This is a genomic window from Haloarchaeobius pelagicus, assembly GCF_051207375.1.
GTDB lineage: Archaea > Halobacteriota > Halobacteria > Halobacteriales > Natrialbaceae > Haloarchaeobius.
This window is the reverse complement of sequence record NZ_JBPJZD010000001.1, coordinates 1-442411: the sequence shown is the minus strand read 5'-3', so window position 1 is coordinate 442411 and position 442411 is coordinate 1. Positions and strand designations below refer to the sequence as shown.

Genomic DNA, 442411 nt, shown 5'->3' with positions numbered 1-442411 from the left:
AGCTCGGGAACAGCCAGTCCTCGTCGTCGAGGGCGTGGACGCTCGCGACCTGTGCACCCTCCTGCCCGTAGATGGGCGGGTAGGTGCCCATCCGGCCCTGTCGCTGGAGCGCGACGGCCTTCCGGTCGAAGCGCCGCACCAGCTTCAGGTCCTCGTACAGTGCCAGGAGCGTGTCGTCGGAGAGAGACACCGACGCCCCATCGACGACCGAACCGTCACGGTCGATGATGCGATGCAGGTCGTCGGGTTGGTCCGAGACGAGTTGAGACATGGAACTGGTTGAACCGACGGCCGATTCCGCGATAAAGATGACGACAGATTCCGGCGGGACTTAGAGCCGTGCCGCGAGTCGGCGGAGCTGTTCGTCGCCCTGGTCGCGAAGCGGTTCGCCGTGGCCCATGCAGGCGACCTCGAAGGCGGGCGCTCGCTCGGCGAACGACCGGATGCTCTCTCCCGCCTGCTCGCGGTCGGCGTCGACGAAACTGTTCATCCGTTCGAGGGTGGCATCGTCGGTTCCCTGCGCAAGGTCGCCGAGGAGGCCGACCCCGAGTGACGAACTGACGTAGCAGGTGTGGCCGGGCGTGTGCCCCGGGGTCGCGAACGCGGTGAAACTCCCCGTCTGCTCGCCGTCGGGGACCGCCTCGACCGGGAGGTCCGGGAGCGTGACGAGGCGGCGCATCAGGTGGCGCGTCAGGAACCCCTTGAACCCGGGCGCGTCGGGCCGGCGGTCGCCCCGGAGGACGCTTGCGGTGTGTTCGCCCGCGACGACCACCGCGTCGAGGTCGGGTGCCAGCTTCGCGAGCGCGCCGACGTGGTCCAGGTCGTAGTGCGTGATGACGACGCGGTCCACGTCGCCGAGGACGTGGCCCGAATCCAGCACGCCCGCCCGGATGCGCCCCGCGTCCCAGGGCGTCCCGGCGTCGACGAGCACGAGGTCGGCACCGTCTTCGAGGAGGTAGGCACTCACGCCGCGACAGGATATCTGCCAGACGCCGTCGGCGAGTTCGGTTGTCATGGCCGTGGCTACGAGGGTCGGCTACAAATGCGTGGAGGCCGCCGCGAGGGTGCGACACGCGCGGGCCCGGTCCGAGAATCAGTGAATCTTCATATGCTCGCGCCCTACTGCCCCCCGTGACCACCCGCCGCGACCGAACCATCCTCGCGAGCGTCGTCTTCGTCGTCCTCCTCGCGCAGGTCCTGCTGTACCCCGGCATCGACACGCTGGTCGCCGTCTTCGACGGCGGCACGGCACTCCAGGCCGGGATGTGGTTCCTCGCCGCCGAGTTCGCCGCCTTCGTGGCCTTCGCCGGCGTCTGGGGGGCCGCGAGCGACGCGGCCGGCAGGCGGGTCCCCTTCGTCGTCGCCGGGACCATCGGCGGTGGCCTCGGCTACGCCCTGCTCGCGGTCGTGCCCGCCGTCATGACCGTCCCGTTCTGGGCGGTCCTCGTCCTTCGCGTCCTCCAGGGCGCGGCCACCATCGGCGCGTTCTCGCTCGCCATGACGATGCTGATGGACCTAGACGGCGGCCACGGCCGGAACATGGGCGCGGCCGGCATCGCCATCGGCTCCGGGACCGCCCTCGGCGCACCCCTCGGCGGACAACTGTACGAACTCTCACCGCTAGCCCCGGTCGCCGCCGCCAGCGTCCTCATGTTCGGTGTCGCGGTGCTGGCGACCGTCGCCCTCACCGACCGGCCGGCCGGCCCCGTGGCGAACGAGTCGGCCTCGACCATCTGGCGGGCCATCTCCGGCGTGCGCGAGACACCGATACTGCTCGTGCCCTACGTCTTCGGCTTCATCGACCGGCTGACCGCCGGCTTCTTCGCGCTCGTCGGCACCCTCTACTTCCGGGACGTGTTCGAACTCAGTCCCGGGGCGACCGGGCTGATGCTCGCGCTCTTTTTCGCACCCTTCGCGCTGCTCCAGTACCCCTTCGGCATCGCCTCGGACAGGTACGGCCGGGTGATTCCGGTCGTCGCCGGGTCGGTGCTCTACGGCGTCGCCATCGTCGCGGTCGGCCTCGCCCCGACCGTCGAACTGGCCGGCGCGGCCATGGTCGCCGTCGGCGTGGTCGGGGCGCTCATGTCGCCGGCGACGATGGCGCTCGTCACGGACTTCGCGCGCGACACCGAGCGCGGCGTGGCGATGGCCGGCTTCAACGCGTTCGGCAGCACGGGGTTCCTCGCCGGCATCCTCGTCGGCGGCACGGTCGCCAGCCGCTTCGGCTACGAGGCCGCGTTCCTCACCGCAGGCGGGGTCGAGATACTCATCGCCGTGGTCACCGTCCCGGTCTTCCTCCGACTGCGGACCGGACGGGAGCGGCCCGCCGCGGCGGGTCGGTGATGTGTGACGACAGGACACGGTTCGGGACAGTTCGACACCCTTAAAGGCCGAGACGGGGAAGTATCGACAACTCGCTGGACGACGGGCACCAGTGGGCACCTGCCCCCGTGCAGGTCATCGGAATGTGGTTCGCCTTCGCGAACTGAACCGGCCAACGCCCGTGGTGATACACCATGACAAAGAGCTTCTATTCCCACATCAAGGAAGCGTGGCAGGACCCGGACGACGGCAAACTCGCCGAACTCCAGTGGCAGCGAAAGCAGCAGTGGCGCAAGGAAGGCGCAATCGAGCGCGTCGAGCGCCCGACCCGCCTCGACAAGGCCCGCGAGCTCGGCTACAAGGCCAAGCAGGGCGTCGTCGTCGCGCGTGTCTCCGTCCGCAAGGGTGGCGCACGCAAGACCCGACACAAGGCCGGTCGCCGTTCGAAGCGCCAGGGTGTCAACCGACTCGGTCGGAACAAGAACATCCAGCGCATCGCCGAGGAGCGAGCGTCGCGCAAGTACGTCAACCTCCGCGTGCTCAACTCCTACTGGGTCGGTGAGGACGGCTCGCAGAAGTGGCACGAAGTGATTCTCGTGGACCCCGAGCACCCCGCCATCCAGAACGACGACGACCTCAACTGGATCTGTGACGACAGCCACAAGAACCGCGCGTTCCGTGGTCTCACGAGCGCCGGTGTCCAGAACCGTGGCCTGACGTTCAAGGGCAAGGGTACCGAGCACACCCGCCCGTCCACGAACGCCGGCCGCAAGCGCGGTAACTAAGCGAACCGCTTCTCTCATCTTTCACATCGCCCCCGAGCGACAGCGTCGTCTTCGAATCCGAACGAACGTTCCCGATACTCTTCCCGAATCGAACCGTTCTTCGGGGCAGGTCGTCGACAGTGAGACGTGAGTGGAATCGCGTACGCGCTGTTCGCCGCCGTCCTCTTCGGCGTCTACCTGTTCGTCGTGAAGCGGTACTTCAGCGCGTACCCGGTCTCGGTGTACCTCTCGTGGGTGTACGTCGCGGCCGTCGTCTGGTACCTGCCGATCGCGTTCGCGACCACCGACGGGGTGCCGGTCCCGACAGACCCGGTCGCGTTCGCGGCGACCGTCGCCGTCTCCCTCGGGGTTGTCGTCGCGTTGGTGGCGTTCTTCCGGGCGCTAGCGATCGGTGAGGTGAGCTACGTCGCTCCCATCAGCAAGGTCGTCCCCGCGTTCGTCCTGCCCATCGAGGTCCTCCTCCTCCAGGAACGCCTCACACCCATGCAGGTCGCGGGCGTCGTCGTCGTCACCATCGGGCTGTACCTCGTCAACTACGAACCCGGCGAGTTGCTGACGCCGCTTCGGCGCGCGGTGACCGCCCGTCCGGCCCAGCTCGCGCTCGTGAGTGCGGCCACCTTCGGCGTCGTCGACGTCGGCAAGCGGGTCCTGCTGCAGGAACTCGCGGTCACGCCGACCGAGTTCGTCGTCGTGATGTTGGTCACCATCCTCGTCTCGGTCGTCCCCCTCGCGGGTCGGAAACTCGACCTCGTGGCGGCCGCCGAGGACTGGTGGAAGTTCGTCGCCGTCGGCGCGGTCATCGCCGGCGGCCAGCACGTCATCGCCATCTCCTTCACCACCCTCCCCGCCAGCGTCGCCTCACCCATCGTGAACGCGCAGGCGGTGGTCGCGGTGCTCCTCGGCGGTGTCCTGCTCGACGAACCACAGTTCAGAATCAGACTGGTCGCCGCGAGCGTCGCCATCGCGGGCGTCGCCCTCATCACGCTCGGCTGAGTCAGGCCAGCAGTTCGGAGTAGAGCCCTTCGAGCTCGGTCCGGGTCAGTCTGGGGAGGGCGTCGAGCTCGTCGTCGACGTCGAGTTCGTCGAGGGCCGTCCGGCAGATGTGAGTGTGCGAGCGCACGAGAAGCGTATCGATGTAAGAGATCCGGAGCAGCGTAAGCGCCTGGTCCACGTCGCCAGCATCGGTGATGCGGAACGACGTCCAGCCCGAGCGCGGTGCGAGCGTGTGTGGCGCGGTCAACCCGTCGGCGATGACCGCGTCCCGTAGCTGGAGCCGGTACTGGACGTCGACGAGACCGGACCGGTGGACGTGGCCGATTTCGGTAGTGCCGAGGTAGAACTCGCGCCCGCCGTCGCGGTGGTCGCCGTCCGAGACGGCCGGCCACGTCGTCACCTCGGCGCAGATAGCGGTGACGAACTCTCCAGAATCGCGCGTCGCGTCAACATCACTCATACAATAACAGAGGCGTTACTACGGCTTTAGAAGCACGCTGGGGTTACCCAGGTGACTGGACAGTCAGTGGATTCGTCGAAGTCTCATCGGCTGTCAGGAACGACGTGGGACCGCATTCCGGAGCAGGACCCCCACGAGTTCGAGCGTCATCCTGCCGCGAGGTCCTGTGACTGCATCGCCTCACCGCCGAGGCGGCGCTCGACCAGCGCGAAGCCGGAGTCGAGCGTGATGGCGAGCAGCGCGCCCGGAATCGCGCCGGCCAGCGCCTGGGGCATCGAGTAGAGGTTGATACCCGAGATGACCCAGAGGCCGAGGCCGCCACCGCCGATGAAGAACGCGAGGTAGGCGGTCCCCACGTTGATGACCGAACTGGTCCGGATGCCCGCGAAGATGACCGGGATGGCCATCGGAAGCTGTATCTTCCGGAGTATCTCCATGTCGGTCATCCCCATCCCGCGGGCGGCCTCGACGACGCTGTCGTCGACCTCCTCGATACCCGCGATGGTGTTGGTGAGGATGGGCAACAGCGCGTAGGTGAACAGCCCGATGACCGACGGCCAGAAACCGATGCCGACGATTGGGAACACGAGGAAGATGATGGCCAGCGTCGGGACGGTCTGGGCGGTGTTCCCGATGCCCTGGATAGCGGTCTTCGCCCGTGGGTTCCGTGTCGCCGCGATTCCCAGCGGAACCGCGACGAGGATAGCGAGCACCTCCGAGACGAGCACGAGCTTGATGTGCGTCGTCAGGAGCTCCATGAACTTCGCCTGGTTGTCCATGAGGAAGCGGAACGCCTCCGGAATCTGGCCGATGACGGCCGGCTGGACCGCCGCCATCTCAGACCGACCTCCGTGACGTTGGCCCGTCGTTCCGGAGGTCGTCCTCGACGACGACACCCACGACCTGCCCGTCGCGTTCGACCGGCAGTTTCGAGTGGCCGGTCTCCAGCAGCCGAGAGAGCGCGACGTGCGCACTGTCGGACGGGGTAACCGGCGCGATCGAGGGGAGTTCCTGCCCGTTCCTCTCGCGCATCACGTCCCGGACCTGGGTGACCTGCAGCTTCTTCAGCTCGCGGTCCTGCCCGATGAAGTCGCGGACGAACTCGTTCTTCGGGTCCGCGAGGATGTTCTGTGGCGTGTCGTACTGGACGAGTTCGCCAACGTCGAAGATGGCGATGCGGTCGCCCATCTTCAGCGCCTCCTCGATGCTGTGGGTGACGAACAGGATGGTCACGTCGAGTTCGTCCTGGATGGCCAGGAACTCGTCCTGGAGTTCGTCGCGCGTGATCGGGTCGAGCGCCCCGAAGGGTTCGTCCATCAGCATCACGTCGGGGTCGGCCGCGAGCGCCCGGGCGACACCAACGCGCTGGCGCTGCCCCCCGGAGAGTTCGGTCGGGTACTGGTTGGCGTACTCCGTGGCCGGCAGGTCCATCAGGTCGAGCAGTTCCTCGACGCGCTCCTCGATGCGGTCGTCGTCCCAGCCCTTGAGTTCGGGGACGGTGCCGACGTTCTCCGCCACAGTCATGTGGTCGAACAGGCCGATCTCCTGGATGACGTAGCCGACGTCGCGCCGGAGTTCGATCTCGTCGAGGTCGGTGATGTCGGTGCCGTCGAAGTAGACGGTCCCCTCGGTCGGGTCGATGAGACGGTTGACGAGCTTCATCGTCGTCGTCTTCCCGCAGCCCGAGGGACCGACCAGCACGGTCGTCGTCCCCTCCTCCACCTCGAAGCTGATGCCCTCGATGGCGACGGTGCCGTCGCCGTACTGCTTGGTGACGTTGTCGAATTCTATCATGGTTCGGTCTCTCTGCTGAAAACGGCTCTGACGGTGCGCGTCCCGAGGTTCTGTTCGACGGTCTCGCCGTTCCTGATACGGAACACCTGTTCGACGACGCCGAGCGTGTAGTCGATCGCGAGCGTGAGCAGGGACAGGACCATCGCGGCCCCGATTATCTGGACGCTGTTCGAGCTGTCCAGCCCACTGAATATCGGGTCACCGAGCCCGCCAGCACCGATGAACGCTCCGATGGCCGCGATACCGACGAGCAACACGACGGCGTTTCGCACGCCCGCCATGATGACCGGCAGGGCCATCGGAATCTGGACCTTGCGCAGGCGTTCGAACCGCGTCATCCCGAGCCCCTTGCCCGCCTCGACGGCGGCCTCGTCGACCCCCGTGAGCCCGACGTACGTGTTCCGGATGACGGGCAACTGGGTGTAGAGGATGAGTGCGAACACGACCGGCGGCTTCCCGATGCCGAGCGACGGGATGAGCAGTGCGAACAGGGCGATAGAGGGAATGGTCATCATGATGCCGGCGAGCCAGAGCACGACCGTCGCGAGCCGCTCGTCGTAGGTGATGACCGTCCCGAGGGCGACCCCCAGTGGGACTGCGATGACCATCGCCCGGCCGACGATAGCCGCGTGCTCCAGCAGGAGGCCCCACAGCGTCCCCTGGTTCTCCACGAAGTACGACAGCAGGTCCGTGAAGAACCCGAGCACGATGCCCGGCGTCCAGGTACCCAGTACGACCGAGTGGCTCAGACTCATCTGCTCAGACGATTCCTTCGGACTTCAGGTAGTTCTTCGCGACGGTGCGGGCGTCCTGCTGTTCGATGGACACTTTCCGGTTGAGGCCACGGATGGTCTCCGTCGACAGCGAGTTCGCCACCTCGTTCAGCGGCTCCTCGATGCTCGGGTTCTCCTCGACGACAGCCTGGTCGACCATCGGGGCCGGGTTGTACACCGGGAAGAAGCCCTTGTCGTCTTCGAGGGATTGCAGGTCGAACTTGAGGATCTTCGGGTTCGTGTTGAAGCCCATCCCGATGGTGGCCTCGCCCTCGCCGACGACCTCGTAGGTGAGCGAGGAGCCGACGTTCTTCACGGTGAGCTGGTCGGCGGTGTCGCCGAAGCCGTAGTGCTCCACGAGCCCGGGCCAACCGTCGTCACGCTCCTGGAACTCCGCGTTCATCACCATCGTGTGGTCGGTGTTGTTCTGCGCCCACGAGACGTAGTCGCTGATGCTCTCGATGCCGTTGTCGTTCGCCCACTGCTCCCGGACGATGAGGACGTACGTGTTGTTGAACGGGGCGCGGTCGAGGAGCGTGATGTCGTACTCCGACTCGAACTCGCTCTGGACCTTGCTGTAGATCTCCTCCGGGTCGGTGATGACCTCGCTGTGCTTCGGCGGGAGCGTCGCCCACGCCGTCCCCGTGTACTCCCAGTACAGGTCGGTCTGGCCGCTCTTGAGCGCCTCGAAGTTGGTGACGCTGCCACCCAACCCGACCTCGTCTTGCACGTTCACGTCGGTGTTCGCCTTCAGCGCCTCGACGGCGAGGTAGCCGAGCACTTCCTGTTCGGTGAACTGCTTCGAGGAGACGGTGACGGTCCCACTGCCACCGCCCCCACCCCCACCAAGGATGGCGGAACAACCCGCGAGAGAGGTCAACCCTGCTGCACTGGTCACTGCACCTGCCGCTTTGAGGGCATCACGCCGTGTGGTCTTCTGTGTCATGCGTATCAGTACGTATCCTGAATTACCCGATTAATCATTGGCACAAACTATTCTCACTCTTTAAGTACCCCCGTCCTCAGCCCTCCGGCGGGACGACCGTCACGGGTACCCCTGCGTTGAGGATGAGTCGCTGCACGGTGCTCCCGAAGACGGCCTTGCCGGCCGGGCTCCGCTTGCGTCCGTAGACGTAGAGTCGGTCTGCGTCCTCGCTCTCTGCGACCCGGAGTATCGCGTCCGCGGTCCGCTCGTCCTCGTGCGCACCCCGCGGTCGCGACGACAGCCCCTCGTCGGCCAGCACGTCGATGGCCGCGTTCACGCCGCGTTTGCGCGAGGCGAGGTCGTCGAGGGTGAGCGTATCCTCGTCGTCGAGGTTCTGTCGTGTCGATTCGGCCTCGGCCTCGTCGAAGACGTGGAGGACGACCACGTCGGTGTCCTCGTCCTCGACGGCCGCCGCGGCGTCCGCGACGGTTTCGGCCCAGGGCGCGTGGTTCTTCACCGGCACCAGTACCGTCTCGCTCATATCCGATACTCCAGTGAGACGGCCATTATTCGACTGTCGCACATGTGTTCCCGTATAAGTGTGTCCGCCCTCAGTCGTCCTCCGCGGCGAGGCTGACGTAGGAGACGAGGAACTCCATGAACGAGCGCTCGGCCTTTCGGAGGTGGTTCGAGGCGGTCGTCTTCGTGATACCCATCTCCTCGGCGAGCTCCTCCAGCGTGACCTTCCGCGGGATGTCGAAGTAGCCGCGTTCGAGCGCGAGGGTGAGCAGTTCGCGCTGGCGGGACGGGATGGAGCCGAGCAGTTCCTGCCACTCCGCCGCACTCGGGGTCACCTCCCGGCTGAAATCCTGCGAGATGCGCTCGACCGAGACGGGCCCGAACTCCGAAAGGAGCTCCGTCGCCTGCGACAGTTCTTTGCGGTCGTTCAACAGCAGGTCGAAGCACTCGCGTCCGTCTTCTAACTTGGTCGGGCCGATGGGGAGAAAGCCCTCGTACAGCAGCGTCTGCAGCGGCGTGAACTCGGTGAGTTGCCCCCGAAGGAACAGCGTGGCTGACTCGCGGTCGGTGTCGCGGCGCTCGTAGCGTTCGAGCACCTCGACCTCGTCCGCGGCGTCCCAGTACTCCTGGATGACGGCGACCGTCTCCTCGAAGTCGTCCGTCTCCAGGGCCATGATACCGATGTAGCGCCGGTTCCGGAACGTCGACGCGAGGAACTCACCGAAGACGTTGTACCGGGCGAGCTCTGCGGTCCAGTCTCCCTCGTATCGGACACAGACCTTCGCGGTGAGCATTATCGAAACCCTCTGCGCATGGGTATTAAACCCTCCTCCCTGTCGTGTCGCCCTGCCAAGGTTCGAGGAGGGAATCGACCCGGGCGTCCGGGTCGTCGAGGACCCGTTCCACCCGTGAGACGGTCTCGGCCGGCACGGTCGGTTCGAACAGACCGGCGGCCTTCTCGCGTCGTTCCGCGTCGGTGAGCGGCTGCTCCCGGGCACCGCGTGGTCGCAGCACATCGGAACTGTAGGTCCCGGATGCGGTCACGAGGTCGACCCGCGCGAGACACTCGGCCGGGAACCGACGTTCGAGAGCGTCGTCGACCACGAGGTCGACCCGGTCCGCGAGGGCCAGAATCGTCTCGTCCTCCCGGCGCTCGGCCGCCAGTTCGGCGGGTGTGAAGCCGCCGGTCACCAGCGCGGCTGCGACCGGGTACGGGTAGGAGTATTCGGCCTCCTCGGCACTCTCGGGGCGGCTGGTATGGAGGTGTGTCGCCGCCTCGAAGGTGTGCACCCGGATGGTCTCGACCGTCTCCGGGTCGATACCGTGTTCCTGTCGGAGCGTGAGCACCGCGTCGACGCCGGGCTGTGCCCACCGACAGCAGGGGTACGGCTTGAGATAGCCCGAGGTGAGGTAGAACCGGTCGCCGAGGTCGTCGGTGACCGCAACGGAGGACTCGTCGAAGACGGTCCCCGACGCGGTGAAGCCGCGAGCCGCGAGGTCGGCCGCCGCCACCCCCGCGAAGGCTCCCCAGCCGATGCCGTCCTTGGTCATCCCGGGACGTTCCACACCGCGCATGATGGGTGTCCGGGGAGCGTGGTACTCCGCGGTCCCGAGCGCGTGTGCGGTCGTCTCGCGGTCGAAATTCCGGAGTCTGGCGACCGCGGCGGCCGCCCCGACCGCGCCCCACGAGCCGGTTCCGGTGTACGTCTCGTCGGTCGCGTGGATGGCGAGGCCAGCCCGGACCGCGAGTTCGTAGCCGACCGCGACGGCCGTGCGGAATTCCGAGACGGAGGCATCGACTGCTTCGGCAGTCGCCAGTGCCGGCGGCACGACCACCGCCGCCGGATGCCCCTTCACGGCGCGGTGGCCGTCATCCACGTCGAGCGCGTTCGCGGCCGTCGCGTTGACCAGGGTCGCACCCGCGGGCGAGATGCGTGCGCCCGACCCGTCGAGCAGGGTGGCGTCGGCACCGTCGGCCGCCCCGGCGTGGTGTGTCTCCGCGTAGGACCGGACCACGTCCGCGGTCGGGAAGCGATAGCCGGCCGTGATTGCGGCGATGGTGTCGAGCGTTCGGGCATCGAGGTGCTCGCACACCGCGGGTGGGAACGCCGAGAGCTGTGCGTCGTGGACGAACGAGGTCGCTGTATCGGTAGTCATGGTCGAAACGAACTGGAACAGACACGGAGGAGTGAGTCGACGGGAGCGGGCGAATCGACAGGAGCGACGGTGGTGGGACGTGACAGGGACAGAACGTCAGTCGTCGGCCGGGGCGGCCTCGACCTCCTCCCAGTCCTGCTTGGCCACGTCGAGGCCGTAGAGGTCGATAGCGTTCTGGCCGAGGATCTTCGCCTTCTGCTCCTCGTCGGCCCCGATGCAGTTGATCTTCTCGAGGGCGACCGGGATGTTCGAGGAGTGCTCGGCGGCCATGAGGAGCTTCTCCGCGCCGACGCGCTCCATCGCCCGGCGGATATACATGTTCATCGCGAGCGTGGTGTCGAGGTAGATGTTGTCCCAGCGGGCCGCCATCTGGATGGCCTCCTGCGTGAGGGTGTACGCACCGCCCATGTGGGCGAAGATGATGGGGAGGTCCGGGTAGTCGTCGGCGACGTCCATGTACATGCCGGGGACCGAGAACGGCATACCGTGCGGGCCGGTGTGGACCATCACGGGCACGTCGTTCTCGACACAGGCGTCGTACACGTCGTAGGCGATGTCGGAGGTCGGGTCGACGCCCCACGCGAGCGTGTGGAGTTTGACGAACTTGAAGTCGAGTTCCTGCACACAGCGCGTAATCTCTTCGTGGACGAACTCGGTGCCGAGGTGCGGGTTGACCGCGGCGGTGCCGAAGATGCGCCCGGGGTAGTCCTGGCTGGCCTGGTAGATCTGGTCGTGGACCTCCGCGACCGACCTGTCGGTCTCGCCGCCGAGCGGCTGGAGGATGGTCGCGTCGACCTTGTTCTCGTCCATGGCCTGGATGACCTGTTCGACACTCTCGGACCACTCGAAGGTCCGGTCGGTCTCTGCGTCTTCGTTGCCGAGGTGGTGGTGTCCGTTGACGACGGGGTAGTCTGCCATTGCACTCGGTTCTTGTGGGGATACCACCCATGAGGCTTGACGACAACGTGTAAACGATTGAAGTGGGGGTAGGAAATTCAGTCCAGCCGGAGCAGCCGGGCCGGGGTCTCGGTGAGGCACTGACGGACCGTCTCGCGTGGGACCCCCGCGTCGTCGACGGCCTCGGCGAACTCCCGCAATCCGGGGACGGGCGGGTTCTCCGCCTGCCCGTAGTCGGTCGCCAGCACCGCGTTCTCGGGGCCGACGCGCTCGACCGCCTCGGCGACGCGCTCGATGCTGTGGCCCTCGGTCGTCTGGACCGCGTAGGCGCAGTACTCCATCACCGCGCCCAGTTCAGCGAGACGCTCCTGGCGGTCCAGGGAGACGTCGACCACGCGGAAGCAGGGGTGGTTCACCAGGCAGTCCACACCCGCGTCCGCACAGGCTTCGACCACGGTCTCTATCTCGTCGGGGGCGGCGTGACCCGTCCCGAGCACCGCGTCGTACTCGTCCACGAGGGTCATCACCTCGCGGGTCGCGGGCGTCACCTCGCCGTCCCGGGCGACGGGAATCTCCTCCTCCTCGTCGGGGACGCGCTGGCCGACGAATCGTTCGACGCCACACTCGCGGGCCTGCGAGGCGTGATTCGCGCTCCAGGCGGTCGGGAGCCAGACCACCTTCGCGCCGAGTTCCAGCGCGGCCTCGACGGCGTCGCGATTGAGCCCGCCGACGCCGCCGTTGCAGGCGACGCCACCGAACAGCAACTCGTCGCCGACCGCCTCGTTCACGAGGTCGACGCGCCCTGCGGTCGGGACGACGTGGCTCTTGACGAGGATGGCGCGCATCCCGGCCTCGCGGGCGTCGCGTGCGAGGTCCACGTCGCTCTCGAAGCGCTCGATGAGGTCCGGCGCAGTGTGGACGTGCATGTCGATGGCACCGTCGAGCAGGTCGCGGTCGCTCATCGGACCACCTCCGCGAGCAGCGCCATGGGATGACGGGTCTCCACGTCACAGTCCGCGAGTTGCTGGCTGCAGGACGCGCCGCCCGCGGCGACCACGTCCGCATCGACCGAGTCGAGTTGCTCGGCGAGGTCGGTTCCGAGGTCCATCGAGAGGTCGTAGTGCTCGGTCTCGTAGCCGAACGCGCCGGCCATCCCGCAGCAGGTCGCATCGACCGGCGTCACGTCGTAGCCAGCCTGCCGAAGCAGGGCGACCGGGGCGTGGTCTCGACCGCGGGCGGTCGCGTGGCAGTGGCCGTGGTAGGCGACGGAATCGGCCGTCTCACCACCCGCCTCGGGAAGCGAGACCTCGCCAGCCAGTACCTGCTCGTACAGGAACCCGGCGACGGTGTCGGCGGCCGCCGGAATCCCGCCAGCGTCGTCGACGAGGTCGTCGTACTCCTCCAGCGCGCTGGTACACGACGGTTCGAGACCGAGGACCGGCACGTCCCCGGCGTCGTCCCGGAGCGTCTCGACGTTTTCGGCGGCATCAGCGCTCGCGTTCTCAACCAGCCCCTGCGAGAGCGCGGGGCGGCCACAGCAGTTCACGTCGGGAATCTCGACCGCGTAGCCGAGTCCTTCGAGTAGTTCGACCGTCGCCTTGCCCACCTCGGGGTGGTTGTACGTTGTGTAGCAGTCGGGGTAGAGCACGACCGCGCCGTGCTCCCCCGCGTTTTCGGCGGGGTCGTGGCTCGCGAACCACGCCAGCAGGGACTCGTCCGCGAACTCGGGCAGGGTGCGTCGGCGGTCGATGCCCAGCGTCTTCTCGGCGAGGACCCTGCCCGGCCCGAACTCGGCGAGCCGGTTCGCGACCGGCGCGAGGGCGCTCCCGACCCTGTTCAGGGTGCGGACGTTCCCGAACAGCCGGGCGCGCAACGGGACACCCGATTCCTGGTGCTTCTGGTATTTGGCTTCGGTCTTCAGCTTCGCCATGTCGACCCCGGTCGGGCACTCCGTTTCGCAGGCCTTGCAGGCGAGACACCGGTCCAGCACGTCCTCCTGGAACCAGTCGCTGGTCAGGGCGTCCTCGCCGAGTTCCCCGTCGATTGCGTCCCGGAGCGCGTTCGCCCGCCCCCGGGTGCTCGTCACCTCCTCCTCGGTGGCGCGGTAGGAGGGACACATCACCCCGCCGTCCATCGTCCGGCACTTCGAGCAGCCGTTGCACTGCTCGACCAGCGAGCTGAAACCGTGCTCGTCGGAGAAGTCCAGCGCTGTCTCGACGGTCGTCGGGTCGTAGTCGCCGAAGCGCAACTGTTCGTCCACCCCCGCGAGATTGCCGTCCTGGTCGGGCACGACGTTCGCCGGGTTGCAGACGTCGTCCGGGTCGAACGTCTGCTTGACCTGCTCGAACGCCCCATACAGCGTCTCGCCGTACATCTCGCTGAGGTACTCGGACCGGAGCCTGCCGTCGCCGTGCTCGCCCGAGATGGCCCCACCCACGTCGAGGACCACTTCGTGGACCTGCTCGCTCACCGACCGGAGGCGTTCGCGGTCGCGCTCGTCCTTGAGGTTCAGGAACGGCTTGATGTGAAGGACGCCCTGTCCGGCGTGGCCGAAGACGCTCGCATCGAGGTCGTGGGCCGCGAGGATGTCGCCTACCCTGTCCAGATAGTCCGGGAGCTGGGCGGGTGGAATCGCCGCGTCCTCGATGAACGACGGGGCCTGCTCGTCGCCGGGCCGGCGGTTCAGGAGTGGGTTCGACGCCTTGCGGACCTTCCAGAGTCGGTCCTGCTCGTGGTCTTGGACCGCCCGCTCGACCGAGACGGTGTGCTCGGTTCGGCTGGCGGCGACAGCCTCGTCCAGCCGCCGCTCCCCCTCGCCCGCATCGCACTCGACCTCCACGAGCAGGGCTGCCCCGGCCTCGTTGGGCACGAGGTCGATGCCCCAGGCCGCCCTGGCGTGGCCGAGCACCGCGTCGTCCACGAGTTCGACCGCGCTCGGGTCGGCCGCCAGCGCACCGGTCACCGCGTCGGCCGCGGTCCGCACGTCGTCGTAGAACACCAGCGCGGCGGCCCTGGTCTCTGGAACCGCGGTGAGTGAAAGCGTCACCTCGGTCACGACCGCCAGGGTGCCCTCGCTCCCGACGACGAGGTTGGAGAGGTCGGCCCAGGAGCCGTCGCTGGCGACGCTCGATTCGAGGTCGTAGCCGCTGGAGTTACGGTCCACGTCGGGGTAGCGGCGGTCGATCTCGTCGGCATGAAGCGCCGCGAGGTCGACCACGGTCCGGTAGCACTCGCCGACGCGGTCGTCGCGTGCCAGTTCCGTTTCGAGGGCCTCCCCCGAGACCTGCTCGAAGTCCGCGACCGAACCGTCGGAGAGCACGCACTCGACCCGGCGGACGTTGTCCCGGGTCGTCCCGTGCCGGACCGAGTGTGCCCCGGCGGCGTCGTTCGCGACCATCCCACCGATGGTGCAGGTACTCGACGTGCTCGGGTCCGGCGGGAAATAGAGTCCATGGTCGGCCAGTTCCTCGTTCAACTCGTCGAGGACGACGCCCGGCTGGACCGTGGCGGTCTGGGCGTCGGGGTCGACCGACACCACCTCGTCGAGGTGGCGTGAGCAGTCGAGGACGATGCCCTCACCGACTGCGTTCCCGGTCAGGCTGGAGCCGGCACCCCTGGCGACCACACTGGTGTCCACCTCGCGGGCGTACGCCAGGGTTCGGCGCACGTCCTCGCACGAGGCCGGCCACACCACACCGGCTGGTTCGACCCGGTAGATGCTCGCGTCAGTCGCATACAGTGTCCGCGCTGTCCGGCCGAAGTCGCCCTCGCCGTCCAGTCGCGTCAGTGGGTCGGGGACGGTCCCCGACCCCGTCTCTCCCTCTACACTCATGGCTCACACTCCGCGTTCATACCCAACCCTCGGCAGGGGACCGGGATGGGCGTTCAGTCGAACATAGGGCTGGCTTTTTGAACGTAAAAGCCGGACATGTTCTCAGCCACGCTCAAGGGCATCCCCCGCGGTGTGCTAGCTATGCGCGGTTCACCCTCCGTCGCAGCCTGTCAGTTCGAACCGACCGTCGGCGACGTAGACGCCAACCTCGCGGCCATCGAGCGCGCCGTCGAATCGCTTCCCGAGTCGGTCGCCCTCGCGGTCTTCCCCGAACTGTGCGTGACCGGCTACGCGCTCGACGTGGCCGAAGAACTGGGCGCGCCCGTTCCAGGGCCGCTGACCGACTGGCTCGTTCCCATGGCGAGCGAGCACGACGTGACCCTCGTCGCAGGCGTCCCCGAGCGCGACGGGGAGTCGCTCTACAATAGCCTCGTCGTGGTCGACGGGGACGGTGTCCGGGGAACCTACAGGAAACGACGCCCCTGGGGCGAGGAGGCCGACGTGTTCGCGACCGGCGACGGCCCAACCACGGTCGAGACCCGGGTCGGCACGCTCGGCCTCGCGCTGTGTTACGACCTCAACTTCCCCGAGTTGGGGCTCGAGTACGCCCGCGAGGGCTGTGACGTGCTCGCCGTCTCGGCCGCGTGGCGCACGAGCTACCGGGCGGACTGGCGACTGCTCTTGCGTGCGCGTGCGCTCGATGGACCATATTACGTCGTCGGCTCGAACCACATCGGCGACCAGCGCGGACGCGACCACGCCGGCGGGAGCCTGGTCGCAGACCCGACTGGCACGGTCCTGTCGGAGACGACAGCCGGCGCTGGACACGCAGTGGCGACCGTCGAGAAAGAGCGATTAGAAACGGGACGGGACCGCAATCCCGTCCGGGCGAGCCGGGGCTGGGAGTAGCGAACCCCGGGTTACAGTTCGTCTTCGTCCGGGAAGCCGTCGTACTCCGTGATGTCGACGCCGTCGGCGGTGACTTCACAGAGGACGAGGCCGTTCCCGGAGCCGGTGTCACGCTCGGCGGCGGAGCGGACCGCACGCGCGGCGGCGCGCTTGGCCTCGGGCATGGTGATGTCCTCGTGCCACTCGCCTTCGAGCAGGCCGTAGGCGACCATCATGCCGGAGCCGGTGACGGTGTAGTCGTCTTCCATGACGCCGCCGGCCGGGTCGATGGAGTAGACGTGGCTGCCCTCTTCGTCGACCCCGCCGATGATGGGGTTGATGGCGAAGAACGGGCCGCCGCGGGCGAAGTTCCCGGCGAGCGTCGCGAGGGCGGGGATGCTGATGTCCTCGCCGCGACGGGTCTCGTAGAGGTTGACCTCCGCGCGGAGCGAGCGGATGAACGACTGGGCCCCACCGACGCTGCCGACCAGCGTCATCGCGGCCGTCGGGTGGATCTGCTCGACCTTCACGACGTTCTTGTTCGAGACGAAGCGGCCGCCGAGGCTGGCACGGCGGTCGGTCGCGATGAGGACGCCATCGTCGGTCGCGATGCCGACGGTGGTCGTTCCGGTCTTGTTGACCGTGTCCTCGTCTCGCTTCTCGTCTTTCCACTCAGCGTTACCGAGTTCGGGTTCGTAGGGGTTGGTGTTCTCGAGTTTCATTCGTCCTCACCCTCCGCGAGGAGGTCGAGTTCGGTCAGTCGGTCGGCGATCTCGTCCGTCTCCAGGGTCCGGTAGGTGCCGGTCTCGGCGTCGATGGTCGAGATGGCGAGCCCTTCCGGCGGGAAGCCCTCCTCGTCGCCGGGGGTGGCGAGCGCCTCGATGGCGAGGTCGATGCCTCCCTCCAGGCCGAGTTCCTCGGAGTAGTTGTCCTCGAGGTGGCTCTGGATCTCTTCGCGGTTGCCACCGATGGCGATGGCCTTCCACTCGTAGGGGGTCCCCGAGGGGTCCGTCTCGAACAGGCGCGGCGTGCCGTTCTCGACACCGCCGACGAGCAGCGCGACGCCGAACGGGCGTGCGCCACCGGTCTGGGTGTACTGCTGGATGTGGTCGGTGACCGCCTTGGTGAGCGTCTCGACACCGATGCTCTCGTTGTACCGGAGCTGGTTGACCTGTGCCTCACGGCGTGCGACGTCGATGAGCTGGCGAGCGTCGGCGACGTGGCCGGCCGACGCGAGGCCGATGTGGTCGTCGACCTTGTGGAGCTTCTCGACGGAGTCGCGCTCCATGAGGGGCGAGCGGCTGCGACGCTCGGCTGCCAGGACGACACCCTCCGGTGTTCGGACGCCGACACTTGCACTCCCGCGTTTTACCGCTTCGCGGGCGTACTCGACTTGGTACAGACGACCGTCCGGGGAGAAGATGGTGATACCCCGGTCGTACGCCTGCTGCTGACTTTGACCTTGCATAGTTAGCCCTTACCTGAGGTAAGTATCCGCTTTTTAAGTACCTTTTGTATGCCCCTCCATTTTCCGACAAAACCGAGGGACTGCACTGCGTACTCGCACCCAGTACTCCCAGACCCATAACGACTCCGCACTCGGCAAGCCGACGGGTGCTACGGCGAGCCATCGGCGTGCGGATTCAGACAGGATAGGACCCCTCGCTCAGGCCGGGTCGGCGGTCTTTCGCAACGCCACCGCGATGACGACGAGGCCAGCCGCGGTCGCGGCCGCCTGGGCACTGAACCCGAGTGCCGCCGCGGTCGGTGCGAGGCCCAGGACGACGCCGGCGATGGCGGCCCCGAGCGTGATGCAGGCGAAGCCGACGGCCAGCGACCGGAGACTGCTCGCCCCGGTCCGCCGTCCCGCGCGCCGGGCGAGGGTGGTGAGATACGTACCGACGAGTATCGTGGTCGCTTGCGCGGCCACGAGCGCTGTGTCGAGTGGGGTCATCCGAATCCCCATCCGGATGGTACGGTCCCCCACGGGGTAAAACACGGCCGGGGTTCCCAGTTCTCGAAAACTGGCGGACCCAGTTTCCCGTGGGTGCCGACGATGGCGAACATGTTCACTGGGCTTGCAGCGGTCGAGAACCGGCTTTTCGGTTGATATGGGTCCGCCCACAACGACCGAATGAGGAGAGGATCAATGAACGACGACCACACCAGACGACACGTGCTTCGGACGGCCGCGGTCGGTGGAATCGGCCTCGCCCTGGCAGGCTGCCTGGGTGGCAACAGCTCGGGGACGAAGACGGCGGCCGACGACGGAGCCGGCGGTTCCGGTGGGAGCAGTGAGGACACGGCCACCGGTGGCGACTCGAAGGAGTCCGGCGGGAGCGGTGGGAGTTCGGACGCCGACGTCACCATCGAGGTCGGGCCCGGCGGCCAGTTCAAGTACAAGCCGGAGAACCCGACGGTGAAGAAAGGCGAGACGGTCGAGTGGGTCTGGAAGTCGAACCAGCACAACATCGTCGTCTCCAGCCAGCCCGACGGTGCCGGCTGGGAAGGTACCGAGGGCGGCAAGTCGAAGCTCTTCGACGAAGGCTACCGGTACACCCACACGTTCGAGACGGCAGGGACCTACGAGTACTACTGCTCGCCGCACAAGAGCGTCGGGATGGAAGCGAAGGTGACGGTCGAATAACGCGGTCGTAATCGAGGGACACAACCATGTCAGAGCATACCCCCAGTGCCGACAGTAGCGACCCAGAAAGCGTGGTCGAACAGTACGAGCAGCAACTCGAAGACGTGCTCGCAGAGGTCGAGACGGAGACGCCACGGGACGACGAGGACGGCCTCGCCGTCGAACTCGCCGGTCTCGAACTCGACCGCCGGGACTTCATCAAGGCGGGCGCGGTCGCCGGTGCGATGACGGCGACGGCCGGCTGTGCCGGCGGCATCCTCAACAACGGCGGGTCGGGAACCAGCACGTCGGCCAAAGCCGGCTCGAAGCCGGACCACCTCGTGCCCCCGGGCGAGCACGACGAGTACTACGGGTTCTGGTCCGGCGGTCACTCCGGCGAGATCCGCGTCCTGGGTATCCCGTCGATGCGGGAGCTGACGCGCATCCCCGTGTTCAACACGGAGGGTGCCCGCGGCTACGGCTACGACGACCAGACGAGTGAGATGCTGGAGGCGGCCGGCGACTACACCTGGGGTGACAACCACCACCCGAACCTCTCGGAGACCGGCGGCGACTACGACGGAGAGTACCTGTTCGTCAACGACAAGGCGAACGGCCGCATCGCGCGAGTGAACCTGAAGTACTTCGAGACGGACGCCATCACGGACGTGCCGAACGTCCAGTCCGTCCACGGGACGACCGTCCTCAGCCCGGACACGAAGTACGTGTTCGGGAACGGCGAGTTCCGGACCCCGTTGCCCAACGACGGCCGGGACGTCCACAACCCGGAGAAGTACACCAGCCTGTTCAGCGCGGTCGACCCCGACTCGATGGAGACGAAGTGGCAGGTCACGGTCGACGGCAACCTCGACATCTGTGACTCCGGCAAGGAGGGTCGCTGGGTCATCTCCTCGGCGTACAACTCCGAGGAGGCGGTCGGCATCAAGGGCATGACCCACGACGACCGCGACTTCGTGAAGGCGTTCGACATCCCCGCCATCGAGCAGGCGGTCGAACAGGGCAACTACGAGGAGGTCAACGGCATCCCCGTGGTCGACGGGACCAAGAGCAGTTCGCTGAACTCGGGCGACCGCCCCATCGTGAAGTACATCCCGACGCCGAAGAGCCCGCACTGCGTCGAGGTCGAACCGAACGGCAAGTACGCCATGATCGCCGGCAAGCTCTCGCCGACGGTCACCATCCTCGACCTCCAGAAGCTCGGCGAGGTGTCGGACCCGTCGAAGGCGGTCGTCGGCCGGCCGAAGGTCGGTCTCGGGCCGCTGCACACCACCTTCGACGGCAACGGCCACGCCTACACCAGCCTGTTCATCGACTCGCAGGTCGCGAAGTGGGACATCGAGCAGGCCATCGAGGCCGAGAAGGGCTCCGAGGACCCCGTCCTCGAGAAGATAGACGTCCACTACAACCCCGGGCACATCCAGGCGCTGGAGGCGATGACGACCGACCCGGACGGCGAGTGGCTCATCAGCCTGAACAAGCTCTCGAAGGACCGGTTCCTGCCGGTCGGGCCCATCCACCCCGACAACGACCAGCTCATCCACATCGGCCAGGGTGAGAAGGAGATGGAACTGGTCGCGGACCACCCGGCCTACCCCGAACCGCACGACTGCGTGTTCGCACACCGGGACAAGCTCGACCCCGCGACGACCTGGGACAGGGAGGACTACGAGGGCGAGAAGCCCTACATCACGGAGAAACAGACCGGCGTCGAGCGCATCGACGACCAGCAGGTCCACGTGAAGTCCTCGGTGAAGCGCTCCGAGTACGGCCTGCAGGAGTTCACCGTGAAGGAGGGCGACGAGGTCCGGCTCACCCTCACCAACATCGAGGACGTCCGGGACGTCATCCACGGGGTCGCCATCCCCGAACACGACGTGAACCTCGCAATCGCGCCCCAGGACACCCGCGAGGTCACCTTCACCGCCGACGAGCCCGGCGTCTACTGGGTCTACTGTACGTACTTCTGCAGCGCGCTCCACCTGGAGATGCGCTCGCGGATGATCGTCGAACCGCGCGACTGACCACACACGGTCGAGCAGCACTCCATCCCCCGTTTCCAGACGCCAACCCGGAAGTGAGAGACCATGCAACTACCCACGCCCGACGATTTTCGTGAACTCAGGCGCACGCTGCCGGCGATAGCCGCGGTGCTCCTGGTCGCCGCGCTGGCGTTCCCGATGTGGACCATCAGCGTGCACGCCGTGCAGTACCCCGACACCGTGTTGCACCTGCAGCTGTACGCCTACCCCCACATCAGCGGTGACTACGTCGAGATGGCCCGGCTCAACAAGTACATCGGGTTCTACTACCCGGACCCGGTGTACTGGAGCCCGAACTACCAGCCGAACCCGAACGCGGTGAACGTCCCCGAGTGGTCGCTCGGGCCGCTGGCGTTCGTCGGCGTCGCGGCGGCCGGCGCGTTCGTCGCGCTCGCCCCCGACGAAGAACGGCTCCGCCGCGGCCTGCGCTGGCAGCTCGTCGGCACCGTCGCGGTGTTCGGCGTGATGCTCGCCGACATCAAGTACCGGCTCTACCAGACCGGGCACAGCCTCGACCCGAACGCGCCCGTCATGGGCGTCTCCGGGTTCACCCCGCCGCTGTGGGGCAAGTACGAGGTCGCGAACATCACCAGCTACTCCCGGCTCGGTCTCGGTGCCTACCTGGCGACGTGCTCGGTCGGCCTGCTGGTCGTGGCGTTCTACTACCGCGACAAGCCGGTGACGTTCGGCGACCTGCCGGGTCGGCTCCGGAACCTGCCCGGGCCCATCCGGGAGAAGCTCCCCGGTGCAAGCGACGAGGACGAGCTGCCGGAGTCGGAGGACCGGGACGAGCCAGCCGACCGCGACGACCGGAACCAGCCACCCGGTCACGTCGGAGGTGACTGACCGTGCGCGAGGTCCGGGAGTACGGCATCGTCGCGGTCGCGCTCGTGGTCGTGCTGGCGGCCGCCGGCATCGCGGTCGCCGGGCCGGCAGCCAGCGCCGCGCGCACTGCTGACGCCAGCACTGGAAGCGCGAGTAGCGACGACGGCCGACAGGTCGCCTTCGACCCGTCGGTCCCGCGCGACCTCGCGTTCGAGGCACCCACCGAGGACGGCGTCGCCCGACTCGACGGCCAGGAGTTCGACACGCTCCGGGCGGCACTCGATGCGGCCGACCCGGGCGACGTGGTCCGCGTCGAGGGCCGGTTCGACGAGACCGTCAGGGTCACGACGCCGAACGTCACCATCCGCGGGGCCGGGCCGGACCGCACCCTGCTCCACGGTGACGGCGAGGGCGACGTGCTCACCATCGACGCGCCGAACGTCACCGTCGCGGGCGTCTGGGTCCGCAACTCGGGCTGGCAGACGAGCGGGAACGACGCGGCCATCTGGGTCGACGGCCGGCGCGTCACCGTCCGGGACAGCCGGGTCACGAACACGACCTTCGGCGTCTGGGTCAACGGGACCGAAGACGTGCGGGTCCTCGACAACACCATCGTCGGGCGCGAGTCGGTCGAGTCGCTCACCGACCGGGGGAACGGCATCCAGCTCTGGCGGGCGACCGGGGCCGTCGTCAGGGACAACCGCATCACGGACGTCCGTGACGGCGTCTACTACTCGTGGGCCTCGGAGGTCGTCGCCACCGGGAACACCATGTGGGACCTGCGGTACGGGGTCCACTACATGTACTCCGACAACTGCGTGCTGCGGAACAACACCGCGTTCGGCAACGACGCGGGCTACGCGCTGATGATCTCGGAGTACCTGCGCATCGAGAACAACACCGCGGTGAACAACACCGGCCAGAGCGGCCACGGCATCATGGTCAAGTCCATCGACCACAGCGTGCTGCGGGGGAACGAGGTGGTCGGGAACGGGCAGGGCCTGTTCGTGTACAACTCGCTGAACAACACCATCACGCACAACCTGGTGATGGAGAACCAGGTGGGCGTCCACCTCTCGGCCGGGAGCGTCCGCGAGCGCGTCCACCACAACAGCTTCGTCGAGAACGACCGGCCGGTGAAGGCGGTCGTCGGCGAGCAGGTCGCCTGGAACAGCTCGCGCGAGGGCAACTACTGGTCGAGCGCGACCACCGCCGACACCGACCAGGACGGGGTGAGCGAGACGCGGTACCAGCCCGCCGGCCTGGTCGAACACCTCGTCGCACAGCACCCCGAAGCCGCGGTCTTCGCCGACTCGCCCGCGTTCGCGGTGGTCCGCACGGCCGAGCGCTCGGTGCCCGTCATCGAGGCCCCGGGCGTCGTGGACCAGCACCCGCTCGTCCGGCCACCCCACGACAACTGGAGGCGATACTATGACGACGATGATTGACGTGACCAACGTCCGGCAGACGTACGGTTCGGTGACCGCACTCGACGGCGTCTCGCTGTCGGTCGACCGCGGCGAGACGTTCGGGCTCGTCGGCACCAACGGGGCCGGCAAGACCACCCTGTTCCGCCTGCTGGTCGGGCACGAGTCGCCCGACGAGGGCGAGGTGCAGGTCGCTGGCCTCGGGGCCGACGCGGGCGTCGAGCGCCGCCGCCACGTCGGGTTCCTGCCCGAGGACGCCGGCTTCGAGCCGCGCCTGACCGGGCGCGAGGTGCTGACCTACTACGCCCGCCTCCGGGACGTGCCGGCCGACGAGCGCGACCACCAGGTCCAGCGGGTGCTCGCGACGGTTGGGCTGGCCGACGCGGCGGACCGCGAGGTGGCGGGGTACTCCAACGGGATGACCCGCCGCCTCGGGCTCGGGACGACCCTGCTCACCCGCCCCGACGTGCTCCTGCTGGACGAGCCGACCGCCGGCCTCGACCCCGAGGGCGTCGCGGACTTCCACGACGTGGTCCGGTCCATCGCCGAGACGGACATGACCGTCGTCCTGACGAGCCACGACCTGCGCGAGGTCGAGGCACTGTGCGACCGGGCGACCATCCTCCGCGACGGCCACGAGGTCGCCACGGGGCCCGTCGAGGCGCTTCGCAACGCGGTCGCGACCGAGACGACCGTGACCTGCCGGCTCGCGTCCGACGCCGACCCCGCGCCCGCGGTCGAGGCCGTCACGAACCTCGACGGCGTCGAGCTGACGGTCCAGAGTCCCGACGACCCGCTGGTCGTTACCTGCCCGCAGGGCGACGAGGGCGCAGTCCTCGATGCCATCCGCGAGGCAGTCGACGTGGCCGCGTTCGAGGTCACCGGTCCCGAGTTCGTGGACGCCTTCCGCCAGCACGTCGCGGACGACCGGCCGGCGAACGAGGTCTTCGCGGAGAACGGGGGTGAGGCAGCATGACGGCGGACCGTGAATACCCGGACGACGAGGGCGACCCCCGCCCCGACGGCGGCACGACGACGGCCGTCGAAGGTGCGGCGAAACTCGGTCGGGCCACCCCGTCGCTCCCGGCTCTCGAGGGACTCGGCCACGTCCTGACCCTGGCCGACCGCGAGTACCGCACCCTGTCGCGGTCGCGCTGGCCGGTCGGGCTCGCAGCCCTGTTCGCGGTCGTCTCGCTCGCGGTCGCGGCCGCCAGCGGCTCCGGTGCGGGGAGCGGGAGAGCCGGCGCGGTCGTCGTCTCGCTCGCCGAGTTCTCGGTCTACCTCGTCCCGCTCGCGGCGCTGGCGTTCGGGTACGCCGCCGTCGTCGAGCCGTCCGAGCGCGGTACGCTCGACATGCTGTTCGCGCTCCCGGTCCGTCGGTCCCGGGTGCTGCTCGGGACGTACCTCGGACGGGCGCTCGGGCTGGTCGCCGCGCTCGCCGTCGGCTTCGGCTTCGGCGGCGCGCTGCTGTTCCGGTTCGTCGGCGTGTCTGGAACCGGCCCCTACGCCCGGTTCCTGCTCGCGGCGGTCGGTGCCGGGCTCGCGTTCCTCGCCATCGCCGTGCTCGTCTCGACGCTGGCCCGCGAGAAGACCCACGCGCTCGGTGGCGTCCTGCTGGCGTGGGTGTGGTTCGTCTTCGCACACGACCTGCTCGCGCTCTCGGCGGTCGTGTTCGCGGACCCACCCGAGCTGGTCGTCACCGCGCTCGTGCTGGCGAACCCGGCGGACTGCTTCCGGGTGCTCGTCCTCTCGGGCGTCCAGACGACCGGGGGCGGCGTCGGTGCCGCACTGGCGAGTTCGTCGCTCTCGCCGGCACTGGCCGCGCTCGGGCTGCTGGCGTGGATCGTGCTGCCGCTGGCCGGTTCGGTGAAAGCCGCGGAGACGGTCCACGGGCGGCGATAATCGGGGAGAACTATTTTCAGCAGCAGTAGATGAACGGGTACATCAGCGCGACCCGGTCGCCCGCTTCCAGTTCCGTATCGAGCCCGTCGAGGTGCTCGTTGAACCGGCCGTTCACGCAGATACGGGCGTAGCGCCGGCTCTGCTCTCCTTCCGGGTTCTTCCGCCAGGTGCCGGGGAGGTCCTCGGCGTGTGGGACCCAGCCCCGGTGGGTCGACTCCGTCTCGCTCTCTGCGATGAGCAGGTCGGCCACGTCGTACTCCGCCAGGAACGCGTCGAGGAACTCCCGGAGCGTGTCGCCCTCGAAGGTGTACTCCAGCCGGGGCTGGCCGACGGCCCCACGGACGTGGCCGGTACACTTCACGTCGACCGTCGTGGTGACGGAGTTCGGTGCCGATTCCTCCAGGCGATGACCAGTCGAGACCATACCTGAGAGTAGCGCGAGTAGGCAGATAAGGACTGTCGCGAACATTTACGCCTGCAGCGTGTCACATAGTTGTATGGACGACCGTACCCACGAGCCCGCCCACAGCATCTGTCCGTTCTGCGGGGTCGGCTGCGGCATCGAGTACGCCCCCGCCTCGGGGAAGGCGACGGGCTGGCGCGGCCCGGTCAACCGGAAGGGCGAGGTGTGTCCGAAGGGGGTCGCCGCCTACGACGCGGTCACGAGCGACGAGCGCCTGACAGAACCCCTCATTCGCGGGGACGACGGCGACCTCCACCCGGCGAGCTGGGACGAGGCGTTCGACCGTATCGAGCGCGAGTTCACCGCGGCCCGCGACCAGTACGGGCCCGATTCGTGCTACTTCATGGCCTCCTCGAACTGCACGAACGAGGAGAACTACCTGCTCCAGAAGGTCGCCCGGGTCTTCGGCACCAACAACGTCGACAACTGCGCCCGGCTCTGTCACTCCTCGACGGTCGCCGCGATGAGTGCGCGCTTCGGCGCGGGCGCGATGACGAACACGCTTTCCGACCTCATGGAGGCAGATTGCTTCCTCGTCGTGGGCGCGAACCCGGCGGTGAACCACCCCGTCATCTTCCGGTCGTACCTCCTGCCTGCCATCAAGCAGGGGACGACGATGATCCACGTCGACCCACGGGCGACCGACACTACCGAGGCTGCCGACCACCACCTGCCCGTGAAACCGGGATACGATATCCCGCTGTTGAACGCGATGGCCGCCGTCATCGTCGAGGAGGGACTCGTCGACGCCGCGTTCGTCACCGAGCGGACCACCGAGTTCGGCCCGCTCAAACAGTTCCTCGCCGAGGTCGACGTTGACGACGCGGCCGAGCAGGCGGGCGTCGACCCCGACGACCTCAGAGCCGCGGCCCGGGCCTACGGCGAGGCCGACGCGGCCGCCATCTTCACCGGGATGGGGATGAGCCAGCACCACTGCGGGACCGCCAACGTCCACGCCCTGCTCAACCTCGCGCTCCTGACCGGCAACGTCGGCAAGCGAGGAGCGGGCGTGAACCCGCTCCGGGGCCAGAACAACGTGCAGGGCGCGGGCGACGTGGGTGCGCTTCCCTCCGTGTTGCCGGGGTATCGGCCGGTCACCGACGCCGACGCCCGCGCCGACCTCGCCGAGGAGTGGGGCGTCGAACCGTCTGCAATCCCCTCGACACCCGGGCTGACCGAGGTCGAGGCGACCCACGAGATGGGCGAGTCGGTTCACGCCTGCTACGTCTTCGGGGAGAATCCCGCCGTGACAGAACCGAACCAGACCCGCGTTCGCGAGAAGCTCGACGAGTGCTTCCTCGTCGTCCACGACATCTTCCCGAGCGAGACGACCGTGTTCGCCGACGTGGTCCTCCCCGGGAGTGCCTGGGCCGAGAAGGACGGCACAGTCACGAACACCGACCGGCAGGTCATGCGGATGCGCCCGAACACGACCCCGCCCGGAGACGCCCGCACCGACCTCGCCATCATCCAGGAACTCGGCCGTCGGCTAACCGACGACCCGTTCGAGTACGACAGTCCAGCACGGGTCTTCGCGGAGCTCACCCGTGTCGCACCAATCTACGGCGGGATGCGGTACGACGACATCGGCGACGGGAGCCTGCGCTGGCCGTTCCCCGCAGGCGCGGATGCTGGCACCGACGTGCTCCACGTCGACCGGTTCGAGAACGGGTCCAGAACCGCCCAACTCCGCGTGGTCGAACACGTCGCCCCCGCCGACCCCGTCACGGATGACGACCTCGTGCTCACCACGGGCCGCGTCATCGAACACTTCAACAGCGGCGCGGTCACCCGCCGGTCCGACACGCTCACGCGACTCCGGGGGGCCGGCACGCTCCAGATACATCCGGAGGACGCCGAATCGAGGGGTATTTCGGACGGCGACACCGTCCGCGTCGAGAACGACCGTGGCTCGCTGACCGTCGCCACCGAGGTGACGCCGGCCATCCGCCGTGGGACGGTATTCATGACGTTCCACGACGATGACCCACTCGTGAACGTGCTCACCGGCGACACCCTGGACCCCGAGGCGAAGATTCCCGAATACAAGCACAGCGCGGTCCGCGTGGAGGTCGAACCGTGCAACTGACGGAGGCGGTCCCGAGCGAGGGCACGGTCTGCGTGGTCGGCGCGGGCGGGAAGAAGTCCCTCCTCTACACCCTCGCACGCGACCTGCACGAGGCGGTCGTCACCGCCACGGTCCGCATCCCCATCTTCGACGGCCACGTCGGCCGCGTCGTGGCGACCGAGGACCCGGTGGCCGCGCTCGCCGAAGCCGACGACGAGGACTGGCCGCTCGGCCTCGTCCTCGAACAGGAACGCGAGGACCGCTACCGCGGCTACGACACGGCGACGGTCGCCGAACTCGCCGAGGCAGCCGACGTGCCAGTCCTCGTGAAGGCCGACGGTGCTCGCGGGAAGTTGTTCAAGGCACCCGGTGACCTGGAGCCGGCGATCCCCGAGAACGCGGACGCGGTCTGCCCCGTCGTGAGCGTCCAGATCGTCGGGCAGGCGCTCTCGGACCTCGTCGTCCACCGGCCCGAATCCGTCGTCGACATCACCAACATGCGCATCGGTGGCGTCATCAAGACCCGCCACGTCGCACAGGTCCTGACCGACCCCGAGGGCGGCCTGAAGAACGTCCCGGATGACGCGACTGTCGTCCCGGTCCTGAACATGGTCGACGACGACGACCTCGAAGCGACCGCCCGGCAGATCGCCGCCGAGATTCACGACCGGAGCGACCGCATCGACCGGGTGGTCCTGACGTGTCTCGCGGACGAGGACGACCCGGTCGTCGACGTCATCTAGCGCAGGTCGCCCGCTTCGTTCACGTCGGTGAAGGTGGCCATGTCGGGCACCGCGTCCTCCGGTATCTCTTCGATGTCCAATCCGTCGAGCGCCGCGAGAATCCGGGCGTCTTCGCCGCCCAGCACACACTCGCAGGCGGCCCGCATCGCGTCGGTACGGTACACCGCCTGCGTCGTCTGGAACCAGCCGTCGTCGGTCCGGACCAGCGCGCCATCAGCCCCGGCGGCCCGCTCGAACAGCAGGTCGAGGAGGTCAGAATCGACCAGGGGCATGTCGCAGGCGACGACCGCGGTGTAGGGTGCACGAACCGCCCGCAGGCCCGCCCAGATACCAGCCATCGGCCCCCGGTCGGGGACCGGGTCGACCGCGAGCGCGACCCGCGGGTACCCCGAGAGTGCGGCCCGGAGCGCCGGCACCTGCTCGGCCCGGCAGTTCACGACGACGCCGTCGGTCACCTCGCCCACTCGCCGAACCACCCGGCGGACCATCGGCTCGCCGTCGTAGTCGGCGACGGCCTTGTCTCCCTCGCCGAAGCGCGTCGAGAAGCCGCCGGCGAGGACGAGGCCGGCCCGTGTCCCGGTCATGCCCTCGACTGCGACAGCCAGCCCCAAATAGCCGCCGGGGGAACCGACTTCCCCCCTCCCGGCGTAGAGTCACCTATGGAACACGTCGAATACGTCTACACGTTCGGCATGGAGCCCGACGAGGTCGAACGTCGCCTCACCGAGCAGGGCCACGGGACCCTCGCCCTCGCCGACGAGGGCGACGCCTACGCGATTCCCATCTCCTACCACTACGACGCCGAGGACGAGCGCATCCTCGTCCGCCTCGCCGAACACGAGGGCAGCGACAAGATGCACTACGCCGAGACGACCACTACCGCGACGCTCGTCCTCTACGGCTCGCCCGAGAGCGACGAGTCCTGGAGCATCGTCGTCAGAGGGGGCCTGACGCCGGCAGACGACCTGACCGACGCGGAGATCAACGAACTGTACCAGCCGATCCGCGTGTTCGGCGAGGACGTCGCCGAACTCGAACCGACGTTCTGGGCACTGCACCCCGACGAGATAACGGGGCGGCGGACCGGCGAGGTCGGTGAGGAGTAACCGGTAGCACTCAGTACGTGAACGTCCCTCACAGGACTCGCAGACCGACCAGAACCGTTATCCGAACGATTGAGAAACCGTTCAGATATGACCGAGACCGAGCGGCTGGAACGGCTCATCGCCGACCAGTTGGGCGAGTGTCGTGCCAAGGACGTGGACGCCCGCGTCGCCGACCTGGACGACCTGCGAACCGATGCCGACCTCGACCGAATCGACGACCACGTCGCCGTGTTCGGTGCGCTCTCGAACGAGACGCGCTACCGCATCGTGCGCCTGCTGGCCGCGGCCGACGGCGAGCTCTGTGTCTGCGAGTTCGACCCGCTGCTCGACGTGAGCGAGAGCGCCATCAGCCACGCGCTCTCGGACCTCACCAGCGCCGGGCTGGTCGACCGTCGCAAGGACGGGAAGTGGCGCTACTACCGGACGACAGACCGCGCCGACGCACTGCTCGACGTGCTCCACGAGACGGAGGGTGCGCGATGACGACGCTCGGGTTCGTCTGCGTGCAGAACGCCGGGCGCAGCCAGATGGCGACCGCCTTCGCCGAGCGCGAACGCGACGAGCGCGGCCTCGACTGGAACATCGTCACCGGGGGAACCCTGCCCGCCGACCACGTCCACGACGAGGTCGTCGACTCGATGCGCGAACTCGGCATCGACCTCTCGGACCGGACGCCGCGCGAGGTCTCCGACGAGGAACTCGCATCCTGCGACGTGGTCGCGACGATGGGCTGTTCGACCCTGTCGCTCGACACCGAGGTCGACGTCCGCGACTGGGACCTCACCGACCCCGACGGGAAGTCGCCGAACGAGGTCGCCGAAATCCGCGACGAGATAGAGCGACGCGTGACCGCGCTGTTCGACGAGATCCAGCATGGCAGTCAGTGACCTCTGGGCGCTCTAACTCCTGCTGGCGATGACCCCGCTCCTCGGGGACCCGAACGTCGTCCCGGACCCGTCGTGGCTGAACTGAGACCGCTACCCCTTTTGACGACCGCGCGGTAACACCGGGCAATGAGCGACCGTGGGAAGATCGACCGCGAGTTCTTCGACCAGTACATCTACCCGAACCTGGGTGCCGAACGAGACGACGTGGCGGTCGGGCCGCGCCACGGCGTCGACTTCGGCGTGCTGGACGCGGGTGGGACCGCGGTCGTGACCGCCACGGACCCCATCTCGATCCTTCCCGAGCTCGGCTGGGAACGTGCGGCCAGATTCGCCCTCGGCGTGGTGCTCGCGGACGTGGCCGTCTCGGGGATTCCACCGAGTCACCTCGCCATCGAGTTCTCACTGCCGCCGGAGATGACCGACGAGGCGTTCGCGGCGGTGTGGACGACGATGGACGAAGAACTCGAGGCGCTCGGGACCTCGGTGCTGACCGGGCACACCGCCCGCTATCACGGCTGCTCGTTCCCGTGGGTCGGCGGGGCGACGGTCATGGGCGTGGGCGACCACGACGAGGTGATCCGGCCGGACGGTGCTCGACCGGGGGACCATCTGCTCATCACCCACGGTCCTGCGGTCGAGGCCGCGGCGCTGTTCGCGAACCTCTACCCGGACCAGCTCCGGGACGCCGGTGTGGAGGTGGACCTCGACTCCCTTGCCGACCGCCTCCCCGAGACCGGCCACGTCAGGGACGCACTGCTCGCGGCAGCCTCGGGGCCGGTGACGGCGATGCACGACGCGACCGAGTGCGGCCTCCACGGCGCACTGGTCGAACTCGCCGAGACCGCCGAGGTCGCCATCGAGTTCGAGCCCGGGGCGGTGCCCGTGGCCGACGACGTGCGAGCGGTCTGTGACGCACTCGACATGGACCCCTGGGCATCGACCACCTCCAGCACGCTCCTCATCGCTGTCCGTCCCGAGGGTGTCGACGACGTGCTCGCGGCGCTCCGGGAGCGCGGGACGCCCGTCGCCGACGCTGGTCGGGTTCGCGACGGCACGGGCGTCTCCATCGATGGTGAGCACCTCAGCCACCCAGAAGAGGACCCAGCGTGGCGGGCGTACGCCGAGTTGGCAGCGGCTGCAGACGGCAGTGACGACTAGCTCGCCACGTCGACCAACCGACGACCGTCGAGCCGCGGAATCACGTCCCGACTCGACAGCGACATCGCGTACTCGCGGACGTCGCTGCTTCGAACCTCGTTCTTGTCGGGGTAGTTCGGTCCCTTCGCGTACTCCAGCTGGTCCCGGAAGAGCTCAGCTTCGACCGGCTCGAGCGGGACGCCGGCGAGGTGTCGCCCCACGAGCAATGCCCCGATGGTGTCCTCGGTCGCCGGCTCGCCGTCCTTGCCCGCGGCGAGCAGGTGGACCGGACCGTCGACCGTCCGGAGGTGCTGGCCCAGCGCGGCCGCGTTCGTCGTCGACCCGACGTAGATGCTCGCGCCGTCGGTCCCGAGCAGCCGGTCGATGGCGCGACCGCCGTTCGAGGAGGTCATCGCCACGGGTCGGCCAGCCACGTCGAGGGACTGGACGTAGCTCGGCGAGTTGAAGAAGTCGTAGCCGTCGGCCGGCTCGTAGGTCGGTGTGGTCCCACCACCGATGCACGCGTCGGGGTTCGCCTCGCGGAAGGCGAACTCGTCGCCGCGCTCTTCGGTGATGTGGACGTACTCGGCCCCGTTGGCCAGGAGTTCCACCACCGTGGTCGAGAAGTGCATCACGTCGATGACGACGTAGTGCCCCGGGCCCGGGTCCGGCGGGAGGTCTTCGATGCGTTCGAGAAGTCGATCCGTCAGGTAGTCACCCCACTCGGTGCTGCCACCAATCACGAGCGTTCTGTGGCCGTCTGGACTAATGAACGTGTCCCCAGCATCAGGCGGACTGACAGGCTCTGGAATCGTGGCGAACAGGCGGCGGGGTGGCAGTAGGGGAACCCTCGGGGGGTCGCCGCACAACCGCGAGCCACCGAGGGGCTGGTCTCAGGTGATACCGGGACTGGCCCCGGCTTCCGGTTTGAACCCTCGGTCACTGGTCGGCAGAGACGGCCCGCAACTGCGTCAGTACCCACGCCAGCACGAGGAAGGTACTCCCGAGCGCCGCGACCCAGACCGCCCACTCGACGAGGACGGCCTGGTTCGCGGTCATCGCGGCCTGGGGGACGCGCTGGGAGAGCGCCCAGACGTGCCGGACGACCTGGACGAACGCCACGAGGCCGAGCGCGCTGCCGGCGAACAGCAGTTTGGTCTTCGTGTCCACGAGCGTCACTCGGTGCGGGGTGGCTTCAACGCGTGGGCCGACCGGCGGGTCGCGTCGAACCGCCACCGGCGAACCGTAAACCATCACCTGCCGACGCGAGACGGTCCTATCGATGGCCCCGTCGCTCCCTGCATCGAGCGTGGTCCGGTACTACCTGTACAAGGCCACCAAGGCGGTCGAGTTCTACCGCCCGGTGATGTACCTCTACTTCCTCTCGCAGGGGCTGACCTTCACGCAGATCGCCGCACTCGAAGCGGTCTACAACCTCACGACCGTGCTCGGCGAGGTTCCCACCGGCTACGTCGGTGACCGGGTCGGCCGCCGGAACAGCCTCCTCCTCGGGACCAGTGTCATCGCGGCGACGCTCGTCGGCCTCGGCTTCGCCGAGACGTTCCCCGCGTTCCTCGGCCTGTACGCCCTGTGGTCGCTGGGGTACACGTTCCGGTCGGGGAGCGAGGACGCGTGGCTGTACGACACCCTGACGGTCGAACTCTCCGAGGACGCCTTCGCCCGGGTCCGTGGCCGCGGCGAGTCGATGGCACTGCTGGTCGGCGTGGTCGGTGCCGTCGCGGGCGGCTACCTCGGCAGCGTCGATTTGCGGTACCCCTTCTGGGTCGCGGCTGGCCTCACCGCGGTCGGTATCCCGGTGCTCCTCTCGATGCCCGAACCCGAGTCAGTCGAGGGTGCCGGCGGTGACGTGCTGTCCGTCCGGCGTGCGCTCGGCATCGTCCGCGGGGCACTCACGCGCCGGCGGCTCCGGGCGTTCGTCCTGTACTACTACGTCCTGTTCGCGGCCGTACTCTACCTCGTGTTCATCTTCGTCCAGCCGATCTTCGAGACGGTCACGCTCGACCTCGGTCTCCAGCAGAGCCAGGTCGAACAGGCGCTTGGCTGGTACTACGCCGGTATCAGCCTCGTCGGCGCGGCCCTGAGCTACAACGCCGGGGCCATCGAGGAGTACGTCGGTCTCCGGACGTGGTTCCTGCTCCTCCCGCTCGGGGTGGGTGCCGCACTCGTCGGGATGTGGGCCGTCCCGGTTCTCGCGCTCCCGGTACTCCTGCTGGTTCGCGGTGTCGCGGACACGACGGGGACCCTCGCGAGCCAGTACGTCAACGACCGCATCGAATCGACCGGGCGCGCCACGGTCCTCAGCGCGATGGCGATGGTGAGCGCGGTGACCGTGGTCCCCTTCCAGCTCGGCAGCGGCGTGCTCTCGGACGCCGTCTCACCCCTGTTCGCACTGGCGGTCGGGGGCGGCGTGCTGGCGGTCGGGTCGGTCCTCGTGTGGCTGTGGGAAGCGCCGGTTCCGTCCGCGTGAGACCCCACCAGCCAGAACACTGTCAGACCCAGTTACCCACCAGAAACCCCATAACCCCTGTGAAACGTGCTTTCGACAATAACCCCTAGAGAAACCATATATTCTTACTCGCCGTATCGTACAACTGGGGATTTTCCATGGCAACCAACGACTCCCAACTCATCGACCGGTACAGCGAGATCATCCGCGACGTCGTCGACGGCATCAACGACCAGGACCTCACAGGCTTCGAGGACTACTTCGCGGACGACCTGGAGACCGAGATTCCGTACGGCTGGAGCGGGGACTACGCATCGGGCTACGACGAGTTCGAGGCGATGCTCGAGGACTACTTCATGGCGTTCCCGGACTTCACCATCGAAGCCGAGTCCTTCACCGCCAGTGGCGACTGGACGTTCACCTGGCTCTCGTTCGCGGGCACCCACGAGGGGAGCTTCTGGGGGTTCGAGCCCACCGAGAAGTCCTTCGCGACCAGCGGCTTCTGGATCAACCGCTTCGAGGACGAGACCATCGTCGAGAGCTTCGGCTGGTTCGACCTGTTCGACCTGTTGACCCAGCTCGGATACGAGTTCTCCTTCGACGGCTGACCGGAACACCAACGACTTTTATCACTGGGTTGTACCACACGTGTATGCACCAGCGACAGCCAGTCCCGACCGGGCCACCCGTCGGGCTCACCATCGCCGGCAGCGACTCGGGTGGCGGTGCCGGCATCCAGGCAGACATCCAGACGATGGCGGCCCACGACGTGTTCGCCACCAGTGCGGTCACGAGCGTGACGGCCCAGCACACCCGCGGCGTGACCGCCAGCACCGTCCTCGACCCTGCAGCGGTGACCGCACAAATCGACGCCGTGTTCGACGATTTCGCCGTCAGGGCGGCGAAGACCGGGATGCTCGGAACGGAGCCGGTCGTCCAAGCCGTCGCGGACCGACTCGCAGAGACGGACGTGCCGGTCGTGGTCGACCCCGTGATGGTCGCGACCTCGGGTGACCGGCTGCTCAGCGAGGGCGCTGAAGCGGCGTACGAAGCGCTCATCTCGGAGGCAGCACTCGTGACGCCGAACACCGACGAGGCAGCCGTCCTGACAGGGATCGAACCGACCGACGAGGCGAGCGCCCGGGAGGCCGGAACGGCCCTCCTCGAGCTGGGCGCGGACGCCGCGCTCGTCACCGGCGGCCATCTCCCGGGTGACGACATCGTGGACGTGCTCGTGACGCGCGACGGCGTCGAGACCATCCGCCACAGCCGCATCGCCGGTGCGGCGACCCACGGTTCCGGCTGTACCCTCTCCGCGACGGTCACGGCGAACCTGGCCCGTGGATTCGAGATGGAAACGGCCGTCCGCGAGGCCATCTCGTTCGTCGAACGCGCCCTCCGCTACTACCAGAACGTCGGCGAAGGCCCGGGCGCAGTCCATCACATGGTCGAGGTCCGCAACGGTGCTGCGGCCGGCGCAACCCTCCAGGCGGTCGAGTCGGTGGTCGACGAACTGGTCGCGGCCGACGTCTCCGCGCTCGTTCCGGAGGTCGGGATGAACGTCGTCGGCGCACTCCCGTTCGCCGAGACCACCGACGAGGTCGCCGCGGTCGACGGCCGAATCACTCGGCTCCACGTGGGTGTACGACCGAACGGCGGCGTCCGGTTCGGCGCATCCAGCCACGTCGCGCGCTTCCTGCTCGCCGCCCGTGAGGAGGCGACAGACTTGCGGTTCGCGGCCAACTGCCGGCTTGACGACGACGTGGAGGCTGCGCTCGAGAGGCTGGACTGGCAGGTCGCGGTGTACGACCGCGACGCGCAGCCGGACCCGGACGAAGAAGGGAACACGATGCAGTGGGGGGCCAGACAGGTGTTCGGTGCCGCCGGCGAAGACGACCGTCCGGTGGCTGTCCTCGACCACGGCGCACTCGGGAAGGAGCCGATGTGCAAGGTCGTCGCGCCGACGCCCGAGACACTCGTCGACCGTGTGCTCGGACTGCACGACGCGCTGGACGAGTAGTGGCTCAGCCCCGGTCGACAGATTCGACTGCGTCGACCAGTTCGTGCAGGTCGTCGACCGCGTCGGTGAGCGTTCGGGCAAGGTCGTCACGGCGCTCACAGGCGGCGACGTAGGCCTCGTCGCGGTCCAGTTCGAGCTGGGAGAGTTTCGATTCCAGCAGGTCGAGCGTCGCGACCAGCGAGAGCAGGGCTCGCACGTCGTCGTCGTACGCGCCGAGACGAAGGTGCAGGTCGATGGCCGCGTGCAGCGTCGCGCTATCGACGGGTTTGCAGAGGTAGTCGTCGAAGTCGAGGTCGACGATGTCGACGACGGGGTCCACCGCGGTCACCATGATGACCCGGCATGTGGCGTCGCGTTCCCGGAGCCGGGCGAGGACCTCGTCGCCGGACATGTCGGGCATTCGGCGGTCGAGGACGATGACGTCGAAGTCCTCCGCGATCTCCAGGGCATCAGCGCCGTTGTACGCCACGTCCGTCTCGTACCACTCTGCCAGTCGCAACGCGTACGCGTCTGCCACCGCCTCCTCGTCGTCGACCACGAGGACGCGTGCTCCATCGGCTCCCATACTACCTGCCCGTACGACCTGATAGCGGATAGTTCTCCCGGGGGCCACCGCCTGGCAGCCGCTCAGAGCTTCGCCGTCGCGAGCAGGAACGTCACGAGGACCATCGAGAGCGCGACCGCAGCGCTCTGCAGGAGGGCGATTCCCAGGTCGACCCGGAACGCGACACCTATGCCGAGAGTGACGAGGAACCCGAAGACGGCGTAGACGAGTGCCCGGACGAGTCGGTTCGGGTCAGCAGCCATACAGACACCCGCGCCCCACGGTGTGAAAGTTCCTTCGGCAACCGCAGCCCGGCGGGCCGAACCCGCAGGGTTTTACCGCGCCTACCGACCAGTACAACCCATGACAGAGGCGACGGGTATCGTCGGCGAGTTCCTCTCCCTCAAGGAGGAGACCGACGCCGACGTGTTGGCGATGCAATGCGGTGACTTCTACGAGTTCTTCGCCGATGACGCCGAGCTCGTCGCGGCCGAACTCGACCTGAAGGTGAGCCAGAAGTCGAGCCACGGCTCCTCGTACCCGATGGCCGGTGTCCCGCTGAAGGACCTCACGCCCTACCTCAAGGCGCTCGTCGAGCGCGGCTACCGGGTCGCCGTCGCCGACCAGCACGAGGAGAACGGCGACATCTACCGCGAGATAGAACGGGTCGTCACCCCGGGCACGCTGCTGGAGACGACTGGAGACGATGCCCAGTACCTCGCCGCGGTCGTCCGCGAGGGCGACGAGTACGGCCTCGCGTTTGCCGACGTGACGACGGGGCGATTCCTCGTGACGAACGTCGACACGGTCGAAGCGGCGCTCACCGAACTGTACCGGTTCTCACCCGCGGAGGTGCTCCCCGGGCCCGACCTCCGCGACGACGAGGCATTCTGTGACCGCGTGCGCGACCGGACCGACGCCCGGATCTCCCTGCACGACGCCGACGCGTTCGCACCCGCGAAAGCGACCCACACCGCCCGCGAGCACTTCGGCACGGAGACGTTCGAGAGCCTCGGTGTGACCGACCTTGCCGTCAGAGCCGGCGGTGCCGTCCTCGACTACGTCGCCGAGACCGGCACCGGCGTCCTGGCCTCGATGACGCGCGTCCAGCCCTACCATGGCGGCGACCACGTCGAACTCGACGCGACCACCCAGCGCAACCTCGAGCTCACCGAGACGATGCACGGCGACCGAAGTGGGAGCCTGTTCGACACCATCGACCACACGGTGACGAGTCCCGGCGGTCGGCTGCTCAAAGAGTGGCTCCAGCGCCCCCGACAGGACCTCACGGTCCTGAAGGAGCGACAGGCGGCCGTCGCCGCCCTCGCGTCGGGCGCACTCGGCCGCGAGGAGTTACGCGACGTGCTCGACGACGCCTACGACCTCGAACGCCTCGCGTCGAAGACCGTGAGTGGCAGCGCCGACGCGGGCGACCTGCTCCGAATCGAGGAGACGCTCGGCGTCCTCCCCGCCCTCGTCGAGGCCATCCAGGCCTCGCCAGCCCTCGACTCCTCGCCGCTGGCCGACATCGTCGACCGTCCGGACCGCGAGGCCGCGGCGGGACTCCGCGAGGAACTGTCCGAGGCACTCGCCGAGGACCCGCCGAAGACGGTCACCCAGGGTGGGCTGTTCAAACAGGGCTACGACGACGAGTTGGACCAGCTCATCGAGCGCCACGAGGCGGTCCAGGAGTACTTCGACACGCTCGCCGACCGCGTCAAGCGCCAGTACGGCCTGAGCCACGTCACGGTCGACCGGAACAAGACCGACGGCTACTACGTGCAGGTCGGGAAGTCGGTCGCCGACCAGGTGCCCGAGCACTTCGAGCACGTGAAGACGCTGAAGAACTCGAAACGGTTCTCGACCGACGAGCTGGCGGAGAAGGAGCGCGAACTCCTGCGGCTGGAGGAACAGCGCGGCGACTTCGAGTACGAGCTGTTCGAGGAGTTACGGGAGCGCGTCGCGCAGGACGCCGAACTCCTGCAGGACGTGGGGCGGACGGTCGCCCGGGTCGACGCGCTCCAGAGCCTGGCGACCCACGCCGTCACCAACGACTGGACCCAGCCCGAACTCACCGAGGACCGGACACTCGACATCTCGCAGGGGCGGCATCCGGTGGTCGAACAGACCGTCCAGTTCGTCCCGAACGACTGCCGGATGGACGACGACAACACGTTCACCATCGTCACCGGCCCGAACATGAGCGGGAAGTCGACGTTCATGCGCCAGAACGCGCTCATCGTCCTGCTCGCGCAGGTCGGGAGCTTCGTCCCGGCGAAGGAGGCTACTGTGGGACTGGTGGACGGCATCTTCACCCGGGTCGGCGCGCTCGACGAACTCGCACAGGGGCGCTCGACCTTCATGGTCGAGATGCAGGAGCTCTCGAATATCCTCCACTCCGCGACCGCGGACTCGCTGGTCATCCTCGACGAGGTCGGTCGGGGCACCGCGACCTACGACGGCATCTCCATCGCCTGGGCGGCCACCGAGTACCTGCACAACGAGGTCCGGGCGAAGACCCTGTTCGCGACGCACTACCACGAGTTGACCGCGCTGGCAGACCACCTGGACAGGGTGGTCAACGTCCACATCGCGGCCGACGAGCGCGACGGTGACGTGACGTTCCTGCGGACGGTCCGCGAGGGACCGACCGACCGCTCCTACGGTATCCACGTCGCCGACCTGGCCGGTGTACCCGGACCGGTCGTCGACCGGGCGCGGGACGTGCTCGACCGGTTGCGACAGGAGAAGGCCATCGAGGCGAAAGGCGGGTCAGCCGGCGGTTCCGGTACCAAGCAGGTCGTCTTCGACCTCGGGAGCGGCAGCATGACCACTGCCGACGGTGGGTCGGTGCAGGCCGAAGACGCGGGGGCGGAGTCGGCACTCGACCCGGAGACGGAAGCGGTGCTGTCCGAGTTGGCCGACCTCGACATCGCCCAGACATCCCCCATCGAGTTGATGGGGCGTGTCGAGCAGTGGCAGCAGCAGCTGAACGAGGAGTAGCCGACTACCCCACGAAGGGGTTCTGTTCTTCGACCAGATTGGTCTTGTAGACCCCACGGGTCGTCCCGAGTCGCCGGTCGTCCTCGTCGAGGAGTTCCACCTCGACCACGCCGGTGTCGCTGCCGTACCGGACGACCTCGGCCTCGCCGTAGATGTCGCCGGTCGCGGGCCGCATGTAGTCGATGCGTACGTCGAGCGTCGGGCCAGGGTTGCCCTCGACCGATGCCAGTGCCGCCGCCGACAGCGAGTCCGCCAGCCCGAACGCGACGCCGCCGTGGGCGAGGCGTGTCGTGTCCGACAGCGAGTGGTGGTCTTCGAGTTCTATCTTGCCCTCGACGTAGCCCTCCTCGACGTGGGTTATCTCGACGCCGAGGTGCTCGCCGAAGGGGTACCGCTCGTTGAATCGTTCGAGAACGTCCATACGTGCCTCCGGACTCACGGAGAGTATATCATCGTTTCGAGGGGTCCGGGTCGGCGGGCAGCCGCCGCCGGCACCGGACCGCGGTCAGTCGTCGGCATGGGTCCTGTTCCGTGACTCGTGCAGTCCCTCGCAGACGGTCCCCTGCCCCCGGACGTTCACCGCCGCGGCGCGCATCCGGTGCTGGACGAGGTCGAACTCGTCGACCGCGATGGGGTCGCCGTCGGGGTCCCGGAAGCAGCGGTCGGCCGGGTCGGTCACGAGACCGATGGTTCGGGCCTTCTCCAGGTAGTCCTCGACCGGCTCACGTGGTGCCGTCACGGTGAGGGACCCGTCCTGGACGGTGACGGCGACGTGCCCGTCGGCCACCGAGAAGTCCAGGTCACCGAGGGTCAGGTCGACGATCTGTGCCGGCTGGAGGCCCGCGTCGCGGAAGGCCTCGACCGCGCGATGCTGGCGGGCGAGACGCGCCTTCTCGTCGAGCTTCCGTCGAACCGCCGCGACGCCTGATTCGGCGTCCGGGAACGTCTCCGCGAACGACCGGCGCTCGTTGATGCCCGTTGTTATCTCCTCGCTGTGCATGTGGTCCAGCAGCGACACCGTGACGCCAGCGACCGAGTCGATGTCACCGACCTCGTCGCGGATGCCGGTCGCCATCATCCAGGCGAACGCCGGCGAGCACCACGCCGTCGGCAGGACGAACACGACGGTGACGTGCCCGTCCGCGATGGTCACGCGCTCGACGTACTCCAGGTCGACGATGGAGCGGTCGAGTTCGGGGTCGTCGACGCGGTCCAGTCGGGCCTCGACGGCGGCCGGGTCGACCGACCCGTCCGTGGAGGCAGGCTGTGCAGCCATCGGTCAGTCCGCCGCCGCGTCGTACTGGTCGGCGAGGTCGAACTGCTGGCTGAGTTCGTCCGTCCGGAGCGCCTCCTTCTTCGCCTCGATGTCGATGTCGTACAGCTCGGCGACGTTCTCGCCCATGACCTTCTTCATCACGTCGGTGGTCAGCTCGACGCCGTACTCGTCGCGCTGGTCCGGCGTGAGTTCCGCGTCCAACAGCGTCGGGATGAGCCAGTCGGGCTCCCAGAGCGCGTAGTCGCTCCCGTAGATGATGCGGTCCTCGCCCAGCCAGAACAGGAGTTCACCCATTATCTCGCCGAACTTCCGCGGTCGCGTGCCGGCCATCGGGGCGGCCACCGCGAGGCCGCCGTAGACGTTCGGTTCCTGGGCCGCGATCCAGCAGAAGTCGTCGAGGCGTGGCAGCCCCACGTGCTCGACGATGAAGTTCAGGTTGGGGAACGACGAGGCCGCGTCGTCGATGTCGGCGACGTCGAAGGCGTCCCGGTTCAGCGGTCGGATGGTCGGTCCCTTGTGCGCGTGGATGTTCTCGATGCCGAGTTCCGCGCACCGTTCGAGGAACTCGAAGGCCTCGTCGCTATCGAGCCGCCAGCCCTTCGAATCGCCGCGCCACTCGGCCGTGTACAGCTTCACGCCCTGCAGGTCGTAGTCGTCGTCGAGTCGTTCGAGGTGGGCCATCCCCTCCTCACCGTCGCGCGGGTCGAAGCTCCCGTTGAGCACGAAGCGCTCGGGGTAGCGCTCGGCGAGTTCCGCGTTCTGGTCGGTCGTGTTGAATCCCTCGTCGTAGAAGTCCGAGAGGTACGTCGGCTGGAAGATGCCCATGTCCGTCGCGCCGTCGCGGAACAGGTCCTCGACCATTCGCTCCTGGCCGTACTTCCGGTAGGTCTCCATGTCCCACTGCTCTTCCTCCGGGGTGAACGCGGTGTGGTAGTCGTAGAAGCACTGGATGAACTGTTCGCCCCCCTCGTGGACGATGTTCTCCTCGCTCGCGTCCCACAGGTGGATGTGCCCGTCGATGACGAAAATCTCCTCTCCGTTGTGTGTGTACATCGACCGAAATGTGGTAACACACACCAATATCCGTTGTACCAATCCTCATAGGTAGACAGTTTAGACCCGAGACCGGCGTTGTGCGCAATGTTAGCATGTTAGCAGCGAGACTACACGAGTACACCGACGACATGACAGAAGCCCTGACTATCGAGGACATCGAGCGACCGACCGTGGAGGCGTCCGACGGGGTCATCGTCGAGGTCGAAGGGGCGGGGTGGTGCCAGACGGACAACCACATCGTCGAGGGGATGTGGACCGACTACGTCGAGCAGGAACTCCCGATGACGCTGGGGCACGAGAACGCCGGGACGGTCGTCGAGACCGGGCCGGGGGTCTCCGTCGTCGAGGAGGGCGACTCGGTCATCTGCCACCCGGTGATGACCTGTGGGACCTGTCGCCAGTGTCGACTCGGCGAGGACATGTACTGCGAGAACATCTCGTTCCCGGGACTGACGACCGACGGCGGGTTCGCGGAGTACCTCCGCACGAACGAGCGAGCGGTCATCCCGCTCCCGAAGGGTGTCGACACGACCGACATCGCCCCGCATGCGGACGCGGGAATCACGGCCTACCACGCGGTCAAGAAGGCGGCTCGGGAGCTGAACCCGGGCGACCACGCCGTCGTCATCGGGGTCGGGGGGCTGGGCCACATCGGCCTCCAGTGTCTCGATGCGATGAGCGCGGCGACCATCACCGCCGTCGACCTCAAGGACAAGGCACTCGACCTCGCAGCAGACCTGGGTGCCCACCACGGCGTCAACCCGGCGGACGAGGACGTGGCCACGACCATCGCGGACCTCACCGACGACGCCGGGGCCGAGCAGGTACTCGACTTCGTTGGGGCCGACGTGACGACCGGGTACGCACCGGACATCGTCGCACCCGGCGGCGACCACCACGTCGTCGGCTACGGCGGCCACATCCACGAACCCGCGCAGTCGCTGGTCGACGGCGAGTTCAGCTACAGGGGGACCCTCGTCGGGCGCTACACGGAACTCCAGGAACTGGTCGCGCTGGTCGACCGCGGCGACGTCGAACTCCGGACCTCCCGGTACTCGCTCGACGACATCAACACCGTGGCCGAACGCCTCGAACACGGCGAGATAGAGGGTCGGGCCGTCATCACCCCGTAGGGGCGCTACCGACCGAGGGCGGCCTCGTCCTCCTCGAAGAGCGTGGCGAACATGTTGGCCTGTGCAGCCCGGATGTGCTGGCTGAACGTCGGCTGTGAGATACCGAGTTCGTCCGCGCACTCCTCCGACGACGCTCCGCGTGGCCAGTCGAAGTACCCGAGGTCGTACGCGACCCGGAGCACCTCCTGTTGTTTCTCAGTGAGTCGCTGGGCGAACAGCGCCCGGGTACCGTTTTCGCTCTGAACCGGGAGCCGATGCCGCCTGTCGTGTCGCGAGCGGAGTGTCACGTCCGAGTGCCGCTGTTCGAACGTCTCGACCACGGTCCGGACCGAGACGTGCGCGGGCACGTCGGCGACCACGTGCCCGACGCCCTGCTCCGCCCAGACCTCGCGAGTGTACGCCTGGACGTCGCCGAGGGTGGCAGCGACGCAGGGACCCGCCAGCACGAACTGGAAGAGGCACCCGTCGCCGGCGTCGAGGACACACTCTGCCTCCTTCACCGCCGCCAGGTCCGCCACGACGGCACGGACCTCGTCGGGCGTCGCGCCCTCCACCGTGATGAACTCGAGGAGGGTGCCATCTGACCGATGTGCGAGGTGTTCGAGTTCCATCCGACAGTCCGCCCGTGCCGACAGGACGACGAAGAAGCAGTCCTGGTCGCGGACAGTGAACTCCAGTTCGACCGTCTCGTCGTTGTCGCCTGTGCCCGCTTGCGCCATACGCCAACGTATGGTAGATAATGACATACAGGTTGTGTTGCCCCACCTGGATTGCGGGAAACTCGGCCAGTCGTCCCCGCACGAACAGCTATTTGTCTCATCGCCGGATACGAACACCGAACACGGGGACCCATGCACGACACCGATATCCAGCGACTCGACCCGAAGACCATCGACCGAATCGCGGCGGGTGAGGTGGTCGAGCGCCCGGCATCCGTCGTGAAGGAACTGGTGGAGAACAGCCTCGACGCCGACGCGACGCGCATCACGGTGGCGGTCGAGGAGGGCGGCACCGAGGGCATCGTCGTCTCGGACGACGGCATCGGCATGACCGAGACGGACGTCCGGGCCGCTGTCGAAGAGCACACCACGAGCAAGATACGCAGCATCGAGGACCTCGAATCCGGGGTCGGCACGCTCGGGTTCCGTGGCGAGGCGCTGCACACCATCGGCGCGGTGTCGCGGACGACCATCCGGACGAAACCCCGCGGCGGGTCAGATGGGACGGAACTCGTCTACGAGGGCGGCGAGGTCGAGGCGGTCCGGCCCGCGGGGTGTCCGGAGGGAACGACCATCGAGGTCGAGGACCTCTTCTACAACACCCCCGCACGTCGGAAGTACCTGAAGACCCGGGCAACCGAGTTCAGCCACGTCAACCGCGTGGTGACCCGGTACGCCCTCGCGAACCCGGACGTGGCGGTGACGCTGCAACACGACGGCCGCGAGGTGTTCGCGACGACCGGCCAGGGCAACCTGCGCTCGACGGTCATGAACGTCTACGGGAAGGAGGTCGCGAAGGCGATGCAACCGGTCGATACCGCGGGCGAGGACGACCCACGAGACACGCCCCTCGACTCGGTGTCGGGGCTGGTCTCCCACCCGGAGACGACCCGCAGCACCCGCGAGTACGTCTCGACGTTCATCAACGGCCGGTACGTCACCTCGAAGCTGGTCCGGGACGCGGTGCTGGACGCCTACGGCGGGCAGCTCGCGTCTGATAGATATCCTTTCGTCGTGCTGTTCCTGGAGATGCCGGCTGGGGAAGTGGACGTCAACGTTCACCCGCGCAAGATGGAGGTCCGGTTCTCGGAGGAGGCGGGCGTCCGCCGGCAGGTCCGGGATGCGGTCGAGGACGCACTGCTCGACGCCGGCCTGCTCCGGTCCTCTGCGCCGCGCGGGAAGTCGAAAGCGCCCGAGGCCGACGTTCGACCCGAAGCCGGGGAGGAGTCGGAGCCTGACGAATCGGAATCGTCGACTGGCGGCGAGCAGGCCAGCGACGACGGCGGCAGTGCAGAAACCGCCGCCGGAGTCGCAGACGCAACCGGGACTGCGGAGGACCGCTACGCCGACGAGGGATGGCTCCCACCCGAGGAACGGGAGGACGGGGCGAGCGCCGAGGGCGATAGTTCGGCGGCCGACGCCGACGGATCGGCGACAGCCGAGGCGACGCCCGACAGCAGCGAGGAACCACCAAGCACCGCCAACGCGGGCGAGCGCCGAGCGACCGTCTCGCGGCCGGACCACGAGGCACTGGGCGACTTCGGCCCGACAGGTGGCGACCTCGATGACCTCGGTGCGTCCGAGACCGAGCCACCGGCCGAGACGGCCTCGACCCCCGAGTCCTCCCGCAAGTTCTCCGGCGAGCAGACCCAGACCACCCTCTCCGGCGAAGATGCCAGAGACCGCGGCGAGTACGAGACCCTCCCGAGCCTGGACGTGCTCGGCCAGTACCGCGAGACGTATCTCGTCGCCGAAGGCCCCGACGGCCTGGTTCTCGTGGACCAGCACGCCGCCGACGAGCGCGTGAACTACGAGCGCCTGAAGCAGACCTTCGCCGACGGCGTGACCGCCCAGGCGCTGGCCGCGCCGGTCGAACTCGAACTCACGGCTGGTGAGGCTGCGGCCTTCCCGGACTACAAGGACGCACTCGCCCGTCTCGGCTTCCAGGCAGAGGCGAGCGACGACCGGTCCGTGACCGTCACGGCGGTCCCCGCCGTGTTCCGGAAGACCCTCGACCCCGAGGACGTACGGGACGTGCTCGCGGGGTTCGTCGCCGAGGAGGCCGACGGCTCCGAGACGGTCGAGGAGCTGGCCGACGCCTTCATCGCCGACCTCGCGTGTTATCCCTCCATCACGGGGAACACGTCCCTGACCGAGGGCTCGGTCGTGGACCTGCTCACCGAACTCGACGCCTGCGAGAACCCCTGGGCCTGCCCGCACGGCCGGCCGACCGTCGTCCAGTTCGGGAGCGAGGAGATCGAGAACCGGTTCGAGCGGGACTATCCCGGCCACGGCGGCCGACGGGACCGCTGAGGACGAGGGCTGTCACGACCCTGCACGGCTGGCGCACCTTTACAGCGCCGCGACAGGTATCGTCGAGATACATGTCCAGTCACGTCCAGAGTCCGGGAACCGAAACCGGGGGGAGACCACCGTGAAAGAGGTCGACGGCCAGGACGGCGGCGGCCAGATTCTACGGTCGGCGCTGACGCTGTCGGCCCTCACGGGCGACCCGGTCACCATCGAGAACATCCGCGGCTCGCGGCCGACACCCGGGCTGAAACCGCAGCACCTCACCGGGGTCGAGGCCATCGCCGCGATCTGTGACGCCACCATCGAGGGCGCGAGCGAGGGGAGCGAGAAACTGGTGTTCGAGCCGAAACGACCCCGCCCGGGCCACTACGAGGTATCGGTCGGGACGGCCGGCAGCGTCACGCTCGTCTTCGAGACGCTGCTCCCCCTCGCGACGGCCATCGACGGCCACCTCTCGGTGACCGTCTCGGGCGGAACCGACGTGAAGTGGTCGCCCTCGATGGCGTACTACCAGCACGTCAAACTCCCCACGATGCGTCGGTTCGGCCTGCTCGCGGCGGTCGAGGAGACCCGGCCAGGGTTCTATCCCCGCGGTGGCGGCGAGGCGACCTTGCACCTCGCACCCTCGTCGCTCGACCCGATTCACCGGCGCGAGCGGGGTGACCTCCAGGGTGTCCGGGTGTACTCGACGGAGTCTGCGGACCTCTCGAACGCGGACGTGGCGGCGCGGCAGGCGACGGCCGCGGTGCCCGACTTCGGTGAGGAATCAGACGTGCCCCTCACCGAGCGTGTCGTCCGGACCGCCGACTCGCCCAGCACCGGAACCGCGGTGTGCGTGCGCCTCGACTACGAGCAGACGATGGTGGGCTTCGACGCGCTCGGGGAACCGGGCACCCCCGCCGAAGAGGTCGGCAAAGCGGCCGCCGACGCCGCGACCGACTTCCACGCCAGCAGTGCGGCCGTCGACGAGTTCCTCGCGGACCAGCTGGTCCTGCCCCTCGCACTGGCCGGCGGCGAGGTCCACATCCCCGGGGTCACGGAGCACGTCGAGACGAACTGCGGGGTGATGGCCGCCTTCGACCGCGAGGTGTCTGTCGAACTGGCCGACACCGGCGCAATTCTTTCCGGCTGAGGAGGGGACACTTATACCCAACCCGTTCGTTCACGCGAGTATGATTCACGTGAGCGAAACTGTGGGGGTGCCCTGCGGCCAGCTATGAGTGACGACCTCGTAACCTTCGGAGAGACGATGCTGCGGCTCTCGCCGCCGGGGCAAGAGCGCGTCGAGATGACCGACTCGCTGGAGGTCCACGCGGCCGGTGCCGAGTCGAACACGGCCATCGCGGCCGAGCGACTGGGCGCGGTCACGTCCTGGATGTCGAAGCTCCCGGACACACCGCCGGGTCGGCGTGTCGCGAGCGGCGTCCGAAAGCACGACATCGACGTGGACGTGGTCTGGGCGGACGAGGGCCGCGTCGGCACGTACTACCTCGAACAGGCGGGCAAGCCCCGGGGGACGAACGTCGTCTACGACCGCGCGAACTCCGTCATCTCACAGGCCGAGGCCCAGGAGTTCAACGTCGACCGCATCCAGAACGCGAGCGCGTTCTTCACCACGGGCATCACGCCCGCACTGTCGAGCACGTCGCGCGAGACGACGGCGAACCTGCTCCAGGCCGCCAAGAAGGCGGGGACCATGACCGCGTTCGACGTGAACTACCGCGCGAAGCTCTGGTCGCCCGATGAGGCCCGCAAGACGCTGACGAAGCTGTTCCAGCTCATCGACGTCCTCATCATCGGGATGAAAGACGCCGAGACGGTGCTCGACTACGACGGCCAGCCGGCCCAGCTCGCACACCACCTCGCCAGCGAGTTCGACTTCCGGTCCGTCGTCGTCACCCGCGGCGCGAACGGCGCGCTGGCGTGGAACGACAACGTCATCCACGAGCAGAAGGCGTTCGAGACGGACACCCACGACGCCATCGGCTCGGGCGACTCCTTCACCGGGGCGTTCCTCGCTCGTCGGCTCTCCGGGGACAGCGTGCCGCGGGCGCTCGAGTACGCGACCGCGACCGCCGCCCTGAAGCGGACCATCCCGGGCGACGTGGCCACGGTCACCAAGCGCGAGGTCGAAGCCGTCATCAACGAGAACACCGGCGCGATATCACGATAACGTCCCGCCGACCCGTCGCAGTCTATCGGTTCGCCCCCAGTAGTCGTGCGTGGTTTTCACACGACAACCCTAGTCGATTTGGCCTCATGTTTTCTACCCAACGGGAAAGACCGGCAGATGCGATGAAACGGATACCAGTACTGTTCGCGATGCTGCTGATTGTCGCGTCGGTGCCGGCGTCTGCCGCCACCGCGACCGCGACACCGGAGTCGAGTAGCTACACTGGGACACACGTCGCGTTCCAGGCGGAATCGAACGCGGTCGCGAACTACACCGTCGACGGCGAGCCGATGGTCGCGTCCGTCGCGGTCCAGTCCGAGTCGACGGTGAAGGACGAACTCGGCATCGGCCTCGGTGGTGACCTCGACCTGAAGACCGTCACCGACATCGAGGCGGCCGGTCTCTCCGTCGGTGCCGAGACCACCACGCAGGCGAACATCGAGACCGAGAGCGGGGCCAGTATGACCGCTCACGACAACGCCGACGGGACGCTCGTCGTGACCGCGAACGACAGCGCCCAGGTCGTCGACGCGGACCTCGCGGCCGACGCGAGCGCCGAACAGCAGAGCGACAGCCGCGTCACCGTGACGACCGAGAACGGGACGAAGGGCTCGTTCATCGTCGCTGGTGACGGTCGCGTCACCGTCGACGAGGAGGGCAACGTGACCGCCCGACTCGACGAGGACGCCCGCCTCGTCTTCCGCTCGGCCGGTGAGGAGCGGAGCGAGGAAGAGAACCGGACCGCCGAACTCATCGCCGACGGTGAAGCGGCTGCCGAGGTCTACGTCGTCCAGCAGGGCGGCGAGGCCGTCGTCGACACCGTCACCTACGGTTCGAACACGACGGTCGAGACGAAACAGACCGCCGAGAACGAGGTCCAGCTGACCGTCGAGCGCACGACTCACGACGGCAAGGTCGTGGTGACCCACGTGCGCGAGGCGGCCGTCGGTAGCGTCGAGAACCTCTCCGTCACCGTCGACGGCGAGGCCGCCGCGAAGGCCAGTGCGTTCAGCGAACTCCGCGCGGCCACCGACAACGGCTCGACCTCGAAGTACATGGTCAAGCAGACGAGCAGCGCCAGCGCGGAGGCCGACGCGAAGGTGTACGTCGCGGTCAACCACTTCTCGACGCGGACCGTGACGATGTCCGGCGCGGGCGACAGCACCAGCGATACGACCAGCACGACTGCGACCGACGGTGACACCACCGCCGACAGCTCGACGACCGCCGAGGACACTGCCACGTCCGGCGACGACGCGGACGATGGTGGCTCCTCGGAAGCCAGCGGTTCGCCCGGCTTCGGTGTCGGCGTGGCCAGCCTCGCCCTCGCGGGTGTGCTCGGCATCGCGCGGCTCCGTAGCTGACGTCTTCGACCGTCGTCTCCGACTGCCGTCTCGCTGCCACCGTTCTGGCGGCAATTCGATTTATCGTCCCGTCCCACAGAGTACGAGTCATGACGTTCGTCGTTCCGTACGATGGTGGGGAGCTGGCGCGGACGGCACTCGACCGCGCCGGGGGGTTCGCGGAGGTAATAGACGAGGAGGTGGTCGTGGTAACGGTGGTCCCGAAGGACCAGCAATACGCACGAGAGCACGGCTGGCTCGGGGCTGACGAGTCGTTCGACATCGAGGCGGTCGTCGGGCAGGTTCGCGCCGATATCCGCGAGCTAGCTCCCGATGCACGGTTCGAGTACGTCCTGACGGACCAGTACGCGCCAGCGGGCACCATCGCTTCGAAGGTCCGCACATTCGCTCGCGAACTGGACGCCTCGCTGGTGTTCGTCGGAAGCGACGATGCGGGCCGGCTCGTGACCTCGCTCCGGAGCGTCGGGAGCACCATCGCCGCCGACGACCGCTACGACGTGTATATCGTCCGGAAGGCACAGCCGAGTGCTATCGACGCTGTCGCGGCGCGGTCCCGACTGTTCGATTAGGCATCCCGCACGCAATCGGGGACAACTGCTTTTGCCGTGGGTACCGGACTCCGGACCGATGACACACGTCGCTATCATCGGCGCGTACGGGAGTGCCGGCGCTGCGGTCGCCGGCGAGTTGGCCGACGAGCCCGGCATCGAGTTGACCCTCATCGACGACGGGGAGCCGGGCGGCGGCCTCTGTATCCTCCGTGGTTGTATGCCCTCGAAAGAGGTCCTCTCCGCTGGCGCACACCGCTTCCAGGCGCGGCACGACCAACGGCTCCAAGGCGACCTGCCCGAGGTCGACCTCGAGGCCGTGGTCGAGCGCAAGAACGAACACACGCTCTCGTGGGCCGGCCATCGCCGCGAGTCCATCCACGACCTGGCCGAGCGCGAGAACGTCGAGTTCATCCACGACACCGCACAGTTCGTCGACGACCGGGTGCTCGCGGTCGGCGGCGAGACCATCGAACCGGACTACGTGGTGGTCGCCACCGGGTCGGTGATGAACGTCCCCGAGCTTCCAGGGATGGAGTCGGTCGACTTCATGACCAGCTCGGAGATACTCGATGCGACCGAGTTCCCGGACTCGGGCATCGTCATGGGCTTTGGCTACATCGGGATGGAACTCGTGCCCTACATCGCCGAGGCCGGTGGGACCTCCCTGACCGTGGTCGAGCACGACGCGCGGCCCATCGACGAGGCCGACGCGCCCTTCGGCGACGCCGCGCTCGACATCTACGAGGAGAACTGGGACATCGATATCCGTCGCCACGCGTCCGAGAAGCGCATCGAGGGGACCGACGACGGCGGCGTCCGCCTCACCCTCGAGGAAGACGGCGAGGAGACCGTCGTCGAGGCCGACGAACTGTTCCTGTTCACCGGCCGCCGGCCGAACCTCGATCGCCTCGGCCTGGACGCGACGAGCCTCGAGCCCGAGGCGGGCTGGGTCCGCGACACCATGCAGGCCCGCGACGACGACCGCGTGTTCGTCGTCGGTGACGTGAACGGGAAAGAGCCCATCCTCCACGTCGCCAAGGAGCAGGGGTTCACCGCCGCGGACAACATCCTCGCACACGCCCGCGGGGACGACCTCACCGAGTACGAGAACGTCCACCACCACGTCATCTTCTCCGGCCTCGGCGTCTACCCGTTCGCCCGTGTCGGCCACTCGAAGTTCTCCGCCGAGGAGGCGGGACTGGACTACATCCACGTCACGCGCGGGGCCAGCGACGACGGGGTGTTCAAGACGAAGGACGTGCCCGAAGGGCTGGCCTCCCTCGTGGTCGACGCGAACGACGGGACCGTTCTCGGCTACCAGGGACTGCACTACCACGCAGACGTGATGGCGAAGACGCTCCAGCTCGCGGTCGAGATGGAACTCGACGTGCGAGAGCTTCCCGACCGCGCGTACCACCCGACCACGCCGGAGATACTCGACGGTCTGTTCAGAGATGCTACAAATAAGTTATAAAACAACTACCTGATATTCCAAGAACCGCCATCATTCAGCACTGTGTCTGCAGTTTACACAGTTCACAGATGTATTTATCTTCTTATGGTTCGTACGTTTGGGTACCCATGGCGACCTACACTCCGTCCGACATGGACTTCATGTACAACCAGATGAACCGCTTCAGCGACCGAATGGACCGCACATACGACACGATGCGTGCCGACTACGGCCGCGACTACGCCCCCGCCGGTGACCGCCGACGGGCCGACGACATGCCCCGCTTCTTCGAGGAGTGGGACAGCCGACGGACGGGCGAGTCCTATCCGCGACGATCCTACGAGGGCTCACGCCCAGGATACGAGTCCGAACGCGGTGACTACCGGTACGGAGCACGTAGCGAGTACTACCCACGCGCCGACTACCGTGGCATGGACTACCCGCGCGGCGAGTACCGTGGCATGGACTACCCGCGCGGCGAGTACCGCGCCGACTACCGAGGCATGGACTACTACCCGCGAGGCCGCCGCAGCGAGTTCCGCGGCGACGACTACCGCAGCGACTACCGCAGCGACTACCGTGGCGACTACCGTGGCATGGACTACTACCCGCGCGGCGACTACCGCAGTGAGTACCGTGGCATGGACTACCCGCGCGCCGACTACCGCAGCGACTACCGTGGCATGGACTACCCGCGCGCCGACTACCGCAGCGACTACCGCGCCGACTACCGTGGCATGGACTACCCGCGCGCCGACTACCGTGGCATGGACTACTCCCGTGGCGACTACCGCGGTGAGTACTACCCCCGCGGCGACTACGCCTACCCGCGCGACGGGTTCCGGGGCATGAGCTACCCGTACAGCGAGTACTCCCCCCGTGGCGACTACCGCAGCGACTACCGCGGCCGCCGCAGCGAGTTCCGCGGCGACTACCGCCGTGATGAGGCCGACTACCGCCCCGAAGCCGAGTACCCGCGCGGCCGTGAGATGATGGCCGAGGGCGACTTCCCCGCCGAGATGGGCCGCCGCTACGAGCTCCGCGAGGTCGACGGCGAGTTCGTCTGCATCTGTGAGCTGCCCGGCTTCGAGCGGTCAGACATCGAATGCACCTACGAGGACGGTGTCTTCTACATCGACGCTGCCCGCGAGGGTCGCCGCGATGCCGACAACGTCTGGATGCGTCGGTCCCGCCGCGTGAGCGAGCGCATTCCGGTCCCGCGCCCCGTCGACGTCGAGGGCTTCACCGCGTCGTACCGCAAGGGCATCCTCGAGGTCCGCATGCCCGTCGCCAGCCGCGACCGCACCAGCGCCCGGATCATCACCATCCGCGACTGAGTCCCGTCCGACTGGACACGATATTTTTGTGAGACCCACCACCGGCGAGCGGTCGCCACCGTGTTTTAGAATAGTAACATGTTCGGCAATCAGGGGGCAGAACAGATAAGACAACAATACAATATTATTGTCTGGCCCTCCCCCTATCTTCCTTTCCTGGCCCGTTTACAACGGTTTGTGTAGTCAACGGTTGTAACTATACGCTTAGGTTTTGAAGTTCTGCATGGACATGGCGACCTACAACCCCACCGACATGGAGTACATGTACGACCAGCTGAACCGGTTCTACGACCAGATGGGACGGACGTACGACGTGATGCGGGCCAACGCGCCCTGGATGCTGGGCGAGGCCGGCCCGACCGGGGAGCGACGAGGTGAGGTGCCGCGATTCTTCGAGGAGTGGGACGACCGCCGACGCGACGCGTCGTACCCGCGACGGGGTGGTGAGGAGTATCGCCGAGGCGACGACTACCGCGGTCGTGAGGGCTACGACGGCGAGTACCCGGGTGGCGCTCGAGGCGGGTTCTCCCCGTTCGGCCCGGCACCGGCGTTCCGGTTCCGGCCGGGCTTCGGCGGGTTCGACTACGGCCGCGACGCCCCGGACTACCGTCCCGAAGGGCGGTACGACGACCGTTACGACGGCCGGGGTCGCGGTGAGCGCGGTGAGTACGCGGGCTACCCCGTTGACTCGGGTCGTCGCTACGAGCTTCGCGAAGTCGACGGCGAGTTCGTCTGCATCTGCGAGCTGCCCGGCTTCGAGCGCTCGGACATCGAGTGCACCTACGAGGACGGCGTCTTCTACATCGACGCCTACCGCGAGGCGAGCGAGGACGCCGAGAACGTCTGGATGCGTCGCCCGCGCCGCGTGAACGAGCGCGTCCCGCTGGCGCGCCCGGTCACGGTCGACGATATCACGGCCTCCTACCGCCGGGGCATCCTCGAGGTCCGCATGCCCGTCGCCGGGAGCGAGGGTCGCGCGGGCCAGTCCATCACCATCCGCGACTGAAGGCGGCCGTGGCCACACCCGGCCGACCGATGCCATTTTTCTGAGATTTCGTCACAGTTCGCGACAGATGCGGCAGGTCACGAGCGTCTACCACTCACCACCCAGATACATGCCCTCACAGTCACGAATTTCTAGTTCTCTGGATTTGTAGCGGAGAGGAGCGTGCTAACAACTATCCACATATGTTTATATCCTTATGAGTAGTACGTGCTGATGAGTACTATGAGCTTCAAGAGATTCGACGACATGAACTCGATGTTCGACCAGATGGACCGCATGTTCGACCAGATGCGCCGCAACTGGGCCGGTATGACACCCGAACTCGAGTCCCGACGCGGTGACTTCATGAGCCGACCCAGCTTCGGCGGCCGCAGCTTCGAGCAGTCCGGCATGATGCTCACCGAGGAGGACACGATGTACGTCTTCGTCATGGACATCCCCGGCTTCGAGAAGGCCGACATCTCGTGCACCTACGACGACGGCATGCTCCGCATCACCGCCGAGCGCGAAGAGGACGAGTCCGCCGAGAACGTCTGGATGCGCCGCTCGCGCCGTGTGAGCGAGTCCGTCCGCATCCCCCGTGAGATCCTCGCCGACGAGATCACCGCATCGTACCGCAACGGTGTCCTCGAGGTCCACATGCCCTTCGCGCAGATGGACGAGGAATCGGGCCGCAACATCGACATCCAGTAAGTCGAGTCGCCGCGACCGACGCGTCTGACGACGTGTCCACGTGCATGCGCCGTTGAAATAACCGTTCGTTTTCGTAACTATTCAATTTAATTTTCATTATCCCCCGCGACGAGTTTTTCAAGTAACTTTAACCTTATGGCCGTTTGAACACTGTTGCATGGGAAGGATACTGGGGACTATCCTCGAATTGGTGGGACTGCTCGTGACAGTTAGCTCCGGCTGGTACGTCGCGAAGGGACCGTTCTTCGGCTACGCGACACCGTCGCTGCAGTACATCCTGGTCGCGACCGGCGTGTTCATCGCCGGCATCCTGCTGTTCGGCTGGGGCCTCAGCGGGCGCATCGCGGCGGCCGGACAGGACGAACGCGTGATTCCGAGCAACAAGAAGGTCTAATCCTGCGCCCACTCGGCGTCAGCCAGCGTTTTCTGCACTAACTCGTCCCCCACAGCGGCGGCCAGCGTCTCGAACCCGGTGCGTTCGACTCTGTCCTTGGCGTTCGCGACCAGTCGAGAGACGATGAACTCCGGCGTGGACTTGCCAAGCTCGCCAAAGCGTGGCTGGTAGTCGACCTCGAGTTCGAGGTCCGCGGTCAGGCCCTCGGCGAAGATGCCGTCGACCCGGGCCTCGGGCGGGAGCGGTTCGAGGTCGTCCGCGAGGTGGGTGACGAACGCACCCAGGGCGTCCCGGTCGACCGTCAGCGTGACCAGCCCGTGGAGTAAGTCGGCGGCACTGCCCGGCTCCGTGATGGCCTCGAACTCGTCGACGAGCATCAGCGTCCGGCCGTCGCCGGTCAGCGGCGGCACGACCGATTTGAGCGTCGATTCGAGCACGCCCGCGTTGAAGCTGGCGTGGCGGCGGTGGAACACTACGTCGTCGAACAGCGCGACCTCGGCGCGCTCGGCCGGGACGGGCAGGCCCATGTGCGCCAGCAGGACGACCTGGCAGACGGTCTCGAGCAGCGTCGTCTTCCCACCGGAGTTCGCCCCGGTGACGACCGCGACGCGCTGGTCGGCCGGCGGCGACCCGAGCGAGTGTGGCCCGAGCGCGTACCGGATGGGTTGGACGTCCTCGCCGCGGCCCACGAGGTCGAGGTTGCGCGCGCCCTCGATGGCGACCGCGGCCTCGCCCTCGACGAACGTGGGCTTCACGAGGTCGAACTCGGTCGCGAACCGCGCCAGCGAGAGGTCGAGCGCGATGTCGTCGACCGCCGCGACCGCCCGGTCCACGTCGTCGCGGGCGTCGCTGATGGCGTGCTGGAGGTCGACCCGGACCTCGCGCTCGCGCTCGTCGGCGGCCTCGCGCAGCGACGAGGAGAGGTTGCGCAGGGTGCTGCTCACGAAGTCGGTCACGTCCCGGGCGTCCTCGGGCACCGCGTCGCGGACCCGCTCGGGGTCGACCTGGGCCTCCTCCCGGACGTGGTCGACGAACGCCTCGCTGAACTCGTCGGTCGTGCGCGCGCCGCCGTCTCGGACCCGCTGGATGACCGATTCCGCGTTGGCCTCCATCGTGTCGACCACGGCCTGGGCGTCCCGGAGCCGGTCGAGTCGGTCGTCCGCGCCCGCGGCGACCCGCCCGTCCGTGAGCGCGCCGAGTGCCTCCTTCGCGTCCGCCAGCGCCTCGCGGTCGAGGGCCGCGAGGGGCTCGAACACCCCGTCGGTGACGCCCGCGTCGAGCAGCGCCATCGCGGCCTCGACCGCGGGTTTCTCCCCGCCACCGGCCTCGTCGTAGCGCTCGAACGCCGCGAGGACGGCCTCCCGGTCGGCCTCGGCGATGCGCTCCCACGACGCCTGCGCGGTCGTCACGTCTTCCAGTCGGGACTCCATCGCCTCCTGCGAGGCCAGCGGCGTCAGCACGCGGATGCTGTCGGCCGCACCCTCGGTGACGGCGTGCTTGCTCGCCAGGTCGATGAGGTCCTTGTAGACCGAGCGCGCGTCGCTCGTCGCGAGTACGTCCATCCCGGCCCCACCGGTCGCCCGCCGGAGGATTCGAGTGGCCCGCCCGCGCGAGAGCCCCGCCTGCGTGAGCGTCCGCACGTCGGCCGATTCGATGGCCCGGATCGCCCGCTCCTCGCCGAGTTCGTCGGCGAGCAGCTCCCGGGTCTTCGGCCCAACACCCCAGTAGTCGTCCAGTCGCATGTGCGCCGCCACGGACCGGTCCGCAATGAAGGGCGCGGATGTTCCCTGCACCTGGACCACTCCAAACGGCGGCAAGATTTTTTCTGTGGCCCGCGAAGCCGCAACCATGACCACGGCGTTCGGTCCGGACGGCCACATCGACCCCGACAGTCGCTCGTACCGGTACTACCGCAACGCGGTCGAGCGACACTGGGACCCTGGCGACATCGACCTCTCCCCCGACACCGAGAACATCCAGCAACTCGACGACGCGACGTTCACCCAGTTGCGCGGGACGCTGGCGCTGTTCGGGGCGGGCGAGGAGGCCGTGACTGAAGACCTCTCACCGCTCGGGGTGGTGCTTTCGGACGTGAACGACCAGCTGTTCGTGACGACACAGCTCTACGAGGAGGCCAAGCACGCCGACTTCTTCCACCGGTACTGGACCGAGGTCGTCCACCCCGAGGAAGCCCGCCGCGGGCAGGCTCGCTCGGACCCCCGCGACCCCGACTGGTACAACGACGCCTACGTCGAACTGTTCGAGCGCAACGACCGGGCGATGCACCGCTTGCTCGACGAAGACACCCCCCGGACCCGTGCCGAGGCGTACTGCCACTACCACCTGACCATCGAGGGCATCCTCGCCCAGACCGGCTACTACGGCGTCCAGAACTCCTTCGACGGGACGACGCCGGGCGTCCCCGAGTTGCCGGGACTGGTCGCGGGGTTCTCGAAGATACGCTCCGACGAGGGCCGCCACGTCGGCTTCGGGATGGCGAAACTCAAAGAACTCGTGGCGGCCGACGAGGTGGACCCGCAGGACCTCTACGACCTGACCACCGAACTCGCGATGCTCACCCAGCAGGTGGTCTCGGGTGCGGCGAGGGAGGACGGCCCCGGTGTCGGTCCCAGCGGACTGGCGGCCTACGCCGCCGAGAAGCACTCGGAACGGATGAGCCAGATAACGGACGATGCAGCAGAGATTCCGGACGTGTCCGAACTGGTCCGCATCGACGAGTAACCAGTGATAGTCGTGGTCGTCAGGCCGTGGGTTCTTGCCACCACCGTGTGACATGGTTCCACATGCGAGCAGCAGTCCTCACCGAGTACGGCGAACCCCTGGAGATACAGGAGGTCGACTATCCGGAACCGACGCCCGACCAGGTGGTCGTCGAGACGAAGGCCTGTGGCGTCTGCCGGAGCGACTGGCACGCCTGGCAGGGCGACTGGGGCTGGGTCGGTGCGCAGGCCCCCACCGGACAGGTCCTCGGGCACGAACCCGCGGGCGTCGTCGCCGAGGTCGGCGCGGACGTGGAGAACTTCCGCGAGGGCGATCGTGTCGCGGTCCCGTTCCACCTCGCCGACGGCACCTGTCACCAGTGCCGGACCGGCCACGCCAACGTCTGCGAGACCGTCTTGCCCCTCGGGTTCACCGGCGTCGCTCCGGGCGCGTTCGCCGAGGCCTTCCCGGTCCGGAAGGCGGACGTGAACCTCGCGAGACTGCCCGACGACGTGGACTTCGTCGACATGGCCGGCCTCGGCTGCCGGTTCATGACCGCGTTCCACGGGCTGGCCCACCGCGCCGACCTCGCCCCCGGCGACTGGGTTGCGGTCCATGGCTGTGGCGGGGTCGGCCTCTCCGCGGTCCACATCGCCGACGCGCTGGGCGCGAACGTCGTCGCCGTCGACATCCGTGAGGACAAGCTCGAGGCGGCCCGTGAGTTGGGCGCGTCAGAGACCCTGAACGCGGCCGAGTCGGACCGGGTGGCGGGCGACGTGAAGGCGCTCGCCGACGGTGGCTGTGACGTCTCCATCGACGCGCTCGGCATCCCCGAGACGTGCCAGAACGCCATCGGCTCGCTGGGGCGGCGCGGCCAGCACGTCCAGATCGGCCTGACCACTGGAAACGAGCAGGGCCAGCTGTCGATTCCCTCGGACGCGATGGTGATGCAGGAGGTCGACTTCCTCGCTTCCTTCGGCATGCCGCCCACCGACTACGGCGAGATATTCCGCATGGTCGCCGCAGGGAAGTTAGAGCCGGGGCGCATCGTCAGCGAGGAGCTCTCGCTGGACGAGGTGCCCGAGACACTCCAGAAGATGGACAGCTACGACACAGTCGGGATTCCCGTCGTCAGCGAGTTCTGACGGTCAGGCCTTCACGACGAGCACCGGCACGTCGCTGAGTCGCACCACGCGCTCCGTACAGGAGCCGAGCAGCCGGCGGTACTCCTCGGTGTGTTGGCCTTCGCCCATGACGATGCAGTCGATGTCGTGGTCGGTCGCGTAGTCGAGGATCGCCTCGTGGGGCTTGCCCCGGACCTCGACCGTCTCCACGTCGAGGTTCTCGCGGTCGGCCGCCGCGGCGAGCTGGTAGAGGGCGTCCTCGCCGAGGTCGGCCAGTGCTTCCTCCGCGTTCTCGATGGCGTCCATCGCGGCGTAGTGCTCGAAGACGTCTTCGTCGACGACGTAGAGCCCATGCACCCGGGCGTCGTGGCGTGCTGCGAGGTCGACACCGTGTTGGATGGCGACCGTGGAACCGTCCTTGCCGTCTGTCGGGATGAGGATATCGTCGTACATCGTGTGAAGAGACGCGCGCCGTGACCGACTACCCATCTGCTGGTTCCCAGCCGATGAGAACGCCGGAACACTAGCTTTCAAGCCGGGGTCGAACGTCTCTGCGGCCAGACAGTGGACGCACTCGACCCGACACTCGCGGCCGTCATCGAGGACATGGGTGCCCTCCCCGAGTGGCACGAACTCGGCGTCGACGAGGCCAGGCGTGTCGAAGACGACCTGTTCGGGAGCGACGCGGGGCCCCAGACCGACTCGGAGGACCTGCTGGTCCCGGTCGACGACCACGAAGTCCCCGTCAGAGTGTACCGCCCTGCACCGGTATCGACACCCGCCCCGGGCATCGTGTTCGCCCACGGCGGCGGCTTCGTGCTTGGGACCCTGGACTCCGCCGAGGACCTCGCCCGGCGACTCGCCACGGAGACCGGAAGCGTCGTGGTGAGCGTCGACTACCGACTCGCGCCCGAACACCAGTTCCCGGCCGCGCTCGACGACGTGGACGCGGTGCTGGACTGGGTGTTCGAGAACGCGGTCGACCTCGGTGTCGACCCGACCCGGCTCGGCGTGGCCGGATCGAGCGCGGGCGCGAGCCTCGTCGTCGGGGCGGCCCGCCGACGCCAGGAGGACGCCACACCGGCGGAGCCCACCATCGAACTCGCCTTCCAGGCGCTGTTCTACCCGATGCTCGACCCGGCCTGTGACCGGGACTCGCACGTCGAGCACGCAGACGGCCCCCTGCTGACCCGGCGCGACCTCGCCTGGTTCTGGGCGCTGTACCTGGGGGCGGACGAGGAGACGGCAGCGACAGCAGCCGAGCAGGTCGGCGAGCGCACCCCCGACGTGCTCGACAGGTCGGACCTCCCGCCCGGTCTCTCACCCTTCGACGCGACCGACCTCGGCGACCTCCCGCCCGCAGTGGTCGTCACAGGGGGCGTCGACCCGCTCCGCGACGAGGGGCGGGCGTACGCCCGGGCGCTTGCAGCCGCTGGCGTGCCGGTCGCCGACCAGCACCACCCCGGGATGTGCCACGGGTTCCTCTCGCTGGCCGAGTCGGTCCCTGCCGCGGCCAGCGCGTGGGACGACATCGGCGCTGCCATCCGGGAACATCGCCGCGGCGGCTCCCTCCGCGACGAGAAGCGTTAACCCGCGGACGTGAGTGGAGACAGACACAGAATGGTCTCCGCCACCCTCACGGACCTGGTGTTCATCATCGCCGGCGCTGCGGGCCTCTGGTTCGGCGCGGTCGTCCTCGTCGAGTCGGCGGTCCGCATCGCCTGGCGGCTCGGTATCCCGACGCTCATCATCGGCCTGACCGTCGTCGCCTTCGGCACCTCCGCTCCCGAGTTCGTGGTGACGATCGACGCCGCGCTCGCGGGAGAGGCGAACGTCTCCGTCGCCAACGTCGTCGGCTCGAACGTGTTCAACCTCGGGTTCGTCCTCGGCGGCGTCGCCCTGGCGGGCGCGCTCCCGGTGTCGTACGACCTCGTCCAGCGCGACGGGACGGCGCTGCTGGTGGCGGTCATCGCGACGACGGCGTTCCTCGTCGACGGGCAACTCGACCGCATCGAGGGGAGCATCCTCTTTCTGGGCCTGCTGGCGTACCTCTCGCTGCTGGTGACGATGAGTTCGAGGGAGTCGATGCCGGCGATGGTCAGCGAGGACGACGACCTCGCCGACGTGAGCGGGTTCGAACTCCTCGACATCCCCAAGCTCCTCGTCGGGCTCGCCGTCGTCGTCATCGGTGGCCACCTGCTCGTCGACGGGGCCGTCGATATCGCGAGAGACCTGGGCATCTCGGACTGGGTCATCGGGGCGACGGTCGTCGCCGCCGGGACCTCCGCACCCGAGTTCGCCACGTCGCTCATCGCGGCGCGCCGGGGCAGTGCCGGACTCTCCGCCGGGAACCTCATCGGGAGTTCGGTGTTCAACCTGCTCGGCGTGCTCGGACTCGCGAGCGTCATCGCCCCCCTCAGTGTCGGCCCCGCGGCCTACCCGAGCAGCATGGCACTGCTCGTGCTCTGTCTCGTCGTCGTCGCGCTGCTCACGACCGAGGAGGAACTCGCCCGCTGGGAGGGCGGGTTGCTCGTCGGCGTCGGGGCGGTCAACTGGATCGTCGGGTTCCTCGCCGGGTGAGTGAGCCCGCGGACCGACACACTGTCGGCTGGGAACACTCGCCAGTCTGGCGCAGGCCGCGCCAACCAGCCGTGCTCCTAAAAGCGTCGGCGGCATACCGGGGGACATGAGTCAACACCAGCGCCCGGTTCGCCTGACAGGCGGCGACGAACTCGACGACCTCGTCTCGACGGAGCCTCTCGTCCTCGTCGAGTTCTACACGAAGGGCTGTGGCAAGTGCCAGTCGATGGAGCCCATCCTCGGCAACGTCGCCCGCGTCACCGACGCGACCGTCGCCATGGTCAACCCCGGCGACGACCTCTCGCTCATGGACGAGTTCGATATCCGGAGCGTCCCGACCCTCGTCCTGTTCCGCGACGGCGAACCGGTCGCGAGTCTCGCCGACGGGTTCGTCCCGACCGACGAGGTCGTCGACTTCGTGGAGACGAACGCTGGCGAATAGGGCGAATCAGTCGAGTCGCTCCAGTTCGACCCGTCCCTCCGGCACGCGGAACCGCCGTAACAGCGTCTTCTCGGCGTCGGCCGAGTTCTCCGTTCTATCCACGCCCCAGGCGGTCCAGACGCAGTCCTCGGGCGTGAGTTCCAGTGTGGTGTATCCCCAGCGGCTGCTGTTGAACCAGACGAGGTGCGGGTTCTGGGCACGGACCACGTGGTCGGCGAGCCGTTCGCCCAGGCTCGCCGGTATCGCACCCAGCGCAGCGAGGTTGTCACTCGACACCGCGGGCGTCATGAACTCGACGCCGACCCGTTCTTCCGGCGGTGGGAGGGCCGCCGGCGAGTCGACCCCGTCGGAGGTGTCCAGCAGGTACCCCGCGAGATAGGAGTGCATGTCGCCGGTGAGCGTCACGAGGTTCCGCACCCCAGCCCGGGCGAACTCGCCCAGGAGGTAGCGACGTTCGAACCGGAACCCGTCCCAGGCGTCGTAGTTGCGTCGCGAGGACCCGGACTTCCCGAACGAGAGCGGCGACAGCAACACCTCGTTCCCCCAGAGTTTCCACGTCGCGTCGGATCCGGTCACGCCGTCGACGAACCAGCGGCGCTGGGCCGCCCCGAGCATCGTCCGGGTCGGGTCGCCGGCGGTTCCCGCTCCCCACGGGCGCAAGCTGTCGGGTCGGCCGTCCTCGGTGTCTTCGACCGGTGGCGGTGACCGGTACAGCCGCTCGTCGGTGAGGAACAGGGTCGCGAGGTCGCCGAAGCGGAGCGACCGGTACAGCCGAACCTCGTCGTGAATCCGGTCGGTGGCGAGGCGACCGTCCGGCTGGAGGATTCGCGACGGGACGTACTCCGTCATCGCCGTGATGCCCGCGACGGACAGCTGTCGCATGAACTCGGGGTCGCCACCCATCGGGTGGTCCGTCGTCTCCGGCGCGTCGGTCTCGGCGTTCCACCAGCGGTCGTTGACTATCTCGTGGTCGTCCCAGACGTGCAGGAGGGTGTGGCGCTCCAGCGCCCGCTGCATGAACGGGTCGGTCCGGTAGGTCCGGTGGAGGTGGCGGAAGTCCGCGAGGGTCCACGCCAGGCCGTGCCCGCTGGGCAACTGGATGTCGCGCCCGGGGACGTCGGTCTCACCACCGTATTCGTAGATGAAATCGCCGAGGTGGAGCAGGTAGTCCAGGTCCTCCGAGGCGACGTGGGCGAGCGCCCCGAAGTAGCCGTGGCGGTAGTTGTTGCACGAGACGACACCCAGGGTGAGCCGGGCGGGCGAGGCGTCCGGGGCCGGAAGCGTCCGACAGCGCCCGACTCGACTGGCGTCTCCACGGTAGACGAACCGGAAGCAGTAGTGGCGGTCCGCCGCCAGCAGGCCATCGAGGTCGACCGTCACGCAGTAATCGTCGTCGGGACTCACCGCCTCGGCCGGGACGACCCCGCGGAAGACCACGTCTGTGAACGTGTCGTCCATCGCAACCTCCACGCCGAGGTCGGTCGCCGGGTCGTAGGCATCGGGGGCGATGCGCGTCCAGCAGAGCACGCCACCCGGCGTCGGGCCGCCGCTGGCGACCGACTGCGGGAACACCGCCTCGACGCCCTCGCGGTCGACACTGAAGACGTCGCCCCGGTCGGCTCGCGTCGTCGGCTCCGGGTCGACGGGCGTCGCAGCCGCCCCACTCTGGACGAGTGTCGCCAGGGCAGCCGCCCCGCTCGTGGCCGTCGCCGCCCTGAGCACGGCACGACGCGACACCCCGGTGGGTCGGCGGTCCCGTCGCGGGATATCTGCCATCGTCTGTGAGTACGCACTGGTCGGGTAAATCGCGGACGAGCACTCACGGGGATGAGGAGAGCACGGGCGAGCAGCCGGTCAGAGCCGCTCGACGAGCGCGTCCTCCGCCGGACGGACCCGGACCGCCTCGACGCGCCGGGCGAGTTCGAGCGCGTCCGCCAGCTTCGTCGACTGCTCGGCGTAGATGGTGAACAGCGGGTCGCCAGCGGTCACCTCCTCGTCCACGCGGCGGTGGAGCGACAGCCCCGCACCCGTATCCCGTGGGGCCCCGGCGCGGCGGGCGATGTCGCTCACGAGCCGGTTGTCCACGTGCGTGACGAGGCCGTCGCGCTCCGCACGGATGACCTCGGTCTCGGTCCCGGGCTGGAGGTCGTCGAGCGTCACCTCGGGGTCGCCGTCCTGGGCGGCGATGATGCGCCGGAAGGTGGCGAGTGCCTCGCCGGAATCGAGGAGACTGGCTGCATCCGCGTCGAGGCAACAGCACTCCAGCAGGATGTCGGCGAGTCGGAGGGCCTTCAGCCGGAGTTCGGTCGGACCCGCACCCTGCAGCACCTGGAGCACGTCGCGGGCTTCGAGGACGGGGCCGATACCCCGCCCGATCGGCTGTTCACCCTTCGTGATGGTGCATTCGATCGTCAATCCAAGGTGCTCGCCGACGACCCGGAAGTCCTCCGCGAGTTCGCGCGCCTCGGCCAGGCTCTCCACCTTCGCCCCCTCGCCGTAGGGCAGGTCGATGAGCACGTGGGTCGAGCCCGCACTCTTCTTCTTCGAGAGCACCGAGGCGATGAGCTGGCCCGGCGGGTCGAGCGACAGCGGCGTCTCGGCGCGGATAATCTTGTCGTCGACCGGCGAGAGGTTCACGCCACCGCCCCAGACGAAACAGCCGTTGGTCTCCTCGACGATGGCTTTCACCTCGTCGAGGGTGAACTCCACGTCGCAGAACACCGCCATCGTGTCGGCGGTCCCTGCCGGGGACGTGACCGCCCGCGAGGAGGTCTTGGGTATCTTCACGCCCGCGGCGGCGACGATGGCGACGATTATCGGCGTGACCCGGTTCCCCGCGACCCCGCCGATGGAGTGCTTGTCGGCGATGGGTTCCTCGCCCCAGTCGATGACCTCGCCCGCCTCGGTCATCGCCTCGGTGAGTGCGGTGGTCTCCGCCCGCGAGAGCCCGTTGGTGTAGACGCCCGTGGCGTACGCCCCGAGCTCCACGTCGCTCAGCCGGTCCGCGTCGATGTCACGTACAATGGCGGCTATCTCGGCGGGTTCCAGTTCGATGTCGTCCAGCTTCTTGCGGATGTACGCCACCGCGTTCGGTCTCGGGGCGGCGCTCACCTCGACCTCACCGGTGACGTGTGCGAGGCGCGCGGTGACGCCGATGGTGCCCCGCGGGACGAGCTGGTCGGTCACCTCGACCAGCCCGACCGTGGTCCGGCCGTCGTACGCCAGGTGGACGCGGTCGAGCGCGTGGACGCCGAGTTCCTCCGCGTCCGCCCCGTTGAGCAGGACTGTCGGGTTCCGGGTCCCGATGTCTATCTCCGTGGCGGTGAGTCGCATACGTACTCTGAGGCGAGGACGGGAGAAAAGGCTCGCCCGCCACTGACACCAGTGTCACCTGGTTAACCCGGCGTCCGCGAGCGCTTATGATGGTGCCGTCCCAGACTGAGAACGAGGACAGTTCCAGGGGCACCACGGCCCGTCCGACGGCCACACCCCTGCGTGTATCCCCCTCACGAGTCACATCTATGTCAGAGAAATCGCAGTACCTCGAAGACGTCTCCGCCGACGAATCGTACGACCAGTTCCCCGACGACGCGACCATCGACGAGACCGTCGAGAACCTCGAATCCCGAGGGTTCGACGTGGTCGTGGTCGACGACGCCGAGGCAGCCCTCGACGCTGTCACAGCCCAGATTCCCGACGACGTGTCCGTGATGAACGGGCACTCCACAACCCTCGAAGAGATCGGCTTCGTCGAGTACCTCAACGAGGGCGACCACGACTGGGAGAACCTCGCGGGCCAGGTCTGGAACATCGACGACGACGCCGAGCGCCACACGTTCCGCCGCGAGGCCCAGACCGCCGATTACTTCCTCGGGAGCGTCAACGCCATCGCCCAGAGCGGTGAGCTCGTCGCCGCCGACGCCTCCGGCAGCCGTATCGGCGCGTACCCCTTCGCCGCCCAGCACCTCGTGCTCGTCTCGGGCGTGAACAAGATCACCGACGACCTCGACGCCGCCTTCGACCGCATCGAGGAGTTCGCCTACGAGCTGGAGAACGCCCGTGCCCAGGAGGCCTACGGGATGGAGAGCGTCATCGCGAAGCAGCTCGTCTACCGCCACGAGACCGAGGAGGGCCGGACGACGCTCGTGCTCGTTCGCGACAACCTCGGCTACTGAGCTACCGACTGGTCTGCCACGGCCGCGAACCGCCCCACGACACCCGTTTTTCGACTGGCCGACGCGCCGCCATCACAGTATTCTAAGATTTCGGACAGAACTCCGTTTCAGCGAGCCTATATCCTGTTTCCTGTCGTCTCACCGGGTATGACGACAGATTCCAACCGCGGCTTCCTCGGCAGCCTCATCGACGGTTTCGTCGAGCAGGCGACGCTCGGGACCGGCCCAGAGAAGACCGAACTCGTCGAGGAGACCTTCGACGCGAGCACCCTCGACCGCCTGTCCGTCGACAGCCTCACCGGGGACGTGACGGCCCGCCGAACGGACGACGACACCGTGTCGGTCACGGCGACCAAGCGGACGAAAGCCGACCCGACGCATCTCGCCCGGTTGCTCGTCACCTGCGACGTGCGTGATGGAACGCTCCACGTCGTCGTCGAGCCCGAGGACCGCGAGGGCGTCCGGACCGTCCGGGCGAAGGCCGACCTCGACATCGCCGTCCCGGCGGGCGTCGCGGTCGACCACGTCGAAGTCGTGAACGGCAGCGTGACGCTCGACGGCGTCTCGGGCGACACCCGGGCCGAGGTGGCCAACGGTTCCATCGACGCCATCGACGTGGACGGGTTCGTCTCGCTCCACGCCGCCAACGGGAGCGTCGAGGCCCGTGGCTGCACCGGCATCGACGCGGCCGAGACGGCGAACGGGTCGGTCGACGTCGAGGTCCGGTCCCTGCGTCGGAACGCCGAGGTGAGTTCGCCGAACGGGTCGCTGACGATACGACTCGCGGCCGGCCTCGACGCCGACGTGCTGGCGGAGACACTGGTCGGCCGTGTCTCGGTCGAGGACTGCGAGCTCGAGGTCGCGAGCCAGTCGTCCCGCCGGCTCCTCGCGACCCACGGCCGCGGCGGCTACGAGATAGAAGCGTCGGCGGTGAACGGGTCGGTCACCGTGACCCGTGCCTGAGTCCGGGTCCTTCTCGACTGCTCACCCGGCCATCGCCACCGGGTCCTGCATCCCATCCTTGACGCCACGGTGGACGAGGAACGCGTTCACCGGGTAGGCGACGACCAGCCCGACACTCAGCGAGAAGACGAGCCCGGCCCAGAACAGCGGCTCGGTGATGTAGGCCTCGCCCGCGACCCAGATGTCGGTCCCGATGGCCGCGACCTCCATGACGGTGATAGAGGGCGTCTCGCTGTAGAGCGCGTCCATCACCGCCTCCGTGAACCCGACCCCCTCCTGCATCAGCGGGCCGACCGTCAGCGCGAAGCCGGCGGTGTAGGCGAAGATGAACGTCGTGACTGCGACACCGAGCGTGGACAGGCGAAGGAGCCCAGCGGCGAGGACGATACCGACGACTTCACCGAGACCACACCCCGAGAAGCAGTGCGCGACCGACCGGCCGGCGCGCCGCCAGAGCGAGTCCTGGGAGATCTGCGTCCGGCCGGCGTAGGCGTACAGCGCAAGCCCAAGCGGGCCGGCGTACAGCACCGAGAGTACCCAGACGAACTGCATCAGGGGTGCGATTTCGGCGTTGTTCGTCCGCAGGTCGTACACCACGATGGCCAGCGTGACCGCCACGAGCGCGGCCCAGCCGGCGAGGACGGCGGGGTTGGTCAGCACGTTCCGGAGGAGTGCCTGTACCATAGCTGGTCGTGGTGACGCCAGCCGGAGAAGGGTCGGGGTAAGACAGGTTGGCTCGGACGCCGGAGCCCGGTCAGTCGCGTTCGAGGCGCTCGCGCCGGCGGTCGAACTCCTCGTCGGTCAGGTCGCCGCGGGCGTACGCCCGGCGGAGTTCGTCGAGGGCAGAATCACTCGGCTGACCGCCCCCGAGCGATTTCACCAGCAGGTAGCCGCCGCCGATGACGACGGCGAGGACGAGTAGCCTGCCGAGGAGGCTGGCGGCGAACCACCACCACGACCACTGACCGTCGAAGCCCATCCAGTGGTCGTGCCAGGTCGCACCGCTCCCTGCCATCCCCATGCCCATCATCCCGCCGAACAGCAGCGGGACGAAGAGCACGGCCGCGAGCAGGAGCGCGACGATACCGAGGCCGGACCGTGCGGAAGTAGTGTCCATGTGTGTATATACGGTGGCATCGTTAACGTCGGTTCTCCTTTCGAGACCCGGGTTCTGTCGCCCGCCGAGACTTCGAATCTGGCGTGAATATCCGTTCGACCACACGACTCCAAGGTTACCGCCGGGTAATCGCGCCTCGCGGTCTACCCACTCACATGGACAGCAGACAGACCAGCAGGCGCGCGTTCGTGCGAGGCATCGGTGCGCTCGCCGCCCTCGGCGCAGTCGGTGGGTCCATCCCCGGCACGGCATGGGCGCAGGAGCGGGAGCGAGACGACGACGAGAGCCGCGTCCGACCGGTCCGGCCGACGACGGGCCGGCGCGGCGGGCGGCTCCGTGGCAGCCAGCCCACCCAACCGGCGACCACGGGAGCCTACCTCAAGTTCGACGACATCGAGGGCGAATCGACCGACCGGAAGCACCGCGGCGAGATAGATATCCAGTCGTGGTCGTGGGGCGTCGCCAGCGAGGAAGGTCGGGTCAGCCGTCGGGGGCGGGTCCAGCACAGACCGCTGACCGTCACCAAGCGGGTCGACAAGGCGACGCCGAGACTCACGAAGGCGGCCACCAGCGGCCAGAACCTCGGTGAGGTCGTTCTCACGGTCGAACTGGGCGGTCGGACCATGACGATGACCATGCGGAACGTCCGCGTCGTCGCCAGCAGCCTCAGCTTCGATAGCGAGACCGGCTGGCCCGTGGAGACCCTCGAACTGGAGTACGACTCGCTCACCGTGGCGGTCGACCGGGTCGAGGCCGACGTCGAATAGGTATTTATAACGATTAATCGATATGTTTAGGTGGCTGGCGGTCCTTCTAGGGTGCGGTCAGCACGATGGAACTCAGAACCGGGCTCTCGTACGGCGATGTGTTGCTCGTCCCCCAGCGCTCTCCCGTCGCGAGCCGCACCGAGGTGGACCTCTCGACGACGCTCGCGCCGGGGCTCACACTCGACATCCCCGTGGTGAGTGCGGCGATGGATACCGTCACCGAGACAGCCCTCGCTATCGCCCTCTCGAACCGCGGTGGCCTCGGCGTCCTCCACCGATTCTGCACCATCGAGGAGCAGGTCGCGGAGGTCGAGACGGTGGTCGCGGCCGGCGAACGCGTGGCCGTCGCCATCGGTATCGACGAGGACTACGAGGCGCGCGCCGCGGCCTGTCTCGACGCCGGGGCCTGCGCGCTCGTGGTCGACGTGGCACACGGCCACCTCGAGATCTGTCTGGAGGCGACGCGTCGACTCGCCGAGGCGTTCCCCGACGCGCCACTCATCGTCGGGAACGTCGTCACGGCGCAGGGTGTCGAGGACCTCGCCGCGGCCGGCGCCGACTGCATCAAGGTCGGTGTCGGCCCCGGCTCGCACTGCATCACCCGGGAGCGGACCGGGGCCGGGATGCCCCAGCTCACCGCGGTCGACGACTGTGCGACTGCAGCGGAGGACTACGGCGTCACCATCATCGCGGACGGCGGCATCCGGTCCTCGGGCGACGCCGTCAAGGCACTCATGGCGGGTGCCGACGCGGTGATGATGGGCGGCTACTTCGCCGGCACCGACGAGGCTCCCGGGCGGGTCGTCACACTCGACGGCGAGCGCTACAAGGTGTCGCGTGGGATGGCAAGCGAGGCGGCGAATCACGACCGCAGCGACAAGGAACTCCTCATCGAACACGGGGAGGGTGTCGAAGCACTCACACCGGTTTCCGGGCCGTTCGACCCGCGCCTCACCGAGTTCCTCTCGGGGGTGCGCTCCGGACTCTCGTACTGTGGCGGCCGCGACATCGCGGAGGCCCGGTCGAAGGCCGAGTTCGTGCAGGTCGCCGAGAGCGCCCGGGACCGCGAGGGGGTCCACTCGGTCTCGGCGATGATCGACAGCGACCTCGAGGGGGCGACGGCGGACGACTGATTCGCCGATTTTACACGATAGAGTTCGTGAGCCCCCTGGTACCGCTCGCGCTATATTCTGTCGGAACCTAACATCGGGTTAGTGACGGCCCTGCCCAGCGGACGCCGTCGACCATCACCTGCCATGGCGAGACGACACATCACAGCCGCGGGACTCGGCGCTCGGAACCGCCCCAGCCCGCCCACGACGGAGGCCCGATGAGACCGGCCAGAGAGACGCTCCCCTTCGAACCCGACGCGGACGCCCCGGACCCGATGCTCCGGCTCTTTCGGACCTACGGCCGCGACGACATGCACCTGTTCGTCCTCGGGCTGGTGACGAGCCTGTTCGCCAGACTGGTCGGGCTGGTGCCGCCGCTGGTACTCGGCATCGCCATCGACTCGGTGTTCAACGACAACACGCCGTTCCGGCTCCCGCTGGTTCCCGCCGACCTGCTCCCGACGACGACGCTCGACCAGCTCTGGCTGTCGGTCGCGCTCATCGTCGGGGCCTTCGTCGGCAGCGTCGTCTTCGGCTGGACCCAGGGCGTCAGCCTCTCGCTGTTCTCGAACCGGGTGCAACACGCCCTGCGGACCGACACCTACCGGGCGATGCAACGCCTCGACATGGCCTTCTTCGACGACAAGCAGACCGGGCAGGTGATGTCCGTCCTCAACAACGACGTGCGGAACCTCAAGCAGTTCCTGAACGGGACGGTGAGTGGGGCCATCCAGCTCGTCGTGACGGTATTCGGCATCGCCGCCCTGCTGTTCTACCTCAACTGGCAACTGGCCCTCGTGACGCTTGTCGGGGTGCCCCTCCTGCTCACCTTCACGGTCTGGTTCATGCGGACGATTCGGCCACTCTACCGGTCGCTGCGCTCCAGCTTCGGCGACCTGAACACCAGACTGGAGAACAATCTCAGCGGGATGGAGGTCATCAAGACGAGCAACACCGGTGAGTACGAGGACGGCCGCGTCACCGACGCCTCCTGGGACATCTACGAGCGCACCTGGGCGGTGGCTCGCCTCGAGTACCTCTACCAGCCAGGGATGGACCTGCTGGCGGGCGTCGCCTTCGCCGCGACGTTCCTGCTCGGCGGCTACTGGCTCGTCGCCGGGCCGCCGCCGGGGTTCTCGGGGACCCTCTACGTCGGCGAGTTCGTCACGTTCCTGTTCATGACCCAGCGGTTCGTCGACCCCCTGGCGGGCATGGGCCGCATCGTCAACTCCTACGAGAACGCCCGCGCCTCCGGCGAGCGTATCTTCGGGCTGAAGGACCTCCCCGTCACGGTCGCCGAGTCCGAAGCGTCGACCACGCTGGACCACGTCACGGGGCGGGTCGAGTACGACCACGTCGGCTTCGGCTACGTCGACGGCGAGCAGGTGCTCCACGACGTGACCTTTACTGCGGAACCGGGCGACACCGTCGCCTTCGTCGGCCCCACCGGCGCAGGGAAATCCACCGCCGCGAAGCTCCTGCTCCGGCTCTACGACGTGGACTCGGGCGCGATTCGCGTCGACGGCCACGACGTGCGCGACCTCTCGTTCGACAGCCTGCGCGACCACGTCGGCTACGTCAGCCAGGACGTGTTCCTGTTCGACGGGAGCGTGACCGAGAACATCGCCTACGGGAGCTTCGAGGCGACCGACGAGGAGATTCGCGCCGCCGCACAGGCCGCCGAGGCCCACGAGTTCGTCCTGGACCTGCCCGAGGGGTACGACACCCGCATCGGGGAGCGCGGCGTGAAGCTCTCGGGTGGCCAGCGCCAGCGACTTTCGCTCGCCCGGGCGATGCTGCAGAATCCCGCGATCCTGGTGCTGGACGAGGCGACGAGCGCGGTTGACACCGAAACTGAGCTCTACATCCAGCGCGCCCTGACCCGGCTCACCGCGGACCGGACGACCTTCGTCATCGCCCACCGGCTCTCGACCGTTCGCAACGCCGACCAGATTCTGGTGGTCGAGGACGGGCGAATCGTCGAGCGCGGCACCCACGACGAACTCGTCGCCGACGGTGGGCTGTACGCGACGCTCTGGAGCGTGCAGGCCGGCGAGTTCGAGGGTGACGCCGAGAGGCTAGTTCGGCGGCTGCTGTCGGATGGAGAGGGCGAAGGGGAGACCGGGGAGTCTACAGGATAGCTCCTCCGGCAGGGGAATGAACTACCATCCCCCGGTTCCACGGACAGGGTAGTGACAGCCGATAGCACACATGGTGTCCGACTCGGAGAGTGGCATCGCGAGGACTGGCGCAAACCCGTCGACGGCGGCCCAGTCCAGTTCGCGGTCGTCGGTCTCGGCGGCTTCGCCCGGGAGTACGCCCTCCCCGCCTTCGCGGAGGCATCGAACTGCGAGGCAACCGTCGCGGTGAGCAGTTCACCCGAGAAGGCCGAATCGGTCGCCGACGAGTTCGACATGGCCCGTGCCATCACCTACGACGAATACCACGACGGCGTCGCCGCCGAGGACTACGATGCGGTGTACGTCGTGACCCCCCACGCCCTCCACGAACCGTACGTCGAGACCGCCGCCAGGCTCGGGAAGGCGGTGCTGTGTGAGAAGGCGATGGCGGCGACGCGAGACGGGGCGGAACGAATCGCGAAGACGGTCGACGAGGCCGGCATCCCGTTCATGGTCGCCTACCGGATGCAGTTCGGGCCAGCGGTCCGGCGGGCCCGAGACCTCGTCGAATCGGGGTTCGTCGGCGACCCTGTTCACGTCCACGGGTCCTTCTCGTTCCGGATGCTCGACGACCCCAGCGAACCGGGCGACAGCTGGCGGCTCGACAAGGGCCTGTCCGGTGGCGGTGCTCTCACCGACATCGGCCTCTACCCGCTCAATACGACGCGGTTCGTCCTCGACTCGGAGCCGGTGAGCGTCGCGGCCGCCACGTCCAGTCCCGATGCTGCGTTCGCGGACGTTGACGAACACGTCGCGTTCCAGTTCGTCTTCGAGGACGGCGTCAGCGCCCAGTGTACGGCCAGCTTCAACGCCTACGAGGGCCACCAGCTTCGAATCACGGGGACCGAGGGCCGCATCACGCTCGACCCGGTGTTCGTCGAGGGGAACGAACAGACCGTGACGCTGGAACGCGACGGGATGACCGAGACGGTCGAACTCGGCGCGGTCGACCAGCTCCCGCCACAGTTCGACTACTTCGCGCAGTGCGTGCTCCGGGGCGAGGAACCCATCGCTGGCGCTGCCGAGGGCGTCCGCGACATGGAACTCGTGGAAGCCATCTACGAGGCAGCCGACGAAGAACGAGTGGTCGACGTGGCGCTCAGCTGAGCCAGTTCCGCAGGACCGCGCCGAACCCGGCCGCACCGATACAGAACGAGACGATGCCGCCGATGCCCGTCAGCGCGAGCCCGCCGTTGATGGCTGCACCGACCAGCAGGGGCTTCAGCCAGCCGTCCTCGAGCCCGACCAGTCGCTCCGCGATGGCCAGGTAGGCGATGGCCGCACCGACCGCCCAGGCGACGAACACGACGATGCCGAGCGGGATGGCGAACAGGATGCCGATGATGGTGATGACGAGGATGAGCATCACGAGCAACAGGAGCACCAGCAGGAGGATGCCGTAGATGGCCGAGCCGATGGGTTCGTCGCGGACCCGGTCCATCATCTTCTCGGTGTACTTCGGGGCCAGTGCGACGAGGATAGCCCCGACGAGCAGTGTCGTCAGGAACGCACTGATGGCGCCCCCGACGAGGCCGAAGGCGGGGTTCACGTCGACGTTGACGCCGTTGCCCTGTACCTGCAGGAGGATACCGGATACCTGTATCGGGGAGAGAATCATGCGTTCTCTAAGGATTCGAGCGGAGAAAAACCCCGTCCTGCCACTTGATAGCGACCCACCCACCCCCAGATAGCGACCTTCCTACCCCCGTCCGAACCAGTCCGCGACGACCGACCCCAGCCCCGCCATCGCGAGACAACCGGAGACGAGGGCACCGGCGAGGGTCAGCCCGAGAATCCCGTTGGCGGCCGCTGCGGCCACGACCAGCGTCGGCCAGTCGTCGCCGAGGCCAGTCGCCAGGTCCGCGAGCGCCAACAGCGAGATGGCGACCCCAGTGACCCAGACGACGGTCGTGAGCACCATCCCGCCCATCATCGCGTAGGCCCCGCCGAGACCGAGTTCCGACACGACCAGGATGAGGAACCCGACGGTCCCGACGACGACGACCAGCCCGCCAGCGACGCCGTACACCAGCGAGGCGAGTGGATCCTCGCGGAGGTACGCCATCCGGTCGCGAGTGTAGTCCGGGCGCAACACGACCAGGAGGCCACCACCCACCAGCGTGGTGAGGAACAGCCCGACACCGCTCTCGACGGCCGGCTGGAACAGGTTCGGCGCGAAGGTGACGTGGTCACCGCCGGTCTGGGCCGCGAGCCCTGCGAGCGTCGTCGGCACCCCGTGCAACATGCGAGACGAATTGATTTCGAGCTGAGATAACTACACCGGCCAGTGGACAGCCGGAACGTTGAAACTCTGCTGAACTGAGATGTTCGTATGGACCTGCGGCTGCGCCTCTCTCTGGTCGTTCGGATGGTCGTCGCCACGGCGATAGTCGCCTCGCTGTCGGTCTGGGTGGCGCTGTTCACCGGCGTGCTCGGGTCGGCGCTGCTCCTCGGTGTGGTGGGCTGGATTCCCTCGAAGGTGGCGACGTTCGCGCTCGACGCACCCCGACTCTCGACGGTGCTCGACATCCATCCGGGCATCGTGGCCGTCGCCGCGTTCGCCGTTCTCTTCGTCGTCTACGCTGGCTGGGAACGCGTCGCGCACCACACCAGCAACGACTACCTCCTCCCGCCCTCGGACGTTCCCCAGGCGGTCATCGTCGTCGTGGTTCTGGGGGCGCTGTACTCCCTCCTCATCGAGTCTGCGGCGGCCATCACGCTCGCCGTCCTCTCGGTCCTCAGCCCGTTCTACCTGGGGGTCGGCGTGCTCGTCATCGGGTTCCTCCTTGGTATCTACGGCTTCGTTCTCGGTGTCCGCGGAACGGTTCAGTCACTGCAGGAACGCTCCATCTCGGAAGCGGTCCCGGTCGACGAGGTGGACGGCCGACTGCCCGAAATAGTCGCCAGGCTCGCCCGGCAGGGGAACGTTCCCACGCCATCGGTGCAAATCACGCCCCGCGACCGGCCCGAAGCGTTCACCGTCGGCTCCGGCTCCTCGGCCCTCCTCGTCGTCTCCCAGGGCCTGCTCGACCTGCTCCCCGACGACGAACTCGAAGCCGTGCTGGCTCACGAGGTCAGCCACCTCGCGAACGGCGACAGCCGGGTGATGGCGACCGCGCTCGCCCCGATAGTGTACGCCGAGGGGCTGTACATCGACGAGAACCCGGACGACCCCGGCGATGTGATCTTCAACCTGTTCGTGCGGATGGCGCTCCGGTACGGCGAGTTCGGCGTCGCGTTCCTCTCCAGAGGGCGAGAGTGGGCCGCCGACGCCGGGGCGGCCGAACTGACCGGGAACCCGGCCGCGCTCGCGAGTGCACTGGCCCGGCTGGACGACGAACACGGGATTCCACAGGAGGACCCCCGGGAGTGGTCGGAGGCGTACGCAGCGCTGGATATCGTGCCGACGCTGGACCCCGGTGAGCGGGCGTTTCCGTTCCGGACACATCCGTCGACGCAGGACAGAATCGAGCGGTTGCAGCGGCTGGCGAGGGAGTTGGAATCGTAGGGACCACCTGGAGTCCACAGTGGATGAGACGAATACCGGGTAACCGGGGGACAGTTCTTAGGTACTACCGTGCGTAGTACCGCACATGAGCGCCGAGAACGACACCGATGGCAAGACCACTCGCATCACCCGGAAGGGGCAGGTCACCATCCCGAAGGAACTGCGAGACGAGTTCGGCCTCGAGGAAGGTGATGAACTGGTCTGGCAGAAGACCGAGGACGGGATTCGAGTCAGGAAGGCGACACGGTCTGCGGGGCGTGGGATGCTCGTCAGCGACGACGTTCCCGAGGAGAAGCGCGAGGAGATGGCCGAGGAGATGGAAGCCGAGATTCGCCAGAAGCGACGGACTGAGTGGCAGCCGTGACCCGGTACACGGCCGACGGTGTGGCGATGTCGCGGTACCTCGTCGACCGGCTTCCGCCGGCCGCGGACGAAGTATTCGAGGGGGCCGAGAAGGGCGTCGACGTCATCGAGGCACCGACGGTGGCAGTGAGTGAGGCCATCTGGACGGCAGCCAAGAAAGGGACCATCGCCGGAATCGACGTCGAGACGACCCCGAATGCTGTGCTTCGCGGGCTGGTGAACGACGGCCCTGTCCAGATATCTCCGACCGACGAGCAAGACCTCGCGGTGTTCGGAAGCCTCGTCGACCACCACACGCTCCACGACGCCCTGCTGATTGCGAACCACCGAGTCCGGGAAACCGAGGCGCTCATCACGAACGACGAGGAGTTCGCCGCTGAAACCACCGTCTGGCGCTGACCGTCCTGCCCTACTTCGACGGCGGCGAAGACTGGTCAAGCTGAAACAGCAGTACGTATTGGAGCGGCTGTGTTCAGTAAACTGTCTCTGTTCGTTTCACGTTCGAATAGCTGGATACGCCGACAGACTCAGAATGCATGTTCATCAATCGACTGCCTATTTGTAGCAGGTCACATTTCCACCACAAACATGCGTTTCGGATCCGCTATTGGAAAATCGATATAACGATGCTCCAGAACTGTAGCCCTCGCCTTCCTCCTCGGTTGTATATAATTTCGAACTCGTGTATCCTTCTCCTGATGGCGTAATCTTGAGATCGTACTCGTGATTACCGTGTTCCGCTTCGGTTAGTGTGACTGCTACCCACCTTTCGCCCGGATGTAGCTGTTGTGACTCGTTCAATGCAATCCGACCGCTCTCGGTTGTCAATGTCACCGTGAAATCTTTGGTTGCTTCATAGTCATTCTCAATTACAATCCGATACTTCCACTGTTCTCCAGCCGCCGAGTCTGACTCCGGACTTAGGTCGCCAGAAAGACCGCTGCAACCAGCGAAGAACAGTAATATAAGGACCACCGATAATTGTTTCTTCATAACTAGTTGTCCAGATTCCTCTATAATAAAACAATGTCTTGAGCCAGACACCATGCTGCATTCCGGCATCTGTATTCAGTGGTGATTTTTACAACATTTAATCGACCTACCGACTGGCGCGACAGACCCAACCCTCTATGTCAATCGAATAGACATCCTCCCTCGAACCGATACCATTCGAGAATCTCAGCAGAGCCACACGGAGGGGAAGAATCGAACCCTACGACCAGTCTCTCACCGCAGCCAACCCAACAGCTCGTAATCGTGGTCGGGCGTGTACTTGCGGAACAGCAGGCTGTTCGCGAGCACGGAGACCGACGAGAGCGCCATCGCACCCGCAGCCAGCACGGGCTGAAGTAACCCGAGAGAGGCCAGCGGAATCATCGCGGTGTTGTAGCCGAGCGCCCAGAACAGGTTCTGCTGAATCTTCTGGAGCGTGCCGTCGGAGATGCGGATAGCCTTCACCACGTCGAGCGGGTCGTCACGCATCAGGGTCACGTCCGCGGCCTCGATGGCCACGTCGGTCCCGGAGCCGATGGCGGTCCCGACGAAGGCGGTCGCGAGGGCGGGCGCGTCGTTCACGCCGTCACCGACCATCATGGCCTTCGTGCCGTCCTGCTGGATGGCGTCGACCGCGTCGGCCTTGTCCTCGGGGAGGACCCCAGCACTCACGTTCTCGGGGTCGATGCCGACCTCCTCGGCGACGGCGCGGGCGGTCCGCTCGTTGTCGCCGGTGATCATGTGGACCGTGACGCCGCGCTTTCGGAGGGCGGCGACGGCCTCTTTCGAGGACTCCTTGACGGTGTCTGCGTCGGCGACGACGCCGGCCACGCGGTCCTCGACGGCGACCAACATCGCGGTCTTGCCTTCGCTCTCCAGCCGGTTCATTGCGTCCTCGGCGGGGGCGGTGTCGATGCCCGCAGATTCGAGCAGTTCGCGCTTGCCGACCCGAACCTCCTTGCCGTCGACCGTGGCGACGATGCCCTTCCCGGGGACGTTCTCGAACGAGTTCGAATCAGCGAGGTCGATGCCGCGCTCTCTCGCGCCCTCGACGATGGCCCGGGCGAGCGGGTGTTCGCTGTTCTGCTCGGCGGAGGCGGCCATCCGGAGGACGAAGTCCTCGTCCAGGGTCTCGGGGTCGGTGGTCGTCGCGCCAGCACTCCCGCCGTCGGCCCGGGCCTGGTCAACCACGACCACGTCGGTCAGGCGCATCTCGCCGGTTGTCAGGGTGCCGGTCTTGTCGAAGACGACCGTCTCGACGTCCCTGACGCGCTCGAGGATGTCGCCGCCCTTGAACAGGACGCCGTTCTGTGCGCCGATGGTCGTCCCGACCATGGTTGCGGCGGGGGTGGCGAGCCCGAGGGCACAGGGGCAGGCGATGAGCACCGCCGAGGCGAACACGACGATGGCGAACTCCTCGGCGCCGATGGCGGTCGGGCCGCCCAGGATGACGCCCCACAGGGGCAGGGCGTTCACGAAGTCCGTGAGGGCCGTCGGGGCGAAGTACCAGACCGCACCCCATAACAGGGCGTTCGCGATGACCGCGGGGACGAAGTACGCCGAGATGCGGTCCGCGAGGTTCTGAATCTCGGGCTGGCGCGACTGGGCCTCCTTGACGGTCTTGACGATCTGCTGGATGGCCGTGTCTTCACCCACTTTCGTGGCCTCGACCACGAGCACGCCGTTCTCGTTGATGGTCGAGCCGACGACCTCGTCGCCGGGCTCTTTCGAGACGGGCACCGATTCGCCGGTGACCATCGACTCGTCGACCGCGGAATCACCCTCCACGACCACGCCGTCGGTGGGAATCTTCTCGCCGGGGCGGACCTTCATGCGGTCACCGACCTCGACATCCTGGAGGGGGACCTCGCGCTCGGTCCCGTCCTCGTCGACGACGGTCGCGGTGTCGGCCTCCATCTCCAGCAGGGAGCGAAGCGCCTCGCTGGCCTGCCCTTTCGAGCGGGCCTCGAGGTAGTTACCGAGGGTGATGAACACGAGGATGAGCGCGGCCGTGTCGAAGTACAGCCCCGCGCCCTCGACCGCGAACACCAGCACGCCGAGGCTGTAGAAGTACGCCGTCGAGGACCCGAGCGCGATGAGCACGTCCATGTTCGCGGTCCGGTTCTTGACCAGCGCCTTGTAGGAGTTCTCGTAGAACGGCTTGCCGAGCAGGTACTGGACCGGCGTGGCGAGCGCGAAGGCGGCCCAGCCTATCGCGAGGTCGGTTCCCGGCACCGTCTCGGGAAGCACGCCGGGGAAGAAGAAGTGCTCCAGGAGCATGAACAGCAGCGGCGCGGCGAAGGCGGCCCCGACGAGCGTCAGGCGTTTCTGCTTGCGAATCTCGGCGTCGCGAGCCGACTCACGGGCCTCGTCCTCGCTGTCGGCGTCCTCGTCGCGAACCGGCGTGTAGCCCGCGTCCTCGATGGCCTGGTAGAGGTCTCGGCGCGAGACCGCGCCGGGAACGTACTCGATGCTGGCCTCGTCGGTCGCGAAGTTCACGTCGGCCCGGACGATTCCGGGGACCCGTTCGAGCGCGTCGTCGATGGTCTCCGCGCAGTTCGCACACGACATGTCGGTGATACCGATGGTCGTGGTCTCCGAGACCGGCTCGTAACCGGCGTCACGGATGGCGTCGAATACAGCGGCGAGCGACACCTCGCTGGAGTCGTAGGTGACGCTCCCCTCGTCGGTCGCGAAGTTGACCGAGGCCTCGCCTACCCCGTCGAGCGACGAGACGGCGTCCTGCACCGTATTCGAGCAGTTGGCACAGGACATGCCGGAGATTTCGAGCTGGATAGTCCGTTCTGGCATCTTGGTAGAGACTACGGGTTCCTCTTTCAATCGGGTTGTGCTTTCGATACCCGCGTCGAAACCACCACTCGAATTTCGATTCGAATCTACACGATTCGTTTCACGCTCGGGTTGTGGGCGTCTCAGGCAGCCTCCTCCAGTCGTTCGAACCGGTCGCGAAACCGACCCTCACAGGACGTACAGCAGAAGTTGTACACCGACTCGCCGACCCGCGCCGAGACGCCCTCACTCGTGACGGTGTTGCCGCACTCGGCGCATTCGAGGGCGAACTCGGTGCCACCGACGCTCGGCGACCAGTCCACGTTCGACAGCAGTTCCACCGAGACGTCCTGGATGAGCGTGGTGTCCGTCACGGACGCGAGCCACCGGTGGACCGCCGTATCCGGAACCCGGGCGTGGAACGTCAGGTCACCGTCGGCGGTGGTGAACAGGTGTTCGACCGCCTCCGCCTGGCGCAGGTCCGCCTTGACCGCATCTGCCATCCCTGCATCGAGGTCGAGGTGGACCAGCACGGGCGTTCCCTCGCGTAGCTGCGAGCGGTCCACGTCCACGGTGAACCCGCGGACGATTCCGACCTCTTGCAGTCGCTTCACCCTGTCCGAGACCGCGGGGCCGGAGAGCCCGACCTGCTCGCCGATGTCGGCGAACGACCGCCGGGCGTCGGCCGCGAGCGCTTGCAGGATCTCCATGTCGGTATCGTCGAGGTCGCGCATGGCTCGCAAGACGAGGCACAGAGTCAAGAGTGTTCGGCAGATTTTGCTTTGGATTCGAAAGTCGATTCGGTGAGATAGTGCTGACCCACGAACGAAAAGTGGAATAGTCGCCCCTCCCCTACCCTCGTCCATGAGCCAGAAACTGACGGTGGAAGGCATGAGCTGTGGCCACTGCGAACAGACCGTCGAGGACGCGCTGCTCGACGTAGCAGGCGTCGAGGATGCGACCGCGGACAACGAGTCGAACTCGGTTACGGTGACCGGTGACGCACAGGTCGACGACCTCGTGGCAGCCGTCGAGGACGCCGGCTACGACGCGTCGGCCTGAGACACCCCGCTTTTCGTCAGGGTTCCGCGACCACGACCAGCCGGTGGCTCTCGCGCTCCAGATCGCTCCCGTCGAGGCCGCCATACAGGGACACCTCGGAGAAGCCAGCCCGTTCGAGCAGGCGGCGAAGCTCCGACGGGGCGTACAGGCGCAGGTCCCACGACACCTCGCCGACGTGGTCGTACCCTGCGCCTCGCTCCTCGAACAGCGTCAGCGTCGTCTCCATCCGCCCGGTCGCCGGCGTGTACTCCGTCTCCTCGACGTGGAGGAGCTCGTCGTCCCGACCCGCGAAGGAGTTCCGGTAGTTCGCCATCGTCGCCTCCTTGTTGACGAGTTCCATCACCAGGGCACCGTCGTCGGCGACCGTCTCGTGCAGGCCCGCCGCGACCGCCTCGTTGGTGTCCTCGTCGAAGTAGCCGAACGCGGTCCACATGTTGGTGACGAGGTCGTACTCGCCGTCGACCGCGCCGAGGTCGCGCATATCCCCCACTTCGAAGGTGGCCCGGTCGGCCACGTCTGCATCCTCGGCGCGCTCCCGGGCGATCTCGACGTACTGTGGCGAGATATCGACACCCCGGACCGATACGTCCGCGCTGGCGAGTTCGACCGCGTGCCGGCCGATACCGCAGGCCACGTCGAGGGCGGTCTCGGGTTCGATGCCGTGCTCGCCGACGAGGGCGAGCAACTGCTCGACCTGCTCGGCGGCGGCGTCGATGCGCCGGTGCATCGTCACCGCGAACACCTCGGGGTGGTCGACGAACATCTCCTCGGTCCAGTGGGTCATCGGGTGGGTTTCGCAGTGTCGGCAGAAAAGCACTGCTCTCGAACAGATGTCAGTAGACCGTGCCAGCGCCGTAGACGATGAGGACCGCGACGACCAGCAGCGCGACCGCGACGAGACTCGCACCGTAGAGGAACGGTTTCGCGGCGGCGGCCGGTGACCGGACCTTCTTCTCGGAGAACCCGTCGGCGAGCTTGCTCGCGCCGACCTCGCAGAGACCGGTCAGCACCAGCCAGAGCCCGAGCATCGTCAGGACGAGGTGGCCCCGCGGGCTCCCGAACAGGGAGATGCCGCCGCCGTCGCCGACGGTGTAGAGGGTGCCCGCGAGGTGGCCGCCGGTGACGAACAGGACGACCGCGGAGCCACGCGTGACCCAGCGGAACCGGCCGACGATGGACTCCATCGGGCTGGCGTTCAGCGACCCGTCGAGTGCCGAGGGGAGCAGTCCGAGGGTGAGAAACAGCACACTGCCGGCCCAGACGGCGGCGGTGACGCTGTGCAACATCCGCATCACGAGGTCGAGAAGTGCAACCATATCCGCGGGATGTGACCGGGGGGCGAAAAACGTTGACTATTCGGCCGAACTCGCGCAGTCGGCACAGAGCAACTCGATGGTCGCGGTCTTCGAGCCCAGGACGGTCTCCAGGTCGTTCACCGGGTGGGTCTCGCCACAGCGCTCGCAGTCGGCCATCGGCTGTGAGACGTCGCCGAGCAGGGTGTCCACGTCGAACGCGTCCTCCGTCTCGAGGGTACCGACGGCGAAGGCGTCCTCGCTCGGGCGGTCACGCATCGACCTGTCGGCGACGCCGCCGAAGCCCGCCTCCGGCGTGTCCGTCTCGATGACGCTGACCAGCGCCTCGCTGAAGAACTCGGCTGCGAGGTCGTCGGGGAGGCCAGCGTTGCCGTACAGCGCGGCGACCAGGTCGTCGTGGAGCGTTTCGGGAGTACGGTCCTCCTGCGCCGCCGCGGCCGCCAGCGCGGCGGCCTCGCGCTCTTCGTACCCCGAACTCTCGGCCGGGTCGCGGACGAAGTGGTCCACGACCGCACGGACCTGTCGCCGGACGGGGGCGGCCGCGCTCCAGCGAGCCGGGAACGCCTCGTCGATGCGCTCGTCGCGCTCGCCGGTTCCGTGCGGGCCGTCGAACTCGGATGCAACGCCCGTGGTGACGGTCCCGGCGTCGGTCCTCCCGTCGGCACCGCCGGGATGTGGCTCCTGCCGGTCTCCGGTCGCGCCACCGCTGGCTACGTCACCCCCACCGTTGGGGCCGCCACCGGTTTCGCCGCCCACCCTGTCGCCTCGTGTCTCTGCTGTCGGACTGCGCGGCGAGGGGCCGTTCACGACGTCCACGTCTCGCTCACCACTCTCGGTCTCTGTCGGGTCGGTGACGACCTCCGCGGCGGGGCCGCGAGCGTCCTGCTCCGCCGTCTCCGGGGGGTGTGGGTCCAGTCTCCCCGAGGCGAGGTCACAGAGCACGCTCAGACTCTCCTGTAGTGACGAGGGCTCGTAGCCGCGACAGTCCGCGTACAGTCGGTCGATACGGTCGGCGAGTGCTGCTGGAATCTCGACCGTCACGACCGCTTCGTCGCTGTCCTGACCCTCGTCCATCGTACACGCTCTCACCGCCGACGCCTATAAATTTCACTGACTCGGGCGGTGGACCGTGGCCACGTCTCCCGTGTTGGATGCGTACAATTATCATCTCTCGACGTAGAGGCTAGTAACTGGACACGCAGACGATGTGGACCAAGAACCGGCTCATCCTGTTCGCCGTGGCCATCGCGGTCCTCCTAGTCGGGACCACACTCACCGCACCGTCGGTCAGTACGCCCGACCCGGAACCCACCGACCGCAAGCTGGTCACCCTCGGGGAGAGCGAGACCACCATCTGGCCGTACGTAGGCCCGAAACGGTCGTTCGACCGGCGCGCGAGCTCCATCAATCTGGTCGTGCGGGCGGACGCCTCGGAGGTGACCCGGCGGCTGCGGTCGGGTGAGACCATCTGGAACACGAGCGAGCCGGCGTTCACGGAGGAGAACCGGTCCGAGCGACAGGTCGACAACGGGACGGGCGTGAGCTGGTCCGACGCCTACGGCGCGAAGCGGTACGTCTACTACGAGACCGGTACCCAGTCGGTGTGGACCGCCCAGACGAGCCAGCTCCACCACGGCGACTACTTCGGGGGGCAGTACCACGTCCGGGTGTACGACCTGCACCAGGCCGAGGGGAACTGGACCGTCGTCCAGGCCCACGCCGAACACTGGGACTGGTTCACCCTCACCCACACCGTCGACAGCCTCGAAGAGGCACGCATCAACATCGAACAGGACTTCATGACCGCCGCCGGTCCCGACGACGTCCAGCGGGTGTACTACGACAACGGCGACACCTACGACCACGACGGCTGGACGACGCTCGTCTACTTCGCGCTGCTCCCGCTGGTCGGCGCGACCGCCTTCGTCCCGACGCTCGAACGGGCGTTCGACCGGCTGTGGACCCGCCACACCGTCTGGCGGGTCGTCCTGTTCCTCTCGATTCCGGCCGTCGTGCTCGCGGTTCGCCTCGGTGGCGTCACGGCCGAGAACCTCCTCACGGTCGACCCAGATATCGTGGTCGCCGCGTTCTACCCGGTGCTCGTCATCGGAACGCCGCTGGCCGCGTTCGCGGCCGGGAGTCGGCTGGAGCCGACCGACGGGTTCCTGTTCGGCTCGCTCGGCTTCGGCATGGCCGTCGTCGTCGACTACGGGTTCATCGGCGTCTCGGTGCTCCCGATAGAGGTCGTGATGCACCGGGTCGGGCTGGCGGTTGCCATCGGCCTCGTCGCGGCGGGGGCCCGCCGGCTCGACGACTTCGAGCTCGAACCCCCGCTGGTCGTGGGGCTGGTGACCTGGCTCGTGCTCGTGGTCGCGGCCCACGTCGTGTGATGGGAGACTGTACGTTTTTACCGGACCCCCTCGAATCGTCGACCCGTGATTCGCCGCCCTCACTCGCCGCAGGCCCGTGACCGCCTGCACCAGCGCCCTCTCCAGCCACGGCCCGCCCCGAAAGGTGGTTCGCCGTGATGCCACGACTCGGCCACGTCCGCCGCATCGCCACGGTCGAGGTCAAACGGACCGCGAGAAGCCTCGGCGACAACCGGATACAGCTCGCGGCGGTGGCGCTCACCGTGGCCATGCTCACCGTGTTCGCCGGCGCTGCGGCCTACGCCCTCGTCACGGCCGGCGAGACGCTCCGGGCCGGCGACCTCCCGGAGATTCCGGTTCCGGGCGGCGTGGTCGGGCTCGTCCGCGGTGGTGTCGGCCTCGGGTTCGTCTTCCTCGTCGTGATGAGTGCCATCAGGACGGTCGGCAAGCGGGCGACCGTCGACGAACCCGCCGGCCTGCTGCTCGCCAGCCCGGTCCGGAACGTGGTGCCCGGCGTGGTGTGTAGCGAACTCGTGCTGTACCTCTCCTGGCTGCTCTTGCCCATCGCGGTGCTCGTCACCGGCTTCAGCTACGGCGCACGGGCACCCGGCGTGCTGCTGGCCCTCCCCGTGGTCGTCCTCGGGGTCGCCTTGCCCGCGATCTGGCTGGGCTACCTGCTCGGACTGGTCGGCCACCACCTCGTCACCCGGTACCCGCCGCTGGCCCGGAACCGGACCGCACTGGTCGCGGCCGCCTTCGTCGCGTACTTCGCGCTGATATTCACGGGGTCGTTCGGTGAGGCGGTCTCGCTGCTGTTCGAACCGGTCCAGGCGTCGCCGCTGTCGTGGTACGGCGACCTGCTGTTGCTGGGTGCGCCAGCAGTGTCACCCTCGGTCGTCCGGGCTGGTCTCGCGGTGCTCGCGACCCTCGCCCTGCTGCCCGTGCTGCAGGTGGCGACGGTGACCGTCGCCTCCTTCCACTGGTTCTCCGACCCGGCTCGCGAGGTGGAAGAAGACGACGAGGCCGCCGCGGCGGGGACGAACGCGCTCCAGGGAACCGGTCGCCTGTCCGTCCTCACGGCTCCGCTCCTGCGCCCGCTCGACCGGCCGACGCGGCAGGTGGTCCGCGTCGCGTGGATCCGCACGAAACGGGCCCCCATCAAGCTCCTCTACCTCGGCTACCCGCTGTTCGCGTTCCTCCAGCAGTTCGCGGCCATCGTCGAGACCGGACGGGTCCCCGAGCACATACCCTTCCTGCTGGGGCTGTACGTCGCCTGGGGGACCGCGATGGCGTTCACGCTCAACCCACTGGGCGACGACAGCCCGGTGCTGCCAGCCACGCTGAGTTCGCCGCTCACCGGCCGCCAGTTCGTCGCCGGGCACGTACTGGCCGGGGTGATTCCTGGCCTTCCCGTCGCGCTCGTGGTCGTCGGGGTGAGCGCGGTCGTCAGTCCGCTCTCACCGACGCTGGCTGTCGCCGCGACTGCGGCTGGCGCGCTCGCGACGGTCCTCGCGCCGACCCTCGCGGCGGGTATCGGCGTCTCGTTCCCCCGGTTCGGGAGCGTCAAAGTCGCCGGGAACCGCAAGGCTGTGGTCCCGAGCAAGACCGCGATGCTGGTGTTCTCGCTGGCGCTCGGGGCCGTCGCGTTCGGGGCCGCCGCCGCGTTCGTCCCGCTCGTCAGGGAGGTGGTCGTCGGGCTGCTGGGGCTGATCGTCGCGTTCGTGACCCCGTGGGAACTCTCGCTCGCACCCGGGACGGTCCAGCCGGTCGGCTACGCAGTGGTCGTCGCCAGCGCGCTCGCGCCGGTCGTCTCCTACCGCTACGCAGTACAGCGATACGACTCCTACACGGTCGATTAGTCGGGAGAAGCGGGGCTACCGGAAGCGTTCGGGCGTTATCTTGGGCAGCTGTTTTCGGATGACGGTGTAGCCGAACGAGACGAGCAGTCCACCGACGACGAGCTGGCGGACCAGTCCGTCGAAGACGAGCAGGCCGGGCACCGCGAACACCGCGCCGACCGCGAAGTCCTCCGGGGCACCGTCGTACCGGATGTAGCGCCGCGGCTCGACCCAGCGCTTGAGCGGGTGGATGTAAACCGCACGACTGGAGGTGGCCTCCCAGGGACGGAGTTCGAGCCCGCCGCCGAGGGCGTCGCTGGCCGAGTGGATGGCCGCCGCGGCGAGGAACACCGCGATGCCGACGGTCATCGGACTCGGCGAGACCAGCGCCGCGGCGGTGGCCGGGACGGTCGCAACCGAGTACCAGACCGGGAAGTGCAGGGTCTTGCGGTGGACCGCCGCGAGGTCGAGGTCGGGGAAGGTTCCGCCCGCGAGGCCCGCGATGGCCGCCACAAGCCCGAACTCGGGCGCGACGGCGTTGACAGCCACGGCCAGGAAGAGTCCCACGAACGCGTGGGTAGTCGCCATCATGTGCGAGCGGCTAGGACTGCCGACGAGAAAACCCTGTCCCCCTGCAGTGTTCCGGTTCCTGCACCCCGTCCGGCCCGGCAGGGTTTTTCTCCTGGCGTGCCAACACGCGACCATGTCGCTGACACTGTACCAGCTCGACGGCTGTCCGTGGTGCGAGAAGGTCGCCGACCGCCTCGACGAACTCGAGATGGCGTACGAGAGCATCTGGGTCGAGGCGCTGCACTCCCAGCGCGACGAGGTCAAGCGCGTCTCGGGCCAGCGCGCCGTCCCCGTACTCGTGGACGACGAGACCGGCGTGACGATGAACGAGTCCGCGAACATCCTGGAGTACATCGAGACGACCTACGCGGAGGCGTAGGGCAGCAGCGGGCCCTCACGGGTTCTCGTGATTCCGCGACCGAAAACAGTACCACCTGTCGCCCGTACCTGACAGCTATGCCTACACCGACCGTCGGTGACGACTTCTCGCCGACGCGCGCGTTCGCCGGCGACCTGGACGACGCGGACCCGCTGGCCGCGTTTCGCGAGCGGTTCCACGTCCCCGACGACGAGCGCTACATGGACGGGAACTCCCTCGGCCTCTGCTCGGCGGACGCCGAAGCCGCCATCGACCGGGTGGTCGCCGAGTGGAAGGACCTCGCCATCCGCGGCTGGACCGACGCCGACCCGGACTGGTTCCACTACGGCGAGCGCCTCGGCGACCGGCTCGCGCCCCTCGTCGGGGCCCAGGAATCGGAAGTGGTCGTCGGCAACTCGACCACGGTCAACATCCACACGCTCGTCGGCACGATGCTGGACCGATACGACGGCGAGACCGTCCTCGTCAACGACCTCGACTTCCCGACCGACCACTACGCCATCGCCGCGCAGTTGCGCCAGCGCGGGCTCGACCCCGACGAGCACCTCCTGTGCGTCGAGAGCGACGATGGGAGAACGATAACCGCGGCGGCGGTCGAGGACGCCCTCGAAACCCACGACGTGGACATCGTGTTCATGCCCACGGTGCTCTACCGGTCCGGGCAACTGCTCGATGTGGGGCGAATCACCGAGTTGGCCCACGAACACGGCGCATTCGCGGGGTTCGACGCGGCGCACTCGGTCGGAGTGGTCCCGCACGAGTTCGCCGAGAAAGACGTTGACTTCGCCGTCTGGTGTACCTACAAGTACCTCAACGCCGGCCCAGGAGCCATCGCGGGCCTGTACGTGAACGAGCGCCACTTCGACGCGGAACCGGCCCTCGCGGGGTGGTGGGGCCACGACAAGGCGACCCAGTTCGAGATGAACCACGAGTTCACCCCGGCCGGAGACGCTGGGGCGTGGCAGATCGGGACGATACCCGTGCTCGCGGCCGCGCCGCTAGACGGCGCACTGGACGTGACCCACGATGCCGGCATCGAGGCCCTGCGAGAGAAGTCGATTCTGTTGACGGACTACCTTATTCGACTTGCAGACGAGCGACTGGCCGACCTCGGATACGCGGTCGGGACGCCCCGCGATTCGGACAGACGCGGCGGCCACGTCGCCCTCGAACACGACGAGGCGTACCGCATCAGCCAGGCGCTCAAGGACCGGGGCGTGGTCGTCGACTACCGGCCGCCGAACGTGGTTCGGGTCGCGCCATCGCCGTACTACGTCGGGTTCGAGGCGGTCTGGACCGTGGTCGAGGACCTGCGGGACATCGCAGAGAACGAGCGGTTCGACCAGTACGAACCGCAGTCCGGCGGCGTGACATAGGGTCTGTTCGGGCCGCTACGGCCGCCCCGATGCCGACCGAGGCGACTCGTCCCACTCGTGCTCGGAGCCCCGCTCGCCGTCGGTAACGTGGAAACCACCCGTCTCCGCCCGGCCCGACAGTTCCCGCTGCGGGAATGGAATCTTGACTCCCTCCCGGCCGAACGCCTCCTTCACCGCGTGGATGGCGACCCGGCGCGCCTGCCACCGGCGCTGTGGAATCGGGTCCTCGATCCAGAACCAGAGCCGGAGGATGACCGCCGAGTCGTCGAACCGGACCGCGACCACCTCGGGGGACGGCTGGGACATTATCTCCTCGAGTGACTCGAGCGCGGCCAGCGCGACGGCCTCCGCGTGTCCCGGCTGGACGCTGTAGTCGACACCGACCTCGAGACGGACCCGCAGTTTCTCCTCGCGACTCCGGTTGACGATGGTCTGGTTCTGTACCGTCCGGTTCGGGAGGACGACGTGTTCGCCATCGAGGTTGCGGAGGCGCACGTTGTTGATGGTGATGTCGCTGACGAACCCCTCGTGCTCACCGATCTGCACCCAGTCGCCCACGTCGAAGGGACGGGAGAGGATGAGGATGAACCCGGCGACCATCGACCCGATGGTCTCCTGGGCCGCGAACCCCAGGATGATACCGAGGACCCCCGCACCCACGAGGAGTTCGCTCAGGTTCACGCCCCAGAACACGACCGTCGTGAGCGCGAAGCCGACGAAGACGACCACCTGCGCGGAGTAGAAGACAGCCAGCCGCTGGTGGACCGACGTGAACTGTGTTCTCCCCCCACGGTTCCGGAGCAGCAGGAGTTTCAGGACGCGTGTGAGGGTGTACGCCGCGACCAGCAGGATGACCGTTATCAGCACCCGAACGACCGTGTCGACGCCGAATTCGAGCAGACTGACCGCGGTGACCACCTCTCCCGTCCCGTCCCAGTTGACCGCCACGAAGACGGTCGTGAGCGTCGCCACGGCCAGCAACAGCAGCGCCTGGATGACCTCGGCGTTCTCCGGGCCGAACCGTGCGTCCAGCCGGTCACCCAGGTACCATATCCCCGCACCGACCAGCACCGCGGCCATCAGCACCGGCAACACGTCCGTAACCGGCGTAGCGGCTGGTAGGAGAACCAGTAGTGACGCCCCCATACCCACTACTACGCCTCGATTCTGTTTAGCAACAGAGGGCAGTGGTCCTGGGGCTGTGCATCGCTCGACAGAGTACAGTCTCGCCTGGACTGGTCGTGGGTGCGTCGAACGGAACGCGAAAATCGGTGGGTCGGTCGACCGGTTCGACCGGCTCAGTCGTCGATGTCGATGGTCTCGGGTTCGTCTTCGGCCTCTTCTTCCGCGACCTCGTCCACGTCGAGTTCGACCGGTTCGTCCTTCGCGGCCGCCGCCTTGTCGCCGGCGCGGTCGGCCAGGATGTAGCCGAACAGGCCACCGACGAGCATGCCGAGGCCGGACGCGCGGGCCGACTCGACGTACCAGTCGCGGGGTTCGAGCTCTGCGGTGTTCTCGAACGTCGGCGCGAGTACGACGCGCTGGGTGAGTTTCGCGGCCTTCCGGGGGAACAGGAGACTGACCAGACCGTACACCGCCGTCGCGGCCGACACTGCCTTTCGAATCTTCGGGGAACCGAGCATACTCGCTGATACGTCGCCCAGGGGGAAAAACCCCGACCAAACGGCAGGCCGCTACTGCGTGCTCCGGATCGCTTCGACGGTGCTCGCAGCGTAGTCCGCGGAGTGGAACATGAGGTGGAACGTGGTCTCGTCCAGGAGTGCATCCGGGGCCGCGTCAGCAGGCTGGCCGACGGACAGCAAGACGTCGCTGCCCTCGCGCCACACCCAGAGCGACTCGCCTGCCGTGAGTTCTCCCGGCACGTCGACGTAGGCGTCGTAGTCCGGGCCAGACATGCTGAATTGACTCCCCGAGACGACCGGGTTGCCGCCCGTGTGTTCCAGCACGAGATAGTCACCCTCGACCCGCTGGGAGATGGCTGGCGCGTTCTCCCTGGCCTGTCCGAGCCACGGGGGGTCGGCGACGCTGGTCGTCCCGACGGCGGAGACCGTGACCGTGTGGTGCAGGTCGAGGAGCTCGTCGTCGGTCACGAGGCGTGTGTCCGCCGTAAAATCACGGACGATGCCGTCGGAATCCGCGACGAGCTCCGCCGAGAAGTCCGCGATACGGTTCGGACCGGCCCACCCGTACAGGTCCATGACGGCCGACTCGTCGGCCAGCGAATCCGCACTCGTCTCGAAGACGGTCGTGTCGCCTCTGACGGTTCGCTCCGGCGCATCGAAGTCGCCACCAGCGATGAGCGTCCGCAGGTTCCAGTGCTGGACCAGCCAGTCTAATGGCATCCCGCTGGACCAGTTCGACCCCCACGATGGTTGGACGACCCCGTAGGTCCACCCACCGCCGGTGTCGCCACGCCAGGTCGCCCGCCCCTCGTTCCAGAGTTTCTCGACCCTTCCGTCTCGTGTGAGCAACGCCCTGTCGCCGTCGTTGTCGACAGTCATCGAATGTGCCGTCTCCTTCCCGACCTTCTCGAGTGCCGTCTCGAGGTGGTAGGAGGTCCTCGCGAGGCTGCTTCGGTGTGCGTCCGCCAGGAGTGGAGTGACGCCATCGGCAGCCATTCCGACGGGGAGGTCAGCAGGTTCGTCGGTCGGCTCCGGCGTGGTCTCAGCGTCGGTCGTCGTCGCAGTGTTCTCCGACCGTGTCCCGCTCGAAGTCGGTGCTGCACCCGGTGAACCCGTGTCCGTTCCACCACCACCACCTGCTTCAAGCCGAAGACAGCCAGAGAGACCCATCGCGCCCAACACACCGAGCACGTCCCGTCGATTCATACCACGTCTTCTTGACGGTCTGATAAAATGCTGCTGTCCGTGACAGTCCGCACCCGTGGGTCACTCCCCGGTCGGGAACTCGTCTCGCTCGCCCATCCAGGCCGAACTGCCGTCGCCGCCCCCGGTCTTGTACACACCGCGGGCCGTGGCGACCGTCCGTCCGGACTCGTTCTCGATGGTCACGTCGACGGTCGCGACGTCCCCGCCGTTGCGGACGACCTCGGCCTCGGCGACGAGGTCCTCTGTCGCCGGCGAGAGGTGGTCGATGCGGATGTCGATTGTCGGCGTCGGCTTGTGGACCAGCGAGATGATGGCCGCACCACCGACGTGGTCTGCGAAGGAGTGGACGACGCCGCCGTGGGCGACGGTCCGGCCCGGGACCGACGAGTGCTCCTCGCCGAGTTCGAGCGACCCGCGGGCGAAGCCGTCCTCGGCCTCGGTGACCTCGATGCCGAGGAGGTCGGCGTAGGGCATCGCGTCGAAGATGTCTGCGACAGTCATGGACAGGGGAACGAGAGCCTCCGTGAAACCGTTTCGCCAACGGGGACAAACGCGCCAGTGGTGGATTCAGGACGAGAACGGGACGACAGGATGCGTGTGACGGGCCGCTATTCGGACGTGTCGCTCTGCCCGGGCACACCGCGGCCCTGGAAGAACGTGCCGCCCCACTGGCTGATCCAGATATCCTGGTTCGAGAGGTACAGCGACTGCTCGCAGTCGAAGGTGTCGTCGACGACCGACCACGAGTCCGACTGGGTGTCGTACTCGACCGCGGCGTTGTAGACGGCTGCCTGCCCGAACTCGCCGCCGGCCTTCGGCGGGAGCGGAAGCGTGTGCTCGGCGTTCTCGTCGCGCGACGGCGGGCGCTCGGCGCGCTGGAGCCGGCCGCGGTTGAACGTCTGGTCGTAGAAGCTCGCGTACTGCTCGCGGACCTTCGACATGCCGAGGACCGCGTCGGCCGCGTTCACGCCACCGGTGATGTCCCCGGCGTCACGGGCCGTGATGCGGTAGGCCGAGTCGCCCTTGGCGGACATGTAGGTGCCTGCTTCGGCGTCGAACAGTTCGTCGGCCATGTAGCCGAGCGTCGCCTCGCCGGTGCTGGTGAAGTCCACACCGTCTATCTCGGAGGCCCACAGCAGGCCCTGGCCGACGATACCCTGCGTCGCGGCCTGGTTCGCCGCGCCACCGGAGACCTTGCCGTTGCCGTCGACGTTCGCCTCCACCTTCGCGGCGAGGTTCTCGGCGTAGGTGGCGGCCCTGGCCTCGAGCTCCGCGCTCCCGGCGTGGGTGCCGTACCAGCCCATCGCGCCGAGCATGAGGCCGAGGTCGCGGGTCGACCCCATGGAGACGATGTCGTCGGGCGAGAAGGCGTCCATCGTGGCCGTCCCGACGCCGTCGGTGAGCATCTGTATCTTCTCGGCGGGAATCAGCGGTTCGGGATTGACGTAGCCGAACCAGTCGCCCTGCGCGAGGCTGGTGAGGTCGGAGAGGAACCACAGCATCGCGGCGTGCTGGGTCGGCTTCGGCTCGGGGGCGACCACGGCCGGCTGCGTCGGGTCGAACCCGGAGATGAGCGGGAAGCTCCCATCCGGCTGGGTGAGCGCACCGTTCCCGTGCGGACCGCCCGCGATGAGCGTCGCCTTGACGCCGATCTGCGCCAGCGTGGTGAGGACCTGTGCGCGGAACTTCGCCGCGATCTCTGGAGGCAGGCTGTCGAAGTGGTTCTGGAAGTTCTTCGCCCAGGTGACGCCCTTGAGGTGGGTCCAGCCCAGCGACGCGGGCGAGACCGTCTTGGAGGACTTCGACATGTCCCATTTGAGCGTCGCAGCGTCCGGGCGACCGTCGCCCGAGTCGAACACCGGCTGCTGGGTGAAATGCGGAACGCCCGTCGTGAACGGTGCCATGTTCAGGTTGGGGTTCTTGATGGGCGGTTTGTCCGTGTCCGCGTGCTTCAGCATCGCCGGGATGCGCTCGTCGGCAGCTGCCTGCTGTTCCTCGTTGTGCGGGAACTGGACGCCGTTGCCCGACATCGCGATGTTGGTACTCATGTTGTAGAGCGAGTACCAGTACGAGTCCCACGTCGCGGCGATCCAGTCGTAGGTGGGGCCGGTGTTCTCGCCGCCAGCACCCATGATGCCGGCGTTCTGGAGCTGGGTCGTGAGGTGGGCCGCCTCCGCACCAGAGAGGTCCGCGGGCTGGGTCGTCCCGGGACCGTCCTGCGGGCTCCCGACCACGACGATGCCGACCATCCCGAGGCCCTTGTGCGGTTTACAGAAGTAGTTGTGGACGCCTTCGGTCTCGAACGTGTGCTCGAAGGTCTCCCCGGCGGATATCGTGCCGGAGTCGAACGCGGGGGCTCCGTCGGGGACGCGGTGGACCGTCCCGTTCCCCTCGTGGTAGGCCGTGACCGAGTGGGGCATCCCCTCTATCTGCCAGGTGACGGTCGCACCCGCTTCGATGAAAACGACCGAGGGCGTGAACACGAACTGGCCCGCGCCCTGGTCGCCGTCGAGGACGGCCGCACTGACCTCGGCGCTGGACTGTCGGTCGTCCGGACCACCGAGTACGTCAGCACCCGGCGGGTTGTTCGAGCCGGCGCTCCTGTCGGATTGCGTCTTCGTTGCTGTGTCCGTGGCGGCGTCCGTCGCCGTCTCGGTCACTGTGCCAGTCGATTGCTGTCCGGAACAGCCAGCGAGTGCAGCCAGGGCGGCGGCACCGCTCGCGTGGATGAAACGTCGTCTGTCCATCGTTTAGTTACTCCTCGTAACCGGCTTTCTTTGGGTTAGTAATCAGTTTCACCCAACCCGGAACTAACCGAGTAACGCCGAGGTTAGTTGAGAAAGCTAGATGAGAGCACGTCTCGGTGGTGTCGAATCGGGGCTACCAGAGTCCGGTGGTGCGTGAAATGGGTGTGACCCGTTATCCCGGATGGTGACATCTCTCTGTACATGGCCACGCGCACCGTCCAGCCCACCCCCGCGTGGAAGGTGGGCGCGCTCCTCGTCCTCGCCGGCGTTCTCCTCCTGCTGGACACGACCGGTCTCTTTCCGCTCGACCTCACCGCGCTCGTCCCGGCAGTCATGGTCGGCTTCGGCGTGTACGTCCTGTTCGCCCGAGGCTTCACCCGTGTCTTCTGGCCGCTGGTGCTCGTCACCGTCGGGCTGGGGTGGCAACTCGTCACGCTCGGCGTGACGACCGAGGCACGAATCTGGGACTACTGGCCGGTCTTCCTCATCGTCCTGGGCGTGTCGGTCCTGATACGCCGCCGCCAGCAGGTGTACCGCGTCGACGACGTCTGGTTCACCAACCACGGCATCGCCTTCGAGGACCTCGACACCAGAGAGGTCGTCGCGGTCTTCAACGATGCATCCGTCGACCTCCGCGAAGCCGAGGCACCTGTCGCGGTCGAGTGCGTGGCCGTCTTCGGCGACGTGACGGTGTTCGTCCCCGAGGACTGGACGGTCGCGACGACCGCCATCGAGGTGGTCGGCGACGTCGAGGACCTGCGACTGGACCACCCGGCAGCCGACCCCGACGTCGTCATCGACGGGCTCACCGTGTTCGGCGACGTGCTGGTGCGGTGAAATTCGCCGGGACGACGGGCCGACGAATCACAATCCCTACGTGCCCACCTGTCCGAGCGTGAGCCATGCAACTGGGCGTAATCGGTCTCGGCAGGATGGGCCGCATCGTGGTCGACCGCGTTCTCGACGAGGGCCACGACGTGGTCGCGTTCGACCTCGACGACGACGCAGTGGAAGCCGCTGCGGACGCGGGTGCCACACCCGCCGACTCGGTCCGCGGACTGGCGAACGAACTCGGCGACGACAAGCGCATCTGGCTGATGGTTCCGGCCGGCGAACCGGTCGACGCCGCGCTCGACGACCTCGAACCGCTGCTCGACGAGGACGACGTGGTCGTCGACGGCGGGAACTCCTACTTCGAGGACTCGGTGCGACGCGCGGAATCGACCGACGCAGCCTACCTCGACTGCGGGACCTCCGGCGGCCCTGCAGGCGCGAAACTCGGCTTCTCCCTGATGGTCGGCGGCCCGCAGTGGGCCTACGACGAGCTGGTCCCCGTCTTCGACGCGGTCGCGACCGGCCCCGACGGCCACGACCGCATGGGCCCCGCCGGCTCCGGCCACTACGTCAAGATGGTCCACAACGGCGTCGAGTACGTGCTGATGCAGGCCTACGGCGAGGGCTTCGAACTGCTCGCGAACGGCCGCTACGACCTCGACCTCGAGGCCGTCTCGCGCACCTGGAACAACGGCGCGGTCATCCGGTCGTGGCTGCTCGAACTCTGCGAGGAGGCGTTCCGCGAGGAGGGCAACGACCTCGGCGACGTCTCCGACCACGTCGCAGGCGGTTCGACCGGTACCTGGACGGTCCAGGAGGCACTCGAACAGGAGGTTCCCGTCCCGCTCATCTACCAGTCCCTCGCCGAGCGGTTCAGTTCGCGTGCCCCCGAGCAGGGTCGGTTCTCGCGCCGGCTGGCGAACCGGCTCCGGTACGGCTTCGGCCGGCACGAGGTCAAGCGCGACTGACCGGCCATCACTGGTCGAGCGCGACCGAGTGACCCTTACCAGTCAAGGTGACGACAGATTACAATCTATTTAACCTAGCGTCCTGTTTTGCGTTGGTATGGTGAAAAGTACGGTCCGATTCTCCGAATCGACCGTCGACGAGATCGAGTCACTCGTCGAGGAGGGCGTCTTCGAGAGTAAGTCCGAGTTCTACCGCTTCGCCTCGGAGTACATCCTCGAACAGCTCTCGGACGATTACGTGCCGTCGACCGTCGACTTCGAGGACATCAAGAACGACGTCTTCCCCGACGAGCAGCTCATCGAACCCGCCGAAGGCCCCGAGTCGGGCCTCCCCTTCTTCGAGTCCGTGGCGACCATCCGCCGGTTCATCATCCGCGGCAACGTCCAGGACGCCGAAGACTTCATCGACCACCACTACAACAGCAGCTCCCGCGACGCCCTCATCCTCGAAGAGTTGCTCGAATGCTACCGGCTCCAGTACGACGCATCCCGGTCCGCCCGCGACTGAGCGCCGACTCCCCCGTCCCACCACCACCACCGAGTGGCGACAACCCCGCGACGGGCCGCTCGCCAATCACAAATGAATTAAACCCGTACTCCAAATCTCCGAACACATGGCCATCAACGAACTGGGACTGGCTATCGGGCTCTCCCTGACGGTCATCGCCGTCGTCATGCACTTCTTGCGTGGGACAGCGTGGACCCCCACCGAGGACATCTCCCAAGAGGTCCTCGAACGACGCGCGTCGACCGTCGCCGAAACCGACTTCCCCGAACCCATGAACCGCGCCATCGGTGGCGGCGGCGCTGCCGGCGCTATCGCTGGCGGCGAAGCCGGCGGCGAGCTTGAGGGTGGCGAGGAAGCCGAAGAGGAATCCACGAGCCCGGCCGACATTCCCGAGGACGAGGTCGAGTACTTCGACGTCGAGTACAAGAAGGAAGGCGCAACCGTCGAGGTCGCCAACAACGAATCCCTGCTCGAAGCCGGCGAGGACGAGGGCTGGGACCTCCCCTACGCCTGCCGCCAGGGCCAGTGTGTCTCCTGTGCGGGCCACATCGCCGACGGTGGCGACTCCCGCGACTACGTCGTCCACGACAACCAGGAGATGCTCGACGACCCCGAACTCGAGGACGGCTACGTCCTGACGTGTGTCGCCTACCCCAAGGCCGACTTCACGCTCGAGACGAACGAGACGCCGTAACAGCCCGCCCGATACCTCCGTTTTCGTCTTTCTCACCGCCCGCCGAGTGATTTCTTTCCGGTCCGTTACCCCGATTCAACAGAGTGAAATGGGAGTGTTTCGTTTCGAAGCACCGTGAGCAACGCACCCTCAGACAGCATCACCGAGGGTGGCCTCGCGCGGCCCATGTTCCGGCTCGCATGGCCCATCGTCGCCCTCCAGCTCCTCCAGGTCACGTACAACATCGCGGACACGTTCTGGCTCGGCCAGTTCGACACGGACGCCCTGGCCGCCATCAGCCTCGCGTTCCCCCTCATCTTCCTGCTCATCTCCCTCGCCGGCGGCTTCACCGCCGCCGGTGCCATCCTCGTCGCCCAGTACACCGGCGCGAAGAGCGAGGGTTCGGCGGGGCGGGTCGCCGGCCAGACCATCTCGTTCGTCTCCATCCTCGCCGTCGGCCTCGGCCTCGTCGGCTACCTCTTCACCGAGGAGATGCTCGCCCTCCTCCCCAGCCAGGGCGAGACCCAGGCCAACGTCATCCCGCTCGCCGCCCGCTACATGGAGGTGTTCTTCCTCGGCATCGTCTTCATGTTCGGCTTCTTCGTCTTCTCGGCGCTCATGCGCGGCTACGGCAACACCAAGACCCCCATGCGAGTCATGGTCGTCAGTGTCGCCCTCAACGTCGTCCTCGACCCCATCCTCATCTTCGGCTGGGGCCCCATCGATGGCATGGGCATCGTCGGCGCGGCCATCGCCACGGTCGCCTCCCGCGGCCTCGGGACCATCCTCGGCCTCTACATCCTGTTCATGACCGACGCCGGCCCCGCCATCGAGTTGCGCCACCTCGCCCCCGACATGGCGGTCATCAGGGAGATCGTCGACATCGGTGTCCCAAGCGCGCTCGAACAGTCCGCCAGCGCCCTCGCCATGGTCACGTTGACCGCGATGATCGTCCAGTTCGCCCCACCCGTCGTCGCCGCCTACGGCCTCGGCAACCGCATCGCCTCGCTCATCTTCCTCCCCGCGATGGGCCTCGGCCGCGCCACCAACACCATGGTCGGCCAGAACCTCGGTGCCGGGAATACGGAACGCGCCGAGCGCGCCGTCTGGCTCGCCGCGAAGGTCTCTGGCGGCGTCCTCCTCGCCGTCGCCATCGCCGTCTTCTTCTTCCCCAGCGTCCTCGTCGACGCCTTCATCAGCAACACCATCCCCGACGCCGCCGCCACCATCAGCCTCGGCTCCGAGTACATCCAGATTCGAACCGTGGAGTTCGCCTTCATCGGCGTCCTTCAGGTCCTGCTGGGTGCCTACCGCGGCGCGGGCAACACCAAGACCGCCCTCGTCTTCTCGCTCGTCGCGCTCTGGATCGGCCGCGTCGCGACGGTCTCGGTCCTCGCGTTCGACTCGGTCCCGCTCCTCGGCTTCGCCGGGTATGGACTGGGACCGACCGGCTTCTGGTACGGCATGGCCATGGGCAACGTCGTCGGCGCGATTGCAGCGGGTCTCTGGTTCACGCGAGGGACCTGGAAACGGTCGATCATCGACGAGCCCGGGCCGACGCCCTCGGTCGCCGACGGCGGCGAAGAATAACTGGTTCACAACCGTTATGTCGGGGCATCGTCTATCGAAGCGTGAGGGCCCATAGCTCAGTGGACAGAGTGCTTGGTTCCGGACCAAGATGTCGCGGGTTCAAATCCCGTTGGGTCCGTTCGGACTCCTTTCAGTCGTCCTCACTCCCCCAACGTACTCACGCTCGCTGACGCTCACGTGAGTCCCGTTGGGTCCGTTCTCCTGCGAACAACGTGAGCAGTGAAAACGTAATCCGCGGGATTTGAAACAGCGAGCGGAACGAAGTGGAGCGAGTGAGGTTCAAATCCCGTCGAGTCCTTTTTTAATCCCTGGTCATATTGACCACAAAGTGACAAATTTAATACATATAACGGCTATCGTATAGATTGGCTTCAACGTGTATAAAACGGTCAAGTAGCCAATTGTTCAGACCCGCTATATCAGGGTTTAGAGCAACTACCAATAAGTGCAAGCATTAATTAGTTACCACAAAGAAATTCTGAGCAACAAAAGAGATAATTTGGACGAAGAATCCGGCCAATAGTAACATTAATCCACGAAATGACACGCGTTCTTTATTTCTATTAGCACGAAACTCCGATTCCCTTTCAATTCCATTTGAAATTGTTGAGTCATAAATTGCGTTCTCTATTCGGTTCCCCTGAGTGGTGATTACATCAATTTCCTTGAATAGTCCTTCTGCGTCCGAATTCAGTTCTAAACGGTCGATTTCAACATCATTATCAATTTGCGATAGGACAATCTGTTTAATGAACTGAAACTCTGGGTCGGTGCTTTCGAGTACACCTGTATCACGTAAAATCGCCAGTCCTCCGCGTTTCTGTTCTTCAAATTCAGTTTGAGCAGTATCCATCCTCTCCTCAAAAATTATAAAACCACGATATGCCAGTATCAGAGTCCCCCAGAAACTCAGAATCAAGCCCAATAGTGAGGTAAAGTCCCAGAACCCAGGCATTGTGAAAGAGACATTATTGAGGAACCCCAGGTCTATCATTACTTCTGATTAAACTGTCGAGATTAATAATTCCCAGTCAAAAAGCATACCGCGACGAGTGCTATCCGAATCTTCTATTTAATGAATAATTTGAAGTCACTAAGACATTCTACCAGCTATTCGGTTCAGTTCTCTAGAGAAATAGAATCTCCTTCACCCAACCAAAGCCGGCCCACCCGTCACCAGCCCCGCCCCAACAACCACCAGCACCACACCCACGACAACCCCCCGAGTGACCCGTTCCAGCCCACCCAGCCAGAGCCACGAGAAGACCACCGTGAACAGCGGTGCAGTCGCAACGATGGGGTCCACCACCGCAATCCGCCCTTCCGGGGCCGCGAGTGCGGTGAACATCGAGAGCAGGGCGACGGCGGTGATGAGGCCGCTGGCGGCGAACACCGCGTAGGTCTTGCGGGGCTTGCCCGCGACGCGCTTCCGCCCGGTGGCCAGGACGTAGCTGCCGAGTGCGACCAGGGCGGCGAACTCGTTGATGGCGACCGCTTCGAGGGGCGTTGCCTCGCCGAGGCCCAGTCCCCAGCGCCGGGCCACGTTCCCGGCGGCGAACAGGAGCGCGGCGGCGAGGGGGACCAGCAGATCGCGGGTGGTCCAGCCGTCGAGGTCGCCACCACGGGAGACCGAGAGGACGGCGAGGCCGGCGACGATGACGACGATGCCGACCGCGGTTGGGGCCGAGAGGGGTTCGCCGAGGAACCCGACCGCCAGGGCCGTTGCGAACAGTGGCCGCGAACTGACCGCGGCACTGGAGAGGCTCGCGCCGACCCGGGCGTTCCCGGCGAAGATGGCGAGCCGGCCCATGGCGGTGCCGACCGCGCCGGCGGCGGCGAAGATGGCGACGGTTCCGAGCGTGAGGTCGGCGAATGGGTCCGGTTGGAGAACCGCGAGGGCGAACAGATAGACCGCTGAGTCGACGACGACCACGGTGAGGGCGGCCTGGAGTGGGGTCCCGCCGTCGGAGAGCGCCCGTTTCTCGATGACGGGCGTGAACCCCCACAGCAGTGCCGGAGCAAACGCGAGCAAAAGCACTGCCGGCGGGGCAGAGAGGTCCATACTCGTCTCTCCGAGACACGCCAATTTGTAACACATGGATTCGAGAGAGGACCGACGACAGGGTCGTCGGGTCCGTTTTCCTGCGAACAACGTGAGCAGTGAAAACGCACTCTTCGAGGGTTGGATTCGTCGAACAACGACACCCAGAAACACGGTTCCAGCCGCCACTCGGGCGAGCGAAGACGACTGAGAGGTGACGGTGTCGCTGCTACTTCCTATGGAATCCAACACGCCGGAGTCGGTCGAAGAGCTCGCAGAGGCGACTCGACAACGTCGTCGTAGCCCGCCCGCCGAAAGGCCACGCAACAGCGCGAGGCCCACCAGTCACGAGCGCAGCGTCGAGGAAGACGGGAGCCGCACCCAGTCTGAATGTGCCATGGTCGCGCGAGTCGCCGATTTCCCAACGCGGTGGCGACGGGTCTGGGGGCGTGACTGTTCAAAGGCCTGGTAATGACTCCATACCGGGGCTTACCTCCGTTTCTTGCCGGTTCCTGCCCGGTGCCCGGACCGGCGTACGGTCTGCGTACGGTGCTCGAACGAATCGTTTCGACCGTCGAAGCGCACCATAGGTAACCTGTCTTCTCCCCTTATTATTGATAGATGCCATAACCGCGGGGCAGCTAAGGGGGGAGAGACTCGTATGACACAACTTTCACGGCGGCAGGTATTGGCAGGGCTGGGAGTGGTCGGTGTGGCCGGGGCGGGGACAGGTCTCGGCACCACCGCGTTCTTCAGGGACAGCGAGGCGATCGAGGGCTGGTACCAGAGCGGACGGGTCGACCTGTTACTCGACTATCGCTCGACGTACAAGCCCTGGGACAGATACGAGCTCAAGCAGGAGGTTCCACCCGCGCTCGTCGCCGGGACCTCGAAGACGTACGAGATCGCCGCTGCCCCGGCGATTCGGTCGGTCGCGACCGGCGAGGCGCCTTCCCACGAGATGTGGGGGAACCTCGTCACCGGGAACACCGACGTGTTCGCCGACGTCTGCGAGCTCCCGGACGCGAGGGACATCTCGGACCTGTTGCCCGAGGGCTTCGAGACGGTACAGAGCGGGACCGCGGACGCACCCGGCGTGTATCACCCGGGCTTCATCGACGGCCCACGGGGGATGTTCATCGACCTGGTCGACGTGAAACCGTACGACGAGGGAGAGACCACGTTCAGCGTGCACGTGTGTGGCAACCCGGCGTTCGTCTTCGCCGAACTGGTCCGCGAGGACAGCAACGGCGAGCCTCTCCCACGGAGCGAGGAGAAGAAACGTATCGAGCCGGAGAAGGCCGCGGGTGACCTCACCGACCTCCTCGGCGAGCTCTGTGATTACCTGTACGTCGTGGTCTCGACCGAGCCCGACTGCGACAACCTCGCCACCGACGCGGACGACGACGGCGACACGAACCCCTTCGGTCTCGCGACCGAGGAGGGTGACATCCTCTACGCCGGGTCGATGTCCGGCTGGCTCGAACAGTTCGGGCCGACCGGGGACGGCCGGGTCGTCATCCCGCCGGTCTCCCCCGTGACCGAAGACGAGACCGCCAAGCAGTGGTGTTTCACCCCTGGCGTCCACTGCTACGTGATGAACTGGTACCTCCCGTGCAAGGAGTTCGACGAGCCAGGTCGCCTCGGCTTCGCCGACCTCCCCATCAAGAACGTCCTGGTCGACGGGAATCCGGTCACCGACCAGGACGGCCACCTCGGATTGACGTTCAACGACGAGCTCCGCCAGCGGGGCTACATGGACGTCGTCAACGGACTGGACGTCACCAAGTCGGTGAACGTCACCCAGACCGACTCCTGCCACGTCGGCATCCGCTTCCTCGCGGAGCAGTGCCGGCACAACATGGACTGGTCAGAGGACCCGGACACCGCCGAAATCGGCCAGGAACCCGATGGAACCACCGAGTCGGAAGAGGACTGGGACGGAACCACCACGACGCAGGACCCCACCACCGAGCAGGGGACGACGACCACCGAGTCCGGTACTACCACCACCGAACAGGGCACTACGACTACCGAGCAGGGGACGACGACTACCGAGTCTGGTACTACCACCACCGAGCAGGGCACCACCACTACCGAGCAGGGCACCACCACCACCGAGCAGGGCACTACGACTACCGACCCAGGTACCACGACTACCGACCCAGGTACCACGACTACCGACCCACGTACCACGACTACCGAGCAGGGCACCACCACCACCGACCCAGGTACCACGACTACCGAACAGGGGACGACGACTACCGAGTCTGGTACCACCACCACTGACCCAGGCACCACGACTACCGAGTCCGGTACCACCACCACCACCAACCCAGGCACCACCACCAACCCAGGCACCACCACCACCACCAACCCAGGCACCACAACGGCAGACCCCGGGACCAGCACTGGAGGGAAGTCCACCGGTGGGACCAGCACTGGAGGGAAGACAACGGGCAGCGGGACCGGTGGCACCGGGACGACCACCACCGGAACGACCAGCGGGACGACCGCAGTGACCACCACCGCATCCGGTTCGGCAACCGGGACGGGCACCACCGGCGCGGGTGCCGCGGCCAGCGGTGGCACGCCGGGCACGAATCCACTGAACTACGCGGCGAGCCAGTTGTCCTCCCCGGCTGGGATGCTCATGGGTGGTCTCGCCGCTCTCGCGGCCGCAGGCGTCGGTCTCTGGCGTCGGTTCGCGGACGAGAAATGAGTGCCGACGGGCGCTCAGCCGCGCCCGTGGCCTACGACCCGACCGAGCTACCGCGGCCGGTGTAACCACCCCGCACCGCGTTGATAACGACACCGACGAGCATCACGACGCCGGAGAAGTACAGCCACGTGAGCAACAGCATGATGCCCGTGAAGATGCCGACGGCCTGGTCGCCGGTCGACGCGGCGACGTATACCTGGAAGAGCCCCTGTAGGAGCGCCCACCCGACCGCCGCGAAGAGCACGCCCGGCAGGACCTCCCGGACCGTCACATCGGCGTCGGGGAAGACGTAGTACATCGGGAAGAACGCGAGCACGAGCCCCGCCGCGAGGACGAGCGGGAGGAACACCCCGAGGTAGGGAATCACGCCGGCGAAGGCAGCGAACGCGCTTGTGGCGACGACGAGCGCCGCGATCGAGAGCACGAGCGAGACGAGAACGACGAGCCCGTCACGGAGCTGGTCGAGGAAGGACGTGTCGTTTTCGACCTCGTATATCTGCGCGAAAGCGGTGTCGAGGCCCCGGAACACCTTCAGCGCCCCCCAGACCAGTATCAACGACCCGACCACGGAGGAGCCCATGCCACGGTCCGCCCGCCTTCTGAGTATCTCCTCGACCAGCGCCCCGATGGTCTCGGAGACGGTCTGCGTGAGAAGCGTGAGGACCTGGTTCTGGAGGCCACCGCCGATGAGGGAGAGCGCGAACACCGCGAACATGAACAGCGGGACCATCGAGAGGAAGGCGTTGTACGCGATACCGCCGGCGAGAAAGGTGATGTTCTTGTCGCTGGCCACTCCGGCGACGGTGGTGATGAACTCCTTTGCAGCTGTGAGGCGTCCCATTCAGCACGAGCTAATAAGTCTGGAGTCAAAAACGACCGAGATACTCTCGGCATCCGTCGTTTTCGAGCGTTTCGTCCGAGAAGAAACGAGCGGGTCGAGCGCCCGAACCGCGTCGATTACTGCCCAGCCGTGATGAGCGACGGCGTCTGCGTCTCCTCGTCCTCGGCGCTCGCGGCCTCGTAGACGACGTGCGCGGCGGCGACGTCCTGGATGGCGAGGCCGGTCGAGTCGAAGACCGTCACGCCGTCCTCGGGAGTGCGGCCCTCGATCTTGCCCGTGACGATCTCGCCGATCTGGCCGTCGATGTCGTCGTCGGAGAGGACGCCCTCGTGGAACGGGACGTTGATCTCGCCGGAGTGGGTCGTCTGGTCGTAGTCGTCGATGATGAGCTTCGCGTTCAGGAGCACCTCGTCGGCGAGTTCGTGCTTGCCCTCGGCGTCGGCCCCCATCGCGTTGATGTGGGTGTGCTCACCGAGGTCCTCGGCGGAGACGATGGGCGATTCGACGGGCGTCACCGTCGAGAGCACGTCACAAGAGGCGGCCTCGGCGATGGAGCCTTCGCGCACGTCGAACTCGTCCTCGAAGGCGTCGATGAAGGCGGCGACGCGGGCCTCGTCGAGGTCGCTGACGACGACCTCCTCGATATCGCGGACCGCGGCGATGGCCTCGACCTGGGTGTAGGACTGGACACCCGCGCCGACGATACCGAGCGAGGACGCGTCCTCGACCGCGAGGTAGTCCGTCGCGACCGCGGCGGCCGCGCCGGTGCGGCGCATGGTGAGTTCGGTCCCGTCCATGATGGCCAGCGGGAAGCCGGTCTCGGGGTCGGAGTAGATCATCGTCCCCATCACGGTCGGGAGGTCGAACTCGCTGGGGTTGTCCGGGTGGACGTTGACCCACTTGATGCCGGCGGCGTCCCAGTCGCCCGCGTCCATGTAGGCGGGCATCGACCGGAAGTCACCGTTGTACTGCGGCAGGTCGATGTAGGACTTCGGGGGCATCTGGGCGTCGCCGGTCTCGTAGGCCGCGAACGCGTCCTCGATGGCCGAGACGAGGGCTGTCATGGGGGAGTACTGCTGTACGTCGTCACCGTCGAGCAGGTGGGTTTGCATAGTACAGGATTGCGGAAACGTGGGCTAATATGGGTCCCCTCACATGTCCGGGGGTCCGGTATCCGGCGTCACTCGAAGACCGGGTTCTCCCCGAAGCGGGCCTCCACCCACTGCTGGTCGTCGATCGGCGGCCGTTCGTACTCACCGCGCTCCTCGCGGGGTGGGAGTTCGATGGGGTCGGGCGTGAGGTCCTCGTAGTCGACCTGGTCGAGCAGGTGGCTGATACAGTTGAGCCGGGCGTGGCGCTTCACGTCGGCGTGGACGACGTGCCAGGGTGCCTCGGGGATGTCCGTGTGTTCGAACATCTCGTCTTTCGCTCTCGAGAACTCCTCCCAGCGGGCGCGAGCTTCGAGGTCCATCGGGCTGAGCTTCCAGCGGCGCTTGGGGTCCTCGTTTCGCTTCTGGAAGCGACGCTCTTGCTCCTCGTCGCTGATGGAGAACCAGTACTTCACGAGGATGATGCCCTCACGGACGAGCATGCGCTCGAAGCGCGGGCACTCCTCGAGGAACCGGTCGTACTCGTCGTCGCTACAGAAGCCCATCACGCGCTCGACGCCGGCGCGGTTGTACCAGCTCCGGTCGAACAGGACCATCTCGCCCTCGCTCGGCAGGTGTTCGACGTAGCGCTGGAAGTACCACTGCCCCTGCTCGCGGTCGGTCGGTTTTCCGAGTGCGACCACCCGGACGAGCCGCGGATTCAGGCGGCGCATGATGCGCTTGATGACGCCGCCTTTTCCGGCCGCGTCGCGGCCCTCGAACACCACCACGACGCGGAGTCCCTGCTCGCTGACCCAGTGCTGGAGCTTGACGAGTTCCTCCTGCAGGCGGTTCAGCTCGCGCTTGTAGTGCTTCTTCTTCAACACGCCTGCCTCGTTGTAGCGGTCCGCCCGCGAGTCGGATGGCATCGGCTCAGGTACGCACGCGTTGGCCAAAACTATGCAGCGTCTCCGCCCCCGTGGCGGTTCCGGAATCGCTCGCTGTAGAGAGACGGCGAGCGCAACCACCATCGACCGGTACCATCACGTCATGTGTCCACTTGCAGACAGTATCCGCGTTGCCGAACGGCGGCGGAGGCGTTTCGCCCTGTATATCCATGCACCACTGATATAGGTCGCACAACGTGAATGATTACTGAAGCGGTCAGTGCGCATATGAACCAGCCGGTGATGCGTCAACTGAGAGGTACGGCGCTGCCCGACGTTAGAAATACAACAGATTAATAAAATTCCATGTTTGTTCGTTTCAATCTCGACTCCACACTTCTGCAGCACGCACTTTCTGTCCCCGACGGGATGCAGGCCTCGGTCGAACAGTTCGACACCACTGGAACGATTCCCCTTCGCGTCGTCTTCTGGGTGACCGGTGGTGATTTCGAGACGTTCGAGGACGCGCTGGACGAGGACCCGACGGTCGTCGACAGCACCGGCCTTGCGACGGAGAAGACCCGGCGGCTCTACCGTGTGACGTGTCCGGAAGGCATCGCCGATGCGAAGGCGTACACCGCCGCGATCGAGGGTGACGGGGTCATCCTCAACGCGACGAGCGACGGCGACGGCTGGACCGTCAAGACGCTGTTCCCGGACCGGGAGTCGTTCGCCGGGTTTCGCGACGCCTGCGAGGAGGTCGGGCTCACACCCACCGTCGAATCCATCCACAGCGACACGATAAATCAGGACGACAACGCGGCCGACCTGACGCCGGCACAGAAGGAGATACTCACGCGCGCAGTCGAGGTCGGCTACTTCGACATCCCGCGCCAGACCACGCTCCGCGGGCTGGGTGCCGACGTCGGGGTCTCCGGCCAGGCCGCCTCCGAACGACTCCGCCGAGGCATGGAGACGCTGGTCCGCGAGACCCTCGCGGACGACCTGCCGAACCAGTAATCACCGTTCTCGCGTAGCGCTCAATCGTCTGCGAGCGATGGCTCTGTCGCTGCCGCCGCCAGCCCGTCCCTGGCGGACGGGGTGAGCCGGTTCAGCACCGACCGCCCCTCGCGTTCGCGTTCGACCAGTCCCGCGTCTTCCAGGCGGCCGAGGTGATGTGAGAGGGTGCTCGGCGTCTTCTCGGGCGGCCTCGGAGCCCTCGGCGTCGTCGGGGCCGGGAGCGCGGCCTACCGGGTCCGCGACCGCCTGCTCGGGTCATTGCCCGGCGTCGACACCGAACTTCACGACCACCCCGACCGCGAGGAGTGAGCGCACGACCCTACACGACCAGTCACCACCACCCACGGACGAGTCTCGAACCCCCGAAACGCACGCCCCAGGCACACACTACGTTTCCACACGGTTCCCTGAAAACCCAAGCCGAAACCCATTCAGGACCAAAAAGGTTGTAGCAGCCTGGGCGCTACTGTCTGGCGAACGACCATCTCGTCATGAACAGCAGGAAACACGTCTTCATCGCGGTCGCCCTCGCGCTCCTCGTCGCCCTCGCCGGCTGTAGTGCCTTCGTCGGCACACCATCCGACGGTTCGGACGATGAGACACCGGAAGGACAGGAGATCAAAGCGGACGCGGTGAACCAGATGCAGTCGGTCAACGCCTACAACTACTCGATGGTCACGGTCGTCGAGTTCTCCGGCAACGAACTGCGCACCGAGTCCACCGGGACCGTGAACGTCAGCGCCCAGCGCATGTCCGCGACGAACATCGTCACCGCCGTCCGGACGAACTCGACCCAGACGCGCTCGTTCTCCGAGGCGTTCATCTTCGGTGAGCAGCAGTGCCTCCACATCGGCGACGAGTGGCGGCAAGAAGACGTGGAGAACAGCCCGTGGCGCACCAACGCCAGTCTCGGTGCCCAACAGGAGATCCTGAACAACTCCAAGTCGACGCTGCGCAACGAGACGCTGGCGAACGGCCAGGAAGTGTACGTCATCGAGGTCACGCCGAGCCAGGAGGCCATCCAGCAGTTGGTCGGCGATGACACCGGGAACATCGACTTCGGCGAGGTGACCTACCGCCAGTACATCGACAGGGACTCGAAGCAACTGGTGAAATCGACGATGAACGCGACCTACGTCGTCAACGGTCGGGCGGCCAACCTCAGCGTGGAGATGTCCTTCTCGGACTACAACACGACCCACGAGATCGAACTCCCGAAGGTTGCAGGCGGGGAGAAAAAGCCCTGCGCAGCGATGAACAGCACGACGCAGTCGAACCGCGTCGTGGCGCTGCCCTGAGCGCTACAGGTTCTCGTTCTGGTAACTCCCGTCGTACTCTCCTTCGTGGTCTGCCTCGGCGAGCACGAGCTGGGCGATGCGGGCACCCTCCTCCAGTTCGATGTCGTGGTGGACCTGCAACAGGCCCTCGCCGCGACCCTCGTAGCCAGCGTCCCAGACCGCGGTGTTCAGCATGCAGGAGTTCCGCAGGAGCGACGAGCGCGGGTAGAGAAAGCCGACGTGTCCCTCGGGGATGTGGATGCGCTCGGCGTATCTGACCACGTAGCCGCCGGGTTCGAGGTAGTGCGTCGGCGGCGAGTCGTCCTCGTACTGGGCGGGTTCGAGTTCGCTCCGGGAGCCGACCTCCTTGCCGTCGCGGCCGATGCGCCCCGGCTCGCGCTGTTCGAACACGGCGTCGAGCGTGAGGTCGACCCCGTTGGGCTGGACCTGCTGTGGGGTCGTCGGTGTCACGTGCTCTGCGACGAAAGCGCCTGAACGGTGCATACACGAGATGTCCGATGGAGCGGAATGTAGCTTGCGAGTTCAGCCCACCCCGGCAGGTCCAGCCTACCGGCTCTTCTCGAGCAGCCGTGGGTAGTTCAGATAGAGCCACCCGTGGGCGACGGCAGTGACCGTGACGAAGCCGATTCCGACGACGAGCGGGAGCGTGAAGCCAGGGCCAAGGACCTGCATCTGCGCGTCCGGCGCTGGGGTGTCCTGGAGGAACGCCGGGTCACCGAACAGGAGCGGGGCGAGGACGAACACGTACAGAACGGTACCCAGAACCAGCGACACGCCCAGGCCCACCAGGTACCACGTCACGGACACAGAACTGGTGTTTTCCGTCATCGATTCCCAGACGATACGTTCGAGGAGTGAAATAACTACCGCTGGTTCGACAGGTCGGGGTGTGGCGGGTCACGGCGGGAAGCACCCGAGGGCGGCAGTGACCAGCACGTCTTCATAGTTTACCGACACGACAAGCGCGGTCGGCGTCTGGGCTACGAAGGAAGCAGGCAATCGTTGCACGAACCGACAGCAGTGACGGCGAATTCTGCACGGTCTTCCATCCATAAACACGCGGGATTTATGGTTGCGGGAGGTCGATTTCAGGATGCTATGGGACAGACTCTTACCGAGAAGATTCTCGAGGAGCACCTCGTCGAAGGTGAACTCGAGACAGGAGAGGAGATCGGGATCGAGATCGACCAGGTCCTCACGCAGGACACCACGGGGACGATGGTGTGGCTGCAGTTCGAGGCGATGGACCTGGACGAGGTCCAGACCGAGATCGCCGCCCAGTACTGTGACCACCAGACCTACCAGTTCGACTTCAAGAACACGGACGACCACCGCTTCCTCCGTTCCGCCGCGGGCACGTATGGCGCGTATTTCTCTCGCCCCGGCAACGGTATCTGCCACAACGTCCACAAGGAGAACTTCGCCGCACCCGGCAAGACGATGCTCGGGTCGGACTCCCACACGCCGACGCCCGGTGGCCTCGGCGAACTCGCCATCGGTGCCGGCGGTATCGACGTCGCCGTCGCCATGGGTGGGGCCCCGTACTACATCGAGATGCCCGAGGTACACAACGTCCGACTCGAGGGTGAACTCCCCGAGTGGTCCTCCGCGAAGGACGTCATCCTCGAGCTGCTCCGTCGCCTCTCCGTGAAGGGTGGCGTCGGCAAGGTCCTCGAATACACCGGTCCCGGTGTCGAGACGCTCTCCGTGCCGGAGCGCACCACGATCACCAACATGGGTACCGAGCTCGGTGCGACCTCCTCCATCTTCCCGACCGACGAGAAGACGAAGGACTACCTCTCACGCCAGGATCGCGAGGACGACTACGAAGAGGTCGGTCCCGACGAGGACGCCGAGTACGCCGACACCATCGTCGTCGACCTCTCGGACATCGAACCGCTCATCGCGTGCCCGTCCATGCCCGACAACGTCGTGCCCGTCCGCGAGGTCGCGGGCGAGCAGGTCGAGCAGGTCATGGTCGGCTCCTGTACGAACGGTGGCTACGAGGACATCCTCCCCGCAGCCAAGATAGTCGAAGGCCGCGAGGTCAACAAGAAGACCGAGATGATCGTCGCACCCGGTTCGAAGCAGGCCTCCGAGCTGCTCGCCCGTGAGGGCTGGGTCGCGGAGATGATGGCCGCCGGCGTCAACTTCTCCGAGGCGACGTGTGGTGCCTGTATCGGCATCGGTCACGTCCCGGCCAGCGACTCCGTCTCCCTGCGTACCTTCAACCGCAACTTCGAGGGCCGCTCCGGTATCGAGGACGACAACGTCTACCTCTGCAGCCCCGAAGTCGCCGCCGCAGCCGCCATCAAGGGCGAGATCATCGACCCGCGCGACCTCGCCGACGAACTCGGCGACCTCGACGCGCCGGACTACGTCCTGCCGGACAAGTACAACGGCTCGAAAGCAGACCTCATCACGCCCGAGGAGGCCGTCGACGACGAGCTCATCAAGGGCCCGAACATCGGCGACGTCCCGCTGAAGGACGAACTCGACGCCAAGCTCGAGGGTGAAGCGCTGCTCAAGATGGACGACAACATCACGACCGACCACATCATCCCGGCGACCCAGGACATCCTGATGTACCGGTCGAACGTCCCGAAGCTCTCCGAGTTCACGCTCTCGCGTGTCGACGACACGTTCGCCGAGCGCTCGCTCGAGGCCGACGGCGGCTTCCTCGTCGCCGGCGAGAACTACGGGCAGGGCTCCTCGCGTGAGCACGCCGCGATGTGTCCGATGTACCTCGGCATCGAGGGCGTCTTCGCACAGAGCTTCGCGCGCATCCACCGCGCCAACCTGTTCAACTTCGGTATCGTCCCGTACCTCATCGACGAGGAGACGTACGAGAAGCTCGAGCAGGGCGACGACCTCGAAGTCGTCGACGACGTCCGCGAGGGTGTCGACTCCGGCCAGGAGGAGTTCACCGTCCGCGTCAACGACGACTGGGAGTTCACCGCGACGCTCGACGCCTCCGAGCGCGAGCGCGACATGCTCGCCCTCGGTGGCAAGCTCGCGTGGACGAAAGAGCAGGCGGCCGGCGGCTCCGGTGCGGCACCGGCCGACGACTGAGCCAGCTCGACACACTCGATTTCGAATCTTTTCTTCGACGCGCTGAAACCCCTCCAGTGAGGAGTCCATCCCGATGGACCACCGCGAGAGCCTCGTCGCCGGCGGCCTGTTCACCGTCTGTGGCGTCGTCGCCTGGGTGACTGGCCTGCCGTTCGTCTTCCCGAGCCTGGGCCCGACCGCGTTCGTGCTCGCGACGACCGAGGACCCCGGGCCACGCAGAATCGTCGGTGGCCACGCAATCGGCGCGGTCGTGGGCTTCACCGCAAACGAGTTCGTCGCGCCGGGGCTCGTCGCGACCGCACAGTTCGCGCCCTTCGCACCGGCCTCGGCACGCCTCGCGGCCGCCGGTGCGCTCGCCGTCGCCGGAACGACGGCGGGGATGCGCGCGACCGGGACCGTCCACCCACCCGCCTGTGCGACGACGCTCATCCTCTCGCTGGGGCTCCTTGGAACCGTGCAGGCCGTCGGCGTGGTCGTCGCCGCCGTCACTCTGCTATACCTGACCTTCCGTCTCGTGACCCATGTGATTGATAGGCACAGGGGGCGAACCTACCCACCGTGACGACCACGGCCCCGAACCCGACGAACGACGTGACCATCAGGCCGGCCGAACAGGCCGACCTGCTCGCCGTTTACCGCATCGAGAAATCGTCGTTCCCGCAGCCGTGGCCCTTCGACGCCTTCCAGCGCTTCCTCGACACGCCCGGCTTCCTCGTCGCCACCGAGGGCCAGAAGGTGACCGGCTACGTCGTCGCCGACTGCATCCCGAACCACGGCCGCGGTATCGGCCACATCAAGGACCTCGCGGTCCACCCGAAACGCCGCGGCCGAGGCATCGGTCGGCAGCTACTCGGTCGCGCCATCGCCACGATCGTGACCCAGGGTGCCGGGTCGGTGAAGCTGGAGGTGCGCGAGACCAACGCACCCGCGAAGAACCTGTATCGTGACTTCGGGTTCGAGCCCCTCCGGAAGGTCCCGCGGTACTACGACGACGGCGAGGCCGCGCTCGTGATGGTCAAGGAACTCTGAGCGGCGAGTCATCGTTCTCGTTTTACGCATCGCTCTCTTCCTGACGAGCATGGGATACGCCTGTCCAGTGTGTGAGGTCCCACACGCCGACGCGGAGCACCTCGCGAACCACCTCGCGTTCACCGCGATGCTCCACAGCGACGAGCACGAGGACTGGCTCGACGACCACGCCCCCGACTGGGAGTCCTCGAACCCGGCCGAACTCGGCCCGGTCGTGACCGAACACGTCGAGGAAGCCGAGTTCGATGGCGTGTTCGACGACACGACGCATCAGCACGACCACGACCACGGCCACGACCGGTTCGAAGACGCCGTGGCGGAGCAGGTCGGGCATGGTGCCGGCGGCCGCGGCGACCTCACCAGCGACCAGGCCGACGTGTTACAGGAGGCCCGCGAGCTCACCCGGCAGATGCACGAGTCCGACGAGGAGGAGGATGAGAACGACGACGAGGATGACTCGGCCGACACCGAAAACGAGTAACCGCCGGGGCACACGAGTTCGACCATGCACACCGAGGGCACCCTGACGCCCGAGACGGAAGCCGCCGCCCGCGAGGCGTACGAGTCCGCTGGCCCGACGGCACAGCTCGTGGTCAGAGAGGTCACGAAGGCGATGTCGTTCGACCGCGAGGAGTACGCCGAGCGCGTGGACAGCGACGTGGTCGAGACCGCGCGGGACGTGCTGTTCGCCGCCGAACTCGCGGTCCACGTCGGCACGCGCGAGGAGTACGAGGACTGGCGCGCCGACTTCGATGGCGAGGTCACCGAAACCGGGAGCGAGAACGTCGACAACGTCGCCTGGCACGCCGCCCCCTTCGCCGGCGAAGCCGTCGCCGCGACCTTCCAGAACGAGGAGGACGCCGCCGTTGGCACCCTCCGCAGACAGGCGCTCGGGCGGATCTATCAGGAACGGCTCTGAGGACGACTCGCGACGAGTCCGCCGACGAAACCCCCTTACTGCACCCGTTCTAACGACCGACCATGCGACAGCGCTACCTGCTGGTCCTGGTCGGGGTCGTCGTCCTCCTCCTCGCGCTGGGTGCACTGCCGTCCCTGCTCCAGAGCGGCGACCCGTACTACGTGACCGCGACCGAGGTCGACACCGACCACGCCGCAGTCGAGGCGTCGAACCTGTCCGAGCGACGGTACGAGTACGTCTTCGGTGCACTCGACGACGGTCGGTCGAGTGCGTACTACAGGGGACCGTTCGGGGTGAAGGAGGCGTTCAGTAACTCCCCGTTCGACGAGTTCTCCGCACTCAGGACGTGGAATGGCGACGCCGTGGACGGCGACACCGTCTACGTCCAGCGAAACGGTACGATTTACCGCCTGGCGATCACACAGTCACCTGATGTCTGAGCACGAGGAGTGGCCCGTCCTGGAGTCGGTCACCGAGTACGAGACCGGCTGGTACACCGGTGGGTACGACCGCGTCGAACAGCCCGACGGCAGCGAGAAGGACTACTACTGGGCCGAGTTACCCGCGGCGGTCGTGGTCGTCGCGACCACCGGCGAGGATATCCTCTTCGTCGAGCAGTACCGCCCGACCATCCGCGAGACCCACCTGGAGCTCCCCGCGGGAATCGTCGAGTCCGGCGAATCGTTCACCACGGCCGGGGCACGCGAACTCCGCGAGGAGACCGGCTACGACCCGGCAGGCGTCTCACTCCTGCAGGAGTACTGGTGTTCGACCGGCGTGCTTCGCCACCGCCGTGGTATCGTCTTCGCCGAAGGGCTGGAACCCTGCGAGCGTGACCTCGACAGCAACGAGTTCATCACCATCCGTACGGTCCCCATCGAGGACGCCATCGACCGCGCACGGGAGCAACCGACGAACGACGCGACCATCGAAGGGCTGTTGCTGGCCAAAGAAGACGGCCTGCTGTAGCGCTGGAGAACTGTTTACTGATACTGATTACCAGTAGTAAATTTTAATGAGGGTCCGTGAGCAGCGATAGCTGGATGCACCGACGAGACGTACTTCGAGGGCTTGCAGCGAGCGGTATCAGTGCACTCGGCCTCGCGGCCGCCGACCCGGCGATGGCTGCCGACAGCCAGCTCGAACCGGGGACGTGGTACGACGCCACCGTCACCGACGTGACCGACGGCGACACCGTCGACGTCACGCTCGACAGCGACGGGACCGAGTACGAGATTCGCGTCCTGGGTGTCGACACACCCGAGACGAAACGTAACGGCAAGTACGAGTCCGTCCCCGAGTGGGAGGGTATCGAGGACGACAAGCACCTCACCACGTGGGGCGAGAACGCCAAGGACTACGCACAGAACGTCTTCCCCGACGGCACAGCCGTGCAGATCGCTGTCGACGAGGCTGAAGACGAGGTCGACCCCTACGGGCGCCTGCTGGCGTACATCCGGTACGACCCCGACGGCGACGGGACGTACACGCTGTACAACCGCGACCTCATCGAGCAGGGCTACGCCCGGGTGTACGGCTCCAGCCTGACGAAGCACGACGACTTCTGGCAGGCCGAACACGACGCACAGGCCGCCGGAGCGGGGGTCTGGGCCCAGAGCGACCCCGCGAACACGAGCGAGGTCGACGACGACCCCGTCTCCGAACTGTTCTTCCCGAAGGTCTCGTCGGTGCGGACCGACACTGGTGCCATCGACCCGAGCCGCGTCCCGGTGTTCGCCGAGTCGACGGCCTACCAGCAGCTCTCCGGTGGCGTCAGCTACGACCAGATTCCGCTCGTCGGCGTTGACGAGTCTGCGAGTGTCGCCATGGTCGGTGGCCTCTCCATCAACGAGGCCTACGAGGACCAGCAGACCGGCCAGCACGAGGTGTTCCTCACCAACCTCGTCGACTACCTCTCCTCGACGTCCGGCCAGCTCCTCATCGACGGTGGCCACGGCCAGTTCAACGCCGAGCACGCGCTCTCGAACGAGGACGCGGTCCACTACCAGCGCTATCTGGAGGGCCAGGACATCGCGTTCGAGCAGGTGAACACCCTCGACGGCGTCGGCGACAACGCGCTCTCGACGGCTCGCGCGATCCTCATCACGAACCCGCCGCAGGCGTTCACCACCGGCGAGGTCGACGCACTCTCGACGTTCGTCTCGAACGGCGGCGCTGTCGTGTTGCTGGGCAGCGCGCTCGCGTCGAGTTCCGCCCGGTCGAACCTCGACGCGCTCGCGGCCGACCTCGGCACGGACCTCCGGCTCAACGACGACCAGGTGTTCGACGACCAGAACAACGCCGGCAAGGGCCGCGGCGACAGCAGCCTCATCACGACGGCGAACGTCGACTCGTCGTTCCCGCTGTTCGGCTCGTACAGCTAGGTCAACGCAGTCGCTGGCATCGGATAGCGAACAGCCGGTGCACCGCGCCGGAACCCACTGCCGGTGCACCGGACACCAGCCTCGTTCGACAGCGGACGAGACTCACAGCATCGACGATGCTGGCCGCGGCTTCGTATTTGAACCCCGGGAGCCCGCTGTCTCACGACGGTTCCGTGTCCAGCACGCTTAACCGGCGTGCTGGTCAACTACCGCCAACGATGGACGGCGAGATCCAGCCCGACGAGGTCAAGGAACTCCTCGATACGGACAGTGACGTCTGTGTTGTCGACATCCGCAACGAACTGAACTACCAGCGGGCACACATCCCCGGCTCGACGAACCTCCCCTTCCAGCGGCTCGCGAAGGACGTCGAGCGGTTCGAGGGCTGTGACCACGTGGTCACGGTCTGCCCGCACGGGCAAGCCAGCGTGCAGGCTGCGCGCCTCATCGGCTCCTACGAAGGCTTCGACGGGACCGTCGAGAGCATGGCCGGTGGACTGGAAGCGTGGGAGTGGGAGTTCGAGGAAGGGAACGGCAGTTCGGACGACGGTGACACCGACGAGAACGCGACCGACGCACCCTTCTAAGCCGGGGCGACACCCTGTGCTCGGCCGAGCCGAAGACTCGACGACGGGAGTCCACGGGCCGGCTCACACAGACGGCGCTATCGCTCGCAGCAAATACGAAAAGACACGGTGACGCGTGGATTCAGGCGACGTTGAATCCGCGGTCGCGGAGGAAATCCTCGATGCGGCCCGAGTGGTTGCCCTGCAGTTCGATGTGGTCGTCTTCGACCGTCCCACCGCAGGCGAACTTCGATTTGAGGTCGGACGAAAGACTGTCGAGGTCGACGTCTTTCGAACCGAACCCTTCGATGACCGTTACTTCCTTACCGTATCTGCGCTCGTCAATGCGGATTGTGAGTTCAGTATCACCCTTAGCAACGTCCTCGCAGACGCAGAGTTCCTCGGGCAATCCACACGTCGAGCAGACTTCCGACATTACACTGCGCATGTACGAAATCGCCCTATTAAACACTATCGGGTGTGCGTGCAACGAATGGAACCGCAACGGTGATTTCAGCCGTCTTCGGTAATACGACAACTGTTGGAAGTCTCTGCGACGACCGGTATTAATAGGGCGACCACGCCCGCGCCGAAGCGCGGTCGAGCCATCGAAGCGCTATCCGGCGAATCGACGGAGTAGCGGCGTCTGGGAGCGGACGATCGCGTCGACCAGTTCGACCGCCTCGTCCGCCTCGGCCCGACTCACGCCGGGGCCGTACACCGCCTTCTCGTGGAGTTCGCCGACGCGTTCGGCCCTGGCGTCGAGTCCCGAAACCGAGAGCCCGGAGATGTACCGTCTGGGTGATTCCTTCGCGCGCCGCGGCCGGTACTTGCGCTCCAGCAGGAGTTCGAGCCGTTCGACGGCCCGGACCACGTCGGTGTCGGGCGCGCGCCTCGCACCCTGCCAGCGCATCTTGGCCTCGCGCTGGACCGCGTCGGTGACCCCTGCCCGGTGGGCGCTCGCGACGAGCCCGACCATGGCGACGAAACCGAACGCGAGCAACCGGCGCTGGCCGTCGGTGAAACCGTCGAAGCCGCCGCTCCCGCCACCACCGGTGGTCGCGCTCGGGAAGGTACCGTTGAACTGCCCGTCACCCTGGGGCGTCGTCTGACCGATGTTCGGCGTCCGGAACGTCCGCGTCTGGTTCGAGCCGTTGAACGTCCCGTTCGTGGTCGTGGTCGGTTCCGGCGTCGTCGTGAGCGGCTGGTCCTCGCTGTCGCCGGTGTCGACGTTCGGTTCGCCGTCCTGACGTGCGTCGGTGACGCGCTCGTACTCGGCGTCCTCGCGCGGACCTGCCGGGGTCGGGTCGAACTTGACCCAGCCCACCTCGGGGAAGTACACCTCGACCCACGCGTGCGAGTTCAGGCCGCGCATGACCCACTCGTTCTCGTCGACCTGCTGGCCCGGCGTGTAGCCGACGACGTACCGCGCCGGGATGTCCTGTGCCCGGAGCATCATCGTCATCGTGGTGGCGTAGTAGACGCAGTAGCCGCGGTCCATGTTGAGCAGGAAGTTCTCGGCGATGTTACCCTGTGGGCGGTTTACCTCGAGCGAGTACTCCTTGTTCGCTTCCAGCCAGTTCTCGATGGCGACCGCGGTCTCGTAGGGGTTCTCGGCGTCCGCGTCGTCGACGATCGCCTGGGTCCGCTGCTCGAACTCGGTGGAGAAGTCTGGCTGGTTGCTGTCCGCAAGGTAGCGCGAGGTTACCTCGTCGGGGTAGTCGGTGCCGGCGGTCCGCAGCGTCGCGGGGCCGGCCGTCGGCACCTCGCTGATGACGCGGTAGGTGTCGTTGGGCTGGAACCGGACTGACGAGCGCAGGCTGCCCAGTTCGGTGACCTGGGTGAAATCGCGCACCTGTCCGTCGACCCGGACCGGCTGGTTCGCCGCTGGCATGACGTTCAGGTCGGACTTGATGGTCACGAGCTGACTCACGCGCTCGGTCTCGCCCGGTGGCCCATCGAGCTCGCCGGAGTACGGCTGTGACTGCCCGGTTCGTATCCACTTCCCGCCGGTGAACCGGTCGTACGCGCCGACGCGCATGTACTGTGGCTCGTCCATCTGGGTGGTGAATCGCACCTCGGGCGAGAGTTCGATGGAGCCGAGGATGGTCGACTCGCCGGGAGCCTCGGTGAGGCTCCCCTCGACCGTCGTCGGTCCCGTGTCGTACAGTCGCAGGGCTTCGCCGGCGAACGGGAGCTGGATGGCCGACGCGATGAGCATCAGCGTGAACAGCACGACGAGCACGTCCGCCTGCAGGATGGAGCCGCCTCGCCGCTCGAGTTCGCCGAAACCGACCATCGCGATGCCACCGAGCGTCCCGCCGAACAGCATGCCACGGAGCAACCAGCCCTGGTTGCCGAGGTAGGTCGCGGCGTCGCCGGTGAGGATGAGGATGAGGAACGCGAGGCCCCCGGTGACCGCCGCCCAGACGTAGCGGCGGCGGAACGCCAGGAACCACGAGAAGAACACGGGCGCAGGTGCGAACCCGAGTATCCACAGGTTCGCCTCCTTCAGCCGGAGGATGGTGAGCCCGGTGAGCAAGGCGATGGTGTCCGCCAGTATCTTGTCCCAGGCCTGCAGCAGGATCTGGAGGCCATCGGGCGTCGAGAGGATGTAGAACAGGTAGCTTCCGACGAGGAGCGTCCCCGTCAGCACGCCGGCGACCCGTTCGGAGATGACCCGGGAGAGGACCGCCGCGAGCGCGATACAGAGGGTGACCGCGAACAGCAGGCCGAACGAGCCGCCGACGACCTGCGTGAGCTTGTAGAGGACCGTCACCCACGTCGCGGTCAGGACGGCGAGCCCGCCCAGGGCGAACAGTCGATACCAGTTCACCTCGTCCTGGGCCGTCGCCGCGGCGGTACTGGCCGCGGAGCCGGTTCCAGTGCTCATGCTGTGGCCTCCGAGATGGTGGCGGCAGTCGTCGAGCTCCCGACGAACGAGTCGAACGGGACCGTCCCGTTCTGCATCTCGACGCTGACACCGGTGTTCTCGCTGGCGACGATGACGATGTCGGCCTCCTCCCGGTAGCTTTCGGGGACCTGGCCGGGCCCGACGGTCGCGAGGTTGTGCAGTATCGCCTCGCGCTGGTCCGCCCCGGTACCGACGGGCAGGTCACCGTTCGGGGCGGCCAGCCCCACCGCGATACCGGCGTCGAGCAGGTACAGGGCGATACTGGCCGCAGCTTCGGCCATCTCGTCGTCCCAGCCGTCGGCGGCCTCGGCCGCGATCTTCACGTCACCGAGGTCGTCTTCGGCGATGAACTCCTTGACGACGAGGTCGTCCGCCGGGCGCTTGGCGCTTGATTTCCAGTGAACGTCCCGGAGAGAGTCACCGCGGGCGTACTCGCGGAGGCTGTCGAACTCCTCGCGGTTGTGCTCCGGCGACCCCTCGGGGAGGAGGTTGAGGTCGTGGCGGGTCGCCCCGGTGAGGGTGTAGACCCGCGGGTAGACGAGGACGGTGTCGTGCATGCTGTAGGTGTAGGTTCGTTCGGTGAGCCCGAGCACGTCCCGGACTGTCACCGAGAGCGGACCGAGCTCGTGGTGGCCACGGAAGAGGTACTCTATCTCGTAGGTCAGTTCGTTGCTGCCGATGGTCGTGTCGAACTCGTTCCCGACCGCGCGAAGGCCGGCGGGGATGTCGTCGACCACGCGGGCACCGACCGGCGAGGAGAGGTTGAACTCCAGCCCGACCTCTTTCATCTCGCCGATGTAGCCTTCGTCGGGGAGCTTGCGACGGACCTCGGGCCGCCCGGTCATGTAGAGCTGGATGCCGGCCCCGAGCAGGGCGACCACCACGGGGATGATGATAGCCCCGAGCTGGCGCGACCCGAACCTGACCGCCATCACGCTCGTGACGACGACGAGCACGACCGCCCCGATACCACGTCTCGTGAGTATCATTCGACTCGGACGTTCTCCAGGGCCTCCTCGACGACCTGGACACCCTGGTCGCGGGGGCCACTTGCTTCGAGCCGGATCCGGTGGCTCAGCACGCGCGGTGCCTCGACCTGCACGTCCTCGGGGATGACGTAGTCACGCCCTTCGAGGACGGCACGGGCCTGTGCCGCCCGGAAGAGGGCGATGGTCCCACGGGGCGAGACGCCGAGTTTGGCGTGTTCACGCGTGTACTGGGAGAGGCGGGTGCCGTAGTCGCGGACGGCCTGTTTGACCGTCACGGCCGCGACCGTCTCGCGGGCCCGGCGGATGGTCTCGATGTCGGTGACCGGTTCGAGGGTTTCGATGGGGTGGTGACCGACGACGCGGGCGAGCATCTCGGACTCCTCCTCCTGGTTCGGGTAGCCCAGGTGGAGTTTCTTCATGAAGCGGTCGACCTCGGCGAGCGGGAGTTCGTAGGTCCGGTTCGGCTCGACGGAGTTCTGGGTCGCGATGACCGTGAACGGCTGGGGGAGTTTGCGGGTCGTCCCGTCGATGGTGACCTGCTCCTCCTCCATGGCTTCCAGCAGTGCGGACTGTGTCTTCGGCGGGGCGCGGTTGATCTCGTCGCCCAGCACCATGTTGGCGAACACGGGACCTTCCTGGAAGTCGAACTCGCGGGTCTTCTGGTTGAACACGTTCACACCGGTGATGTCGGAAGGGAGCAGGTCCGGGGTGAACTGGACGCGCTTGAACGAACAGTCGATGGATGCCGCAATCGCCCGTGCCAGCATCGTCTTGCCGACGCCGGGGACGTCTTCGAGGAGTACATGGCCACGGGCGAGCACGGTCGTCACGACGTGCTCGATCTCGTCGTGATGGCCGACGATGACGTTCTCGACGTTCGCGATGACGTCGCGGCTCACCTGTGCCGCCTCGTCTATCGGAAGTGCGTCGAGGTTGGTTTCAGGGCGGCTCGTCTGCGGCGCAGCGTCTGGGGTGTTTGCATCCGTCATAGGTGGATAAACCGACCAGTCTGGTCGACAGTGAACGGTGGAGGGCCGTTGTTGTGCGGTGCGTTGGTCACCCGCATATGTTTTTTGTTCGTTGTGGTAACGTAGTACGCATCCGGTAACCTGGCCCCATCCGACCATTCACTGCAGTGGGATTTGATGACACTAGCGGCCCCACCCTTGTAACGTTGGCTGTGGGAGACAACCCCACCCTCACCAGACACCGGCAGGCTCGACCGGTTCTTGCGGCGGTTCTATAAATCGGTCGATACCCGGCTCGATTCACCACTCCTTACAGTCAACACAAACGAAGCCGGTCTGGTCACGCCAGCGACGCTGGGTCGCGGTGCCACAGCTCGCGCACTCACCGCCTTCGGGAGTCCAGCTGTAGGTCGTCACGGCCGGTGACGAATCCGAGACCGACGGTGCCTGGTCGGTTTCGGTCGTCGACCCGGCCGCCGCGTCGTCGTCGCTTCGCTCCTCGCTCGTCGTATCCGGCCCGAACTCGTCCAGCGACCTGTCGTGGGGCATAGCGCCCCATTGGGTCTCGGTCGTCTTGATGCCAACGGACAGAATCAAGTACCAGTGCTCGAAGGCTCAGGTATGGTAAGCGGACTCCCGGGGGTCGTCCTGCAGAGTGCGACCGACCCGATCTACAACGTCGAACAGATAATCGAGGGGTTCACCGCGGTTGCCCAGAACGGTGACCCGCTGTCGTTCGTCCTGCTGGCCGTCGGTGGACTGCTGACCGCCGCCGCGGCCGGTGGCTTCGGCGTCCTCGCCCTCGGCGGCCTCGGCAGCGCTATCGTCCAGAGCTTCGCTCGATCGCCGCCGCCAGAAGGCGAGGCGCAGTAGTCGGGTCCGGCCCGAGCGGCGTTCCCGCCACGAAACTATCGGCGTACTCGAGGACGTCGGCGATCTTCTCACCGACCTGGTCCGGCGTCCCCGCGAGACAGAACGCGTCCAGCATCGGCTCCGTGACGCGCCCGAACGCCTGCGTGAACTCGCCCTCGCCGAGTGCCTCGCCCACCGCCGCCACCGCGTCGTGGTCCAGTCCGTGCCGGTCGAGCACCGGCGGGGCCGCTCCGGCCGCGATGAACGCGACCGGCGGCCGCGCCGCCTCGCGGGCCGCCTGTGCGTCCTCCGCGATAGAGACGCTGGCGAACGCCGCGAAGTCGAACTCGCCGCGAGAGTCGGGACGCTCGGCGAGCCCTTCCTCGACGCGCTCGGCAGCCCACTCGAAGTCCCGCGGATGCGAACCGTTGAGTAACACGCCGTCGGCGTGCTTCGCGGCCATCCGAATCATGTGGGGTCCCTGTGCCCCGACGTACACCGGGATGTGGCCGACGTCGAAGTTCAACTCGGCGGCGGTCGCCTCGAAGGTGCCGTCGTGGTCCACGCGCTCGCCGTCCCAGAGTCGCTGGGCGACCTTGAACGACTCCAGCACCCGCCGGAGCGGCCGGTCGTGCTCGTAGCCGAGGTTCGAGAGGGCCGACCTGTCCCCCGCGCCGATCCCGAAGACGGAGCTCCCCTCGGTGGTCTCGTCGAGCGTCGCCATCCGCGAGGCGAGCGAGACCGGGTGCGTCTCGTAGGGGTTGACGACGCCCGGCCCCACGTCGAGGTCGGTCTCGCGGGCGATGCGGTCACAGACCACGAACGGGTCGCGGTTGAAGTGATGCGAGGAAGCGAACAGCGTGTCGAAGCCCGCGTCCTCGGCAGCCCGTGCGGTCGCCAGCAGCTCGTCCATCGGGTGCTCCGGCGTGAGCTCGATACCGAGTCTACGCATCGAACTCCCACCCCCGGAGCGCCTGGCGGACGAAATCAGACTCGACATCGCGGAACACGAGATCGTGGCCCTCGTGGTCGCCGAACTCCCAACCGCGGGCGACCGTCACGGGGGTGCCACCGGCCCCCTCGCCAGCAACCAGGTTCGCCGCCGCGGCGAGTTCGTCGACGACACACTGGACCGTGACACCGAGTTCGCGGCCGTCGCGGTCGTGTTCGCCGCGCCAGTCCCGGCTGGCGTGCATGCCCGCCCAGCCGATGGCGACGGCGGTCTGGCCGTGGCGGAACGGTCGGCCGCTCGTGTCGGTGACGACGACGGGATTCTCGTGTTCGAGCCCGTCGTGGATTCGCTGGGCGCTGGCTGTCGGGTTCTCCGGGAGCAAGAGCAGGTCGTGGCCCGGGATGTTCGACCGGTCGATACCGGCGTTGACGCCGACGTGGCCGAAGCGCGTCTCGGTCAGCAAGAACGGCTCTTCCATGAGCAGCTCTGTCGACTCCTCCAGGACCGCCTGGGCGAACCGCGGGTCCTTCTCGTCGCCCGTGATGGCTTCGAGGTTCTGTGCGATTTCGCGGGCTCGCGGCCCGGCGGGGAAGTCCGCAAGGTCCGCGGACCGTCCCTCCGCCTTCGAGACGATGGTCGAGGCGACCACCACCACGTCGTCCGGCTGGAGGTCGAGCCGCTCGGACACGATGGCGGCGATGTCGTCCCCTTCCCGAATCTCCGGGATGTCGGGTACGGGCAGTAGTTCCATGCACAGGGGTGTGAGAGCGCCGGAGAAAAGACCGCCGATGTTGGAAACGTGTGCCCCTACCGGGGACCCTCCCGCAACTCGACCGACAGCTCGCCGTCTTCGACCTCGGCGACGTACATCGTCACCGCGATAGCTGGGGCTGCGCCGGTCGCACTGCCGGGGTTCAGGAGCCGGACCCCGCGGACCGCCTCGTCCATGACCTCGTGCGTGTGGCCACAGATTCCGACCGCGTCGCCGTCGGCAGTGCGTTCGACCGCGCCGACGACCCGGTTCCGGTAGCCATCGAGCGGCCCGGTCCCGTGGGTGACGACGAAGGTGACGCCTGCCAGTTCGAGCACGGCGACCTCGGGCAGGTCGAGCGACGGCGGGTCCACGTTCCCGGCGACCGCGGTGAGTTCGGGCGCGAACTCGCGGACCGTCTCGTACGCCTCGGGCGAGTCGAAATCGCCCGCGTGGACCACGTGGTCCGCTTGCTCGCACGTCTCGCGGACCCAGTCCGGGATGCGTGCTTCGCGAGAGGGGACGTGGGTGTCGCTGATGATGGCCAGTCGAACCATGCCAGAAGGTGTGGGCCCTGTCGACAAAAACCTCCGCGCGCCGGAGGGGAACGTTCAGGACCCGGGCAGTCGTCGTGTCGACCATGAGCGACGGAACCCACGTCGTGACCGCGTTCCTGCGAAACGAGGGCACGGTGTTGCTACTCCGACGGAGCGACGCGGTCGGGACGTACACGGGGCAGTGGGGCGGTGTCTCGGGCTTCGCCGAGGACGCCCCGGACGAGCAGGTCCTCGTCGAGATCGCAGAGGAGACCGGGCTGGACGAGGCGGCCGTCGAGCTGATCGGAACCGGCACGCCGGTCCGGTTCACGGACGAGGAACTAGACCGGAACTGGGTGGTCCACCCGTACCTGTTCGACTGCGAGACCCAGGACGTGACGCTGAGCGACGAACACGACGAGTACGAGTGGGTGTCACCGACCGAGATACCCCGGCGCGACGCGGTGCCGGAGCTCTGGACGGCCTACCAGCGGGTCGCCCCGACGGTCCGGGACATCACCGCCGACGACCAGCACGGCGCGGCGTACCTGTCGCTCCGCGCACTGGAGGTGCTCCGCGACCGGGCCGGCCTGCTCGTCCAGGAGGGAGCCGACGACGACGAGGCGTGGGACGAACTCACCGATCTCGGCCTGCGGCTCCTCCGCGCCCGGCCGAGCATGGCCGTGCTCAAGAACCGGGTGAACCGGGCACTGGCGAGTGCGGACCAGTCGGCCGCGAGCCTGGAACAGCACGCCATCGACGGCATCCACCGGGCCGTGACGGCCGACACCGACGCGGCGGTCCGGGCGGGCGCACTCATCAGCGACCGGACGGTCCTGACGCTCTCGCGGTCGGGGACGGTCCTCGGCGCACTCCGCGACGGGGCCCCGATGGAGCTGTTCGTCGCCGAGTCCCGCCCCGGTGGCGAGGGCGTCGCCGTGGCCGAGGCGCTCGTCGACGAGTATCCGGTCACGCTCCTGACCGACGCGGGGGTCGCCCACACGGTGGCCACCGAGGACGTGGACGCGGTGCTGGTCGGTGCCGACACGGTGCTGCCCGACGGGACCGTCGTGAACAAGACCGGGACGAGAGCCGCAGCGCTCGCGGCCGCGCACGAGGAGATACCACTCTACGTCGTCTGCTCGACGGACAAGGTGAGCACGGAGGAGACGGTCAACCTGGAGACTGGACGCCGGTCGGCGGTCTACGATGGCGATGCACCGATCTCGGTCTCGAATCCGGTGTTCGACGAGACGCCGCCGCATCTCGTCGATACCATCGTCACCGAGCGTGGGGACCTGGACAGCAAGGACGTCCGCGAGGTCGCCGAGGAGCTCGCGTCGCTGGAGACGTGGGACGAGGACGAGAACGCCGACGACGACGCCGACGCGGTAGAGAGTCCGGCCGGTCGGGATTCGTAGGGCGAACAGGCGGCGTCTGGCAGGCAGGGTCTGGCCTACCTGTGACTGTGGGTCGTCCGGGGCACGCCGCGCACCCGCCTGGACCGCCGGACGGCATCGCTCACTGCACAGCCGGTCTGGCCCCGTTCTGGTATTTGAATCGACCGACGAACAGCGACTGCTGCGCCGACTGTGCCTGATAATTCATGCAATGCCGGCGCGCCGGGTTCCGGCAAGTGTCACCTCGCCCGCCGGTGAAATTTTGAACGACTATTACACCAACTGTTATTATCCGGGGGGTCCTTGCCCCATGTAATGCAATTACGGGACGCACTCAACGACTACAAACATCACAGGCACGATGCGACGGCGTTCCCGGGCGAGTGCCGGTCGACGACCGGCCACTTCTCGGGGCGTGACGGCCGGCTGGTCCACGTCGAATCTGACGGGTCTCTCTCTGACTACGGCTATCCTCTCACCGGTCTCAACGGACTGGAACGGTCGCGGTTCGGGCTTCGCGTCGACGGCGACATCGTGTGGTTCGACCACTGCCAGACCGGCTCGCAGGAGTACTACGACGACACCGGCCTGGTCGTCACCGAACACGACACTCACCTCGGGACCGTCACGCAGTTCGACCTGACGCTGGGGGACGCACACGTCACCTACTTCGACTGCGATGGCCTCGAACCGGCGTCCGTCGAGGTCGTCGCCTTCGTCGGCTTCGCACCTGACTCGCAGGACACCCGCATCGGCCAGCTCCACCACGACGACGCCATCGAGGTGTTCCACACCGACGAACACGACTTCGTCGGGAGCACGACCGGCTTCGCCGAGATACAGGGGCAGGTCGCCGCGAAGTACGGCGAGATACTCGACGACGAACCCGTCGACCTCCCCCGGCCCATCAGCAACGGCCGCTACGAGGAAGCCCGTCTGAGCGGCAACCTCGTCGCCTTCCTCCCGGTCGAAGACGGAGCCGCGACGCTGACCACGCTGCTGACCGACAGCGACGAGGTCAGCCGCGGCGACGCCCTCGACCAGCTCGACGACCTCGCATCGAGCTATACCTCTGCCGCGGCGCTCGAGGACGCCGCCGCCGAACAGGTCGACGTGTCCGTGCCCGGGGACCATCCCTACGCGGAGGCGATGGCCGCCGACATCCGCGTCCTCTCGCTCCTCTCGGGTCGGACCGGCCTGCGCATCGCCGGCCCCGACTTCGACCCGTTCTACGCCTACTCCGGCGGCTACGGCTACACCTGGTTCCGAGACGACGCCGAGATCTCCCTGTTCCTGCTCGAATCTGCCGCGGAGTACGACCTCGACCTCGACGCCTGGCACGACCAGAGCGCGGCAGCCTACCGCGACACCCAGCGTGACGACGGCTCGTGGCCCCACCGCGTCTGGCCCCACGACGGCAGCCTCGCCCCCGGGTGGGCGAACGGTCGCCTCGAAGCCGGCGACGACGTGGATTACCAGGCCGACCAGACCGGGAGCGTCATCGCCTTCCTCGGCGCGTACGCCGACGCGACCGCGGACGACGGGGACGCACCCGACGTGACCGGGACGCTCGAATCGGCACTCGACAGTCTCGACGACACCCTCGAGGACGACGGCCGCCCCGAAATCTGCCAGAACGCCTGGGAGGACATGACCGGCCGGTTCACCCACACCGCCGCGACGTTCCTCGAAGCCTACGCGACGCTGGCGACCGCCGCCCCCGTCGACGACGACCTCACGGCGCACGCGGGCGACCGCGCCCACGAGGTGTACGAGGCAATCGACGACCTGTGGGTCCCCGAGACGGGAATCTACGCGCTCCGCGAGTACACCGACGACGAGGAGGGTGCCGTCCTCGACGGCCGGTGTGACTCCGCGACGCTGGCAGTCGTCGCCGCACACCGCACCTACGACCAGCTCGAGGCGGTCGACGACGAGCGCCTCGACCGCCTCGTCTCCCACGTCGAGACCATCATCGACACCCTCTGGCGCGAGCCGAGCGACGACGTGAAAGGCCTCATCCGGTACGAGGGCGACGGCTGGCGAACGCGCGACCAACACGACGAGAAGATATGGTCCGTCTCGACCGCGTGGGGCGCTCACGCCGCCGCCAGCCTCGCGGCGCTGCTGGCCGACCACGACGACGACCGCGCCGACGAGTTCGCCGAGCGGGCGCGCGACCTGCTCGACCTCGTCCTCCCCGGCGGCCCGCTGTGCATGGACACCAGCTATCTGCCCGAGCAGGTGTTCGACGACGGGACACCCGACAGCGCGACCCCGCTGGGCTGGCCGCACGCGCTCCGGCTGGCGACGGTCGCGCTCATGGACGAGTACGACATTCTGGCGCCGCGTCGCGCGGTCGCGGACCAGTAACGACCCGGCCCGACGACCCGGCCCGGCAGCTGATTTCGCGGTGCTGTTTCTCACAGACAACAGCTGGCCAGCGATGTGACTCGACCGGGGAGAAACGAGAGAGAACAGCGAGGCCGACGCGACGGTCGACCGGTCTCAGGCGGTGACGGCGCGCTCTTCGGCCGACTGCAGGAACAGCGAGTCACCGGTCTCGATGTCGAAGAGGTGGACGTCGCTGGAGTCGAAGGTGACCTGTATCTGTTCGCCGGGTTCGGGCTCGATGTCGGAGTCGACGCGGGCGATGAAGTCGTCGCCGATGTCGAGGTAGAGGTAGTTGTCGCTCCCGATGGGTTCGAGCACGTCGAGCGTGGTCGTCTGGGCGTTCGGGCCGCCCTCGGTGACGAACACGTCCTCCGGGCGGATACCGAGGCGGACCTCGTCGCCGGTGTCCGCGTCGCGCAGGCGTGCCGCCTCGGATTCGGCGAGCTGGAAGTCGAAGCCGTCCGGCCCCGTGAGGCTGATGCTGCCACCGGTGTCGTCGATCTCGACGTCGAAGAAGTTCATGCTCGGGGAGCCGACGAAGCCGCCGACGAACTCGTTCGCCGGGTTGTTGTACACCTCCTTGGGCTTGCCCACCTGCTGGAGTTCGCCGTCTTTCAGGATGACGATGCGGTCACCCATCGTCATCGCCTCCTCCTGGTCGTGGGTGACGTAGATGGCGGTCGTGTCGAGGTCGGCCTGGAGGCGCTGGATCTCGGTCCGCATCGAGGTCCGGAGCTTCGCGTCCAGGTTCGACAGCGGTTCGTCGAAGAGGAACACGTCGGGTTCGCGGACGATGGCGCGGCCCAGCGCGACGCGCTGTTTCTGCCCGCCGGAGAGCTCGTCCGGCTTGTCTTCGAGCAGGTCCTCGATGCCCATCATCTGCGCCGTCTCGAGCACGCGCTGCTGGCGCTCGTCCTTCGAGAGGTCGGTGCTCATGCGCAGGCCGAAGCCCATGTTCTGGGCGACGGTCTTGTGCGGGTAGAGCGCGTAGTTCTGGAACACCATCGCCACGTCGCGACGGCGCGCGTGGACGTCCGTAACGTCCTCGTCCGCGATCGTGATGCGACCCGAGGTGGGCGTTTCGAGGCCTGCGAGCATCCGAAGCGTCGTGGACTTACCGCACCCCGACGGGCCGACGACGGTGACGAACTCGCCATCTGCGACATCTATCGAGACGTCGTCGACGGCGACGATGCGCCCGTTGTCGAACTCCTTTCGTAGGTTATCCAGCGTGACTGTAGCCATTATTGGCATGAGTCGTTTTCCCACAGTATAGTTCTTGCCCTCTCAGCGAAAACTGTGATGCATAATTTCGTAGCACTTTTGCATCCCACGCCACCAGATACCACGACAATGAGTGACGAAAGGCCCGCAGACCGGAGACGGCCGACGCGACGTGCGCTGCTCGGGAGCCTCGGAAGTGCCGCGACGGTCGGTCTCGCCGGGTGCAACGGACAGAGCGACAGTGCGGGAACGACGGCCAGCGACGGGACGGGCACGGGGGCCGACCCGGGGACTGGGACCGCGACCGCGACGCCGGAACTCGACCCGGTCGAACTCGCGCCCTTCTGGACGACCGGCGAGAAGTACGGCCTCGGGACCGTCGCGGACCACGCCACCGACGACCCTTCGCGCGTCTGGTTCACGCTGACCGAGGGTGCCCTCACCGAGCCGCGGTTCCCGCGCGTCGACCTCATGCACTTTCGCACCGTGGACTTCCTCGTGACCGACGGCGAGGGCTACGTCGTCCGGACGCACAACGCGAACCGGCGGGACGACGAGGCGGTCGACCGGCAGGTCGTCCCGACCGAAGACGACGCCCTGCTGTACCGGCACGAGGTCGCCGCGACCGACGACCGCGACTGGTCGCTCGAGGTCGAGTACGCCGCCGACCCCGCGGGCGATGCCATCCTTCTGGACATCGCGTTCGACGCGGCCGACGCGTTCGACCTCTACCTCGTCGCGCGCCCGGCCATCTCCTCGGCAGTCTCGGGCGACGCGGGTGTCCGCCTCGAAGACGGCGATGGGTACGCCCTCGCCGCAGCGGACGCGCCTACGGGCGGCGCGGTCCGCGACGAGGACGGTGACCCGTACGTGGTCGCCGCCAGCGTCGCCGCCGCCGACGGCTTCGACTGGGCGACCGTGGGTGACGTGGAGTCCGAGTCCGCGAAGGCACTGGTCGAGCAGGGTCGCGCCGTGGAACCCAGCGAGTCGGCCGACGGGAACCTCGTGCTGGCCGGCCGGCTGGGGTCGGGCAGTACCGAGACCACGGCCGCTATCGGCTTCGTGCAGGACGCGGCCGCCGAGGACGCGACGGCCGAGGCCCGGCGCGCACTGGCCCGTGGCTACGACACGGTCCGGGAGGACTACCGTGCCTCCTGGCAGTCCTTCTTCGAGGACGTTGGAATCCCCGAGTCGGTCGCCGGCGACGACACCCTCGAACCGCAGTACCGGACCGCGGCGATGGCCCTGCGTGCCGTCGAAGACAAGACGTTCCACGGCGCGGGCATCGCCTCCCCCTCGGTCCCCTGGGGCAAGGGCGTCATCGCCGACGAAGCCCGCGACATCGGCTACAACTTCGTCTGGTCGCGCGACCTCTACCAGGCGTTCACCGCCCTCGACGCGATGGGCCACGCCGACGCGGCCATCGCGGCCACGGAGTACCTCCTGACCGTCCAACAGGACGAGCAGGGCTTCCTCCCGCAGAACACCTACCTCGACGGGCGCACCCGCTGGGGCGGCGAGCAGCTCGACAACATCGCGTTCCCGCTCGTGATGGCCTACCAGCTGCGTGAACGCCACGGTCACGGATTCGAGGACGCAGCCTACGACTACGCGTCCATCAAGGCGTCCGCGGACTACGTCGCCAAGAGCGGCCCCGAGACGGCCCAGGAACGCTGGGAGGAGGAGGGTGGCTTCTCACCCAGCACTATCGCGGCCGAGATCGCGGGTCTCGCGTGTGCCGCCCGGCTCGCCGCCGACGAGGGCGAGCGCGCGGACGCGCTGGTCTACCTCGGTCTCGCGGACCGCTGGCGCGACGGCGTCTCGGAGTGGTGTGCGACCACGACCGGCGCGGACGGCCACGAGCCGCCGTACTACGTCCGCGTGAACGACGACCGCGACCCGGACGACGGGGCGGACCGCGGCCTCGCAAACGGGGGGCCGACGCTCGACGAACGGGCTGTCATCGACGCCGGTTTCCTCGAACTCGTCCGGCTGGGCATCGTCGACCCGGACGACGACCTGATACGGAACTCGCTGGCGGTCGTCGACGAGACCATCCGCGTCGACACCCCCAACGGGCCGGCCTGGTACCGCTACAACGGGGACGGCTACGGCGAGGGCGAGTCCGGTGCCCCCTGGTCGGTCGCGCCGAACACGAAGGGGCGACTGTGGCCCATCTTCACCGGCGAACGAGCCGAGTACGAACTCCGTGCCGGCACGGACTCGGGGGACCTCGCGCCAGCGAACCTGCTCGCGACGATGGCCCGGTTCGCCAACGAGGGCCGGATGATTCCCGAGCAGGTGTGGGACCGCGAGGACGCCACGGAGTACGGCTGGGAGTTCGGCGAAGGGACGGGGAGTGCGACTCCCCTGTCGTGGAGCATGGCACAGTTCGTCCGGCTGGCCTGGAGCATCGATTCGGGCGACCCGGTCGAGACGCCCGAATTCGTTCGCACGCGCTACGCGGGCGGGAGTCCATCTGCGCCTGCACTCGACGTCTCCTTCCCCGAATCCGTCGTGGACTCGGAGACGGTCTCGGTGTCGGGGACGACCGACGCGGCCAGTGTCATCATCCGGACCGGTGCCGAGACCACGCGAGTCCCCGTCTCCGACGGCGGGTTCGACGCGACCGTCACACTGGCCGAGGGGCGGAACACGGTCACCGTCGTCGCGGCCAGTGGCGACGGCCCGCTCGAATCGGTCGGCCTCGCGACGGCCCGGGCCACCATCTCCGCCACCGGGGGGTCCTAGAACACGGGGGTAACAACAGGAGTTGTTGAAACAATAGTGACGGAGCCGAATGATTTAAGGTGTGAAGGACTAATTCATCTAATATTCACCATGTCAATGGAACGCAGGGCAGTGCTCAAAAAGCTCGGTGTGGCAGGGACCCTCGGAACGCTCGCAGGCTGCGTGGGCGTCCAGGAGCAATCAACCGCGACGCAGGCGAACGACGACAACAGCGGCGGTGGCGGCGGGAGCGACGACGACTCGGGCTCCGGTGACTCGGAGGCGACCGAATCCACGGGACCGGCTGGAACCGCGAAGGTCTGGTACAGCCTCCCCGACACGGAGATCCCGGCGCGCAAGGAAGCCATCGAGCAGTTCAACAGCGACACCAAGCACACCATCAAGGGTGCGGACATCGCGGACCTCGCGAAGAAGACGACCAGTGCGATTCCCGCAGGACAGGGCCCGAAGCTGTTCGAGTGGGCGCACGACTGGGTCGGTGACTACTCCCAGCGCGGCTTCCTCACCGACCAGAGCGACCAGCTCTCCGTCGACCTGGACTCGTTCACGGACGCGGCCGCACAGGCCGTCCAGTTCAACGGGAACACCGTCGGCCTCCCGCACTCCGCGGAGACGGTGACCCTCATCTACAACAAGGACATCGTCGACGAGGCACCGGAGAGCGTCGCCGACATGCGGGCCGTCATGGACGACTACCACGACCCCAGCAGCAGCCAGTACGGCCTCGGCATGCCGTTCGACCCGTACTTCGCCAGCGCCTGGCTGCAGGCCTTCGGCGGCTACTACTTCAACCCCGACAAGGACCCGATGCTCGGGCTCACCAAGTCCGAGACGGTCAAGGGACTCAACTTCGCGCTCGACAACTTCAAGCCGTACATGCCCAAGGACCCGGGCTACGAGGCCCAGGCAGCCGTCTTCGCGGAAGGGAACGCCGCCTTCGCCATCAACGGTCCGTGGTACCTCGCGACGCTCAACGAGAAGGGCGTGAACTTCGGCGTCACGAAGCTCCCGATGCCCGAGGGTGGCGAGCCGAACCCCTACACGGGTATCACGATGTGGTACTTCTCGAAGGGCATGGAAGACGGCGACGCCAGCGCGGCCGCCGCCCGGCAGTTCGCCGAGTGGCACGTCACGAACGAGGACCGCGCGCTCCAGGCCGCCAAGGAACAGGGGGCCATCCCGGTCCTCTCCAGCCTCGCAGGCAGTGACGAACTGCCGGACGAGGTCAGCGCCTTCTCCGAGTCCGTCGCCATGGGGACCCCGATGCCGACGCACCCGAAGATGAACAAGGTCTGGAGTCCCGTTGGCTCCGCACTCACCAAGGTGTTCAACGGCGACGCCGAGCCCGCAGCCGCCCTCGAACAGGCAGAGAAGGAAATCCGGGCCAACTGGGAGTAGCGCATGAGTACCGAATCTGGCATCGCATCGCGGGTCGAAGACATCCCCTTCCTGGAGCGGGGAGACGCCTCTCTGCTCCTCGTGCTGCCGGGACTGTTCATGTTCTCGGCGTTCATGCTGTTCCCCATCATGTACCTGATCGGGGTGTCCTTTACGAACGCCAAGCCGTCGAACCTGTTCGCCGGCGAAGGGGCACTGTCGCTGCTCACCTTCGGTGAAGCCACCTTCGTCGGGCTTGAGAACTACATCACCGTCCTCTCGGACCCCGCGTTCTGGAACTCGTTCGGCATCACCTGGCTGTTCGTCGCCACGAGCGTCGCGCTGAAGATCTGCGTGAGCCTCGGCATCGCCCTCGTCGTGACCGGCGAGCGCGTCCGTGGCAAGCGCTTCATGCGCTCGCTCATCATCGTCCCGATGGGGCTGCCGGCCATCTTCACCATCACCGTCTGGCGCGGCATCTTCAGCTCCGCGGAGTTCGGCCTCGCCAACCAGGTGCTCGCGATGCTCGGCTTCGAGTCCATCGCGTGGATGAGTCAGCGCTGGATGGCGTTCCTCGCGTACAACGTCACCGAAGCCTGGCTCGCGTACCCGTTCATGGTCATCATCACCGTGAGCGCACTCCAGAACGTCCCGGACGAACTCCACGAGGCCGCGATGGTCGACGGCGCGGGCTACTTCTCGCGCTTCCTGCACGTGACGCTTCCATCCATCAAGCGACCCGTGCTGTTCGCGTCCATCCTGACCGCGGCCGCGTCGTTCCAGCAGCTGCTCATCCCCTTCGTGTTCAACGAGGGTGGACCCGCACGTGCCAACGAACTCATCATCCTCTACGCGTACAAGGAGGCGTTCTCGTTCTCCCAGTACGGTGAGGGTGCCGCAATCAGCCTCATCGCCGTCGTCATCATCGGCGTGTTCATGTGGCTGAACGTCAAGAAAGGACGGCTCGCAGACGGGGTGAACGAAGCATGAGCCTGCTTCGCTCCGTCGGCCGTAGCATCAAGGAGGACACCAAGAACGTCGCGATGGTCCCGGTCGAGTTCGCTCGGGAGGTCCGGTACACCATCCACGCCATCCGGGAGGGGAAGATCTCCGCGACGAAGCCACTCAAGACGGCGGGCATCACCATCGGCGCGATCATCGTCGTGCTCGCACTGCTGTTCCCGCTGTACTGGATCCTCATCTCGGCGCTGTCGGGCTCCGGGGGGTCCATCTACTCCACGGGTGGCCTCTCCCTCTTCCCGAAGAACCCCACGATGCGGAACTTCGTCTGGGTCATCGGCGACCTCATCCTCCCGGCGTACGCCATCAGCTTCAACATCCCGCTGACCAACGCCGCCATCGTGGTCAACACCCCCTCGGTCACGTTCCTCGACGCCTCCACCTACGGCATCGAGAACCCATCCGGCTTCAAGCAGTTCTTCGTGAACAGCATGACCGTCGCCATCCCGACGGTCCTCATCGCGATGTCGCTCATCGTGCCGGGCGCGTACGCGCTCTCCCGGCGCGAGTTCATCGGCCGGAACAAGATCCTGTTCGGCTACGTCCTGCTGACGCAGGTGGGCGGCGGCCTCGGTATCGCCCTGCTCATCGGGCTCTACACCGTCTTCGTCCAGCTCGGCGTCAACAACAGCAAGCTGGCACTCTCGGTGTACTACGCCGCCACCGCCGTGCCGTTCAACACCTGGCTGCTCAAGACGTACATGGACGGTATCCCCGTCTCCTACGAAGAAGCCGCCATCGTCGACGGCGCACCCCCGTGGCGCGTCGTCACCGAGATCATCCTGCCACTCTCGAAGGCCGGTCTGGCGACGGTGTTCATCTTCACCTTCCTCACCGGCTGGACCGAGTTCATCGTCGCCCAGACGCTGCTCGGGACCGAGAACTACACGCTCCCGGTCGGCCTGTACTCCATCATCGGCGAGTACTCCATCCCGTGGGCACGGTTCTCCTCGTTCGCGCTGCTGTTCGCGACGCCCCTCGGCCTCGTGTACCTCTTCGCACAGCGGTACATCGAGGGCGGGCTGTCGTTCGGCGGTGTGGAAGGCTAGGCAGTTCTCTTCTCTTTCGATTACTGCGGTTTTTCGAGAGGGCCAGAAAGGTGGATTCTTGACGCTCGACCTCCGACAGCTAGTCGGTGGCAGTGACGACAGTTACCCCCTCCGAGCCCCTTGTGACGAGGACTTTCCCCGAGCCACCGACCTTTCAAGGCCTGTACCCGGCGTTCTCAGGAATCTATTCGTAGAACGTCGTGATTCGACTTCGAGACACTCGTGGCGAGAATTGGATCTACCACCAGCCACTGTCCGCAAGCTGCCAGCCGTCACTCGGTGTAACTCTAGAGCGAAAGCTCCCAGTCGTACAGACGAATCGTTCGTAACCAACAGAGGGAGGTGTCCAAAATCACGGCCAGTGGTAGATATTGCAGATTTCTATGACAGATAACCAGTTCTGATTTAAGAATTTTGGCTGTAGCGGCCTGTGCTATACAATTTCACGCTCGAAACTGGCCAAAAGTATTAAATTACGTTGGAAAAGACAGTCTCAGCAACATAAACAATTTCAAGGGATTGAACGCCGTAATCTTATCCCTCCTCATCGTTACTGCAACATTCGCGCCCGTGGTATCGGCACAGCCCGCCAGCCCCGGTTCCACGCTCGACGGGTCCCAGTTCTCACAGGGACCGGACCAGCTCGATTCGAACACACTCGCGACCACCGACACAGGTGGCACACCAGCGAAGGTTCGAAAACAACTCGCGCGCTCTTCTCTTCGATCGCTCTCCAGCAAGAACCCGGCACAGGACCGCCGGAAGTCTGACGCCATCTCTACTATCGATTCCTCGCTCTCCTCCTATCGCGACCCGGTCCGACTCTCTACTCGCGCTATCTTCTCACAGGACGCCGCAATCGTCCACGACCTCGCGAAGTTCCACAAGAAGGGACAGCGCGGGACCGTCGACGAAATTACGACGCACCTCGCGAAGGCCGACCAGCAGACAGCCGACATCGCCATCGAAGACGCCCAGCGCGCACTCGACCGCGTGAGTGCTCGTGGCGCATCGCAAGCCAGCCTCGACGCTGCCCAGGCACAGCTCGACGCAGCCCAGCAGGATTACGAGCAGGGGGTCGCCAAACTCCAGAAGGAACCGCAGGCGAACTCCGCGAAGGGCGCGTTCAAACAGCGCCAGAAGTACCGCGAACGCGCCATCCGCGCCTTCGGTGATGCGTGGGTGCACGCCCAGCGCGCACTCGACGAACTCGACGCTGGCAGCACGCCCGAGGTCACCATCCTCACCCGCGAAGACCCCTACCACAACGGCTCGATGGAGAAGGTCGTCGTCGGGACGGTCTCGGACCCGCGGGCCTACCAACTCTCGGAGGTCACCGTCACCCTCAACGGCGACCAGCAGACCACGGTCCCCCTCAACACCTCGACCGCGCCAGCCGCGAACGGCACCTTCCAGTTCACGATTACGCTCTCGGAAGCAGTCAACACCATCAACGTCTCCGTCGCCGACAAACAGGTCGACGGGACCTACGCCGCCGCCCGCTCCGCAGAAGACGAGGAGTCCGACGGCGGAAACCAGGGTAAGAAGGGCAACGGCAAGGACAAGAAGAAGTCGAAGGGGAAGGAGAACGGCAAGAACAAGGGCAAGAACTCGGCCCAGTCCAGCGGCACCGAGGACGAAGACACCGAACCGGAGACAGTCACGTATACTCCGGTCGGCGACGCGCCCCAGGTCGGCTTCGAAGTGCTCAAACTCGACGGCGACGGCCTGCCGGACTACTACGAACGTGATTCCACGAAGACCGACCCGCTGAACCCCGACAGTGACTCGACGGCCACCGACCGCGACGAGGCCGGAAACGGTACCCTCGACGGCCTGGAGGACTTCGACCAGGACGGCCTGGTCTCGGTCACCGAACGCGAACACGACCTCGACCCCCTCGACCCGGACACCGACGACGACCGCCTGCTCGACGGCCTCGAATTCGAGACCGACGGCATCAGCCCCCACGACCCCGACACCGACGATGACGGCGTCAGTGACGCCGAGGAAGACCTCGACGGTGACGCGCTCATCAACGTGCGCGAGCAGACCCACGGCACCGACCTCCTCGACGTCGACACCGACGACGACCTGCTCGAAGACGGCTACGAGGTCGACATCACGGAGACCGCACCGCTCGACGAGGACAGTGACACGCCCCTCGTCGGCCAGAACTTCTCGGACAACGGCGTCATCGACGGGAACGAGGACTTCGAGAACGACACCCTCGCGAACCACGTCGAGGCCAAGCACGGCACCGACCCGTTCGACGAGGACACCGACGACGACAAGCTGCTCGACCCGTTCGAAGTCGCCTACGACCCCATCGATGGAACCGTCGCAGACACCGACGGCGACGGCGTCGGCGACGCCAAGGAGGACCACGACAACGACACGCTCCGGAACCTCCTCGAACAGGAACTCGGCACGAGTCCGGTCGACGCAGATACGGACGGCGACAACCTGACCGACGACTACGAGTACTACACCACGGAGACCAGCCCCATCGATTCGGACAGTGACACGCCGCTGACCGACGTCGACGAGGCCAACGACGGGACCGACGACGGCCAGGAGGACTTCGACACCGACAGCGTCGTCAACGCGCTGGAGGCGACCGTCGGGACGGACCCGTTCGACCCGGACACCGACGACGACCGCCTGACCGACGCCTTCGAGATCGAGTACGACGACCGCATCGACCCGCTGGCTTCGGACACGGATTCTGACGGCGAGAACGACAGCGTCGAGGACACAGACGCTGATGGACTGATTCATCTGGACGAGCAGTTCTACGGCACGCACCCGTTCGTCGCCGACACCGACGCCGACAACCTCACCGACGGCTACGAAGTCAATACGACCGAGACGGACCCGCTGGTGCCGGACTCCGACTCCAACCGGACCGTGCCTGACGAGAGCGGGAACGCGGTCATCGACGGCAGTGAGGACTTCGACAAGGACGCCCTTGTTACAGCTATCGAGGCTGAGCTGGGGACGAAACCGTTCGACCCGGACACCGACGACGACCAGCTGCTGGACGGCTTCGAGGTGAACTACAATCTCACGTCGCCACTGGCGGTGGATTCCGATGGTGACGGGCTGAACGACACCTACGAGGACCACGACGGAGACACGCTTCGGAACCTCGCCGAGCAACAGGTCGGAACGAGCCCGGTCGACCCAGACACCGACGACGACGGCCTCACTGACGCGTTCGAGGTGAACCAGACGAAGACGTCGCCGCTTGCGGTGAACTCGAATTCGACGGCAACCGACCTGAACGAGTCTGCGAACAACCTCACAGACGCTGAGGAAGACCTCGACGGTGATGGCCTGACGAATCTGGAAGAGCAACAGAACGGGACAGACCCGCTTTCAGTGGACACGGACAGGGATGGTCTCCGAGACGGCTATGAGCTGCAGACGACGAAGACTGACCCACTGGTGAACGATAGTTCCTCAGCGAGGACTGATACCAACGAAAGGGGGGACACCGTCATTGACGGACTTGAAGACTTCGACGATGACGGGCTCCCTGCATATCTCGAATGGTATTACAACACGAGTTCATTTGACAGCGATACTGACGGCGATACCCTCCCGGACCTCTACGAAGCAAACTGGTCTGCCTACCATGGATACGACGCTGATTCTGACGACGATGGTATCGGAGACGAACTCGAGGATTCAGACAATGATACGCTGACCACACTGCAGGAGAAAGCAAACGGGACTTCGCCCATTAGTGCAGACACGGACGGTGACCGGTTGTCCGATGCCAATGAAACCGCTGGAGTAACTTCAGCAGTGAACCCAGACACGGACGAAGACGGTGTCACTGACTTCGAGGAGTTCAAACTTGGTACTGATCCTTTGAGTGCTGATTCGGACGGTGACGGTATCCCCGACGGAAATGAAACGTACGTATCTGAAGTTGCAGACAACGAAACTGGGACGACTATCAGCGTTACTGGGCAAGGGTATCTAGCTGATGAGGTGGGAATCGAATCGAAGCCGACGTACCACAACCAGACCGACGCCCGGAAGGCTCCCGTTGTTCAGGTCACCGAAAGCGATGCTGTCGAGAATGCGACGGTGACGCTGCAGTACAACCAGAGTACGCAGGACAACCCAAAGGACCTCTCTGTGTACGAGTACGACTTCGAGAAAGGCATCTGGACGAAAGCAAAGTCGACGCTCGACACTGAGAATGGGACACTCTCGGCGACGACCGACGAGCTGACCTACTTCACTGTCTTCAACGAGACGCGGTGGATCGAAGAGACGACGGTCGAGGCACCTGCATCGAACTTCACCGAGCACGAGTTGGAGTGTTCGAGTTCGTGTAACATCGAGGATGGCGTGTTGATTCTGGAAGGGTCGGAATCGGGGACTTCCACGGTGCAGTCACAAACGAAGGAGGAGTCCACTACTGAATCTTCATTGAACGGAGGCTCGAGTGGAATCTCAATTCTAGGACTTGGTGGTGCTCGTGATAACGATACTTGGCCACCTGCAAGCGACAACTGTCCTGACAAAACGAACGAAGACCAGAAGAACTCTGATAACGATGGGCTCGGGGACGCGTGTGATGAGTATCCCTATGACAGCGACAACGACGGAGTCCCTGATAGCGAAGAAGAGGAAGACGGTGGAGGCGGTGGCGGCGGTGGCGGTGGCGGCGGTGGCGGCGGTGGTAGTGAGACGGATACCGACGGCGACGGGGTACCGAATAACGAGGATACGAACGACGACAACGACAAGTATCCGGACATCGACGACCTCTGCCGACTCATCCCGGCCGAGGAGAACCCGAGCGGCGACCACGAGGACAAAGACTCCGACGGGAAGGGAGCTCTCTGTGATGCTGATGAGCCGGTTACGGATGGTTCGGTGATGACGTACTACGTCTCAGAGTACGCTGAGACGGCTGCGTTCGACTTCCAGTACAGTTTCGACTTCGACTCGGTTGACGGCTATTACAGACCCAGAGTGATCATCACATCAAACGAGGACTCTGACACCAAAATACGTGAAATTGCGCCCCCGAGTACTGGTTCAACGGGGACGCTTTCAGTTGATGTCTCCGAATTCGGTGGGGAACACATCACGGTAGAAATTGCAAAGCCACGGTCACTGAGAGTCAGTATATACAATCCGAGATTGGCTGAAGATCGCGATGGCGATGGGCTGTACGGCTATTGGGAAGAACAGGACCACCTCTTCCCAGGGCTTGAGGGCCAGACGATTGAGGGCCTTTCAGATTACAATAGTGATACGGATGGAGATGGGCTCGAAGACGGTAGAGAGATTACTGTAGATTGGGCGTACCGGCTAAATGAACCACATAGAGGGGTTTTGCAAGAACGGCGAGTGGTACAGGCACTATCCAACCCAAGCCTTGCGAATACTGATAACGGTGGTGTTGATGATGGGGTTGAAGTTCAGTATGGAAGTGATCCACAAGTTGTCGAAAAAATATGGACTGGTGCAAAAATCCTCTCATATTCGTATGAAGGTAAGCCTGCTCTTCTCAAAGATATTGATCATACAACGGTTTTCAACTCTAGAAAACTCCCAGAAACTCCGCTTGACGATTTTGTTATTGCAAGCGGGAAAACTAAGGCACTCAGAGGACAGAAGTACAATGTTAATGCAACTGTCATGATATACTTCCATGTGAATGATGCAGCAAGACGTTACTTTGATAAAACAAATCAGGATGTAAAGGGCGTCGTGAGTGGAATTTCATATGACCATACTTCGAGAGAGGTAATTCCATCTAAGGACCGGACAGTGCGTCCAGGAGAAGGAACCAAGTTCCAGTGGCACTTGACTGTTGATCCAAAAATTGGGTATGGTGGCTCATTCAATGTTGTCACTTCAGCCATGGGTTTGGAATACGAGCTCCGAGGACTCAGAGGTACGCCGTTCCTTCTCACTGAACGAGGTGGTGCTACTGTTGATTCCGTTTCGCAAGTCGCTTACTATGCTGGTCGCGGAAACCCACTTGTTGGGTCTACTCAAAGATTTGTAGATGATTCAGAAAGTATTTACTCAAATGGTATGCTTATTTCTTCATCATATCTAGCTGGCCGAAAAGTAGTAATCAAAGGAGGCACTTACGAGCAAGGGTTTGAAGAATTCTTCTGGAGAGTGCACAAAGGAATTTTATCCCCAATCCCAACAAGTAAACAAGGCCTTGTCAAGAGGGCTTCGACAGAAGGGATAGGGGCATTTGTCGCACGGTTAGATGAAACAAGACAAATAGACCCTGATGACCGGGATATTATTTGGGTAGGTCCTGGTTATGTAGCCTTCTCTTAATCAGGAAGTATTAACACCAAACTTTTCTCAAAGATAAAAACTAACCCATGAAATATTGTGGACTCTGTGATGGTCAATAACGACGCTGCAGCTTCTAGTCTTCAATATGACAGTAAAGCTGAAAGCTTGAAATAATCCAGTCCCTTCCGCATGGCCCCTTCCAAATTACTTTTGCCTCTTCATTAGGCTGCTTCAACATCTCAAATGAGTCCCCCTTCTTCAAGCTCTTCAGTTTAGTTGGCACCTCTGATTTTTTCTCTTTTATCTGGAGGTAAATCTCGGATGTGTTAACTGGATCGCCACCTGTATGAACGACTTTCATTTTATTAGTATCTGGTACACACTGAGATTCGAAGACGGGAAGTGGGCTTGGCTCGATCGGCTCCTCACAATCCGTAGTGGTTTTGGTCGAATTTGTCTGGTTTAGTGAACTTTGTCTAGATAGACAACCTCCCGTTCCAACCATACCTCCCGTAATTAATGTAATAACAAACCTTCTCCGGCCTTTCATAAAGTGCTTAATCTTACCACAGTAAAATAGGTATTGAAAAACCGGCACTGTCTAGTTAACCTCCTGAGTTGGCGAGGAGATTACCGTCAACGTCACCACGGTGAACAACGCCACGGTCGAGATGAGCCACATCCGGGCGTTCGGTGACGCCGACGGCGACACCATCCCGGACTCTTACGAACGACGTCACTGGCTTCTGCCCAAAGGCGACGCCTCACAGGTCCGGCTCGACCCTTACAGTGCGGACACTGACGGTGACGGTCTTCGCGATGACGAAGAGATCTCGCTCGAAGAGGTCGAAACCGAGTACAGCTCGTTCCTCTGGATCGAGGAGCTTCACTCGAACCCGGCCGACCCCGACACCGACGGTGACACCATCGGCGACGAGATGGAAGTCGACGGCTGGGAGGTCGACCTCATCGCGACCCACTCGGACGCGCAATCGTTCCAGTCAGCGACGGCCGACCCTGACACGAACGCGGGCCAGTTCGTCTCGAACCCGACCGTCAGGAGCGACCCGTACGACCGCGACTCCGACGACGACACCCTCTCCGACGAGCAAGAATTCGAGCTCGGCACCGACCCAAGTGGCACTGACTCCGACGGTGACAGCATCCCTGACGCTCGGGAACTCGAAGTCAACGAGGACCCCACGATGTTCGACATCACCCCGCCGGAGATTCGGGTGGTGCGCTCGAACTACAATAACGTCATCCACAGCGATATCCTGGACGGCAATGTCGGTGTCGAAGGCCAGTACTTCATCGAAGCGCGAGTGAACGACCCCAGTGGGGAGCGTAACTACACCGTCAAACTCGATGGCAAGAAGCGAGTCGAATCGCTCGTCTACTCCGACCTCGAGGAACCGCTCATCTCCGAAGTCGTCGTCGTCGGTCTCGACAAGGCACTGTTGACCGGCCTCCAGACGAACAAGCTCCGACTGACCGTCGCCGACGACCACGGCAATCAGAAGACGGTGACTGGGTTCTCCAGTTCGAACTTCTACATCCAGGCCGGTGAGGAACTCGAAGTCCTGAACGACCTGAGTCCAGAGGAAGCCGCTGGGCTCGGCTACGTCTCTGGTGTCTCAAAGAGCGCCGGTGGGATGGGTGAGACCATCCGGAAAGCGATGATGGATCCGGTCGGGTACGTCGAGCAGGCGGCGGACTACAAACAGTACGTCGCGCTCGTCGAGAACGCCGACAAGCTGCCGGGCGCGATGGTCCAGCAGTACCAGCAGGAGATGCGGGTCACCAACCCCTACTACGACCCGCAGGCCCAGCAGGTCAAACACGAATCGAACTACAAAGCCTTCGAGAAGGGCTACTACGCGGGTGTCGCCACGTTCGAAGTCGCGCTGTCTGCTGCCCGTGGGAGTGGTGCGGCGACGAAGTTCAAGAAGCTGAAGACAGTCCAGAAAGCCGCCTCGGAGCCGAAAGTCGCGAAGGCGCTGAGCTACTACCGGAAAGCTCAGAAGGCCAAGGCAGGTGCGAAAGCGAAGTACCTCACTGGGCCTGCGGCAAAGACCGGGTATCGTATCGGCAAGGCTACTGATGAGGTTCTAGGAAGAAGTGATATCGCAAGTAAGGTAATCCGAAGGACAAGAACAGTTGGTCAGCAGTGGCGAGTATCACGCCACCTCAGGAAGGTCGATCCCCAAGCGAGAGATGCGCTTGGTGATTACTCTGGCGACCTTAGCCGACTCCTTTCGAAACACGGTGAGGACGGTGTTGAGTTCATTAACGACCTTGGGCCAGAGAAATCGAAGGATTTCTTCGAAATATCGAAAGTCTGCCGACGCAATTCGATTGTTCTCTATCGAGGATATGGCGTCCAGTCAAACCTTGGAGGGTCACCCTGTGGTATTGATAGTGGTGTTCAGGTTGACGTTAGTGACGCGTTCGAAGCACGTGTCCTTCAGTTATACAAACAGACCGATGGCGAGTTCCCTGACGGGAGGTTCGTGAGTGCAGTGAAACAAATGGAAGACGAACAACAGGAGCGGTTCATGGAGAACGTCGCGAAGGGACGGTATCATATGAAGGACTTCAAATCAGGAGATAAAGACCAGTATGATGAACTCAACGATATTAGCCTCGATTCCGACTCGACCACATTTAGGGCAGAAAAAACGGGACTGGATGGCGATTCTATCGATATGTATGCAAGATATTTCGACGAAGGCGAACAGGCGTTTGTTGATGCCGTTGCCAGGAAACCAGACCGAGTGAAAAAGGTCCTCGAAGCAGAGGGCATGGAAAATCTCGCAGACGGCCTCGATCTCTCCAGACAGGGCGATGTGAAGACCTTGATTCAGAGGGTGAATAACATAGACTCTGGGAGTGATTCCTCGATCCGCGGAAAGATATTTGAGGACGCTGTTGTTCCAGTGATTCTTGAGAACAAGAAGGGGTACGATATGTCCTTTAACAGGCGGTTCAAAGAACACTTTGACGAGGGTGAATTCAGCGGCTCTGACCATGGTTTCGATGGACTAGCAGTGGATAAAGACGGGAATCTAGTCATAATCGAAGCGAAAGCAGTCAACAGTAACGGGAGAGTCACTCCATCTGAATACCACCTTGGTGGTACCGATGCGGGAGAACAGATGAGTGATGCATGGATTCAATCAAAGTTCAACGAGATGGCACTGGAAGCCCAGACGAATCCACAAAAAGCGAAATTGCTGGCAGATTTAGACTCTAAAGGATATATCGATTATGACCCTTCAGCAAGTGACATTGAGGTACAGTTCCAGAACGTTCAAAAAGAAGTAGTGGCCATGCAGGATGCTCCGACCTCGGGGACGATGGCTTCCGATGTAATGAGAAGATCTTCTGAGCGAGTTATACCAGACGTAGTGCAAATTGATACTGTGGAAGTTCTCAAATTCGGCCAAGTATTTTCAATTGGAGGGAATAAAAAGGCCAATGTTCAAATATCGAGGAACCAGATATCGTCTCAAGGAATCAATCAATGTTGGACGAGCAAACACTGCGGGACTTCATCGAACATGAAAATGAAAAGGTACAGAAGTCAATCCAGATTCATGGCTATGGGAGCCAAACCGAGGGATACAGGGCTCGACGTATATTCTCACAGAGAGTTGGTCTCGCATATATAGAGTTAGGTGAACTTGAGAAGGGAGTCGAACGGCTGAAAGCTGCCGCAGAGGGGCAATTGGACCTGTTCTCATATCGGCTTGAAAAAAAGGGTGACGCAGCTAGTTTCCTTGAAGGCTACAGCCTTCAAGAGCTGAGAAATGGGATGTTCTGCGCACTCCTATCTGGTGATGACGCCCTTATCGAAGATTTTTCTGAGGAGATTCAATCTACATTTTCTGGAGACGTATATAAGGAAGTCGTAGATAAGAATCCGGAAGACATTCCCCTATTACTTACACTGTCAGAGGTTGTTCAACCAACGGAGATTGGTCGCGGATATCTTGATGAATTACAACGCAACGTCGAACGCCTTCCACAGGGAGATAAGATGAGGAAGTATTCGATTATCAGCCAAATTCTAGAATCGATATGGAACTCAGACTCAGACGAGATAGAGGACGCAATTCAGGACCTACTGGACTATCACGATGAGCTACGAAACCGAACAGATGGGGGTCATATGATAGATAACCAGTTTAGTATAGAGGTATGTGCGTATGTTGCATTGTCGTATAGACGAGGCCTCCACATCCGAATAGAAAGTGATGGAATTCCAGATAATTTCTATAACATAGTGCTATAGATAAGACCAATAAATGTGGGACAGGAAAAAGTTGCAGCGCTATAATCGACTCCGCCGATAAAATATTACAGAGCACAGATTCAGACTCCATTCAAGAAGCCATAGATAAGAAGATCGCAATCAAAGACTACGATAGAGCGTATTTCTACACCTCGAATAGTCGTAACGGAAAAACGGTCTCGAACAGGAACTCTCGGGGTTACTACGTGGAAGATATCTTCGACAGGGTATATCACTTCAAAGCTGGAGGTATCGATGATGAGGACTAATTCAGACTCGGAGCTCAGGTCAATTCGTCAACGAATCATTGACGATCTCGATAATAAGCACTGGGCTATGAAAAATACGGAGGAAGTAAACCAGACCATCCACGTATATCGGGGACTACACACCGATTGGTGGCAAATTGCGAATTGCTCCATGTTGCTGGGAGAGAGCCAGCGCGCCCGTGAAGAGTTTGCCACTGCTGGACTGTACGTTCGTGCGCTGCAAAGAAGATTGATTGGAGATTGGGACAGGTTAGAGAAAGAGTACAGACTCAATGCTGGCAGCTATCTCGAGTGGGGGATGTACATCACCGTGATTTCTGGACACAGTACGCTTATTAGTGCTATGTCGACCGACATCTGTTCGATAAGTCGATATTTCGAAACAAATGATGGTAGTGAAGGAGAGTCAAATGGAGCCTATTGGCGCGCCTGTACTCTCAGTACGTTGTACCGTGGTGAAGACGAGCTCAGCCGAGAATATATGTCGATGTACTCTGCAGAGGATAATGATGAGATTGGGAAATTACTAACTCAGGTACAAAAGTCGCTGCTTGATAATGATGAACAGTCAACCCGTAGTACGCTTAAAAGAATGGTAGACAGCCATGAAGAGATGTTCGGGGATAGTTGGCCATGGGTAGCTGAATTCAGCCACATAGCAGCTGCCCACTTACTAATTGCGAGAAATCATGGAATGGGGATATTAGCCTCAGAACTGGACAGCGAGTATATTCCGAAGGGACTAGATGAGTACGATATCGGTGACGATTTTGAACTTCCGACGCCAAAATATGTCGATGATACGCTCATTCCGAATTAAACGATGAGAATGCTCGCCGAATCTACTAGCAGAAACCGTCTTGCCCCCTCCGAGCCCCTTGTGACGAGGACTTTCCCCGAGCCACCGACTTCTGACAGGCTGTACCCGGCGTTCCCAGGATACTATTAGTAGAAACTCGTGATTTGCTCTCGAGACACTCGTGACGAGGACGTTCTGAAAGCGACTCGATAGACGCGGGCCAGTTCGTCTCGAACCCGACCGTCAGGAGCGACCCGTACGACCGCGACTCCGACGACGACACCCTCTTCGACGAGCAAGAATTCGAACTCGGAACCGACCCCAGTGGCACTGACTCCGACGGTGACAGCATCGCCGGCGCCTACGAACTCGCAGTCCCCCTCACCCGTCAGGGGGCAAAAAATGGCTTAGCTGGCGAGAGCGGTCAGCAAGTCAGGACTGGTCTGACGCTCGAATTTCTGGCCCGTACTCCCAGTCGTATTCGTACTCGCCAGGGTAGACAGGGTCCTCAACAGTATCCCAGAGCGCCGCCCGTCGGTCGTCGATGAACGCCAGCGCGTTCTGAATCACCCCGTTCAAATCTCGTGGGAAGCTGGCGTCGACAGCGGTCGTCGCTGCAATGTCTGGTGGTGGATGAAAGTGGTCGGTGTCGTTGTGCGGGTTCTCGTGTCGGTCCCAGCGGCACTCCCACCGCTGTCCGTTCCACGCTTCGATGTACTGGAGGTTGAACTCACCAGAGAGTCTGAGCCGCAACTCGAGACGAACGGTCGAAACCGGATCGGGGTACTGGCTTGCGTGCAAGAAGGCGACGACACGGTCGGGCTTCTCTCGTGGAAAGACGTCCACTTGGTCGACGAATGGTTGCTGTCCAAGTCGAGCAGCGACTACTCGCATCCGCTCTTCGTTGAGGTCGTCAGGCCGCCCCATCGCTATGCGGGCTGGAAGACGTCACCGCTCCCGTCTTCGTCGCGTTTGAGACGGAGCAGTGCCTGTCTCGCATCGCGGATCCGGCGGCGGAGTGCCTGGAGTTCGCTCAACTGGTCGTACCGGTCTTCGAGCTCGTCGAATGGGACATCGGCAAGGATGCTACCATCGACCTCGGTCGCATCGAGTTCGGTTTCGAGTTCGTCGACGCGCGTTTCATACTCCTCGACGAGCGCTTCGAGTTCGGTCCGGCTGTACTCTCTCGTGAGGCGTTCGATTCTGAGGAAGTCGAAGTACGCCTCGTTGCGCCTGTACAGTGCCGGGTCGCTGGCGGTCTGTTCGACGACTCCCATCTCATCGAGCCACTGCAGGTTCGTCCGTGCCCCACCTGGAGAGCAATCGGCAAGCTCTGCAATTTCAGACACCGGGGTCGGCTCCGTGAGTCCAGTGACGACCTCGTAGACACGCTCTTTCGTCGAGCGGTCCGCGACGCTCTTGCCCCACGACTCGGCGAATGACCCGACATCCTCGGGAGCGTCATCTGGGGAATCACGGTCTGCCATCGTGTCTCTGAGTACGGAGGCTGCTCATAATATTCTTTGGGTGAGCAAATATATATCCTCAATCTCGAAGAGCGCCGGTGGGATGGGTGAGACCATCCGGAAAGCGATGATGGATCCGGTCGGGTACGTCGAGCAGGCGGCGGACTACAAACAGTACGTCGCACTCGTCGAGAACGCCGAGAAATTGCCCGGGGCGATGGTCCAGCAGTACCAGCAGGAGATGCGGGTGACGAATCCGTACTACGACCCGCAGGCTCAGCAGGTCAAACACGAATCGAACTACAAAGCGTTCGAGAAGGGCTACTACGCGGGTGTCGCCACGTTCGAAGTCGCGCTGTCTGCTGCCGGTGGGAGTGGTGCGGCGACGAAGTTCAAGAAGCTGAAGACAGTCCAGAAGGCCGCCTCGGAGCCGAAGGTCGCGAAGGCGCTGAGTTACTACCGGAAGGCTCAGAAGGCAAAGGCCGGCGCGAAAGTGAAGTACGTCACCGGGCCTGCAGCGAAGACCGGCTATCGGTTAGCGAGTGGCGTCTCCTCACGGACCGGCGTTGACGCTGAGGCTCTGCACGATATGTTAGGGTCTGTTCGGACCGTCGGAGGCCAATGGCGTGTTACACAGAGGGCCCAGACCGTCGGTCTCGGGAAGCTGAACCGAGTCTCTGAGACTGCCAGAGAGCAGGTCACTCGACTGTTACGGCGGTCTGATAACAAGGACATCGATGACGAGATGGCCGAGATGAGCAGAGACGAAATCGATGCTGCCTCACGGCTCAGTTGTAGTCTCCCTACCCCTTCGATTCTGTATAAAGGGTCTGGTGTTTCCAACCAGCTCGGACCTGGTGATTGCACTGACGAGGTCTCTGTCGCACGGGGGGCAATGAAGCTGTCCAACGACCTCACAGACGACGAATTTGACCAGATAACAAAACTCGATGACCCCGTCGAAGATGCCATAGCAGCAGCCTACGATCAAGACAGAGGCCTCGACGTTAACGAACTCAAAAAGCTAGACGAGATCAATTCGAGGCATCTGGAGAGTGGTGATTTAGACGAGGCTGAACTGGGAGACCTTGCAACGAGATTAGCAAAGAGTGAGAACCCGGACCAGATTGTTCGGTTCGTCAATGAACTAGACGATTCTGCAAACGTACGTCGGCTACTCAGTGAAGATATTGAGTCGACCGAGCGGATGAGTAGGCTATTCGAGAACCGAGATGCGGATACTGGAGGTATCGGTGACCCATCCAATGGTGGAATCCTGTATCGTCACGTTGATTCAGACCTAGAGGCTTCTGATATCGTTGACCTATCTGAGAAGACTAATATTCTAGAAGTTCGAATGGTGGTGAAGCGAGATGGGAGAACGACATGGTTAGGTAACGGAGATCTCGAAAAGGGATGGGTACATATCAAGGAAAGTCACATAGTTGGTTCATATAATTTGGATGAACAGGGTGGAACGACGATGTTTCCCACTGGAGGTACGATACGTGGGAAAGAGATTCCCTCCACGCTCACCGATGAGGATGTAAAGGACCTAATATATAAGGCCATAAAGGACGGTGAGACCACAAACCCAAAGGGTAAGGTTAAATACTATTTCGAACCCACTGATAATGGATTCCCTAATAGTGGGATTGATGATATGAGAGTCATTGTAACAGCAGAAGGAGCTGTAAAAACATCTCACCCACTAAGCGGCAAAAGTGTCTGGAAGTATGTCCCGGGGGTGGGATGGATAAGTGCGTAAAAGAAAACACTTGGACTCTGTTAAATCGCCATTCGGCGCTTGATTTCTATCGTAGGCGCGATCTCAAAGCACCCACGTGGGTTCTTCGACGGCGAGCGCGTCCCGGGTGACACGGTCGCCGCTTCCTGATCCGCTTGTTTGGCTTGTATGAACTCCGACGCGATCGTGATCTTCGAGTCGACCGTACAGCCCTAGTAGTACTCATTGTCTGTTGGTTCGTCGTTCCCCGACGCAGTCGTTGTATGGATCGTCTCGATGGAGTACTTGGAGACGAGCAGACCACGACGGGCGACTTGCACGACAAGCCTGTTGAGACATCGTCGATTCGTGTTCGAAGTCGGTGAAAAATCGCTCTACCATGTCTCTAAATGCGAGTTACCGAGTACGAAGTAGTACCAGACAAGCACGTTCTGAAGTTCTCGTGTGACTGGACGTTTGCTGTAACAACCCTCATGTGAAGAGGGGAATCTTCGGCATCGACATCGATAATTCTCCACTTGACTTCACTAGTTCTAACGGCCGAAGTTGATGCATCCTATGGATTAACCAGAGCCAACAAATTCTATCAGTATGGTTTAATCACTTCGGTGTGTGAATCAGGGATAGTAGGTTATTATATGTTTGAGTGTACTATCTGCGATTGAACAAACGTTCATGCCCGATGAAATTCCAAGTACTGAGATTCGGTTCCTTTTTGACTCAAAGGGATATCTCGACCGGGTTCGAGAGAGTAAATCAATAGATGAGTGGATTGAGATCTCTATTCGAGTTGGAAATGAATATATATATGGTGACGAGGAAAATGGAGTCACTGGATTAGCATATTGTGTAACTCTTGGCTTCTTAGAATCAGTAGAGAAGATAATTAAAGGTCAAGAGCATGTTATTGAGTTTGAATATGGGCCAACTTGGTTAGTTATCGAACCGAAAAACCAAGACGAAGTCATTATCGCACGTTCCACTCGCTGGAGCGGAGTTAAAAATCCAGATGAGAGACTCGAAATAGATACCAATATTCGAGTTCCGAAGACAGAATGGGCGACTGCTGTCATAAGTGTAGTTGAAGAATTTGTACATACAGTAGTAGAGATTGATCCCGAGATATCCCACAGCGACGAATTGGAAGAGCTTGAGAACTACCTATCTCAAATTAAGGCACTGTCTAGTTAACCTCCTGAGCTGGCGGGACCACCACGACAGCAGGCACCGACGCCGCCTTCGCAACCGCTCCCAACCCCGTCATCCAGCTGTTCATTCCCGCCTTCGCTATCGCTGCCACCAACATCCTCCCCATCATGTACATCTTCGAGATGCTCAACGGCACCCTCGGCGGCATGGCCGGTGCCGCCATGGGAAAAGCCAAACAGGGCGTCTCGAAGGGACTTGGCAAGCTCGGCCAGAAAACTGGTCTCACTGGTGGCGGTGGCGGTGGCGGTAGTGGTGGCGGAGTCCTTGCAGGGTCGGGATGGGCGAGAGTTCCGACGGGCCGGCTGGTGTCCTGAACAACGTCGCTCCCGAACCCACCGATGTCGATATCGCACAGACCACACTCGGCCAGTACAGTGACCGAACTGTCCCCGACCGAAACTGGCCACGAGTATCACGAGCCTACGCCGGAGCCCTATTCTCCTTCTGGGCCTGCGTCGAGCGACACTGGCGATACGACTGCGGGCACCGACACCGCGTTTTAGATAAATCCGGCCATACTCGTCCCCGAATCGATTAGCAGAAATCGTCTTGCCCCCTCCGAGCCCCTTGTGACGAGGACTTTCTCCGAGCCACCGACTTCTGACGGGCTGTACCCGGTGTTCTCGCGAGTCTATTCGTAGAACGTCGGCACCCTGCTTCGAGATCCCTTCTCACGAGACCTTACTCGGATTCCCAGCCATGGATACTCTAACCTGAACGCGCTGGTGAGAATCGCGAAGCGATAACCGGTGAAATGAAAAAGAAACTCTTAATGAGTTTCGCCAATATTTAATTTCTATCTTTGTAAACAACAAAGAATCTCTTCGTTCATGATCTTTCCACAATTTCTTAGTCGAATACCTGCTTAAACCTCAAATACTCATACTCTCGGGCATGGTTCGTTATGGTGTAAATAAAATCTAGTTTATTAACTCCCTCGTTCGATAGCGTGGTGCGCTCCATATGAAGTACTAACCGACTACTGTCTATTGATTGTATCACAGGGGCACAGACCACCCTACGGGAACCCATCCAGACACTCCCGCTTCGACCCGTACCCTTATTTCCTCACCGGAAAATGGCCCCGTATGGCGGTCAGCCTGAATTACAACGCTCGACGGATTCTCGGCTGGGGGGTCCTCGCCGTGCTGTTCATCTTCGTCAATTTCCATCGCATCTCGACAGGAGTGCTAGCCGACTCGATAATGCGTGCGTTCGATACAACCGGAGCGGAACTCGGTGTCCTCCATTCATCGTTCTTCTACATCTACGCACCACTCCAGCTGGTCGCTGGACTCCTCGTAGACCGTCTAGGCACCCGGCGAGTGACCATCTGGGGTTCTATCGTGATGGGCAGCGGTGCCTTCGGATTCGCGATGAGCGAAACCTACACCATGGGCTTTCTTAGCCGAGCCTGTCTCGGGTTCGGTGGGAGCGTCATCTACATCGCGATTCTCCGGTACTGTGCGAACTGGTTTCGTGGGGATCAGTTTGCCACGATAACGGGGTTCACACTGTCCGCCTCCGCCGTCGGGGGGTTGCTCGCGACGACCCCACTGGCGATAGTAGTCTCCCGGTTCGGGTGGCGTATGGCCTTCATCTTCGTTGCCGCAGCTGGGCTCGTCGCGACGATTGGTGTCTTCCTCGTGGTCAGGGACTCACCCAGCGATGCCGGATTCGAGCCAGTTGAGGGCTCCGTTGAACAGCCATCGCTGACGTTCGGACAGGTCCTGACCAATGCGAGGTCGGTGCTGGTAGAGCAGGAAACATGGATTCTGGGGGCGATGATGTTCTTCGCAGTTGGGACGAATTACACGGTGATGGGACTGTGGGGAGTTCCGTATCTCGTCCATGCCTATGGGCTCTCCGTAAAGACGGCCTCGCTATTCACCCTGGTTGGGAACGCTGGCCTGTTGTTCGGCTCCCCCGGCGTGGGATGGATCTCAGACCGTCTCGGTCGACGGACGTCGATTACAGTGGTCACGGGCGCACTCTACTGTTCGCTCTATGGGGCCATTGCCCTTCTCGTGACTCCACCGCTCGCGTTCATCGCGCTCGCGTTCTTCGCAACGATGTTCCTGCATGGCGGGTTCTTACTCTCCTATACGGTCATCAAAGAGCGCCACTCCGGCGCGAAGAGCGGGACCGCAATGGGCATGGTCAATGGTCTGGGGTTTCTCGGGGCAGCGGTCCTGCCGGGGCTCATGGGGGTCGCACTCGACGCCTTCTGGACCGGCGAAACCCTCGCAGGGAGCCGCATCTACACGCTCCCGGGGTATCGGATCGCATTCGGAATCGCCACGCTGAGCGGCCTGCTCTCACTCGCCTGTGCCGTCTGGTTACACTGGTTCAGCGACTCGTGACTGTCGAGACCGTCACCGGATGCCGACCAGGGTCAAGAAATCAGATCGTCGAGAGCGAGCCCACAGAATCGACTATCGAGCCGGCGGTCCCGACTCATCAGTCGCCACGGTAACTGTGCGGTGCTAGACTTCCCACTTGATGTGTTCGAAGACGTTCCCACAGTCTTCACAGTGATACTGTGACTTTATCATCGTACTTCCGAACGGGCTTTCGAGGACCGTGTTCTCGTTCTCACAGTACGGACATTCGACCCCGTCCGTCTGTTCGTTCGTGACACGCGCGTCTCGGGGAGTATTGTCCGACATTATTCAGCGAGGTACTTGTGTTCACGGCCGGTCGCGGCTTCAACTGTGTCATCGAAGCGCTCCGATGGTGGCTCGGTCCGTCGGGTGGACTCGTCCCACGCTGACCAGTCGGGCGAGACCGCCGGCATCTCGAAGCCATTGGCCGTGACGACGTCCTCGATGTCCTCGAGGAATTCCTCACGGAGGCTGTCATTGCTCTGTGCGAGCACGCCAGCGTCGACGAGTGTCGAGTCCGAACCGCCCGTGCCGAGCCAAGTGGCCACACCGGGGACGAACTTGTCGATACTCGTCTGCAGGTCGGCAGGGTCGAACTCGTCCTGTGATTCGTCGGCGTAGACCGAGAACCAGGCCTGCCCGTGCTGGGCGTGCTGTGATTCTTCCTGCAGCACCTTCCCAGCCATACTCTGGAGTGGGCCGAAAGAACCGTCCCTGACGCTTTCGTACAGCAGGATGGTTGCGTAGTCCAGAATTGCGAGCGACGCGATGACGTCGGCCCAGCCGTCGAACCGATGGTCGAGCACTTCAGGGCTTCGCCACGCTTCCGGGCCGCGTTCGTACAGAAGGTCGTCCACCGTGGTCGAGGGGGACATATCGCTGGGCAAGGCATTCCCGACCTTCTCAGCAGCTTTGTAGCCCGCTCTCGCGTGTCCCAGCTCGTCCTGGATGATCGACGAGAGTGCGATGTCCTCCTCGATATCGGGTGCCCCGAGCATGGCCCACTCGGAGTAGCGATGGGCGGTGATGAACTTCGTGTCCGCGAGCACGACAGCGAGGTCGTACGCGTCGACGTGGGCCTCCTCGGAGAGGTCGAGTTCCGTGCTCATCGCTTCTCACCTGCCACCGCAGTGACAGAGGTCCCTTTATCGACGTTTCCGGTGTCCTCGTACTCGTGGCCGGTGTCGCCTTTCACCTTCAACATATTCCGACGGTCGACGGCGAAGAGCACGTCCCAGTCTTCCTCGTCGTAGAACATCTCGGCGTATCGCGTCGCGAACGAATCGTTCGGAGCATCGACGGCACCCACAGACTGGAGCGGTTCGCCGGCCCTGATTCGACCGAACACTTCGTAGGTTCGCTTCTTCATCAGGCGATCCCCCGCACAGTTTCGACGTGGTCGACCGGCCCCGGTGCCTCCTTCCACTCCGCGTAGACACCAGCCCAATCCATCTCGAGGTCGACAACGTACTCCTCTTCGTCCTCGTCGTAGCGGGCAGGAACGTCAACTTCGAGGGGCTCGAACGTCTCGACGACCTGCCGCAGCCACTCCTGCCGGTGTTCGTAGTTCGACCCCTTCCGTAGATTATACTCGCGGATTCGCTTGATCGCCTTCCCCTCCTTTTCAGGGTGACCGAGGAACGCGATGGCCTTCGGGAACATCTTGTCGACCGCAGCCTGAAGGGTCTCCTGCTGGGCTTCGGTGCCGTTGCCAAGCCGCTTGAACCACATATCGCCGAGTCGCTTGTGGAAGCCCTCCTCCGCGACGACTTTCCGTTCGTACCGCCGCCACGGTCCGAACGAACAGTTCTGTTCGATGTCGCCAATCTGTATCGTTCCTGCACGGTCGTAAAAGCCCACGCCACAGGCGAATTCGGCGAAGTTTTCGAACTCGTAATCGAAGGCGCGCATGTTGCGCCACTCTCTGGGTTCGCGTTCGTACATCAGCTCCTCTTTGTCGAAGCCGAGGTCGGAAAGGACGCGGTAGCCCAGGTTCGCGTGGCCAATCTCGTCCTGCACGACGGCACTGCCAGAGATCTTCGCGTTCAGATTCGGCGCTTTCTGCGTCGCCGCAGGGTGGTATGCACACGCACTCATGATCTCGGTGTCGTGTTGGGTGAGCATAAACTCGACCAGCGTGTGGAGGTACCCCGGACTCATCTCTTCGAGGGTCTCTATCGTCTCACCACGCCCGACTTTCCTGATGACTTCTTCGTCATCCGCGCTACACTCCTCTTTCAACTCCTCTAACTGACGTTCTACAACGCCCATATCATATGCTACTCATTGTTACACCGTCTTAATACTTGCCTCGCTGAAGACTGCGTTGTCGGACCTGTTCCGACCGGGGTGAGAAACGGAGAGTACCGTCTTCGAGACAGCCGAGTTGGCGAGTCGCACCCGGCGGAAGATTCTTTTCGTCGGCTCTCGAGGTCCAGACGATGTTCGAGCACACGATTACAGCTAGGTTCGATGATATCGATTACGCCGGTCGCGTCTTCTTCGGCCGTCTCTTCAACTACGTCCACGTCGCCGAGGAGGAGTGGTTCGAGGCGATGGGGTATCCGATTTCCGAACTCGCCGAAGAACTTGGCGTCCTCTTCCCCATCGCACATGCCGAGGGGGATTTCACGGGGCCGATCGAACTCGGCGACGACATCACCGTCCGCGTCGGCGTCCAGTCGCTGGGGACGAAGTCTTTCGACGTGCATGCGCGGGCCACCAACGTCTCGAACGACTACGAGGCGTTCCAGATCGACACAACCCGTGTCTGTCTGTCGACCGAAGCAAGCGGACAGACCCTGGAGATTCCGTCCGAGTTCCGGGCCGAACTAGAATCGTACCAGTGGGAGTAAGCGGCTCAATTGTTCGCGATGAATCTGTGCAGCTCGGTCGAGACCGCTTTCGGCGCTTCGAGCTGCGCCATATGGCCCGCGTCCTGAATGACGCTGACCTCGGCACTGGGTATTTTGTTGCTGAGGATGAACGATGCGACGGGCGGGGTGACGGTGTCGTTCTCCGCTGCTAGTAGCAGGGTAGGTGCCACGATGTCGTCGACGACGGGCATGAGGTTCGCCTCCATCAACCCGAGCATAGATTCGGTGTACCCTTTCGGGTCGTTTTCGAGGATCATCTCCCGGTAGAGACCGACGAGTTCCGGCCGCGTTTGTTTGGTGTGTTCCGAGAGCGACTCCTGCGTCTCCGTTTCTGCATGGGCTGTCATCCCGTCGCGCTCGATTTCATCGACGACCGTTTGCAGCTCTGATTGCTTCTCCTCGGGCATGCCGGGCCCAGCAGCAGCCAGCGACAACGTTCGAACGCGGTCCGGATGCTGGGCTGCGAACTGCATCGAGATGAGACTCCCCAGCGAATGGCCGACGAGATGGACCGCGTCGAGGTCCTGGTCGTCCAAGAACGCGTGGAGGTCGGCGACCCACGTTTCGAGAGAATACGGCCCGTCGGGGACGTCACTTCGGCCGCTGCCACGGAGGTCGAAGCGATACACTTCGTACGAGTTCGTGAGCGACTGGACGACACCCTCCCACGTGTTCAGTGTACTTCCGAGGCCATGCACGAGGACGACCGGCCGGCCCCGTCCCTCGACTTCGTACGCGAGTTCGACACCGTTGACTTCGGTTTGCATACGCTGACCCATGCAATCCCGTACCAAAAGGATACCGGGGGAACAGGTGTGCTGTCCCTCGACCAGACTGACCCGAAGCTATAATATTGTGACGCGGTTACACGGTATCATGGCCGCAACCGAAGACGTGTCTCTCGTCGAGCAGTGCCACGAAGCTCTCGAAGATGTCACTGACCCTGAACTGCCGATCAGTGTCGTGGACCTCGGACTTATTTACCAGATCGATATCGAGGGCGGACACGCAGATGTCGACATGACGCTCACCGCGATGGGGTGCCCTGCAGCGGGACTGATTACGGGCGAGGTTCGCGAACGACTGCTCGAACTCGATGGGGTCGACTCTGCGGATGTCGAGATCGTCTGGGACCCGGTGTGGACGAAGGACAAGATGACGGACAAGGGTAAACAACAGCTTCGGTGTCTTGGTATCGCAGTGTAGTCGGTGGCACCGCAGGGAAGCAGAACGGCATTCCGCTTGTACTTTGATTTCGACTCCCGCAACTGATTAGTTACCCCCTTGCGAAGGATGGGTATGAAATTCCAAACGAGATACGCTGAAGAAGACGACGCGGACGACATCCTCTCCCTTTGGTACCAGTATTCCGACCAGCTCTCTGCAATCGACGACAGATACCAGCACAAGGAGGACGCCGGCGAACAGTGGCTGGATTACTTCCTGAACCGGATGATCGGGACCTCGAAGGCGGCCGTGTTCGTGGCGGAATCAGAAGAGGTCGATGACCTCCTCGGCGTCATCGAAGTCCGGGTCATGGGGGCACATCCGATCTTCCAACTCGAACAACACGGGATGATCTTCGGGCACCACGTCCGGAAAGACTACCAGAACCAGGGGGTCGAGGGTGAGTTACTCGACAGGGCAGAAGATTGGTTCAAACACGAGAAGAACCTCTCTTTCTACCGCGTGAACATCCTCGCCGCGAATGGATACCTCGAAGACGTGTACGAGGACTACGGCCTGAAACAGATCGAGCACACCTTCGAGGGAGCCCTCTAAAGATGACGGAGCACACCGTCCATTTCATAGAGGAGGACGTTACGTTCAAGATGAGCGAGAACACTGACGACAGTATCCTCGACATCGCCGAGAAGCATGGCCTCGACCTCCAGTACCAATGTCGCATGGGCCACTGCGGTATCTGTGCGGCACGTGTAGAAGGTGAGGTCGAACAAGAGGACGCGATGATGTTGACCGAATCTGAGAAAGCGGAGGGGTACATCCTGACCTGCGTCGCCAAACCCCTGTCCGACCTGCAAGTCTACTCCGACGACACGCCCTAGCGAATTTCTACACACCCTAAGGGTGTGTATCACCCGCCGTACTTTCGGCTGTTCTCTCACTGTTCTCCGGCCGTGTATCGGACCCAGTTCGACACGACCGATTTCGATGGCGCGAATTCAGTAGTCTGCTGGGAGTTTCCCCTCGTCTTGTAACGTCTGTGTAATCTGCTCTTCGAGTGAAATTTTCGCTATCTTACCGACCTCCGTCCGGGGGATCTCGCGAACGACCTCGAGACGCTCTGGGTGTTTGAACACGGCGATTCCCTGGTCTTCGAGGAAGGAGGAGAGTTCTTCCAGCGTGAACTCGTCGATACCCGGTTCGAGTTCGACGAACGCACACGGTCGTTCTCCGAGGCGTTCGTCCGGCATCCCGATGACGGCGACGTTCTGGACGCTCTCGTGCTCGATGATGACGTCCTCTATCCCGGGCGCATAGATGTTCTCACCACCGCGAATGATGGTGTCCTTCATGCGGCCGAACACCTCGTAGTTCCCCTCTTCGTTCAGCTTGAGCACGTCTTCGGTGTAGAACCACCCTTGGTCGTCGAAGTTCTCCGCGTTCTCTTCCTCGTGTCGGAAGTACCCGGTGAAAAAGCCCGGGCCACGCACACAGAGTTCACCCGCCTCGCCCGCCGGGGCGTCCGATTCACGACGCTCGTCGACGATTCGCACCTCGTCGGCGTCAGGTGCGATGGGACGCCCGACAGTGTGTGCCTGCACGTCGATATCATCATCCGGTCGCGTGCAGATGAGTGGTCCTTCTGCCATCCCGAAGATATTCTCGAAGCCGACACCCCACCGCTCGACGAACTCGTACACTGCCTTGGGTCGCACCTTCTGCCCCCCACTGACGACGACTTCTAGCGACGAGAGGTCGTACTCCTCCAGGTTGGGGTGTTCTAGGATGTCTATCAGCTGGGTCGGAATCGGGAGCGTGTAGTTCCCTCCAACCGTATCGATGAGCGCCATCAGCGATTCGGGTTTGAGATTCGGTTCGACGGCGACTGTCGCCCCCGCCCAGAACGAGGCCCCAACGATACAGTTCAGCGAAGCGTTGTGCCCGATAGGCACGCTGGGGAACGCGACCCAATCGTCTTCGACCTCGGAGACTTCGGCCATGTACTCCCACTGAAAGACGTAGTCGTTGTGTGTACGGGGGATGCCCTTGGGCATTCCTGTCGTCCCACCCGATAGTAACATCACGCCCGGATTGCACGGGTTGACTTCGAACGAGTCGAGCACTTCCGAATCGCTCGGCTCACACAGTGAATCGAACGAGACCCACCCCTCCGGGACGTCGGCGTCACTGATGGCAACCTTGTGTTCGAGCGTTTCACAGTCGTCTTCTATGTCCTCGATGAGTCCGATGTGGTCAAATCCCATCTGGTACCGGTCGCCGGCCGTCAAAATGGCTTTGGCGTCGGTAAGGTTCGTCACGTGGGTCGCCTCGGCCTGGCGGTGCCGTGGGAGCAGCATCACGGGGACGACGCCAACGCGAGAGCAAGCAAAGAACGCCTCGATGAACTCGCTACAGTTCGGCAGCTGGAAGACCACCATGTCACCCTCTTCGAGGCCGAGATCGTCGACGAGCCGGCGCGCGAGGTGCTTCGTTCGCGTCTGTAGCTCACCATAGGTGAGTTCCCGAAGTGGGCCGATGACGGCGGTCCGGTCCGGCTGCTGGTCTGCGACCCTGTCGAGGACATCGTGGAACGTCAGATTCTGCCAGTATCCGTCCGCAAGGTACTGCTCACAACGCTCGTCGGGAAACGGCACGTAACCGTCTATGTCTGCTGTTGAGGACGTGAAATCCGGCATGCTATGTTGGCTCAATCCACTACATCATAATAAATCTACGCCAATTCGTGACACACCGCCACGCCCGCTAGTTTAATTGGGGGCCCCGCCGATTGGTGACGCATGTCGGACGCAACCTATTCCGTAACCGATTGTGTCGCCGAGATCACGCTCGACCGGCCTGATGCTCGGAACGCGATGAACGCGAGTGTCATCGAATCACTCGTCGAGCACGTCGAAGCAGCGGGGGCAGACGACGAGGTCCGGGTCATCGTCCTTCGAGCGACCGGGGATCTGTTCTGCGGCGGTGGCGACGTGAAGAAACTCGGCGCATTGCTCGACGAGGACACCACCCCTGTAGAACGCCGCAGGTACATCACCGACGGTATCCACCGCCCGATCCAGGCCCTCGTTGACGTTCAGAAGCCGGTCGTCTGCCGAATGCAGGGAGACGCTATCGGGGCCGGTGCGAATCTCGTCCTGGCCTGTGACATGATAGTCGCCGCCGAGGAGGCGAGACTCATCGAGGGGTTCAAAAACGTCGGGCTGGCCATCGACTGTGGCGGGTCGTACCTTCTGCCGCACAACACGAGCCTCGCGAAAGCCAAGGAGCTGGTCATGACTGGCCGCCCAGTCGACGCGACAGAAGCCGAGGAACTAGGGTTGGTCAACTATGCCGTCCCAGCGGACAAACTCGACGAAAAGGTCGACGAACTCGTCGGCCAGCTTCGCAATGGTCCCACGGCAGCACTGGGCCTCTCGAAGCAGCTGCTCCACGAGGGAGTCAACGCGACCTTCGAAGAGGCGCTCGAAAACGAAGCCCGGGCGAACACTATCCTCGGCGGCAGCAAGGACCACGCAGAGGGAATCGCGGCGTTCCGCGAGAAACGGCATCCCGAGTTCACCGGGGAATAATAGGGTATAGGTAGCACCCCCCAAGGTTAATACCCATTCCATTGAAGGGGGAAGTGGAGATGCTCAAAGATAGCTTTTGGTGGCCGAGTAGCTCGAGCCGCGGTGTCGTACTCGCGGCTGTGGTTCTCATGATACCGTTACATCAGAGCGAACTACTAGGCTTACTCGACTCACAGGTCTTGCTTTTCGACTGGCTTCCGATGCAGCTTGGGTACGACATACTGTTCAACCTCATCGGTGCCGTAATCCTGTACGCCATGTACCGACTCGCGCCTGAACCACCAGCCAGTGCGTTGGCTGAATCATCGACTGCGGTGTCAGAGTCAGCAGTCGAACAAGATGCCCCGGAGGTGAACGCCGATGGTTGACCAGAATTACCTCGTCCTGGGTATCACCCTCGTCTACATGGTAGTCGTTCTCGGCATCGGAGGGGCTGCTGCCCGGGTTACTGGCACCAGCCGAGAGGACTTCCTCATGGCCAACCGGTCGTTTAACACGGTAATCCTGCTCGCTGCGCTCTTCGCGACGAACATGACCGCGGTCGTGATGGTTGGCGCACCAGGACTCGCGTACAGTGCAGGAGCGGGAGCATACGGCTTCTTTGTGTCACTGTTCGCGTTCCTCTTCCCGGTGTTCCTCATGACGGTTGGCTACCGAATCTGGCTCGTGGGGAAGCGGTTCGACCACATCACACCAGCACAGATCGTCAACCACCGATGGGATGCGTCCTACCTCGGAATCGTCATGATGGCGATGTTCACCATCTGGACGATACCGTACCTGCTCGTCGGAGTCCAGGGTGGTGGCATCGTCTTCGAGGCGTTGACCGACGGGTTAATCCCGTACTGGCTCGGTGCCTTCATCGTCCTGGTCGTTGTAGGCCTCTACGTGTATCAGGGAGGTATGCGTGGGACCGGGTGGACGAACGCCTTCCAGGGCGCTGTCTTCATCGTTTTCCTTCTCGCGATGTTCGTCTGGATCCCCAGCCGAATCGGCGACTTCAATACGGCGACCGGGGCCGTCGCAGCGATCAACGACGGTGTGCTGTTGAACAGGGGCGGAATCCCGCCGTTCCAGAACCGTATCTGGTTCTCACAGGGGCTCATCGTGGCGTTCGGCGCGTTCATGTTTCCCCACCTCATCCTGCGATATATGACCGCGAAATCCGTGAAGACTCTCAAGCAGACGTCCGTCCTGTATCCGGTCGCGGTCATCGTCGTCTGGGTTCCGGCCGTCATGATTGGGTTCTGGGGTATCGCACAGGTCCCGGAGTTGGCCAACCCCGACTTCATCCTTCCGACGATGGTCGACCAGTACCTTCCCGTCTGGGTCGTCGGGTTCGCACTCGCTGGGATTCTTGCGGCGCTGATGTCCAGTCTGGACGGACAGGTGCTCACGCTCAGCACCTTCTTCACCGAGGACGTCGCCCGCCAGTTCTTCGATGTCGATGATCAGGATCAGGAAGTCTGGCTGACGCGCGTCTTCCTCGTCGCCATCTTCGGGTTGGCGTACGTGGGCGCACTCATCACTTCGGAAACGATCGTCGACACGGCGACGTTCGCGTTCTCTGGATACGCGCTCATGTTCGTCCCGTTCGTCGCAGCGTTCTACTGGCGGAACTCCTCGAAAGAGAGTGTCTTCGCCGGTCTTCTCGTCGGGTTCATCGGTCTCTGGGCGTTCGAACTCGGCGTTGCTCCGACCTCAGTGACGTTCGGATTCCTGCCCTTCATCCCACTCCTTGTCCTCCAGATTCTCGTCATGGTCGCCGTGACGTTCGTTACCGACCCGGCACCACAGGCACGGGTTCAGGAGTACGAAGAGACGTTCGAAGACGTCTGGTAACACTTCTACCAGGACGGATTTTTTGTTATCGGTTCCGTCAGAGCTGCTCGACGTGGGCGTAAGACGTCCCGACCGCGACAGCCAAGTTCTCATCTTCAGCTTCGTTCCCAGCATAGAGCGCGTTCCCGGCGGGGACGTCCAGCTCGTCGAGACACGTCTGGAGCGTCGCTGGGTCGGGTTTGTGTTCGGCCGTCGTATCACGAGCGACGATGACGTCCACTGCGTCGCGCATGTCGAACCGTTCGAGTGCAACGGTGGCCGCTCGTTCGGCGTTCGCCGTACAGAGACCGACTGGGCAGTCGAGCGTTTCGAGGAGACGCAGGGGCGACAGCGGTTCAGCCGAGGTCGCGCCGTCGACTTCGGCCTCCGTGACGATGTCGTCCAATCGGCCGTACAGGCCATGTTCGCGGGCCAGTTCGAACACTTCGGGCCGGGAATACGAGGTGAGCGCCCCGTCGAGATGCGGGTCGAGGAGCGCTTCGAGTCGTGCATGAACCTGTTCCCATTCCACAGTCAGGTCCACGAGCGTCCCATCGAGGTCGAAAACCACGCCGTCGAACTGCTCGATTCCCTCACTGACGAGTGCGGGTTCGCTCGCGCACACGTCCGCACTCGTGAGAGACACGTCTCCACCGCTCTCCACGCCGAGGACGGACCGGAGGTTCACGGGTGCGATAACTTCCGTCTTGTCCGCTGGGTAATCGGGGACGAGTGGGCGGATGACCGCCGAGCGAATCCCAGCAACCCGACACTGCCTACTTACAAGTCCGTCGCAGTGGTCGTCACCCGGGAGCGGATGGCGCTGTGCTTGCAGCTCCGCCAGCGACGTGACACCCTCGAGGTTGAGCGTCCCGGGGTAGGGACGAAAACCGACCTGCTCGGTCAGAAGTTCACTGATTGCGCCGATAAATCCACTCGCCTTCCCTTCACCATCGGTTATCCGGCCGTTCATCTCTCACACCCACTGGAGACGAACGATTGGTCTGCGTTCATCCGCGATTACTCCACTTCGGTGGACTCTAACCCGGTCCACTCGTCGATTTCGACATCGATACCGAACTGTGACAGTGCTCGGGCAGTCGTTCGGGTAATCATCTCGGTGAGGTCCCAGGGCTTCTGATAGAACGATGGGAACGGCGGGAAGACGATGGCACCGGCGTCCGTGACCGAAAGCATGTTCTCGAGGTGAATCCTGTTGAACGGCTTCTCCCGGGGCATGAGGACGAGTGGCCGACGCTCTTTCAACATCACGTCGGCGGACCGGGTGATGAGGTTCCCCGAGTTCCCGTGTGCAACGTTCGAGAGGGTCTTCATCGAACACGGCGCGATCAACATCCCCTCCGTCTTGAACGAGCCACTGGCTGTCTTGGCACCGATGTTCTTGATGTCGTGGGCGTAATCGGCGAGTTCGATGACATCGCTCACGTCCGTTCGTGCTTCCTGTGCCAGGTTGATCTTGGCAGCGTTAGAGAGGATGAGATGGACCTCGTAGTCGGATTCTTCGAGGATCTCAAGCGCTCGGATGCCATATATCTGTCCGGTTGCGCCAGTCATCCCGATTACGATTCGTTTAGACACATGAAGTCGTTGTTCAAGGAGTGATTTATAGATTTGGCCCTGCGAATACGGCCCCTGTGACGCAATCCGTGTCGTTCCAGCGATGACCCGTCCGGAGTGAGGGACCCAATCCTTTATCTGCAATCCTCACGCGAGAGTAGCCATGGCTCCGACAATGAAGCAAGTGTATCTGATGGCGAGCGACGTCGAACGGTCCACGACGTTCTATGAGGAGGCACTGGGCCTGGAGTGTACCGACCGCGGCGACCGGAGCGCAGCGTTCGAGACGGGCGCGTGTACCCTGAAGATCGAGAACGAGTTCGACGAGGCGACGTTGGACGCCTTTGGATTGGCTCCACCGGGGAACTCGCGGGGCGACGGTGTCATCATCGTTCTCGAGGTCGAGGATGTGGAGGCAATCTATGAAAATGCGGTCGAAGCAGGGGTGGAACCCCTCATCAAGCCCCGGGAGGTCGACTGGGGACGGAAGCTCTTCCTCGTCCGTGATCCAGATGGGTACACCCTCGAAGTATCACAGCCGATGTAAGAATGTGAGCAGGCGTTCAGTGGGAGGCGTCCCACCAGACGACCCGCTTGTGAAGCTGCTTCAGCATCCACGGGAGCGCGATACCGAGGACCATGAGCGCCAGTACGATACTGGTGACGCCTTCCAGTTTGTAGGAGGCACTCCAGATTTTCAGGATGCCACCGATACCGGAGACCGCCACGATGATCTCCGTCACGACGAGTCCCTTGACGGCACGACCGATGCCGAGGCGGAGGCCAGCGAGGATGTACGGCACCTCGTGGGGAATGATGACTTTCTGTATCTTGAAGCGCTTCGACGCGTTGAACGATTCAGCGACTTCGAGCAAGTTGTCCGGGGCGGTCTTCGCACCTTCGAAGGTGTTGATGATGATCGGGAACACTGCGAAGATGAAGACGATGACCAGTCGGACCCGGAACCCGGTCCCGAACCAGATGATGAATGCTGGCACCAGGGCTGCGATTGGCACGACATAGAGACCGTTAACGTACGGGTCAGCGAACTCCTCAACGAACCGGTTGACACCCATAGCCAGCCCGAGTGGGATACCAACCACGACCGAAATCAAGAAACCAACCAGTATCGCCTGCAGTCCATCGTAGAACGCCTCCAGCAGGCCCTGGTCCTGAACCTGAATGATGAATGCCTCCACGATTAGCTGTGGCATCGGGAGCCGTTCGATGACGGTCTGTGCCATGATGATGTAGACGGTGAGCAGGAACGCGCCAAAGGCGACCTGAAGGCCCAGTTGATGGGATCGCTTCTCAATGTCCAGCATCAGATATCCACCTCCGGCTCCCAGTCGAGCATCCGTGACTCAGCCACCTGAAGCAGTCGGGTCAACCCGATGCTCGTCACCATCAGAATCACAACGACGGAGAGCACGCCAGCGATCTGGAACAGGTTCGCCCACGTGCGGATGATCTTCCCGAGGTTCACGAACTCGACGAGGATCTCGGCCAAGATCATCCCCTGGACTGCACGCCCAAGACCGAGACGAAGCCCGGCCGTGATGTACGGCAGGTCGTGCGGCAAGATGACGTGTCTGACGGTGAAGTACTTGCTCGCTCCGAACGAGCGCGTTGCTTCCAGGAGTCCGTCGGGCGTCGTCTTCACCCCTTCGTACGTGTCGATAGTGATCTCGAAGAAGGCGAACAGGAACACGATGAAGAGCCGTACTTCGAACGTGGGGCCGCCGATAAGGATGAATATCGGCACCATCGCTGACACCGGGGCCACGTACACCGCGTTGATGTACGGGTTCAGCATGACATCGATACGTTTGTCGAGACCCATCAGGAGGCCGATACTGACGCCAAGCACCGCAGCGAGCAGGTAGCCGACGAACATCGTCGACATGCTCTTGATGTACGCATCGACGAGCTCGTATTCGGCGTACTGTTCGACTGCTGCCTCCGCGATGAGTTCGAGCCCAGGGAAGAGGTACACCGGCTGTCCTCGCGCATAGAGTTCCCATGCGGCCAGGCCCACCAGGACTGCGAACAGTCTGACTACGATACCCCGATGTTCCACGATCCAGGCCATCCCGGGAAGTCGACTCATCGACCGGAATCGTTTTTGTACAGAATCTGAATATGACATTGTTACTCGGTGATACTCGCTGCTTCGCTGTCCAGGAACCTGTTCCCACAGGTCGGACACAGAAGTTTGACGTTACTGTTTCGAAGTTCCCCGTAGTGTGCGTGGAACGCTTCTGTGCAGTTCGGACATTCAACCCAGAACACTCTGACCATGATTACTCGATAAACTCCTCCGGTTGCATTCGTTCAAGCGCGTCCCTGGGAATATCCAGTTGCGGCGGGTACTGTTCGTTCATCGGCTTCGTCGCGTCGATTATCATCTTCGACCCGGCGACCTCGCCCTTGACGCTCGGGTCCAGCGTGTTGCCCTTCACGTTCCGAATGATATCGATATCCTCGTCCGCACGCATTCGGGTCGAAACGGCCCAGAGGACCTCGGTCTCGTCGAACGCGTCGACATCGGCATCGGTGACGATGACTTGCTTGATGAAGTCTGAACTCGCCATCGCTTGCAGTGCGGCGTGTTTGGCTTCACCCTCGGTGTCTTGGTCGACGCTCACGTAACAGCGAAAGCGCCCACAGCCGGATTCTGGCAGGTGAACCTGCTCGACGTTGGGGACGCGGCCCGCGATATCACGATAGATACCGCCTTCTTTCGGAACGGACCCGAGAATCGCAACGTCGCGATGACCGACGAACGCGTGCTGGAAGATCGCGTTCTCACGACGCGAGATGTGATGAACGTCGACCACCGGCTTCAGCCGCTGGGGGCCGTAGTACCCGGGGAACTCCCCGAACGGTGCCTCGACCTCCAGGTCGTCCGGCCGGATTTCGGCCTCGATGACGACCTCGGCGTCGGCGGGGACGAGGAACTCTTCGCCCCAGGTCTCTGACGGCGTGAGTCGAAGCGGTTCTCCCAGCATCCCCCCGATGACGTCGTACTCGTCGACCTCGAAGCCGGCGAGGGTCAACGATCCGAGGTAGTAACTGGGATGGTGTCCACAGACCACCGCCATCCGGGTCGGTTCGCCGCGTTCCTTGTTGGTCTGGAAGATGCGGTAGTTATGCCTCGGGGACATGTGAACGCCCATCTTCCTCGGCCCCTTGACCATGTTCCGGAGGAATGCGACGTTATAGACGCCCGATTCGGGGTCCTTCATCGTCGGCGTCATGTTGACGTACGGTGCAGGGTCGAGGCGATGGTGCCTGACGACCGGCAGGTACGTGAGGTCGGGGACCTCAGCCGCGCTCACTGGTGCTTGCTTCCGGGGGACCACTTCCGGCTCGAGTCGGTTCTCCTCACGCCGGGCGTATTCGAGGCTCGTCTCCATACGCCACTGGTCGCTGGACAGGTCGAGGGCCTTCGCGATTCGGCGACGGTCCGCGAAGAGGTTGCTGATGAGCTTGATGTCGGTCTCCCGTCCTTCCATGTCGGTCGGGTTCTCGAAGAGGACGGCCGGGAACCGGTCTTCGTTCTCCAGGTTCTGCAACAGCCCGGTCACGTCGAAGTCGGCCGGGTGAACCTCTCTTTCGACCCGCTCGAGTTCGGACCCATCGAGCCTCTCGAGGAAGCGACGGAGATCTTTCATCACGTCGCCTCCAGTGTCTCTTCGGATTCCTCTTCCCCGGTCAGGCCGAGATGCGCACGGAGTTCACGTTCGATGTCTTCGAAGCGGTCGTGATTCTCGACTTCGATCCGTCGCTTCCACCGAGGTCGATCGAACGGAATGTCGATATCCGCGACGACCGAACTCGGTTTGTCCCCCATCACGAGCACACGGTCCGCGAGGAAGATCGACTCGCGGATGTCGTGAGTAACGAAGACGACCGTCTTCTTCTCGCGCTCCCAGAGCTTGAGCAACTGGGTCTGCATCCGGTCCTTGGTCTGGGCGTCGAGTGCCCCGAAGGGTTCGTCCATCAGCAGGACTTCCGGGTCGACCGCGAGTGCTCGTGCGAGGCCGACGCGTTGTTGCATCCCGCCGGACAGTTCCGAAGGAAGGCTACCTTCGAAGCCATCGAGGCCAACCTTCCCGATCCACTCACGGGAGATCTCGTACCGCTCTTTCTCCTTCATCCCCCGGATTTCGAGGCCCAACGCAACATTGTCGAGGGTTGTTCGCCACGGGAACAGCTCGAAGTTCTGGAACACGACCGCCGCGTCGTCCGTCGGCTCCGTCACTTTGTTCCCGCCGATTCGTATCTCGCCGGTCGACGGCTCGACCAGCCCGTCCATCATCTTCATCAGGGTCGTCTTCCCACAGCCCGAGGGGCCGAGGACACAGACGAACTCTCGTTCCGGGATAGTGAAGCTGATATCGTCGAGTACGTGTACCGCACCGTCGCCGTCACCGTACGTCTTCGATATTTTGTCGACTTGGATGTCTTTTGGCATCGTTTGTTCCTCCGTTACATCTCCATGGTTGAATCGCTCTTTTCCGGTGCCTCCTCAGCGTCAGCCGCCTCCTCGTAGAAGATGGGCAGGCTCGGTGGCTCGTAGTCGAAGCCGAGGTCCTCCCATCGGTCGACGACCGCCTCATACATCTCCTCTCGAATCGCAGTGCGCTCCGGGAATTCGTCGATGTACCGGTACTCCTTGGTCGCGTCGATGATCAGTTTCGACCCGGTCGGACGCTCCTCGGGTGGGTTCCGCGATGGGTCGAGGGGGGTGCTCCACGTATCAGTGAGCATGTCGGTGTGTTGCTCGGCGTCCCAGCGGGTCGCCATCGCCCAGATCACCTGGTTCGTGTCGGCCGGATTGACGTCTTCGTCGACGACGACGATGAACTTGCTGTAGTACGCCCCGCCCGGACACTGCGCAGCGAGTGTCGCCGCCTGGCTAGCGTGGCCAGCATACTGCTGGTCGACGGAAACGACGGTCATTGACATACCCGACGCCCCGGCAGGGTGGGCATATACGCCTTCGATGCCGGGGATTCCGAGCGTGTCGAGGTCATTCCAGATACGTGCAGACCGCCCAACACTGTAGGTCAGGTTGATGTCACAACCGGGGTAGTCTGCCATCAGCGCGCAGGTGAGAATCGGGTCGTCTCGGTGGTGGACAGCTTCGACCGTATGTACCTCCGCGGGTTCTTCGGGTCGGCCGTAGTAGCCGGTGAACTCTCCGAACGGACCTTCCATCTTGCGTTCGTTCGGGTAGAGTTTCCCTTCGACGGCGATCTCGGCGTTCGCAGGTATCGGGAGGTCGGTAATCTCACCCTCGGTCACTTCAATCGCGCTCCCGCGGATCCCGCCAGCGATTTCCAGTTCGGATTGATCTTCGCCGAACGTCAGTTGGGAAGCCAGGTACAGTTCGGGCAACACGCCGTAGACAGCGACGACCTCCAGGGGTTCACCCTTCTCCCACGCCTTCTTCATGTGCAGGCGCAGGTCCTTCCCCGGTGAGGTGAAGAGACCGGTCTGATTCTCATTGTGAATCATCTGCCGGTAGGTTCCCATGTTGAGTTCGCCCGTCTCCGGGTTTCGCGTGATGGTCAGGTCGGCAGTCCCGATGAATCGGCCACCGTCACCCGGCCACATCTTCGGAACCGGGAACTTCCGAAGGTCGATATCCTCCCCGCGGTCCGTGTTCTCGAACACCGGGGCGGCGTCCTGGGAAACGTTGGTGGGCATCTCCTTGGCCGTCAGCTTGGACCGCGCTGATTGGATGAGTTCGTGCTCGGTGAGGTTCGGCCCGTCGTTCATCGCGATTCCCAGTCGGGTGGTGCTCGAGGAGAACATGTTGAACAACACCCGGTACCCCTCGGGATAGTCTTTCACGTTTTCGAAGAGAAGCGCCGGGGCACCCTCTTCCTTGTGTGAGACGTATGTTATCGCCGCCATTTCCTCGTCCCAGTCAACTTCACTGCCGATTCGCTTCAGTGAGTTGGCTCGCCCCACCTGGTCCAACCAACCACGGAGGTCTCGCCCAGGGCTCTCTTGTGCCATGATGTCACCCATGGTGCCATTTGTCATATACGCTTTGGTACCTTTCACGAGTAAAGTATAACTTCTGAAAAATATCCCGACAAGCATGTACCGCCTTATTCTCCTTCCGCACGCGCACCAGCTGTCTCACCTTCACCTGTACGCAGCTGGTTTGAACCCGCTCTAGAGGGCAACAGGTCCCTCCCAGATACGGTTCACTGGTAGACGGAGACCAGCATTCCGCGGTCCTGTCTGATGTGTAGTTCTAGTCTCCGTAGCACGCTTTGAGAGCTGCATAATCTATCTTGTTCGTCCCGGTCCGCGGCAGTTCAGTGACGAATTCGAACTGCCGGGGGCGCTGATACTCGGAGAGCGCAGGCAGGGTTCGACAGATGGTTTCGAGTTCGCCCTCGGTGAGCGTCTCGTCGGACGGGACGACGATCGCTTTCAGGGTCTGACCCCACTCGCGGTGCGAGACACCGATGAGTGCAACGTCCTCGATGCGAGGGTGAGATGCAATCGCTTCCCGAACCGTCTCTGGGTAGACGTTGATTCCACCGCTGACGATCATGTTGTCCTGTCGCCCGTTCAGATAGAGCAACGTCTCATCGCCGACGTGAGCCAGATCCCCCGTGAACACCCAGCCGTCCTCGTGGAACGTTTCACGGGTGCTCACTGGGTCGTTCCAGATCTCTTCGGCGACCGAGGGGCCTCGGATGAGTATCTCACCGGTCTCACCCGGTTCGACCTCATTGGCAGGGTCTCTTGTTCCCGGTTCGACCAATCGAACCTCGGTGTTGGGAACGGGATACCCGATACTATCGAGCGTTCCGTTGGTCACGTCCGCCGGAAAGAGGACCATCGAGGACGACATCGTCTCCGTCGTCCCGTACATCGTGCACACGTTCGGTGTGATGGCGTCCCGAATCGAAGCGAATAGTGCTGGCTCCAGAGGCTCGCCAGCATATCCAGCCAGTTCGACCGAAGAGAGGTCGTACGAATCGAGGTCCTCCGCGAGGATCCGCTTCCAGACAGTCGGGACAAGGACGACCGAGGTGACCGCCTCTGCGCTAATCGCAGTGAGTATCTCTGCCGGCTCCGACCGTTCGAGGTAAACAATGGATGCTCCCGCAGTGAGGACCGGGAACGTCGCGTTCGCCCAGGCGATGAACGACGGCGTGTTCGTCTTCAGCGTTCGTGTCGTCGGCCGAATCCCCTTCTTGAACATTCCGAGATGGCCGCTTTCGACGACGTTCCCGTGGGTGTGGACGACTGGCTTCGGCGTCCCGGTCGTTCCCGACGAGAAGTTGATGAACGCACTGTCGTCGCGGTCGATAGATGGGAGGGTGGCAGACGAATCGTTCGACGCCGTAACGGCGGTGAACGTGGTCGCGTACGCCGGCGGTTCACCAAGTTGGTCGAGTGCGATGTACGTCTCGACCGTCTCGCAACGCTCCCGGATGTGGGTCGCAGTCGCTTCGAGTTGTGGCTGAAACACGAGCGCACGTGGGGTGATCTTTTCGACCATCGCACGGATAGCGGCATCTGACTCCCGGAAGTGGAGCGTGGCTGGAATCGCCCCAGCACGAAGCGCACCGAGAAACGCGATCGTGTGTTCGACCGTCGAGCGATTCAACATCGCGATTCGGTCACCCTTCTCGACGCCGAGTGAGCCCAGTCCGATCGCAAACTGCCGAGTCACCTCGTCTACCTCCCGGTACGTCACAGACCGTCGGTCACCCTGCTCACCCTGTATCAGGGCCTCACGGTCCGGGTACCAGGTAGCTCCTTGTTCGAGCGAGTCGACTATCGTCAGAGCCGTCGTCATCGTGCCCGGATTCGATGGGAGCTGTTAAACCACTTTGTGTTGTGTTCACACTGCACGATGGCAGTCCTTCCTGCACACGACAGTCACCCGGGGTGCCGAATTCGACCCAGCAGCTCGAATCCAGGTTCGCACGACATATGTTGACAACCGGCACCTATAGATACGGCCGAAGAGATGGCTAGGGCAATATGACGTATGAGTACGTCCAGTTAGCCATCGAGGACAGCGTCGCGACGCTCACCCTTGACCGGCCCGAGAAACGAAACGCGATAATCCCACAGATGGCCGACGAGGTAGTCGATGCGCTCGACCGCGTCGAGGGGCAGGTTCGCGTCGTGGTCATCGAGGGCGCGGGGTCGGCGTTCTGTGCGGGGATGGACCTTGAAAAGCGGTTCCACGAGCCACGGAACGAGGGGCCGAAGGCGTTCCTCGAAGCTGGCCGCTCGACCGGGGCAATGTTCACCACGCTCTATGAGTATCGACATCCGACAGTCGCCAAAATCGAGGGCTGGACCTTCGGCGCGGGGTACTGCTTGCAAGCGGTCTGTGATTTCGCCGTGGCGACCGACGAGTCCGTGTTCGGCCTCTCGGAGATAAACTTCGGAATCATCCCTGGTGGTGGTGCGATGTGGGCCGCGGTCAATACGATGGACCGCCGAACGGCGCTTTACTACACCTCGACCGGGAAGACGTTCACTGGCGAGGAGGCCGCGAACAACGGTGCGATCACCATCTCCGTCCCGGAGACAGATTTCGAGACCGAAATCTCCGAGCTCATTTCGTCCCTCGTCGAAAAGAACCCGGTCGCGCTACAGTTCAACACCGCAGTCCTGGAACGTGTGAGGCAGATGAGTTTCGCTGAGGCTCTCGACTACGAACGGGGCAAGAGCGAGGAGATGAAATACTATCAACAGGACGAGTGGGTCGATGAGGGAATCGAACAGTTCAGGGACAGAAAGTACAAGCCAGGCCTCGAGTCCTACGAGGAGCAGTCGAAGTGAGCGGTAGGGGAACGGTGTCGTGTAGCCCTTCTGTATCGTTCAGACGGTAGTATACGCATCTCTCAGACGGTGGAGGAGGCCAACACCATCCCAGAAGACCAATGGTAATATAAGGCGAAATTTTCCCGAATCGCCCGACAGCGCCGGTTTGTGCATTATTCACAACACCCAAACTATTATAACCTCCTTAGGGGATGTACTATCATGGTCAATCGACCAAATACTGCCCAGACCACAGACGGTGGTGCGGCAACTTCGAACAGACGACGATTCCTCAAAGTCGCTGGTGTCGGCGCACTCACGGGCATAGCAGGGTGCCTCGGTGGCGGTGGAGACGATAGCAACGGTGGCTCAACCGATAGCGGTGGGAACGACAACGGTGGCGGTGGTGGTGGTGGCGGAACCACGATGTCGGACAACGACGAACCAGAACTGCCCGACACGCTTCGAATCGGGCATCCGTCACCGGCACGACCGGTGTACAACCTGCCGACGTATACGACGTTCCTCAGCCGGATGGAGGAACGTGGCGTCACTATCGAGCCCAAGACCTTCAGCGGCTTCACCGGCGTCGTCGCTGGCATGGTCAGTGGCGAAGTAGATCTCGCGTATACGACGCCGCCATCGCTGGTCAACGCGACCAGCCAGGGCTTCCCCATCAAGTCGGTGATGGAACTCTCCCAGCGGTTCTCCCAACAGGTCATCGTGCAACCAGAGATCGACGACTGGGAACAGCTCCGCGGGGAGACCCTTGTTGCACACTCGCCACAGTCCTTCTCGGCACTCGTGCTGAAGACGGCTGTCGCAACCAATCTCGGGAGTGCGGATGCCTGTGAATACCGGTACATCATCGGGACACCCAACCGGCTCGCGGCGATGGAGAGCGGCGACACGCTCGCAACGACGGTCTTCACCAGTGGTGCAGTGAGTGCAGAGAAGGATGGCATCGCCAAGATCTTCTACAACCTGAACGACGACACTGATGCGATGACCCTCGCACAGTGGACGCTTCTGGAAGACCAGATAAACGAGAAGGAGGGCATGTACCAGATCATCTTCGACGAGATGCAGAACGCGTACAACGACGTGTACAGCGGGGACTCGATGGAGCTGGCAAACGCCGCACTCAGCTCCCCGACGAACTTCCCCGGCTTCGGTGCCGAGATCTGGGCCCAGACGATCGACATCGCGAAAGAGGACAAGATGTTCCCACAGGACAAGTCGAGTCAGCTCACGGAGGCCAAGATCGACACGGGGCTCCAGCTCTCACTTGACACTGGGCTCATCGAAGAGAAACCAGATACCGATTCGCTCGTCGACCGGCGTTTCCTCTCTAACTGAACAGTTCTCGCTCTTCATTCCGGTGGCCGTTCACTTTCGAACTTTCTAACACACCCTAAGGGTGTTGTTTGCTGGATGGCGATGTGTCGCTGCTACTCACGTCTGTTAGTCAACGGTCCTGATTCTCACCCCCACTGCCTGTCGCGGTAGTTATAAGACCTGCCCAGTGGCATCTGCTACGTATGATACTCTCCGAACGAGGTGTGTCTGTATTCGCCGCGCTCGACCTGGCGAAGGCCATGACGCAAAGACGTCCGGACGACTTTGAGGTCGTGCTGAACGATGAGTAGACGAGGCGCAGTCGGGGACGGTGAGGTCGACGGACGTGCACCGGTCGTTGTCTCGTTGTGGCTTCTCACGACGCTCGGGTACGCCTACATCATCGTCCCGACGAGCGTGTTCCCACTGATACAGGAGTCGATGACCATCAGTCCGCTCGCGGCGAGCGCACTGATCAGCGCCACGCTCGCCGCACAGGTCATCGCGAACGTCCCTGTCGGCGTCCTTCTCGACCGGTTACACAACCTTCGGCTCCTCGGATGGGCGACGGTGGGCCTGCTCGTCGTCGCAGTCTGGGGCTGGCACGCCGGTACCACCGGGAGCTACTGGTCCCTGCTCAGTTCCCGAGCCGCTGGCGGGGTCGTCACCATCGTGTTGTGGACTGCCGGAGTGACGATCACGAGCGGACTGTACGGTGTGGGCAGCCGGGCGACCGCCGTCGGGTTCTTCACGACCAGCGCGCCGGCCGGGTTCGCACTCGGCCAGTTCACGGGGCCAGTCCTCTCCGAATCGGTCGGTTGGGCGGGAACCTTCGTGGTGTACGGAGTTGCCTCTGTCCTCGTATTCGGACTGTTGCTGCTCGCGGCGTCCTGGTGTCCATCGCCGACAACCCCGCAGACTGAGACGCCGACCACCGAACAGTTCCGTGCTGCCCTCGTCGACAGGCAGGTGTGGCAGGTCGCTGTCCTCGGATTCATCTCGTTCTCGGCGTTTCTCGTCCTCACGAACTGGATGCCCAGTTACCTCATCGACGAGTTCGGCTACTCACTGGTGAACAGTGGTGCGTTCGTCGCCCTCTTCCCTGCAACCGGAATCGTGTCTCGCTGGGGTGGCGGCATCCTCTCGGACACGTGGTTCGGGGGACGTCGCCGACCAATCGTCATCTGGTCTTTCGTCATCGCGACTCCGGCGTTCCTCCTGCTCTCGGTCGTCGTACACCCTGTCTTGCTCATCCTCACGTTGTGTGTCGCGGGCCTCGCGATACAGCTCAGCATCGGCATTCTGTTCGCGTACGCCAGAGAGATCGTCGAACCCTCTGTCTCAGCCACGGCCGTCTCCGTTACGAGTGCAGTCGCGGTACTCGGCGCGACCGTCGGGCCAATACTCACGGGAGCCCTGTTCACGTACACCGGCTCGTATATGAGCATCTTCGTCTATACGATCGTCCTCTCATCCATCGGTATCGTGTTCGCGTGGTCGGCACCCGAGCCCAGGGAACGTGTACATGCCGGGACCGAGGCTCCGAGCGACTGAATGAACCGGTACGGAGCAACAATTATACTACTGCTGTTCGATAGCAAGTGTATGGTGATTCTAGCCGCTGTCGACGGTAAGGAAGAATCTCGGACCGTCGTAGAAACGGGCGCTGACCTCGCCGATGCGTTCGACGAAGAACTGGTCGTCCTGCACGTGATGTCGGACAAACAATACGAGTCTGTTCGCGACCGTCTTTCGAGCGAGGATTCCGTCACGTACCCACTCGAAACGAAATCCCAGATCTCCGTCCCGGCGTCACCAAGCAATAGTACGGAGGGGTATCCCATCGATTCCGCTGCGAATGACGCTGCCTCGGTCGCTCGCCACGTGATAGACGAAACGATCGACTCGGACCGGGGAACCAACGTGACGACCAGAGGTCGAGTCGGTGAAGCCACGCAGGAGATCGCCCAGGAACTCGAACGGCTCGATGCTCGGTACCTCGTGATCGGCGGCCGGAAGCGCTCGCCCGTAGGGAAGGCCCTGTTCGGTAGCACGACGCAATCGATACTCCTGAACACGAACCGGCCCGTCATGACTTGTATGCACGAATAGCCCGCGACATCGACCTCTAAATGGAACTTCCAGGTGATGAATTCGAGTGCATGCACTGTGGCGAAACCCACATCGTTCAAGAAGACGACGACGGGTTTCGGCCCGGGTTAGGCTTCCGGAAACTGTACGTCGAGTGCCCGGCAGTCGGTGGCGACGTCGTTTGGGCACTGACTGTCGACGAGTGACGCCGGTAGCACCCTAACGGAGTGTTAGTACGAAGTTTCGGTGAGCCTGTTCAGGACCTGTCGACTTGAACGCGCTCTTCGACGACGAAGAAGACCGTCTCGTCCGTCTCAGTGAACTCCGCAGCATCCTGCTGAACCTTGCCGAACGTCTCGGAGTCGAGCGCTGCGAACAGGGCTTCCTGCGTTTCGAAGACGAGCTCCGCAACGCCGTCGTGTGGTGCCTTCTCTGGGTCTGCAACCGGACAGATGGCGTATCTCTGGAGATTCGGTAGTTCCGCCGCGAGCGGCGCGTGCTCCGTCTCCCAGTAGTCGATGAACTCGTCGAACGAGTATCCGTCTGCACGGCTGAGCTGGATGATTGCCTTGTACATCGTAGCTTCGAGTTTGGCGAACGGTTTCTTAAACATTGGCATCAGCACACACACGAAGACCCATGTCGCCCACCTGCCTCAGGTCGTCAGCGTCACGATAACCCCACCAGCAACGATTATCATCGAAGCGCCGACGAGGCGTCCCGTGACACGTTCGATTCGCGGCAGGAACGCGACCGAGAGGAGTGCGACAACCAGCGGGCTCATCTGCACTATCGGGACGACGAAGACCACGGGGGAGACGGCCAGTGCTGCGTAGTATGCGAAGAGGAAACAGGTGTTCGTCACCCCGGCTAAGAATATCCACTGTTGGGTCCTCGCCTCGAGCTCGGTGAACGAGAAGGAAGGGACGGCTCCCTTCCAACGGAGGTAGATGAACATCCCAGCCGTCGCTGTCGTGACCTTCACAACGAGACCGACCAGCACTGGCGTACCCTCAGCGAATCCCAGCTTGGCGAACGTGGGCTCGATGCCGAAGAAGAAGGCGGCCCCGAGCGGTACGAGCAACATGACCGGTGGAACCGCCTGGAGGCCCTTGCGTTCGTTGACGATCTCGCGAGAGACGACGGCCAGGCCGAGGATGATGAGCAAGATTCCGAAGAGATTCTGGGCGGTCAGGGATTCCCCCAGGACGAGTGCAGCGATGATGGCAGCGTGCAGTGGTTGCGTAGCCTTCACCGGTTCCGTCCTGCTTGCGCCGATTCCTTCGATGCTCCTGTAGAACAGGACCCGGCCGAACAGCGTACCGGTGGCACCAGCGGCCGCAAACGCGAGAAATGCCCGCAGCGTCAGCCCGTAGTCCGGATAGTAGTAGATGGCGGTCACGGGAATCAAGAGCAGGACGTTGATGCCGAACGTGTACATCGCGACGTCCGTCGACTTCCCCTCCTGTGTGCCGAGTCTGACTAAAATAGAGGTCGTGCCGAGCGCTAGCGCAGCCAGCAAAGCGAGCAGGAGTCCGTCCAGATCAACCATGGACCCACCATATCGACGGCCCGGTCGGTGAGTCAGCGTATCGGGTCAGTGGACCGGTTGCCGACGCTGCACATCGGTCGGACGACTCCTCCTGTATCCTGCGTTTGTGTGGGTTCATTCTGACTGTGGTTTCGATGGCTGCCCGGGGTGCAGTCCGCCCACCGCCGTCACTGGCGTGCGCATGGCCCGTTCCGTGGAGTAGCTGACCGTCACAGGTATTGCCCTGTGTTCAACCAACCAGATGGTCGGTCTCACTATAAATCGATGGTATGCGACGACGACGGGGCAGCCGGGCACGCTCCCTGTGGGTTCGGTTTCAATGAGGCGGTGCGTGCGTACCCCACGAGATTCCTGGCAGTTGGAACTGACCATCGGCCCCTCGATTCTTATGTAGAAGTTCTTGAACTCCCGTTTTGGAATTTAAAAAGTAATGATAACTGTCGGTAGCTATATGTAATCTAAGCTGAAAAGTGGGCCTGTATGTCCGTCATAGACTCAGAGCGATTTCCGCTCACTGACGAGATGCGAGAGGCGTTCGTGGTGGACGTTGACTTCCACTTTCGAGCTCCAATCGAGAAATTGCTACCCTACATCCGACACGACGCAATCAAGCGGAACCTCAAAATAACTGGATTACCGCCGACAACGTCGTACTGGTATCCGGGCTACTCGACGCCCGTGGGAGAGGGTGGCCTCGAAGCACACGGAAAAGTCGAGACGGGCGAGGACGTCGTCGAAGTCATGGACGCGATGGGGATCGACATGCCCATCCTGACACCAGGCTATAACAAGCTTCCCGACTCCCAATATCCGATGATGAAGACCGAAATCGCGATGGCGTACAACGATTACGTCATCGAGAAGGTCCTCCCAGTCCACGAGAACATCAAGGCCGTCGCCTTGCTGCCCCAGTGGGACCCGGAGCGGGCAGCCGAAGAGGTTCGCCGGGTCGGTGACGAGGACGACATCGTTGGAATGTACGGCTTCTTCGGCCACTACGACCTCCTCGGGAACCAGGAGTACGACCAGGTGTTCGAGGAACTCGTCAAACGTGACCTTCCCCTCGCGCTCCACGGCGGCGGGACAGCCAATTGGAACCAGAAGGACCCGATCGGGCAGTCGCTCCGAACGTGGTCCTGCGCCTACGGTCTGGTCCATCCGGTCCGGGCGATGATGAATACAGGCAACATGATTATGACGGGTGTCTTCGACAAGTTCCCCGACCTGAACATCGCCATGATCGAAGGCGGCGTTAACTGGGTACCGTTCCTGTCGAACCGACTGGACGAGATGTACCAGGACCATCCAGAAGATATTCAGATGGTCGAACGGATGTACGACGAAGGCTGGACGTACCTGGACAAGCTGCCCAGTGAGTACGTCGAAGCGAACTTTACGTTCTCCAGCCAGCCGATGATGATTCCGAAGAACACCCGGCACTTCAAGGCGCAACTGGAGATGATAAACGCCAAGAAGTCGCTCATGTTCGCGACGGACTTCCCCCACTACACGACGGAGCTCCACAACTGGACGTTCGAGTCCAGCGTCATCGACGAGGAACTCCGGACGCAGATTCTATCGAAGAACGCGGAGCGTGTCTTTAGAATATGACGAAACACCACGTGGCCACGGCTGACGAGATTCCCCCTGGTAAAGGCCAGTCGTTCGAAGTCGACGGGTTGCCGATCGCCGTCTTCAACGTCGATGGCGAGTACTACGGGATTTCGAATCGGTGTGTGCACAAAGGCGGTCCCCTCGGAAAGGGGGTCCTCCATTCCGACCTTCCATCCATCGACCCCGAACGAAATTCGGTCCACTGTCCGTGGCACTTCTGGGAGTTCGACCTCGAAACGGGCCGAAGCATCGTCGACAAAAGCACCGGCCTTCGGACATTCGACGTGACCGTCGACGACGGGAAGATTACCGTCGAAATCTAGAGGCGCAGCGCTGAACCCGACCCCGTAAAGGTCGAGTCACGGAGCCTGTTGACAGCCGCTCGTGGCGTCAGAGAGAGGAGGGTGAAGATCAGGTGCCAGTACCTGGTACTGTCCTGCTAGCGGGCCCGACCAATTTGATGTGCTAACAACCGACAAACTATAAGAGAGTCCACGGAGTGCTCCATCTATGGAGATTCCCGAGGAGCCAGCGGCAGATATCGATGAGGCGGCCGTGGTGAGTGCTGCCGAGAGGATGCTACGGGCGTGGCGACGACACGGTGTCGAGTACGTGTTCTCCAACCTCGGCACCGACCACGCCCCTCTCCTGGAAGCGATGGCTCGACTCCGAAACCAGGGGGACGCTGATGCAATGCCCGAAGTGGTCGTATGCCCGCACGAGTTCGTCGCGATGAGCGCTGCGCACGGCTACGCCGCCGTCTCGGGTGACCCACAGGTCGTCCTTGTACACGTAGACGTGGGGACACAGAACCTCGGCGCTGCGATCCACAACGCGCACCGGGCGAAGGTGCCGGTTTTTGTCGCATGCGGGCTGGCCCCCGTCTCGGAGGACCGGTATCTCGGGGCGCGAAACCACTTCGTCCATTATCACCAGAACGTGTTCGACCAGACCGGCATCGTCCGCGAATACTGTCGCTGGACAGAAGAGTACCGACCGCCAGCCGACCCCGCAGAGCAGGTGGTTCGTGGCCTGGAACGAGCACAGGACACACCACAGGGACCGGTGTATCTGACCGCAACACGAGAGGCACTCGAGGCCCGGTTCCGCCCGGACGAACTCGGCTCGGAACGCGAGGTTACCATTCCTGCTCCACCAGGACCCAGCGACGAGTCACTCGCGACCCTGACGGAGGTGGTCGATGCGGCGGACGCACCGGTCGTCATCACGGGTGGGAGCTGCGACCCTGATGCACTCACCGCGTTCGCAGAGCGCACCGGGGCAGGTATCGTCGAACACGCATCGACCCGCGTCGGGTTCCCCCGAGACCATCCGAACCACCTGGGCTTCGATCCGAGCGCCGTCTTCGAGACGACCGACCTGCTCTTGCTTGCTGGTGTCGACATCCCGTGGATTCCGAAACATGGCGAACCCGCGGACGATACTCTCGTCGTGCAGGTCGACACCGAACCGACGAAGCGGACGTTCCCGGTATGGAACTTCCGAGTCGATTACCGGGTCGCGGCCGACCCGTCACTTACGTTCGCTCGTCTGGCCGAGACGGCAGCGGGCGGTCCCGAATTGTCCGAACAGTTCGTACAGTTCACCGAAGAACGACAGCGGCAGCAGGCTGCAATCCTCAAATCCCACCGGGACGCTACCGCGTTGACACCGGAGGTGGCAACTGACGTCCTGAACTCGGCCCTCGACGAGTCGACCATCGTCGTCGAAGACGCAGTCACCTCGATGGGCGCGATTCGAAACTACCTTTCAGTCCGGCCTGGGGTCGGCCATCTCTCCAAGGGTGGGGCGGGACTCGGCTGGGCCGGCGGTGCCGCCGTTGGCGCAAAGCTAGCCAGCCCCGACTCGCGAGTACTCTCTATCGTCGGGGATGGTTCCTACCTGTTCACACACCCGGCTGTCTCCGCCTGGCTCTCTGCCGCCGCAGATGCGCCGACGTTGACGGTGATCTACAACAACGGCGGCTGGAACGCGGTCGAGAAAGCGACGCTCAGCCAGTATCCGGACGGCGTCGTCGGGACCGAGGGACTCGACGAACGGACTTTCGACCCCGCGCCGAACCTCACCGCGGCTGCCAAAACTGTCGAGTCTTACACGAACACCGTGGCGACGGAAACCGAACTTCGCGATGCGCTTGGAGCCGCCATCGAGGCCGTCGACGGCGGGATTCCGGCAGTACTCGACATCCGGCTCGACTCAGCTAGCCATCATTCGTAGCTTATCGTCGCGTTCTTGACTTGCGTGAAGTTGTGGATGGCTTGTTTTCCTTTCGTTCGGCCGATACCGCTCTCCTTGTAGCCCCCGAACGGTGTCTGGGGAGCCAGAATCGGGAATTCGTTGACCACGACGACGCCGGCTTCCATCGCGTCGATGAGCCGGTGGACCCGACCGACATCGTCGGTCCAGATCGACGCATACAGCCCATAGTCTGTATCATTTGCGCGTCGAATGACTTCGGCCTCGGTGTCGAACTGGTGGAGGGTCTTCACTGGGCCAAACAGTTCGTCACAAACTATCGGTGCGGTATCTTCGACGTTGTCCAACAGGGTTGGTGCGTAGAAGTTACCCCGTTCGCGTGGTGTCTCACCACCTGCGAGGAGACGAGCACCATTCTCGACTGCCTCCGTTACGTACGTGTCGAGGCGATCTACGGACGCTCTGGAGATGACCGGGCCGATGTCGGGCTCTTCCTGCCATGGACCGATTTCGAGGGCTTCGATCGCCTCGACGAAAGCGGCGGTGAATACATCGTATACGTCTCTGTGGACGAAAAAGCGGGAGATGGTGAAACAGATTTGGCCCGCGTTGTCGTAGGAAGCGATGGTGTCTTCGACGACGTCGTCGATGTCCGCGTCCGGGAACACGAGACAGGGGGTGTTTCCACCGAGTTCGAGGTCGACCGGTGTCAGCGTTTCCGCCGCAGTTTTCATGACCTGTTTGCCAGCCGAGCGCGACCCCGTGAAACTGATGCCACGAACGGTCTCACTCTCCGTGATGGCCTTGCCGGCGGCGGCATCGGAATCAGGTACGACATTGAGTGCGCCGGCGGGAAGCCCCGCTTTCGTCGCGATCTCAGCAATGTGCATCACGGTGAGTGGAGCCTCCAGTGACGGTTTCGCCACGACCGTGTTTCCACAGGCGAGCGCAGGCGCGAAACTCCGGCAGGCGAGGACGGTCGGCGAGTTCCACGGAACGATATGGCCTGTGACCCCGAGTGGTTCACGGATGGTGAAACTGTGGCGTTTGCCGTCGATCGGAATCGTCTCCCCTTCGATCTTGTCGGCCAGACCGGCGAAGTAGTCGAAGAACCCGATGCCACCCGTGATTCGGCCCCGGGATTGGGCTATCGGTCGGCCAGTCTCCATCGATTCGATCTGTGCGAGTTCCCCGTGATGGTCACGAAGTTCATCCGCGATGGCAGACAATACCCGACCACGCTGGGCTGGATCGACTGCGCTCCACTCCTCGAATGCGTTCCCAGCTGATTGGATGGCGAGTTCGGCATCTGACGCCGTTGCGTCTGCCACGCTCACCAGCGGTTGGTTCGTTGCTGGGTCCAGTACGTCGAACTGGTTGTCTCGTGGCTGCCACTCACCATCGATGTACAGCCCGTACTCGTCTCTGATTGGCATGGTACCTGTTGACTGGCGCTCTACTTCATTATTCGTATCACCTGTCTCTTCGTATCCCCTGTCTCGAATGGGCCCAACAGCCAACAGATACACCACACGAACAGAATAGTCAATTAAACTTGAATTCTTCCATAAGTTGCCCGTGTACCTGAACACAGAGTTTTTGTAACCATCAGACAATCGCATAGTGAAAGTGCCTTTACAGTCCGTCACTACACCGAAACAGCAAATTATTGGTGATTGTTTTCGCCTGTGTATACTTAGTACGGGACAGATACGCGCCACTCAACAAAACATAGGAGTATAGAGAATAACAGAGATATATATTTTGTCGACGAGGACGACATGAATCCGGGCAGGGTCCGGACTGAGATACGGAGCCCTGGCGTCACAGCGGAAACAACACCGGAGCACGAGCTCAAGAACACCTAGATGGCAATAATAGGATACCTTTATTAAGGCCGTCCTCGAAAGTTATGTAGTGACTCGCTCGGTTTGTTGCAAAGTTGGTTCGCTCGTCGAAAAGTACAATCTAAACGCGACCGGGAGCGCTACAGAGTTTGACGAGCAGCTGATATCACGATGGCTGGGAAGAGGCACATATTCGTCCGTCGGATATCGGCCCCTCACCGAGTGGTTCAACAAGCGGCTTCTCAAAACCGCGTACGAACAGGCCGGTCGGAACACGATGAGCGTTCGTGTCGATAGCGACTTCGAGTCCCTCACTGGTGACGACATCGTCAAGATGGAGTTGCTCGACGAACTCGACGCAGCGGGAATCGATGGGCAGGAACTGCTGGACGATATGATCTCCTGGAGTACGATGCGGAATCACCTGAAGGACTGCCTTGAAGCGGACAAGGCTACCCAACCAGCGAAGACCAACTGGGAACGCGAGAGCATCGATATCGCGATGGAGCGTAGTAAGAAGAAGGCGAGAGAGGCGCTCAAGTCCTTCAAATCCAAGGGGAAAATCGAGGACCAGCAGGACATCGACATCGAGATCAAGCTCCAGCTTTGCTGCTCGGAGTGCCCGACGCGCGTCCCGCTCGACGTCGCACTCAACCGCAACTATGTCTGTGCCGAACACCGATCCGGGTCCGTCGAGGAAGCAGAGAAGGCCCTCGAAATTGGAACCGGGTCGGGGAAATCCCTCCACTGGTCGCCTGTCGTCCATCAAACGCAAGAGCCGTCGTTCGGCGTCTGAGACGGCCGGCGTTCCCTCAGCCAGCATCGGTCCACTTGTTGACTTATCGAAGTCAATTCCAGTCTCGCCGGCTTCACTTCGGCCGGTTATATCGGGCTGAAGAAAACGTGGAATAGTGATATATTTTACCGTGCACACGCTTAAGAGCCTCGCCGACAACACGAAAATATGACCTGGGAGCTTGATATCAAGAACATCGCTGGCATCCTCGAGGGGGAAACGACCATCGAGTCGGGTCTGAATGCCGTTCGTGCCGAGAATTGGCGCGGTAAATCTAGTTTGATTCTCGCGATAGAAGCGGCCATGGGCACGCGAAATCCCCTCACAGATGGAGCAGACAGTGGTTGTGTTACGCTCACCGCCTCCGACCGGACTGTCGAGCTTTCCTTTACCAAAACGGGGAACGGAGTCTCCCGGAACGGGACACCTTATCTGGAAGACCCGTACGACAGAACATGTGCATCACTCTACGCCTTCTTGACCGAGAAGAATCCCATCCGAGAAGCCGTCAGAAATGGTGACAATCTCGAATCACTCCTAACGCAGCCGCTCGAGCTGGAAAACATCGACGACCAGATCGCCGAGCTGAAGACCGAACGAAACCAGGTCGATAGAGAACTCCAGAACGCAGAATCAGCCGGACAGAAACTGGTGGGCAAACAGAAATCACTCTCGAAGCTCGAAGACAAGCTCTCAGAACTCGAAGCGAAGCGCGAGTCGGTCGACGAACCTGAAACCGGCAGTAGTCGAGACGATTTGAGCGATGCCCGTGCAAAACGTGAGAGCATCAAGGGACAGATCGAACGACTCGAGAGCAGCATCGAACGCATCGAGGACCGCCTCGAAGACAAACAGGCCGACCTGGACGATGTTGAAGTCCCTGATTATTCGGCCGTAGACGAAGACCTGGAACAGCTGATGGAGAAGGTGAGCAATCGCGAAAGGGACATCGAATTGCTCCGGACAGTGTACACAGCAAACAAACGAGTTCTCGATGAAGACCGGGTCGAGCTTCTATCAGGTGTCGAACGCGGCCTCCTCGGTGATTCAGTCGAATGCTGGCTCTGTGGGTCAGATACGGACAGGGACGACCTTTCAGCGAAACTCGATACAATCCAGGAGCAGATTCGTGAACTCGAACGGAACGTCAGTGCGTACCGCAAAGAGAAGCGGGAACTCGAATCGAAGAAGGAAGAACAACGAACCAAGCGGAGGGAGAAAGAGCGTCTTGAATCTGACATCGGTGATTTAGAGAGTAGACTAGAGGAACGACAGGAGAGCCTCGAACGAAAGAGAGATTCGCTCGAATCGGTAGAAGAGCGGGTCGCTGAACTGTCTGAGTCCGTTAGCGAGCAAGAAGACGAACTGACAGAGGTTGAGAGTGATATCAAGTATACGCGCGAAAAGATATCAGACCTGGAGTCAGAAATCAAATCGCTCAAATCCCGTGCAGAGCAGAAGTCGACTCTCCAGAAAGAACGTGAATCGCTCTCTGATGAGATACAGGAACTGCGCTCTCGTCGGGAAACGATGAAAAAGCGAACCCGTGAAGCCTTCAGTGAATCTATCTCTGAGATTGTTGACAAGTTCGACACGAGTTACGAAAGCGCACGGTTAACTCCGAACTTCGACCTCGTCGTCGCCAGAGACGGACGCGAGGTTTCCCTCGACGCACTGAGTGAAGGGGAGGTTGTCCTCCTTGGAATAGTGGCTGCACTGGCCGGCTTCGATGCATACGAGGTGGACGACCAGGTTCCAGTCATTTTGGTCGACAGTCTTGGCGGCCTGACCGATCGGAACCTCCATCGACTTGTGGATTATCTCAAGGACCGGTCCGAGCGTGTAGTCTGTACAGCATATCCCGAACAGTCGTCGTTCGCTGGCAACGAGATTGATCCGGCCGAGTGGACCGTTGTTTCCGACGACTCGACGGTAAGCGCCACGAATTAAGGCTGGTAAAACCTCGGCTAAATCAGGAATTCGGGTTGATAGCCCAGCGTTGTATTGTAGAGGGCAACTCGAGAGCGGTGTTCATACCCTCCCGTCCTGAGTACTGCTACTCGTCGGGCAGTCGGTCGGCTGGGGGAAGTTTCACCGTTTCAGCGTTCGGGTGGTCGAGGGGAAATCTCATCGAAAGTTCAGCACCCTGTGAGGTGGTCTCAAATCCAACATTTGTATATACCGAGATGGCTTTGCGGTTACGAGAAGAGACCGTCAATCTCAATTCTTCGTGTTCTTTGGTAGTCGCATATGCGATTACCTGCTTGACCAGTTCAGTACCGATCCCCCGGCCCTGATAGTCGTCGTGTACGAAAAGAACGAATTCTGGGGTGACCTCCTCTGCTGGACTTACGCTGACGTGTCCCACAATCTGTTCACCTTCACGAGCGATAAGGTTCCATCCGCGCTCACGAAGGGTATCGAGCCAGTCCACAAGCTGCCTCCTCGTGACCGGTGGAAGGCCCATTGTGGAGGATTCAATCGTTTCGTACATCCCCGCCAAGGGCTCCCAGTCGCTGCTTGCTGGTGGTTGAATGAGAATCGGTGTCCCGGTTCGGTCAAAATACCGAGGGCAGCGTGGCTGACAGTAAGGGGTACCGGAGCACTCCATGTTTCTCCAGGCCAGACAAGCGTGGGCACTTGCTTCATCGGTATCAGTTCCTGGGGGCTGATCCGTTCGGTCTGTTACCATATTACTAGGTTAGTATTCGGTCTGGCATCGAATTAGTGCCGCAGTTCATTCTCAGGATATAGGAACCTCACTTGAAAGTAGGTGAGCACACAACCAGAGATACCCGATAGACTCTGGTGAATCGCCATGCCGCACTTGAATTCACTGTGTCACAGCTCGCTTGATGGTGTGGACGACAGTTCCAGCCGAGTTAGGTGTCGTTCGGTTTCCCGGTCGGACAGTGAACGTCGCGGACAGCTTGCGTTTCTGTGTCGACGAGCGTCGTCGCTTTCAGTGTTCGACACGCGATTATTCAGGTTTCGACCGGCGTAGTCGCGTCGACCGTTCAATCCCAGTCAAGCGAGCGAAGCCCAGTATCCGAACTGACCTGTGAGACACCCATTCCTGGACCCAATTGCAAGGTGGCTCGTCCCCCTGAAGAAGCCGAGCAGTGAGGTCAGAAACCCCGTGGAATACCGAACAGACAACGTGAACACGTTACTATAGCAGACGTTAGAATTATTTGCTCACATAGTGTTGCAGTCGTTAATGGACCATCTCGACGAGATCTCTATCGAAGAGTTGCAAAGGGCTCTCGACAATGTGGAGGGGAAGAAGCCGACAGAGCGGCTGTTAGCAGCCATCGCATACAAGAACGGTGTGACGCAGACGGAGTTGGCCGAGTGGTATAACGTTCAGCGGCGGACGATCTACAGCTGGCTCAAGCGCCTCGACACCGACGAGTCGCTTGAGTCGGCCGTTTCTGATAGTAAACGAACTGGAAGAAAGCGTAAGCTCTCAACAGTACAGCAAGAAAAATTCGAGGGCGCTGTTCACGAGCCACCCGAAGAAGTCGGTATCGACGCGCCGGCGTGGACGCCGGCGCTCGCCCAACAATATCTCGCAGACAGCTTCGATGTGGAGTACTCGATCCCGAGTTGCCGGCGGTTGCTGAAAGAAGCGGGATTGAGCTATCAAAAACCTCGCCGAACAGCCGCCGGGGCTGACGAACGCGATCGAGAAGCGTTCCACGAGGAGTTCAAAAGAAGCGGCGGGAGATGGACGCCACCGTAGTCCGTATCGACCAAACCAAGAAATCCGTGCAAGTCGAGCCGCGTGCCGCGTGGTTTCCGCGCGGTCCTCTGTCGAACTGTCCGGGCACCGCGACTGGACGTGTTTACTGGACGCGATCATCGAGTATTTCCCGCCGATTACGCTATACACCCCAATTTTGTATCATACTAAGATTTCTTATATTATTTGGTAGTGGTGCTCGATAGAGCGCCGTATTTTCAGGCGTCGGCCGTCACGGACCTGGCGGCCTGTGGCGACCGCGATTTCATCACGTTCCCAGCGTACCCACCAGAACTGAACCCTGTCGAAGAGTGCTGGAGACAGTTGCAAGCAGCTCTGAGCAACCGGTTCTTGACTCACTCGACGGTCTCACAACAGCGATTGACACTACTCTCGACCAGACCTCTATCCAAAAGTGAGCAACTATTTCTAACGACTACTCGAGTTACTCGAACCCGACAAGGGTGTTTCCGAACGGAACCACGGCCCGGGTACCGGCGACGATAGGATTACCGACGAGTCCTGCGCGTTCGACTGTCGCCAACTGCTCACCAGTCTCGCGGTCGAAGAGCATCGCCAGACCGCGTTCTCTGTCTACGTACTGGGTTCCACCGCTCTCGTATCCCTCGTTCCCGGCGATGACGAGCGTGTCCTGGCCGACTGCTGGTCGCGACCACCGGAGCACCGATGTCGACAGGGACCACAGCAGTTCACCCGTGCCGAGGTCGAGTGCGCGGAGCGCTCCGTCTGCAGACCCGACGTACGCCGTCTCGTCTGCGATCGCCGCCCCGTACACCTGGCGGGTGTGGTCGCTGCCGTCGACGGGTTCGACGGGTGCGGTCCACTGCTCGTCACCGGAGGCAGCATCGAGGGCGACGATTGTGTCCCCGCCCGCGACAACCGTCCCTGCAGTGACTGCCGGGCTTCGGTCGAGCCGACCGACTCGCCGAGGGCGTGACCGGACGGCGGTCCGGAACTGTGTCTCTCCCGTCTCGGCGTCGACGGCGAGCACGTCCGGCCCGTCACGAACGTATACCCACCCATCGGATTTCGTCGGACTGGCTCGAATCGGATACGTCGTCTCGATGGGCCAGCCGTTGGCTGCGAAGCCCGCTTCATCGCCGACGGTTGCGCGGGCCACCGCGCCGTTCGCGTCGGCCGACGGTGGATACTCGCTGAACCCGATATGGAGTTCTTCGTCGACGGTAGGCGTGCTGTCCAGCCGGTGTGGACCGGTCCCCTCGTGGCTCTGTGGTCGCGGTGCCTGTATCGTCCAGTCGATGCCGTCACCGGGGCTGACACCGACGACCTCGCCGGCTCGGGTCCCGAAGACGACCCATCCGTCGGTGAGGACCGGTTCTGTCGTCACTGGCCGACCGCCCGAGAGGTCACCGCCCAGCCGACGACCGTCGGCCACGCTGAACGCGGTGATTCCACCGGCCCGTGACGCCGCGTAGACGACTCCATCGGCCGCCGAGACCCGAAGCGTATCGACCGTCCGGAGCGACTGCACCCACTGCTCGGTCAAGCCCGTGGGTCCACTGGCGTCGCCGACTCGGCCCGTATGGCCGTGGTCACCTCGGAACGTCTCCCAGCCCGACACTGACCGGCCTGTCTGAAACGTGTCTGTGGCTGTCGCCGACTCCGTGGCCGTCCCTGTCGTCTTACTGCCAGTCCCGTGCTGGGCCGTCGTCTGGCAGCCCGCGACAGCAGCGACTCCCGCGACGGCGAGTGTCCGGAGTGCGCTGCGTCGGTCCATCGTCTGGTTTGAGATGTCTGCCATCGGGTATTAACTGTGGGTGACGATGCTACGCTCGCAGTGCGTCGGATAGATGTGCCGGTCTCGGGCGTCGTTTTCGGCGCTGTCATCGTCTCGTCGTCCATCTTCACCGAGGGAGCCGCACAAGAGAGTAGCAGGTTCTCCTCGGTGAAGGTTACTACAAGCGATCCAACGACTACCGGAAACCGTCTATCCTCTCCGAGCCATTCTACCGAGCCACCAACTCTCGAACGCTCGGCCGATAGCGGCGAACCGGTCGGGCAACCGTTCCTGTACGGTCGCTGCACTCTTGGCCCAGAGCCACGTCTCTGGTCGTATGGTCACCGTCCGACCGGCCACGCACGAAGACATGCCTGCCGTCGCCAGCCTGCACGCGGCCTCGGCACGTGAACTCGGGCGCACCCACTACGACGACCGACAGGTGCTCGCCTGGGCTGGCCGGAAGGACCCCGAGAAGTACCCGTACGACGAGCCGGGCGAGCACTTCGTCGTCGCGGAACTCGACGGCGAGGTCGCGGGCTTCGGACATCTGGCGGTCGACGACGGCGAAGTTCGGGCGGTGTACGTCAAGCCGGCGGCAGCGAGGCGAGGCGTCGGCTCCGCGCTGCTGGCACACCTCGAGGGCACGGCCAGGGACGCCGGGCTCGACGGCTGTTACCTGTGGGCGTCGCTGAACGCGGTCCCGTTCTACCGGCAGGCTGGCTGGGACGTGGCCGGTGCCGATGTGGTCGAGACCACGAGGAACGGCGTCACTGCCGAGCTGGCGGTCAAACTCATGGAGAAGACGTTCGTGTAGTCACCACTCGAGAGCCCGGCGTCGCTCGTCGCTCAACGCGACGAAGGCAGCCGTCCACTCGGGGACATCCGGATGGCTCTCCACCGCCGATGGTGTGAGCCAGTGCAGGGCGGCAACCTCGTCGGAGGCCGCGATGTGGGCGTCGCCACCGTCGTGACGTGCCAGGAAGACGACGTTGAGGCAGGGGTCTCCGGAATCGGTAACGAAGGCGTTGCTCTGGACGTACTGCAGGTCGGTGACCGACAGCCCGACCTCCTCGCGGACCTCACGGTGGACCGTGCTCTCGAGCGCGCTCGTGTCGTGCTCGGTGCGTTCGACTTTCCCACCGACGAGGGCGAGGGTCCCGGGTGCGTGGTCCTCGGCGGGAGCACGCTCGACGAGCAGGTACTCCCCGCCGCTGTAGATGGCCGCCTCGACATTCACCACGTACCGCCCACCAGATGTCATCGTAGTGTCGTCTTCAGCCAACGACTTATCACCATCGGCCATCGCAGTCGTGGTGGCCTGAACAGCCCGGCCGGAACGGCGGGGCCGCCTCAGAAGAACTTCAGCAGGTCGTCGCGCTTGTGGTCGTGGAGGATGGACCGGACGGCCTGCTCGAACGGGTCGATACGGCCCTGCTTCGCCGAGATGGGGGCGATGGTGTCCTGCCACTGCTTCCACGGCGGGTAGAGGCCGAGACGGTCACAGAGGTCGTTCAGGCGTTCGTCCTTGTCGTCGACCTTGTCCATCTTGTTGACCGCGACGACGGTGGGGACGCCGAGTTCCTGCAGGAAGTGGAACATCTCCACGTCGTAGGGGATGGAGTCCGGGCCGGAGTGGCGGTCGATGATGTCGATGACGCTCTTGCCGTCGACCACGACGACGCCGACGAGGAAGTTGTCGGCGTACTCCTCGAGGTAGTGGACGATGTCGTCCTTGATGGCCTCGCGTTGCTCCTCGGCCACCCCGGACATGAAACCGAAACCCGGCAGGTCGGTTATCATGAAGTCCTCGGGTGCCCAGTCGTAGTGGTTCGGCGAGCGCGTCACACCGGGCTTGCCACCCGTGTCGAAGCGGTGCCCGGTGAGCTGGCGCATCAGCGTCGACTTGCCGACGTTCGACCGCCCTACCAGGACGACCTCGTGCTCTCGGTTCGGGCGGTTCTCGAACATGGAGGGTCGTAGCCCGGGGACGGGGAAAAGCGTGTCTGGTTCGGTCGGCCCTTCCCTGCGCGGTGTGCACTCACTGTGAACGCTGGGTCTATCACACCCAGGCCCCTGGGATGGGGTATGGCCTTCGGTGAATCGCTCGCTGCTCTCTCACTCGGCGTCATCGACGCGCTGGTGCCAGCGGCCCTCGCAGCGCTGGTCGGGTTCCTCGTCGCCGCGTACGCCCTCCCGACCGAGACCGCCCTCCTGTTCACCGCACTCCTCACCGGCATCGTCTTCCTCGGGCTGACCATCCACGGCTACAACCGGTTCCGCCACGAGCGCTGGCTCTTCCCGGCGACGAAGTGGCTGGTGGGCACGGTTCGCGGCCTGCGTCCCTGACCCCCGTCCCACTCACCGAGGCTTCTTATCCGATGCCGCGGCCAACCCGGCCGTGCACTGACTGCGACTGCCGGTGACCCAGCGGTTGCGCGACGCCCTCCCCGGCAGCAGACATCGAGCGTCGCCTGTTCGCCATCCAATTCGGAGACCCACAGGCGGGAGCTATTTCTATCAGCTACCCGTCGGAGCGGACGTGCGACTCGTCCAGGTCATGATTCCGGCGGGCAAGCGCGAGGCCGTCCTCGATCTCCTCGACGACGAGGGCATCGATTACGTGCTCACCGACGAGACCAGCGGCCGGAAGTACACGGGTGTCGTCTCGTTCCCGCTGCCGTCCGAGGCCGTCGAACCGATCCTCCACGAGCTCCGCGAGGCCGGTATCGAGCGCCAGTCCTACACCGTCGTCGTGGACGCCGAGACGGTCGTCTCGAAGAAGTTCGAGCGACTCAAAGAGAAGTACGCCAGGGAGGAGGAGACCTCGAACCGTATCTCCCGCGAGGAACTGAAGTCACAGGCCAGCGAGATGGCTCCCGAAGTGCCGGCGTACGCCCTGTTGACGGTGGTGAGCGTCGTCATCGCCACGGCCGGCGTGTTGCTCGACTCGGCCGCCGTCGTCGTCGGCTCGATGGTCATCGCGCCACTCATCGGCCCCGCGATGGCCGCGAGCGTCGGGACGGTCCTCGACGACGCGGACCTCTTCTCGCGTGGGGCCCGGCTCCAGATACTCGGCCTCGTTCTGGCGGTCGTCGCCGCCGCGGCGTTCGCGGCGTTGCTCCGGACCCTCCACCTCATCCCCCCGATGGACATCCTGGTCGTCGGGCAGGTCCAGGAGCGACTGCGCCCCGATATCCTCTCGCTGGCAGTGGCACTCGGGGCCGGTATCGCCGGCGCGATGTCGATGCGTTCGGGCGTCTCCGCCTCCCTCGTGGGTGTCATGATCGCGGTCGCGCTCGTCCCGCCGACCGCCGTCATCGGCATCGGCATCGCGTACATGAAACCACTGGTGGTCCTCGGTGCGAGCGTCCTCGTCCTCGTCAACGTCCTCTCCATCAACCTCGCCGCGACGGCCACGCTCTGGTACTCCGGCTACCGGCCCGAACACTGGCTCCGGCTGGACGAGGCCCGGACGGCGACCCTCAAACGCGTCGCCGTCCTCGTCGCGTCCATCGCGATTCTCTCGGTGTTCCTCGGCGGCGTCACCTACATGTCCTACACGACCGCGGCCATCGAGGACGACATGATCGCCGGTGTCGAGACGACCGTCAGCGACTACCCCGAGCTCAGACTCGTCGACGTGAAGCTGGTCCACGAGGAGAACCTCTACGAACGCATCTTCGACCCGCGTCCCGAGCGGGTCGTCGTCACCCTCGCCAGACCACCCGGAGAGACGTATCCAGGGCTCCCCGAGCAGCTGCGCACCAACGTCGTGAACGGCAACGACGTGGCTGTCGAGGTCAGGTACATGGAGTACGAATCAGCCGAGAACGTTCAGGAAATCGGCTAACCGGTGGGTTCTCGATAGTTCTTCTCGGTTGCTCACCTACCAGAGTGTAGCATGAAGCTGAAACTCGCGGTCGCACTCGTGGCGCTACTGGTCACGACCGCCGGCTGCCTCGGGATGGCCGGTTCCATCGACGACGGGACGGTCGCTGCCAGTACCGACGACGGTGACTCGAAGAGTACGGTCTCCGTCTCCGGGACGGGGACCGTCTCGGCACCTGCAGACCTCGTGGTCGTCTCGATCGCGGTCGAACGCGAGGGCAAGACCGCCGACAGCGCCCGAACCTTCGCGGCACAGGATTCGACCAGCATGCGCGAGGCGCTCCGGGCCGCCGGGATTCCCGACGAGAACGTGAAGACGACGAGCTACCGGCTCGTCCCGCAGTACAACTACAAGGAAGGCCGTGAGATAACCGGCTACACCGCGGTCCACGCCTACGAGGTGGAGACCGACAACGTGAGCGACGCAGGGCGCATCATCGACATCGCCGTCGCCAACGGCGCAGCCCGCGTCGACAGCGTCTCGTTCAAGCTGAGCGACGAGCGCATCGCCGAGTTGCGGTCCGACGCCATCGCGAAGGCGGTCGACGCCGCCGAGGCGGACGCGAACGCGGCCGCCAGCGCTGCCGGCGTCTCCATCACGAAGGTCAAGACCATCAGCGTCTCCAGTGGCGGCTACCAGCCGCCGTACCCGGTGTACCGCTCCGCCCCCGCCGAGGACAGCACGACGCTCGAACCCGGCCCAATCGACGTGAAGGTGAACGTCAACATCGTGTACGAAGTCGAATAGGACGGCCAGCGCGGAGAACAGAACGACCGACTCAGCCGTCGAACGGCAGCTCGGGTTCGTACCCGATAGCGTCGACGGCTGCATCGAGGACGGTGTCCAGATTCTCGTCCTCGGTCACGCTCATGTAGTAGTCTGCCTCGACGTCGCGAGAGACGTCGCTCTTGTTGCAGACGGTGATGACGGGCACGTCGCCGAACTGGGCTTCGACCGCGGCGAGTAGCTCCAGCTGGTCGTCGAGCGGGTAGCCGCAGTTCGCGCTCGCGTCGAGGACGAACAGCACGCAGTCCGCGAGGTGCGTGAGCGCCGAGACCGCCTGCGCCTCGATGTCGTTGCGGTCCTGGGGCGGGCGGTCGAGCAGCCCCGGGGTGTCGACGATCTGGTAGCGGATGCGCTGGCGCTCGAAGTGACCGACGCCGATACCCTTCGTCGTGAACGGGTAGGTCGCGGTCTCGTGGCGGGCGCGGGTGACTGCGTTGACGAACGAGGACTTCCCGACGTTCGGGTAGCCGGCGACGACGATGGCCGGCTCGTCCGGGTTGATATCGGGGAGCGTCTTCAGCTCGTCACGGGCCGCACCCAGACGGAGCAGGTCGTCCTCGATCTCCTCGACGACGTCCGCGAGGCGAGCGAACGCCTGCTTGCGGAATTTACGGGCCGTGTCGAGGTCGTTCCGGCGAATCCGGCCCTCGTACTCGCTGCGAATCTCGGCGGTCTTGCGGGAGGCCCAGGTGACCTCCGACAGCGACTTGCGCACCTCGTCGACGTCGACGATGGCGTCCGCGAGCTCGTAGTAGAACGGGTCGACCTCGTCGAAGTCCGGCCAGGCCGTCACGACGTTCTCCAGATTGTCCGAAAGGATGTTCGACGCCGTCTGGAGCATCGACGTCTGGGCCTCGTGTCCCGACTTGGCCCGGCCTGCGCGGGCGGCGCGGGAGAACGCCTTGTCGATGAGTTCCTCCGACCGTGGTGTCGTCGGAAGATTCTCGAAAATCATGCAAGGTGCTATGACAAGCGGCCATAAAAGCGCGTTTATCCCGCCTCGTCCGTGTGAGAGCGACTCGTAGCGGTCGCCGCCGGTGGTCGCTCAGGCGTAGCCTGCGTCGAGGTACGCCTCGACCGACCAGCCCCAGATGTCGTCGTCCAGCCAGTGCAGGCCCCACCAGGTGTAGCCGTCCTCGTCGGTGGGTCCATTGACTATCTCGGCGTTCGAGCCGGTCGGCATCGTCGCCACCACCGACGAATCCAGATTCGGCCGCTCGCGGGTGTTGAGGTCGGCGGTGCAGTGGACGATGTCGCCGTCCGACCACCCGCCGCCACCGCCGCCCGAGCCATCGTTCACGAGCGACATGAAGTAGTCCCAGTCCCAGGTGTTGCCGGGGTCGTACTTGCCGCCGGTGACCTGCGAGCAGTCGTTGGGGTCCGGCACCTGGTTGTGGCCGATGATACCGCCTTCGCCGGAGTACGCCGAACAGGGTGCCAGATCGTACGTCGGGTGTTGCTTGGGGATGCCGTAGGTGTCACAGACGTGGCGTGCCACCTCGGCGGCCTGCTGGTAGATGGTGTCGTTGAAGTTCGTCTCGTTGGCGTAGCCTTCCAGTTCGATGGAGACGCCCGTCTCGTTGTACTCCCAGTTGCCCTGGGTCCACGCGATGTCCTCCAGTCGGACCATCTTCGTTATCTGGTTCGACTGGTTGCCGACGACGTAGTGCGAACTCACGTTCGCGTCGGGGTTCTGGAACCAGCTGATGCAGCCCTCGTACGAGCCCTCGATGGTGTGAATCACGAGCCAGCGCATATCGCTCGCGGTCCGGCTCGCGTTCGTGTAGTTGCTCGAATCCGCGGGTTCCCAGCGGTCGTGGACCGAGGCAGCTGCCGTCGACGCCGTCGCCCCGAGGAACCCGATCGAACCGAGTGATGCGCCCGTCGCCTTCAGGAATGAACGCCTGTTGCGTTGCATGGCGTGTGACTGTGTGCCAAGGGGCGCCGGAAAAGATATTTGGAATCCGACCCTAGTTTACAGTAGTTTGTTTTGGTGATTTCCATTGGATACTATGTTGCAGGCAGTGGTTCACCCATGCAACGGCGACGAAAACCGTCACCGCCGGTCCGCCAGCTCCGCCCGCAGGTCGCTCACGTCCATGTCCTTCATCGAGAGCAACACGAGCAGGTGGTAGATGATGTCGGCGCTCTCGTGGGCGATCTCCTCGTGGTCGTCGTCCTTCGCGGCCAGAATCAGTTCGGTCGCCTCTTCGCCGAGCTTCTCCAGTACCGCGTTCTCGCCCTTCTCGTGGGTGAACAGACTGGCGGTGTAGGAGTCCTCGGGAAGCGTTTCCTTGCGGTCTTCGATGACCGCGAACAGGTCGTCGAGAATTGCGTCGGTGCTTTCGGTCATGCGTACTCGGCTACCTCGCGGATGTCGTCGAGTTCGGCGAACTCGGCGGGGTCGCGCCGGCCGTCCTCGTACACCTCGTCGTCGACCTCGAGCGGGGCGTTCGTCCGGGCGGCCAGTGCCAGCGAGTCGCTGGGTCGGGCGTCGATAACCACGTCGCCCCGCGGCGTGTTCACGTGCAGGTCGGCGATGTAGGTCCCCGAATCGACACGGCTCACGACCACCTTCGTCACGCGCCCGCCCAGCTCCTCCATCACGTCCAGCAGGAGGTCGTGGGTGAGCGGTCGCCCGATGTCCGTGGCGTCCAGCCCGCGGACGATGGCGATGGCTTCGTCGAACCCGATGAAGATGGGCAACACGTCGTCGTCCTCCTCGACCTCGAGTACGACCACCGGAACGGGCCCATCCTGGGTCCCGGCGACGCGTACCGTGTCGATGGATGCCTTCATAGCCCGACGGAAGGGTGCCAGCAAGAAAAGCCTGCGTTCTCAGCGTGCAAGCTGTTCGGCTTCTGCGGCGAAGAACGCGAGCCGGTGGATGCGTACGTCGGGCGTGAGTTCGGGGTGGAACGAGGTGCCGATGACCGGGCCGTCGCGGACCGCGACCGGCTTGCCGTCCCACTCGGCGAGCACCTCGACGTCGTCGCCGACGGCGTCGATGAGCGGCGCGCGGATGAACACCGCGGGGAACGGTTCGTCGAGCCCCTCGACGTCCAGCGGTGCCTCGAAGCTGTCCTTCTGGCGGCCGAACGCGTTCCGGTCGACGGTCACGTCGACGAGGTCGAGTGTCCGGACGCGGTCGTCCTTCGCGTCGGTCGAGGAGACGATGAGCCCGGCACACGTCGCGAGCAGCGGCTTGTCGGCGGCGACGTGAGCGACGATCTCCTCGTCGATGCCCTCGTCGTGGAGGAGCCGCGAGATGGTCGTCGATTCCCCGCCGGGCAGCAACAACAGGTCGCAGTCGGGGACGATGCCCGACTCCCGGATCTCGTGGACGGTCACGTCCTCGCCGTGGGCCTCGCCCGCGCGCCGGATGGCGTCGGCGTGTTCCGAGACGTCGCCCTGAACGGCGATGACGCCGGCTGTGAGTGTCATACTCGCTGGTAACGACCGGTCGAAGAAAAACGTCGTGTTCGTCCGTCGCCGTGGTTACAGTGCGACGCGCATCACGAGGACGAGCGCACCGAAGAAGACACCGAATGCGACGATGGTCTTCGGGTCGACTCGGATGGCGTTGCGGTCCTCGGCGTCGAAGTAACGGACGAGTCCGGCGCTCGACATGAGGCCGCCGGAGTTCTGGCCCTTGCTCATGTTCCACCCTCCAGTCCGGACGCCTCTAAGTCTTTCGACACGGGTCGAGTCGGGGGCGGGGCCGTCGTGAGGCCGGGCCGCGACGGTCGTGCACGACGGCTACTGGAGCGCCCGCGAACCAAACCCTTATGCGCGGCGCGAGGGAATTTTCGACTCGTTATGGCAGTCACGCTCAAGGACTTCTATGCGGACTGGTGTGGCCCGTGCAAGACGCAAGACCCCATCCTCGAGGAACTCGAAGAGGACTGGGAGGGCCGCTTCAGTGTCGAGAAGGTGAACGTCGACGAGGAGCAGGACGTGGCGAACGAGTACCAGGTACGCTCGCTCCCGACCCTCATCATCGAGAACGACGACGGCATCGTCGAGCGCTTCGTCGGCGTCACGCAACGCGACGATCTCGAGGACGCCCTCGAGAAGGCTGGCGCATAGACGTCTCCCGTTTTCACCGGTCGAGAACTCCGACAGCCATGCTATAGCATGGCCGTGCTTTTCAACCGAACGTGAGTTACGTCGCGTATGGATTCCTCCGGTGAGGCACCAAGACCTGACGAGTCACACATGGTCATCGCCGACGTGACCGTTCCAGCGCACGCGTTCGAGCTGGGACGCGTGTTCGAAAACGTCCCCAACGCCCGTGTCGAACTGGAGCGTATCGTTCCCATCGACGGGGGGCGGATGCCACTCATCTGGGTCTCGAACGAGGAGCGGGCCGAGGCCAGGGCGAGCCTCGAGGCCTCGTCCGCGACCAGCTCCGTCATCGAACGGACCGACGACGGTGACCGGACCCTGTTCGAGGTCCGCTGGACCGAGGACCTCGACGGGCTGGTGTCGATACTGGAGGAGACGAACGCCAAGTTACTCGAAGGCACCGGCATCGGAGAGGGCTGGGACCTGCGCATCCAGTTCGACGGACGCCCCGCACTCCGGGCGTTCAGGGACAAGTGCACGGAGGCGGACATCCGGGTGTTGCTCCGGCGCATCTACAACCCGCACGTCCCCACAAACATGTCGCTCATCTCGGATGAGCAGCGAGAGGCTATCGTGCTGGCGTTCGAACACGGCTACTTCGAGGTGCCACGGCGGACCAGCGCGATGGAACTCGGCGAGATGCTCGGCATCAGCGACAACGCCTTCTCCCAGCGACTCCGGCGCGGGCTCTCCGCGCTGGTCGAGACGACGCTCATCCACCAGTAACCCCTCGCCTTCGACATCGAATTCTACTATCGATATCGAACCGGTTTCGCGCCACCACCGCGCCACCTCCCGATTCCCCGTTATCCGTGAACTAGCACATTCAGGGCGCGACTTCATAACCCTCGGTAGCGAAGCTTCTATATAAACAGGGGGCTGCGGAGACAATGATACCAATCGTCGACATCACCGTGCCTGGCGACGCGTTCGAGCTCGGCCGTCTGCTCGAAGAGGTCCCGGGAATCAGAATCGAACTCGAGCGCATCGTCCCGCTACAGGACACCATCATTCCGCTGTTCTGGGTCTCGAACGGGGACCAAGCAGAGATCGAGGAGATACTGCGCGACTCGGCGCTCACCGAGGAGGTGACCTACCTCACCGAGGACGGGAAGCGGAAGCTGTTCGAGGTGCGCTGGAGCCGCGACGTCAACGGGCTCATCAAGGCGCTGCTCGACACCCGGGCGAAGATGCTCGAGGGCGAGAACATCGGCGAGGGGTGGGACTTCCGACTACAGTTCCCGAGCCACGACGAGCTCTCGGAGTTCCGTCGCATCTGTGACGAACAGGAGGTCCCCATCATCCTCCGCCGGCTGTACAACCCGCACTTCCCGCGCGACGGGAACTCGATGTCGACCGAGCAGCAGGAGGCCATCCTGCTGGCGTACGAGCGCGGTTACTTCGACGTCCCCCGGAACGTCAACATCGACGAACTCGCCGAGGTCGTCGGTATCAGCGACAACGCGTACTCCCAGCGGCTCCGGCGGGGACTCTCGAACCTCATCTACGAGGCGATGGTCAACCACTGAGAGGGAGTATTGGAGCGTATTTCCGGAGTGTGCCAACCCCAGGGCGGCGCGTACCGATAAATCGCAACAACAGGCCCGATGACGCCCGGTTCGAACGCGAAGGAGACCACGGTACCTGCACCACGTTCAACCCCTTCGATAGCCCCTACTTGGCGTAAATTGCTTCGGCAGCGAGGGAAAGAACCAGGAGCGACCGACTTCGGTCTCGAAGGAAAGCCTCGTCCCCCGTGCCACCCAATACCAAGGTGCGGGAGCGGACAAGCGTGGCGACGGCTGCAGGTGTCGTGAACGCCTTCTGGGGGGGAGGCGCTCGGGGGTCGACACCGGTGTGGCCTCGCACCGCTTCGAGAGCCGTCACCGAGACCGGCGGCTCTCAGGTCTCCCGCTTCGTTTCGATTCGTGACCGGTTCGCTGTGACCCACGCGTTCGTGCCGTTCGTTTTCGATACTCGAGAACCCCGAGCAGTGACGTCGCCGTGACTCAGTGGAACGTGACGCCCACGTCGTGCATCCCGTCGTTGTAGCGGGCGATGTTGATGACGAGCGGCGTGATGCTCTCGACCTCGGCCGCGTTGGCCAGCGGGCCGGCGTCGAGCGGGCGCAGCCCCTCGATCTCGTTTGCGAGTCGGCTCACGATGTCCTTCGCGTCGGGGTCGTCCCCGACGAGGAGCGTGTCGAGGTCGAGTTCGGCGTCGAGGTTCGCGAGGCGGTCCGCGGAGAGGTTGTGGAACGCACCGACCGTGGAGACGCCCTCCGGGGCGGCCTTCGCGGCGAGTGCCGTCACCGACCCTGCGCCAGGGCGGTGATAGTGCATCCCGTCCTCGTCGCCTTTCATGCCGACCGCAGGCGAGACCAGGATGGTGTCCTCGTCGAGCTTGTCGGCGACGCTCTCGACCGTGTCCGCGACGTGGTACGGCGGGACGGCGAGGACGACGACGTCCGCCCGGTCGGCCGCCATCTCGTTGGCGAAGCCGTTGACCGTCACGTCGACGCCGCGGCTGTCGAGTTCGGTCTCGTACTCCTCGGCCATCGTCCGTGCCTTCTCCGGGTCGCGCGACCCGATGAGTATCTCGTGGTCCGTGTCGTAGGCCCAGCGCAGGGCGAGCCCCTGCCCGATGTCACCAGTACCGCCGAGTAGTGCGATTCGCATACGTGTGTCGTGGTTGCGGATGGGAAATAAGGGTTCGGAGTCGGCAGCCCGGGCCGGTGTCAGAAGCGCGGGCGGGACTCAGGAGAACAGGCCGTGGAGCCGGTCGAACACGCCGTAGTAGATGACGATCTCCGCGACGAGGAACAGGCCGCCGACGCTCCCGGCGACCGCCCCGAGCTGGTACTCCTGCCTGAGCTCCCAGAGCATCGTGGGGTCGAGCCGGCTGAACGCCGCGCCGGCGACGAGCAACAGCGCGAGCAGACAGCCCGCGAACAGCCAGAGCCGGTTCGGTCGCCGCCCCTCTGCCGGGTTCTCTTTGCTCGCGACGTGGTACCCCAGCAGGAGCGTCAGGGGTAGCGCCGCGCCGATGTACGCGACCGTACTGAACACGTCGGGTGGACTGAAGGTTGTGCCACCGACGACCGCAGGGGCGGCCCCGAGTGGGACGGCCCAGGAGAGACGCCGCAGTATCAGACTCATTGGGGAGAGATTGTACCGGTATCGTATAAAATTGCTATTCACTCGGGACGGTTTCGGCCGAGGCGACGGCGAACCGGTGCGGCGCTCGGCGCGAACGCGAGCCAGCCCCCGACGAGGAGCGCCGCGAGCAGCAAGAGTCCCGTCTGGAGGGTCGTCAGCGTCGGGTCCGGCACGAGGAGCGCGCCAAGAATCACCACGCCGAGGACGGTGACCGCGAACAGCCAGAGGTCCGCGATGGTGGCATCGAGGACCCGGTAGCCAGTCCGAGAGAACCAGAGTCCGGCCACCAGCGCCAGCAGGATGCCCGGAACGAACGACAGGAGTTGCGTGACGGGGTCCGGCGGAGAGAGCCACGCCGGGAGCACCCATGCGAGAAGCAACAGGGGATACAGCGACCGCGAGAGGGAGGGCTGGTCGGGCATAGGCGATAGTTCCGAGAACGGACCCGAGAACCGTTCCCTACTGCTCGACGCCGAGCAGCCCCGGCAGCAGGTTCACGTCGTCGAGGATGGCCTGTGCGCCGTAGGCGACGAACTTCTGCTTGCCCTCGACACCGGTCAGCCCACCCGTGAGGACGCCGACACCGGTGTACGTACGAGACTCGTCCTCCTCGTTCGCCCGGCGGGCCGTGGTCACGTCGTCGATGGTGTCGCCGACGAACACCACGTCCTCGCTGTCGAAGCGCTCCGCGAGCGTCATGAGCGCGTGCGGGTGTGGCTTGCCCTCCTCCCAGTCGTCCATCGTGAAGCGATGCTCGTCGGGGATATCCAGCCCGACCCGCGAGAGCGCGATGTCGGCCTCTGCCGACGGGCGACCCGTGACGACGCCGACGTCGAAGTTCGCCTGGAGTACCTCGATGGTCTCGGGCTCGATGATGATCGGCTCGTCGTGGATGAACCCCTCGCAGTCGATGTCCGGCTCACTGCCTTCGAGCGTACGATACAGGTCGCTCCCGAGGTAGAGCTGCTGGAACACGTCGCGCAGGCGCTCGGGGTCCCACTGCTCTTTGATGCGTTCGAACGCGTTCGCGCCGACCTCGGCACCCATCGCGAGTTCCGCGCTGTCGAGGCCGCCGCCGTGCTCGCGAATCTCGTCGGTGAACTCGTCGAGCGAGAGCGAACAGCCCTCGCGGAGCGCCAGCACGTACAGTGCCGCGGCGTACGTCAGCTCCCAGTCGTTGTTGAATCCTCCGGCGTCCTTGAACGACTGGATGTCCTCTTTGCGGATGGTCTGGTCGTAGACGCGCTCGACGGACTCCACGATGGCTCGGCGATAGGAGTCCGCCACGTCCACGAGCACCCCGTCGATGTCGAGGACGACCGTGTCTGCCTCCATGTTCACGGACACTAATCTCACGGGTAATGGGCCTATCGGACCGGCAAGGCATCGTGTCGCCGAACTTACCGACCAGGGCCAGTCCGGGCCACGTACAGCGTATCGCCCGGAATCGTCTCTCGCGTCACCGGAATCGCGGGCTGGTCGCCACCGAGCGTCGTGAACACGAACTCCGCGCCGACGCGCTTCGCGACGTCCCAGACGGGCCGGTGCAGCTCTGGCGGGAGGTTCAGTGCGTAGAGCACCTCGGCGTCGCGGTACACGTCGAGGTCGGGGGCGGTCACGTCGTCGCGGACGAACCGGACCCCCTCGGGCACCGGCCGCTCGTGGATGTCGGTGGCGGTGACCCGGACCCCGCGCTCGGCGAGGCCCGCGGCCACGTCGGTCCGGTTGCCGATTCCGACCTCGACGACCGCCTCGTACTTCGCTAACCACCCGCAGAGAGCGGGTGTCGAATCGGTTACCACGGCGGGATGTTTATGCCCGAAGCTGCCTTATCGTTTGGCATGCACGTCGACATCGTTCCTGTGGGTGACGTGTCCGCACCAGTCAAGCGGGCGGCATCCGAAGGGCTACGGACGGTCTACGACTGTAACGTGACCGTTCACGAGCCCCAGTCGCTGCCCAGTGGTGCGTACGACCCCAAGCGCAACCAGTACTCCGCCGAGGAGTTCATCCAGCTGGCAGAGCGCGTTGGTAACGGGGAGAAGAACATCGCTGTCACCCCCAAGGACCTCTTCTATCGCCGACGGAACTACGTCTTCGGACTGGCCTATCTCGACGGCAGCGGGAGTGTCGTCTCCACGTACCGACTGCAGACCTCCAGTGACGGTGGGTTCTCGCACAAGAGCTCCGAGGAGATCTTCGAGGACCGCATCCGCAAGGAGATCGTCCACGAGATCGGCCACACACTCGGGCTCGAACACTGCGACAACAACCGCTGCGTGATGAACTTCTCGCCGACTGTCCGCGAGGTCGACGTCAAAGAAGAGACGCTGTGTGGCACCTGCCAGCGCATGGTGCTCTGAGGTGATGCGGGGGGATGGGCTTCCGAAGGGCTGGGTCCGCGAGTACGAGGGGCGACACGGAGCCGAGTTCTACCACGAGGCGCGCAACCTGACCGTCAGCGTCCTGCCGCGCTACGACTCACCTGCGGGGAGAGCCAGCGCCATGACGCCTGCAGGGTACACCGTCCGCGTTCACCGACTGTTCTCGTCCGACTTCGCCGTGCCCCTGACCGTCGGGACCACCACGACGTTCGAGGCGGCCACAGAGCTGGCGACCGAGTACATGGAGCAGTTCTCGACCGAGTTCGTCCGCAAGGGCGGCCCGAACGAGACGGTCGTCATCGAGGCGCTCTCGACGGTCGCGGACTACTCGGACGACCTGCTCGTCAGCGTCGTCCAGTCCCGGACCGGGTGGGGCCTCGCCGGTGTCGCACACTGCTCGCCGGCGTCCGTCGAGGTCGTCTACCGCGAGGACGACCGGACGCTCTCCCAGTCCGAGGCGACCGGGCTGTACGAGGCGGTTCGTGACGGCGTCGTCGCGACGGCCGGCAGCGACCGGCCGGTCGGCACGCTGACCACGACCGACGCGGGCACCGTGGTCTGGCTCACGCCCGACGGCGACCCCGAAGCTGGGACCCTGTTCCTGTTCGCACCGGACACGCCGCTGTCGGTTCCAGCGTTCTTCGAAGACACCGCCGACCTGCTCCGTGGGCGTCCCGGTCAGCGAGCCCGATAGCGCTCGACGCCCGCAACGCCGAGCAACACGACGGCCGCGAGCAACGCGTAGAGCTGTTCCGCGAGCCCGTTCGGGAGCACGTACTTGGAAATCGACACCGCCAGCTCGAGGTAGTTTCTGACCGTCGACCCGGCGACGATGTTCGAGGACAGCCCAGCCGCCGCCGCGCTCGGCCCAGCGGCGCTCCCGTCCGCGGTGGCGGCCTCGCCCGGCTGCACCCGGTCGGCCTCGTACGGCAAGTCACCCGTCTCGACCGCCCAGACGACCTCGCCGTTCTCGTCGAGTTCGACGACCCGGTCGTTGTACGAGTCGGTGACGAGCGTGTGCCCGTTCGACAGCCGGTCACCGTCGCGCGGCCAGTCGAACAGGCCGCTGCCGCCGGCCTCCCAGGTCACCTGTCCCTCAGAATCGAACTCGACGATTCTGTCGTGTTCACTGTCGGCGACGAGCAGCGAGCCGTCACCGAGTCTGTCCGGGTTGTGCTGTTCGTACAGCGGCCCGGCCGACCCTTCGAACTGGTTCGGGCCGATGACCGGCTCGACGCGAACCGAGCCGTCGTCGGCCACGTGGAGTTCGACGACGGTGTCGAAGTTGCGCAGGCTCACCTGGAAGACGGCCGGCTCGACGCGGTCCACGTCGTTCATGTGCGTCCAGTCGGACTCCGGCCCCATGTCGTCGGGCCGGTCGTAGGTCTCCGTGGCGTTCCACTGCCACAGTTTCTCGCCCTGCTGGTCGACCGCGAACACGCGGTCGTTGCCCATGTCGACCAGCACGTACCGGGGCTCGCCGTCGACCACGTAGCGGTCCGCGTCGTGGAGTTCGTGCTCGTGCTTCTCCACGTCGTACCAGGCGTACTCCCAGACCACGTCTCTGGTGTCGCGGTCGACGAGCTGGAGGGCATTGCGGACGCAGCCGTCGGTCTCGTCGCTCGCGTACGGCTCGGGGCACTCGGAATCGGGGACGGTGTCGGCGGTCGCGACCTGCACCGTCGAGGCGTTCACCGGCTCCACGTCGAAGACGTCGCCCGGTCCGTCGTACTCCCAGACGACCTCGCCATCGGGCGAAACCTCGATGACGCGACCCTCGTCAGCGTATCCCTGCAGGCCGATGAGCGTGTTGTGCTGGGGCCGTTCCTCGGCGACGGTCAGGCGCGGTTCGGCGGGGGTGGTAGCGTAGCCAGCGAGTGCAGTGGCCAGACAGACCAGCGCCAGGAGCGCGAACAGCCGGGCGCGGCCACCGGGCTCACGGACGCGAGCGAATGCCGACGTGAGCCGTCGCAGGCGGAGGGGGAACCGTGTCACGGGCTGGGAGAAGGAACTGATAGCACGTTACCGCTTCGGTTCGATACGAACGGTAGGCGCTCAGGGGGCGTAGTAGTACTCGCCCTCGGACTTCTGCTGGCGGTCGAGCTGCGAGTCCGGCTTGTTCACCCGCGGGCGCTTGGTGCGCTCGTCACGACGGAACGTCACGTCGAGGTTCGCGAGGAACTCGTTCATGCCCGAGCGCATGCCCTGGGGTGTGCCCGCGTGCCCGTGCTTTGCGGGCTCACCGTCGAACACCATCAGGCGGTCCGCGAGCAGGTCGATCATGTAGATGTCGTGGTCGATGACCATGACCGTCGCGTCCTGGCTCTCGGCGTAGCGCCGGATGGCGCGCGTGGCCTGCACGCGCTGTTCGACGTCGAGGTGGGCCGATGGCTCGTCGAGCAGGTAGAGGTCGGCGTCCTCGGAGAGACACGCCGCGATGGCGACGCGCTGGCGCTCACCGCCGGAGAGGTCGGTGAGGTTCTGCTCCATGATGCGGCCGAGCTGGAGCGGGTTGGCGATCTCCGTCTCCCAGTACGAGGAGCCGAACTGGTCGGTGATGGAGGCGAGGAACGCGTCGACCCGCATGTGCTGGTCGATGTCGATGTACTGCGGCTTGTAGGAGATGTCGAGCTCGAAGTCGATCTCGCCCTTCGTGGGCTCGATGCCACCGTTCAGCAACTGGGCGAACGTCGACTTCCCGATGCCGTTCGGGCCGACGATACCCAGGACCTCGTTCTCGCGTATCTTCCCGCCTTCGACCGCCAGACCGAACTCGCCCTCGCCGTAGCTCATCTCGAGGTCGGGGTACTCCGCGATGACCTCGCCCTTGCTGACGGTCCGCGGGGCGTGCTCCTCGAACTTGATGGCGTTCGGGCGGATGCGCATGTTCTCGTTGTCGAGGTAGCCCTTGAGGTACTCGTTGATGCCGTTCCGCACCGATTTCGGCTTCGTGATGACACCGTACGCGCCGGGCTCACCGTAGGCGACGTGGAGGTTGTCCGCGAGCAGGTCGAGGATGGCCAGGTCGTGCTCGACCACCAGCATCGACCGGTCGCCGTCTTCCGCGAGGTCGCGGATGAGCCGCGCCGCGGTGACGCGCTGGCCGATGTCCAGGTAGGGCGTGATCTCGTCCAGGAAGTAGAAGTCCGCGTCGCGGGCGAGCGTCGCCGCCAGGGCGACGCGCTGGAGCTCCCCGCCGGAGAGGTTGTCGATGTGCTGGTCGAGCACCGGCGTGATGGAGAGGCGCTCGGCCAGCTCGTCGAGGACACCGCGCTCGTCGGCGGATTCGAGCAGCGTCCGAGTGACCCCGTCGAACTGCTTGGGAATCTGGTCGACGTACTGGGGCTTGCGGGCGACGGTCACGTCGCCGTCGCGCAGGGACTTCAGGAAGTCCTGTAACTCGGTGCCGCGGTAGCGGTCGAGAATCTCCTCCCAGTCGGGGTCGTGGCCGTAGTCCCCGAGGTTGGGCGAGAGCTCGCCCGCGAGGATGTGGACGGCCGTCGTCTTCCCGATACCGTTCGGGCCGAGGATACCCGTCACGCGCCCCGAGTCGGGGGCCGGCAGCCCGTACAGCGAGAACGCGTTCTCGCCGTAGCGGTGGGCCGGTTCCTCGGTGAGCTCCTGTGGCAGGTTGATGATCTCGATGGCGTCGAACGGGCACTTCTCGACGCAGATCCCACACGTCTCGCCCAGACAGATCTCCTCGGAGATGCGCACCTGGTCGGGCTTGCCCTCCATGGCGTCCTCGCCACGCAGGGTGATGCACTCCTTCCCCGTGCGGTTGGGCGGACAGTAGTTCTTGCACTCGTAGTTACAGCGGTCGGGCTGGCACCGGTCCAGGTCGACCACCGCGATGCTATCCTCTGCCATGGTCAGTTGGCCTGTGCGCTGAGCATGATGCCCCACGTGACGAACCACATGGAGAAGGTCATGAACGCGATGAAGAGGAAGTCCTTCGCGCCGAAGTCGTCCTTGTACACGCCGAGCAGCCGCTGGATGAGCGGCTGGATGGCGATTGCGACGAGGACGACCGCCTGTGCGGGCTGGTGCAGGGAGGCTGCTGCAGGAGCCATATCCCCGGTGAGCCACGCGGAGACGAACGCTGCGGCGACGCCAGCCGCCGCCGACAGCGTCGTGCGCGTGACCGTCCCAAAGTGCTGACCCCCGGAATCGGTGCCGGAGCCAGCTGTTTCGGTAGCCATGGTCGTTGGTGTGTGACGACTCGTAAAAAGGCGTTCGCTTGGCGATTCGCGTGTGCGTTCGCCATACCCGTTGGGGTCAATCTTTATGAGCGTGGACGCTTTCGATTCGTAACGATGGCCGCTACAACTGGGGAAGATCTCGAGGAGCTCCCGCCGAGTGCGAAGCTCGTGTTCAAAGTACTCGAGTACGACGGGCCACTCACACAGAAACAGATCGTCGAGGAGTCCATGCTCTCCGCACGAACCGTCCGGTACGCCCTCGAACGGCTACAGGACATCGATCTCGTCAACCAGGACGTGTACTTCGCCGACGCAAGACAGAGCCTCTACGAGATAGATGAGAAAGCGGTCGCGGCGGACGGCGGCGACGCAGAACCCTGCTGCGCCGAATAAGTCCACTCTCCTTTCGGTCTCATCACTGGACAGTGACAGCTGTCCGCCGGTGAACCCGTCACAGCCGCATGCTACTTGTAGGTCGACCGCGACGCGAGTGATATGACCGACGAGGCGGAGATCCAGCGCGCCCCACAGGAGAAGCGGACGTGGGTCATCGCGCTGGTGTTCGTGATGCTGGCCGCGAGCGTCCTCGGTGTCGGCGGTGCCTACATCTTCGGCGGCCAGGAACCGCTGAACCCACCGGACACCGAGTTCGCGTTCGAGCAGACCGGCGAGGCGGAACTGCGTATCACCCACGACGGCGGGGAAGCACTGACCGCCGGCGACCTCCAGATCGTGGTCGACGGCTCGCGGACCACCTGGGACGCGACCGACTTCGGCATCGAGCCGGGCGAGGAGGTCGGTGAGGGCGACTCGACGACCATCTCGGGGGTCGAGCCCGGCCAGACCGTCCAGCTCATCTACGAGCGCGGCTCGCGCAGCTACATCGTCGGCGAGTACACCCTCGCCGGCAACGAGACGAGCGCCTGAGCACCCCCGCCGGACCGGCGCACACCGAACCGCCTTTCTCCCCGGCCTGTCGTACCACTGCCCATGAACGTCAAACGACTCGCCATCGTGGTGGTGACGCTGTTCGTCGCGAGCATCGTCGCTGGCACGGTCCAGGCGACACCTATCGCCGGCCTCTCGGAGGCCCAGCGGACCGCCATCGGCATCGCGTTCTCGACGCCGGCCGGCCTGCTCGTCTTCGGCCTCATCAGCTCGAACTTCGACACCGACGACTACCTCAAAAACCGGTCGCGGGCCGCGATGTTCGGCGACCTCGTCTTCGTGGAACTGGCCGCGTTCATCGTCGCGCTGGGGGCCGCGACCGCGTTCGAGGGCTCGCTGGGTAGTCTCGCGGGCTGGATCGGGGCGGGTTCTGGCTACTTCGCGGCGTTCCTGACGTTCACCTGGCGGGCCGGTGACTACCTGCTCGACCCGAACGCGGACGGCGACGAGTGATCGAGGGATGCCGGGACTGGACCCGGCACAAAGTACTTGCTATTGTCTAAAAAAATATATTTATGCGCCGACGGACCCTCCTCGTCGCCGCGCTCGGACTGCTCAGTGGCTGTCTCGGTGGAGACGCGCCAGTAGCCACGACGACGACGGAGACAGCGAGCACCACAACGAATTCGGCGGGCGCACCCGCCGGTGTTCCGGTACCCGGTGACGACTGTGCCGTCACCACCCTCCCCGAGGGCGAGTACCCGTCGCTTCCGGCCTCCCTGACGGAAGCCACTGCCGAGACGTTCGCCATCGATCTCGAGAAGGCGTACGCCACGGCCGAACTGGAAGCGGACGAAGACGTGAGTGTGTCCGGCTTCGACGGCTGGAACGCGAGGGTGGTAGAGCGGTTCGACTCGGGACTGCTCCTCACGGCATCGGTGCAGGTCGACTTCGGAAAATCGGGGGACGGGACTCGGACGATGCTTGGCAGTACATCCTCGCACGGCTGGTACTACGTGACCGAGCAGTTCGCGGCGCGAGCCCCCGGCGCGGAGTACGAAGAGGAGCCGCCGACGTACACCTGGGAACTCGTCGCCTGCGGGTGAGCGAGACGACAGACGACGGAGGGACACGGTGTCGTCGCCCGAACGAGCAACTGCCGGGTCGGAGGCACCGAAGACCTATGTGTCAATTCTCTGTATCCGATACGAGTGCATGTGCTCTGGAAGCTACTACAGCATGGCCCTGCTGGGCATCTTCTTCGCGCCACCCATGGTCCTCTGGCCTGTGAAACTGGCACGGTGGGACGAGATGCTGGATGCCATCGGGCGACGGTCCAGTGGACCCGTCGAACCGGCGGCGTGGAAGGTCGCGCTGACGCGGTACGCCGGGGTCGTCTGGACCCTCGTCGGCGTCGGCTCGCTCGTGGCCTGTGAGTTGCTGTGACGGGCTCGAAGCGGTGACGCGCCGACCTCAAGCCGTGTGAATTCTCAGGTCGTGGACCTTCAGGCTGTGTGAACCGTCACGGTGTTCTTGCGGTCGATGGCGCGCTCCAGTTCGTCGGCGATTGCCGAGCCACGGGAGACCTGCACCTCGCCGCCGCGGCCGACCGTCGCCGTGAACAGGTAGTCGCCGTCGGCACGGACTTCCACGGTTTCGCCGGTGTGGCCGTCGACCGGGATGACGATGTGCCGGGACGTGATTTCGGGGGTGACAAGCTGGCCGGTGTCTTGCTGTCCTGATCCCTGACTCTGACCGCCACCGCCGCCACCGCCACCGCCCGAGCCGCCGGTGCGGTAGTTCGGGTTCTCGTCGTGGGTGCGGACGTCGATGTCGATGCCGAGGCGGTTCTCGACATCGGTGATGCGGCCGCCGCCCTTGCCGATGACCGCCGAGATGTCGTCGTCCTCGACGTAGACGACCGCCCGGTTCTGGCCCTTCAGGTCGACCGAGACGTGCCCGCGGGCGATGGAGCGGATCTCGCGTTCGATCTCCTGTTTGGCGATGCGGTCGACGCCGGTGTCGCTCTTGCCGTCGTCGTCGGTGAGCGGGACGGTGACGACCTGCCGGTTGAACGTGTAGATCTCGTACTCCGGAGTGCCCGTCTCGAACTCGTTGATGGTGATGACGGGGCGCGCGAGGTCCTCCTCGGTGAGGCCGTGGGGGACCTTCACCTCGGTCTGGACGTCGTACACCTTCGCGATCTCACCGTCCTCGATGTAGACGACGGTGTCGACGACCTGCGGAATCATGCCGAGTTCCACGCGGCCGACGAGACGCTGGAGCGCGTCGATGGCGCGAGTGGCGTGGACGACACCGATCATGCCGACGCCGGCGAGGCGCATGTCCGCGAACACCTCGAAGTCGTTGGTCTTGCGAACCTCGTCGTAGATGGTGTAGTCCGGGCGGACCATCAGCAGGGCGTCGGCCGTGTTGGCCATCTGCCCGTCGAGTTCGGTGTACTGGGTGATGTCCGGGCCGACCTGCAGGTCGCGCGGTTTCTCCATCGTCTTGACGGAGTAGTCGTTGTCCGAGATGAAGCGGGCGACCGCCTGCGCGAACGTGGACTTCCCGGCCCCGGGCGACCCGGAGATGAGGATGCCGCGCTGGCGCTCCAGGATGCGGTCTTTGAGCTCCCCGCTGTGCTCGTAGTCCTCCATGTCGGTCTGGGCGATGGGCCGGACCGCCGTGATCTCGATACCGTCCGAGAACGGCGGGCGAGCGACCGCGATGCGGTAGTTGCGGAACTGGACGATGTCCATGCCCGTGCGCGAGAGTTCGAGGAAGCCCTCGGCGGACTCCTTGGCCGCATTGAGTATCTCGTCGGCGTACTCGGCCATGGTCGCCTCTTCGAGGGGCTCGTCGGCGATGGTGACGTAGTGCATGTCGCCGATGTCGCCACGCTTGGCCTTCGGGACGGTACCCGTCTTGAGGTGGACGCTCATGGTCGCCTCGTCGAAGTAGTTCTCGACCGCGAGACGGTCTATCTCGCGGGCTTCCGCGGAGAGGAGTTCCACGTCGAGGCCCTTCGCCTTCGCGACGTGGGACTGCACCACGTCGCTGGTGAGGAAGGTCGCGCCCATCTCGGCGGCGAGGTCGCGAATCTGGGCGTCGATCTCGCCCTCGGCGGCGTGGTCGATGCTGCGGGCGTCGGGGCGCTTGCCGACGTACTCGAGGGTGATGACCCCCTCGTCGGCGAAGTCCGCGAGTCGCTGCAGCTCTTCGAGTCCCTCCCAGCCGGTGTCGATTCCGGCGTTCGCCTGCGATTCCAGCTCTGCGACGACGGCTTCGGGGACGGAGATAGTGGCCCCTGCGTACTCGCCGGCGTCGACTTTCTCGGACACGCGGCCGTCGATGACCACGCTCGTGTCCGGTACAACGTTCATGTGCGGTGTTCGGAGTCGACGGTTCATAAGGGCACGGACGTGCACGCCGTCGCGAATCCGGGCACCGCCACAGATTCCAGCCGAGTGAGAATCCCCCTGCGGGCTTAGGTCTACCCGAACACGTTCGTCAGGTATGCAACCGGAACAGGAGTTCGGCCAGGGTGGCCTGAACCGATTCGTCGACGCTGCCACACTGGTCGAGGACATCGGACTGGACGCCGAGGAAGTGCGCTGGCGCAAGGAGTTCATCGGGTTCGATGGCGAGGACGAGCGACGCCTCGCCGACCTCGAACCGCTCCTGCGCGAGCACCAGGACGCCATCGCGGACGACTTCTACGAGAACCTCCTGCAGTACGACCAGACCCGCGCCGTCATCGAGCGCTCCCCGAAGGGCGTGGAGATGCTCAAGCAGACCCAGCGGGCCTACCTCGTCTCGCTGGCGACCGGCGAGTACGACCAGCAGTACTTCGCGAACCGGGCTCGCATCGGGAAGCTCCACGAGATTCTGGACATGCCCCTCAAACACTACGTCGGCCAGTACGGCGTGTACTACGACCTCATCCTCTCGGAGGTCGACGACCGCGTGCAGGGGCAGGTCGTCGACGCCATCGAGCAGTGGGCCGAAGAGCGGGACGACGACGCGGGGGGTGGCCTCGGCAAGCTCGTCGGTGCGCTCGGCTTCGGCGACGAAGCGGCCGACGGGCTCGACGAGTCGTTCGAGGCGACGGTCCGCGAGGCAATCCACGACGGGATGCAGGACGTCCTCGCCCTGTTGCGCATCATCAACCTCGACCTGCAGGTCGCGACCGACACCTACGTCGACTCCTACAGCCAGCGCCTCGAACGCGCCATCGAGCGCCGCGAACAGCTCGCTCACGAGGTCGAATTGGAGGTGCAGAGCCCGGTCGAGGAGCTCCACGAGGCCTCCAGCGCGGTCTCGAAGAGTGCCCAGGCCATCAGCGACCTGACCGGGACGCAGGCCGCCCAGATACAGGCGACCGCGGGCGAACTCGACGAGGTCAGCGCGGCCGCCGAGGAGGTCGCCAGCGTGGCCGACGAGGTTCGCACCGAGAGCGAGCGGACCGAGGCGCTGGCCGCGGACGGGGCCGACGCAGCCGACGGCGCGCTCGACTCGCTGGCGGCCATCGAGGAGGCAGCAGCACAGGTCGAGGCCGCCGCGAGCACCCTCGAAGCCCGGACCGACGACATCGACCAGGTGGTCGACCGCATCGACTCGCTGGCGGAACGGACCGCCGTGCTGGCGACGAACGCGAACATCGAGGCGACCCGGGCCGACGCCACCAGCGACACGCTCAGCGTCATCGCGACCGAGGTGAAGTCCTTCGCCGAAAAGGCCCAGGCCGACCTCGACGAGATAGAGGAGGCGGTCGAGGGCGTGCGCGAGGCGACGACCGAGACGGTCGAGACCGTCGACGAGACGGCCGAGCAGGTCGAGGCGGGGACCGACCAGGTCCGCGAGACCGTCACGCACCTCGACGAGATTCACGAGTCCGCCCGGGCCACGGCTGCGGGGATGGACGACGTGGCGGCCGCTGCCGACCAGCAGGCCGAGAGCGTCGAGACGCTCGCAACCTCGGTCGAGCAGGTCGCCTCGGCCGCGGACCGGGTGGCCAGCGAGGCGGAGTCGGTCGCGGCCGCGAGCGAGGAGCAGACCGCGAACGTCGCCAGCGTCGAGATGGCGGTCCACCGCCTGACCGAATCGGAGGGAACCGAGGAGACGCCGGTGTACGAGCAGTTCCCGTAGGTTCCCTGTCGCGAACTTTCTTGCCCGCCACGCCCGTCGCCCTCGCCATGGACGAACTCACCGCCCTCACCCGCGACCTCGTCTCGATTCCGAGCCACGACGGCGAGGCCGCAGTTGGCGATTTCATCGAGGACTGGCTGCGCGAGCACACTGCTGCAGCAGTCACCAGGGACGACGCCGGCGAGCACGACGAGACCGACAGCGCCCCCCGCGGCGGCAACGTCATCGCCCGGAATGGCTCCGGGGGCCGCAGCCTCGCGCTCGTCGGCCACCACGACGTGGTGCCGCCGGACGAATCGCAGGTCGACGCCGGCGGCGACTACGTCGTCTATCAGGAAGATGGGCGGCTCTACGGCCGGGGCAGCGCGGACATGAAGGGCGCGGTCGCGGCCGCGATGCTGGCCTTCCGTGACGCCGACCCCGACTGCGAACTGGTGTTCGCCTCCTTCGTCGGCGAGGAAGTGGGCGGGGTCGGGGCCCGGTACGCCATCGACCAGGGATTCGCGCCGGACCACGCCCTCGTGGCCGAGGGCTCGACCGGGTACGACTCCCCCGAAGGAATCGTCGACGTGGCGCTCGCGCACAAGGGCCGCCGCGGGAGTACCGTCACGGCCCGCGGGGCGGCCGCCCACGCCAGCGAGCCCCACCTGGGCGAGAACGCCATCTACCGCGGCTGCGAGGCCGTCGAGCGCATCAAGAACCTCGACTGGCCGACCACCGAAGCCGCCGGGGAGACGCTGGAGGGGAGCGTCGTCGTCACCGAGATCGACGGCGGCTCGGCCTGGAACGTCGTCCCCGAGACCTGCGAGATAACGGTCGACGAGCGCACCGTTCCCGGTGAACGGGCCGCCCTCGAATCCGTCGAAGAACTCGACGGTGTGGAATGGTCCGTCGTGCAGGACCTCCCGCCGATGCGCTGCGACGACGACGACTTCGCGGCTGCGGTGCTGGCGGCCGTCCAGGACGTGCAGTCGGGACAGGGCCAGCACGTCACCAAACCCCACGCGACCGACGCCGGGTGGCTCGCACAGGCTGGAACTGAGTGCATCGTCTGTGGCCCCAGCGAACCCGGTGAGGCCCACACCCGCGACGAGAGCGTGAGTCTGGCCGTGCTGGAGACCTGTTACGAGGCGTATCTCGGGCTGTCGGAGAGCTGGTCGTAATCGGCCTGCGTCTGAATTTCGAGGACTGGTGCGGCGCGCGCTGGCGAGCGTGTCGAACACCAGTGAGACCGCGAGGCGGCGTCGCGCGAGGGATGAGTACCGGAGTGGAACGGAGTGAAGCGAGGAACGGAATCGGCTGGGGAGGGCGTGGTTGCGGTGCGGGGCGGTTGCGGTTCCAGTGCCACCAGCGCGAGTGACCTGCTTTCTCACAGACCCACGCAGCGAGACCCTCCACTCTCCTACACCACCCACAGGCCCCTGCCACCCATGCACACCACACCGCGAGATTGATGGGTTTCGAACCGAAACTGGCCGGGTATGGCAAGCGAAGCCGCCACTGAAGAGTCAGGGGAGCTCTACGAGGAGTTCCTCTCGACGGTCCAGCGCCTCTCGAACGTCGGGTACGCCCAGCAGGTCCTGAACTGGGACCAGGAGGTCATGATGCCCGAGGAGGGGACACGCGCCCGCTCCCAGCAGCTCTCCGCCCTCTCGGCCATCGGCCACGAACTGCTCACCAGCGACGAGATGGCCGGCTACCTCGACGACCTCGAGGCCGCCGACCTCGAGCCCGAACAGGAGGCAGTCGTCCGCGAGATTCGCCGGAAGCACGAGCGCGCGACCCGCGTGCCGACCGAACTCGTCCAGGAGATCTCCGAGACGACCTCCGAGGCCCACCCGAAGTGGAAGAAAGCGAAAGAAGAGGACGACTTCTCCATCTTCGCGCCCAGCCTCGAGAAGCTGGTCGAACTGAAGAAGGAGTACGCCGAGTACATCGACCCCGACAAGGACCCGTATGAAGTTCTCTTCGAGGACTACGAGCCGTACCTCGGCCTCGACACCGCCGAGGAGACCCTGGCGCAACTCCGCGAGGACCTCGTCCCGCTCGTCGAGGACATCCGCGACTCCGAGGTCGAACTCGCCACCCCGTTCGAGGGCGAGTTCGACGCGGAGACCCAGGAGGAACTGGCCCGCGACGTGCTCGACACCGTCGGGTACGACTGGGACCGCGGCCGCCTCGACGTGGCACCGCACCCGTTCTCCACCGGCACGCAGTTCGACGCCCGCGTGACCACGCGGTTCAACCCCGCCGACCCGCTGGGCGCGCTCACCTCGACCATCCACGAGTTCGGCCACGCCAGCTACACGCTCGGCCTGCCGGACGAGCACTACGGCACGCCGCTGGGCGAGGCCCGCGACCTGACCGTCCACGAGTCCCAGAGCCGCCTCTGGGAGAACCACATCGGTCGCTCCGAGGCGTTCTGGGAGCGCTTCCTGCCGGCGATGAAAGAGCGCTTCCCGCAGCTCGACGACGCCACCCCGCGTGACGTGTACGAGGCCGCCAACACGGTGAAGGAGGACAACCTCATCCGCGTCGAGGCGGACGAACTCACCTACCACATGCACATCGTGGTCCGCTTCGAGATCGAGCGCGAACTCATCTCGGGCGACCTCGACGTGGAAGACGTGCCCGAGGCCTGGAACGACAAGTACGAGGAGTACCTCGGCATCCGGCCCGACACCGACGCGACGGGCTGTCTGCAGGACATCCACTGGAGCCACGGCTCCTTCGGCTACTTCTCGACGTACTCGCTCGGTTCGGTACTCGCGGCGCAGCTCTACGACGCCGCCGAGGACGACATCGACGACCTCGAATCGAAGGTCCGCGAGGGCGACTTCGAGGAGCTGCACGCCTGGCTCACGGACAAAATCCACCGCCACGGCAAGCGCTACACGACCGACGACCTCGTCCGCGAAGCAACGGGAGAAGACTTCACGGCCGACTACTTCATCGACTACGTCGAGCAGAAGTACGGCGCGCTGTACGACCTGTAACTTCCCCGTAATCTTTTTGCGCAGCTTCCAAATACTGGGGTGCATGCCACGGCCCTCCAGGCGTGCATTCCTCAGCGGCGTCACCGCCGGCGTGAGCTTCCTCGCCGGCTGTGGCGGGACCATCCAGAATCGCCCGGACCGGTTCAGCGTCACCCCGACGCGGACGACCCGACCGGCCAACCCCGAGGCACCATCCCTCGACCCGGGTGACCTCCAGCGGCGTGTCGAGCCGCCGGACAGCGGCTCGTTCGTCCGGGCGTACGACCAGCGCGGGCTCCAGTTCCTGGTCGACCCGACCAGCCCCGTCATGCAGACGGTCCCGGACGACGAGCTAACGCTGCGAATCCGGGCACAGGGATACCCCGCGCCGGAGCCGGGCGAAGTGTACGACGAGAAGAAAGTCATCGTCGAGCCAGCGGCCGAGGGGCGGACGGGCGTGACGGTCCCGCTGGACCCGCGCGCGGCCCCGGAACACCGGACCGTCTACTACACCGTCGCGTTGCTTCCCGGCGGCACCGAGGAGTCCGCGCCCGTCCACCTCCACGAGACGGACCCGTTCCTCGTGAGCGCGGACAGTATCACGGCCGTTCGGTCCCGGGCGTCCGAAGAGCTGGCCGACGTCGAGAACGACAGCAGCGTGCGCCGGACCAGCGTCGAGGGAGCCATCCGGGTGGCGTACCCCGTCGGCGACCGGCGAGTCGCGCTCTCGGTTCCCAAGTCAGCCTACCTGCGGGCCGGGCACTACGCCTTCCAGACGCTGGCCCCACAGTCACTCGTCTCAGCATCCGTGCGCAACGGCGTCGTCCCCCGGCTCGCCCGGAGCATCGTCGGGCAGACCATGGTGGACGGGGTCGCGAGCACACCCCGGGAGCTGGTGAACCACGCCATCGACGTGGTGCAGGCACTGCCGAACGGCCCCAAATCGGTGACCGAGACCTACGACAGCAACCGGAAGTCCCTCGCGCAAACTGTCATCGAGCTCGGCGGCGACAGCGAGGACCGGTCGTTGTTGCTAGCCGGGCTCCTGGCGACTGCACCGTTCGACCGGGACGTGGTGGTGATGGTCGTCGACGGTCACGCGGCCGTGGGGCTGCGAGACGACTCGGCGACGGACGACACCTACACACTCGACGGGCGGACCTACGCCTTCGTCGAGACGACCGAGCTCGGGTGGGACGTCGGTGAAGCCCCGACGGCGTACCAGGGCGCCCCGGTCGAGTGGTATCGTCCCATCTGAACCGGCTCCTTCACTGCGGTAGACCCCGATGTTGATTACCGCGCCACCCGCAGTGTGAGACATGGCAGCATACGACGACCTGCTCGACCGGTATCGCCGCCTCTCCAATATCGGGAACGCCGCCGGGCTGTTGAACTGGGACCAGCAGGTGATGATGCCGGCCGGGGGGACACCCGCGCGCTCCCAGCAGCTTGCGGCGCTCTCGACCACGCGACACGAGTTGCTGGTGAGCGACGAGACCGCCGACCTGCTCGACGCCGCCGACCAGGAGGGACTCGAACCCGACGAGCAGGCCGTCGTCCGCGAGGTTCGCCGCGAGTACGAGCGCGAGACCGACGTACCGAGCGCCCTCGTCGACGAACTCACGCGCACCCAGTCCGACGCCCAGGAGACCTGGCAGGAGGCGAAAGCCGAGAGCGACTTCGAGGCGTTCGCGCCGACCCTTCGGAGCCTCCGAGACCTCCATCGCGAGCGCGCCGAGTACATCGACGAGTCGAATTCACCCTACGAGGTGATGTTCGAGGACGGCGAGCCGTACCTGCCGCTCTCGCGGGTCGAGCAGGTGTTCGAGGAGCTGAAAGCGGAACTCCCCGACCTCATCGAGGCGATTCGGGCGTCCGATAGCGAGGTCGCCTGGCCCTTCGAGGGGAGCTACAGCGAGGACGCCCAGCTGGGCCTCTGCGAGGACGCGCTCGACTTCCTCGGGTACGACTGGGACCGCGGCCGCCTCGACACCGCCCCCCACCCGTTCATGTCCGGTAACCAGTTCGACGCTCGCATCACGACCCGGTTCAAAGACGGCGAACCACTCGACGCCCTCACCGCGGCTATCCACGAGTTCGGCCACGCGACCTACCAGCTGGGCCTGCGCGACGACGCCTACGCGACACCCCTCGGGGAACCGCGTTCCTCGGGGGTTCACGAGTCCCAGAGCCGCTTCTGGGAGAATCACGTGGGGCGGTCCCGGGCGTTCTGGGAGGCGTTCCTCCCGAAGTTCACCGACCGGTTCCCACAGCATTCTGACGCCACGGTCGACGAGATCTACCAGGCCGTGAACAAGGTCCGCCCGGACAACCGCATCCGCGTCGAGGCCGACGAGATAACCTACCACCTGCACATCATCCTGCGCTGTGAGATCGACCGCGCCTTCGTCGAGGGCGACCTCGCCGCCGACGAGATTCCCGACACCTGGAACGCGAAGATGGACGACTACCTCGGGATTCGCCCCCGGAACGACGCCGAGGGCTGCCTGCAGGACATCCACTGGTCCTACAGCTTCGCCGGCTTCCAGAACTACACCGTCGGGAGCGTGCTCGCGGCGCAACTGGCGGCCGCCATGGAAGACGACATCGGCGACCTCGACGGGCACATCCGCCGCGGCGAGTTCGAGCCCATGCACGAGTGGCTCACCGAGAACGTCCACGAACACGGCTGTCGGTACACCACGGACGAACTCGTCGAAGAGGCCACCGGCGAACCCCTGACTGCGGAGTACTACCTCGACCACGTCCGCGAGAAGTACGGGGAGCTGTACGACCTGTAGCGCGGGGCGACCGGCCATCGCGGGCGGGGCAGTTCGACAAGCTTGAAACCACCCGGGAGCGAGCCAACACACATGACACGCGCTCGGACGGTCCGTCACGCGAAGTTCGCCCTCGGCGGGGCTGTAGTCCTGTTCGCCCTCCTCGTGGTCGCGACGCTCGGCCTCGGGGTGACCGTCGGTCACCTCACCCAGCGCAACACCCTGGTCGCCGGGATGGGCGGTATCATCGCCCTCGTCGGCCTGCAGTACCTCGTCTACGCCGAAGCCTACTCCGCCTGGCTCGCCGGGCTCATGACGGGTGAGACCGACTACGACGCGGTCGAGGTGGACCCCGACGACGTGAAACAACGAAAACGCGGTGGCCTGCTCATGGTCGTCGGTGGCGTCATCGCCATCGCCATCTCCGTTCTCTGACTGCGGTGACTGCCGCCGACACGCCTTTTATCTCGGCTCGCACCGGACTGGCCAGTATGAACGTCGTGACGCTGTTGCCTGCCGCGACGGAGATCGCCTACGCGCTCGGGGTGGAGCCGGTCGGCGTCTCGCACGAGTGCGACTACCCGCCGGCAGCACAGGCCCTCCCGGCGGTCGAGTACAGCCACGTCGACGCGAGCGCCAGCAGCGACGACATCGACCAGCAGGTACACGAGGCCCAGTCCGAGCACGGGAGCGTCTACGGCATCGACGTCGACCTGCTGGACGACCTCGACCCGGACCTCGTCGTCACGCAGGGGATGTGCGACGTGTGTGCCGTCGACGAGGTGCTCGTCGAGGAGGCCATCGACGCCATCGACGCGACCCCCGAGGTACTCACGACCGACCCACACAGCCTCTCCGACATCTACGACGACATCCAGCGCATCGGGGCCGCACTCGGCAAGCAGGCCGAAGCCACCGACTTCGTCGACTCGCTCCGGTCGCGGGTCGCCGCGGTCGAGGAACGCACCAGGGAGGACGGCTGCGAACAGCAACACCTCACCGTGCTTGACTGGACCGACCCCGTGATGGTCGCGGGTCACTGGGTGCCCGAACTCGCCCACCGCGCGAACTGCGAGTACGGGATGGCCGCCCCCGGCGACCGGTCCGTCCCTCGCGAGTGGGACGACCTACTGCGGTACGACCCGGACGTACTCGTGGTCGCACCCTGCGGATTCGACCTCGACCAGACCCGGCGGAACCTGGGCGACCTGACCGAACGCGAGGGCTGGGAGGACCTGACCGCGGTCCAGGAGGGGAACATCTGGGCCATCGACGGCGACCAGTACATGAACCGCCCCGGGCCACGGGCCGTGGACTCGCTGGAGCTTCTCGCGAGCGTCGTGCACCCCGGGGCGTTCGAGCGCCCGCCCGAGTCCGCCGCCCAGCCGCTATCGACACTGGACGAACGCCGGTTCGGGACGGTCTGACCGGATGGGGGACCGACACCTTCAGCTCCCGGACGACTGCCGGAGCCACCTTCTCGCGCACGCCCGGGCCGTCGCCCCCGACGAGGCCTGTGGCGTCCTCGGCGGCACGGAGGACCCGGACGGCGACCGGACGGTGACGAGCGTCCACCCCGTCACGAACGTCGCGGACAGTCCTCGAACCCGGTACGAACTCGACCCCGCGGAGACGGTCCACGTCATCGACAAACTGGAAGACTCGGGGCACGACGTCGTCGGCTTCTATCACTCGCATCCAGCCGGGCCGGCCGGACCGAGTGCGACCGACCAGGCACAGGCGACGTGGAGGGGAAAGGTGTACTGTATCGTCTCGCTGGCCGGGGAGACCACGGAAAAGAACGCGGCGAACATCGGCGCGTGGGTCTGGACGGGCGACGAGTTCGAGACACTGCAGACGAGAGACGGCCGCGATTAGCGGGCCCGGATTGTCACGTCACCGTTGCTCGATTGGACCCGGATGAGCGGGCTGTTCCCGCCGTTGATGTTCCCCTGGACCTCGTTGTCGTCCCAGGTGGTCGTCACGAGTTCGATGTCGCGCCAGGTCACCTCGCCGTTGCTCGTCTTCGCCTCGAGGGCGGCCTGCAACGACGGGTCGAGGCGCGCCGTCACGTCGCCGTTCGACGACCGGACCTCGGCGTCCCCACGCAGGCCGAGCACGTCCACGTCGACCGCGCCGTTCGTGCTGATGGCCGCGTCGAGCCCCTGGATGTTTCTGGCCGTGACGTCGCCGTTGGTCGAGCGCAGCGTGACGTAGCCCTCGACGTCGGTGACCTCGACGTTCCCGTTGCTGGTTTCGGCGACGAGGTCACCGGCGACGTTCTGGACGGTGACGTCGCCGTTGGCGGTCTTCGCACCGATGACCCGGACGCCCTCCGGGACGCGGATTCGGAGGTCGACGGAGACGCTCAGCGGGATGAACCCGCTGGCGTCGATGCTCGCGACGACCCGGTTCGCCGCACCGGTCTCGACGTCGACGTGCACCCGGTCGAACTCCGAGCGTGGGCCGTTCGTCTGCATCGTGTACGAGACTTCGAGTTGCTCGCTGTAGGTCGGTTCGACCATCACGTCGCCGTTGCTCGTCTCGACGACGAGGGTGCCGCCGTCGACGACGTAGGAATCCGACCGGACCTCGGTGCTCACCGCGAGTCCGGTACAGCCGGCGAGGCCGAGAGTGAGCGCCGCGGCCCCGGCACCGATGATATCTCTCCGCGAGAATGATTGCATGGGACAGATTCGTCGGCTGAGATGATAAAGCGCGCCTGAGCCGTGCCAGCGGTTCGCGCCCGAGCACGGCAAGGGGCCGGGGGCAGCGTTACAACCCCGGCGGGCGAATCCAACGTCAATGACACGACGCGCGGCCATCGTGGACCTCGACGGGACCGTCTGGCGCAGCGAGCAACTGATTCCGGGAGCCGACGAGGGCGTGCTGGCATTGCGGGACGCCGGCCTGGCCATCCGGTTCGTCACCAACAGCACCAGCGTCGACCGCGGCAGTTTCCCCGCGACGCTGGAATCGCTCGGCATCCCGGGCGACATCGGCGGCCTCTCCTCCTCTGCGTCTGCCACGGCCACATATCTCGCCGAGCACCACCCGGACGCCGACGTGTTCGTCGTCGGCCACCGTATCCTCCACGAGGAGATTCGAGCCGCCGGCCTCACCGTCGTCGAATCGGGTGACGCCGACGTGGTCGCCGCCGGGAAGGCCTACGACATCAGCCACGAGTTGCTGACCAAGACGCTCCGGGCCTTCCACAGGGGGACTCTGTTCGTCGCGACGAATCCCGACCGGACCTACCCGACGCCCGACGGACTGGAACCCGGAGCAGGTGCGACCGTCGGTGCCATCGAGGGCATGACCGGCCGCGACCCGCTGGTCATCGGGAAACCGTCGGAGCACATGGCAGACGCGGTCTGTGAAACGTTGGACGTGAAACCGAGCGAGTGCCTCGTGGTGGGGGACAACCTCCACACTGACATCCTGATGGGCGAACGGGCCGGGATGGAGACGGCGCTGGTGCTGACGGGCGCGACGACGCGGGAGGAGGCGGTGGCGTCGGACGTCCAGCCGGACCACATTCTGGAATCGCTGGGGGACATCGAGGAGATTCTGTAGACGGGACTGGGGCAGTTCTGGAACCCATCTGTCCACCCGGTGTGCGCTTTCGCGCAAATCAGGAAGACGTTTTGAGAGCGCAATTCGAGTGGCGAAAAGAAAACTGATCAGTGCTGAAGTGTTTCTTGTCGATATGGACGGTGACGGCGGCGGGACGGACGGGGTCAGTCCGGGAGTGCTGAATGGAGGCAACGTCGCTGGACGGGACCATCTCGACGGAGAACCCACGAATTCTGAGTCGTCAGTCCTCCAATCACTGGGATACACAAACGATCACGCGGGAATGGACAGGGCCGGTGGCGACGCTGCCAATTCTCGAATTGAAACACTCAAGATGGTCATCCTCAACACCGTCTTACTGTTCGTCGGACTGAATCTCCTGTACTTCCTCCTGTCCGGGATATTGGCCATGTTCGGGGTGCGACTGTAGTGGGTGATGCCACTGGGACAGGTAGCTGCATCCAGTCGTTCGATAACCCGGTGAAACCTCACTCGATAGCACACGTCTCTGCGTAGTCCACGTCCGCGACCGACCCGATCTGTGGCTCGTCCCCGCACACCGGGCAGCCGGGGTTCTGGCGCACCGGCACCTCGTCGAAGCTCATGTCCATGGCGTCGTACAGCAACAGCCTGTCATCGAGACTCTCGCCGGCCCCGAGCACCTTCTTGACGGCCTCGGTGGCCATGATGCAGCCCAGCGTCCCGGGCAAGACGCCGAGGACGCCGGTCGTGGCACAGTCGGCGACGGTGCCGGGTTCGGGTGCTTCCGGGAACACGCACCGGTAGCAGGGCGCGCCCGGTTCGTACGTGGTCGCCTGCCCCTCGAACTTGTAGATGGCGCCGTGGACGAAGGGCGTCTCCGAAAGGACGCAGGCATCGTTCACCAGATAGCGCGTGGCGAAGTTGTCGCTGCCGTCGACCACGAGGTCGTACTCGCCCACGAGGTCGGTCACGTTGTCGGGGCCGACGCGCGTCTCGTGGACGTCCACGGTCACGTCGGGGTTCAGGTCGCGGACGAACCGGGCGGCACTCTCGGCCTTGGGTTCGCCGACGTCGGCGTCGCGGTGGATGACCTGACGCTGGAGGTTCGAGCGTTCGACCACGTCGTCGTCGGCGATGCCGAGGCGGCCGACACCCGCGGCGGCGAGGTACTCGATGACGGGCGAGCCGAGGCCACCCGCGCCGATACAGAGGACGGCCGCGTCGAGGAGACGCTCCTGGCCCTCGGGGCCGACCTCGTCCATGATGATGTGCCGGGAGTAGCGGTCGAGCTGCGTCGGATCGAGACTGAGGCCGGTCATACTGCGACTTCGGTCGGTGGGGGAAAAACTCTCACGCCTCGGTCGGGACTGACTGGCGCATTAGTATGCTAAATATTGCCTAGGCGTGTTTTGTGGTGTCACACCACAATCGTTTAGTACGTGGTGTGCTTTACCATGTCACATGGCGTCCGCACCCCAATCCGGTGACGACGTGTTCGACCAATTCCTCGCAGACCGCGGTCACGAGACAGAACCGGTAGGGTGGGATCGAAGTTACAACAAGCTCCAGTGCCCCGATTGTATGGCGCTCCACGACGAGACCGCCGACGACTGCGGGGTCTGTGGCTGGGCACCGAACTGACCCCAGCGACGGCGCGCCCCGGTGAACAGAAACCGACCAGTGACGCGCAGATGACCGACCGGTGGTCGTGGCGGCGGACCGCGCGCGACCACGGGTGACACTTCTTTCGACAGTAGTAATCACCGTAAGCAGCGCGCCCCCGCCGCTCAGCACGCCGTCAACAGTTCAATCGGGCGGACTTCTGTCGGAGTTGATACCACGGTATCCCTCCAGCGACTACCCATCCTTTCCCATTCATGGCCGTTCGAGCGGGCCGTGGTATCAGTTGCCTGAGAACCGGCAACCGAGGTCACTAGGGGGAAACATTATTAAAGATAATTCCATCTCCACAGAATGGAGATTCAAATGCCGGAATGCCAGAACTGCGGGTCTTTCGTCACAGATGCATATGCCAGAGTGTTCACACCACGAGGCATCGAGGACCCCCGTGTCTGTCCTAACTGCAAGGACAAAATCCGTGACGGAAGCGACGTACGAGAGGCTCGTTCTCCTCGAAACAACTAGTACCGTCTACAGATCGAGGACCGTCTACAGACCGTTCGCGACCCCGGCCGTTCATCCGCCGTTCTCACGTCGGATTTTCACCACCCTGCGCCGCTGTTGGTATCGCCTCACAGGGGGCGGAGCAAACCCATGGTTCTTATCCGTGTCGGCCCCCAGTATGCGTCTAATGACTGACGCCGAGACGAAAGTAACCCGCCTCTTCGGTGGCCCGGGAAGCGGGAAGACGACAGCCCTCCTCGACAAGGTGGAGGAGATCCTCGAAGACGAGGATGTGACCTTCCGCGACATCCTCGTCGTCTCCTACACTCGTGCGGCAGCAGCCGAGATCCGCGAGCGTCTCGCCGAGCGCCTCGACATCAATCCCCGCTCCCTCCAGGGGAACGTCTGCACCATGCACGCGAAGGCGTACGACCTCCTGAACCTCTCCCGCAACGACGTCGTCGGCGAGTCCAACAAGGAGGAGTTCTGCGAGGAGTACGGCATCGAGTACGAGGACGAGTACGGTGGTGCCGGCCGCCGCACCGCCCGCTCGACCACCATCGGAAACAAGATCATCGCGACGAGCCAGTGGCTCCAGCGAACCAACCGAGAGGTCGCGGACTGGTACGACGTGCCGTTCCAGTGGGACGTCGAGACGGTCCGCCTCCCGCCCGAGATCGACCCCAACGCCCAGGAAGGCAACAAGTACACCCCGACGTGGCCCTCGGACGACGACCGTATCGACGTCCCCGAGACCATCCGGGCGTGGCGCAAGTACAAGGGCGACAACGAACTCGTCGGCTTCGCGGACATGCTCGAACGGGTCGAACAGCGCTCCCTGCTCCCGAACGTCGACTACCTCGTCATCGACGAGTTCCAGGACATCACGACGCTCCAGCACCGCGTCTACGACGAGTGGCGGCCTCACATGAAGGGCGTCCTCATCGCGGGTGACGACGACCAGGTCGTCTACGCCTGGCAAGGTGCCGACCCCGACCTCCTGCTCGACGCCGAGCCGGACGACGACATCATCCTCCCCAACTCCTACCGTCTCCCCTCGCGCATCCTCAACATCGTCAACAAGGAGATCCGTCACATCGAGAAGCGCCAGGACAAGGACCTCAAACCCCGCAAAGAGGGCGGGGTCGTCGAAGCCGTCCAGAACCCGTCGATGCTCGACCTCGTGCGGAACGTCCGCCGGACCATCCAGAACGACGACGGGACGATCATGATCCTGTTCCGGGCGCGCTACCAGATGTTCCAGTTCATCGACGAGTTCATCACGGAGGGTATCCCCTTCAAGTCGCTGACCGACCAGCGCATGTGGACCGACCGCCTGAACGACTACGTCACCGCGGTCGAGCAGATCGAGGAAGGCGAGGACATCACCGGGCTGCAGGCCCGCCGTCTCGCCGACATGCTCCAGGAGTCCGCCTTCGGCACGAACGAGCGCGACGAGTTCTTCGACGCCATCGACGAGGCCCAGGAGGAGGCCGGCGTCGAGGACCTCACCGAGCTCACCATCTCGCCCGACCTCGTGAGCGACTTCGTCCCGTTCATGCCCGGCCCGGCGTCGGCGTCGGACATGGTCCGGAAGGTCACCTCCTTCCAGCGCAAGTCGATGAAGGCGTACTTCGCGACCGGCGAACACCGCGACATGGACCGCGACCACGTCCGTCTCGGCACCATCCACTCCGCGAAGGGTCGCGAGGCTGACCACGTGTTCATGGCGACCGACCTCACCGAGAAGGTCGTCGAGCAGATGGTGGCGACGGTCGACGAGGACGCACTGGACGACGATATCGAGTTCACCAAGACGACCTCGCCGGTCCCCATCCTGACCGACAACGAGCGACGTGTGTTCTACGTCGGGATGTCTCGCGCCCGCGAGCGCCTCGTCCTGCTGGAGAACCTCGTCGACGGCGCGCCGACCCTCTCGATCGACGTCCTCCTGAACAACGAGATAACCGGCATCGACCTCGACGAGCTCATCGAGAAAGCGAAACAGCCCGTCGAGCCCGAAGCAGCCGACTGAGGCCATGTCGCTTTCAATCGATTTCGAGCCCGTCCAGCGCGAGCTGCGAGCCCGCGATGCCTGTGCGTTCGTCCACGTCGGCCGCGAGTCCGACCCGACGCTTCGCTACCTCGCACGGACCGCCCAACTCGACGGCGAACTCGCCGTCGTCGTGACGGCAGACCAGGCGCTGTTGCTCGCGCCCGAGGCACCCGACGCCGCGACGGAGGCGTACCCCGACGCACAGGTCTTGCCTGCTGGCGAGGCGATCCCGACCGGTACCCGGGTCGCGACGGTGCTGGACGACCTCGGGCTGTCCGGGACGGTGCTGACGCCGCAGACGATTCCCCACGACGCCGCGCTGTACCTGGAGAACGACGGCTTCGAGGTCGCCTCGACGGCCGTCGTCGAGACCGCGCGGGAACGCAAGACCGACGCCGAACAGCTCCGCCAGACCACGGTCCAGTCGGCAGCCTGCGCTGGGATGCGTCGCGTTTCGGAAGTCCTGGCAGAGGCAGAACCGGGCGACCTCACCGAGGAGGGACACGGCCACGGTCATTCACATAGCCATTCCGGCGACGGCACTGGCGAGTCACACGACCACGACCACGACCACGACCACGACCACGATGGCCCCCTCGTCTGGAACGACGCCCCGCTCACCGCGCTCCGACTGCGCCGCGAGGCCAACGCCGCCCTCGCTGCCGAGGGCGTCCACCCCGGGACGACCGCCATCGGCGTCGCGGGCCGGACGGCGACCCCGCGCTCTGACGACCCCATCGAACCGGGCGACACCGTCGTCGTCGACCTCGCGCCCCACGGCCCCGACGGCTACCACGGGCGGCTGGTCCGGACGTTCGTCGTCGACGGTGACGGCGGCTGGACCCGGCGTGCGCAACTGGCCGCCGAGACCGCCCTCGACGCGGCGCTCGGCGAACTCGAACCCGGTATCACCGTGGGCGAGGTCCTGCTGGAACTCGAGGCCGAGGTCGCTGCCTACGGTTTCGACGGCGACGACGGGGCGGCCTACGGCGTCGGACTGGAACGCCGCGAAGCGCCGCTGCTCGGCGAACTGGACGACGACGACGAACTCGACTCCGGGACGGTGCTGGCGCTCGATGCCACGGTCAGTGATGCAGACGAAGGGACGGTCAGGCTCGCTGACCTCGTCGCGATAACCGAGGACGGCGGGCGGGCACTCGGCGCGTTCCCGCGGTCGCTGGCACCCTGAGAAAGACCGTTCTCGCTACTCGCTGTTCGACTCCTCGATCTCCTCGGGCTCCTTGATGACCGTATCGACCGCCGCGCCCGTCAGCTTGCCCGGGAGGTCGAACGGGCTGTCGATGTACTTCTCGACCAGTATCATGAGGACCCCGATGACGACCAGTGCCGCACCCATGGTGGTCTCACCGCGCAGGAAGACCATGTCCAGGCCCGCGGCGATGGCAGGGAGTGCGAACACGAGTACCGCCAGCAGTTTCACCGATTCGATGATGCTCCGACCCATCGACAGTTCGTTGGCGACAGCACGACAAAAAGGGTGCGGACCCGTCGGTAATCGAATGGATGGGTGGTGAAATCGCTGGTCGAGTCGGAGACGGTGCCGGATTCGGCTCTCGACTCGAACCGATGGCTGGACGCCCTGGAGTTCAGGCGATGGCTGGTGGCGACGAGCAGGTCACTCGCGCTGGTGGCAGTGGAGACCACCCCCACACCGCACAGCACCGCAACCGCACCACACCCTCCCCAGCCGATTCCGTTCCTCACTCCGTGGTTCGAAAGGTCTGCGACCTTTCGTCATCACGAGACGGCTTTGCCGTCTCGAACGACTTCGCTACGTTGCGGTACTCATCCCTCGCACGGCGCCGACTCGCGACCTCCGACACGCGAGCCAGCGCGCGCCACCCAGTAGGGTTACCAGCAGACGAGCACCCGAGATAGCAACCCTTTCCGCCGCCCGCCCCGAACGCCCGGCTATGTTCACCGGTATCGTCGAGGAGACGGGCGAGGTGGTCGAGGTGACAGAGACCGACGACGGGCGACGCCTGCGAATCGCGGGCGACGTGGTCCTCGAGGACATCGGCCACGGCGCGAGCATCGCCGTCAGTGGGGTCTGTCTGACCGTCGAGGAGTTCGACGCGGAGACGTTCGAGGTGTTCCTGGCGGAGGAGACCGTCGCGAAGACCTACCTCGGGTTGGTCGAGGCGGGTGACCTCGTGAACCTCGAACGTGCGATGCCCGCCGACGGCCGGTTCGACGGCCACATCGTGCAGGGCCACGTCGACACGACGGCCGAGGTCCTCGCGGTCGACCGTGTTGGCGAGGACTGGCGCTTCACCTTCGAACTCCCCGAAGGATACGAGAAATACGTCGTCGACAAGGGGTCGGTCACCCTCGACGGCATCAGCCTCACGGTCGCCGAGAAGGGCGAGGGTGAGTTCGCGGTCGCCATCATCCCGACGACGTACGAGCTGACGAACCTCTCGGCGAAGGAGCCGGGCGACTTCGTCCACCTCGAGGTGGACGTGATGGCGAAGTACGTCGAGAACATGCTGGACGGCTACACCGACCGACTGGCCTGACGCAGGTCGAACTCAGTACCGCGGGGGCTGGTCGAACTCGGTGAGTTCCGATTCGCCGGGTTCGACCCCGTTCCGGTGCGCGCCGACCTCGTCGTAGGCCCGCCGGTAGTTCCGTATCTTGCGGTAGAGGAACAGGCCGATGACGGTGTCGTAGACGACGACGTAGCCGAAGAACGCCGCGATGGGGCTGATATCGAGGGCGGTCGAGAGCACCTGCGGGACCCGGCTGACGGTCATGTTGTAGGTCGCGTGGAACAGCGCCGCGAGCAGGAGACCCTTCACGACGATGGGACCGAAGTAGTCCCGGTTGAACTTCGCGAGCCCGAGGTAGAACCCGGCGATGGCGGAGTAGATGACGTGGCCCGGCCCGGCGAACGCCCGGACCGTCGCGATGGCCGAGCCCGCGTCGACGATGGGGACGGTCGACGCCTGGTTGATGCTGCTGGTGATGTACACGGCGTTCTCGATGGTGGCGAAGCCGAGGCCCGCGATGGCACCGTACACCGCGCCGTCGATGACCGCGTCGAACTCGGGGCGGCGGTAGGGGTACATGCGGATGGCGAGCCACTTCACGAACTCCTCGCCGGGCGCGACGATGAAGAAGAAGTAGACGAAGCCGCCGAGGAGTGTGCTGGTCGGGAGGCCGACGAAACTGAAGCCCGCACTCATCACGGTGTTGACGACGCTGGCGAACGTCGAGAACAGGATGGCGAGCAGGAACGTGCCGACGACAAGCCGCAGTGGCTCCTGTGTCGTCACGTCGCTCCGGTAGACGTAGACCGCAAAGAGCAGTGCGGGGACGATGGAGAGCACGACGAAACCGCCGACCAGTGGGGTGGTGATGGCCCCGATGGCGACCAGGCCGAACAGCACGAGCGCGAGGATGCCCGCGAGGACGATGACGCCGAACCGAGCGGCGGGGCGGAGTCCCTCGTAGACAGAGACCGCGAACCCGTCGAACTCGGTGCGTGGCTCCCACGTCGCGATCTCGTACAGGTCACTGGCCCGGTCAGCAGCCCGCTCGACCGGGTCACGGCGAGGACTCATTGCCCAAGCGTACGGACATCCTGCCTGTAATGCTTCCCCCTACGGCAGGCTGTGGACCCGAATGAAGTGCTAGGTGACGAACGTCGAATCCTAGAATGACATTAATCCACATAACGCGTAATAGGGGGAAGCTTATGATGGGGGACTCCTCTATGCGAGACAATGACAGAGAATAACAGCCGACAGATGCTCTACACACCCCTTCCGACGGAGGAAGACGGGTTTAGGAAACCAGTACCTACACTCACACCGACCGACGACGAACCGCAGACGACCACCACGCCTCCCTCTTCTCGCACGCCGGCCGAGGGCTCGTCCCGCTGGGGCGAAACCCTGGCCGACGACTGAATCCCGACGACCGACTCACGCGGACGCTGTCGTACGAGTAAAGACCCTGCCACCTGTAGCGCCGGGTATGCACTTCGACCAGCGGACGCAGGCCGCCTTGCGCGAGGTCGGCCTGTCGACCGACGAGCTGCAGGCAGCCTCCGCGGCCGTCGCCGAGCAGACCGAGGCCGACGCCGCGGCGCTGATGGAGTTCTTCGAGACGAACGACGTGGTCTACTCCGACATGGACATGGCCCACAGCGCGAACGAGTACCCCGAACACACCGTCGAGTACTGCGACATCACCACGCACGCGGCCGAGATGCGCGGCTGGCTGCGCTTCGACACCTGGGGCGTGTTCGTCGAAGACGGCAGACTCCTCGACGACGGGACGGTCGAACTCACGCTCGGTCCGAGCGTCCACGACCGGGTCCGCTTCGCACCGACCCGCGACCAGCTATGACGGTCAGGGTCCGGGGCATCTACACGACCGCGCTCACCCAGCTCCTGCTCGAGGAGGGGTTCGATGTGGTGCAGGCGTCCCCGCCCATCCGGCGACGGTTCGAGGAGCACGACGCCGACCTCTCCGCGAGACCGGCCGCGGTCGAGATCGAGACGACCGGAGACCGCCAGGGTGTCGGCCTCATCGGCGAGCGCGAGACCCTCGCGACGGTCCGCGAGGTCGTCGCCAACGTGGGCGTGGACGCGCTCCACTGGGACAGCGCCGCCCCCCGCGGGGCGGTCTTCGACGGAATCGTCACCGAGACGCTCGGCAGCGGCGCGGTCGTCGACCTGGGCGACAGCGAAGGGTTCCTCCCGTTCCGCGAGGTCGAGGACTACGTCGACGATGGCGACGTGGTCCGCGTGCAGGTCCACGAACCCGCCGCTCCGTGGAGCGACGACCGCCCGCTGCTCTCGACCGACATCACGGTCCACGACGGACTGGTCGAACTCTCGCAGGGGCGCTCGGGCGTCTCCGCGAACGTGAACGGCGAGCGCGCCACCGAAATCGTCCGCACCACCGACATCCTCCCCGTCGAGGTGCCCGACGGCTGGGGCGTCCGCTGGCAGCGCGCGGCCGCCGACGCCGACATGTCCGCACTCGGCGACGCACTCCAGGCCGCGGTCGACCGCGCCGCGGAACTGGACGACCAGCTGGCTGCCGCCGGCGGCGACCCCGACGACGCCCCGGACCTGCTCGCCCCCGGCGAGGGAACCGCGTGGGTCTGGTTCGGCCGCGAGTGCCGGTTCGCCCTGGACGAGGTTCGGCGCGGGGTCGAACGAACCATGATCGGCCACCATCGAATCAAGGCGGCCCACCGCGCCGCCAGTACGGCCGTCGACTTCGTCGAGGCGGTCTGTGAGGACCCCGGCGGTGAGTTCCCGTTCCAGGCGGTCACCGAACAGTTCGGCCCGTTACTCGGCGACCGAATCGCCCTCGCGCACGGGAAACCCGAAGGGCGGCTCATCGTCCTCGGCCGCGGCGAGATAACGGACTACGACCCCGACGGGCAGGTGACCCTCGAACGCCAGATGTCCGGCGGCGGCACCTACGACGCCCTCGGCGTCCCGCGCGAGCAGGGTGACGTGGCCATCACGAAGCTCAAGGAAGGACGCTGGTGGTACCCGACCGTCTACCGCGGCGAGGATGGCGAGAAGAAGGGCACCTACGTGAACATCTGCACGCCGGTCGAGCTGTTCCCCGACGAGGCGCGCTACGTCGACCTCCACGTCGACGTGGTGAAACACGCGGATGGAACCGTCGAACGCGTCGACGACGACGAACTCGACGAGGCCGTGGCTTCGGGGCACGTCTCGGAAGCACTCGCGGAGAAGGCCCGGAGCGTCGCCAGCGCGGTCGAGCGGGCGCTCAGCTGAGTCAGAAGGGTAGTTTCTTCCGTAACTCGTCGATGAGCGACGGGTCCTCCGCGAGGTCCTCCGGGTCGGGGATGACCTGGTCCGCGGGCTTGATGACCGTCCGGCCGGTCGACTGTTCGACGACGATGAGTTCGTCCTCTTTCAACCCCGCGAGGGCCGTCTCCAGGTCGTCGATGTCCGCCTCGACGTGCGAGCGGAGCTCGAAGACTGTCATCCCGTCGTCAGCACGGTCCACGAGGGCATCGAGCACGGATACGTCGATGTCGGCTCGATTCCGGAACTCCCGCTTTGCCTTCATCAGTATCCACTTCGTGCGGATACGATTTCACGCTTACCCCTGTCGTCGTGGTCGGGCAGGGTGTCGAGCAGTGGGTTCGTCGGTTCAGGCGAAGTCGTCGGTACCGGTGGAGTCGTCGGTACCGGTGGAGTCCCCAGTCCGGGTCGAGTCGCTGTCGTCTGTGTCTTACTGGCCCGGATGGCTGTCGGTGTCAACGAGCAGTGACCGGCTGGGCAGCCCGCGCTGCCTGCTAGCACAGCCATCGGTGCGTCACCCTCCGATTGCCAGGTCGGCAAAGTCTTTTACGGCCGGACGGGGTAGGCCGTCATAATGGGTCTGAGGTGTTCGCTCCTCGGTCACGACTGGAGCGAGACGGAGATAGAGGACGAGCGCGACGAGCAGGGCAACGAGGTCGTGATGACCGTCCGTGAGTACGAGGTGTGCGCGCGCTGTGGCGAGAAGACTCTCATCAGCGAGAACACCGAGGTAACGAGCGTCTCGAACGGACAGCCGACCGACTCGGCCGAGGAGCCGGCAGACGACGCTGATACGGTCGCCGCCGAGGTGGTCGCCGAGGCGACAGCCGACGAGGCCGACGCGGAACTCGTCGACGACGACGAACCCGATGTCACGGTCGATAGCGAGGACGAGACGGACGACGACGCCGAGACGGACGACGACGCCGAGGTCGTAGGCGACGAGGCTGTCGACGACGATGATGAGACGCCGGTTCCCGATTCGACGCCGGACGACGCGGCGGCCGTGGCGGCCGACGACGACGCGATGATCATCGACGGCGACGACGACCCGGAACCGACGGCTGACGCGGTCGACGCCGAGGCCGACACCGCCGAGGCGACCGCGACCGACGTCGACGACGCTGGTGAGTTCGTGGAGGACGCACCTGCAGACCCCCACGAGAACCCGGAGACCGACGACGGCGTCATCCTCCCGGGCGACGGCCCCGAGCCCGAGGAGACCGAACGCGAACACGGCGAGTGGCCGGAGCACGAGGGAGGCCACGCGAACGCCACGACCGAGGCGCGCGAGTGGCCCGACCACGGTGACGAAGACGACGGCTTCGACGCGACCACGCCCGACGGCGAGACGGCGGACGTCGAGTTCGAAGGCGGCCACCCGCAGACGGACGCCGAGGGCAACCCCGAGAAGGGGCACGACGCGGAGTTCATCGACAACACGGGAGCCCAGTCCGTCGAACAGGAGGTCGACCAGCGCGCCCGCAGCGCCGCCAGTAACTCCCCGACGGGCATCGCCTCCGCCAACGAAGCGCGGGCCCCGGGCACCGGCTCGCCATCGCGGTCAGGCGGCGATCTCGTCTGTCCTGCCTGTGACAACACCGAACTCGCCGCACGGACCTCGCTGCGCGCCGGAGACATCTGTCCCGAGTGCAAACGGGGCTACCTCGCCGAGGAGTGACGAAACAGGTAAACACCCACCTGCCCATGTCCCATCCATGAAGGAGTACAAGATGCGACGCGGCGAGTACCTCGAAGAGCGCATTCCGGACCTGAAAGCGAGTATCGAGGAGTACTTCGGACCCGTGACAGGTACGGAGGAGTTCAAGGGCAGCGACCTCTACGTCATCGGCGAACCGGCGAACCCCGTCTTCGAGCGCATCATCGTCGGCGCTGTGGAGTACTCGGGCAAGAAGGACAAGCTCGCGGTCGATTTCGTCGAGCGCAACCCGGCCGAGCTCTCGCCGGACGAGCTCGAGGCCGCCGGCGACGCCGTCTCCAAGAAGAACGAGTTCCTCCTCGAGGCGACCGGCCGTGACGCCAAGTCCCGCCGCGAGTCCATGAAGCGCGCCGTCGAGGACGACCCGGACCACGACGTCGACGCCTGAACAGCGACCCTGTGCGGTGCTTCTGCGTTTTTCGCGCCTCCAGAGACATCGCCCGGAGAAACGAGAGCCTTTACCCGCGAACCGGCCCAACCTGCAGATATCAATGACGGTCATCGAGTCGGTCCACGCGGACCACGGGGCGACGTTCGGCGAGCGCGGCGGTCGAACCGTCGTCGAACACTACGGGCGACCGGAGCGAGTCCACAAGGCGGTCAGGAACGTCGCCGGCGTCTGCGAGATGGTGTACGGCGTCGTCACGGTCACCGGCGAGGACAGGGTCGAGTTCGTCGACAACGCCGTCTCGAACCGGGTGCCCGGTGAGGACGGCGAGGGCTGTTACGCGCTCTTGCTCGACCCCCAGGGCAAGATCCGGATGGACATGTACGTCTACAACGCCGGCGAGCGCCTGCTCCTGTTCGTGCCGCCGGGACTGGCCGACGAGCTGGTCGAGGACTGGGGCGAGAAGGTGTTCATCCAGGACGTCGAGTTACGGGCCGCCACCGACGACTTCGCCACCTTCGGCGTCCACGGCCCGAAGTCCACCGAGAAGGTCGCGAGCGTCCTCAACAAGTCCGCGACCCCGGACCACCACCTCTCGTTCGTTCGCGGGACGATGGGCGACGAAGGTGTCACGGTCATCCGGGGCGACGGTCTCATCGGCGACGAGGGCTACGAGGTCATCTGTGCCGCAGACGACGCCAGGGCGGTGTTCAGCACGCTCGTCAACCACGGGCTGAACGCGGCCCCCTTCGGCTACCAGACGTGGGATGCCCTGACCCTCGAAGGCGGGACGCCCCTGTTCGACACCGAACTCCAGGAACGGCTCCCGAACGTCCTCGGCCTGCGGAACGCGATGGACTTCGAGAAGGGCTGTTTCGTCGGCCAGGAGGTCGTCTCCCGCGTGGAGAACCGTGGCCAGCCGTCGCGCCGACTCGTCGGGCTCGAACCCGAGGTCGTCCCCGACTCCGGAGCCGCGGTCTTCGACGGTGACGAAGCCATCGGCGAGGTGACCCGCGCGTGCGAGAGCCCGTCGCTGGACCGTCCGCTCGCCATGGCGCTCGTCCCCTACGACTCCGAGACGACCGACCTCACCGTCCGTGTCGACGGCGACGAGGTGTCGGCGACCCGCGTCTCGCTGCCGTTCTTCTCCGAGAGCGACCGGTCGGCCCGTGTACCAGAATACCCGTCTTAGCTCGTTTTAGCAGGGAACTCGCCAGATGACTTTTGGTCACTGGCGGTTTCTTTCTAGCCATGGATGAAACCGGAGTACGATACTCGACCGGAATCTCCGGTCTTGACCACGTCCTTCACGGCGGCTTCATTCCGGGCCGGTCGTACATGGTCAGTGGGCAGCCCGGCACGGGAAAGACGATTCTCGGCCTGCATTTTCTACTCGAGGACCCGGAGAATAGCCTCTACGTCGCGTTCGAGGAGCGCGAGAAGGATGTCCTGGCGAACGCGGCTGCACTCGGGTTCGACCTCTCCGATATCACGATTCTGGACCTGAGCCCCGACTCGGAGTCGTTCCAGTCGCGGACGCACTACGACGTGTTCGAACCACCGGACGTCGAGGACGACATCACGGAACACGTCGTCAGGGCCGTCGAGGAAACCGAACCGAACCGGGTGTTCGTCGACCCGCTGACCCAGCTCCGCTACTTCGCCCCCGACGACTACCAGTTCCGCACGGAGGTCGCTGGCTTCATGAGCTTCCTCAAGGACTCCGAGGCGACCATCGTGTTCTCCACCCAGCCGATGCCGAACATGCCCGACGCCGACCTCGAGTTCATCTGCGATGGGAGCATGGAACTCGGCTACGCCGCGAAGGGCCGCACGCTCACCGTCACGAAGTTCCGTGGCTCTGGCTTCCAGGGCGGCGTCCACACCATGCGCATCACGGAGACCGGAATCGACGTGTTCCCCGAGCTGATTCCGACGGTTCGCTCGCGCGAGTTCGAGGCCGTGGCCATGTCGACCGGACTCTCCGAGATGGACAGTCTCCTCTCCGGCGGCATCGAACGCGGGACGGTGACGGTCATCAGCGGCCCGAGCGGGGTCGGGAAGACGACGACCGGCTCACAGCTCATGAGCGCCGCCGCCGAGCGCGGCGAGCGCTCCGTCATCTACATGTTCGAAGAGTCGACCGACACGTTCGTCCACCGGTCGGAGGCCATCGGGATTCCAGTCAAAGAGATGCAAGCGAAGGGGACCCTCGAGATCGTCGAGGTCGAACCGCTGGCGGTCTCGTCGGACGAGTTCGCACACATGGTCCGACAAGAGGTCGAAGAGAAAGGAGCGAAACTCGTCATGATAGACGGGATCAGCGGCTACCGGCTCTCCATCCGTGGTGACGACGACGACCTCGTCCGTGAACTACATGCGCTGTGTCGCTACCTGCGAGGGATGGGTATCACGTCCCTGCTCATCGACGACGTGGCCGCGGTCACCGGCGACTTCCAGCCGACCAGCGAACGGATAAGCTACCTCGGTGACAACATCCTCTTCCTCCGGTACCTCGAACTGCACGGTGAGATAAACCGGGCGATGGGCGTCCTGAAGATGCGGACGAGCGACTTCGAGCGAACGCTCCGAGAGTTCGAGATACGCTCCGATGGCCTCCATCTCGGAGCACCGCTGACCGGTCTCCGCGGGGTGTTGACCGGAACGCCAGAGTTCGTCGAGGACAGCGGTGAGTGATTCCGACGCCCCCTCACATCCACGAGCTGTCGCACTCGTACTGGCAGACAGTGGGAACGAGAACGTCCTGACGACGTGGCTCGACGAGCACGGCATCGACGCAGAAGCCATCGAGCCGGGCGACCCACTCCCCGAGGACACCAGCCTCTGTCTGGTCGACATCGGTGCGCTGTCGCGTGCAGCCGCCGAGATACGTCGTCAGAAGGAGCAGCGGGACGAGGCTGACGAGTTCTTCCCCTGCTTGCTGGTCGTCCCACACCGCCTCGGGCCTCGGGTCGCCGCCAGCGACGACACCCGGTTCGACTTCATCGACGAGCTCATCACGGTCCCGATAGACCCCAAGACACTCCGCCATCGTATCGATAGCCTGCTCGAGCAGCATCAACCCGGGAAGAAGGCGACCAGGACGCTCTCGCTGGACACGGTCGTCGAGGCGTTGCCGTTCGCGACGTTCGTCGTGGTCGACGGCGTCGTGACAGTGTCGAACACTGCTCTCAGCCGGGCACTCGGTACCGACCCCGAGGACCTGCATGGCCGACGTCTCGACGAACTGGTCGCGACCGAGGACAGAGAGCGGGTCGAGCGCCTGTTCGAGCGGGTCGAGCTCTCGGTCGAACACGTCCGACTGGTCGAGGGAACCGAATCGCTCCCGGTCGAACTTCGCCCCATCACCATCGAGAACCGGACCGTCTCGGGCTACCTCGGTCTCAGCCGCGACCGGGACGAGGCCCGGGGCTGAGCCGCCAGTCAGCGCAGGAACGCTTTCAGTTGGTCCGTCGAGAACAGCGAGGTGGGACGGTCCATGTGGACGCCGATCTCGCCGGACAGCGTCGACAGCCCGAGCGTCTGCACCGGTTCCGGGAGCGAGTACGCCTTGCGAATCCAGTGGCCGAGTCGAATCTCGCTGGCGAGGTCGTCACGCCACGCCTCCTCGTAGTCCGCAAGCGTGTACGGGTCGTCGGGGTCGACCGTCCGGACCGCGTGGTCCGCACAGGTCATCCCGTAGAGGATGCCACCGCCGGTGAACGGTTTCGTCTGTGCAGCCGCGTCGCCGACCAGCAACCCGCGGCGGGTCGTCACGACGCCCGGGGGTCCGATGGGGATGAGCCCGGAACACCGGCGGACGATGTCCACGTCGTAGCCCGCGACGAGTTCCTCGAACAGCTCGTTCACCTGTTCACCCGGCGGACAGGCGAGCCCGTACTCGACGCCGGACTCGTCCCGGGGGATGCGCCACGCGAAGAACCGGGGCGCGGTGAGGTGGACATCCACGAAGTCCTGTGGGTCGGGCTCGTCGGAGAACCCGAGGACGCCATGGAGCAGTTCCCCGGGCTCGGGGAGGCCGAGTGCCTGCCGGACCCGCGAGCGCGGGCCGTCCGCGCCGACGACCATCTTCCCCTCGTGGGTCTCGACGCCGTCAGGACCGCGGGCCGTAACTTCGACCTTCTCGCGGTGCTCCTCGACGCCGGTGACGGTGTGCTGTTCGCGGAGGTCCGCCCCGGCCTCGCGGGCGAGGTCGGCGAGATGCCGGTCGAGACCGACCCGGTCGATGACGTTCGAGACGACCTCGCGCTTGTAGAACTCGTGGGCGTTGCTATGGGGGCCGCCGACGTGGAAGCGCGCCCCGAACACCTCGTTCTGGAGCAGCTCATCGCGGGCACCGTCACCAGTGAACTCCCAGATGTCGGTGCTGACGTGTCCCGAACAGGCCAGTGGTTCACCGACGCGGCCCTGTTCGAGCGCGAGGGCGTCGTATCCCGCCTCGCTGGCGCGGCGGGCGAAGCGTGCGCCGGCGGGACCAGCGCCGACCACGACGAAGTCGTACATGTCCGTCGCCTAGTGAGTCGCGGCTAAATACCTTCCCGGTTCGGGTCGCCAGGCTCACCACACTGCGAGGCCGCGAACCGGACCGGCCACGTCCCACGATTCGATGCGGTTCCAGCCGCCGGCCCGGTCGTCGGTCTGGTAGAGTCCGTCGTCCGTGGCGGCGAAGAACGTCCCCGGGTCGGTCCCCGGTGCCAGCACCGGCCGGCGGAACCCGTCTGGCTCGGGCAGACCGCGCATCGCGAGCGTCCACGGCTTGTCACCGACCTTCCGGTAGACGTAGGATTCGGCGGTCTCGGCCCGGTGGGCCGCGTACGCCCCATCCGCCGCCGAAACGAGTCGCACGTCGGGGTTGCCCGGGTCGACCGCGACGCTCCAGCAGTAGCGGTGCTCGAGGCCATCCTGTGGCTGGACCCACGTCTTGCCGCCGTCGTTGCTCTCGGCGTAGCCGTCGCCGGCGGCGCTGTATACGCGGCCCGGGGCGTCCGGGTGAGTCGCGAGCTGGTGGTTGTCGCGACGGCTTCCCTCGGGGCGCTCGCGCCACGTTTCGCCACTGTCCTCGGTGACGACGAGCGCACCGGCTTCGATGCCGACGAAGAGTCGGCCCTGGCGATTCGGGTCGGGCTGGAGCCAACGGACGTGGTGCGTGTCGGGCCGGGGCGGAAAGTACCACGAGTCGGCGGAGGGCAGGTCGGTGAGACCGCCTCGCTCGGTCCAGGTGTCGCCGAAATCCGGCGAATAGAAGACGCGGCTCGGCTCGGTCCCGGCCCAGAGTCCGCCTGCGCGGTGTGGATCGAACGCGACCGACATCACCGCATCCGGGAGGTCGAGCCCGACACGTTCCCAGGTCTCGCTCCGGTCCTGGCTGTGCCAGAGCCCGGCGTCGAACGTCCCGGCGAAGACGTGCTCGCCGTCGGTCGCGACGCACTCGAAGTCGTGGCCGTCGAACCGGGCGACCGTCTCGCCGTCGCGAATCGTGAGAAGGGTGTCGGAAAGGGCGACGAACTGCATAGCTCCCTCTACGTCGTGGTCCGACAAAACTCTCCGTCCTGAGAGATCCCTCCGGTGGCCCGACTACTTGTAGCCCAGCGCGCTCAGCCGGTCTTCGATCTCCTCGGGGACGACCTCCTCATCGGCGTCGTCTTCGCCGGCCGACTCGGCTGCGTCCGCGACGGAGTCGAGCGCCATGACCCGTTGCTCGGCGGCGGACTGGAGACGCGCGACGGCCTCGTTCGGTGGCTCGCCGTCCCACAGGTCGTCCTGCTCCGCTGGGTCTGCCTGCCGGTCGTAGAGCTCCTGGTCGTCGGCTGCTGGGTGCTCGATGTACGTCCACTCCTCGCTCCGGGCGCTGACGAGCACGTCCCCGTCGCCGAGCCGTCGTGGAATCGGCTGCTGGGTGACCGAGTCGCCCCTGACGGTGACCGAGACGACCGGTTCCTGGTCTGGCGCGACGCCGTCGTGGACCGTCGGCATGACGCTCTCGCCGGTGTAGTGGTCCGGCGCGCGGATTTCCATCGCGTCACACACCGTCGGCGGAATCGCGTCGAGCGCAACCGGGTCGGTGACCCGCTGGCCGTCGCTGCCGGGCGCATCGACGATGAACGGGACTTCGACGAGCTCCCGGTACAGCTTCGGGTAGTGGGCGAGGTGGCCGTGCTCGAGGAACTCCTCCCCGTGGTCGCCCGCGACGACGACACAGGTCTCGTCGCGGATGCCGGCGTCTTCGAGGGCCGCGAGGACGCGGCCGATGCTCTGGTCGACCTGCAGGGCAGCGGCCTTGTACAGCGTCTGCAGGTCGGCCAGCGTCTTGCTTCCCTCCTCGATGCCACGGCCCAGCCCAGTCCGGAAGTGCGGGCTGAGCATCCGTAGCGTGCTGAACGGCTCGTCGGCGACCTCGCGGACGTGGACCGGTGCCGGGACGTACGGCGTGTGGGTGTCCATGTAGTGGATCCAGCAGAAGAACTCGCCCTCGGCGTTCTCGATGAACGAGATGGCTGCGTTCTCCACGTCGCGCATCCGTGAGGTGTTCTCGGCGGGGTAGCTCTCCTCGCCCTTGAGTCGGCGGACTGCTGCGCGCATCGGCTGGGTGGCGAACTGCGCCCAGGCCTGCCAGGTCGGGTGGGCGGAGAACAGCTTGCTCACCGGGTTCGTCGCCTCCGCGTGGAAGGCGTCGAACTCCTCGAACCCGCGGTCGTAGCCCCAGTAGGCGGTGAGGAAGCCGTTCGAGGCGTTGAAACCGCCGGTGGTGACCCCGGCGCGCTGGAGCGTCTCCGCGAGCGTGGCACCAGGGCCGACCCCGATACGTGGGCCATCGGCGAACACTGGCGTGCCCCCGAGGATGCTCGGGAAGGAGAAGGGCGTCCAGTTGCCCTGTGCGAAGGCGTTCTCGAAGACGGTCGCGTCGTCGGCCAGAGACCGGAGGGTCGGCGTGTGTGTGTCCTCCGAGTCCAGGTCGAGCGCATCCGCCCGCAGCGAATCGACGGTGATCAAGACGGTTGCTCGTGCGTCGTCGGTCATGCGTGTGTGACCGGGGGGTTCGGTCGGTCGTGCGGGTGTTACCAGCAGTCGCTCAAATAGCTATCGGCGAACGAATATATACTTGACAGTAGCACCCCGGGCGGAATCGAATGGCGAACAGACGACACTTGGCCTCGCGCGACGACGTGTCGTACAACCGCAGCCCGCCGCGCGGTGAGGGTCAGGGCACGACGAGAGTGGTCGCGGCTTCGTATTTGAAGGTCAGGCTGGCACGTCCCAGTCGAGGGTGCGGTTCCGGTCGGCGAGTCGTGCGGACACGTCGGGAGCCGTCTCCGGCCAGGAGATTCGCGTGCCCTCACGGTCGAGAAGAGTCTGTCTGAGGAGGTCGCTCTCGGTGTCGAAGTCTGGTGCAGTCCAGAGTCGGAGGTTCCGGTCGAGGGTGAACAGGTCGGCGTCGAAGGCGGCGTGGTGGGTCTTTGAGAGAAGCATGACGTTCCCTGGGTTCAGTTGCTCGTCTTCGTACTCGCTCCACGGGAGGATGTGGGCCACGTCGAGGAGCGCCGGAACGTCGACGCCGGAGAGGACACCCGTGTTTCGGTAATGTCCCAGTGTCTCAGTCCGGAACGCGGTCGGCATCGACCGGGTCGTAGTCGTCGTCTCGTATTCGGTACCGCGGTACGACGGTTGCTGGTACTGGCTGGTCTGGTAGCTCGGTTCTGTACCGTCATCGTCAGCGATGTCGTCCTCGTTCAGGTCCACTATTCGGTAGGTACCGGCGTAATCGACGAAGGACACCTCGCCAAGCGATTCGAGTTGTTGCATAATCTGGCTGAACTTCTGCCCAGGCGTGTTGTTGTTCGGGTACGCTTTTTCGAACGCTGGACGGGCCTGGTCGAGGAACTCTTGTCTGGTGAGGACCGGGCAGTTCGTCTGTTCGTGATATCGCCGGAGTTCACGCCTGACGAGCGCCTGCCATGTGGTCATGAAGGAGCCGACGGATCGGGTGCTCGAAAACCTTGGGGCAGTCAGTCGTCGTCGGTCGGCGCTGCCATCTCGCGCGTCTCGGGTTCGACGCGCTGGCCGCGTGGGCCTTCGCGGTCCACGCTGGGAAGCAGGTCGCGGAGGTAGCGCCCGGTGTGGGAGTCGTCGTGTTGGGCGAGTTCTTCGGGCGTCCCCTCGCCGACGAGCTGGCCGCCCTTCTCGCCGCCCTCGGGGCCGAGGTCGATGACGTGGTCGGCGTTCTTCACGAGGTCGAGCTCGTGTTCGATGACGACGACCGTGTTGTCGTTGTCGACCAGCCGGTGGAGCACGTCGATGAGCTTCTTCTCGTCGGCCGAATGCAGGCCGGTCGTCGGCTCGTCCAGCAGGTAGAGCGTGTTGCCGGTGTCACGCTTGCCCAACTCCTCGGCGAGCTTGACGCGCTGGGCTTCCCCACCCGAGAGGGTGGTCGAGGGCTGGCCGAGCTTCATGTAGTCCAGGCCCACGTCCTTGAGGAGCTTGAGCTTCCGGCGGATGCGCGAGGAGGACTCGAAGAAGTCGTACGCCTCCTCGACGCTCATGTCGAGCACGTCCGCGATGGTCGCGCCCTTGTAGGTCACGTCGAGCGTGGCGTCGTTGTAGCGCGCCCCGTCGCACTCCTCACAGGGGACGTACACGTCCGAGAGGAAGTTCATCTCGATCTTGACGGTACCCTGCCCACCACATTCCTCACAGCGGCCGCCCTTGACGTTGAACGAGAAACGGCCCTTCTTGTAGCCGCGCTGTTTCGAGAGCTTGGTCTCGGCGAACAGCTCGCGGATGTAGTCGAAGACGCCGGTGTAGGTCGCCGGGTTCGACCGCGGGGTGCGACCGATGGGCGACTGGTCGATGAGGCGGACCGTCTCGATGTTGTCGATGCCGGAGATGTCGTCGTGCTCGCCGGGTTTCACCGACTTGTTGTCGTTCATCCGGCGAACGAGGCTCTTGTACAGCACGTCGTGCATCAGGGTGGACTTCCCGGAGCCGGAGACGCCGGTGATGGCGGTGAAACAGCCCATCGGGATGTCCACGTCGAGGTCCGTGAGGTTGTGCTGGCGGGCCCCCTCGATGGTGAGGTAGCTGTCGGCGGTGCGCCGGGTGGCGGGTACGGGAATCTGCTTGCGGCCGGCGAGGAAGTCGCCGGTGATGGAGCCCTCGGTCTCCATGATGTCGTCCGCATCACCCTGTGCGACGACTTCGCCACCGCGCTTGCCCGGACCGGGGCCCATGTCGATGACGTTGTCGGCGCGGCGCATCGTCTCCTCGTCGTGTTCGACGACGATGAGGGTGTTCCCGAGGTCGCGCAGCTCTTCGAGCGTATTCAGGAGGCGGTCGTTGTCGCGCTGGTGCAGGCCGATGCTCGGCTCGTCGAGGACGTAGAGGACGCCGACGAGACCGCTCCCGATCTGGGTCGCGAGGCGGATGCGCTGGCTCTCGCCACCCGAAAGTGTGGAGGCTTCGCGGTCCAGCGTGAGGTACTCCAGGCCGACCTCAGTCATGAAGCCGAGGCGGGCACGAATCTCCTTGAGGATCTCCTCGGCGATGTGGGTCTCGCGCTCGTTCAGGTGGGCTTCGAGCCCTTCGAAGTGTTCCAGCGCGTCGCCGATGCTCATGCCGTTTATCTCCGTGATTGCGGTGTCGGCGATGAGCACCGACCGGGAGGCGGGCTTGAGGCGGGTGCCCTCACACGCCGGGCACTCGGTGACGGACATGTAGTCCTCGATGTGTTCGCGGGTGCCCTGCGAGTCGGTCTCGACGTAGCGGCGTTCGAGGTTCGGGATGATGCCCTCGAAGCGCTTCTCCTTGCGCCGGATACCGTTCTTCGTCTGGCGCTTGAACACGACCTCCTCGTCGGTGCCGTAGAGGAACTGCCGTTTCACGTCCTCGTCGAGGTCCTCGAGCGGCGTGTCGACCGAGACGCCGAAGTGAGCGGCGACGTTGTCGAGCCGGGTCCGGTAGTACGACCGGTTGTAGCTCCACGGCTCGAAGGCGTGCTTGATGGGCTTTGACTCGTCGAGGACGACGAGGTCCTCCGAGACCTCCTTCGTCTCGCCGATACCCTCACACTCCGGGCACGCGCCATGGGGAGAGTTGAACGAGAAACTGCGCGTCTCTATCTCGGCGAAGTCGATGCCGCAGTGCGTGCAGGCGAGATCCTCGGAGAACTCGAGGACGAGCCGGTCGTCGCCCTCACCCGCCAGGTCGCCGGTCGAGCGGGATTCGGAGCCGCCGATGTCCACGTCTTCCGGCGGGTCGGGGAGGATGACCTTCAGCAGCCCCTCGGCCTCCTCCAGCGCGGTCTCGACCGAGTCGCCGATGCGCGCCCGGGACTCCGTCGAGAGCTTCACGCGGTCGACGATGACGTCGATGGTGTGGTCGTAGTTCTCGTCGAGTTCGGGTTTCTCGATGGTGAGGTCGTACTGCTCGCCGTCGACCTCGACCCTCGCATAGCCCTCGGAGACGAGGTCGTCGAACAGGTCCTCGAACGCGCCCTTCTGGTCGCGGACGACCGGCGCGGCGATCATCGCCTTCGTTCCGTCAGGTAGGTCGAGCAGCCGCGACACCATCGTCTGGGCGGACTGTTCGCCGACCTCGCGGCCACACTCGGGACAGTGCGGCGTGCCGACGCGGGCGTACAGCAGGCGGAGGTAGTCGTGGAGTTCCGTCACGGTCCCGACCGTCGAGCGCGGGTTGTTCGCCGCGTTCTTCTGGTCGATGGAGATCGCCGGGGAAAGGCCCTCGACCGTCTCGACCTGCGGTTTGTCCATCTGCCCGAGGAAGTTCCTCGCGTAGGCAGAGAGCGACTCGATGTATCGGCGCTGGCCCTCGGCGTACACCGTCTCGAACGCGAGCGAGGACTTGCCCGACCCCGACAGTCCGGTGACGACGTTGAACTGCTCGCGGGGGATACGCACGTCGAGGTCCTTGAGGTTGTGCTCCTCGGCACCCCTGACCTCGATGTACTCCTTGGTCATTCGGTTGTTGGCAAGGGCGGTACCATCCTTAGGGTGTCGGTTCCGGACGAGCGTGGGGGACAGGCGACGGCGAGGTGACAGGAAAGAGTCCACCCAGACACGGGTAAGGTTTTAAATACGATACCGGGGAACGAAAGGCCATGAGTGTGATTTCGGGCATCGACCTCAGCGACGACCACTACGACATCAAACAGAGCCTCATCCGGAGCAAGTACACCGTCTTCGACAAGGCGGGGAACGTGGTGCTCAAGGCGAAGAAGAAGCGCTTCAAGCTCAAGGAGGAGTTCCCGTTCAAGTCCCCCGACGGTGAGACGGTGTTCACCATCAAGGCCGGCGGCATCATGGACCACGCCGGCGACTACACCATCACCGACGAGCGCACCGGTGAGGAGGTCGCCATCCTCGACAAGAACTTCACCTTCTTCCAGCACAAGTGGCAGGTCCGGGCACCGGACGGCCGCGTCCTCGCGAAGATAGAGGGGCAGGGGGCGCTGCTCGAGTTCCTCCGCCACCAGGTCCCACTGATGGGCTTCCTCCCGCACAAGTACACCATCGAGTCGCCCGACGGGAAATCGATGGGCACCATCGAGGGCAAGCTCTCGCTGGCCGACAAGTACGAGGTGAACATCACCGACAGCGGCGACGCCCCGAAGGAGGCGCTGGTCGTCGCGGGTATCGCCATCGACGCGCTGGAAGGGAACTGAGCCCGGTCGCTCCCGGTCGCTCAGGAATCGTCCGGTCGCAGTCGTAACACGACCTCGCTCCCCTCAGTGGGGTCGCCGAACCGCACGTCGCCGCCGAGCGACCGTGCCACCCAGTTGACGACCCAGAGGCCGAGCCCGTCACCGTGCTCGACCCGCGTCACGTCGCGGTCGCCGGTGAGCAACGCCCGCTCGTGTTCGGGGATGCCCGGACCGTCGTCCGCGACGCCGATCTCGACGTACTCCGGTGTCCGGTCGACCGTCACCTCGACGGTCGGCCGGTCCTTCGGCGTGTGCTCGATGCTGTTCTCGATGAGGTTCTCCACCGCGAGGTCGAGGCGTTCGTCCGCGTAGGCGACGCAGGCCGATGGGCTCGAGAAGCGGATGGTCGCGTCCGGCTCGACCTCGCGGGCCCGGTCGACGAGCGGTTCGACGCGCTCGGTGACGTCGATGGGCTCGGGGTTCAGGTCGGAGTCGCGCCGGATGACCTGTTCGAGCTGGTGGACCTTGTCGGCCAGCCGGGCGGCGTCCTCTGCCCGGTCGGTGACGCGCTCGATGAGCGCGAGTTGACTCTCCTCGTCTAGCTCGCCCTCGAGTTCGCCGAGGTAGCCGATGACGACGCCCATGTCGGTCCGGAGGTTGTGGCGAAGTACCCGATGGAGCACCTGCAGGTGGCGCTCGCGGTCGCGCTGGTCGGTGATGTCGGTGTAGATGCCGAACGCGTGGGTCTCCTGGTCGCCGGCCCGGTAGGGGATGCCACGGAACAGGAAGAAGCGCTCGCCGTCCGCGGTCTCGCGTCGGACCTCGGCCGAGGTGGGTGCCTCCTCCAGCGTCTGGCGGTCCAGTTCGCGCCCGCCTGCCTCGTCGCCGGTCGGGACGAGGACGTCGTTGACGGACGAGCCGATGACGTCGGCCGCGTCGTGGCCGAAGACGCGCTCGAACGCCGGGTTGACCCCCTCGATGATGGGTTCGCCGCCCTCGAAACAGGTGTCGACGACCGGGTCGGGGATGTGCCGGAACAGCGACCGGAAGCGGTCGCGCTCGTGTTCCAGGCGCTCTTCGGTCTCGACGAGGTCGGAGATGTCTCGAATCGCGCCGATGGTCCCCCGGAACTCGCCGTTCCCGGTCGGCAACAGCGAGAGCTCTATCTCGACGGGAATCGTCGTCCCGTCGGCCTGTATCGCCTCGGTCCGGTAGGTCCGGTTCCCGGGTTCGTCCTCGGCGAGCATCTCGGTGATGACCCTGGTCCCCTTCTCGAGGCCGTCGGGTGTGAAGAACTTCGAGACGTGTTCGCCGACGATCTCGTCACGGTCGTACCCTGCCGCGTCGACGATCTGCTGGCTAGCCAGGACGACCCGGCCGTCCTCGTCGAGGACGTACACCATCTCACGGACGTTGTCGACGACCGTCTGGTAGAGTTCGAGCGCCTGTTCGCGAGCGGCACGGCCGAACGCCGCGGAGGCGTTGGCCGCGAGTATCTCCGCGAGCTGGACGTCGGCGTCCTCCATCGCCCGGACGCTGTCGGCGGTGACGGCCATGACGCCGTGGTCGCCCAGCGGATAGTACATCGTCGCCCCCTCGTCGGTCTCGTGGACGGTCGGTTCGCCGGACTCGAACACCGAGCCGACGGGTCCCGACCCCACACCGTAGTTCGCGACGTCCGAGCCAGCGGCGAGTCGCAACACCTCCTCGTGGTCGTCGACGAGCCAGACCGCCGCGCTCTCGTACTCGAGGATCTCGCTCGCGGCGGCGGCGACGACGCTCGCGATGTCGGCGGGTGCCCGCGTCGTCATCAGCTCCCGTGCCGTCGCGAGCAGCCCCGAAAGGGTTCGTTCGTCGGGTCGGGTCGGGTCGTGTGTGTCGGCGAGCGCGTGGACCCGGTCCGCGAGGCGCGCGCCGGGGTCCTCCCAGATGGCCAGCGGGAGGTACTCCGTGATGGCACCGCTCGCGACCGCACTCGCCAGGTCGTCGTCGGGCGTCTCGGAGACCAGGACGCTCGGGACGTTCGGGTGCGAGGTGCCGAGTCGTTCGAGCAGGGAGAGCCCGGCGAGACCCTCACGGGCCTGCGGACAGACGATGCAATCCACCCGGGCCGACGCGAGTGTGGCGGCCGCCTCGGCCCGGTCGGCGACCTCGTGAACGCGGACCGCGGGCTGGTCGGACAGGGGCGACTCCCCTGTCGCCCCCTCGATCCATAGCACCCCGGTTCGCGCGCTCATTACGTCGTGTCACCCCAACGATGGGGGTGGGTACACATGAAACTGACTCCGGTTCGGGTGAAAACTACCACCGGTGTGGTTGCGTCGTCGTGGTGGGTGGCCTACACCTTCTCGGGCAGCCAGCCCCCGTCGACCTCGACGTTCTCGCCACTGATGTAGTCCGAGTCCTCGTCGAGGAAGAACAGCATGGCCTGCTCCATGTCGGCGTAACTGGCGGCTCTCCCCCGCGGGAGTTCGTCGGGGAACTCGTCGGAGTTCTCGATGACGTAGGGCGAGATGGCGTTGACCGTGATGCCGTCGTCCTGGGTGTCGGCGGCGAGCATCCGGGTGAACATCAGGACGCCAGCCTTGGCCATGAAGTACGGCGCGTTCTTCGGGTTGACGAGTCCCTTCTCGCTGGACGCGTAGCCGACGTTGACGATGCGGCCGTACGCCTGCTCACGCATGGCGGGGAGGGCGCGCCGACAGGTCAGGAAGGTGGCGTCGACGTTGGTCTGGAAGACGGTCTGCCAGGTCCCGTAGTCGATGTCGGTCCAGTGCCGGGGGGCGAACGCGCCGACGTTGTTCACGAGGACGTCGACGCTTCCGAGGTCGCTCTCGACGGCGTCGAACATGGCATCGACGTCGTCGGGGTCGGTCACGTCGGCCTGGACGGTCGTGACGGCGGGTGCGCCGCGCTCACGAGCGAGTTCGGCGACCGTCTCGGCCTCGTCACCGCTGGTGCGGTAGTGGACGGCGACGCTGGCACCGCAGTCGGCGATGGCGAGGAGGAGCTCGCGGCCGAGGCCCTTCGCACTCCCCGTGACGAGCGCGACCTGGTCGGTGAGGTCGGGTCGAATCATGTCGATGCGTTGGCCCCGGAGCCCCATAACGAGTCGTTCCAAGAAGTTTCTTCAGAACCGAGTAAATTTCCAGAAGTTTTTACTGGCTCCGGCGAGCACGACGTTCCATGACGATTCAAACCATCGTGCTCGCCGTCGGCCCGAGCGACGGCGACCGCACAGAGCGACTCGCAGAATCGGTCGTCGAAGTCGCCGACCCGACCGGTGCGTCTGTCGTGCTGACCCACGCCTTCACCGAGGACGAGTACGACAGCACCCGCGACCGCCTCGACTTCGCGAACCCGAACGACGCGACCCCCGACGAGGTCGCGAGCCGGCACGCGACCATCCGCGACCTCGCCAACCACCTCGACGACGCTGCGGTCGACTACTCGGTCAAAGGTGCCGTCGGTGACCACGGCCGCGCCATCGTCGACGTCGCCGAGTCCGTCTCCGCCGACCGCGTGTACGTCGCGGGTCGCAAGCGCTCGCCGACCGGGAAGGCCGTCTTCGGCTCGACCGCCCAGGAAGTGATGCTGTCGGCCCCGTGCCCGGTCACGTTCGTCCGCGACTAGCCCGCTCGCGCCACTCGCGTTCCTGCCGGCGTTCGGCGACGTGTCGCTTCCCGCCGGCCACCTCGTCCCGGGTTCGCGCCTCGAAGCCGACCATGTCCGCGAGGAACCCGGCCTCGAACGTCTCCACGACGTCGTACGACCAGCGGTCGCCCTCCTCCGGCGTCGGGCCGCGGTCGATGACGCCCCGGGGGAGGTGCTGGTCACGAATCTCGTCCGCGAGGTCGGCGTGTCCGCTCTCGCGAAGGAGTTCCTCGGCGGCGTCGAGGTGGTCCATAGCGTGCCCGATGCCGTGATGGAACTCCAGCAGGTGTCCGTGGGCCCGTCGGAGCCACTCCATGGCGAGTTCCGTCCGGTGGAGCGCGTCTATCTCGACGTCTGTCAGTTCTGTCGGTTCCATGTACCGTGTAGTACCTCGCCACGCCTGAGGATGTCGCACACACCGGTTGGGAGATATATCTGCGAAGCGATTACTCCGCCATGGAATACGAGATTCGAAACCGTCCCTCCTACGCCCTGCTCGACGTCGACCTCACGACCGGCGAGTCCCTGATGGCCGAAGCCGGCGCACTGGTCTCGCACACAGACGGCATGAGCATCAACACGAGCCGCGGCGAGGGCGGCCTGTTCAAGAACGTCAAGCGCTCGGTCCTCGGCGGCGAATCGTTCTTCCGCAACACCTACACCGCGGAGCAGCCCGGGCACGTCACCCTCGCGCCCGCCCTGCCCGGCGACGTGGTCGCGCACGAACTGACCGGCGAGACGCTGTACGTCCAGGCCGGCTCGTACCTCGCCTCTGACCCGTCGCTCTCCGTGGACACGAAGTTCGGCGGCGGGAAGTCCTTCCTCGGCGGCGAGGGCTTCTTCCTCCTCGAGCTCACGGGCGAGGGGCCCGTGTTCATGTCCAGCTACGGCGCGGTCGAACCGGTCGAACTCGCCGCGGGCGAGCGCTACACCATCGACTCCGGCCACATCGTCGCCTTCGAGGGCACGACCAGCTGGGACGTCCGCCGCGTCGGCGGCCTGAAGTCCACCCTGTTCTCGGGTGAAGGGCTCGTCGTCGACTTCGAAGGTCCCGGCACCGTCTGGCTCCAGACCCGCAGCGAGGACGCGTTCCTCTCGTGGCTCATCCCGCGGCTCCCCTCGCGGTCTGGCAACTGAGCCGAGAACAATACCGGTTCCCGTACTCAATCGCGAGTAAATCTAACCAATTAAGTGTCCGCCCGTCCGTTTCCCATTCAATGGCCACGTACGCGGGCGTCGACCTCGGCGCGACGAACGTCCGAGCCGTCGTCGGCGACGACGACGCGCGAATCATCGGCTCGTATCGCACGAAGACGCCACAGGGACCGACCGGCATCGACGTGACCGAAGCGGTCCTCGACACGCTCCGTCGCGCCTGCGCGGACGCCGGCGTCGAGCCGACGGACGTCACTGCGGCCGGCATCGGTGCGGCCGGCCCCCTCGACCTCGCTGAGGGGACCCTCGAAACCCCACCGAACCTCCCCGATACCGTCGAGCGCGTTCCCCTGAGTGGGCCCATCGGACAACTCATCAACTCCGATCGCGTCCACCTCCACAACGACACCAACGCTGGCTGCATCGGCCAGCGCTTCTTCGCCGACCGCAACCCCGACGACATGGTGTACATCACCATCTCCTCGGGTATCGGCGCGGGTGTCTGCATCGACGGGAATATCGCCAGTGGCTGGGACGGCAACGCTGGCGAGGTCGGCCACTACGTCGTCGACCCGCAGGGACGGCTCACCTGTGGCTGTGGCATGGACGGCCACTGGGAGGCGTACTGTTCCGGGAACAACATCCCGCGATTCGCCCGCCTCCTCGCCGAAGACGACCCCGAATTCGAGACCGACCTTCCGCTCGACGACCCCGACTTCTCCGCGAAGGACGTGTTCGAACACGCGTCCGACGACGAGTTCGCTAACCACGTCGTCGACCAGGTCGCACACTGGAACGCCATCGGCGTCGCGAACGTCGTCCACTCGTTCGCGCCCATCGTCATCTACATCGGCGGGGCGGTCGCGCTCAACAACTCCGAGCTCGTCATGGACCCGATCCGCGAGCGCGTCAGCGAGATGGTGATGACGAACGTCCCCGACATCCAGCTGACCACCCTCGGCGACGACGTCGTCGTCAAGGGCGCGCTGGCGAGCGCCCTGACCGCGGGGACCGGCGACCGGTCGAAGCTCCGGCGGTAGCCACCGGGGAACCGACAGGCTCGACACCCGCGAATCGTGTGAACCCGTAACACAAACAGCGACTTACATTACAGCAGTTTTTCAGGTGCACAAATCGTCCGTGGCGGTATGCGACGCAGAGACGTCCTGCGAACGGGTGCCGGCGTGCTCGCGGCGAGCGCGGTCGGCTCTGTCGCAACCGCCCTCCCCACCGAATCGTACGCCCCCCTCGGCAGTGCCACCGTCGACGGGACCCAGGAAGTGACCGTCAGCGACGACGGGAAGACCGCCTACGTCGCCGCCGGCAGCGGCTTCGCCGCCGTCGACGTGACCGACCCGGCCAGCCCGACCGTCGTGGCCGAGCAGCGCGACCTCCTCGCCGACGCGGAGAACGGCCCGATGCAGATGGTCGCCGACGTGAAGGCCGACGGCGACCGCCTGCTCGTGGTCGGTCCCAACGGGCCGAGCCGCGACAAGCTCGTCAAGGCCGCCCTGCTGTACGACGTGTCCGACCCCGCGAACCCGGAACAGCTCGCGGTGCAGAAGGTCGACCACCCCATCCACAACTCGTTCCTCGCCGACGGCCACGCCTACCTCACCCGGAGCGACTTCGACAACGAGACGATGCGTATCTTCGACGTGACCGGGGACAGCTTCACCGAGGTCACCGAGTTCGGCATCATCGACCACGACGAGAAGTGGCAGGACGTCCACGGCTGGCTCCGCAGCCTCCACGACCTGTACGTGCAGGGCGACTACGCCTACTTCGCGAACTGGGAAGCCGGGACGTTCATCGTCGACATCTCGGACAAGCAGAACCCCGAGGTCGTCTCCCGGCTGGGTGGCCTCGATGCCACGAAGCTCGCCCAGTTGAAACAGGAGGACTTCAGCCGCATCGGCATCCAGCCGCCGGGCAACAACCACTACGTCACGGTCGACGACGCCGCGGAGACGCTGTATATCGGTGCCGAGTCCTGGGACATGCACCCCGACGACGAGACCCGTGGTGCCTCCGGTATCGACGTCTGGGATATCAGCGACAAGGCCAACCCCACGGAGCTCACGACCATCCGTGCCCCCGGCTCCCCGGACGAGAGCTTCCAGGGCAAGTTCACCACCTCCCACAACTTCGACGTGCGCGACGGTCGCCTCTACACCAGCTGGTACTACGGCGGCGTGATGATCCACGACGTCTCGGACCCCGCCAACCCCGAGCGCATCACCTGGTGGCGCGACCCCGAATCGACGCAGTTCTGGGGCGCGAAGGCCGCGGGCGACCGCGACTTCTTCGTCGCCGGCAACATGGGTCCCGGCCAGGATACCACGGTGGGCCTCATGACGTTCCCCGACGCCGCCGGTGAGATGGCGGACCCACCGGGTGTGTTCACTGCGCCGTCGAACACGAGCATCGTCACCGAGAGCGACTGGCCCGACTACGTCGCCAAGGAGACACAGACGACCACGACGACAGCCAAGCCGACCACGACCGAACAGACGACGGCCCAGCCGACGACCAGCGACCCGCCGGAGACGACCACGACACAGGCGAACACCGACACGGCGACCGCGGCCGACAGCGAAGGCAGCACACCCGGCTTCGGCATCCTCGCGACCGTCGCCGGTCTCGGCCTCGGCGCGGCCCGGTTCCGCCGCCGACGGGACGACTGACAGTCGAAAATCAGTATCTTTCACAGGGGTTCGGACAGATTTATCTTTCTACAGGGGTCACCCGGACCATGGACGAGTCCCCCTCTCGAATCGATAGACGGACACTGCTGCGAGCCGGTGCCGGTGCGCTCGCGCTCCCGCTGCTCGGCGGTGCAGCAGCTGGCGCGACCGACCAGCAGGCCGGCTACGAACCCCTCGACAGCATCGAACTCGACGGCGCGGCCGAGGCCGTCGTGAACGAAGATGCCACCGTCGCCTACGTCGCGGTCGGCTCCGGGTTCGTCTCCGTCGACATCTCCGACCCGAGCGACCTCTCGATACTGGGTGACGCCGCCGGCCTCACCGACCCGGACGGGGACAGCGTACGGGAGGTCCTCGACGTGAAGTACGAGAACGACCGCGTGCTGGTCCCGACGGCCGCACAGAACGGCGGGCCCCGCGGCATCTTCGTGTTCGACGTCTCCGACCCGGCCAACCCCGAGCAGGTCGGCGACTGGTTCGAGACGCCCAGCCACGGCAACCACAACTCCCACCTGGTCGACGGCGTGGCGTACCTCACCGGCGGCTACGACCTCGACATCATCGACGTCTCCGGGTCGTCGTTCGAGCGCCTCGCGACGTGGAACCCCGGCGACTGGTCGGACGAGTGGGCCGAGATCCCCCCGAACACGGTCCTCCACGACCTGTACGTCCAGGACGGCACCGCCTACTGCGCCTACTGGGACGCAGGCGTGTTCCTGGTCGACGTGAGCGACCCGGCGAACCCCTCCTTCGTCGGTCGGAAGGGTGACTACACCCGTGCCGAACTCGAGGAGCTGAGCCAGTCGAAGTACCTCGAGCCCCTCGGGAACGACCACTACGTCACGGTGAACGACGACGCCAGCATCATGGTCGAAGGCGGCGAGTCCTGGGACACCAACCCGGACGACGACGAGGGCGGCCCGTCCGGCCTCGAACTCTTCGACATCAGCGACCCCGCGAACCCGCAGAAGCTGTCGGCTATCGACGCGCCGAACTCGGTGAGCAACACCTACCGGAACGGCACGTGGACGACCGCACACAACTTCGAGATCCGGGGCGACCGCCTGTACGCCAGCTGGTACCAGGGCGGCGTGACGGTCCACGACGTGTCGGACCCCGAGAACCCCGAGCGCATCGCGTGGTGGGCCGACCCCGACACCTACGCGTTCTGGACCGCCCGGACCGCGGTCGACGGCGAGTTCTACGTGGCCTCCGGACACCAGGTTGGTGGCGTCACTTCCGAGGGCCTCGTGACGTTCCCCGACACCGCCGGCGAGATGGACGAGGTGCCGAGCGACGTGTGGTGGGGCGAGAGCCGGCCGGAGACGGCGACCCCGACCGAGACGGCAACCGTCAGGACGGAACCGACGCCCACGGCGACCGAGACGGCGACCCCGACCCCGACAGCCACGGCGACCGAGACGGCGACCACCGAGGACGACGCGTCGACCAGCGCCACGCCGGGCTTCGGTATCCTCGCGACGCTCGCCGGTGCAGGGCTGGCCGGGGCACGACTCCTCCGCCAGCGCAACCGGGAGTAACCCGGTTCCTCACGGTCGTTCCTGCGGAATCGTGCGAACGAGACCCAAAGCTTTCTCACGTTCGGGCCGCCTATGGTTCGGTAATGAGTACCGACTCGTCAGACGGCGAGGGGGACACGCTGAAAGAGCGCCTCGAACGCTGGCTCGCCCGCGAGATGCCGATCATCCAGATGCACGGCGGGACCAGTGCCGTCCGCGAGGCCGACCCCGAGACCGGTGAGGTCGTCATCGAACTCGGCGGCGGCTGTAGCGGCTGCTCGGTGGCCGATGTCACCACCGGGAACATCGAGGCAGAGCTCTACAAGTGGCCCGAGATACAGGACGTCACGGTGCGGGTCCCCGAGACGGGTGAATCACTCGGCGTCGAGCAGGCCGAGTCCATCATGGGCGTCGACCGGACCGAGGGCGGCCGGGGCGACTGGGGCTCCTCGAACCCGGGCAAAGACCACTTCTGATTCTACTGCCGCCGCTGGTGGGTTTCGGAGAGAGTGAACAGGCAGCGACAGGGCATCTCGCGACGGGCACGCTGCGCAACCGCCCAGACCCGTCGCGAACACGTGGTCAGGACATGCCGGTGCTGGCCGCTCCCTGGAACGTAAAATATCGGTCTCGCCGACGCCCAGCGTCGCGAGCGAGGCTAGTTCAGTCGCGCCCGAGTTTCTCCCGGCTGATCTTCACGCCCGTCGGCGTGACGATGAGCTGGTCGTCGCCCTTCTGGACGATGTCGCCGTCGACCTCCTGTGCCACCTGACGGAGTTCGTCGATGATGTGGTCGACGGTGCGGTCTTCGGTGCGCAACCGTGTGATGTCGGCGATGACGAGGTCTCCGTCGTACACCGCGTCCTTGATATCGATAGCATCCGCCTGTCCAGCGACCTCCGCGATGTGTACTTGCATCGCTGCCTCGCCGGAGACGGTGTCGAAGTCGTCGAGATCGAGTTCGAGATAGTCCTCGGTGCTACGCGAACCTGTCGTGCCGAGGATCTTGGCCATGAACCCCATACCCGAGTAGGTCCGTCGGGACCGGTATAGTTCTTGCGTCGGACACACTGCAGACACGTGACACAACTATCTCAGAGCTGTTACTTTTTCCGTGTCGCACAGTCGGTCGGTGAGCGGGAGTAGAACGATGGGAACAGTCCCACCACGCCCGTCTTTCCTCTTCTGGTTCCGGGTGGTCCGTCGGCGACGCCGGCGTTCTCATGAGACGGGCTAGCGAACACTCATACCCACGGGAGACCTATGTTTACTGAGAGGTTATGGAACGACACCGGAAGGGATTGCTCCCTTCTATCGCCGCCGGCGCACGGGGGACGCGGGCGGTCGGGAGGCCGAGACGACAGGGAGAGACGCACAGAGGGGGGGCGATGAGTCCCGCTCTCGCCCGCACCTACCGGGGGCGACGCACCTCACGTGCAGGTACTCACGGTGTGGTCCGTGGGGGCCTCATGACCCATGCGAACCTCTGTCTAGGTGAACGACGATGACAGGGGAGAGAACGAGGCGACTGTCGACGGGCGACGACGCCGACACGATCCGGACCGATGCCGACACAACAGGGGAGACGCGGGCCACCCAGCCGATTCCGCCGCGGGTCGAGGGTGTCACGCTCGACGCCGTCCTGACCGACACCGACACCGACGAACGGGCGGTCGTGGTCTCGTGGGAGGCGACCGACGGTGACGGCGACCTCGAGGCGGTCACCGTCTGCGTCATCGGCCAGAACAGCGAACGGACCGCGGTGACCGAATCGGTCGAAGGTGAGGCGGTGACCGGGACGACCGCGGTCGGCGTCGGCGACGACGCGCGTACGACCCGGTCCGGCCGAGTCCTCGTCCGTGTGACCGCACGTGACGAGCTGGGCGCGACCGCGACGGCCATCCGGCCGGTGCAACTCGACGACCCGCGGGTCTGAGTGTCTCGCGGCGGGACTGGCAACCGAACGTCTGCTGACACGACCGACCATCTCGCTGGTTAGCTCCTTTCTGACCGCTCAGGACCCGTTCATACGGGTTCCAACCCTCTCTGCAAGAGAGATATCATGCAGTTTTCACGCCGTCAGCTGCTCCGTGGCCTCGCCGGCAGCACGGTCGGACTCGGACTGGCACCGGCCGCTGCCAGCGCAGTGACAGGAGAGCACATCGTCGGGACGAGCGACGCGGTCGGGCTCGCTCGCGCCCGCGAGGTCGCGACCCGTGTGAGCCGCGAGTTCGACTTCGGTCCGGCCATCGGGCAGGCGCTCGTGGGGACCTTCCCGGCGGCCGCGCTCGACGGCCTTCGCCGGAACCCGCACGTTCGGTACGTCGAGGCGAACGGGACGATGCAGGCCACCGGCCAGACCGTCCCGTGGGGTATCGAGCGCGTCGGCGCGATGACGGCCCAGGCCGCCGGGCAGACCGGAGTGACGGGGGGCGGCACACCGGTCCACGTCGCCATCGTCGACACCGGTATCGATTCGGACCACCCCGACCTGCAGGCGGTCGTCGGCGCGGGCGCGAGTTTCGTCGCCTGCGAGAGCTGTGGCGTCCCGAACACCTGCCACCACACCTGGGACGACGACGACGGGCACGGGACACACGTCGCCGGCACCGTCGCGGCCCAGGTGAACGAGCTTGGTGTCATCGGCGTCGCACCGGGGGTACAGCTACACGCCGTGAAGGTCCTCAACTGCAACGGGGGCGGCTCCTACGAGAACGTGGCCGCGGGCATCCAGTACGTCGCCGACCAGGGCTGGGACGTGGCGAACATGAGTCTCGGCGGCGGCGACTCCAACCTCGTCTCGGACGCGGTCGACTACGCCGTCACGGCCGGGGTGACGCTCGTCGCCTCGGCGGGCAACGGCGGCTGCACGGACTGTGTGGGCTACCCGGCGGCCTACCCCGACGTCATCGCGGTGTCCGCGAGCGACGAGGGCGACGGCCTCGCCTCGTTCTCCTCGACGGGCCCCGAGGTCGACCTCATCGCACCCGGCGTCGGTGTCCGGTCCGCGCTCGCCGGTGGGAGCTACGGGCTGAAGAACGGCACCTCGATGTCGTGTCCACACGTCACCGCCGCGGTCGCGTTGTTGCTGGCGTCTGGCTACACCGGCACCCAGGCCCGCCAGCAGCTGAAAGCGACCGCCGACGACCTCGGTCTCTCGGCGGCCCAGCAGGGCGCTGGGCTGGTCCGCGTCGACCGGGCCCTGGGTGTCGAGCCCGCGGCAGGAACGCTTCCGACCGTGCTCACCGACCCTGCCGGCGGCGTGAGCGGGACGACGGCGCAGCTCCGCGGCCGGGTGACCGACCTCGGGACGGCCGGCGACGTCACGGCCTACTTCGAGTGGGGGCTCGCCGGGACGGGTCTCACGATGACCACCCCCGCACAGACGGTCTCTGCGACGGGGGCGGTCGTCGCGGACCTGACCGGCCTCACGGCCGGCAGCGCCCACGAGTTCCAGCTGGTGGCGACGAACTCGGCCGGGTTCGCGAGTGGCGATACCCTGTCCTTCCTCACGACCGGGACGGCCCCGGAGCCGCCAGTCGTCCTGACCGGCGACCCGACGGACGTGACGGGGACAGCGGCGACGCTGCGGGCGACGCTGGCCGACCTCGGGTCCGCCCAGTCGGTCGAGGCATGGTTCCGGTACCGGCCGGTCGGCGGCTCGTGGACCGAGACGACTCCCGAGACGCTCACGACCGCGCCGACGGGCTACACCGCCCCGGTGACCGGGTTGACCGACGAGACCACCTACGAGGTACAGGCACTCGTGTCCGGCAGTGACGGCAGCGATTCGGGTGCGATCCGACAGTTCACGACGCTCTCGGGGACACCGACTCCGCCGAGCATCGACGCCTTCACCGCGAGCGATACGAGCGGGAACAACCCGCACGCCGATATCAGGGGGGAGTGGACCGTCTCGGACCCCAACGGTGACATCCAGTCAGTCGTCTACGCGGTGTACGAAGGTGGGGGGCTGGTCGACTCGGTGACCCGGACGGCCACCGGCGTGACGACGGCGGACAGCGCGACCATCCACATCCACAAGGGCGGCGGGCGGACCTACGAAGCGCGACTGACGGTCACGGACGGGTCCACGACCGTCACGAAGAGCGTGGTCGTCGGCGATGGTGGCGGCGACCCCGGGACGCCACCCACGGTCGTCACCGAGCCTGCAAGCGCGGTCACCGAGACGACTGCCGACCTCACCGGACAGCTGACCGACCTCGGCTCGGAGGGCACTGCGACGGTGTACTTCGAGTGGGGCGAGGCGGGTTCCCGCTCGGTCACGACGCCGGAGCAGGTCCGCTCGGAGACTGGGCAGGTGACCGCCACCCTCACCGACCTCACTCCCGGCACCGAGTACGAATATCGTATCGTCGGGGAGAACAGCGCCGGCTCGATGACCGGGGACGTGGCGGCGTTCACGACCGCCGGGACGGCCCCGGAACCGCCGGCAGCAGTCGCACCCGAAGTCGTGAGCTTCGCCGTGACCGAGGCCGGTGCCCCGAGCCCACACGCCGAGGTGACCGGCACGTGGGAGGTCACGGATTCCGACGGCGACCTCGCCGAGGTCGTCTTCGCGGTGTTCGACGAGGGCGGTGCCAGCGTCGGCACCGTGGGCCGGTCGGTCTCCGGCGGGCAGCACAGCGACAGCGCCACCGTACAGATAAAAAAGGGCGGCGGCCAGACCTACACCGCCACCCTGACCGTCACCGACGCGACCGGACGAACCGCGAGCGCGACCCGGAGCGTGACCGCGGCCGGGAAGGGCGCGAGATAGACACTTTTCGTCCTCCACCCCAAAGCGGGGGACATGACCTTCAGCATCTGCGTGCGCGAGACGTACGAGGACGACGACGGCGACGAGCAGACCCGCTTCGGCGTCGCGGTGACCACCCGGCTGCCGGGCGTCGGCGCGCTGTGCCCCTGGGCCAGCGAGAACGGGGCCGTCTCGACACAGAGCCTGACGAACGTCCGGCTCGGGCGGAAGGGCATCGAGTATCTCGACGACGGGCTCGCGGTCGAGGACGCCCTGCAGGGCCTCCTGAACGCCGACGACAACGCTCCGGCGCGCCAGCTCCACGGCGTCGGCCACGAGGGCGAGTTCGCGTTCACGGGCGACGAGTGCATGGACTGGGCTGGCGACCGTGTCGGTGGGAACTACACCGTCGCAGGGAACCTGCTCGCCGGCGAGGGCGTCGTCGATGCCGTGGCCGAGGCGTACGAGGCGGGCGACCGCGACGAGCCGCTGGCGAAACGACTCGTGGACGCCCTGGACGCGGGCCACGCCGCAGGCGGTGACAAGCGCGAGGACCTCACCATCCAGAGCGCGGCCCTGCGCGTGGCGACCACCGAGGAGCGCGACCCCGAACCCTACTACGACGACCTCCGGGTCGACGCCACCGAGACGCCCATCTCGGACCTGCGCGAGACCTACGAGCTGGCGCGCGAGGGGTTCGAGGCCGCGCTGGAGAAGTACGGCGACGCCTACGAGGACGACGACATGGACGCGGTCTCGGACGCCTGAGACGGCGACGGTACCGTGGTGGCCGGCCGCTGGCGTCGTGACTCGTCGGTCGTAGATACGTGAAGATGGCGCCGCGGGCAGCGGCGCACAGAGGCACTGTGAGACCAGGGGGATGCCCTGTCCTCGAGTAGATGGATGGTCGCAGAGCGGATGAGTTACGTGCCTGAATCCTCAGGCACCAGTGGCATCCAGCGGGAGTGAGACGGCCGAAATCGAGCGACTACGCCGGGGTCAGACCCGGAACTCGTAGAGGTCGTCGCCGACGTGGTGGAGCGACTCGACGACCTTCCCCGAGTCACCGACCATGTCGTCCCCGTTCGTCAGCGCGCGACCGATGGCGAGCGCCTTCCCGTGGGTCTCCTCGACGATGACGACCAGGTCGCCCTCGGCGATGTCAGAATCCGCCTCGACGATGCCCGGGCGCATCACGTCCGCGCCGCCGGAGACGAACGAGATGGCACCGGCGTCGACCGTCACCGCGCGGCGGGTCACCTCGTGGGCATTCGCGCCCGCGACGGTCAGGAACGGTTCGTCGTCGACGTAACAGATGTGGGGCTTGCCGTCGACCAGGACGAGGTCGAACTCGCTCCCGTCGAGCTCGACGAGCTCGTAGGCGTCCCCGTCGAGCTCGACGCCGAGCTGTTCCGAGACCGCGGATTCGACCTCGTTCACGTCGTCGCTGCGAAGGTGATGGCGTGACTTGACCTGCATACTCGGGCGGTCGAAGGGAAGCCGCATAAACGACGCGCTCTCGCCGAGCACGCCCTTTCAAGAACTAGCATGCCTCACCGCGACAAGGGCTTTAACCCTCCCCTGCGTCTGTGGATGTATGTGGGGTTCCCGGACAGACCGGGGAGACGAGACCGTTACGTGCATCTCGTGTGGCGAGGACGTTCCACGTCGGAACGCGCGGGAGTACGACAAGTACGGTAACCGCTGGGAGCGCACCGGCAAGGAGTTCGAGTTCCTCTGCAAGCCGTGTTATCGTGCCGAGTGCCACCAGCCGCGAGACGAACTGGAATCGCTCCTCTGTGAGATCGACGAAGCGACCATGAGCCAGGAGGAGTTCCTCGAGACGTACGACCGCCTCGTACAGGAGCGCTACGGCGCTTCCGAGCAGTAACGGACGCGACAGCGGCACCCGCCACCGCGGCGCGGCCGCCCCGACACGTTTTCCTGCAGGCCGGGCGTAGGCCAGTGATATGAGTGATGATACGAGCGCGCAGGCCGCGGCCGGGACAGCGGAAGGCCAGGGCCCCGTCGAGATCGACGAGGAACTCGCGCGCCATCTCGAGAACAAGCGGGAGGAACTCTTCGAGAAGTTCGAGATTCGCGACGAGTTCCCCCAGAAGGTGATGGACGAGGCCGAAGAACGAACCACAGACGTCCAACAGGAGATACAGGACGAACTCGACGAACGCGAGGATCTGCGGGACCTGACGACGTGGACCACCGACCCCATCGACGCCCAGGACTTCGACGACGCCATCTCCATCCGCGAGAACGAGGAGACGTTCACGCTGTGGGTCCACATCGCCGACGTGACCCACTACGTCCACCCCGAGAGCGCGATGTGGGCCGAGGCCGTCGAGCGCGGGAACACCGTCTACCTCCCCGCCTACACCATCCACATGCTCCCGCCGATGCTGGCCGAGACCGTCTGCTCGCTGGTCCCCAACGAGGACCGCCTCGCCCACACCGTCCAGATGGAACTGGACAAGGAGACGCTCAGCTACGACGAGATCGACATCTACAAGTCCGTCATCCACTCGGACGAGCGCCTCACGTACACCCAGACCGAGCGCCGCCTCGACGAACCGGACGCCGACCTCCACGACGATATCTCGCTCGTGTTCGAGGTCGCCGACCGCCTGCACGAGCAGCGCAAGGAGGACGGCTCGCTGGTGCTGAACCCACGACGGGACCGCGCTCACACCATCATCGAGGAGTGCATGCTGAAGGCCAACAAGGCCGTCACGCACGTCCTGATGTGGAACCGCGGCGTCGAGGCGATGTACCGCGTCCACCCCCAGCCCACCCCCGACGAGTGGGACAAGGCACTGGTCGAGATACAGGACTTAGACGGTGTGAGCATCCCCGGCGACAAGTGGGACGACCCCCGGAAGGCCGTCAACGCGACGCTGGAGACCGCTCCCGAGCGCCAGCTCGGCAAGATCCAGTGGGCCGTGATGAAGGTCATGCCCCGCGCGAAGTACATGTCCGACCCGTTCGGCGGCCACCACGCGCTGAACTTCGACATCTACGGGCACTTCACCTCGCCCATCCGCCGCCTTTCGGACCTCATCAACCACTACATCGTCTACACCAACGACGTGCCCGAGGACCTCGCCGCGCTCTGTTCGGCCGCCTCCGACAAGCAGAAGGCCGCCGAGACGTGCGAACGCGAGTACAAGCAGTTCCTCCAGGAGGTCGGCCTCGACCCCAACGCCGTGAACAACCGGGGTATCGAGGTCATCCCGGACGACGACGACGAGGACGAAGAAGCGCCCGACCAGTAAACCAGTCGACACTGTTTTCGTCCTGTCTGGAGAACGAACAGGAAGAGATGTGCTGCCCGCCCACCGTCCCTCCCCAGCAGCCGCGACCCCCATGAACTACGTCGTCTTCATCGCTCTGACCGTAGTGCTGTTCATGGGCGTGTTCTGGGTCTTCATCACCGCGCTTGACCGCCGAAGCACCGGTTCTTCCCGGTCCGGGTCACCGGGTGACCCTGCAGGAATCCCGGACCGGTCCCGGACCGGAAACCGTCACCACAGCCACGAAGCCGCCGCCCCGAGCCAGTCGCTGACGGACCGGTTCCACTGTCGGCTGGTCGGCGTGACCGACGACGGACTCCGCGTCACCGTGAGCGACGGTGCTGCGGCAGCCCCGTTTCTCGTTACCGGGTACGACGACCGTGCCGAGCGTGCGACGGTAGTCGCGAACCACGCCGCAGAACGGGCCGAGAACGGCGATGAACCGGTGTACGATTCCTTCCGCGTCCCACTGGGCTACATCGCGTCAGGTGGAGCGGTCGCCACCATGCACGGGAAAACACGGTCCGACGACGAGGACGCTGGTGACGGTTCCGACTGGCACGCGAGCGCCCGCGCGGCCCTCGAATCCGGGTTCGAGCCCGTGTTCGACGTTCGGGACTGTCTCCCCAACGCAGACCCACCCCGGGTCCGCGACCTCCGCGAGCGATTCGAGCACTCCCATGTCGCCAGCTACCCGGACGGGCACCTGCTCGAGGTGACCGACGGTGACCATCTCGTCCGTGTGCTCGTCCCCGACGACGGGAGCCCGAGACTCACCGACCCCGGTGCGAGCCCGTCTGGCCCGCTCGATTCCTGGGTCGACGACAGCCTGGAATACGCCGCGTCTATCGATTGCTCGACCATCGGCGAGACCGAACACGGGTCGAACGCCCCCACCGAACGAGAATGACGACGGGCTGAAACCCCGCGTCACGGATTTTACGCCTCACGCCGTATTCTCGTACATGTACAGGGTCATCCTCCACGAAGGCCAGATCGAGTGCGATAGCTACGAGAAGATAGAGCGAGGCATCGAATGCTACATCGACGGCCAGTTCGCCGCGTTCGTCCCGTACGAGAACTGCTGTGCCGTCGTCGACGAAGAGGTGGTCGTCACCGACGAACGATCGGTGTGGTGAGAGTTGTTCGAGCGGGGTCGCGATACCCGGGGCAGAGGCGACCAGGCCTGTTTCAGCGTCCCTGGCCGTTGCTGCCCCCTTTCGGGTTGAGTGTCACGTCCGTCAGCGCCTGGCTCGGAGCTCCGAGCGCGCCGAACGCGGGGACGTCGACCCGGTCGTGCCAGAACCGCTGGTGTTCCGGATGATGAATCGGGAGGAGAACGGCATCGGTCCAGTTCGCCTCCTCGATAGTAACCGCAGCACGTGCTCTGACCTGTCGCGCTGATGCGGTCGAGCCCTGGTTCGTCTGGATGGTCTCCCACGCGTCGGCCGCCTGCTCGGCCGCCGACGTGCCGCCCCAGTCGAAGTACCCGCCGGGGATGTTCTCCTGCGACGTATCAGTGTACGGTGGGTTCAGCAACTTGAGGAAGTTGGACGCGTCTGCCCAGTCCGCGATCCAGCCAAGGACGAACGCTTCGAGGTCGCCCTGTCGGCCTCTGGAAAGGAGTTCGCCGAACCTGACTTCCTCGACCGTGAGGTCGATGTGGGCGTCGGCGAGTCGCTGGCTGAGCCGCTGCCCGAGCTGGGCCCAGTTGTCGTTGGGATAGGTGGTAAAGCGCAACTCGTACCGGTTGGAGTCGTCGTAGCCGGCGTCCTCCATCACCTGTCGCGCACGCTCGACACGAGCGTCGGTTCCGTAGGGGTACCCGGCAGCGTGGTCATCGTACGCGGCGGGACCACCCGGATAGAGGTTGGGCGGGGTGAAGTGGTACGCCGGTCGGCTTCGGCCCTGGAAGAGGTCCGCCGACACTGCGTCCTGGTCGAGCCCCCACGCGAGGGCCCGCCGGACAGGCCGGGGGACCTGCTCCGTGTTGAAACCGACGTAGAACGAGGTGAGCGACGTCGCAGAGACGTACTCGACCGTCTCTCCGCTCGGGAGCGGTCCGTACTCGCCGAACTCGCGGCCCCGGTCGTCGATTCGCTTCGGGTCGAGGAGTGACGGGTCGTACTCGCTATCCGGGATGGGGAACACGTCGACCTGCCCGGACACCGCCCGCTCGTACCGGTCGTCCGCGTCCGGCACGATGTGATAGTCGATGCCGTGAACCTCCCGTGCCGGCCGGTTGCGGTGGTACGGCCGAAACCGGTCGAGTCGAAGGACCCCATCCCCCCATTCTCGGAGCGCGAACGGACCGGCACCGATGGACCGACTACTCGCGAACGTCTCGTAATCGAACACGCCGTCGTATCCCGGAACGTCGCCGACGATGCCCGCGGGGAGAATCGCGAATGCACGGCGACTGAGCACTTCGAGCGTCCCGTAGAACGGCGACTCCAGTTCGATTTCGACCGTCTTCTCGTCCACCGCCCGAACCCCGAGCGACCCCGGCACGTAGTTTCCGTCCTCGTTCCGGTCGTGCTCGATACCAACGACCTGGAGCAGTAGCCACGGCGGGACCCCGGGCGAGTGAGGTGAGGCGACGGCCCGCTCGAACGAGTAGACGACGTCCTCGGCTGTGACTGCACCGAACTGCGGGTCATGAAACCGAGCCCTGTCGTCGAGCGTGATGGTGTAGACCGTCTGGCTCTCGTCGAGCACATAATCGGCTGCGATGCCACCGACGACATCCGTTTCGCCGTCGGGGTGCTCGAACAGCCCCTCGTGCAGTTGCTCGACGACGCGTCCCGAGACCTCATCGAAGAGCGACACCAGTGGGTCCAGTGTCTGGACTTCGGAAGCGAGGTCGATGGTGAGCCGACGGGGACCACCGCCGGAGTTCCCCGGTTGCTTCCCCTCGGCGCTGGCCGTCCCTGTGACGCCAGCCAGTGCAGTAGCGGACGCGATACCAGTCCGTTTCAGAAACGAGCGTCGTGTTGGTTTCCCCACATTTGGGCCCATGACGCCATCGTCAGATGGAAAACACAAATATGTAACTCATTTATTCACTCTTCTGCTCTGGCAGTAAGCGAGAGCGCAGGGCGAGTCTGGCGTCTGCCGTCAGGAACGGACACGAAAGCGAGGGGTAGACCGTTCGAGAACCTATCAGTCCCGTCGCCGGGCGAGCAGCAGCGTCGCGACGAGCGCACCGACCATCGCAGTGACGCCGAAGCCGGGCGTCTGGCCGAGTCCGTCACCGGACCCACCCGACACGTCGGTCGCCGTCGTCGTCTCGGCTACCGCCGTCGTCGTGGTCGTCTCCGACTCGCCGCCATCGCCCGGTTCGGTCGTCGTGACCGGGGTGGTCGTCGCCGTCGTCGTCTCGGTCGTGGTCGTCGTCTCGCCCGCTGCTTCGACGGTGACGAACTCGAAGTCGTTCCCGTCGGGGCTGAGGCTGTGCGTCCCCGACTCCTCGAACCGGTAGGTGAACTTGACGGTGCGTTCCATGTCTTTCAGCACCGAGAGGCGCTTGCCCTCGACGAGTTCGCCGTCGACGTACAGCGCGGGCGTGATGGTCTTCGTGCTGTCGGCGGTGTTCGAGACGGTCACCGACATCGTGACCTGCTCGCCGGGGGTGACGGTCGAGTCGGACACCGACCAGTCGCTGATCTTGACGGTTCCGGCGGGGCCGCCGCCCTGGCCGCCACCGCCGCCACCGCCACCGCCGCCGGTGTTGGTCTGCTTTGCGGGCACGTCGAACGAGTACAGCCCGACGAAGTCGCTGTTACCGGCCGTGTCGGCGATCTCCGTGATGACGACACTGTAGTCACCACCGCTTTCGGGCGTGTAGTTCATCGCGTAGTGCGATTCGTTCCGGGTGAAGTCGCTCAGGTCGAGCTGTTCCACCGTGACACCGGCCGAGTTCTGGACCGCGCCCTCGATACTCCCGATGGTCTCGTTCGCGTCGAATTCGAAGGCGATGGTCCGGTCCGAGAGGGTCGCGCTGACGTTCGAGACGTCCGGAGCCCAGACGTCCTGGGTCTCGAGGACGACCGTGTGGTTCGTCGCGTTCGTCACGGTCACGTCGGTCGCGTTCAGGCTCTCGGGGAACTGCGGTTTATCGGGGATGATGACGTCCACGCGGACGGTCCCGTTCGCCTCCAGTCCGGTCGTGTTGCCGACCACGAGCGACCCGTTCGCGTCGGTCGTCCCGTTGATGCGGCCACCGACTTTGAGGCCCTGGCCGTGCGTCGGTGTGCCGTTGGGGACGTCGATGAGGAACACCTGCGCGTCCGAGACCGGGTTCCCCCGGTCGGTGACGACGGTCACGTTCAGCCGGTGTCCCTCCGGGAGCGTGACGGTCCCGAGGTCGGTGTCGTTCTCGATGGTGCCGACCGGGACGGTGTGGACGTCCGCGATACCGTCGATGGGTGCCTCGGTGTCGTAGCCGAAGCGGTCGGTCTCGGCGACCCAGAGCGTGGGACTACTCCGGTTCGGGAGCGTGAACGACGTGGTCCCGTTCTCGTCGATGTCGTGGACGTCGGTGGTACCGTCGTACCACGAGACGAACTCGGTGGTGTTCGAGACGTTCCCATCGGGTTTCAGGACCGTCGCCGTGATGTTCCGGTCAGGGTTGCGGTCCCAGGTGGTGTCCGCGCCCTGCCGAGCAGTGACCGTGTAGCGGTCGCCTTCTTCGTCGACGACGGTCACGCTGATGTGCATCGGCCCGTCCGTGACGTTGCGCGTGTCGAGGGTCGCGCGGATGGTGCCAGCCGACGCGTCGACCATCTGGACGTCCGCCTCCCGCCACGGGAAGTTGGTGGTGTTCACGTCGCCCTCGTAGGGAGCCTCGTCCACGTAGTTGGACGCGTAGCGGACGTACACCGTTGCGTTCGTCAGGTTCTGGTCGGCCGTGATGGTCGCCGAGACGGGTCGCTTCGGCAGCGAGTTGTTCGCGTCCAGTTCGGCGAAGTCGATGGTCGTCACCTCGGGGACGTCGCTGTAGGAGCCGTTCCGGACGGTCGTCTCGTAGACTGCGCGAGTGCGCCCGTCCCAGCCGGCCCGGTCGAAGTCGCCCTCGACCATGTATCGGTAGGTCGTCCCGTTGGGCGCGACCGCCTCGGTGGCACTGGAGGCGTCCCAGCACCAGCTGCTCCCCCAGTCGTCGACCTGCGTGCCGTTCCGGTACAGCTCACAGTGGTCCGGCTCGGGGATGCCGTCGAGGGCACGACCGGCCTGGTCGATGGTCGTCGACTCGACGTTGAACGCTTTACCGTAGTCGGGCTCCGGCGTCCCGACGTCGATGAGGAGCGGATACCGGTTCAGGGTCGTGTTCGTCCCGTCCTGGACGACGCTGGTGGTGTCGTCGGTCCACCACCAGTAGCCGACGCCCTCGATGGCGTACTCGACGCTCTCGTTCGCTGCGTGCTGTGAGGCGTAGATGGTCTGGTCCGTCCGCCCGTCGAGTTCGTAGTAGGGGACGAAGTACGTCGATTCGTGGACCGACCGGTTCGTGATGCCCCAGTGACGGGCGACCCAGATAGTGACACCGGGGTCGGTCCGGTGGTACGTGATGTTCTTGACCGCGAGCGCCTCCCTCGTCGGGGCGTACGTCACCGGCCCATCGACACCCCACGTCGCGTTAACCACGTCGTAGAGTTCGGGCGTGTCCAGGTTCCTCGTCTCGTTCGGGTAGGCGGCCGACGGGACGACGATGTGGTGCGTGCTCACGTTCAGGTCCGAGATGTTCGACACCCGGAACGTGGTGCTCTCGGGGAACGCTGCGTCGATTCGGAAGGGGACACCGTCGAGTTCGGCGGTCACGTCCCGCTGCAGCACCGAGAGCGACTCGTTCGCCCCGGACAGGTTCGACGTGTCGAACCTGAACCGGACGGTGTCGGACTCGTTCACCGTCACGGTCGTATCACCCGTGACGTTCACCGTGGCGAGCGAGAGCACCGACTGGTTGTTCGCGGACTCGTCCGTCCCGTGGACGGTGACCGTGTAGGTCCCGTTCGGGAGTCCGGTCGCGGTGTAGGTCCCGTTCTCGTCGAGCGAGCCGATAGAGCGGGTGTAGTAGCCGTCGTTGATGGTGACCACGTCACCCTCGACGCTCGTCCCGTTGAGCCCGTTGGAGTGCACGGTGACAGTCCGCTGGGAGACGAAGCCGAAACTGGCGCGTCGCCAGCTCTCGTTGCCGGTCGCGGCCGAGTCGTTGATCGCGAGCCGGCCCGAGAAGAACCCGTTACCGGTCGCCGTGACGGTGAGTTCGACCGTCGCGGTCTCGTTGGGCGCGAGCGTCACCGACCGCGTTCCCAGGGTCGCGGTGCCGCTCCCACTCCCGCTGACGGCCCGAACGGACGCGTCGAGCGAGAGGGTTCGGTTCTCGTCCCCGTCGTTGTGGAGGGTGACGTTCTTGCTGGCCGACCCGTCGATGAGCCCGAACTGGACCGTACTCGGACTCACGAGCAGGTCGGTGCCGAGTGCACGGGAGACGTTGAGCCGGCCCGAGCCGGTCTGGTACACGTCGTAGGACGCGTCGAGTCGGTCGGTGGTGGTCACGAGCGCGCTCCGGACCTGGCTCTGGTTCCAGTCGGGATGCTCCGCGATGAGGAGCGCCGCAGCGCCGGAGACCGCCGGAGTCGCCATGCTCGTCCCGCTCATCGTGGTCGTCCCGTTTCGCCCCTGCGCCGCGCTCTCGATGTCGACCCCGGGCGCGACGAGGTCCGGCTTGACGTAGTGCTGGAGCGACGTGGGTCCGCGCGAGGAGAAGTACGCGAGCCGGTCCGACTTGTCGCTCGCACCGACCGTGATGACCTCGGGCGCGACGCCGGGGGACCCGATGGTCTCCCGACCATAGGACCCGTCGTTACCGGCAGCCACCACGACGGTGACGCCGTTGTCCGAGGCGTTCTGGACCGCGTCGACCAGCGGGTCGTTCGTCGACGGCGAGCCACCGAGACTCATGCTGATGATATCGGCATCGTTGGTCACCGCGTACTCGACGCCCTCGATGATGTCGGACTCGGTCAGGTAGTAGTCGCCGACGCGAACGTCCATGATGCTCGCGTTCGGCGCGATACCGGTGATGTTGCTGCCGTTGACCGACCGCCCCGCGACGATGCCCGCGACGTGGGTCCCGTGCCCGACGGTGTCCTGGGCGACCCCGTCGTGTTCGACCATGTCGGCCTCGTCCACGACGGCGTCTTCGAGCATCGGGTGGCTGTTGTCGACGCCGGAGTCGACCACCGCGACCGTGACGTTCGTCCCGGTCACGTTGTACTGCTGTCGGCCACTCGGCGCGGAGACGAGTTCGTTCGCCTCGTCGAGGTTCAGTTCGATCTGACTGTCGAGATGGACCCGCTCGACAGACGGGTCAGCCCGCAGTCGTGCGGCGACGGCCGATGCGTCGGCCTTCGAGACGCTGCTCGCGACCGCATTGGCGGAACCGAGCACGCTCTTGGTCTCGACACCCTCCGCGGCCGCCAGCGAGGACCCGAACGACTCGAGCCCGAACGGTCCCGCCGTCTCCCGACGCTCGACGATGATGGGAACGCTGTCGGTGTCCGCGTCGGTGTAGTTCTGTGCGACGAGCTGGTCGACGTTGAACAGGGCGGGCTCGAACGTCGTGAAGTCGACCGACTGCGGGAAGACGTACGTCCCCTGCCGGGTCTCGACCTTGCGCAACCCCGGACTGTGGACCTGGTACGTCGTCTCGTTACCCTGCTCGACGACCGTGACCGTCTGCCCGGTGACCAGCGTCACGTTCGTCGTCGTTACGGTGGCCGTCTCGTTCCGGTCCGGTGGCGCAATCGAGGCCTGTTCGGCCGGCGTCCCGACCGACGCCTGGCCGTCGGTGCTCGGGGACTGGCCCGCGTGCAGGTCGGCCGGGCCTGTCGAGGCCGCCGACACGGCGAGTGCTGGCGTCACCATCCCGGTCAGCGCGACGACTGCGAGCACCACAGCGAGCGCCTTTCGTGTGTCAATTGTTGTCATATTCCCGCCTAACATGAGTGCTATTATTGTTGGAAACTAAACCAACGCTACTTAGCTCTTCTTGCCGACATGACTGCGCTTGAATCCAGCCGGGGGGTGGGCGAATCCGGGCCGCATCCGTGGTGTGTCGCCCCCGAACGGCGGCGACCCCGCCATCCGGCGGACCGCCCTGGAACCCCCAGAGACGCCGATATTCACGGTTCTAATGCCTGCAGGCGCGAAAAATCGTTATTCGGCCCTCCGGCGTACTAGCCCTTGCTAGCGCCGCGGGACCACGGCAGAACGAGAACACGCGAACATGTCGACAATCGGTCCCCGACCTGGCCAGAGGGGAGGTCAACGAGAGGCACTATGAGACAGATACCAGAACGCGACCAGCGACTGCCAGCGACCCGCCGCTCCGGAATCGGGCGGCGTGAACTACTCACCGGACTCGGAACCCTGTCGGCGGGCCTGTCGCTCGGGACAGTCGGCGTGACGGGTCCAGCACGGGCGGCCACGCCGCCGTGGGCACCACACGCTCAGTATCGCCGCAGGCAGCGGGGGCAATGGGTTGCCCGGCACGGCTTGACCGGGTCCCAGTACCAGCGTGCGTTCACCAGCTACGCCAGACAGGGGTATCGCCTGACGAACATCAGCGGGTACACCGTCCGTGGCCAACCCCGCTTCGCCGCCATCTGGGAGAAGCGTCGTGGCCCTGCCTGGGTCGCCCGCCACGGCATGACCAGCGCCCAGTACCAGACCGAGTTCACCAACCGCGCCAGACAGGGCTACCGGCTCACCGACATCAGCGGGTACACCGTCCGTGGCCAGCCCCGCTTCGCCGCCATCTGGGAGAAACGTCGCGGGCCACAGTGGGTCGCCCGCCACGGTATGACTGGCTCCCAGTACCAGACCGAGTTCTCCAACCGCGCCAGAGACGGCTACCGCCTCGTCCACGTCAGTGGGTACGGCGTCGACGGGAGCGCCCGGTACGCCGCCATCTGGGAGAAGCGCTCCGGGCCCGCCTGGGTCGCCCGTCACGGCATGACCAGCGCCCAGTACCAGACCGAGTTCACCAACCGCGCCAGACAGGGCTACCGCCTCGTCCACGTCAGTGGCTACACCGTCCGCGGTGGCTCTCGCTTCGCCGCCATCTGGGAGAAGCGCGCCGGACCCGGCTGGGTCGCCCGCCACGACATGACCAGCGCCCAGTACCAGGGTGAGTTCGAGTCCTACGCCTACCAGGGCTACCGCCTCGTCCACATCAGCGGGTACAGCGACCGCCGCGGCGCTCGCTACGCCGCCATCTGGGAGTCCGAGGGACTCTCACCGGGCGACATCCGGACCATCGACCGCTTCCTCGACGGCTACCGCCGCCGGAACGGTATCACCGGGCTCTCGGTCGCCATCACCAGGGACGAGCGCCTCGTGTTCGCGAAGGGCTACGGGTTCGCGAACAGCGACACCCGCGAGCTCGTCCGCCCGTCCCACCGGTTCCGGGTCGCGAGCATCTCCAAACCCATCACCGCGGTGGCTATCATGGAGCTCGTCGAGACGAACCAGCTCGCCCTCGACGACCCCGTCTTCGGCTCCGATGGGGTCCTCGGGACCAGATACGGGACGCCGACCTACGGGCCCGCCATCACCACCAGCAACCCGAACCGGGTCACCGTCGACCACCTGCTCGAACACACCAGCGGCTGGCAGAACACCCCGAACGACCCGATGTTCAACTATCTGGATAAGGACCAGGAGGAACTCATCGAGTTCGTGGTCGCGAACCGCCCGCTCCAGACCGAACCGGGCACCAGCTACCAGTACCTGAACTTCGGGTACTGCGTCCTCGGCCGCATCATCGAGGCGGTCTCCGGCCAGTCCTACGAGAACTACGTCAGGTCCGCCATCCTCGCACCCGCCGGCATCAGCCGGATGGAGATCGCGGGCGACACGGAGGCCCTGCGCAAGTCCGGGGAGGTCACCTACTACGGCAGCAACGCGTACAACATCCCCGTCGCCAGGATGGACGCCCACGGCGGCTGGGTCGGCACGCCCATCGACCTCTGCCGGTTCCTCACCCGGGTCGACGGCCAGCCACGGAAACGCGACATCCTCGACGCGGCGACCACGACCGAACTGTACGACGTGGAAGGCCCGAACCCGAACTACGGCGAAGGCTGGACCGTCATGTCGACCTGGCGCGGCCACAACGGGGCCATGCCCGGCTCGCTCGGCTTCATGGTCCAGCGCACCGACGGCTTCGCGTTCGCCGCCCTCGCGAACACCCGCCCGTCGAGCGACAGCTTCGGGAACTCGCTCAAACAGGCCGTCGACAACGCCATCGACAACGTCGACAGCTGGCCGAGCTTCGACCTGTTCTGAGTCGGGTCCTCGGACCCGGCGTTTCGGGTTGGCGGGACAGGACGAGAGGCGACGGTGTGGCGGGGGACGGTTCCCGTTGGGTGGATTGTAGCTCTCGCCAGAGTGCCAGCTGGACCGAATCAGTGTCCTCCCGCGAGCTCTGTACGTGGTCGCGGAAGGTCAGGTGGTCTTTCTCATCGGAATCACACCCGCTGGCGCTCGCCGTCTGCTTCGGCACGTTCGATTCTCGCCCGACACTTGAGCGCGTACTCGATGACCGCGTCCTGCGGGTTGTCACCGTGGCCGACGATGTCGGTCCCGTCCTCGGTCGCATAGTAGCCGTCGTCTTCGCTCGATACTCGAATCGTGAACAGCCTACTGTTCCAGGGCATCGAATAGACTCAGGGGAAGGTGTAAGATAAATGTCAGAGTGTCCGTTCCGGAAGTTCCGGAAGTTGGCTGAAGTTCGGGTTTCGGGAGCTTTGAGCCGTGTGAATCCGGAACAGGTGTGTTCCGGAAAGGGGCCGGAAGTCGTTCCGGGAGTGGGCTTTCAATCTCAGGCACCCGACAGGACTATTAGCTTCGGTTATTTCTATAAACGTGATTCAGCAGTGTCACAACAGATACCGAAGACACACCGAGATGGGTTGGAACCGTACATTTCTGGTGGGGAGAAGGTCCACGACGTAGTTTCGACCGGGCCGAAGACCTACGTACTGACTGATTCTCGAATCGTCTCGATCTGGCGCGGTGCCGAGTCGTCGTCGGGTCGCGCGCGGGAGCAGGTAACGACGACGCAATTGGGCCACGTTGCGAGTGCGAGTGTCGACTTCCACGGTGAGGAGCCGGTAGATACGGAGTCGCTGATTGCTGGCGGCATCTCAGCGTTCCTCGGCCTGCTGGGAGTCGTGTCGGCATCTCTGCTGAGCGAGCAAACACTACAACTGCTCGCGATTGTCCTGGGTGTGGTGTTCGTGCTGGTCGGCGGCTACTACATCCTGAAGGCCTACGACACTGACTCGGCGTTCGTGCAGCTCCACATGACGCTGGCAGATGGGACGAAGAAAAGCGTGAGTTTCTCCGAGAGGGGTTCTGGGTTCGTTGAGTCTGTAACAGAACAATTCGGCAGGGTTTGATTTCAAGTAAATTTAACCATGGACAGGAATAGATACCTCATCTATCAAGATGGTGAACTCAAAACCACGGACGGAACCAACAGCTACTGGGTTTTGATGAAAAAACGGTTGATTGAGGGGCTTTTCGCAATATCTGGCTTCATTCTTTTTGCTATACTCTCGCTTATTCTGTTCGTCTGCTTCGCTTTGATTGACAGGCCAATCATTGCGATATATTTTGCACTAATCTATATTTCTGCACTCTCAATTGAAATCTGGAAAACGGGCCAAGTGATAAAATACCATTTCGAGGAAAGATGGAAGAACGTTTCTCCGCCGCACACGGAGGGAGTAGAAATACCAGATGGTGTCCTTAGAAAACTGGCCTGGTTTGCCAAGCCAGTATTCCATTCTGAAACACGGGAAATCAGATTTACCTCCCCGAGAAAATCTGCGGTAGCTGCCTGCGTTTTCTATGCAAGAGGTCTCATCTCAATCATAGTCTTTGGTGGGGTGGTTAGCATAATCCGTGATGCGACGGGCGTCTCAAGTGGAGATTTTCAAGAGGCAGTCCAATTCGATATTTCATACGTCCCGGCAGTTTCAACAGCATTGTTTGGGCCTGTCATCGGTATAATTACTTTAATTCTAGAAAATATCGTCAGATACCCTTGGGATGTCGTAGTGATTTTGGCGTTTGTTGGTGTCCCGATGTATTTCTTTATTCCAGCCGTAGACAACTCAATGGCGGCTATCAGTTCATATTTCTGGAGGCTGTACAAGTGAGAGATGTACTATTCTGACAAGCTGAGGTACTCCATCGCCTGTTTCGTGATGTGGTCGGGGATTGGGCCGAGATAGTTCGTTCTGAAGGTGTCGCGGCCGGAGTTGGTGACTACCCAGACGCCATAGCTCATCGTCAACTAAGACAGTCGGACGGCTCACCGAGAAAACAACCCAAACGACGCTGGACTCGTCGGGAGTCCCGCGAGCGAAGCGAGTGGGACTACGACGAGTCCATTGACTGACGGAGCGAAGCGACGGAAGGAAATGGACTCGTCGGGATGGTAGGATTCGGGTTTTCGATGTGTCTAGTAGTGGTCATGGTTCAGGGAAGCTGATTTCTGCGGACGTCCATCTTCTCTTGCTCGGTGCGCGCATCGTAGTGCTTGTACAGCACCTCCAGCGACACGTCCATGCGCTCGCTGACCGTCTCCGGCGGCGTGTCCTCGTTCAGGTGGGCCGTGATAGCCCCGCGGCGGATCTCGTGTGGTGAGCGCGCCGACGGGCACTTGCTAGCCTGGTGAGCCCGGCCCTTCGCCTCGCAGGTGTCCGGGTCGCGGTCGTGTGGGCACTCCCGGTAGTTGCAGGGGTGCGTAGCGCGGTTGATCCAGCCGTAGATGGTGTCACCTGACGGCCGGCCGTACCGGGATGTGAACAACGGCTTGCGGCCGTGCTCGTCCTTCACGTCGTGGCGGTCCGGGTTGTCGCGGTAGTCCTCGATGATTTGGTACCACTTCGGCCCAAGGTAGACCCAGCGCTCTCCGCTGTTCCCGTTCTTGAGCGCGGTCCCCGTCTCGGGCCGGTGCTTCAGAGCGACCGCGTGCTCGTTGGGACGGAGGTCGCACTCGTCGAGCCCGCGGAGCGCTGACCGGCGCATCCCGGTTCGCCAGAGGAGTGCAAGGGCAGCGTGCTCCTTACTCGCGTAGTGGAACCGGCTGTGGTAGGCCAGCAGCCCCTCGGCACGGTCTGGCTCCAGAAAGCCGTCGCGGCTCTCGGCACCGTCGGGCAGCTCCGGCGCGTGGATCTTTTCGGCGAGTCCCTCGGGAACGGCCTCGATGTCCGCCCAGTACCGGCACGCCTGCCGGACGCTGGAGAGCTGCTTCTGCATCGTGATGGGCGCGATGTCCTTCTTCCGCCAGTTCACGAAGTCGGCGAAGTCGCGCCCGGTGAGATCGTTGAGGTTCTCGACATCCTCCATCTCGCACCAGTCCAGGAAGTGGCGCAGCCTGGTGCGAGCGTTCTGCATCGTCGACTCGCGGACCGACGACTCGCGGAAGCGGAGGAACCGCTCGACTCCCTCCTTTGGGGAGAGCGGGTGGAGATCTTCTCGCCTCACTCGTGTTCACCTTCCTTCCGGATGCGCGGAGCCACAGTGAAGTGGCCGCCGTAGGCGACAACTTCGTCGCCGTCGTCCTCGATGTGGCGCTCGAAGTCCAGGCGGGCCGGGATGGACTCACCCCAGCGGAAGGTCACGGTGTCGAACTTCGCCTTCTTGATGGCGGTCGCGAAGTCCGAGAGGTAGCTCAGGTGGAGCCACGTCTCCGCACCCGTCGAGGCGTCGTCGTGAATCGCCTCGGCAACGTGGCCAAAGTCCGCGACACTGGCGAACTCGCTGTCACCGTCACCGACACCGCCGAAGACGAGGGTACCGTCTTCCTCGAACACCCGGACGGTATCGGCCATATCGTCGAGGCTGGAGACGACATCGGCGAACGCGGCCGTGTCGAGTTCGGCCCGCCAGTCGCGCTTGACCTGCGGCTCGTCAGGTTCATCGCGAACGCTGGCCGGGTCGATGTTCTGGAGATCGTCGGTCTGGCGAACCGTCGTATCGACGTACTCGCGCTCGGTGGTGACGAGAACCCGACGCTGGTCGACGTCCAGGTCGATGGGGTCCGGGTCCGACCGGCGCATCCGGGCACGGCTCGCCAGCGCGGCGAGCTTGCCGACTGGAAGGCCGACCGTGCTCTCGGTCTCGACTTCGTAGTGGTCGAACGCGCTCGGGGTCACGTGGAACTGGCCCAGGGCGACGTTCGCCGGGTCGACGAACTTCGAGCGAAGCCCATCCTCATCGACGTGCAGCTTGATCTCCTCGGTGACCGCGGTCGGTATGTTGAGGAGCGGCCGGAGGATACGGGCATGCGTGTCGATGGTCGCCACGTCGCTGTGGTCGGTCTCACCGAAGATGCTCGCCTGAATACCGGCTGCCATCAGACTCCACCTCCGAGGGTGGCCCGGAGAACCAGCTCCGTGTCGAACTCCCTGGCAGGAGTCCCTCCGCAGTTGGGACACCGACTGGCATCGGTGTCGTGCTCACGCCGACAGCGAACGCACTTCATGCGCGCACACCTCCGCTCAGGGCGCGCTTGACGAGCAGTCCATAGGTCGCGTCACACCGCCGGCAGATGGGCTCGCGAGACTTCGCGTCGATGCCGTCTGCGTAGCCGCCGCAGATGTAGCACCGGCCCGCGTCGTTACTGTTTTCCTTAGGCGATTCGTCTCCTGACGTACGGGGTTCCAGCCCCGTGTTGGCTTTAGCGCTCATTGGTCTGAGTGAACGGAGCCGCCTTCTGGGCCGTGTTCCTGCACGGCCCGGTCGTCACACCGCCAAGAGAGTCATCATCGTCCTGCGGCGGCCCCGTACGATGACCAAACAGCCCTCGACAAATATAGCTTACGACAGCTTTGTTGGATTCCCTTGGTTGGTGAATCAGTATTCAGCTGGAAATAACCCGGTACGCCACAATAGCTGACTTAAGCAGATATGAGGAAATCGGGAAAGTGGATGGCCCTAGTCGACGACAGGGTTCTAGAGTACATCAACGAGAACGAGCACGGTTCACCAACAGAGATGATGGAAGAGGGTCCAATCCGCTACTCCCGCCAGTACATCGCACAAAGGTGCCAGAAACTCGCCAAGCACGGCCTGCTGACCCACGTCGGGAACGGCGTTTACGTCATCACAGACCGTGGGAAAGCGTACCTCGAAGGCGAGTACGACACCAGCGAAGACGCACTGAACGAGGTACCAAACAACGGCAACGGAGACGTATCGGCATCCGAGGAAGCAAACTGAATCCCCCATTCAAAGCCGCAACCCACCCCCCATGACCATAAGATTCCGTCGCTCCGCAGAATGGATGAAGAAGATAGACGACCGCATCCTCGAACACTTAAACGAGACCTCGTGGGCTACCCCGCACTCGATGAGCTACGAGCCCGAGTTCAGATATGCTAGTGAACGAAGGATAGCCGAGCGCTGCTGGATGCTTGCTCACGCGGACATGATTGCACCGATGGCGGAACGGACCTACGAGATTACGACCTGGGGGCAACTATATCTTGATGGGGAGATCGATGCGGCGCATCAGCCGTATCCGACGCCGAAAAGAATGTTGAGGGGATAGTGATCTCACCAGCCGGAATCATATTTGGAGTGTTTACCTGTTACGTGACAGGCTAGGGTTTTATTGCTAATCACCGAAAGAGACGTGTCATGGGAAGCGAAGTTCCAGTGGAAGAACAATATTCCTACGACGGTTGGCTCGTATTTAACGAATTATTTCAAACAGAGATAGTTGGTGAAGAAGATGACGTTGACGACGTGATTGAAAACCTCCCAACTTACGAGCGAGGTACACCAACCAATTCTAATTCAGGATTTCAGGAACAAGAACTGCCAGAACATCTGTCAAAGCTACCAGACCTTACTCGGGCGCTCGAAGAGTACTCGGAAGACCTGCTCGCGCTCCGGTATGTAGATGAGGATTGGGTTGAAGAGTTTGGTTTTGATGAACAGGGGAATGAAGAACTCTATTACAAGGATTACCACCAAGACGTAGATATTTTCTGGGACTCCGAAGGCGGAGTAATGATGTTTAAAGGTGACAAGCAGCTACTAAAGAGTAAAAAGGAGCACCTCCAAGCGGATCTCTCTGGGCTCATGAAGTTGAAGCCTGTGACGTTTGACTTCGACTTTTTCCTATGGGTGTTATACAAAGAATACAAAGGCGAACAATTGAGTTCCGACCTAAGAGTCAAAGAGCTCAACAGAAGCGAGACGATCGGAGAAGTAGAAGACAACTTAGGAAAGGAGGTCAGCGTGAAGGACTCCGACGACATCATCCGATCTCTGATGCTTATAGCACCTGTATTAGCAGGAAAGCGGATTGACTCTATACAGGGGTATTTCCTTCTAAACCAGAACATAGTACAAGCAGAGATACAACATGGTGGAAAAGTACATGTTAAAGTCTCAGACAGTCCTCTAAGTAAGATGAGTGACCTCCGACGGATGGGTGTCACCCTCCGGTTCGTTTCTGAATTGATAAACTTATTCGATTACTGGAACAAGCTTGATTCCGACGATCGCTACCCTCCGCCCTCTTTCTTCGATGAGCTTGGCGATATCGCAGGAGAAGAAGGGTGGACCATGCGTTTCGACCCCCAAGATATCAAGGACGAATACAAACGTAAACGCGAGTCTTCTGCTAGTGAAGGTGATTCTTCTGGTCAGGGGCAAACGGCCTGATATCGTCATATAGATAAATATTGGGCAAAAGAGATACGGTCGTACGGTAGAGATATTACGGTAGGAGCCGCGTGAAGGGAGTTACAAATCAATGTCGACAAACAGTCTGGGCTGGTCCGAAGATCTCGATAAATATTGGTCTGAGGAGCTGCTGGATTCCCCCGACTCCAGGGTCCACATCCAATCTGTTAACGAACGGAATGTGTACTCCTTTCCGGAAGTGTCTAATTACCCCTACGAGGGACAACTCGAGATAAGCGGCACGTTTGAGTATGATATTCCGACCGGCGGAGATAGTCATTTCACCAACAGCGGAGAATACACTTATCGAGAAGCTTCCGGTCTGTTTTTGTTAGAGACGATCACTGACAGACCGACACCAAAAGAAGTCATTTCAGAGATTAACAAATTTGTCTCCGACCATGCGAAAATAGAGGAGGCTCTGTCACTGAACCGTGATGACCTTTGGTCATTTTTTGCTAACGCAGATTCCTTTGAGAAGTTCATCGTCCGTGACTCCAACGGGACGTATGATTTGGTGATCCTGATCGAGTTGCTCAATCGTGATGACCCAGTTAGTGTACTCGAGGAGGACGATTTTAGAGAAGATGTTAATAGAGATGTCCTTCTTTCAGTGATTAACGAGATCCCTATTCCCGAAGAAATTGATGATGTCAGGGACTTAGATATCGACTGGTACAACAAAATCATCGACACCATAGAAGCGAACTTCTGGTATGATAATTATCCCGCGTCAGTCGAATATCGGCGTGGTCTCCTCGAAATAGATTCAGACAATGACGCCACTAGTGAATACGTCCTTCAGCTATTTGAGAGGGATGTCGTTCATCCAGCGTTAGACTCCGAATGGTGACTGAGAGTCTGGTAGAGTCCTGTGTTCAGGTACTTTCATCCGAAACTGAGTCTCTATTGTCGATAATTGCGGGATATCTCGGGGTCATTCTCATTCTGGTACTGTACGAACTTACCCTCGGAGTTCTAAATGGACTGGATGAGATTGGAAATGAGCTTTCGAGCTTCGTTGAGGACTACAAGACCACAAGCCATTGGTGGACAGCATCGCTGTTCACCACAATTGTTGCACTGACAATCGGCTCAAATCCGGGGATAGTTGCGGATTTTCTGGTCTTATCTATCTTTTTTTCACCGGCAATATACTATTTCCACACCAGGTATCCGTTCAGCCTTGGATGCGATTTCCGAGCCAGATCAAGCTCAGGGCAGACAATTCCTGGCCAAACAAGAGAGAAAGTGTGCAGATTGAACAGTAATGACGAATACCTCTTGGAACTCGTCATAAAGACTGGTAAAACAGTTGACGAATTTTGTTTCGATTTGACCTTACCGGCAGGGGTGGAAGCAAGGAATATCCAATCTGTTCACTCCTTAGTGAGGCTCGATAAGAACGATAACCAATTGCTCGGTAAGGCTCCCGTTGGTGAAGACAGCATTGCAATTGATCTAATAATTGTTCCAAATACAGGAGTTCGACCTGGTGGAGGGTATTTAATAATCACCGATGAAGAAAGCGGGAGAAATCTGGAGCAAGTTCGTCTGTTAGGTCGCGACAAGAGTTAGAGCGATACGTGAGTCATGCTTGTGATAATATTCTCCTCGGTAGGCGCTGCCAGATATGGCTCAATCGCATCGTAACTACTCCACCCCCCCAGCGCCATCACGATTCGCGGACTCACATTCTCCTCGACCAGAAGATGGTTCGCCCAGCAGCGCCGCAGGTCGTGCGTCGAGATGCGCAGGTAGTCCTCGTCGCCCGTCTCCTCGGCCGCGACCTCGGCAGCCTGCTCGACCCAGTACTGTACCGTGCGCTTCCCACGGTCGATGAGCGGCTCGTCCTCGTCGACGTCGTGCTGCTGGCAGTAGCGATTCACCAGCGCCTCGAGCTCGCGCGGGAGCCACGTCTCGCGATGCTTCCCGCCCGCGTACTCGCCGGTGGTGTCCTTGCCACTCACAACTTCGAGATCGTAGTGCTTCCCGTCGGCCTTCCTGGAGATGTGCTCGGGCTTGACGTCGAGCACCTCGGCGACGCGGAGTCCGCAGTCGCCCATCAGTCGGATGGCGATCTCTCGCTGGAAGGTGTCTGCGGCTCGGGGCAACTCGTGATACTCGTCGCGGGTCATCCAGACGTTGAACGACCCATCCTTGTTTCTCTCACACCGCATTGCACGCTTCTCTTGAGTTTCGTGAACCTAGAGTGTTCCGGCGCTGGGCAGGGAGTTCTGTGAGATGCCGGATTTCAGGCGATTCGGCTCAATGGGGTCGGTTCGGTTGCACGTTTCTGAATAAACACGAAATTAGGCCGGGTAGCCAGTAGGAATTTCAGAGCGGTCACAGAAGCAGACAATCATGAGCGATTCAAACATTCGCTACTACTCGTATCCGCGGACCGAGGTTCCGCCTGATTTCGCAGAAAAAATAGTAGCCGTATTTCGAAAACATGAGTCCATTATCGGAACAGAAAACCTGGACGACGGGCTGAAAAGCAACGAGGTTCTCAAAGAGGTTCGCGACGACCTCATGGAGGTTGGCTTCGAGGTGGAATCTGGGAAGGGTCGCGAGGAGATCATCGAACGACCTGTACTATTCGGCGAAGACGGCGAGCCTGAACTCCAGTACGAGGTCGATGGATACCACCCACAATGGCGCTGTGGCCTCGAGGTGGAAGCAGGTCGGGCGTGGAAAGGGAACGCAATCTACCGGGACCTGATTCAGGCGCTCGTGATGGTCCAGGTCGACACGCTGGTTCTCGCTGTTCCTAACGTCTACAAGTACGGCTCAAACAACCAGATCAACAATCGCGCCTTCGATAAGACCAAGAGTGTTCTCGATACGCTCTACTCTACACACCGTTTCGAGGCCCCATACGACCTGATTCTCATAGGGTACTGAAGGGAGATTTCCCTACATTTCTGCTGCCTCCCCTGCAATTCGATTCGCTTTTTCAGCGTGTTCAGAATCCGAGAAAGTCTGGATTTCAATCTCAAGTTCATCCAGAAGTTCACGGGCCTCATCACGTCGCCACCGAAGTTCTTCATCATTGGTGTCTATCCGACCCTCGATTTGTTCGATATAGTTGCCTTGTCGGCCGAATAGTTCAATCGAGGCATTCGGATATTTATTTTTGCAGTATTTTAGTGCCGAGATTAGCGCATCATACTGACAGCGGTGATTCGTCACAGGCTTTCCCTGCCCAAGATTGTCGGCCTGCTCATCGATTACAGTCCCACCTTCAACGACTACGAACCCATATCCTCCACTTCGTTCCTCCGGGAATTGATGCTTCTTTACGGAACTGTCGAACCAGATTTTCACAAATGTGTCACTGAAGGTGAATTTGGAACCACTGGATTCACTCATCATCGGTTTTCACCTCAGGAGAGAACCCGTATTTCTTTGTCAGTTCACCAAGAACGTAGTTGGTAATTTCTTCATTCATCACATATGGTAATACGCACTACGGGGGCTTAAAACCTTTCAAATGATAGATATATTTGAGTATTTGACCCCGGCAGAGTGTTGCGATTATAATCACTTAAGAAATATTACATAGCCCAATAGACCCCTATACGCTCGAAATCAAGCAACCCAAATAATGACACATATCAAACACAGGAGACGGCGAAGGGGCAGAAGAATGGTAATTCAACAGACACAAATGCCCCATGATGCGAAATCTAGTATTTATACTTATTCCCGCCAGAAGACACCTTACTGAATCCTGCTCAAAGTAACCAGTAGTTCAGCCAAGCAACCGCGGAGCATCACCATCATCCTCTACCGGGGTAATTAGAATCGTCCCCGTATCGGCGTGATATCCGACCGCCAAGCTTGACCCTTGTTCAAGACAGTGCGCGTCACGAATCTCCGATGGGATAACCGCGTAGATCGACCCGCTCCGGTTCTGGGCGGAACAGGTTCCGAACGGAGTTACTGCGCTATCATCACTCACCGCTTGCGCGGCCCTACGTTGTGCCTTCATCGCTCCGGACATACAGGATTCACAACGGGTTCAAGCACCAAAAATGGGCAGATATCTGGGGAGACGACTGGGCACACGCTTGCCACTTTACCTGTCGAGACCACCGACCGCGGGGTATGGTCGACAATCTGACCGACCCGACTGACGTAGAGACGCTAGAAGACGAGGATACTGCAGCTCTGGAGTACCTGCACGCGATAGCTGATGGAGTGCAGCGCCTCGCAGACGCCCAAGAGCAGGCCAACCAGACCAACGAGGAGCTGCTCGACGAGTTCGATCCGTTCCTCGCACAGGCGAAGGCCGACATGGGGCTGACCGATGACCCGGCCGAGTAGCGATACCGGCCACGACTGTCCCCGCGAGGACTGTGGCGAGTGGCGTTTCTCTCGCATCGGTATCGAGATACACCTCGCACGGGACCACGACCCGATCACGGAGATCTAACCAGTGCCGGATTTCGAATTCGGCGGGCTCGCCGACGCCAGTGCGTTCCGAGACGAACACGAGGAACACCTCTGTCCAGACGACGACCGACGCAAGAAGACGGTCACACTCGTCTCGGACACACCCGAGCGCACACTCGACCAGGCCGCTATCGCTTCAGCGGTCTCTCGCGAGGACCGAAACGGGACTGGGCAGGAGCCACTGACAGAAGCAGAGAAGGACCGAATCGACTTCACCGAAGGTCGCGCTTCGGTCCCTCACGCGAGGGCCGTGAAGGGTATCGCTGTCGATGCCGGTGTCGACGACTGGACCGCCTACTACGACGCGACACTCACAGTCGACGAACATCGCGAGGTGATGGAACGTGCCGCTCGCGACGAACGCGGGCAACGCATGGACGAAGGCAAGTCGAACGACGAACGACTCGCCGACCTCGAGGAATCACTCGACGGGCAGTGCGAACATGCGAGAGACCACTGCCAGCACGGCGACCAGGAAGCCTGCGAGTTCCTCAAAGATGGGTGTGGGCTTGACGACGACCAGGTCGAATCCATCCTCGACGACAGCACCGAGATACCCGGCGACGTCCACGGGGTCAAGAACAAGCTTTGGCAGCAGTACCAGATCGGCATCGCGGAGGCGAAAGAGGCGGCCGCGGCAATCAACGAGATTCACGAGCAGTACGGACGCGACCTCGTCGCGTTCGAGGAACTGGGCGACCGGCGACTCACGCCGGACGACATCGACTGGAACAATGACTGACTACTTTTGCCCCGTCGAGGGGTGCGACTTCGGAGAATCGAGCGAGAAGACACACACGCAGGTCCGGACCCACATCAGCGCGAAAGGCGACGGCAAGCACGTCTGGGAGGACCTGAAACCGGTGGTAGCGAAGCAAGGTAGCGACGCTACCGACGACGCTACCACCGAGGAGAGCACCGACGAGCACCAAGAATCGCAAGACGGCGAAAACGAGACTACCGTCGAAACTACCACCGAAAGCACCACTGAGGATGGTGCTTCTGACGGTGGTAGCACCACCGACGACGATGCTATGCCTACCGACGAGGAAATCGAGCAGCAGTGGAACCAGGGGGAATCGCAAGACGGCGAAAACGAGACTGCCACTGAAACTACCGTCGAAAGCACCACCCAGAACGGTGCTTCAGACGGTGGTAGCGACGGTAGCAGCGGTGGTATCCCGATTCCGTTCTCGACTACCACCCTTCTCGTCGTCGGCGTAGTGCTCGCGGTCGTCGTCTTCTGGATGCTCCGTCGTCGCGGCGATTCGGGCATGAGCGAAACGGGCGGACCGCAAGACGGCGATAACTCGGAGGGTGCGACCGGCGGTGGCATGAGCCGGACCTCCGGAGGTGGTTTGCAGTGACCGAAGCCGAGGCGGTAGAACCGGCGGAAGAGCAGCCCGAAGCAGCCGAAAGCGACGCTCCCGACCTCGACGATGACGATTACGTCGAGATACCGGACGACGTAGCTGAACAGGTGGCTGAAGCGGATGCAGAGCAGTCTGAAGCAGACGAAAACAGCGAAAGCGAGGAGACAGACGACGCTCCCGACTCGCCCCCGTCGACGCCGCGATCGGACCGCACCACGCTCGGCGACGTATACTGCAACGCTCTCGGCATGGCGACCGTCGCCGCGAAGGACCGCCACGGAAGCGAAGTCGACGACCGACAGGCCGCCATGGATGAGTACGCGGACATGGCTCGCCAGCTCGACCTCGACAATTTCGTCGACGACTGGCTCGAAGAGCACGGCCAGTCCAACGAACTCACCCCCGGACAGGGCATCCTCGTGTTCACCATCGTGTTCTGTGGCTCCGTGATGGTCGAGGACGCCGAACTCTCGAACTCCGTAATGGAGGGGGTCGGCGCATGATGGGCGCAGCCATGACCGACGGTATGAAGCGACGACTCGCCCAGAAGATGCTCGACTCCCGGATGGGCGAGTCGGTGCTCAACATCATCTCCGGGGCCGAGAACGAACTCGTCTCGTCGGTGGTCGACCTGCAGGCCGCGGCCGACCTTGACGACGAGGAGCGAATCGGGATGCTCCCGTCGCCGGAGGACCGGAAAGAGCAGATTCGGCAGGTCATCGAGGCGAAGCTTGAGGGACGGTTCCCCGAGTGGTGGGTCACACACGTCAGCGGTCTCGAAAACGCCGGAGAGGCAGCAGAGAAGGCAGACATCGACGACTGGGAAGCTCAGAAGGAACGCTGGGCCGACCTGCTGCGCGAGAACGGCACCGAGGGAGAGACCGACCAACTCGCCGGCTCTTATGTCCGGTCTCGGTACGGCTGCACGCTCGACGAGTTCGAGGAGATCGTTGTCGAGTGGCCCGACCAAACCGAAGACCAGAACTCGCGGCAGGCCGAGGAGATGAAGGCCGTCATCGCCTCGGGCGTGCTGATGGCGAACCAGGGCATCGAGCAAGTCACTGCGGAGCTGGAGGACAAATGAATCTCGCCTTCGCCGCCCAGACAGGCTGGGGCAAGACGTACGTCAGTCACTCCTACATCGAGCAGAACGCCGCAGACTACGACGTGACCATCGTGCTCGACTACAAGGACGAGTACAGTGGGCTCGTCGAGACCGGCTACCTCAAGCGGATGACCGCTCCGAGAGGTAGCGAGAACATCACGCCGAAGACGTGGCAGGGCCTCGTGACGGGTGTACCAGGGCTGCAGATCGTCCGGCACGGAATGACCGACGAGCAGTGGCAGCAGCTCCTTGCGAACCTGATTGTCGGTCTGGAACAGATGGACCTCTCCGTGTTCCTCGTGCTCGACGAGGCGCACCGCTTCGCCCCTCAGTCGGGGAGTTACCCCGAAGAGATATCGACGCTGGCGACGACCTACCACGGCGACGGGTTCGGGGTCTGCTGGATGTTCCAGCGGTTCGCCAAACTCGACAAGGACGTGCTCTCGTGCTGTACCGCCTCGATGCTCGGCGGGTTCCAGACGACGAACGACATCGACCAACTCGACACCATCGAGTACGACGCCGACGTTCACCTCGAAACCCGAACGAGAGTCCCGCATCTTCCCGACGATCTCCTCGTCGACGGGGAACCGCTCGCGCTCCGTCGGTGGCTTGACAACGATGAGAAGACCATCGGGAGCGAGTGGATTTACACCGACGGGAAGTCGACACAGCGCCTTGATTCGAGAAATTTCGAGATGGAGAGCAGGCACTACGGCAGTGACCGGAAACAAATCAAACATCCATTCTGATTATGCGTATTGACGTGACACTCCGGAGCGGAAAGGCAGAACGGTTCCAAGAGATAAAGGGCGAATTGGCAAATGAACTGGGATATGAACCAACTCGGCCAGAGGTGTTGGGATATCTCATGGGAAATTGGGATGGAGTAGGTACACCTCTGCCATAGATTGATACTGTTTCCTATAAGTCGTAGGAACAGTGATTCAGATTATCTTCTCTATTGTGTTAGGCGCAATAGGTGCAGTGATTGGTGGGTCAATAGTGACGCTTTTCGGCCCAGTAATCGAGCAGAAAGCAAGTAGGTTCAATATCTGGTTTTCAGAGACCTACAAGGATTTTGAGAGGCCAGACGTCGATGTCAGCCTATCTAAATCCAAGCCATACGAACCAGGGGATCCTATCGCAGAATTCAGAGAGATAGACCAACCATGGAAGACAAGCCACCATATTGTAGAAATAGAGATTACTCCAGAAAGCGACCGTCCCATACAGGATTTGAAATCTCAGGTGGCGTTTGATGGAGCGTATATAGACAAGAAGTTGCTAAGGTCTAGTTATCCATTTGTACAAACAACACTACTGAGCAGGGGAGATTATTACATCAAATCAGAGGATAGAACCTATCACCAAGTTGCTCATCATGGGGCGATAAATATTCATTGTGACCATCTACCGCCAGAAGAGTCAATCTCACTGAGGTTTCTGGTAGACGATGACTGGGTTACTGAACCGATTTTACACGAAGGGGTTTCAGACTCGTATGTTGAATATTCATGGGAGCATCACGGGTTTTCCTATTCCGAGAAGGTGGTTGCTGAACGCTAAGAGCAATTTCAGTCGTGATGGACCCAATTGCCTTGCATTGCCATTGAATTAACGTGAATCTCACGCGGCGTTTTATCGCTTCTACTACACGATTTCGGCTTGCAGCAATGGCAATGAATTTTGGAGGCGCGTTCGACGCGCTCGCAGACGACGACACGTGGATGGACGCCGCTGAGGTGGCGGCAGGCTACGTCGGCCCGATGGCACTCGCCAACGTCGCCGAGGGCGTCACGCCCTGGGACATCCCGAACGAAGCGTATGGTCTCGCCGGTATCTTCGCCGGTGAGAAGATGGACCGCCGCATGGTCTCGGTTGGCTCGGGCGTCTACACGCTCGACGTGCTCGCACAGCGGTTCGGTCTCAAGAACAAGGTCACCAGCATGGGGGCGTAAACGATGGGAGAGTCCCTCTACGCCGCCGAAGGCACGACTTCGGACTACGTGACCACGGACACGAACGTCACGGGCCAGCTCACGCCGGTCATGGAGATACAGCCCGACGACGGTGTCGGACTCATCATCAAGAACGCGGTCGACGTGGGTCAGAAGCGCAAGGGCTTCCCGATCTACGCGGACCTGCGCGACAGTGGGGACAATCCGCTCCCGCTGGACACGCAGGTCGCTATCGGCTACGAGTCCCCGACGGACGACAGCCTGCAGGTCGTCTCGATTCCGCTCTCGAACATCAGCTCGTTCCGGAAGAAGACGATTCAGGAGCAGCAGAACCGTGAGAACGTCGACTCGGTCAAGATCGAGCTCAAGAGTGGCCGCCTGGAGATCCGCGACATCGACAAGGCCTACCTCCTGCTCGACTCCTCGGCGCAGATCGACCACGCGAACAGCGAGGTGTACATCGAGCCCGACGCCGTCGAAGAGGTGGACATCGAGTGATGTCGGGAGTTCAGAAGCAACTCGACAACGCCCCCTGGCGGCCGGGCTACATCTCGCTCCGTGACTGGTCGTTCTCGGCGAACACGACCGGCGAGAAGTCCGTCGTCGCCACCTACGCGGCTCCCCGACCGATTCGACTCCGCGAGGACCGAGAGATGGACCTCGCGGTTCCCGCCTACGAGAGCTTCACCGTCGACGGCACGGCCGACAACACGGAGACGTTCAACCTCGCGAACGACCTCCTCGACACGCCAGTGACCGAGGCACTCGTTCTCTGGGAGGACGGCAGCCCCGTGCAGCCGGACTCGGTCGACTACGCGAACAACTCGTTCGACTACACGAGTTCGAACACGGGCACCACGCTGGACGTGTACTACATCCCGCGAAACCCTGCATCGGTCGAGTTCGAGAAGGTCGCACCCGGTGGCGGCAGCACCATCAAGCAGCCGCTGTTCGAGATTCCGACGGCCATCGCGCACACTCGCGACCAGTCCAAGGACCCGCTCTCGTTCGACCTCGGACGCACGCCACTGCAGGACGCCGTTCCGCGCAAGTGGGTCGTCCAGGTGTCGGTCAACGCTCCGTACACCGTGAAGTTCGAGGAGAGCACGCGGGGCACGAGTGCGACGAACGCGCTCCTGTCGGTGCCTCGGGCTCAGACCGAGAGCCGTATCCCCGGCCTCAAGGACGCCGTGAAGGCCGACATCGCGGGGCTGAGTTAGAGCCATGCAGGGCGGCCTATCCAACGGACACACCGGCATGGGGTCCGCCTACAGCGCCGCGACCAGTGTCGACACTCCCGACCAGCCCGTCACGAACCGCGAGGCTGTCCGCATCGGCGGCTTCTCGCTCACCTTTGAGGAGCTGCTCGCGCTGGCGGTCATCGTCAACGCTGGAGCCACCCTCGTCACGCTCTACCTGGAGGTGGCGTGATGGTTGTGATGGACTCGGACGGGTCGGCCCGGACGGGCACCCGTCTCCGCGACAAGGAAGGCGAACTCAAGGACGAGACCGGCAGCGCAGACCTCGAGGTTCGTCTCGACAAGTCGACCGCCCGTGCCGAAGAGGTGCTGACCGGCATGGGCTCCGGCGGGGCGAACGGCGGGTTCAACTCAACCGAAGGGGTCGAACGCGAGGACTCGTTTCAGGTCACGTCGATATCGTCAGACTCGTCGACGTCGACGGTCAAAAAGACCGAGCAGGCCCTCGAAGACGCGACCGGCGGCCGCGCGTTCGGCTCGACCCGCGAGAAGGAAGACATCGGGAGCGGAGCTGCCGTAACCGACACGACGCCGCAGGCCCCCGCGCCAGCGGCCCCGATGTTCGACGGTCTGCCGGTCGACAACCTGCTCGTGGGCGCTCTCGCGGTCATCGCGCTCGTGTTCGTCGTCGGAGGTGGTCTGAATGGGTGACTTCTTCGGCGGCCTCCAGCACGCCGCAGAGCAAGCCTATCAGGGCGCTGCAGGACAGGCCGACGCACTGGCCGGGTCCACCGACGAAGCGGTCGGCCGAGCAGCAAGCGCGGCCTCTCGTGGAGACGTGGCCGGAGTCGCGGACAACCTCGCCGGTGGTCTCGACGAGGCGACCGGGCAAGCGACCTCCGCGGCCATGCGCGGCGACCTCGCGGGTGTAGCTGACGCCGTGGCAGGGTCGACCGACGAAGCCTTTGGACGGGCTGCACACGCCGCAGGAAGCGGTGACATCGCTGGCGTACTCGACAATCTCGCCGGTGGTCTCAACGAGGCTGCCGGACAGATCTACCAGGGACAGGCAGCCGTGCTCGACGCGGCTGCAGGCACGAGTGACGAGGCTTGGCACCGCCAGTTCGACGACACTCCGGGCGGTGGAATCGGTGACGAGGCACTGAACGCCGGGGAGGATGTGGTCGACGCCGGTATCGACGGCGCGAGCTACCTTCTCGGCGGCCTGACCGACACCTACACCGAAGTCGGCCAGAACGTCATCGGAGACTGGTTCCAGTGGTGGATGATTCCCGCTGGTCTCCTCGCCCTCGTGCTCCTGTTCAAGGACGAGATCGTGAAGGGCGGCGAAGCCTACGCGACCGGAGGTGCATCGCTCGCATGAGCAGTCTCCTGTTCACCTACGTCGTGACGGCCTGCGCGATGATTACGGCCTCTGCAGCCGTCGCGGGCGCTGGCTACCTCCGGTCGATGAAGAACAGTGTCGACGAGAACGAGAAGCGCTCGAAAGCGAACAAGCGCCTGCTCACCGGGAAGGGAGCACCACACTACGAGGGCGTAATTCACAAACTCAAGCGCCTGGAGAGCCGAGGTGATGACTCGTGACGCCCGGCCCGAACGGACAGGTCGAGCAGCTCCTCGGTGAGTACGGCCTCGGCGCGAACTCGTGGGCATCGGACATCGTCCAATCGGACACCGACCGCCTGCTCATGGCGCTGCTACTGGAGCAGCGCGACCAGGACCTGATCGATGCGCTCGACCAGGCCAACGACGAGTACGGCGACACCGAGAAGACCGCCACCTACGCGACGGGCTCCGAGACGGCCGACCAGGAGTGGTCGGAGCCCATCGAGTTCGGGTTCGTCTCGTCGAGCATCGACCTCCGGGTGTCGAACGCAGACATCGAGGTGGCGTTCGCCGACCCATCGAAGAGCGAGAACATCGGCGTGCCGTACTCGACGAGCGAGTCGCCCATCATCGGTGTGCCGGCGGAGACCTCGAAGATGTGGGTTCGTCGCGATCCGTCGGCCGGGTCGGACGCGACCGTGCAGTTCGAGGCGTGGGGGTAGCGTAACCCATGCCGACTCTTCCTGACGGCGCTTCGGTAGTCTCGAAGTCGTTCGAAACCTTCGAGAGTATCGGCTTCGACCCTGGTCGGAGTCGCGCGACAGAGGGCTTCGAGGAGCCGATTTTCGTCATGGGAGATTTCTCCATCAGCGTCACCGAGACTATCATCGAAGCAGGCGGGTCAACGACGGTCAACGGGACCGCGACCGATGACACTGGAGCTGCCCAATCGTCGGCCCCGTACTCGGTGAAAGCAGAGAATTCCGACGGGACCGTGGTTGTCACATCGAGTGGGACCACTGCAGTGGACGGCTCGTTCAGTGAGTCGCTGATTATCGACAGTCCCGGCGAGTACGCCTGTTACGCCGAAAACGACGCTGTGGGCCAGCAGTCGACGGACGACTTCGAAAGCATCGGCATTGACTTCCCCACCCTCCGGGTGAGCGAGGGATTCGAACAGTGACATGGCACTAACCGATTGGTCGAAAGAATCTGGCGCAGAGTATCAAGGAGCAAGTAACGAACAGGCCCAGAACGGGTCGTTCAGCTACAAGGCTGAGAGCAGTAGCGGCTACAACGCGATTGCGGCCAACAAGCAATCGAAGACCGACTCCCCAACCGAGGGCCGAGTCCAGTACTGGATGTATCCTGTTCAGGTTATTGACGGCTCAGGGTACGGCATCGCCTTCCGCCTACAGGACGCCTCGAACTACTACTACGCGAGGGTTCAGGACTACGGCAGTGACGGCTTCGGGCTGATGAAAGTCGAGAACGGGACGCCCACGAAGGTCGATGGCAGCCAGATCAATGCGAGTCTCTCTGACGCGGTCTGGCAGCACTTCCGAATCACCTACTGGCAAGACAGCGGGACGCTCAACGTCCGGTTCGAAGTCGACAGTGCGGGTGACGGAACTTGGTCTGCCGGGGCCTCAGACATCGCAGACCCGAACCCGTCATTCGAGACGGGCGGCGGGGTTGGCATCGGACAACCGACCAGCTATCTCACCAGCACCTCACTCGATGTCAACGGGTACGGCGACCCCGGCTACTGGGACGAAGTTGAGGTGTTCTACTGATGGTCAAAAGCAACGAGGTGACCGTCCAAGTCGAAGGCCTCGGATTCTCCAAGCGCGACCTCCGACACCACTCTCCCGACGGCCATCGCCGCTCGATGGGCGGGTGGTCGCCATGACCGAGGTGGCCAACCCGACGCTCTTACTCGCGTTCGTCGCGGGCCTGTTCGTCCCCTTCGGGTTTGCCATGGAACGCCTGCGTGGATTCGGACGGCACATCGTTGCCAAACTCCCGTACCGGCCACCTAAAGATTCGGAGAAGTGCCAGGAACAGTAGTGCTAAGCCAGTAAATACAGAGAGTGGAAAATCGAACTAGGCCTTTCAATCCCAGATTCGCCTTATGATTGATGGACCAAACCAACCAATCAGTATCGCCCCGGGGAAACTTAGGGGGTTCCCAAGTAAATCTGGGACAAAAGTCAACACCAGAAGGTAGATCGACATCAGTGAAACAAACGTTATCAGGTCAGGGCTGGTTAAAAATTCACGAGGGCTTGAAATAAAATCTTCCTTGAGCTTTGTTAGAGAAGTAGCTCTTTCAATAGTTTCAATATCATCATCAAGGCCTTCAGCATCTTCTCGAACGTTCTTCAATTCATCTAGAGTCAGGTCATCTTGCACATCTTCAGGAACCTCAAAATCAGTCTCTCGAAGTTCAGCAACGGTCTCGACATCTCGTTTTTCCATTTCCTGAATTAATTCCTTGACGATTCCTTGGAGATTTTTAGCTGTATTTAGAAGAGCCCGATGCTCTTCCTTTGAAGAAGAATAGATGAACCACAGCAACACTCCAATAAATAGCAGCCCCATTGAAATGAATTGTAAAGATATAGTAATCAACGTCGAAGTTGTTAGACTCCATAGATAAGCCGCGCTTGAGATTGCGCCCATCAGCAAAAACAGACCACCGGTAGAGAGAACGAGACCGATTGAGAATGTCGGCTGATTTTCTGTCATGCGAAAGTAGGTCTGGGTCAATATCCCGAAAACAGGAAGAGACAGCCCAACAAGTTGAAGAATCCCCATCGCGATTTGACCGTCTGATATCGCCATTAGGAATTCCAAATGGTGGGAATAAAATAAAACCAGCCTCTGAAATGCTCGTCAATTATCCTCCCCTTCCCAATCTAAAAAATTCGTTATTGCTCTGGCAAAGGAGCCGTGCTTAGTCGTCAGCAACGATTTCTTCGGTAACAATTCGGCAATTCGGACACGTCTCGCTCTCTGAATTTAGCACGGTTCCGCAGTCACATCTGACGGTTTGATACCCGTCTCCGAGACTGACCCCACACTTCAGACAGGTCGTCCCGGCTTGGTTGGGATGATGTCCGATGCATTGCCCATCGTCCTGAGAGTTGTGCTTCAGCAGTTTGGAGGTGATATCCCTATCAGCGGGTTCTTCGGAGATTTCACCGGGATCCTTCACAACGATGGTCCCCCACTTCGGTTGAAGCAGGCCGCGGCGGTCGAGTGGCTTGATGACCGTACGGCGGACTGCTCCCTTCTTGATGCCTACAGCTTCAGCAACGGTCGACAGTGCTTCGTCGGTGTCGATGCGGCCGGTGTCAGGGTCGGACACCTCTCGAAGCCGCTGGTAGCCGTCTCTGAGCCTGCCGTCTTCGGGGAGGTTCTCGTCGGAGACGGGAGCGTTCCCGTGATCGGCGACGTAACCCGCAAGGAGGCTCTCGACGACATCGGTCATCGTCTCGCCGTTCTCCTTGCAGGTGTCGCGGAAGTCTTCTTTCAGGTCTTCGCCGATCTTCGCAGAGAGCTGGGTTGAACCAGACGAGGTGTAACCGTGTTTGCCCATCCGCGGCATCAGCAGTCACCCCCTGCAACCACCGCTGCAAGTGAAGCGGGCGAATCTACACGGAACGAGTTCGCGTAATACGCAGACGGGGCGGCGAAACACAGTTTAGCTACACGCCCCCCCGTGCTGTTATGAGCGAGGGGCTTCACGCGGGGCGGGCGTGCGGAATCTGGGCGAGTCTGCCGTCGGGATTGTCGAGTGACAGACTCAGGGTTGGCGTCAGTCATCAGACTCACCCCACCGAGACGGTCTGGCCTTAACATCGGCTTCGAGGTCGGGGACAGACTCGTAGTGGCCAGCATGTTCGTCGCAGACCCAGACGACACGCACCTTTGTCGAGATATGGACGCCGTGGTCGTTGACTCTGTGACTCACCCGTGCGAAATTCGCTTTTACAGCGTCGTTCGTACAGGGGCGGCCACCGTAGTCGGCCTTCCAGTCGCATTTCTTCTTGGGCAACTGGTCACCAATTTCGGCATCGTCGGCAGACTCAGCGTGAGTGTCCGTCACCATCGCCGCACACCTCCGTCGGCCCGCGCCCGCTCTGCACGGTCGTCGGGGTCCAGACGAACCGTCTCCTCGGTGACTGACTCGATGGCCACAGACTCCTCGTCGATCGTCTCGGCGTCGATGAACTCGGCCTTTCGAATCGTGCAGAGGTGGGCACAGGGGCCAGTCTGGTACTCGAAGCCGCGACAGTCGCACCGCCCGACGTACTCGTCGCCGTCGCAGGCGATTGCCACCATGTGGTGGCTGCCTCCAGGAAGGCAGACGCGATAGCCGAAGTGGCTGAACCGCTCGATGAGCGCGGCCTCGGGATCGGCGCGTTCCCAGCTGGTCGTCGCGCCGTCGCGTTCGCTCTCGAAGTCGAGAACGGTCGGCATCAGGCGACCACCTCCTCGACGTCGGCGCTGTCTTCGAGCGTTGGGGGTTGTCCTTCGAGTTCTGTCAACGCCCACTCTGCGCCGGGTGAGAGGGTACCGGAGCGTCCGCTGGTGGTTGTGTAGTGGAGGACACCGCTGTCGCGGACATCGAGGTCGGAACCGTGGCAGTAGTCGGTCTGCGGGTATCCCTCACCGACCTGGTAGGTTAGTCGGTAGAAGCTCACGCCGCTTCACCCCCGATTTCACTCGATTTTATCGCAGGACTGCGGCGACCTCGATTTCCTTTCCGAGGTCCTTCGATTTTTTCGGCCGTTCTTTCCGGTCCGGTACCGGATGCAGGATTCCGCGTTGACCGGACGAAACCAGTGGTTAGCGGATAGTTCGACGAAGTGTCAGAAGACAGTGGACTCGTCGGGATTTGAACCCGAGGCCTCTTCCTTGCGAAGGAAGCGATCTACCCCTGATCTACGAGCCCGCGGAACGCAACCAAAGCTTGCCCCCGCGGCGTATTAGTAGCTTTCCTTTCGGGAGCCGTACGTGGGTTGGTGTGACGTGGCGAGGAGGCGCAGTCGGCCGGCGGCGACGCCGAGGAGGAAGCCGGTGAAGTGGGCGATGAGGGCGACGCCGGGGGAGCCGGTGGCCCAGGTGACGAGGGCGGCGACGAGGACGAAGCCGGCGAGTTCGGCCCACTCGGGGAGGTCGAAGCGCGACAGCAGGCCGTCGGTGAGGCGGTTGCCGCCGAGCACGTAGCCGTAGAGGGCGAAGACGGCACCGCTCGCGCCGAGGACGGCGGTGGGCCGGCCGAGACCGACGGCGGCGACGAAACCGCTCGTGAGGACCTGTGCGAGCCCTGCGAACGCACCGGTGACGACGAAGAAGGTGTGGTAGCGGAATCGGGTGGTCTTGCGTTCGAGGGCGAAGCCGACGAGGGCGAGTGCGATGGCGTTCGAGAGGAGGTGCAGCAGGCCCGCGTGGGCGTACACGCTCGTGACGACCGTCCAGGGTCGGCTGAGTGGCGAGTGGAGGACGAACAGGAAGTCGTAGACGCCCGCGAAGCCGACGAGCGCCTGGAAGAGGCTCACGACGGCCTGGAAGGCGAAGACGACCGCGAAGAGGGCGAACGTCTCGAGGGTGGGGCTCCCGGAGCGGCGGGACATACGTGTACTCGGGCGCTGTCGCTACTAAACATTCGGGTGTCATGAAAGAGAGTAAAATTCGCGGCCGAGGTGGCGGACGACGGAACTGCGCGAGAGAGCGACGGCGGAGCCGTCGTCGGGCCCTCGGGTCAGTCCTCGAGGACGATCTCGATGCTGACGTCGTTCGGGACCTGGATCCGCATGAGCTGGCGAAGTGCGCGTTCGTCAGCGTCGAGGTCGATGAGACGCTTGTGGACGCGCATCTCCCAGTGTTCCCACGTCGCAGTACCCTCTCCGTCGGGGGACTTGCGGGTCGGGATTTCGAGCGTCTTGGTCGGCAGCGGGATGGGACCCGACAGGTTCACACCCGTTTTGCTCGCGATTTCGCGAACGTCGTCACAGATGTTGTCGAGGTCGTCGGGGCTCGTTCCCGCGAGCCTGACGCGTGCCTGCTGCATTGTTTACTTCTCGTTGACGCTCATGACCTTGCCAGCCGCGATGGTCTGACCCATGTCGCGGACTGCGAAGGAACCGAGCTCCGGGATCTCGCCGGCGGGCTCGATGCTGAGCGGCTTCTGGGGACGGACGGTGACGACCGCGGAGTCGCCGGACTGGATGAAGTCCGGGTTCTCCTCGGCGACCTCGCCCGAGGACGGGTCCATCTTCTTGTCGATGGATTCGATGGTACAGGCGACCTGTGCCGTGTGGGCGTGGAAGACCGGCGTGTAACCGGCCGTGATCACGGACGGGTGCTGCATGACGACGATCTGGGCCGTGAAGGTCTCGGCGACCGTCGGCGGGTCGTCGGCGGGGCCACAGACGTCACCGCGGCGGATGTCGTCCTTGCCGATGCCACGGACGTTGAACCCGACGTTGTCACCGGGGCCAGCCTCCGGGACTTCCTCGTGGTGCATCTCGATGGTCTTGACCTCGCCACCGACGTCAGACGGCTGGAACGAGACGTTCTCGCCGATGTTGAGCATACCCGTCTCGACACGGCCGACCGGGACCGTACCGATGCCGGAGATGGTGTAGACGTCCTGGATCGGGAGGCGCAGGGGCGCGTCGGTCGGCTCCTGGGGCTCCGGGAGGTTGTTGAGGGCCTCGAGGAGGATGTCGCCATCGTACCAGGAGGTGTTGTCGGAGCGCTCGGCGATGTTGTCGCCTTCGAACGCGGAGATCGGGATGAAGGTCGCGTCCTCGGAGCGGAAGTTAACCTGCTTGAGGAGCTTCTGGACCTCGGCCTTGACCTCCTTGTACTTGGCCTCGTCGTAGTCGACGACGTCCATCTTGTTGACGCCGATGATGAGCTCGTCGATACCCAGCGTGCGGGCCAGGAAGACGTGCTCTCGGGTCTGGGGTGCGACACCGTCGTCTGCGGCGACGACGAGGACGGCGTTGTCTGCCTGGGACGCGCCCGTGATCATGTTCTTCACGAAGTCACGGTGACCCGGACAGTCGACGATGGTGAAGTAGTACGAGTCCGTGTCGAACTCCTGGTGGGCGATGTCGATGGTTACACCGCGCTCGCGCTCCTCGGCGAGGTTGTCCATGACGTAGGCGAACTCGAAGCCACCCTTGCCCTTCTCTTCTGCTTCTTCTCGGTACTGATCGATGACGTGCTCGGGCACGCTCCCCGTTTCGAAGAGGAGTCGCCCGACCAGTGTGCTCTTACCGTGGTCGACGTGGCCGATGACGGCCAGGTTCTGGTGCGGTTTGTCGCTCATTGTTGTATCTCACGCGCAGAGGCGCTGTGTGGGAATCTTTCGGCAGAAACAGTTAAAACCATTTCGATACGGGCCTCACGACAGCCCCACGCCGTCTTGCGGTTTGGCGTGCGAACGCACACCAAAGGGGGCCTCAGGAGAGGCGTGCGATGTCCGCCAGCACCGCGCTCGCAGTGGGGTCACCACCTGCCCCGCGCCCCCGGAGCGCGAGGGTGCCCGCGTGGGTCGTCTCGAGCTGGACGATGTTCTCCGTCCCGGTCACCGCAAGCGGGCTGTCCGTCGGGACGAGTCGCGGGCCGACACGGATGCCGGACGGGGTCGCCTCGCCGACGAGGCGGACGGTCTGGCCGTCGGACTGGGCGAGCTGGAGCGCGCTCGGGGGGATGTCGACGATGCCCTCCACGTCCGCGTCCGCGAGCGTGTACTCGATCTCACCTTCCGCGAGCACGTTCGAGAGGATGACGCATTTGAGCGCGGCGTCGGTCCCCTCGACGTCGAAGGCGGGGTCGGCCTCGGCGACGCCGAGGTCCTGTGCCTCCGCGAGGACGTGCTCGTAGTCCAGCCCTTCGGCGGCCATCCGCGAGAGGATGAAGTTCGCCGTCCCGTTGAGGACGCCCCGCACCGCGGTGACCTGCGACGGGCCGTAGTCCGCGACCGTGCCCAGCACCGGGATAGCGCCGGCGACGGTCGCCTCGAACAGCACCTCGCCGTCGCTCTCGGCTTCGAGCGCCTGCACGTCCGCGTAGCGCTCCGCGACCGGCCCCTTGTTCGCCAGCACGACGTGCCTGTCGCGCTCCAGCGCGGTGCGCACGTGCGAGAAGGCTGGTTCGGCGTCACCGAGCGTGGTCGGCGTCGCCTCGACGAGCACGTCGTACTCGCCGTCGAGCACCACGTCCGGGTCGGCAGACCCGACGTGGCCCCGCGCCGACTTCCGGCTGAGGATCGCGTCGACGTCGATGCCGTCGGGGTTCGACACGCCGGAGCTCGAGTCCGCGAGCCCGGTCACCGTGTGCCCGTGCTCGCCCGCGAGCCGCGCGACCGACCGGCCGACCGCGCCCGCACCGAGGATGGCGACCTTCATGCCTCACCCTCCACGAGCGGTTCGACGACACGCAGGTCCTTGCGCTCGGCGACCTTCCGGACGACCGAGAGCGCCTCCTCGGTCTGACCCGGCTCGACCGCGAGCTGTGCGCGTGCGCTCGAAACGTCGTCGGTACCTGCCGGCGCGTCGAGCGCGAAGTCGGTCACCGAAGCCCCACTGCACTCCTCGATGGTCTCCAGGGTGTCCGAGAGGTCCGTCTCGACGAGGTGCCCGACGAGCAGGACGCTCACCTGTTCGGCGTACTGGTCGGCACCCGCCTGGATGATGGTCACACCCGCGTCCCTGAGCCCGTTGACGACGTCGTCGAAACGACTCGGCGTACACTCCAGGTCGACCTCGACCGGGATGTTCCCCCGCGGTGTGAGGTTCCCCCGTTCGTGGAAGATAGAGAGGAGGTTCCCTCCGTTGTCCGCGATGGGACGCAGCGCGCGCAACAGTTCGCCCGGCTCGTCGACGAGTTCCAGCCGGACTGTGTACGCTCGCCGCGTCTCGGAGACGTCAGTCGCCATCGAAATCACCCGCGAAGAACACGGCGCGTCGTCGGTCCATACGTAGGTCTGACCTGCCTGAGCGATATAAGCCTTCAGCCACTCGCAAAACTCTCCTCTCCTTCGGTGAGTACTTTCGCATCGGGCGACTCGTTTCGCCATCGGTGACTGGTTTCACCTTCGGTGACTTCTTTGCCGCCCGACCGAACCCTTCGGTATGTCCATCGCACGGCAACTGTTCGACGTCCTCGTGGCGGGCGTGCTCGCGTTCGCCATCCTGTTCGTCGGAAGCTACGTCGCGCCACAGCTGGCCTCGACGCTCGCCATCCTCGCCGCCTGCGGGTTCTACTTCTCGCGCTACCCGTGGGGGTCACAGGACGGCACGGATATCAACGACCGTATCGACGACCTGTACGACCGCTACCTGCCGTTCTGAGGGTAAAACATCACTCCCGGTACGTCTGAGCCAGCCGGTCGAGGTGAGCCCCGACCGCGTCCCTCGCCTCCTGCTGGCCGGTGCAGGACTCCTCGGGACACCACTCCGCGACGACCGGCTCCGGGTCGTCAGGGCGGAGCGCGACTGCCCTGATGACGATGGTCCGCTCCGTGAGTTCGGCCACCGTCCGGCGCAGTTCCTCGCGTTCGCCCGCTGGACCGCCCACCGCCGACGGCTCGTCATCGCTCCCACTGCCGGCCGAGGTGGCGACTGGTGGCGAGATGACCGTCGTGTGGACGCCGACCGGGAGCAGCTGACGACCACAGTGGGGGCAGCCTGCAGGCACGTTACATTCCGTATGTCTCGCGGTATAGAATAAACCTTCCTGATAACGAATCATACACTCAGTTCAACCAACAGACGCGCCGCTGGGCGGGGTCGAGAACGAAAGAGAGGAGAATCGAGTTACAGGTAGTCGTCAGCGCCTTCCGGCAGCTCGAGCTTCATCCCCTTGCGCTCGCGGATCTCCATGATCTTCTCCTTCTGGAGACTGTCGGACATGAACTCGAAGCCGGCGTTCTCCGTGTTCCACGACGCACGACCCTCGGTCGCGCTGCGGATGTCGGAGGAGAAGCCGATCATCTCGTCGACGGGCGCGATACCCTCGACGACCATGAGGTCACCCTCCTGGTACATGTCGTCGACGCGGCCACGGCGACCCTGGATCTCGCCGGAGGCAGCGCCCATGTGCTCGTTCGGCACGTCGAGGCGGACGTCCTGCATCGGCTCCATCAGCGCGACACCCGCGTGGATGAGCGAACGGTGGACGGCCTCACGGACCGCAGGGATGACCTGCGCCGGACCACGGTGGATGGTGTCCTCGTGGAGTCGGGCGTCCTTCAGGCGAAGGAGCGCACCCTGAACGGGTTCGGCAGCCAGCGGCCCGTCTGCGAGCGCCTCTTCGAGGCCCTCGATGACGAGTTCCATCGTCTCGTTGAGGTGCTGGATACCCTTCGTGTCGTCGATGAGGACGTTCGTCCCGAAGATGTGCTCGACGTTCTGGGAGGTGTCCTTGTCCATGCCGGCCTCCTGGAAGGCCTCACGGCGTTCCAGTTCGGGCATGTCCATGGAGACCTCGCCCATGCGGATCTTCTCGACGATGTCCTCGTCCATCGGCTCGAGGGTCATGTAGAACCGGTTGTGGCGGTTCGGGGAGATACCCTCGACCTCGCCGGTCTCCGCGCGCGGTGCCTCGCGGTAGACGACGATTGGCTCACCGGTGATGACCGGGATGCCCTGGTTGCGCTCGATGCGCTGGGTGATGACCTCGAGGTGGAGCTCGCCCTGCCCGGAGATGAGGTGCTCGCCCGTGTCCTCGTTGATCGTGATCTGGATGGTCGGGTCTTCCTTGGAGACCTGACGGAGCGTCTCGATGAGCTTCGGCAGGTCGTCCATGTTCTTCGCCTCGACGGACTTCGTGATGACCGGCTCCGAGATGTGCTCGATGGACTCGAACGGCGTCATCTCGACGGAGGAGACCGTCGAGCCAGCGATGGCGTCACGCAGGCCGGTGACGGCCGCGATGTTCCCTGCCGGCACGTGGTCCACTTCCTCGCGCTCGCCACCCATGTAGAGCCCGACGCTCTGGAGGCGGTTCGTCCCGGCCGTCCCGGAGACGTAGAGGTCCTGGCCCTTCTCCATCGTTCCGGAGAAGACACGACCGGTCGCGATCTCGCCAGCGTGGGGGTCCATGTGGATGTCCGTACACATGAAGACGACCTCGCCGTCGTCGTCGACCAGACGCATCTGCTCGGCCAGCTCGCTCTCGTCGTCACCACGCCAGATGCGCGGGATACGACGGGGCTGGGCGTCGATGGGGTTCGGGAAGTGGTCGACGACCATGTCGAGCACGACGTTCGAGAGCGGCGTCTTCTCGTGGAGTTCCTTGCGCTTGCCGGCGCGCTCCATGTCGATGATGTCGCCGAAGTCGAGACCGGTGCGCTCCATGGAGTTGACGGAGACGCCCCACATGTACAGGGCGGACCCGAATGCGACGGTTCCATCCTGGACCGAGACGGTCCAGTCGTCGACGTCGTCCATGTCCTCGGTCATCCCGCGGATGAGCTCGTTGACGTTACCGATGACCTTCTGGAGACGCTCTTGCATCTCCTGGGGGCCTTCCTGCAGCTCCGAGATGAGGCGGTCGACCTTGTTGATGAACAGGGCCGGCTTCACACCCTCGCGGAGCGCCTGCCGAACGACGGTCTCCGTCTGCGGCATGGCTCCCTCGACTGCGTCCACGACGACGAGTGCGCCGTCGACTGCACGCATCGCACGCGTCACGTCGCCACCGAAGTCGACGTGGCCCGGCGTGTCGATGAGGTTGATCAGGTGGTTCTTGTCGTCCACTTCGTGGGTCATCGACACGTTCGCCGCGTCGATGGTGATCCCACGTTCCTGCTCGTCCTCTTCCGTGTCCATCATGAGCTTGGTCGCCTCACCTTCGTCGGCGATCATGCCCGTCCCGGCGAGCAGGTTGTCTGTGAGTGTCGTCTTACCGTGGTCGACGTGCGCGGCGATGGCGATGTTCCGGATGTGCTCCGGGTTGTCCATCAGCCGTTCGCACTGTTCGACGATCTTCTTTCGTCTACCCATTGGTGTTGCGTACCGACGTAGGCGGTAAAAGTATGCTGTTTTCGATTCGCCATGACACCGTGAGACGGCCGTTTTCGGGCACCTCGGAACGGCTTGGTGAGTCAATAATACGCACAGTAGCCACGGAACTCGGGCGTCGGAACCGTCGTGAGACCGCTGTCACCGGGCATCGTGTCGACGAACAAAGCATTTACCCCCGGGACCGATAGTCCTCGCATGAAGCCGAATATGGTCCCCCGTCGAGGATTTCTCGCACGCCTCGGCACAGCCGCGGGCGTCGTCGGTTCCGCTGGCTGTCTCAGTAGCTTCGGGAACGCCAAGTACACGTTCTACACGTTCCCAGAGGCGGACTCTCTCGCCGAGTTGACCGAGGGCTTCATCGAGACGGACCCGACCAGTATCGGGGCAAACCAATCCATCGACTACTCGGCCGAGTACAAGCGGTCGGTCGTCGAGACGCTCTTCGAGCAAGGGACCGCCGAGTCTGTCCAGTGGCAACTCGCGTACGACCGCACTTTCGGGACGACCAGCCGCCCGAAACCACGGTTCATCGAACGCGACGGGACCTATTACTGGGTCACCGAGACCGACCAGACCGAGTTCACGGAGACCCGCTGGGTGTTCTACCTCGACCTCGTCGACGAGACGCCCGACAGTGGCGATACGGTCGTCACCGAGCCGCCGTCATCCCTGTCGGAGACGGACCAGTTGCTCGTCCGACGCGCGCTCGAAGCGGCACGGGATACGCACGGTGGCTACCAGGACGTCGACGACAAGCAGCTACAGGCTCGCGGTCCCGACTTCCACCACGAGATGGACCCCGAAGCGAGCGACCTCGTACCGTCTGCCCCCTTCGATTACGTCCGGCAGGGCGACCAGTATCTCGTCCCGCGCGCCGAGCAAGGGCCAGTCGACCTGACGCGATACACGTTCAGCGCCGAAGAAGTCGCGTCCTCGAAAGCGGAGCTCCAGCAGTACGTCGAAGAGAACCTCGTCGACGCGGTGTTCGACCCGGCAGAGCTCGGCCCCGACGCGCTCGAAATCCTCCGAACCGCGACCGACCTCCGCCAAGGTCGAATCTACACCGAGAAAGGAGAGCTATCCGACGGCCTGCGGGTGCTGACCGAACGACTCGGGATGGCACCACACATCCCAGCAGAGGTCTCGCAGTTCACCGCACTCAACGGCACCATCCTCTCGTTCGAGGGGCGCTGGTACCGCGGGTCGCTGTCCATTCGGTCGACGATGTTCTAGAGCCCACGAAACCCAGTATCGGCAACGGTTCACAGGGCCGGAACCCTCATACGGGTAGAACGCTTGTGAATGTATAGCATGGAGGTTCGCGTACAGGGTTCCGGGCCCACGGCTCCCTTCTTGAGCGCCCGGGACGTCTTCGAGACCGAGGCCGACGTCCAGTTGCCGATTCACGTCCACGTCAGGGACGACCCCGACGAGCGGACCTGGACAGGCCACTACGACGACCACCACGTCCTCAACATCTCGCGGCGGGCCGCGACGAGCGTGATGGCCCGCGAACTCACCATCCACGAGTTCTCGCACATGGTGCGCTACGAGCAGAACCACCCCTCGCACGTCCAGTCCACCGAGGAGGCGCTGTTCCTGGGGCTCGCGGGCAACAGCGTCGAGCGCCGCAAGGTCGCACACTGCTACCAGATCGCGAACCACATGAAGGACATCTACGCCGACGACATCACGATGCGGGTGTCCCCACCCGAGAAACTCGTCTCCTTCCTCGAATCCAGCCTGGCCGCGGCGGTCGCCGACCAGCCGACCCCACCCCGGGCAGGCCTGATGCCCATCCAACCGGGGTCGGACCCGGACATCACGGCGGTCAACGCCGCCTTCGCGCTGGCCCTGGTGGAGCGCCACGACCTCGTCGACGACGACCACCCGATTTACGACCTCGCACGCGTGGCCGCGGGCGACGCACCCGACGTGAGCGTCGAGCGATTCAAGCAACGGTTCGCCACGCTCGCGGACGACCCCTCCGAGAGCGAGTACCGCAAGGCCCTGGTCGACGTGACCCGGGAGTACGCTCTCGGGCGGCAGCAGGCCGCGGACTGAGTGGGGCGAGCAAGTTCAAACGGCCATTTTAGGTAAGCGAGCCGAGATATACTCGCACGTCCTCTGTACCGGCATGACCACCTGGAATCGACGGGAGGTGCTCGCCCTGGCGGGCGCGCTCTCCATCCCGGCCCTGGCGGGCTGTCTCGGGAGCCTCGGCAACGGTGGCTCCGGCGTGACGCCCGGCCTGCTCGCCTCCGACCTCTCCCGCGACACCGACCCCGACGTCTCGACCGACACCCTCCGCGACCAGGTTCGCGCGAACACCCAGTTCGCGCTCGACCTGCACCACAACCGGGTGGCCGAGAAGCCCGCGGAGAACCTGTTCCTCTCGCCGCTCAGCATCTCGCTCGCCATGGCGATGGTGTGGGCCGGTGCCCGCGGCGACACCGAGGCGCAGATAGCGGAAACCCTGCACTACGTCTCCGACCAGGAAGACCTCCACCCGACGTTCAATCGGCTGGACCTCGCGCTGGACGCCCCGGACGACGCCGAGGACGAGGCCTTCCGCCTGGACCTCGTGAACGCCCTCTGGGGCCAGACCGACTACCCCATCGACGGCGACTACCTCGACACCATCGCCCGGAACTACGGCGCTGGCCTGCGGACCCTCGACTTCGCGGCCGAGCCCGAGGCCGCCCGCGAGACCATCAATTCGTGGGTCGCCGACCAGACCGAAGACCGCATCGAGGAGCTGCTCCCTCAGGACTCCATCACCGACCTGACCCGGCTCGTGGGCACCAACGCGGTCTACTTCAAGGCGAAGTGGGCCCAGACCTTCCCGGAGGAATCGACCTCGAATGGTGCCTTCACGGCCCTCGACGGCACGGAATCGCAGGTCCCCCTGATGCGCCACTCCGAGGCGTCGGTCCCCTACGCCAAGGTCGACGGTGCACAGGCCATCGAACTCCCCTACGAGGGCGACACGGCCAGCATGGTCGTCGTCCTGCCCCCCGAGGGCGAGTTCGAGGCGTACGAGCACGCACTGGACGCCGACGGGCTCCACACCCTGTTCGACGCGCTCGAAGAGAACGACGGCCGGGTCGTCCTCCCCAGGTTCACCTTCGGGACGAAGGTCGGCCTGAACCAGGCATTGAAAGACCTCGGGATGCCCGACGCCTTCGACCACGACCTCGCGGACTTCTCCGGCCTGGTCGAACCCGGTACCCCGGAACGGCTCGCCATCGACGACGTGCAACACGAGAGCTTCGTCGCGGTCGACGAGTCGGGCACCGAGGCGACCGCCGCGACCGGCGTCGTCGTCGGCGACGAGTCCGCCCCGATGAACCCCTTCGAGTTCGTCGCGGACCGGCCGTTCCTGTTCGCCATCCGGCACCGCGAGACCGACTCGATGGTCTTCCTCGGGCGGGTCGTGGACGCGGCGGCGGCGCAGTCAGCCGAGTAATCGGTCCTCAGCCCGTGGCCCCGGTCACGACCGGGACGAGCCCCGCGAGCGCGAGCCCCGCCCCGACCGCCAGCACCACGTAATCCACCCGCGAGAACGACATCTCGGGCGGCGTCGGGTTCCACGAGAAACAGCGCGCCTGGAGCGCCACCGACAGTCGGTCTGCCCGCTCCAGCGCCCGCGAAAGCCCCACGAGTACCAGCCGTCGCGCCCGGTCGACGACGGACCGGTTCGCGCCACCCCGTGCCTGTATCGCCTCGCGAATCGAGCGGACGTCACGGCGTAACAGCGGGAGGAACCGCAGCGTGAGCGCCATCCCGACGCCGAGCAGCCGCCCGGCTTTGCCAGGGACGTGGCGCTGGATGGCCGCCCGTGTCTCCCGGACAGGCGTCGACGTGACGTACGCCATGCTCACGAACAGCACGAGAATCACCCGTGAGATGGACAGCGCCGAATCGACCGCCTGTGCTGGCACCAGCCAGGGCGGCCCGAGCGTCAGGGCCCCGATGAGCGGCCCGACCAGCAAGAACGCGAGGACGACCCGGTACGCGTGAACCACCGCGACCGGCGAGAGCCGCGCGGCCGCGAGCGAGGCGGCGGCGACGAGGGCCATCGCGGCCAGCCACGGCGGCGTCGGGTTCGCGAACACGGCCACGGCGAAGCCCATCTGGAACACGAGCTTGGCGCGTGCGTCCAGGTCGTGGGCGACCGAGTCACCCGGTGCGTATGCGAGCATGGTAGGTTACGAAGACGGCACGTCGACGGCGACCCCCGCCAGGTCGTCCCGGACCGCGTGGGGCGAACCGTCGACGACGACGTGACCATCGGACAGCGCGACCACGCGGTCGGCACGGTCCAGCAGGTCGCGGAGGTCGTGGGTGACGACGACGATACTCGTCCCGTCGGCGTGCAGGTCGTCCAGCCGGGCCAGCACCGACCGGCGGGCACGCTGGTCGAGCCCGGCGAAGGGCTCGTCGAGCACGAGGTGACTGGGTTCCATCGCGAGTGCGCCCGCGATAGCGACCCGCGACTGCTCCCCGCCGGAGAGCTCGTCGACCCGTTCGTCCTCGCGGCCCGCCAGCCCGACCGCGTCGAGCGACGCCGAGACGCGGCGGTCCACCTCCTCGCGAGGCACGCCCAGGTTCTCCGGGCCGAACGCCACGTCAGCACCCACGGTCGAGGCGACCAGCTGGTCCCGCGGGTGCTGGAACACCATCCCGACGCTGGTCCGGGCGGCGACCGGGTTCTCGACCACGGACTCGCCATCGACCGTGACCGTTCCCGAGTCGGGGGCCAGCAGCCCGTTGAAGTGCCGGACCAACGTCGTCTTCCCGCTCCCGTTCGGCCCGACGAGCAAGAGGAACTCCCCGTCGGGAATCGTCAGCGAGACGCCGTCCAGCGCGTCGTGGTCGCCGAACCGATGGACCAGGTCCGCGACCCGTATCATCCAGTCAGCTCGGTGAGGTCGCCCGCGTAGACCAGCCCGATGACTGCGGCCATCTCTGCCAGGTCGCCGGGCAGGAACGGGAGCATGAACGTGAACGCCTTCCCGAGCGACCAGTCGAGCACGAACGCCATGTACGGCGTGCCGACGACGTAGATGATGGCGATACCGAGACAGATGGCCACGACCTGCGTGGGGACCGACACCGCAGCGAGCGAGCGCGTCTCGAACCCGCGGTGGACGACCGCGCCGATGGCCACGGCGGCCAGCAGGAACCCGACGATGAACCCACCGGAGGCCCCGACCAGCGTCCCCAGGCCCGCGCTCCCCTCCGCGAAGACGGGTGCCCCCGCGACGCCGGTCAGGATATACAGGACCATGGCGAAACCACCCCACCGCGCCCCCAGCACGAGGCCGGCGAGGAACACCGCCGTCGTCTGGAGCGTCACCGGCGGGAGCGGCCCCGGCATCGGCACCGCGACCTGTGCCAGTGCCGCGGCCAGCGCCGCGAACATCGCAGACGCCGCGACCATCTTGACCGTTTCACCCTCGACGAGGTCGACCTCGCCGTACCCCTCTGTCTGTGATTCCGAATCTGCCATGTACGGAACAGGCTCGTCAACCAGTAAAATCGTATCGGTTGACGGGTCGTCTCGAGGGGGCGAACCGAACCACGTGGCGCGCGCTGGCGGCAGTGCGAACGAAGTGAGCCAGCCGACGAAAGCGCGCGAGGGGCGACTGGAACGGAGCGAAACGGAGTGAAGCGAAGTGAAAGGAGTCGGCTGGGGAGGGTGTGGGTGCGGTGCTGTGCGGGGCGGTTGCGGTGGCGGTCTCCACTGCCATCGGCGCGAGTCACATGCTTGTAGACCCAACCGTCAGCAACACACTCTCGGCAGGCCCCAACAGAAACCGAGAGTCGCCACTCACGACACGCAGAAAACCGAAAAGACAGAAACCGCAGACGTTAGCGGGCTGCAGCCGCGACGCGCTCTTTCTCTTCCTTCTGGCTGATCGGGTACGCCTGGACGTCGTAGTTGGCGGCACCGATGAGCTGCTGGGCGAGACTTTCAGCGGCCGGGGTGGCCGTCTTGTAGGAGGCCTTGTATGCCCCGTCCGCGATGAACTTCAGGGACTGGTCGACGCGACGCTGCGGTGCGACGTCGACGGCCTTCGGGACGGAGATGCCACCGTACTTCAGGCGGACGGTCTCCTCGCGGGGTGCCGCGTTCTCGACGGCACGGACGAGCACCTGCACCGGGTTCTCCTCGGTGCGCTCGTGGACGATGTCGAACGCCTCGCGGACGATCTTCAGCGCCTTCTGCTTCTTCCCCGTGTTCTCCTCGGTCTGCATGAGGCGGTTGGTGAGCCGCTCGACGATGGAGATCTCGGACTTCTTGAACTGCTTGGAGGCGTGACGGCCCATCGTGTGCGCGATGGGGGTGACCGTGATGTAGCGCTCCGTGGAGGGGTCACGGTACTCGATCTCCGTGATGTCCCACTTCGTGAACAGCTGTGCGCGGGCAGTGTCGTCGTCGGTGCCGGCGGGCTTGTCCGGCTCGGGTGTGTCTTCTGCTGCCATTGTTTAACGCACCGGTTTCTCTGCGTTACCGCGGACGAGTTCGATCATCGAGACACCGTTGACCTTCTCGACCTTGTAGTTCACGCCGGAAAGGTCACCCATCGCGCGACCCTTCGCACCACCGATACCGGCGATGGTGACCTCGTCGTGCTCGTCGATGAACGAGATCGCACCGTCACCGGGACAGAACGCGGTGACCTGCTTCCCGTTCTTGATGAGCTGAACGCGGACACACTTCCGGATTGCAGAGTTCGGCTGCTTCGCTTCGATGCCGACCTTCTCCAGGACGATACCACGACCCTGCGGCGCACCCTCGAGGGGGTCGGACTTCTTGCGAAGCCCGCGCTCGCGTCGGGCGTACTCGGAGTCGGACCACCGGTGGTTCTGGCGGTCCTTCTTCAGTTTGCGTGCGGCGTATTTGCCGTTTGCCATAGTATCAGTCGCTACCTGACGGAGGCACTTAAGCCTCCCTCTTTCGACCCGGAGTTACGCCCCCAGCGGGCGCGAGAGGGTGCAAAGAAGGAATCTGAGGCAGTCTCAGAGATTCGAGTTACGGGTTCTGCGAGCGTTTTATCCAGTAAAGTCCGCGCAACGCCGCTCGTTCGGGTCGCGTTGTGTCCCGTGTCTGGCCGTACGCACCCCCTGCCAGCGACTCCGTCGTTCACCACTACGACGCGTCTCGGCATCCCCGTACAGGTGCAACCCAGCGCGGTGCTACCAGCTGAGACAGGAGTCGAGAATCCGAAAGAATCGGGCCTCAGAACAGCGGGGAGAGTTCCTCGTCGCTGTCCGAGAGCAGATCTTCGAGGTTCGCCTCGGACTGTGACCGGATGTCCTCGATGTTCTCCAGCGCCTCGATGGCGACCTGCTGGAGTTCCTTGATCCGCGGCACGTTGGTCACGCCCGACAGCAGGACGACGCACGCCACCGCGTTCTCCTTCGGGAGCGGGTAGTCGCCGCCGCGAATCTCCATCGAGCCGGTCTGCTCCTCGAGCCACTTCCGCCCGCGCTCGATGCCTTTCCGGTTGAGCCGGGTCGGCGGGCCCGCGACGACCAGCAACGCCCGCTCGGCACCCTGGACCTCACACGGCAGGGTGAGCCGCCCGAGCGTCGCCTTCCGGACCAGCGACGTGATGCGGTTGGTCTCGTCGACCTCGTCGAGGTCCTCCTTCGAGAAGCGCGAGAGCAGCCCACCCTTCTTCTGGTCCCCGAGCGGGTCCACCGCGTAGCCGATGGTCGAGACGCCGCCACCCGCGAGCGTGTTGATTATCTCCGAAGAGTCGACGACGCTCTCTGCGACCACGTCGCCCGCTTCGATCTCGCCCGCGCCGAACAGGAGTCCGAGTCGCCGGACGATCTCGTCGTTGATGGTCGCGTAGCCACCCTCGACGGACTCCCCGGTCGAGCGCCAGGCGTCGTTGTCGAACACGATGAGGTTGTCCACCTCGCGGACGAACGTCTGGAACGAGCGCGCGGCGTTCAGGGTATAGATGCCACCCTCCTGGGAACTCGGGACGATACCGAGCCCGTACACCGGTTCGCTGTAGATGCGCTTGAGGTGCTTCGCGAGGACGGGCGCGCCACCGCTCCCGGTGCCGCCACCGAGCCCGGCGACGATGAGGAACGCGTCGACCTCGTGGACCGGAACCCCGTCCAGTGCGGCCTGCACCTCCTCGATGTCCTCCTGTGCGACCTCCGCGCCGAGTTCGTTGTCAGCACCGACCCCGTGCCCCTTCACCCGTGTCTGGCCGATGAGCACGCGGTTCTCCGGCGGGACGTGTTCGAGGCCGTGCAGGTCCGCCTTCGCCGTGTTGACGGCGATGGCCGCTCGAACCGTCTTCCCCCGGGTCTGGCGGTCGAACTCGATGAACCGGTCGACGACCTTCCCCCCCGCCTGCCCGAAGCCGATCATCGCGAGTTTCACTTCGAGACACCCCCGCTGGAATGAATGCAGACCATAGTAACGACTACTGATACGACGGCGGGGTAGATAAATTTCTGCAGGGAAATGAGGTGTCGACCCGAACTCAGGTCAACTGGATGTCATCAACGTCGAAGTGACGCGCAGCGAGCCGCCGGGCCGCGTCGATGTTGCGACCGTCGACACCGATGGCGACACCCGTGTCCTCCTCTGCGACCTCGGCGTAGGCAACCGTGTCACCGTTCTCGCTGATGGTGACGTGGTACACCGCCGCGGGCGCGAGCGCGTTCGCGACGAAGTCCTCGACGAGGCTCGCGTCCTCGACCAGTTTCACGTCGCGCTTGAGCTTCTCCTCGAACGTGCGGACGTGCTGTCCACCCGGCCCGATGGCCTCGCCCATGTCGCCCGCTGCGACGAGGACGATGACCCGGTCGTCGTCGACCAGACAGTCGCGTCCGGTCGCACCCGTCACGTCTTCGAACAGCGCCAGGATACGGCGCGCCTCGTCGGACAGCGTGATCGCCATCAGTCGGCCTGTTCGGGCTGGCGACTGACCGAACCCATCTTGAGGTTCACGTCACCCGTGCCCAGCTTGATAGGCTTGCCGACGATGACGTTCTCCGTCACGCCGTTGAGGTCGTCGACCTCGCCGTGGATGGCCGCGTCGAGCAGGTGGTTGACCGTGACCTCGAACGCGGCACGCGCCAGCACCGACTCCTTCGAGCCGGAGATACCGTGTCGACCGATGGACTCGATCTCACCACGGTTCGTCATGATGTCTGCGACCAGCATCAGGTGCCGGATGTTCACGTCGTCGAGACCCTGCTCTTCGAGCGTGTTCTTCGTCTCCTCGATGATCGCCTCGCGAGCCGCCTCGATGCCGAGCTCGCGGTGGATCTCGTGGATGTTGTTACACGTCGAGCGCGACGCGTCGACGCCCTCGATGGTGAGCACGTCGCCGAAGGCCGACCCCTCGGTGTAGAGGACGAACTCTTCGCCCTCGTCGGTCTCCTCCTTGCGGATGACGACGCGGGTGACCTCCTCGATGCCCTTGAACGTGATGTCGCGCAGCTCCTCGACCAGCTGGAGCAGGTCGCGGTAGCTGGGCTCCTCGGGACCGAACTCGATGTTCGTCCCCTGCTGGATGGTCGTCACACCGAGGCTGTCCTCGATGATGTCGGCCACCTCGCCAGCGATCTCGTCCGTGCTATCCATGGTCGGCCAGCGCTCCTGGAGTGTGTCCGGGTTCAGGCTGACCTGCACGCGCATGTCGGCGACGTTCGTCGAGACGTCACCCAATGCGAGTATCTTCGTCGCCTCGATCTGCCAGACGACCTCGTGGGCGCGTTCGCGTTCCGTCGCGAACTCGTCCTCGAGGTACACCGTCATCATCGGCGTGTCCGGCGTCTTCCGGGCGTCCACCAGCTCGATGAGCCGTGGCAGGCCCTGCGTGACGTCGATCTCTGCGACACCCGCGTAGTGGAACGTGTTCATGGTGAGCTGGGTCCCCGGTTCCCCGATGGACTGCGCGCTCACCGTCCCGACGGGGTCGAGCGGATCGACCCGCGTGTCGAGGTAGCGGTGCTGGACCGCACGGGCGATCTCGTCCGCCTGCTCGACCGTCGCGCCACGTTCTTCGATCGTCTGGTACACCTCGTCTTTGAGTCGTCGCGGAAGCTCCGTGTCCTCCACGACGGCTTCTACATCGTCGGAAACGTCGAATTCAGTCATCGTTCACCTCCGAGCTTCGCTCGGTTGTGAGCCTGATTGGACTCCTGTTCAATCATCGGATTCCACCCCCTGGAGGAGGTCGGGGTTGCGACGTGAGTCGGCGTGCTCCGAGAGGTTGGTCGGGCGCGCCTTGTCGCCCAGGAACTCCAGCTTGGAGTCCTCGCTCTCGAACTCCGCCTCGATGACGCGGTCCGCGATCTGCTCCACGTCGATGCCGTGCTCGTCGTCGTACGCCACCTTGGTCGGCGAGGTACCGTCCTCACCGAACTCGAACTGGACGATGGTGTCCGAGGTGTCCCGGACCGTGCCGTCGTACTGCGTCTCCAGCTCGGAGAGCGCGTTGATGAGCCGGCGCTGCAGGTAGCCGGACTTGGAGGTACGGACTGCCGTGTCGACCAGGCCCTCGCGGCCACCCATCGCGTGGAAGAAGAACTCACGCGGGGTGAGACCACCGGTGTAGGAGTGCTCGACGAAGCCGTGTGCTTCGGCACTCAGGTCGTCCTTCTGGTAGTGGCTCAGGGTGCGGTCCTCGTAGCCACGGTTGATGCGCTCCCCGCGAACTGCCTGCTGACCGACACAGCCGGCCATCTGGGTCAGGTTGAGCATCGACCCACGCGCACCGGAGTTGGCCATGACGACCGCCGGGTTGTCGTCCTGGAAGTGCTCTTCCGCGATGTCACCGGCGTTGTCACGGGCCTTCCCGAGCGTCTGCATGATCTTCATCTCGAGCGTCTCGTCGACGGTCCGGCCGGGCAGGGATTCGAGCTCGCCCGCCTCGTACGTCGAGATGAGCTCCTCGACGCGGTCGTACGCGTCGCCGATGGTCTCGTCGATGCGCTCCTGGGCCTCCTCCGGAATCGTCTCGTTGTCGATACCGATGGAGAACCCGAAGTGCATGATCGAACGCATCGCGAGCGTCCCGACCTCGTTGATGAAGATGCGGGCACGCGTCATGCCGTACACCTTCGCGATGGTGTCGACGACCTCGCCACCGAAGGCACCGACACCGTCCTCGTCGATGGTGCCCTCGATCATCTGGCCGTCCTCGATGACGACCGTGTCGCCCGTGTTCGACGTGAACTCCATGTTCAGGTCGTCCGGGAGCAGCTCGGAGAACAGCTGGCGGCCCGTCCAGTACGGGCGGTCCGCGTCGTCGTGGCCGGTCGGCTCCGGCAGCTCGTCGATGCGGGTCGCACGGAGCAGGTCGAGCGCCTGCGTCTCGTTGAACTGCGGGTTGTCGTGAGTGAGCAGGTAGGTGCCACTGATGTGGTCCTGGATGGCACCGATGATGTTCTGCCCGAAGCGCGGGCTGAGAATCTGCTCTTGCACGCGCATGAGGACGCGCGCCTCGGCGCGAGCCTCCTCGTTCTGCAGTGCGTGCATGTTCATCTCGTCACCGTCGAAGTCTGCGTTGTACGGCGGGCAGACGACGGTGTTGAGGCGGAACGTCTTGTACGGCATCACCACGACCTCGTGGGCCATGATGGACATCCGGTGCAGCGACGGCTGCCGGTTGAAGACGACGATGTCACCGTCGATGAGGTGCCGGTTGACCTCCCAGCCGGGGAGGATCTTCTCGGCGAGCTCCTCGCAGTTCTTCTCGGTCACCTTCAGGCGACGACCGTCGTCACGCCGGACGTAGTTCGCGCCCGGGTGGCCCTCGGGGCCGTTGCGGACGTAGCGCCTGGCGTCCTCGATGTTGCGCTCGGTGACGTTCATCGTCTGGGTCATCTCCTTGGCGACCCGGTCCGGAACACCGACCTCGTTCAGCGAGAGCGTCGGGTCCGGCGAGATGACGGTACGCGCGGAGAAGTTCACACGCTTCCCGGACAGCGAGCCACGGAAGCGACCCTCCTTGCCCTTCAGGCGCTGGGAGAGCGTCTTCAGCGGGCGGCCGGAGCGGTGTCGCGCCGGCGGCGTCCCCGAGATCTCGTTGTCCATGAACGTCGTGACGTGGTACTGGAGCAGCTCCCACAGGTCCTCGATGATGAGCTGTGGCGCACCGGCCTCGCGGTTCTCCATGAACCGCTGGTTGATGCGGATGATGTCGACCAGCTTGTGGGTCAGGTCGTCCTCGGAGCGCTGGCCGTTGTCCAGCGTGATGGAGGGACGGGCGGTGACCGGCGGGACCGGCAGCACCGTCAGGATCATCCACTCGGGGCGGGACTTCTCGGAGCTGATACCCAGCACCTCGATGTCCTCGTCCGGGATGTCCTCGAACCAGTCGCGGATGTCCGAGGGCATCAGCTTGTTCATGTCCTCCTCGGTCAGGTCGATGTCCAGTGCCTTCTCCAGCTTCTTGCGGTCGGACTCCCGCGGGCGGAACTCGCCCGAGAGAATCTGGTTGACACGCGAGAGGTCGATGCCGGTCTCGTTGGCGAGCTCCTCGCGGCCCATCCCCTCGTCGTCCTCGTCGTCGGGGTCGGGCTGCATCGCGGCGGCGATGCGCTGGGAGTACTCACCAGTGAGGACCTGCTGGACCTCGTAGTACGTGGTCGGCTTCTCGTGCTGGATGTCGAACTGGATCTCGCCACAGTGCGGACAGCGGTCCTTCTTGCGGGCCTGCCGGATGGCGGCCTTCGTCACGTCGTTGAGGTCGCCGCTGAGTCGTCGCGTCTGGGTGAGCTGCTCGCGGAACTCCTCTTTCTCGTCCTCGGTGAGACAGAGGCGTGCGCACTCGCGGCAGGTCCCGCGGAGCAGGCGACGGATGAGCTTCGTGAACCCGACGTGGATGACGGGCGCGGCCAGCTCGATGTGGCCGAAGTGTCCGTTACAGGAGCCGGAGTGCTTCCCGCACGTCTTGCACTCCAGCCCGGGGTCGATGACGCCCAGGCGCGGGTCCATCAGCCCCATGTCGATGGGGAAGCCGTCGTCGTCGTAGGTGTCCGCCGTGATGATCTTCGTGGCGGACATCTCTCGGTACTCCTCCGGGTCCATGAGTCCGAAGTTGATCTCGCCGATCTCCTTCGGTGTCTGTGAGCTTACCATGTTAGACTGCGTCCTCCAGTTCCAGTCGCGGGGCGATACCGAGCGCCTTCATCTCGTCGAGGAGGAGCTTGAACGCGTAGGACATCTCGATCTCGTGGATGTCCGTCTCCTCGCCACAGTTCGGGCAGTAGACACGGCGCTGGTCGACGTTCTCGACCGCGCTCATCCCACACTGGCCACACACGTTGATGAACTCGCGGTCGGACTCGTCGAGGAGCCGTTCCTTGAGCGCCATCGCGGCACCGTGCCCGATGAGCACGTCACGCTCCATCTCACCGACACGCAGGCCACCCTCGCGGGCACGACCCTCGGTCGGCTGGCGCGTGAGCACCTGCACCGGCCCGCGCGAACGGGCGTGCAGCTTGTTCGAGACCATGTGGTAGAGCTTCTGGTAGAAGATCACGCCGACGAAGATCTCCGCTTCGATCTTCTCGCCGGTGACGCCGGAGTACATGATCTCCTTGCCAGAGGACTTGAAGCCGGCCTCCTCGAGGCCGCCGCGGATCTCCCACTCGTCCTCGCCCGTGAAGGGCGTCCCGTCGACACGTCGGCCCTCGAGTGCGCCGACCTTGCCGCCGAGCATCTCCAGCACGTGGCCGACCGTCATGCGTGACGGCAGCGCGTGCGGGTTGACGATGAGGTCCGGGACCACACCCTCCTGCGTGAAGGGCATGTCCTCCTGGGGTGCGATGTGGCCGACGACACCCTTCTGGCCGTGTCGCGATGCGAACTTGTCCCCGAGTTCGGGGATACGCTGGTCGCGCACGGATACCTTCGAGAGCTTCGAGCCGTCCTCGCCCTCCATCAGGGTGACCGTGTCAACGACACCGGACTCGCCCGAACGCATCGTCACCGAGGTCTCCCGGCGCTTCTGCGGCGAGAGCCCACCCATGTCGTCCGGCTCCTCGAGGAACCGCGGCGGCGACGTCTTGCCGAGCAGCACGTCGTTCTCGCCGACGCGCGTCTCGGGGTTGACGAGGCCGTCCTCGTCGAGGTGCGTGTACGCGTCCTCACCGCGCGCACCGCGCACGTCCTGGCTCGGAATCTCGAAGCGGTCCTCCTGGCCACCGGGGTAGCGGCGCTCCTCGCCCTCGTAGGTACGGAAGAAGTGCGAGCGAGCGAGCGCGCGGTCCACGGAGCCGCCGTTCAGGACCAGTGCGTCCTCGATGTTGAACCCCTCGTAGGACATGACCGCGACGGTGAAGTTCTGTGCCGCCGGGCGGTCGTCGTAGCCGATCTGCTCGGTGGTCTGGGTCTTCACCATCGAGAGCTGCGGGTAGTGCAGCAGGTGCTGGCGCGTGTCCGGGCGGATGCGGTAGTTCGCCGCGGGCAGCCCCAGCGACTGCTTGATCATCCCTGCACCCATGGTAATACGCGGCGACGCGTTGTGCTCCGGGTACGGAATCATCCCTGCACCGATACCGAAGATGAGCTGTGGGTCGACCTCGAGGTGCGTGTGGTCCTCGTTGAGGTCGTCGGTGTCGACCGCCACGTAGATGTCCTCTTCCTCTTCGGCGTCGATGAACTCGACGTAGCCGTGTTCGACGAGGTCGTCGAACTCCAGCTCGCCGTTCTGGACCGCCTCGAACTCATCCTCGGAGATGAGCGGCTCGCCGTCCTCGACGACGAGCAGCGGACGACGGGCACGACCGGCGTCCGCGTTGATGATGACCTCCCGGGTACGGTCTTTCACCGAGACGTTGACCATCTCGGAGACGTCACCCAGGCGTCGGGCCTCTCGAATCTGTTCTGCTAGCTGGTGTGGTTCGGGATGTGTCCCGACCAGACTACCGTTGACGTAGACTTTCGCTTCTCGCTGTTGGCTTGCCATTTGTTTAGTCGTCCGCGGGTTGCTCCGTTCCCTGTCCCTCGAGTCCGGGGATACCCTGTACCCCCATCGACGCGAGCTCGCGCTTGAGCTCCTGTTCGTCTTCGATGTTCTGCGACAGCTCCATGGCCTGGGCGAAGTTCTTCACCAGCCCACAGTTCGGTCCCTCCGGCGTCTCGGAGGGACAGATGCGACCCCACTGGGTCGCGTGCAGGTCACGTGCCTCGAAGTGCGGCTGCGACCGCGAGAGCGGTGAGCGCAGGCGACGCAGGTGAGACAGCACACCCATGAAGTCCGTCCGGTCGACCAGCTGGGAGACGCCGGAGCGGCCACCCACCCAGTTCCCCGTCGCGATGGGGTGTTCGAGCCGCTCGGTCAGCACGTCGGATCGAACGACCGTGTTCACCGACAGCTGCCGGTTGCGCATGTTCGCGCGTTCGAGCTGGTACTTCACGTCACGCGCCAGCTTGTTCAGCGCGGTCCGGAACAGGTCCTTCATCAGGTCGCCCGAGACCTTCAGCCGCTTGTTGGCGTAGTGGTCCTTGTCGTCCGAGTCGCGACGCTGCAGTGCGAGCTCGAAACACGCCTCGGCCATCCGGCAGAGGTAGAACGCCTTGTTGATGCGAACGTCCTCTTCCTCGACGCCGTCCTCGTGGAGGTGCGGGAGGAGGTACCGGTCGATGACGTAGTTCGCACGCTTGAGCTGGTAGTTCTTGCCCTGCCCGGAGGCGACGCGCTTCCCGAGCTTCTCGATGGCTTCCTCCTGGGACTGGACCTCGGCGGCCTCCAGGTTCTCCAGCATGTACTTGACGACCTCGGGGTCGTCGCTGACGCGGTGGACGATCTCCTCGTCGGATTCGAGACCGAGCGCACGCACGAGCGTCACGAAGTTGATGCTCCCCGAGACCGACGGGAACGAGACCTCGAGCAGGCCCTCACGGTTCCGCTCGGTCAGTACCAGGGCACGGTAGCCACGGCGCTGGCTGAACGTCTTCGCGACCTGGATTTCGTCGCCGTACTTGGTGTCGTACTCCGCGAGGATCTTGTTCGGCGCGAGGTCCTCGCTCGTCATCAGGACACGCTCGGACCCGTTGACGATGAAGTAGCCACCGGGGTCGGCGGGGTCCTCACCGATCTCGATGAGTTCCTCGTCGGAGAAGCCCGCGATGTTACACTTCTCGGAGCCGACCATTATGGGCATCCGTCCCACCTTGGTCTCCGTGGAGTCCACCACGCGCTCTTCACCTTCCTCGCCCTTCACGATGGACATCTCCATGAACACGGGCGCGGAGTAGGTGATGTTGCGCAGGCGAGCCTCCTGCGGGTAGAGCAGTTCTTCGGAACCGTCGGCCTCACGCACACGCGGGGTCACGACGCGAACGTCGCCAAGCTCGACGTGGACCGGTTCCTCGCCTTCCTTGTCGCCGATGTCCGTCTCGATGGTCGCCTTCTCGTCGACGACCTCCTGCATGCCACGTGTCAAGAACGCGTTGAACGACCGGAAGTGGTGCTCTGCGAGTCTGTCCTTCGAGAAGTACTCCTTCGAAATCGCGCGTCGTTTTGATCGGTCCATTATTCACTCCACCACGAGTCGGTATACTACGGCTTCGTCTGTTGTTCGCGAGTTCCGAACGACTTTGATCACGTCGTTGACCTCGGCATCGTCGGGGAGCGCAGGGTCCGTGCGCTTGATCTTCGGAAGGTCTGTACTATCGATGTCGTACTCCGTAAGCACGTCCTCGAGCTCGTCCTCGTCGAGGATGGTGTGCTCCGGAACCATTTCATGTTGGCTTACGTCTACCATGGGTGTGTCTGGCCAGAGGGAGAAGCGGCTGTCACGAGATACTACAGGTCACTATTAGTGGGACCCATTTAACGCTTGCCAAGTCGTCCGAGACTTAGCACTATCGGTTCCCGTCAATCCGACGGGGGTTCGCAGGACCGAGGTGTCCCAGTTGCGAATAGATGTTACAGTCTCACGATTGTACTACTGTACTAAATGGTTTGCCCCACGGCCTCCCCTACCACACGTCCATCGATTGGAAAGCCTTAATACTGCGACTGCGAAACGAATGGTTGCAGGGAGCCCGGGTGGTGTAGTGGCCCATCATACGACCCTGTCACGGTCGTGACGCGGGTTCAAATCCCGCCTCGGGCGCTTCTTCGATTCCAACTCCACGAGCACCCAGCTTCGCTGTGGTGCGAGCACAACGAGTTCGTCGAACACGCTGACAAGGGAGTTGAACCAGCGAGTGGAGCGAAGCGGAACGAGTGAGGTTCACATCCCGCCTCGGGCGCTTCTTTGATTTCAACTCCACGAGCGGTCTCTCCCGCATCGTCTGTCTCCAGTGTCGACCAGCAGCGCCTCCGACCGAGAGATTATCAACGATATCGACTCAGCATCGGCATGAACCCATCTCGAAAAGGGGACGAGACCGAGGCGGTCATTCTCGGCGCGCTGATGCGCCTGGGTCTCTCCGTCTCGGTCCCGTTCGGCGACAGCGACCGGTACGATATGGTCGTCGACGACGGTGACGACTGCTACCGCGTGCAGTGCAAGACCGGAAGCTGGGTGAACGGCGCGGTTCGGTTCAAGCTCTACAGTTCGACCGTCGGCACCGACGGACGGGTGGACACGGACTACACCGCAGACGAAATCGACGCGTACGCTGTCCACTCGCGAGAGATGGAGCAGGTCTACTGGGTTCCGATTGCAGACACCGGGTCCGGAGAGATGCGGCTCCGCGTCAATGACCCGCACCCGAAGGCACCACGTTCTCGAATCAACTGGGCAGCCGAGTACGAGGTCTCTCATCAGTTCAGGTGACCGCTGTCGACCTGCCAAGGGCGAATCGTGGTACTTCCCCTCTCGGAACCCTTATCCGTCCGGGGCCGGTCTCATCAGAGGCAATGGCGACAGGCAAGGTTGACTTCTTCAACGACACTGGCGGTTACGGCTTTATCGACACCGAGGACGCGGACGAGGACGTTTTCTTCCACATGGAGGACGTTGGCGGACCGGACCTCGAAGAGGGCGAAGAGATCGAATTCGAAATCGAGGACTCCCCCAAGGGTCCGCGCGCCGCGAACGTCGTCCGTCTCTAAGACTCGGCGACCTTCGTAGATTCATTCTTTCAGACCCGACCACATAGCCGCCTGCTCGCGATTTCGAGCGCAGTGAGAACGCGGGGCACAGGGCCGACGATTGAAAAGGCATAAAAGTACCCGGCAGTTAGCAATGAGTGCAGGGAGCCCGGGTGGTGTAGTGGCCCATCATACGACCCTGTCACGGTCGTGACGCGGGTTCAAATCCCGCCTCGGGCGCTTTCTGACGAACTCAACCCACGAGCAACCAGCTTTGCTGTGGTGCGAGCACAACGAGTTCGTCGAACACGCTGACAAGGGAGTTGAACCAGCGAGTGAAGCGAAGCGGAACGAGTGAGGTTCAAATCCCGCCTCGGGCGCTTTTCGAGTGAACTATTCCGATGAGCACCGCGGAGCGTGTGCTCGTCCCCGTGAGCGAGAAGACCCCTCCCACAGTACTCCGAACGGGCTCACCAGAAGCATCGAGTGCTGTTGTGCGACCGACAGGAGGGGCGGAATGCGGCCACCACCGAGCAGGCAAGCGATTCCATCGGCAAACCTGTCCGCTGGCATACACGCTACTCTAATTGTTTAGTACCCTCCGGTCGTAGACGGGTGTATGTCGCAGGACGGGATCGGTCGGTTCGAACGACGGGAGGCACCGATAGACGAGGTGACCGTGCTGTTCGTCGACAACGACCCCGATTTCGCGGACGTATCGAAGGCGATGCTGGAGCGAGAACAACCGGGGCTGGACGTGGTTCCGGTCCCCAACGGGACGGCCGCGTTGGCAGCGATCGACGACGGCCAGCCGGTCGACTGTATCGTGAGTGACTACGATATGCCCCAGATGAACGGGCTGGAGTTACTCGAGTCGGTGAGGGAGCGGGACGACCGGCTCCCGTTCATCCTGTTCACCGGGAAAGGCTCAGAGGAGATCGCAAGCGAGGCGATCGCGGCGGGTGTCACGCAGTATCTCCAGAAGAAACCGGGGCGGGACCGATTCACGCTGCTGGCGAACCAGATCGGGAACGCGGTGTCACAGTACCGGACCGAGAGTGCACTGCGTGACCGGGTCAGACAGCAGGAGGCGGTGGCAGCCATCGGGCAACAGGCGTTGAACGAGCCACAGCTCGACGTGCTGTTCGAGACGACGGTTCGACGGGTCTCGCGGGCGCTCGACGTGAGTCACGTCCGGGTGTTGCGTCGCCACGAGTCGACGGGAGAACTCCTTCCGGAGGCGGAGGTCGGCTGGACAGCCGAGGCAGACCCTTCGGCACAGGCCCGCTACGTGGTGGATAACACCGACACACCGGTCGTCGTCGTCGACGACGTGGATGAGGAGAGTCGCTTCGAGCCGAACGAGGTGATGGTGGATGCGGCGGTCAGAAGCGGCGCGTGCGTGGCTATCGGGTTGCGCGGTGAGACGTGGGGCGTGCTGGAGGCGCACGCGACCAGTCATCGGAAGTTCACCCAGGACGACGTGACGTTCCTGCAGAACGTCGCGACCGTGCTGGCGAGCGCGGTCGAGCGGACCGTCATCGAGGACGAGCGCCGCGAGAGCAGCGAGCGCTACCGGACGCTGGTCGAGGTGTCGCCGAACCCGATTCTGGTCCACCGGAACCTCGACGTGGTGTACGCGAACCCGGCGGTCGTGTCGTTGCTCGGGGCGGAAAGCGCAGAGGCCGTCCTGGAGAAATCCGTCTCGGACATCATCCACGCGAACGAACTCGAGGAGGTCGAGTCGATCATCAGTGAGGTCGAGCGAGGAACCATCGAACCGACGCGGCGTGAGCGGCGCATCGTCACGGAGGATGGGACCGTCAAACACGTCGAGACGACCTCGCGGGCTATCGAGTACGAGGGGGAGCAGGCGGTGTTGACCATCGCGACGGACATCACCGAGCGCAAGCAGTACGAGCAGACCCTGAACACGCTCCACGAGACTACGCGCGTGCTGATGCGGGCGGAGACGTACGAGGATATCTGCGAGACGACGGCCGGGACGGCCGCGGACCTGCTCGGCCTGAGCGCGATGGTCGTCTACCGGTTCGACAGCGAGGTCGGTCGACTGGAACCGGTGGCGACGACGCCGAGCACGGCCGACTTACTGGAGTCCCCGCCGGCGATCGAGCGCGGGGACAGCAACGTCTGGTCGGCGTTCAGTGCGGGCGAGTCGCAGTACTTCAGCGACGTGACCGACGGCGATGGTGGGCTCTGCGCGGGCGTCGAGAGCGAACTCGTCATCCCGCTCGGCACGCACGGGGCGATCGTCGCCGCCAGCGGGGTCGTCGATGGGTTCGACGAGTCGACCATCGAGATGCTGCACATCCTGGCGGCGAACACCGAGGCGGCACTCGACCGGGCCGAACGCGAGCAGTTGCTCCGGGACCACGACCAGACGCTGAGTCAGCAGAACGAGGAGCTCCGGAAGTTGAATCACACGAACAAGATCGTCCGGGACGTGAACCGGGCGGTCGCGCAGGCGTCGACGCGGCGCGAGATAGAGCAGGCGGTGTGTGACCGGTTGGCCGACGCGGACCCGTACGTCTGCACCTGGGTTGGGGAGGTCGACGCCACGACCGAGTCGGTGTCGCCGCTGGTCTGGGCGGACGCCGACGCGAACTACATGGACCGTGTGGGTGACACGCCCGAGGCCGCGACGCCGGAAGGTGAACTCTGTCGGCGGGCGAGCGAGGAACAGTCGGTGCAGGTGGTCGAGAACGTCCTGAACACGCCCAACTGGGAGGAACGCCGGACCGAGTCGCTGACGTACGGCTTCCAGACGGTCGTCGCGGTCCCGCTGGTCGACAACGAGCGCGTCTACAGCGTGCTGGTGTTACACGTCTCGACGCCGGAGACCGTCACCGACCGAGAGGTCGAGGTGCTGGCCGAACTCGGCCAGACTATCGGCTACGCCATCCACGCTGTCGAGCGAACCCGGGCCCTCGTGACCGACAGCCGAATCGAACTCGAGTTCCTCGTCGAGGACGAGCGCCTCTCGTTCAGCCGGCTCTCGAAGGAGGTCGGGGGGACCCTCGCGCTCGACGGCGCGATCGCCCGCCCGGACGGGACCCATCTCTGTTTCATCACCGTGACCGGGGTCGCCCCCGAGACGGTCGAGGAGACGGTCGCGGACTGGTCGGCGGTCACCTCGATCACGCGCATCACCGAAGACGAGGACGAACAGCGGACGCTGTTCGAGCTTCGTCTGGTCGAGCCACGGCTGTTCGAGTTGCTGCGTGAGTACGACGGGTCGCTCCGTGAACTGGAGGCGACCGAGGGCGTCACCGAGCTGCTCGTCGACCTGCCACAGGGCGGTGACACCCGTGGCCTCTGGAACGACATCCAGGAGACCTACCCGGGGACCGAACTGGGGGCTCGCCGAGAGACGACCAGTGGCGCACGGAAGACGCGCGACCTGCGAACCTGGGTCGAGAACGAGTTGACCGAACGCCAGTTCGAGGCGCTCCAGGCCGCGTTCTACGCGGGGTTCTACGCGTGGCCGCGTGGCGTCACCGGCGAGAAACTCGCCGACGCCCTCGACGTGACGCCCCCGACGTACCACTATCACCTGCGAGCGGCCGAACGGAAGCTCGTCGAGTCAGTGTTCGAATCGGACTCTAACTGATTAGAGTGCCGGGTTTCCAGACACGAACTGGTTAGAGTAAACGGTTAATCCCGTTCCCCCCATACCATGAGATGGCGAATGAGCAGCTAACCGCTGTCGCCACCCCCATACTCCCCCCAACCCCCCTTCCTGACGAACCAAACTCCCGAGAGGCGTGGCTGTGTGTCGATGCGCTCGACAAAGAACAGGACCGCTGAGTGGGATGACCCTGTGTCGTTCAGCGACGCGATCCGATACTGACCGCGTTGTATTTCTGGCGCGAGTCACCACCTCCACCGAACTTGGGGATGTCGACCCAATCGTACGCGAAGCGCTCGTCGACCGCGTGGTAGGCCGGCAGGAGGACCATGTCCTCCCAGTTGGCCTCCTCGAGGGTGACGTAGCCGTCGTTCCGTTTCTGCTGGGCCGCCTCGGTCGATGCCTGGTTGTTCGAAATCGTCACCCAGGCGTCGGCAGCTCGCTGTGAGGCGGACCCGGAGGCGTCGCCGTCGTCGGTGTTCTTCGTATCGTCGGTGCCGTTCGTGTCGTCGGTCCCGCCGTCGGTCGTGCCGGGGTCGTCAGTGGTCGAACACCCGGCGAGGGCCAGGGCCGTCGCCGCGCCGCCGGTCGCTTTCAGGAACGTCCGGCGCTGGAGGGACTTTTCATCTGGCATACGACCGAACGTTCCAAGAACGTTCTATTAACAGACAAGTGAAGGAAAAGAGCCGTTTGTCCAAAATGCGATTTTTACCTAATTTACAGTCACGTATTCGTCGGTGCATGTCCGGGGGGCGTCGCGCCGCGAGAAACGGGTGACAGTCACCGGCGTGGGCAGGGACCAGTGACCGGAGGACACCGGCGAGAGGGCGGCGACACCGATATCGAGGGGTTGCCGTGCCGACAGGAGGGCGGTGGAAGGGCAGGGGGATGACAGTGGGCGGCGTGTCCTGTCGACAGTCTACTGTAGCACCGTCGCGGGCTTAACCCCGATGAAGACTCAAACGCTCATTTGAGGCTCTGGGGGGTCTCTCCTGCAGGATTCACTGTGCTTGCACGCGGACTCGACCCACCGTGGGGAGTCGTTCGTTCTCGCACGCGAACCGCGTGGATGGCCTCTCCCGTGTCGTCGACCACCGTCACGTCGCCCGGACGGGTCGGCATCCCGGCGGTGAGTGCATCCGCGGCGTACGCCGGGCGAGCACGGTCGAGCGCGTCGCGGTCGGCCCGGTCGGTCAGCCGGTGCGCGATGACCAGGTCCGACTGCGAGATGGCGACGGTGGGCACCGCGTCGGGGCGCTGCGTGGCGACCAGCAGGCTCACGCCGGGCTGGCGACCCCTGGTCAGCAGCGTCTGGAGCGCCGGCGCGGCGACCCCGTCGAAGAACACGTGTGCCTCGTCGCAAAGCAGCCACGGGAGTCGGGCGATATCCCCCGCGACGCGGGCCTCGTACAGCCCCGTGGCGACCGCCCGAACGACCGCGTTCATCGCGGTGGCAGGCTTGCCCGCGAGGTCGAGGACGGTGGCCTCACCCGTCGCGAGGTCGCTCGCGTCGAGTCCCGCCGGCGCGAACACCGCCCAGGAGTCGGCGAGTGCAAGGTGGTTCCGGGCGGTTCGGCGCGCGACGGGACCGCACTCCAGGTCCTCGACTCGCCGGCGCATCCCCGCCAGCGTCTCGGCACCCGCTGCCGCCTGCCAGACCACCGCCCCCGCGGCCGAGTCGGGTGCGAGTCCGACCAGGTCACACCACGCCCGGGGCGGCAGGGTCGACGCGGCGACCCGCGGCTCCGCGACGACCGAGGCCGGCACTGCCCCCGAATCGAGCGTCGTGAACACCCCGAGGGGGTCCACGACCACGGGTGCGACGCCCTGCGCCTCGGCCAGCCCCTCCGCGATAACCCCGAGGGTGTAGGACTTCCCGTAGCCGCGCTTCCCCACGACGATTCCTGCATGGGGGAACTCGCAGTCGAGGTCGACCCCTGCGCCGTGGCTCCCGTCCGGGGCCCTGAAATGCCCGAACTCGACCGTCTCACCCGTCTCGTCCGCGTCCCGCCCGATGACGACCATGGGACTTCTGGCCCCGGCTTCGGGTTTGAATGCTTGGGGAATCGACCGCCACCCATCCCAACCATTCAAGTACGAAAACGGGACCAACCCCCGGCATGACTCGCGACCACTTCCGACTCGACCGCCTCCGGGACGACACCCGCGCCATCGAAGGGCTCCCCATCCGACTCGTCATCGCCCTCGTCGTCGGCGTCGCCAGCCTCTCCGTGATGATGAACATGATCTCCGGCATCGGTGCCCTCACCGTCACCGAGGTCGACGCCCAGCCGAGTCCGGACGTGGTCACGCCCGGCGAGCAAGCCGTGACGATCACCGTCGTCGACACCAACGGCGACCCCGTCGCCGGCGCGACCGTGGTCGTGAAAGGCGAGACCGCCAAGCTGGACGGAATCAGGACCGCGAAGACGGGGGCCGAAGGGCAGGCCACCCTCGACATCGCACCCACACTCGGCCCGAATCAGGAGGAAGGCACGCTCGAAATCGACATCAAACCACCCGCCGGCAGCGAGTACGCCGACCAGCGCGCGAACACGGTCATCCTCGTCATCGAGGAGTAGCGGCGGAAGGACCGGGGACTACTCCCACTCGATCCAGTCGTACTCCCAGCCGCGCTGGACCGCCTGGGCCGCGCGCTCGCGGTCCTCGCGGGCGGTCCGGTTGCGCTCGATAGCACCGGCCTGCTCGCCCTCGACGAGCAAGGGGGCGAACGCGACCGGGCCGTAGCTGTCGACCTGCTCGCCGTCCTCGACCGCGACGATGTGCTGCTCGCCGACGCCCTGGGGCATCACGAGTCGGCCGTCGGCTGCCAGCTGGTCGACGAGCTTGCGCGGCGGGTCGACAGCGGCCGCCTCGACCAGAATCTTGTCGAAGGGGGCGTACTCGGGTAGCCCGCGGGCCCCGTCGCGGCAGTCGACGAACACGTCCTCGTAGCCCGCCGACGCGAGGTTCGTCCGAGCGTCGTAGACGACGTGCCGGGTGATGTCGATGGCGTGGACGTGTCGCGACCCGGCGATCTCGGCGGCGACGGCGGCCGTGTACCCCACGCCCGCGCCGACGATGAGGACCGAGTCGCCCTCGCGGACGTCGAGCGCCTCGAACAGCCTGGCGACCAGGCTCGGCGAGAGGACGGTCGTGCCGCCGTGGTCGTGGGCCTGGTCCGCGTAGGCGGTGCGGTCGTCCGCGACGAACTCGTGGCGGGGGACCTCCCGCAGGGCGAGGCCGACGGCCTCTGTGGACACGACGCCCTTCGCGTCGTGTTCGAGGCTGTCGACCATGTCGTCGCGTAGCACCGCTGGCTCCATACGTCGGCCTCGGTGATGCACGTATATCAAACTCGCGCCTGTCCGAAGACGACCTGTCTGGCGGTTCCAGGCACATCTCGGACCTGTACCGCCCGGAATCCAGCCCCGTCGAACCACGCCCGGTACTGGTCGCTCGTGTAGCACACCCCCTCGCCGGTCGCCAGCTCGGTGACCGTCGTGGCAGTGGCCCGTTGCGAGCGGTCCCGGAGGTGGTCCACGACGACGAGCCAGCCGCCACTGTCGTTCTCGGTGAGCACGTCGTGGGCCCGCTGGACCAGGTCGCGGTTCGTCTCCGTGTCGAACTCGTGGGTCCGCATCGGGACGAAGACGCAGTCGACCGCGGGGAGGGTCGCCCCGGCGTCCTCGCTGTCCAGTGCCGCTGGCTCCCCCGCAATCGTCTCGACCGGTTCGTGTGCGAGCAACGACTCGCTCTCGGCAAGTCGTTCACGAGTATCCAGCAGCGTCACGTCGTACCCCCGGGTGGCGAACTCGACGGCGTAGGTTCCCGGCGCGCCACCCAGGTCCAGTACCCGTCCGGTCGCGTCCGTCCCCGAAATCGCGTGCTGTGCCGCCGTCACGCAGGCCCGGACCGTCGCCGCGTCGGTCGCCTGCACGTGGCCGAGCTCGTTCCAGGTCGCGTCTGCGGCGTCGGGTCCCGATGCAGGCGGCTCCCCTCGCCGCATCGTCTCCGGAAGCGCCCGGAGCGCGTCGAGCACGTCGAGTTCGTGCGGGAGTCGGCTCACGGAGCGAAGGTCACTCGCCGCGAGGAAGCCCAGTGCCCGGTTCGTCGGCTCGTAGGCCCCGTCAACCTGCGCGAAGAATCCCTCGTCTGCCAGTGCCTCGACCGTCAACCGGGCGGCTCGCTCGGTGATGCCCGTCTTCGCGGCGACCTCGGCCGGTGTGTCGGCGTCGGCGACGAGCGCGTCGAGTACGCCCGTCTCGCGGGCGGCCCACAGCAGAAACAGCGTCTCCGTCCTCGTCTCCGTCTGCTCGCTCATGCCCGAGTCATGGGGTGCGGGCTACGTCAACCTTGCAGCCTCACCCCTGCATCCTGACGAAGCGAACGCCGCCGCGGTCTTCGGTCTCCAGCGACCCGTCGGCCCGGCGGGTCGCGGCGATGAGGCGCTGGCTGGCCGTCCCGATGGGCGCGAGCAGCCGCCCACCAGGCCGGACCTGCTCGACCACCGCCGGGGGGAACTCGGGCGCTGCACAGGTCAGGTACGCCGCGTCGTAGGGCGCGTGCTCGGGCCAGCCCGCGCGCCCGTCGCCGACCCGAATCGAGATGTCGTCGTAGCCCAGCCGGGCCAGCCGCGTGCGGGCCCGCTGTGCCAGGTCGTCGTTGTACTCCACCGAGAAGACGTTCCCCGGACCGACCACCTCGGCGGTGACCGCGGCGTGGTAGCCACACCCCGTACCGATCTCCAGGACCCTGTCCCCGGGCTCCAGGGCCAGCTCGTCGACCATGATGGCCACCATGTGCGGCGCGCTGATGGTCGCCCCGTCGCCGATGGGGAGCGGCCGGTCGGCGTACGCCTCGCTCTGGTGGCCGCTGGGGACGAACTCGTGTCGCGGGACCGCCCGCATCGCGTCGAGTGTGGACTCGCGCTCGATGTTCTCGCGGCGAGCGAGTCCGTCGACGAGCGAGTTCCGAGCGGTCTCGAAGTCGGTGGCCATGGTCGTCTCTGGTCGTCCGGAGATTGGACCGCGAGCCTGAAAGCGGTTCGCGTTGGAAAAGTGAGGTCTCGCCGGTTACCAGGCGGACCAGGCCGTCGTCTCCTCGTCCCAGGCGTAGACGCGCTTTGCGTCCTTCGCGATGACGGTGTCACCGGCGTGGCTGAGGTGGTCCTGGTGGTAGCCCTCGGCGTCCTGGCGGACCGCGATGCCCTTCACGGTGAACTCAGCCTCGCCGAACACCTCCTTCTCGCCGACGGTGAACTCGTAGTCACCGGGCACGTGGACCTTCTCCGCACGGGTCTCGTTGTTCCGGCCGTCGCGCGGGTGGATGGTCACGTTCACGCCGACGTTCCCGACCGCCCGGGTCCAGAACACGTCGACGTCCTTCGCGAGCGCCTCGTCGGTCCGCTGCTCCTTGCCGACCTCCAGGTCGGTGATACGCACCGTCATGATGGCCTCCTCGGTGTCGAGGATGAACTCCTCGCCCACCGCGACGGTCTCCTCGGCGGGGGCGTCGACCCGCGCCGTGAAGGAGTCGCCGTCCTGGCTGACGACGACCTTGACGTTCACCGTCTCGTCCTCCTCGATTCGCTCCTTGTGGACGTGACTGCACTCCGTACAGCGTACCGTGTACATGTCGCCGCGCTCCTTCAGCACCTCGTGGACGGTCTCACCCGACGCACAGGAGGGGCAGGGAACGGCGACGCGTTCTGCGACCTCGGTCATAGTCGGTTCTAGCAGGGAGCGCGGTAAAAGCCGTCGGAGTCCGTCTCGTGTGGTTGCGTGTGCCACTCGGCCGGTCGTGGGCGGTCGTCTGCTGGTGGTTTCTCGGGCAGTTCGTCGTCCGAGTCCTGCACCATAATCGTGGCGCGCGCGGCCGAGACGGGCGAGCGATAGCGAGGTGTGTCGAAGGCGACGCGCGAGGGGCGACCGAAGTGGAGCAACGCGGAACGGAGGGAGTCGGCTGGGGAGGGTGTGGTTGCGGGGCTGTGCGGTGGCGGTGGCGGTGGCGGTGGCGGTGGCGGTGGCGGTGCGGTGGCGGTTTCCACTACCATCGGCACGAGTCCTCGACTCGTCGCCACCAGCACTCCTTGCACCGCCAACCGTCCGACTCCTCACCTCGATTCGACCAGAAACAGCACCCGACGAAATCCGAATGCAGAAAACGTCGTTACCCGATATCGACAGGCAGCTCGACCGCCTCCCCGTCTCGCGGCTTCACCGGTCGACCGTCGGGAGCTCTACGACCTCCCCGTCCGCATACACCGTCGGGTCGCGGATGATGCCGTCCTGGTGGATAGGCGCGCTCACGTCGCCGCCGATACCGGCGTCGTCCCCGAAGGCGATGTGGACGGTCCCACCGGCCTTCTCGTCCAGAAGCACGGACCCCACCAACTCGGTCACGGCGACGTTCGTCCCGATGCCGAGTTCGGCGAGGTTGTAGGCGTCCTGCCCGACCTCCTCGGCCGCGGTCTCCAGCATCGCGTCGATCTCCTCGGAGTCCGTCGACGTGACGTAGCCGTCCTCGACCTCGATAGTCACCGTCTCGCCCGCCGCGAGCAGCCCGTGGGGGTCGATGGTGCCGTCGACGACGTAGGTCCCGTTCGCGGTTTCAGGTGAGACGAACACCTCACCGGCGGGGAGGTTCGAGAAGTCGCCCGGCTCGTGGACCATTCCGGTGTCGGAACGCCAGTCGCGGTCGCCGATCTCGAAGGTGATGTCGGTGCCCAGGTCGGTGGTCACGCGAACCTCGTCGGCGTCGGCGACCTGTTCCAGCATCGCCTCGCACTCGGCCGCGATGTTCTCGTAATCGGCGTCGAGCCCGGTCGTGAACACCTCCTCGGTGATGCCGGGAAGGGTCGACCCGCGAGCGCCCGCCTCGCAGGCGTTGCCCCGGGCGCGGGTGTGGCTGATGCTCTTGGTCGTCGGCGCGAGGAACACGTCGCTGGCTTCCATCGCGGCCGCGACGGGGGCGGGCGGCTCCTCGCCGTGCTGGTCGCCCGGCGGGTAGCGCGCGATGGTGACGTCCTCGGTCACGGCGGCGGCCGCCTCGTACAGCGCCTCGCCGATGGGCTGGCGCTTGTCGTCGGTGACGATGACGCAGGACTCGTCTGGCTGCACCGCGAGACACTGCCGGATGGCCGTCTCGGCCGGCTCCTGGAGGTCTGACATACGAACTCGAACTCGGGGACGGCTGAAAGAGCTTATCGTCTCGGTGCCGCCGCGTGGCGGACGCTCCTCGCCCGCGGACACCTGCCGCGTCGGTCCCGAGAACCACCGCTCAGATGAGCGTGGTCGCGAGCATCAACAGCAGTCCCAGGATACCGAGGACCGAGCCGTCGCACTCGACGTGACGCATGGCACTGTCGCGGTGGGCGGTGTCCCGAACGAACAGCTGCTTCGCCGGGCTGTTCCGGTCTGTCGTCGTCCGGATCGACCGGATTCCCCCGACGAACAGCACCAGCCCCGCGACGAACACCCCAACTGTGAACATACTCCATCGTACAGATTTCCGGACTGATATTTAATATTTGCACATTATCCATCATGGAACTATTGGCGGTGGCTGAGAACGGAGGTAATCACGCGTTACACCCCACAGCTGTTCACACATCACAGCCCACCGGTACGACCGAACCGCCAGACGTCGCGTCGATTCGAAGAACTTACTCGACTCCGAAGTAGGTACGGACCTCGAAACCGTTATGCACGGTGTCTGTGCACCTTCGCGTATGATCCAGGTGGCCATCAACGGCTACGGTACCATCGGCAAACGCGTGGCTGACGCCGTCACAGCCCAGCCCGACATGGAGGTCCTCGGCGTCGCGAAGACGCGCCCCAACTTCGAAGCCGAGACCGCCGTCGAGAAGGGATACCCGCTGTACGCCGCCATCGAGGACCGGCTCGACCAGTTCGACGAGGCCGGCATCGAGGTCGCCGGGACCGTCGACGAGCTGGTCGAGGCGGCCGACATCGTCGTCGACGCCTGTCCCTCCGGCATCGGTGCCGACAACAAGGCGATGTACGAGGAGTACGACACCCCGGCGCTGTTCCAGGGCGGCGAGGACGCCGACGTGGGCGAGGCGAGCTTCAACGCCCGCGCGAACTACGACGAGGCGGGCGACGCCGACTACGTCCGCGTCGTCTCCTGCAACACGACCGGCCTCTCCCGGCTGGTCGCCCCCCTCGAAGAGGCATACGGTATCGAGAAGGTCCGCGCCACGCTGGTCCGCCGCGGCGGCGACCCCGGCCAGACCGGCCGCGGCCCCATCAACGACATCCTGCCGAACCCGGTCACGCTGCCGAGCCACCACGGCCCCGACGTGAACACCATCTTCCCCGACCTCAACATCGACACGCTCGGGATGAAGGTGCCGGCCACCCTGATGCACACCCACAGCATCAACGTCGAACTCGAATCACGCCCCGACGCCGCCGAGGTGCGCGAACTCCTCGAATCGCAGTCCCGCACCTTCGTCGTGCCCGACCACATGGACATCGACGGCGCGGGCAAGCTCAAGGAGTACGCCATGGACCGTGGCCGCCCGCGCGCCGACATCTGGGAGAACTGCATCTGGGGCGCGTCCATCACGATGGAGGACAACGACCTCTACCTGTTCCAGGCCATCCACCAGGAGTCCGACGTGGTCCCCGAGAACGTCGACGCAATCCGTGCGGTTCTCGGCACGAAATCCGCCGAAGAGAGCGTCGACGTGACGAACGACTCGATGGGGATGGGCTTCTGAACGCACGGTGAGTGTCGGGGACAGAAGGTTTTTGACCTGACGCCCGCTACCCACGTCCATGCGTCGTGACGACCGTGACGAACCGTTCGACGACTTCTTCAAGGAGATCGAACGGATGATGAACGAGATGATGGGTGACCGGTCGATGGACATGCACTTCGAGGGCGACGCTGGCTTCGGTTCCGACACGCATGTCGACATCCACGAAACAGACGACGAGATCCGCGTCATTGCGGACATGCCAGGTGTCGAGAAAGACAACATCAAACTTGAATGCGACGGCGAGGCGCTGACCATCGGCGCCGAGAGCGAGCACCGACAGTACCACGAGCGCGTCGAACTGCCCACGCGCGTGGACGAACACAGCGCGACCGCGACCTACAACAACGGGGTCCTCGAGGTCGTCTTCGACCGGATGGACAGCTCGGCCGACATCGACCTGAAGTAGGTCCCCCTACCCCGATTCTGCGGTCGTTCGTATCACGTCCGCGAGCCGGTCGTAGAACCCCGGCTCGTACTTGTCCGCGTCGTCGATGGTCGGCCGCGCGTTCGTCTCGTTGACCAGGACTCGGTCGTTCTCCTCGTCGACCAGCAGGTCCACACCGAGGAACGTGATGTCGAGCGCGTCGGCAACCGACTCCGCGAGCCGGCGGTACTCGGCATCGAGGTCGACCGGCGTCGCAGTCGCCCCCCGGTGGACGTTGTGCTTCCAGCGTCCGGCTTCGCGGTCGGGCTCGGGCAGCCGGCGCTCGACCGCGCCGACGTACTCGCCGTCGAGCACCATCACGCGGTAGTCCCGCGCGTCGGGGATGTACTCCTGCACCAGGAACGACCGGTCGCCCGTCGCACGATAGTCGTGGACGAGGTCGAGATAGTCGGTGACGCCGAGGAACGAGTCGAGGTCGCCGACCTTCGCGACGCCCACGCCTCTCGTCGTCGAGTTCGGCTTGAGTACGACCGGTGGCTCGAAGTGCTCGAACGCGGCGGCCAGTTCGGACTCGTCGACGGGGTTCGACACCACCACCGATTCGGGAACGGGGATGCCGGCCTGGCCGAGCCGGGCGAGCACGCCGGCCTTGTTCCGGGACGTGAGAATCGCGTCCCGGCCGTTCATCCACGGGACGTCCAGCAACGCGTCGGCCACGTCACCCTCCATGAGCCGGCTGGGGTAGACGAAACCGACGTCGAAGTCACCGGGTGCGAAGGGTGCGTCGGCGGGCGAGAGCGGGAGCGTCCGCTCGTCTACCTGGACGTACTGGACCGAGACGCCACGCTCTCCGAGTGGCGCACGCATGCGCTCGAACGTCTCCGCATTGGTGACGACGGCGAGGTCGACCATGCGAGGGCGTTCGAGCGCGAAAAGAAAAGCGCTCGCTTACGCGATGAGCTTCTCTTCACCGCGTTCGACGACGACGCGGCACGGCGGCGAGATCTTGTTGTAGGCACGGCGGAACGCGTCCTTGACGACGGGTGCCTGCTCGACCGTACACCAGCACGTAAAGAGACGCTCGCCACGCGGGATGCGGGCGGCAGTCCCGACGACCTTCCCGAACGCCTGGCGCATCCCGTCGGAAACACGGTCTGCCCCTGCGCCGGTCGCCTGCTTGTTCTCGCGCAGGACGTGGTGCGGGAACTTCCGCAGGATCATGTAGTAGTTGCCCTCGCCGAGTTCCTTGATGAGGTGGCGGTTCGCCGACAGGCGCGATGCCTCCATCGAGCCGTGGCGGATCTGGCACTCCTCCTCGAGGACGAGGCTGATCTGGACCGGCCAGTCGTCGGGCTCGGACGCCGTGTCGCCCATCTTGTGCTGTGCAATCTTCGAACCGGGGATGCCTGTGATGTATTCACGTCGCGTGTACGCGGGCTTCGAAATCTCCCGGTACATCGAGGCGGGTTTGTCCGACATGGTTATTACGGACAACTGAGGCTGAGAACGTGAATAAAGCCTTCGAAGCGGGAGCGGTTCCCGCCGCCCGGCAGAACCGGGGCGACATGCGGGAGCATGACCGCTCAGGCCCCGGTGGAAAAAGACCGCAAAAACAGACAGATAGAATAAACGTTGACTCAGGCGCAGACGTATTCGTCGCCGTCGCGCTCGACGTGGCCGTCCTTCGAGAGGGACTTCAGGACGCTCAGGAGCGCGATCTTCTTCATGCCCAGGGTGGTCTGAATCTCGTCGACAGTCGCCGAGCCGGCCGTCTCCAGGAAAAAGTAGACGAGCTTGGCGCGCGGCGAGGTGAGGGTTTCCGGCAGCGGTTCGAAGGTCGGTTTGACGACAGCCTGTTGAATGCTCATTGTGTTTGTGAGGTCGCATTTCTCCAATATAAATCTATGCAGGGGAGAGTAGAAACTCCTAGAATGGCATTAAATGTGTACGTACGCAATGACACACGATTGAGACTGTTTGTCATATCCCTGGAACCGCCATCCGGCCGACCCATACCTGGCGTTCCTGTCGCGTAGGGTCCGAAGAATACCGACGAGCGTCAACCGCCGACTGTGGTAGGACACGGGACGACGGCCATGCAGCCACTCACGGCCGCCGTCTGAGCATGAGTATCGGCAGGGAACGCTCGATAGAGGCACGTGCCCGACGTGGGCAAGTGAGACTCCAGCGCACAGCGGGTGACCGCTGCATCTACTTCTTTGGACCCATGTATTAAAATCTTGCCCATTAGCGCAAAGATAGCCAGCAATTCCCCGATACAACATACAAACAGCAAATTAATTCGCGAAACAGACACAGAAGCAACTATTTCTTGTTCGCGCCCCCGTGGAACTGCCCGTTCGTCAGATGAGGCTGGCTGGACGAACGGTGAGATGACGGGGCGGCTCCACCGACGCGTCGCCACACGACGGTGGAGAAATCGGCATACGCGTGCCCGGGAACAACCGCCGATGTCGTCACTGGCAGGCAGTACGCGAAAGAAATCCGCTCCGGTGTTCGTGTCTACAGACGCGTCAGGTTGGCCGCGCGCGGGCCCTTGTCGCCGTCGACGATGTCGAACTCGACTTCCTGGCCCTCTTCGAGGTCCTCGCCGCCGATGTCCGCCATGTGGAAGAACACGTCGTCGTCTTCGTCTTCAGTATCGATGAAACCGTAACCGCCGGACTCCTTGAAGAAGTCCACAGTGCCTTTCGCCATTACGACTGGACGGAGTGGGCAGTCCGAAATAACGTTTTCGAGATACTCGCCACTGCCGGCGCTCACGGTGCTGTCGTCATTGCTTCTGGACGGACCCGGCGTGTACGTCTAGCCCTTCCGAATACCTCGCCATTGTGACGAGTCTGTGCGGACGAACCGGCGTGGCGCTAGCGGCCCGACAGGAACGTCGACTGAGACCTCAGTCGGCGGGAGTACCTCTGTCGCTTTGTCGCTCGGTCGCCACTAGTTCGGTATGGCGGTCTCGCAGCTCGCACCCGTCGACCAGTACGGCGGACTCGGCATCCAGCTCTTCGAGTTCACCGTGACGGCGCTCGGGCTGTACCTGTTCGGTCGAATCATCCTCGAACCCGGCATCCGCTGGGTACTGGCGCGAAGCCGCCTCAACGAGACGTTCGAGCAGGCGCTCGGGAAGGTCGTCCACGTGCTCGTCATCGGCGGCGCTCTCACCGGCGGCATCGCCGCCGCCGGCTTCCGGACCGCGTTCGTCGGCTCGGCCATCGTGGCGGCCGGGGTCACACTCGCGATCGGGTTCGCCGCACGGGACGTCCTCTCGAACTTCGTCGCAGGGGTGTTCATCATCCAGGACCCGAAGCTGAACGTCGGCGACACCATCACCGTCGACGGCGTGACCGGGACCATCCGCGACATCGGCTTCCGCGTCACCCGCGTCAGGACGCCGGACAACGAGACCGTCCTCATCCCGAACACGCAACTCGTCACACTGACCATCCGGAACCAGACGGTCAACGACCCGGTGAGTATCAGCTACGAGTTCGGCATCGACTACGACGAGGACGTCGAGGCGACCATCGACCTCCTGCGGGCCATCGCCGCCGAGAACGACGTCATCCTCGATACGCCAGCCCCGACCATCCGCGTCACCGACCTCGCGGACACCTCGGTCATCATCACGGCCCGGGTCTGGCTCCACAAGGAGGACCGCCGCCGGCTCCCGGAGATTCGGTCGGCGTACCTCACCGCCGTCCACCAACGCTGTCTCGCGCACGGGATCGACCTCAGCACGACCAGCCAGCACGCGCTCTCGGGGGCGCTCACGGTCGACGAACCGGCACTTGGGATGGCTCGGACCGCAGAGTCCGCGACCGCCGAGCAGGGGACGAACGGGGGCGAGAACGAGGGCTTCTGGCGGCGCGGCGACGACGAATCCACGTGGTATGAGGACGACGAGTCTCGACGGGGCGAAGATGACGACTCACGGCTGGTCGAACCCTGACCGGCCGGGTCGGTCGGCACGTTCCCCACCAGCGCGTCCCGACCGACCGTTCCCGGGGTATCTCGGCCGGGGCGAACCGGCCCTAACTGTCTCGGCCGGGGCCTCAAGCGTCCCGGCGGAAACCGTCCGTTCAAACCGTTTGAACGGGCTGAACGGCGGTGAAGTCAGCCCAACGGCGTCACCGGTTGAAGGGGGAGTAGCCCTGCGTACCGGGTGTGATGAAACTCGAACGCTACGCGCTGTCGACGGTTACCGCCGTCCTGTTGCTCGCGGCCGCGGCGGTCCTCGTTCCCGGGGCGGTCCCCGCCACCGTCCCCGGTGAGACACTGCTCGAACTCACCCTGTGGACGACCACGCTCCTGTTCGGGGCGACCGCCGCCTTCTGGTTCGTCCTGACCTACGTCGTCGGTCAGGGCTACGACTCGCCCGCGCCCGCCTACGACGGCGACGACGTCCAGGTCCGCATCCTCACCATCGACGCGGCCGAGGTCGTCCAGGCCACGGTCGATTCCCTGCCCGCCGAGCTGGCCGACGTCCGCGTCATCGCCGAAGAACCCATCTCGGTCGACGGTGCCGAGGTCCACGTCGTCCCCGACGACTTCGAGTGCACGGCCGTCCGCAAGGGCCGCGCCATCGAGTGGGCGCGCCGGACCCTCGCCTGCGAGCGCGAGTTCGTCTGCTACCTCGACGAGGACAGCGTCGTCGAGTCCTGGAACGGGCTTCCGGACGCCGACGTGGTCCAGCTCCGCGAACAGCCCCGCCGGACCGGCTCCGTGCTCAGCTACCTCGCCGACGTCTACCGGATGGGCGTCCAGCTCGAACAGCGCGCGTTCGCGCGGCTCCAGATCCCCCTGTTCGCGTGGGGCGGCGGCATCGCGATCCGGAGCGACCTCGAAGACGCCGTGACGTGGGACCGTGAGACCATCGTCGAGGACACCGCCTTCGTCTGGGCGGCCGCCCGTGAGCACGACATCTCCTTCGCCCTCTCGGAGACGACCTGCCTGAACGAGGCCCCGCCGTCACTGGGGGAGATCCTCCAGCAGCGCCGCCGCTGGGCCGCCGGCAACGTCCAGGCCGCGTCGATGCTCCCCGCCCGGTACCGGGTCCTGACCCGCGTGCGCAACTACGCCTGGGCGCTCTCGCCCATCGTGACGCTGGTCGCCGTCCCCCTCTCCGTGTTCGGCGTCTCGGTCGTCTACGGCGGCCTGTTCGTCCTCGCGTCGCTCACGCTCGCCGCGTTCACCGTGTTCTGGTACCTCCGCGGCATCGCCTACTACGGCGGTCGCGCGCTCAAGTGGACCCTCGTGCTGCCGCTCGTGCCGCTCGTCTCGCTGGTGCACTCCATGGGAACCATCGCCGGCATCCTCCATCCCCCGGACGGGTTCCGCGTCACGACGAAGGTCGGCCCGGACGGCTGACGGTCCGGCAGAGCCGACGGTTGCCGCTTCTGTCGCTGCTCACCGTTTCCGTCGCTGCTCATCGCTTCTGTCTTCACGACAGTCGCGACTCCGGCGCGACGGCACGACGCGGTCTACGCAGTGTCGTCACTTCTCCGTGTAGTCCCTGAAAAATTGTATCGTCGCGTCGTCAGCGTTCGCAGTAAGACTGCGGCGGCTTACAGACGGGTGACGTTGGTCGCGCGGGGGCCCTTCGGGGCGTCCTCGATGTCGAACTCTACTTCCTGACCTTCCTCGAGATCCGGGCCGCCGACGTCTTCCATGTGGAAGAACACGTCCTCGTCCGCATCCTCAGTCGTAATGAAACCGTAGCCGCCGGTGTCGTTGAAGAAATCAACCTTACCTTTCGCCATTTCAATTCGTTATAACGAGCGGCTTGCCGTTAAGCCTTCCGAGATAGGGCTCGAACAGCTGAACTCGGCCTACAGACCCACAGCAACCCCTATTCGAGGGTTTACTGCCTAAAAACCCACTGGACGAGTCAGCCAGCACGCATGTTGGTGTGCCGCCCACTCGTCCCTGTCTCAGAGTCGTTTCACGTTCTTCGCGCGCGGTCCTTTGTCGGTGTCGACGATGTCGAACTCGACCTCCTGGCCCTCTTCGAGGTCCGGGCCGCCGACGTCCTCCATGTGGAAGAACACGTCGTCGTCCGCGTCCTCGGTTTCGATGAAGCCGTAGCCGCCCGTATCGTTGAAGAAATCAACCTTACCTTTCGCCATCGTGGTTCTATACGACGTCTGGAGATACGAGGTTTACGCCTGTGTCAGCAGGTCTCACGACGGCGAGGCTTCGAGGAAGAAGAACGCCCCGCCGAGCACCAGCCCGTAGAGCAGGTGCCAGCCGACCAGTGCCGCCGTCACGTTCGGGATGGTCGCCGGGACCGGTGCACCGACGGCACCGAGCCAGATGGGCATGATGATGCCCGCCCCGAACACCGCCAGCACGATCCCGTAGACCGCACCCGCGAGGACCGTCTTCCAGAGCCAGTCGCTCACCGCGTACAACCCGGGGTCCGCGAGCACCGCCGCGAACACGACACCGAACAGCGCGCCGTGGATCAAGTGAGCCGCCCACCCGACCACGATGTTCCCCTCGAAGCCGTACAACCCGGCGATGGCGACCCGGAGCGTCTCCATCCCCAGCAGCGTGATCGCCAGCCCCGTGACCCCCGACGCGAGGAACCCCGAGGCGGCACCGCTGCGCCACCTGAAGCGTGATTCGAACGGCGACTCCCCGACGTGCTTCTCCTTGTGAAATATTGCCATAGCTATGTGGCACCCCAGTGTGCTAGTAGTTCGCACTATGGCGGCAAAAGCGAACGCGACGATTGCCAGTGTGTTCGGCCACGTGACCGGTCACGCACGGTCGCGTCGCTCTCGAGTGCGTCGATAAATGAAAGTGGAATCGGAGTCTGCCGTCAGGACGACGGCCGAATCCCGATAGTTACAGCCGAGTGAGGTTCTTCGCGCGGGGACCCTTGGGGGAGTCCTCGATTTCGAACTCTACTTCCTGTCCTTCCTCGAGATCCGGACCGCCAACGTCTTCCATGTGGAAGAAAACGTCCTCGTCAGAATCCTCGGTGTCGATGAAGCCGTAGCCGCCAGTGTCGTTGAAGAAATCAACCTTGCCTGTCGCCATTGCTCTTGAATAGTCCCGCTGCCGCCGGAAAAGGTTTGTGGAGGCGAGACCCCCTGGCAGTGGCATCGCCAGCCTCCCGGTCGTTCCACGGCGCATACGGGCCCAGAGCGAGGGAATAGTTATCTCAGTACGCGACATACTCCGTTCAAATGAGGGAAGCGGGGACCGGAACGAGTCGACATCGCGTGCGGAGTGGCCTCGAGGGCGTCCGGCAGTCACGACCCACGACCGACACCCAGCACGTCGGCGACGCCGAAATCGTAGCCCTCGTCAGTCTCCCCTTCACCTCCGTCGCCGACGCCCACCAGCGCCTCCTCGCGCTCGAGGCACTGTTCCGCGAGCGCGACGACCGACGGGCGGTCTTCCTCTCGATATACAGCCGGGTGACCGAACTGGTCGGTGCCGGCATCGAACGTGACGAGTTCGAAGACGGCGACTGGGTCGCCCGCTACCTCGTCGCGTTCGCCAACCTCTACCGCCAGGCACTGTACGACTACGAGACCGGTAACCTCGCCGCACTCTCCGACCCGTGGCAACTCGCCTTCGAGGCTGCCGACCGCGGGGACTGTCTCGTCGTGCAAGACGCCATGCTCGGCATCAACGCCCACATCAACTACGACCTCGCGTTCGCCCTGCACGAAGCCGGTGTCTCCCCCGACCGCCGCCGCAAGTACGCCGACCACTGCACGGTCAACGAGATCCTCCGGTGCCTGGTCGACGAGTCACAGGACACCCTCGCAGCGGACTACGACGCCCCCGGTATCTCGGCCATCGACGACTCCCTCGGGCGCGTCGACGAGTACCTCTCTATCCGCACCATCCGCGAAGGCCGCGACAGCGCCTGGCGGAACGCGGTCGCGCTCGAGTCCCGCTGGAGCGCCCGCCGTCGCCTCGCCCGCTGGATCACCCGTGTCACCGCGACCGGGGCGGCCTACCTCCTGTTGAGCCCGAACACCAGTTCGCGCGTCCACGGTTCCCTCCGGGAGTTCGAGACAGGGACGACCGACGACTGAGCCCACCGCGGTCGAGCTACGACCCGCCGTCTGCACGCCGCAAGCGAAGCTGCACGCGGTTCCCGCCCGCATCGCTGGTTCCGAACGAGAGGACACCACCGAACCGCTGGACGGTCCACCGAACCAGCCACAGCCCCAGCCCCGCCCCGTGACTCGTCGCCGTGATCGGTGAGTCCCCCGTCACCGTCTCGTGTTCCATCACCGGTATCTTCGGCCCGTCGTCCGCGACGACCACGTCGACCCAGTCACCGCCCGCGACCCGGTGCACTTCGAGCCACACCCGCGGCTCGGCAGCCGGGTTGTGCAGGATGGCGTTCTCGACCAGCTGGGCCAGCACCGCTTCGAGTCGCTCCGTCGCCGCGACGTGCACACCCGACGGTGTCTGGGTGCGGATCACCGCGTGGGGGAACTCCTCCCGGGAGCGGTCGACCAGTCGTTCGAGCATCGCAACGCAGTCGACACGGGGTTCCTCGGGCAGCGGTTCACTCAGCGCCCGGTCGATCGCGCCCGCCTCCTGTGTGAGCCCGTTCAGGTTCTCCGCCGCCTCGGCCAGACACGCCAGCAGCTCCATCGTGTGCTGGTTCTCGTGCTGTTCCTCCAGCAACTCCACGTACCCGGCGATGACGTTCACCTGGTTGCGGAGATTGTGTCTGAGCAACCGGTTCAGCACTTCGAGACGCCGCTCCTTTCGCCTCGTGTCCGTCAGGTCGGTGTAGATGGCGAACCCGAAGGGGTCGTCGTCCGCCGATGGAATCCCCCGGTAGAGGAACTCGCGGAGGCTGTCTGCAGTCTGCCGACGGACGACCCGGTAGTTCACCATCCCTGCGTCGGTCCGCCCGTCGAGTTCCGTCGCCTCCTCTGTGAGCCAGGACGGAACGATGAGGTCGTTGAGGGACCCTCCCAACACCGCCTCCTCGTCGTACCCGAACGTCTCGACGAACGACGCGTTGAACCCCCGCACGATCGGCTCCCCGCCGACCAGCTCGAACTCGACGACCGCATCCTGGATGTGCTCCAGCAGATGCCGAAATCGAACGGTTCCACGGCCCGAAGAAAGAGTGTACGCATCTTCGCGTACTCCTCGTTTTTCGTGTCTATCGTCGACATCCATCGGTAGTCCTTCGACATTTGTCGTGCATAGACGATGATAAACGTATTGGCACCGCGGAAAGGGCCTCGTCACACCCGCCGACCGACACGCACGGATTCGACGGACGCCACCACAGGCCGGCACCACTCACCGTGGTCGGCCGTGTCGGGAATCGACCACGTCGACACGTGCCTGAAAGATAATGTATGTTTCCTGAATGGAGTACGTGTAGGGCCGACGGCCAAAAACATCAAAACAAGGAACACCAAAGCTACCATCACCCGTCAGGAAACCCTTCGCGGGCCTGGAACAACCACGAGAACATGACAGGAGCGAGAACGGAAAACGACGGCGTTTCATTCCCGAAGTCCATCCGCCACAGACAGATCCTCGACGTCGCCGAGGAGAACCCCGACGCATCCATCGAGGAACTGGCGTCGCTGGTGCCGAGCGCGACGGCCGACCTCGTCGAACACGTCTTCGAGGAGTACGGTGACCCGGCTGCTGAGGACGACACCCCGACCGAGCCTGCCGCCACGACAGCAGCCGACGACCAGCCGAGTGCGCACGGGGACACCGACGACGACAAGGCGATGGAGACCAACGAAACCGAGACCAACGACCCCGACGAACAGTCCCCGACGGTCGACGCGACCGAGGTGAACGACTCCGGGAAGGAGACGAACGATGCAAACAGCCCGGAGAACGCCACCCCCTCCGAAACCGAGCCATCGCTCGATGAGCTCTCCGCGAAACAACGAGAGGTGCTGACCGCGGTCGCAGCCCAGCCAACGGCGACACAACAGGAGATCGGCGACCGACTGGACGTGACGGGCGCGACCGTGAGCAACCGCGTGAACAGCATCGAGGGGTTCGACTGGAGCGAACGCGAGTCGTTCGTCGACGCCGTCTTCGACGAACGACCATCCACTGCTGTACCCATGACCGGCGAGTCCACCACCACCGAGACGAACCAGACCGAATCGCACGCGACCGACGAGGAAGCGACGGTCGCCGACGCGACGACCGACGTCGAATCCGCCCTGGAGCGGATCGAAGCACGACTCGCAGACCTCGAAGCAGCCCGCGGACAGACCGAGACGAACAGCCACTCGGTGTTCGAAGACCCGGCGCTCGTCCACAAGGTCATCCACGCCTGCATGGACGCCGAGACCATCTCGAAGGACGAGGAACTGCAGGTCATCAAGGGACTACTGGAGTAACGTGGGTACACACGGCGTCGGTGCCGCTTTTCTATGGGTGTGCAGACGCTCTGCGAATCGTATCCGCGTAGAATCGTGATGCCGCCTCCCGGAGTGTGAACCTCACTCGCTCACTGCGTTCGCTCGCTGGTTCAGAATCCGCTCGGGTCTCACGTACAGAATCCGCCGCGCTCGCTGCGCTCGGCGGTCGGATTCAGAGAAGTGCCGCCTCCCGGATTTGAACCGGGGACAGCTCGATCTTCAGTCGAGTGCTCTCCCAGTCTGAGCTAAGGCGGCGCGCATCCTACACTCCGCCGATGATACAAAAAAGGATTTCGATGTGACGCGACCGAGGTGTGGGGTACCACACTGCCGTCGGCGGGTCAGCGCGCGGACGCGGAATCGAAACGTCGGCCGGTGTGGCCTTACTTCTCGGCGAGCTCGACCTCGGTGAACTCGAACCGGGCACCACCGTCGTCGCTCTCGGTGAGTCCGATGGACCAGTCGTGTGCGCGCGCGACCTGGGAGACGATGGCGAGCCCGAACCCGGTGCCGCCGTCGTCCGTGCTGTAGCCGGGGTCGAAGATCGTGTCGTGCTCGGTGGCAGGAATGCCGGGGCCGTCGTCGGCGACGTAGAACCCGTCGCGATCTGCCAGCCGCCCGACCCTGACGGTAACCGTCCCGTCGGCGGTATCCTGCCTGTCCATCCCCTCGGCCCGCTGGTGGCTCGTCGAGCCGTGCTCGACGGCGTTCGAGAGTAAGTTCTCCAGGAGCTGCTGGAGGCGACTCGTGTCGGCGACGAGTCCCAGGTTCGACTCCATCACCAGGTCGGCGTCGTCGCGCTCGACCGCCTTCCACGCCCGGTGGACCACCACGTCGAGGTGGACGGCCTCGGTGTCGCCGACGACGATGCCCTGCCTGGCGAGCGTCAGCATGTCCGAGACGAGCGATTCGACGCGTTCGAGCGCCTCGCTGGCCCGGTCGAAGTGCGCGGCGTCGCCGGTCTCTTCGGCCAGCCGGAGCTGGCCGCGTGCGACACCGACCGGGTTTCGAAGGTCGTGGCTGACGATGTTGGTGAACTCTTCCAGTCGCTCGTTCTGCGATCGTAACTCACTCTCGCGCTCGCGAAGTGCACTCTCCCGGTCCGCCCGCTCCACGGCCGACTGCAAGGTCGCGCTCAGGATCCGGGCGAGGTTCCGGTCGTCATCGTCGAAGGCACCGGGCTCCGGTGACGCGAGGACGAGCACACCGAACTCGCCCAGCGGCAACGCGAGCAGCGACCGCACGTCGACCGCCGCCTCGACCTTCGTCTCCGTCTCGGACACATCAGAGACGGACTGCACCTCGCCGGTGGTGAAAGCCTGCCACGCCGGCCCGTTCTCGCCGGGGAACGCGAGCCTGTCGTCCAGTGTCTCTGCCGTATCGTCCGTGAATGCCACCGGCTCGAGGGACGCCGTCGCCTCGTCGTACAACCGAACCGACGCGATGGGGAACCCGAGCGAGTCACAGGCCGCCTCGACTGCGACCCAGGCACACTCGTGACGGTCTCCCGTCTCCAGGAGCCGGCCCGCGGTCTGCGTAACGCTGTCCAGCCGTTGTCTGTACTGCGTCCGGTCCGTGACGTCGGTGATGAACCCCTCGAGCGCGACGAGATCACCATCGCGGTACACGCCACGACCCTGCTCCCACAGCCACCGAACCTCGCCGTCGCGCCGTCGGATGCGATACGTCACCTCGAACGGTTCCGCTGTGTCGAGGGCACGCTGCACCTCCTCCCATATCTCCTCCTGGTCGACATCGAGGATGATGTCCTCACCCCACAGGATGTCTTTCCCCTCCAGTTGTTCCGGATGGTAGCCCGTCAGGTCGAGACACCCTTCGCTGACGAACTCCATCGGCCACATCGGCTCGTTCAGGCACCGGTACACCATGCCCGGCAGGTTGCTGATGAGCGTCGAGACCATCCGCTCGGTCTCCTCGAACGCGGCCCGCGTCCGGTACGCCTCCGCGGCCTTCTCGATCCGGTTCGCGAGCAGCTCGAACTGTTCGGTGCCGCTCCCCTTCTGGAGGTAGTCGGTCACCCCCGCGGAGATGGCATCGCTCGCGACCTGCTCCGACCCCCGCCCGGTGAACAACACGAACGGGATCGACGGGTCGTACTCGCGAACAGACTCGAGCAGGTCCAGTCCATGCGCGTCCGGCATCCGGTAATCGCTGACCACGCAGTCGGGCCGGAAGCTATCGATGTACTCGAGCGCCGCCGATGCCGATCGAACCGACCGGACTTCAACACCTGACAGTTCCCGTTCGAGGAACTTCGCCGTGAGGTCCAGAAACGCCGGTTCGTCGTCGACGTGGAGCACTCGAATCGGCCCAGTCATCGACTACAACCTCGTGAGTCCCGTACTTTAATCCGATGGGGTACGACCCAGCCCTACCGATGGCCGGGAGGGGTCAGTCGTCGAACGGTTCGTCACGCTGCTCGTAGACGATCGTCAGCGTACCCGGGACCGTGCGCTTCGTCGCGTCGCGAATCTCCCTGAACTCACGAAGGACCTCGTTCGGCACGCTATCGGACCGGTTGTGCAGCTGTAACTCCTCGCGGAACGCGTTGTACGCCTGTTCCATGAGTGTCTGAACCGCCTGGGCGTCGGTCTTGTCGCTGATGTCGAACGTCGCCTCGTGTCGTGACATGGTCACAATAGGTGCCCGACGGGGAAAGCGGTGCCCACGGGTGGAGCCGGTGCTTCGAGGGGACAGATGCTACCGTCCGTCTCTGACGGTCGCAGGAAATCATGGGCCCTGTCGGATTCGTACCTCGGTCGCTGACGCTCCCTGCTTCGAATCCGCAGATATCTACGATCCGCTCGCCGCTACTGCGACTCGCAGAATCGATGGGCCCTGCCGGATTCGAACCAGCGATCACCCGGTTATGAGCCGGGGGCTTTGAACCAGACTAAGCTAAGGGCCCGACAGGTACGGATTCACCCCCGTTCCGTATCAACATTACGAACCGACTGCTTGCTGGGGACCGATAGAAGACAGCAGACGCTCGCTCGAATCTGAGTTTCGAAGAAGCGCCGTCCCGAGAACGCTCCACGTTCTCGTGGGCGCGAAAGACGCTATGCGTCTTTCGCAAGTCGCCGGACTGCGTCCGGCGGGCCGGAAAATCGCGAAGCGATTTGACGCCGTCACCAGGGCTCGAACCTGGGACCACCACGTTAACAGCGTGGTGCTCTACCAACTGAGCTATGACGGCTTGCTGCACTTGCAGATAGTCCGGGCGAATATAAAGAGACTTTCGCTTTACCGCGGCGGTGTATCACGGTATCTCGTGACGTGCTGGCGGGTGAGCCAGGCCATCGATACGCGTTTACCGGGCGGTCCTGTACCCGACGAACATGAGCGACGACGCGTTCGAGGACGCGGTCTCGGCGGTTCGCGAGCGGGTGGACCCATCACCGGCAGAGCGGGCGAAGCTGCGCGAGACCGCCACCGAAATCATCGAACGGGCCGAGGAAGCGGTCGCGGCGTACAGTCCCGAGGCGGACGTGATGCAGGTCGGGTCGACCGCGCGCGGGACGTGGATTTCTGGGGACCGCGACATCGACGTGTTCGTTCGGTTCCCGGCCGACCTCGACCGGGAGACGCTGGAGGACTATGGACTGAAAGTCGGGCACGCGGTGCTGCCCGACGGGCACGAGGAGTACGCCGAGCATCCGTACATCAAGGGCGAGTACGAGGGGTTCGACATCGACCTCGTCCCCTGTTTCCGGGTGCCCGAGGCCCCGGCCATCCAGTCCGCGGTCGACCGAACGCCGTTTCACAACGAGTACCTTCGCGAGCACCTGACCGACGAACTGGCGGCGGACGTCCGCGTGGCGAAGCAGTTCCTGAAGGGTATCGGGGTCTACGGGAGCAACCTCCGCACGCAGGGCTTCTCGGGCTACCTGACCGAACTGCTCATCTACGAGTGCGGCGGGTTCCGGCCGTTCGTCGAGGCCGCTGCCGACTGGGAGCCGCCCGTCGTCTTCGACCCCGAGGACCACGCAGCCCGGGAGTTCGACGACCCGCTGGTCGTCATCGACCCGACCGACCCGGAGCGCAACGTCGCGGCAGTCCTCTCCGCGGAGAACTTCGCACGCCTGCAACACCACGCGCGGGCGTTCCTCGCCGAGCCGACCGTCGACCGGTTCTTCCCCGACGAACTGGCACCGCTGGACGCAGACGCGATTCGCGCCCAGGTCGAGGACCGTGGGACCACGCCGGTGGCCATCCGGTTCGACGCGCCGGACCTGGTCGATGACCAGCTCTGGCCGCAGCTCCGGCGCTCGCTGACGGGCGTCGCGAACGAACTGGAACGCCGCGGGTTCGACCCGCTCCGGTGGAAGACGTTCGCGGACGACACGGCCGTCCTGCTCGTCGAATGTGGCGTGGCCGAGCGCCCGGCAATCGAACGCCACCAGGGGCCGCCGGTACACGTCCGCCAGCACGCGACCGGGTTCTACGAGAAGTACGCCGAGTCGGACGCCTACGGGCCGTTCATCGAGGACGAACGCTACGTGGTCGAACGCGAGCGCGAGGTCCGCACCCCGCGGGAACTGGTGGACTCCGACCGGCTGTTCGACGTGGCACTCGGCGCGCACGTGGCGTCGGCGCTCCAGGACGAATACGAGGTGCTGGTCGGGACGGAGATCGAAGCGCTCGCCGAGGAGTTCGGCGTCGAACTCGCGGGCTACTTCTCGCCCAGGCCGTGAATCTCGCGGACCTCGTCGATACAGGCCAGAACGTCGTCTGAGACGTCCTCGTCGGGGTCGATGGGCTGGCGACCGTCGAACGTCTCGTGGACGATGGCGACACCGTCGGCGAGCACGTCGAGGCCGTAGCCACCTTCGAGCACGAACGCGATCGGCATGTCGACGCGGTCGCACAGGCTGCGGAGCCGGTCGGTGAACAGGGCGTAACCTTCGGTCGAGACGCGCATCCGGGAGATGGGGTCGTGACGGTGGGCGTCGAAGCCAGCACTCACCAGCAGCAGGTCCGGGTCGAACCGCTCGATGGCCGGTTCGAGACAGCGCTCGAACACCGCCTCGTAGTCGGCGGTGCCCGCGCCGGCCGGGAGCGAGACGTTCATCGTCGCGCCCTCGCCGTCGCCCTCGCCGGTCTCGTCGTGGTCGCCGGTGCCGGGATAGAGGCCGTCCTCGTGGATGGACGAGAAGAACACGTCGCCGTCGTCGTAGAAGATGTCCTGCGTGCCGTTGCCGTGGTGGACGTCCCAGTCCACGATCGCGACGCCATCGAGGTCGCGCTCCTCGAGTGCGTACTTCGCGGCGACCGCGACGTTGTTGACAAAGCAAAAGCCCATCGCGTCGTCGTACACCGCGTGGTGCCCTGGTGGGCGACCGATGGCGAAGGGCGTGTCACGGCCCTGTTCGCCGTCGAGGGCGCTCTCGGCGGCCCACTGCGAGAGGCCGGCGCTCTTGCAGATCGCGTCCCAGGACTCCTCGACGGCGGTGGTGTCGGGGTCCCAGTCGCCGCCGCCGTTCGCACAGAACTCCTTGAGTTCCTCGATGTAGTCGGTCTCGTGGACCGCGGTTATCTCGTCCATCGTGGCCGGGTCGGCGTCGACGTACTCGACGCCGTGCTTTCGTTTGAGTCCCTCGCGGATGGCCCGGACGCGGTCCGGTGTCTCCGGGTGGCGCGGGCCGGTGTCGTGGTCGAGACAGCGAGGGCTGTAACCGAATCTCATCTCATTCGAACAGGGAGAAGTAGGTCTGGATGTCCTCCCCCTTGATGGTGCGTCGGTCGGCGTGCCGTGCGAGTTTGGCCGCTGCGGCCGCGACGTTGTCCGCGTAGTCCTCCAGGATGTCCGCGAGGGCGACGCGCGCGTCCATCGAGACCCGGTAGGAGTCGTCGATGTTGAGGCGCGCGATGCGGTCGACCGGGGCGACCGGTAGTTCGAGTTCGTCCTTGTCGATGTCCGCTTCCACCCCGAAGTCCGCCGCCATCAGCGTCTTTCGACCGTCCGCCGTAGCGACCTCGGCCGCGTCCTCGGCGAGGATAGCGCCGTGTTCTTGAATCCGGCGGGCGAGCTCCTCGGCCGCGTCTGCACTGACCCGGAGGTCGCCTGCGTTCCGTCGGATGATGGAGTCCACCGGGGCGAACGGTAGCTCAACGCTCATACGCGAAAACGAATCATCCTGGCCCTTTGTAGTTTTCCGTAGGCGCGTTCATCGCCGGCGTTAGGTCGAAAGGCCCGCTCAGAACACGTCGTCCGCGTCGAGGACGCCATCCGAGACCGACCCGCGGGCGGTCACTTCCTGCCCGAGATGGACGTCGGCGTCGGTCTCGACGCTCATCGTCTCCTCACCGTTGTCGAGGATGACCGGGCTCCCCGCCTGCACGACGGTCCCGGTGAACTCGACAGCCTCCTCCTGCAGGGACGCGGTCGCGCCGCCTGACGCGCTCGCAGTCTCGGTTTCGGTGCGACCGTCGCTCGAACCGCTCTCGCTCGCGCCCTCGTCACCGCTGAACGCGCCGAGCCCGGTCGCCTGGTCGGCCTCGCCGTCGCCGCCCGCGTCCGCGCTCGCGCTGCTGGACGTGTCGGCGGCGTCGTCGAGGACCGTCACGCTCGACCGCCAGCCAGCGGACGCTTCGAGGTCGTCCTGCCAGCCCTCCTGTATCTCGACGTCGGCGAAGGCGGCACGGTCGCCCGGCCCGAGGTCGTAGTCCGCCTTGTCGCCCCACAGGGCGACCCGGATGTCCCCGGTGTCGTCCTGCACGCGGACGTTGCGGACCTGGCCCTCGGAACCGTCGTCGCGGTCGAAGGTGCGCTTCGGGTCCGCCGAGCGGATGACACCGGAGATGTCGACGGTCTCCTCGAGCTCCAGTTCGGCGATGGGCGTGCTCTCGGGCTCGTAGGTGATGTCCTCGTCGAGTTCCTCGATAGCCCCGCGCTCGCCGACGTGGAGTTCGAGCTGGCCGTCGCGCTCGCGAACGTACCCGTCGACCACCTCGACAGTCATGCCAGCCTCGACCGCCTCGACGGTGTCGGCCTGGCCGTCCCACATGGTGACGCGGATGCGACCGGTCGGGTCACCGAGCACCATGTTGGCGACCTTGCCCTCCGAGCCGTCGTCACGGTCGAAGGTGCGGATGGACTCGGTGTCGAGAATGCGTCCCTTGAGGTTCACGTCGGAGAGTCCGAGCGAGAGGTCCTCGATGCGGTAGGCGTCGAGGATCTCCACGTCGACCTCGGCGTCGTCGTCGACCTCGACCTCGTCGACGCTGACCTCGATGCCGTTGTAGCCCTCCTTCGGGCGGCCCTTGATTCGCAGGACCTGCCCGACTTCGAGTTCGTTCTCGGCGGCGTCGGCCTGCTCGTCCCAGAACGAGAGCCGGACCGAGCCGCTCTCGTCGGCGACCTCGACGTTCGCGACCTTGCCGTCGGGGTCCTCGCCGTCGCGCTCGAAGGTGCGGGTCTCGCCGATGGCGGTCACCTTGGCGATGAACTTCACCTCCTGCATCCCCGGACTGATGTCCGAGATGCCGTTGACCTCCTTGTCCTCCAGTTCGTGGGCGATGAGCATCGCCGCCGTCTCGTCGTCGGCGAGGCCCCCCATCTGTTCGACCTTGGCCTCGACCGCCTCGCGGAACTCCTCCAGTGTGACTTCCTCGGCGTCGAGGTCTTCGTAGACGTCCTCTATCGCGCCCATAATCGTATCAATTCGCAGGGAAGGGGCGCGCTTAAGCGTTGTCCTTGCCGGGAGGCCCCGCTCTCGTCTGCCGATTCCGCCGGTGGGTCGTGCGTGTGCATCACCGCCGTTTGCCGCCCCCTGCTACAAGAAGTCTCGGACGGGCGTGCAGGTCACCGGGAACCACGCAACCGCGAGGGCGACAGCGTGCTGGCCCCGTCAGCGCGACGTCGTGGTGACGGTCGTCGTCTTCCCCTGGCTCGCGTGGACGACCTCGACCGTCTCGGGGAGCCCATCGGCGAATCCGAGGGTCGCGGCGTACTCGACGACACCGATACACTCCATGCACGCATCGGACCCGTCGGACTCCACGCCGACGGTGACGGTGAGCGTCTTCGACTCCGTGTCGAACGTCGCGTCCTGCAACACGGCGACGTGGCACGGCGTGGACGCGACGACCGACCCCGTCACGTCGACGGCCGCATCCCCGAAGTTCACGCTCGCATTCCCCTCGGAGCCACAGCCGGTGTCCGTGGTCTCGATGGACTGTGACTCCAGTTTCGGGGTGGGTTCTGCCGTCGGGGTGGCCGTCGGCGTGTCTGTCTTCGTCTCGGTCTCCTCGTCGACACCGCCGAGGCTATCGCCGCCGACACAGCCGGCGAGTGCCCCTGTCGCAGCGAGGGCTGCCGTCCGCTTCAACAACGCACGTCGCTTCATAGAGGGAGAGAGAACCGCTTATTTCAAAGCCCTTTCGGACGGTGAAAATCCGTTTTCAGCTTGGTTCCCTCCGGCGAATCGTGTGGCGTGTCCGCAGGGGTCGGAGGACGAACACATCGTAACCCTCTTATCCTTCTCCCCGGTACGTGTAATTGAGTCCTGATAGGGTAGTGGACTATCCTCTTGGCTTGCGGAGCCAGGGACCGGAGTTCAAATCTCCGTCAGGACGTTTCTGCCGAACGCTACACCGCGAGCGAAGCGAGCGGTACGCGTTCGGCGAACGGACGAGCGGAGATTTGAGCAGCGAGCAGCTTTGCTGCGAGTGAGTTCAAATCTCCGCCAGGACGTTCATTTCATCACCGGCGACCGTGTCGCCGGTTGTTCGTGGGACCCCCGCTCCCGCGTTATTCACGACCTGACTTGCCCTACGCTCGCGTAGGACTCCGTCAGGACGTTTCTGCCGAACGCTACACCGCGAGCGAAGCGAGCGGTACGCGTTCGGCGAACGGACGAGCGGAGATTTGAACCAGCGAGCAGAACACGCTCTACCAGCAATTCGCTCCGCCAGAAGAACCGCGCCGACCGGCACCGGGCACGGTTTCGTCACCCAAAAACGGCAGCCACGTCACCAGAGCGTTCTCTATGCGACCGACTGGACCTGGCCGGCAGCTCACTCCTCGGTCTCGTCGTCGTCGACCTCGGCTTCTGTCTGCTCGGGCGGCTCCCACACCGGCCGACTCGGCCGGGACCCCCAGTGGTGCCGCGGTTTCGGAACCGAAAGCGGGTCCGAGGGGCGCTCGCGCTGGATGTCGAGCCATTCGTGGTGGCATTCGCTGCAGTAGTTGCCGTGGTACTTGCCGGTCATATGGAATCGCGTTCCGCACGCGACACACGTTCGCCTGTGCTCCATCGTTTGTGTCCTCCGGGAAGAGAGTTTACACGCTGGTATCTCTGTGTCGTGTGTTCTCTTGTGTCTATCAGTAAGGTAGCAAGAAAGGTAAGGGTGACGGAAACCTGGTATTGCCAGTGTTAGAACCTTTCCCTGGCGGAACTCGGTGGTCCGCGACTCAACAGCCACGACGAGTAGTCAGTCTTTTGGGAGCTCGTGTCCGAATGGCAGGCATGCGGGAGCATCTGCGTGCCGGGCTGGCCATCTACAACGCGGGCGACCTCCACGACGCCCACGACGCCTGGGAGGCCCTCTGGCTCGAGCTGCCCGAGGGGAGCGAGGACGAGCGACTGCTCCACGGGCTCATCCAGTTCACGGCCGCGTTCCACCACGCCTGGAACCGGAACTGGGAGGGGTGTGTCGGCCTCGCGGACTCGGCGGGTGACTACCTCACCGGCCTCCCCGACGACTACCGGGGCATCGACGTACCGCGGGTGCGTCGCATCCTCGCCGCGATCGCGGCCGACCCGGAAGTCGTCGAGCGTCGGTCCCGACCGAAACTGACCCACGAGGGGACAGTCGTCCGGTTCGCGCAGCTCGACCTCCCGGCCATCGCGGTGGCGGCGCGGGTCTATGCCGAGGACGGACCCTACGACGAGGACGTGCTGGCGAGTGCAATCCGGTTCGCCGAGGAAGACCGCGCCGACGGTGTCGAAGGCGGGCGCTTCGAGAGCCTCCTCCGGGACTTCGTCGCCGACTCAGAGAACCGGGGACTGGTCTACCAGCGACTGGAGGGACACGTCTCGAAGCGAGAAAGCAAAGAATCGGACGTCGACGGGCTGTTCGGGTAATCAGTCGTCCGCGAACTCGGCGGAGTTGTCCTGCGGGTCGTACCCCAGCACCTCGCGGGCGCGGTCGATGGAGTAGTACTTCCGGTCGTTGTCGGAGATACCGTAGACGATCTCGTAGCCGTAGTCGGCCTGGATACAGCAGTCGAAGAGGTGCGCACAGTCCCGGTAGGAGAGCCACATCGCCTGCCCGCGCTCGTAGTCCTTCGGCGGGTGGCCCTTGGTGAGGTTGCCGATGCGGACGTTGACGACCGAGAGGTCGTGCATGTCGTGGAAGTAGCGCCCGAGTGTCTCACCGGTGGCCTTCGAGACGCCGTAGACGTTCTTCGGTCGGGGGAGTTCCGTGCCGTCGAGGCGGAACTCGTCGTGGGCGCGGTACATGTCGGGAGTCCGTTCCTCGGTCTCGTACGCGCCGACGGCGTGGTTCGAGGAGGCGAAGACGAACTTCTCGACTCCCGATTCGACAGCGGCCTTCATCACGGTGTGGGTGCCGTCGATGTTGTTCTCGAGGACGGACTTCCACGGCGCGTCCGGGCGCGGGTCGCCCGCCAGGTGGATGACGGCGTCGACGCCGTCCATCGCGTCGCGGATGGCTTCCTCGTCGTTCACGTCCGCGACGACGAACTCACCGGGATACGCCGACTCGTCGGTCGGCGGGTCACGGTCGAGCAGTCGCCAGTCGTACTCCGCCGCGAGGTCGGCCAGTATCGCGCTGCCGACACGGCCGCCTGCACCGGTGAGCAGAACGGTGTCGTCCATTCGGTTGGTGAATGGGTCGGGGGTGGTAAGTAGGATGCGATTCCGCGTGCACCGCTTTCGCGTTGTTGTCCGTTTCGGAACTGGAGCCAGGGCCCCCTGACGACCAAAGCCAGCCGTACATCAGAATCGCATGGTAATGAGTAGCATATGGAGTCACTCGGGCCATGCCGCGTCTACATCGGGACCGACGACGGACTGTTCACCTTCGATATCGCAGACGGGCAGGCTGATCGCGTCGGTCGGTCACTTGCGGGTGAGACGGTCCGCGAGGTCTCGGTCCACCCCGACGACGCGAGCGTCGCCGCGGTCGGCTGTGGGCTCCGCGGGTGGGGCCTGCACCGGGTGACCGACGCCGGGGACCGCGCCCGAACCGTCGGGTTCGCAGACGAGTGGGTGTGGGGCGTCACCCGGGACCCTGGCGACCCGGACGCGGTGTACGTCGGGACCGAACCGCCAGGGCTGTTCCACGGTCGCCCGGGCGAGGACGACGGCTTCGAGCGAGTAGGCGACTTCGCAGCCCTCCCCTCACGCGAGACGTGGTCGTTCGGACACGACCCGTTCGCGGCCGGGCACGTTCACGGTATCACGGTCGCCGGCGAAACGCTGGTCGCGGCCGTCGAACACGGCGCGGTCGTGTTCTCTCACGACGGCGGCGAGACGTGGCAAGACGCGCTGCCCGGGGTCGACGCCCACGATACCGTGCTGGTCGACGACCGGGTCATCGTCACCGCGGGGACGGCGGACGACTCGACCGGCGGGTTGCTCTGGAGCGAGGACACGATAGCGTGGCATCGCATCGGCCGGTTCGACGGCATGTACGTGAAAGAACTCGTCCAGGGACCCGACGGCCGCCTGTACGTCGATGCGATTCCGGACCCGGACACCGACAGGGCCGGGCTCTGGACCAGCGAGGACGGTGGGCGGACCTGGACGAGCGTCGGCGCGGTCCCACCGGCTTCTGTCGTCGGCTGTAACCTCCTCTCGACCCATCCCACCGACCTCGGAACCATCTTCCACGCGACCCACTACGGCCGGGAGGCCCGGTTCGTCGTGAGCACGGACCGGGGAGCGACCTGGACCGAACTCGGCCCCCACCTCCCGACCATCCGGACGGTCGACGTCGCACCGCTCTCCTGAGACGCTCGCACGACAGAACCCGAACCGACTTCCACCCCGCCGCCGACACGTCGAGCATGGACCCGACCGACAGAGAGACCGCCTGCTTCGAAGCGGGCATCAAGTTCGGGACGCTGTACCACCAGTTCGCGGGCACACCCGTCAGCCCAGAAAGCGCCGAGAGCCTCGGGCGAGCCATGGAGGAGGCCATCGAGAACCAGCCCCACTGCGCCGACGTCCGAGTGACCATGCGGACCGACCGCATCGCGGACGAACTCGCCGGCCAGAGCGCGGCGTACACCGAGTTCACCGGCCGGTTCGCCGACGTCGAGATGACCATCGAGTACGAGGGCACGACGGTCGAGACCAGCATGTCGATGGAGGGCGACTACCCGATGATGCGGGTGGACTCGGTCGCTGACGACTGACCGGGAACGTATCGGTTCGATGGGGACACAGTTGGTTTCGGTTTCTCTGTGCTATTTCGTGCTGCCAGCCCCCGTCGCAACCGATTTCACTTTCACTTTGAGGCAGGTATTTAACCCATCGGGCACCGAATGGTCCGGTATGAGTCAATCGACCCTGAACGACGACGAGCTGTTCGGCGAGGCGGCATCGGAGATGCGCGAGGACGTCGAGGCCTCCCTGGAGAAGGCCTGGGCCGAACTGCCCGACGCGGACGACGTGTGGGAGACCAGCGCTGACAACGTCCTCGGCGTGTTGAACGGGTTGCGGTCCGCACTCGACACCGGCGACGCGGAGGACCACCTCCGAGACGCCAAGAAGTGGTTCATGATGGGCCAGCGCGCCGACGCCTTCGAGGATTCGGACGACCTCGAAGCCGAGATCGAACAGATCGAGACCGTCATCGAGGACATCGGCGACGCCGGCGAGCAGGTCGGTGCCCTCACCTCCACCATCCCCGGCCTCCGGAGCACGCTGGAGGACGCCCACGCCGCGGACGACGCGGAGGACGAGGCCGACGACGCCGACGAGGCAGAAGCCGAAGAAGCGGCGGCCGACGACTGAGTTGCCCGGTCTCCCCCAATTCGCTAGCGGTCAGCTATCGCGTCCAGCAGTTCGAGTAGCTTCGCCACCGCGTCGTCGAGCACCGCCTCGCCGTGCTCGGCGCTGGCGTCGCTCGGGTCCTTGACGTTTCCACTTTCGGCGAACTCGGCGAAGTCGTAGGCGATGTTCACGCCCGATACCCACTCACCGAAGCGCTCACCAGCGCCGGCTGCGGCCTCCTCGAAGCGGTCCTCGTGGACGAGCGAGGCGTCGATGGCCTGCACGACGCTCGTCTCGATGGGACCACCGTGGCCGAGGTTCGCCAGCAGCTCGCTGTCGACCGTGTCGAACCACGTGTAGGGCACCGCGTAGGCCGTCCCGTCGCGGGTCACCCGGGCACAGAGCTCTCGTACTGCGGCCGCGTTGCCGCCGTGGCCGTTCACGACCGCGATGCGCTCGAACCCGTGGTGGGCGAGGCTCTCGATGGTCTCGCGGACGTACGCCCGGAAGGTGTCCTCGGAGACCCACAGCGTCCCGTCGAAGTGGCGGTGTTCCTCGGCGACACCGACGCTGACGACGGGTGCGACGACGAGCTCCTCGTCGGCTCGTTCTTCGGCGCGTGCGGCGATCTCCGCGGCACTCAGGGCGTCGGTTCCCAGCGGGGCGTGCGGGCCGTGCTGTTCGGTACTGCCGACCGGGAGGATGGCCACGTCTGTGTCCACGGCGCGGACGTCCGTCCAGGTCGCCTCGGTGAGGTGCATACCTCGGGCCACGGCCGGCCGGCTATTCAGGGCACCGTTCGCTGGCCCAGCCGACCGAGCCGATGGCTGGACGTGTGGTGGAGAGCTGCAGGAGAGAAGTACAGAAGCGAACCGCCGTCGACCGAATCGGGATTACCCGGACCAGCCGCCAGCGATGTCGTCGGCGATGTTGCCGCGCCACATCTCGAACCCATCCTTACAGTCGTTACTGTCGGTGAGGTGGTCGACGAAGCCTGCGCCGGGGTCGGCGAGTTCGGTCCCGCAGAACGGGCAGACGTTCGGGTTGCTCCACGTTGGTGTCGAGGTGTCAGGGGCGCTGGACATGTTCACGTAGAAGTCTGGAATAGAGACATATGAATCTATGTCTACAGATATTAGGATGATTACTAAGTGATTATATACCATTGTATAATTTCGCACGATTAAGACAAACCACCAGACAGGAGTCGAACGGCGAGTGCTGGCCCTCGCGTCCGTCTACGCGTTCGATATCGACTGCAACACCTGCCGGCATTCGCGAACGAAGCCCATCAACTGGCTCCCGGCCTCGGGGTCGAGGGCGACGACGACGCCCTGTCCGTCGTCGAGCGCGAAGTGGATCACGATGCTCTCCGCGAAGGCGTACACCCCGGACTCGAACTCGCCTAACCCGGGAATCGCTGGTCGCTCGTCCTCCAGCCTGTGCAGATGCCGGAGATGGCCCACGAGCGTGCCGACGACGTCCGCACCGAACAGGTAATCGAGGTCGTCGCGCACACGGACCAGCTCGAACCCGTCGTCGTCGTACACCAACGTCCCACGGAGGTACTCCCCGGCCCGCCGTTCGCAGTAGTCCGCCAGCTCCGAGCCACGCTCTTGTAGCATTTCGTATTAATTAGCAGTGTCAGGATTTGAATCTACGCCTGCCCGATTCTCAGCCGTCGAGAGCAGGACTGCGAGTTTTTATACTATCTCGACGAACTATCTGACAGGTCGTCCTTTCTGGACGACAGGTAAGAGACATGCCGGGAGAATCCATGCACGACGTCGATGCGAGACAGGGGGACGAAGCCGAGAGAAGCGACGAGGACGCTCTGGCTGCCGTCGCGGAGCCGACGGACCGCGGCGTCGAGGTGACGTTCTTCCCACTCGAGGTGGCCGAGGCCGACGTGTCGACCACGTGGTTGACCGCCGACGCAGACAGCGTCGTCGACCTGGCGGCCTGGCGGTAATCGGTCAGTCGTCGTTGACCTCGGTCCGGGCCTGGCGCTCCTGGGCGCGCTGGATGAACTCCTGTGGGAGTTCGTCGATCTCGCCGGCCTGCACACCCCAGAGGTGGGCGTAGAGGTCGTCGTTGCCGAGCAGTTCCTCGTGGGTGCCACGCTCCTTGATGCGCCCGTCTTCGAGGACGAGGATGGTGTCCGCGTCCTTGATGGTCGAGAGCCGGTGCGCGATGGCGAACGTCGTCCGGTCCGCCGCGAGCTCGTCGATGGAGCGCTGGATGAGCATCTCCGTCTCCGTGTCCACGTCGGACGTCGCCTCGTCGAGCACCAGTATCTCGGGGTCTTTCAGGATAGCCCGGGCGATGGAGAGCCGCTGGCGCTGCCCACCCGAGAGCTTGACCCCACGCTCGCCCACCTCGGTGTCGTAGCCGTCGGGAAGGTTCTGGATGAAGTCGTGAGCCTCGGCCATCCGCGCCGCCTCGACGACCTCCTCGCGGGAGGCACCGAACGTCCCGTAGGTGATGTTCTCCTCGACCGTTCCGTAGAACAGGAACGTATCCTGGGAGACGTAGCCGATGTGCTTGCGCAGGCTCTGGATGGTCACGTCGCGGAGGTCCTGCCCGTCGATGGAGATGGAGCCATCGTTCACGTCGTACATCCGGAGCAGGAGTTTGAGGACCGTCGACTTCCCGGCCCCGGTCGGCCCGACGAGCGCGAGCGTCTCGCCGCCGTCGACCTCGAAGGAGACCTCATCGATGATGGTCTCCTCCTCGTCGTAGCCGAAGGTCACCTCGTCGTACACCACGTCGCCGTCCTCGACGACCAGGTCCTCGGCGTCGGGGTCCTCCTCGATGCGCGAGGGCTCGTCCATCAGCCCGAAGATGCGCTCGGCGGAGGCACGCGCCCGCTGGTACATGTTGATGATCATCCCGAACTGGGCCATCGGCCAGATGAACTGCTGGGAGAGCAGGATGAATCCGGTGAACTCCCCGACGGAGAGGGTACCGGTGAACGGCCCCGGCGCGGGGTTCCCGTTCGCGCTGGCGAACACCCACAGGCCCCCGATGAGGAAGGTGATCATGTAGCCGACGCCCGCGAGCACGCGCAGGCCCGGGAAGAACTTGATGCGGGTGTCGATGGCGTCCCAGTTCGCGTCGAAGTAGTCGTAGGACACGTCGTCGACGCGGTCGGACTCGTAGTCCTCGGTGTTCGAGGTCTTGATGACCTGGACGCCGCCGAGGTTGTTCTCCAGGCGCGAGTTCAGCTTCCCGACCGACGAGCGCACGTCGGCGTACTTCGGCTGGATGGTCTGGACGAACTTGTACGTGAACAGCGCGATGAGGGGGACCACGCCGACGGTGACGATGGCGAGTTGCCAGTTCCAGAAGAAGAGGATACCGGCGATGCCGAGGACCATCACCGAGAGCCGGAAGGTCGAGTTCATTCCCTCGTTGAGGAACCGCTCCAGGCGGTTCACGTCGTTCGAGAGGATGGACATCATCTCGCCGGTCTGCTTGTCGGCGAAGAAGTCCATGTTCAGTCGTTGCATCTTGTCGTAGGTGTCCGTCCGGATGTCGTGCTGGATGTGCTGGGCGAAGGAGTTCCACCCCCAGTTGCGCATCCAGTGGAACGCGGCCCCGCCGAAGAAGCCGAAGGCGATGAGTCCCGCAGAGAGCCAGAGTTGTCCGGTCTCGTTCGGTGGCAGCCACGCATCGGGGACGAACAGGAGCGTGAACGCCTGGTCGTCGCGGAAGATGGAGTCGATTGCCAGTGTCAACATGACCGTCGGGATGAGGTCCAGCAGTCGGGCAACGATGCTGGAAACCAGCCCGAGGGTGAACGCGAACTTGTTCTCGGACCCGTATTCGAGGAACAACCGTGTCATGGCGTTCTCCGCCTGTTCCCGTTGTTCCTCGAACGGGTCGTCGTCTTCCCCTGAAAGTTCCATTGTTCTCCCGCTAGGGTCTCGAATTGAAAAGGCTTGTTACGAATCGAAACGGTTGCCGCCACTCGCTCTTCCGACAGGTCAACGGACCCGACTCGGCGACGGGTTTTCGACGGCAGGCATCGGGCTGTGATGAAATAACTTATCGAGAATGATCTACCTGGCACTCCGGCGAACAGAACACCTGTCCGTCCCCCTCGACGAACCGGGGGGCGACCACGTAGTCGCCGCCGTCGACCGTCTCGGTACCCATCGGGGCCGTGTTCAGCAGCAAGATCGAGCCCGCAAGTGCGGCCAGGCCGTCAGCCGCGACGTTGGACGCCATCGCCTCGCCCTCGAATCCAGCCGTCTCGCAGGCACAAAAGAACCCCGAGCCGTCGAACACCAGCCGGCCACACTCAGCGCAGAATACGTCGTCTTCGAGACCTATCACCATGAGACACTAGAACCCGCAGGAGGGTATAGGTATGAACCAATTACCAGTGAGACCCACCAGAAGACCGGGGAGAACGAGTCGTTAGCGTCGTCCTCAGAGTTGCCGCCCTTCGATCTCGGGGTCGACACCCGCCTCGGTCAGGTCCTCGCGGATTCGCGCCCGGAGCGGGTCGGGCACCGTGTTCCGCCCGACCGGAACCGCGGTCTGGCCGTCGCCTTTCACCTTCCAGTACACCACACACTCACTCGGTTCGTAATATTCGATGCTGTAGCGGTCGCCAGCCCCCTCGTAATGCACACGGGCGGCGTAGTCGTCGGCCTGCCAGCCGTCGAGACGCGCCAGTTCCGCGACTGCGTCTGCCATACCGGACCTCCTCACCGGTCCTGCGTAGGCGTTGTGGTCTCGTCAGGCCGGGTCAGTCGTAGGAGACCTCGACGTGGTCACCGACATCGATGCCGGTCTCGTTGGTGTATCCGCGCGGGACCTCCAGGACGTACTGCCCGCGGCCGGGGGCCTTGATGTTGTTCCCGTCCTGGCCCGGCTCCGGCGCGGGCATGTGGTGGATGCTGGTGATGCGGCCATCAGACCCCACGTAGATGATGTCGATGGGGAAGTCCATGCGGCGCATGACGAACGTCATCTGGCGTTCCTGGTCGTAGACGAACCACATCCCGTTGCCGTCGGCGAGCGAATCGTGGTTGCTCAGGCCGGTGTACTGCTCCTCTCTGGTGTCGGCGACCTCGACGCTGATGGTCGCCAGTCGCGTGCCGTTCTCGTCGGTCACGACGGCGGTACCGGTGTCGTACTGGTCCTCGCCGGGCAGCTCGAGGAAGCCGGCGTAGTAGACGAGGGCACCGGCGAGTGCGACGAACAGGACCACCAGGGCGAGGTTCAGGGCGCGCTCTCTGTCCACACTCCTCATAGCGGGTTCTGCAGGAAAAGGTAAGCGTTATTCCGGCCCGCTGGATACTCTTGGGTGCGGGCTGGTGGTCTAGTTGGTTATGACATCTCCTTTACACGGAGAAAATCGGCGGTTCGAATCCGCCCCAGCCCACTAATTTTGCGGCGAACGGCAGTGAGCCGCAGATTCGTAACCTGGAAGGATTCGAACCAGGGAGCGGAGCGACCGCGGTTCGAATCCGCCCCAGCCCTCACAGCCTGAATCCGCCCCAGCCCTCCTGCCCCAACCTTCCCAGCCCCCACCCCAGCCCTCCTGCCCCAACCTTCCCAGCCCCCACCCCAGCCCTGAAACCCGTAATCGACAGTCGCCACACCGACACCTCGGCACGACATACCATACCGTGACAGTCTTAACCCTCGCCATGATAGACACGGCGACGATGGTAGACTACTACGTGGTAGTGGACGGACACGAGTTCGAGGGTCCCTTCGAGGACCGGAAATCGGCCAAGAAACGCGCCGACCAGCTGAACACCAACGAGGTCGGTGGCCGGTATCGCGTCAGTAAGAAGTAACGAACCCTCATTCTCACTGCGACCGTACCTCTGGCTATGAGTCTCCAGTTCACCCAGCGCGACGAGCGGGTCTGGGACGACCCCGAGCGCTGCCCGTTCTGTGGCGGGCCGGTCTCCGACGGCGGCGCGGGGTTCATCGACCACGTCGAGCACGTCCCCGAGTGTGCAGAGCGATTCGAGCGCTGGCGGTCACAGGTCGGTGACGACGTCCCGGGTGAGTGGGTGGGCTGAAGCAGCCACCACTCCGGGCAAATTTTGTACAGGACGCTCCTCGGTCGACGTATGGACGACCGGATTCACGAGCACGCGGAGGTTCTCGTCGACTGGAGCGCGCAGGTAGACGCTGGAGATAACGTCCTCGTCAGCGTCAGTGAGGGCACACACGAACTCGCCGTCGCGGTCGCCGAGAAGCTCGGCGAGCGCGGGGCGAACATGGCGACGATGTATAGCTCCGGTGAGGTGAGCCGCGCGTACATGAAGGCACACGATGGCGACTTCGAGGACGACCCGGCCCACGAACTCGCACTGGTCGAGAACGCCGACGTGGCGCTGTCGCTGGGCGGTGGGCGGAACACCAGTGCCTCGGCGGACGTGCCGGGCGAGAAGCGCCAGGCGAAGGCGAAGGCGTCCCAGCAGATTCGCGAGGCGTACATGGAGACGGACTGGGTCTCCACCGTCCACCCGACCCGGTCGCTGGCCCAGCAGGCCGGGATGGCTTACGAGGAGTACCAGGACTTCGTCTACGACGCGGTGCTTCGTGACTGGGAAGCGCTCGCCGAGGAGATGGCGAAGATGAAAGAGATCCTCGACGAGGGGAGCGAGGTCCGCATCGTCAAGGCGGACACCGACATCACGATGTCCATCGAGGACCGCATCGCCGTGAACTCCGCGGCGTCGGTCCGCTACGACTCGCACAACCTGCCCAGCGGCGAGGTGTTCACGGCCCCCTACGACACCGAGGGTGAGGTGTTCTTCGACGTGCCGATGACCTTCCGCGGGAAGAAGGTCCGGAACGTCCACCTCACGTTCGAGGACGGCGAGGTCGTCGACTACAGCGCCGACCAGAACGAGGACGTCCTGACGGAGATACTGGAGACCGACGACGGTGCCCGTCGGCTCGGCGAGCTCGGCATCGGCATGAACCGCGGTATCGACCGCTTCACCGACAGCATCCTCTTCGACGAGAAGATGGGCGACACCATCCACCTGGCCGTCGGCCGTGCCTACGACTCGAACATGCCGGAGGGCGAAGAAGGCAACCAGTCCGCGGTCCACGTCGACATGATAACCGACATGAGCGAGGATTCGTTCATGGAGGTCGACGGCGAGGTCGTCCAGCGGAACGGGACGTTCCGGTGGGAGGACGGGTTCGAAGGGTAACCCCATTCACGCCTGGGTCGCACACCAGGTTCTCATGCCCCAGTCGCACACCTGATTCTCACTCGTCGACGGCCGACTCGGGGACCCGCGTCTGTTCTGGCTGGCTCCGCGACCCGACCAGCGTCGCGACCAGTCCGATGACGGCCACGACGCCGACGACGGCGAAGGGGCCGCCCGTGAGGATAGCTGCAGATTGCAGGGCGCTCGCGCCGCCGACGAGCATCAGGACGGCCGCGACGATGCCCTGGCTCACGCCCCAGAACACCCGGACGGTGACGGGCGGGTCGTCAGTTCGAGTAGTCAAAAGCGCCATCCCCAGCGTCGAGGTGTCGCCGGACGTGACGAAGAACGTGATGACGAGGAGGAGGAAGGGGGCGACGAGCACCCCGCCGGCGGGGACCGCATCGAACACCGGGAAGCCGGCGACCGCGACCGAACTGTCGGCGACGACGCCGATGACGTCGGCCGCCCCAGAGCGCTGGAGGCTGATGGCGGTCCCGCCCAGAACGACGAACCAGGCGAGGGTGGCCGCGGTGGTCGCGCCGACGCAGGTCGCCACGACCGTCCGGATGCGGTGGCCACGGGAGACACGAGCGATGAACAGGCCGACGAACGGGGCCCACGAGAGCCACCACGCCCAGTAGAACGTGGTCCACCCACTGACCCAGCCGCTGCCGTCACCGAGGAAGAGACTGAGCGAAAGGAACTCGAGGGTGTAGCGACCGGCTGCCCGCGTCCCGGTCGCGACAATGGACTCGGTCGGACCGACGACCAGCAGCCCGCAGAGCACCGCCACGAAGACGGCGACGTTGACCCGGGAGATTCGCCTGATGCCGCGGTCGATGCCGGTCGCGGCCGAGACGGTGAAGATGGTCGTGAAGCCGACGACGAGCACCAGCGTCTCCACGCTCCCGAGGTCGACGCCCCACTGGTACTCGATGCCCGTGAGGAACTGGTCGCTGACGAATCCCAGCGTGGTGGCGACGCCGCCGATGGTCGCGAACACGGCGAGGATATCGACCAGCCGCCCGACCGGGTGGTCGACCGACCGCTCGCCGAGGACCGGAACGAGAACCGACGAGACGCGAAGCGGTGCGCCGCGGTTGTGGGCGAAGTAGGCGATGGGAAGCCCGAGCGCGAGGTAGGTGCTCCACGCCGAGAACCCCCAGTGGAACAGCGTGTACTCCATGGCACCGACGGCGGCCCCAGGGGACCGGGCGGTAGCGTCCACGAACGGTGGCACCGCGTCGAAGTGGATGACGGCCTCGGCGGGGCCCCAGAACACGATGCCGGCGGCGATACCCGCCGAGAACACCATGGCGAACAGCGACCAGAGCGAGTACTGGGGCGTCGCGTCGCGCCCCCCGAGGCGGATGCGACCCCACGGTCCGGCCACGGCGGCCGCAGCGAACCCAACGAACAGTAGTATCGATCCGTGAAACAGCGGGCCGCCGGCGTCGAGAACGACGGCCGTGACCGTGTCGACGGCCGTCCCGGTCGGGGAGCCACCCCCAGCGACGAGCCGTTCGGTCAGGAGGACGAGGACAGCGAGGAACGGGAGCGTCGCGCCGACGACGAAGGTTCCCGGGTCGATCTGCTCGCGGAACCGGTCGAGCGAGAACCAGCCTGCAGAGACGTGTGGTGCCCCCAGCGAGTCGAGGCGGCCGTCCGCGGGGAGCATCGCCATCGCGGAGAGGCCACACCCGACGAACGTGAGCGAGAGCGCGAGTAGGGCGCGGCCGCTGATGAGGGCGCCGACGATGGTCGGCAACAGGAACGCGGCGACGACGAACGCCCCGCTGACGACGCCGAGAACGACGACGAAGAAGAACGCCGAGTTGACCTCGTCCCGTTCGGGCATGGGTAGTTCTGGACGAGGGTATCGAAAGGCGTTCCGGCCATCTCATTCCTCGCTGATGCCACCGACCGTGTCGAACTGGAAGCGTGCCCCGTCGGCGTCTGGGTCGAGCCTGACCGCCCAGCCGTGGGCGTCGGCGATGGACTGCACGATGGCGAGCCCGAACCCGGTTCCCGACGCGGACGTGGTGTAGCCGGAGGCGAACACCTCCTCGTGCGCGTCGACGGGGATGCCCGGCCCGTCGTCGGCGACGGCGAACCCTGCCCCGCACCGCGAGACGGTGACCGTCAGGGCTTCACCTGCTGCTCGTTGCGCACCGTGTTCCACGCTATCACCGGCTTCGCCGGTGGTTCGTCGAACGCCATGTTCGACGCTATTCCGAAAGAGGTTCTCGAAGAGCGCGAGCAGCCGGGTACGGTCCGCCGGGATGGTCAGGTCGTCCTCGGCGACGAAGCCGGCGTCACCGGTGTCGACGTTCGTCCACGCGTCGCGCGCGACCTCCCGGATGGACACGGGGGCCGGGTCGGTCACGGCCTTGCCGTCGCGGGCCAGCGCGAGCACGTCGTCGATGATGTCGCGCATCCGCTCGTGCTCCTCGCGGACGACGTGGAGCGAGTCCTCGCTCCCCGTCTCGATGGCGAGGCCAAGGTGGCCCTCCGCGACGTTGAGGGGGTTCCGGAGGTCGTGGCTCACCAGCGAGGCGAACTCGTCGAGGCGTTCGTTGGTCCGCACGAGTTCGCGCTCGCGGCGCTTACGGTCGGTCACGTCGCGCGAATTGATGACGATACCTTCGACGTACGGGTCCGAGACGAGATTGCGCCCGACGGATTCGAGGACTCGCCAGGAGCCGTCGGCGTGTTGGACCCGACTTTCGACCCGGACAGTCTCGTCTGGGTCCTCCCGGAGCGTCTCGAGCAACTCACGGACCGCCGCCTCGTCCTCCGGATGGACGAGCGAGACCACCGACCGCCCCTCGACGTCTCCCGGGGCGAAGCCGAGGACCGTCCGGAGCGAGGGGCTCTCGTACCGGACCGTCCCGTCCTCGTCGAGGACGGTTATCACGTCGGTCGCGTTCTCGATGAGTGCCTGGTAGCGCCGCTCGACCCGCCTTGCGTCGCCGACCTCCCTGACGAGGAGCAGCCGGCCGCCGCGGTCGCGCACGTCGAGGTGGGAGAGGGTGACCCGGACCAGTCGCCCGCCGGCCAGTTCGAGTTCGGTCTGGGTGGTGTCGCCGTCGAACAGCGGCGCGAGGCCGGGGAGAAGTTGCCGGACCGGTCGGCCGAGGTCACCACTCTCGTCCACGCCCAGCAGGGCGGCCCCGGCCGGGTTCACGTCGATGAGGCGCTCGGTCGTGTCGAGCAGGGCGTACCCCTCCTGCATGGACTCGATGACCGAATCCCGGGCGACCGGGACGAGTTCGAGCAGCCGATAGCGGAAGATGGAGACCGCGAACGCGGTTCCCGACACCGCAAAGGCGATGGGCGTCAGGTCGACGAGCGCGGGGTCCAGCCCGCTGACGTTCGCGAGATTCGCGGAGACGGGGACGAACACCCCGACGAGCAGCGCGGTCGACTGCCCGCGGTAGAGACGGCGCGACCGTGCCACGAGCCGGACCAGCACCGCCACGCCGACGGCGACCGCGAGGTACGAGAACGTCGCGTGGACGACCAGCCACAGGCCGGGCGAGAGCCGTAACACCTCGTAGCCCGCCGGGGAAACCGTCGTCGGTGCGTGCCAGAGGAGCCCGTCACTGCCGTTCGTAACGGCGAACGCGACGGTGAGCGCCGGGACGACCGCGAGCAGGGCGAGCCGCCGCCTGGTGACCCAGCGGTCGAGCCCCGCGTACGTGAGCGCGAACACGAGCAGCGCGGGCGGCGCGATGGCCTGTCCGACGACCTGGACGGCGTGCCAGAGCAACTTGCCAGCGAGGTCGTCGCTGGCGAACTGGAACGAGTAGCCGAGCGACCAGACGGCCGTCCCGAGCATCAGCGTGAAGAACGCGACGACCCGCCGATCGCGCCGGACGCTCACAACGTACACCGCGGCGTACAGCGCCAGGGACAGAGAGACGACTGTCGCGAGGAGAAGCGGATCAGCCCACGGTGTCGGTTGCCAACCCATCGTTTCGTCGGTTCCGGCGAGCGGGAATCCGACCGGTCGGAGTGTCCCCCCTTGCCGGATATGCACCCTCGTACCACACCCGTACATATCAATGCGCGGGCCGCCGCTACCACGTCGCGGAGCCTCCGCGTTCCGACCCGTCTAACCGCCGGTTCGTCACCCCAGCGAACTGGTGTCGACGTAATTTCGTTACCTGTGCGGAGATTCGTCAAATCCGCTCGCGTGCATTGTACGGTCGATATGTCACAGACAGCTATCGTGTTGCAACAGACCGGCGACATGACGGTGTTGCAGGACGTCTTCGCGAGCATCGTCGACTTCCTCCCGAACGTCATCGGCGCACTCATCATCCTGGTGGTCGGCTGGATCGTCGCCCGGGTGGCCGGCTCGATCGTGACGAAGATAATCGACAAGTCCGAGATCGACAAACAGGTCCTGAAGACCCCGCTCGGGCGGATGCTGGGCGGAACAGAGAAGGCCATCTCGGGTGCATTCGGCACCCTCGCACGCCTGTTCATCTACGCGATAACGTTGCTCGCCGCCACCGAGGTACTCGCCATTCAGACGCTCTCTGAGTGGGTCGCCACCGCGACGACGTACCTGCCGGCGTTCATCGCCGGGCTGGCCGTCATCGTCCTCGGGTTCGTCGTCGCCGACTGGATCGGTGACACCATCGCGCGGACCCAGGCAGCGACTGATGAAGGCAAGCTCACGGGGCTCTTTGCCACCGGGACCCGGCTGTTCCTCTACTTCACCGCGCTCACCATCGGTCTCGACACGATGGGCCTCGACGTGGCCATCCTGTACGTGGTCGCCCAGGCAGCCGCCTACGGCCTCGGTGCTGCACTCGCCATCGGCGTCGGTATCGCACTCGGCTGGGGGGGCAAGGACTACGTCTCCGAGAACATCGCGAACTGGATGGGCCGCGCCAGCGGCACCACCGGCACCGGCCCCAGCACGCCCACCCCTGGCCCCGGTGGTATGCAGCCCGACGGTGGGGACATCGACGACCCTGCCGACGACTGACCGCAGAGCCAGCGAACCGCCCGAGACCACGCCGGCACCGCGCCAGCGTCACCACTCATCGTTTTCGGAAAGGCAGAGAGGAGTAAGCCCCCTTCTGTTCGGCCCGGCATTCGGCTAAGCGTCCATCACCATTCGTCCGGGCTACCTTTGGCGTGGACTTGCACCGGTGAAGATTCGCCGTTCCATCCGTTCTCTCCCGTCGACGCTCTGTGGGTTAACTCCCTTGCCTCTCGGGTCGGTTCGCGCACGTCATCGCTCGGGGAGAGGGGTCTCGTTTCTGTTCCAGAGCCAGCGGTCTCCCGCTCCGGGCTTGCGCCCGGTCACCTGCCCAGACGGTGGGGGGACTTTCCTCGCGAGCGCGCCGGGGATAATCCCGACGCGGGTACACGCCCGAAGGCGTGCCGCGGCAGCCAGGCTCTCTCTACCACCAGACTCTATCCTCGTCCCGCATTTAAACACCTCGGTCGGTCAGACGCGCCGTCCCCCACCGGTGCTGCTGGGGCCCTGTCGACACGGTGGTCATTCTTGAGCGAAACGAAACGAAAGCGTTCAAGAGCGACAATCGCCATACCTGTACTATGTCGCAGGCACAGAGCGTCCGTCTGACATACGATGATGGAGCCCGAGCCGTCGAACTGGCACGGGAATCGGTAGAAGGCTTCGTTCTCAACGGTCGCCGTGAGCAGCCCGGCAGCATGCGAGATGCGTTCTACAACCGGACCGGCGCGTTCGTCCGGCTCGAATCCACAAGGGGTCGTGGGAGCCTCAGGGGCTGTGCGGGTGGCTACGAATCGAGCGACCAGCTCGGGCACGTCATCGTCGACGCCGCCATCGAGGCAGCCAGCGAGGACTCCTGTGGCTCGGAGATCACGCCCTCGGAGCTATCGAACCTCACCGTCTCGGTCTGCTCTGTGTGCAACGTCGTCCTCACGGACGACCCCGTCGCGGACATGGAACTCGGGAAGCACGGCGTCGCCATCGACACCGGCACGAACGCGGGCTGGCTCTACCCGACCGTCCCCGTCGAACACGGCTGGTCCGAGGAGGAGTACCTCGGTCGCGTCTGCCGAAAGGCTGGCCTCCCGCCGACCGCCTGGCAGCAGGAGGACGTCGTCGTCACGCTGTTCGAGGGACAGATCTTCCGCGAGCGTACCCCCGAAGGCAGCATCGAAGAACTGACGAACTGAGGAAAGAACTGCTTACTCGAAGCCGACCCGGTCGGCATCCGTCGCGGCGTACCGCTGCGCCTCCCCCAGATCGAACTCCCTGACGAGTTCACCGTCTCGAATCAGCGGTTCGAGCAGCGGCCGGCCATCGGTCGGCCCGGGTCGCGCCGCGAGCCCGACCTCGTGCCCGCCGTCTTCCGACCGGTACACCTGTTTCTTCCCGGAGAGTTTACCGCGCTTGGCCGCCGGTTCGCCGTCGACCTCGACGATGTCGAGCGCGAAGTCCACCGGGTTCGCGTTCGTGACGTAACTGCCGACACCGAAGCCGTCGGCAACGTCCCGAAGCTCGCGGAGCCGCTCGGGAGTGAGGCCGCCGCTGACGAACACGTCCACGTCCTCGTGGCCGCGGGCCGCCAGCTCCCACTGGACCTCCCGGATGATGTGGTGGAAGTCCCCGCGACGCGAGCCGGTCGTGTCCAGGCGAACCCCGTCGAGGTCGTCCCCCAGCTCGTCGACCGCGCGGAGCACCTCGTCGACCTCGTCGGTGTAGGTGTCACAGAGCGCGATTCGGGGAACCGAGTCGGGGACCGATTCGTGGAAGGCCCGCCACGCCGCCTCCTGGTTTCCCTTGCCCATGCAGATCATGAGCGCGTGGGGCATCGTGCCGCTGGCCTCGCGACCGATGACGTCACCGGCGGCGACGTGCGAGAATCCATCGAGGCCACCGACGAGGGCGCTCCGCTCGACGGTCGCCGCGATGGCAGGGTGGACGTGGCGCGCACCGAAGGAGAGCACCTGCGAGTCCGGGGCGGCCCGCCGTGCTTCGAGGGCAGCCGTGGCGAACGCGCTCGCCTGCGAGAGGAAGCCCAGGAGCGAGGTCTCGAACCGCGCGAACTCGAGGTACTCGCCCTCGATTCGCATCACGGGACCGCCGTCGAACAGGCAGCCCTCCGGGATGGCGTCGGCGTCGAGGTCGAGACCTTCGAGCAGGTGGGCCGCGTTCTCCAGCCCGGCGAACAGTTCGAACTCCCCGTCGGGGAACTGGTCCGCCGTCACCTCCGCGACCACCGTCGGGTTCCGGCCGGCGTGTTCGAGTGCCGACTCGGTCCGCTCGAAGTACGCGTCGGTCGCACGACCGTCGCGAATCGCGGCGGTCGGAATCGTGTCGAAGGGGTCGTCCATACCCCCCGTTTCTGCGGGGATGGCGAAAAAGCACCGCTACGCGGTCGGCGACGGACTCGGCTGAACGTCCCGAACCGCCGACGTGTTCGTCCCCGACTGCACCCGGTGGACCGCGTCGAGTTCCTGGACCGTCGGTGCGTTGACCACGACCACGGTGTCACCGCGCTGGACGACCCGGAAGGCGTCCTCGAACGTGCCCGACTCGATGGCGTACACACCGTTTCCGCGGGCCGTCGCGTCGTTGGCCGCGAGGACGTCCTCGTAGGCCTGCCGGAACTCGGTCGCGTCGGCTTCCGAATCCCACACCGACTGCCAGACGTACGCCTGCTGGTCGCCGTTCTCGTAGAACACCAGCCGGTCACCGGCCCAGCCGGTCGAGAGCGGGTGGTCGTAGGTGTAGCGCGAGACCGACCCGTTCCGGCTCGTCAGGTGCTCGCGAGGGACGACCCGGGCGTACCACAGCATCGTGTACACGTTCGCCTCGCCGACGGTCTCGGCGCGGTCCTCGCCTTCGTCGGTCTCCAGGCGCTGCCAGCCGCCGGTCGCGCGGTCAGGTATCGAGACGGCGACAGGCGTCTCGTCGGGATACTTGCTGGAGTGGATAACCTGCTCCGTGCTGGCCGGATGGTTCTCAAAGGCACCGTCGACGGCCTCCCAGCCGCCGCGGTCGTACAGCTCCGAGACGAACACCGGCCCTTCACCGTAGGGCACGAACGATGCGACGGAGAGCCCGACGTTGTAGTCCGCGGACCGGCTCCCACCGCCGGACTGGCCGGCGACCGTGACACAGCTCCATTCGCCGGATTTGCAGGCGTCCTCGTACCGGGCCTCGACGTAGTTCGCGTCCCCCTCGATGACCGACTGTGCGGCGAGTCGGCCATCACGGGTGTCGGTTCGGTAGCCCAGCCCGAGGTGTTGGTCCTGCAGGGCGTGTTCGAGTTCGTGGGCGAGTGTCGCGCGCGAGACCCGCAGGTCGTTCGGGTCGTCGCTCACGAGGACGATCTTGTCGCTGGTGTAGTAGCCGAGGACGGTCGACCCGTACAGGCGGTCGAACGCCGCCTCGACGCCAGTGTCCTCGCCGACGACGAACAGCGCCTCCCAGAACTGCTCGCGCCAGGGCGGTGCCTCACCGCTGCCGCCACCACCGCGCTGGTCGCGGTAGGTCTCACGTGAGATGACGCGGACCGACACCTCTCTGGTGAACTCGTACCCGCGGAGGTGTTCGAGCCGGGCCATCATCCGGGCTTTGACGACCTCGACCTCTGCCTGGGTCAGCCCGTCGCTCCCGTCGACGGCGACCGAATCGTTCCACCAGTAACCGTCCTCCCAGCCGAGGCGGTCGCTGGCCGGGTCCGGCCGGTTCGACTCGGGTTCGCTGATGGTATCCTCGCCGAAGTCGAGCGCCGAACAGCCGGCGAGCAGGAGGACGAGCACCAGCGCGAAGACGAGCAGCCCACGTCGCATTGCCCGACCCTTACGAGAGCGTGGCTATAGCACTTCCCCCGACTCGCCCGGGAACTGCCAGCCACGGGACAACCGCTTTGGGCCAGCCGGTCGAACCCTCGAGCATGGAGTTCGACCCTGACAGCACCGCGGTCGTCGTCGTGGACATGCAGAACGGCTTCTGCAAACCCGAGGGCGCGCTCTACGCGCCCGGGAGCGAAGCCGCCATCGAGCCGGTCGCGTCGCTCGTCGACCGGGCCCACGACGCCGGCGTCCGCGTCGTCTTCACCCGGGACGTCCACCCGCCGGGCCAGTTCGACGAGAACCACTACTACGACGAGTTCGAGCGCTGGGGCGAGCACGTACTCGAGGACTCCTGGGAGGCCGAGCTGGTCGACGAGCTCACCGTCGCCGAGGCCGACCACGTCGTCGAGAAGCACACGTACGACGCCTTCCACGAGACCGAACTGGACGGCTGGCTCTCCGCGCGCGGTATCGACGACCTGCTCCTCTGTGGGACGCTCGCGAACGTCTGCGTCCTCCACACCGCCGGGAGCGCCGGGCTCCGGGACTACAAGCCCGTGCTCGTGGAGGACTGCATCGGTGCCATCGAGGACGGCCACAAGGAGTACGCGCTGGAACACGCCGACTGGCTGTTCGGCGAAGTGGTCCAGCGTTCGGAGATCGCGTTCGCTGAACAAGAGGGCTGACAGGCGGCACTATAGTCGCGTTTGCACGTCATTTCACACTCGACCGCACGACTGCGTGCGGTCCGATGTGTACACAGTTGCAAACGCTACTATACCCCCCGTCCGGCGGTGTGCCACACACCCGCCGAGTTCGCCGGACGGCGATTCTTACGTCACGGCGGGTCTGGATGCGGTCTCGTATTTGAAGTCGCGGGTGCTGGAGTGGCCAGTCCACCGTGGCGCGCGCTGGCTCGTGTGTCGAACGCCAGTGAGACCACGAGCAGAAAGCGCGCGAGGTCTCCACGAGCCTGCGAGTGGAGGCTCGTGAGAGCTTGCTCTCACGTTGGACGACCGGAGCGATAGCGGAGGGAGTCGGCTGGGGAGGGTGTGGCTGCGGAGCTGTGCGGGTGCGGTCTCCAGTGCCACCAGCGCGAGTCGATGACCCGGTGGAACTGGCAGCAGTCGTACCTGATCTACCTCTCAAAGGGCGGTAGACGACAGTACCCGACCGAACACCACAGCTGAGCAGCTACCCCAGAATTATCGGCTCGTCAGTCTGCTGAATCTCCACACTCAGCGACTCACCCACCGAAAACGAGTGCCCCGGACAGATGACCTTCGCGCCGAAGCCGTCGTCCTGCGCCAGGAAGAGCGACAGCCCGGTCACCTGCTCGCCGTTCGCCCGAATCTCGATATCGTGCCAGGAGACGGTTCTCCCCGTGGCGTCGCCCACGGGCGTCCCCAGCAGCGACACCTCGCCGCCCTCACCAGCCAGCAGCCCGCCGCCATCGTAGTGGCGCAAACCGCCGTCGAGCACACCCCCCGAATCCGCCGCGATACCCACGAAGCCCGCACCCGGTGACGGGTGCGACGGCGAATCGAGCAGGGCGTACGTCTCGCCGGTCTCGACGACCGTTCCGGTCCCGTCCCATGCCAGGGGTTCGACCGGTACGTCGACCGCGAGGGGAAGCGACCCCGACGCCCGGAGCAGGTTCTGGTCGGGCGTCCGGAAGCCGACGTGGAGGTGGTTCCCGACCCAGGGGGCGAAGAAGCCCGCCCGGACCATCGTCCCGAGCGAGTCGCCCGGAGCGACCTCGTCACCGGCTTCGACGCCGGGGTCGACGTGCATGATGCGGGCGAGGACGTCGCCGTCATCGGTGTAGTCGAACCCCGGCGTCGCCCCGGCGTCGACCCGGACCACGATGAGGTGGTCGTGGTCTGGCGAATAGGGTTTCGTCGGCGCTCGAACCGTGTGCGTCTCGACGACCTCGCCGGCGACCGGACTGTGCGCCCCATCGTCGGGATAGAGGTCGATTGCGCAGCCGTCGTCGTGGGCCGGGTACGGCGAGTTGTACAGCGAGAAGCGCGGGTAGCGCGCGAGCAGGTCGCCAGTGAGCGTGACCGCCATCGGCTGGATTTCGGACCGGACGGGTTTAGGCACGTCGCCCCGAACCCCCGGCCATGCGCGTGGTCAGAGGGCGAGCAGGCTCGGTGTCGGCGGACAGGGACGCGACGCGCGAGTTGCTAGACGAAGTCGGAGACTCTGGAGAGCCGGTCGTCCGTGTCTGGGCCCCTCACCGCCAGATCGCCTTCGGTCGTCGGGACGCCCGCGAGGACGGCTTCGCGGCAGCCACAGCCGCGGCCCACGACCACGGCTTCGAGCCGGTCGAGCGGAGTGTCGGCGGCCGCGCCGTGGCCTACGACGGCGAGACCACGCTGGCGTTCGCTCGCATCACCCCGCACGAGGACATGCGCCTGGGGATGGACGAGCGATACGAGTCGCTGACGACCGATGTCCAGCGCGCCCTGCGAGAACTGGGCGTCGACGCAACCCGGGGCGAACCCGCGAACTCCTTCTGCCCCGGGCAGCACTCGCTGCAGGCCGACGGCAAACTCGTCGGTATCGCCCAGCGCGTGACCAAGGGCGCGGCCATCACGTCCGGCATCTGCCTGGTGGCGAACCACGACGAACTGGCGGCCGTACTTGAGGACGTGTACGAAGCCCTCGGCGTGCCCTTCGACCCCGCTTCGGTCGGGAGCGTCGCGAACGCCGGCGGACCAGCAGACCCCGAGGTGGTCCGGGAGGTGCTGGAGGTTGCACTCGTCGGTGACGCCGGGACCACCGTGGAACATCTCCGAGAGACTTAGGACGCGGGCCGCTGGAGTGGACGTATGCGCATCGGCAACGCCACGCTGCCGGACGGGACGACCGCCGACGTCGAGGTCGAGGATGGAACGATTACCGCCGTGGGGGACCTCGGCGGCGAGTACGACGTGGACGCGACCGGGAAGCTGCTCTTCCCCGGCGCGATCGACGCCCACGTCCACTTCCGCCAGCCCGGCTACGGCCACAAGGAGACCTGGGAAACAGGGTCGCAGAGCGCGGCCGCCGGCGGCGTCACCACCGTCGTCGACCAGCCGAACACCAGCCCGCCGACCACGACGGGCGAGGCGTTCGACCAGAAAGCCGAGTTCGCCGAACAGTCCATCGTCGACTGGGGCATCAACGGCGGCGTCACCGCCGACTGGGACCCCGAGTCGCTGTTCGACCGGCCCCTGTTCGCCCTCGGTGAGGTGTTCCTCGCCGACTCGACCGGCGACATGGGTATCGAGGCCGACCTGTTCGCCGAGGCCGTCGAGTTGGCTGGCGAACACGACGTGACCGTCACGGTCCACGCCGAGGACGCCGACCTGTTCGACGAGTCCGCGAAATCGCGGGACGACGCCGACGCCTGGTCGGCCTACCGCGCCGCCGAGGCCGAGGCCGCCGCCGTCGAACGCGCCTGCGAGGTCGGGGCCGAATACGACACCGCCATCCACATCGCCCACACCTCCACGCCGGAGGGTGTGGACGCTGCCGCAGCGGCGGGCGCGACCTGCGAGGTCACCCCACACCACCTGTTCCTCTCGCGTGACGACCTGCCCGAGCTCGGTACCTTCGGCCGGATGAACCCACCCCTCCGGAGCGAGGACCGCCGGGAGGCCGTCTTCGAGCGCGTCGCCGACGGTACCGTCGACATCATCGCGACCGACCACGCCCCCCACACCCGCGAGGAGAAGGACGCCAGCATCTGGGACGCGCCGTCCGGGGTTCCGGGCGTCGAGACGATGGTCCCGCTGCTACTCGAAGAAGCACGTACGGGAACCCTCAGCTACGAACGCGTCCGCGACCTCGTCGCCGCGAACCCGGCGAGCATCTTCGACCTGCCCGAGAAGGGCCGTATTCAGGAGGGCATGGACGCCGACCTTGCACTGTACGATACCGAGAATCCCCGCGCAATCCGCGGCGAAGACCTCCACTCGAACTGCGGCTGGACCCCGTTCGAGGGGAAACAGGGGGTGTTCCCCGAGTGGACGATGGTCCGCGGCGAGGTCGTCTGGGACGCCGAGGACGGGTTCGGCGAAGTCGCAGGAAAGAACGTCCGCGAGTAGACCGGCCGCCTACAGCGACGGGGCGACCGTTCCGACGACGGCGAACACGCCACCGCCGACGCGGTAGCCCGTCCGCCCCCGCTCGGTCAACTGTGTCTCCGCCCCCACCAGCGAGTTCTCGAGCCTGAACAGCGCATCCGGATAGCGCAGATGCAGGTACGCGAGCAGCCAGCACAGCGCTGCGAGTCCGACGCCGAGGAATGCCATATCGGGTGGTCGGGGACTGGTGCTTGAATACCTTGTGTGGTCGATTGGAGAGTGTGGCTTCGGAGCTGTGCGGTTCGGTTGCGGTATTCATCGCCATCGGCGCGAATCGTCTGCGAGTTCGCGGACCCACTGCGTCGGACTCCGACGAAAGACACGGCCACGAACGCGCTCGGGACTCAGGCGAGAATCAAACCAGCCAGCTACACACCCACCGCAACCACTTCCACGACCGAACTCCCGAGCATCACACCGAAGCCGAACCCACCGATTTGCGCCATCGCCCGACGCGACTTCGCTTCGGTCCAGTCCGAGTTCTTCCCCAGGAGCCCCTCTCGTACCGCGACGGCGTCACCGAGGATGATGGAGCCCGACCAGCCGACGAGACCGAAGCCGAACGCGAGCGTCCCGAGGGCGAAGACGGTGCCAGCAGCACCACGAGGAGAGAAACCGAGTGCGACGAACAGCGGGACCGCGACCAGCCCGACGACCGCACCGACCGCCAGCGCGGTGGCGACCAGCCGGGCACGGCCGCGCCAGTGCATCAGTCGACCGTCTCGCGCATCCGCGGGTCCAGCGCGTCACGCATCCCGTCACCGAGCAGGTTGAACCCGAGGACGGTCAGCGCGAGGAACAGCCCGGGGAAGAACGACATCCACCACAGGCCGGTCTGGAGCCCGTTGCTCACACCGTTCGAGAGCATCAGCCCCCACGAGGGCATCCCGGGCGGCGCGCCGAAACCGAGGAACGACAGCGCCGCCAGGTCGATGATGGCCAGCCCGAAGTTCAGCGTGGACTGGACCGTCACCGGCGCGAGCGTGTTCGGGACGACGTGTCGGATGAGCACCCGGGCGTCGCGTGCACCGAGCGCCTGCGTCGCCTCGATGTACTCGTCTTCGAGCACCTTCAGCGCGGCGCCGCGGACGACGCGGGCGAACCGCGGCGTGTACACCAGCGTGAGCGCGGCGACCGCCCGCCACAACCCGAGGGTTATCTCCTCACCGAAGAACGGGAGCGCCTCCAGGAACCCCGGCGTGGCGATCTTCTCCGGGAAGACGGCGACCAGCGCCAGCGCCAGCAGCAGCGACGGGAACGCGAGCAGCACGTCCATCGACCGCATGATGAGGTTGTCCGTCACGTCGCCGTAGTACGCGGCGAGGATGCCGAACCCGACGCCGAACGTGGTCGAGAGCCCGACGGTGACGGTCCCGAACTTCAGGGCGATCCACGCCCCGTACAGCGTCCGTTTGTAGATGTCGCGGGCGGACGCGTCGGTGCCGAACAGCTGTTCCGTCACCCCTGCGGAGCCGAGCCACCCCGGCGGTGCGCGGTCCACGAACGTGGTCCCCAGCCGCGACCGCTGGAGGAGCGAGAGATCGTAGAACAGCCGGGCGTAGACGGCGATCACCAGCATCGCGAGGATGATGCCGATGCCCATGAGGGCGAGGCGGTTCGACAGGAGTTGCGAGAGGAACGGCGAGTCACGAAGCCGCGTGAGCAGCCCCCGGTCCGTCCCGACCGTCTTCGAATCGGATGTTTCCGTGCTCATTGTTGGATACGTGGGTCGAGGTAGCTGTACGTGATGTCGACGCCGAGGGTCACGAGCGTGAACAGCAGCGCGAACGTCAACACGGTACCCTGCACGAGCGGGTAGTCACTCGCGTTGATGGCGGAGACGAGCAGGTTCCCGACGCCACCGATGCCGAACACCGTCTCGGTCAGCACCGCACCGCCGAGGAGCGTCCCGAACTGGATGCCGACGACGGTGATGACGGGAATCATCGCGTTCTTGAACCCGTGTTTCAACGTGGTGATCTTCGCACCTTGCCCCTTGGCGCGGGCGGTCCGCATGTAGTCCTGCCTGACGACCTCGAGCATCGACGAGCGCATCATCCGCGAGACGAGCGCCATCGAGTACACCCCGATGGTCACCGCCGGGAGGAACATGTGATGCACCGCCGAAAGCCAGGCGTCGAGGCGACCCAGCAACAGCGTGTCGATCGTGACCATCCCCGTCAGCGGCAACTGGACCCCGAGGAGGGACCAGCTGTTGTCGAGGAAGATGGTGCTCCCGATGCGACCGCTGGTCGGGAAGATGCCCAGGTAGATGGAGAAGAACAGGATGAGCAGCGGCCCGGACCAGTAGATGGGCACCGAGATACCGGCGAGCGCCCCGATACGGGTCGCGTGGTCCGTCAGCGTGTCCTGCTTCACGGCCGAGAGGACACCCAGTGGGATGCCGAGCAGGAGTCCGATGGCCTGGCCGTACAGCGCGAGCTCCACCGTGACCGGGAGCTTCTCGATCAGGACCTCCTTGACCGACTGGCCCTTCGCGATCTGGTAGGACTGGCCGAACTCGAACTGGGCTGCATCGGCGAGGAACCGGACATACTGCACCAGGAAGGGGTCGTTCAACCCGAGTTGCTCGCGAACCTGTGCGATCTGCTCCGCGGAGGCCCGCTGGCCGAGGATAACCCTGACGGGGTCACCCGGGGCCAGATGGAGGATGGCGAAGACGAGCGACGCCACTCCGAACAGGACCGGCACGAGCAGTAACAGCCGTTTCAGTACGAACCGCTTAGAGACCATTGTACGAGTGAATAACGGAGGGAATGGGGCTGCGCTACTTCAGTGTAACCGTCTCTAGGTACGGTCCACCGACAGAACTGACGGTGTAGGAGTCGGACTCGACCGCCTCGTTGACCGCACGCAGCGTCTGTGCGTAGTCCACGAAGATCCACGGCGCTTCGTCGTGAGCGATCTCGTTCGCCTTCCGGTAGAGCTCCTTGCGCTTGGCCTCGTCGTAGGTGGACTGGCCCTCACGCACCGTCTGCATGAACTCGGTGTTGGCCCAGCCGCCGACGTTGAGGGTGCTGTAGCCCTCGGTGTCGAAGCTGACCCAGTCCTGGCCGTCCGGAACGGCGTCCATGTCGACCTTCGGGTCGAGCAGGACGTACAGGAAGTTGTCCGGGTCCGCGTTGTCGGTGTACCAGCCGAGGAAACACGCGTCGTGCTTGCCCTGGGCGGTGTAGTCGAGGTAGGAGGAGAACGTGGAGAACTGGTTGATGTTCACCGTCAGGCCGATCTCCTCGAGGTCGGACTTGACCTGGTTGGCCGTCTGGACCGGGCTCGGGTTGTACCCACGCGGGTTCGAGAACGTCGCGAGCTCGAACTCGATGTCGGACGCACCGGCCTCCTCGAGCATCGTCGACGCCTTGTCCTTGTCCGTCGGGTACGGGTCGAGGTTCACGTTGTGCCCGAGGACGTCCGGCGGGAGCGGCTGGTCGGCCTGGCTGGCGAAGCCCTCGTAGATCTGGTTGACGATGGCTTCCGTGTTCACCGCGTAGCTGATGGCCTGGCGGACCTTCTTGTCACGGAACTCCTCCTTGCGGGCCATGTTGAACGCCATGTACCCGACGTTGATGCCGTTCTTGGAGGCCAGCGTCGCCGTGTCGGCGTCCTGGACCTGCTTCGAGGACTGCGAGTCGAGGTTGTCCGTGATGTGGGACTCGCCCTCGATGACGCTGGAGACGCGCGTGGAGTTCTGCTTGATGGTCGAGAAGACGACCTCGTCGACGTTCGGTCCGTCGCCCCAGAAGTCACCGTAGGCGGCGAGACGGACGCGCTGGTTGGAGTTGTCGAGTTCGTCGAACTGGAACGGGCCGGTCCCCTTGGGGTCCGTGCCGAGCTCAACCTGGCCGCTCGGGTTGGAACCCAGGGACTCGATCTGTTTCTTCGAGAGGATGGCCGCCGCGAACATCGCGAGGTTGCGGAGGAACGGCGCGTACTGCTGGGTGAGCTCGATCTGCAGCTCGTAGTCGCTGCTGGCGTCGATGCTCTTGACCCAGCTGCCGAAGGTGAACGGGCCGTAGCCCGAGCGGTTCTCGTCGCCGAGGTAGTAGTCGTACTCGGAGTCGGTGAAGCGACGGATGGTCGCCTTGGCGTCGGCCGCCGTGAACTCCTCGCCGTTGTGGAACGTCACGCCCTCCTGGAGGGTCAGCGTCGCGGTCGTCCCGTCGAGGCTGTACTCGGTCGCGAGACTGTCGCTGAGCTGGCCCCCGCTGCCGGGCGCGAACTGGATGAGCTGGTCGAAGATCTGGTTCGTGACCTTCGCGACCTCACCACTTGTCGTCTGCTGCGGGTCGTAGTTGGTCGGGTGGTCACCGCGCGAGTAGACGAGTGTGCCCCCGCCCCCACCACTGTCACCACTGAGAGAGCCGAGACACCCAGCCGTCGTCGTCGCTGCGACGGTCGCCGTCCCAGCTGCCTTCAAGAAACTGCGTCTGTCAACCGTATCGCGTGCCATAGCCACGTGTGGCACCGTTTACCTTATAAACATACCGATGCAGTGACACACCTAAACAAGGCCATGAGGACGTGTTATAGGGCGAAATCGACAGATAGCAATACTTGCGAGAGAGGCTCTGTACCATCGGTATTCACCGGAACAACTCAACAGTGGTGCTACAGAAAAGCCGAGAGACGCGTTACCGTGGGAGGTGACAGGCCGTCTGGTGGCGGTCACCGGCGAGGTCGGGGTCGTCGAGTTCACACGGGGTCTCGAACGTCTCCTGCAGGCGCGATTCGGCCTGCTCCCACTCGTCGGCGACGACCAGCTCGCACACCTCGCGGACGATGCTACCGGCCTCGCCCCGGGGCGGCTCCTCGAACTCACGGTCGAGGAGGGCGTCCACGAGGTCGCGCGTCGATGCGCCACCGTCGGTCGCGGCCTGCATCGGTGGCTCGACCTCGCCGGGGTCGTCTTCGACCGCCTCGTCTTGCACCGCCTCGAGGCTGATGTCACGCCCCTCGACGCGCTGGCGGAAGTCCATCACCGCCCGGAACGTCTCCTGGTCGAGGTCGAGGTCTGCCGGCGGGATGACCTGGGGACAGCGCGTCCGGAACGAACAGCCCGACGGTGGGTCGATGGGGCTCGGCACGTCGCCCTTGAGGATGATGCGGTCGTCGGTGTCCGCCAGGGGGTCGGGTTTGGGAATCGAGGAGAGCAACGCCTGGGTGTAGGGATGTTGCGGGTCGTCGAACAGCTCCCACGTCGGCGCGGTCTCGACCACCTGCCCGAGGTACATCACGGCCACGCGGTCGCAGATGTGCCGGACGACGGAGAGGTCGTGGGCGATGAACAGGTAGGTGAGCCCGAACTCCTCCTGGAGGTCCTCCATGAGGTTGAGGATCTGCGCTTGCACCGAGACGTCGAGCGCCGACACCGGTTCGTCGGCCACGATGAAGTCGGGGTCGACCGCGAGCGCGCGGGCGATGCCGACGCGCTGGCGCTGCCCACCGGACATCTCGTGGGGGTAGCGGTCGAACTGCGCCGGTTCGAGGCCGACCGCCTCCATCAGTTCGACGGCGCGGTCGCGGCGCGCCTGGCGCTGTGACTTCCCACCCGTGTTCTCGGGCAGGTCGTGTATCTTCAGGGGCTCGATGATGGTCTGGCCGACCGTCATCCGGGGGTCCAGCGACGACAGCGGGTCCTGGAAGATCATCTGCATGTCCTGTCGTTTCTCGCGGAGCCCCGTGCTGTCGAGTCCGCCGAGGTCGTCGCCCGCGAAGACGACGGTCCCGTCGGTCGGTTCGAGCAGTCGGAGGATGGTCCGCCCGGTGGTGGACTTCCCACAGCCGGACTCACCGACCAGCCCCAGCGTCTCCCCCTCGAAGATCTCGAGGTCGACGCCGTCGACCGCCTTCACGGTCTGTGGCTCGTTCGAGAGCCACTTGTCGAGCAGGTCGTCGGCCCGCGAGAAGTACTTGTGCAGGTCGTCGACCTCGAGCAGCGGCTCGCCGCCGAACTCCTCGCGCTCGGCCGAGACGGTCTCCAGGTCGGCCCCGTACTCGCTCTCGTCGAACTCGTCGAGGACGCACTTCGCGCGGTGCTGGACCTCGGGCCCACCGTGTTGCTTGAACGGCATCTCGCCGCTGGTACACTCGTCGGTCGCCCAGGGGCACCGGGGCGCGAAGTGGCACCCGGCGGGCATGTCGATGAGGTCCGGGACGTTCCCCTCGATGGGGGTCAGGCGGTCCGAGTTCTCGGTCGGGATGGATTCGAGCAGGGCGTAGGTGTAGGGGTGCGAGGGGTTGTGGAATATCTCCTCGACCGGGCCCTCCTCGACGATCTCGCCGGCGTACATCACGGCGACGCGGTCACACGTCTCGGCGACCACGCCGAGGTCGTGCGTGATGAACAGCACGGACATGCCGAAGTCGTCCTGCAGGTCGTTGATGAGGTCCAGAATCTGGGCCTGGATGGTCACGTCCAGTGCCGTCGTCGGCTCGTCCGCGATGAGCAGCTTCGGGCGACAGGCGAGCGCGATGGCGATGAGGACGCGCTGGCGCATCCCGCCGGAGAACTCGTGGGGGTACTCGTCGAGCCGGGCCTCGGGTTCGGGGATACCGACCGCGTCGAGGATGTTGATGGTGTCCTCGATGACGCGGTCGTCCACGTTGCGGTCGGGGAACAGCTCGCGGATGGCGTTGAGCCAGGTGTCCTTTCGTTTCCCGTCGTAGCGGTGCAGGCGCAGGCTCTCTGCGACCTGCTCGCCGACGGTCACGGCGGGGTTGAGCGAGGTCATCGGGTCCTGGAAGATCATGCTCATGTCCCCGCCCCGGATGTCGCGCATGGCCGCCTCGGGCGCGTCGGTCAGGGTGACCGTATCCCCGGAGACGAACCCATCGGCCTTCTTCGGGTACTTCTCGCGCAGTTCGGTCGCGAGTTCGGCGTCGCGGAACGTCACGTCACCGCCGGCGATCTCGCCGGGGTCGTCGACGAGTTGCATCGCCGACAGCGCCGTCACGCTCTTGCCCGACCCGCTTTCGCCAACGAGTCCAACGGTTTCCCCTTCGCGGATGGTGAGGTCGACCCCGTCGACGGCCTTCACCGTACCGCGCTCCGTCTTGAACTGTGTCTGCAAGTCGGAGAGAGACAGTAGGTCGGTCATTGTCGTTTATATCGCAATACTGGCCGGAAATACCTTTCCACATGAGAGGCGATAACTCAACCAGCGAAGGGAACGCTTTTGTCCGTCCCTCACCGGCCCGGACGTATGGACGAATCCGAGGACCCACAGCACGTTGCAGAGCGAGTACTGCCGGTGTGGGAACGTGTCGTCGCGGACATGGAAGCGACAGCCGAGGAGTACCGCGAAGCGGGCTGGAAGGCCCTCGAGTGTCACCCCGGTGACATCGCGACCATCACCGAGGGCGAGGGCCAGACCGGCCTCGACGTCGTGTTGCCCGACGACGAGTTCGACCGTATCGAGGCGGCGTACGACGCCGACAGCCACTTCGACGAGGTCGAAGCCTTCCGCGCCGTCGAGCAGGGTATCGTCTTCGCCGTCGCCGCCCTGAAGAACGCCACCACGGAGACGGCGCTGCTGGTTCCCATCTACTACGATGCCGACTCCTCCCAGGAGTTCCTCCAGATGGTGAACGAGGAGGGCGAACTCCGCATCCACCTCCGCCCCCTGGACCAGCGTCGCATCCTGACGTTCACCCAGCACGAGCCCGCGCCGTTCCTGCCGGGTGGCGAGTGACCGCCGTGTCGACCGACCCTGCCGACGTGGTGGCGGCCCACCGCGACGAACTACTGGAAGACGCCGCAGCCATCGCCGCCGAGTACCGCGACGCGGGCTGGAACGCCCGCACCCTCGAACCGACCGAGGTGACGCCGCTGACCGACGACGGTGCCGACGCTGGCGACGAGTTGCCCACCGTCGGCATCGAGGTCGTCGTCCCGGCCGACCAGTTCGGGCCGGTCGAGGCCGCCGTCGCGACCGAGGCCGCCACCTTCGACGCGAGCGAGGTGTACTCCCGCCGGGTCGACTCCGTCGCGCTCGTCATCGTCGCCGTCGCCGACACCGCGACCGAGTCCGCCGTCGTGATTCCGCTGTACTACGATATCGAGACGGCCACGCCGATGCTCGACGCCGCCCGCGACCGCGGCGAGTTGCTCACACACGTCCGACCGGCCGAGCAACCGGACGACGCGGACGCGAGTGTCGTCACGTTCGCCCACGACGACCCCAGCCTTTTCGTACCCGGGATGGGGAGTCTCGAGTAACAGCCGATGGACACTTCGAACCCTGAATACGAGTTCCTCCTGACCCTGGCCTGGCGAACGTTCCTGCTCGCAGTCGCGGGCTTCGGCGTCTCGAGCGTCGTGCTGGGCAACCTCCCAATCGTGCCCATCGTCTCGCCGGACCTGCCCGGCGCGCTCGCGAACGCCGGCCGGCTCGCGACGCTCGTGGTCGTGCTGGCGTACCTCTCGCTGCGGCTGGAGGAGTACGGACAGCTGACAGAGACGACCGAATCGGCGACGACCGAACCGGACGACGCGACCTGACGCGCCGACCAGCCGTGGCTCACACGAACCCGTCGTCGCCTGGCGAACTGGCCGGCGGTTCCACTGGTGCGGTCGTCTCGCGCTCCTGGGCAGCCCAGGCGAGGAGCCGGTCCTTCATCGCACTCGGGACACAGCCCTCGTGGGAGAAGTCCCCGCGCGGCCGTTCCTCGAACGTGGCTGGAAGCCGTAACTGCTCCCCGTTCCCCTCGGCGATGACCCCCGCGTAGATGCCGGTACCCGCATCGGTCGTCACGACCGTGATACCGGTCCCGTCGTTCTCACTCGCGGTACAGTCCAGCATCGACAGACGGTCGACCTCGACCACGGCGATGCCATCGATGGCGTTCTCCCCGGCGTAGCAGCAGTACAGCTCCAGGTCGTCGACGGAGTGGGTGCGGATGCCGCTGGTTCCGTTCCCGAGCGCGGCGGCCATCCGAACCGATGCACTCGTCGGGGTCTCACTGGTCAGGTGGAACCCGTACTCGTTGCAGTTCTGCGCGAGGCACCGCGATATCGAGACCATCCTGTTGTCCTGCAGCCTGAACCCCGACGCTTTGGCTGGCCCGCCGCACCGGTCCGCCAGACAGTTGCGGAACCGAACCGGCGTCCGAGCCACCACGAACCCGTCCCACTGCGACCGACGGACACGAACCTGGTCGAGGACCGTCTCGGCCGGGACCCGCCGGTCTCTGTCGGCCTCGTCCCACGACGCGGAGGAGACGTTGACGCCACCTCGTGCTCCCTCCACGTCCACGTTCTTCAGGCGAAGGGCCGGGGCGTTGAACGCCCGGATACCGGTCTGGGCGTTCTTGACCACGAGGTTCTCGATGCTGACGCCGATGACCACCTCGTCTTCCCGAACGGAACCCTCACCCGGTGGTCCATCCTCTCCCGAAGGTCCAGCCTCGCCCGATGAGTCGTTCTCATCCGATGATTCGCTCTCATCCGATGATTCATCCGCATCCGGTGGTCCATCGGGAGGCGCTCGGTGCATCGGCCTGACGACCACACCGTCTCCCGGCTGGCCCGTTTCTTCCGTCGGTTCGATGACGAAGTCTGCGCCGTCGAGGGTGATGCCGTTCGCTTCGATGGTGATGGTCCCGTAGAAGTCGCTCACGAGCTGGTAGGTCGTGTTCGGCTCGGCGAGCACGACCGGTTTCCCGTCCCATTCGAGCGTTTCGTCTGCGCTGGCGGCGGCGACCGTCGTGCTGGCCCCTCCGACACCGGCCGAGAGGACGCCGACAGCCATCCCCTGCAAGAGCGCCCGTCGACCGACCGCGGGTCGCCGGGTCCCTGCAGTGCGGTCGACTGCTGATTCACGACGATTGCCATTCGAACCCATGGTAGAGAAAGGCAGTCACGGCAGATAGCACCCGTGCTTCCACCCACGCCAGTGAGGAAACGAGCACCCTCACCGGTCGTCAGCCCGGGAGACACGCCCTCTTCGCCGTTCAGGGCACACTGACAGGCTGCTGGCCAGGCAGCCGGCTACTCTTCCTGCTCGCGCAGTTCCGAACTCGCCTCGCGCACCTCCCGCATCACCGACGAGATGCGCTCTTCGGCGTCGAGTTCCTCCTCGACCGAGAGGTTCACGCCTTCGACCTCGAGCAGGAACTTCGCCACCTCGGTCGCCTCGTACATCACGTCGTCCAGCTCCTCGGCGGTGAAGAAGTCACACATCGCGCCGTAGAGGAACGTCGCACCCGCCGTGCGAATCTTGTCCTCGAACGCCGAGCGCGCCTGGTTCACGGCCTGGGGCGTGTACGTGTCGGTCATGAACGGGACGAGTTCGGGCAGGTTCTCACCGATCTTCGTCATCTCGACGCCCGTCTCGGTTCTGAAATCGGAGCACAGCCGGGCGATAGCCCACTCGCGGGCCGTGATGTAGGTCCGGTCGCGCAGGAACTCGTTCACGCGGTCGTACTGCGCCCCGTCCATCTTCTTGAAGCGGTCGTACTTCGCCACGTCCTCGGGCACGTCGAGGTTCTCCTCGGAGGGAACGCCAGGGGTGGGGTCGGTGTCGGGTTCGGTGTCCGGTTCAGGGGAATCGGGGTCGGGGGCTGCGTCCGGTTCCGACTGCTCGGCCGACTCGGCTGTCTGTTCCGGCTCGTCTCGTTCCGGTGTCTCCGGCTCGTCGCTGGCCTGTTCAGGGTCGGTTCGTTCCGGTGTCTCCGGCTCCTCGTCGCCAGCGTCGGGGACATCGGGGGAATCGTCGGGCGTCTGCTCGGTCATTGGCTGTGCGTCTGGCGGCGACCGGGAAAAAGCTTCGCTGGCTGTCGGTGCGATGGGTGTGGTGTTGTGACCATCTCGATGGCGCAGGAGCGAGTCGGGGTGGTGTCGGTGGTGACCAGCAGTTCACTCACGCTGGTGGCGATGGAACCGCCCCGCACAGCACCGCACCACAGCCTCCCCAGCCGATTCCGATGCTCGGCTTCGCCTGCGCTTCTCATCCCTCGCGCGAAGCTGGCTCGCGGCCTTCGGCACGCTCGCAAGCACGCGCCATCCGGAATTTCGGCCACCGTCGACAGGCACACACCACCACGAATCACCATCACGGTTAACGTGTGAACCCGGGCCTATACCGCGGGAGAATCAGAAATGACGAGCATTGTCATGAGGCGACGTGACATCCTGAAGTCGGCGGGTACAGCACTGGCAGCCACGGGGGCGGTCGCGGCCGGGTCGACAGGGACCCTCGCGGCGGGCGGCAGTTTCACCGACGAGTACTGGGACGGCTACCACTACACGAAGTACGTCCCCTCCGACGGGGCGGCCGGCAGGCCATTACTGGTGATGCTCCACGGCTGCGGCCAGGAGCCGGCCGAGTTCGCCCGGGCGACCGGGATGAACGCGGTCGCCGAGCGCGAGGGGTTCGCCGTGGTGTACCCGGACCAGTCGTCGTTCGCGAACAGCTTCGACTGCTGGAACTGGTACTACGACTACAACACCGAGCGCGGGTCGGGCGAGGGCGAGAGCATCACCAGCATCGCCCAGCACGAGATCGCTGAAGAATCGCTCGACGCCTCACGGGTGTACGTCGCGGGCTTCTCCGCGGGCGCGGCGATGGTCCCGAACCTGCTCGTGGCCTACCCCGACGTGTACGCCGCGGGCGGGGTCCACTCCGGGCTGGAGTACGACGCCGCCGAGACCGCGACGGGGGCGACCTACGCGATGACCTGGGGCGGTCCCGACCCGTACTACCAGGGCGAGGACGCCTACGACGCGATGCAGGCCAACGGCGTGGTCGGCGAGGTTCCAACCGTGGTCTTCCACGGGACGAGCGACACCACCGTCTACCCGATAAATGGCGACCAGGCGACCGTACAGGCCATCGAGACGAACGACCTCGCGAGCGACGGGGTCGACGACGGGAACGTCGACGCCACGCCGGAATCGGACGACTCGGGGACGACGGGTGGCTACGACTGGCGCAGGCGGCAGTTCGAGGATGGGGCAGGGAACGTCGCAGTCGAGTACTGGGAGGTCGAGGGGATGGGCCACGACTGGGCCGGTGGGGACGCGGGCGAGGCCTACACCGCGCCCGACGCGCCGGACGCCAGCGAGGCCATGTGGACGTTCTTCTCGCGCTGGTGATCGTCAGGTTCCGTCGGTACCGGCTTCTCCTCCGTCTCCTCGCCGTCGTATCCAGGGCCGAGTGACACCTCGGTCACGGTCTCCCACGAGGTCTCGTCGACCACGACGAGTTCGGACTCGCTGAACACGTACAGGTAGTCGTCGAGGTACACCGCCCGGGTCGCGGGCGTGTCGGTCCGAACGAACGCCTTCTGGGAGAGGTCCTCGCCGAAGACGTAGCCGCCGCGCTCGGTGGGCAAGAAGAACACGTCGTGCTTCGGGTCGTGGAGGAACGCGTGGTGGGTCTGGGCGATTGCGGACCAGTGCGCGTCGAGGACCTTCGACTCGGCGACGGTCGGGTTCTGCGGGTCGGACACGTCGAAGACGGTGGCCTTCACCTGGCCGTCCTCCTGGCCGATGCCGAGCATCCGGTCCTCGCCGAGGGGGTGGAGGTACCGCGAGAAGCCCGGCAGTTTGACCTCGCCCTTCACCTGCGGGTTCGACGAATCGGAGAGGTCGACCACGTAGAACGGGTCTATCTGCCGGAAGGTGACGACGTAGGCCGTATCACCCATGAACCGGACCGAGTAGATGCGCTCGGTGACGCCCATGTCCTCGACCGACCCCTGGATGGAGAGTGCGGAATCGAGCGTGTAGAGGTCGTTCGTGGAGGTCGCACCCCACGGGTCGACCGTCGTGGCGATCCTGAGTTCACCGTCGTGCTCGTCGAGCGCCCACTGGTTCAGCGGACGGCCCGGCACCTCGCCCGTCTCGGCGACCGAGAGCGAGTCACCGTCGATGGCGACCTTCACGATGCCGGAGCGGAGCAGCTGGCGCTTGCGGTCCTCGACGTACTGCTGGTACTCCTCGTAGAATTTCTGCTGGAGTTCCTGGCGCTCCCCGGCGGGTTGCCGGGCGAGCCAGTTCTGCACGAGCGCCTGGAGTTCGACCTGTCGCGCCCGCGACGAGAGGTCGTAGGTGGCGAGTTCGTCGAGCCGGTTCTCGGCCTGCTGGTCGAGCAGGTCGCTCGATTCGAGGTAGCCCGCGAACGTCTCGGCGTGGCTCACCCGCTTCGTGTAGGTCAGGTACACCGCGTTCTCGGAGACGTAGGTCGCCGAGTGGTCGTAGGTCCCGAGCACGGTCACGGAATCCAGCGTCTCTCCCGATTCCGGCGAGAGGACCGCCGTCGTGTAGGTCACGGTCGCGTCGGTCTGGCTGGTCGGGTGGTACACGTCGGTGCAGGCGATGCCGGGCCCGTCACCGAACGGTTCCACCGGGCAGGGATGGTCGGGGAGAACGCCCTTCTGGAGGACGAGGTACAGCCGACCGTCCATGAGCCGGGCCGACCGGACGCTCGCGTTCAGGGTCCGCGACCAGGTCCGCTCCGGGTTCGCGGAGTCGGACACGTCGTAGGCGTAGATGCCCCGCTGGTCGAAGACGACGAGGGTGTCACCCGAGAGCAGCAGTTTGCCGGAGGCGTCGATACGGTCGACGACGGCGGGTGCGGCGGGGTCGCTGGTGTCGATGACACGGGTCTGGCCGCCCTCGCCCCAGTAGCCGTGGCCGTCAGCGTAGTAGATTGCGGAGCCATCGGGCGCGGTCTTCACCCGGTCTGGCTCGTCGATGCCGGTCTCCTGGTTGTTGGTCTCGGAGACGCGCGAGGCATCGTCGGTCGCCTGGCTCCCGGCGGCCCCGTCACCGCCCTCGGCGGCACCGGCACTCGCCGAATCGGTCGTAGCCTCGACGCCCCCTTCCGCGACGGCGACGTCACCGCCGAGGAAGAGCCCACCGCCCCCACGTCGGTCCTGGGCGGCCTGGACGTAGGCGGTGAAGGCAGCCGCCGAGTCGAACTGTGTGACGCTCCCGTCGCCCACGTTCGAGCCGGGGTCGTCGGGTGACGGGTCATCTGGAGCAGGGTCGAATCCGCCAGTCACGGCCACGAGGCCGGCACCGACCGCCGACACCACGAGGATGCCAGCGAGCACGAGTGCGGGGAGAGAACTGCGCATACGACTACCACGTCAGGCAAGATAAAGGCGGTATCCCAGGCTCAAACGCCCGTTTGAGCTTGGACGGGTGCAGGTCGTGGGGCAACGGTTTTCACGGGGGCGGGTGGACGTAAGAACATGAGAGTGCTGCTCGGAATCGAGGGAAGCGACGAGTCGATGCGGACGTTGCGAAAGACGATAGAGCGGACGAAGGAGGCCGGTGACGAGTTGACCATCGTCGTGCTCGAGAAGGACGAGGCGAAGCGCGAACAGTCCGAGATGGCCGCACAGGCCCGAGAATTCGTCGAGAAATCCGGCATCGACGCCGAGGTCCGGGTGGTGTCGGGCCACCCAGGTAGCACGCTCGTCGATATCGCCGAACGCGAGGACTTCGACCAGCTCGCCATCGGCGGCGGCACCCAGAGCCCGATGGGCAAGATTCGACTCGGGCCGATCACCGAGTTCGTCCTGCTCAACGCCAACGTCACGGTGAGATTAGTCCGATGAGTCCGGAACGTGTCTACCCGGACGAGCCAGCCGGCCCGTTCCCGAGGCCACCGCGGTCGTTCGCGGACAAGGAGGAGCGCACCATCGAGTTCGAGCCAGCAGACATGGAGGACATCGACGACATCACCGCGATGTACCTCGACTTCGACCCCGCCGACCGCGCCCAGGGGATTCCCCCGACCGGCGAGGACCGCATCCGCGACTGGCTCGACACCATCGTCGGCGAGGGGCTGAACATCTGTGCTCGCCACGACGGGCGCGTCGTCGGTCACGCAACCCTCGTCCCCGACACCAGCACCTTCGAGACCGACCAGGTCGCCCACGAACTCGCCATCTTCGTCCTCCAGGCGTACCAGCGCGCCGGCATCGGCCGCCAGCTCCTCGAGACGCTGCTGGGCTACGGCAACGAGGAAGGCATCGAGCGCGTCTGGCTCACCGTCGAGCGCTGGAACACCGCCGCCGTCTCGCTCTACCGCGACACCGGCTTCGAGACCTGCGGCTCCGAGAGCTTCGAGTTAGAGATGTCGTTGCTACTCGCCGAGACGTAACAGCGCCGGTCACACCGACAGCAGCGGTTGACTCGCGTACAGCAGCACGTATTCTGCGGCCTTCGCCAGCACGTCGCCGGAGTCACTGGTCAGCGGCTCGCGGGGCACCACGATGAAGTCCGCCTCCAGGTCGTCGGCGGTGTCGAGGATGACGCTGCCGGGGTGCTGGGTCTTGCGATGGGTCGAGAAGCCGTAGGCGGTCGAGCTGTTCAGGGGGACCTCGGTCCCCCCGACCTCGTCTTCGACCTGCTCGATGAACTTCTGGGCGTCGTCGGCGACCTCCGCCTGGTCGAGGACACCCTCCTCGATGCCCCGGACCACGTCCTGGCCGACGACGTAGACGGCGTGGACCTTGGCGTCGTACTTCTCGGCGATGGCCACCGCGTACTCGACGGCCGTGACGGACTCGTCGCTGCCGTCGACCGGTACGAGGACCATCTCGACGTCGAGCGGAGCCGTCGCGGGCGGGGAGTCGGTCATGTCCGAGAGTGCAACGCCGGGCACCAAAAAGCTACAGGGGTCGGTGTCGCCCGGGAGCCCGCCACGAGGTGCCGCCGTGGCGCGGGCTTTAAGCCGTCACACTGCGACGCCTGACGTATGTTCGATACCGTCGTCATCGCCACCGACGGCTCCGAGAGCGTCAGGCGAGCCGTCACGGTCGGGCTCGACCTCGCCGAGCGCTTCGAGGCCACCGTCCACGCCCTGTACGTCGTCGACGCGTCCGAGGTCGAATCGTCGCCCGAGTCGGTGCGGGACGAGTTCCGCGCCGCCCTCAAAGAGAGCGGCGAGGAGGCCCTGGAGACGGTCACCGCCGAGACCGACGCCGAGGTCGTCACCGCCGTCCGCGAGGGCCGCCCCGCCGCCGAAATCTGCGAGTACACCCGCGAGGTCGACGCCGACCTGGTCGCGACCGGGACGAGGGGACGGCACGGCGAGAACCGGTTCTTGATAGGGAGTGTGGCCGAGCGCGTGGTCCGGACGTGCGATAGGCCCGTGTTGACGGTACGGCAGCTGCAGGAGAAGTCGTAACGGCGAGCACACGCGAGACGGGCAGCGGTGGAGACCCAGCCTTCCGCGGACCACACCTATTAGTGTGCGTTACAAAACACCGATACATGCGCGGTCTTCTCCGTCGGCACCCCTGTCTCCCCGTCGTCGGAATCGGGACCGGGTATCTGCTTGTGGCGGTCTGGCACGTCTGGTCGAACCCCGGGTCAGCGGTCCCGACGGCCGTCGAAGCCGCCTTGCTGGTGTTCCTCGCGGGCGGCATCCTCTACGGGAGCTATCGCCTCTCCCGCCTGGACCTCACTGCGGCGGACGGGCTTCGAGTGTTCACCTGGGTCGTCGGCTCCGGCCTCGTCGGCTTCGTCGTCGGCGGTATCCTCATCGAAATGCAGCAACTCGAAGGGGTCGCCCTCGAGAACGTCCCCATCCTGCTCGTGACGTCGTCCGGTGCGACGGCCATCGTCGGGCTCGGTGTCACGGAGTACCGTGAACGCCTCCTGGCCGAGAAGGAGACCCTCCGCTCGCAGACGGCCGCCATCGCCCGGTTGCACCGGCGACTAACCGTGCTGAACCGCGTCCTCCGCCACAACCTCCGGAACGAGAGCACCATCATCCGTGGGTACGCCGAGTTGCTGCTCGAGGACGGCCCCGACCAGGCCTCACGCGACACGCTCGCGACCATCGTCTCCCACGCGGACAACATCGAACGCCTGAGTACGCAGGCCAAGCGACTCAACTGCGTGTGGGAGGAGGACGCGACGGTCGTCCGCGACCTCACGGCGGTGGTGCCAAAGAGCGTCGATTCAGTCAGGGCCGACCACGACGAAACCGACATCACCACCGACCTCCCCGAGTCGGCACACGCCAGGGTTCATCCCAGGTTCGAATTCGCCATCACCGAGGCCGTCGAGAACGCGGTCCGCCACAACGAGCAGGCGACCTCTGTTCATGTGTCGTTGACACGGGACGGCCCCAGCACCGTGACGGTCACCGTCGCCGACACCGGCGATGGCATCCCGTCCGACGAACTCGCGGTCCTCCGTGAGGGGTCCGAAGACTCCCTGTTCCACGGGTCCGGGCTCGGACTGTGGCTGGTGTACTGGACGGTGACGCAGTCGGATGGGGCCCTCGCCTTCGACGATAACGACCCCCAGGGGACGGTGGTCGAGATGGCGGTTCCCGCCACCGACGCGGCGCGACGCTGACGAACCGGCGGTTTCTTCCCCGCCCACCCGCACTGTCTGGGCATGTACGAAGACGTCATCGACGACGAGGACATGTCTCTCTCCCGCAAATCTATCCTGCCCGGGACCGGTTTCTTCGTCCCCGACGAGATCGACGAGGAGCGAAAGGAGCGAGAGATCGCCGCCGCCCTGGAGGGCCAGGAGATCGCCGTCGTGGCTGACCCCGACGCCGACGGCCTGGCCTGTGTCGCGCTGGTCCGCGAGGTGTTCGGCGAGGGCGCGCTCGTCCCCGCCGGGCCGCACGAACTCGAAGACGGCCTCCAGCGTGTCGCCGACTACGCCAGCCCCGACGTACAGGTGTTCGTCTGCGACCTCTGCCCGGACAAGTTCGAGTACGTCGACGAGGAACTGGAAGCCCTCATGGCGAACAGCGCCTCCGTCCGCTGGTTCGACCACCACCAGTGGCACGACGACGTGGCCGCGAAGGTCCGCCAGGCGGGCGTCGACCTCGTCGTCGGCGACAGCGAGGAGGAGTGTACCGCCGACGTGGCGCTGCGCTCGCTCGACTACGACTTCGACGAGCAGTTCGCCGAACTCGCGAAAGTCACCCGCGACCACGACCTCTGGCTCCGCGAGGACCCCCGCTCGGACGACATCGCGGACCTCGCGTACTGGCTCGAACCCGAGGAGTACGTCGATATCGTCGCCGAGCACGGCGTCGACCTGCCCGAAACGGCCCGGGAACTGCTCGCCGAGCGCCGCGTCGAGAAGGAGGCGCTCATCGAGAAGGCGGTCGAGCGCGGCGAGATTCGGAACATCAACGGCTGGAAGGTGGCCGTGACCTACGGCCGCTGTTCCCAGAACGAGGTCGCCGAGGCATTCCGCGAGAAGGGCGCTCACGCCACGGTCATCGTCAAGCCCGCCGGCTCGGCAAGTATTCGAGGAACCGACGAGTTCCAGCGCTGCCACGAGGTCGCCGGGCAGGTCAACGGCGGCGGCCACCCCAAGGCCGCGGGCTGCAAGCCCCGCATCTACGACGACATGCTGGACTACGCCCACCACTGGACGACCCGCGGCGCGACGACGAAGCAGGTCATCCTCGACGCCTTCCGGAACCTCCCCGAGGAGGACGACGAGGGTGTCGAGACGGAGCGCTAGAACAGCGACAACCGCGATTCGACCGTTTCTCGCGTCGGCAACCCACCACGAGCCCCTGCGCCGAGACAGTTCTCGGCCGCGACCGCCGCCGCGAACCGACCAGCCGCGGCCGCCGATTGCTCGTCCAGAATCCAGGCGTCGACCAGCCCCGCAGAGAACGCGTCACCTGCGCCCGTCGTATCCACGGCGTCGACCTCGAACGCCGGTACCTCGACCACGTCGTCCCCGTCGAGCAACAGCGCGCCGTCCTCGCCCTGGGTCAGTGCCGCCCGGGTGACACCACGCTCGCGCAGTTCCGCGGCGGCCTCGCGGCCGGTACAGCCGAGATACGACTCGATGGGCACCTCGCTCGACACGAAACAGTCCACCACAGCGAGCAGGTCGTCGATGGTCTCCTTCTGGGTTCCCCGCCCCTCCAGCTCCGCGAGCGGGCCCGCCAGGTCGAAGACGATAGGTGGAAAGTCGTCGTCACCTCGTGCTGCCTCGACCAGCGCCGACACCGCCGGGTCGGGGGCGTAGGCACTCGTGAAAACAGCGTCTGCCTCGCGGCAGTACTCGATATCGTCCGCGTCCAGCCGCAGCTTCGGGACGCTCTCGCCCCCGGCGATTATCATGCGCTCCCCGTCGTCGTCCCGCAGAATCATCGTGTAGCTGGAGCGCTCGGCGCCGCGCTGGACTCTGGACGCATCGATGCCGCGCTCGCGCAGGTCCGCGAGCACGCGGTCGCCGTCGTCGTCACGGCCGACCCGGCTGACGACGCCCGTCTCTCTCCCGAGTGCCGAGAGCCCCGATGCCACGTTCGCGGCGACCCCGCCGACCGCGAGCTGCTCGTCGCGGGCGAACGCGCCGCCGTCGGGTTCGGGCAGGTTCGTCACCGGGTAGATGCGGTCGAGCAGGGCGCTGCCGACCGTGACGACCGTGGGCATCGCCTACCGCTCGCCGGCGACCCACTTCTGGCTGTACGCCGCACCGCAGGTACAGCGAGCGTAGGCGTGGATGACGTCGCCCTCCTCGTAGAGCCCGCCGACCTCGTCGTTCTGCTCCTCGGCGAACGCGAACACGTAATCGACCGTCCCGCCCTCACACTCGGGGCACTCCCCGCTGGTCAGGTCTGCACCGATGGTCCCCTCGATCTTCATCGCCTCCTGCGCGAACGCCATCGCGTCCGAGCCGGTGCCGACGGTGAACGCGTTCCGGCCACTGTCGCCGTCGACGACGATGACGATACCGTCGTCGGCTCGCTCACCGTACTTCTCCAGTCGGCCGATGTCGTCGACGTACGAGTCGGCGAGATACAGTGCGACGTCGTCGGTACGTTCGCCTGCGAGGAACTCCGTACGGGGTGAATCGCTCATAGACGCGGTAGCTCCTCGAATGGTAAAAAGAACGCGAGTCGCGGACGTGGGAAGTGCCCGCGAGCCCGCGAAGGTGGGAATGGAGTACGGGTCCGGGACGAATCGGGTCAGTCTCGCGTTGCCTCGCGATGTGCCCTGGGATACGCCACTATCATAGCGTGAGGGGTCGACACCGATTCGCTTCCGTCGTTGCCTGTGATGTGTGTGGGATACGCCACATCGTTTCTGTTGATCGGTCGCACTGTACTGAAATCCCGGGTCGGGTCTACGAGCGCATCCGTGGGTCGGACGCGTCGAGCGGCCGTTCCTCCGGTCGGTCTCACCGGCGCATCCCCGGTCCGGAGACCGAACCGATGGGATGGATGCGCCCGCAGACGGGACGACTCGGAGCGGGTGTCAGCCGCTAGTTTAGACCGCGACGAAGGTCTCGCCCGAGATGGTGTCCGGGACGTTCACACCGTAGATGGTCGTCGCGCCGGACTGGTCGACCAGCCGGACGGTCGCTTCCTCGCCGGGTGCGAGGGCGTCACCGATACCGGATGCCGACGTGAGGTCGACGGTGATCTTCACGCGCTCGGTCGTGTTGTCGAGCACGTCGTCGCCGTTACCGACCAGCGAGGTCGTCGTGTAGTTCGACGCGCTCGCGGTCGCACCGTACGCGAGCGTCGTACTCGCGTCGCTACCGAGGTACTCGATGGTCGCCGACTGCAGGTCTATCTGGTCCGAACCGGCGGACTTCTTGACCGTGAAGTTCAGCGTCTCGACGTCACCACTGGTGGCGTTCGCCTCACCGACAGCCGTGACCACGTCGATCTGGTTGGAAACCTGTGCCTGTGAGTCCGCGCCCGTGTCGGACGCCGACGCTTCGAGCAGCCCGGCCGTGTTGATGAGCACGCCCGCCGCCACCGCGGCGACCAGCACCATCGCGATGAAGATGATGAGCGTGCCGATACCGACCTGACCGCGGTCGTCGTCTGCGTTGAATTCTCCGAACATGATTACACCGCCACGAACGTTTCACCCGAGATCGTGTCGGGGACGTTCACACCGTAGATGGTCGTCGCACCGGACTGGTCGACCAGCCGGACGGTCGCCTCCTCGCCGGGTGCGAGGGCGTCACCGATACCGGATGCCGACGTGAGGTCGACGGTGATCTTCACGCGCTCGGTCGTGTTGTCGAGCACGTCGTCACCGTTGCCGACTAGCGACGTCGTCGAGTAGTTCGACGCGCTCACGGTCGCACCGTACGCGAGCGTCGTACTCGTATCGTCCGAGAGGTACTCGATGGTCGCCGACTGCAGGTCTATCTTGCCCGAGCCTGCGGACTTCTTGACCGTGAAGTTCAGCGTCTCGACGTCACCACTGGTGGCGTTCGCCTCACCGACAGCCGTGATCACGTCGATCTGGTTGGAAACCTGTGCTTGCGAGTCCGCGCCCGTGTCGGACGCAGACGCTTCGAGCAGCCCGGCCGTGTTGATCAACACGCCAGCTGCAACTGCTGCGACCAGCACCATCGCGATGAAGATGATGAGCGTACCGATGCCCACCTGGCCGCGTTCGCCGTCCGTTGTATTGTCCACTATCATTTTCCTGGGTGGGGATGCGCCCCGAATAGTCCATAGCAAGGTACTACTATCAAGGCAAGTATCATTTCAATCGCCGATTCGAACCTCGACTCACGTCTCGATACGAGGTGGAAAACGAGCCGATATCCGCACTCTAGTCTATCGGTTAGTAGAGAACCACGCGGTCGTTGCTACCGCTACATCGTCGAGAAACAACCGAGAAACTACCAGATTCAGTACGTAACTTCGAGCTCGGACGCGTCGAGCAGGATCTGCAGCGTCTCCTCCGGTGGGAGCTCGTCGTCGAGCTGCCGTGCGTACCAGCGGAGCAACTTCGTGAACACGACCCGAATGTCGCTCGAGGTCAACTGTTCGCGTTCGAGACCGTCGTCGGTCTTCACCGTCACGTCCACACCGTAGCGGGCACTCGCGTTCGCTAGCGTATCGGCGGGGTCGGCCGACCCGCTGGTCGGCCGATCCCGGTCCCGGGTGTCGGACCCGACGTCTGGGATGAGCGCCGGGTCCACGTCCGGTAGTCGGTTCTCACCGCCGTACGTGTTCGCAGCGGAGTCCTCGCTCGCCGAGACGACGAAGCGGTTCTCCGCGAGGGGCTTGACGCGGTCCTCGTCGGGAAAGAGGTCCTCCGGCGAGAGGACTCCATCTGCGTTCGCGTCCGCGTTGATTGTGCGTTCGTTCATGTGTGATCGTGGTGCCCCGGATGGGGCACGGTTCGTGGTACCTCTCAGACTTTGACGTACTTCTCGTCGGAGATGGTCGACGGGACGTTGATGCCGTAAAGCGTCTTCGCCCCAGATGCATCGACTATCTGCAACATCGCTTTTTCGCCTTCTGGGAGGTACTGTCCTTCGACTGCTGCGTCAGTGACGTTAATGGTGACGCGGATCCGGTCGGAGCGGTCGTTGAGCGTCGTGTTCGAGTCTCCGCTCATCTTCGTGAGCGAGACAGCAGTGCTGTCGCTGGACAGCGTGACTGCTGCCGTGTCTGAGACCCATTCGAACGACGCTTTGGTCAGGTCTATGTCGCCGGCACCGGCGGCCTTCATCAAGGTGATGTTGACCGTATCGATTCCGGTGCCATTTGCGTTCACTTCACCGGTCGCCGAAACGACGGTGATGTGATTCGAGACCTGGGCCTGGGCGTCCGAACTCGTGTCCGACGCCTTCGCTTCGAGCATGCCGGCCGTGTTGATCAACACGCCAGCTGCAACTGCGGCCACCAGGACCATCGCTATGAAGATGATCAAGGTGCCGATTCCGACCTGCCCGCGGTCACCATCTTTTGATTCCGTTACGTTCATCGGTATTTCACCCCGTGTGCGAGCGGCTCACTCACGACCGCGCGGGCGAGATGGCCCACGTGGCCGTGACCAGCTGCGCATGGCCCAGATGGGCCAACCGGCAGCTGGGCGGACGGGTCGGTCCCGTCTGTCGCCAGCTGCCGCGAACGTCGTTCCCCGTTCCGGGGTGAGCCGATGTGTAGCATCACAGCTTGGGGAGCGTTCCCCGAGTATGGCATCGGAGTATGAGCCTATCAAGGCCCGTATGCCCTCGGGCGTCGAATCGGCCGTCGACTCACGTCTCGATACGCCCACCGAGTCGGCCTCCGAACTCGTACGAGCCTCTATACAAACTACCCTGTAAGTGTTCGATGGTGACTGCTGAGAGCACAGAGACGGTCGCGAGACTCGCACTACGTCACAGAGACGACGGCTCGCACACGAGCGAAGACGAGTACTAACGACACGACATGGGACTTCGAGACATCCTCGCCGACTTCCTCGGTTCGGGCGGCAATCAGGCACGGGGGACCGCCCCCGGTGCCGGCCAGAACCAGCAGCAGCAGTCGGCAGGCGGTTCCCAGGCTGGACAGGGCGGGATGCCCGGACAGGGCGGGATGCCCGGACAGGGCAACCAGCCCCCCCAGCCACAGAACACCGTCTCCATGGAAGACCTCGACCAGGAAGAGCAGATCGAGACGCTCGAACAGCGTATCGACGGGATGGAAGAGGACCTGAGCCAGTCCCAGAACCAACTGGACGGCATCCAGGGCTCTCAGGAGCAAGTCGCCGATCGCATCGAAGACGTGAACGACACGGTCCGCCAGCTGCTCGGCATCTACGACCAGTTGACCGCGAGCGCGAATCCGTTCATGGAGGGCGGGCAGCCCGACGCGGCGATGGACGAAGACGCCGAGGGGTTCGGCTTCGCCACCGAGACCGACGAACCGGCCGGGATGCCGGCCGCCGAGGAGGACGACGAGGACGGCGAAGACGCGGACGAGGACGGGGACGACAACGAGGTCCCCGTCGAGCCGACCGACGCCACCGCGGACGAGGACGACGAGGACGGCGATGCGGTGTCGTTCGACGACCTCAAAGCGGAGCAGGCGGCCGAGTCTGAGGTCGAAGCCGACCACGAGGAACACGATGACGACGGCGAAACAGGACAGACGCATAGCCCAGAGGAAGCAGATGAACCGGACAACGAGATACAGGTCGAGACCACGTCCGAATCGGAGGAAGCCGAGATGAGCACTGCCGAACAGGACGTTGCACAGAACGACCGGGAGGACGGAGCCAACCAGATGACGGAGGCGGCCGAACCGTTCGTCGCCGCCGAAGGTGCCGGCTCCGACGCGACGCTGCCCAGCCTTGCGGACACGTACGCGACGGACATCATCGTGTTCGAGTGGCTGACCGACCTGGTCACCAGCGCGGGACCCGCCGCGACCCTGCGGGCGATCGCCTACTACGAGGAGATCGGGTGGATATCGCCCGCGGTGAAATCGTACCTCGAGGGCGTCCTTTCGGGACCGGACCTCGACCTCAACGTGGACCCAAGCCGGGACCCGGAAGAACTGAACGCGGAGGACCACGCCGAGAGCTACGAGTACATCATGAAGCTCAGCGCGGTCCAGGAGACGATGGACGACACCGGACTGTAACCATGGGACTGAGTACCAGCGGCGCGGCGGCCATCCTGTTCGTGGGCGTGCTCCTCACCGTGAGCACGGCCGTCCCGGTCCTCGAGACCGCGAACGAGCGGGTCACGACCGCGGTCGACGACCGCGGCGAGCGCGAGCTGGAACGGCGGAACACGGACATGAACGTGACGAACGTGACCTACAACGCCAGCACGGACCGGCTGACGGTGAACGTCACGAACACCGGGTCTCGCACCCTCTCGGTGGACGAGACCGACCTGCTCGTCGACGGCGTCTACCGGACCGACGCGACGACCCGCGTCGAGGGTGATTCCGGCCGCGTCCTCTGGATGCCCGGCGAGTCCCTGCAGTTCGAACTGACCGGCGTCACCACCGCCCCCGACCGGGTGAAGCTGGTGACCGAGTACGGCGTGGCGGAAACGATAACGGAGGTGTAAGATGGCAAGTACATCAGTCTCGAGTCTCATCATGTTCATCGCCGCGATGCTCATCGCGGTGAGCGTCGCCGGGACCATGGTGACCAACGTCGGCGAGGTGAGTAGCTCGATAGACGCCAAGAGTGCGGACGCGGCACAGAAGATAGATACCGAGGTCGACATCATCTCCGACCCCGGCAGTACCGCGGTGTACGACGACGGCTCGGACACCATCACGCTCCTGGTGAAGAACACCGGGAACCAGCGGCTGCCGAACGAGACGAGCAACGTCGACGTGCTCGTCGATGGGCAGTACGTGTCCGATGGCGACCGCACGCTGACCGTCATCGACGGCAGCGAGTGGCGGCCGGGCAACGTCGCACAGCTCGACCTGGACCGGAGCCTCGCAAGCGGGGCGCACCGCGTCGTCATCATCGTGAACGGCGACGAAGAGGTGTTCGAATTCTACGTATGAACGACTACTACTCGCTCGGACTGACCGACACTGACCGCGTCAACCACGCTTTCGGCGGCGGCATCCCCGAAGGCAGCATCGTCCTCGTCGAGGGCGTCGACGGTGCCGGAAAATCGGTGCTGAGCCAGCGGATCGCGTACGGTGTCGCGTCCGAAGACGCCTACGTCGGCTACGTCTCGACGGAACTCACGGCGGGTGAGTTCATCCGGCAGATGCACTCGCTGTCGTACGACGTGGTCGACCACCTGCTGTCGGGGAAGGTGCTGTTCCTCACTGCGGACGTGGACACGCACCGCAACGGCGACCGCCGGGAGCTGCTCTCCCGGCTGACCCAGCCCAGCCTGCTGTGGCAGGGCGACGTCATCATCGTCGACGCCTTCAGCGCGTTCTTGCGCAACGACCCGACGTTCGACGCCATCACCGGCGTCGGCGACGAGGACCACAAGATGGAGAGCGTCCTCACCTACCTGCAGGGCATGACCAAGAAGGGGAAGTCGGTCGTGTTGACCGTCGACCCCGAGGCCGTCACGGAGAAGGCGCTGTTGCCCATCCGGAGCGTCGCGGACGTGTTCTTGCAGATCGAGACCGAGACCGTGGGACAGGCCATCAGACGGACCATCCGGGTGCGCCGGTTCACCAACATGCGGGACCCGGTCGACGACACCATCGGCTTCAACGTCCAGCAGGGTCGTGGGATGACCGTCGTGAACCGGACGGTGGCCTGAGATGGCGGAGTACGGCACCACCAGGATGTCCACGGACCTGCGCCAGCAGGCCGAACAGCATCTGCACCTGATGGACCACCTCCAGGAGTTCGGCGCGGAGTTCGGGGAGTACCCGACGCTGGTCGACGACCCCGGCGACTACAAATCGGACCGACCGAACGTCTGCTACCAGGTGTCCGACGACGTGTTCGTCCACGTCTTCGGCGATCTCGGTATCGACACCACCTACTACTGCATCGAACCGACGCTCTCGGAGCAACAGCGCGAGCTGTACGCGCAGGTCCGCCAGCGCATCCTCGACCGGTCGGTGACCCGGCCAGCGCCCTCGGAGAACGACGAGTTCGAGAAGCACCTCGACAGTCTCCTGAACGAGGTCGTCTCGGTCGGCGGCGCGATTCGTGGCATCGGCGGTACCCTCGGCGGGAACATCACCGTCGACCAGCAGACGTACCACTCGCTTCGCTACCACCTGCAGCGCGACATCGTCGGCCTCGGCCCGCTCGACCCCGTCATGCAGGACCCGGAGAACGAGGACATCCACGTCATCGGCCCGCACCAGTGCGACATCGACCACGGGACCTACGGGATGGTCGGCACGAACATCGACTTCGGCTCACTGGAGGCGTTCCAGAACTGGATCCGCAACATGGGCGAACGGATGGACACGCCGGTGTCTGACTCCCACCCCATCATCGACTCGACGCTCCCGGACGGGTCGCGTGTCAACATCATCTTCTCCGACGACGTCTCGGTGAAAGGCCCGTCGCTCACCATCCGGCAGGGCGAGGAGATTCCGCTCTCCATCTTCCAGATCACGAAGTGGGGAACCCTGAGTCCCGAACTCAGCGCGTACCTCTGGCTCTGCCTGGAGAACGAGCAGACGGTGTTCGTCGTCGGCGAGACGGCGTCGGGGAAGACGACGACGCTCAACGCGAGCCTTTCGTTCATCCCGAACGACTCGAAGATATACACCGCCGAGGACACCGCCGAGGTGAAGCCGCCACAGGAGACCTGGCAGCAACTCCTCACGCGTGAGGGCTCGGGCGACGACGGCGCGGACGTCGACATGTTCGACCTCGTCGCGGCCGCGCTGCGCTCGCGCCCCGACTACATCATCGTCGGGGAGGTCCGTGGGGCGGAGGGCCAGATGGCGTTCCAGGCGGCCCAGACCGGCCACCCCGTGATGCTCACGTTCCACGCCTCAGACATCGTCTCGATGATCCAGCGGTTCACCGGTGCGCCCATCAACGTCCCCGAGACGTTCATGGACAACTGCGACGTGGCGCTGTTCCAGAACCGCGTCAAGCAGGGCGACAAGGTGTTGCGCCGGGTCACGTCGGTCCAGGAGATAGAGGGCTACTCCGACTACGAGGGCGGCGTCGTCACGCGACAGGCGTTCAACTGGGACCCCCGCGAGGACAACGTCGACTTCACCGGCCGGAACAACTCCTACGTGCTCGAAGAGCAGATCGCGTCACTCCTCGGCTACCAGGACACCCGGCTCATCTACGACGAACTCGACAAGCGCGCCGAACTCATCCGGCGCGCGATGGACGCGGACATCCTCGGCTACCACGAGGTGAACGAGTTCATCGCCGACTTCCAGCGCGACGGGATGGAGGGTATCCCCATCCGGACCGCCGACCTCGGCGCGACCATCTGACCATGTCAACCGCGACCCCACAGCCCGGCGACGTGAACGCCCTCATCTCCTCCATCCAGGAGGCCTACCGGCGGATGGAGATGCCGGTTCGGACGTACCTGCTCATCATCGTCCTGCCGTCGTTCGTGTTCGCGGTCGGGACCATCGCCATCACGGTCGCGCTGTCGCTCTCGCTGACCGTCGGCGGCCCGCTCGTCCTGCTCGGGCTGTTCTCCGTGGTCGCGGCACTGCTGTATCCGAAAGCGGTCCAGGACAGACAGCGCAAGCAGATTCGCCAGCGCTTTCACCTGTTCTTGACCCACATCACCGTCCTCTCGATGACGAACATCAATCGCGTCGAGATATTCCGGACCCTCGCCGAGGAGGACGAGTACCAGGCGCTCGCGGAGGAGATGGGCTACCTCGTCGCGCTGGTCGACACGTGGAACCAGAGCCTCGACGACGCCTGCCGGATGCGTGCCCGGCAGGTGAACTCCCCCCTGCTCTCTGACTTCCTCGAACGCCTCGCGTACACCATCGGCGGCGGCCAGCAGATCTCGGAGTTCCTCATCGACGAACAGGAGAGCATCATCCAGCAGTTCGTCATCCGGTACGAGGCGGACCTGAACAAACTGGACGTGATGAAAGAGCTCTACCTGTCGATGATGCTGTCGACGGCGTTCGTCCTCGTGTTCGCCATCGTCCTGCCCGTCCTCGTGGGGGTGAACCCGACGCTCGCGGTCGGGGCGGTCATCGGGATGTTCGTCATCGTGCAGGCCGGGTTCGTCTACGCCATCCACACCATCTCGCCGTACGACCCGGTGTGGTACATCCAGGAGACTGCCGGCGACTACCCGCTCAAGCGTGCCATGCCCGCGATGGTGGTCGGTGGTGGCCTCTCCATCGTCTGCTTCGCCGTCGTCGGCGGTATCTTGCTCGGCTACCTGCCCATCGAGAGCGACGTCCTCCCGTTGCCCATCATGGCGGCCATCCCGGTGACGCCCCTGCTCATCCCGGGCTGGCTCGTCCGACGCGAGGAGAAGAAGGTCCAGGACCGCGACAGCGAGTTCCCGAGTTTCATCCGGGCGCTCGGGGCGGTCGAGTCGGTCAAGCAGACCTCGACCGGGAACGTCCTCGAGACCCTTCGCAAGAAGGACTTCGGCTCGCTCACCAAGAACATCGACAACCTGTACAAGCGCCTGAACATCCGTATCGACTCGACGCGGTCGTGGGCCCTCTTCGCCGCCGAGACCGGCTCGTACCTCATCCAGAAGTTCGGCGACATGTACGTCGAAGGCCGCCGGATGGGTGGGGACCCGAAGATGCTCGGGCAGGTCATCTCCCGAAACCTGGGGGAGGTTCTGAAGGTGCGCGAACAGCGCCAGCAGGCGACCACGACCCTCATCGGGGTCCTGTACGGTCTCACCGCCGCCTCGGTGTTCTCCTTCTTCGTCGGGCTGGAGGTCGTCGAGTTGCTGATGCAGATAACCGAGGACATGAACCTGAGCGCGAGCCAGATGAGCTTCCTGCTGTCGACGAAGCAGTACGACGTGCAGATGATCGAGTTCCTGCTCATCCTGACCATCGTTCTCAATGCGGTGCTCTCGTCCATCATGATCCGGGTGACCGACCGTGGCCACATGCTGAGTGGGTACGTCCACTTCGTGGCGCTGACCTGGACCGGCGCGCTCACCGCCGAGCTGACCCGCTACGTCGTCGACGCGCTCATCTCCGTGTGAGCTGCCGAGAGCGCGACACAGCCCGCGACTCAGGGCTCGATATGGCAAGAGCTTTTATACGGATATGGGCCGAGGATTCCAGTAGGAGACACGGATGTCACTGCACACCGAGAAACCGTATCTGCGGTCGATGCCCAGCACTCCGGCGGCCATGGAGGCCACCATGGAGTGGGCTCGCTACCTCGGTGAGACGTTCGGGACCAGCGGGGCGCTCAACTGCCTGCGCTACTACGAACACCTCGGCTGGATCAGTTCGACCGTCCGGGACGCGATGGTGACGTACATCCGCGGGCTGTCGCTGGCAGAGATCCACAACAAGAAGTACGACGAACCGGCGACACTGGAGTACCCCCTGGAGACGCTCTCGGGGACACCCTTCGGGACCCACGCCCGGTCGCTCAAGTACATCGCCAGGATGGCAGAGGACGACCTCGAAGAGCACCTGATGCTCGCCCGGCTCGCGGAACGGCGGGTCGAGAAGAACCTCGACGACCAGGAACCCGCTCGACAGGAGATAATCAAAGCCATTGGCGACGACTGACGGGCAATAAAATAGTTCTGATACGTTGTGCGGGCATCAGCAGTACCGACAGAAATCACCAATTCTGAATTTTAGAGTTTCGAGTACCTGAGACTGTAATTTACTGCATTTCCCGACTAGCGAATTCCAGCGCCCCTCGGCCAGTACACTTATGTCATAGAATGTTGGTTGGCCGATTGACTTATTGCAGAGGACTCCTAGCATCTATTCAGTATCTGGACGCGGCACGAGGCTTCTGGTGGAGGCCCCCTACGTCCGTTCGGAGAAGGCCAAAAGGTGACGACAATATGTACGACGATTCCGATTCCCAGTCGGTGTTCAGCGACCTCACGGCAGCTGCCACCGGCGACGATAGTGGCGAGGAACAGTACGAACTGACCATCGGGTCCGCCCACAAAGTCGACGACAAATCCGTCGAGCGAGAACTCGACGAGATGCTCGACTCGGTCGAGAAAGCGCTCCCGACCGACCACGCGGACTTCGAGGAGACGATCATCAAGGAGAACCTCGACGAGATCTTGCTCATGCTCATCTCCCTTCGCGGGGAGACCCACGGCAAGGAGCTCATCTCGGACCTCACGCGCCTGTTCGACGCCCAGCTGAGCCCGGGGACGGTCTACCCCAGCCTGCACCAGCTCGAAGAGGAAGACACGCTTCGCATGCACAAGAAGGTCCGCACCAAGGAGTACTCTATCGAGGACGAACACCAGGTCCGCGTGACCGTCGAACGCACCATGCTCCAGCACCTCGCGTTCGGCTATCTGCTCTACTCGTTCCTCCCCCGGCTCTAATCTTCGATATCTTCCGCGATAGACGCGAGACTGTCACTCGGCTTCTCCAGTGCGGTGTAGAACGCGCGGTCTCCCGGGGCCCGGACGCCGTACTGGAACGCGTCTTCGATGATGTCGACCAGCACCGACCCGCCAGCGCTGCGGTTGTGCTTCGAACACCACTCGGCGAGTCGGTCATCCCCACTCTTCTCGCGGGCGGCCGACGGCGTGTCGAAGACACCGGCGATGACCAGCCCGTCGCTCGTCAGGTGCGATTCGATGCGGGCGTGGCGCTCTTTCCCATCGAGCATCATCCGGACGACCTCGCCCTCGGGGAACTTCTCGGCCTCCTCGGCCGGGAGTTCGATTCTGAGTCTGTCCGTCGCTCCGTGTTTCTGTAGCTTCGCTCGCACCGTCGGCACTGAGTCGGAAGAAACGCGATCAGCCATACGTACCAATGGACCGTCACCGCTGGAATACCTGTCGCTCGTCGGGGAAGGGCGCGAAAGAAGTGTCGTGGGCCGCGAGCGCGCGCCGAGGGAGTGACCCTCAGGAGACCTACGACGCGCTCGGGACGGACCCGTCTGGTGGTCTTACTCTTCGTCTGCGTCTTCGTCCTCGTCCTCGTCATCGCCGCCTTCGAGGCCGAGGAGCTCCGGGACACTCTTGTCGCCGACGGAGACGACCTTCGTGTTGACCTGGCTGGTCTCGTCGGAGACGACGCGACCGCGGAGGGTCAGGCGCTTGCGCTGGCCCGGACGGTCCGGCTTGTAGCCGACGGAGCGCTCCTTCATCAGGACCTCCTTGAGGTTCGGACCGGCGATGTCGGCGCGCATCGGTCGACCGGCGGTGTCGGAGCCGCCCGTGATCTCGAGCGTGCAGCCGTCGAGGCCGACGGCACCGCCGTCGACTTCGTCACCGATCTCCTTGTTGATGAATCGGTTGGCGTCCTGTTCCTCTGCTTCGAGCTGGTGTGTCGCGCCCGTCTCGGGGTCCGCAACGACGACGTTGAAACTCGCCATAGTGCTCCCAACTCGTTCACCGTCGTTCAAAACTCCGTCGAAACCACCCCGAAAGGTAAGTCACCCGCCGCCGAACCAGCGACCATGCAACCCGGCCGACTCGAGCTCCGGCTCGAACGCGAGTTCGGCGGACAGGCCCACGTCGTCGTGCGCGAGGCAGTGGACCTCCACGACTCCGGACAGTACCGGCGGGATGCGGGCCACGAGCTCACGTCGGACGTCATCGTGGACAACCTCCGCGACGCCCCGGAGGGTGACGTCGTCGAGCGCTGGAACTGGTGGCTCGGGTCGCTCGCGCTGGCGTACGGCGACCAGTACGAGTACTTCACGGTCAGGCGGAACCAGCGCGAGAACGGGACGTTCTAGAACCGACGAAGGGAAACACGTCGAGAGGATAGACGGAGACAGATGCAGCTACGGTTCCTCGGCGGCGCGGGCGAGATCGGTCGGAGTGCCATCCTCGTCGACGATTCGCTCTTGCTCGACTTCGGGATGGCCTCGGGCAACCCCCCGCAGTACCCCGTCGAGCAGCCGACGCCCGATGCCGTGGTCGTGAGCCACGGCCACCTCGACCACGTCGGCACCATCCCGGCCCTGCTGTCGGGCAACGAGCGGCCCCCGGTCCACTGGACGCCGCCGACCGCCGAACTGACGCAGGTCCTCGGGCGGGACACGCTCAAACTCAACGGTGGGACCTACGACTGCCCGTTCACCGAGGCCGAACTGAAGCGACTCACCCAGGTCTCTCGCACCCACGCCTACGGCGTCCCGTTCGAGGCCGCGGGCTACGAGGTGACGTTCTTCAACGCGGGCCACATCCCCGGCAGCGCCCACGTCCTCGTCGACGACGGCGAGACACGACTGCTGTACTCGGGCGACTTCCACACCGAGAACCAGCGCCTGCTCGCCGGCTCCCGGGACCGTCCCGACGCCGACATGGTCATCACGGAGGCGACCTACGCCGACACCTACCGCGACCCCCGGCCCGACATCGAGCAGCGCTTCGCCGAGAGCCTGAAGACGACCATCTGGGAGGGCGGTACCGTCGTCGTCCCCGCCTTCGGCATCGGCCGCACCCAGGAGATAATGTGCGTCTGCGCCGCCCACGACATCGGCTGCTACGTCGACGGGATGGGCAAGCACGTCACCGAGATATTCCGCCGGTATCCCAGCTTCCTGCGCGACCCCGACGAGCTGAAACGGGCCAGCGGCCACGCCCGGTTCGTCACCGGCCGCGATGGGCAGCGAAAGCGTATCGCGAAGCAGAACACGGTCATCATCACGACCTCGGGGATGCTTCACGGCGGCCCCGCGATGACCTACGTCCCCGAGATCCGGGACCACCCGGTGAACAAGATCGCCTTCACCGGCTATCAGGTCGAGGGCACGCCGGGCCACCAGGCGCTCGAACACGGCCGGGCGGAGATAGATGGCCGGGTGATGCCGATATCCGCACAGACCGAACAGTACGACTTCTCGGCCCACGCCGACGCGAACGCCCTGCGGGAGTTCCTGGATTCCTACCGGGACACGCCCATCCTCGTGAACCACGGCGACGACTGCGCCGGGTTCGCTGCGGAGTTACGCGAGGAGGGATTCGAGGCGGCCGCGCCCGAGTTGGGTACGACCGTCGAGCTCTGAACCCGTCCGCTACACCTCGACCTGCAACTCGAAGTGGTACCAGGCCCCCCGGTAGCTCGCGACCGCCCGGGGATGAGAACCCGGGTGCCCGTCACTCCGCGAGGAACCGCCGAATCGGTGCAATCTGTGTCTCGTCGTTCAATCCCGGCGGGTGGCCACAGTCGAGTTCGAGCAGTTCCATCCCCGGTCGTCGTTCCAGCATCTCCTCGACGGTCTCCTCGTGCAGGATGTCGGACTCGCGGCCCCAGACGACGAACACGGGACAGTCCAGCGCTTCCCAGTTCGCCCACGCCTCGGCGTCGGACTCGTCGTTGCGCAGCAACGGGGCGACGATGCGCTCGTCGTAATCACGGGTGAACCGCCCGTCGTCGCGTCGCCGCATACTGGTCAGGGTGAACCGTCGCCACTGGGCGTCCGTCTTCGGGTTCGCGGTCGCGTAGGTCTCGCGGTACCAGGCTTCGAGTTCCGAGACGGTGTCACAGACCGGTGGGTTCGTCAGGTAGTCCACGATGCGCTCGACGCCGTCCTCGGAGTGTGTGAGGACCGGCCCGATATCGTTGCAGACGAGGTGCGTGATTCGGTCGCGGAGCGGGCCGGCAGCGAGTGGAATCCCCAGCAGGCCGCCCATGGAGGTGCCGACGTAGCGGAACTCCTCGAGGTCGAGCGCGTCGCAGAAGCCGAGGACGGTCTCCCGGAGGCCAGCCTTCGCGTACTCGGTGTCGGGGTCGTCGGCCCACTCGCTGAGCCCGCGGCCGGGCATGTCCGGGCAGATGACGCGGTACTCGTCGGCGAGCTCGCGGGCGAGCGGGTCGAAGTCCCGCCCGTTGCGGGAGAGACCGTGGACGCAGAGGACGACTGGGTCGTCGGGGTCCCCCCACGCCGAATAGTGAATCTCGGTGTCGGCGACCGTGACGAACTGGTCGGTTCGTGTCATGTGTACACGACCCGCAGTGTGGTAGTATAAATCGGGAGGCTAACGCGAGGGCAGCCGGACTACCGCCAACCCAACCTACACCTGTCCTGCCGCAGAATCCCTCCCCATGGAGTACACACGACTCGGCGACACCGGCCTGGAGGTCTCACGCCTCTGTCTCGGCTGCATGAACTTCGGCAGCAGTCAGCCGTGGATGACCCACGACCGCGAGCAGTCCCTCGACGTCATCGACCGCGCCAGGGAGCACGGCATCAACTTCTTCGATACGGCCAATATCTACTCGACGGGCGAGAGCGAGGAGATTCTCGGCGAGGCCATCGAGGAGTACGACCGCTCCGAACTCGCCATCGCGACGAAGGTGTACTTCCCGATGCGCGACGGCCCGAACGGCGGCGGCCTCTCGCGAAAGCACGTCCTCGACCAGGCGCAGGCGAGCCTCGACCGGCTGGGCACCGACTACATCGACCTCTACCAGATCCACCGCTGGGACGATGACACACCCATCACGGAGACGCTCTCGGCGCTCGACCACCTCGTCGACGAGGGCGTCGTCAGGTACGTCGGCGCGAGTTCGATGCCGGCCTGGAAGTTCACGAAGGCGCTGTACGAGGCCGACGTGGAGAACTACGAGCGCTTCGTCTCGATGCAGTGCGAGTACAACCTGGTCGACCGCCACGAGGAGGCGAACGTCCTCCCAGCCTGTCGCGACCAGGGTATCGGCGTCATCCCGTGGTCGCCCCTCGCCGGCGGGTTCCTCTCGGGCAAGTACGAGCGCGGCGAGAAGCCCGAGGAGGGCCGCGCCGCGACCGACGAGTACACGCGAGAGCGCTTCACCGAGGACGGCTGGGCCGTGCTCGACGTGGTACGGGAACTCGCGGACGAGAAGGACGCGACCCCGACGCAGGTCAGCCTCGCGTGGCTGTTGCACAAGGAACTCGTCGACGCCCCCATCGTCGGCCCGAAGTCGGTCGACCACCTCGACGAGGACGTGGGCGCACTGGACGTGGACCTGACCGACGAGGAGATGGAGCGCCTCGAAGCGCCCATCACGCCCGTCTGGAACCGCGAAATCGGTGACGTATGAGCTTCGACCGGTCACAGGTGTCGACGGTCACGTTCGACTCCTACAGCACGCTGGTGGACGTGGATGCGGCCGAGAACGCCCTCGCCGCCCGCGTCGAGGACCCGGAACCGGTCTCCAGATTGTGGCGCGCCCGGTCGCTCGAATACACCTTCGTCGGCAACCACGTCGACGTGTACAAGCCGTTCTACGAGGTGAACCGCGACGCGCTCCAGTACGCACTGGACGCCCACGGTGTCGAGGTCTCCGAGAACGAACGCGAGGAGATACTGGCGGTGTACCACGAACTGGACGTGTTCGACGACGTTCGCGACGGCATCGAACGCCTGCGAGACGCCGGCTACGACACCTACGTCGTCTCGAACGGGAACCCGGAGATGCTGGCGTCGATGGTCGAACACGCCGCCATCGGTGACCTGCTCGACGGCGTCGTCAGCGCCCACGAGGTGGAAGTGTTCAAACCCGATGCCGAACTGTACCGCCACGCCGCGGGCCGCACCGGCACGCCTATCGACGAGATCGCCCACGTCACCGCGGCCTGGTTCGACGTACTGGGCGCACAACACGCCGGGATGCAGGGTGTCTGGGTGAACCGGAAGGACGACCCGTGGGAACCCTTCGGCGACGACCCGGACCTCACGGTCGACGGCTTCGAGGAACTGGTCGCGAGGCTCGAATAGCGACGAATCGCGAGGGGGTCAGGGGTACAGCCGGTAGAAGCGGTTGTGCTCGTGTTCGATGGGCAGTACCTCGACCCGGTCGAACCCGGCTTCCTCGGCGTACCACCGCAGGGTCTCCGTGCGCATGACCGCGCCGGTCTCGGCCGACGGCTGGTCGGCCATCCCGACCGGGAGACAGTGGAGCATGCTCCAGCCGTAGGTGAGCCAGTCGTACTCCAGTTCGTCGCCGAAGCCGTCGCCGACCCGGCGGTCCATCACGAGGACGGTCCCGTAGTCGCCGGCGAGGTCACGCATCGCGGAGAGCGCACCGATCGGATCCGCGAATTCGTGGATGCACTCGAACGCGAGGACGAGGTCGTAGTGGTCGTCGGTGCGCAGACTGGCCGCGTCCGCCTGCTGGACGTCGACCCGGTCGACCAGGCCGAACTCGGCGACGTGGCGACTGGCCGACTCGACCGCGGCCTCGTCGGTGTCGAAGGCGTCGACGTGGACCGTCGGGTACGTGTCCGCGACGCCGATACCGGCGAAGCCGTGGCCACAGCACACATCTGCGACTCGCGCGTTCTCCAGCTGGAGGGTGGCGTCCACGTCGGGCATCGAGGGGATCCACTCGCGCCCGAGCAGGTCGAGGTAGGCCGTGCGGTTCAGCCGCCCCTGGCCCTCGCGGTAGTCGTCGCCGTACGCCTCGCGTGGGACGCCCTCGCCCGTCCGGAAGGCGTCCACGACGGCCGATATCGGGCTCGCGGCACCGACGAACAGCTGGGCGAACGGTGCCATGAAGCGCTCGCTCTCCAGGTCGGTGAGTATCTCGACGTGGGCCGGGGGGAGGGCGTACCGGCGGTCTTCGGCCGGTTTCGCCGGGTCGTCGACGGTGATGATGCCGGAGACCGTCTGTTGTTCGCACCACTCGCGGACGTACCGCTCGTGGGTGGCTGTCTCGGCCGCCAGGTCGGCCGCCGTGAGGGGGGTGTCACCGGCGAGGGCGTGGTAGAACCCGAGGGTGTCGCCGATGTAGATGGCGTAAACGTCGAACGCGCCGGCGAGGGCTCCGACGAGCCGCTCTGCGAACGCGTCGCGCTCCGCATCTGTGGCCAGGGTTGCCATAGGCGTACAGAGGTAGCCCGAGACACTAAACGGTCGTGTCCGGCCACAAGACAACTCTCATCCGGGTATTACGGCCGATTGAGGCGTTCGACGACGGCGTCGGCAAGCGCCCCTGCAGCGGCCGGCTGATGCTCGAAACCGAGCGACGGGGCGATGAGGTCGAGGGTGAAGACGGTGAACGTGTCGTCCACCTCGATACCGTCGACACGGGCGTACAGGGGCGTCTCCCCCAGTTCGGCCGTCGCCGCATCGACGACCGCCGTTCCGGCTTCCCTGGTCGCCGGGGTCGGTGTCTCCAGGGCCGTCGTCCCCCCGAGATGTTCCTGTGGGCGGAAATCGCCCGCGGCCGGCCGTTTCGACAGGGCGTGTGTGTACTCGCCGTCGGCGAACAGCAGCGACCACTGCCCATCGTGAACCTCGGGGACGAACCGCTGGACGAGGATGTCCTCGTGGGCCCGCAGGCGCTCGTAGCGCTCCTGGTGTGAGTCCGCCCGGGCCCGGTCGGTCCGCCAGACGTGGTCAGCGCCCGCGCTGACGGCCGGTTTGACGACGGCTTCGCGCCAGTCGTTGTCGTCGAGGACCGTCTCCAGCGAGCGGGTGTCCGTCCCGGAGACGTAGGCCGTCGAGACCGTCTCGACCCCGCGGCCCGCGAGGTCACGCAGGTAGAACTGGTGGCTGTTCCAGCAGATCGCCGAGGGCGAGTTCCAGAGCGTCGTCTCCGCCGAGACACGGGTGACCCAGTCCTCGAACTCGCCGATCCGTGTGTGGTAGTCCCAGCAGGACCTGACGAGGACGGCGTCGAAGGCGGCCCAGTCGACGCCGTCGTCGGTCCAGACGGCCGGGTCGACGGTCACGTCGTGCTCGCGAAGTGCAGCCGCGAGCTGTCGGTCGTCGTCGGTCAGGTCGGCAGACTCGGCGCTGGTTGCGAAGGCGACGTGGGACATCTGGTCCGACAATGAGACGAAATGAGATAACTCGACCGGTGAAATCGCCCCCGGCGGTCGGGCATCCCCGGACGTGAGCGGGGGGAGCCGACAGACCAGCAGAAGAATATATTTTTTCAGACAAGTATTTCAGCAGTGATTTCGAACGTCGAGACGAACTGGCCGCAGGTCCACCAAGTACGATGCACGACAACGGTCCCTCCACGACTCGACGTAGCGTTCTGAGCCGGCTCGCGGCGACCAGCCTCGTTCCCGTCGCCTCGGTATTCCCGAACACGGGTGCGTCACGCACTGCAAGCGTCTTCTCCAGCCGCGACAGTGTGACAGGAGCGACGCGAGCCGTCCGGTCGTACGACCAGCACCTTAGCCTGGCCGAACTCGACGAACGGCGTCGTGTCACCCTCGAAGCCGCCGGCGCAGACGACGGGCGGGTGACTGCACAGGCTCGGCCGTCGCTCGACGGACCGCAACGAATCACCGCCCACGTCATCGACACGGTCGCGGCCGGCCACCTGCGCGAGTTCGTCGGAATCGCAGGAAGCCCCGGCGACGCCGTACGGACACACGACGAGGCGAGGCAGTTCTGGAACCGAACGGACACCGAAACCGAGAGCTCCCCGGACGACTGGGCACGGCTCGACACGGCGGTCACCTACCTGCGGGAACCCTTCGGGAAACTGCACGTCCAGTACCGGGCTGCCCAGGAGAACGGCTGGTTCGGCCTCAAACAGTCACAGACGCTCATTCCGGGCGTCAACGCCCACGGGTGGGACAGCGACGCGGAAGCCGTCTCGCTCACGGTCACACACGACTACGGGGAGTACGACCGACACGAGCGAGCCGACCCCCTCGTGGTGGTCCAGGATTACGAACCCCGGTCGGCCGAGTCCCTCCGGCTCGACGGTGACACCGATTCGGCGGTGTACCGGTGGACGACCCCGCCACTACCGAGAGATGTGCGCGGCCACACGGTGGCCTACGAGGTCGGGTCCTCGGCGACCCACGACCGCCCAGATTGCGCCGAGGACATCGTCGACGTCGGCCAGTGGGCGACCTTCAGAGACCCGGCGGCCGGGGAGGCGAGAATCGGTGGCGAGTGGGTGCTGTCGGTCGGCGGGGCATGTGGACACAGCCCGTATCAGTAGGGGGAACTGTCTTTGCCTCCTCGTGAGAGGAACTAGATATGACAGACCCGTTCGTCGTCGTGGGCGGTGACGCGGCCGGCCTCAGCGCCGCGAGCAAGTGCAAACGCGAGGACCCCGACCGCGAGGTCGTCGTCTTCGAGAAGGGGTCGTGGGTGTCCTACGCCCACTGCGGGACGCCGTACTTCGTGAAGGGCGAGGTCGAATCGCTCGACCGGCTGCTGTCGCTCTCCCCGGAGGACGTCGCCGACCGGGGCATCGACCTGAAACGCCACCACGAGGTGCTGTCGGTCGACACCGACGCACAGACCGTGACGGTTCGCGGGAGCCACGACGAGACGTTCGAACAGCCCTACGGCGACCTGCTCGTCGCGACCGGGGCACACGCCGTCACGAGCCCCATCGACGGCGCGGACTGCGAGGGCGCGTTCACCATGCACGGGCTGGATTCGGCGGCCCGGACGCGGGCCTTCCTGCTCGACCCCGAAACCGACGCCGTCGCCGACATCGGTGGCGCGCCGTACGTCGACGAGGCCGAGGTCAACCACTACGGCACCATGGAACCACCCGAGTCCGTCGCCATCGTCGGCGGGGGCTACGTCGGCATCGAGATGGCGGAGGCGTTCTCGGCACACGACCTCGACGTCCACCTGTTCCAGCGCAGCGAGCACGTCCTGAAACCGTTCGGCGAGGCCGTGGCCGACCGTGTCGAGGACCACCTCCGCGAGCAGGGCGTCACCCTGCACATGCAGAGCGAGGTCGGGGGAATCAGGAGCGACAGCGAGGGGACCGTCGAGGCCATCGCCTTCGACGGGAAGTCCATCGCCGTGGAGATGGCGCTGGTCGGTATCGGCATCCGGCCCAATACGAGCATCATCGAGGACACGCCAGTCGCCATCGGAGACTCCGGCGCCATCGCGGTCGACGACTACGGCCGGACGAACGTCGAGCGCGTCTACGCCGCCGGCGACGTGGCCGAGATGCGCCACGCCGTCACGGGCGACCCCGACTGGGTGCCCCTCGGCCTCACCGCGAACCGGGCCGGACGCGCCATCGGCCAGACCGTCGCAGGTGGCCCCAACGACCTCGAACCCGTCGGCGACATCGCCGGCACCGCCGTCGTGAAGGCGTTCGACCTGGAGTGCGGCCGGACCGGCATCACGGACGCAGAGACGGCCCGCGAGCACGGCTTCGACCCGGTCTCGGAGACCATCACCTCGCGCTCGCGGTCGGGCTACTACCCCGGCGGGGCCGAGACGACCGTCACCCTGGTCGCCGACCGCGACTCGAAACGGCTCCTCGGCGGGACCATCGTCGGCGCGGACCGGGCCGCCATCCGCATCGACGTGCTCGCGATGGCGCTGGAGCAGGACACGACGGTCCCCGAACTCGAACGGACGGACCTCGCGTACGCCCCGCCGTTCGCGCCCGTGTGGGACCCCATCCTGACCGCGGCGAAGGTGCTGAACGGGAGCCTGTAGCCCGGTCCTGGGACCTGCTTAACACCCTCCAGTGCGTATTGACTCCCAGATGGCGACGATTGCCGAGTTCACGTTCGAGGCCGGGACGCTCCCGTTCGGGAACGTCTTCGACGTGCTGCCCGACGCGACCATCGAACTGGAGCGAGTCGTCCCGACGCAGGACGTACTGGTCCCCTACTTCTGGGTCCGCGGCGCGTCCGGCGACGACGTAGCGCGCCTGTTCACGACCGACCCGCCGGTCCCGAACGTCGAACTCATCGACACCGTCGATGGTCAAACGCTCATGCGCGCGGAGTGGAACCCCACCTCGCGCCAGGGCGTGTTGAACGGCATCTTCGAGTCGGACCTGTCGCTCCTCTCCGCGACCGGGACGGCCGAGGGCTGGGTGCTCGAGGTCCGGGCCGACGACCACGAGACCATCACCGACTTCCAGACCTACCTCACCGAACAGCAGATTCCGGTCCGGCTGACCGGCATCCACGCGCTCGCGGCGGTCGACAACGAGGCGCGAGCACTGACCGAGACCCAGCGCGAGGCCCTCCTGCTGGCGTACGAGCGGGGGTACTACGCGTCTCCCAGAGAGGTGACACTCGAAGAGATCGCCGGTGAACTCGGAATATCGCGACAGGCACTCGCCTCGCGGCTCCGTCGTGGCACCAATCGACTCATCGAGATGGCACTCGAACGAGAGCTGTGAATCCCGGCACCACTTATAAAGGTATTGCATAGTCAACAGCCACTCCTGATTGCGCGGTGCGCCATACGATGAGTAGACAAGTATGGGCGAAACAACTGACCGGAACACCGAGGGCGGGGCGGTCGATGGTCTCGCCCGGCGGACGATTCCAGTGCTGCACGTCGACGACGACCCACAGCTCGTCTCGCTCGTCTCGACGTTCCTGGAGCGCACAAGCGACCGTCTCGAGGTGACCTCTGCGACCAGTGCCGAGGAGGGGCTGGAACTGCTTCGCGATGGGACCTTCGAGTGCGTCGTCAGCGACTACCAGATGCCGGAGATGAACGGGCTGGCGTTCCTGGCGGCGGTCCGTGACACCTCGCCCGACCTCCCGTTCATCCTGTTCACCGGGAAGGGCTCAGAGGAGATCGCGAGCGATGCCATCACCGCCGGCGTCACCGACTACCTCCAGAAACGCGGCGGAACCGACCAGTACACCCTCCTCGCGAACCGCATCGAGAACGTCGTCCACCAGTACCGGTCACAGCGCGCCCTCGTCGAGCGCGAGGAACGCTACCGGAAGCTGACCGAGACCGCCCCCTTCGCCATCCACACCGTCGACACCGAGGGCGTCATCCAGTTCACCAACCCGGCCGTCGAGCAGGTGTTCGGGTACACCGACGCCGAACTCGTCGGCGAGTCGTTGCTGAAACTCATCCCCGAAGCCGAACAGTCCGCGTATCGAACGGTGTTCGACCGGTTCGCTGCGGCGAAGACGACCGACGAGGAACCGACCGTCTGGGACGAGATGGCGATTGCGGGGCGACACGCCGACGGCCGCGACCTCGACCTCGACGTCTCCTCGTTCGCGTTCGAACACGACGGGAACGTCCGGCTCACGTTCATCTTCGAGGACGTGACCGAGAGGACCCACCGGGAGCGCGAGTTCCGCAGCGTCTTCGACCGGGCGTTCGACGCGATGGTCATCGCGAACGACGACGGGACCTACGTCGACGTCAACCCCGCCGCCTGCGAGCTGTTCGGCCTCCCCGAGGCCGAGCTCGTGGGGCGCTCCATCGACGAGTTCGCCTCCCCCGAGTACGACTTCGAGGCGGCCTGGTCCGAGTTCCGGGCGACGGAGCGGTCCCGGGGCACCTTCGACCTCGTCCGCGACGATGGCGGCCGTCGAACCGTCGAGTTCGCCTCCACGTGCGACATCGTCCCGGGCAAGCACCTCGCCGTCCTCCGGGAGGTCTCCCGCACCGGGACGGGCTCGTAGCCTGCTGGTCGCGCTCGAAGGCTACTGGTCGCGGTCGAGCGTCGCCCGGACGCCGAAGTCGTACTCGACGCCCGTCAGCTCCTCCGAGGCGTCCCAGAGCCGCTCTGCGGTCGCCACGTCGTACGACCGGTCGCTGGAACGCTGCTTCTCGGGATAGCCCCGCATGTCCATGAGTCCGCCCGGCCCGATGTACTCGCCACCGGCCACGTCGTAGGCGGTCGCGGCGTACAGCATCGGCAGCGCCCCCTTCGCGGCCGACTGCGCCAGCACCGCGTTGGCGGCCTTCATCATCCAGAGTCGCAGGGTCGAGCCCGATTGCTCTGGGCCGCGGCGCTGGAGGTTCGTCGCCGCGTAGCCCGGATGGCACACCACGCTGAGGACGTTCTCTATCTCGGCCTCGTCGAGCAGCCGGTCGAACTCGTAGGCGAAGAGGACGTTCGCCAGCTTGCTCTGGGCGTAGGCGTCCCACTCGTCGTAGGACTGCTCGCCGTGGAGGTCCTCGAAGTCCATCTCGCCGCGCTCGTGCAGGCCGCTGGACTGCGTGACCACGCGCGTCTCGCCCTCGGTCTGGTGGAGCGTGTCGAGCAGGTGCCCCGTCAGCGCGAAGTGTCCGAGGTGGTTCACACCGAACTGCATCTCGAAGCCGTCCTGTGTTTCCTGTCTGGGGATGGCCATCACGCCCGCGTTGTTGCAGAGGACGTGGAGTTCGTCGTAGTCCTCTTCGAACGCCTCCGCGAAGACCCGGACTGATTCGAGGGAGGCGAGGTCGCACTCGCGCACGTCGAGGTCCGCGTTCGGGACCGACTGCTGGATTTTCTTGACCGCCTGCTCGCCCTTCTCGACGCTCCGACAGGCCAGCACGACCGTCGCCCCCTTCTCCGCGAACGCCTTCGTGACCTCGAAGCCGAGGCCGCTGTTCGCGCCGGTGACGATGACGGTCTTCCCCCGCTGGTCGGGCATGTCGGCCAGGGTCCACTTGCTCATGTTGTCTCCTGCTAGGGACTGGAGGTTGAAGGTCGTACTGCTGGGGGAAGCGCTGTCATGGGGTGTGGGCAGTGGTGCTGGTTGCGCGACCGTGGGTGGTTCCGTGACGGTGAGTCGGTCCCCTATCTGGTTCGACTAGCAGGTGACTCGCGCTGGTGGCAATGGAAACCGCCCCGCACAGCACCGCAACACCGCAACCACACCACAGCCACCCCAGCCGATTGCGTCCCCAGAAATCAGAGATTTCTGGTGTGCTCGTTCCATTCCACTTCGCTTCACTCCACTGCGCTTCTCATCCACTGCGAGAGCACGCTCTCGCAAGCTGCGGGCGAGTGCTCCACACTCGCAGCATCCCACGAGTCACTGATTCGTGAGGACCTCGCACGTAAACTCGCGAGGACCTCGCGCGAAGCCGCCTCGCGGCTTTCGGCACGCTCGGCCGCACGCGCCGGATTCCTGGTTCTGCACCCACCGCCCGGTTCCCAATCCCAGACACCCGCAAAACAGACACCTTTCACGCCAGAACCCGACGTCCTACCCACACCTATGCCAGTTCAGAATCAGGCGGACACCTTCGACATCGGCGGCGAGTACACGGTCAAGCGCCTCGGCTTCGGCGCGATGCGGCTCACGGGCGAGGAGATCCTCGGGAGCCCGGCAGACGAGGAGTACGCACACGAGGTCCTCCAGCACGCGGTCGACCTCGGTGTGGACCTCATCGACACCGCGGACTCCTACGGCCCGGGGGTCTCCGAGCGCCTCATCGCCGAGGCGCTGGACACGACACGGGACGACCTGGTCGTGGCGACGAAGGGCGGTCTCTTGCGGAATCACGACGGCGAGTGGCTGCCGTTGGGCGACCCGGACTATCTGAGAAACGCGCATCTCTGCAGCCTCGACCGCCTCGGCGTCGAGAGCATCGACCTGTACCAGTACCACCGACCCGACCCGGACACCGACTTCGAAGCGTCGATACAGGCCCTCGCGGAACTGCAGGACGACGGCCTCATCGACCACGTCGGCGTGAGCAACGTCACGGTCGAGCAACTCGACACGGCCCGCGAACTCGTGGACGTGGCGACCGTCCAGAACCGCTACAACGTCGCCTACCGCGACGACGAGGACGTGTTGCAGGCGTGTGAGGAGTACGGCATCGGCTTCATCCCGTGGTACCCGCTAGCGGCGGGCGACCTCGATTCGGTTGGCGAGGCCATCGACGACGTGGCCCAGGCCCACGACGCCTCGCGCCAGCAGATCGCGCTGGCGTGGCTGCTCCACCACTCCGACGTGACCCTCCCGATTCCGGGCACGTCGAGCATCGAGCACCTGGAGGAGAACGTCGCGGCGTCAGCCATCGACCTGACCGACGACGAGCAGGCGCGGCTCACCGCCGCCGGCCAGTAGGGACCCGACTGCACGACGACGGGGTGGCAACGTTCTTTTCTGGCGGCCGAGTACTCCCGAACGAATGCCGGGATTCGTCGCGAGCGTCGAACAGCAGTTCACCCTGTGGTTCGGCCACAGCGCCCTGCTCTGGGGGCTGGTCGGCGGCCTCGTCATCGCGGGTATGAACATGTTCGGCGCGCTGCTCGTCTTCGTCTGGGAGAACCCGTCACAGCGCGCGCTCGACGGCGCGCTCGGGTTCGCCGCCGGCGTGATGCTCTCGGCGAGCTTCACGAGCCTCATCCTGCCGGGTATCGAACTCGCCGGCGGGAACCTCTTTCCTGTCATCGTCGGCTTCTTCGCCGGCGTCGCGCTGCTGGACCGGGCCGACGCCTGGGTCCCACACGTTCACGTCGCTATCACGGGGAAACAACGGCTCGAAGGCCGCGGCGACGACGCCCGGGTCGCCTCCGTCCTGCTGTTCATCGTCGCCATCACGCTGCACAACATGCCCGAGGGACTCGCGGTCGGGGTCGGCTTCGGCTCGGCTGCCATCCACCCGGGCGCGACCGTCGACGGCCAGAGCGCGCTGGGCAACGCCATCTCGCTCATGCTCGCCATCGGCATCCAGAACATCCCCGAGGGGCTGGCGGTCTCCATCGCGGCCATCAACGCCGGCCTCGGGAAGCGCTTCTACGCCGCCTTCGCGGGCATCCGGGCCGGGCTGGTCGAGATTCCGCTCGCGCTGTTCGGCGCGCTCGCCGTCTCGATGGCCGAACCGATCCTCCCCTACGCGATGGGGTTCGCCGCGGGCGGGATGCTGTTCGTCATCAGCGACGAGATAATGCCCGAGACCCACGCCCGCGGGAACGAGCGCATCGCGACCCTCGGGACGATGGTCGGCGTGATGCTGATGCTCTCGCTCGACGTGGCGCTCGGGTAGGCAAGGGCGGGGGGAATGTCACACTATGACACACCACATTCATCTAGTCAATCGAAACGGGACGCCACCATCCCCCAGAATATAGCGTCTTCAGATAGGTCCGGGATGGGTGTGAACACCACTATTGGCCCCTGTTGACACCCACAGAGTGTCCTTTTGGTGCTGCAGTTCCGAGTACCCCACATGACGTGTACTGCCGCCGGTCCCTCCACACCGTGCAAGTCGACGCTGTTCTGTCCCGACTGTGCGCACGAGGCGCCGGTCGACGGCGACTGGGTCCTCGCAGAGGGTGCCAGAGAGACCGCCTACAACTGCCCGAACTGTGAATCGACCATCACCGTCCGACCCTCCTTCGAGGAACCCGGGCCCCTGGCCCGGCAGGTCGGTGCCGCGTTCGCCCCGCTCGGCTCCTGGAACGACTACCTCCGGGCGGTCCAGCGCGCCGCCACCTCCTGGTGCCCGTCGTTCTGACGGAACGACACCAGAGCCCGGTACGGTCTTTTTACCTGTCCAGTCCGTTATCTTAGGTATGACAATTGGTGGCCTGCATCACGTTGCGCTCGCCGTCCCCGACGTGGCCGCCGCAGAATCGTACTACTGTGAGCTGTTCGACCTCGACGTGCTGTTCAGAGAGGGCAGCCTCGACGGAGACTTCGGTGCCCTGCCCGAGGGCGTGGACTGGCCCGACGCCAGGGACGCCGGCGTCGAGCCCGGACTGACGTTCGTCGGCCGCGACGGGCTCGCCCTGGCACTCTCGCACGACCCGTCGGCTCCAGACGGCGGTCACGTCGACCACATCGCGCTCTCGGTGAGCGAGGGCGAACTCGGCGACATCTGCGACCGCGCCCGCGACCTCGACTGCGACGTCGACCAGCGCAAGTCGGCTGCCTTCGTCGTCGACACCAACGGCGTCGAGTGGGAACTCAACACGAGCACCCCGCCGCCGGAGACGCCGTTCAGGACGCTCGATATCTGAGACTACTCGCCGCCGTCGTCGGCCGCCTTCTCGGCAGACTTCTCTAGCGCCGCCGCCAGCGTCCGCGCCTGGTCCGGGTCGAGCGAGAGTTCGTCGACGTGTGCCGGCAGGTTCTGTTCTGTCATGTTGTCGAGTTCCAGTTGCAGGAGGACCCTGCCATCGTCGTCGGTGGTGACGTTCGCCACCGAGAAGCCCTCCTCGGTGAAATCGTGGCCCCGGGCCTCGGCGTCGATGAGGTCGAGGGTCGTGTACGCGTTGACCTTGAGCAGTCGGTCAGCCATGTTCGGGGGCAGGGTGCGAGGGCACTTAGGCCGCTCGTCAGCGGCGAGTGTGCGATGGGCCGGGCGGACCTGACAGCCAGTACGCTTATCAAGACTTCCTGATAGGTTCGCGTATGAAACGACGGGCGTTGCTGGGGTCGCTCTCCGGAGTGGCCGCTGCGGGGTGTTTGCGGTTGAGTTCTGGCGACGAGGGGGCGACGGGGACCAAAACCGGAGCGACGGCGACGCACGCAGACACGGCGACGACGGCTGCAACTGAAACCGAACCACCAGAGACCACGACAGCGTCGACCGGCGAACCCGACCTGCCCGACGGGCTCGCCGAGGATGGCCCGGAGGACTACCTCTACGCGTTCCACGTGAAGGAGCTCCAGCAGGCGAGTTTCCGCGTCTCGTGGACGAAGATAAACACGAACCGGTCGTTCGTGAAGTGGCAAAAGGAGTTCGCGGTCGAGTCGGGCACCTCGCTCGGGTCGTTCACGCGTGGGGACAGCGGGAACCCGGTCGACATCTACCGGTCGGGGACCGACGCCTACTGGCGCGAGAACATGGGCGACCACTACACCTACGGGAACGACGAGGAGGGGTTCGACATCGGGGAGGTCACATGGGACCAGGAGATAGAACCGCTGCTCACCGCCGGTGACTGGGGCGCGCCGACGTTCGTCGAGGACGGGGACGACCCGATGTGGGAACTCGAAACGGACACCGTCGCGGACGCGTCGGCGATTCCGGGCTACCACCGCGGCACGATACAGTCCATCGACGCGACGATGCGGGTCGACCAGAACGCGGTCATCCGGAGCGTCGACGCGGCCACCACGATACAGGACCGCGACGGCGAGGAGATACAGTACGTGAGCGAGTTCAGTATCGACGACCTCGGGGAGGCATCGGTGTCGGAGCCGGAGTGGTTACCCGACGCGAAGGCGGGCGTCCCGAAGGTGTCCGCGAGTCTCACCGACGACGGCCGGTTCGTGCGGCTGGTCATCGAGGACGGCGTGGCGTTCGAGCCCAACAGCACCGTCATGCTGTTCGCCGAGGGGCAAGAGGAGGCCACCCACCGCGGGCTGGACCAGCCCATCGACCCCGGCGTCGAGACGTACCTGTACAAGGCCGACGACTGGGACCAGACGAGCCACATGAACGTCGCTCGCGGGAGCAAGCCGACAGGCGTCACGCCCGCCGAGTTCTCCCCGCCACTGATGTTCGCAGCGCGCCGGGAGACGAACACCTACGTCTTCGACGTCACGGTCGACTGACAGTCGGCGGCAGCGACGGCCGACACCGCCGCCAGCGTCGACATCCCAGCAATCCTCAAATACCAGCCGGCCGACGGGACCGGTATGGTCAACGTCGCCGTCCTCGAACCACTGCTTCTGGGGGCACTCGCCCTGGCGATACTCGTCAAGAGTGCCCAGGCGGCGGTCGGGGCGCTCATCCGGCTGGCGAAGCACTACGACGTGCCGGACGTGGTCGTCGGAGTGACCATCGTCGCGGTCGGGACGAGTCTCCCCGAGATCGGCTCGCACGTCATCGCCTCCCTCGGAATCGTCTCGGGAGCCCTCGATTACACGGTCACGTCGGCGACCGTCCTCGGCGGGAACATGGGCTCGTCGGTGACCCAGCAGCTGTTGCTGTTCGGTATCTTCCTCGTGGGGTTCGGCCGGTATCGGCCCCGGCAGGTCTTTCTCACCTCGACGTTCGTCCCGATGGTGCTGGCGTCTGTGCTCGTCCTGGCCGTCGCCTTCGATGGGACCATCTCGCGGCTCGACGGGCTGGTCCTGCTGGGGGCGTACGTGGCCCACACCTACTACGCCGTGACGCACCGGGAGCGCGGCGGGGTGCCGCCGGAGCCCGAGAGCAAACGGGTCGGCCGCGACGCGCTCATCGCGGTCCTCGGGCTGGTCGGGGTCATCGTCGGCGCGTACATCGTCCTCACGACGGTCGAGACCATCGTCGCCCGGCTCCGGCTCGGCGGCTCGATGGTCGGTCTCGTCACCATCGGGCTCGCGTCGGCCCTGCCCGAACTCTCGACCGTGTTCGAGGGACTACGCCGGCGCGCACCGGACATCGCCGTCGGGACCCTCGTCGGGAGCAACATCGTGAACCCGCTGCTCGCCATCGGGCTCGGCGGGGTCATCTCGACGTACCAGGTCCCCGAGGCCGTCGTGGTGTGGGACCTCCCGGTGAAGATACTCGCCGGCGTCGTCGTGCTCGGGTGGGTGTGGACGCTCGGGAAAGGGAGTCTCGGCAGGAGAGAAGGGTTCTACATGGTCGTCGCGTACTTCACCTTCGTCAGCGGCCGACTGCTGCTGTTCGCCGGGCAGTGACTGTCCCGGCCCAGCCTCAGTCGTCCGCCAGCGGCGTGCCGTCCGCCGCGTTCGGGGCGGGACTCGCGTCCATGGAGTCGTCCTCGGCGTAGGGGTACCACGTCCGCTTCGTGTTGTGCATGAACGGGTCTTCGTAGCTGGTCTCCTCGGGCTCAACCAGTTCGGCGAGTTCCTCGGCGTCGCGGTCGGCCACGAACGCGCGGAAGCTCTCGCCGCCCTCGCGCTGGTCCTCGAAGTTCGCGAGCAGGTTCTCGATGGCACCCGGGACCTCGTCGGCCGGGACGCGCTCGGTGACCCACTCCGCGAAGTTCGGGTTCTCGCCGAGACCGCCACCGAGACCGATGTCGAGGGCCTCGACGGGCTCGCCGTTCTTGCGCGTCTTCATCCCGCGCAGGGAGATATCGGCGATCTGGGGCTGGGCGCAGGAGGCCGTACAGCCCGAGAGGTGGATGTGGAAGTCATCGACGCCCTCGGGGAGCTCGACGTTCTCCTTCAGCCAGCGGGCGTAGCGCACCTGGCGGTTCTTCGTCTCGACGATGGAGAGCGAGCAGAACTCGGTGCCCGTACAGGCGATGGAGCCACGCATGAACGGGTGCGGGTCCGGCGAGTAGTGCTCGAAGACGTCCTCGGCGAGCAGGTCGTCGAGGTTCTCCTCGGGCACGTCCGTGAGGATGATGTTCTGGCGCTGGGTGAGGCGGGCCTCACCGGAGGCGTACTCCTCGGCGGCGTCCGCCATCGCGATGACGTCGTCCGCACCGACGCGGCCAACGAGGCAGTTCAGGCCGACGTAGTAGTTGCCGTCCGCCTGCTGGTGGATGCCCACGTGGTCGTGGTGGCCGCCCTTCTCGTAGCCAGCGTTGTAGGTGTACTCGGCGCGCAGGTCCTCGCCGGCGGTGTGGAGTTCGAAGTCGACGAATTCCTCCTGGAGCGTCTCGCGGAGCTTCTCGGTGCCCCACTCGTCGACGAGGAACTTGATGCGGGCGTTGTAGCGGTTGTCGCGATCGCCGTACTCGCGGAACAGCAGCGAGATGCCGCCGGCGACGTCGGCGACGCGCTCGGGCGTCGCGAAGACGTCGATGTCGCGGGCGAGGCGCTCCTCGTTCCGGGAGAGACCGCCGCCGACGCGGATGTTGTAGCCCTTCACTGCTTCGCCGTCGATCTCCTTCGTGGCGGGTTCGAGCGCGAGGTCGTTGATGTCGCCCTGACCACAGCCCTCGCGGCAGCCCGTCACGGAGACCTTCCACTTCCGGGGCAGGTTCGAGTGTTCCTCGTTGCCCTTGAAGCGGTCGTTGAGCTCGTGGATGGTCGGCAGTGCGTCGACGTGCTCGTGCTTGTCCTTGCCGGCGACGGGACAGCCGACGATGTTACGCCACGAGTCACCACACGCCTGCAGGCTAGAGAGACCCACAGATTCGAGTTCGTCCCAGATGGCGGGCACGTCCTCGATGGTGATCCAGTGGAGCTGGATGGCCTGGCGGGTGGTCACGTCGGCCCACCCGTTCCCGAACTCGGGGTTCTCGGCGGGCCCCTGGGAGTACTCCCTGGCGACCTCGCCTATCTTGCGGAGCTGGCCAGGTTCGAGCACGCCAGCCGGCGGCCCGATACGCATCATGAAGTAGGACTCCTGACCGGCGCGCTGGTGGTACAGGCCGTACCACTTGAAGCGCTCGAACCAGGCGTCTCGCTCGTCTTCCGGGATGGCGTCCCAGCCCTCCTCGGCGAACCGTTCCATATGGGCGCGGATGTCCGTGCCGTAAAGCTCGGACTTCCACTCCTCGACGTCAGTCGGCATAGAAGCGCATACCGTCTCTAGCACTAAACCAGCGCCTCCCTCGTCAGGTAGCCCCGGTACTCCCGACTACCGGAACTATTTGCCAGGTTCGAGCGTCGCCCGGAGCTGGGTCGGGTCGAAGGGATGGAATTCGCCGTCGCTGACCCGGCCAACCGGCAGCCAGTCGAGGAATCCCTCGGTCCCGCAGTCGATGCACTGCCCGACCGCACACACCTCGACGAGGTGGCGGTCGACCCCCACCTCGGTGAACGCTTCGAGCACCACGTAGGCGATATCACAGTCACAGAAGTCTGTCGTCGCGAGCGGCCAGATGTCGCTGTTTGGCACCTGGCGCTCGTTGTTGACGCTGATCCACGCGCCGTCGTCGAGGACCCGCAGTTGCGTGGCCATACACCCGGTACGGCTTCGGGATGCCTCCTTCCGTCGCCTCGTGCAAAGGTTCGCGTCGTCGGTGACGCCGCCCGCGTCCCCAACCACCAGCAGGCGGCCGAATCGCCCGACGTGGCGGCGTCACAGATACCGGCCGCAGTATCCGGTATCAGGTAGTGGCGGACACGATTGTGGCTGCAGCGCCGGTTATACCTGTAGCTGACATAGGAAGGGTCGATGACCGACGAGTCGACTACCGAACGCCAGCACGCGTCAGCAGACGTCGCTCCCGAGCTGTACGAACCGGAGGGAGACAGATGACACAGCAGGACGTCGAACACGAACACGAAGCCGAGACAGAGGACGAACCGAGCACGAAGCGACGTGGCAAGAAGAAGCGCCACGACGAGCACCTCCGTGACGTCGACGTGGGCGCGGGCTGTACCGAGATCTGGGAGCACCTCTCCGACCAGCGCGACGAGGAGTAACCCACGCACACCAGCGAGGTGTTTTTCACTGATGGCGAGAAACCCAAGTCTATGACAGACGACCCTCCCCCCGGTGCCGGCCGCGAATCGCCGGTCGGCGAGCCCGTCATCCGTGGCGACCCCGCCGTGACCGGCGAGCGCGCCCGGGACGCGGTCGAGTTCGACCCTGATGACCCCGAGAGCGTCGCCGAGGCCGCCGAGACGGTCCACCAGTTCGCCCAGAACACCGTCGGCGGCAGCGACAACGTCTACATGCTGCGCGGTGCCGCCGCCTGTGCCGCACTCGTCCGTGGCACCGGGTCCTACAAGGTCGCGGCAGAACGCGCGGGCGACCCCGCAACGGTCTCGTTCATCCGGAAGTGGGCCCGCGTCCACGACCTGCCCCAGTCCATCCGCCGGCACGTCGCGATGGGCCACATCGCCCCGACCGCCGCCAAGCACATCGCCCGCGTCGGCGGCGAGGCACGGTTCCAGCTCGCGTGGGCCACCCTCGACGGCGACCTCACCGTCCGCGAGGTGCGGACCATCGCCAGCGCCGTCAACGACGGTGTGCCCGTCGACGACGCCCTGGCAGAACACGACGTGAACCTCGGCGAACTCACCGTGACGCTTCCCGCGGACGTGTACCGGGAGCTCCGGCGACACGCCGCCATCGAGAGCAAATCGGTCGACGACGCCGTCGCGGACGCCCTCGAAGAGTACCTCTGATTCTCGCGGACTAGCGCTGGTTCTCGCGGCAGAACCGCTCGACTGCATCGACCAGTACCGACCCCGCCGTCAGCACGTCCTCGAAGTCGATTCGTTCGTTCGGGAAGTGTGCCTGCTCGATGCTCCCCGGCCCGAACAGCACCGTCGGGATGCCTGCGTCTTCGTAGTGTCGGCTGTCTGCCCCGTAGGTCGCCCCGCGTGGCTCGCTGTTCAGCCCGGCCGCCGCGGCCGCGGCCTGGACCGCCCCGACGACCGGCTCCCCGGGGTCGACCTCGGCCGACTCGAACTGGATGGAGAAACGCTCGAACTCGGGCGGGTGTTCACTGAGCCACTCGCTCTCCGCGGCGACCGATTCGAGGCGCTCGCGGAACTCGGCCTCCACGTCCGCGACCGTCTCGCCCGGCGCAACGCCGATTCGCACCTGTGCGACCAGCTCGTCGGGGACCGCCGACGCCCAGTTCCCGGCGTGGACCGTCCCGAAGCTGACCGGCCACTTGATCGGGAACTCGTCGTACAGTGGGTGGGTCACGCGCTCCTCGCGCTCGGCCTCGAGCTCCGCGAAGGCCTGCCGAATCGTCTCGAAGTGCGGGAGCACCGACTCGCCGCGCCAGCGCGTCGCCGCGTGCGCGGACCGGCCCTCCAGACGGAGCTCCATCATCGCGCTCCCCTCGACCGCCGTCACCACGTCCAGCTCGGTCGGTTCGGTGACGATGGCCGCGTCCCGGTCGAAGGGGTACGGGTTCGACAGCGCAGCCGCAGCCGCCCCGATACCGCCCTCCTCCTCGCCGGCGACGGATTCGACCACGATTCGCCCGTCGAACTCGGCCACCTCGGCGAGGTGGCGCGCCACGAACACCGCCACGGCAAGCCCCGATTTCATGTCCGCAGCACCCCGTGCCGTCACCTCGGACCCGTTCCACGACGGCTCGAAGGGGTCCGTGTCCCACGCGCTCTCGGTCGCCGGCACCACGTCGACGTGCCCGTTCAGGACGATGGTCGGCCCCGCCTCCGGGTCCCCGAGCTCGACCACACCCGCGACGCTGGGCCGGGCCACCGTCTCGATCTCGGCGGGGTCGTCCGGGAACGACGGGTGTGCGGCCAGTTCGTCCGCGTCGGCCACCCACTCGTACGTCTCGAACCCGAACGACTCGAACTGCTCGCGAAGCCAGCGCTGGGCCGCGAGTTCACCCCCATCGGTCGTGTCGAATCGCAACAACTCCTCGAGAAACGCCCGCAACTCCTCGTCGTAGCCGGCGAATGCGGTCATATTTTCGAGCAAGATACGGGGCGCTAAAACACCCTCGCTACGCCCCGACAGAACGATAACCATTTAACTGTCGCCGGAACAATTTCGCAGTACGGGGCCGGTAGCTCAGTTCGGCAGAGCGTCTGGCTTTTAACCAGACGGTCGGGGGTTCAAGTCCCTCCCGGCCCGCTTCTGCGAAGTCACGGAGGTGACGAGTGAAGCGGCTTGAGGGTCTTGAAAAGACCAGTCGCGCGCAGCGAAGCGAGCACGTCTGGGCGTAGTTCAAGTCCCTCCCGGCCCGTTTTCCTGCGAACGATAGTGAGCAGTGAAAACGCCATGGAGGACTTGAACCAGCGAGCGAAGCGAACGCGGAGCGAGTGAGGTTCAAGTCCCTCCCGTCCCGTTTTCCTGCGAAGTCACGGACGTGACGAGCAACGCGGCTAGAGGCTCTTGAAGAGACCAGTCGCCAGGTTCGGAATCGGTCACCTTCGCCCTGTGAATCCACCGACACACCATCGTCCAATAGCTTTCTATCCAGAAGATTTTAATCGTAACAGGTGAGTTGATAAATTGATTCTTCTAGACGCCGCTTCGTTGCAGGTGGGTCAGGGCAGAACGGAAGCAAGCTCGGTGACCAAGGGTAATAAAACCATAGGCCATGTGGATTGGTGATTAATTTTATTACATATAAGTACAGTGTGGTTGTCATAGCATGCCCTGTCCACACAGCAGGTCGACGGATGACGAAGACCACGGGATAGAACGGCGCGAGTTCATGAAGACCGCACTCGCCATCGGGGGGACCAGTGCGATGTTCGCGGCCAAGGCCCGCGGGGAACCGGTGCTCCAGGGAAGCACCGAGGGGCTGCCGGCACGGCAGTACGCCTGGAACGACTTCATGCCGAAGAACGGGCTGACCGGCCTCGCGAAGACGCCAGCGCACCACCTACAGCTCCTGGTAGACTACACCGGCGACGGAACGCCGACCGAAGCGGACCGCGAGCAGGTCGAAGCCGCGCTCCAGACCCTGGAAGACGCCTACGAGTGGGACAACGAGGGGCTGATGTTCACCATCGGGTACTCCCTGTCGTACTTCGACCGGTTCGACGAGGACCTGCCCGAGTCCGCCGGGATGCGGCCGCCCGAGGACATCATCGACGAGACCGACATCGCCAGTAGCGGGAAGATAGAGGCCGACCACGCCGACGCCCACCTGCATCTCGCCAGCAAGCACGCCCACGTGCTGCTGGAGGCCGAGGAGGCGCTGTTCGGGGCCGTCGACGAGGTCAACGGTGTCGACGTCGAGACCGACCTCTCTGGCGTGTTCGAGAAGACGGACCGTCGGACCGGCTTCATCGGGAACCCGAAAGAGCGGTGGGACGAGGACCTCCAGGGCAAGAACCCCATCGAGGAGGGCGCGTCCGTCTTCTTCGGCTTCAAGTCGCTGTTCACCGACAGCCAGCCGAGCGAGGACGACGTGGCCATTCAGGAGGGGCCGTTCGCAGACGGCACAACCGAGCAGGTGTCCCTGCTTCTCGACAACAACCTCAAGCAGTGGTACGGGAAACACGACATCGAAGAGCGCATCGAGCGGATGTACAGCCCGAGCCACACCCTCGACGAGACCGGCGAGTTCGGCCGCAAACTCGCGGAGAGGGATGGGACGAGTGCCCCCAGCGACGAGAAGTCGATGGGAGACGCCGCCGCGGAGACCGCCGAGGACGCCGAAGACAAGGGCGTCGTCGGCCACGCACAGAAGCTGGCCCGCGCCCGCGTCGACGACCCCGACTGGGAGGACGGCCGGCCGCTGATCCTGCGCCGGGACTTCCCCTCGACGGACGGTGGTCGCGCCCACACCCAGTTCATCTCGAACCAGCGACGCATCGACGACTTCATCAGCGTCCGGAAGGCGATGGCGTTCGTCGACTGGGACGCCGACGACCCCGACCCGGCCGAGTCCGAAGTCCAGCTGAAAGACCACGGAATCCAGGGTCACTTCAAGGTACAGAGCCGCGCCACCTTCCTGGTGCCGCCGCGTGACCTTCGTGCGCTGCCCCCCGCGAGCCCGTGACGATGGCGGAAGACACAGACAGCTCCGGCATCCCCACGCCGTGGGGATGGGTACGCCGGAGCTACGCCAGAAAGCTCGGGTTCGCGCTCCTCGGAGCCGTCCTGCTCATGCTGGTCGCCGGCTACCTCGTCCAGGCCCAGACCGCGACCGAGGTCAAACAGGACGCCGAGGGCGACCTCTCGCTTGCCGCCCAGGTGCAGGCGAACGAACTCGACCAGTGGGTCAAAGGGAACAAACGCCAGGCGCGGACGGTCTCTGAACTCCACACGCTCCAGACCGACGACCCCGAGCAGATACAGCCGAAGTTGAAAGAGCTCGTGAACGAGGGGCAGGTGTCGGACGAGGTCGTCGCCATCCACTACGTCGACACCTCGAAGGGGCAGGTGATGACCAGTTCGAAGGACAAGTTCGTCGGCGTCAAGCCCGCGAAACAGGGCGCACCGTTCGTCTCGAAGATCAAGGAAGGGTTCGATGGCCCGGACGAGGTGTACGTCTCGAAGCCGTTCAGCATCCCCATCGCTGACTTCCCCGTCGTCGCCGTCCTCACGCCCGTTCCGAACGTCGAGAACCGGGTCGTCGTCTTCATGATCAACCCGACCGGGGAGACGACGGAACTCGAACAGCCCGTCGCCGACGGCTTCACCCGCGTCGTGACGACCGACGGGACGGTCGTCGCGTCACCCGAGAACGGGACCGCACTCACCGACCAGAACCAGCAACTGGTTCTCAGTCAGGCTGCGGGTCGTGAATCCGGCGTCGAGGAGACACAGGGCGACGAACTTGTCGGCTACGCCTCGCTCGACTCGACGAACTGGGTCGTGCTCATCCACGCCCCGACGGAGAACGCCTACGCACTGAGTTCGACCGTCCGCGAAGGACTGGGCGGCCTCATCGCCGTGGCGCTGATCTCACTCGGACTCGTCGGTCTCACCATCGGGCGCAGCACCACGAAGTCGCTGCGCTCGCTGGCCGGCGGTGCCCGCCAGATGCGTGACGGCGACCTCGACGCGGACATCGAGTCCAGACGGACCGACGAGATCGGCACACTCGCCGCGACGCTCGCGGAGATGCGTGACTCGCTCCGCGAACAGATCACGGAGGCGAAGGAGGCCCGCGAGGCAGCCGACCGCCGCCGCCGCGAGGCCGAACAGATGAACCGCCATCTGGAGCAGAAGGCGACCGAGTACGGCGACACCCTCTCGGCCATCGCCAAGGGTGACCTCACCCAGCGGATGAACACCCAGAGCGAGAGCGAGGCGATGGAGCAGATCGCGACCGACTTCAACGCGATGGTCGCCGGGATGGAGAAGACCCTGAACCACATCAACGCGTTCGCGACCGACGTCGCCGCCGCGAGTGAACAGGTGGTCGCCGGAGCCGAAGAGGTCCAGCAGTCCAGTCAGCAGGTCACGGCCTCCACCCAGCAGATATCCGACGGTGCCGAAGAACAGAGCAATCGCTTCCAGGAGGTCTCACAGGAGATGAGCGACCTCTCTGCCACCATCGAGGAGGTCGCCGTCTCCTCGAACGAGGTCGCAGACATCGCCGAGCTGACGGCCGAGACCGGGAACCGCGGCCGAGAGGCCGCACAGGAGGCCATCGCCGGGATGCGCGAGATAGAGGAGAAGTCCGAGCGCGCCGTCGAGGCCATCGAATCGCTCGAGGCCGAGATGGAACAGATCGACGAGCTCATCGAGTTCATCTCCGAGGTCGCCGACCAGACCAACATGCTCGGGCTGAACGCCAACATCGAGGCGACCCGCTCCGGGATGTCCGGGGAAGGGTTCTCCGTCGTCGCCCAGCAGGTCAAAGACCTCGCCCAGGACACGAAGGAGGCCGTCCAGTCCATCGAGGGCAGCCTCGAGAACCTGCAGGACGAGACCGACCGTACCGCACACGAGGTGCAGACGACCGCAGCCAGCATCGAGACGCACGTCGACGCCGTCGAGAACGCGGTCGACGCACTAGACGAGATCGCCGAGTACGCCCGCAAGACGAACGACGGCGTCCAGGAGATCTCGACCGTGGCGGAGCGCCAGTCCATGACGACCCAGGAGGTCGTCTCCATGGTCGAAGACGCCGCGAGTATCGCCGAAGAGACCACCGCGGAGACCGAGAGCGTCGCCGCAGCGACCGAGGAACAGACCTCGGCGCTGTCCTCGGTGACGAAGAACGCGAACGGCCTCGCCAAGCAGGCGAGACAGCTGAGCGACGCGCTCGACCGCTTCGAGACCGATGTCGACGGCAAGGCCGCAGCCACGAAGACGCCTGCCGACCGACAGCTCGAAGACACGACGACGCCGAGCGGCGAGGACTGACCGCGACGCCGTTACACTTTTTTCGAGACCGAAGGGACACGCGACGGCAACCCAGGCGAGACACCGGTCTGTTCGACTCGATATCCGAGACAGGTTCCGCACGCAGGGCTCGGGGAGCGAAGTCGAGTCGTGAGGAAACGGTCGCTACCGAAGAAGACGAGTCGCGTTACTCCTTGCGCGGGAGGAACGCGAAGGCGACCAGCAGGATGAGGCCGGTGCCACCGACGAGGACGACGCCCCAGACACCGTTGATGCGCTCTTTGAAGCGGTGTTCGGTCTCGATGGATGCCGCGAGGGACTGCTGAGCGGACTCGCCACGCTTGAGCTCGACCGAGTCATCGGTCGGGAAGTGCGCAGCGTACGCGACACCGTTGAGGGACACGTTCGCGTTCTGGCCGAACGAGACCTCGTTCTCCGTGGGCGAAGTCCACGTGAAGGTGATGGTCTCGGGAGCGCGGGTTACCGTGCTCTCGTTGCCCTTGAAGGTCATCGTCTCCCCGGAGACCTCGAGCGTGCGCGTCTGGATGGAGCTGTTGTCCGAGGACGCGATGAACTCCTCGACGGTGACGGCCTGCCGGTCCGGCTTGTCGAGGTCGCCGTCGATGTACTGGGTGCCGTCGACCCACTGCGGGCTGTACTGGTCACCGGGCTCCCAGCGGAGCGTGACCTCATTCGGCGAGGACGTGTTCTCGATGAACGCGCGGTAGGTCGTGTCCTCGTAGGTGACCGTCGTGTTGTTCGTCCACGTCTCGGAGGTCGTCGCGGATTCGTTCACCCAGACCAGCTTGGCCGTGTAGGTGACGCCACCACCGCCGCCGTGGCCGCCACCGGACGACTCACTCGCCGAGACCTCGGCCGCGTTGTACTGCCGACCGTCGACCGTGATGGTGTCTCCCGATTTCAACGTGGCATCCGGGTTCTCGAGACCCACCTCGGGTGCTTCCGCGATCGTGATGAACGCGTACGCCCCCACTGTGAGTACGAGGAAGATAGCGACGTACGCCGCCGCTGCTCGTCGTTGCATGTGTGGGGCGTAGTACGCCCCGCGTATAACGATTACTAACTCTCTCAACCGGTGAGACCGACCGTCACTGGTCCCCTCCGGCGCACTCACGAACAACCGTCGACACCAGGTCGGCGGCAGACCCTTCCCCCTGTCTGTCCAACGAACTCTCCATGGGACTGTACGACGCGCTTGCCGACCTCCCCCTCGACATCGACGACTACGAACTGACCCGCCACGAGCGCGACACCTCGAGTGACTTCACCCGCGTCTCCACGGTGTTCGAACTCCACGGCGACGGGCACGTCGGCCGCGGCGAGGACGTCACCTACGACACCCCGGACCACGACGCGCTCCTCGAAGCCCACGACTTCGACTTCGCGGGCACGTACACACACGAGACGTTCTCCGCTTTCCTCGACGACGTCTCGCTGTTCGCACAGCCACCCGAACGCGACACCGCCCACCACTACCGGCGCTGGGCCGTCGAGAGCGCCGCCCTCGACCTCGCGCTCAAGCAGGCCGGAACCTCGCTCGGGGCGGCACTCGGGCGGTCCTACGACCCCGTCCGCTTCATCGTCAGCACCCGCCTCGGCGACCCGCCGACGTTCGACCGCATCGACGCGGTCCAGCGCGTCTTCCCCGACGCCGAGTTCAAACTCGACCCGACCCCCGACTGGGACGACGACCTCGTCGCCAGCCTCGCCGAGACCGGAGCGATCCGGGTCCTCGACCTCAAGGGTCTCTACGAGGGCACGAGCGTCGACCAGGCACCCGACCCCGACCTCTACCGGCGCGTCGTCGAAGGATTCCCGGACAGCGTCATCGAAGACCCCGGGCTCACCGACGACACTCGACACATCTTCGACGACCACGAAGCCCGCGTCAGCTGGGACTACCCCATCACCGGCATCGAGAGCGTCGAATCCCTCCCGTTCGAACCCCAGTGGCTCAACATCAAACCCTCGCGGTTCGGCACCGTCGAATCCCTCCTCGACACCATCGACTACTGCTTCGAACGAGACATCACGATGTACGGCGGCGGCCAGTTCGAACTCGCGGTCGGGCGCGACCACATCCAGGCGCTCGCCTCACTGTTCTACCCCGACGCCCCCAACGACGTGGCCCCCGGCGGGTACAACGACCCCGAGCTGGACGCGGGGCTGCCGACGAGTCCGTTGCCTGCGCCGGTGGAGCCGAACGGGCTCGACTGGGCGTGACGACTCGGACAATCTGCCTCCACGACGCACCCTGCAATCAAGACCAGTCGCTCACCGATCGAATTCGAAAGAAGCCAAGGGCCGGATTTGAACCGGCGATGGGCGGCTCTGCAGGCCGCTGCGTTCGGCCGGACTCTGCCACCTTGGCACGCAACAGATAGTACTGCTTTCTGGCGTTTAAACGTAGCGATACGGTGTTGCCACTCCGTCACCGAACGCACCCGGACAGCACCGACCACTGTCGGCACTCCCCGAGCTATAAATGAAGAAAGCCACACACCCGCAGTGGGTGTGTGGCTTCGTAGTATGAGTGGAGGCGGCGAATGAATTTTCCCAGAGGCTCGCGCACTCCAGTACTCGCCCAAACGCAGGTGAGCTTAACTTCCGTGTTCGGGATGGGTACGGGTGTAACCTCACCGCTCTGGCCGCCTTAACGCCGATCCGCGGAATCGAACCGCGACAACGATCCAATATCGGTGGTCTTTGAGACCGTAATGTAAACGCAATCCAGTTAACGCCTGGACCTTCCACCATGTGGTGAAGGTCCCAGTATGCGGTATGATTGTGTGGCTTGACCTGTTAGTGCTCGCGGACTGAACGCCTCGTTGCCTTGGCGCGTACATCCCGAGTCTATCGAACTCGTCTTCTACGAGTGGTCTCAGCGGCACCTCTTTTCCATGTGGGTTTCGAGCTTAGATGCATTCAGCTCTTACCCCTTGTGACGTAGCTGCCCGGCACGTGCCCTCTCGGACAACCGGTACACCAGTGGTCACCATTCGTAGTTCCTCTCGTACTATACG

The 442411-nt window shown here is 64.9% G+C and carries 454 protein-coding genes, 11 tRNA genes, 2 rRNA genes, 1 other RNA gene and 4 pseudogenes (1 of these 472 cut by a window edge); 250 read left to right on the top strand and 222 right to left on the bottom strand.

Annotated features, from left to right (window positions below; genetic code table 11):
* Positions 1 to 271, bottom strand: the 5' portion of a protein-coding gene (gene pdhA, locus ACSC1S_RS02360) for a pyruvate dehydrogenase (acetyl-transferring) E1 component subunit alpha (RefSeq protein ID WP_435362993.1). It extends 833 nt beyond the left edge of the window; 271 of the gene's 1104 nt are visible here — the first part of the coding sequence; it begins with the start codon at positions 269 to 271; the stop codon falls past the left edge of the window.
* A gap of 60 nt (positions 272 to 331) precedes the next feature.
* Complete coding sequence (locus ACSC1S_RS02355; protein ID WP_435362992.1) at positions 332 to 1015, bottom strand: MBL fold metallo-hydrolase; 684 nt, start codon at positions 1013 to 1015, stop codon at positions 332 to 334.
* Positions 1016 to 1131: 116 nt separating this feature from the next.
* On the opposite strand from ACSC1S_RS02355, the gene ACSC1S_RS02350 reads away from it, so the two are divergent.
* From ACSC1S_RS02350 to ACSC1S_RS02340, 3 genes are all read left to right on the top strand, one after another.
* Positions 1132 to 2343, top strand: coding sequence for an MFS transporter (locus ACSC1S_RS02350; protein ID WP_435362991.1), 1212 nt, complete (start codon positions 1132 to 1134; stop codon positions 2341 to 2343).
* Between the two features lie 173 nt (positions 2344 to 2516).
* The gene (locus ACSC1S_RS02345; protein ID WP_261650171.1) at positions 2517 to 3107 is read left to right on the top strand and encodes a 50S ribosomal protein L15e; all 591 of its coding nucleotides are present in this window, start codon (positions 2517 to 2519) and stop codon (positions 3105 to 3107) included.
* Positions 3108 to 3233: 126 nt separating this feature from the next.
* Entirely contained in the window at positions 3234 to 4100 is an 867-nt protein-coding gene (locus ACSC1S_RS02340; protein ID WP_435362990.1) for an EamA family transporter, read from the top strand.
* Position 4101: 1 nt separating this feature from the next.
* Here ACSC1S_RS02340 and ACSC1S_RS02335 read toward each other — a convergent pair whose 3' ends face one another.
* The 11 genes from ACSC1S_RS02335 to ACSC1S_RS02285 all read right to left on the bottom strand — a co-directional run bounded on the left by ACSC1S_RS02335 (position 4102) and on the right by ACSC1S_RS02285 (position 15457).
* Positions 4102 to 4560 carry a luciferase domain-containing protein gene (locus ACSC1S_RS02335; RefSeq protein WP_435362989.1) on the bottom strand — a complete coding sequence of 153 codons (459 nt, stop codon included), beginning with the start codon at positions 4558 to 4560 and terminating at the stop codon, positions 4102 to 4104.
* A gap of 146 nt (positions 4561 to 4706) precedes the next feature.
* Positions 4707 to 5396 (bottom strand): ABC transporter permease, encoded by a 690-nt coding sequence (locus ACSC1S_RS02330; RefSeq protein WP_435317209.1) that lies wholly within the window; start codon positions 5394 to 5396, stop codon positions 4707 to 4709.
* 1 nt (position 5397) lies between these two features.
* Positions 5398 to 6354, bottom strand: coding sequence for an ABC transporter ATP-binding protein (locus tag ACSC1S_RS02325; RefSeq protein WP_435317208.1), 957 nt, complete (start codon positions 6352 to 6354; stop codon positions 5398 to 5400).
* Positions 6351 to 7109, bottom strand: coding sequence for an ABC transporter permease (locus ACSC1S_RS02320; protein ID WP_435362988.1), 759 nt, complete (start codon positions 7107 to 7109; stop codon positions 6351 to 6353). Before ACSC1S_RS02320 ends, ACSC1S_RS02325 begins: the two co-directional genes overlap by 4 nt.
* Before the next feature lie 4 nt (positions 7110 to 7113).
* A complete protein-coding gene (locus ACSC1S_RS02315; RefSeq protein WP_435362987.1) occupies positions 7114 to 8073 on the bottom strand; it encodes a glycine betaine ABC transporter substrate-binding protein in 960 nt (319 codons plus the stop codon).
* A gap of 76 nt (positions 8074 to 8149) precedes the next feature.
* Positions 8150 to 8593: a universal stress protein gene (locus ACSC1S_RS02310; RefSeq protein WP_435362986.1), complete on the bottom strand. Its 444-nt coding sequence runs from the start codon at positions 8591 to 8593 to the stop codon at positions 8150 to 8152.
* Between the two features lie 70 nt (positions 8594 to 8663).
* The gene (locus tag ACSC1S_RS02305; protein WP_435317204.1) at positions 8664 to 9365 is read right to left on the bottom strand and encodes a helix-turn-helix domain-containing protein; all 702 of its coding nucleotides are present in this window, start codon (positions 9363 to 9365) and stop codon (positions 8664 to 8666) included.
* 25 nt (positions 9366 to 9390) lie between these two features.
* The gene (locus tag ACSC1S_RS02300) at positions 9391 to 10728 is read right to left on the bottom strand and encodes an MmgE/PrpD family protein (protein WP_435362985.1); all 1338 of its coding nucleotides are present in this window, start codon (positions 10726 to 10728) and stop codon (positions 9391 to 9393) included.
* Between the two features lie 96 nt (positions 10729 to 10824).
* Entirely contained in the window at positions 10825 to 11646 is an 822-nt protein-coding gene (locus tag ACSC1S_RS02295) for an amidohydrolase family protein (protein WP_435362984.1), read from the bottom strand.
* Positions 11647 to 11723: 77 nt separating this feature from the next.
* On the bottom strand, positions 11724 to 12587 hold the full coding sequence (locus tag ACSC1S_RS02290; protein WP_435362983.1) for a DUF6282 family protein: 864 nt from the start codon (positions 12585 to 12587) through the stop codon (positions 11724 to 11726).
* The gene (locus tag ACSC1S_RS02285; RefSeq protein ID WP_435362982.1) at positions 12584 to 15457 is read right to left on the bottom strand and encodes an FAD-binding and (Fe-S)-binding domain-containing protein; all 2874 of its coding nucleotides are present in this window, start codon (positions 15455 to 15457) and stop codon (positions 12584 to 12586) included. The genes ACSC1S_RS02290 and ACSC1S_RS02285 overlap by 4 nt, the downstream gene beginning before the upstream one ends.
* Positions 15458 to 15598: 141 nt before the next feature.
* Between ACSC1S_RS02285 and ACSC1S_RS02280 the strand changes: the two genes are divergently transcribed.
* Positions 15599 to 16366, top strand: coding sequence for a carbon-nitrogen hydrolase family protein (locus ACSC1S_RS02280; RefSeq protein ID WP_435362981.1), 768 nt, complete (start codon positions 15599 to 15601; stop codon positions 16364 to 16366).
* A gap of 11 nt (positions 16367 to 16377) precedes the next feature.
* Here the strand turns inward: ACSC1S_RS02280 and psmB are convergent, their stop codons facing one another.
* From psmB to ACSC1S_RS02265, 3 genes are all read right to left on the bottom strand, one after another.
* Positions 16378 to 17067: an archaeal proteasome endopeptidase complex subunit beta gene (gene psmB, locus ACSC1S_RS02275; protein WP_261650147.1), complete on the bottom strand. Its 690-nt coding sequence runs from the start codon at positions 17065 to 17067 to the stop codon at positions 16378 to 16380.
* Positions 17064 to 17813 carry an archaeal proteasome endopeptidase complex subunit alpha gene (gene psmA, locus ACSC1S_RS02270; protein ID WP_435317197.1) on the bottom strand — a complete coding sequence of 250 codons (750 nt, stop codon included), beginning with the start codon at positions 17811 to 17813 and terminating at the stop codon, positions 17064 to 17066. Before psmA ends, psmB begins: the two co-directional genes overlap by 4 nt.
* Positions 17814 to 18011: 198 nt before the next feature.
* Positions 18012 to 18332, bottom strand: a complete 321-nt coding sequence (locus ACSC1S_RS02265) for a DUF7521 family protein (protein ID WP_435317196.1) — start codon at positions 18330 to 18332, stop codon at positions 18012 to 18014.
* A gap of 162 nt (positions 18333 to 18494) precedes the next feature.
* On the opposite strand from ACSC1S_RS02265, the gene ACSC1S_RS02260 reads away from it, so the two are divergent.
* The 6 genes from ACSC1S_RS02260 (at position 18495) to ACSC1S_RS02235 (ending at position 25185) form a co-directional block, all read left to right on the top strand.
* Positions 18495 to 18992, top strand: coding sequence for a plastocyanin/azurin family copper-binding protein (locus tag ACSC1S_RS02260; protein ID WP_435362980.1), 498 nt, complete (start codon positions 18495 to 18497; stop codon positions 18990 to 18992).
* A 26-nt stretch (positions 18993 to 19018) separates the two neighbouring features.
* Positions 19019 to 21013: a TAT-dependent nitrous-oxide reductase gene (gene nosZ / locus ACSC1S_RS02255; RefSeq protein ID WP_435362979.1), complete on the top strand. Its 1995-nt coding sequence runs from the start codon at positions 19019 to 19021 to the stop codon at positions 21011 to 21013.
* Positions 21014 to 21076: 63 nt separating this feature from the next.
* On the top strand, positions 21077 to 21877 hold the full coding sequence (locus ACSC1S_RS02250; protein WP_435362978.1) for a hypothetical protein: 801 nt from the start codon (positions 21077 to 21079) through the stop codon (positions 21875 to 21877).
* A complete protein-coding gene (gene nosD / locus ACSC1S_RS02245; RefSeq protein WP_435364574.1) occupies positions 21874 to 23304 on the top strand; it encodes a nitrous oxide reductase family maturation protein NosD in 1431 nt (476 codons plus the stop codon). Before ACSC1S_RS02250 ends, nosD begins: the two co-directional genes overlap by 4 nt.
* Positions 23288 to 24259, top strand: coding sequence for an ABC transporter ATP-binding protein (locus tag ACSC1S_RS02240; protein WP_435362977.1), 972 nt, complete (start codon positions 23288 to 23290; stop codon positions 24257 to 24259). The genes nosD and ACSC1S_RS02240 overlap by 17 nt, the downstream gene beginning before the upstream one ends.
* Entirely contained in the window at positions 24256 to 25185 is a 930-nt protein-coding gene (locus ACSC1S_RS02235) for an ABC transporter permease (RefSeq protein ID WP_435362976.1), read from the top strand. The genes ACSC1S_RS02240 and ACSC1S_RS02235 overlap by 4 nt, the downstream gene beginning before the upstream one ends.
* A 16-nt stretch (positions 25186 to 25201) precedes the next feature.
* Here ACSC1S_RS02235 and ACSC1S_RS02230 read toward each other — a convergent pair whose 3' ends face one another.
* Positions 25202 to 25609 carry a ubiquitin family protein gene (locus ACSC1S_RS02230; RefSeq protein ID WP_435362975.1) on the bottom strand — a complete coding sequence of 136 codons (408 nt, stop codon included), beginning with the start codon at positions 25607 to 25609 and terminating at the stop codon, positions 25202 to 25204.
* Positions 25610 to 25682: 73 nt separating this feature from the next.
* Here ACSC1S_RS02230 and fdhF point away from each other — a divergent pair, with 73 nt between their 5' ends.
* Positions 25683 to 27737, top strand: coding sequence for a formate dehydrogenase subunit alpha (gene fdhF, locus ACSC1S_RS02225; RefSeq protein ID WP_435362974.1), 2055 nt, complete (start codon positions 25683 to 25685; stop codon positions 27735 to 27737).
* Positions 27728 to 28459, top strand: coding sequence for a selenium cofactor biosynthesis protein YqeC (gene yqeC / locus ACSC1S_RS02220; protein ID WP_435362973.1), 732 nt, complete (start codon positions 27728 to 27730; stop codon positions 28457 to 28459). The genes fdhF and yqeC overlap by 10 nt, the downstream gene beginning before the upstream one ends.
* Here yqeC and mobA read toward each other — a convergent pair.
* A complete protein-coding gene (gene mobA, locus ACSC1S_RS02215) occupies positions 28456 to 29043 on the bottom strand; it encodes a molybdenum cofactor guanylyltransferase (protein ID WP_435362972.1) in 588 nt (195 codons plus the stop codon). The two genes, yqeC and mobA, sit on opposite strands and share 4 nt — an antisense overlap.
* Before the next feature lie 75 nt (positions 29044 to 29118).
* Here mobA and ACSC1S_RS02210 point away from each other — a divergent pair, with 75 nt between their 5' ends.
* From ACSC1S_RS02210 to ACSC1S_RS02195, 4 genes are all read left to right on the top strand, one after another.
* On the top strand, positions 29119 to 29565 hold the full coding sequence (locus ACSC1S_RS02210; protein WP_435317184.1) for a pyridoxamine 5'-phosphate oxidase family protein: 447 nt from the start codon (positions 29119 to 29121) through the stop codon (positions 29563 to 29565).
* 87 nt (positions 29566 to 29652) lie between these two features.
* Positions 29653 to 30048 carry an ArsR/SmtB family transcription factor gene (locus tag ACSC1S_RS02205; protein WP_435362971.1) on the top strand — a complete coding sequence of 132 codons (396 nt, stop codon included), beginning with the start codon at positions 29653 to 29655 and terminating at the stop codon, positions 30046 to 30048.
* Entirely contained in the window at positions 30045 to 30452 is a 408-nt protein-coding gene (locus tag ACSC1S_RS02200) for a low molecular weight phosphatase family protein (protein ID WP_435362970.1), read from the top strand. The genes ACSC1S_RS02205 and ACSC1S_RS02200 overlap by 4 nt, the downstream gene beginning before the upstream one ends.
* A gap of 126 nt (positions 30453 to 30578) precedes the next feature.
* The gene (locus tag ACSC1S_RS02195) at positions 30579 to 31610 is read left to right on the top strand and encodes an AIR synthase family protein (protein ID WP_435362969.1); all 1032 of its coding nucleotides are present in this window, start codon (positions 30579 to 30581) and stop codon (positions 31608 to 31610) included.
* Here ACSC1S_RS02195 and ACSC1S_RS02190 read toward each other — a convergent pair.
* Entirely contained in the window at positions 31607 to 32332 is a 726-nt protein-coding gene (locus tag ACSC1S_RS02190) for a 2-phosphosulfolactate phosphatase (RefSeq protein WP_435362968.1), read from the bottom strand. The genes ACSC1S_RS02195 and ACSC1S_RS02190 overlap by 4 nt on opposite strands.
* 196 nt (positions 32333 to 32528) lie before the next feature.
* A complete protein-coding gene (locus ACSC1S_RS02185; RefSeq protein ID WP_435362967.1) occupies positions 32529 to 32759 on the bottom strand; it encodes a hypothetical protein in 231 nt (76 codons plus the stop codon).
* 112 nt (positions 32760 to 32871) lie between these two features.
* Here ACSC1S_RS02185 and ACSC1S_RS02180 point away from each other — a divergent pair, with 112 nt between their 5' ends.
* The 3 genes from ACSC1S_RS02180 (at position 32872) to thiD (ending at position 36076) form a co-directional block, all read left to right on the top strand.
* Positions 32872 to 34077 (top strand): MFS transporter, encoded by a 1206-nt coding sequence (locus ACSC1S_RS02180; protein ID WP_435362966.1) that lies wholly within the window; start codon positions 32872 to 32874, stop codon positions 34075 to 34077.
* A gap of 137 nt (positions 34078 to 34214) precedes the next feature.
* Positions 34215 to 34664: an ester cyclase gene (locus tag ACSC1S_RS02175; protein WP_435317177.1), complete on the top strand. Its 450-nt coding sequence runs from the start codon at positions 34215 to 34217 to the stop codon at positions 34662 to 34664.
* A gap of 44 nt (positions 34665 to 34708) precedes the next feature.
* Positions 34709 to 36076, top strand: a complete 1368-nt coding sequence (gene thiD / locus ACSC1S_RS02170) for a bifunctional hydroxymethylpyrimidine kinase/phosphomethylpyrimidine kinase (protein ID WP_435362965.1) — start codon at positions 34709 to 34711, stop codon at positions 36074 to 36076.
* A gap of 4 nt (positions 36077 to 36080) precedes the next feature.
* Here thiD and ACSC1S_RS02165 read toward each other — a convergent pair whose 3' ends face one another.
* Complete coding sequence (locus ACSC1S_RS02165) at positions 36081 to 36641, bottom strand: response regulator transcription factor (protein WP_435362964.1); 561 nt, start codon at positions 36639 to 36641, stop codon at positions 36081 to 36083.
* Between the two features lie 62 nt (positions 36642 to 36703).
* Complete coding sequence (locus ACSC1S_RS02160) at positions 36704 to 36883, bottom strand: hypothetical protein (RefSeq protein ID WP_435362963.1); 180 nt, start codon at positions 36881 to 36883, stop codon at positions 36704 to 36706.
* 100 nt (positions 36884 to 36983) lie between these two features.
* Between ACSC1S_RS02160 and mutS the strand changes: the two genes are divergently transcribed.
* The gene (gene mutS / locus ACSC1S_RS02155) at positions 36984 to 39623 is read left to right on the top strand and encodes a DNA mismatch repair protein MutS (RefSeq protein WP_435362962.1); all 2640 of its coding nucleotides are present in this window, start codon (positions 36984 to 36986) and stop codon (positions 39621 to 39623) included.
* 4 nt (positions 39624 to 39627) lie between these two features.
* On the opposite strand, the gene ACSC1S_RS02150 is transcribed toward mutS, so the two are convergent.
* The 3 genes from ACSC1S_RS02150 to ACSC1S_RS02140 form a co-directional block, all read right to left on the bottom strand.
* Complete coding sequence (locus tag ACSC1S_RS02150) at positions 39628 to 40044, bottom strand: PaaI family thioesterase (protein ID WP_435317169.1); 417 nt, start codon at positions 40042 to 40044, stop codon at positions 39628 to 39630.
* Between the two features lie 84 nt (positions 40045 to 40128).
* Complete coding sequence (locus ACSC1S_RS02145; protein WP_435362961.1) at positions 40129 to 40899, bottom strand: iron-sulfur cluster assembly protein; 771 nt, start codon at positions 40897 to 40899, stop codon at positions 40129 to 40131.
* Between the two features lie 3 nt (positions 40900 to 40902).
* Positions 40903 to 41952 carry an amidohydrolase family protein gene (locus tag ACSC1S_RS02140; protein WP_435362960.1) on the bottom strand — a complete coding sequence of 350 codons (1050 nt, stop codon included), beginning with the start codon at positions 41950 to 41952 and terminating at the stop codon, positions 40903 to 40905.
* 95 nt (positions 41953 to 42047) lie between these two features.
* On the opposite strand from ACSC1S_RS02140, the gene ACSC1S_RS02135 reads away from it, so the two are divergent.
* Positions 42048 to 43088, top strand: a complete 1041-nt coding sequence (locus tag ACSC1S_RS02135) for an NAD(P)-dependent alcohol dehydrogenase (protein ID WP_435362959.1) — start codon at positions 42048 to 42050, stop codon at positions 43086 to 43088.
* Positions 43089 to 43093: 5 nt separating this feature from the next.
* Here the strand turns inward: ACSC1S_RS02135 and ACSC1S_RS02130 are convergent, their stop codons facing one another.
* Positions 43094 to 43807, bottom strand: coding sequence for a bacterio-opsin activator domain-containing protein (locus tag ACSC1S_RS02130; protein ID WP_435362958.1), 714 nt, complete (start codon positions 43805 to 43807; stop codon positions 43094 to 43096).
* Between the two features lie 132 nt (positions 43808 to 43939).
* Between ACSC1S_RS02130 and mutL the strand changes: the two genes are divergently transcribed.
* The 10 genes from mutL to ACSC1S_RS02080 all read left to right on the top strand — a co-directional run bounded on the left by mutL (position 43940) and on the right by ACSC1S_RS02080 (position 55091).
* Positions 43940 to 46120: a DNA mismatch repair endonuclease MutL gene (gene mutL, locus ACSC1S_RS02125; RefSeq protein ID WP_435362957.1), complete on the top strand. Its 2181-nt coding sequence runs from the start codon at positions 43940 to 43942 to the stop codon at positions 46118 to 46120.
* Positions 46121 to 46241: 121 nt separating this feature from the next.
* The gene (gene rtcA / locus ACSC1S_RS02120; RefSeq protein ID WP_435362956.1) at positions 46242 to 47252 is read left to right on the top strand and encodes an RNA 3'-terminal phosphate cyclase; all 1011 of its coding nucleotides are present in this window, start codon (positions 46242 to 46244) and stop codon (positions 47250 to 47252) included.
* Positions 47253 to 47336: 84 nt separating this feature from the next.
* The gene (gene kdgK1, locus ACSC1S_RS02115) at positions 47337 to 48293 is read left to right on the top strand and encodes a bifunctional 2-dehydro-3-deoxygluconokinase/2-dehydro-3-deoxygalactonokinase (RefSeq protein WP_435362955.1); all 957 of its coding nucleotides are present in this window, start codon (positions 47337 to 47339) and stop codon (positions 48291 to 48293) included.
* A 122-nt stretch (positions 48294 to 48415) separates the two neighbouring features.
* Positions 48416 to 49657 (top strand): hypothetical protein, encoded by a 1242-nt coding sequence (locus ACSC1S_RS02110; protein ID WP_435362954.1) that lies wholly within the window; start codon positions 48416 to 48418, stop codon positions 49655 to 49657.
* Positions 49658 to 49746: 89 nt separating this feature from the next.
* Positions 49747 to 50226 carry a universal stress protein gene (locus ACSC1S_RS02105; RefSeq protein ID WP_435362953.1) on the top strand — a complete coding sequence of 160 codons (480 nt, stop codon included), beginning with the start codon at positions 49747 to 49749 and terminating at the stop codon, positions 50224 to 50226.
* A 58-nt stretch (positions 50227 to 50284) separates the two neighbouring features.
* A complete protein-coding gene (locus tag ACSC1S_RS02100; RefSeq protein WP_435362952.1) occupies positions 50285 to 51682 on the top strand; it encodes a dihydrolipoyl dehydrogenase family protein in 1398 nt (465 codons plus the stop codon).
* A 107-nt stretch (positions 51683 to 51789) separates the two neighbouring features.
* Positions 51790 to 52998, top strand: coding sequence for an Hsp20/alpha crystallin family protein (locus ACSC1S_RS02095; protein WP_435362951.1), 1209 nt, complete (start codon positions 51790 to 51792; stop codon positions 52996 to 52998).
* A 223-nt stretch (positions 52999 to 53221) separates the two neighbouring features.
* Complete coding sequence (locus ACSC1S_RS02090; RefSeq protein WP_435362950.1) at positions 53222 to 54004, top strand: Hsp20/alpha crystallin family protein; 783 nt, start codon at positions 53222 to 53224, stop codon at positions 54002 to 54004.
* A gap of 222 nt (positions 54005 to 54226) precedes the next feature.
* A complete protein-coding gene (locus ACSC1S_RS02085; protein ID WP_435317154.1) occupies positions 54227 to 54697 on the top strand; it encodes an Hsp20/alpha crystallin family protein in 471 nt (156 codons plus the stop codon).
* Between the two features lie 157 nt (positions 54698 to 54854).
* Entirely contained in the window at positions 54855 to 55091 is a 237-nt protein-coding gene (locus ACSC1S_RS02080) for a DUF8132 family protein (RefSeq protein ID WP_435317153.1), read from the top strand.
* Here the strand turns inward: ACSC1S_RS02080 and ACSC1S_RS02075 are convergent.
* Positions 55088 to 56833 carry a MutS-related protein gene (locus ACSC1S_RS02075; protein WP_435362949.1) on the bottom strand — a complete coding sequence of 582 codons (1746 nt, stop codon included), beginning with the start codon at positions 56831 to 56833 and terminating at the stop codon, positions 55088 to 55090. The two genes, ACSC1S_RS02080 and ACSC1S_RS02075, sit on opposite strands and share 4 nt — an antisense overlap.
* Positions 56834 to 56939: 106 nt before the next feature.
* Here ACSC1S_RS02075 and ACSC1S_RS02070 point away from each other — a divergent pair, with 106 nt between their 5' ends.
* Both ACSC1S_RS02070 and ACSC1S_RS02065 read left to right on the top strand, forming a co-directional pair.
* Positions 56940 to 57833: a ribonucleotide-diphosphate reductase subunit beta gene (locus ACSC1S_RS02070; RefSeq protein ID WP_435362948.1), complete on the top strand. Its 894-nt coding sequence runs from the start codon at positions 56940 to 56942 to the stop codon at positions 57831 to 57833.
* 62 nt (positions 57834 to 57895) lie between these two features.
* Positions 57896 to 58957, top strand: coding sequence for a zinc-dependent alcohol dehydrogenase family protein (locus tag ACSC1S_RS02065; protein ID WP_435362947.1), 1062 nt, complete (start codon positions 57896 to 57898; stop codon positions 58955 to 58957).
* Positions 58958 to 58960: 3 nt separating this feature from the next.
* Here ACSC1S_RS02065 and ACSC1S_RS02060 read toward each other — a convergent pair whose 3' ends face one another.
* Positions 58961 to 59389, bottom strand: coding sequence for a universal stress protein (locus ACSC1S_RS02060; RefSeq protein WP_435317149.1), 429 nt, complete (start codon positions 59387 to 59389; stop codon positions 58961 to 58963).
* 111 nt (positions 59390 to 59500) lie between these two features.
* On the opposite strand from ACSC1S_RS02060, the gene ACSC1S_RS02055 reads away from it, so the two are divergent.
* From ACSC1S_RS02055 to ACSC1S_RS02045, 3 genes are all read left to right on the top strand, one after another.
* Positions 59501 to 60526, top strand: a complete 1026-nt coding sequence (locus tag ACSC1S_RS02055; protein ID WP_435362946.1) for an alpha/beta hydrolase — start codon at positions 59501 to 59503, stop codon at positions 60524 to 60526.
* A gap of 30 nt (positions 60527 to 60556) precedes the next feature.
* Complete coding sequence (locus tag ACSC1S_RS02050; RefSeq protein ID WP_435362945.1) at positions 60557 to 61516, top strand: calcium/sodium antiporter; 960 nt, start codon at positions 60557 to 60559, stop codon at positions 61514 to 61516.
* Positions 61517 to 61622: 106 nt separating this feature from the next.
* Complete coding sequence (locus ACSC1S_RS02045; RefSeq protein ID WP_261650068.1) at positions 61623 to 61958, top strand: thioredoxin family protein; 336 nt, start codon at positions 61623 to 61625, stop codon at positions 61956 to 61958.
* A gap of 6 nt (positions 61959 to 61964) precedes the next feature.
* Here the strand turns inward: ACSC1S_RS02045 and ACSC1S_RS02040 are convergent, their stop codons facing one another.
* Complete coding sequence (locus ACSC1S_RS02040; RefSeq protein WP_435362944.1) at positions 61965 to 63734, bottom strand: alkaline phosphatase D family protein; 1770 nt, start codon at positions 63732 to 63734, stop codon at positions 61965 to 61967.
* A 78-nt stretch (positions 63735 to 63812) separates the two neighbouring features.
* Positions 63813 to 65291, bottom strand: coding sequence for an AMP phosphorylase (locus tag ACSC1S_RS02035; RefSeq protein ID WP_435362943.1), 1479 nt, complete (start codon positions 65289 to 65291; stop codon positions 63813 to 63815).
* A gap of 188 nt (positions 65292 to 65479) precedes the next feature.
* Here ACSC1S_RS02035 and ACSC1S_RS02030 point away from each other — a divergent pair, with 188 nt between their 5' ends.
* Positions 65480 to 66133, top strand: coding sequence for a lactate utilization protein (locus ACSC1S_RS02030; protein ID WP_435362942.1), 654 nt, complete (start codon positions 65480 to 65482; stop codon positions 66131 to 66133).
* A gap of 147 nt (positions 66134 to 66280) precedes the next feature.
* A complete protein-coding gene (locus ACSC1S_RS02025; protein WP_435362941.1) occupies positions 66281 to 67096 on the top strand; it encodes a DUF4097 family beta strand repeat-containing protein in 816 nt (271 codons plus the stop codon).
* A gap of 21 nt (positions 67097 to 67117) precedes the next feature.
* Here the strand turns inward: ACSC1S_RS02025 and ACSC1S_RS02020 are convergent, their stop codons facing one another.
* Entirely contained in the window at positions 67118 to 67780 is a 663-nt protein-coding gene (locus ACSC1S_RS02020; protein WP_435362940.1) for a DUF4396 domain-containing protein, read from the bottom strand.
* A 70-nt stretch (positions 67781 to 67850) separates the two neighbouring features.
* Positions 67851 to 68213 carry an SHOCT domain-containing protein gene (locus ACSC1S_RS02015; protein ID WP_435362939.1) on the bottom strand — a complete coding sequence of 121 codons (363 nt, stop codon included), beginning with the start codon at positions 68211 to 68213 and terminating at the stop codon, positions 67851 to 67853.
* A 155-nt stretch (positions 68214 to 68368) separates the two neighbouring features.
* On the opposite strand from ACSC1S_RS02015, the gene ACSC1S_RS02010 reads away from it, so the two are divergent.
* The 4 genes from ACSC1S_RS02010 (at position 68369) to gfo6 (ending at position 73379) form a co-directional block, all read left to right on the top strand.
* Entirely contained in the window at positions 68369 to 68980 is a 612-nt protein-coding gene (locus ACSC1S_RS02010) for an Hcp family type VI secretion system effector (RefSeq protein WP_435362938.1), read from the top strand.
* A 65-nt stretch (positions 68981 to 69045) separates the two neighbouring features.
* Positions 69046 to 70113, top strand: coding sequence for a guanosine monophosphate reductase (locus ACSC1S_RS02005; RefSeq protein ID WP_435362937.1), 1068 nt, complete (start codon positions 69046 to 69048; stop codon positions 70111 to 70113).
* Positions 70114 to 70367: 254 nt separating this feature from the next.
* A complete protein-coding gene (locus tag ACSC1S_RS02000) occupies positions 70368 to 72233 on the top strand; it encodes an ABC transporter ATP-binding protein (RefSeq protein WP_435364573.1) in 1866 nt (621 codons plus the stop codon).
* 51 nt (positions 72234 to 72284) lie between these two features.
* The gene (gene gfo6, locus ACSC1S_RS01995) at positions 72285 to 73379 is read left to right on the top strand and encodes a D-xylose 1-dehydrogenase Gfo6 (RefSeq protein ID WP_435362936.1); all 1095 of its coding nucleotides are present in this window, start codon (positions 72285 to 72287) and stop codon (positions 73377 to 73379) included.
* Here the strand turns inward: gfo6 and ACSC1S_RS01990 are convergent.
* Both ACSC1S_RS01990 and ACSC1S_RS01985 read right to left on the bottom strand, forming a co-directional pair.
* Complete coding sequence (locus ACSC1S_RS01990) at positions 73372 to 73890, bottom strand: DUF8173 domain-containing protein (protein WP_435362935.1); 519 nt, start codon at positions 73888 to 73890, stop codon at positions 73372 to 73374. The genes gfo6 and ACSC1S_RS01990 overlap by 8 nt on opposite strands.
* Before the next feature lie 81 nt (positions 73891 to 73971).
* Positions 73972 to 74517: a DUF8173 domain-containing protein gene (locus ACSC1S_RS01985; protein WP_435362934.1), complete on the bottom strand. Its 546-nt coding sequence runs from the start codon at positions 74515 to 74517 to the stop codon at positions 73972 to 73974.
* An 87-nt stretch (positions 74518 to 74604) separates the two neighbouring features.
* Here ACSC1S_RS01985 and ACSC1S_RS01980 point away from each other — a divergent pair, with 87 nt between their 5' ends.
* From ACSC1S_RS01980 to ACSC1S_RS01970, 3 genes are all read left to right on the top strand, one after another.
* Positions 74605 to 75780 carry a M48 family metallopeptidase gene (locus ACSC1S_RS01980; RefSeq protein WP_435362933.1) on the top strand — a complete coding sequence of 392 codons (1176 nt, stop codon included), beginning with the start codon at positions 74605 to 74607 and terminating at the stop codon, positions 75778 to 75780.
* An 85-nt stretch (positions 75781 to 75865) separates the two neighbouring features.
* Complete coding sequence (locus ACSC1S_RS01975) at positions 75866 to 76144, top strand: AbrB/MazE/SpoVT family DNA-binding domain-containing protein (protein ID WP_435362932.1); 279 nt, start codon at positions 75866 to 75868, stop codon at positions 76142 to 76144.
* Positions 76141 to 76542 (top strand): hypothetical protein, encoded by a 402-nt coding sequence (locus ACSC1S_RS01970; RefSeq protein WP_435364572.1) that lies wholly within the window; start codon positions 76141 to 76143, stop codon positions 76540 to 76542. The genes ACSC1S_RS01975 and ACSC1S_RS01970 overlap by 4 nt, the downstream gene beginning before the upstream one ends.
* Positions 76543 to 76698: 156 nt before the next feature.
* Here ACSC1S_RS01970 and ACSC1S_RS01965 read toward each other — a convergent pair whose 3' ends face one another.
* The 3 genes from ACSC1S_RS01965 to ACSC1S_RS01955 all read right to left on the bottom strand — a co-directional run bounded on the left by ACSC1S_RS01965 (position 76699) and on the right by ACSC1S_RS01955 (position 80660).
* Positions 76699 to 77136, bottom strand: a complete 438-nt coding sequence (locus ACSC1S_RS01965; protein ID WP_435362931.1) for a hypothetical protein — start codon at positions 77134 to 77136, stop codon at positions 76699 to 76701.
* 234 nt (positions 77137 to 77370) lie between these two features.
* A complete protein-coding gene (locus ACSC1S_RS01960) occupies positions 77371 to 79947 on the bottom strand; it encodes a heavy metal translocating P-type ATPase (protein WP_435362930.1) in 2577 nt (858 codons plus the stop codon).
* Positions 79948 to 80069: 122 nt separating this feature from the next.
* Positions 80070 to 80660, bottom strand: coding sequence for an AsnC family transcriptional regulator (locus tag ACSC1S_RS01955; protein WP_435362929.1), 591 nt, complete (start codon positions 80658 to 80660; stop codon positions 80070 to 80072).
* Positions 80661 to 80790: 130 nt separating this feature from the next.
* On the opposite strand from ACSC1S_RS01955, the gene ACSC1S_RS01950 reads away from it, so the two are divergent.
* A complete protein-coding gene (locus tag ACSC1S_RS01950) occupies positions 80791 to 80988 on the top strand; it encodes a heavy-metal-associated domain-containing protein (protein WP_435317129.1) in 198 nt (65 codons plus the stop codon).
* 16 nt (positions 80989 to 81004) lie between these two features.
* Here the strand turns inward: ACSC1S_RS01950 and ACSC1S_RS01945 are convergent, their stop codons facing one another.
* From ACSC1S_RS01945 to ACSC1S_RS01935, 3 genes are read right to left on the bottom strand one after another with little or no spacing between them, the layout of a single operon-like run.
* Entirely contained in the window at positions 81005 to 81772 is a 768-nt protein-coding gene (locus ACSC1S_RS01945) for a class I SAM-dependent methyltransferase (protein ID WP_435362928.1), read from the bottom strand.
* A 49-nt stretch (positions 81773 to 81821) separates the two neighbouring features.
* Positions 81822 to 82304 carry a transporter gene (locus ACSC1S_RS01940; protein WP_435362927.1) on the bottom strand — a complete coding sequence of 161 codons (483 nt, stop codon included), beginning with the start codon at positions 82302 to 82304 and terminating at the stop codon, positions 81822 to 81824.
* Positions 82305 to 82340: 36 nt separating this feature from the next.
* A complete protein-coding gene (locus ACSC1S_RS01935) occupies positions 82341 to 83375 on the bottom strand; it encodes a hypothetical protein (RefSeq protein ID WP_435362926.1) in 1035 nt (344 codons plus the stop codon).
* Between the two features lie 131 nt (positions 83376 to 83506).
* On the opposite strand from ACSC1S_RS01935, the gene ACSC1S_RS01930 reads away from it, so the two are divergent.
* The gene (locus ACSC1S_RS01930) at positions 83507 to 84691 is read left to right on the top strand and encodes a hypothetical protein (protein ID WP_435362925.1); all 1185 of its coding nucleotides are present in this window, start codon (positions 83507 to 83509) and stop codon (positions 84689 to 84691) included.
* A 137-nt stretch (positions 84692 to 84828) separates the two neighbouring features.
* Positions 84829 to 86529, top strand: coding sequence for a hypothetical protein (locus tag ACSC1S_RS01925; RefSeq protein ID WP_435362924.1), 1701 nt, complete (start codon positions 84829 to 84831; stop codon positions 86527 to 86529).
* 15 nt (positions 86530 to 86544) lie between these two features.
* Here the strand turns inward: ACSC1S_RS01925 and ACSC1S_RS01920 are convergent, their stop codons facing one another.
* Positions 86545 to 87099: a metal-dependent hydrolase gene (locus ACSC1S_RS01920; RefSeq protein WP_435362923.1), complete on the bottom strand. Its 555-nt coding sequence runs from the start codon at positions 87097 to 87099 to the stop codon at positions 86545 to 86547.
* Between the two features lie 112 nt (positions 87100 to 87211).
* Between ACSC1S_RS01920 and ACSC1S_RS01915 the strand changes: the two genes are divergently transcribed.
* Positions 87212 to 87457, top strand: coding sequence for a glutathione S-transferase N-terminal domain-containing protein (locus ACSC1S_RS01915; RefSeq protein ID WP_435317122.1), 246 nt, complete (start codon positions 87212 to 87214; stop codon positions 87455 to 87457).
* Between the two features lie 77 nt (positions 87458 to 87534).
* Positions 87535 to 88833 (top strand): kynureninase, encoded by a 1299-nt coding sequence (kynU, locus tag ACSC1S_RS01910; protein WP_435362922.1) that lies wholly within the window; start codon positions 87535 to 87537, stop codon positions 88831 to 88833.
* A 15-nt stretch (positions 88834 to 88848) separates the two neighbouring features.
* On the opposite strand, the gene ACSC1S_RS01905 is transcribed toward kynU, so the two are convergent.
* The 5 genes from ACSC1S_RS01905 to ACSC1S_RS01885 all read right to left on the bottom strand — a co-directional run bounded on the left by ACSC1S_RS01905 (position 88849) and on the right by ACSC1S_RS01885 (position 94429).
* Positions 88849 to 89979, bottom strand: coding sequence for a mechanosensitive ion channel family protein (locus ACSC1S_RS01905; RefSeq protein WP_435362921.1), 1131 nt, complete (start codon positions 89977 to 89979; stop codon positions 88849 to 88851).
* A gap of 152 nt (positions 89980 to 90131) precedes the next feature.
* Positions 90132 to 90476, bottom strand: a complete 345-nt coding sequence (locus tag ACSC1S_RS01900) for a DUF6199 family natural product biosynthesis protein (RefSeq protein ID WP_435317119.1) — start codon at positions 90474 to 90476, stop codon at positions 90132 to 90134.
* A 51-nt stretch (positions 90477 to 90527) separates the two neighbouring features.
* Positions 90528 to 91682, bottom strand: coding sequence for a hypothetical protein (locus ACSC1S_RS01895; protein WP_435362920.1), 1155 nt, complete (start codon positions 91680 to 91682; stop codon positions 90528 to 90530).
* 60 nt (positions 91683 to 91742) lie between these two features.
* A complete protein-coding gene (locus tag ACSC1S_RS01890) occupies positions 91743 to 92183 on the bottom strand; it encodes a PaaI family thioesterase (protein ID WP_435362919.1) in 441 nt (146 codons plus the stop codon).
* 107 nt (positions 92184 to 92290) lie between these two features.
* Entirely contained in the window at positions 92291 to 94429 is a 2139-nt protein-coding gene (locus ACSC1S_RS01885) for a plastocyanin/azurin family copper-binding protein (protein ID WP_435362918.1), read from the bottom strand.
* Between the two features lie 201 nt (positions 94430 to 94630).
* On the opposite strand from ACSC1S_RS01885, the gene ACSC1S_RS01880 reads away from it, so the two are divergent.
* The 6 genes from ACSC1S_RS01880 to ACSC1S_RS01855 all read left to right on the top strand — a co-directional run bounded on the left by ACSC1S_RS01880 (position 94631) and on the right by ACSC1S_RS01855 (position 99120).
* Positions 94631 to 95266 carry a LiaF transmembrane domain-containing protein gene (locus ACSC1S_RS01880; RefSeq protein WP_435362917.1) on the top strand — a complete coding sequence of 212 codons (636 nt, stop codon included), beginning with the start codon at positions 94631 to 94633 and terminating at the stop codon, positions 95264 to 95266.
* A gap of 65 nt (positions 95267 to 95331) precedes the next feature.
* Positions 95332 to 96231 carry a phosphogluconate dehydrogenase (NAD(+)-dependent, decarboxylating) gene (gene gnd / locus ACSC1S_RS01875; protein WP_435362916.1) on the top strand — a complete coding sequence of 300 codons (900 nt, stop codon included), beginning with the start codon at positions 95332 to 95334 and terminating at the stop codon, positions 96229 to 96231.
* A gap of 97 nt (positions 96232 to 96328) precedes the next feature.
* Complete coding sequence (locus tag ACSC1S_RS01870; RefSeq protein WP_435362915.1) at positions 96329 to 96739, top strand: hypothetical protein; 411 nt, start codon at positions 96329 to 96331, stop codon at positions 96737 to 96739.
* A gap of 106 nt (positions 96740 to 96845) precedes the next feature.
* Positions 96846 to 97433 carry a 2Fe-2S iron-sulfur cluster-binding protein gene (locus ACSC1S_RS01865; protein ID WP_261650017.1) on the top strand — a complete coding sequence of 196 codons (588 nt, stop codon included), beginning with the start codon at positions 96846 to 96848 and terminating at the stop codon, positions 97431 to 97433.
* 165 nt (positions 97434 to 97598) lie between these two features.
* On the top strand, positions 97599 to 99002 hold the full coding sequence (locus ACSC1S_RS01860) for an MATE family efflux transporter (RefSeq protein ID WP_435364571.1): 1404 nt from the start codon (positions 97599 to 97601) through the stop codon (positions 99000 to 99002).
* Positions 99003 to 99047: 45 nt separating this feature from the next.
* Positions 99048 to 99120 (top strand) — tRNA-Arg (locus ACSC1S_RS01855).
* Between the two features lie 336 nt (positions 99121 to 99456).
* Here ACSC1S_RS01855 and ACSC1S_RS01850 read toward each other — a convergent pair.
* Positions 99457 to 99996: a hypothetical protein gene (locus ACSC1S_RS01850; RefSeq protein ID WP_435362914.1), complete on the bottom strand. Its 540-nt coding sequence runs from the start codon at positions 99994 to 99996 to the stop codon at positions 99457 to 99459.
* 153 nt (positions 99997 to 100149) lie between these two features.
* Positions 100150 to 101064, bottom strand: coding sequence for an EamA family transporter (locus ACSC1S_RS01845; protein ID WP_435362913.1), 915 nt, complete (start codon positions 101062 to 101064; stop codon positions 100150 to 100152).
* Between the two features lie 640 nt (positions 101065 to 101704).
* Here ACSC1S_RS01845 and ACSC1S_RS01840 point away from each other — a divergent pair.
* A complete protein-coding gene (locus tag ACSC1S_RS01840) occupies positions 101705 to 103765 on the top strand; it encodes a hypothetical protein (protein WP_435362912.1) in 2061 nt (686 codons plus the stop codon).
* A 31-nt stretch (positions 103766 to 103796) separates the two neighbouring features.
* Here ACSC1S_RS01840 and ACSC1S_RS01835 read toward each other — a convergent pair whose 3' ends face one another.
* From ACSC1S_RS01835 to ppk2, 3 genes are all read right to left on the bottom strand, one after another.
* Positions 103797 to 104606, bottom strand: coding sequence for a YihY/virulence factor BrkB family protein (locus tag ACSC1S_RS01835; RefSeq protein WP_435362911.1), 810 nt, complete (start codon positions 104604 to 104606; stop codon positions 103797 to 103799).
* Positions 104607 to 104722: 116 nt separating this feature from the next.
* Positions 104723 to 105718 (bottom strand): ornithine cyclodeaminase family protein, encoded by a 996-nt coding sequence (locus ACSC1S_RS01830; protein WP_435362910.1) that lies wholly within the window; start codon positions 105716 to 105718, stop codon positions 104723 to 104725.
* Between the two features lie 68 nt (positions 105719 to 105786).
* A complete protein-coding gene (gene ppk2 / locus ACSC1S_RS01825; RefSeq protein ID WP_435362909.1) occupies positions 105787 to 106623 on the bottom strand; it encodes a polyphosphate kinase 2 in 837 nt (278 codons plus the stop codon).
* Between the two features lie 324 nt (positions 106624 to 106947).
* Between ppk2 and ACSC1S_RS01820 the strand changes: the two genes are divergently transcribed.
* Positions 106948 to 107601, top strand: a complete 654-nt coding sequence (locus ACSC1S_RS01820; RefSeq protein WP_435362908.1) for a helix-turn-helix domain-containing protein — start codon at positions 106948 to 106950, stop codon at positions 107599 to 107601.
* Positions 107602 to 107621: 20 nt separating this feature from the next.
* Here the strand turns inward: ACSC1S_RS01820 and ACSC1S_RS01815 are convergent.
* A pseudogene (locus ACSC1S_RS01815) lies at positions 107622 to 107756 on the bottom strand (hypothetical protein); the annotation flags it as partial.
* Positions 107757 to 107766: 10 nt separating this feature from the next.
* Here ACSC1S_RS01815 and ACSC1S_RS01810 point away from each other — a divergent pair.
* Complete coding sequence (locus tag ACSC1S_RS01810; protein WP_435362907.1) at positions 107767 to 107910, top strand: hypothetical protein; 144 nt, start codon at positions 107767 to 107769, stop codon at positions 107908 to 107910.
* Positions 107911 to 108092: 182 nt separating this feature from the next.
* Positions 108093 to 108899, top strand: coding sequence for a LolA-like protein (locus ACSC1S_RS01805; protein WP_435362906.1), 807 nt, complete (start codon positions 108093 to 108095; stop codon positions 108897 to 108899).
* 3 nt (positions 108900 to 108902) lie between these two features.
* On the opposite strand, the gene ACSC1S_RS01800 is transcribed toward ACSC1S_RS01805, so the two are convergent.
* Both ACSC1S_RS01800 and ACSC1S_RS01795 read right to left on the bottom strand, forming a co-directional pair.
* Positions 108903 to 109382: a deoxyuridine 5'-triphosphate nucleotidohydrolase gene (locus tag ACSC1S_RS01800; protein ID WP_435362905.1), complete on the bottom strand. Its 480-nt coding sequence runs from the start codon at positions 109380 to 109382 to the stop codon at positions 108903 to 108905.
* 63 nt (positions 109383 to 109445) lie between these two features.
* On the bottom strand, positions 109446 to 109727 hold the full coding sequence (locus ACSC1S_RS01795) for a hypothetical protein (RefSeq protein WP_435362904.1): 282 nt from the start codon (positions 109725 to 109727) through the stop codon (positions 109446 to 109448).
* Between the two features lie 270 nt (positions 109728 to 109997).
* On the opposite strand from ACSC1S_RS01795, the gene ACSC1S_RS01790 reads away from it, so the two are divergent.
* From ACSC1S_RS01790 to ACSC1S_RS01750, 9 genes are all read left to right on the top strand, one after another.
* Complete coding sequence (locus ACSC1S_RS01790) at positions 109998 to 111971, top strand: aconitate hydratase (RefSeq protein ID WP_435362903.1); 1974 nt, start codon at positions 109998 to 110000, stop codon at positions 111969 to 111971.
* A gap of 73 nt (positions 111972 to 112044) precedes the next feature.
* Positions 112045 to 112533, top strand: coding sequence for an HPP family protein (locus tag ACSC1S_RS01785; protein WP_435362902.1), 489 nt, complete (start codon positions 112045 to 112047; stop codon positions 112531 to 112533).
* Positions 112530 to 113000, top strand: a complete 471-nt coding sequence (rimI, locus tag ACSC1S_RS01780; RefSeq protein WP_435362901.1) for a ribosomal protein S18-alanine N-acetyltransferase — start codon at positions 112530 to 112532, stop codon at positions 112998 to 113000. The genes ACSC1S_RS01785 and rimI overlap by 4 nt, the downstream gene beginning before the upstream one ends.
* A 49-nt stretch (positions 113001 to 113049) precedes the next feature.
* Complete coding sequence (locus tag ACSC1S_RS01775; RefSeq protein ID WP_435362900.1) at positions 113050 to 113481, top strand: DUF5810 domain-containing protein; 432 nt, start codon at positions 113050 to 113052, stop codon at positions 113479 to 113481.
* Positions 113482 to 113505: 24 nt separating this feature from the next.
* Positions 113506 to 113919, top strand: a complete 414-nt coding sequence (locus tag ACSC1S_RS01770) for a DUF5809 family protein (protein ID WP_435362899.1) — start codon at positions 113506 to 113508, stop codon at positions 113917 to 113919.
* Between the two features lie 62 nt (positions 113920 to 113981).
* Positions 113982 to 114359, top strand: a complete 378-nt coding sequence (locus tag ACSC1S_RS01765) for a hypothetical protein (protein ID WP_435362898.1) — start codon at positions 113982 to 113984, stop codon at positions 114357 to 114359.
* Positions 114352 to 114888, top strand: coding sequence for an NUDIX hydrolase (locus ACSC1S_RS01760; RefSeq protein WP_435362897.1), 537 nt, complete (start codon positions 114352 to 114354; stop codon positions 114886 to 114888). The genes ACSC1S_RS01765 and ACSC1S_RS01760 overlap by 8 nt, the downstream gene beginning before the upstream one ends.
* Positions 114889 to 114962: 74 nt before the next feature.
* A complete protein-coding gene (locus ACSC1S_RS01755) occupies positions 114963 to 116303 on the top strand; it encodes a thermonuclease family protein (protein ID WP_435362896.1) in 1341 nt (446 codons plus the stop codon).
* 218 nt (positions 116304 to 116521) lie between these two features.
* Positions 116522 to 116890 carry a rhodanese-like domain-containing protein gene (locus ACSC1S_RS01750; protein WP_435317085.1) on the top strand — a complete coding sequence of 123 codons (369 nt, stop codon included), beginning with the start codon at positions 116522 to 116524 and terminating at the stop codon, positions 116888 to 116890.
* 121 nt (positions 116891 to 117011) lie between these two features.
* On the opposite strand, the gene ACSC1S_RS01745 is transcribed toward ACSC1S_RS01750, so the two are convergent.
* The 5 genes from ACSC1S_RS01745 to ACSC1S_RS01725 all read right to left on the bottom strand — a co-directional run bounded on the left by ACSC1S_RS01745 (position 117012) and on the right by ACSC1S_RS01725 (position 122289).
* Positions 117012 to 117305 (bottom strand): translation initiation factor, encoded by a 294-nt coding sequence (locus tag ACSC1S_RS01745; RefSeq protein WP_261649976.1) that lies wholly within the window; start codon positions 117303 to 117305, stop codon positions 117012 to 117014.
* Positions 117306 to 117485: 180 nt separating this feature from the next.
* Positions 117486 to 119762, bottom strand: a complete 2277-nt coding sequence (locus ACSC1S_RS01740) for a transglutaminase TgpA family protein (protein ID WP_435362895.1) — start codon at positions 119760 to 119762, stop codon at positions 117486 to 117488.
* Entirely contained in the window at positions 119759 to 120772 is a 1014-nt protein-coding gene (locus tag ACSC1S_RS01735) for a DUF58 domain-containing protein (protein ID WP_435362894.1), read from the bottom strand. The genes ACSC1S_RS01740 and ACSC1S_RS01735 overlap by 4 nt, the downstream gene beginning before the upstream one ends.
* A complete protein-coding gene (locus ACSC1S_RS01730) occupies positions 120769 to 121761 on the bottom strand; it encodes an AAA family ATPase (RefSeq protein ID WP_435317082.1) in 993 nt (330 codons plus the stop codon). Before ACSC1S_RS01730 ends, ACSC1S_RS01735 begins: the two co-directional genes overlap by 4 nt.
* Before the next feature lie 279 nt (positions 121762 to 122040).
* Positions 122041 to 122289 (bottom strand): DUF7573 domain-containing protein, encoded by a 249-nt coding sequence (locus ACSC1S_RS01725; RefSeq protein WP_435362893.1) that lies wholly within the window; start codon positions 122287 to 122289, stop codon positions 122041 to 122043.
* A 72-nt stretch (positions 122290 to 122361) separates the two neighbouring features.
* Here ACSC1S_RS01725 and ACSC1S_RS01720 point away from each other — a divergent pair, with 72 nt between their 5' ends.
* Entirely contained in the window at positions 122362 to 122613 is a 252-nt protein-coding gene (locus ACSC1S_RS01720) for a DUF8024 family protein (RefSeq protein ID WP_435362892.1), read from the top strand.
* Here the strand turns inward: ACSC1S_RS01720 and ACSC1S_RS01715 are convergent.
* Genes ACSC1S_RS01715 through ACSC1S_RS01705 form a run of 3 tightly spaced genes read right to left on the bottom strand, consistent with a single transcriptional unit; the run spans position 122561 to position 124852 of the window.
* Positions 122561 to 123544 (bottom strand): 5,10-methylenetetrahydromethanopterin reductase, encoded by a 984-nt coding sequence (locus ACSC1S_RS01715; protein ID WP_435362891.1) that lies wholly within the window; start codon positions 123542 to 123544, stop codon positions 122561 to 122563. The two genes, ACSC1S_RS01720 and ACSC1S_RS01715, sit on opposite strands and share 53 nt — an antisense overlap.
* Positions 123537 to 124295 (bottom strand): coenzyme F420-0:L-glutamate ligase, encoded by a 759-nt coding sequence (locus ACSC1S_RS01710; RefSeq protein ID WP_435362890.1) that lies wholly within the window; start codon positions 124293 to 124295, stop codon positions 123537 to 123539. The genes ACSC1S_RS01715 and ACSC1S_RS01710 overlap by 8 nt, the downstream gene beginning before the upstream one ends.
* Positions 124296 to 124351: 56 nt before the next feature.
* A complete protein-coding gene (locus tag ACSC1S_RS01705; protein WP_435362889.1) occupies positions 124352 to 124852 on the bottom strand; it encodes a metallophosphoesterase family protein in 501 nt (166 codons plus the stop codon).
* An 83-nt stretch (positions 124853 to 124935) separates the two neighbouring features.
* On the opposite strand from ACSC1S_RS01705, the gene ACSC1S_RS01700 reads away from it, so the two are divergent.
* Positions 124936 to 126252, top strand: a complete 1317-nt coding sequence (locus ACSC1S_RS01700) for an eIF2B alpha/beta/delta subunit family protein (RefSeq protein WP_435362888.1) — start codon at positions 124936 to 124938, stop codon at positions 126250 to 126252.
* Between the two features lie 294 nt (positions 126253 to 126546).
* A complete protein-coding gene (locus ACSC1S_RS01695) occupies positions 126547 to 128604 on the top strand; it encodes a DUF7997 domain-containing protein (RefSeq protein WP_435362887.1) in 2058 nt (685 codons plus the stop codon).
* A 135-nt stretch (positions 128605 to 128739) separates the two neighbouring features.
* Here the strand turns inward: ACSC1S_RS01695 and ACSC1S_RS01690 are convergent, their stop codons facing one another.
* A complete protein-coding gene (locus ACSC1S_RS01690) occupies positions 128740 to 129870 on the bottom strand; it encodes an ABC transporter ATP-binding protein (RefSeq protein WP_435362886.1) in 1131 nt (376 codons plus the stop codon).
* A 309-nt stretch (positions 129871 to 130179) separates the two neighbouring features.
* Between ACSC1S_RS01690 and ACSC1S_RS01685 the strand changes: the two are divergent.
* The 5 genes and pseudogenes from ACSC1S_RS01685 to ACSC1S_RS01665 all read left to right on the top strand — a co-directional run.
* Positions 130180 to 132351 (top strand): annotated as a pseudogene (locus tag ACSC1S_RS01685) (glycoside hydrolase family 15 protein); the annotation flags it as partial.
* Positions 132352 to 132690: 339 nt separating this feature from the next.
* Complete coding sequence (locus ACSC1S_RS01680) at positions 132691 to 133998, top strand: extracellular solute-binding protein (RefSeq protein WP_435362885.1); 1308 nt, start codon at positions 132691 to 132693, stop codon at positions 133996 to 133998.
* A gap of 3 nt (positions 133999 to 134001) precedes the next feature.
* The gene (locus ACSC1S_RS01675) at positions 134002 to 134967 is read left to right on the top strand and encodes a carbohydrate ABC transporter permease (protein ID WP_435317071.1); all 966 of its coding nucleotides are present in this window, start codon (positions 134002 to 134004) and stop codon (positions 134965 to 134967) included.
* Positions 134964 to 136046, top strand: a complete 1083-nt coding sequence (locus ACSC1S_RS01670) for a sugar ABC transporter permease (RefSeq protein ID WP_435362884.1) — start codon at positions 134964 to 134966, stop codon at positions 136044 to 136046. Before ACSC1S_RS01675 ends, ACSC1S_RS01670 begins: the two co-directional genes overlap by 4 nt.
* A 519-nt stretch (positions 136047 to 136565) precedes the next feature.
* On the top strand, positions 136566 to 142379 hold the full coding sequence (locus ACSC1S_RS01665) for a hypothetical protein (protein ID WP_435362883.1): 5814 nt from the start codon (positions 136566 to 136568) through the stop codon (positions 142377 to 142379).
* A 94-nt stretch (positions 142380 to 142473) separates the two neighbouring features.
* Here the strand turns inward: ACSC1S_RS01665 and ACSC1S_RS01660 are convergent, their stop codons facing one another.
* Complete coding sequence (locus tag ACSC1S_RS01660) at positions 142474 to 142890, bottom strand: hypothetical protein (protein WP_435362882.1); 417 nt, start codon at positions 142888 to 142890, stop codon at positions 142474 to 142476.
* Positions 142891 to 142990: 100 nt separating this feature from the next.
* Here ACSC1S_RS01660 and ACSC1S_RS01655 point away from each other — a divergent pair, with 100 nt between their 5' ends.
* The 3 genes from ACSC1S_RS01655 (at position 142991) to ACSC1S_RS01645 (ending at position 147726) form a co-directional block, all read left to right on the top strand.
* Positions 142991 to 146014: a hypothetical protein gene (locus ACSC1S_RS01655; protein ID WP_435362881.1), complete on the top strand. Its 3024-nt coding sequence runs from the start codon at positions 142991 to 142993 to the stop codon at positions 146012 to 146014.
* A 143-nt stretch (positions 146015 to 146157) separates the two neighbouring features.
* Positions 146158 to 146637 carry an Imm49 family immunity protein gene (locus ACSC1S_RS01650; RefSeq protein WP_435320213.1) on the top strand — a complete coding sequence of 160 codons (480 nt, stop codon included), beginning with the start codon at positions 146158 to 146160 and terminating at the stop codon, positions 146635 to 146637.
* A gap of 336 nt (positions 146638 to 146973) precedes the next feature.
* Positions 146974 to 147726 carry a hypothetical protein gene (locus tag ACSC1S_RS01645; RefSeq protein ID WP_435362880.1) on the top strand — a complete coding sequence of 251 codons (753 nt, stop codon included), beginning with the start codon at positions 146974 to 146976 and terminating at the stop codon, positions 147724 to 147726.
* A 411-nt stretch (positions 147727 to 148137) separates the two neighbouring features.
* Here the strand turns inward: ACSC1S_RS01645 and ACSC1S_RS01640 are convergent, their stop codons facing one another.
* Together ACSC1S_RS01640 and ACSC1S_RS01635 are read right to left on the bottom strand one after the other, a co-directional pair.
* A complete protein-coding gene (locus ACSC1S_RS01640) occupies positions 148138 to 148599 on the bottom strand; it encodes a toxin-antitoxin system TumE family protein (RefSeq protein ID WP_492766634.1) in 462 nt (153 codons plus the stop codon).
* A gap of 35 nt (positions 148600 to 148634) precedes the next feature.
* Positions 148635 to 149192: a DUF7342 family protein gene (locus tag ACSC1S_RS01635; RefSeq protein ID WP_435362878.1), complete on the bottom strand. Its 558-nt coding sequence runs from the start codon at positions 149190 to 149192 to the stop codon at positions 148635 to 148637.
* A gap of 82 nt (positions 149193 to 149274) precedes the next feature.
* Between ACSC1S_RS01635 and ACSC1S_RS01630 the strand changes: the two genes are divergently transcribed.
* The 4 genes from ACSC1S_RS01630 to ACSC1S_RS01615 all read left to right on the top strand — a co-directional run bounded on the left by ACSC1S_RS01630 (position 149275) and on the right by ACSC1S_RS01615 (position 154490).
* A complete protein-coding gene (locus tag ACSC1S_RS01630) occupies positions 149275 to 150939 on the top strand; it encodes a hypothetical protein (RefSeq protein ID WP_435362877.1) in 1665 nt (554 codons plus the stop codon).
* Positions 150940 to 151593: 654 nt separating this feature from the next.
* Positions 151594 to 152109: a hypothetical protein gene (locus tag ACSC1S_RS01625; RefSeq protein ID WP_435362876.1), complete on the top strand. Its 516-nt coding sequence runs from the start codon at positions 151594 to 151596 to the stop codon at positions 152107 to 152109.
* A gap of 125 nt (positions 152110 to 152234) precedes the next feature.
* Complete coding sequence (locus ACSC1S_RS01620; protein WP_435362875.1) at positions 152235 to 152441, top strand: hypothetical protein; 207 nt, start codon at positions 152235 to 152237, stop codon at positions 152439 to 152441.
* 774 nt (positions 152442 to 153215) lie between these two features.
* Positions 153216 to 154490, top strand: a complete 1275-nt coding sequence (locus ACSC1S_RS01615; protein WP_435362874.1) for an MFS transporter — start codon at positions 153216 to 153218, stop codon at positions 154488 to 154490.
* 123 nt (positions 154491 to 154613) lie between these two features.
* On the opposite strand, the gene ACSC1S_RS01610 is transcribed toward ACSC1S_RS01615, so the two are convergent.
* From ACSC1S_RS01610 to ACSC1S_RS01595, 4 genes are read right to left on the bottom strand one after another with little or no spacing between them, the layout of a single operon-like run.
* Positions 154614 to 154796, bottom strand: a complete 183-nt coding sequence (locus ACSC1S_RS01610) for a PaaD-like zinc ribbon domain-containing protein (RefSeq protein WP_435362873.1) — start codon at positions 154794 to 154796, stop codon at positions 154614 to 154616.
* On the bottom strand, positions 154796 to 155620 hold the full coding sequence (locus tag ACSC1S_RS01605) for a 1,2-phenylacetyl-CoA epoxidase subunit PaaC (protein WP_435362872.1): 825 nt from the start codon (positions 155618 to 155620) through the stop codon (positions 154796 to 154798). Before ACSC1S_RS01605 ends, ACSC1S_RS01610 begins: the two co-directional genes overlap by 1 nt.
* On the bottom strand, positions 155617 to 155880 hold the full coding sequence (locus ACSC1S_RS01600; protein ID WP_435362871.1) for a hypothetical protein: 264 nt from the start codon (positions 155878 to 155880) through the stop codon (positions 155617 to 155619). The genes ACSC1S_RS01605 and ACSC1S_RS01600 overlap by 4 nt, the downstream gene beginning before the upstream one ends.
* Entirely contained in the window at positions 155880 to 156782 is a 903-nt protein-coding gene (locus tag ACSC1S_RS01595) for a 1,2-phenylacetyl-CoA epoxidase subunit PaaC (RefSeq protein WP_435362870.1), read from the bottom strand. Before ACSC1S_RS01595 ends, ACSC1S_RS01600 begins: the two co-directional genes overlap by 1 nt.
* A gap of 170 nt (positions 156783 to 156952) precedes the next feature.
* Between ACSC1S_RS01595 and ACSC1S_RS01590 the strand changes: the two genes are divergently transcribed.
* Positions 156953 to 157366, top strand: a complete 414-nt coding sequence (locus ACSC1S_RS01590) for an acyl-CoA thioesterase (protein ID WP_435362869.1) — start codon at positions 156953 to 156955, stop codon at positions 157364 to 157366.
* Positions 157367 to 157371: 5 nt separating this feature from the next.
* Here ACSC1S_RS01590 and ACSC1S_RS01585 read toward each other — a convergent pair whose 3' ends face one another.
* Positions 157372 to 158154, bottom strand: coding sequence for an alpha/beta fold hydrolase (locus ACSC1S_RS01585; protein ID WP_435362868.1), 783 nt, complete (start codon positions 158152 to 158154; stop codon positions 157372 to 157374).
* A 109-nt stretch (positions 158155 to 158263) separates the two neighbouring features.
* Between ACSC1S_RS01585 and ACSC1S_RS01580 the strand changes: the two genes are divergently transcribed.
* From ACSC1S_RS01580 to ACSC1S_RS01570, 3 genes are all read left to right on the top strand, one after another.
* Positions 158264 to 158593, top strand: a complete 330-nt coding sequence (locus tag ACSC1S_RS01580; protein WP_435317048.1) for a metal-sulfur cluster assembly factor — start codon at positions 158264 to 158266, stop codon at positions 158591 to 158593.
* A gap of 93 nt (positions 158594 to 158686) precedes the next feature.
* Complete coding sequence (locus ACSC1S_RS01575; protein ID WP_435362867.1) at positions 158687 to 159169, top strand: GNAT family N-acetyltransferase; 483 nt, start codon at positions 158687 to 158689, stop codon at positions 159167 to 159169.
* Between the two features lie 2 nt (positions 159170 to 159171).
* Positions 159172 to 159453, top strand: coding sequence for a 2Fe-2S iron-sulfur cluster-binding protein (locus tag ACSC1S_RS01570; protein WP_435317046.1), 282 nt, complete (start codon positions 159172 to 159174; stop codon positions 159451 to 159453).
* A 117-nt stretch (positions 159454 to 159570) separates the two neighbouring features.
* On the opposite strand, the gene ACSC1S_RS01565 is transcribed toward ACSC1S_RS01570, so the two are convergent.
* Positions 159571 to 161268, bottom strand: a complete 1698-nt coding sequence (locus ACSC1S_RS01565) for a (2,3-dihydroxybenzoyl)adenylate synthase (RefSeq protein ID WP_435362866.1) — start codon at positions 161266 to 161268, stop codon at positions 159571 to 159573.
* A 102-nt stretch (positions 161269 to 161370) separates the two neighbouring features.
* Here ACSC1S_RS01565 and ACSC1S_RS01560 point away from each other — a divergent pair, with 102 nt between their 5' ends.
* Genes ACSC1S_RS01560 through ACSC1S_RS01550 form a run of 3 tightly spaced genes read left to right on the top strand, consistent with a single transcriptional unit; the run spans position 161371 to position 164004 of the window.
* Complete coding sequence (locus ACSC1S_RS01560) at positions 161371 to 162162, top strand: enoyl-CoA hydratase/isomerase family protein (RefSeq protein WP_435362865.1); 792 nt, start codon at positions 161371 to 161373, stop codon at positions 162160 to 162162.
* Between the two features lie 59 nt (positions 162163 to 162221).
* Positions 162222 to 162530: a hypothetical protein gene (locus ACSC1S_RS01555; RefSeq protein WP_435362864.1), complete on the top strand. Its 309-nt coding sequence runs from the start codon at positions 162222 to 162224 to the stop codon at positions 162528 to 162530.
* Positions 162523 to 164004: a sodium:solute symporter family protein gene (locus tag ACSC1S_RS01550; RefSeq protein WP_435362863.1), complete on the top strand. Its 1482-nt coding sequence runs from the start codon at positions 162523 to 162525 to the stop codon at positions 164002 to 164004. Before ACSC1S_RS01555 ends, ACSC1S_RS01550 begins: the two co-directional genes overlap by 8 nt.
* A gap of 37 nt (positions 164005 to 164041) precedes the next feature.
* Here the strand turns inward: ACSC1S_RS01550 and ACSC1S_RS01545 are convergent, their stop codons facing one another.
* A complete protein-coding gene (locus ACSC1S_RS01545) occupies positions 164042 to 164956 on the bottom strand; it encodes a DUF120 domain-containing protein (protein ID WP_435362862.1) in 915 nt (304 codons plus the stop codon).
* 47 nt (positions 164957 to 165003) lie between these two features.
* The gene (locus ACSC1S_RS01540) at positions 165004 to 165582 is read right to left on the bottom strand and encodes a UbiX family flavin prenyltransferase (protein ID WP_435317040.1); all 579 of its coding nucleotides are present in this window, start codon (positions 165580 to 165582) and stop codon (positions 165004 to 165006) included.
* A 142-nt stretch (positions 165583 to 165724) separates the two neighbouring features.
* Between ACSC1S_RS01540 and ACSC1S_RS01535 the strand changes: the two genes are divergently transcribed.
* Positions 165725 to 166108, top strand: coding sequence for a VOC family protein (locus tag ACSC1S_RS01535; protein ID WP_435317039.1), 384 nt, complete (start codon positions 165725 to 165727; stop codon positions 166106 to 166108).
* A gap of 16 nt (positions 166109 to 166124) precedes the next feature.
* Here the strand turns inward: ACSC1S_RS01535 and ACSC1S_RS01530 are convergent, their stop codons facing one another.
* The 6 genes from ACSC1S_RS01530 to ACSC1S_RS01505 all read right to left on the bottom strand — a co-directional run bounded on the left by ACSC1S_RS01530 (position 166125) and on the right by ACSC1S_RS01505 (position 173401).
* On the bottom strand, positions 166125 to 166886 hold the full coding sequence (locus ACSC1S_RS01530) for an ABC transporter permease (RefSeq protein WP_435362861.1): 762 nt from the start codon (positions 166884 to 166886) through the stop codon (positions 166125 to 166127).
* Complete coding sequence (locus tag ACSC1S_RS01525) at positions 166886 to 167671, bottom strand: ABC transporter permease (protein WP_435362860.1); 786 nt, start codon at positions 167669 to 167671, stop codon at positions 166886 to 166888. The genes ACSC1S_RS01530 and ACSC1S_RS01525 overlap by 1 nt, the downstream gene beginning before the upstream one ends.
* A gap of 193 nt (positions 167672 to 167864) precedes the next feature.
* Positions 167865 to 169238 (bottom strand): UbiD family decarboxylase, encoded by a 1374-nt coding sequence (locus ACSC1S_RS01520; RefSeq protein WP_435362859.1) that lies wholly within the window; start codon positions 169236 to 169238, stop codon positions 167865 to 167867.
* Positions 169238 to 170041 (bottom strand): ABC transporter ATP-binding protein, encoded by an 804-nt coding sequence (locus ACSC1S_RS01515; RefSeq protein ID WP_435317035.1) that lies wholly within the window; start codon positions 170039 to 170041, stop codon positions 169238 to 169240. Before ACSC1S_RS01515 ends, ACSC1S_RS01520 begins: the two co-directional genes overlap by 1 nt.
* Before the next feature lie 14 nt (positions 170042 to 170055).
* Positions 170056 to 171594 (bottom strand): UbiD family decarboxylase, encoded by a 1539-nt coding sequence (locus ACSC1S_RS01510; RefSeq protein WP_435362858.1) that lies wholly within the window; start codon positions 171592 to 171594, stop codon positions 170056 to 170058.
* A gap of 244 nt (positions 171595 to 171838) precedes the next feature.
* On the bottom strand, positions 171839 to 173401 hold the full coding sequence (locus tag ACSC1S_RS01505; RefSeq protein ID WP_435362857.1) for a class I adenylate-forming enzyme family protein: 1563 nt from the start codon (positions 173399 to 173401) through the stop codon (positions 171839 to 171841).
* Between the two features lie 188 nt (positions 173402 to 173589).
* On the opposite strand from ACSC1S_RS01505, the gene ACSC1S_RS01500 reads away from it, so the two are divergent.
* The 4 genes from ACSC1S_RS01500 to ACSC1S_RS01485 all read left to right on the top strand — a co-directional run bounded on the left by ACSC1S_RS01500 (position 173590) and on the right by ACSC1S_RS01485 (position 177834).
* A complete protein-coding gene (locus ACSC1S_RS01500) occupies positions 173590 to 174402 on the top strand; it encodes a p-hydroxycinnamoyl CoA hydratase/lyase (protein WP_435362856.1) in 813 nt (270 codons plus the stop codon).
* Positions 174403 to 174810: 408 nt separating this feature from the next.
* A complete protein-coding gene (locus tag ACSC1S_RS01495) occupies positions 174811 to 175743 on the top strand; it encodes an ABC transporter substrate-binding protein (protein ID WP_435362855.1) in 933 nt (310 codons plus the stop codon).
* Between the two features lie 282 nt (positions 175744 to 176025).
* The gene (locus ACSC1S_RS01490) at positions 176026 to 177276 is read left to right on the top strand and encodes an MFS transporter (RefSeq protein ID WP_435362854.1); all 1251 of its coding nucleotides are present in this window, start codon (positions 176026 to 176028) and stop codon (positions 177274 to 177276) included.
* Positions 177277 to 177327: 51 nt separating this feature from the next.
* Positions 177328 to 177834, top strand: coding sequence for a universal stress protein (locus ACSC1S_RS01485; RefSeq protein ID WP_435362853.1), 507 nt, complete (start codon positions 177328 to 177330; stop codon positions 177832 to 177834).
* A 235-nt stretch (positions 177835 to 178069) separates the two neighbouring features.
* Here the strand turns inward: ACSC1S_RS01485 and ACSC1S_RS01480 are convergent, their stop codons facing one another.
* Positions 178070 to 178390, bottom strand: a complete 321-nt coding sequence (locus ACSC1S_RS01480) for an EthD family reductase (protein ID WP_435362852.1) — start codon at positions 178388 to 178390, stop codon at positions 178070 to 178072.
* A 78-nt stretch (positions 178391 to 178468) separates the two neighbouring features.
* Positions 178469 to 179365: a DMT family transporter gene (locus tag ACSC1S_RS01475; protein WP_435362851.1), complete on the bottom strand. Its 897-nt coding sequence runs from the start codon at positions 179363 to 179365 to the stop codon at positions 178469 to 178471.
* A 480-nt stretch (positions 179366 to 179845) separates the two neighbouring features.
* On the opposite strand from ACSC1S_RS01475, the gene ACSC1S_RS01470 reads away from it, so the two are divergent.
* From ACSC1S_RS01470 to ACSC1S_RS01460, 3 genes are all read left to right on the top strand, one after another.
* Positions 179846 to 180976 (top strand): amidohydrolase family protein, encoded by a 1131-nt coding sequence (locus tag ACSC1S_RS01470; RefSeq protein WP_435362850.1) that lies wholly within the window; start codon positions 179846 to 179848, stop codon positions 180974 to 180976.
* Entirely contained in the window at positions 180973 to 181302 is a 330-nt protein-coding gene (locus tag ACSC1S_RS01465) for a Rieske (2Fe-2S) protein (RefSeq protein WP_435317025.1), read from the top strand. Before ACSC1S_RS01470 ends, ACSC1S_RS01465 begins: the two co-directional genes overlap by 4 nt.
* Positions 181303 to 181489: 187 nt before the next feature.
* Positions 181490 to 183217 carry a thiamine pyrophosphate-requiring protein gene (locus ACSC1S_RS01460; protein WP_435362849.1) on the top strand — a complete coding sequence of 576 codons (1728 nt, stop codon included), beginning with the start codon at positions 181490 to 181492 and terminating at the stop codon, positions 183215 to 183217.
* Here the strand turns inward: ACSC1S_RS01460 and ACSC1S_RS01455 are convergent.
* Positions 183208 to 184728, bottom strand: a complete 1521-nt coding sequence (locus tag ACSC1S_RS01455; RefSeq protein ID WP_435362848.1) for an aldehyde dehydrogenase family protein — start codon at positions 184726 to 184728, stop codon at positions 183208 to 183210. The two genes, ACSC1S_RS01460 and ACSC1S_RS01455, sit on opposite strands and share 10 nt — an antisense overlap.
* Positions 184729 to 185113: 385 nt before the next feature.
* On the opposite strand from ACSC1S_RS01455, the gene rdfA reads away from it, so the two are divergent.
* Entirely contained in the window at positions 185114 to 185839 is a 726-nt protein-coding gene (rdfA, locus tag ACSC1S_RS01450; protein WP_435362847.1) for a rod-determining factor RdfA, read from the top strand.
* A 168-nt stretch (positions 185840 to 186007) separates the two neighbouring features.
* Positions 186008 to 187789 carry an archaea-specific SMC-related protein gene (locus ACSC1S_RS01445; protein ID WP_435362846.1) on the top strand — a complete coding sequence of 594 codons (1782 nt, stop codon included), beginning with the start codon at positions 186008 to 186010 and terminating at the stop codon, positions 187787 to 187789.
* 106 nt (positions 187790 to 187895) lie between these two features.
* Here the strand turns inward: ACSC1S_RS01445 and ACSC1S_RS01440 are convergent, their stop codons facing one another.
* On the bottom strand, positions 187896 to 188450 hold the full coding sequence (locus ACSC1S_RS01440) for a GNAT family N-acetyltransferase (RefSeq protein WP_435317019.1): 555 nt from the start codon (positions 188448 to 188450) through the stop codon (positions 187896 to 187898).
* A gap of 274 nt (positions 188451 to 188724) precedes the next feature.
* Positions 188725 to 188811, bottom strand: a pseudogene (locus tag ACSC1S_RS01435) (IS5/IS1182 family transposase); the annotation flags it as partial.
* Between the two features lie 248 nt (positions 188812 to 189059).
* Here ACSC1S_RS01435 and ACSC1S_RS01430 point away from each other — a divergent pair.
* Positions 189060 to 190017: pseudogene (locus tag ACSC1S_RS01430) on the top strand (IS630 family transposase).
* A gap of 12 nt (positions 190018 to 190029) precedes the next feature.
* Here ACSC1S_RS01430 and ACSC1S_RS01425 read toward each other — a convergent pair.
* Positions 190030 to 191343, bottom strand: coding sequence for an outer membrane protein assembly factor BamB family protein (locus ACSC1S_RS01425; protein ID WP_435362845.1), 1314 nt, complete (start codon positions 191341 to 191343; stop codon positions 190030 to 190032).
* A 337-nt stretch (positions 191344 to 191680) separates the two neighbouring features.
* On the opposite strand from ACSC1S_RS01425, the gene ACSC1S_RS01420 reads away from it, so the two are divergent.
* Positions 191681 to 192160 (top strand): GNAT family N-acetyltransferase, encoded by a 480-nt coding sequence (locus ACSC1S_RS01420; protein WP_435362844.1) that lies wholly within the window; start codon positions 191681 to 191683, stop codon positions 192158 to 192160.
* Here the strand turns inward: ACSC1S_RS01420 and ACSC1S_RS01415 are convergent, their stop codons facing one another.
* Both ACSC1S_RS01415 and engB read right to left on the bottom strand, forming a co-directional pair.
* Positions 192161 to 192607: an NUDIX domain-containing protein gene (locus tag ACSC1S_RS01415; RefSeq protein WP_435362843.1), complete on the bottom strand. Its 447-nt coding sequence runs from the start codon at positions 192605 to 192607 to the stop codon at positions 192161 to 192163.
* Between the two features lie 89 nt (positions 192608 to 192696).
* The gene (gene engB / locus ACSC1S_RS01410; RefSeq protein ID WP_435317013.1) at positions 192697 to 193314 is read right to left on the bottom strand and encodes a GTP-binding protein EngB; all 618 of its coding nucleotides are present in this window, start codon (positions 193312 to 193314) and stop codon (positions 192697 to 192699) included.
* 117 nt (positions 193315 to 193431) lie between these two features.
* Between engB and ACSC1S_RS01405 the strand changes: the two genes are divergently transcribed.
* The 3 genes from ACSC1S_RS01405 (at position 193432) to ACSC1S_RS01395 (ending at position 195982) form a co-directional block, all read left to right on the top strand.
* A complete protein-coding gene (locus tag ACSC1S_RS01405; protein WP_435362842.1) occupies positions 193432 to 193692 on the top strand; it encodes a hypothetical protein in 261 nt (86 codons plus the stop codon).
* A gap of 193 nt (positions 193693 to 193885) precedes the next feature.
* Positions 193886 to 195196 carry a TIGR00341 family protein gene (locus ACSC1S_RS01400; protein ID WP_435362841.1) on the top strand — a complete coding sequence of 437 codons (1311 nt, stop codon included), beginning with the start codon at positions 193886 to 193888 and terminating at the stop codon, positions 195194 to 195196.
* Positions 195197 to 195247: 51 nt separating this feature from the next.
* Positions 195248 to 195982, top strand: coding sequence for an SIMPL domain-containing protein (locus ACSC1S_RS01395; RefSeq protein WP_435362840.1), 735 nt, complete (start codon positions 195248 to 195250; stop codon positions 195980 to 195982).
* A gap of 31 nt (positions 195983 to 196013) precedes the next feature.
* On the opposite strand, the gene ACSC1S_RS01390 is transcribed toward ACSC1S_RS01395, so the two are convergent.
* The 6 genes from ACSC1S_RS01390 to ACSC1S_RS01365 all read right to left on the bottom strand — a co-directional run bounded on the left by ACSC1S_RS01390 (position 196014) and on the right by ACSC1S_RS01365 (position 199681).
* Positions 196014 to 196976: an NOG1 family protein gene (locus ACSC1S_RS01390; protein WP_435317006.1), complete on the bottom strand. Its 963-nt coding sequence runs from the start codon at positions 196974 to 196976 to the stop codon at positions 196014 to 196016.
* A gap of 90 nt (positions 196977 to 197066) precedes the next feature.
* Positions 197067 to 197939, bottom strand: a complete 873-nt coding sequence (locus ACSC1S_RS01385) for an N-acetylmuramoyl-L-alanine amidase (protein ID WP_435362839.1) — start codon at positions 197937 to 197939, stop codon at positions 197067 to 197069.
* A gap of 138 nt (positions 197940 to 198077) precedes the next feature.
* On the bottom strand, positions 198078 to 198374 hold the full coding sequence (gene hisE / locus ACSC1S_RS01380; protein ID WP_261649925.1) for a phosphoribosyl-ATP diphosphatase: 297 nt from the start codon (positions 198372 to 198374) through the stop codon (positions 198078 to 198080).
* A complete protein-coding gene (locus tag ACSC1S_RS01375) occupies positions 198371 to 198820 on the bottom strand; it encodes a bifunctional nuclease family protein (RefSeq protein ID WP_435317003.1) in 450 nt (149 codons plus the stop codon). The genes hisE and ACSC1S_RS01375 overlap by 4 nt, the downstream gene beginning before the upstream one ends.
* Positions 198821 to 198859: 39 nt before the next feature.
* The gene (gene pdxT / locus ACSC1S_RS01370; RefSeq protein WP_435362838.1) at positions 198860 to 199465 is read right to left on the bottom strand and encodes a pyridoxal 5'-phosphate synthase glutaminase subunit PdxT; all 606 of its coding nucleotides are present in this window, start codon (positions 199463 to 199465) and stop codon (positions 198860 to 198862) included.
* A 54-nt stretch (positions 199466 to 199519) separates the two neighbouring features.
* Positions 199520 to 199681 carry a preprotein translocase subunit Sec61beta gene (locus ACSC1S_RS01365; protein WP_261649921.1) on the bottom strand — a complete coding sequence of 54 codons (162 nt, stop codon included), beginning with the start codon at positions 199679 to 199681 and terminating at the stop codon, positions 199520 to 199522.
* A 159-nt stretch (positions 199682 to 199840) separates the two neighbouring features.
* Here ACSC1S_RS01365 and ACSC1S_RS01360 point away from each other — a divergent pair, with 159 nt between their 5' ends.
* From ACSC1S_RS01360 to ACSC1S_RS01350, 3 genes are all read left to right on the top strand, one after another.
* Positions 199841 to 200110 (top strand): thioredoxin family protein, encoded by a 270-nt coding sequence (locus ACSC1S_RS01360; protein ID WP_261649920.1) that lies wholly within the window; start codon positions 199841 to 199843, stop codon positions 200108 to 200110.
* Positions 200111 to 200197: 87 nt separating this feature from the next.
* Entirely contained in the window at positions 200198 to 200875 is a 678-nt protein-coding gene (locus ACSC1S_RS01355) for a helix-turn-helix domain-containing protein (RefSeq protein WP_435362837.1), read from the top strand.
* 164 nt (positions 200876 to 201039) lie between these two features.
* A complete protein-coding gene (locus ACSC1S_RS01350; RefSeq protein ID WP_435362836.1) occupies positions 201040 to 201678 on the top strand; it encodes a helix-turn-helix domain-containing protein in 639 nt (212 codons plus the stop codon).
* A 480-nt stretch (positions 201679 to 202158) separates the two neighbouring features.
* Here ACSC1S_RS01350 and npdG read toward each other — a convergent pair whose 3' ends face one another.
* The 5 genes from npdG to ACSC1S_RS01325 form a co-directional block, all read right to left on the bottom strand.
* Positions 202159 to 202827 carry an NADPH-dependent F420 reductase gene (npdG, locus tag ACSC1S_RS01345; protein ID WP_435362835.1) on the bottom strand — a complete coding sequence of 223 codons (669 nt, stop codon included), beginning with the start codon at positions 202825 to 202827 and terminating at the stop codon, positions 202159 to 202161.
* Positions 202828 to 202905: 78 nt separating this feature from the next.
* Positions 202906 to 203307 carry a hypothetical protein gene (locus tag ACSC1S_RS01340; RefSeq protein WP_435316996.1) on the bottom strand — a complete coding sequence of 134 codons (402 nt, stop codon included), beginning with the start codon at positions 203305 to 203307 and terminating at the stop codon, positions 202906 to 202908.
* 38 nt (positions 203308 to 203345) lie between these two features.
* On the bottom strand, positions 203346 to 203729 hold the full coding sequence (locus tag ACSC1S_RS01335) for a hypothetical protein (protein WP_435362834.1): 384 nt from the start codon (positions 203727 to 203729) through the stop codon (positions 203346 to 203348).
* 37 nt (positions 203730 to 203766) lie between these two features.
* On the bottom strand, positions 203767 to 204642 hold the full coding sequence (locus ACSC1S_RS01330) for a TIGR01548 family HAD-type hydrolase (RefSeq protein ID WP_435362833.1): 876 nt from the start codon (positions 204640 to 204642) through the stop codon (positions 203767 to 203769).
* A gap of 65 nt (positions 204643 to 204707) precedes the next feature.
* Positions 204708 to 205109, bottom strand: a complete 402-nt coding sequence (locus ACSC1S_RS01325) for a UPF0146 family protein (RefSeq protein WP_435362832.1) — start codon at positions 205107 to 205109, stop codon at positions 204708 to 204710.
* 39 nt (positions 205110 to 205148) lie between these two features.
* Between ACSC1S_RS01325 and ACSC1S_RS01320 the strand changes: the two genes are divergently transcribed.
* Both ACSC1S_RS01320 and ACSC1S_RS01315 read left to right on the top strand, forming a co-directional pair.
* A complete protein-coding gene (locus ACSC1S_RS01320; protein ID WP_435316989.1) occupies positions 205149 to 205670 on the top strand; it encodes an archaemetzincin family Zn-dependent metalloprotease in 522 nt (173 codons plus the stop codon).
* 4 nt (positions 205671 to 205674) lie between these two features.
* Positions 205675 to 206385, top strand: a complete 711-nt coding sequence (locus tag ACSC1S_RS01315) for a hypothetical protein (protein ID WP_435362831.1) — start codon at positions 205675 to 205677, stop codon at positions 206383 to 206385.
* Here ACSC1S_RS01315 and ACSC1S_RS01310 read toward each other — a convergent pair.
* The 3 genes from ACSC1S_RS01310 to ACSC1S_RS01300 are packed head-to-tail and all read right to left on the bottom strand — an operon-like array spanning position 206370 to position 209893.
* Positions 206370 to 207686: an NHL repeat-containing protein gene (locus ACSC1S_RS01310; RefSeq protein WP_435362830.1), complete on the bottom strand. Its 1317-nt coding sequence runs from the start codon at positions 207684 to 207686 to the stop codon at positions 206370 to 206372. The two genes, ACSC1S_RS01315 and ACSC1S_RS01310, sit on opposite strands and share 16 nt — an antisense overlap.
* Positions 207687 to 207746: 60 nt before the next feature.
* Positions 207747 to 209561, bottom strand: a complete 1815-nt coding sequence (locus tag ACSC1S_RS01305) for a ribosome biogenesis/translation initiation ATPase RLI (protein WP_435362829.1) — start codon at positions 209559 to 209561, stop codon at positions 207747 to 207749.
* A gap of 2 nt (positions 209562 to 209563) precedes the next feature.
* Entirely contained in the window at positions 209564 to 209893 is a 330-nt protein-coding gene (locus ACSC1S_RS01300) for an EMC6-like membrane protein (RefSeq protein ID WP_435362828.1), read from the bottom strand.
* A gap of 114 nt (positions 209894 to 210007) precedes the next feature.
* On the opposite strand from ACSC1S_RS01300, the gene ACSC1S_RS01295 reads away from it, so the two are divergent.
* The 5 genes from ACSC1S_RS01295 to ACSC1S_RS01275 all read left to right on the top strand — a co-directional run bounded on the left by ACSC1S_RS01295 (position 210008) and on the right by ACSC1S_RS01275 (position 212227).
* On the top strand, positions 210008 to 210286 hold the full coding sequence (locus tag ACSC1S_RS01295; RefSeq protein WP_261649900.1) for a MarR family transcriptional regulator: 279 nt from the start codon (positions 210008 to 210010) through the stop codon (positions 210284 to 210286).
* Between the two features lie 102 nt (positions 210287 to 210388).
* Positions 210389 to 210820 carry a type IV pilin N-terminal domain-containing protein gene (locus ACSC1S_RS01290; protein WP_435362827.1) on the top strand — a complete coding sequence of 144 codons (432 nt, stop codon included), beginning with the start codon at positions 210389 to 210391 and terminating at the stop codon, positions 210818 to 210820.
* Between the two features lie 63 nt (positions 210821 to 210883).
* Entirely contained in the window at positions 210884 to 211294 is a 411-nt protein-coding gene (locus tag ACSC1S_RS01285; protein WP_435362826.1) for a hypothetical protein, read from the top strand.
* 62 nt (positions 211295 to 211356) lie between these two features.
* Positions 211357 to 211887, top strand: a complete 531-nt coding sequence (locus tag ACSC1S_RS01280) for a hypothetical protein (RefSeq protein ID WP_435362825.1) — start codon at positions 211357 to 211359, stop codon at positions 211885 to 211887.
* A 109-nt stretch (positions 211888 to 211996) separates the two neighbouring features.
* Positions 211997 to 212227 (top strand): DUF6199 family natural product biosynthesis protein, encoded by a 231-nt coding sequence (locus tag ACSC1S_RS01275; RefSeq protein ID WP_435362824.1) that lies wholly within the window; start codon positions 211997 to 211999, stop codon positions 212225 to 212227.
* A gap of 59 nt (positions 212228 to 212286) precedes the next feature.
* On the opposite strand, the gene ACSC1S_RS01270 is transcribed toward ACSC1S_RS01275, so the two are convergent.
* Positions 212287 to 214167, bottom strand: coding sequence for a PINc/VapC family ATPase (locus ACSC1S_RS01270; RefSeq protein ID WP_435362823.1), 1881 nt, complete (start codon positions 214165 to 214167; stop codon positions 212287 to 212289).
* Between the two features lie 133 nt (positions 214168 to 214300).
* Here ACSC1S_RS01270 and ACSC1S_RS01265 point away from each other — a divergent pair, with 133 nt between their 5' ends.
* From ACSC1S_RS01265 to ACSC1S_RS01230, 8 genes are all read left to right on the top strand, one after another.
* Positions 214301 to 215932, top strand: coding sequence for a protoglobin domain-containing protein (locus tag ACSC1S_RS01265; RefSeq protein WP_435362822.1), 1632 nt, complete (start codon positions 214301 to 214303; stop codon positions 215930 to 215932).
* A gap of 47 nt (positions 215933 to 215979) precedes the next feature.
* Positions 215980 to 217095, top strand: a complete 1116-nt coding sequence (locus ACSC1S_RS01260) for a M20 family metallopeptidase (RefSeq protein WP_435362821.1) — start codon at positions 215980 to 215982, stop codon at positions 217093 to 217095.
* Positions 217096 to 217413: 318 nt separating this feature from the next.
* Positions 217414 to 218928, top strand: a complete 1515-nt coding sequence (locus tag ACSC1S_RS01255) for a carboxypeptidase M32 (protein WP_435362820.1) — start codon at positions 217414 to 217416, stop codon at positions 218926 to 218928.
* Positions 218929 to 218971: 43 nt separating this feature from the next.
* Positions 218972 to 220165: a hypothetical protein gene (locus ACSC1S_RS01250; protein WP_435362819.1), complete on the top strand. Its 1194-nt coding sequence runs from the start codon at positions 218972 to 218974 to the stop codon at positions 220163 to 220165.
* Between the two features lie 61 nt (positions 220166 to 220226).
* Positions 220227 to 221708, top strand: a complete 1482-nt coding sequence (locus ACSC1S_RS01245) for a carboxypeptidase M32 (protein ID WP_435362818.1) — start codon at positions 220227 to 220229, stop codon at positions 221706 to 221708.
* 72 nt (positions 221709 to 221780) lie between these two features.
* Positions 221781 to 222122, top strand: coding sequence for a hypothetical protein (locus ACSC1S_RS01240; protein WP_435362817.1), 342 nt, complete (start codon positions 221781 to 221783; stop codon positions 222120 to 222122).
* A gap of 56 nt (positions 222123 to 222178) precedes the next feature.
* Positions 222179 to 223114: an ABC transporter substrate-binding protein gene (locus ACSC1S_RS01235; protein WP_435362816.1), complete on the top strand. Its 936-nt coding sequence runs from the start codon at positions 222179 to 222181 to the stop codon at positions 223112 to 223114.
* Positions 223115 to 223118: 4 nt separating this feature from the next.
* Entirely contained in the window at positions 223119 to 223565 is a 447-nt protein-coding gene (locus tag ACSC1S_RS01230) for a desampylase (protein ID WP_435362815.1), read from the top strand.
* On the opposite strand, the gene ACSC1S_RS01225 is transcribed toward ACSC1S_RS01230, so the two are convergent.
* Positions 223562 to 224374, bottom strand: coding sequence for a DUF4097 family beta strand repeat-containing protein (locus tag ACSC1S_RS01225; protein WP_435362814.1), 813 nt, complete (start codon positions 224372 to 224374; stop codon positions 223562 to 223564). The genes ACSC1S_RS01230 and ACSC1S_RS01225 overlap by 4 nt on opposite strands.
* A gap of 118 nt (positions 224375 to 224492) precedes the next feature.
* Here ACSC1S_RS01225 and ACSC1S_RS01220 point away from each other — a divergent pair, with 118 nt between their 5' ends.
* On the top strand, positions 224493 to 225263 hold the full coding sequence (locus ACSC1S_RS01220) for an HAD-IIA family hydrolase (RefSeq protein WP_435362813.1): 771 nt from the start codon (positions 224493 to 224495) through the stop codon (positions 225261 to 225263).
* A 133-nt stretch (positions 225264 to 225396) separates the two neighbouring features.
* Entirely contained in the window at positions 225397 to 225693 is a 297-nt protein-coding gene (locus ACSC1S_RS01215) for a hypothetical protein (protein ID WP_435362812.1), read from the top strand.
* Between the two features lie 58 nt (positions 225694 to 225751).
* Here the strand turns inward: ACSC1S_RS01215 and ubaA are convergent, their stop codons facing one another.
* Positions 225752 to 226564 carry an SAMP-activating enzyme E1 gene (gene ubaA, locus ACSC1S_RS01210; RefSeq protein WP_435362811.1) on the bottom strand — a complete coding sequence of 271 codons (813 nt, stop codon included), beginning with the start codon at positions 226562 to 226564 and terminating at the stop codon, positions 225752 to 225754.
* 142 nt (positions 226565 to 226706) lie between these two features.
* Between ubaA and ACSC1S_RS01205 the strand changes: the two genes are divergently transcribed.
* The 4 genes from ACSC1S_RS01205 to ACSC1S_RS01190 all read left to right on the top strand — a co-directional run bounded on the left by ACSC1S_RS01205 (position 226707) and on the right by ACSC1S_RS01190 (position 230614).
* Complete coding sequence (locus ACSC1S_RS01205; protein WP_435316966.1) at positions 226707 to 226886, top strand: HVO_0416 family zinc finger protein; 180 nt, start codon at positions 226707 to 226709, stop codon at positions 226884 to 226886.
* A 345-nt stretch (positions 226887 to 227231) separates the two neighbouring features.
* Positions 227232 to 227390 (top strand): DUF7563 family protein, encoded by a 159-nt coding sequence (locus ACSC1S_RS01200; RefSeq protein WP_435320212.1) that lies wholly within the window; start codon positions 227232 to 227234, stop codon positions 227388 to 227390.
* A gap of 166 nt (positions 227391 to 227556) precedes the next feature.
* Positions 227557 to 229404: a UvrD-helicase domain-containing protein gene (locus ACSC1S_RS01195; protein ID WP_435362810.1), complete on the top strand. Its 1848-nt coding sequence runs from the start codon at positions 227557 to 227559 to the stop codon at positions 229402 to 229404.
* Positions 229405 to 229408: 4 nt separating this feature from the next.
* On the top strand, positions 229409 to 230614 hold the full coding sequence (locus tag ACSC1S_RS01190; RefSeq protein ID WP_435362809.1) for a M24 family metallopeptidase: 1206 nt from the start codon (positions 229409 to 229411) through the stop codon (positions 230612 to 230614).
* A 15-nt stretch (positions 230615 to 230629) separates the two neighbouring features.
* On the opposite strand, the gene ACSC1S_RS01185 is transcribed toward ACSC1S_RS01190, so the two are convergent.
* Positions 230630 to 230890, bottom strand: coding sequence for a DUF7533 family protein (locus ACSC1S_RS01185; protein WP_435362808.1), 261 nt, complete (start codon positions 230888 to 230890; stop codon positions 230630 to 230632).
* 469 nt (positions 230891 to 231359) lie between these two features.
* Between ACSC1S_RS01185 and ACSC1S_RS01180 the strand changes: the two genes are divergently transcribed.
* A complete protein-coding gene (locus ACSC1S_RS01180) occupies positions 231360 to 231965 on the top strand; it encodes a riboflavin synthase (RefSeq protein WP_435362807.1) in 606 nt (201 codons plus the stop codon).
* A 12-nt stretch (positions 231966 to 231977) separates the two neighbouring features.
* Here ACSC1S_RS01180 and ACSC1S_RS01175 read toward each other — a convergent pair whose 3' ends face one another.
* Entirely contained in the window at positions 231978 to 233012 is a 1035-nt protein-coding gene (locus tag ACSC1S_RS01175; protein WP_435362806.1) for a PrsW family intramembrane metalloprotease, read from the bottom strand.
* A gap of 162 nt (positions 233013 to 233174) precedes the next feature.
* Here ACSC1S_RS01175 and ACSC1S_RS01170 point away from each other — a divergent pair, with 162 nt between their 5' ends.
* The 3 genes from ACSC1S_RS01170 to ACSC1S_RS01160 all read left to right on the top strand — a co-directional run bounded on the left by ACSC1S_RS01170 (position 233175) and on the right by ACSC1S_RS01160 (position 235217).
* Positions 233175 to 233360 carry a hypothetical protein gene (locus ACSC1S_RS01170; protein ID WP_435316960.1) on the top strand — a complete coding sequence of 62 codons (186 nt, stop codon included), beginning with the start codon at positions 233175 to 233177 and terminating at the stop codon, positions 233358 to 233360.
* Between the two features lie 67 nt (positions 233361 to 233427).
* Complete coding sequence (locus tag ACSC1S_RS01165) at positions 233428 to 233802, top strand: DUF7532 family protein (protein ID WP_435316959.1); 375 nt, start codon at positions 233428 to 233430, stop codon at positions 233800 to 233802.
* Positions 233799 to 235217, top strand: a complete 1419-nt coding sequence (locus tag ACSC1S_RS01160) for a ribonuclease FAU-1 family protein (RefSeq protein ID WP_435362805.1) — start codon at positions 233799 to 233801, stop codon at positions 235215 to 235217. Before ACSC1S_RS01165 ends, ACSC1S_RS01160 begins: the two co-directional genes overlap by 4 nt.
* Before the next feature lies 1 nt (position 235218).
* Here ACSC1S_RS01160 and ACSC1S_RS01155 read toward each other — a convergent pair whose 3' ends face one another.
* Entirely contained in the window at positions 235219 to 235515 is a 297-nt protein-coding gene (locus ACSC1S_RS01155) for a DUF6432 family protein (RefSeq protein WP_435316957.1), read from the bottom strand.
* Between the two features lie 309 nt (positions 235516 to 235824).
* Here ACSC1S_RS01155 and ACSC1S_RS01150 point away from each other — a divergent pair, with 309 nt between their 5' ends.
* From ACSC1S_RS01150 to ACSC1S_RS01130, 5 genes are all read left to right on the top strand, one after another.
* Positions 235825 to 236931, top strand: a complete 1107-nt coding sequence (locus tag ACSC1S_RS01150; protein WP_435362804.1) for a DUF7093 family protein — start codon at positions 235825 to 235827, stop codon at positions 236929 to 236931.
* A 37-nt stretch (positions 236932 to 236968) separates the two neighbouring features.
* Complete coding sequence (locus ACSC1S_RS01145; protein ID WP_435362803.1) at positions 236969 to 237358, top strand: DUF5611 family protein; 390 nt, start codon at positions 236969 to 236971, stop codon at positions 237356 to 237358.
* A 103-nt stretch (positions 237359 to 237461) separates the two neighbouring features.
* Positions 237462 to 238550, top strand: a complete 1089-nt coding sequence (ygfZ, locus tag ACSC1S_RS01140) for a CAF17-like 4Fe-4S cluster assembly/insertion protein YgfZ (protein WP_435316954.1) — start codon at positions 237462 to 237464, stop codon at positions 238548 to 238550.
* Positions 238551 to 238609: 59 nt separating this feature from the next.
* Complete coding sequence (locus ACSC1S_RS01135) at positions 238610 to 240055, top strand: ATPase domain-containing protein (protein ID WP_435362802.1); 1446 nt, start codon at positions 238610 to 238612, stop codon at positions 240053 to 240055.
* Positions 240048 to 240794, top strand: coding sequence for a PAS domain-containing protein (locus ACSC1S_RS01130; RefSeq protein WP_435362801.1), 747 nt, complete (start codon positions 240048 to 240050; stop codon positions 240792 to 240794). Before ACSC1S_RS01135 ends, ACSC1S_RS01130 begins: the two co-directional genes overlap by 8 nt.
* A gap of 8 nt (positions 240795 to 240802) precedes the next feature.
* Here the strand turns inward: ACSC1S_RS01130 and ACSC1S_RS01125 are convergent, their stop codons facing one another.
* The 5 genes from ACSC1S_RS01125 to uvrA form a co-directional block, all read right to left on the bottom strand.
* Complete coding sequence (locus ACSC1S_RS01125) at positions 240803 to 241882, bottom strand: geranylgeranyl reductase family protein (protein WP_435362800.1); 1080 nt, start codon at positions 241880 to 241882, stop codon at positions 240803 to 240805.
* Positions 241883 to 241936: 54 nt separating this feature from the next.
* Positions 241937 to 242890, bottom strand: coding sequence for a beta propeller repeat protein (locus tag ACSC1S_RS01120; RefSeq protein WP_435362799.1), 954 nt, complete (start codon positions 242888 to 242890; stop codon positions 241937 to 241939).
* A gap of 63 nt (positions 242891 to 242953) precedes the next feature.
* Positions 242954 to 244396, bottom strand: coding sequence for a sulfatase family protein (locus ACSC1S_RS01115; RefSeq protein ID WP_435362798.1), 1443 nt, complete (start codon positions 244394 to 244396; stop codon positions 242954 to 242956).
* Between the two features lie 222 nt (positions 244397 to 244618).
* The gene (locus tag ACSC1S_RS01110) at positions 244619 to 245341 is read right to left on the bottom strand and encodes an HNH endonuclease (RefSeq protein ID WP_435362797.1); all 723 of its coding nucleotides are present in this window, start codon (positions 245339 to 245341) and stop codon (positions 244619 to 244621) included.
* 41 nt (positions 245342 to 245382) lie between these two features.
* A complete protein-coding gene (gene uvrA, locus ACSC1S_RS01105) occupies positions 245383 to 248349 on the bottom strand; it encodes an excinuclease ABC subunit UvrA (protein ID WP_435362796.1) in 2967 nt (988 codons plus the stop codon).
* Between the two features lie 140 nt (positions 248350 to 248489).
* Between uvrA and ACSC1S_RS01100 the strand changes: the two genes are divergently transcribed.
* Entirely contained in the window at positions 248490 to 249053 is a 564-nt protein-coding gene (locus ACSC1S_RS01100) for an LURP-one-related family protein (protein WP_435362795.1), read from the top strand.
* 20 nt (positions 249054 to 249073) lie between these two features.
* Here ACSC1S_RS01100 and ACSC1S_RS01095 read toward each other — a convergent pair whose 3' ends face one another.
* Positions 249074 to 251269, bottom strand: coding sequence for a PAS domain S-box protein (locus ACSC1S_RS01095; protein ID WP_435362794.1), 2196 nt, complete (start codon positions 251267 to 251269; stop codon positions 249074 to 249076).
* 101 nt (positions 251270 to 251370) lie between these two features.
* Entirely contained in the window at positions 251371 to 252111 is a 741-nt protein-coding gene (locus tag ACSC1S_RS01090; RefSeq protein ID WP_435362793.1) for an SDR family NAD(P)-dependent oxidoreductase, read from the bottom strand.
* Between the two features lie 107 nt (positions 252112 to 252218).
* On the opposite strand from ACSC1S_RS01090, the gene ACSC1S_RS01085 reads away from it, so the two are divergent.
* Complete coding sequence (locus ACSC1S_RS01085) at positions 252219 to 252665, top strand: universal stress protein (protein ID WP_435362792.1); 447 nt, start codon at positions 252219 to 252221, stop codon at positions 252663 to 252665.
* On the opposite strand, the gene ACSC1S_RS01080 is transcribed toward ACSC1S_RS01085, so the two are convergent.
* A complete protein-coding gene (locus ACSC1S_RS01080) occupies positions 252646 to 253062 on the bottom strand; it encodes a hypothetical protein (RefSeq protein ID WP_435362791.1) in 417 nt (138 codons plus the stop codon). The two genes, ACSC1S_RS01085 and ACSC1S_RS01080, sit on opposite strands and share 20 nt — an antisense overlap.
* 80 nt (positions 253063 to 253142) lie before the next feature.
* On the opposite strand from ACSC1S_RS01080, the gene ACSC1S_RS01075 reads away from it, so the two are divergent.
* The 5 genes from ACSC1S_RS01075 (at position 253143) to ACSC1S_RS01055 (ending at position 258545) form a co-directional block, all read left to right on the top strand.
* Positions 253143 to 253823 (top strand): TIGR00266 family protein, encoded by a 681-nt coding sequence (locus ACSC1S_RS01075; protein ID WP_435362790.1) that lies wholly within the window; start codon positions 253143 to 253145, stop codon positions 253821 to 253823.
* An 80-nt stretch (positions 253824 to 253903) separates the two neighbouring features.
* Positions 253904 to 254881: an ROK family protein gene (locus tag ACSC1S_RS01070; RefSeq protein WP_435362789.1), complete on the top strand. Its 978-nt coding sequence runs from the start codon at positions 253904 to 253906 to the stop codon at positions 254879 to 254881.
* Positions 254882 to 254989: 108 nt separating this feature from the next.
* Positions 254990 to 256528 carry an LVIVD repeat-containing protein gene (locus tag ACSC1S_RS01065; protein WP_435362788.1) on the top strand — a complete coding sequence of 513 codons (1539 nt, stop codon included), beginning with the start codon at positions 254990 to 254992 and terminating at the stop codon, positions 256526 to 256528.
* Between the two features lie 68 nt (positions 256529 to 256596).
* Positions 256597 to 258090 (top strand): LVIVD repeat-containing protein, encoded by a 1494-nt coding sequence (locus ACSC1S_RS01060; RefSeq protein ID WP_435362787.1) that lies wholly within the window; start codon positions 256597 to 256599, stop codon positions 258088 to 258090.
* A gap of 83 nt (positions 258091 to 258173) precedes the next feature.
* Positions 258174 to 258545, top strand: coding sequence for a NifU family protein (locus ACSC1S_RS01055; protein ID WP_435316937.1), 372 nt, complete (start codon positions 258174 to 258176; stop codon positions 258543 to 258545).
* 187 nt (positions 258546 to 258732) lie between these two features.
* On the opposite strand, the gene ACSC1S_RS01050 is transcribed toward ACSC1S_RS01055, so the two are convergent.
* Positions 258733 to 259092 (bottom strand): cell division protein SepF, encoded by a 360-nt coding sequence (locus ACSC1S_RS01050; RefSeq protein ID WP_435316936.1) that lies wholly within the window; start codon positions 259090 to 259092, stop codon positions 258733 to 258735.
* A 481-nt stretch (positions 259093 to 259573) separates the two neighbouring features.
* On the opposite strand from ACSC1S_RS01050, the gene ACSC1S_RS01045 reads away from it, so the two are divergent.
* From ACSC1S_RS01045 to ACSC1S_RS01035, 3 genes are all read left to right on the top strand, one after another.
* Positions 259574 to 260005 (top strand): hypothetical protein, encoded by a 432-nt coding sequence (locus tag ACSC1S_RS01045; protein ID WP_435362786.1) that lies wholly within the window; start codon positions 259574 to 259576, stop codon positions 260003 to 260005.
* 126 nt (positions 260006 to 260131) lie between these two features.
* The gene (locus ACSC1S_RS01040; RefSeq protein WP_435362785.1) at positions 260132 to 262849 is read left to right on the top strand and encodes a S8 family serine peptidase; all 2718 of its coding nucleotides are present in this window, start codon (positions 260132 to 260134) and stop codon (positions 262847 to 262849) included.
* 33 nt (positions 262850 to 262882) lie between these two features.
* Entirely contained in the window at positions 262883 to 263596 is a 714-nt protein-coding gene (locus tag ACSC1S_RS01035) for a DUF1028 domain-containing protein (RefSeq protein WP_435362784.1), read from the top strand.
* Positions 263597 to 263827: 231 nt separating this feature from the next.
* Here ACSC1S_RS01035 and ACSC1S_RS01030 read toward each other — a convergent pair whose 3' ends face one another.
* Positions 263828 to 264307 (bottom strand): RNA-binding protein, encoded by a 480-nt coding sequence (locus tag ACSC1S_RS01030; protein WP_435362783.1) that lies wholly within the window; start codon positions 264305 to 264307, stop codon positions 263828 to 263830.
* A gap of 118 nt (positions 264308 to 264425) precedes the next feature.
* Here ACSC1S_RS01030 and ACSC1S_RS01025 point away from each other — a divergent pair, with 118 nt between their 5' ends.
* The 4 genes from ACSC1S_RS01025 to ACSC1S_RS01010 all read left to right on the top strand — a co-directional run bounded on the left by ACSC1S_RS01025 (position 264426) and on the right by ACSC1S_RS01010 (position 267272).
* Positions 264426 to 264719 (top strand): DUF7562 family protein, encoded by a 294-nt coding sequence (locus tag ACSC1S_RS01025; RefSeq protein WP_261649827.1) that lies wholly within the window; start codon positions 264426 to 264428, stop codon positions 264717 to 264719.
* A gap of 79 nt (positions 264720 to 264798) precedes the next feature.
* Positions 264799 to 266115 (top strand): RNB domain-containing ribonuclease, encoded by a 1317-nt coding sequence (locus ACSC1S_RS01020; protein WP_435362782.1) that lies wholly within the window; start codon positions 264799 to 264801, stop codon positions 266113 to 266115.
* A 91-nt stretch (positions 266116 to 266206) separates the two neighbouring features.
* Positions 266207 to 267043 (top strand): hypothetical protein, encoded by an 837-nt coding sequence (locus tag ACSC1S_RS01015; protein WP_435362781.1) that lies wholly within the window; start codon positions 266207 to 266209, stop codon positions 267041 to 267043.
* A 55-nt stretch (positions 267044 to 267098) separates the two neighbouring features.
* On the top strand, positions 267099 to 267272 hold the full coding sequence (locus ACSC1S_RS01010) for a hypothetical protein (protein ID WP_261649824.1): 174 nt from the start codon (positions 267099 to 267101) through the stop codon (positions 267270 to 267272).
* 52 nt (positions 267273 to 267324) lie between these two features.
* Here ACSC1S_RS01010 and ACSC1S_RS01005 read toward each other — a convergent pair whose 3' ends face one another.
* Together ACSC1S_RS01005 and ACSC1S_RS01000 are read right to left on the bottom strand one after the other, a co-directional pair.
* Complete coding sequence (locus ACSC1S_RS01005) at positions 267325 to 269151, bottom strand: ABC transporter substrate-binding protein (protein ID WP_435362780.1); 1827 nt, start codon at positions 269149 to 269151, stop codon at positions 267325 to 267327.
* A gap of 144 nt (positions 269152 to 269295) precedes the next feature.
* Entirely contained in the window at positions 269296 to 274125 is a 4830-nt protein-coding gene (locus ACSC1S_RS01000) for a S8 family serine peptidase (protein WP_435362779.1), read from the bottom strand.
* A 351-nt stretch (positions 274126 to 274476) separates the two neighbouring features.
* Between ACSC1S_RS01000 and ACSC1S_RS00995 the strand changes: the two genes are divergently transcribed.
* Positions 274477 to 276486, top strand: a complete 2010-nt coding sequence (locus ACSC1S_RS00995; protein ID WP_435362778.1) for a serine hydrolase — start codon at positions 274477 to 274479, stop codon at positions 276484 to 276486.
* A 182-nt stretch (positions 276487 to 276668) separates the two neighbouring features.
* Here ACSC1S_RS00995 and ACSC1S_RS00990 read toward each other — a convergent pair whose 3' ends face one another.
* Positions 276669 to 276857: a hypothetical protein gene (locus ACSC1S_RS00990; RefSeq protein ID WP_435362777.1), complete on the bottom strand. Its 189-nt coding sequence runs from the start codon at positions 276855 to 276857 to the stop codon at positions 276669 to 276671.
* A 99-nt stretch (positions 276858 to 276956) separates the two neighbouring features.
* On the opposite strand from ACSC1S_RS00990, the gene ACSC1S_RS00985 reads away from it, so the two are divergent.
* Together ACSC1S_RS00985 and ACSC1S_RS00980 are read left to right on the top strand one after the other, a co-directional pair.
* The gene (locus ACSC1S_RS00985; protein ID WP_435362776.1) at positions 276957 to 277601 is read left to right on the top strand and encodes a hypothetical protein; all 645 of its coding nucleotides are present in this window, start codon (positions 276957 to 276959) and stop codon (positions 277599 to 277601) included.
* Positions 277602 to 277619: 18 nt separating this feature from the next.
* Positions 277620 to 278366, top strand: coding sequence for a hypothetical protein (locus ACSC1S_RS00980; RefSeq protein WP_435362775.1), 747 nt, complete (start codon positions 277620 to 277622; stop codon positions 278364 to 278366).
* 322 nt (positions 278367 to 278688) lie between these two features.
* Here the strand turns inward: ACSC1S_RS00980 and ACSC1S_RS00975 are convergent, their stop codons facing one another.
* From ACSC1S_RS00975 to ACSC1S_RS00965, 3 genes are all read right to left on the bottom strand, one after another.
* The gene (locus ACSC1S_RS00975; protein ID WP_435362774.1) at positions 278689 to 279699 is read right to left on the bottom strand and encodes a tyrosine-type recombinase/integrase; all 1011 of its coding nucleotides are present in this window, start codon (positions 279697 to 279699) and stop codon (positions 278689 to 278691) included.
* Positions 279696 to 280571, bottom strand: coding sequence for a hypothetical protein (locus ACSC1S_RS00970; RefSeq protein WP_435362773.1), 876 nt, complete (start codon positions 280569 to 280571; stop codon positions 279696 to 279698). The genes ACSC1S_RS00975 and ACSC1S_RS00970 overlap by 4 nt, the downstream gene beginning before the upstream one ends.
* 124 nt (positions 280572 to 280695) lie before the next feature.
* Positions 280696 to 280905 carry a hypothetical protein gene (locus ACSC1S_RS00965; protein WP_435362772.1) on the bottom strand — a complete coding sequence of 70 codons (210 nt, stop codon included), beginning with the start codon at positions 280903 to 280905 and terminating at the stop codon, positions 280696 to 280698.
* Positions 280906 to 281124: 219 nt separating this feature from the next.
* On the opposite strand from ACSC1S_RS00965, the gene ACSC1S_RS00960 reads away from it, so the two are divergent.
* The 5 genes from ACSC1S_RS00960 to ACSC1S_RS00940 all read left to right on the top strand — a co-directional run bounded on the left by ACSC1S_RS00960 (position 281125) and on the right by ACSC1S_RS00940 (position 284490).
* Positions 281125 to 281436, top strand: coding sequence for a MarR family transcriptional regulator (locus ACSC1S_RS00960; RefSeq protein ID WP_492766631.1), 312 nt, complete (start codon positions 281125 to 281127; stop codon positions 281434 to 281436).
* 31 nt (positions 281437 to 281467) lie between these two features.
* Entirely contained in the window at positions 281468 to 281767 is a 300-nt protein-coding gene (locus ACSC1S_RS00955) for a hypothetical protein (RefSeq protein ID WP_492766630.1), read from the top strand.
* 89 nt (positions 281768 to 281856) lie between these two features.
* A complete protein-coding gene (locus ACSC1S_RS00950; RefSeq protein WP_435362769.1) occupies positions 281857 to 282891 on the top strand; it encodes a hypothetical protein in 1035 nt (344 codons plus the stop codon).
* A gap of 91 nt (positions 282892 to 282982) precedes the next feature.
* On the top strand, positions 282983 to 283765 hold the full coding sequence (locus tag ACSC1S_RS00945) for a hypothetical protein (RefSeq protein WP_435362768.1): 783 nt from the start codon (positions 282983 to 282985) through the stop codon (positions 283763 to 283765).
* A complete protein-coding gene (locus ACSC1S_RS00940) occupies positions 283759 to 284490 on the top strand; it encodes a hypothetical protein (RefSeq protein WP_435362767.1) in 732 nt (243 codons plus the stop codon). The genes ACSC1S_RS00945 and ACSC1S_RS00940 overlap by 7 nt, the downstream gene beginning before the upstream one ends.
* Here the strand turns inward: ACSC1S_RS00940 and ACSC1S_RS00935 are convergent.
* On the bottom strand, positions 284487 to 285092 hold the full coding sequence (locus ACSC1S_RS00935) for a tyrosine-type recombinase/integrase (RefSeq protein WP_435362766.1): 606 nt from the start codon (positions 285090 to 285092) through the stop codon (positions 284487 to 284489). The two genes, ACSC1S_RS00940 and ACSC1S_RS00935, sit on opposite strands and share 4 nt — an antisense overlap.
* A gap of 184 nt (positions 285093 to 285276) precedes the next feature.
* Between ACSC1S_RS00935 and ACSC1S_RS00930 the strand changes: the two genes are divergently transcribed.
* A complete protein-coding gene (locus ACSC1S_RS00930) occupies positions 285277 to 285819 on the top strand; it encodes a hypothetical protein (protein WP_435362765.1) in 543 nt (180 codons plus the stop codon).
* 12 nt (positions 285820 to 285831) lie between these two features.
* Here ACSC1S_RS00930 and ACSC1S_RS00925 read toward each other — a convergent pair whose 3' ends face one another.
* Positions 285832 to 286290 carry a ribonuclease H family protein gene (locus ACSC1S_RS00925; protein WP_435362764.1) on the bottom strand — a complete coding sequence of 153 codons (459 nt, stop codon included), beginning with the start codon at positions 286288 to 286290 and terminating at the stop codon, positions 285832 to 285834.
* Between the two features lie 735 nt (positions 286291 to 287025).
* Between ACSC1S_RS00925 and ACSC1S_RS00920 the strand changes: the two genes are divergently transcribed.
* The 19 genes from ACSC1S_RS00920 to ACSC1S_RS00830 all read left to right on the top strand — a co-directional run bounded on the left by ACSC1S_RS00920 (position 287026) and on the right by ACSC1S_RS00830 (position 296428).
* Positions 287026 to 287244 carry a hypothetical protein gene (locus ACSC1S_RS00920; RefSeq protein WP_435362763.1) on the top strand — a complete coding sequence of 73 codons (219 nt, stop codon included), beginning with the start codon at positions 287026 to 287028 and terminating at the stop codon, positions 287242 to 287244.
* Positions 287228 to 287353 carry a hypothetical protein gene (locus ACSC1S_RS00915; protein ID WP_435362762.1) on the top strand — a complete coding sequence of 42 codons (126 nt, stop codon included), beginning with the start codon at positions 287228 to 287230 and terminating at the stop codon, positions 287351 to 287353. The genes ACSC1S_RS00920 and ACSC1S_RS00915 overlap by 17 nt, the downstream gene beginning before the upstream one ends.
* 3 nt (positions 287354 to 287356) lie before the next feature.
* On the top strand, positions 287357 to 288115 hold the full coding sequence (locus ACSC1S_RS00910; RefSeq protein ID WP_435362761.1) for a hypothetical protein: 759 nt from the start codon (positions 287357 to 287359) through the stop codon (positions 288113 to 288115).
* Complete coding sequence (locus ACSC1S_RS00905) at positions 288108 to 288740, top strand: hypothetical protein (RefSeq protein ID WP_435362760.1); 633 nt, start codon at positions 288108 to 288110, stop codon at positions 288738 to 288740. Before ACSC1S_RS00910 ends, ACSC1S_RS00905 begins: the two co-directional genes overlap by 8 nt.
* Positions 288737 to 289249, top strand: coding sequence for a hypothetical protein (locus ACSC1S_RS00900; RefSeq protein WP_435362759.1), 513 nt, complete (start codon positions 288737 to 288739; stop codon positions 289247 to 289249). Before ACSC1S_RS00905 ends, ACSC1S_RS00900 begins: the two co-directional genes overlap by 4 nt.
* A complete protein-coding gene (locus tag ACSC1S_RS00895) occupies positions 289246 to 289830 on the top strand; it encodes a hypothetical protein (protein WP_435362758.1) in 585 nt (194 codons plus the stop codon). The genes ACSC1S_RS00900 and ACSC1S_RS00895 overlap by 4 nt, the downstream gene beginning before the upstream one ends.
* Positions 289827 to 290603, top strand: a complete 777-nt coding sequence (locus ACSC1S_RS00890; RefSeq protein ID WP_435362757.1) for a DEAD/DEAH box helicase family protein — start codon at positions 289827 to 289829, stop codon at positions 290601 to 290603. The genes ACSC1S_RS00895 and ACSC1S_RS00890 overlap by 4 nt, the downstream gene beginning before the upstream one ends.
* A gap of 190 nt (positions 290604 to 290793) precedes the next feature.
* Positions 290794 to 291420 (top strand): GlsB/YeaQ/YmgE family stress response membrane protein, encoded by a 627-nt coding sequence (locus ACSC1S_RS00885; protein ID WP_435362756.1) that lies wholly within the window; start codon positions 290794 to 290796, stop codon positions 291418 to 291420.
* Positions 291421 to 291527: 107 nt separating this feature from the next.
* Entirely contained in the window at positions 291528 to 291812 is a 285-nt protein-coding gene (locus ACSC1S_RS00880; protein ID WP_435362755.1) for a hypothetical protein, read from the top strand.
* 3 nt (positions 291813 to 291815) lie between these two features.
* Positions 291816 to 292310, top strand: a complete 495-nt coding sequence (locus tag ACSC1S_RS00875; RefSeq protein WP_435362754.1) for a hypothetical protein — start codon at positions 291816 to 291818, stop codon at positions 292308 to 292310.
* Positions 292310 to 293032 carry a hypothetical protein gene (locus ACSC1S_RS00870; RefSeq protein ID WP_435362753.1) on the top strand — a complete coding sequence of 241 codons (723 nt, stop codon included), beginning with the start codon at positions 292310 to 292312 and terminating at the stop codon, positions 293030 to 293032. Before ACSC1S_RS00875 ends, ACSC1S_RS00870 begins: the two co-directional genes overlap by 1 nt.
* 4 nt (positions 293033 to 293036) lie before the next feature.
* On the top strand, positions 293037 to 293243 hold the full coding sequence (locus ACSC1S_RS00865) for a hypothetical protein (protein ID WP_435318473.1): 207 nt from the start codon (positions 293037 to 293039) through the stop codon (positions 293241 to 293243).
* Entirely contained in the window at positions 293243 to 293722 is a 480-nt protein-coding gene (locus tag ACSC1S_RS00860; protein ID WP_435362752.1) for a hypothetical protein, read from the top strand. Before ACSC1S_RS00865 ends, ACSC1S_RS00860 begins: the two co-directional genes overlap by 1 nt.
* Complete coding sequence (locus ACSC1S_RS00855) at positions 293715 to 294395, top strand: hypothetical protein (RefSeq protein WP_435362751.1); 681 nt, start codon at positions 293715 to 293717, stop codon at positions 294393 to 294395. The genes ACSC1S_RS00860 and ACSC1S_RS00855 overlap by 8 nt, the downstream gene beginning before the upstream one ends.
* On the top strand, positions 294392 to 294616 hold the full coding sequence (locus tag ACSC1S_RS00850; RefSeq protein WP_435362750.1) for a hypothetical protein: 225 nt from the start codon (positions 294392 to 294394) through the stop codon (positions 294614 to 294616). The genes ACSC1S_RS00855 and ACSC1S_RS00850 overlap by 4 nt, the downstream gene beginning before the upstream one ends.
* Positions 294613 to 295080, top strand: coding sequence for a hypothetical protein (locus ACSC1S_RS00845; protein WP_435362749.1), 468 nt, complete (start codon positions 294613 to 294615; stop codon positions 295078 to 295080). Before ACSC1S_RS00850 ends, ACSC1S_RS00845 begins: the two co-directional genes overlap by 4 nt.
* Positions 295081 to 295088: 8 nt before the next feature.
* Complete coding sequence (locus ACSC1S_RS00840) at positions 295089 to 295541, top strand: hypothetical protein (RefSeq protein WP_435362748.1); 453 nt, start codon at positions 295089 to 295091, stop codon at positions 295539 to 295541.
* Between the two features lies 1 nt (position 295542).
* Positions 295543 to 296154: a hypothetical protein gene (locus ACSC1S_RS00835; RefSeq protein WP_435362747.1), complete on the top strand. Its 612-nt coding sequence runs from the start codon at positions 295543 to 295545 to the stop codon at positions 296152 to 296154.
* A 112-nt stretch (positions 296155 to 296266) separates the two neighbouring features.
* Entirely contained in the window at positions 296267 to 296428 is a 162-nt protein-coding gene (locus tag ACSC1S_RS00830; protein ID WP_435362746.1) for a hypothetical protein, read from the top strand.
* 45 nt (positions 296429 to 296473) lie between these two features.
* Here ACSC1S_RS00830 and ACSC1S_RS00825 read toward each other — a convergent pair whose 3' ends face one another.
* The 11 genes from ACSC1S_RS00825 to ACSC1S_RS00775 all read right to left on the bottom strand — a co-directional run bounded on the left by ACSC1S_RS00825 (position 296474) and on the right by ACSC1S_RS00775 (position 303320).
* Positions 296474 to 297205 carry a hypothetical protein gene (locus ACSC1S_RS00825; protein ID WP_435362745.1) on the bottom strand — a complete coding sequence of 244 codons (732 nt, stop codon included), beginning with the start codon at positions 297203 to 297205 and terminating at the stop codon, positions 296474 to 296476.
* A gap of 112 nt (positions 297206 to 297317) precedes the next feature.
* The gene (locus ACSC1S_RS00820) at positions 297318 to 297971 is read right to left on the bottom strand and encodes a hypothetical protein (RefSeq protein ID WP_435362744.1); all 654 of its coding nucleotides are present in this window, start codon (positions 297969 to 297971) and stop codon (positions 297318 to 297320) included.
* 210 nt (positions 297972 to 298181) lie between these two features.
* Positions 298182 to 298475 carry a hypothetical protein gene (locus ACSC1S_RS00815; RefSeq protein ID WP_435362743.1) on the bottom strand — a complete coding sequence of 98 codons (294 nt, stop codon included), beginning with the start codon at positions 298473 to 298475 and terminating at the stop codon, positions 298182 to 298184.
* The gene (locus ACSC1S_RS00810; RefSeq protein WP_435362742.1) at positions 298469 to 298846 is read right to left on the bottom strand and encodes a hypothetical protein; all 378 of its coding nucleotides are present in this window, start codon (positions 298844 to 298846) and stop codon (positions 298469 to 298471) included. The genes ACSC1S_RS00815 and ACSC1S_RS00810 overlap by 7 nt, the downstream gene beginning before the upstream one ends.
* Positions 298846 to 299070 (bottom strand): hypothetical protein, encoded by a 225-nt coding sequence (locus ACSC1S_RS00805; RefSeq protein ID WP_435362741.1) that lies wholly within the window; start codon positions 299068 to 299070, stop codon positions 298846 to 298848. Before ACSC1S_RS00805 ends, ACSC1S_RS00810 begins: the two co-directional genes overlap by 1 nt.
* Positions 299071 to 299249: 179 nt before the next feature.
* Positions 299250 to 299321: transfer RNA gene (locus ACSC1S_RS00800), tRNA-Ala, on the bottom strand.
* Between the two features lie 34 nt (positions 299322 to 299355).
* Positions 299356 to 300003, bottom strand: a complete 648-nt coding sequence (locus ACSC1S_RS00795; protein ID WP_435362740.1) for a rhomboid family intramembrane serine protease — start codon at positions 300001 to 300003, stop codon at positions 299356 to 299358.
* Positions 300004 to 300131: 128 nt separating this feature from the next.
* Positions 300132 to 300440, bottom strand: coding sequence for a 30S ribosomal protein S10 (gene rpsJ, locus ACSC1S_RS00790; RefSeq protein ID WP_435316919.1), 309 nt, complete (start codon positions 300438 to 300440; stop codon positions 300132 to 300134).
* Positions 300441 to 300443: 3 nt separating this feature from the next.
* Positions 300444 to 301709, bottom strand: coding sequence for a translation elongation factor EF-1 subunit alpha (gene tuf, locus ACSC1S_RS00785; RefSeq protein WP_435362739.1), 1266 nt, complete (start codon positions 301707 to 301709; stop codon positions 300444 to 300446).
* Between the two features lie 133 nt (positions 301710 to 301842).
* Positions 301843 to 302790, bottom strand: coding sequence for a homoserine dehydrogenase (locus ACSC1S_RS00780; RefSeq protein ID WP_435362738.1), 948 nt, complete (start codon positions 302788 to 302790; stop codon positions 301843 to 301845).
* Positions 302787 to 303320: an amino acid-binding protein gene (locus ACSC1S_RS00775; protein ID WP_435316917.1), complete on the bottom strand. Its 534-nt coding sequence runs from the start codon at positions 303318 to 303320 to the stop codon at positions 302787 to 302789. The genes ACSC1S_RS00780 and ACSC1S_RS00775 overlap by 4 nt, the downstream gene beginning before the upstream one ends.
* Before the next feature lie 196 nt (positions 303321 to 303516).
* On the opposite strand from ACSC1S_RS00775, the gene ACSC1S_RS00770 reads away from it, so the two are divergent.
* Positions 303517 to 303735 (top strand): hypothetical protein, encoded by a 219-nt coding sequence (locus ACSC1S_RS00770; RefSeq protein ID WP_435362737.1) that lies wholly within the window; start codon positions 303517 to 303519, stop codon positions 303733 to 303735.
* Positions 303736 to 303745: 10 nt separating this feature from the next.
* Here the strand turns inward: ACSC1S_RS00770 and ACSC1S_RS00765 are convergent, their stop codons facing one another.
* Both ACSC1S_RS00765 and ACSC1S_RS00760 read right to left on the bottom strand, forming a co-directional pair.
* Entirely contained in the window at positions 303746 to 304081 is a 336-nt protein-coding gene (locus tag ACSC1S_RS00765) for a hypothetical protein (RefSeq protein ID WP_435362736.1), read from the bottom strand.
* A 119-nt stretch (positions 304082 to 304200) separates the two neighbouring features.
* Positions 304201 to 306390 carry an elongation factor EF-2 gene (locus ACSC1S_RS00760; protein WP_435362735.1) on the bottom strand — a complete coding sequence of 730 codons (2190 nt, stop codon included), beginning with the start codon at positions 306388 to 306390 and terminating at the stop codon, positions 304201 to 304203.
* A gap of 216 nt (positions 306391 to 306606) precedes the next feature.
* Between ACSC1S_RS00760 and ACSC1S_RS00755 the strand changes: the two genes are divergently transcribed.
* The 3 genes from ACSC1S_RS00755 to ACSC1S_RS00745 all read left to right on the top strand — a co-directional run bounded on the left by ACSC1S_RS00755 (position 306607) and on the right by ACSC1S_RS00745 (position 309880).
* A complete protein-coding gene (locus ACSC1S_RS00755) occupies positions 306607 to 307644 on the top strand; it encodes a hypothetical protein (protein WP_435362734.1) in 1038 nt (345 codons plus the stop codon).
* Positions 307645 to 307722: 78 nt separating this feature from the next.
* Positions 307723 to 308475, top strand: a complete 753-nt coding sequence (locus ACSC1S_RS00750) for a DUF5781 family protein (protein WP_435316912.1) — start codon at positions 307723 to 307725, stop codon at positions 308473 to 308475.
* A gap of 73 nt (positions 308476 to 308548) precedes the next feature.
* Positions 308549 to 309880: a serpin family protein gene (locus tag ACSC1S_RS00745; protein WP_435362733.1), complete on the top strand. Its 1332-nt coding sequence runs from the start codon at positions 308549 to 308551 to the stop codon at positions 309878 to 309880.
* A gap of 7 nt (positions 309881 to 309887) precedes the next feature.
* Here the strand turns inward: ACSC1S_RS00745 and ACSC1S_RS00740 are convergent, their stop codons facing one another.
* From ACSC1S_RS00740 to ACSC1S_RS00685, 12 genes are all read right to left on the bottom strand, one after another.
* Complete coding sequence (locus ACSC1S_RS00740) at positions 309888 to 310616, bottom strand: energy-coupling factor transporter transmembrane component T family protein (RefSeq protein ID WP_435362732.1); 729 nt, start codon at positions 310614 to 310616, stop codon at positions 309888 to 309890.
* Between the two features lie 6 nt (positions 310617 to 310622).
* Positions 310623 to 311327, bottom strand: coding sequence for an energy-coupling factor ABC transporter ATP-binding protein (locus ACSC1S_RS00735; protein WP_435362731.1), 705 nt, complete (start codon positions 311325 to 311327; stop codon positions 310623 to 310625).
* On the bottom strand, positions 311324 to 311926 hold the full coding sequence (locus ACSC1S_RS00730) for a biotin transporter BioY (RefSeq protein WP_435362730.1): 603 nt from the start codon (positions 311924 to 311926) through the stop codon (positions 311324 to 311326). The genes ACSC1S_RS00735 and ACSC1S_RS00730 overlap by 4 nt, the downstream gene beginning before the upstream one ends.
* Before the next feature lie 362 nt (positions 311927 to 312288).
* Entirely contained in the window at positions 312289 to 312903 is a 615-nt protein-coding gene (locus tag ACSC1S_RS00725; RefSeq protein WP_435362729.1) for a 30S ribosomal protein S7, read from the bottom strand.
* A 3-nt stretch (positions 312904 to 312906) separates the two neighbouring features.
* On the bottom strand, positions 312907 to 313335 hold the full coding sequence (locus tag ACSC1S_RS00720; RefSeq protein WP_435316906.1) for a 30S ribosomal protein S12: 429 nt from the start codon (positions 313333 to 313335) through the stop codon (positions 312907 to 312909).
* Between the two features lie 325 nt (positions 313336 to 313660).
* Positions 313661 to 314827: a tubulin/FtsZ family protein gene (locus ACSC1S_RS00715; protein ID WP_435316905.1), complete on the bottom strand. Its 1167-nt coding sequence runs from the start codon at positions 314825 to 314827 to the stop codon at positions 313661 to 313663.
* A gap of 103 nt (positions 314828 to 314930) precedes the next feature.
* The gene (locus ACSC1S_RS00710) at positions 314931 to 315350 is read right to left on the bottom strand and encodes a NusA-like transcription termination signal-binding factor (protein ID WP_435362728.1); all 420 of its coding nucleotides are present in this window, start codon (positions 315348 to 315350) and stop codon (positions 314931 to 314933) included.
* A complete protein-coding gene (rpoA2, locus tag ACSC1S_RS00705) occupies positions 315350 to 316555 on the bottom strand; it encodes a DNA-directed RNA polymerase subunit A'' (RefSeq protein ID WP_435362727.1) in 1206 nt (401 codons plus the stop codon). Before rpoA2 ends, ACSC1S_RS00710 begins: the two co-directional genes overlap by 1 nt.
* Positions 316556 to 316603: 48 nt before the next feature.
* Positions 316604 to 319543 carry a DNA-directed RNA polymerase subunit A' gene (locus ACSC1S_RS00700; protein WP_435316902.1) on the bottom strand — a complete coding sequence of 980 codons (2940 nt, stop codon included), beginning with the start codon at positions 319541 to 319543 and terminating at the stop codon, positions 316604 to 316606.
* A gap of 1 nt (position 319544) precedes the next feature.
* On the bottom strand, positions 319545 to 321374 hold the full coding sequence (gene rpoB / locus ACSC1S_RS00695) for a DNA-directed RNA polymerase subunit B (RefSeq protein ID WP_435362726.1): 1830 nt from the start codon (positions 321372 to 321374) through the stop codon (positions 319545 to 319547).
* 4 nt (positions 321375 to 321378) lie between these two features.
* Positions 321379 to 322944, bottom strand: coding sequence for a DNA-directed RNA polymerase subunit B'' (locus ACSC1S_RS00690; RefSeq protein WP_261649795.1), 1566 nt, complete (start codon positions 322942 to 322944; stop codon positions 321379 to 321381).
* 3 nt (positions 322945 to 322947) lie between these two features.
* Positions 322948 to 323175: a DNA-directed RNA polymerase subunit H gene (locus ACSC1S_RS00685; RefSeq protein ID WP_261649793.1), complete on the bottom strand. Its 228-nt coding sequence runs from the start codon at positions 323173 to 323175 to the stop codon at positions 322948 to 322950.
* Between the two features lie 281 nt (positions 323176 to 323456).
* Between ACSC1S_RS00685 and ACSC1S_RS00680 the strand changes: the two genes are divergently transcribed.
* The 5 genes from ACSC1S_RS00680 to ACSC1S_RS00660 all read left to right on the top strand — a co-directional run bounded on the left by ACSC1S_RS00680 (position 323457) and on the right by ACSC1S_RS00660 (position 328086).
* Positions 323457 to 323529, top strand: a tRNA-Asp gene (locus ACSC1S_RS00680).
* Between the two features lie 249 nt (positions 323530 to 323778).
* On the top strand, positions 323779 to 324198 hold the full coding sequence (locus ACSC1S_RS00675) for a group I intron-associated PD-(D/E)XK endonuclease (RefSeq protein WP_435362725.1): 420 nt from the start codon (positions 323779 to 323781) through the stop codon (positions 324196 to 324198).
* An 83-nt stretch (positions 324199 to 324281) separates the two neighbouring features.
* The gene (locus tag ACSC1S_RS00670) at positions 324282 to 324476 is read left to right on the top strand and encodes a cold-shock protein (protein WP_261649789.1); all 195 of its coding nucleotides are present in this window, start codon (positions 324282 to 324284) and stop codon (positions 324474 to 324476) included.
* 146 nt (positions 324477 to 324622) lie between these two features.
* A tRNA-Asp gene (locus ACSC1S_RS00665) sits at positions 324623 to 324695 on the top strand.
* A gap of 379 nt (positions 324696 to 325074) precedes the next feature.
* On the top strand, positions 325075 to 328086 hold the full coding sequence (locus tag ACSC1S_RS00660) for a bacterio-opsin activator domain-containing protein (RefSeq protein ID WP_435362724.1): 3012 nt from the start codon (positions 325075 to 325077) through the stop codon (positions 328084 to 328086).
* Between the two features lie 217 nt (positions 328087 to 328303).
* On the opposite strand, the gene ACSC1S_RS00655 is transcribed toward ACSC1S_RS00660, so the two are convergent.
* Positions 328304 to 328738, bottom strand: coding sequence for a hypothetical protein (locus ACSC1S_RS00655; protein ID WP_435362723.1), 435 nt, complete (start codon positions 328736 to 328738; stop codon positions 328304 to 328306).
* A 332-nt stretch (positions 328739 to 329070) separates the two neighbouring features.
* Positions 329071 to 330129, bottom strand: a complete 1059-nt coding sequence (locus ACSC1S_RS00650; RefSeq protein ID WP_435362722.1) for an ATP-binding protein — start codon at positions 330127 to 330129, stop codon at positions 329071 to 329073.
* Between the two features lie 95 nt (positions 330130 to 330224).
* On the opposite strand from ACSC1S_RS00650, the gene ACSC1S_RS00645 reads away from it, so the two are divergent.
* Positions 330225 to 330686 (top strand): DUF7382 domain-containing protein, encoded by a 462-nt coding sequence (locus ACSC1S_RS00645; RefSeq protein WP_435316895.1) that lies wholly within the window; start codon positions 330225 to 330227, stop codon positions 330684 to 330686.
* Positions 330687 to 330704: 18 nt separating this feature from the next.
* Here the strand turns inward: ACSC1S_RS00645 and ACSC1S_RS00640 are convergent, their stop codons facing one another.
* The 6 genes from ACSC1S_RS00640 to ACSC1S_RS00615 all read right to left on the bottom strand — a co-directional run bounded on the left by ACSC1S_RS00640 (position 330705) and on the right by ACSC1S_RS00615 (position 335598).
* The gene (locus ACSC1S_RS00640; RefSeq protein WP_435316894.1) at positions 330705 to 331430 is read right to left on the bottom strand and encodes a protein-L-isoaspartate O-methyltransferase family protein; all 726 of its coding nucleotides are present in this window, start codon (positions 331428 to 331430) and stop codon (positions 330705 to 330707) included.
* Positions 331431 to 331456: 26 nt separating this feature from the next.
* Complete coding sequence (locus ACSC1S_RS00635) at positions 331457 to 332428, bottom strand: methyltransferase domain-containing protein (protein ID WP_435362721.1); 972 nt, start codon at positions 332426 to 332428, stop codon at positions 331457 to 331459.
* A gap of 40 nt (positions 332429 to 332468) precedes the next feature.
* Positions 332469 to 333104, bottom strand: a complete 636-nt coding sequence (locus ACSC1S_RS00630) for a protein-L-isoaspartate(D-aspartate) O-methyltransferase (RefSeq protein WP_435362720.1) — start codon at positions 333102 to 333104, stop codon at positions 332469 to 332471.
* 75 nt (positions 333105 to 333179) lie between these two features.
* Complete coding sequence (locus ACSC1S_RS00625) at positions 333180 to 333830, bottom strand: HVO_0476 family zinc finger protein (RefSeq protein WP_435316891.1); 651 nt, start codon at positions 333828 to 333830, stop codon at positions 333180 to 333182.
* A 492-nt stretch (positions 333831 to 334322) separates the two neighbouring features.
* Complete coding sequence (locus tag ACSC1S_RS00620; RefSeq protein ID WP_435362719.1) at positions 334323 to 335276, bottom strand: aminopeptidase; 954 nt, start codon at positions 335274 to 335276, stop codon at positions 334323 to 334325.
* Between the two features lie 109 nt (positions 335277 to 335385).
* Complete coding sequence (locus ACSC1S_RS00615) at positions 335386 to 335598, bottom strand: hypothetical protein (protein WP_435362718.1); 213 nt, start codon at positions 335596 to 335598, stop codon at positions 335386 to 335388.
* Between the two features lie 238 nt (positions 335599 to 335836).
* Here ACSC1S_RS00615 and ACSC1S_RS00610 point away from each other — a divergent pair, with 238 nt between their 5' ends.
* Both ACSC1S_RS00610 and ACSC1S_RS00605 read left to right on the top strand, forming a co-directional pair.
* A complete protein-coding gene (locus tag ACSC1S_RS00610; protein WP_435362717.1) occupies positions 335837 to 336850 on the top strand; it encodes a type II glyceraldehyde-3-phosphate dehydrogenase in 1014 nt (337 codons plus the stop codon).
* A gap of 58 nt (positions 336851 to 336908) precedes the next feature.
* Complete coding sequence (locus ACSC1S_RS00605; RefSeq protein WP_435316887.1) at positions 336909 to 337298, top strand: Hsp20/alpha crystallin family protein; 390 nt, start codon at positions 336909 to 336911, stop codon at positions 337296 to 337298.
* 6 nt (positions 337299 to 337304) lie between these two features.
* On the opposite strand, the gene ACSC1S_RS00600 is transcribed toward ACSC1S_RS00605, so the two are convergent.
* The 4 genes from ACSC1S_RS00600 to ACSC1S_RS00585 all read right to left on the bottom strand — a co-directional run bounded on the left by ACSC1S_RS00600 (position 337305) and on the right by ACSC1S_RS00585 (position 339995).
* Positions 337305 to 338189 (bottom strand): ATP-grasp domain-containing protein, encoded by an 885-nt coding sequence (locus tag ACSC1S_RS00600; RefSeq protein ID WP_435362716.1) that lies wholly within the window; start codon positions 338187 to 338189, stop codon positions 337305 to 337307.
* A 36-nt stretch (positions 338190 to 338225) separates the two neighbouring features.
* Positions 338226 to 338756, bottom strand: coding sequence for a 50S ribosomal protein L16 (locus ACSC1S_RS00595; RefSeq protein ID WP_435316885.1), 531 nt, complete (start codon positions 338754 to 338756; stop codon positions 338226 to 338228).
* Between the two features lie 158 nt (positions 338757 to 338914).
* A complete protein-coding gene (locus ACSC1S_RS00590; RefSeq protein WP_435316884.1) occupies positions 338915 to 339145 on the bottom strand; it encodes a MarR family transcriptional regulator in 231 nt (76 codons plus the stop codon).
* Between the two features lie 655 nt (positions 339146 to 339800).
* Complete coding sequence (locus ACSC1S_RS00585) at positions 339801 to 339995, bottom strand: cold-shock protein (protein ID WP_261649763.1); 195 nt, start codon at positions 339993 to 339995, stop codon at positions 339801 to 339803.
* Positions 339996 to 340248: 253 nt separating this feature from the next.
* Here ACSC1S_RS00585 and ACSC1S_RS00580 point away from each other — a divergent pair, with 253 nt between their 5' ends.
* Both ACSC1S_RS00580 and ACSC1S_RS00575 read left to right on the top strand, forming a co-directional pair.
* Positions 340249 to 341250 carry a mechanosensitive ion channel family protein gene (locus tag ACSC1S_RS00580; RefSeq protein ID WP_435362715.1) on the top strand — a complete coding sequence of 334 codons (1002 nt, stop codon included), beginning with the start codon at positions 340249 to 340251 and terminating at the stop codon, positions 341248 to 341250.
* 218 nt (positions 341251 to 341468) lie between these two features.
* A complete protein-coding gene (locus ACSC1S_RS00575) occupies positions 341469 to 342668 on the top strand; it encodes a glycosyltransferase family 2 protein (RefSeq protein ID WP_435362714.1) in 1200 nt (399 codons plus the stop codon).
* Between the two features lie 197 nt (positions 342669 to 342865).
* Here ACSC1S_RS00575 and ACSC1S_RS00570 read toward each other — a convergent pair whose 3' ends face one another.
* From ACSC1S_RS00570 to ACSC1S_RS00555, 4 genes are all read right to left on the bottom strand, one after another.
* Positions 342866 to 343060 (bottom strand): cold-shock protein, encoded by a 195-nt coding sequence (locus tag ACSC1S_RS00570; RefSeq protein ID WP_261649757.1) that lies wholly within the window; start codon positions 343058 to 343060, stop codon positions 342866 to 342868.
* A gap of 171 nt (positions 343061 to 343231) precedes the next feature.
* Positions 343232 to 343426, bottom strand: coding sequence for a cold-shock protein (locus ACSC1S_RS00565; protein WP_261649756.1), 195 nt, complete (start codon positions 343424 to 343426; stop codon positions 343232 to 343234).
* A 54-nt stretch (positions 343427 to 343480) separates the two neighbouring features.
* Positions 343481 to 343972, bottom strand: coding sequence for a histidine kinase (locus tag ACSC1S_RS00560; RefSeq protein ID WP_435362713.1), 492 nt, complete (start codon positions 343970 to 343972; stop codon positions 343481 to 343483).
* Between the two features lie 178 nt (positions 343973 to 344150).
* A complete protein-coding gene (locus ACSC1S_RS00555) occupies positions 344151 to 344345 on the bottom strand; it encodes a cold-shock protein (protein ID WP_261649753.1) in 195 nt (64 codons plus the stop codon).
* Positions 344346 to 344494: 149 nt separating this feature from the next.
* On the opposite strand from ACSC1S_RS00555, the gene ACSC1S_RS00550 reads away from it, so the two are divergent.
* Positions 344495 to 345358, top strand: coding sequence for a DUF5995 family protein (locus ACSC1S_RS00550; RefSeq protein ID WP_435362712.1), 864 nt, complete (start codon positions 344495 to 344497; stop codon positions 345356 to 345358).
* Positions 345359 to 345374: 16 nt separating this feature from the next.
* Here ACSC1S_RS00550 and ACSC1S_RS00545 read toward each other — a convergent pair whose 3' ends face one another.
* Positions 345375 to 346469, bottom strand: a complete 1095-nt coding sequence (locus tag ACSC1S_RS00545; RefSeq protein ID WP_435362711.1) for an ATP-binding protein — start codon at positions 346467 to 346469, stop codon at positions 345375 to 345377.
* Positions 346470 to 346771: 302 nt separating this feature from the next.
* Between ACSC1S_RS00545 and ACSC1S_RS00540 the strand changes: the two genes are divergently transcribed.
* Positions 346772 to 347671 (top strand): MarR family transcriptional regulator, encoded by a 900-nt coding sequence (locus ACSC1S_RS00540; RefSeq protein ID WP_435362710.1) that lies wholly within the window; start codon positions 346772 to 346774, stop codon positions 347669 to 347671.
* Positions 347672 to 347873: 202 nt separating this feature from the next.
* Here ACSC1S_RS00540 and ACSC1S_RS00535 read toward each other — a convergent pair.
* The 5 genes from ACSC1S_RS00535 to ACSC1S_RS00515 form a co-directional block, all read right to left on the bottom strand.
* Positions 347874 to 347947 (bottom strand) — tRNA-Phe (locus ACSC1S_RS00535).
* Between the two features lie 128 nt (positions 347948 to 348075).
* Positions 348076 to 350031 carry a response regulator gene (locus ACSC1S_RS00530; protein ID WP_435362709.1) on the bottom strand — a complete coding sequence of 652 codons (1956 nt, stop codon included), beginning with the start codon at positions 350029 to 350031 and terminating at the stop codon, positions 348076 to 348078.
* 73 nt (positions 350032 to 350104) lie between these two features.
* Entirely contained in the window at positions 350105 to 350344 is a 240-nt protein-coding gene (locus ACSC1S_RS00525; RefSeq protein WP_435362708.1) for a hypothetical protein, read from the bottom strand.
* 201 nt (positions 350345 to 350545) lie between these two features.
* A tRNA-Ile gene (locus ACSC1S_RS00520) sits at positions 350546 to 350621 on the bottom strand.
* Between the two features lie 215 nt (positions 350622 to 350836).
* Positions 350837 to 350909: transfer RNA gene (locus tag ACSC1S_RS00515), tRNA-Asn, on the bottom strand.
* A gap of 142 nt (positions 350910 to 351051) precedes the next feature.
* Here ACSC1S_RS00515 and cca point away from each other — a divergent pair.
* Complete coding sequence (cca, locus tag ACSC1S_RS00510) at positions 351052 to 352407, top strand: CCA tRNA nucleotidyltransferase (protein ID WP_435362707.1); 1356 nt, start codon at positions 351052 to 351054, stop codon at positions 352405 to 352407.
* On the opposite strand, the gene ACSC1S_RS00505 is transcribed toward cca, so the two are convergent.
* The 4 genes from ACSC1S_RS00505 to ACSC1S_RS00490 form a co-directional block, all read right to left on the bottom strand.
* Positions 352386 to 353399, bottom strand: a complete 1014-nt coding sequence (locus tag ACSC1S_RS00505; protein WP_435362706.1) for a histone deacetylase family protein — start codon at positions 353397 to 353399, stop codon at positions 352386 to 352388. The genes cca and ACSC1S_RS00505 overlap by 22 nt on opposite strands.
* 1 nt (position 353400) lies before the next feature.
* Entirely contained in the window at positions 353401 to 353832 is a 432-nt protein-coding gene (locus ACSC1S_RS00500) for a histone (RefSeq protein ID WP_435362705.1), read from the bottom strand.
* 78 nt (positions 353833 to 353910) lie between these two features.
* A complete protein-coding gene (locus tag ACSC1S_RS00495) occupies positions 353911 to 355365 on the bottom strand; it encodes a single-stranded DNA binding protein (protein WP_435362704.1) in 1455 nt (484 codons plus the stop codon).
* Between the two features lie 198 nt (positions 355366 to 355563).
* A complete protein-coding gene (locus ACSC1S_RS00490) occupies positions 355564 to 356061 on the bottom strand; it encodes a hypothetical protein (protein WP_435362703.1) in 498 nt (165 codons plus the stop codon).
* Between the two features lie 156 nt (positions 356062 to 356217).
* Here ACSC1S_RS00490 and ACSC1S_RS00485 point away from each other — a divergent pair.
* Positions 356218 to 356290, top strand: a tRNA-Arg gene (locus ACSC1S_RS00485).
* Positions 356291 to 356731: 441 nt separating this feature from the next.
* Here ACSC1S_RS00485 and ACSC1S_RS00480 read toward each other — a convergent pair.
* Positions 356732 to 356971, bottom strand: a complete 240-nt coding sequence (locus ACSC1S_RS00480) for a DUF7564 family protein (RefSeq protein ID WP_435362702.1) — start codon at positions 356969 to 356971, stop codon at positions 356732 to 356734.
* Between the two features lie 212 nt (positions 356972 to 357183).
* Here ACSC1S_RS00480 and ACSC1S_RS00475 point away from each other — a divergent pair, with 212 nt between their 5' ends.
* Entirely contained in the window at positions 357184 to 357801 is a 618-nt protein-coding gene (locus tag ACSC1S_RS00475) for a DUF309 domain-containing protein (protein ID WP_435364570.1), read from the top strand.
* On the opposite strand, the gene azf is transcribed toward ACSC1S_RS00475, so the two are convergent.
* The gene (azf, locus tag ACSC1S_RS00470; RefSeq protein ID WP_435362701.1) at positions 357802 to 358557 is read right to left on the bottom strand and encodes an NAD-dependent glucose-6-phosphate dehydrogenase Azf; all 756 of its coding nucleotides are present in this window, start codon (positions 358555 to 358557) and stop codon (positions 357802 to 357804) included.
* A 147-nt stretch (positions 358558 to 358704) separates the two neighbouring features.
* Here azf and ACSC1S_RS00465 point away from each other — a divergent pair, with 147 nt between their 5' ends.
* The 3 genes from ACSC1S_RS00465 to ACSC1S_RS00455 all read left to right on the top strand — a co-directional run bounded on the left by ACSC1S_RS00465 (position 358705) and on the right by ACSC1S_RS00455 (position 360702).
* Complete coding sequence (locus tag ACSC1S_RS00465; RefSeq protein ID WP_435362700.1) at positions 358705 to 359694, top strand: WD40/YVTN/BNR-like repeat-containing protein; 990 nt, start codon at positions 358705 to 358707, stop codon at positions 359692 to 359694.
* 56 nt (positions 359695 to 359750) lie between these two features.
* Complete coding sequence (locus ACSC1S_RS00460) at positions 359751 to 360101, top strand: dihydroneopterin aldolase family protein (RefSeq protein ID WP_435362699.1); 351 nt, start codon at positions 359751 to 359753, stop codon at positions 360099 to 360101.
* A gap of 139 nt (positions 360102 to 360240) precedes the next feature.
* Positions 360241 to 360702 (top strand): DUF5790 family protein, encoded by a 462-nt coding sequence (locus ACSC1S_RS00455; protein WP_435316866.1) that lies wholly within the window; start codon positions 360241 to 360243, stop codon positions 360700 to 360702.
* Positions 360703 to 360725: 23 nt separating this feature from the next.
* Here ACSC1S_RS00455 and ACSC1S_RS00450 read toward each other — a convergent pair whose 3' ends face one another.
* From ACSC1S_RS00450 to ACSC1S_RS00440, 3 genes are all read right to left on the bottom strand, one after another.
* On the bottom strand, positions 360726 to 361442 hold the full coding sequence (locus tag ACSC1S_RS00450) for a creatininase family protein (protein ID WP_435362698.1): 717 nt from the start codon (positions 361440 to 361442) through the stop codon (positions 360726 to 360728).
* Between the two features lie 132 nt (positions 361443 to 361574).
* The gene (locus ACSC1S_RS00445; RefSeq protein ID WP_261649688.1) at positions 361575 to 361766 is read right to left on the bottom strand and encodes a DUF7501 family protein; all 192 of its coding nucleotides are present in this window, start codon (positions 361764 to 361766) and stop codon (positions 361575 to 361577) included.
* A gap of 153 nt (positions 361767 to 361919) precedes the next feature.
* Positions 361920 to 362306: a DUF7522 family protein gene (locus ACSC1S_RS00440; RefSeq protein WP_435362697.1), complete on the bottom strand. Its 387-nt coding sequence runs from the start codon at positions 362304 to 362306 to the stop codon at positions 361920 to 361922.
* Positions 362307 to 362458: 152 nt separating this feature from the next.
* Here ACSC1S_RS00440 and ACSC1S_RS00435 point away from each other — a divergent pair, with 152 nt between their 5' ends.
* Positions 362459 to 362653 carry a DUF7511 domain-containing protein gene (locus ACSC1S_RS00435; RefSeq protein ID WP_435362696.1) on the top strand — a complete coding sequence of 65 codons (195 nt, stop codon included), beginning with the start codon at positions 362459 to 362461 and terminating at the stop codon, positions 362651 to 362653.
* Positions 362654 to 362657: 4 nt separating this feature from the next.
* Here the strand turns inward: ACSC1S_RS00435 and ACSC1S_RS00430 are convergent, their stop codons facing one another.
* The 4 genes from ACSC1S_RS00430 to ACSC1S_RS00415 form a co-directional block, all read right to left on the bottom strand.
* Positions 362658 to 364592, bottom strand: a complete 1935-nt coding sequence (locus ACSC1S_RS00430; protein WP_435362695.1) for an ABC transporter ATP-binding protein — start codon at positions 364590 to 364592, stop codon at positions 362658 to 362660.
* 139 nt (positions 364593 to 364731) lie between these two features.
* Positions 364732 to 365025, bottom strand: a complete 294-nt coding sequence (locus ACSC1S_RS00425) for a hypothetical protein (RefSeq protein ID WP_435362694.1) — start codon at positions 365023 to 365025, stop codon at positions 364732 to 364734.
* A gap of 93 nt (positions 365026 to 365118) precedes the next feature.
* Positions 365119 to 365388, bottom strand: a complete 270-nt coding sequence (locus ACSC1S_RS00420) for a DUF7538 family protein (RefSeq protein WP_435316859.1) — start codon at positions 365386 to 365388, stop codon at positions 365119 to 365121.
* 52 nt (positions 365389 to 365440) lie between these two features.
* A complete protein-coding gene (locus tag ACSC1S_RS00415; RefSeq protein ID WP_435362693.1) occupies positions 365441 to 365947 on the bottom strand; it encodes a DUF192 domain-containing protein in 507 nt (168 codons plus the stop codon).
* A 58-nt stretch (positions 365948 to 366005) separates the two neighbouring features.
* On the opposite strand from ACSC1S_RS00415, the gene ACSC1S_RS00410 reads away from it, so the two are divergent.
* The 4 genes from ACSC1S_RS00410 to ACSC1S_RS00395 all read left to right on the top strand — a co-directional run bounded on the left by ACSC1S_RS00410 (position 366006) and on the right by ACSC1S_RS00395 (position 367880).
* Positions 366006 to 366079, top strand: a tRNA-Val gene (locus tag ACSC1S_RS00410).
* A 286-nt stretch (positions 366080 to 366365) separates the two neighbouring features.
* The gene (locus ACSC1S_RS00405) at positions 366366 to 366500 is read left to right on the top strand and encodes a hypothetical protein (protein WP_435362692.1); all 135 of its coding nucleotides are present in this window, start codon (positions 366366 to 366368) and stop codon (positions 366498 to 366500) included.
* A 36-nt stretch (positions 366501 to 366536) separates the two neighbouring features.
* The gene (locus ACSC1S_RS00400; RefSeq protein WP_435362691.1) at positions 366537 to 366731 is read left to right on the top strand and encodes a DUF7501 family protein; all 195 of its coding nucleotides are present in this window, start codon (positions 366537 to 366539) and stop codon (positions 366729 to 366731) included.
* Positions 366732 to 366782: 51 nt separating this feature from the next.
* The gene (locus ACSC1S_RS00395) at positions 366783 to 367880 is read left to right on the top strand and encodes an aminopeptidase (protein ID WP_435362690.1); all 1098 of its coding nucleotides are present in this window, start codon (positions 366783 to 366785) and stop codon (positions 367878 to 367880) included.
* Between the two features lie 58 nt (positions 367881 to 367938).
* Here the strand turns inward: ACSC1S_RS00395 and ACSC1S_RS00390 are convergent, their stop codons facing one another.
* Together ACSC1S_RS00390 and ACSC1S_RS00385 are read right to left on the bottom strand one after the other, a co-directional pair.
* Positions 367939 to 369741: a BCCT family transporter gene (locus ACSC1S_RS00390; protein WP_435362689.1), complete on the bottom strand. Its 1803-nt coding sequence runs from the start codon at positions 369739 to 369741 to the stop codon at positions 367939 to 367941.
* 42 nt (positions 369742 to 369783) lie between these two features.
* A complete protein-coding gene (locus ACSC1S_RS00385) occupies positions 369784 to 371859 on the bottom strand; it encodes a histidine kinase N-terminal 7TM domain-containing protein (protein ID WP_435362688.1) in 2076 nt (691 codons plus the stop codon).
* A 240-nt stretch (positions 371860 to 372099) separates the two neighbouring features.
* Between ACSC1S_RS00385 and ACSC1S_RS00380 the strand changes: the two genes are divergently transcribed.
* Positions 372100 to 372885, top strand: a complete 786-nt coding sequence (locus ACSC1S_RS00380; protein WP_435362687.1) for a mechanosensitive ion channel family protein — start codon at positions 372100 to 372102, stop codon at positions 372883 to 372885.
* 71 nt (positions 372886 to 372956) lie between these two features.
* Here the strand turns inward: ACSC1S_RS00380 and rnpB are convergent.
* Positions 372957 to 373311: RNase P RNA component (gene rnpB, locus ACSC1S_RS00375), an RNA gene on the bottom strand.
* Between the two features lie 152 nt (positions 373312 to 373463).
* On the opposite strand from rnpB, the gene ACSC1S_RS00370 reads away from it, so the two are divergent.
* A complete protein-coding gene (locus ACSC1S_RS00370) occupies positions 373464 to 374072 on the top strand; it encodes a TIGR00296 family protein (RefSeq protein ID WP_261649664.1) in 609 nt (202 codons plus the stop codon).
* Positions 374073 to 374084: 12 nt separating this feature from the next.
* Here ACSC1S_RS00370 and ACSC1S_RS00365 read toward each other — a convergent pair whose 3' ends face one another.
* Together ACSC1S_RS00365 and ACSC1S_RS00360 are read right to left on the bottom strand one after the other, a co-directional pair.
* Positions 374085 to 375233 carry a nicotinate phosphoribosyltransferase gene (locus tag ACSC1S_RS00365; protein ID WP_435362686.1) on the bottom strand — a complete coding sequence of 383 codons (1149 nt, stop codon included), beginning with the start codon at positions 375231 to 375233 and terminating at the stop codon, positions 374085 to 374087.
* Positions 375234 to 375269: 36 nt separating this feature from the next.
* Positions 375270 to 376697, bottom strand: a complete 1428-nt coding sequence (locus ACSC1S_RS00360) for an Hvo_1808 family surface protein (RefSeq protein WP_435362685.1) — start codon at positions 376695 to 376697, stop codon at positions 375270 to 375272.
* 104 nt (positions 376698 to 376801) lie between these two features.
* On the opposite strand from ACSC1S_RS00360, the gene ACSC1S_RS00355 reads away from it, so the two are divergent.
* On the top strand, positions 376802 to 377386 hold the full coding sequence (locus ACSC1S_RS00355) for a cysteine hydrolase family protein (RefSeq protein ID WP_435362684.1): 585 nt from the start codon (positions 376802 to 376804) through the stop codon (positions 377384 to 377386).
* A gap of 508 nt (positions 377387 to 377894) precedes the next feature.
* Here ACSC1S_RS00355 and ACSC1S_RS00350 read toward each other — a convergent pair.
* Positions 377895 to 378773, bottom strand: coding sequence for a DUF8155 domain-containing protein (locus tag ACSC1S_RS00350; protein ID WP_435362683.1), 879 nt, complete (start codon positions 378771 to 378773; stop codon positions 377895 to 377897).
* Positions 378774 to 378826: 53 nt separating this feature from the next.
* On the opposite strand from ACSC1S_RS00350, the gene ACSC1S_RS00345 reads away from it, so the two are divergent.
* Together ACSC1S_RS00345 and ACSC1S_RS00340 are read left to right on the top strand one after the other, a co-directional pair.
* Positions 378827 to 379513 (top strand): lipoate--protein ligase family protein, encoded by a 687-nt coding sequence (locus tag ACSC1S_RS00345; RefSeq protein ID WP_435362682.1) that lies wholly within the window; start codon positions 378827 to 378829, stop codon positions 379511 to 379513.
* A gap of 24 nt (positions 379514 to 379537) precedes the next feature.
* Positions 379538 to 380797 carry a dihydroorotase gene (locus ACSC1S_RS00340; RefSeq protein ID WP_435362681.1) on the top strand — a complete coding sequence of 420 codons (1260 nt, stop codon included), beginning with the start codon at positions 379538 to 379540 and terminating at the stop codon, positions 380795 to 380797.
* Between the two features lie 9 nt (positions 380798 to 380806).
* On the opposite strand, the gene ACSC1S_RS00335 is transcribed toward ACSC1S_RS00340, so the two are convergent.
* The 6 genes from ACSC1S_RS00335 to ACSC1S_RS00310 all read right to left on the bottom strand — a co-directional run bounded on the left by ACSC1S_RS00335 (position 380807) and on the right by ACSC1S_RS00310 (position 387954).
* Positions 380807 to 381004, bottom strand: a complete 198-nt coding sequence (locus ACSC1S_RS00335; RefSeq protein WP_435362680.1) for a hypothetical protein — start codon at positions 381002 to 381004, stop codon at positions 380807 to 380809.
* 200 nt (positions 381005 to 381204) lie between these two features.
* Positions 381205 to 381546, bottom strand: coding sequence for a DUF7268 family protein (locus ACSC1S_RS00330; protein WP_435362679.1), 342 nt, complete (start codon positions 381544 to 381546; stop codon positions 381205 to 381207).
* Positions 381546 to 382550: an ABC transporter permease gene (locus tag ACSC1S_RS00325; protein WP_435362678.1), complete on the bottom strand. Its 1005-nt coding sequence runs from the start codon at positions 382548 to 382550 to the stop codon at positions 381546 to 381548. Before ACSC1S_RS00325 ends, ACSC1S_RS00330 begins: the two co-directional genes overlap by 1 nt.
* Positions 382547 to 383590: an ABC transporter permease gene (locus ACSC1S_RS00320; protein ID WP_435362677.1), complete on the bottom strand. Its 1044-nt coding sequence runs from the start codon at positions 383588 to 383590 to the stop codon at positions 382547 to 382549. Before ACSC1S_RS00320 ends, ACSC1S_RS00325 begins: the two co-directional genes overlap by 4 nt.
* A gap of 34 nt (positions 383591 to 383624) precedes the next feature.
* A complete protein-coding gene (locus ACSC1S_RS00315) occupies positions 383625 to 385307 on the bottom strand; it encodes an ABC transporter substrate-binding protein (protein WP_435362676.1) in 1683 nt (560 codons plus the stop codon).
* A 181-nt stretch (positions 385308 to 385488) separates the two neighbouring features.
* Positions 385489 to 387954: an ABC transporter ATP-binding protein gene (locus tag ACSC1S_RS00310; RefSeq protein WP_435362675.1), complete on the bottom strand. Its 2466-nt coding sequence runs from the start codon at positions 387952 to 387954 to the stop codon at positions 385489 to 385491.
* 105 nt (positions 387955 to 388059) lie between these two features.
* Here ACSC1S_RS00310 and ACSC1S_RS00305 point away from each other — a divergent pair, with 105 nt between their 5' ends.
* Genes ACSC1S_RS00305 through ACSC1S_RS00295 form a run of 3 tightly spaced genes read left to right on the top strand, consistent with a single transcriptional unit; the run spans position 388060 to position 389357 of the window.
* Positions 388060 to 388548, top strand: coding sequence for a DUF7529 family protein (locus ACSC1S_RS00305; protein WP_435362674.1), 489 nt, complete (start codon positions 388060 to 388062; stop codon positions 388546 to 388548).
* Positions 388549 to 388553: 5 nt separating this feature from the next.
* Positions 388554 to 389075 carry a DUF7529 family protein gene (locus ACSC1S_RS00300; RefSeq protein WP_435362673.1) on the top strand — a complete coding sequence of 174 codons (522 nt, stop codon included), beginning with the start codon at positions 388554 to 388556 and terminating at the stop codon, positions 389073 to 389075.
* 6 nt (positions 389076 to 389081) lie between these two features.
* Positions 389082 to 389357, top strand: a complete 276-nt coding sequence (locus ACSC1S_RS00295) for a hypothetical protein (RefSeq protein ID WP_435362672.1) — start codon at positions 389082 to 389084, stop codon at positions 389355 to 389357.
* Positions 389358 to 389376: 19 nt separating this feature from the next.
* Here the strand turns inward: ACSC1S_RS00295 and ACSC1S_RS00290 are convergent, their stop codons facing one another.
* Entirely contained in the window at positions 389377 to 390699 is a 1323-nt protein-coding gene (locus ACSC1S_RS00290; protein WP_435362671.1) for a right-handed parallel beta-helix repeat-containing protein, read from the bottom strand.
* Between the two features lie 146 nt (positions 390700 to 390845).
* A complete protein-coding gene (locus ACSC1S_RS00285; protein WP_435362670.1) occupies positions 390846 to 391589 on the bottom strand; it encodes a DUF5806 family protein in 744 nt (247 codons plus the stop codon).
* Positions 391590 to 391970: 381 nt separating this feature from the next.
* Here ACSC1S_RS00285 and ACSC1S_RS00280 point away from each other — a divergent pair, with 381 nt between their 5' ends.
* On the top strand, positions 391971 to 392951 hold the full coding sequence (locus tag ACSC1S_RS00280; protein ID WP_435362669.1) for an extracellular catalytic domain type 1 short-chain-length polyhydroxyalkanoate depolymerase: 981 nt from the start codon (positions 391971 to 391973) through the stop codon (positions 392949 to 392951).
* Here the strand turns inward: ACSC1S_RS00280 and ACSC1S_RS00275 are convergent.
* Positions 392888 to 394939 (bottom strand): beta-propeller domain-containing protein, encoded by a 2052-nt coding sequence (locus ACSC1S_RS00275; protein WP_435362668.1) that lies wholly within the window; start codon positions 394937 to 394939, stop codon positions 392888 to 392890. The genes ACSC1S_RS00280 and ACSC1S_RS00275 overlap by 64 nt on opposite strands.
* 117 nt (positions 394940 to 395056) lie before the next feature.
* Between ACSC1S_RS00275 and ACSC1S_RS00270 the strand changes: the two genes are divergently transcribed.
* Positions 395057 to 395425: a universal stress protein gene (locus ACSC1S_RS00270; RefSeq protein WP_435362667.1), complete on the top strand. Its 369-nt coding sequence runs from the start codon at positions 395057 to 395059 to the stop codon at positions 395423 to 395425.
* Positions 395422 to 395973 carry a GNAT family N-acetyltransferase gene (locus ACSC1S_RS00265; RefSeq protein ID WP_435362666.1) on the top strand — a complete coding sequence of 184 codons (552 nt, stop codon included), beginning with the start codon at positions 395422 to 395424 and terminating at the stop codon, positions 395971 to 395973. Before ACSC1S_RS00270 ends, ACSC1S_RS00265 begins: the two co-directional genes overlap by 4 nt.
* Positions 395974 to 395982: 9 nt before the next feature.
* On the opposite strand, the gene ACSC1S_RS00260 is transcribed toward ACSC1S_RS00265, so the two are convergent.
* On the bottom strand, positions 395983 to 396453 hold the full coding sequence (locus ACSC1S_RS00260) for a universal stress protein (RefSeq protein ID WP_435362665.1): 471 nt from the start codon (positions 396451 to 396453) through the stop codon (positions 395983 to 395985).
* A gap of 117 nt (positions 396454 to 396570) precedes the next feature.
* On the opposite strand from ACSC1S_RS00260, the gene ACSC1S_RS00255 reads away from it, so the two are divergent.
* From ACSC1S_RS00255 to ACSC1S_RS00245, 3 genes are all read left to right on the top strand, one after another.
* Positions 396571 to 397002 (top strand): universal stress protein, encoded by a 432-nt coding sequence (locus ACSC1S_RS00255; protein WP_435362664.1) that lies wholly within the window; start codon positions 396571 to 396573, stop codon positions 397000 to 397002.
* An 86-nt stretch (positions 397003 to 397088) separates the two neighbouring features.
* Positions 397089 to 398183 carry an ATP-binding protein gene (locus ACSC1S_RS00250; protein WP_435362663.1) on the top strand — a complete coding sequence of 365 codons (1095 nt, stop codon included), beginning with the start codon at positions 397089 to 397091 and terminating at the stop codon, positions 398181 to 398183.
* Positions 398184 to 398225: 42 nt separating this feature from the next.
* Entirely contained in the window at positions 398226 to 399320 is a 1095-nt protein-coding gene (locus ACSC1S_RS00245) for a DHH family phosphoesterase (RefSeq protein ID WP_435362662.1), read from the top strand.
* Here ACSC1S_RS00245 and ACSC1S_RS00240 read toward each other — a convergent pair.
* The 6 genes from ACSC1S_RS00240 to ACSC1S_RS00215 form a co-directional block, all read right to left on the bottom strand.
* Complete coding sequence (locus tag ACSC1S_RS00240) at positions 399317 to 400246, bottom strand: carbohydrate kinase family protein (protein ID WP_435362661.1); 930 nt, start codon at positions 400244 to 400246, stop codon at positions 399317 to 399319. The genes ACSC1S_RS00245 and ACSC1S_RS00240 overlap by 4 nt on opposite strands.
* Positions 400247 to 400249: 3 nt before the next feature.
* On the bottom strand, positions 400250 to 400675 hold the full coding sequence (locus tag ACSC1S_RS00235; protein WP_435362660.1) for a DUF5807 family protein: 426 nt from the start codon (positions 400673 to 400675) through the stop codon (positions 400250 to 400252).
* Positions 400676 to 401083: 408 nt separating this feature from the next.
* Entirely contained in the window at positions 401084 to 401671 is a 588-nt protein-coding gene (locus tag ACSC1S_RS00230; RefSeq protein ID WP_435362659.1) for a flagellin, read from the bottom strand.
* 2 nt (positions 401672 to 401673) lie between these two features.
* A complete protein-coding gene (locus ACSC1S_RS00225; protein WP_435362658.1) occupies positions 401674 to 402261 on the bottom strand; it encodes a flagellin in 588 nt (195 codons plus the stop codon).
* 212 nt (positions 402262 to 402473) lie between these two features.
* Entirely contained in the window at positions 402474 to 402938 is a 465-nt protein-coding gene (locus ACSC1S_RS00220; RefSeq protein WP_435362657.1) for a DUF7500 family protein, read from the bottom strand.
* A 44-nt stretch (positions 402939 to 402982) separates the two neighbouring features.
* Positions 402983 to 403558 carry a flagellin gene (locus tag ACSC1S_RS00215; protein ID WP_435362656.1) on the bottom strand — a complete coding sequence of 192 codons (576 nt, stop codon included), beginning with the start codon at positions 403556 to 403558 and terminating at the stop codon, positions 402983 to 402985.
* A gap of 449 nt (positions 403559 to 404007) precedes the next feature.
* On the opposite strand from ACSC1S_RS00215, the gene ACSC1S_RS00210 reads away from it, so the two are divergent.
* From ACSC1S_RS00210 to ACSC1S_RS00175, 8 genes are all read left to right on the top strand, one after another.
* Positions 404008 to 405204 (top strand): FlaD/FlaE family flagellar protein, encoded by a 1197-nt coding sequence (locus tag ACSC1S_RS00210; RefSeq protein ID WP_435362655.1) that lies wholly within the window; start codon positions 404008 to 404010, stop codon positions 405202 to 405204.
* Between the two features lie 2 nt (positions 405205 to 405206).
* Positions 405207 to 405641 carry an archaellum stator protein ArlF gene (arlF, locus tag ACSC1S_RS00205; protein ID WP_435362654.1) on the top strand — a complete coding sequence of 145 codons (435 nt, stop codon included), beginning with the start codon at positions 405207 to 405209 and terminating at the stop codon, positions 405639 to 405641.
* A 1-nt stretch (position 405642) separates the two neighbouring features.
* Positions 405643 to 406095 (top strand): archaellum stator protein ArlG, encoded by a 453-nt coding sequence (arlG, locus tag ACSC1S_RS00200; RefSeq protein WP_435316819.1) that lies wholly within the window; start codon positions 405643 to 405645, stop codon positions 406093 to 406095.
* Complete coding sequence (arlH, locus tag ACSC1S_RS00195) at positions 406092 to 406820, top strand: archaellum protein ArlH (protein WP_435362653.1); 729 nt, start codon at positions 406092 to 406094, stop codon at positions 406818 to 406820. The genes arlG and arlH overlap by 4 nt, the downstream gene beginning before the upstream one ends.
* Position 406821: 1 nt before the next feature.
* The gene (flaI, locus tag ACSC1S_RS00190; protein ID WP_435362652.1) at positions 406822 to 408483 is read left to right on the top strand and encodes an archaellum flagellar ATPase motor FlaI; all 1662 of its coding nucleotides are present in this window, start codon (positions 406822 to 406824) and stop codon (positions 408481 to 408483) included.
* 2 nt (positions 408484 to 408485) lie between these two features.
* The gene (gene arlJ / locus ACSC1S_RS00185) at positions 408486 to 410201 is read left to right on the top strand and encodes an archaellar assembly protein ArlJ/FlaJ (protein ID WP_435362651.1); all 1716 of its coding nucleotides are present in this window, start codon (positions 408486 to 408488) and stop codon (positions 410199 to 410201) included.
* Between the two features lie 94 nt (positions 410202 to 410295).
* Positions 410296 to 410742 (top strand): FlaD/FlaE family flagellar protein, encoded by a 447-nt coding sequence (locus tag ACSC1S_RS00180; RefSeq protein WP_435362650.1) that lies wholly within the window; start codon positions 410296 to 410298, stop codon positions 410740 to 410742.
* A gap of 287 nt (positions 410743 to 411029) precedes the next feature.
* Entirely contained in the window at positions 411030 to 411533 is a 504-nt protein-coding gene (locus ACSC1S_RS00175; protein WP_261649597.1) for a PadR family transcriptional regulator, read from the top strand.
* Here ACSC1S_RS00175 and ACSC1S_RS00170 read toward each other — a convergent pair.
* Together ACSC1S_RS00170 and ACSC1S_RS00165 are read right to left on the bottom strand one after the other, a co-directional pair.
* On the bottom strand, positions 411530 to 411961 hold the full coding sequence (locus ACSC1S_RS00170; protein ID WP_435362649.1) for a DUF7112 family protein: 432 nt from the start codon (positions 411959 to 411961) through the stop codon (positions 411530 to 411532). The genes ACSC1S_RS00175 and ACSC1S_RS00170 overlap by 4 nt on opposite strands.
* Before the next feature lie 144 nt (positions 411962 to 412105).
* Positions 412106 to 412534, bottom strand: coding sequence for a 30S ribosomal protein S6e (locus ACSC1S_RS00165; RefSeq protein ID WP_435362648.1), 429 nt, complete (start codon positions 412532 to 412534; stop codon positions 412106 to 412108).
* On the opposite strand from ACSC1S_RS00165, the gene ACSC1S_RS00160 reads away from it, so the two are divergent.
* On the top strand, positions 412484 to 412900 hold the full coding sequence (locus ACSC1S_RS00160) for a WNWW family protein (RefSeq protein WP_492766629.1): 417 nt from the start codon (positions 412484 to 412486) through the stop codon (positions 412898 to 412900). The genes ACSC1S_RS00165 and ACSC1S_RS00160 overlap by 51 nt on opposite strands.
* A 42-nt stretch (positions 412901 to 412942) precedes the next feature.
* On the top strand, positions 412943 to 414175 hold the full coding sequence (locus tag ACSC1S_RS00155) for an MBL fold metallo-hydrolase (protein WP_435362646.1): 1233 nt from the start codon (positions 412943 to 412945) through the stop codon (positions 414173 to 414175).
* A 91-nt stretch (positions 414176 to 414266) separates the two neighbouring features.
* On the opposite strand, the gene ACSC1S_RS00150 is transcribed toward ACSC1S_RS00155, so the two are convergent.
* Complete coding sequence (locus ACSC1S_RS00150) at positions 414267 to 415109, bottom strand: alpha/beta fold hydrolase (RefSeq protein WP_435362645.1); 843 nt, start codon at positions 415107 to 415109, stop codon at positions 414267 to 414269.
* Positions 415110 to 415215: 106 nt separating this feature from the next.
* Between ACSC1S_RS00150 and ACSC1S_RS00145 the strand changes: the two genes are divergently transcribed.
* Both ACSC1S_RS00145 and ACSC1S_RS00140 read left to right on the top strand, forming a co-directional pair.
* On the top strand, positions 415216 to 416193 hold the full coding sequence (locus tag ACSC1S_RS00145; RefSeq protein ID WP_435362644.1) for an aldo/keto reductase: 978 nt from the start codon (positions 415216 to 415218) through the stop codon (positions 416191 to 416193).
* On the top strand, positions 416190 to 416870 hold the full coding sequence (locus ACSC1S_RS00140) for a haloacid dehalogenase type II (protein ID WP_435362643.1): 681 nt from the start codon (positions 416190 to 416192) through the stop codon (positions 416868 to 416870). Before ACSC1S_RS00145 ends, ACSC1S_RS00140 begins: the two co-directional genes overlap by 4 nt.
* A gap of 18 nt (positions 416871 to 416888) precedes the next feature.
* Here ACSC1S_RS00140 and ACSC1S_RS00135 read toward each other — a convergent pair whose 3' ends face one another.
* Both ACSC1S_RS00135 and ACSC1S_RS00130 read right to left on the bottom strand, forming a co-directional pair.
* Complete coding sequence (locus tag ACSC1S_RS00135) at positions 416889 to 417974, bottom strand: class I SAM-dependent methyltransferase (RefSeq protein ID WP_435362642.1); 1086 nt, start codon at positions 417972 to 417974, stop codon at positions 416889 to 416891.
* Between the two features lie 68 nt (positions 417975 to 418042).
* Entirely contained in the window at positions 418043 to 418918 is an 876-nt protein-coding gene (locus ACSC1S_RS00130) for an ATP-grasp domain-containing protein (RefSeq protein WP_435362641.1), read from the bottom strand.
* 320 nt (positions 418919 to 419238) lie between these two features.
* Between ACSC1S_RS00130 and ACSC1S_RS00125 the strand changes: the two genes are divergently transcribed.
* From ACSC1S_RS00125 to ACSC1S_RS00110, 4 genes are all read left to right on the top strand, one after another.
* Positions 419239 to 420063: a hypothetical protein gene (locus tag ACSC1S_RS00125; RefSeq protein ID WP_435362640.1), complete on the top strand. Its 825-nt coding sequence runs from the start codon at positions 419239 to 419241 to the stop codon at positions 420061 to 420063.
* A gap of 38 nt (positions 420064 to 420101) precedes the next feature.
* A complete protein-coding gene (locus ACSC1S_RS00120; RefSeq protein WP_435362639.1) occupies positions 420102 to 421541 on the top strand; it encodes an FAD-dependent oxidoreductase in 1440 nt (479 codons plus the stop codon).
* 49 nt (positions 421542 to 421590) lie between these two features.
* Complete coding sequence (locus ACSC1S_RS00115; RefSeq protein WP_435362638.1) at positions 421591 to 422238, top strand: helix-turn-helix domain-containing protein; 648 nt, start codon at positions 421591 to 421593, stop codon at positions 422236 to 422238.
* Positions 422239 to 422320: 82 nt separating this feature from the next.
* The gene (locus ACSC1S_RS00110; protein WP_435362637.1) at positions 422321 to 423496 is read left to right on the top strand and encodes a PAS domain S-box protein; all 1176 of its coding nucleotides are present in this window, start codon (positions 422321 to 422323) and stop codon (positions 423494 to 423496) included.
* Between the two features lie 21 nt (positions 423497 to 423517).
* Here the strand turns inward: ACSC1S_RS00110 and ACSC1S_RS00105 are convergent, their stop codons facing one another.
* Positions 423518 to 424480, bottom strand: coding sequence for an oxidoreductase (locus ACSC1S_RS00105; protein WP_435362636.1), 963 nt, complete (start codon positions 424478 to 424480; stop codon positions 423518 to 423520).
* 546 nt (positions 424481 to 425026) lie between these two features.
* On the opposite strand from ACSC1S_RS00105, the gene ACSC1S_RS00100 reads away from it, so the two are divergent.
* The 4 genes from ACSC1S_RS00100 (at position 425027) to ACSC1S_RS00085 (ending at position 427782) form a co-directional block, all read left to right on the top strand.
* Entirely contained in the window at positions 425027 to 425884 is an 858-nt protein-coding gene (locus ACSC1S_RS00100) for an aldo/keto reductase (protein ID WP_435362635.1), read from the top strand.
* A gap of 64 nt (positions 425885 to 425948) precedes the next feature.
* Complete coding sequence (locus ACSC1S_RS00095) at positions 425949 to 426806, top strand: ZIP family metal transporter (RefSeq protein ID WP_435362634.1); 858 nt, start codon at positions 425949 to 425951, stop codon at positions 426804 to 426806.
* A 183-nt stretch (positions 426807 to 426989) separates the two neighbouring features.
* Positions 426990 to 427277 carry a DUF8106 domain-containing protein gene (locus tag ACSC1S_RS00090; RefSeq protein ID WP_435362633.1) on the top strand — a complete coding sequence of 96 codons (288 nt, stop codon included), beginning with the start codon at positions 426990 to 426992 and terminating at the stop codon, positions 427275 to 427277.
* 58 nt (positions 427278 to 427335) lie between these two features.
* Positions 427336 to 427782: a VOC family protein gene (locus tag ACSC1S_RS00085; RefSeq protein ID WP_435362632.1), complete on the top strand. Its 447-nt coding sequence runs from the start codon at positions 427336 to 427338 to the stop codon at positions 427780 to 427782.
* A gap of 2 nt (positions 427783 to 427784) precedes the next feature.
* Here ACSC1S_RS00085 and ACSC1S_RS00080 read toward each other — a convergent pair whose 3' ends face one another.
* Positions 427785 to 428063, bottom strand: coding sequence for a DUF6360 family protein (locus ACSC1S_RS00080; protein ID WP_435362631.1), 279 nt, complete (start codon positions 428061 to 428063; stop codon positions 427785 to 427787).
* A gap of 113 nt (positions 428064 to 428176) precedes the next feature.
* On the opposite strand from ACSC1S_RS00080, the gene ACSC1S_RS00075 reads away from it, so the two are divergent.
* Both ACSC1S_RS00075 and ACSC1S_RS00070 read left to right on the top strand, forming a co-directional pair.
* The gene (locus ACSC1S_RS00075; RefSeq protein ID WP_435362630.1) at positions 428177 to 429325 is read left to right on the top strand and encodes a hypothetical protein; all 1149 of its coding nucleotides are present in this window, start codon (positions 428177 to 428179) and stop codon (positions 429323 to 429325) included.
* An 84-nt stretch (positions 429326 to 429409) separates the two neighbouring features.
* Positions 429410 to 430396: a sodium:calcium antiporter gene (locus tag ACSC1S_RS00070; RefSeq protein ID WP_435362629.1), complete on the top strand. Its 987-nt coding sequence runs from the start codon at positions 429410 to 429412 to the stop codon at positions 430394 to 430396.
* A gap of 16 nt (positions 430397 to 430412) precedes the next feature.
* Here ACSC1S_RS00070 and ACSC1S_RS00065 read toward each other — a convergent pair whose 3' ends face one another.
* Positions 430413 to 432188, bottom strand: a complete 1776-nt coding sequence (locus ACSC1S_RS00065) for a nitrite/sulfite reductase (protein ID WP_435362628.1) — start codon at positions 432186 to 432188, stop codon at positions 430413 to 430415.
* Positions 432189 to 432263: 75 nt separating this feature from the next.
* Entirely contained in the window at positions 432264 to 432578 is a 315-nt protein-coding gene (locus tag ACSC1S_RS00060) for a DUF8134 family protein (RefSeq protein WP_435316791.1), read from the bottom strand.
* Between the two features lie 296 nt (positions 432579 to 432874).
* Here ACSC1S_RS00060 and ACSC1S_RS00055 point away from each other — a divergent pair, with 296 nt between their 5' ends.
* Together ACSC1S_RS00055 and ACSC1S_RS00050 are read left to right on the top strand one after the other, a co-directional pair.
* Entirely contained in the window at positions 432875 to 433045 is a 171-nt protein-coding gene (locus tag ACSC1S_RS00055; RefSeq protein WP_435362627.1) for a DUF8595 family protein, read from the top strand.
* A 51-nt stretch (positions 433046 to 433096) separates the two neighbouring features.
* Positions 433097 to 433753: a DUF7119 family protein gene (locus tag ACSC1S_RS00050; RefSeq protein ID WP_435362626.1), complete on the top strand. Its 657-nt coding sequence runs from the start codon at positions 433097 to 433099 to the stop codon at positions 433751 to 433753.
* 10 nt (positions 433754 to 433763) lie between these two features.
* On the opposite strand, the gene ACSC1S_RS00045 is transcribed toward ACSC1S_RS00050, so the two are convergent.
* Complete coding sequence (locus tag ACSC1S_RS00045) at positions 433764 to 435020, bottom strand: M20/M25/M40 family metallo-hydrolase (RefSeq protein ID WP_435362625.1); 1257 nt, start codon at positions 435018 to 435020, stop codon at positions 433764 to 433766.
* A gap of 94 nt (positions 435021 to 435114) precedes the next feature.
* On the opposite strand from ACSC1S_RS00045, the gene ACSC1S_RS00040 reads away from it, so the two are divergent.
* From ACSC1S_RS00040 to ACSC1S_RS00030, 3 genes are all read left to right on the top strand, one after another.
* Positions 435115 to 435188, top strand: a tRNA-Lys gene (locus tag ACSC1S_RS00040).
* Positions 435189 to 435711: 523 nt separating this feature from the next.
* On the top strand, positions 435712 to 437070 hold the full coding sequence (locus ACSC1S_RS00035) for a DUF7405 family protein (RefSeq protein WP_435362624.1): 1359 nt from the start codon (positions 435712 to 435714) through the stop codon (positions 437068 to 437070).
* Between the two features lie 2 nt (positions 437071 to 437072).
* The gene (locus ACSC1S_RS00030) at positions 437073 to 439388 is read left to right on the top strand and encodes a methyl-accepting chemotaxis protein (RefSeq protein ID WP_435362623.1); all 2316 of its coding nucleotides are present in this window, start codon (positions 437073 to 437075) and stop codon (positions 439386 to 439388) included.
* Positions 439389 to 439554: 166 nt separating this feature from the next.
* On the opposite strand, the gene ACSC1S_RS00025 is transcribed toward ACSC1S_RS00030, so the two are convergent.
* On the bottom strand, positions 439555 to 440412 hold the full coding sequence (locus tag ACSC1S_RS00025; protein ID WP_435362622.1) for a DUF8231 family protein: 858 nt from the start codon (positions 440410 to 440412) through the stop codon (positions 439555 to 439557).
* 152 nt (positions 440413 to 440564) lie between these two features.
* Between ACSC1S_RS00025 and ACSC1S_RS00020 the strand changes: the two genes are divergently transcribed.
* The gene (locus tag ACSC1S_RS00020) at positions 440565 to 441611 is read left to right on the top strand and encodes an enolase-like domain-containing protein (RefSeq protein WP_435362621.1); all 1047 of its coding nucleotides are present in this window, start codon (positions 440565 to 440567) and stop codon (positions 441609 to 441611) included.
* A 72-nt stretch (positions 441612 to 441683) separates the two neighbouring features.
* Here ACSC1S_RS00020 and ACSC1S_RS00015 read toward each other — a convergent pair.
* From ACSC1S_RS00015 to ACSC1S_RS00005, 3 genes are all read right to left on the bottom strand, one after another.
* Positions 441684 to 441759: transfer RNA gene (locus ACSC1S_RS00015), tRNA-Cys, on the bottom strand.
* A 163-nt stretch (positions 441760 to 441922) separates the two neighbouring features.
* Positions 441923 to 442044, bottom strand: a 5S ribosomal RNA gene (gene rrf / locus ACSC1S_RS00010).
* 126 nt (positions 442045 to 442170) lie between these two features.
* Positions 442171 to 442411, bottom strand: a 23S ribosomal RNA gene (locus ACSC1S_RS00005); the annotation flags it as partial.

Coding starts and splice junctions, on each gene's coding strand:
- ACSC1S_RS02355 (WP_435362992.1), bottom strand. CDS start 1,015: ATGACAACCGAACTCGCCGACGGCGTCTGGCAGATATCCTGTCGCGGC.
- ACSC1S_RS02345 (WP_261650171.1), top strand. CDS start 2,517: ATGACAAAGAGCTTCTATTCCCACATCAAGGAAGCGTGGCAGGACCCG.
- ACSC1S_RS02335 (WP_435362989.1), bottom strand. CDS start 4,560: ATGAGTGATGTTGACGCGACGCGCGATTCTGGAGAGTTCGTCACCGCT.
- ACSC1S_RS02330 (WP_435317209.1), bottom strand. CDS start 5,396: ATGGCGGCGGTCCAGCCGGCCGTCATCGGCCAGATTCCGGAGGCGTTC.
- ACSC1S_RS02325 (WP_435317208.1), bottom strand. CDS start 6,354: ATGATAGAATTCGACAACGTCACCAAGCAGTACGGCGACGGCACCGTC.
- ACSC1S_RS02320 (WP_435362988.1), bottom strand. CDS start 7,109: ATGAGTCTGAGCCACTCGGTCGTACTGGGTACCTGGACGCCGGGCATC.
- ACSC1S_RS02315 (WP_435362987.1), bottom strand. CDS start 8,073: ATGACACAGAAGACCACACGGCGTGATGCCCTCAAAGCGGCAGGTGCA.
- ACSC1S_RS02310 (WP_435362986.1), bottom strand. CDS start 8,593: ATGAGCGAGACGGTACTGGTGCCGGTGAAGAACCACGCGCCCTGGGCC.
- ACSC1S_RS02305 (WP_435317204.1), bottom strand. CDS start 9,365: ATGCTCACCGCGAAGGTCTGTGTCCGATACGAGGGAGACTGGACCGCA.
- ACSC1S_RS02300 (WP_435362985.1), bottom strand. CDS start 10,728: ATGACTACCGATACAGCGACCTCGTTCGTCCACGACGCACAGCTCTCG.
- ACSC1S_RS02295 (WP_435362984.1), bottom strand. CDS start 11,646: ATGGCAGACTACCCCGTCGTCAACGGACACCACCACCTCGGCAACGAA.
- ACSC1S_RS02290 (WP_435362983.1), bottom strand. CDS start 12,587: ATGAGCGACCGCGACCTGCTCGACGGTGCCATCGACATGCACGTCCAC.
- ACSC1S_RS02285 (WP_435362982.1), bottom strand. CDS start 15,457: ATGAGTGTAGAGGGAGAGACGGGGTCGGGGACCGTCCCCGACCCACTG.
- ACSC1S_RS02280 (WP_435362981.1), top strand. CDS start 15,599: ATGCGCGGTTCACCCTCCGTCGCAGCCTGTCAGTTCGAACCGACCGTC.
- psmB (WP_261650147.1), bottom strand. CDS start 17,067: ATGAAACTCGAGAACACCAACCCCTACGAACCCGAACTCGGTAACGCT.
- psmA (WP_435317197.1), bottom strand. CDS start 17,813: ATGCAAGGTCAAAGTCAGCAGCAGGCGTACGACCGGGGTATCACCATC.
- ACSC1S_RS02260 (WP_435362980.1), top strand. CDS start 18,495: ATGAACGACGACCACACCAGACGACACGTGCTTCGGACGGCCGCGGTC.
- nosZ (WP_435362979.1), top strand. CDS start 19,019: ATGTCAGAGCATACCCCCAGTGCCGACAGTAGCGACCCAGAAAGCGTG.
- ACSC1S_RS02250 (WP_435362978.1), top strand. CDS start 21,077: ATGCAACTACCCACGCCCGACGATTTTCGTGAACTCAGGCGCACGCTG.
- ACSC1S_RS02240 (WP_435362977.1), top strand. CDS start 23,288: ATGACGACGATGATTGACGTGACCAACGTCCGGCAGACGTACGGTTCG.
- ACSC1S_RS02235 (WP_435362976.1), top strand. CDS start 24,256: ATGACGGCGGACCGTGAATACCCGGACGACGAGGGCGACCCCCGCCCC.
- ACSC1S_RS02230 (WP_435362975.1), bottom strand. CDS start 25,609: ATGGTCTCGACTGGTCATCGCCTGGAGGAATCGGCACCGAACTCCGTC.
- fdhF (WP_435362974.1), top strand. CDS start 25,683: ATGGACGACCGTACCCACGAGCCCGCCCACAGCATCTGTCCGTTCTGC.
- mobA (WP_435362972.1), bottom strand. CDS start 29,043: ATGACCGGGACACGGGCCGGCCTCGTCCTCGCCGGCGGCTTCTCGACG.
- ACSC1S_RS02210 (WP_435317184.1), top strand. CDS start 29,119: ATGGAACACGTCGAATACGTCTACACGTTCGGCATGGAGCCCGACGAG.
- ACSC1S_RS02205 (WP_435362971.1), top strand. CDS start 29,653: ATGACCGAGACCGAGCGGCTGGAACGGCTCATCGCCGACCAGTTGGGC.
- ACSC1S_RS02200 (WP_435362970.1), top strand. CDS start 30,045: ATGACGACGCTCGGGTTCGTCTGCGTGCAGAACGCCGGGCGCAGCCAG.
- ACSC1S_RS02195 (WP_435362969.1), top strand. CDS start 30,579: ATGAGCGACCGTGGGAAGATCGACCGCGAGTTCTTCGACCAGTACATC.
- ACSC1S_RS02180 (WP_435362966.1), top strand. CDS start 32,872: ATGGCCCCGTCGCTCCCTGCATCGAGCGTGGTCCGGTACTACCTGTAC.
- ACSC1S_RS02175 (WP_435317177.1), top strand. CDS start 34,215: ATGGCAACCAACGACTCCCAACTCATCGACCGGTACAGCGAGATCATC.
- thiD (WP_435362965.1), top strand. CDS start 34,709: ATGCACCAGCGACAGCCAGTCCCGACCGGGCCACCCGTCGGGCTCACC.
- ACSC1S_RS02165 (WP_435362964.1), bottom strand. CDS start 36,641: ATGGGAGCCGATGGAGCACGCGTCCTCGTGGTCGACGACGAGGAGGCG.
- ACSC1S_RS02160 (WP_435362963.1), bottom strand. CDS start 36,883: ATGGCTGCTGACCCGAACCGACTCGTCCGGGCACTCGTCTACGCCGTC.
- mutS (WP_435362962.1), top strand. CDS start 36,984: ATGACAGAGGCGACGGGTATCGTCGGCGAGTTCCTCTCCCTCAAGGAG.
- ACSC1S_RS02150 (WP_435317169.1), bottom strand. CDS start 40,044: ATGGACGTTCTCGAACGATTCAACGAGCGGTACCCCTTCGGCGAGCAC.
- ACSC1S_RS02145 (WP_435362961.1), bottom strand. CDS start 40,899: ATGGCTGCACAGCCTGCCTCCACGGACGGGTCGGTCGACCCGGCCGCC.
- ACSC1S_RS02140 (WP_435362960.1), bottom strand. CDS start 41,952: ATGTACACACACAACGGAGAGGAGATTTTCGTCATCGACGGGCACATC.
- ACSC1S_RS02135 (WP_435362959.1), top strand. CDS start 42,048: ATGTTAGCAGCGAGACTACACGAGTACACCGACGACATGACAGAAGCC.
- ACSC1S_RS02130 (WP_435362958.1), bottom strand. CDS start 43,807: ATGGCGCAAGCGGGCACAGGCGACAACGACGAGACGGTCGAACTGGAG.
- mutL (WP_435362957.1), top strand. CDS start 43,940: ATGCACGACACCGATATCCAGCGACTCGACCCGAAGACCATCGACCGA.
- kdgK1 (WP_435362955.1), top strand. CDS start 47,337: ATGAGTGACGACCTCGTAACCTTCGGAGAGACGATGCTGCGGCTCTCG.
- ACSC1S_RS02110 (WP_435362954.1), top strand. CDS start 48,416: ATGAAACGGATACCAGTACTGTTCGCGATGCTGCTGATTGTCGCGTCG.
- ACSC1S_RS02105 (WP_435362953.1), top strand. CDS start 49,747: ATGACGTTCGTCGTTCCGTACGATGGTGGGGAGCTGGCGCGGACGGCA.
- ACSC1S_RS02100 (WP_435362952.1), top strand. CDS start 50,285: ATGACACACGTCGCTATCATCGGCGCGTACGGGAGTGCCGGCGCTGCG.
- ACSC1S_RS02095 (WP_435362951.1), top strand. CDS start 51,790: ATGGCGACCTACACTCCGTCCGACATGGACTTCATGTACAACCAGATG.
- ACSC1S_RS02090 (WP_435362950.1), top strand. CDS start 53,222: ATGGACATGGCGACCTACAACCCCACCGACATGGAGTACATGTACGAC.
- ACSC1S_RS02085 (WP_435317154.1), top strand. CDS start 54,227: ATGAGCTTCAAGAGATTCGACGACATGAACTCGATGTTCGACCAGATG.
- ACSC1S_RS02080 (WP_435317153.1), top strand. CDS start 54,855: ATGGGAAGGATACTGGGGACTATCCTCGAATTGGTGGGACTGCTCGTG.
- ACSC1S_RS02075 (WP_435362949.1), bottom strand. CDS start 56,833: ATGCGACTGGACGACTACTGGGGTGTTGGGCCGAAGACCCGGGAGCTG.
- ACSC1S_RS02070 (WP_435362948.1), top strand. CDS start 56,940: ATGACCACGGCGTTCGGTCCGGACGGCCACATCGACCCCGACAGTCGC.
- ACSC1S_RS02065 (WP_435362947.1), top strand. CDS start 57,896: ATGCGAGCAGCAGTCCTCACCGAGTACGGCGAACCCCTGGAGATACAG.
- ACSC1S_RS02060 (WP_435317149.1), bottom strand. CDS start 59,389: ATGTACGACGATATCCTCATCCCGACAGACGGCAAGGACGGTTCCACG.
- ACSC1S_RS02050 (WP_435362945.1), top strand. CDS start 60,557: ATGGTCTCCGCCACCCTCACGGACCTGGTGTTCATCATCGCCGGCGCT.
- ACSC1S_RS02045 (WP_261650068.1), top strand. CDS start 61,623: ATGAGTCAACACCAGCGCCCGGTTCGCCTGACAGGCGGCGACGAACTC.
- ACSC1S_RS02040 (WP_435362944.1), bottom strand. CDS start 63,734: ATGGCAGATATCCCGCGACGGGACCGCCGACCCACCGGGGTGTCGCGT.
- ACSC1S_RS02035 (WP_435362943.1), bottom strand. CDS start 65,291: ATGCGACTCACCGCCACGGAGATAGACATCGGGACCCGGAACCCGACA.
- ACSC1S_RS02030 (WP_435362942.1), top strand. CDS start 65,480: ATGTCAGAGAAATCGCAGTACCTCGAAGACGTCTCCGCCGACGAATCG.
- ACSC1S_RS02025 (WP_435362941.1), top strand. CDS start 66,281: ATGACGACAGATTCCAACCGCGGCTTCCTCGGCAGCCTCATCGACGGT.
- ACSC1S_RS02020 (WP_435362940.1), bottom strand. CDS start 67,780: ATGGTACAGGCACTCCTCCGGAACGTGCTGACCAACCCCGCCGTCCTC.
- ACSC1S_RS02015 (WP_435362939.1), bottom strand. CDS start 68,213: ATGGACACTACTTCCGCACGGTCCGGCCTCGGTATCGTCGCGCTCCTG.
- ACSC1S_RS02010 (WP_435362938.1), top strand. CDS start 68,369: ATGGACAGCAGACAGACCAGCAGGCGCGCGTTCGTGCGAGGCATCGGT.
- ACSC1S_RS02005 (WP_435362937.1), top strand. CDS start 69,046: ATGGAACTCAGAACCGGGCTCTCGTACGGCGATGTGTTGCTCGTCCCC.
- ACSC1S_RS02000 (WP_435364573.1), top strand. CDS start 70,368: ATGCTCCGGCTCTTTCGGACCTACGGCCGCGACGACATGCACCTGTTC.
- ACSC1S_RS01990 (WP_435362935.1), bottom strand. CDS start 73,890: ATGATTCTCTCCCCGATACAGGTATCCGGTATCCTCCTGCAGGTACAG.
- ACSC1S_RS01985 (WP_435362934.1), bottom strand. CDS start 74,517: ATGTTGCACGGGGTGCCGACGACGCTCGCAGGGCTCGCGGCCCAGACC.
- ACSC1S_RS01980 (WP_435362933.1), top strand. CDS start 74,605: ATGGACCTGCGGCTGCGCCTCTCTCTGGTCGTTCGGATGGTCGTCGCC.
- ACSC1S_RS01975 (WP_435362932.1), top strand. CDS start 75,866: ATGAGCGCCGAGAACGACACCGATGGCAAGACCACTCGCATCACCCGG.
- ACSC1S_RS01965 (WP_435362931.1), bottom strand. CDS start 77,136: ATGAAGAAACAATTATCGGTGGTCCTTATATTACTGTTCTTCGCTGGT.
- ACSC1S_RS01960 (WP_435362930.1), bottom strand. CDS start 79,947: ATGCCAGAACGGACTATCCAGCTCGAAATCTCCGGCATGTCCTGTGCC.
- ACSC1S_RS01955 (WP_435362929.1), bottom strand. CDS start 80,660: ATGCGCGACCTCGACGATACCGACATGGAGATCCTGCAAGCGCTCGCG.
- ACSC1S_RS01950 (WP_435317129.1), top strand. CDS start 80,791: ATGAGCCAGAAACTGACGGTGGAAGGCATGAGCTGTGGCCACTGCGAA.
- ACSC1S_RS01945 (WP_435362928.1), bottom strand. CDS start 81,772: ATGACCCACTGGACCGAGGAGATGTTCGTCGACCACCCCGAGGTGTTC.
- ACSC1S_RS01940 (WP_435362927.1), bottom strand. CDS start 82,304: ATGGTTGCACTTCTCGACCTCGTGATGCGGATGTTGCACAGCGTCACC.
- ACSC1S_RS01935 (WP_435362926.1), bottom strand. CDS start 83,375: ATGGACGAGGGTCAGGACAGCGACGAAGCGGTCGTGACGGTCGAGATT.
- ACSC1S_RS01930 (WP_435362925.1), top strand. CDS start 83,507: ATGTGGACCAAGAACCGGCTCATCCTGTTCGCCGTGGCCATCGCGGTC.
- ACSC1S_RS01925 (WP_435362924.1), top strand. CDS start 84,829: ATGCCACGACTCGGCCACGTCCGCCGCATCGCCACGGTCGAGGTCAAA.
- ACSC1S_RS01920 (WP_435362923.1), bottom strand. CDS start 87,099: ATGATGGCGACTACCCACGCGTTCGTGGGACTCTTCCTGGCCGTGGCT.
- ACSC1S_RS01915 (WP_435317122.1), top strand. CDS start 87,212: ATGTCGCTGACACTGTACCAGCTCGACGGCTGTCCGTGGTGCGAGAAG.
- kynU (WP_435362922.1), top strand. CDS start 87,535: ATGCCTACACCGACCGTCGGTGACGACTTCTCGCCGACGCGCGCGTTC.
- ACSC1S_RS01905 (WP_435362921.1), bottom strand. CDS start 89,979: ATGGGGGCGTCACTACTGGTTCTCCTACCAGCCGCTACGCCGGTTACG.
- ACSC1S_RS01900 (WP_435317119.1), bottom strand. CDS start 90,476: ATGCTCGGTTCCCCGAAGATTCGAAAGGCAGTGTCGGCCGCGACGGCG.
- ACSC1S_RS01895 (WP_435362920.1), bottom strand. CDS start 91,682: ATGAATCGACGGGACGTGCTCGGTGTGTTGGGCGCGATGGGTCTCTCT.
- ACSC1S_RS01890 (WP_435362919.1), bottom strand. CDS start 92,183: ATGACTGTCGCAGACATCTTCGACGCGATGCCCTACGCCGACCTCCTC.
- ACSC1S_RS01885 (WP_435362918.1), bottom strand. CDS start 94,429: ATGGACAGACGACGTTTCATCCACGCGAGCGGTGCCGCCGCCCTGGCT.
- ACSC1S_RS01880 (WP_435362917.1), top strand. CDS start 94,631: ATGGCCACGCGCACCGTCCAGCCCACCCCCGCGTGGAAGGTGGGCGCG.
- gnd (WP_435362916.1), top strand. CDS start 95,332: ATGCAACTGGGCGTAATCGGTCTCGGCAGGATGGGCCGCATCGTGGTC.
- ACSC1S_RS01870 (WP_435362915.1), top strand. CDS start 96,329: ATGGTGAAAAGTACGGTCCGATTCTCCGAATCGACCGTCGACGAGATC.
- ACSC1S_RS01865 (WP_261650017.1), top strand. CDS start 96,846: ATGGCCATCAACGAACTGGGACTGGCTATCGGGCTCTCCCTGACGGTC.
- ACSC1S_RS01860 (WP_435364571.1), top strand. CDS start 97,599: ATGTTCCGGCTCGCATGGCCCATCGTCGCCCTCCAGCTCCTCCAGGTC.
- ACSC1S_RS01850 (WP_435362914.1), bottom strand. CDS start 99,996: ATGATAGACCTGGGGTTCCTCAATAATGTCTCTTTCACAATGCCTGGG.
- ACSC1S_RS01845 (WP_435362913.1), bottom strand. CDS start 101,064: ATGGACCTCTCTGCCCCGCCGGCAGTGCTTTTGCTCGCGTTTGCTCCG.
- ACSC1S_RS01840 (WP_435362912.1), top strand. CDS start 101,705: ATGACACAACTTTCACGGCGGCAGGTATTGGCAGGGCTGGGAGTGGTC.
- ACSC1S_RS01835 (WP_435362911.1), bottom strand. CDS start 104,606: ATGGGACGCCTCACAGCTGCAAAGGAGTTCATCACCACCGTCGCCGGA.
- ACSC1S_RS01830 (WP_435362910.1), bottom strand. CDS start 105,718: ATGCAAACCCACCTGCTCGACGGTGACGACGTACAGCAGTACTCCCCC.
- ppk2 (WP_435362909.1), bottom strand. CDS start 106,623: ATGCCATCCGACTCGCGGGCGGACCGCTACAACGAGGCAGGCGTGTTG.
- ACSC1S_RS01820 (WP_435362908.1), top strand. CDS start 106,948: ATGTTTGTTCGTTTCAATCTCGACTCCACACTTCTGCAGCACGCACTT.
- ACSC1S_RS01805 (WP_435362906.1), top strand. CDS start 108,093: ATGAACAGCAGGAAACACGTCTTCATCGCGGTCGCCCTCGCGCTCCTC.
- ACSC1S_RS01800 (WP_435362905.1), bottom strand. CDS start 109,382: ATGCACCGTTCAGGCGCTTTCGTCGCAGAGCACGTGACACCGACGACC.
- ACSC1S_RS01795 (WP_435362904.1), bottom strand. CDS start 109,727: ATGACGGAAAACACCAGTTCTGTGTCCGTGACGTGGTACCTGGTGGGC.
- ACSC1S_RS01790 (WP_435362903.1), top strand. CDS start 109,998: ATGGGACAGACTCTTACCGAGAAGATTCTCGAGGAGCACCTCGTCGAA.
- ACSC1S_RS01785 (WP_435362902.1), top strand. CDS start 112,045: ATGGACCACCGCGAGAGCCTCGTCGCCGGCGGCCTGTTCACCGTCTGT.
- ACSC1S_RS01775 (WP_435362900.1), top strand. CDS start 113,050: ATGGGATACGCCTGTCCAGTGTGTGAGGTCCCACACGCCGACGCGGAG.
- ACSC1S_RS01770 (WP_435362899.1), top strand. CDS start 113,506: ATGCACACCGAGGGCACCCTGACGCCCGAGACGGAAGCCGCCGCCCGC.
- ACSC1S_RS01765 (WP_435362898.1), top strand. CDS start 113,982: ATGCGACAGCGCTACCTGCTGGTCCTGGTCGGGGTCGTCGTCCTCCTC.
- ACSC1S_RS01760 (WP_435362897.1), top strand. CDS start 114,352: ATGTCTGAGCACGAGGAGTGGCCCGTCCTGGAGTCGGTCACCGAGTAC.
- ACSC1S_RS01755 (WP_435362896.1), top strand. CDS start 114,963: ATGCACCGACGAGACGTACTTCGAGGGCTTGCAGCGAGCGGTATCAGT.
- ACSC1S_RS01750 (WP_435317085.1), top strand. CDS start 116,522: ATGGACGGCGAGATCCAGCCCGACGAGGTCAAGGAACTCCTCGATACG.
- ACSC1S_RS01745 (WP_261649976.1), bottom strand. CDS start 117,305: ATGTCGGAAGTCTGCTCGACGTGTGGATTGCCCGAGGAACTCTGCGTC.
- ACSC1S_RS01740 (WP_435362895.1), bottom strand. CDS start 119,762: ATGAGCACTGGAACCGGCTCCGCGGCCAGTACCGCCGCGGCGACGGCC.
- ACSC1S_RS01735 (WP_435362894.1), bottom strand. CDS start 120,772: ATGATACTCACGAGACGTGGTATCGGGGCGGTCGTGCTCGTCGTCGTC.
- ACSC1S_RS01730 (WP_435317082.1), bottom strand. CDS start 121,761: ATGACGGATGCAAACACCCCAGACGCTGCGCCGCAGACGAGCCGCCCT.
- ACSC1S_RS01725 (WP_435362893.1), bottom strand. CDS start 122,289: ATGCCCCACGACAGGTCGCTGGACGAGTTCGGGCCGGATACGACGAGC.
- ACSC1S_RS01720 (WP_435362892.1), top strand. CDS start 122,362: ATGGTAAGCGGACTCCCGGGGGTCGTCCTGCAGAGTGCGACCGACCCG.
- ACSC1S_RS01715 (WP_435362891.1), bottom strand. CDS start 123,544: ATGCGTAGACTCGGTATCGAGCTCACGCCGGAGCACCCGATGGACGAG.
- ACSC1S_RS01710 (WP_435362890.1), bottom strand. CDS start 124,295: ATGGAACTACTGCCCGTACCCGACATCCCGGAGATTCGGGAAGGGGAC.
- ACSC1S_RS01705 (WP_435362889.1), bottom strand. CDS start 124,852: ATGGTTCGACTGGCCATCATCAGCGACACCCACGTCCCCTCTCGCGAA.
- ACSC1S_RS01700 (WP_435362888.1), top strand. CDS start 124,936: ATGAGCGACGGAACCCACGTCGTGACCGCGTTCCTGCGAAACGAGGGC.
- ACSC1S_RS01695 (WP_435362887.1), top strand. CDS start 126,547: ATGCAATTACGGGACGCACTCAACGACTACAAACATCACAGGCACGAT.
- ACSC1S_RS01690 (WP_435362886.1), bottom strand. CDS start 129,870: ATGGCTACAGTCACGCTGGATAACCTACGAAAGGAGTTCGACAACGGG.
- ACSC1S_RS01680 (WP_435362885.1), top strand. CDS start 132,691: ATGTCAATGGAACGCAGGGCAGTGCTCAAAAAGCTCGGTGTGGCAGGG.
- ACSC1S_RS01675 (WP_435317071.1), top strand. CDS start 134,002: ATGAGTACCGAATCTGGCATCGCATCGCGGGTCGAAGACATCCCCTTC.
- ACSC1S_RS01670 (WP_435362884.1), top strand. CDS start 134,964: ATGAGCCTGCTTCGCTCCGTCGGCCGTAGCATCAAGGAGGACACCAAG.
- ACSC1S_RS01660 (WP_435362882.1), bottom strand. CDS start 142,890: ATGAAAGGCCGGAGAAGGTTTGTTATTACATTAATTACGGGAGGTATG.
- ACSC1S_RS01650 (WP_435320213.1), top strand. CDS start 146,158: ATGTTCTGCGCACTCCTATCTGGTGATGACGCCCTTATCGAAGATTTT.
- ACSC1S_RS01645 (WP_435362880.1), top strand. CDS start 146,974: ATGAAAAATACGGAGGAAGTAAACCAGACCATCCACGTATATCGGGGA.
- ACSC1S_RS01640 (WP_492766634.1), bottom strand. CDS start 148,599: ATGCGAGTAGTCGCTGCTCGACTTGGACAGCAACCATTCGTCGACCAA.
- ACSC1S_RS01635 (WP_435362878.1), bottom strand. CDS start 149,192: ATGGCAGACCGTGATTCCCCAGATGACGCTCCCGAGGATGTCGGGTCA.
- ACSC1S_RS01630 (WP_435362877.1), top strand. CDS start 149,275: ATGGGTGAGACCATCCGGAAAGCGATGATGGATCCGGTCGGGTACGTC.
- ACSC1S_RS01625 (WP_435362876.1), top strand. CDS start 151,594: ATGCCCGATGAAATTCCAAGTACTGAGATTCGGTTCCTTTTTGACTCA.
- ACSC1S_RS01620 (WP_435362875.1), top strand. CDS start 152,235: ATGTACATCTTCGAGATGCTCAACGGCACCCTCGGCGGCATGGCCGGT.
- ACSC1S_RS01615 (WP_435362874.1), top strand. CDS start 153,216: ATGGCGGTCAGCCTGAATTACAACGCTCGACGGATTCTCGGCTGGGGG.
- ACSC1S_RS01610 (WP_435362873.1), bottom strand. CDS start 154,796: ATGTCGGACAATACTCCCCGAGACGCGCGTGTCACGAACGAACAGACG.
- ACSC1S_RS01605 (WP_435362872.1), bottom strand. CDS start 155,620: ATGAGCACGGAACTCGACCTCTCCGAGGAGGCCCACGTCGACGCGTAC.
- ACSC1S_RS01600 (WP_435362871.1), bottom strand. CDS start 155,880: ATGAAGAAGCGAACCTACGAAGTGTTCGGTCGAATCAGGGCCGGCGAA.
- ACSC1S_RS01595 (WP_435362870.1), bottom strand. CDS start 156,782: ATGGGCGTTGTAGAACGTCAGTTAGAGGAGTTGAAAGAGGAGTGTAGC.
- ACSC1S_RS01590 (WP_435362869.1), top strand. CDS start 156,953: ATGTTCGAGCACACGATTACAGCTAGGTTCGATGATATCGATTACGCC.
- ACSC1S_RS01585 (WP_435362868.1), bottom strand. CDS start 158,154: ATGCAAACCGAAGTCAACGGTGTCGAACTCGCGTACGAAGTCGAGGGA.
- ACSC1S_RS01580 (WP_435317048.1), top strand. CDS start 158,264: ATGGCCGCAACCGAAGACGTGTCTCTCGTCGAGCAGTGCCACGAAGCT.
- ACSC1S_RS01575 (WP_435362867.1), top strand. CDS start 158,687: ATGAAATTCCAAACGAGATACGCTGAAGAAGACGACGCGGACGACATC.
- ACSC1S_RS01570 (WP_435317046.1), top strand. CDS start 159,172: ATGACGGAGCACACCGTCCATTTCATAGAGGAGGACGTTACGTTCAAG.
- ACSC1S_RS01565 (WP_435362866.1), bottom strand. CDS start 161,268: ATGCCGGATTTCACGTCCTCAACAGCAGACATAGACGGTTACGTGCCG.
- ACSC1S_RS01560 (WP_435362865.1), top strand. CDS start 161,371: ATGTCGGACGCAACCTATTCCGTAACCGATTGTGTCGCCGAGATCACG.
- ACSC1S_RS01555 (WP_435362864.1), top strand. CDS start 162,222: ATGCTCAAAGATAGCTTTTGGTGGCCGAGTAGCTCGAGCCGCGGTGTC.
- ACSC1S_RS01550 (WP_435362863.1), top strand. CDS start 162,523: ATGGTTGACCAGAATTACCTCGTCCTGGGTATCACCCTCGTCTACATG.
- ACSC1S_RS01545 (WP_435362862.1), bottom strand. CDS start 164,956: ATGAACGGCCGGATAACCGATGGTGAAGGGAAGGCGAGTGGATTTATC.
- ACSC1S_RS01535 (WP_435317039.1), top strand. CDS start 165,725: ATGGCTCCGACAATGAAGCAAGTGTATCTGATGGCGAGCGACGTCGAA.
- ACSC1S_RS01530 (WP_435362861.1), bottom strand. CDS start 166,886: ATGCTGGACATTGAGAAGCGATCCCATCAACTGGGCCTTCAGGTCGCC.
- ACSC1S_RS01525 (WP_435362860.1), bottom strand. CDS start 167,671: ATGAGTCGACTTCCCGGGATGGCCTGGATCGTGGAACATCGGGGTATC.
- ACSC1S_RS01520 (WP_435362859.1), bottom strand. CDS start 169,238: ATGAAAGATCTCCGTCGCTTCCTCGAGAGGCTCGATGGGTCCGAACTC.
- ACSC1S_RS01515 (WP_435317035.1), bottom strand. CDS start 170,041: ATGCCAAAAGACATCCAAGTCGACAAAATATCGAAGACGTACGGTGAC.
- ACSC1S_RS01510 (WP_435362858.1), bottom strand. CDS start 171,594: ATGGCACAAGAGAGCCCTGGGCGAGACCTCCGTGGTTGGTTGGACCAG.
- ACSC1S_RS01505 (WP_435362857.1), bottom strand. CDS start 173,401: ATGACGACGGCTCTGACGATAGTCGACTCGCTCGAACAAGGAGCTACC.
- ACSC1S_RS01500 (WP_435362856.1), top strand. CDS start 173,590: ATGACGTATGAGTACGTCCAGTTAGCCATCGAGGACAGCGTCGCGACG.
- ACSC1S_RS01495 (WP_435362855.1), top strand. CDS start 174,811: ATGTCGGACAACGACGAACCAGAACTGCCCGACACGCTTCGAATCGGG.
- ACSC1S_RS01490 (WP_435362854.1), top strand. CDS start 176,026: ATGAGTAGACGAGGCGCAGTCGGGGACGGTGAGGTCGACGGACGTGCA.
- ACSC1S_RS01485 (WP_435362853.1), top strand. CDS start 177,328: ATGGTGATTCTAGCCGCTGTCGACGGTAAGGAAGAATCTCGGACCGTC.
- ACSC1S_RS01480 (WP_435362852.1), bottom strand. CDS start 178,390: ATGTACAAGGCAATCATCCAGCTCAGCCGTGCAGACGGATACTCGTTC.
- ACSC1S_RS01475 (WP_435362851.1), bottom strand. CDS start 179,365: ATGGTTGATCTGGACGGACTCCTGCTCGCTTTGCTGGCTGCGCTAGCG.
- ACSC1S_RS01470 (WP_435362850.1), top strand. CDS start 179,846: ATGTCCGTCATAGACTCAGAGCGATTTCCGCTCACTGACGAGATGCGA.
- ACSC1S_RS01465 (WP_435317025.1), top strand. CDS start 180,973: ATGACGAAACACCACGTGGCCACGGCTGACGAGATTCCCCCTGGTAAA.
- ACSC1S_RS01460 (WP_435362849.1), top strand. CDS start 181,490: ATGGAGATTCCCGAGGAGCCAGCGGCAGATATCGATGAGGCGGCCGTG.
- ACSC1S_RS01445 (WP_435362846.1), top strand. CDS start 186,008: ATGACCTGGGAGCTTGATATCAAGAACATCGCTGGCATCCTCGAGGGG.
- ACSC1S_RS01440 (WP_435317019.1), bottom strand. CDS start 188,450: ATGGAGTGCTCCGGTACCCCTTACTGTCAGCCACGCTGCCCTCGGTAT.
- ACSC1S_RS01425 (WP_435362845.1), bottom strand. CDS start 191,343: ATGGACCGACGCAGCGCACTCCGGACACTCGCCGTCGCGGGAGTCGCT.
- ACSC1S_RS01420 (WP_435362844.1), top strand. CDS start 191,681: ATGGTCACCGTCCGACCGGCCACGCACGAAGACATGCCTGCCGTCGCC.
- ACSC1S_RS01415 (WP_435362843.1), bottom strand. CDS start 192,607: ATGACATCTGGTGGGCGGTACGTGGTGAATGTCGAGGCGGCCATCTAC.
- engB (WP_435317013.1), bottom strand. CDS start 193,314: ATGTTCGAGAACCGCCCGAACCGAGAGCACGAGGTCGTCCTGGTAGGG.
- ACSC1S_RS01405 (WP_435362842.1), top strand. CDS start 193,432: ATGGCCTTCGGTGAATCGCTCGCTGCTCTCTCACTCGGCGTCATCGAC.
- ACSC1S_RS01395 (WP_435362840.1), top strand. CDS start 195,248: ATGAAGCTGAAACTCGCGGTCGCACTCGTGGCGCTACTGGTCACGACC.
- ACSC1S_RS01390 (WP_435317006.1), bottom strand. CDS start 196,976: ATGATTTTCGAGAATCTTCCGACGACACCACGGTCGGAGGAACTCATC.
- ACSC1S_RS01385 (WP_435362839.1), bottom strand. CDS start 197,939: ATGCAACGCAACAGGCGTTCATTCCTGAAGGCGACGGGCGCATCACTC.
- hisE (WP_261649925.1), bottom strand. CDS start 198,374: ATGACCGAAAGCACCGACGCAATTCTCGACGACCTGTTCGCGGTCATC.
- ACSC1S_RS01375 (WP_435317003.1), bottom strand. CDS start 198,820: ATGAAGGCATCCATCGACACGGTACGCGTCGCCGGGACCCAGGATGGG.
- pdxT (WP_435362838.1), bottom strand. CDS start 199,465: ATGACACTCACAGCCGGCGTCATCGCCGTTCAGGGCGACGTCTCGGAA.
- ACSC1S_RS01365 (WP_261649921.1), bottom strand. CDS start 199,681: ATGAGCAAGGGCCAGAACTCCGGCGGCCTCATGTCGAGCGCCGGACTC.
- ACSC1S_RS01360 (WP_261649920.1), top strand. CDS start 199,841: ATGGCAGTCACGCTCAAGGACTTCTATGCGGACTGGTGTGGCCCGTGC.
- ACSC1S_RS01355 (WP_435362837.1), top strand. CDS start 200,198: ATGGATTCCTCCGGTGAGGCACCAAGACCTGACGAGTCACACATGGTC.
- ACSC1S_RS01350 (WP_435362836.1), top strand. CDS start 201,040: ATGATACCAATCGTCGACATCACCGTGCCTGGCGACGCGTTCGAGCTC.
- npdG (WP_435362835.1), bottom strand. CDS start 202,827: ATGCGAATCGCACTACTCGGCGGTACTGGTGACATCGGGCAGGGGCTC.
- ACSC1S_RS01340 (WP_435316996.1), bottom strand. CDS start 203,307: ATGAGTCTGATACTGCGGCGTCTCTCCTGGGCCGTCCCACTCGGGGCC.
- ACSC1S_RS01335 (WP_435362834.1), bottom strand. CDS start 203,729: ATGCCCGACCAGCCCTCCCTCTCGCGGTCGCTGTATCCCCTGTTGCTT.
- ACSC1S_RS01330 (WP_435362833.1), bottom strand. CDS start 204,642: ATGGAGGCAGACACGGTCGTCCTCGACATCGACGGGGTGCTCGTGGAC.
- ACSC1S_RS01320 (WP_435316989.1), top strand. CDS start 205,149: ATGCACGTCGACATCGTTCCTGTGGGTGACGTGTCCGCACCAGTCAAG.
- ACSC1S_RS01315 (WP_435362831.1), top strand. CDS start 205,675: ATGCGGGGGGATGGGCTTCCGAAGGGCTGGGTCCGCGAGTACGAGGGG.
- ACSC1S_RS01305 (WP_435362829.1), bottom strand. CDS start 209,561: ATGGCAGAGGATAGCATCGCGGTGGTCGACCTGGACCGGTGCCAGCCC.
- ACSC1S_RS01300 (WP_435362828.1), bottom strand. CDS start 209,893: ATGGCTACCGAAACAGCTGGCTCCGGCACCGATTCCGGGGGTCAGCAC.
- ACSC1S_RS01295 (WP_261649900.1), top strand. CDS start 210,008: ATGGCCGCTACAACTGGGGAAGATCTCGAGGAGCTCCCGCCGAGTGCG.
- ACSC1S_RS01290 (WP_435362827.1), top strand. CDS start 210,389: ATGACCGACGAGGCGGAGATCCAGCGCGCCCCACAGGAGAAGCGGACG.
- ACSC1S_RS01285 (WP_435362826.1), top strand. CDS start 210,884: ATGAACGTCAAACGACTCGCCATCGTGGTGGTGACGCTGTTCGTCGCG.
- ACSC1S_RS01280 (WP_435362825.1), top strand. CDS start 211,357: ATGCGCCGACGGACCCTCCTCGTCGCCGCGCTCGGACTGCTCAGTGGC.
- ACSC1S_RS01275 (WP_435362824.1), top strand. CDS start 211,997: ATGTGCTCTGGAAGCTACTACAGCATGGCCCTGCTGGGCATCTTCTTC.
- ACSC1S_RS01270 (WP_435362823.1), bottom strand. CDS start 214,167: ATGAACGTTGTACCGGACACGAGCGTGGTCATCGACGGCCGCGTGTCC.
- ACSC1S_RS01265 (WP_435362822.1), top strand. CDS start 214,301: ATGCAACCGGAACAGGAGTTCGGCCAGGGTGGCCTGAACCGATTCGTC.
- ACSC1S_RS01260 (WP_435362821.1), top strand. CDS start 215,980: ATGGACGAACTCACCGCCCTCACCCGCGACCTCGTCTCGATTCCGAGC.
- ACSC1S_RS01255 (WP_435362820.1), top strand. CDS start 217,414: ATGGCAAGCGAAGCCGCCACTGAAGAGTCAGGGGAGCTCTACGAGGAG.
- ACSC1S_RS01250 (WP_435362819.1), top strand. CDS start 218,972: ATGCCACGGCCCTCCAGGCGTGCATTCCTCAGCGGCGTCACCGCCGGC.
- ACSC1S_RS01245 (WP_435362818.1), top strand. CDS start 220,227: ATGGCAGCATACGACGACCTGCTCGACCGGTATCGCCGCCTCTCCAAT.
- ACSC1S_RS01240 (WP_435362817.1), top strand. CDS start 221,781: ATGACACGCGCTCGGACGGTCCGTCACGCGAAGTTCGCCCTCGGCGGG.
- ACSC1S_RS01235 (WP_435362816.1), top strand. CDS start 222,179: ATGAACGTCGTGACGCTGTTGCCTGCCGCGACGGAGATCGCCTACGCG.
- ACSC1S_RS01230 (WP_435362815.1), top strand. CDS start 223,119: ATGGGGGACCGACACCTTCAGCTCCCGGACGACTGCCGGAGCCACCTT.
- ACSC1S_RS01225 (WP_435362814.1), bottom strand. CDS start 224,374: ATGCAATCATTCTCGCGGAGAGATATCATCGGTGCCGGGGCCGCGGCG.
- ACSC1S_RS01220 (WP_435362813.1), top strand. CDS start 224,493: ATGACACGACGCGCGGCCATCGTGGACCTCGACGGGACCGTCTGGCGC.
- ACSC1S_RS01215 (WP_435362812.1), top strand. CDS start 225,397: ATGGACGGTGACGGCGGCGGGACGGACGGGGTCAGTCCGGGAGTGCTG.
- ubaA (WP_435362811.1), bottom strand. CDS start 226,564: ATGACCGGCCTCAGTCTCGATCCGACGCAGCTCGACCGCTACTCCCGG.
- ACSC1S_RS01205 (WP_435316966.1), top strand. CDS start 226,707: ATGGCGTCCGCACCCCAATCCGGTGACGACGTGTTCGACCAATTCCTC.
- ACSC1S_RS01200 (WP_435320212.1), top strand. CDS start 227,232: ATGCCGGAATGCCAGAACTGCGGGTCTTTCGTCACAGATGCATATGCC.
- ACSC1S_RS01195 (WP_435362810.1), top strand. CDS start 227,557: ATGACTGACGCCGAGACGAAAGTAACCCGCCTCTTCGGTGGCCCGGGA.
- ACSC1S_RS01190 (WP_435362809.1), top strand. CDS start 229,409: ATGTCGCTTTCAATCGATTTCGAGCCCGTCCAGCGCGAGCTGCGAGCC.
- ACSC1S_RS01185 (WP_435362808.1), bottom strand. CDS start 230,890: ATGGGTCGGAGCATCATCGAATCGGTGAAACTGCTGGCGGTACTCGTG.
- ACSC1S_RS01180 (WP_435362807.1), top strand. CDS start 231,360: ATGTTCACCGGTATCGTCGAGGAGACGGGCGAGGTGGTCGAGGTGACA.
- ACSC1S_RS01175 (WP_435362806.1), bottom strand. CDS start 233,012: ATGAGTCCTCGCCGTGACCCGGTCGAGCGGGCTGCTGACCGGGCCAGT.
- ACSC1S_RS01170 (WP_435316960.1), top strand. CDS start 233,175: ATGACAGAGAATAACAGCCGACAGATGCTCTACACACCCCTTCCGACG.
- ACSC1S_RS01165 (WP_435316959.1), top strand. CDS start 233,428: ATGCACTTCGACCAGCGGACGCAGGCCGCCTTGCGCGAGGTCGGCCTG.
- ACSC1S_RS01160 (WP_435362805.1), top strand. CDS start 233,799: ATGACGGTCAGGGTCCGGGGCATCTACACGACCGCGCTCACCCAGCTC.
- ACSC1S_RS01155 (WP_435316957.1), bottom strand. CDS start 235,515: ATGAAGGCAAAGCGGGAGTTCCGGAATCGAGCCGACATCGACGTATCC.
- ACSC1S_RS01150 (WP_435362804.1), top strand. CDS start 235,825: ATGGGTCTGAGGTGTTCGCTCCTCGGTCACGACTGGAGCGAGACGGAG.
- ACSC1S_RS01145 (WP_435362803.1), top strand. CDS start 236,969: ATGAAGGAGTACAAGATGCGACGCGGCGAGTACCTCGAAGAGCGCATT.
- ygfZ (WP_435316954.1), top strand. CDS start 237,462: ATGACGGTCATCGAGTCGGTCCACGCGGACCACGGGGCGACGTTCGGC.
- ACSC1S_RS01135 (WP_435362802.1), top strand. CDS start 238,610: ATGGATGAAACCGGAGTACGATACTCGACCGGAATCTCCGGTCTTGAC.
- ACSC1S_RS01125 (WP_435362800.1), bottom strand. CDS start 241,882: ATGTACGACTTCGTCGTGGTCGGCGCTGGTCCCGCCGGCGCACGCTTC.
- ACSC1S_RS01120 (WP_435362799.1), bottom strand. CDS start 242,890: ATGCAGTTCGTCGCCCTTTCCGACACCCTTCTCACGATTCGCGACGGC.
- ACSC1S_RS01115 (WP_435362798.1), bottom strand. CDS start 244,396: ATGACCGACGACGCACGAGCAACCGTCTTGATCACCGTCGATTCGCTG.
- ACSC1S_RS01110 (WP_435362797.1), bottom strand. CDS start 245,341: ATGACCACATGGCAGGCGCTCGTCAGGCGTGAACTCCGGCGATATCAC.
- uvrA (WP_435362796.1), bottom strand. CDS start 248,349: ATGACCAAGGAGTACATCGAGGTCAGGGGTGCCGAGGAGCACAACCTC.
- ACSC1S_RS01100 (WP_435362795.1), top strand. CDS start 248,490: ATGAGTGTGATTTCGGGCATCGACCTCAGCGACGACCACTACGACATC.
- ACSC1S_RS01095 (WP_435362794.1), bottom strand. CDS start 251,269: ATGAGCGCGCGAACCGGGGTGCTATGGATCGAGGGGGCGACAGGGGAG.
- ACSC1S_RS01090 (WP_435362793.1), bottom strand. CDS start 252,111: ATGATTCGACCCGACCTCACCGACCAGGTCGCGCTCGTCACGGGGAGT.
- ACSC1S_RS01085 (WP_435362792.1), top strand. CDS start 252,219: ATGACGATTCAAACCATCGTGCTCGCCGTCGGCCCGAGCGACGGCGAC.
- ACSC1S_RS01080 (WP_435362791.1), bottom strand. CDS start 253,062: ATGGAACCGACAGAACTGACAGACGTCGAGATAGACGCGCTCCACCGG.
- ACSC1S_RS01075 (WP_435362790.1), top strand. CDS start 253,143: ATGGAATACGAGATTCGAAACCGTCCCTCCTACGCCCTGCTCGACGTC.
- ACSC1S_RS01070 (WP_435362789.1), top strand. CDS start 253,904: ATGGCCACGTACGCGGGCGTCGACCTCGGCGCGACGAACGTCCGAGCC.
- ACSC1S_RS01065 (WP_435362788.1), top strand. CDS start 254,990: ATGCGACGCAGAGACGTCCTGCGAACGGGTGCCGGCGTGCTCGCGGCG.
- ACSC1S_RS01060 (WP_435362787.1), top strand. CDS start 256,597: ATGGACGAGTCCCCCTCTCGAATCGATAGACGGACACTGCTGCGAGCC.
- ACSC1S_RS01055 (WP_435316937.1), top strand. CDS start 258,174: ATGAGTACCGACTCGTCAGACGGCGAGGGGGACACGCTGAAAGAGCGC.
- ACSC1S_RS01050 (WP_435316936.1), bottom strand. CDS start 259,092: ATGGGGTTCATGGCCAAGATCCTCGGCACGACAGGTTCGCGTAGCACC.
- ACSC1S_RS01045 (WP_435362786.1), top strand. CDS start 259,574: ATGACAGGGGAGAGAACGAGGCGACTGTCGACGGGCGACGACGCCGAC.
- ACSC1S_RS01040 (WP_435362785.1), top strand. CDS start 260,132: ATGCAGTTTTCACGCCGTCAGCTGCTCCGTGGCCTCGCCGGCAGCACG.
- ACSC1S_RS01035 (WP_435362784.1), top strand. CDS start 262,883: ATGACCTTCAGCATCTGCGTGCGCGAGACGTACGAGGACGACGACGGC.
- ACSC1S_RS01030 (WP_435362783.1), bottom strand. CDS start 264,307: ATGCAGGTCAAGTCACGCCATCACCTTCGCAGCGACGACGTGAACGAG.
- ACSC1S_RS01025 (WP_261649827.1), top strand. CDS start 264,426: ATGTGGGGTTCCCGGACAGACCGGGGAGACGAGACCGTTACGTGCATC.
- ACSC1S_RS01020 (WP_435362782.1), top strand. CDS start 264,799: ATGAGTGATGATACGAGCGCGCAGGCCGCGGCCGGGACAGCGGAAGGC.
- ACSC1S_RS01015 (WP_435362781.1), top strand. CDS start 266,207: ATGAACTACGTCGTCTTCATCGCTCTGACCGTAGTGCTGTTCATGGGC.
- ACSC1S_RS01010 (WP_261649824.1), top strand. CDS start 267,099: ATGTACAGGGTCATCCTCCACGAAGGCCAGATCGAGTGCGATAGCTAC.
- ACSC1S_RS01005 (WP_435362780.1), bottom strand. CDS start 269,151: ATGGGCCCAAATGTGGGGAAACCAACACGACGCTCGTTTCTGAAACGG.
- ACSC1S_RS01000 (WP_435362779.1), bottom strand. CDS start 274,125: ATGACAACAATTGACACACGAAAGGCGCTCGCTGTGGTGCTCGCAGTC.
- ACSC1S_RS00995 (WP_435362778.1), top strand. CDS start 274,477: ATGAGACAGATACCAGAACGCGACCAGCGACTGCCAGCGACCCGCCGC.
- ACSC1S_RS00990 (WP_435362777.1), bottom strand. CDS start 276,857: ATGCCCTGGAACAGTAGGCTGTTCACGATTCGAGTATCGAGCGAAGAC.
- ACSC1S_RS00980 (WP_435362775.1), top strand. CDS start 277,620: ATGGACAGGAATAGATACCTCATCTATCAAGATGGTGAACTCAAAACC.
- ACSC1S_RS00970 (WP_435362773.1), bottom strand. CDS start 280,571: ATGGCAGCCGGTATTCAGGCGAGCATCTTCGGTGAGACCGACCACAGC.
- ACSC1S_RS00965 (WP_435362772.1), bottom strand. CDS start 280,905: ATGAGCGCTAAAGCCAACACGGGGCTGGAACCCCGTACGTCAGGAGAC.
- ACSC1S_RS00960 (WP_492766631.1), top strand. CDS start 281,125: ATGAGGAAATCGGGAAAGTGGATGGCCCTAGTCGACGACAGGGTTCTA.
- ACSC1S_RS00955 (WP_492766630.1), top strand. CDS start 281,468: ATGACCATAAGATTCCGTCGCTCCGCAGAATGGATGAAGAAGATAGAC.
- ACSC1S_RS00950 (WP_435362769.1), top strand. CDS start 281,857: ATGGGAAGCGAAGTTCCAGTGGAAGAACAATATTCCTACGACGGTTGG.
- ACSC1S_RS00945 (WP_435362768.1), top strand. CDS start 282,983: ATGTCGACAAACAGTCTGGGCTGGTCCGAAGATCTCGATAAATATTGG.
- ACSC1S_RS00940 (WP_435362767.1), top strand. CDS start 283,759: ATGGTGACTGAGAGTCTGGTAGAGTCCTGTGTTCAGGTACTTTCATCC.
- ACSC1S_RS00935 (WP_435362766.1), bottom strand. CDS start 285,092: ATGCGGTGTGAGAGAAACAAGGATGGGTCGTTCAACGTCTGGATGACC.
- ACSC1S_RS00930 (WP_435362765.1), top strand. CDS start 285,277: ATGAGCGATTCAAACATTCGCTACTACTCGTATCCGCGGACCGAGGTT.
- ACSC1S_RS00925 (WP_435362764.1), bottom strand. CDS start 286,290: ATGATGAGTGAATCCAGTGGTTCCAAATTCACCTTCAGTGACACATTT.
- ACSC1S_RS00920 (WP_435362763.1), top strand. CDS start 287,026: ATGGTCGACAATCTGACCGACCCGACTGACGTAGAGACGCTAGAAGAC.
- ACSC1S_RS00915 (WP_435362762.1), top strand. CDS start 287,228: ATGACCCGGCCGAGTAGCGATACCGGCCACGACTGTCCCCGCGAGGAC.
- ACSC1S_RS00905 (WP_435362760.1), top strand. CDS start 288,108: ATGACTGACTACTTTTGCCCCGTCGAGGGGTGCGACTTCGGAGAATCG.
- ACSC1S_RS00895 (WP_435362758.1), top strand. CDS start 289,246: ATGATGGGCGCAGCCATGACCGACGGTATGAAGCGACGACTCGCCCAG.
- ACSC1S_RS00890 (WP_435362757.1), top strand. CDS start 289,827: ATGAATCTCGCCTTCGCCGCCCAGACAGGCTGGGGCAAGACGTACGTC.
- ACSC1S_RS00880 (WP_435362755.1), top strand. CDS start 291,528: ATGGCAATGAATTTTGGAGGCGCGTTCGACGCGCTCGCAGACGACGAC.
- ACSC1S_RS00875 (WP_435362754.1), top strand. CDS start 291,816: ATGGGAGAGTCCCTCTACGCCGCCGAAGGCACGACTTCGGACTACGTG.
- ACSC1S_RS00870 (WP_435362753.1), top strand. CDS start 292,310: ATGTCGGGAGTTCAGAAGCAACTCGACAACGCCCCCTGGCGGCCGGGC.
- ACSC1S_RS00865 (WP_435318473.1), top strand. CDS start 293,037: ATGCAGGGCGGCCTATCCAACGGACACACCGGCATGGGGTCCGCCTAC.
- ACSC1S_RS00860 (WP_435362752.1), top strand. CDS start 293,243: ATGGTTGTGATGGACTCGGACGGGTCGGCCCGGACGGGCACCCGTCTC.
- ACSC1S_RS00855 (WP_435362751.1), top strand. CDS start 293,715: ATGGGTGACTTCTTCGGCGGCCTCCAGCACGCCGCAGAGCAAGCCTAT.
- ACSC1S_RS00850 (WP_435362750.1), top strand. CDS start 294,392: ATGAGCAGTCTCCTGTTCACCTACGTCGTGACGGCCTGCGCGATGATT.
- ACSC1S_RS00840 (WP_435362748.1), top strand. CDS start 295,089: ATGCCGACTCTTCCTGACGGCGCTTCGGTAGTCTCGAAGTCGTTCGAA.
- ACSC1S_RS00835 (WP_435362747.1), top strand. CDS start 295,543: ATGGCACTAACCGATTGGTCGAAAGAATCTGGCGCAGAGTATCAAGGA.
- ACSC1S_RS00830 (WP_435362746.1), top strand. CDS start 296,267: ATGACCGAGGTGGCCAACCCGACGCTCTTACTCGCGTTCGTCGCGGGC.
- ACSC1S_RS00825 (WP_435362745.1), bottom strand. CDS start 297,205: ATGGCGATATCAGACGGTCAAATCGCGATGGGGATTCTTCAACTTGTT.
- ACSC1S_RS00820 (WP_435362744.1), bottom strand. CDS start 297,971: ATGCCGCGGATGGGCAAACACGGTTACACCTCGTCTGGTTCAACCCAG.
- ACSC1S_RS00815 (WP_435362743.1), bottom strand. CDS start 298,475: ATGGTGACGGACACTCACGCTGAGTCTGCCGACGATGCCGAAATTGGT.
- ACSC1S_RS00810 (WP_435362742.1), bottom strand. CDS start 298,846: ATGCCGACCGTTCTCGACTTCGAGAGCGAACGCGACGGCGCGACGACC.
- ACSC1S_RS00795 (WP_435362740.1), bottom strand. CDS start 300,003: ATGTCCCGCCGCTCCGGGAGCCCCACCCTCGAGACGTTCGCCCTCTTC.
- rpsJ (WP_435316919.1), bottom strand. CDS start 300,440: ATGCAGCAGGCACGCGTCAGGCTCGCGGGAACGAGCCCCGACGACCTC.
- tuf (WP_435362739.1), bottom strand. CDS start 301,709: ATGAGCGACAAACCGCACCAGAACCTGGCCGTCATCGGCCACGTCGAC.
- ACSC1S_RS00780 (WP_435362738.1), bottom strand. CDS start 302,790: ATGAAGGTCGCCATCCTCGGTGCGGGCGCGGTCGGCCGGTCGGTCGCG.
- ACSC1S_RS00775 (WP_435316917.1), bottom strand. CDS start 303,320: ATGGCGACTGACGTCTCCGAGACGCGGCGAGCGTACACAGTCCGGCTG.
- ACSC1S_RS00770 (WP_435362737.1), top strand. CDS start 303,517: ATGTCCATCGCACGGCAACTGTTCGACGTCCTCGTGGCGGGCGTGCTC.
- ACSC1S_RS00760 (WP_435362735.1), bottom strand. CDS start 306,390: ATGGGTAGACGAAAGAAGATCGTCGAACAGTGCGAACGGCTGATGGAC.
- ACSC1S_RS00755 (WP_435362734.1), top strand. CDS start 306,607: ATGAAGCCGAATATGGTCCCCCGTCGAGGATTTCTCGCACGCCTCGGC.
- ACSC1S_RS00750 (WP_435316912.1), top strand. CDS start 307,723: ATGGAGGTTCGCGTACAGGGTTCCGGGCCCACGGCTCCCTTCTTGAGC.
- ACSC1S_RS00745 (WP_435362733.1), top strand. CDS start 308,549: ATGACCACCTGGAATCGACGGGAGGTGCTCGCCCTGGCGGGCGCGCTC.
- ACSC1S_RS00740 (WP_435362732.1), bottom strand. CDS start 310,616: ATGCTCGCATACGCACCGGGTGACTCGGTCGCCCACGACCTGGACGCA.
- ACSC1S_RS00735 (WP_435362731.1), bottom strand. CDS start 311,327: ATGATACGGGTCGCGGACCTGGTCCATCGGTTCGGCGACCACGACGCG.
- ACSC1S_RS00730 (WP_435362730.1), bottom strand. CDS start 311,926: ATGGCAGATTCGGAATCACAGACAGAGGGGTACGGCGAGGTCGACCTC.
- ACSC1S_RS00725 (WP_435362729.1), bottom strand. CDS start 312,903: ATGGCAGCAGAAGACACACCCGAGCCGGACAAGCCCGCCGGCACCGAC.
- ACSC1S_RS00720 (WP_435316906.1), bottom strand. CDS start 313,335: ATGGCAAACGGCAAATACGCCGCACGCAAACTGAAGAAGGACCGCCAG.
- ACSC1S_RS00710 (WP_435362728.1), bottom strand. CDS start 315,350: ATGGCGATCACGCTGTCCGACGAGGCGCGCCGTATCCTGGCGCTGTTC.
- rpoA2 (WP_435362727.1), bottom strand. CDS start 316,555: ATGACTGAATTCGACGTTTCCGACGATGTAGAAGCCGTCGTGGAGGAC.
- ACSC1S_RS00700 (WP_435316902.1), bottom strand. CDS start 319,543: ATGGTAAGCTCACAGACACCGAAGGAGATCGGCGAGATCAACTTCGGA.
- rpoB (WP_435362726.1), bottom strand. CDS start 321,374: ATGGCAAGCCAACAGCGAGAAGCGAAAGTCTACGTCAACGGTAGTCTG.
- ACSC1S_RS00690 (WP_261649795.1), bottom strand. CDS start 322,944: ATGGACCGATCAAAACGACGCGCGATTTCGAAGGAGTACTTCTCGAAG.
- ACSC1S_RS00685 (WP_261649793.1), bottom strand. CDS start 323,175: ATGGTAGACGTAAGCCAACATGAAATGGTTCCGGAGCACACCATCCTC.
- ACSC1S_RS00675 (WP_435362725.1), top strand. CDS start 323,779: ATGAACCCATCTCGAAAAGGGGACGAGACCGAGGCGGTCATTCTCGGC.
- ACSC1S_RS00670 (WP_261649789.1), top strand. CDS start 324,282: ATGGCGACAGGCAAGGTTGACTTCTTCAACGACACTGGCGGTTACGGC.
- ACSC1S_RS00660 (WP_435362724.1), top strand. CDS start 325,075: ATGTCGCAGGACGGGATCGGTCGGTTCGAACGACGGGAGGCACCGATA.
- ACSC1S_RS00655 (WP_435362723.1), bottom strand. CDS start 328,738: ATGCCAGATGAAAAGTCCCTCCAGCGCCGGACGTTCCTGAAAGCGACC.
- ACSC1S_RS00650 (WP_435362722.1), bottom strand. CDS start 330,129: ATGGTCGTCATCGGGCGGGACGCGGACGAGACGGGTGAGACGGTCGAG.
- ACSC1S_RS00645 (WP_435316895.1), top strand. CDS start 330,225: ATGACTCGCGACCACTTCCGACTCGACCGCCTCCGGGACGACACCCGC.
- ACSC1S_RS00640 (WP_435316894.1), bottom strand. CDS start 331,430: ATGGAGCCAGCGGTGCTACGCGACGACATGGTCGACAGCCTCGAACAC.
- ACSC1S_RS00635 (WP_435362721.1), bottom strand. CDS start 332,428: ATGAGCGAGCAGACGGAGACGAGGACGGAGACGCTGTTTCTGCTGTGG.
- ACSC1S_RS00630 (WP_435362720.1), bottom strand. CDS start 333,104: ATGGCCACCGACTTCGAGACCGCTCGGAACTCGCTCGTCGACGGACTC.
- ACSC1S_RS00625 (WP_435316891.1), bottom strand. CDS start 333,830: ATGACCGAGGTCGCAGAACGCGTCGCCGTTCCCTGCCCCTCCTGTGCG.
- ACSC1S_RS00620 (WP_435362719.1), bottom strand. CDS start 335,276: ATGTCAGACCTCCAGGAGCCGGCCGAGACGGCCATCCGGCAGTGTCTC.
- ACSC1S_RS00615 (WP_435362718.1), bottom strand. CDS start 335,598: ATGTTCACAGTTGGGGTGTTCGTCGCGGGGCTGGTGCTGTTCGTCGGG.
- ACSC1S_RS00610 (WP_435362717.1), top strand. CDS start 335,837: ATGATCCAGGTGGCCATCAACGGCTACGGTACCATCGGCAAACGCGTG.
- ACSC1S_RS00605 (WP_435316887.1), top strand. CDS start 336,909: ATGCGTCGTGACGACCGTGACGAACCGTTCGACGACTTCTTCAAGGAG.
- ACSC1S_RS00600 (WP_435362716.1), bottom strand. CDS start 338,189: ATGGTCGACCTCGCCGTCGTCACCAATGCGGAGACGTTCGAGCGCATG.
- ACSC1S_RS00595 (WP_435316885.1), bottom strand. CDS start 338,756: ATGTCGGACAAACCCGCCTCGATGTACCGGGAGATTTCGAAGCCCGCG.
- ACSC1S_RS00590 (WP_435316884.1), bottom strand. CDS start 339,145: ATGAGCATTCAACAGGCTGTCGTCAAACCGACCTTCGAACCGCTGCCG.
- ACSC1S_RS00585 (WP_261649763.1), bottom strand. CDS start 339,995: ATGGCGAAAGGCACTGTGGACTTCTTCAAGGAGTCCGGCGGTTACGGT.
- ACSC1S_RS00580 (WP_435362715.1), top strand. CDS start 340,249: ATGGCGGTCTCGCAGCTCGCACCCGTCGACCAGTACGGCGGACTCGGC.
- ACSC1S_RS00575 (WP_435362714.1), top strand. CDS start 341,469: ATGAAACTCGAACGCTACGCGCTGTCGACGGTTACCGCCGTCCTGTTG.
- ACSC1S_RS00570 (WP_261649757.1), bottom strand. CDS start 343,060: ATGGCGAAAGGTAAGGTTGATTTCTTCAACGACACCGGCGGCTACGGT.
- ACSC1S_RS00565 (WP_261649756.1), bottom strand. CDS start 343,426: ATGGCGAAAGGTAAGGTTGATTTCTTCAACGATACGGGCGGCTACGGC.
- ACSC1S_RS00560 (WP_435362713.1), bottom strand. CDS start 343,972: ATGGCAATATTTCACAAGGAGAAGCACGTCGGGGAGTCGCCGTTCGAA.
- ACSC1S_RS00555 (WP_261649753.1), bottom strand. CDS start 344,345: ATGGCGACAGGCAAGGTTGATTTCTTCAACGACACTGGCGGCTACGGC.
- ACSC1S_RS00550 (WP_435362712.1), top strand. CDS start 344,495: ATGAGGGAAGCGGGGACCGGAACGAGTCGACATCGCGTGCGGAGTGGC.
- ACSC1S_RS00545 (WP_435362711.1), bottom strand. CDS start 346,469: ATGGATGTCGACGATAGACACGAAAAACGAGGAGTACGCGAAGATGCG.
- ACSC1S_RS00540 (WP_435362710.1), top strand. CDS start 346,772: ATGACAGGAGCGAGAACGGAAAACGACGGCGTTTCATTCCCGAAGTCC.
- ACSC1S_RS00530 (WP_435362709.1), bottom strand. CDS start 350,031: ATGACTGGGCCGATTCGAGTGCTCCACGTCGACGACGAACCGGCGTTT.
- ACSC1S_RS00525 (WP_435362708.1), bottom strand. CDS start 350,344: ATGTCACGACACGAGGCGACGTTCGACATCAGCGACAAGACCGACGCC.
- cca (WP_435362707.1), top strand. CDS start 351,052: ATGAGCGACGACGCGTTCGAGGACGCGGTCTCGGCGGTTCGCGAGCGG.
- ACSC1S_RS00505 (WP_435362706.1), bottom strand. CDS start 353,399: ATGAGATTCGGTTACAGCCCTCGCTGTCTCGACCACGACACCGGCCCG.
- ACSC1S_RS00500 (WP_435362705.1), bottom strand. CDS start 353,832: ATGAGCGTTGAGCTACCGTTCGCCCCGGTGGACTCCATCATCCGACGG.
- ACSC1S_RS00495 (WP_435362704.1), bottom strand. CDS start 355,365: ATGGGCGCGATAGAGGACGTCTACGAAGACCTCGACGCCGAGGAAGTC.
- ACSC1S_RS00490 (WP_435362703.1), bottom strand. CDS start 356,061: ATGAAGCGACGTGCGTTGTTGAAGCGGACGGCAGCCCTCGCTGCGACA.
- ACSC1S_RS00480 (WP_435362702.1), bottom strand. CDS start 356,971: ATGGAGCACAGGCGAACGTGTGTCGCGTGCGGAACGCGATTCCATATG.
- ACSC1S_RS00475 (WP_435364570.1), top strand. CDS start 357,184: ATGCGGGAGCATCTGCGTGCCGGGCTGGCCATCTACAACGCGGGCGAC.
- azf (WP_435362701.1), bottom strand. CDS start 358,557: ATGGACGACACCGTTCTGCTCACCGGTGCAGGCGGCCGTGTCGGCAGC.
- ACSC1S_RS00465 (WP_435362700.1), top strand. CDS start 358,705: ATGGAGTCACTCGGGCCATGCCGCGTCTACATCGGGACCGACGACGGA.
- ACSC1S_RS00460 (WP_435362699.1), top strand. CDS start 359,751: ATGGACCCGACCGACAGAGAGACCGCCTGCTTCGAAGCGGGCATCAAG.
- ACSC1S_RS00455 (WP_435316866.1), top strand. CDS start 360,241: ATGAGTCAATCGACCCTGAACGACGACGAGCTGTTCGGCGAGGCGGCA.
- ACSC1S_RS00450 (WP_435362698.1), bottom strand. CDS start 361,442: ATGCACCTCACCGAGGCGACCTGGACGGACGTCCGCGCCGTGGACACA.
- ACSC1S_RS00445 (WP_261649688.1), bottom strand. CDS start 361,766: ATGTCCAGCGCCCCTGACACCTCGACACCAACGTGGAGCAACCCGAAC.
- ACSC1S_RS00440 (WP_435362697.1), bottom strand. CDS start 362,306: ATGCTACAAGAGCGTGGCTCGGAGCTGGCGGACTACTGCGAACGGCGG.
- ACSC1S_RS00435 (WP_435362696.1), top strand. CDS start 362,459: ATGCACGACGTCGATGCGAGACAGGGGGACGAAGCCGAGAGAAGCGAC.
- ACSC1S_RS00430 (WP_435362695.1), bottom strand. CDS start 364,592: ATGGAACTTTCAGGGGAAGACGACGACCCGTTCGAGGAACAACGGGAA.
- ACSC1S_RS00425 (WP_435362694.1), bottom strand. CDS start 365,025: ATGGTGATAGGTCTCGAAGACGACGTATTCTGCGCTGAGTGTGGCCGG.
- ACSC1S_RS00420 (WP_435316859.1), bottom strand. CDS start 365,388: ATGGCAGACGCAGTCGCGGAACTGGCGCGTCTCGACGGCTGGCAGGCC.
- ACSC1S_RS00415 (WP_435362693.1), bottom strand. CDS start 365,947: ATGAGGAGTGTGGACAGAGAGCGCGCCCTGAACCTCGCCCTGGTGGTC.
- ACSC1S_RS00405 (WP_435362692.1), top strand. CDS start 366,366: ATGGTAGACTACTACGTGGTAGTGGACGGACACGAGTTCGAGGGTCCC.
- ACSC1S_RS00400 (WP_435362691.1), top strand. CDS start 366,537: ATGAGTCTCCAGTTCACCCAGCGCGACGAGCGGGTCTGGGACGACCCC.
- ACSC1S_RS00395 (WP_435362690.1), top strand. CDS start 366,783: ATGGACGACCGGATTCACGAGCACGCGGAGGTTCTCGTCGACTGGAGC.
- ACSC1S_RS00390 (WP_435362689.1), bottom strand. CDS start 369,741: ATGCCCGAACGGGACGAGGTCAACTCGGCGTTCTTCTTCGTCGTCGTT.
- ACSC1S_RS00385 (WP_435362688.1), bottom strand. CDS start 371,859: ATGGGTTGGCAACCGACACCGTGGGCTGATCCGCTTCTCCTCGCGACA.
- ACSC1S_RS00380 (WP_435362687.1), top strand. CDS start 372,100: ATGTCACAGACAGCTATCGTGTTGCAACAGACCGGCGACATGACGGTG.
- ACSC1S_RS00370 (WP_261649664.1), top strand. CDS start 373,464: ATGTCGCAGGCACAGAGCGTCCGTCTGACATACGATGATGGAGCCCGA.
- ACSC1S_RS00365 (WP_435362686.1), bottom strand. CDS start 375,233: ATGGACGACCCCTTCGACACGATTCCGACCGCCGCGATTCGCGACGGT.
- ACSC1S_RS00360 (WP_435362685.1), bottom strand. CDS start 376,697: ATGCGACGTGGGCTGCTCGTCTTCGCGCTGGTGCTCGTCCTCCTGCTC.
- ACSC1S_RS00355 (WP_435362684.1), top strand. CDS start 376,802: ATGGAGTTCGACCCTGACAGCACCGCGGTCGTCGTCGTGGACATGCAG.
- ACSC1S_RS00350 (WP_435362683.1), bottom strand. CDS start 378,773: ATGGCGGTCACGCTCACTGGCGACCTGCTCGCGCGCTACCCGCGCTTC.
- ACSC1S_RS00345 (WP_435362682.1), top strand. CDS start 378,827: ATGCGCGTGGTCAGAGGGCGAGCAGGCTCGGTGTCGGCGGACAGGGAC.
- ACSC1S_RS00340 (WP_435362681.1), top strand. CDS start 379,538: ATGCGCATCGGCAACGCCACGCTGCCGGACGGGACGACCGCCGACGTC.
- ACSC1S_RS00335 (WP_435362680.1), bottom strand. CDS start 381,004: ATGGCATTCCTCGGCGTCGGACTCGCAGCGCTGTGCTGGCTGCTCGCG.
- ACSC1S_RS00330 (WP_435362679.1), bottom strand. CDS start 381,546: ATGCACTGGCGCGGCCGTGCCCGGCTGGTCGCCACCGCGCTGGCGGTC.
- ACSC1S_RS00325 (WP_435362678.1), bottom strand. CDS start 382,550: ATGAGCACGGAAACATCCGATTCGAAGACGGTCGGGACGGACCGGGGG.
- ACSC1S_RS00320 (WP_435362677.1), bottom strand. CDS start 383,590: ATGGTCTCTAAGCGGTTCGTACTGAAACGGCTGTTACTGCTCGTGCCG.
- ACSC1S_RS00315 (WP_435362676.1), bottom strand. CDS start 385,307: ATGGCACGCGATACGGTTGACAGACGCAGTTTCTTGAAGGCAGCTGGG.
- ACSC1S_RS00310 (WP_435362675.1), bottom strand. CDS start 387,954: ATGACCGACCTACTGTCTCTCTCCGACTTGCAGACACAGTTCAAGACG.
- ACSC1S_RS00305 (WP_435362674.1), top strand. CDS start 388,060: ATGGACGAATCCGAGGACCCACAGCACGTTGCAGAGCGAGTACTGCCG.
- ACSC1S_RS00295 (WP_435362672.1), top strand. CDS start 389,082: ATGGACACTTCGAACCCTGAATACGAGTTCCTCCTGACCCTGGCCTGG.
- ACSC1S_RS00290 (WP_435362671.1), bottom strand. CDS start 390,699: ATGGGTTCGAATGGCAATCGTCGTGAATCAGCAGTCGACCGCACTGCA.
- ACSC1S_RS00285 (WP_435362670.1), bottom strand. CDS start 391,589: ATGACCGAGCAGACGCCCGACGATTCCCCCGATGTCCCCGACGCTGGC.
- ACSC1S_RS00280 (WP_435362669.1), top strand. CDS start 391,971: ATGAGGCGACGTGACATCCTGAAGTCGGCGGGTACAGCACTGGCAGCC.
- ACSC1S_RS00275 (WP_435362668.1), bottom strand. CDS start 394,939: ATGCGCAGTTCTCTCCCCGCACTCGTGCTCGCTGGCATCCTCGTGGTG.
- ACSC1S_RS00270 (WP_435362667.1), top strand. CDS start 395,057: ATGAGAGTGCTGCTCGGAATCGAGGGAAGCGACGAGTCGATGCGGACG.
- ACSC1S_RS00265 (WP_435362666.1), top strand. CDS start 395,422: ATGAGTCCGGAACGTGTCTACCCGGACGAGCCAGCCGGCCCGTTCCCG.
- ACSC1S_RS00260 (WP_435362665.1), bottom strand. CDS start 396,453: ATGACCGACTCCCCGCCCGCGACGGCTCCGCTCGACGTCGAGATGGTC.
- ACSC1S_RS00255 (WP_435362664.1), top strand. CDS start 396,571: ATGTTCGATACCGTCGTCATCGCCACCGACGGCTCCGAGAGCGTCAGG.
- ACSC1S_RS00250 (WP_435362663.1), top strand. CDS start 397,089: ATGCGCGGTCTTCTCCGTCGGCACCCCTGTCTCCCCGTCGTCGGAATC.
- ACSC1S_RS00245 (WP_435362662.1), top strand. CDS start 398,226: ATGTACGAAGACGTCATCGACGACGAGGACATGTCTCTCTCCCGCAAA.
- ACSC1S_RS00240 (WP_435362661.1), bottom strand. CDS start 400,246: ATGCCCACGGTCGTCACGGTCGGCAGCGCCCTGCTCGACCGCATCTAC.
- ACSC1S_RS00235 (WP_435362660.1), bottom strand. CDS start 400,675: ATGAGCGATTCACCCCGTACGGAGTTCCTCGCAGGCGAACGTACCGAC.
- ACSC1S_RS00230 (WP_435362659.1), bottom strand. CDS start 401,671: ATGTTCGGAGAATTCAACGCAGACGACGACCGCGGTCAGGTCGGTATC.
- ACSC1S_RS00225 (WP_435362658.1), bottom strand. CDS start 402,261: ATGATAGTGGACAATACAACGGACGGCGAACGCGGCCAGGTGGGCATC.
- ACSC1S_RS00220 (WP_435362657.1), bottom strand. CDS start 402,938: ATGAACGAACGCACAATCAACGCGGACGCGAACGCAGATGGAGTCCTC.
- ACSC1S_RS00215 (WP_435362656.1), bottom strand. CDS start 403,558: ATGAACGTAACGGAATCAAAAGATGGTGACCGCGGGCAGGTCGGAATC.
- ACSC1S_RS00210 (WP_435362655.1), top strand. CDS start 404,008: ATGGGACTTCGAGACATCCTCGCCGACTTCCTCGGTTCGGGCGGCAAT.
- arlF (WP_435362654.1), top strand. CDS start 405,207: ATGGGACTGAGTACCAGCGGCGCGGCGGCCATCCTGTTCGTGGGCGTG.
- arlG (WP_435316819.1), top strand. CDS start 405,643: ATGGCAAGTACATCAGTCTCGAGTCTCATCATGTTCATCGCCGCGATG.
- arlH (WP_435362653.1), top strand. CDS start 406,092: ATGAACGACTACTACTCGCTCGGACTGACCGACACTGACCGCGTCAAC.
- flaI (WP_435362652.1), top strand. CDS start 406,822: ATGGCGGAGTACGGCACCACCAGGATGTCCACGGACCTGCGCCAGCAG.
- arlJ (WP_435362651.1), top strand. CDS start 408,486: ATGTCAACCGCGACCCCACAGCCCGGCGACGTGAACGCCCTCATCTCC.
- ACSC1S_RS00180 (WP_435362650.1), top strand. CDS start 410,296: ATGTCACTGCACACCGAGAAACCGTATCTGCGGTCGATGCCCAGCACT.
- ACSC1S_RS00175 (WP_261649597.1), top strand. CDS start 411,030: ATGTACGACGATTCCGATTCCCAGTCGGTGTTCAGCGACCTCACGGCA.
- ACSC1S_RS00170 (WP_435362649.1), bottom strand. CDS start 411,961: ATGGCTGATCGCGTTTCTTCCGACTCAGTGCCGACGGTGCGAGCGAAG.
- ACSC1S_RS00165 (WP_435362648.1), bottom strand. CDS start 412,534: ATGGCGAGTTTCAACGTCGTCGTTGCGGACCCCGAGACGGGCGCGACA.
- ACSC1S_RS00155 (WP_435362646.1), top strand. CDS start 412,943: ATGCAGCTACGGTTCCTCGGCGGCGCGGGCGAGATCGGTCGGAGTGCC.
- ACSC1S_RS00150 (WP_435362645.1), bottom strand. CDS start 415,109: ATGACACGAACCGACCAGTTCGTCACGGTCGCCGACACCGAGATTCAC.
- ACSC1S_RS00145 (WP_435362644.1), top strand. CDS start 415,216: ATGGAGTACACACGACTCGGCGACACCGGCCTGGAGGTCTCACGCCTC.
- ACSC1S_RS00140 (WP_435362643.1), top strand. CDS start 416,190: ATGAGCTTCGACCGGTCACAGGTGTCGACGGTCACGTTCGACTCCTAC.
- ACSC1S_RS00135 (WP_435362642.1), bottom strand. CDS start 417,974: ATGGCAACCCTGGCCACAGATGCGGAGCGCGACGCGTTCGCAGAGCGG.
- ACSC1S_RS00130 (WP_435362641.1), bottom strand. CDS start 418,918: ATGTCCCACGTCGCCTTCGCAACCAGCGCCGAGTCTGCCGACCTGACC.
- ACSC1S_RS00120 (WP_435362639.1), top strand. CDS start 420,102: ATGACAGACCCGTTCGTCGTCGTGGGCGGTGACGCGGCCGGCCTCAGC.
- ACSC1S_RS00115 (WP_435362638.1), top strand. CDS start 421,591: ATGGCGACGATTGCCGAGTTCACGTTCGAGGCCGGGACGCTCCCGTTC.
- ACSC1S_RS00110 (WP_435362637.1), top strand. CDS start 422,321: ATGGGCGAAACAACTGACCGGAACACCGAGGGCGGGGCGGTCGATGGT.
- ACSC1S_RS00105 (WP_435362636.1), bottom strand. CDS start 424,480: ATGAGCAAGTGGACCCTGGCCGACATGCCCGACCAGCGGGGGAAGACC.
- ACSC1S_RS00100 (WP_435362635.1), top strand. CDS start 425,027: ATGCCAGTTCAGAATCAGGCGGACACCTTCGACATCGGCGGCGAGTAC.
- ACSC1S_RS00095 (WP_435362634.1), top strand. CDS start 425,949: ATGCCGGGATTCGTCGCGAGCGTCGAACAGCAGTTCACCCTGTGGTTC.
- ACSC1S_RS00090 (WP_435362633.1), top strand. CDS start 426,990: ATGACGTGTACTGCCGCCGGTCCCTCCACACCGTGCAAGTCGACGCTG.
- ACSC1S_RS00085 (WP_435362632.1), top strand. CDS start 427,336: ATGACAATTGGTGGCCTGCATCACGTTGCGCTCGCCGTCCCCGACGTG.
- ACSC1S_RS00080 (WP_435362631.1), bottom strand. CDS start 428,063: ATGGCTGACCGACTGCTCAAGGTCAACGCGTACACGACCCTCGACCTC.
- ACSC1S_RS00075 (WP_435362630.1), top strand. CDS start 428,177: ATGAAACGACGGGCGTTGCTGGGGTCGCTCTCCGGAGTGGCCGCTGCG.
- ACSC1S_RS00070 (WP_435362629.1), top strand. CDS start 429,410: ATGGTCAACGTCGCCGTCCTCGAACCACTGCTTCTGGGGGCACTCGCC.
- ACSC1S_RS00065 (WP_435362628.1), bottom strand. CDS start 432,188: ATGCCGACTGACGTCGAGGAGTGGAAGTCCGAGCTTTACGGCACGGAC.
- ACSC1S_RS00060 (WP_435316791.1), bottom strand. CDS start 432,578: ATGGCCACGCAACTGCGGGTCCTCGACGACGGCGCGTGGATCAGCGTC.
- ACSC1S_RS00055 (WP_435362627.1), top strand. CDS start 432,875: ATGACACAGCAGGACGTCGAACACGAACACGAAGCCGAGACAGAGGAC.
- ACSC1S_RS00050 (WP_435362626.1), top strand. CDS start 433,097: ATGACAGACGACCCTCCCCCCGGTGCCGGCCGCGAATCGCCGGTCGGC.
- ACSC1S_RS00045 (WP_435362625.1), bottom strand. CDS start 435,020: ATGACCGCATTCGCCGGCTACGACGAGGAGTTGCGGGCGTTTCTCGAG.
- ACSC1S_RS00035 (WP_435362624.1), top strand. CDS start 435,712: ATGCCCTGTCCACACAGCAGGTCGACGGATGACGAAGACCACGGGATA.
- ACSC1S_RS00030 (WP_435362623.1), top strand. CDS start 437,073: ATGGCGGAAGACACAGACAGCTCCGGCATCCCCACGCCGTGGGGATGG.
- ACSC1S_RS00025 (WP_435362622.1), bottom strand. CDS start 440,412: ATGCAACGACGAGCAGCGGCGGCGTACGTCGCTATCTTCCTCGTACTC.
- ACSC1S_RS00020 (WP_435362621.1), top strand. CDS start 440,565: ATGGGACTGTACGACGCGCTTGCCGACCTCCCCCTCGACATCGACGAC.